This window comes from Asaia bogorensis (assembly GCF_900465345.1).
GTDB lineage: Bacteria > Pseudomonadota > Alphaproteobacteria > Acetobacterales > Acetobacteraceae > Asaia > Asaia bogorensis_A.
Genome location: NZ_UEGO01000031.1, coordinates 1 through 380015, shown reverse-complemented (window position 1 = coordinate 380015; position 380015 = coordinate 1). Strand labels below are relative to the sequence as shown.

The 380015-nt window shown below is 60.2% G+C and carries 317 protein-coding genes, 5 tRNA genes, 6 pseudogenes and 1 riboswitch; of the genes and pseudogenes, 196 read left to right on the top strand and 132 right to left on the bottom strand.

The features are described 5' to 3' along the window. Both ED655_RS11940 and ED655_RS11935 read left to right on the top strand, forming a co-directional pair. The coding region (locus ED655_RS11940; RefSeq protein WP_162993503.1) for a hypothetical protein at positions 1 to 332 on the top strand (332 nt) is incomplete at its 5' end. A gap of 283 nt (positions 333 to 615) precedes the next feature. Next, entirely contained in the window at positions 616 to 1011 is a 396-nt protein-coding gene (locus ED655_RS11935) for a hypothetical protein (RefSeq protein ID WP_122050311.1), read from the top strand. Positions 1012 to 1264: 253 nt separating this feature from the next. On the opposite strand, the gene carB is transcribed toward ED655_RS11935, so the two are convergent. Both carB and carA read right to left on the bottom strand, forming a co-directional pair. Continuing rightward, the gene (gene carB, locus ED655_RS11930; protein ID WP_122050310.1) at positions 1265 to 4519 is read right to left on the bottom strand and encodes a carbamoyl-phosphate synthase large subunit; all 3255 of its coding nucleotides are present in this window, start codon (positions 4517 to 4519) and stop codon (positions 1265 to 1267) included. Positions 4520 to 4522: 3 nt separating this feature from the next. After that, positions 4523 to 5875 carry a glutamine-hydrolyzing carbamoyl-phosphate synthase small subunit gene (carA, locus tag ED655_RS11925; protein WP_122050309.1) on the bottom strand — a complete coding sequence of 451 codons (1353 nt, stop codon included), beginning with the start codon at positions 5873 to 5875 and terminating at the stop codon, positions 4523 to 4525. Between the two features lie 165 nt (positions 5876 to 6040). On the opposite strand from carA, the gene ED655_RS11920 reads away from it, so the two are divergent. The 9 genes from ED655_RS11920 to ED655_RS11880 all read left to right on the top strand — a co-directional run bounded on the left by ED655_RS11920 (position 6041) and on the right by ED655_RS11880 (position 14416). Continuing rightward, positions 6041 to 6493 carry a GatB/YqeY domain-containing protein gene (locus ED655_RS11920; protein ID WP_122050308.1) on the top strand — a complete coding sequence of 151 codons (453 nt, stop codon included), beginning with the start codon at positions 6041 to 6043 and terminating at the stop codon, positions 6491 to 6493. A gap of 14 nt (positions 6494 to 6507) precedes the next feature. After that, on the top strand, positions 6508 to 8322 hold the full coding sequence (dnaG, locus tag ED655_RS11915; protein ID WP_122050307.1) for a DNA primase: 1815 nt from the start codon (positions 6508 to 6510) through the stop codon (positions 8320 to 8322). 246 nt (positions 8323 to 8568) lie between these two features. Further along, complete coding sequence (gene rpoD / locus ED655_RS11910; protein WP_122050306.1) at positions 8569 to 10518, top strand: RNA polymerase sigma factor RpoD; 1950 nt, start codon at positions 8569 to 8571, stop codon at positions 10516 to 10518. A gap of 16 nt (positions 10519 to 10534) precedes the next feature. Continuing rightward, positions 10535 to 11119: a GNAT family N-acetyltransferase gene (locus ED655_RS11905; RefSeq protein WP_122050305.1), complete on the top strand. Its 585-nt coding sequence runs from the start codon at positions 10535 to 10537 to the stop codon at positions 11117 to 11119. A gap of 226 nt (positions 11120 to 11345) precedes the next feature. Further along, positions 11346 to 11810, top strand: a complete 465-nt coding sequence (gene rpsF, locus ED655_RS11900) for a 30S ribosomal protein S6 (protein WP_023977643.1) — start codon at positions 11346 to 11348, stop codon at positions 11808 to 11810. 5 nt (positions 11811 to 11815) lie between these two features. After that, positions 11816 to 12097: a 30S ribosomal protein S18 gene (gene rpsR / locus ED655_RS11895; protein WP_023977644.1), complete on the top strand. Its 282-nt coding sequence runs from the start codon at positions 11816 to 11818 to the stop codon at positions 12095 to 12097. A 10-nt stretch (positions 12098 to 12107) separates the two neighbouring features. Then, positions 12108 to 12686 carry a 50S ribosomal protein L9 gene (gene rplI / locus ED655_RS11890; RefSeq protein ID WP_023977645.1) on the top strand — a complete coding sequence of 193 codons (579 nt, stop codon included), beginning with the start codon at positions 12108 to 12110 and terminating at the stop codon, positions 12684 to 12686. Positions 12687 to 12824: 138 nt separating this feature from the next. After that, a complete protein-coding gene (locus ED655_RS11885) occupies positions 12825 to 14024 on the top strand; it encodes an SAM-dependent methyltransferase (protein ID WP_122050304.1) in 1200 nt (399 codons plus the stop codon). A 119-nt stretch (positions 14025 to 14143) separates the two neighbouring features. Further along, positions 14144 to 14416 (top strand): hypothetical protein, encoded by a 273-nt coding sequence (locus ED655_RS11880; protein ID WP_162993502.1) that lies wholly within the window; start codon positions 14144 to 14146, stop codon positions 14414 to 14416. A gap of 894 nt (positions 14417 to 15310) precedes the next feature. Here the strand turns inward: ED655_RS11880 and ED655_RS11875 are convergent. The 7 genes from ED655_RS11875 to ED655_RS11845 all read right to left on the bottom strand — a co-directional run bounded on the left by ED655_RS11875 (position 15311) and on the right by ED655_RS11845 (position 23046). After that, positions 15311 to 15517 carry a cold-shock protein gene (locus ED655_RS11875; protein WP_023977648.1) on the bottom strand — a complete coding sequence of 69 codons (207 nt, stop codon included), beginning with the start codon at positions 15515 to 15517 and terminating at the stop codon, positions 15311 to 15313. Positions 15518 to 15683: 166 nt separating this feature from the next. Further along, entirely contained in the window at positions 15684 to 16502 is an 819-nt protein-coding gene (gene rsmA / locus ED655_RS11870; protein ID WP_122050302.1) for a 16S rRNA (adenine(1518)-N(6)/adenine(1519)-N(6))-dimethyltransferase RsmA, read from the bottom strand. Then, positions 16499 to 17956, bottom strand: coding sequence for a peptidylprolyl isomerase (locus ED655_RS11865; protein ID WP_408735674.1), 1458 nt, complete (start codon positions 17954 to 17956; stop codon positions 16499 to 16501). The genes rsmA and ED655_RS11865 overlap by 4 nt, the downstream gene beginning before the upstream one ends. 67 nt (positions 17957 to 18023) lie before the next feature. Beyond that, positions 18024 to 20336, bottom strand: coding sequence for an LPS-assembly protein LptD (locus ED655_RS11860; RefSeq protein ID WP_122050301.1), 2313 nt, complete (start codon positions 20334 to 20336; stop codon positions 18024 to 18026). Next, positions 20336 to 21487: an LPS export ABC transporter permease LptG gene (gene lptG, locus ED655_RS11855; protein WP_122050300.1), complete on the bottom strand. Its 1152-nt coding sequence runs from the start codon at positions 21485 to 21487 to the stop codon at positions 20336 to 20338. Before lptG ends, ED655_RS11860 begins: the two co-directional genes overlap by 1 nt. After that, on the bottom strand, positions 21477 to 22628 hold the full coding sequence (gene lptF, locus ED655_RS11850) for an LPS export ABC transporter permease LptF (RefSeq protein WP_122050299.1): 1152 nt from the start codon (positions 22626 to 22628) through the stop codon (positions 21477 to 21479). The genes lptG and lptF overlap by 11 nt, the downstream gene beginning before the upstream one ends. 64 nt (positions 22629 to 22692) lie before the next feature. After that, positions 22693 to 23046 (bottom strand): hypothetical protein, encoded by a 354-nt coding sequence (locus tag ED655_RS11845; RefSeq protein ID WP_240993635.1) that lies wholly within the window; start codon positions 23044 to 23046, stop codon positions 22693 to 22695. A 362-nt stretch (positions 23047 to 23408) separates the two neighbouring features. Here ED655_RS11845 and ED655_RS11840 point away from each other — a divergent pair, with 362 nt between their 5' ends. Both ED655_RS11840 and ED655_RS11835 read left to right on the top strand, forming a co-directional pair. Further along, complete coding sequence (locus ED655_RS11840; RefSeq protein WP_122050298.1) at positions 23409 to 24656, top strand: DUF3142 domain-containing protein; 1248 nt, start codon at positions 23409 to 23411, stop codon at positions 24654 to 24656. Beyond that, positions 24622 to 26790, top strand: a complete 2169-nt coding sequence (locus ED655_RS11835; protein WP_162993501.1) for a tetratricopeptide repeat protein — start codon at positions 24622 to 24624, stop codon at positions 26788 to 26790. Before ED655_RS11840 ends, ED655_RS11835 begins: the two co-directional genes overlap by 35 nt. Before the next feature lie 49 nt (positions 26791 to 26839). On the opposite strand, the gene ccmI is transcribed toward ED655_RS11835, so the two are convergent. The 7 genes from ccmI to ED655_RS11800 are packed head-to-tail and all read right to left on the bottom strand — an operon-like array spanning position 26840 to position 32265. Next, a complete protein-coding gene (gene ccmI / locus ED655_RS11830) occupies positions 26840 to 27637 on the bottom strand; it encodes a c-type cytochrome biogenesis protein CcmI (protein ID WP_122050296.1) in 798 nt (265 codons plus the stop codon). Beyond that, positions 27634 to 28089, bottom strand: a complete 456-nt coding sequence (locus tag ED655_RS11825) for a cytochrome c-type biogenesis protein (RefSeq protein ID WP_408735673.1) — start codon at positions 28087 to 28089, stop codon at positions 27634 to 27636. Before ED655_RS11825 ends, ccmI begins: the two co-directional genes overlap by 4 nt. 53 nt (positions 28090 to 28142) lie before the next feature. Further along, positions 28143 to 28733, bottom strand: a complete 591-nt coding sequence (locus tag ED655_RS11820) for a redoxin domain-containing protein (protein WP_122050294.1) — start codon at positions 28731 to 28733, stop codon at positions 28143 to 28145. Next, complete coding sequence (locus ED655_RS11815) at positions 28730 to 30748, bottom strand: heme lyase CcmF/NrfE family subunit (protein WP_205836035.1); 2019 nt, start codon at positions 30746 to 30748, stop codon at positions 28730 to 28732. Before ED655_RS11815 ends, ED655_RS11820 begins: the two co-directional genes overlap by 4 nt. Positions 30749 to 30758: 10 nt before the next feature. After that, the gene (gene ccmE / locus ED655_RS11810) at positions 30759 to 31274 is read right to left on the bottom strand and encodes a cytochrome c maturation protein CcmE (protein ID WP_122050341.1); all 516 of its coding nucleotides are present in this window, start codon (positions 31272 to 31274) and stop codon (positions 30759 to 30761) included. 35 nt (positions 31275 to 31309) lie between these two features. Then, entirely contained in the window at positions 31310 to 31507 is a 198-nt protein-coding gene (ccmD, locus tag ED655_RS11805; RefSeq protein WP_122050293.1) for a heme exporter protein CcmD, read from the bottom strand. Further along, positions 31504 to 32265, bottom strand: coding sequence for a heme ABC transporter permease (locus tag ED655_RS11800; RefSeq protein WP_122050340.1), 762 nt, complete (start codon positions 32263 to 32265; stop codon positions 31504 to 31506). The genes ccmD and ED655_RS11800 overlap by 4 nt, the downstream gene beginning before the upstream one ends. 215 nt (positions 32266 to 32480) lie before the next feature. On the opposite strand from ED655_RS11800, the gene ED655_RS11795 reads away from it, so the two are divergent. After that, the gene (locus tag ED655_RS11795; protein WP_122050339.1) at positions 32481 to 32903 is read left to right on the top strand and encodes an EVE domain-containing protein; all 423 of its coding nucleotides are present in this window, start codon (positions 32481 to 32483) and stop codon (positions 32901 to 32903) included. Between the two features lie 16 nt (positions 32904 to 32919). Here the strand turns inward: ED655_RS11795 and pdxR are convergent, their stop codons facing one another. Next, positions 32920 to 34356, bottom strand: a complete 1437-nt coding sequence (pdxR, locus tag ED655_RS11790; RefSeq protein ID WP_122050292.1) for a MocR-like pyridoxine biosynthesis transcription factor PdxR — start codon at positions 34354 to 34356, stop codon at positions 32920 to 32922. A 107-nt stretch (positions 34357 to 34463) separates the two neighbouring features. Here pdxR and ED655_RS11785 point away from each other — a divergent pair, with 107 nt between their 5' ends. Next, positions 34464 to 35102 carry a pyridoxamine 5'-phosphate oxidase family protein gene (locus ED655_RS11785; RefSeq protein ID WP_122050291.1) on the top strand — a complete coding sequence of 213 codons (639 nt, stop codon included), beginning with the start codon at positions 34464 to 34466 and terminating at the stop codon, positions 35100 to 35102. Positions 35103 to 35146: 44 nt separating this feature from the next. Here ED655_RS11785 and ED655_RS11780 read toward each other — a convergent pair whose 3' ends face one another. Next, complete coding sequence (locus ED655_RS11780; RefSeq protein ID WP_122050290.1) at positions 35147 to 36241, bottom strand: LacI family DNA-binding transcriptional regulator; 1095 nt, start codon at positions 36239 to 36241, stop codon at positions 35147 to 35149. Between the two features lie 175 nt (positions 36242 to 36416). Between ED655_RS11780 and ED655_RS11775 the strand changes: the two genes are divergently transcribed. Beyond that, the gene (locus ED655_RS11775) at positions 36417 to 37613 is read left to right on the top strand and encodes a phytanoyl-CoA dioxygenase family protein (protein ID WP_122050289.1); all 1197 of its coding nucleotides are present in this window, start codon (positions 36417 to 36419) and stop codon (positions 37611 to 37613) included. A 129-nt stretch (positions 37614 to 37742) separates the two neighbouring features. Here ED655_RS11775 and ED655_RS11770 read toward each other — a convergent pair whose 3' ends face one another. The 4 genes from ED655_RS11770 to ED655_RS11755 all read right to left on the bottom strand — a co-directional run bounded on the left by ED655_RS11770 (position 37743) and on the right by ED655_RS11755 (position 41301). Continuing rightward, positions 37743 to 38546, bottom strand: a complete 804-nt coding sequence (locus ED655_RS11770) for a siderophore-interacting protein (RefSeq protein ID WP_122050288.1) — start codon at positions 38544 to 38546, stop codon at positions 37743 to 37745. Continuing rightward, positions 38543 to 39178 carry a PadR family transcriptional regulator gene (locus tag ED655_RS11765; protein WP_122050287.1) on the bottom strand — a complete coding sequence of 212 codons (636 nt, stop codon included), beginning with the start codon at positions 39176 to 39178 and terminating at the stop codon, positions 38543 to 38545. Before ED655_RS11765 ends, ED655_RS11770 begins: the two co-directional genes overlap by 4 nt. 252 nt (positions 39179 to 39430) lie before the next feature. Beyond that, the gene (locus ED655_RS11760) at positions 39431 to 40813 is read right to left on the bottom strand and encodes an NAD-dependent succinate-semialdehyde dehydrogenase (protein WP_122050286.1); all 1383 of its coding nucleotides are present in this window, start codon (positions 40811 to 40813) and stop codon (positions 39431 to 39433) included. Positions 40814 to 40818: 5 nt separating this feature from the next. Further along, positions 40819 to 41301 carry a hypothetical protein gene (locus tag ED655_RS11755; RefSeq protein ID WP_122050285.1) on the bottom strand — a complete coding sequence of 161 codons (483 nt, stop codon included), beginning with the start codon at positions 41299 to 41301 and terminating at the stop codon, positions 40819 to 40821. Positions 41302 to 41525: 224 nt separating this feature from the next. Between ED655_RS11755 and ED655_RS11750 the strand changes: the two genes are divergently transcribed. Beyond that, the gene (locus ED655_RS11750) at positions 41526 to 42362 is read left to right on the top strand and encodes an EcsC family protein (protein ID WP_023977674.1); all 837 of its coding nucleotides are present in this window, start codon (positions 41526 to 41528) and stop codon (positions 42360 to 42362) included. 87 nt (positions 42363 to 42449) lie between these two features. Here the strand turns inward: ED655_RS11750 and ED655_RS11745 are convergent, their stop codons facing one another. Beyond that, the gene (locus ED655_RS11745) at positions 42450 to 42614 is read right to left on the bottom strand and encodes a hypothetical protein (protein ID WP_162993500.1); all 165 of its coding nucleotides are present in this window, start codon (positions 42612 to 42614) and stop codon (positions 42450 to 42452) included. A 161-nt stretch (positions 42615 to 42775) separates the two neighbouring features. Between ED655_RS11745 and aat the strand changes: the two genes are divergently transcribed. The 11 genes from aat to ED655_RS15610 all read left to right on the top strand — a co-directional run bounded on the left by aat (position 42776) and on the right by ED655_RS15610 (position 55482). Beyond that, complete coding sequence (gene aat / locus ED655_RS11740) at positions 42776 to 43438, top strand: leucyl/phenylalanyl-tRNA--protein transferase (RefSeq protein WP_122050283.1); 663 nt, start codon at positions 42776 to 42778, stop codon at positions 43436 to 43438. 20 nt (positions 43439 to 43458) lie between these two features. Next, entirely contained in the window at positions 43459 to 44106 is a 648-nt protein-coding gene (locus ED655_RS11735; RefSeq protein WP_023977677.1) for a hypothetical protein, read from the top strand. Further along, on the top strand, positions 44103 to 44747 hold the full coding sequence (locus ED655_RS11730; protein WP_122050282.1) for a hypothetical protein: 645 nt from the start codon (positions 44103 to 44105) through the stop codon (positions 44745 to 44747). Before ED655_RS11735 ends, ED655_RS11730 begins: the two co-directional genes overlap by 4 nt. Positions 44748 to 45114: 367 nt before the next feature. Beyond that, positions 45115 to 45492, top strand: coding sequence for a hypothetical protein (locus tag ED655_RS11720; protein WP_122050280.1), 378 nt, complete (start codon positions 45115 to 45117; stop codon positions 45490 to 45492). Between the two features lie 22 nt (positions 45493 to 45514). Then, the gene (bcp, locus tag ED655_RS11715) at positions 45515 to 45976 is read left to right on the top strand and encodes a thioredoxin-dependent thiol peroxidase (protein WP_122050279.1); all 462 of its coding nucleotides are present in this window, start codon (positions 45515 to 45517) and stop codon (positions 45974 to 45976) included. 15 nt (positions 45977 to 45991) lie between these two features. Next, positions 45992 to 49249 carry an AsmA-like C-terminal region-containing protein gene (locus tag ED655_RS11710; RefSeq protein WP_122050278.1) on the top strand — a complete coding sequence of 1086 codons (3258 nt, stop codon included), beginning with the start codon at positions 45992 to 45994 and terminating at the stop codon, positions 49247 to 49249. Positions 49250 to 49467: 218 nt separating this feature from the next. After that, the gene (locus tag ED655_RS11705; RefSeq protein ID WP_122050277.1) at positions 49468 to 50880 is read left to right on the top strand and encodes a replication-associated recombination protein A; all 1413 of its coding nucleotides are present in this window, start codon (positions 49468 to 49470) and stop codon (positions 50878 to 50880) included. Then, the gene (locus ED655_RS11700; RefSeq protein WP_122050276.1) at positions 50877 to 51872 is read left to right on the top strand and encodes an RluA family pseudouridine synthase; all 996 of its coding nucleotides are present in this window, start codon (positions 50877 to 50879) and stop codon (positions 51870 to 51872) included. The genes ED655_RS11705 and ED655_RS11700 overlap by 4 nt, the downstream gene beginning before the upstream one ends. 16 nt (positions 51873 to 51888) lie before the next feature. Further along, on the top strand, positions 51889 to 54447 hold the full coding sequence (locus tag ED655_RS11695) for an AsmA family protein (RefSeq protein WP_122050275.1): 2559 nt from the start codon (positions 51889 to 51891) through the stop codon (positions 54445 to 54447). Further along, on the top strand, positions 54444 to 55175 hold the full coding sequence (locus tag ED655_RS11690) for an ATP12 family protein (RefSeq protein ID WP_162993499.1): 732 nt from the start codon (positions 54444 to 54446) through the stop codon (positions 55173 to 55175). The genes ED655_RS11695 and ED655_RS11690 overlap by 4 nt, the downstream gene beginning before the upstream one ends. Positions 55176 to 55308: 133 nt before the next feature. Continuing rightward, on the top strand, positions 55309 to 55482 hold the full coding sequence (locus tag ED655_RS15610; protein ID WP_023977686.1) for a hypothetical protein: 174 nt from the start codon (positions 55309 to 55311) through the stop codon (positions 55480 to 55482). Between the two features lie 146 nt (positions 55483 to 55628). Here the strand turns inward: ED655_RS15610 and ED655_RS11685 are convergent, their stop codons facing one another. Both ED655_RS11685 and ED655_RS11680 read right to left on the bottom strand, forming a co-directional pair. After that, positions 55629 to 56792: a bifunctional 2-C-methyl-D-erythritol 4-phosphate cytidylyltransferase/2-C-methyl-D-erythritol 2,4-cyclodiphosphate synthase gene (locus ED655_RS11685; RefSeq protein ID WP_122050338.1), complete on the bottom strand. Its 1164-nt coding sequence runs from the start codon at positions 56790 to 56792 to the stop codon at positions 55629 to 55631. A gap of 106 nt (positions 56793 to 56898) precedes the next feature. Continuing rightward, the gene (locus ED655_RS11680; RefSeq protein ID WP_122050273.1) at positions 56899 to 58302 is read right to left on the bottom strand and encodes a sugar porter family MFS transporter; all 1404 of its coding nucleotides are present in this window, start codon (positions 58300 to 58302) and stop codon (positions 56899 to 56901) included. Positions 58303 to 58786: 484 nt separating this feature from the next. Here ED655_RS11680 and ED655_RS11675 point away from each other — a divergent pair, with 484 nt between their 5' ends. After that, positions 58787 to 59377 (top strand): hypothetical protein, encoded by a 591-nt coding sequence (locus ED655_RS11675; protein WP_162993498.1) that lies wholly within the window; start codon positions 58787 to 58789, stop codon positions 59375 to 59377. A gap of 212 nt (positions 59378 to 59589) precedes the next feature. Further along, positions 59590 to 62505 (top strand): GGDEF domain-containing protein, encoded by a 2916-nt coding sequence (locus ED655_RS11670; protein ID WP_122050271.1) that lies wholly within the window; start codon positions 59590 to 59592, stop codon positions 62503 to 62505. On the opposite strand, the gene apaG is transcribed toward ED655_RS11670, so the two are convergent. Both apaG and metZ read right to left on the bottom strand, forming a co-directional pair. Continuing rightward, positions 62465 to 62938 (bottom strand): Co2+/Mg2+ efflux protein ApaG, encoded by a 474-nt coding sequence (gene apaG, locus ED655_RS11665; protein ID WP_035443949.1) that lies wholly within the window; start codon positions 62936 to 62938, stop codon positions 62465 to 62467. The two genes, ED655_RS11670 and apaG, sit on opposite strands and share 41 nt — an antisense overlap. A gap of 36 nt (positions 62939 to 62974) precedes the next feature. Further along, positions 62975 to 64162 (bottom strand): O-succinylhomoserine sulfhydrylase, encoded by a 1188-nt coding sequence (gene metZ, locus ED655_RS11660; RefSeq protein WP_122040067.1) that lies wholly within the window; start codon positions 64160 to 64162, stop codon positions 62975 to 62977. Between the two features lie 67 nt (positions 64163 to 64229). Continuing rightward, positions 64230 to 64309: riboswitch (SAM riboswitch) on the bottom strand. 104 nt (positions 64310 to 64413) lie between these two features. Here metZ and ED655_RS11655 point away from each other — a divergent pair. Further along, positions 64414 to 64487 (top strand) — tRNA-Gly (locus ED655_RS11655). A 26-nt stretch (positions 64488 to 64513) separates the two neighbouring features. Here ED655_RS11655 and ED655_RS11650 read toward each other — a convergent pair. From ED655_RS11650 to ED655_RS11630, 5 genes are all read right to left on the bottom strand, one after another. Beyond that, positions 64514 to 65077 (bottom strand): hypothetical protein, encoded by a 564-nt coding sequence (locus ED655_RS11650; protein ID WP_205836034.1) that lies wholly within the window; start codon positions 65075 to 65077, stop codon positions 64514 to 64516. 59 nt (positions 65078 to 65136) lie between these two features. Continuing rightward, positions 65137 to 65895, bottom strand: coding sequence for a 2OG-Fe dioxygenase family protein (locus ED655_RS11645; RefSeq protein ID WP_408735671.1), 759 nt, complete (start codon positions 65893 to 65895; stop codon positions 65137 to 65139). 26 nt (positions 65896 to 65921) lie between these two features. Further along, a complete protein-coding gene (locus ED655_RS11640; RefSeq protein ID WP_035443912.1) occupies positions 65922 to 67157 on the bottom strand; it encodes an NAD(P)/FAD-dependent oxidoreductase in 1236 nt (411 codons plus the stop codon). Between the two features lie 357 nt (positions 67158 to 67514). Continuing rightward, positions 67515 to 68750: a bifunctional glutamate N-acetyltransferase/amino-acid acetyltransferase ArgJ gene (gene argJ, locus ED655_RS11635; protein WP_122050269.1), complete on the bottom strand. Its 1236-nt coding sequence runs from the start codon at positions 68748 to 68750 to the stop codon at positions 67515 to 67517. Between the two features lie 139 nt (positions 68751 to 68889). Beyond that, positions 68890 to 69810, bottom strand: a complete 921-nt coding sequence (locus tag ED655_RS11630) for a peptidylprolyl isomerase (protein ID WP_023978587.1) — start codon at positions 69808 to 69810, stop codon at positions 68890 to 68892. A 363-nt stretch (positions 69811 to 70173) separates the two neighbouring features. Between ED655_RS11630 and secA the strand changes: the two genes are divergently transcribed. The 16 genes from secA (at position 70174) to thiD (ending at position 87628) form a co-directional block, all read left to right on the top strand. Next, the gene (gene secA, locus ED655_RS11625; RefSeq protein WP_122050268.1) at positions 70174 to 72921 is read left to right on the top strand and encodes a preprotein translocase subunit SecA; all 2748 of its coding nucleotides are present in this window, start codon (positions 70174 to 70176) and stop codon (positions 72919 to 72921) included. A gap of 36 nt (positions 72922 to 72957) precedes the next feature. Further along, complete coding sequence (locus ED655_RS11620; protein ID WP_122050267.1) at positions 72958 to 73707, top strand: YebC/PmpR family DNA-binding transcriptional regulator; 750 nt, start codon at positions 72958 to 72960, stop codon at positions 73705 to 73707. Further along, the gene (gene ruvC / locus ED655_RS11615) at positions 73704 to 74210 is read left to right on the top strand and encodes a crossover junction endodeoxyribonuclease RuvC (protein ID WP_122039817.1); all 507 of its coding nucleotides are present in this window, start codon (positions 73704 to 73706) and stop codon (positions 74208 to 74210) included. Before ED655_RS11620 ends, ruvC begins: the two co-directional genes overlap by 4 nt. 76 nt (positions 74211 to 74286) lie before the next feature. After that, positions 74287 to 74892, top strand: a complete 606-nt coding sequence (gene ruvA / locus ED655_RS11610; RefSeq protein WP_122050266.1) for a Holliday junction branch migration protein RuvA — start codon at positions 74287 to 74289, stop codon at positions 74890 to 74892. 55 nt (positions 74893 to 74947) lie between these two features. After that, a complete protein-coding gene (gene ruvB / locus ED655_RS11605; protein WP_122050265.1) occupies positions 74948 to 76006 on the top strand; it encodes a Holliday junction branch migration DNA helicase RuvB in 1059 nt (352 codons plus the stop codon). After that, a complete protein-coding gene (locus tag ED655_RS11600; protein ID WP_122050264.1) occupies positions 75993 to 76406 on the top strand; it encodes a YbgC/FadM family acyl-CoA thioesterase in 414 nt (137 codons plus the stop codon). Before ruvB ends, ED655_RS11600 begins: the two co-directional genes overlap by 14 nt. A gap of 147 nt (positions 76407 to 76553) precedes the next feature. After that, a complete protein-coding gene (gene tolQ, locus ED655_RS11595; RefSeq protein ID WP_369794225.1) occupies positions 76554 to 77222 on the top strand; it encodes a protein TolQ in 669 nt (222 codons plus the stop codon). A 5-nt stretch (positions 77223 to 77227) separates the two neighbouring features. Beyond that, positions 77228 to 77662 carry a protein TolR gene (gene tolR / locus ED655_RS11590; RefSeq protein ID WP_023978580.1) on the top strand — a complete coding sequence of 145 codons (435 nt, stop codon included), beginning with the start codon at positions 77228 to 77230 and terminating at the stop codon, positions 77660 to 77662. Between the two features lie 17 nt (positions 77663 to 77679). After that, positions 77680 to 78675: an energy transducer TonB gene (locus tag ED655_RS11585; protein ID WP_122050263.1), complete on the top strand. Its 996-nt coding sequence runs from the start codon at positions 77680 to 77682 to the stop codon at positions 78673 to 78675. A gap of 46 nt (positions 78676 to 78721) precedes the next feature. Beyond that, positions 78722 to 80101, top strand: a complete 1380-nt coding sequence (gene tolB, locus ED655_RS11580; protein WP_122050262.1) for a Tol-Pal system beta propeller repeat protein TolB — start codon at positions 78722 to 78724, stop codon at positions 80099 to 80101. Positions 80102 to 80377: 276 nt separating this feature from the next. Then, a complete protein-coding gene (gene pal, locus ED655_RS11575) occupies positions 80378 to 80854 on the top strand; it encodes a peptidoglycan-associated lipoprotein Pal (protein WP_023978578.1) in 477 nt (158 codons plus the stop codon). Positions 80855 to 81113: 259 nt separating this feature from the next. Further along, positions 81114 to 81974 carry a tetratricopeptide repeat protein gene (locus ED655_RS11570; protein ID WP_122050337.1) on the top strand — a complete coding sequence of 287 codons (861 nt, stop codon included), beginning with the start codon at positions 81114 to 81116 and terminating at the stop codon, positions 81972 to 81974. 8 nt (positions 81975 to 81982) lie between these two features. Beyond that, a complete protein-coding gene (gene tilS, locus ED655_RS11565; RefSeq protein WP_122050261.1) occupies positions 81983 to 83272 on the top strand; it encodes a tRNA lysidine(34) synthetase TilS in 1290 nt (429 codons plus the stop codon). A gap of 165 nt (positions 83273 to 83437) precedes the next feature. Then, positions 83438 to 85360, top strand: coding sequence for an ATP-dependent zinc metalloprotease FtsH (gene ftsH / locus ED655_RS11560; RefSeq protein ID WP_122050336.1), 1923 nt, complete (start codon positions 83438 to 83440; stop codon positions 85358 to 85360). A gap of 109 nt (positions 85361 to 85469) precedes the next feature. Beyond that, on the top strand, positions 85470 to 86837 hold the full coding sequence (gene glmM / locus ED655_RS11555; RefSeq protein WP_122050260.1) for a phosphoglucosamine mutase: 1368 nt from the start codon (positions 85470 to 85472) through the stop codon (positions 86835 to 86837). Next, a complete protein-coding gene (gene thiD, locus ED655_RS11550; protein WP_122050259.1) occupies positions 86837 to 87628 on the top strand; it encodes a bifunctional hydroxymethylpyrimidine kinase/phosphomethylpyrimidine kinase in 792 nt (263 codons plus the stop codon). Before glmM ends, thiD begins: the two co-directional genes overlap by 1 nt. Here thiD and ED655_RS11545 read toward each other — a convergent pair. Further along, positions 87620 to 88363: a response regulator transcription factor gene (locus ED655_RS11545; RefSeq protein ID WP_122050258.1), complete on the bottom strand. Its 744-nt coding sequence runs from the start codon at positions 88361 to 88363 to the stop codon at positions 87620 to 87622. The genes thiD and ED655_RS11545 overlap by 9 nt on opposite strands. Positions 88364 to 88869: 506 nt before the next feature. On the opposite strand from ED655_RS11545, the gene ED655_RS11540 reads away from it, so the two are divergent. Further along, positions 88870 to 89235 (top strand): hypothetical protein, encoded by a 366-nt coding sequence (locus ED655_RS11540; RefSeq protein ID WP_122050257.1) that lies wholly within the window; start codon positions 88870 to 88872, stop codon positions 89233 to 89235. Positions 89236 to 89328: 93 nt separating this feature from the next. Here the strand turns inward: ED655_RS11540 and ED655_RS11535 are convergent, their stop codons facing one another. The 6 genes from ED655_RS11535 to ED655_RS11510 form a co-directional block, all read right to left on the bottom strand. After that, entirely contained in the window at positions 89329 to 89736 is a 408-nt protein-coding gene (locus ED655_RS11535; protein WP_122050256.1) for a hypothetical protein, read from the bottom strand. A gap of 79 nt (positions 89737 to 89815) precedes the next feature. Beyond that, positions 89816 to 90355 carry a hypothetical protein gene (locus ED655_RS11530; RefSeq protein WP_240993634.1) on the bottom strand — a complete coding sequence of 180 codons (540 nt, stop codon included), beginning with the start codon at positions 90353 to 90355 and terminating at the stop codon, positions 89816 to 89818. Then, the gene (locus tag ED655_RS11525) at positions 90352 to 91593 is read right to left on the bottom strand and encodes an aminopeptidase (RefSeq protein WP_122050255.1); all 1242 of its coding nucleotides are present in this window, start codon (positions 91591 to 91593) and stop codon (positions 90352 to 90354) included. Before ED655_RS11525 ends, ED655_RS11530 begins: the two co-directional genes overlap by 4 nt. 87 nt (positions 91594 to 91680) lie before the next feature. After that, a complete protein-coding gene (locus ED655_RS11520) occupies positions 91681 to 91965 on the bottom strand; it encodes a hypothetical protein (RefSeq protein WP_122050254.1) in 285 nt (94 codons plus the stop codon). A gap of 124 nt (positions 91966 to 92089) precedes the next feature. Next, complete coding sequence (locus tag ED655_RS11515) at positions 92090 to 93157, bottom strand: pyridoxal phosphate-dependent aminotransferase (protein WP_122050253.1); 1068 nt, start codon at positions 93155 to 93157, stop codon at positions 92090 to 92092. Beyond that, complete coding sequence (locus ED655_RS11510; protein WP_122039834.1) at positions 93154 to 93669, bottom strand: ankyrin repeat domain-containing protein; 516 nt, start codon at positions 93667 to 93669, stop codon at positions 93154 to 93156. Before ED655_RS11510 ends, ED655_RS11515 begins: the two co-directional genes overlap by 4 nt. 1443 nt (positions 93670 to 95112) lie before the next feature. Between ED655_RS11510 and tkt the strand changes: the two genes are divergently transcribed. The 10 genes from tkt (at position 95113) to ED655_RS11460 (ending at position 108801) form a co-directional block, all read left to right on the top strand. Further along, positions 95113 to 97233 (top strand): transketolase, encoded by a 2121-nt coding sequence (gene tkt / locus ED655_RS11505; RefSeq protein ID WP_023978566.1) that lies wholly within the window; start codon positions 95113 to 95115, stop codon positions 97231 to 97233. Positions 97234 to 97390: 157 nt separating this feature from the next. Then, complete coding sequence (locus tag ED655_RS11500) at positions 97391 to 100258, top strand: bifunctional transaldolase/phosoglucose isomerase (protein ID WP_122050252.1); 2868 nt, start codon at positions 97391 to 97393, stop codon at positions 100256 to 100258. Between the two features lie 91 nt (positions 100259 to 100349). After that, positions 100350 to 101345, top strand: coding sequence for a phosphogluconate dehydrogenase (NAD(+)-dependent, decarboxylating) (gnd, locus tag ED655_RS11495; protein ID WP_023978565.1), 996 nt, complete (start codon positions 100350 to 100352; stop codon positions 101343 to 101345). Positions 101346 to 101478: 133 nt separating this feature from the next. Beyond that, the gene (gene zwf, locus ED655_RS11490) at positions 101479 to 103026 is read left to right on the top strand and encodes a glucose-6-phosphate dehydrogenase (protein ID WP_122050251.1); all 1548 of its coding nucleotides are present in this window, start codon (positions 101479 to 101481) and stop codon (positions 103024 to 103026) included. 28 nt (positions 103027 to 103054) lie between these two features. Continuing rightward, complete coding sequence (locus ED655_RS11485) at positions 103055 to 103918, top strand: Cof-type HAD-IIB family hydrolase (protein WP_122050250.1); 864 nt, start codon at positions 103055 to 103057, stop codon at positions 103916 to 103918. Positions 103919 to 104011: 93 nt separating this feature from the next. After that, positions 104012 to 104761: a 6-phosphogluconolactonase gene (pgl, locus tag ED655_RS11480; protein WP_062164971.1), complete on the top strand. Its 750-nt coding sequence runs from the start codon at positions 104012 to 104014 to the stop codon at positions 104759 to 104761. Further along, positions 104754 to 105473, top strand: a complete 720-nt coding sequence (rpiA, locus tag ED655_RS11475) for a ribose-5-phosphate isomerase RpiA (RefSeq protein ID WP_062164970.1) — start codon at positions 104754 to 104756, stop codon at positions 105471 to 105473. The genes pgl and rpiA overlap by 8 nt, the downstream gene beginning before the upstream one ends. Beyond that, on the top strand, positions 105470 to 106006 hold the full coding sequence (locus ED655_RS11470; RefSeq protein ID WP_122050249.1) for a gluconokinase: 537 nt from the start codon (positions 105470 to 105472) through the stop codon (positions 106004 to 106006). The genes rpiA and ED655_RS11470 overlap by 4 nt, the downstream gene beginning before the upstream one ends. A gap of 276 nt (positions 106007 to 106282) precedes the next feature. Further along, entirely contained in the window at positions 106283 to 107179 is an 897-nt protein-coding gene (locus ED655_RS11465) for a DUF4349 domain-containing protein (RefSeq protein WP_162993497.1), read from the top strand. Positions 107180 to 107406: 227 nt separating this feature from the next. Next, positions 107407 to 108801, top strand: a complete 1395-nt coding sequence (locus ED655_RS11460; RefSeq protein ID WP_122050334.1) for an MFS transporter — start codon at positions 107407 to 107409, stop codon at positions 108799 to 108801. Between the two features lie 116 nt (positions 108802 to 108917). Here ED655_RS11460 and gloA2 read toward each other — a convergent pair whose 3' ends face one another. From gloA2 to cysS, 3 genes are read right to left on the bottom strand one after another with little or no spacing between them, the layout of a single operon-like run. Next, positions 108918 to 109334, bottom strand: a complete 417-nt coding sequence (gene gloA2 / locus ED655_RS11455) for an SMU1112c/YaeR family gloxylase I-like metalloprotein (protein ID WP_240993632.1) — start codon at positions 109332 to 109334, stop codon at positions 108918 to 108920. Continuing rightward, positions 109309 to 110088 (bottom strand): RNA methyltransferase, encoded by a 780-nt coding sequence (locus tag ED655_RS11450; protein WP_205836032.1) that lies wholly within the window; start codon positions 110086 to 110088, stop codon positions 109309 to 109311. The genes gloA2 and ED655_RS11450 overlap by 26 nt, the downstream gene beginning before the upstream one ends. Further along, the gene (gene cysS, locus ED655_RS11445; protein WP_122050246.1) at positions 110085 to 111440 is read right to left on the bottom strand and encodes a cysteine--tRNA ligase; all 1356 of its coding nucleotides are present in this window, start codon (positions 111438 to 111440) and stop codon (positions 110085 to 110087) included. Before cysS ends, ED655_RS11450 begins: the two co-directional genes overlap by 4 nt. Before the next feature lie 96 nt (positions 111441 to 111536). Here cysS and ED655_RS11440 point away from each other — a divergent pair, with 96 nt between their 5' ends. Continuing rightward, complete coding sequence (locus tag ED655_RS11440) at positions 111537 to 112964, top strand: MATE family efflux transporter (RefSeq protein WP_162993496.1); 1428 nt, start codon at positions 111537 to 111539, stop codon at positions 112962 to 112964. 44 nt (positions 112965 to 113008) lie between these two features. On the opposite strand, the gene ED655_RS11435 is transcribed toward ED655_RS11440, so the two are convergent. Beyond that, complete coding sequence (locus ED655_RS11435; RefSeq protein ID WP_023978554.1) at positions 113009 to 113479, bottom strand: LysM peptidoglycan-binding domain-containing protein; 471 nt, start codon at positions 113477 to 113479, stop codon at positions 113009 to 113011. Between the two features lie 386 nt (positions 113480 to 113865). Between ED655_RS11435 and rpsD the strand changes: the two genes are divergently transcribed. Next, a complete protein-coding gene (rpsD, locus tag ED655_RS11430) occupies positions 113866 to 114483 on the top strand; it encodes a 30S ribosomal protein S4 (RefSeq protein ID WP_023978552.1) in 618 nt (205 codons plus the stop codon). Between the two features lie 107 nt (positions 114484 to 114590). Then, a complete protein-coding gene (locus tag ED655_RS11425) occupies positions 114591 to 116153 on the top strand; it encodes a peptide chain release factor 3 (protein ID WP_122039844.1) in 1563 nt (520 codons plus the stop codon). 110 nt (positions 116154 to 116263) lie between these two features. Here the strand turns inward: ED655_RS11425 and ED655_RS15605 are convergent, their stop codons facing one another. The 3 genes from ED655_RS15605 to aroB form a co-directional block, all read right to left on the bottom strand. Beyond that, positions 116264 to 116407, bottom strand: a complete 144-nt coding sequence (locus ED655_RS15605) for a hypothetical protein (RefSeq protein ID WP_162993495.1) — start codon at positions 116405 to 116407, stop codon at positions 116264 to 116266. A 186-nt stretch (positions 116408 to 116593) separates the two neighbouring features. After that, the gene (locus ED655_RS11420; RefSeq protein ID WP_023978549.1) at positions 116594 to 117739 is read right to left on the bottom strand and encodes an OmpA family protein; all 1146 of its coding nucleotides are present in this window, start codon (positions 117737 to 117739) and stop codon (positions 116594 to 116596) included. A 311-nt stretch (positions 117740 to 118050) separates the two neighbouring features. Beyond that, on the bottom strand, positions 118051 to 119733 hold the full coding sequence (gene aroB, locus ED655_RS11415) for a 3-dehydroquinate synthase (protein WP_122050333.1): 1683 nt from the start codon (positions 119731 to 119733) through the stop codon (positions 118051 to 118053). Between the two features lie 147 nt (positions 119734 to 119880). Between aroB and ED655_RS11410 the strand changes: the two genes are divergently transcribed. From ED655_RS11410 to ED655_RS11400, 3 genes are read left to right on the top strand one after another with little or no spacing between them, the layout of a single operon-like run. Then, on the top strand, positions 119881 to 120132 hold the full coding sequence (locus ED655_RS11410; protein ID WP_162993494.1) for a hypothetical protein: 252 nt from the start codon (positions 119881 to 119883) through the stop codon (positions 120130 to 120132). 11 nt (positions 120133 to 120143) lie between these two features. Then, on the top strand, positions 120144 to 121070 hold the full coding sequence (locus ED655_RS11405; RefSeq protein ID WP_122050243.1) for a tyrosine recombinase: 927 nt from the start codon (positions 120144 to 120146) through the stop codon (positions 121068 to 121070). 48 nt (positions 121071 to 121118) lie between these two features. Then, positions 121119 to 122075 (top strand): acetyl-CoA carboxylase carboxyltransferase subunit alpha, encoded by a 957-nt coding sequence (locus tag ED655_RS11400; protein WP_122050242.1) that lies wholly within the window; start codon positions 121119 to 121121, stop codon positions 122073 to 122075. A gap of 91 nt (positions 122076 to 122166) precedes the next feature. On the opposite strand, the gene ED655_RS11395 is transcribed toward ED655_RS11400, so the two are convergent. Next, positions 122167 to 122919 carry a competence/damage-inducible protein A gene (locus ED655_RS11395; RefSeq protein ID WP_062165854.1) on the bottom strand — a complete coding sequence of 251 codons (753 nt, stop codon included), beginning with the start codon at positions 122917 to 122919 and terminating at the stop codon, positions 122167 to 122169. Positions 122920 to 123050: 131 nt separating this feature from the next. Between ED655_RS11395 and ED655_RS11390 the strand changes: the two genes are divergently transcribed. Next, on the top strand, positions 123051 to 123959 hold the full coding sequence (locus tag ED655_RS11390; RefSeq protein WP_122050241.1) for an SMP-30/gluconolactonase/LRE family protein: 909 nt from the start codon (positions 123051 to 123053) through the stop codon (positions 123957 to 123959). A gap of 14 nt (positions 123960 to 123973) precedes the next feature. Here ED655_RS11390 and ED655_RS11385 read toward each other — a convergent pair whose 3' ends face one another. Both ED655_RS11385 and ED655_RS11380 read right to left on the bottom strand, forming a co-directional pair. Next, a complete protein-coding gene (locus ED655_RS11385) occupies positions 123974 to 124936 on the bottom strand; it encodes a bifunctional GNAT family N-acetyltransferase/(deoxy)nucleoside triphosphate pyrophosphohydrolase (RefSeq protein WP_122050240.1) in 963 nt (320 codons plus the stop codon). Next, complete coding sequence (locus tag ED655_RS11380) at positions 124933 to 126099, bottom strand: aromatic ring-hydroxylating oxygenase subunit alpha (RefSeq protein WP_122050239.1); 1167 nt, start codon at positions 126097 to 126099, stop codon at positions 124933 to 124935. The genes ED655_RS11385 and ED655_RS11380 overlap by 4 nt, the downstream gene beginning before the upstream one ends. A 360-nt stretch (positions 126100 to 126459) precedes the next feature. Here ED655_RS11380 and ED655_RS11375 point away from each other — a divergent pair, with 360 nt between their 5' ends. Continuing rightward, complete coding sequence (locus ED655_RS11375) at positions 126460 to 128979, top strand: TonB-dependent receptor plug domain-containing protein (RefSeq protein WP_122050238.1); 2520 nt, start codon at positions 126460 to 126462, stop codon at positions 128977 to 128979. Positions 128980 to 129082: 103 nt separating this feature from the next. Here the strand turns inward: ED655_RS11375 and ED655_RS11370 are convergent, their stop codons facing one another. Beyond that, on the bottom strand, positions 129083 to 129925 hold the full coding sequence (locus ED655_RS11370) for an ATP-binding protein (protein WP_122050237.1): 843 nt from the start codon (positions 129923 to 129925) through the stop codon (positions 129083 to 129085). A 122-nt stretch (positions 129926 to 130047) separates the two neighbouring features. On the opposite strand from ED655_RS11370, the gene yajC reads away from it, so the two are divergent. Further along, on the top strand, positions 130048 to 130362 hold the full coding sequence (yajC, locus tag ED655_RS11365; protein ID WP_023978541.1) for a preprotein translocase subunit YajC: 315 nt from the start codon (positions 130048 to 130050) through the stop codon (positions 130360 to 130362). 129 nt (positions 130363 to 130491) lie between these two features. Here yajC and ED655_RS11360 read toward each other — a convergent pair whose 3' ends face one another. From ED655_RS11360 to ED655_RS11350, 3 genes are all read right to left on the bottom strand, one after another. Continuing rightward, positions 130492 to 131100: a superoxide dismutase gene (locus ED655_RS11360; RefSeq protein ID WP_023978540.1), complete on the bottom strand. Its 609-nt coding sequence runs from the start codon at positions 131098 to 131100 to the stop codon at positions 130492 to 130494. A gap of 122 nt (positions 131101 to 131222) precedes the next feature. After that, positions 131223 to 132110, bottom strand: coding sequence for an NAD(P)-dependent oxidoreductase (locus tag ED655_RS11355; protein WP_122050236.1), 888 nt, complete (start codon positions 132108 to 132110; stop codon positions 131223 to 131225). Between the two features lie 343 nt (positions 132111 to 132453). Continuing rightward, positions 132454 to 133059 (bottom strand): LabA-like NYN domain-containing protein, encoded by a 606-nt coding sequence (locus ED655_RS11350; protein WP_122050235.1) that lies wholly within the window; start codon positions 133057 to 133059, stop codon positions 132454 to 132456. Positions 133060 to 133364: 305 nt separating this feature from the next. Between ED655_RS11350 and rpoZ the strand changes: the two genes are divergently transcribed. From rpoZ to gloA, 19 genes are all read left to right on the top strand, one after another. Next, positions 133365 to 133763: a DNA-directed RNA polymerase subunit omega gene (rpoZ, locus tag ED655_RS11345; protein ID WP_023978537.1), complete on the top strand. Its 399-nt coding sequence runs from the start codon at positions 133365 to 133367 to the stop codon at positions 133761 to 133763. A 76-nt stretch (positions 133764 to 133839) separates the two neighbouring features. After that, complete coding sequence (locus ED655_RS11340; RefSeq protein WP_122050234.1) at positions 133840 to 136140, top strand: RelA/SpoT family protein; 2301 nt, start codon at positions 133840 to 133842, stop codon at positions 136138 to 136140. Positions 136141 to 136166: 26 nt separating this feature from the next. Continuing rightward, positions 136167 to 136577 (top strand): holo-ACP synthase, encoded by a 411-nt coding sequence (acpS, locus tag ED655_RS11335; RefSeq protein ID WP_122050233.1) that lies wholly within the window; start codon positions 136167 to 136169, stop codon positions 136575 to 136577. 43 nt (positions 136578 to 136620) lie between these two features. Beyond that, on the top strand, positions 136621 to 137415 hold the full coding sequence (gene lepB / locus ED655_RS11330) for a signal peptidase I (RefSeq protein WP_122050232.1): 795 nt from the start codon (positions 136621 to 136623) through the stop codon (positions 137413 to 137415). Between the two features lie 15 nt (positions 137416 to 137430). Continuing rightward, entirely contained in the window at positions 137431 to 138174 is a 744-nt protein-coding gene (gene rnc / locus ED655_RS11325; RefSeq protein ID WP_122050231.1) for a ribonuclease III, read from the top strand. Further along, positions 138171 to 139061 carry a GTPase Era gene (gene era / locus ED655_RS11320; RefSeq protein WP_035443892.1) on the top strand — a complete coding sequence of 297 codons (891 nt, stop codon included), beginning with the start codon at positions 138171 to 138173 and terminating at the stop codon, positions 139059 to 139061. The genes rnc and era overlap by 4 nt, the downstream gene beginning before the upstream one ends. Positions 139062 to 139147: 86 nt before the next feature. Beyond that, positions 139148 to 139876, top strand: a complete 729-nt coding sequence (gene pyrH, locus ED655_RS11315; protein ID WP_122050230.1) for a UMP kinase — start codon at positions 139148 to 139150, stop codon at positions 139874 to 139876. Positions 139877 to 140011: 135 nt separating this feature from the next. After that, positions 140012 to 140578, top strand: coding sequence for a ribosome recycling factor (frr, locus tag ED655_RS11310; RefSeq protein ID WP_062164947.1), 567 nt, complete (start codon positions 140012 to 140014; stop codon positions 140576 to 140578). A 63-nt stretch (positions 140579 to 140641) separates the two neighbouring features. Further along, positions 140642 to 141355 (top strand): polyprenyl diphosphate synthase, encoded by a 714-nt coding sequence (gene uppS, locus ED655_RS11305; protein ID WP_122050332.1) that lies wholly within the window; start codon positions 140642 to 140644, stop codon positions 141353 to 141355. Further along, positions 141352 to 142218 carry a phosphatidate cytidylyltransferase gene (locus ED655_RS11300; RefSeq protein WP_122050229.1) on the top strand — a complete coding sequence of 289 codons (867 nt, stop codon included), beginning with the start codon at positions 141352 to 141354 and terminating at the stop codon, positions 142216 to 142218. The genes uppS and ED655_RS11300 overlap by 4 nt, the downstream gene beginning before the upstream one ends. A 19-nt stretch (positions 142219 to 142237) precedes the next feature. Continuing rightward, entirely contained in the window at positions 142238 to 143440 is a 1203-nt protein-coding gene (gene dxr, locus ED655_RS11295; protein ID WP_122050228.1) for a 1-deoxy-D-xylulose-5-phosphate reductoisomerase, read from the top strand. Continuing rightward, a complete protein-coding gene (gene rseP / locus ED655_RS11290; protein ID WP_122050227.1) occupies positions 143433 to 144518 on the top strand; it encodes an RIP metalloprotease RseP in 1086 nt (361 codons plus the stop codon). Before dxr ends, rseP begins: the two co-directional genes overlap by 8 nt. A gap of 194 nt (positions 144519 to 144712) precedes the next feature. Further along, on the top strand, positions 144713 to 147145 hold the full coding sequence (gene bamA, locus ED655_RS11285; protein WP_035443891.1) for an outer membrane protein assembly factor BamA: 2433 nt from the start codon (positions 144713 to 144715) through the stop codon (positions 147143 to 147145). A gap of 71 nt (positions 147146 to 147216) precedes the next feature. Continuing rightward, positions 147217 to 148128 carry an OmpH/Skp family outer membrane protein gene (locus ED655_RS11280; RefSeq protein ID WP_122050226.1) on the top strand — a complete coding sequence of 304 codons (912 nt, stop codon included), beginning with the start codon at positions 147217 to 147219 and terminating at the stop codon, positions 148126 to 148128. Between the two features lie 6 nt (positions 148129 to 148134). After that, the gene (gene lpxD, locus ED655_RS11275) at positions 148135 to 149196 is read left to right on the top strand and encodes a UDP-3-O-(3-hydroxymyristoyl)glucosamine N-acyltransferase (protein WP_122050225.1); all 1062 of its coding nucleotides are present in this window, start codon (positions 148135 to 148137) and stop codon (positions 149194 to 149196) included. A 247-nt stretch (positions 149197 to 149443) separates the two neighbouring features. After that, positions 149444 to 149863 carry a 3-hydroxyacyl-ACP dehydratase FabZ gene (gene fabZ / locus ED655_RS11270; RefSeq protein WP_031240655.1) on the top strand — a complete coding sequence of 140 codons (420 nt, stop codon included), beginning with the start codon at positions 149444 to 149446 and terminating at the stop codon, positions 149861 to 149863. 21 nt (positions 149864 to 149884) lie between these two features. After that, on the top strand, positions 149885 to 150736 hold the full coding sequence (gene lpxA, locus ED655_RS11265) for an acyl-ACP--UDP-N-acetylglucosamine O-acyltransferase (RefSeq protein WP_031240653.1): 852 nt from the start codon (positions 149885 to 149887) through the stop codon (positions 150734 to 150736). After that, positions 150733 to 151575: an LpxI family protein gene (locus ED655_RS11260; protein ID WP_023978521.1), complete on the top strand. Its 843-nt coding sequence runs from the start codon at positions 150733 to 150735 to the stop codon at positions 151573 to 151575. The genes lpxA and ED655_RS11260 overlap by 4 nt, the downstream gene beginning before the upstream one ends. A 54-nt stretch (positions 151576 to 151629) precedes the next feature. Continuing rightward, on the top strand, positions 151630 to 152025 hold the full coding sequence (gene gloA / locus ED655_RS11255) for a lactoylglutathione lyase (protein ID WP_023978520.1): 396 nt from the start codon (positions 151630 to 151632) through the stop codon (positions 152023 to 152025). A 74-nt stretch (positions 152026 to 152099) separates the two neighbouring features. On the opposite strand, the gene ED655_RS11250 is transcribed toward gloA, so the two are convergent. Continuing rightward, positions 152100 to 152312, bottom strand: a complete 213-nt coding sequence (locus ED655_RS11250) for a hypothetical protein (RefSeq protein WP_122050224.1) — start codon at positions 152310 to 152312, stop codon at positions 152100 to 152102. 148 nt (positions 152313 to 152460) lie between these two features. Here ED655_RS11250 and rpmH point away from each other — a divergent pair, with 148 nt between their 5' ends. From rpmH to argB, 6 genes are all read left to right on the top strand, one after another. Then, positions 152461 to 152595: a 50S ribosomal protein L34 gene (gene rpmH, locus ED655_RS11245; protein WP_023978518.1), complete on the top strand. Its 135-nt coding sequence runs from the start codon at positions 152461 to 152463 to the stop codon at positions 152593 to 152595. Positions 152596 to 152602: 7 nt separating this feature from the next. Further along, entirely contained in the window at positions 152603 to 152944 is a 342-nt protein-coding gene (gene rnpA / locus ED655_RS11240; protein WP_122050223.1) for a ribonuclease P protein component, read from the top strand. Continuing rightward, a complete protein-coding gene (gene yidD, locus ED655_RS11235) occupies positions 152941 to 153174 on the top strand; it encodes a membrane protein insertion efficiency factor YidD (protein ID WP_346773215.1) in 234 nt (77 codons plus the stop codon). Before rnpA ends, yidD begins: the two co-directional genes overlap by 4 nt. 164 nt (positions 153175 to 153338) lie before the next feature. Continuing rightward, entirely contained in the window at positions 153339 to 155108 is a 1770-nt protein-coding gene (gene yidC, locus ED655_RS11230; RefSeq protein ID WP_122050222.1) for a membrane protein insertase YidC, read from the top strand. Further along, a complete protein-coding gene (gene yihA / locus ED655_RS11225) occupies positions 155105 to 155782 on the top strand; it encodes a ribosome biogenesis GTP-binding protein YihA/YsxC (protein WP_031240647.1) in 678 nt (225 codons plus the stop codon). The genes yidC and yihA overlap by 4 nt, the downstream gene beginning before the upstream one ends. After that, positions 155779 to 156702: an acetylglutamate kinase gene (argB, locus tag ED655_RS11220; RefSeq protein WP_122050221.1), complete on the top strand. Its 924-nt coding sequence runs from the start codon at positions 155779 to 155781 to the stop codon at positions 156700 to 156702. The genes yihA and argB overlap by 4 nt, the downstream gene beginning before the upstream one ends. Here argB and ED655_RS11215 read toward each other — a convergent pair whose 3' ends face one another. Continuing rightward, the gene (locus ED655_RS11215; protein ID WP_122050220.1) at positions 156703 to 157728 is read right to left on the bottom strand and encodes a GGDEF domain-containing protein; all 1026 of its coding nucleotides are present in this window, start codon (positions 157726 to 157728) and stop codon (positions 156703 to 156705) included. A gap of 212 nt (positions 157729 to 157940) precedes the next feature. On the opposite strand from ED655_RS11215, the gene dapD reads away from it, so the two are divergent. Genes dapD through ED655_RS11200 form a run of 3 tightly spaced genes read left to right on the top strand, consistent with a single transcriptional unit; the run spans position 157941 to position 160536 of the window. After that, positions 157941 to 158771, top strand: a complete 831-nt coding sequence (dapD, locus tag ED655_RS11210) for a 2,3,4,5-tetrahydropyridine-2,6-dicarboxylate N-succinyltransferase (RefSeq protein ID WP_122050219.1) — start codon at positions 157941 to 157943, stop codon at positions 158769 to 158771. Positions 158772 to 158773: 2 nt separating this feature from the next. Beyond that, positions 158774 to 159904, top strand: a complete 1131-nt coding sequence (gene dapE / locus ED655_RS11205) for a succinyl-diaminopimelate desuccinylase (RefSeq protein ID WP_240993631.1) — start codon at positions 158774 to 158776, stop codon at positions 159902 to 159904. After that, complete coding sequence (locus ED655_RS11200; RefSeq protein ID WP_122050217.1) at positions 159901 to 160536, top strand: hypothetical protein; 636 nt, start codon at positions 159901 to 159903, stop codon at positions 160534 to 160536. The genes dapE and ED655_RS11200 overlap by 4 nt, the downstream gene beginning before the upstream one ends. A 34-nt stretch (positions 160537 to 160570) precedes the next feature. Here the strand turns inward: ED655_RS11200 and truA are convergent, their stop codons facing one another. The 3 genes from truA to def are packed head-to-tail and all read right to left on the bottom strand — an operon-like array spanning position 160571 to position 162828. Continuing rightward, complete coding sequence (gene truA, locus ED655_RS11195) at positions 160571 to 161362, bottom strand: tRNA pseudouridine(38-40) synthase TruA (protein WP_122050216.1); 792 nt, start codon at positions 161360 to 161362, stop codon at positions 160571 to 160573. Then, complete coding sequence (fmt, locus tag ED655_RS11190; RefSeq protein ID WP_122050215.1) at positions 161352 to 162278, bottom strand: methionyl-tRNA formyltransferase; 927 nt, start codon at positions 162276 to 162278, stop codon at positions 161352 to 161354. Before fmt ends, truA begins: the two co-directional genes overlap by 11 nt. Before the next feature lie 4 nt (positions 162279 to 162282). Further along, the gene (gene def / locus ED655_RS11185) at positions 162283 to 162828 is read right to left on the bottom strand and encodes a peptide deformylase (protein WP_023978509.1); all 546 of its coding nucleotides are present in this window, start codon (positions 162826 to 162828) and stop codon (positions 162283 to 162285) included. A 189-nt stretch (positions 162829 to 163017) separates the two neighbouring features. On the opposite strand from def, the gene ED655_RS11180 reads away from it, so the two are divergent. The 3 genes from ED655_RS11180 (at position 163018) to ED655_RS11170 (ending at position 164219) form a co-directional block, all read left to right on the top strand. Then, positions 163018 to 163515 (top strand): Hsp20 family protein, encoded by a 498-nt coding sequence (locus tag ED655_RS11180; protein ID WP_023978508.1) that lies wholly within the window; start codon positions 163018 to 163020, stop codon positions 163513 to 163515. An 84-nt stretch (positions 163516 to 163599) separates the two neighbouring features. Further along, on the top strand, positions 163600 to 163854 hold the full coding sequence (locus tag ED655_RS11175) for a DUF1150 family protein (protein WP_035443886.1): 255 nt from the start codon (positions 163600 to 163602) through the stop codon (positions 163852 to 163854). Positions 163855 to 163856: 2 nt separating this feature from the next. Next, positions 163857 to 164219, top strand: coding sequence for a RidA family protein (locus ED655_RS11170; protein WP_122050214.1), 363 nt, complete (start codon positions 163857 to 163859; stop codon positions 164217 to 164219). A 68-nt stretch (positions 164220 to 164287) separates the two neighbouring features. Here the strand turns inward: ED655_RS11170 and rpoN are convergent, their stop codons facing one another. The 7 genes from rpoN to ED655_RS11135 form a co-directional block, all read right to left on the bottom strand. Then, entirely contained in the window at positions 164288 to 165715 is a 1428-nt protein-coding gene (gene rpoN / locus ED655_RS11165; protein WP_122050213.1) for an RNA polymerase factor sigma-54, read from the bottom strand. Between the two features lie 6 nt (positions 165716 to 165721). Further along, on the bottom strand, positions 165722 to 166498 hold the full coding sequence (gene lptB, locus ED655_RS11160; protein WP_023978504.1) for an LPS export ABC transporter ATP-binding protein: 777 nt from the start codon (positions 166496 to 166498) through the stop codon (positions 165722 to 165724). Further along, on the bottom strand, positions 166498 to 167487 hold the full coding sequence (locus tag ED655_RS11155) for an LptA/OstA family protein (protein WP_122050330.1): 990 nt from the start codon (positions 167485 to 167487) through the stop codon (positions 166498 to 166500). Before ED655_RS11155 ends, lptB begins: the two co-directional genes overlap by 1 nt. Continuing rightward, positions 167487 to 168269, bottom strand: coding sequence for an LPS export ABC transporter periplasmic protein LptC (gene lptC / locus ED655_RS11150; protein ID WP_122050212.1), 783 nt, complete (start codon positions 168267 to 168269; stop codon positions 167487 to 167489). The genes ED655_RS11155 and lptC overlap by 1 nt, the downstream gene beginning before the upstream one ends. Next, positions 168266 to 169300: a KpsF/GutQ family sugar-phosphate isomerase gene (locus ED655_RS11145; RefSeq protein WP_122050211.1), complete on the bottom strand. Its 1035-nt coding sequence runs from the start codon at positions 169298 to 169300 to the stop codon at positions 168266 to 168268. Before ED655_RS11145 ends, lptC begins: the two co-directional genes overlap by 4 nt. A 126-nt stretch (positions 169301 to 169426) precedes the next feature. Beyond that, entirely contained in the window at positions 169427 to 170074 is a 648-nt protein-coding gene (locus ED655_RS11140; RefSeq protein WP_122050210.1) for a ribonuclease D, read from the bottom strand. Between the two features lie 69 nt (positions 170075 to 170143). Next, a tRNA-Leu gene (locus ED655_RS11135) sits at positions 170144 to 170230 on the bottom strand. 112 nt (positions 170231 to 170342) lie between these two features. Here ED655_RS11135 and ED655_RS11130 point away from each other — a divergent pair. The 7 genes from ED655_RS11130 (at position 170343) to pbpC (ending at position 187075) form a co-directional block, all read left to right on the top strand. Continuing rightward, positions 170343 to 171278 (top strand): complex I NDUFA9 subunit family protein, encoded by a 936-nt coding sequence (locus ED655_RS11130; RefSeq protein ID WP_122050209.1) that lies wholly within the window; start codon positions 170343 to 170345, stop codon positions 171276 to 171278. Positions 171279 to 171456: 178 nt separating this feature from the next. Then, complete coding sequence (locus ED655_RS11125; protein WP_122050208.1) at positions 171457 to 172917, top strand: NAD(P)-dependent oxidoreductase; 1461 nt, start codon at positions 171457 to 171459, stop codon at positions 172915 to 172917. 5 nt (positions 172918 to 172922) lie between these two features. Further along, positions 172923 to 177443: a glutamate synthase large subunit gene (gene gltB / locus ED655_RS11120; RefSeq protein WP_062164908.1), complete on the top strand. Its 4521-nt coding sequence runs from the start codon at positions 172923 to 172925 to the stop codon at positions 177441 to 177443. A 171-nt stretch (positions 177444 to 177614) separates the two neighbouring features. Then, entirely contained in the window at positions 177615 to 178901 is a 1287-nt protein-coding gene (locus tag ED655_RS11115; protein ID WP_122050207.1) for a sugar MFS transporter, read from the top strand. Beyond that, positions 178898 to 179827 carry a Gfo/Idh/MocA family protein gene (locus ED655_RS11110; RefSeq protein ID WP_122050206.1) on the top strand — a complete coding sequence of 310 codons (930 nt, stop codon included), beginning with the start codon at positions 178898 to 178900 and terminating at the stop codon, positions 179825 to 179827. Before ED655_RS11115 ends, ED655_RS11110 begins: the two co-directional genes overlap by 4 nt. A 160-nt stretch (positions 179828 to 179987) precedes the next feature. After that, positions 179988 to 185039 (top strand): alpha-2-macroglobulin family protein, encoded by a 5052-nt coding sequence (locus ED655_RS11105; protein WP_122050205.1) that lies wholly within the window; start codon positions 179988 to 179990, stop codon positions 185037 to 185039. Then, the gene (pbpC, locus tag ED655_RS11100; RefSeq protein ID WP_122050204.1) at positions 185036 to 187075 is read left to right on the top strand and encodes a penicillin-binding protein 1C; all 2040 of its coding nucleotides are present in this window, start codon (positions 185036 to 185038) and stop codon (positions 187073 to 187075) included. The genes ED655_RS11105 and pbpC overlap by 4 nt, the downstream gene beginning before the upstream one ends. Positions 187076 to 187145: 70 nt before the next feature. On the opposite strand, the gene ED655_RS11095 is transcribed toward pbpC, so the two are convergent. The 4 genes from ED655_RS11095 to ED655_RS11080 form a co-directional block, all read right to left on the bottom strand. Beyond that, positions 187146 to 188591 carry an efflux transporter outer membrane subunit gene (locus ED655_RS11095; RefSeq protein WP_122050203.1) on the bottom strand — a complete coding sequence of 482 codons (1446 nt, stop codon included), beginning with the start codon at positions 188589 to 188591 and terminating at the stop codon, positions 187146 to 187148. Beyond that, positions 188588 to 189781 (bottom strand): HlyD family secretion protein, encoded by a 1194-nt coding sequence (locus tag ED655_RS11090; protein ID WP_122050202.1) that lies wholly within the window; start codon positions 189779 to 189781, stop codon positions 188588 to 188590. The genes ED655_RS11095 and ED655_RS11090 overlap by 4 nt, the downstream gene beginning before the upstream one ends. Continuing rightward, positions 189778 to 191232 (bottom strand): hypothetical protein, encoded by a 1455-nt coding sequence (locus tag ED655_RS11085; RefSeq protein ID WP_122050201.1) that lies wholly within the window; start codon positions 191230 to 191232, stop codon positions 189778 to 189780. The genes ED655_RS11090 and ED655_RS11085 overlap by 4 nt, the downstream gene beginning before the upstream one ends. A gap of 343 nt (positions 191233 to 191575) precedes the next feature. Next, a complete protein-coding gene (locus ED655_RS11080) occupies positions 191576 to 191899 on the bottom strand; it encodes a DUF6525 family protein (RefSeq protein ID WP_122050200.1) in 324 nt (107 codons plus the stop codon). Positions 191900 to 192143: 244 nt separating this feature from the next. Between ED655_RS11080 and ED655_RS11075 the strand changes: the two genes are divergently transcribed. From ED655_RS11075 to ED655_RS11060, 4 genes are all read left to right on the top strand, one after another. After that, positions 192144 to 193592: an AMP nucleosidase gene (locus ED655_RS11075; protein ID WP_240993630.1), complete on the top strand. Its 1449-nt coding sequence runs from the start codon at positions 192144 to 192146 to the stop codon at positions 193590 to 193592. Between the two features lie 120 nt (positions 193593 to 193712). Beyond that, entirely contained in the window at positions 193713 to 195524 is a 1812-nt protein-coding gene (locus tag ED655_RS11070; RefSeq protein WP_122050199.1) for a M3 family oligoendopeptidase, read from the top strand. A gap of 3 nt (positions 195525 to 195527) precedes the next feature. Next, positions 195528 to 196895: an ABC1 kinase family protein gene (locus tag ED655_RS11065; RefSeq protein WP_122050198.1), complete on the top strand. Its 1368-nt coding sequence runs from the start codon at positions 195528 to 195530 to the stop codon at positions 196893 to 196895. A 689-nt stretch (positions 196896 to 197584) separates the two neighbouring features. Further along, positions 197585 to 198451, top strand: coding sequence for an FkbM family methyltransferase (locus ED655_RS11060; RefSeq protein ID WP_205836031.1), 867 nt, complete (start codon positions 197585 to 197587; stop codon positions 198449 to 198451). A 15-nt stretch (positions 198452 to 198466) separates the two neighbouring features. Here ED655_RS11060 and ED655_RS11055 read toward each other — a convergent pair whose 3' ends face one another. Then, on the bottom strand, positions 198467 to 199906 hold the full coding sequence (locus tag ED655_RS11055) for a cytochrome P450 (RefSeq protein ID WP_122050197.1): 1440 nt from the start codon (positions 199904 to 199906) through the stop codon (positions 198467 to 198469). A gap of 75 nt (positions 199907 to 199981) precedes the next feature. Between ED655_RS11055 and ED655_RS11050 the strand changes: the two genes are divergently transcribed. Both ED655_RS11050 and ED655_RS11045 read left to right on the top strand, forming a co-directional pair. Next, complete coding sequence (locus tag ED655_RS11050; RefSeq protein WP_122050196.1) at positions 199982 to 200653, top strand: TetR/AcrR family transcriptional regulator; 672 nt, start codon at positions 199982 to 199984, stop codon at positions 200651 to 200653. Between the two features lie 148 nt (positions 200654 to 200801). Further along, positions 200802 to 201317, top strand: coding sequence for a 2'-5' RNA ligase family protein (locus ED655_RS11045; RefSeq protein WP_122050195.1), 516 nt, complete (start codon positions 200802 to 200804; stop codon positions 201315 to 201317). A 232-nt stretch (positions 201318 to 201549) separates the two neighbouring features. Here the strand turns inward: ED655_RS11045 and ED655_RS11040 are convergent, their stop codons facing one another. Further along, positions 201550 to 203172, bottom strand: coding sequence for an ABC-F family ATP-binding cassette domain-containing protein (locus tag ED655_RS11040; RefSeq protein WP_122050194.1), 1623 nt, complete (start codon positions 203170 to 203172; stop codon positions 201550 to 201552). Positions 203173 to 203327: 155 nt separating this feature from the next. Between ED655_RS11040 and ED655_RS11035 the strand changes: the two genes are divergently transcribed. Further along, the gene (locus ED655_RS11035; protein ID WP_122050193.1) at positions 203328 to 204437 is read left to right on the top strand and encodes a zinc ribbon domain-containing protein; all 1110 of its coding nucleotides are present in this window, start codon (positions 203328 to 203330) and stop codon (positions 204435 to 204437) included. Positions 204438 to 204513: 76 nt separating this feature from the next. Then, positions 204514 to 204933, top strand: a complete 420-nt coding sequence (locus tag ED655_RS11030; RefSeq protein ID WP_162993493.1) for a GNAT family N-acetyltransferase — start codon at positions 204514 to 204516, stop codon at positions 204931 to 204933. A 52-nt stretch (positions 204934 to 204985) separates the two neighbouring features. On the opposite strand, the gene ED655_RS11025 is transcribed toward ED655_RS11030, so the two are convergent. Genes ED655_RS11025 through ED655_RS11015 form a run of 3 tightly spaced genes read right to left on the bottom strand, consistent with a single transcriptional unit; the run spans position 204986 to position 208058 of the window. Next, positions 204986 to 205501 (bottom strand): YagU family protein, encoded by a 516-nt coding sequence (locus ED655_RS11025; protein ID WP_122050191.1) that lies wholly within the window; start codon positions 205499 to 205501, stop codon positions 204986 to 204988. Next, positions 205498 to 206727 carry an L-dopachrome tautomerase-related protein gene (locus tag ED655_RS11020; protein ID WP_122050190.1) on the bottom strand — a complete coding sequence of 410 codons (1230 nt, stop codon included), beginning with the start codon at positions 206725 to 206727 and terminating at the stop codon, positions 205498 to 205500. Before ED655_RS11020 ends, ED655_RS11025 begins: the two co-directional genes overlap by 4 nt. Further along, complete coding sequence (locus ED655_RS11015; protein WP_122050189.1) at positions 206724 to 208058, bottom strand: SMP-30/gluconolactonase/LRE family protein; 1335 nt, start codon at positions 208056 to 208058, stop codon at positions 206724 to 206726. The genes ED655_RS11020 and ED655_RS11015 overlap by 4 nt, the downstream gene beginning before the upstream one ends. 516 nt (positions 208059 to 208574) lie before the next feature. Here ED655_RS11015 and ED655_RS11010 point away from each other — a divergent pair. Continuing rightward, a complete protein-coding gene (locus ED655_RS11010) occupies positions 208575 to 209090 on the top strand; it encodes a DUF2938 family protein (protein WP_162993492.1) in 516 nt (171 codons plus the stop codon). 98 nt (positions 209091 to 209188) lie between these two features. Here ED655_RS11010 and glpK read toward each other — a convergent pair whose 3' ends face one another. From glpK to ED655_RS10990, 4 genes are all read right to left on the bottom strand, one after another. Beyond that, a complete protein-coding gene (gene glpK, locus ED655_RS11005; RefSeq protein ID WP_122050187.1) occupies positions 209189 to 210724 on the bottom strand; it encodes a glycerol kinase GlpK in 1536 nt (511 codons plus the stop codon). A gap of 117 nt (positions 210725 to 210841) precedes the next feature. Next, the gene (locus ED655_RS11000; protein ID WP_122050186.1) at positions 210842 to 211747 is read right to left on the bottom strand and encodes an MIP/aquaporin family protein; all 906 of its coding nucleotides are present in this window, start codon (positions 211745 to 211747) and stop codon (positions 210842 to 210844) included. 47 nt (positions 211748 to 211794) lie between these two features. Continuing rightward, positions 211795 to 213450 (bottom strand): glycerol-3-phosphate dehydrogenase, encoded by a 1656-nt coding sequence (glpD, locus tag ED655_RS10995; RefSeq protein ID WP_122050185.1) that lies wholly within the window; start codon positions 213448 to 213450, stop codon positions 211795 to 211797. A gap of 117 nt (positions 213451 to 213567) precedes the next feature. Beyond that, the gene (locus ED655_RS10990; protein WP_122050327.1) at positions 213568 to 214335 is read right to left on the bottom strand and encodes a DeoR/GlpR family DNA-binding transcription regulator; all 768 of its coding nucleotides are present in this window, start codon (positions 214333 to 214335) and stop codon (positions 213568 to 213570) included. A 121-nt stretch (positions 214336 to 214456) separates the two neighbouring features. Here ED655_RS10990 and uvrB point away from each other — a divergent pair, with 121 nt between their 5' ends. The 4 genes from uvrB to gshB all read left to right on the top strand — a co-directional run bounded on the left by uvrB (position 214457) and on the right by gshB (position 219222). Beyond that, the gene (gene uvrB / locus ED655_RS10985; protein ID WP_023978472.1) at positions 214457 to 216676 is read left to right on the top strand and encodes an excinuclease ABC subunit UvrB; all 2220 of its coding nucleotides are present in this window, start codon (positions 214457 to 214459) and stop codon (positions 216674 to 216676) included. Continuing rightward, positions 216673 to 217566 carry an aldose 1-epimerase gene (locus ED655_RS10980; protein WP_122050184.1) on the top strand — a complete coding sequence of 298 codons (894 nt, stop codon included), beginning with the start codon at positions 216673 to 216675 and terminating at the stop codon, positions 217564 to 217566. Before uvrB ends, ED655_RS10980 begins: the two co-directional genes overlap by 4 nt. Positions 217567 to 217572: 6 nt before the next feature. Continuing rightward, positions 217573 to 218070: a transcription elongation factor GreB gene (greB, locus tag ED655_RS10975; RefSeq protein WP_277302618.1), complete on the top strand. Its 498-nt coding sequence runs from the start codon at positions 217573 to 217575 to the stop codon at positions 218068 to 218070. Positions 218071 to 218241: 171 nt separating this feature from the next. Continuing rightward, complete coding sequence (gene gshB, locus ED655_RS10970) at positions 218242 to 219222, top strand: glutathione synthase (RefSeq protein WP_240993629.1); 981 nt, start codon at positions 218242 to 218244, stop codon at positions 219220 to 219222. Positions 219223 to 219264: 42 nt separating this feature from the next. Here gshB and ED655_RS10965 read toward each other — a convergent pair whose 3' ends face one another. Beyond that, positions 219265 to 219591: a hypothetical protein gene (locus tag ED655_RS10965; RefSeq protein ID WP_122050182.1), complete on the bottom strand. Its 327-nt coding sequence runs from the start codon at positions 219589 to 219591 to the stop codon at positions 219265 to 219267. 275 nt (positions 219592 to 219866) lie between these two features. On the opposite strand from ED655_RS10965, the gene ED655_RS10960 reads away from it, so the two are divergent. From ED655_RS10960 to ED655_RS10950, 3 genes are all read left to right on the top strand, one after another. Then, positions 219867 to 220589 (top strand): class I SAM-dependent methyltransferase, encoded by a 723-nt coding sequence (locus tag ED655_RS10960; protein WP_122050181.1) that lies wholly within the window; start codon positions 219867 to 219869, stop codon positions 220587 to 220589. 102 nt (positions 220590 to 220691) lie between these two features. Continuing rightward, positions 220692 to 221885 (top strand): hypothetical protein, encoded by a 1194-nt coding sequence (locus ED655_RS10955; protein WP_162993491.1) that lies wholly within the window; start codon positions 220692 to 220694, stop codon positions 221883 to 221885. Next, positions 221882 to 222823, top strand: coding sequence for a heme o synthase (locus ED655_RS10950; protein ID WP_122050179.1), 942 nt, complete (start codon positions 221882 to 221884; stop codon positions 222821 to 222823). The genes ED655_RS10955 and ED655_RS10950 overlap by 4 nt, the downstream gene beginning before the upstream one ends. Positions 222824 to 223708: 885 nt before the next feature. Here ED655_RS10950 and ED655_RS10945 read toward each other — a convergent pair. The 5 genes from ED655_RS10945 to ED655_RS10925 form a co-directional block, all read right to left on the bottom strand. Further along, the gene (locus tag ED655_RS10945; RefSeq protein WP_122050178.1) at positions 223709 to 224614 is read right to left on the bottom strand and encodes a Tim44 domain-containing protein; all 906 of its coding nucleotides are present in this window, start codon (positions 224612 to 224614) and stop codon (positions 223709 to 223711) included. Between the two features lie 9 nt (positions 224615 to 224623). Continuing rightward, positions 224624 to 225967, bottom strand: a complete 1344-nt coding sequence (locus ED655_RS10940) for a TldD/PmbA family protein (protein WP_122050177.1) — start codon at positions 225965 to 225967, stop codon at positions 224624 to 224626. Further along, the gene (locus ED655_RS10935) at positions 225964 to 227229 is read right to left on the bottom strand and encodes a M16 family metallopeptidase (RefSeq protein ID WP_122050176.1); all 1266 of its coding nucleotides are present in this window, start codon (positions 227227 to 227229) and stop codon (positions 225964 to 225966) included. Before ED655_RS10935 ends, ED655_RS10940 begins: the two co-directional genes overlap by 4 nt. A gap of 128 nt (positions 227230 to 227357) precedes the next feature. Beyond that, a complete protein-coding gene (gene thrC, locus ED655_RS10930; RefSeq protein ID WP_122050175.1) occupies positions 227358 to 228764 on the bottom strand; it encodes a threonine synthase in 1407 nt (468 codons plus the stop codon). 84 nt (positions 228765 to 228848) lie between these two features. Further along, on the bottom strand, positions 228849 to 229988 hold the full coding sequence (locus ED655_RS10925; RefSeq protein WP_162993490.1) for an L-dopachrome tautomerase-related protein: 1140 nt from the start codon (positions 229986 to 229988) through the stop codon (positions 228849 to 228851). Between the two features lie 148 nt (positions 229989 to 230136). Between ED655_RS10925 and ED655_RS10920 the strand changes: the two genes are divergently transcribed. Both ED655_RS10920 and ED655_RS10915 read left to right on the top strand, forming a co-directional pair. Next, entirely contained in the window at positions 230137 to 230487 is a 351-nt protein-coding gene (locus ED655_RS10920; protein ID WP_023978462.1) for a DUF3147 family protein, read from the top strand. A 65-nt stretch (positions 230488 to 230552) separates the two neighbouring features. Further along, positions 230553 to 232376, top strand: coding sequence for a tetratricopeptide repeat protein (locus tag ED655_RS10915; protein WP_162993489.1), 1824 nt, complete (start codon positions 230553 to 230555; stop codon positions 232374 to 232376). 42 nt (positions 232377 to 232418) lie between these two features. On the opposite strand, the gene ED655_RS10910 is transcribed toward ED655_RS10915, so the two are convergent. The 3 genes from ED655_RS10910 to murJ form a co-directional block, all read right to left on the bottom strand. Then, positions 232419 to 235226 (bottom strand): [protein-PII] uridylyltransferase, encoded by a 2808-nt coding sequence (locus tag ED655_RS10910; protein ID WP_122050172.1) that lies wholly within the window; start codon positions 235224 to 235226, stop codon positions 232419 to 232421. A 48-nt stretch (positions 235227 to 235274) separates the two neighbouring features. After that, positions 235275 to 237920 carry a DNA mismatch repair protein MutS gene (mutS, locus tag ED655_RS10905; protein ID WP_240993628.1) on the bottom strand — a complete coding sequence of 882 codons (2646 nt, stop codon included), beginning with the start codon at positions 237918 to 237920 and terminating at the stop codon, positions 235275 to 235277. A gap of 242 nt (positions 237921 to 238162) precedes the next feature. Continuing rightward, positions 238163 to 239716 (bottom strand): murein biosynthesis integral membrane protein MurJ, encoded by a 1554-nt coding sequence (gene murJ, locus ED655_RS10900; protein WP_122050171.1) that lies wholly within the window; start codon positions 239714 to 239716, stop codon positions 238163 to 238165. Between the two features lie 480 nt (positions 239717 to 240196). Here murJ and ED655_RS10895 point away from each other — a divergent pair, with 480 nt between their 5' ends. Further along, complete coding sequence (locus ED655_RS10895) at positions 240197 to 240832, top strand: LysE family translocator (protein WP_122050170.1); 636 nt, start codon at positions 240197 to 240199, stop codon at positions 240830 to 240832. 86 nt (positions 240833 to 240918) lie between these two features. Here the strand turns inward: ED655_RS10895 and ED655_RS10890 are convergent, their stop codons facing one another. Then, positions 240919 to 241407 (bottom strand): glutathione peroxidase, encoded by a 489-nt coding sequence (locus ED655_RS10890; RefSeq protein ID WP_062164857.1) that lies wholly within the window; start codon positions 241405 to 241407, stop codon positions 240919 to 240921. Positions 241408 to 241633: 226 nt separating this feature from the next. Here ED655_RS10890 and ED655_RS10885 point away from each other — a divergent pair, with 226 nt between their 5' ends. The 3 genes from ED655_RS10885 (at position 241634) to ED655_RS10875 (ending at position 244329) form a co-directional block, all read left to right on the top strand. Further along, positions 241634 to 242875, top strand: a complete 1242-nt coding sequence (locus tag ED655_RS10885; RefSeq protein WP_122050169.1) for a NupC/NupG family nucleoside CNT transporter — start codon at positions 241634 to 241636, stop codon at positions 242873 to 242875. Positions 242876 to 243029: 154 nt separating this feature from the next. After that, the gene (locus ED655_RS10880) at positions 243030 to 243947 is read left to right on the top strand and encodes an MIP/aquaporin family protein (RefSeq protein ID WP_122050168.1); all 918 of its coding nucleotides are present in this window, start codon (positions 243030 to 243032) and stop codon (positions 243945 to 243947) included. Positions 243948 to 244032: 85 nt separating this feature from the next. After that, complete coding sequence (locus ED655_RS10875) at positions 244033 to 244329, top strand: superinfection immunity protein (RefSeq protein ID WP_122050167.1); 297 nt, start codon at positions 244033 to 244035, stop codon at positions 244327 to 244329. A 64-nt stretch (positions 244330 to 244393) separates the two neighbouring features. On the opposite strand, the gene ED655_RS10870 is transcribed toward ED655_RS10875, so the two are convergent. The 5 genes from ED655_RS10870 to hemC are packed head-to-tail and all read right to left on the bottom strand — an operon-like array spanning position 244394 to position 248792. Then, positions 244394 to 245104, bottom strand: a complete 711-nt coding sequence (locus ED655_RS10870) for a TylF/MycF/NovP-related O-methyltransferase (protein WP_122050166.1) — start codon at positions 245102 to 245104, stop codon at positions 244394 to 244396. 23 nt (positions 245105 to 245127) lie between these two features. After that, a complete protein-coding gene (locus ED655_RS10865; protein ID WP_122050165.1) occupies positions 245128 to 246093 on the bottom strand; it encodes an NAD(P)H-dependent glycerol-3-phosphate dehydrogenase in 966 nt (321 codons plus the stop codon). Then, on the bottom strand, positions 246090 to 246947 hold the full coding sequence (locus ED655_RS10860; RefSeq protein WP_122050164.1) for a 23S rRNA (adenine(2030)-N(6))-methyltransferase RlmJ: 858 nt from the start codon (positions 246945 to 246947) through the stop codon (positions 246090 to 246092). The genes ED655_RS10865 and ED655_RS10860 overlap by 4 nt, the downstream gene beginning before the upstream one ends. Continuing rightward, the gene (locus tag ED655_RS10855; protein WP_162993488.1) at positions 246944 to 247690 is read right to left on the bottom strand and encodes a uroporphyrinogen-III synthase; all 747 of its coding nucleotides are present in this window, start codon (positions 247688 to 247690) and stop codon (positions 246944 to 246946) included. Before ED655_RS10855 ends, ED655_RS10860 begins: the two co-directional genes overlap by 4 nt. Beyond that, positions 247683 to 248792, bottom strand: coding sequence for a hydroxymethylbilane synthase (gene hemC / locus ED655_RS10850; RefSeq protein WP_122050323.1), 1110 nt, complete (start codon positions 248790 to 248792; stop codon positions 247683 to 247685). Before hemC ends, ED655_RS10855 begins: the two co-directional genes overlap by 8 nt. Positions 248793 to 248880: 88 nt before the next feature. Here hemC and tsaD point away from each other — a divergent pair, with 88 nt between their 5' ends. From tsaD to ED655_RS10835, 3 genes are all read left to right on the top strand, one after another. Continuing rightward, entirely contained in the window at positions 248881 to 249969 is a 1089-nt protein-coding gene (tsaD, locus tag ED655_RS10845; protein ID WP_122050163.1) for a tRNA (adenosine(37)-N6)-threonylcarbamoyltransferase complex transferase subunit TsaD, read from the top strand. Between the two features lie 124 nt (positions 249970 to 250093). Continuing rightward, on the top strand, positions 250094 to 250288 hold the full coding sequence (locus tag ED655_RS10840) for a hypothetical protein (protein WP_122050162.1): 195 nt from the start codon (positions 250094 to 250096) through the stop codon (positions 250286 to 250288). 256 nt (positions 250289 to 250544) lie between these two features. Continuing rightward, positions 250545 to 250634: transfer RNA gene (locus ED655_RS10835), tRNA-Ser, on the top strand. Between the two features lie 253 nt (positions 250635 to 250887). Here ED655_RS10835 and secB read toward each other — a convergent pair. After that, on the bottom strand, positions 250888 to 251406 hold the full coding sequence (secB, locus tag ED655_RS10830; RefSeq protein WP_023978446.1) for a protein-export chaperone SecB: 519 nt from the start codon (positions 251404 to 251406) through the stop codon (positions 250888 to 250890). A gap of 234 nt (positions 251407 to 251640) precedes the next feature. On the opposite strand from secB, the gene ED655_RS10825 reads away from it, so the two are divergent. The 5 genes from ED655_RS10825 (at position 251641) to ED655_RS10805 (ending at position 256874) form a co-directional block, all read left to right on the top strand. Then, the gene (locus tag ED655_RS10825) at positions 251641 to 252324 is read left to right on the top strand and encodes a Tim44/TimA family putative adaptor protein (protein ID WP_062164848.1); all 684 of its coding nucleotides are present in this window, start codon (positions 251641 to 251643) and stop codon (positions 252322 to 252324) included. A gap of 143 nt (positions 252325 to 252467) precedes the next feature. After that, complete coding sequence (mltA, locus tag ED655_RS10820; RefSeq protein ID WP_122050160.1) at positions 252468 to 253625, top strand: murein transglycosylase A; 1158 nt, start codon at positions 252468 to 252470, stop codon at positions 253623 to 253625. After that, positions 253625 to 254461 (top strand): DNA-methyltransferase, encoded by an 837-nt coding sequence (locus ED655_RS10815; RefSeq protein WP_122050159.1) that lies wholly within the window; start codon positions 253625 to 253627, stop codon positions 254459 to 254461. Before mltA ends, ED655_RS10815 begins: the two co-directional genes overlap by 1 nt. A gap of 272 nt (positions 254462 to 254733) precedes the next feature. Beyond that, positions 254734 to 256191, top strand: coding sequence for a cytochrome-c peroxidase (locus tag ED655_RS10810; RefSeq protein ID WP_122050322.1), 1458 nt, complete (start codon positions 254734 to 254736; stop codon positions 256189 to 256191). A gap of 56 nt (positions 256192 to 256247) precedes the next feature. After that, entirely contained in the window at positions 256248 to 256874 is a 627-nt protein-coding gene (locus tag ED655_RS10805; protein ID WP_240993626.1) for a Smr/MutS family protein, read from the top strand. A gap of 65 nt (positions 256875 to 256939) precedes the next feature. Here the strand turns inward: ED655_RS10805 and ED655_RS10800 are convergent, their stop codons facing one another. Both ED655_RS10800 and hemF read right to left on the bottom strand, forming a co-directional pair. Next, positions 256940 to 258055: a hypothetical protein gene (locus tag ED655_RS10800; protein WP_122050158.1), complete on the bottom strand. Its 1116-nt coding sequence runs from the start codon at positions 258053 to 258055 to the stop codon at positions 256940 to 256942. Positions 258056 to 258173: 118 nt separating this feature from the next. After that, entirely contained in the window at positions 258174 to 259115 is a 942-nt protein-coding gene (hemF, locus tag ED655_RS10795) for an oxygen-dependent coproporphyrinogen oxidase (protein ID WP_122050157.1), read from the bottom strand. Positions 259116 to 259293: 178 nt separating this feature from the next. Between hemF and ED655_RS10790 the strand changes: the two genes are divergently transcribed. Next, the gene (locus tag ED655_RS10790; RefSeq protein WP_122050156.1) at positions 259294 to 260181 is read left to right on the top strand and encodes an S-methyl-5'-thioadenosine phosphorylase; all 888 of its coding nucleotides are present in this window, start codon (positions 259294 to 259296) and stop codon (positions 260179 to 260181) included. A 132-nt stretch (positions 260182 to 260313) separates the two neighbouring features. Here ED655_RS10790 and ED655_RS10785 read toward each other — a convergent pair whose 3' ends face one another. Together ED655_RS10785 and ED655_RS10780 are read right to left on the bottom strand one after the other, a co-directional pair. Beyond that, positions 260314 to 260634, bottom strand: coding sequence for a DUF2934 domain-containing protein (locus tag ED655_RS10785; protein WP_122050155.1), 321 nt, complete (start codon positions 260632 to 260634; stop codon positions 260314 to 260316). A 29-nt stretch (positions 260635 to 260663) separates the two neighbouring features. Then, positions 260664 to 261338 (bottom strand): dienelactone hydrolase family protein, encoded by a 675-nt coding sequence (locus ED655_RS10780; protein ID WP_122050154.1) that lies wholly within the window; start codon positions 261336 to 261338, stop codon positions 260664 to 260666. Positions 261339 to 261388: 50 nt separating this feature from the next. Here ED655_RS10780 and ED655_RS10775 point away from each other — a divergent pair, with 50 nt between their 5' ends. The 3 genes from ED655_RS10775 to groL all read left to right on the top strand — a co-directional run bounded on the left by ED655_RS10775 (position 261389) and on the right by groL (position 263804). Next, entirely contained in the window at positions 261389 to 261592 is a 204-nt protein-coding gene (locus ED655_RS10775) for a DUF4169 family protein (protein WP_122050153.1), read from the top strand. Positions 261593 to 261819: 227 nt separating this feature from the next. Then, complete coding sequence (gene groES, locus ED655_RS10770; protein ID WP_023978434.1) at positions 261820 to 262110, top strand: co-chaperone GroES; 291 nt, start codon at positions 261820 to 261822, stop codon at positions 262108 to 262110. A 50-nt stretch (positions 262111 to 262160) separates the two neighbouring features. Beyond that, a complete protein-coding gene (groL, locus tag ED655_RS10765; RefSeq protein WP_023978433.1) occupies positions 262161 to 263804 on the top strand; it encodes a chaperonin GroEL in 1644 nt (547 codons plus the stop codon). 346 nt (positions 263805 to 264150) lie between these two features. Here the strand turns inward: groL and ED655_RS10760 are convergent, their stop codons facing one another. From ED655_RS10760 to ED655_RS10750, 3 genes are all read right to left on the bottom strand, one after another. Next, complete coding sequence (locus ED655_RS10760) at positions 264151 to 265053, bottom strand: prohibitin family protein (RefSeq protein WP_122050152.1); 903 nt, start codon at positions 265051 to 265053, stop codon at positions 264151 to 264153. Between the two features lie 375 nt (positions 265054 to 265428). Beyond that, the gene (locus ED655_RS10755) at positions 265429 to 266493 is read right to left on the bottom strand and encodes a bifunctional transcriptional activator/DNA repair enzyme AdaA (RefSeq protein WP_122050151.1); all 1065 of its coding nucleotides are present in this window, start codon (positions 266491 to 266493) and stop codon (positions 265429 to 265431) included. Between the two features lie 51 nt (positions 266494 to 266544). Further along, positions 266545 to 267459 (bottom strand): LysR family transcriptional regulator, encoded by a 915-nt coding sequence (locus tag ED655_RS10750; RefSeq protein ID WP_122050150.1) that lies wholly within the window; start codon positions 267457 to 267459, stop codon positions 266545 to 266547. Between the two features lie 105 nt (positions 267460 to 267564). On the opposite strand from ED655_RS10750, the gene ED655_RS10745 reads away from it, so the two are divergent. After that, positions 267565 to 268326 (top strand): SDR family NAD(P)-dependent oxidoreductase, encoded by a 762-nt coding sequence (locus ED655_RS10745; RefSeq protein ID WP_122050149.1) that lies wholly within the window; start codon positions 267565 to 267567, stop codon positions 268324 to 268326. 314 nt (positions 268327 to 268640) lie between these two features. Beyond that, positions 268641 to 271613, top strand: coding sequence for a TonB-dependent receptor domain-containing protein (locus ED655_RS10740; protein WP_122050148.1), 2973 nt, complete (start codon positions 268641 to 268643; stop codon positions 271611 to 271613). Between the two features lie 39 nt (positions 271614 to 271652). Here the strand turns inward: ED655_RS10740 and ED655_RS10735 are convergent, their stop codons facing one another. From ED655_RS10735 to ED655_RS10725, 3 genes are read right to left on the bottom strand one after another with little or no spacing between them, the layout of a single operon-like run. Next, positions 271653 to 273341 carry an ATP-dependent nuclease gene (locus tag ED655_RS10735; RefSeq protein WP_122050147.1) on the bottom strand — a complete coding sequence of 563 codons (1689 nt, stop codon included), beginning with the start codon at positions 273339 to 273341 and terminating at the stop codon, positions 271653 to 271655. Positions 273342 to 273399: 58 nt separating this feature from the next. Next, on the bottom strand, positions 273400 to 274548 hold the full coding sequence (locus ED655_RS10730; RefSeq protein WP_122050146.1) for a glycosyltransferase family 32 protein: 1149 nt from the start codon (positions 274546 to 274548) through the stop codon (positions 273400 to 273402). After that, complete coding sequence (locus ED655_RS10725) at positions 274541 to 277435, bottom strand: ATP-dependent DNA helicase (RefSeq protein WP_122050320.1); 2895 nt, start codon at positions 277433 to 277435, stop codon at positions 274541 to 274543. The genes ED655_RS10730 and ED655_RS10725 overlap by 8 nt, the downstream gene beginning before the upstream one ends. A gap of 167 nt (positions 277436 to 277602) precedes the next feature. Between ED655_RS10725 and ED655_RS10720 the strand changes: the two genes are divergently transcribed. From ED655_RS10720 to ED655_RS10710, 3 genes are read left to right on the top strand one after another with little or no spacing between them, the layout of a single operon-like run. Beyond that, a complete protein-coding gene (locus ED655_RS10720; protein WP_122050145.1) occupies positions 277603 to 279228 on the top strand; it encodes a lysine--tRNA ligase in 1626 nt (541 codons plus the stop codon). A gap of 38 nt (positions 279229 to 279266) precedes the next feature. Further along, complete coding sequence (locus tag ED655_RS10715; RefSeq protein ID WP_122050144.1) at positions 279267 to 281360, top strand: lysylphosphatidylglycerol synthase domain-containing protein; 2094 nt, start codon at positions 279267 to 279269, stop codon at positions 281358 to 281360. After that, positions 281360 to 282091, top strand: coding sequence for a MarC family protein (locus ED655_RS10710; RefSeq protein WP_122050143.1), 732 nt, complete (start codon positions 281360 to 281362; stop codon positions 282089 to 282091). The genes ED655_RS10715 and ED655_RS10710 overlap by 1 nt, the downstream gene beginning before the upstream one ends. 32 nt (positions 282092 to 282123) lie before the next feature. Here the strand turns inward: ED655_RS10710 and ED655_RS10705 are convergent, their stop codons facing one another. Next, complete coding sequence (locus ED655_RS10705; RefSeq protein ID WP_122050142.1) at positions 282124 to 282717, bottom strand: uracil-DNA glycosylase family protein; 594 nt, start codon at positions 282715 to 282717, stop codon at positions 282124 to 282126. A 1-nt stretch (position 282718) separates the two neighbouring features. Continuing rightward, the gene (gene thpR, locus ED655_RS10700; RefSeq protein WP_122050141.1) at positions 282719 to 283288 is read right to left on the bottom strand and encodes an RNA 2',3'-cyclic phosphodiesterase; all 570 of its coding nucleotides are present in this window, start codon (positions 283286 to 283288) and stop codon (positions 282719 to 282721) included. A gap of 329 nt (positions 283289 to 283617) precedes the next feature. On the opposite strand from thpR, the gene ED655_RS10695 reads away from it, so the two are divergent. From ED655_RS10695 to cyoD, 5 genes are all read left to right on the top strand, one after another. After that, complete coding sequence (locus ED655_RS10695) at positions 283618 to 284400, top strand: Bax inhibitor-1/YccA family protein (RefSeq protein WP_122050140.1); 783 nt, start codon at positions 283618 to 283620, stop codon at positions 284398 to 284400. A 592-nt stretch (positions 284401 to 284992) separates the two neighbouring features. Further along, a complete protein-coding gene (gene cyoA, locus ED655_RS10685) occupies positions 284993 to 285922 on the top strand; it encodes a ubiquinol oxidase subunit II (protein WP_122050139.1) in 930 nt (309 codons plus the stop codon). Positions 285923 to 285928: 6 nt separating this feature from the next. Further along, positions 285929 to 287917 (top strand): cytochrome o ubiquinol oxidase subunit I, encoded by a 1989-nt coding sequence (gene cyoB, locus ED655_RS10680; protein WP_122050138.1) that lies wholly within the window; start codon positions 285929 to 285931, stop codon positions 287915 to 287917. A 2-nt stretch (positions 287918 to 287919) separates the two neighbouring features. Beyond that, positions 287920 to 288537, top strand: coding sequence for a cytochrome o ubiquinol oxidase subunit III (cyoC, locus tag ED655_RS10675; RefSeq protein ID WP_122050137.1), 618 nt, complete (start codon positions 287920 to 287922; stop codon positions 288535 to 288537). Further along, positions 288537 to 288872, top strand: coding sequence for a cytochrome o ubiquinol oxidase subunit IV (cyoD, locus tag ED655_RS10670; RefSeq protein WP_122039945.1), 336 nt, complete (start codon positions 288537 to 288539; stop codon positions 288870 to 288872). The genes cyoC and cyoD overlap by 1 nt, the downstream gene beginning before the upstream one ends. A gap of 267 nt (positions 288873 to 289139) precedes the next feature. Here cyoD and fdxA read toward each other — a convergent pair whose 3' ends face one another. The 3 genes from fdxA to ED655_RS10655 form a co-directional block, all read right to left on the bottom strand. Further along, positions 289140 to 289472, bottom strand: coding sequence for a ferredoxin FdxA (gene fdxA / locus ED655_RS10665; protein ID WP_023978416.1), 333 nt, complete (start codon positions 289470 to 289472; stop codon positions 289140 to 289142). A 167-nt stretch (positions 289473 to 289639) separates the two neighbouring features. Continuing rightward, the gene (locus tag ED655_RS10660; protein WP_122050136.1) at positions 289640 to 289924 is read right to left on the bottom strand and encodes an RNA-binding S4 domain-containing protein; all 285 of its coding nucleotides are present in this window, start codon (positions 289922 to 289924) and stop codon (positions 289640 to 289642) included. Positions 289925 to 289928: 4 nt separating this feature from the next. Then, positions 289929 to 292463 carry a helicase-related protein gene (locus ED655_RS10655; RefSeq protein ID WP_240993625.1) on the bottom strand — a complete coding sequence of 845 codons (2535 nt, stop codon included), beginning with the start codon at positions 292461 to 292463 and terminating at the stop codon, positions 289929 to 289931. Between the two features lie 108 nt (positions 292464 to 292571). Here ED655_RS10655 and ED655_RS10650 point away from each other — a divergent pair, with 108 nt between their 5' ends. The 3 genes from ED655_RS10650 (at position 292572) to ED655_RS10640 (ending at position 295394) form a co-directional block, all read left to right on the top strand. Continuing rightward, complete coding sequence (locus ED655_RS10650; RefSeq protein WP_122050319.1) at positions 292572 to 293993, top strand: leucyl aminopeptidase family protein; 1422 nt, start codon at positions 292572 to 292574, stop codon at positions 293991 to 293993. 259 nt (positions 293994 to 294252) lie between these two features. After that, positions 294253 to 294657, top strand: a complete 405-nt coding sequence (locus tag ED655_RS10645) for a MarR family transcriptional regulator (protein WP_023978412.1) — start codon at positions 294253 to 294255, stop codon at positions 294655 to 294657. A gap of 170 nt (positions 294658 to 294827) precedes the next feature. Then, positions 294828 to 295394: a GNAT family N-acetyltransferase gene (locus ED655_RS10640; RefSeq protein WP_122050134.1), complete on the top strand. Its 567-nt coding sequence runs from the start codon at positions 294828 to 294830 to the stop codon at positions 295392 to 295394. Here ED655_RS10640 and ED655_RS10635 read toward each other — a convergent pair. Next, the gene (locus ED655_RS10635; RefSeq protein WP_122050133.1) at positions 295351 to 296424 is read right to left on the bottom strand and encodes a glycosyltransferase family 4 protein; all 1074 of its coding nucleotides are present in this window, start codon (positions 296422 to 296424) and stop codon (positions 295351 to 295353) included. The genes ED655_RS10640 and ED655_RS10635 overlap by 44 nt on opposite strands. 127 nt (positions 296425 to 296551) lie before the next feature. Here ED655_RS10635 and ED655_RS10630 point away from each other — a divergent pair, with 127 nt between their 5' ends. From ED655_RS10630 to ED655_RS10620, 3 genes are all read left to right on the top strand, one after another. Next, positions 296552 to 298522: a polysaccharide biosynthesis protein gene (locus tag ED655_RS10630; RefSeq protein ID WP_122050132.1), complete on the top strand. Its 1971-nt coding sequence runs from the start codon at positions 296552 to 296554 to the stop codon at positions 298520 to 298522. A 134-nt stretch (positions 298523 to 298656) separates the two neighbouring features. Then, complete coding sequence (locus ED655_RS10625) at positions 298657 to 299856, top strand: DegT/DnrJ/EryC1/StrS family aminotransferase (RefSeq protein WP_122050131.1); 1200 nt, start codon at positions 298657 to 298659, stop codon at positions 299854 to 299856. Beyond that, positions 299853 to 300314 (top strand): hypothetical protein, encoded by a 462-nt coding sequence (locus ED655_RS10620; RefSeq protein WP_122050130.1) that lies wholly within the window; start codon positions 299853 to 299855, stop codon positions 300312 to 300314. The genes ED655_RS10625 and ED655_RS10620 overlap by 4 nt, the downstream gene beginning before the upstream one ends. Before the next feature lie 162 nt (positions 300315 to 300476). On the opposite strand, the gene ED655_RS10615 is transcribed toward ED655_RS10620, so the two are convergent. From ED655_RS10615 to ED655_RS10605, 3 genes are all read right to left on the bottom strand, one after another. Continuing rightward, positions 300477 to 301274: a MerR family transcriptional regulator gene (locus ED655_RS10615; protein WP_122050129.1), complete on the bottom strand. Its 798-nt coding sequence runs from the start codon at positions 301272 to 301274 to the stop codon at positions 300477 to 300479. 181 nt (positions 301275 to 301455) lie between these two features. Then, entirely contained in the window at positions 301456 to 302586 is a 1131-nt protein-coding gene (locus ED655_RS10610) for an AI-2E family transporter (RefSeq protein ID WP_122050128.1), read from the bottom strand. Positions 302587 to 302631: 45 nt separating this feature from the next. Next, entirely contained in the window at positions 302632 to 304524 is a 1893-nt protein-coding gene (locus tag ED655_RS10605; protein ID WP_122050318.1) for an ABC-F family ATP-binding cassette domain-containing protein, read from the bottom strand. A 117-nt stretch (positions 304525 to 304641) separates the two neighbouring features. On the opposite strand from ED655_RS10605, the gene ndk reads away from it, so the two are divergent. Next, complete coding sequence (gene ndk, locus ED655_RS10600) at positions 304642 to 305064, top strand: nucleoside-diphosphate kinase (protein ID WP_023978403.1); 423 nt, start codon at positions 304642 to 304644, stop codon at positions 305062 to 305064. A 570-nt stretch (positions 305065 to 305634) separates the two neighbouring features. Further along, entirely contained in the window at positions 305635 to 305904 is a 270-nt protein-coding gene (locus tag ED655_RS15600) for a hypothetical protein (RefSeq protein WP_162993487.1), read from the top strand. 15 nt (positions 305905 to 305919) lie between these two features. Here the strand turns inward: ED655_RS15600 and ED655_RS10590 are convergent, their stop codons facing one another. Then, positions 305920 to 306852 carry a DMT family transporter gene (locus ED655_RS10590; RefSeq protein WP_240993624.1) on the bottom strand — a complete coding sequence of 311 codons (933 nt, stop codon included), beginning with the start codon at positions 306850 to 306852 and terminating at the stop codon, positions 305920 to 305922. Between the two features lie 272 nt (positions 306853 to 307124). On the opposite strand from ED655_RS10590, the gene ED655_RS10585 reads away from it, so the two are divergent. Further along, a complete protein-coding gene (locus ED655_RS10585) occupies positions 307125 to 307547 on the top strand; it encodes a P-loop NTPase family protein (protein ID WP_205836029.1) in 423 nt (140 codons plus the stop codon). Between the two features lie 75 nt (positions 307548 to 307622). Here the strand turns inward: ED655_RS10585 and ED655_RS10580 are convergent, their stop codons facing one another. Further along, positions 307623 to 309101, bottom strand: coding sequence for a sugar porter family MFS transporter (locus ED655_RS10580; RefSeq protein WP_122050125.1), 1479 nt, complete (start codon positions 309099 to 309101; stop codon positions 307623 to 307625). A gap of 297 nt (positions 309102 to 309398) precedes the next feature. Between ED655_RS10580 and ED655_RS10575 the strand changes: the two genes are divergently transcribed. The 3 genes from ED655_RS10575 (at position 309399) to ED655_RS10565 (ending at position 312808) form a co-directional block, all read left to right on the top strand. Next, entirely contained in the window at positions 309399 to 310226 is an 828-nt protein-coding gene (locus ED655_RS10575) for a sugar phosphate isomerase/epimerase family protein (protein WP_122050124.1), read from the top strand. 109 nt (positions 310227 to 310335) lie between these two features. Next, on the top strand, positions 310336 to 311322 hold the full coding sequence (locus ED655_RS10570; RefSeq protein ID WP_122050123.1) for a glycosyltransferase: 987 nt from the start codon (positions 310336 to 310338) through the stop codon (positions 311320 to 311322). A gap of 73 nt (positions 311323 to 311395) precedes the next feature. Continuing rightward, positions 311396 to 312808 (top strand): DUF2142 domain-containing protein, encoded by a 1413-nt coding sequence (locus ED655_RS10565; protein WP_162993486.1) that lies wholly within the window; start codon positions 311396 to 311398, stop codon positions 312806 to 312808. Between the two features lie 81 nt (positions 312809 to 312889). On the opposite strand, the gene purN is transcribed toward ED655_RS10565, so the two are convergent. Further along, positions 312890 to 313474 carry a phosphoribosylglycinamide formyltransferase gene (purN, locus tag ED655_RS10560; RefSeq protein WP_122050316.1) on the bottom strand — a complete coding sequence of 195 codons (585 nt, stop codon included), beginning with the start codon at positions 313472 to 313474 and terminating at the stop codon, positions 312890 to 312892. A gap of 8 nt (positions 313475 to 313482) precedes the next feature. Further along, a complete protein-coding gene (gene purM, locus ED655_RS10555; protein ID WP_062164814.1) occupies positions 313483 to 314541 on the bottom strand; it encodes a phosphoribosylformylglycinamidine cyclo-ligase in 1059 nt (352 codons plus the stop codon). A 95-nt stretch (positions 314542 to 314636) separates the two neighbouring features. On the opposite strand from purM, the gene ED655_RS10550 reads away from it, so the two are divergent. The 4 genes from ED655_RS10550 to ED655_RS10535 all read left to right on the top strand — a co-directional run bounded on the left by ED655_RS10550 (position 314637) and on the right by ED655_RS10535 (position 320092). Next, a complete protein-coding gene (locus tag ED655_RS10550; protein ID WP_122050121.1) occupies positions 314637 to 315368 on the top strand; it encodes a DnaA/Hda family protein in 732 nt (243 codons plus the stop codon). Positions 315369 to 315601: 233 nt separating this feature from the next. Then, positions 315602 to 317776, top strand: coding sequence for an RNA degradosome polyphosphate kinase (locus tag ED655_RS10545; protein WP_231944704.1), 2175 nt, complete (start codon positions 315602 to 315604; stop codon positions 317774 to 317776). Next, the gene (locus ED655_RS10540; protein ID WP_122050120.1) at positions 317733 to 319283 is read left to right on the top strand and encodes a Ppx/GppA phosphatase family protein; all 1551 of its coding nucleotides are present in this window, start codon (positions 317733 to 317735) and stop codon (positions 319281 to 319283) included. Before ED655_RS10545 ends, ED655_RS10540 begins: the two co-directional genes overlap by 44 nt. Positions 319284 to 319351: 68 nt before the next feature. Further along, entirely contained in the window at positions 319352 to 320092 is a 741-nt protein-coding gene (locus ED655_RS10535) for a CDP-diacylglycerol diphosphatase (RefSeq protein ID WP_122050315.1), read from the top strand. A 157-nt stretch (positions 320093 to 320249) separates the two neighbouring features. Here the strand turns inward: ED655_RS10535 and aptA are convergent, their stop codons facing one another. After that, entirely contained in the window at positions 320250 to 321569 is a 1320-nt protein-coding gene (gene aptA, locus ED655_RS10530; protein WP_122050119.1) for an omega-aminotransferase AptA, read from the bottom strand. Between the two features lie 109 nt (positions 321570 to 321678). On the opposite strand from aptA, the gene ED655_RS10525 reads away from it, so the two are divergent. Then, the gene (locus ED655_RS10525) at positions 321679 to 322836 is read left to right on the top strand and encodes an MFS transporter (protein WP_122050118.1); all 1158 of its coding nucleotides are present in this window, start codon (positions 321679 to 321681) and stop codon (positions 322834 to 322836) included. A 33-nt stretch (positions 322837 to 322869) separates the two neighbouring features. Here the strand turns inward: ED655_RS10525 and ED655_RS10520 are convergent, their stop codons facing one another. After that, a complete protein-coding gene (locus ED655_RS10520) occupies positions 322870 to 323487 on the bottom strand; it encodes a TetR/AcrR family transcriptional regulator (protein WP_122050117.1) in 618 nt (205 codons plus the stop codon). Positions 323488 to 323801: 314 nt separating this feature from the next. Between ED655_RS10520 and ED655_RS10515 the strand changes: the two genes are divergently transcribed. Genes ED655_RS10515 through uraH form a run of 8 tightly spaced genes read left to right on the top strand, consistent with a single transcriptional unit; the run spans position 323802 to position 330795 of the window. Beyond that, a complete protein-coding gene (locus ED655_RS10515) occupies positions 323802 to 324530 on the top strand; it encodes an HAD family acid phosphatase (RefSeq protein WP_240993621.1) in 729 nt (242 codons plus the stop codon). A gap of 1 nt (position 324531) precedes the next feature. Further along, a complete protein-coding gene (locus ED655_RS10510; protein ID WP_122050116.1) occupies positions 324532 to 325974 on the top strand; it encodes an NAD(P)-binding domain-containing protein in 1443 nt (480 codons plus the stop codon). After that, positions 325971 to 326144, top strand: coding sequence for a DUF4089 domain-containing protein (locus ED655_RS10505; RefSeq protein WP_122050115.1), 174 nt, complete (start codon positions 325971 to 325973; stop codon positions 326142 to 326144). Before ED655_RS10510 ends, ED655_RS10505 begins: the two co-directional genes overlap by 4 nt. Beyond that, positions 326141 to 327481: an AtzE family amidohydrolase gene (locus ED655_RS10500; protein ID WP_122050114.1), complete on the top strand. Its 1341-nt coding sequence runs from the start codon at positions 326141 to 326143 to the stop codon at positions 327479 to 327481. The genes ED655_RS10505 and ED655_RS10500 overlap by 4 nt, the downstream gene beginning before the upstream one ends. Further along, positions 327481 to 329058 carry a gamma-glutamyltransferase family protein gene (locus tag ED655_RS10495; protein ID WP_122050113.1) on the top strand — a complete coding sequence of 526 codons (1578 nt, stop codon included), beginning with the start codon at positions 327481 to 327483 and terminating at the stop codon, positions 329056 to 329058. Before ED655_RS10500 ends, ED655_RS10495 begins: the two co-directional genes overlap by 1 nt. Positions 329059 to 329078: 20 nt before the next feature. Beyond that, positions 329079 to 329975 carry an allantoinase PuuE gene (gene puuE, locus ED655_RS10490; RefSeq protein WP_122050112.1) on the top strand — a complete coding sequence of 299 codons (897 nt, stop codon included), beginning with the start codon at positions 329079 to 329081 and terminating at the stop codon, positions 329973 to 329975. Then, positions 329972 to 330466 (top strand): 2-oxo-4-hydroxy-4-carboxy-5-ureidoimidazoline decarboxylase, encoded by a 495-nt coding sequence (gene uraD / locus ED655_RS15595; protein ID WP_240993620.1) that lies wholly within the window; start codon positions 329972 to 329974, stop codon positions 330464 to 330466. Before puuE ends, uraD begins: the two co-directional genes overlap by 4 nt. Beyond that, on the top strand, positions 330463 to 330795 hold the full coding sequence (gene uraH, locus ED655_RS15590) for a hydroxyisourate hydrolase (RefSeq protein ID WP_162993484.1): 333 nt from the start codon (positions 330463 to 330465) through the stop codon (positions 330793 to 330795). The genes uraD and uraH overlap by 4 nt, the downstream gene beginning before the upstream one ends. A 118-nt stretch (positions 330796 to 330913) precedes the next feature. Here uraH and ED655_RS10480 read toward each other — a convergent pair whose 3' ends face one another. The 3 genes from ED655_RS10480 to lysA form a co-directional block, all read right to left on the bottom strand. Beyond that, a complete protein-coding gene (locus tag ED655_RS10480; RefSeq protein WP_122050111.1) occupies positions 330914 to 333877 on the bottom strand; it encodes a TonB-dependent receptor plug domain-containing protein in 2964 nt (987 codons plus the stop codon). 388 nt (positions 333878 to 334265) lie between these two features. Continuing rightward, positions 334266 to 336971 (bottom strand): DUF4175 domain-containing protein, encoded by a 2706-nt coding sequence (locus ED655_RS10475; protein WP_122050110.1) that lies wholly within the window; start codon positions 336969 to 336971, stop codon positions 334266 to 334268. Then, on the bottom strand, positions 336968 to 338269 hold the full coding sequence (lysA, locus tag ED655_RS10470) for a diaminopimelate decarboxylase (protein WP_240993619.1): 1302 nt from the start codon (positions 338267 to 338269) through the stop codon (positions 336968 to 336970). The genes ED655_RS10475 and lysA overlap by 4 nt, the downstream gene beginning before the upstream one ends. Here lysA and ED655_RS10465 point away from each other — a divergent pair. The 4 genes from ED655_RS10465 (at position 338268) to ED655_RS10450 (ending at position 340956) form a co-directional block, all read left to right on the top strand. Next, complete coding sequence (locus tag ED655_RS10465; RefSeq protein WP_408735670.1) at positions 338268 to 338786, top strand: cytidine deaminase; 519 nt, start codon at positions 338268 to 338270, stop codon at positions 338784 to 338786. The two genes, lysA and ED655_RS10465, sit on opposite strands and share 2 nt — an antisense overlap. After that, on the top strand, positions 338786 to 339556 hold the full coding sequence (locus ED655_RS10460) for a trypsin-like serine peptidase (protein ID WP_122050107.1): 771 nt from the start codon (positions 338786 to 338788) through the stop codon (positions 339554 to 339556). Before ED655_RS10465 ends, ED655_RS10460 begins: the two co-directional genes overlap by 1 nt. 78 nt (positions 339557 to 339634) lie before the next feature. Further along, positions 339635 to 340039, top strand: coding sequence for a response regulator (locus tag ED655_RS10455; protein WP_122050106.1), 405 nt, complete (start codon positions 339635 to 339637; stop codon positions 340037 to 340039). Between the two features lie 110 nt (positions 340040 to 340149). Continuing rightward, positions 340150 to 340956, top strand: coding sequence for an SDR family NAD(P)-dependent oxidoreductase (locus ED655_RS10450; RefSeq protein WP_122050105.1), 807 nt, complete (start codon positions 340150 to 340152; stop codon positions 340954 to 340956). 16 nt (positions 340957 to 340972) lie between these two features. Here the strand turns inward: ED655_RS10450 and ED655_RS10445 are convergent. The 3 genes from ED655_RS10445 to ED655_RS10435 form a co-directional block, all read right to left on the bottom strand. Beyond that, positions 340973 to 341049: transfer RNA gene (locus ED655_RS10445), tRNA-Arg, on the bottom strand. Between the two features lie 32 nt (positions 341050 to 341081). Further along, positions 341082 to 341158: transfer RNA gene (locus ED655_RS10440), tRNA-Arg, on the bottom strand. A gap of 64 nt (positions 341159 to 341222) precedes the next feature. Continuing rightward, a complete protein-coding gene (locus ED655_RS10435) occupies positions 341223 to 341624 on the bottom strand; it encodes a hypothetical protein (protein WP_122050313.1) in 402 nt (133 codons plus the stop codon). A gap of 133 nt (positions 341625 to 341757) precedes the next feature. Here ED655_RS10435 and guaA point away from each other — a divergent pair, with 133 nt between their 5' ends. From guaA to ED655_RS10405, 5 genes are all read left to right on the top strand, one after another. Next, a complete protein-coding gene (gene guaA / locus ED655_RS10430; protein WP_122050104.1) occupies positions 341758 to 343353 on the top strand; it encodes a glutamine-hydrolyzing GMP synthase in 1596 nt (531 codons plus the stop codon). Positions 343354 to 343669: 316 nt separating this feature from the next. After that, positions 343670 to 344002 carry an Arm DNA-binding domain-containing protein gene (locus ED655_RS10425; protein ID WP_240993618.1) on the top strand — a complete coding sequence of 111 codons (333 nt, stop codon included), beginning with the start codon at positions 343670 to 343672 and terminating at the stop codon, positions 344000 to 344002. 178 nt (positions 344003 to 344180) lie between these two features. Then, entirely contained in the window at positions 344181 to 345749 is a 1569-nt protein-coding gene (locus tag ED655_RS10415) for a recombinase family protein (protein WP_277302617.1), read from the top strand. After that, on the top strand, positions 345749 to 346654 hold the full coding sequence (locus ED655_RS10410) for a plasmid partitioning protein RepB C-terminal domain-containing protein (RefSeq protein WP_122050101.1): 906 nt from the start codon (positions 345749 to 345751) through the stop codon (positions 346652 to 346654). The genes ED655_RS10415 and ED655_RS10410 overlap by 1 nt, the downstream gene beginning before the upstream one ends. Further along, entirely contained in the window at positions 346647 to 347582 is a 936-nt protein-coding gene (locus ED655_RS10405) for a plasmid partitioning protein RepB C-terminal domain-containing protein (protein ID WP_122050100.1), read from the top strand. The genes ED655_RS10410 and ED655_RS10405 overlap by 8 nt, the downstream gene beginning before the upstream one ends. 202 nt (positions 347583 to 347784) lie before the next feature. On the opposite strand, the gene ED655_RS10400 is transcribed toward ED655_RS10405, so the two are convergent. The 5 genes from ED655_RS10400 to ED655_RS16190 all read right to left on the bottom strand — a co-directional run bounded on the left by ED655_RS10400 (position 347785) and on the right by ED655_RS16190 (position 361032). Beyond that, positions 347785 to 350793: a helicase gene (locus tag ED655_RS10400; RefSeq protein ID WP_122050099.1), complete on the bottom strand. Its 3009-nt coding sequence runs from the start codon at positions 350791 to 350793 to the stop codon at positions 347785 to 347787. Continuing rightward, complete coding sequence (locus ED655_RS10395) at positions 350790 to 352595, bottom strand: phospholipase D family protein (RefSeq protein ID WP_122050098.1); 1806 nt, start codon at positions 352593 to 352595, stop codon at positions 350790 to 350792. Before ED655_RS10395 ends, ED655_RS10400 begins: the two co-directional genes overlap by 4 nt. Beyond that, the gene (locus ED655_RS10390) at positions 352592 to 353785 is read right to left on the bottom strand and encodes a DUF6361 family protein (RefSeq protein ID WP_240993617.1); all 1194 of its coding nucleotides are present in this window, start codon (positions 353783 to 353785) and stop codon (positions 352592 to 352594) included. The genes ED655_RS10395 and ED655_RS10390 overlap by 4 nt, the downstream gene beginning before the upstream one ends. 363 nt (positions 353786 to 354148) lie before the next feature. Next, positions 354149 to 357490, bottom strand: a complete 3342-nt coding sequence (locus ED655_RS10385; protein WP_122050097.1) for a DEAD/DEAH box helicase — start codon at positions 357488 to 357490, stop codon at positions 354149 to 354151. Positions 357491 to 357504: 14 nt separating this feature from the next. Beyond that, positions 357505 to 361032, bottom strand: a complete 3528-nt coding sequence (locus ED655_RS16190) for an ArdC-like ssDNA-binding domain-containing protein (protein ID WP_122050096.1) — start codon at positions 361030 to 361032, stop codon at positions 357505 to 357507. 242 nt (positions 361033 to 361274) lie between these two features. Between ED655_RS16190 and ED655_RS10375 the strand changes: the two genes are divergently transcribed. The 10 genes and pseudogenes from ED655_RS10375 to ED655_RS10340 all read left to right on the top strand — a co-directional run bounded on the left by ED655_RS10375 (position 361275) and on the right by ED655_RS10340 (position 371792). Continuing rightward, positions 361275 to 361868, top strand: coding sequence for a DUF6088 family protein (locus ED655_RS10375; protein ID WP_122050095.1), 594 nt, complete (start codon positions 361275 to 361277; stop codon positions 361866 to 361868). Further along, a complete protein-coding gene (locus ED655_RS10370) occupies positions 361861 to 362877 on the top strand; it encodes a nucleotidyl transferase AbiEii/AbiGii toxin family protein (protein WP_122050094.1) in 1017 nt (338 codons plus the stop codon). Before ED655_RS10375 ends, ED655_RS10370 begins: the two co-directional genes overlap by 8 nt. 83 nt (positions 362878 to 362960) lie before the next feature. Further along, positions 362961 to 365735: an ATP-dependent DNA helicase gene (locus tag ED655_RS10365; protein WP_122050093.1), complete on the top strand. Its 2775-nt coding sequence runs from the start codon at positions 362961 to 362963 to the stop codon at positions 365733 to 365735. Next, positions 365732 to 367648, top strand: a complete 1917-nt coding sequence (locus tag ED655_RS10360) for a DUF7017 domain-containing protein (RefSeq protein ID WP_122050092.1) — start codon at positions 365732 to 365734, stop codon at positions 367646 to 367648. The genes ED655_RS10365 and ED655_RS10360 overlap by 4 nt, the downstream gene beginning before the upstream one ends. 423 nt (positions 367649 to 368071) lie before the next feature. Further along, the gene (locus ED655_RS16110) at positions 368072 to 368320 is read left to right on the top strand and encodes a transposase (protein WP_205836028.1); all 249 of its coding nucleotides are present in this window, start codon (positions 368072 to 368074) and stop codon (positions 368318 to 368320) included. 19 nt (positions 368321 to 368339) lie between these two features. Further along, positions 368340 to 368825: an IS5 family transposase gene (locus ED655_RS15745; protein ID WP_205836036.1), complete on the top strand. Its 486-nt coding sequence runs from the start codon at positions 368340 to 368342 to the stop codon at positions 368823 to 368825. Positions 368826 to 369208: 383 nt separating this feature from the next. Beyond that, a pseudogene (locus ED655_RS10350) lies at positions 369209 to 369514 on the top strand (transposase); the annotation flags it as partial. Between the two features lie 6 nt (positions 369515 to 369520). Continuing rightward, positions 369521 to 369667: pseudogene (locus ED655_RS16105) on the top strand (hypothetical protein); the annotation flags it as partial. Positions 369668 to 369758: 91 nt separating this feature from the next. Further along, positions 369759 to 370016, top strand: a complete 258-nt coding sequence (locus ED655_RS16100) for a hypothetical protein (RefSeq protein WP_122050091.1) — start codon at positions 369759 to 369761, stop codon at positions 370014 to 370016. Between the two features lie 321 nt (positions 370017 to 370337). Further along, positions 370338 to 371792 (top strand): mannose-1-phosphate guanylyltransferase/mannose-6-phosphate isomerase, encoded by a 1455-nt coding sequence (locus tag ED655_RS10340; protein WP_122050090.1) that lies wholly within the window; start codon positions 370338 to 370340, stop codon positions 371790 to 371792. A 227-nt stretch (positions 371793 to 372019) separates the two neighbouring features. On the opposite strand, the pseudogene ED655_RS15910 reads toward ED655_RS10340, so the two are convergent. Continuing rightward, a pseudogene (locus ED655_RS15910) lies at positions 372020 to 372157 on the bottom strand (IS5/IS1182 family transposase); the annotation flags it as partial. Positions 372158 to 372265: 108 nt separating this feature from the next. On the opposite strand from ED655_RS15910, the pseudogene ED655_RS15905 reads away from it, so the two are divergent. Then, a pseudogene (locus ED655_RS15905) lies at positions 372266 to 372742 on the top strand (transposase); the annotation flags it as partial. Between the two features lie 36 nt (positions 372743 to 372778). Here the strand turns inward: ED655_RS15905 and ED655_RS16095 are convergent. Then, positions 372779 to 372985: pseudogene (locus tag ED655_RS16095) on the bottom strand (transposase); the annotation flags it as partial. Positions 372986 to 373378: 393 nt separating this feature from the next. On the opposite strand from ED655_RS16095, the gene ED655_RS10320 reads away from it, so the two are divergent. Both ED655_RS10320 and ED655_RS10315 read left to right on the top strand, forming a co-directional pair. Continuing rightward, a complete protein-coding gene (locus ED655_RS10320; RefSeq protein WP_162993481.1) occupies positions 373379 to 378832 on the top strand; it encodes a methyltransferase domain-containing protein in 5454 nt (1817 codons plus the stop codon). 282 nt (positions 378833 to 379114) lie between these two features. Continuing rightward, positions 379115 to 380015: pseudogene (locus ED655_RS10315) on the top strand (IS3 family transposase); the annotation flags it as partial.

Below are 380015 nucleotides of genomic sequence, written 5' to 3'. Positions count from 1 at the left end.
CAACGCAGGAATACGGCGTTTACGCGGGTACGACCGCAAACGGCTCCTGCACTATTCCTACAGCGAGCGTTGCCCGTATCGGTCAGGACAACGACCTGAGCAGCAACACCCAAGGCGCTATCGGGCCGAATACGGCGTTTGGCTATTATCAGCCCGTCACCGGACAGCCTGTTCCGTCCTATACGCTCGCATCACTCCCAACCAGTGGCACCGAGGGCCAGCGCGCTTACTGCATGGATTGCACGCTCAATTCAGTGGCTGGCGTCGAGGTTCATTGGAGCGCATCGGCTGCCAAATGGCTGAGTGCCGGGAATATCGCCGCCAGCAAATGACATTCGCGCTGATGCAGATACATCGCCGCCTCCGGGCAGTTTTTTTATATTTGGAGACCTGAACGGTGGACTGGACAACTCTGTTCCAATCAATCCTGCCATATCTGCCTGCTCAGATCGCGGGCAATTTCACGGCCATTGCGGATGGAACGGACACGTCAAACACTGTCCTCCCCGCTAAACCGGCAAGCTAAAGGCAATCAGCTATGACCTGCCGCTCACCAGCGTGGATCGTGCGTTTTGGCGACAACAGTGCCGAGCTCACCAGGAGCGTCGTCCGCTCATGATCAACATCGCGTCCCTGTGGGAAACATGGAGCGGCCCAGGAGGTGCCATTATCGGAGGGTTCCTCACCTGGGGTGGAACGGTGATCCGTGCGCGTTTGCAGGCACAACGTAACCGCTTGGACGCAGGACAGCAGGCCCTTACTCTCGTCGAACAAAGCCAAAAACAGCAGGCGATGCTTTCAGCAGCTCTTGAACGATCTTTGGCTAATGAGCTCTCTGCTCGTGCGCGGGAGGTGGCGACCGGCGATCTTCTGCAGGAGATCCACATAGACCTGGTCGGCGCGAGGCTTAGATGTCACGATGTCGAAATGCGCTTCGGACTACCACCAACCGACTTCCCCCTCATCCCAGCTTTTCCATGGCGAGTAACACCAGAGAGCCCCGTTGCCTAGTCGAAAGAGGGCGATGGAGCCGCGCAGGACGCGGTGTCTAAAGCACCCTTAGACAGCGTTTGAAGGGGTGTTTGATCGGGCTTGGAATGTGGGCGATTGTCTCGAACGGAGTGGTCAAAAAGGGTTCCAACTCCAATGTCCCGCTGTTCCAAGATCGATGTCCCGCTACACCGGAGCGTGAGGCAGAGCCTCGTCAAACCCCCCACCCGGCTTGAAACAGCCGGGCAGGGGAAAAGGACAAAGCCCCGTGGTCTCAGAAAGCGCGTTTGAAGTAGGATTGGAGGGGCGCCACATCCAGCCCGCCATCCTTGATGGCCGAAATGGCATAGATCGCCGCACGTGCCCCGGCAAGGGTGGTGAAATGCGGCACACCGCCAAGCAGCGAGGAGCGACGGATATCGAAGCTGTCGCGCACGGCCTGGGCGCCCTGCGCCGTGTTGATGACCAGCTGCACGTCACCCGAGCGGATGGCGTCCACGCAGTTCGGGCGGCCTTCCAGCACCTTGTTCACGCGCTTGACGGGAATGCCTGCCTCTTCAAGGCGGGCAGCCGTGCCGCGTGTGGCGAGAATGCTGAAACCCATTTCGATCAGCTTGCGTCCAAGTGCCTGAACCTGCGTCTTGTGACCGTCGCGCACCGAAAGAAGCACCGCACCCGACTGGGGCAGAACCACCCCGGCACCAAGCTGCGACTTCGCAAAAGCGCGCTCGAAGCTGCTGTCGAGACCGATAACCTCACCCGTGGAGCGCATTTCCGGACCGAGAATGGTGTCGGTATCGGCAAAGCGATGGAACGGGAAGACAGCTTCCTTGACAGCCACGTGCGGAGAGATGGCGTCGCCATCGAGCTTGAAGCTCGAGAGTTTGGCCCCTGCCATCACGCAGGCCCCGATCTTGGCCACCGGCACGCCGGTCGCCTTGGCAACGAAGGGCACCGTACGCGAGGCGCGCGGGTTCACCTCGAGCACGAAGACTTCCTGATCCTTGATGGCGTATTGCACGTTCATCAGGCCCACAATGCCAAGCTCACGGGCCATGGCTTCGGTCTGGGCTTTCAGCTCGGTCACGATAGCCGGTGAGAGTGTATAAGGCGGCAGCGAGCAGGCAGAGTCACCGGAATGGATGCCGGCTTCCTCGATATGCTCCATCACGCCTGCAACATAGACATCCTGACCGTCGCAGATGCAGTCCACATCGGCTTCGATGGCGTCGTTCAGATAGCGATCGAGCAGGATCGGGCCATTGGCGACTTCGGCACCCGCCAGCAGGAGGGTGGAGCGCAGGTAACGCTGCAGCCCTGCCGGGTCGTAAACGATCTCCATCGCGCGGCCACCCAGCACATAGGACGGACGAACCACGACAGGGTAACCAACCTTTTCAGCGACGCCCTCGGCCTCACCCGGGGTGCGGGCAATGCCGTTCTCGGGCTGGCGCAGGCCGAGCTTGCGCAGCAGGGCCTGGAAGCGCTCGCGGTCTTCCGCACGGTCAATGGCGTCAGCCGGGGTGCCGAGCAGCGGGATGCCGGCGGCTTCCAGCGCACGGGACAGCTTCAGCGGGGTCTGGCCGCCATATTGCACGATGCAGCCCAGAATCTCGCCACCAGCCTGCTCGGTGCGGATGAGAGAGATCACATCCTCATCGGTCAGCGGCTCGAAATAGAGACGATCGGAAGTGTCGTAATCGGTCGAGACGGTCTCGGGGTTGCAGTTGACCATGATGGTCTCGAACCCGGCCTCACGCAGCGCATAGGCGGCATGAACGCAGCAATAATCGAATTCGATACCCTGACCGATACGGTTGGGACCGCCACCGAGGATCACGATCTTCTTGCGGTCCGTCGGACGGCTTTCGCATTCCGGCACACCGAACCCGCCTTCATAGGTCGAGTAGAGGTAAGGCGTGTCAGAAGCAAACTCGCCCGCGCAGGTATCGATGCGCTTATAGGCGGGCGTCACAGCGAGCTTGAGGCGGAATGTCGTCACTTCCTCGACGCTCTGTCCCGTCAAGCGGGCAAGCTGGCGGTCGGAGAAGCCCTGCGCCTTGATGCGGCGCAGATTGCGAGCATCCTGCGGCAGGCCATTGGCGGCAATCTCGTTTTCTGACACCACGATGTCGTGGAGCTGGCGCAGGAACCACGGCTCGAAACGGCAGGCGGCGTTGATGTCCTCAAGCGAAAGTCCGGCGCGCATGGCCTGTGCGGCCATGAGAATACGTTCGGGGCGCGGCTCGGAAAGCGCAGCGCGATAGGCATCGAGCGAGCCATCGCCCGGCGCTTCGACAGGATCGAGGCCCGTCAGCCCGGTTTCCATCGAGCGCAGACCCTTCTGCAGGGCCTCGGCGAAGGAACGGCCAACCGACATGGCTTCACCCACCGACTTCATCGAGGTCGAGAGCAGGGCGGGGGCACCGGGGAATTTCTCGAAGGTGAAGCGCGGGATCTTCACGACAACGTAGTCGATGGTCGGCTCGAAGCTGGCAGGCGTCGTGCCGGTAATGTCGTTGGCGAGTTCGTCCAGCGTGTAGCCCACAGCCAGCTTGGCTGCGATCTTGGCAATGGGGAAACCCGTTGCCTTGGAGGCCAGCGCGGAAGAGCGTGACACGCGCGGATTCATCTCGATGACGACAATACGCCCATCATCGGGGTTGATGCCGAACTGCACGTTCGACCCGCCGGTTTCGACACCGATCTTGCGCAGACAGGCGATCGAGATATCGCGGAGCTTCTGATACTCCTTGTCGGTCAGCGTCAGGGCCGGGGCAACGGTGATGGAGTCACCCGTATGCACGCCCATCGGGTCGATATTCTCGATGGAGCAGACGATGATGCAGTTATCCGCCTTGTCGCGGACGACTTCCATCTCGAATTCCTTCCAGCCCAGCACGGATTCCTCGATCAGAACCTCGGTGGTGGGGGAGGCATCGAGACCGCCGGCCACGATCTGGTCGAATTCCTCACGGTTATAGGCAATGCCGCCACCGGCGCCGCCCATGGTGAAGGAAGGGCGGATAATGGCGGGCAGGCCCACTGATTCCAGCGCCGCGCGGGCTTCTTCGAGCGTGTGGGCGATGGTGCTGCGCGGGGATTCCACGCCGATTTCGTCCATGGCCTCGCGGAATTTCTGACGGTCCTCGGCGCGGTCGATGACTTCAGCATTGGCGCCGATCAGCTCGACATTATGCTTCTTGAGGAAGCCCGACTTGTCGAGCGCCATGGCGGCGTTGAGCGCCGTCTGGCCACCCATTGTCGGCAGAACCGCGTCAGGCTTTTCCTTGAGGATGATGCGCTCGACGAATTCCGGGGTGATCGGCTCGACATAGGTGGCATCGGCCAGACCCGGATCGGTCATGATGGTGGCCGGGTTGGAGTTGATGAGGATGACGCGATAGCCTTCCTCCTTCAGCGCCTTGCAGGCCTGCGTGCCGGAGTAATCGAATTCACAGGCCTGACCGATCACGATAGGGCCAGCGCCGATGATGAGGATCGACGAGATATCTGTACGTTTCGGCATGGATCAGGCTGCCTTCTTGTCCATGAGCGCGACGAAACGCTCGAAGAGATAGAATGAATCCGACGGGCCGGGGCTGGCCTCGGGGTGATACTGAACCGAGAAGGCATCGAGCTTCGTGCTGCGGATACCCTCATTCGAGCCATCGAACAGGCTGGTATGGGTGATGATCACGTCCTCGGGCAGGGATTTGTCATCCACTGCAAAGCCGTGATTCTGGCTCGTAATCTCCACGCGGCCCGAGGCGAGGTCCTTGACCGGCTGGTTCGCGCCGCGATGGCCGCGCTCCAGCTTGAAGGTCTTTGCTCCAAGTGCCTGCGCCAGAAGCTGGTGACCGAGGCAGATGCCAAAGACCGGGATATTGGCATCCAGCACGCCCTTGATGGCGGGCACCGCATAAACGCCGGTTGCCGCCGGGTCGCCGGGGCCGTTGGAGAGAAACACGCCCTCAGGATTGTGGCGCAGGATTTCCTCGGCCGTTGCGGTGGCAGGCACCACCGTCACATCACAGCCTGCGGTCACGAGGCAGCGCAGGATGTTGCGCTTGGCGCCATAATCGACAGCGACCACACGGCGGCGCGTGCTGCGCTCGGCAGCGGGCTTCTGCCACACGCCCAGATCCCAGCTATAGCTCTGGGCGCAGGTCACATCCTTTGCCAGATCCATGCCTTCAAGGCCGGGCCATGAAACGGCCTGGGCGCGCAGGGCGGCGAGGTCGAACTGGCCATTCTTCGGGAAGGCGAGCACGGCAGTCTGCGGGCCGCCATCGCGCAGGCGGCGGGTGATCAGGCGTGTGTCGATGCCGGCAATGCCAGGCAGGTTCTGGCCGATCATCCACTGCGCGAGCTTCTGGGTCGAGCGCCAGTTGGCGGGCAGGGTAACGTCTTCCTTCACCACCACGCCACGTGCGGCCACGCGCTGGGCCTCGTCATCCTCGGCGTTCGTGCCGACATTGCCGATATGGGGGAAGGTGAAGGTCACGATCTGCCCGGCGAAGGACGGGTCGGTGAGCGTCTCCTGATAGCCGGTCATGCCGGTATTGAAGCAGAGCTCGCCAATGGCTGCGCCATCCGTATGGGCGCCAAAGCCGACGCCCCACAGAACGGTGCCATCAGCGAGAACGAGGGCGGCATTCGCGCCGTCAGGGCAGGTCTCTGTCATTGTCGGGGTTTCCTCCTGAGGCGTCTGCGGATCGAGGTCCGAAAGGGAAATGCCGGGCAGGCGCAGCAATGCGGCCCAGTGCTTGCCGGGAATGGCACGCGACTGGCGCCATTTGCGAATGGCCTCGGTGCCAACGCCGGTCAGGCTCGCCAGCGCCTCGGCGCCACCGGCCTTCTCGATGATCTCGTCGATATCCATACCCGTCTCCCTTGCGTCCTTTTCCACTCGGACGCTCGCGTGGTTGGTGCTAGATAAGCCCTTGAGACGAGATTGGGAAGTTTTTTCCCACTCACATGCGTTGCCTGATATGTGGGAAAAATATTCCCGAAATCATGTGGCGTGATCCGAAAAAGGAATGAGACAATGTCCCTGAGAGAACAGATCTCCGCCGATCTCAAGACCGCCATGAAGGCCAAGGAAATGGATCGCGTGGCCCAGATTCGTGGCATCACGGCCCGTATCAAGGATCTGGATGTTGCAGCGCGTGCCAATGGCAAGGAAGTCGATGACGAGGACATCCTCCCGATGCTGCGCAGCATGATCAAGTCGCGCACCGAGTCCGCCACGATGTATCGCGAAGGCGGTCGTCCCGAACTGGCGGAAAAGGAAGAAGCCGAAATCGAGACGATCAAGACCTATCTCCCGCCCGAGATGGACGAGGTAACCCTCAATGCCGAGATCGACGCGGCGATTGCCGAGGCTGGTGCGACCAGCATGAAGGAGATGGGCAAGGTCATGGGCGTGCTCAAGGCCAAGTTTGGCAGCGCCCTCGATATGGGTCGCGTCAATCCTGTCGTCAAAGCCCGTCTGTCCTGAAGGCAGGCTGAACGATGGCGTTCGATCCCGGTTTTCTGGACGAGCTGCGTGCCCGCACCCCGATTGCAGCGGTGATCGGGCGCCGCACCAAGCTCAGCCGTTCAGGCCGCAACTGGAAGGCATGTTGCCCCTTCCATGGGGAAAAGACGCCATCCTTCTATGTCTATGACGATCACTTCCATTGCTTTGGCTGCGGCGTGCATGGCGATGTGATCTCCTTCGTCATGCAAAGCGAGGGACGCAGCTTTCCGGAGGCTGTCGAGCAGCTGGCGAATGAAGCCGGGCTCGACATGCCCCGGCAGGACCCCCGGCAGGAGGCCCGATCGCGCGAGGCGCGATCTCTTGGCGATGTGCTCGAGGCTGTACAGAACGTCTATCGCCAGGCGCTCTATGCGCCTGAAGGGCGTCAGGCACTGTCCTATCTCAGGCGACGCGGCCTGACCGAGGCAACGATTGAGCGCTTTGGCCTTGGCTGGGCGGGCGAGGAACGGGGGGCGCTGCTTCAGGCATTGCGCGGGCAGGATATTACGGCCGAGCAGCTTTTGCAGGCCGGGCTGATGCGTGTAGATGAACATGGCGCACCGCGAGGCGAGCTGTTCTTTTCGCGTGTCATGTTCCCTATCCGCGACCGGCGGGGCAGGCTGATCTCATTCGGTGGACGCACTCTTGGCGATGCTCAGCCTAAATATGTGAATGGCCCCGAGACGGCGTTGTTCTCGAAGCGGCGCGCACTCTACAATCTCGATCAGGCCCGTAATGCCTTGCGCGATCCGGCACAGAAGCTGGTTGTGGCTGAGGGCTATATGGATGTGATCGCCCTCGCACAGGCCGGGTTCGAGGCGGCGGTTGCGCCGCTCGGCACGGCGATGGGTGTTGAACAACTCGAGCTTCTGTGGCGCGAGGCCTCGCATCCCATCCTGTGCCTTGATGGCGATGCTGCCGGGGCGCGGGCGGCGCTTCGTGTGGCTGAGTTGGCCCTGCCTCTTCTGACACCGGAGCGCAGTCTGCAATTCTGCCGCCTCGACCCCAAGGATGACCCGGACAGTCTGATCAGACGCGACGGCCCTCAAGCCATGCGTCAGGTGCTTGATGGAGCAACCTCTCTCGCGGACGAGCTGTTCCAGCTCATGCAGGCCGGTGTGAAGCAGGATGTGCCCGAGCAGCGTGCAGCGCTGAAAAAGCGGCTGGAGGCCTCTGCCGCACTGGTGGCGGACAAGGACCTTGCCGCTGAGTACCGGCGCGCCCTGATGGAGCGGTTCTTTGCATCGTCACGTCGGGGCAAGGGGCGGGGTGGGCCTTCACGGCCGGATTCCGGCAAGAGCCGGGTGCGCAATATTGCTGTAGGGGACGGGGCTGGAGAGCGTCTGCGGGTGCTGACGGTTCTGGTGCTGCGCCACCCGTCCATTCTGCCGCAGATCGAAGACCCCTATGGCCGCCTCGATCTGCTCCATCCGCTCGATGAGATCCGCGACACGATTCTCGACTGGTTTGCCGAAATCGGTTCGCCGGACCTCCTGACAGAACAGAATGCCCTTGCGGCGCTCGATCATGAGGGGCTGGGCGATGAGGCCCGGCAACTGATTGCGCGGGGCGTTGTGCCCTCTGCGCAAGCCGAAACGGGCGGACTTTTCAATCAGGCCCCGCTTCAGCAATGGTGGCATTTTTTCGGCTTCGTAAATTTCCCGATGTTTAAGAGAGAGGTGGAGCGCGACACCCTTGCGGCTCTCGCAGATCCAGCGGCGCGAGATGGACTGCCCCAGTCACTACTCGTGAGGCTGCAGGTGCTCGAGCGCCTGCGCCGCGGCGAAGAGGGCGATGACGCAGATTGACGATGCAGGTTTCGTAACGCGAAAAGAGCGCCCCCGGCCCTTGACTTCGTGGCCCGTATCGCCCACCTGCACGATGCCGAAATTGCTGGCGCTCGCGCTGGTGGATCGCAAATGAAAGACAGGTCGGCCTCAGGCTGACGGGTGGGGCGGCGTTCTGTGATTGCAGAGCGCTGGCCAAGCGCGTTTCTTTCATGGCTGGTTTTAAGTGCGGCGTTCGATAGGGCGTGCGGGAGCAGGGAGTAGGGTATGGCGACGAAAGCGGCCACGGGAACGGAGCGGAACGCGCAGGACCAGGACGGCGATACCAATGTCCTCGACACGCAGTCCGGTGCCGTCAAGCGGCTCATCGCCAAGGGACGCGAGCGCGGTCACATCACGTTTGACGAGCTGAACGCTGTCCTGCCGCAGGATCAGATGTCCTCCGAGCAGATCGAGGACATCATGGCGATCTTCTCCGAGATGGGGATCCAGGTCGTCGAGAATGAGGAAAACGAGGACTCTGACGAAGCCGAGGAGAAATCCGAGGAAAAGGAAGAGGCCGAGGAGTCCGAAGAATCTCCTACTGGTAATGTGAGCGAAAGCGCCGGTCGTACAGATGATCCGGTGCGCATGTATCTACGCGAGATGGGCTCGGTCGAGCTGCTGTCACGCGAGGGCGAAATCGCCATTGCCAAGCGGATCGAGGCGGGCCGCGATGAGATGATTGGCGGGCTGTGCGAAAGCCCGTTGACCTTCCGCGCCATTATCTCCTGGCACGACAAGCTCAAGGAAGGCGAGATGTTGCTGCGCGACATCGTCGATCTTGAAGCCATGCAGGGAGGCCCCTCTGAAGAGGAAGCCGCCGAGAGCGAAAACGCCGAAGAGAACGAGGACAATCTCGACGAGGAGCCGGCAAACGAGGAAGGTGGCGACCCGGAAAGCTCCGGCCTGTCGCTTTCAGCTCTCGAAGAGAAGCTCAAGCCCGAGATCCTCGCACATTTTGAGGCTATCGAACCGCTTTACGACACGCTGCGCGCGCTTCAGGTGCGTCGCATCGAAACGCTGACCAGCGGATCCGAGACCAGCGGCTCTTCCGAGCAGGAATACGAAACGCTTCGTATGGAACTCGTGAAGATGGTCGAGCAGGTCCATCTGCACAACAACCGTATCGAGGAGCTGGTGACCCAGCTCAAGGTTCAGTTCCAGCGCCTGAACAATCTCGAAGGTCGCATGCTGCGTATGGCCGAGGGTTGCCGCGTCTCGCGCGATGACTTCCTGCAGAAATATCGCGGTTACGAACTCGACCCCAACTGGCTGGCCTCCGTCTCGGCGCTGCCTGGCAAGTCGTGGAAGAACTTTACCACGCGCTACGCCGAGCAGATTATCGATCTGCGTAACCAGGTGGCCGATCTGGCGCACAGCACCGGTCTGCCGGTCGGTGAGTTCCGTCGCGTCTATGCCGTGGTGTCGCGTGGCGAGCGCGATACGACGCGCGCCAAGAAGGAGATGATCGAGGCCAATCTGCGTCTCGTGATTTCCATTGCCAAGAAATACACCAATCGCGGCCTGCAATTCCTGGATCTGATCCAGGAAGGCAATATCGGCCTCATGAAAGCGGTGGACAAGTTCGAGTACCGTCGTGGGTACAAGTTCTCGACCTATGCGACATGGTGGATCCGTCAGGCTATTACGCGCTCGATTGCCGATCAGGCCCGCACCATTCGTATTCCGGTGCATATGATCGAGACGATCAACAAGCTCGTGCGCACCTCGCGCCAGATGTTGCACGAGATCGGACGTGAGCCCGCACCTGAAGAACTGGCCGAAAAGCTGGGTATGCCGCTTGAGAAAGTGCGCAAGGTGCTGAAGATCGCCAAGGAGCCGATCTCTCTCGAAACCCCGATCGGTGACGAGGAAGACAGCCATCTTGGTGACTTCATCGAGGACAAGACGGCGGTCATTCCGCTGGATGCCGCGATCCAGACCAATCTGCGCGAAGCAACCACGCGCGTTCTGGCCTCGCTCACCCCGCGTGAAGAGCGTGTGCTGCGTATGCGCTTTGGTATCGGCATGAACACCGATCACACGCTTGAAGAGGTGGGACAGCAGTTCAACGTGACCCGCGAGCGTATCCGCCAGATCGAGGCGAAGGCGCTGCGCAAGCTCAAGCATCCGAGCCGCAGCCGCAAGCTGCGCTCCTTCCTCGACGATAACTGATCGGCGGGAACGGCTCATGGAGCCCTGGCTTGAGACGGTTCCGGAGCGTCCCACGACCGAAGTCACGGTCGAGGTGACGTTCCTCGAACGTCTCAGGCCGCCACCTTCGGCCCATATCGGCTGGCCTGAAGGCTATCACATCGAGCGCTGGCATCCGGATGTGGATGATTATCTGGCGCTCTACCGTCTGATCGGCGCTCCGCATTGCTGGTGGATGCGGTACATGATGCCTGCTGACACCCTTCATCGCATCATCGCTTCACGCCATACGGAAATCTGGCGTCTGATGGGGCCGCAGGGCGTGGCCGGTTTTTTCGAGCTTGATATGCACAAGCCGGAAACCCCTTATCTGTCCTATCTCGGGCTCGTGCCAGGCGCGCAAGGCAAGGGGCTTGGTCGCAAATTGCTGGCGGCTGCCATATCTCATGGCTGGCGCAAGGTTACGCGGGTCATGCGGGTCAATACCTGCACGGCCGATCACCCCAATGCGCTCCCCACCTACAAGGCTGCGGGCTTCGTGCCGATCATGGTCGAGGAAGAGCATTGGGCGGTGCCCGACGATCTTGGCCTCACCCTGCCGGCCCATCTGCTCCGCCCCTGAGCGCACCCATCGCTTGGACAAATAGGCGGGAAAGCAGGCTGTCGCTCGCACGGAAGCGTTCCGAGGCAGGAAAACTCTTGCCCCCGTAGGGACGTATGTGCTTTATGCCGCCTTTCCCTGCCGGACGAAGGCATCGTCCCGGCTATACCCGAGCCTTGTGGAAGAGGCGCTGATCCGACCGGTCCCGGTCGGGTGGTTGGGTTGAAGCAATCCGAAGGGAGCTCATATGCCGTTGTACGAAAGCGTGCTCATCGCACGTAATGATATCTCGCAGGCGCAGGTCGAAACCCTCGTCGAGCAGATCGAAACCCTCCTCACCCAGGATGGCGGTTCCATCGAGAAGCGCGAATTCTGGGGTCTGCGTTCGCTCGCATACCGCATCAAGAAGAACCGCAAGGGCCACTATGTCCTTCTTGGCCTGAATGCCCGTCCGGACCAGATCCGCGAGCTGGAGCGTCAGCTGAGCCTGAACGAAGACGTTCTGCGCGTTCTCACGCTGCGCGTTGAGGAAATCACCCAGGACCCGTCTCCGATCCTGTCCCGCAAGGGCGATGATCGTGGCGATCGTGGCAATTTCCGTGGTGGCAACTCCAAGCCTGCTGGTCGTTTCGACAGCGGCCGTGGCGGCCGTCGTGGCGACGATCGTGAAGAATACCGCGCCCGTGAGGGTGCCGAGATGGATGCGGAGTAATCGCGATGTCTGACGAGAACACCAACGAAATCAACCCGGCCGCCCGTCGCATTGCCGTCGGCGCCCGTCGTCCGTTCTATCGCCGCCGCAAGTCCTGCCCGTTCTCCGGCCCCAACGCGCCGAAGATCGACTACAAGGACGTGCGTCTGCTGAGCCGCTTCCTCTCCGAGCGCGGCAAGATCGTTCCGAGCCGCATCACGGCGGTTTCGGCCAAGAAGCAGCGTGAGCTGGCGCAGGCGATCAAGCGCGCCCGCTTCCTTGCCCTGCTCCCCTACGTGATGAACTGAGGAGACAGGCATGTCACAGACTGAAGTCATCCTGCTGCAGCGCGTTGAGCATCTGGGCCAGATGGGCGATATCGTCCGCGTGAAGCCCGGCTATGCCCGTAACTTCCTGCTGCCCCAGGGCAAGGCGCTCCGCGCCAACGCCCAGAACCGTCAGCGCTTCGAGACCGAGCGTGCGCAGCTTGAGGCCCAGAACCTTAAGCGTCGTGAAGAGGCCGAGCGTCTTGCCGAGCGTATGCATGGCCTGAGCGTTGTCATCATCCGCCAGGCTGGTGACAGCGGCAGCCTCTACGGCTCCGTCACGACGCGCGACATCGCGATTGCCGTGACGGCTGCTGGCCTGAGCGTCAGCCGCAACCAGGTGGTCCTCGCCGAGCCGATCAAGCTGCTGGGTCTGGTCGAGGCACGCGTTGCCCTCCACCCGGAAGTGTCGATCCCGGTTACGGTCAACGTGGCCCGTTCGGAAGAAGAAGCCGAGCGTCAGGCACGTGGCGAAGCCATCGTCGCTGAAGAGGACGAATACGTTCTCGAAACCGAAGTCGAGGGTGAAGACGCCGCGGCTGAAGGTGAAGTCGAAGGCGCTGCTGTCTGAAAAGACGTATCGCTTAGCGATTGATTGCAAAACCCGGCTGCCTCAGGCAGTCGGGTTTTGTGTTATTGGGGCCAGTTGACGATCCCAGGTTTTCCTCGTTCAATTACTTGAATTGATGAGAGAAGAGCGGGATTGACCATGATATTTCTTCTGGACCGTGTTCTGAAGCGCTTTATCAGTGCCGGAGCACTCGACGTCATCCTGCCCAGTGGTGAAAAACGCCGCTACATGGGGACGCGTCCCGGTCCGAGCGCAGCCATTCATGTCAAGACAGACAAGGCGCTGAGAGCGCTGCTTCTGAATTCCGGGCTCGCCTTTGGTGAGGGCTGGATGGATGGCGACATCGTCTCGGTGGACTGCTCACTTGAGGACGTGCTGAGCGTTCTCATGCTCAACATCCACAGCAGTCATCACCTGCTCAATCGCGTTGAGGAAAAGGCCCGTTTCGTCACGCGGTTTCTCCGGCAATGGAACGGGCAGAGGCGCTCACGTCGCAATGTCGCTCATCACTATGATCTGAACGGAAAACTCTACGACCTCTTCCTCGATGAAGACCGTCAATATTCATGCGCCTATTTCTCTTCTGACGATATGACACTGGAAGAGGCGCAGCTCGCCAAGAAGCATCATATTGCCGCCAAGCTGCAACTCGACCGGCCCGGCCTTGATGTGCTCGACATCGGTTGCGGCTGGGGAGGCATGGCCCTGACGCTGGCGCGTGACTACGGTGCCAAGGTGACAGGCATCACGCTCTCGCAGGAACAGCTTCAGGTTGCCCGCGAGCGTGCCCGTGCGGCGGGGCTTGAAGGGCTGGTAACCTTCAAGCTCATGGATTACCGCAAGCTCGACAGGCAGTATGACCGTATCGTTTCAGTCGGCATGTTTGAACATGTCGGCATAGGTCATTACGACACCTATTTCCGCACCCTGCGCAAGGCGCTTCGGCCTGACGGTGTGGCGCTCGTCCACTCGATCGGACGTATGGACGAGCCGGGTTCCACAAATCCCTGGATCGACAAATATATCTTCCCCGGTGGGTATTCCCCGGCTTTGAGCGAAGTGTTTCCTGCAATCGAGCGGGCCGGCCTCTGGGTGACGGATTGCGAGATCCTGCGCTTGCACTACGCGAAAACGATCCGGCTTTGGCGTGAGCGCTTTGCGGCCAATCGCGAGAAGATCAAGGCGCTCTATGACGAGCGCTTCTGCCGTATGTTCGAGTTCTACCTCGTTGGGGCCGAACTGTCTTTCAGACTGCAGGGCCACATGAACTTCCAGCTTCAGCTGACTGCCGATATCGACGCTGTTCCATTGACCCGCGACTATATGGCCGGGGGCTAGAGCTGGGTTGTTCCGCCTGGCTGGCTCTAGAAGCATCCTTGTCGGTGTCTGGCACGGTCTTGACGCCTGATGCTCCGGCGCGGGGTATATTTGGCAGCGACGTTGTCAGCGCCAGGCGCATGAATAGCAATATCGTCGCGCGTGACCAACCGATGCAATATGTCACCCGCCTGCGCCGAGAAGGCCGGGGAGGCAAGACGAATGACGGGCATTTCCAGAGCCGTGAGGCGCTGACCTTGACGGGCGCTCGTGGTGGCCAGACCGCCGCCGAGGGCGTTATGGGGGACAAGCGCGCCACCCCGTTCTTGCAACAGACCCCGACCAGCGATGTCGTCCACCGCCAGGCACTCGCGGATTTCTCACCGCAGACCATGGAAAGCATGGCGAAATAGTATCCTGCAGGGCAAGCGGGACTAATTTCGGTGGCATATGGAATGCACTTATCAAACACGGCTTCCGGGCCATCGACGACGGGCTCATCCTGCGGGGCGGGGTGAGGATGCCTATTGGACGCAATGATCAGGGTGATACCGCCGAGCGCCCCGCAATCCTCAAAGGGCCAGCCTCACTGTTCTACGGCATGCGGGAGCCGGTTGGTAAGGTGACTGTCGAGACCATTGAATCCGGTCTTTGGCGCTTTTGGGGGGGGCGTTGGTTACCCGCCTGATTGGTGGTTGCCGCCGAGAGAAGTACTGGCGTCATTCTGGTGCCAACTAGAGGTTCGTGGTGGTATCGACACTTAACTGGCATCATGAGCGCTGGGGTGGCGCGCACCCTTGCCTAAATGTCGACTGAGAAGATGTGCCCGATCGCGGCGTGGTTTTTCTTTGGGAATAGTGTCTTACTGTGGCGCCGTGTCTCGATGCGCGTAGGCGGTAAGGTGCATCTGACAGAAGATCGCGACTGCACCGGGCAAGATTTTTGAAAGCCGGTTTACGGAAAGGTTGACGAATTGGCTTCTGGAACTGTGAGGGCAGGCTTTGCGCGGCAGATCAGCCTTCAGTTCAATACGGTCAATCGGCTCAACCAGCGCTATATCATCGCTTCGACGGAGTCGGCTGATCGCAATAGCTTGGGCAAAGAGGAAGCTTGCGTCGCGATACTGATTGCATTTTGAGGGGAGAGCGGGGGCTTGAATGCCGCCCAAGGGGGAGGAAATGGTCCTCCCCGTGCAGAGACGGGACAGATCCGGCGAGACATGAACGGTCACCAAAGGAGGCTCTTGTGAGCCCAACTGGATATGTTCGCTTTCTTCTACCGGAATCCGTTACCCGTAACGGGTGGATTCAGCTGAGCTTGAGAGCTACTGCCGAGGTCTTGCCGTTGCGTCCAACTTCGGTCTCATAAGAGAGCGCCTGGCCGTCATTGAGGGAGGAGAGGTTGGCCTTCTCAACGGCAGAAATGTGCACGAACACATCGTCGCCACCGGCATCCGGCTTGATGAAGCCATAGCCCTTTGTTGAGTTGAACCACTTGACGGTGCCTGTTGCCATAGCAAGGCTCCTTGATAGTATAGCGGCCACGCAGAAGAATTATGCGTGCAAACATGCTCTCGTGGTTCTGTCTCGGGCGCCACATGCACCCGCAGTCCCGGCCAAAAGCACCCGCGTCTACCCTGTATGGGCTTTCGCTCAGTCCAGTGCAAGCACTGAGCGAGGCTCAGTCGTCTTTGCAGACCAGTTTTGCAAGCGTGGCAAACTCATCGATCGACAGTGTTTCGGCTCGCCTCGTTGCGATGATTCCTGCCTTTTCAAGCAGGGCCTCGCCGCCAATGGGACGCAGCGAGGCGCGAAGCATCTTTCTTCTCTGCCCGAAGGCGAGGTGCGTCACATGCTCCATCGCCTTGAACATCGACGCTGAAGGCTGGGTGGGTTTCGGGACGATATCGACCACAGCCGACTCTACCTTCGGTGGGGGCGAGAAGGCACCCGCAGGGACTTTCATCACGACATTGCAGCTTGCGCACCACTGCGCCAGTACGCCCAATCGGCCATAGGCACCGGTGTCGGGTGCGGCACAGATACGCTCGGCCACCTCAAGCTGGAACATGAGTGTCATGCGTTCCCAAGACGCTGCCTGACGTAACCATGCGACCAGGAGAGGCGTGCCGACATTATAGGGCAGGTTGGCCACGATCTTGCGTGGCGCGGGGCATAGCGTGGCACAGTCCAGAGACGTGGCATCCGCCTTGATCAGATGCAGCCTGCCTTGCGCGTGGGCGACAAGTTCATCCAGCAGAGGCCAGGCGCGCTGATCAATCTCAACCGCATGCACCGCATCGGCTTTCGTATCCAGCAGGGCGCGTGTCAGGCCACCGGGACCGGGGCCGATCTCGACCACCTGCCGTCCAGCCATGTCGCCAGCCAGTGCGGCGATCCGGGCAACAATTCCCGGATCGAGAAGAAAATGCTGACCGAAGGATTTTTTCGCATCCAGACCATGAATCCGGATTGCGTCACGCAGGGATGGAAGGGTCATCCCTGGTCCGATGTGCTCTTGCCACGGGGCTTGCTACCCTGCGCCGAGCCATGCGGAGCTGGCTTGGTGGGGGCCTCATCATCGGCGGCAGCTTCATCGCTTGCCTTGGCCGAAGCGGTTTTGTCGTCCTTGCGCATCTCGATGACGGAACGGCGCTCCAGATCACGCTCGAGCTGACGCGAGGCCTGTTCGACGCGCTCATTCATCAGGCTGTCTGCAATTTCACTCGGGCTCTGCTGGGCAATATTCTTCTGCCCCTTGGAACACACCGTCAGCAGCGCGATCCCATCGGAGGAGACAAGCGGGCGGCTCGACTGCCCGACGGGCAGATCGGCCAGTACCTGACGCATCTGCGGGTTCAGGCGCTCAAGGACGAGTTGACCGCCTGGATCGGAAGGATGCTTCTCACCCAGAGAGCGATTGAGCGCCTCCATTGACTCACAGCCATGCACGGATTGTGCGGCGGCCGTGGCTTTCTGAAGGGCCAGCTTCTGCTGATCCGTCGGCGCCTGCGGGTTGAGCGGTGAGGAGAAGGGGAAGAAGGCCTGACGCACCGAAATCATCGTGACGTTCTGATGGCCGATGGTGCGCTTGCCGTTGACCGTGACGATCACGTAGCCGCCCGCCACCTTCACCGGGTTCGAAATGGCCCCGATGGGCATCTGGCGCACGATCTCGACAACCGGCGGGTCGAGACTATCTTCCTGCACCCAGCCCATTGTTCCGCCGTCAAGCGCGGTCTGGGCCTGCGAAAACTGCGCGGCGACGATAGGGAAAGGCGCCCCGTTGCGCAGTTGCGTAATGATTGTCTTGGTAAATTCCAGCTCGGTTTCCGAATGGCGCGGATCGGCGACCGGAATGAAGATCTCGCTCACATTGTACTGCGCGCGGCCTTCCTCGGCACGGAGGGCTTCCTCACGCTGCGCGATTTCACGCGCCGTGATGCGTCCACGACCCGAAATTTCCTCACGAAGCACCTGCATCCAGCCGATCTGCACGCGGATCTGGTCGATCAGGGTGGTCAGCGACACACCGTCCTGCGCCAGTCGGTCACGCAGGGCATTCTTGGGCATACCATTGCGGGATTCGATGTTGTTGATGGCCTGGGCGATCTGCTGCGGTTCGACATTGATGTGACGCTTGAGGATTTCCTGCGTCTTGATGCGCTCATCGACCAGCTGACGAATGATCTGCGGGCGCAGGCGCTGCATCAGGTCGGCGCTGATATTCAGTCCTGTAGAGAGTGCAAAAAGCTTGCCGCGGTTATCGACGTCACGCTCGGTCAGAACCTGACCGTTGATCGTTCCCAGAATGGCATCTTCCGGCGGATTGGCCGCCGGTGCGACGCTGCCATGGCCCGGGCGGGCATGGGTGGCGTGATGCGGGGTTGCTGCCTCTGCTGTCAGAGCAGGCAGGACGAGGCAGGTGGCAAAGCCCATAAGTATCGCACGCAGGGGCCGGGCAGCGCCGGATTGCGGGGCAGCCCGGAGGAAGGGGGCGGTAAGGGTCATTGCGCGTCCGTCAGCCATTGATTCCGAAGGTACCGATTGTCTTGAAGGTGAGATTGAACAGCACCGTCGTATTACGCTGCTGGCCACCGATCGAGGTATATTGCTTGATCGCAAGGATGTCCAAGCCGAAGCAGTCATTGGAGTAGCCGATATCGCCACCCAGGCTGACAAACTCCTTGCGTGACAGCGAACGGCGACCATAGATCGAAGCGTGGTATTGTTTATAGGCCGTTGAGACGCCAGCCGTTACTTCATTTGTCTTTGTATAATAGACCTGCGTCGGACCATTCAGTCGATAGTTCGTCGCGTAGAAGTAATAGGGCGTGACAGGCTCATAGATATACCCGGCATTCACATGGAATATGGGCACGCCGACACTGACCAGTCCCTCGCCATAATCGAAGCTCTTGCGATAGGGGTCGTAGCGGCCACGGGCCGTCAGATCGAGATAGCGGTTGGGACTGACGCGCACACGCGCCACAGGTGACGAGAGGTGATGAGACAGGCCCGAATAGGGGATGCGGTTCTGGGTAACGTGCTGCTGGATGCTCTCACCCACCAGAAAATCAACCACATGACCACGCCACGTCCAGTTGCCGTGCACCCCGATATTGCCGCGCAGGCCGCCATCCAGACGATCCGTGCCGGTATAGCGGTTCAGTGCGAACAAGGTGCTGTCCGTGAACTCGTATTGCAGCGAATCTTCGTTCGGGATCATGCGCGTGGCACTATTGCCCATATTGGGTGCGGCAATCGCCTGCACGATGGGCTCGAGCACCTGAGAGCCATGACCATGCGCGAAACTGCGCATGAAAGGCCAGTTCATCTTCAGGGCCACAGTGGGCAGGACCCAGCCCGTCGTATGCGTGCCGGTATCGGTATAATAGGTTGGCTGCTCTGTCAGGTGGCTCGCCTGATAAACCGTGGCATCGAGACGCGCTGTCAGCAGCCAGATCTGGCCCAGCACATTATGGAATGGCCGGTTCCAGTTCATCTGGATCTGCCCGCGCTGATCGCGTGTTCCCTCGGGGCGATAGACGTTGAAGTCGTTCGTGCTGAGCGAGAACGTGCCACCCAGCGGATCCGTCTCACCCTGAAACGCATAGGTAAAGCGCGGCAGGACGAAAGGCAGATTCGAGTTGCGGATAACGCCCTGGTTCAGGCCCTGATAGAATTGCCCGTCGAGACGCGTGTATGAGCCCACGCCAAAACCGTCGATATAGGCGGTCGATTGCAGCGTTTCGTTGCCGTAGCCTGTGATGCGATAGTCACGCATATAGTTGGCTGAAGAGGCAAGATTGACGTTTGCGCCAGCGCGCCAGTGATCATTGATATCGAAAACGGCATTGCCACGCACATAGCCCTGGATGCCGTTGTCGTTTGTTCCATCAACCGTATTGCCGAACGTGTTGACGTAGCTGCCTTCCTTGTGGGTGCTATAGGCCACGCCACCCGTAAAGTTGATCTTGCCGAAATTGAGCTGGTTTCGATACTGCCCGCTGATCTGCGGTCCTGTGCGGGTCGAGACAAGCCCCTGGACGGTCAGATCCTGCTGGTCATCAATCGCCCAGAAATAGGGAATGGTGAAGTAGGTGCCCAGATAACGGTCATGCGGGTTGATCCCCGGGATCAGGAAGCCGCTCTGACGCTTCACGCTGGGGTCCGTCATCGAAAACAGAGGCAGGTACATGATCGGCAGTCCGAACATGTCCAGATAGGCGTGGCTAAACTCGATGCGTTTGTGTTCGGCATCCTGGGTCGCATTATAGGCGCGCAGCTGCCAGAAGGGCGGGCGTGACGGATCCTTGGCGCAGATCTGGCAGGCCGTATAGACAGCCTTGGCCATATCGTTGATCTTGCCATTCGTTCGCCTCATGCCGTTGGCTGCAAGCTTGGCGTTATCCTGCATGCGCAGGAAGATGCCACGCGCAATGCCATCATGCATGCCGTTGCTCAGCTCGACATAGTCCGCGAAGCTGGTGCTGCCATCCGGCTCGACCATTGCAACGTGACCTGTGGCCGTCAGAATGCCGGTGTTGCGGTCGAACACGATCTTGTCGGCACGAAGCGCGTGCTCGCCCTGCCAGACCTGCACGTTCCCGGTCCATGTCGCCACACCGCTGCGGGTGTAGCTTTCATTATCGGCAAGATAGGTGACAGGATCGGACTGTGAAGACGGCTTGCCGACGGCAACTTTCGGCCCCGCCTGGCGCTGCATGGTTGCATCCGCCTCAGGAATGGCACCGAATGTCGCCGTGCCCGCCAGCATGGAGGCGGCAAGCCATGACCTGCGCCTGTGATGCGCAACGCGCCGTTTCGACATCAACCATCCTCCAGATGCAGAAGCAAGGCTACCGCCAAGCAGAGACCCGCGCCAGTCGGTGCCCATGCCGCCATGACAGGCGGCAACGCACCGGATTCACCAAATTGCGCCGCCACCTTCGAGATGGTGAAGAGCGCGAAGCCCGCCGCGATTCCCGAGCCCAGCATCCTGGCCACACCGCCGCGCCGGGTAGGGCGCATCGAGAAGCCGGCAGAGACGAGTGCCATTGTACCGCACAGGATCGGAAGAGCTAACAGAGTCTGGAAGTGCAGTCGATGCCGGATGGAGGAAAAACCGGACCGCTCGAGAAGATGGATGAAACCCGGCAGCGTCCAGACGGACAATGTATCGGGTGACGCAAAGCTCTGCTCTACGCGACGCAGCGAGAGATTGGTTGGCAGAAGATAATCGCCGATATGGATCGGCAAGTGGTTCGGCCTGACTGTCGCGGCATTTTCCAGCTTCCACGCACCTTCCACCAGTTCGCCACGGGGGGCCTCGATACGGATGACAAGCTGATCGCGCGCGTCGAGGCGGAAAATGCTGATGTCGTTGATCTGCAATTTGCGGTCCCGCAGAAAGACGTGACGCGCGTGCAGGATAGCAACACCCTGTCCGCCCTGCTCATCATCGAGCTGGCGCAGCCATAGCGCACCGCCATTGAGCGAAAGCGGCCCCCCGCCTGTCTTCAGATAGGCTTCGTCCAGCAGCTCCGCCTTGCGGAACATGGATGAGGAAAGCGGTGAGAGCGCCATCGTCCCGAAAGCGCCCATCAGAATGGCGCAGGCCAGCGGCGCCGCCAGAAACTGCCAGGCCGAGATGCCCGCTGCACGGGCAACAATCAGCTCGGATGAGCGCGTCAGGCGCCAGAAGCACACGATACCGCCCAGCAGGATACCAAACGGCATGATCATGATCATGAAATATGGCATATGCAGCCCGGCAATTTCGGTCACGAGGCTGGTTGGAACGTCGGGCTTGGTGGCGACACGTCGAAGCAGATCGATGAAGTCGAACAGGGAGACGAGGCCTGTCAGCGCGGCGATCATCGCAAGGGAAAACAGCGTGAAGATCCGCGAGATATAAACAGAGAGTGTGACTGAAACGCCCGCGGATGTGCCTCGGAACAGGGCCAGGGTATTACGCGCCATGAGATGTCTTCCCGCCAGACTTTCGACCCCTGGGCAGAAAAAGCCAGAAGGCGCTTCCAATTGCAGGCAGGATCGCCACGGCCCATAGCAGGGGAACGAGGCCCAGATTTCGTCCAGCCAGATTTTGCAACATGAGAGACATGGCCATCAGCCCCACCACAGAGAGAATGGCGGCTAGCGGGCGTTTGATGTTGCCGTGGCGCGAGAAGGCACCGCTCAGTACGGCAACAAGTGCGATCATGCTGAATGACAAGGTGGTGAGCGGTGAGGTCAGGCGCCTCCACCCTTCCACGGCGAACTTGCCCCAGTCTCGCTGCGAGACATAGCGCGGGTCAGGGTGAAAGAGCTCGGGAAGAGACATTTCGGAGGCGTCGCGCACTTCGGTGTCGGCCTGTTTGCTGCTGGAAAGATCGATTGAATTTCGCGTGAATGTCAGGACATTAAGCCGCCCGGTATGGTGATCGATCTCCTGTCGGGAGCCGTTGAAGAGCACCACGCGCGGCTGGTTATCGACCACCACCATTGTTCCACGTTCAGCGATGATGGTTGCGCGTGCTTCCGGCTGGCGGTCATCTTCCACAAACACCCCGTGCATTTCCCCATCACGGTCGCGGCTGCGCACATAGACGGTCATATCCTTCGAGAGTTGGGCAAACACACCGTCCTGAAGCAGGAAGGCCGCCATACGATTGCGTATCTCGAATTCATAGCGCCTGAACGCGTGATAGGAGACCGGGACAAGCCACAGATTGAGAATATACCCGATAACGGTCGTGATCAGGGCACAGGCCATGGCTGGCCGCGCCAACTGGAACGGCGAAAGCCCCGCTGCCTGCATCACGGTCAGTTCACGATCACCCGACATACGCTGATAGCCGAACAGGACGACCAGGAAGGTTGTGATTGGCAGGATGACCGCGAGGAAAGAGGGGATCATCAAGGAAGTGAGCTGAATGAACACGCGCAGCGACAGGCCACGATCCACGACAAGTGATACGAAGCGCAACGACTGCATAAGCCAGATGAGCGCAATGGCACCACTGGTAATGCCGACCAACCCAAGGAAAAGCTGACGCAGGATATAGCGTTCGCGCAGCAGCAGGAGAGAGCGTTGTTTGGAGCGTGAAGCCGAAGCAGACATGAGTATTGCCCTTAGCGTTTCGCCGGACGTGCCGAAAGCTGCATCTTGTTACGAATGTTCAGGATCAGCGCGGATTACGCAACCAGCGATCGCCGGTGTGGCGGCTATGCGCCACAAAGAAACCGGACAGCAGACCCGCCACGGCAAAGGCGAATGTCCAGCCGGAAGGACGTATCAGCAGGAGGGACAGGGCGGGAGCCGCGACAAGTCCGATCAGCGTGCTGACAATTGCCTCACGACGGGTGGGGCCGAAATGACGCTGGGCATGGCAGGTAGGGCATTCTTCATCCGTGCGCTGCATCTTGCCGCGGCAGACCGGGCAAAGAACGACCGTTTCCTGCGCCGGTGGTCGAGGCACAGGAAGATAATTGCCGGTGATGACCGATCTTTGTCGGGGCAGGGGGGAGAGACGCGCCATGAAGTGCACATGCCGCGAAGCATGGGGGCAGCGCAATATGAAAATCAGGCAAGATGGCGCGCTGAGACCAAGGCAGGACTGTTTCCAGTCACCGCGGCCTGATCAGGCCGCGGGCTTGCGCGGCGCTATCGTATTGCACTCTCTGGCAGGCATCTGATCGCCCTTGATTGTGCGAGGGTGCGGGGAAGGCCCTGAACGTGCCTGCCGCCGCGGGTCTCGGTGAGGAATATGAAATGTCAGGCACGGCCTCCCTTAGTCGCATCTCTTGGCAAGGTGTATGATCCCCGTCTAGATCATCCTGACAAGCTCCCTCCGTGGAGACCAGAGCCTCGATGGCTGCGCCTGAATGCAGGAGGTGAACTGTGCACAGTTGGCGCGCCGCACTCGCCGGGGCCTTCGTTCTTCTCGCTGCTCTGATTGGCCTCGCAGGGGGTTCAGCGATGCGGCCTGTCGGACTCGCGTCCGTGCAGCTGCCATCGGATGCCTATATCTGGCAGCGCCAATGGCGGGACGAACTGGTACGCTCCATCGCGCAGGCTGCGCCCTCTATCCAGACCTGGCACATTCTCGCTGCCGAGTTCGACCAGACCGGCCAGTGGCATGATACGGCGTTGCTTAGCCCAAAACAGGTTCTGGCATCGCATCGTGTGATCGCCGTGTTCCGACTCAGCGGCCGGATAGAGGCGCTCGATCCTGAGCAAACAGGCCACCATATCGAGCAGGTGCTCGCCCGATGGCAGACGCTCGGCCTTACGCCAGAGGGGATTGAGATCGATCATGACTGCCCCACCGCCCGGCTTGGCGATTATGCGACATGGCTCGATGCACTCCATCGCAGATTGTCGGGGCGCTACCGTCTGACGATTACAGCCTTGCCAAGCTGGATCGGCGCCCCGGCGCTCGGTTCGGTCCTGTCCCATGTTGAGGGCGTCGTCCTTCAGCTTCACGCCGTCAGCAATCCGGCGGGTGGATTGTTCAGGGCCCATGAGGCCCAGCGCGATGCTTCCCGCTTTGGCAGGATTTCACCTGTTCCGTGGCAGATTGCGCTGCCAAGCTACGGTACGAAAATCATCTGGGGTGAGGCGGGGCAGCCGGTCGCGGTCGAAAGCGAGACGGCACGCGGCATTGCCAGAGGGGCGGGGCAGGAATTGACCGTTGCTCCGGAGGAGGTTGCGCGGTTCATGGAGCGTATCGAACACGCGCCACCAGCGGGTCTGATAGGATGGATCTGGTTCCGCCTGCCGGTTGCGGGTGACCGACGCGCCTGGAGCCTTCCTGCGTGGCTGACGCTGGTCAGGCACGAGCCATTGCGCCGGGCACTCTCGCTTGGCCTGAACCCGCAAGATGCAGCTTTGTATCATATCGTGTTACGAAATGACGGCGCGATTGACGCCACGCTGCCGCTCATTATCCATGCTGACAAGGACTGCGCCGGTATGGGGGCGCAAGGGCCTTATCGTCTCGATTACGACCAGACTGGCCCGGTTCTTGTCAGAACTGGTCAGGCGCTTCTGCCGGTCGGACGGGAAATTGTTGCAGGCTGGCTGACCTGCCAGAAAAAGAAAGATCAGATCAATGTCTCAGCGCAGGATGTCTCCCGACGCTTCTGAAGGCCGTGCCCCAAGCCGCAAGCGACTGACAGCACGGCAGGGCGCGTTGTTTGGCGTGCTGGTTCTGGTGCCTGCAAGCCTTGTCGGCGTCATGGCCTGCGGTCCGTTCTTTCCCGAGCCGTTGCTGAATGACCGTGCACACACGCTTGAGAAGCTGCCTGCTTTTTCGTTCTCCTATGCAATTAGACATCTTTATCCCGGACAGGAGGTAACGCCAGAGCCGTCGCCAGGATCAGGGGCTGTGTCGCCTCCGGATGAGGATAACCCAGCCGACGCCCGGGCACGTGATCTCTACCAAAGCGGCGCGCAGGCCTATCGCGACCCCAATAGCGCCGATCACGGGATCGACGCATTCAAGGCGGTTCTTGCGCTTCCAGACACAAGCAACGCGCATGAGAAAGTCGCGGCAGCCTTCATGTTGGGCAAGGCGTATAGTGCTTCGGCTTTTGCGTCAGCCAACGATCCGGAGCATGACTTGACCGAAGCCGCCCGGGCCTTTGCCCTGACGCGGTCGCTGGTCGAGGCAGGCGTAAATGATCCTGACGCCCTGGCTCAGGCCTCATGGGGTGAAGAGGCGAAGCTCTATCTGCGCGGTGCCAATGGTCTGTGCGGCTGGCACGAAATGGAGACTCACGCCCCGTGCACGAGCAGCCTGAGGAAGGATCTGATTGGCAAGGCGCTCCTTCTTTATGTGCATCAGGTCGAGTCCGGATCCTACGCCGGTGAGGACTCCCTGCGTTACGTCCTGGCCTGGGTCTCGCAATATCCCGATCTGGTAAGAGTGCTCGCCGCTGATCCGCTGTCGCGCAAGCTGCTCAGTGCCTATGCCCTGTCTTTCGACTATGACGGTGACCTCGCCCATTCAGCCTTGAAAAATCTTGCGACTGCCGTGCATGAGCAGGGCGTTAAACCGGATGACGGAACCGATCTGTTGGCGGCCGCGGCCTATCGTCAGGGTCAGTTCGATCTCGCGCGGGATTTCGCTACACAGAATCCGTCCCCTCTGGCTGCCTGGGTGCGCGCCAAGCTGGCTGTCCGTGCCAATGACACAAAAGCCGCAACGCTTGCTTATGCCGAAGCGACCAAAGGGTTCCCGACACTGTTGCCTGCGCAAGACCCTGCCATTGCAGTGCGTATGCAGGGCGAGCAGGGTGTGCTGGCGCTATCGCGTGGCGAATATGTGCAGGCGCTTCTCTGGCTCTATAAAGCTGCGCAGCAGGCCGGACCGGGCAGCGATGTCGGGATCGATGTCGCCTATGTCGCTGAGCGCGTTCTGAGTGTCGATGAACTCAGGCAGTTTGTGGATGCCAACGTGCCCCCAACGCCGACCGAGGCATCCGGCACCAGACCATCCGGGGCGCAGAATGGCCAGGCAGAACCAGCGGGAGAGCCGCCCGTCGAGACGATGCCGGATGTACTGCGTTCGCTCCTCGTGAGACGCCTAATTCGCGAAAACCGCTTTGCAGAAGCCCTGAATTATACGGATCACAACCCGAATGCGGGGTTCGCGCTCGAGAGCGCGCAAGGCCAGCCGCTCAATCTGACCTATGATCAACTGATCAAGACCTATGCGCAGGCGCTTTCGGACGCAAAATCGCGCTGGACACGGGCAGGGCGCGCCGAGGCCTGGTTTCTGGCGGCACGGATTGTGAAGCTCTATGGTATGGAGCTGACCGGCACGGAGCTGGGGCCAGATTATCATATCTGGGGCGGGACCTATGGTTGGGGGGCCGATATCAATCCCCATCCGGTCAAAGGCCAAGCTGGCCAGAAGCCGCCTGCCTCAAGAACCTTCGTCACGGCGCAGGAAATCGCCCGGTTCGACAGCAGTGCAGTCAAGCCCGATGCGCGCTATCATTATCGCTGGCTTGCCGTCAGCTATGCGTCCCATGCGGCTGACCTCCTTCCTCCGCGCTCGCAGGCTTTCGCGGCGGTGCTCTGCCAGGCAGCTGGGTGGCAGACCGACCAGACCCAAGCGCTTTACCGGCGTTATGTGCGCGAAGGAGCAGTTGTCGATTTTGCCCCGAAATTCGGCAATAGCTGCACAGTCAGGCCCGCTTTTGAGCAGACCCGTTTTTACGGGCTGCGCAAGACGTGGCAGCGCGTTCGGGCGGCGATCGCGCGTCGGCTCTGAGGCGCGCTGAATTCGGGCAGGAAGTGTGGCGGCAGGTCTTGGGCTGATTTCAGGGGGTGTTCTCGTGCTCGCCCGTTGCGATGCGGGCCTCGACCGCCAGACGCCACGGGGCATCTGCCGGGGCTTCATCCACAGCGCGCCGATACAAAGCGAGACTATCGGGTGAGATGTGACCGTCACGGCGTGTCTGAAGCTCTGCCACCTGCACGGCCAGATCGGGGATGAAGCGTACAGCCAGAACACGACGATACAGGCCGATAGCCTCACCAGGGCGATTAATGGCCTCATCCACCTGACCCAGCAGCAGGGCCGATCGGATGAAATCCGGGTCCTGAGGGGAGAGTGTTGCCACCTGCCGGGCCAACTTGCCGAAAAGCGCCTGCAGTTCCGGCGAGACACTGCGCGCGCGGTTCTGATGCGGCTGGGGTGGAAGTGACGGATGACCGTTCACCAGGTAAAGCGCGAGCCCAGCGATGGGCAGCACGGGTAGCCAGAGCACGGATTTCCCGCGCCGCATACCTTGTGAAACCTGCGCCCGATGGCCCTCGCGATTATCAGGATCCACACGCCCTGCTGGCAGGGCGCGGGCTGTGAGTCCGTCATCAGGCAGCGCGTCGGCGGCAAGAATGCGACGCTGTATCTCCAGCCGTGCCTTACCCGCCTCAGCGGGGTCGATCAGCCCGGAGGCTATATCCCGGTCGAGTTCGCTTAACTGCTTGCGATACAGCGAAAGCGCTGACAGGCGTGGCCCGACGGGTGGGATCTGGCGCTTCGACTGGAGGAATATCAGCCAAAGCAGCGGCGAGAGGGCCAGAAGCGTGACAAGCAGGAAACCGGTCCAGCTCATGACTTGCTCTCCTCACGCAGCAGACTGGCCAGACGCGTGGCTTCGGCTTCAGTCAGGGGCGGTTCTTCCTGCTTGCGGCGCATCATCACAAGCGCCGCGCCAATACCGACGGCAATTGCCAGAGCCGGCATGATCCAGAGCAATAATGTGGCCATCGAGAATTGCGGCTTCAACCGGATGAACTCGCCATAGCGATGGGTCATCCACGCCATGATCTGGGCGTCGCTCTCGCCTTTCGCCACATGCTCGCGCACGACATGGCGCAAGTCGCGCGCCAGCCCTGCGCTGCTGTCCTCAATGGATTCGTTCTGGCACACCAGACAGCGCAATTGGGCACCTATGGCAGCCGCCCGCTTTTCCTGTGCGGGGTCGTGCAGCATCTCGGACGGATCGTCCAGCGCCAGAGCCCGGCCGGATATCAGGGGTGTGAAAGCCAGCAGCGCTGTCAGCAGAACAACACCAAGCCATGCCGGAGCGAGAGAACGAAAGGCCAATCCCGACGGGCTCATGGCGACCTGCCATCACCTGTAGATGGGGCAGACGCGTGCTTGGCGAGAGGCAGGATCGTGTGATGAAACAGGGCTTCATCAAGCGCGGCCGCGCCGTGCCAGGCAATATGCCCACCCGGCATGACAAGAAAACTTTCGGGCACACCGGTCACGCCCCAGTCGATGGCGGTCATGCCGCTTTCATCCAGGCCGGTGCGTGCATAAGGCGAGCCATCGCGCTCGATGAAACGACGGGCATCCTGCGGCTTGTCCTTGTAGGCAATGCCCCAAAGAGCAAGGTCGCGGCTGATCACCCGCAGGGCGGCCATTTCTGCGACGCAGGGGATACACCAGGAGGCGAAGAAATTCACGAGCACAGGCACAGGGCTGGCTTTGAGATCGGCGGTTGAGAAGCCGTTAGTTTGCCCGCTCAGACCGGGTAGCGAAAAATCCGGAATCGTCTCGCTCGCCTGATCGTTGCGGATGGCGTGAGGGTCGAAGGAACCGTCCTGCATCGCCGCCAGCATCTTCCAGCATCCCAGCCCCGCAAGAGTCGCCCCGGCTACGGGAAGCGCCATGAACATCTGGCGTCTTGTCAGGCGTGTCATGGGCGTATCTCCTTAGCGACCGGAAAGGTAGAGGCTGTGCGGCCTCTGCCGGGCGCACCGAGGCGATGGCGTCGATCCGACAGCGAAAGCGCCCCCCCGAGAGCCATGATCACACCGCCAAGCCATATCCAGGGGGCAAGCGGATTATTGTGAAGGCGCAGCACATAGCGGGTCTGCGCGCCTGTACCATGAGCCTCACCTAGTGCAGCATAGAGGTCACGCAGCAGGTTGGTTCTTATGGCGACATCGGTCGTCACCTGATGCTGGCTTGTGAAATCACGACGCGACGGATGCAGATGGGCAATGACACGCCCGCCACGCAAGACAGTCAGGTCGGCCACGAGCGCGCGGTAATTCGGACCGTCCTCCTGTCTGGCGCCATCGAGCCGCCAGACCAGCGCACCCTGCTGGATCGTCTCCCCCACGCCGAGTTCCACAACAGAATGGCTCGCCTGTGACATGCCAGTAAGGCCCAGCACTGTCACACCCACGCCGATATGAGCCAGAGCCCCGCCCCATACGGCGCGGGGAAGTCCCGCCATGCGCTGGCGCATGGTCCGGGGTATTGCGGTCCACCGGGTCGTGGTGATGCCAAGACGGATGGCCAGATCGGAAAGACTGGCCGCAATGACCCACAGCCCCGCCGCCCCACAGAGCGCGGGGAGGAGGCCGTCGAGCAGAATGAGCGTGGTTGCAAGCCCAACCGCAGCAAAACAGGCCGCCGGATAGAGGCGCCGCAGCGCCGGCGAGAGGCGTGCACGCTTCCAGGGCAGCAGAGGGCCGATACCCATCGCGAGCAGGAGGGGCAGTGCCAGGGGAATGGTGGTGGCATCGAAAAACGGCTTGCCGACCGAGAGGGTACGTCCTGTCAGGATCTGCATGAAGGGGGGGTACATGGTGCCGGTCACCACCACCGCGCACAGGGCGCAAAGCAGGATGTTATTGAGCACAAGCCCGCCTTCGCGTGAAAACGGGGCAAAGATGCCCCCCGAGGTGAGTGAGGGCGCGCGCCAGGCAAAAAGCACAAGCGACCCGCCTATGACGAGCGCGAGCAGACCCAGAATGAAAATGCCGCGGGCTGGGTCATTCGCGAAGGCATGAACCGAATTGAGAATACCCGAACGTACAAGAAACGTGCCTGAAAGCGAGAACGAGAAGCTCGCTATGGCCAGCAGAACGGTCCAGATACGCAAGGCATCGCGTTTTTCCACCACGATGGCCGAATGAACGAGGGCCGTTCCGGTCAGCCAGGGAATAAGCGAGGCGTTTTCTACCGGGTCCCAGAACCAGTAGCCGCCCCAGCCCAGCACATAATAGGACCACCACGAGCCCATCGCGATGCCGCATGTGAGAAAGGCCCAGGCTGCCACGGCCCAGGGGCGGACCCAGCGGCCCCAGGCCGCATCCACACGGCCCTCAATCAGCGCAGCGACAGCAAAGGCGAAGGGCACGGCAAACCCGACATAGCCAGTGTAGAGAATGGGCGGGTGGAAAGCGAGGCCGGGGTCCTGCAGAAGCGGGTTCATGCCCTGCCCGTCATCGGGCGCTGGCCAGATGCGCTCGAAAGGGTCGGAGGTGAGCAGACAGAAAAGCTGGAACCCGGTCGATACGCCACCCAGAATGGCCAGCACGCGGGCCTTGAGCACAAGCGGCAGGTTGCGGCCAAACAGGGCCACGGCGCCTCCGCACAGGGCAAGGATAAGCGCCCAGAGCAGAACCGACCCCTCGTGATTACCCCAGACGCCCGTGATCTTGTAGAGCAACGGCTTGCTCAGGGCAGAATTCGCGGCCACGTTCTGAACCGAGAAATCATCACTTACCGCGCAGGCAATCAGGCTTGCGAAGGAAAAGCCCAGTGCCAGCAGCTGGGCTACAGCCAGCGCCGGGGCTAGATCGAGCAGTGCAACCCTGGCGCGTGCGGCCCCCCAGAGCGGCAGGATGAACTGGGCCAGTGCGATCACGCAGGCTAGAGCCAGTGCATAATGGCCCTGTTCGGCCCCCAGGACAGAAATCATGCGACAGACATCATGGTGTTGTATGACCCTTGGCATCGTCACGAATCATGCTCGTCCAGCTTTCGGAACTGGGCGGTTTGCCAAAGCGCGGGTCCCATTTGCCGCTGCGTTGCAAGGCTTCGGCCACCTCTTTAGGCATATAGGTCTCGTCATGCTTGGCCAGAACTTCAGAGGCTGCAAAGGGCGCGCCGACATGATAGCTGCCAAGGGCGACCACACTTTGCCCTTCCCGGAACAGATCCGGCAGGATGCCCTCAAAGCGTACTTCGACGGCGGCCTGCCCATCCGTGACCCTGAAGAAATTGACCGGTGTCTTGCCATCCGTTTCGCGTCGGAGCGACCCCGCCACGACCATGCCGCCAAGACGGATCACCCGGTCAGGCGCGGGTAGTTTTTGCACAAGCTGTGAGGGCGCCATGAAGAAGACAATGCTGGAGGAAAACGCATTCAGTACCAGTGCCGTCGCAACAGCGAAGCAGGCGAGGCAACTCATTACGAGCCATAACCGGCGGGATTTTCGGGTCATGCGACGTCTGGGACGTGCCTGAAACAGTGCGTCGCTCATGGGGGCACCCCCTGGCTGGGGATCGACCCGGTACCGGGGCTTCCGATGCTGAGTTGTCTGGCTCCCTGCCGCTGTTCGAGCAGCGCAAGGCGGGCTCTGGCGCGGCGTAGCCGCATCACAAGTGGCAGGGTAAAGGCACCGATCATCGCAAGCGTCACGGCATAGGAGGCAACGATATAGGGCAGATGGGTCACGCAGCCGGTCCCTCCTGCATGAGCGATCGGGTCATGATCTGTCGGGCCCGGGCTTCGAGAATGGCGGCCTTGAGGCGGCCTGTCACAAGGGCGGCGAAGCCGAAGGCAAAGCCGGCCATGCAGCATGAAAGCGGCAGCAGCATGGAGGGCGGCATGGCAGGGGCATGGGTAAGCGTGATGCTGTCGGGCTGGTGCAGGGTATTCCACCAGCTGACACTGAACTTGATGATGGGCAGATCAATGACACCGGCGATGGCCAGAACAGCCGCGGCACGATAACCGCGCTGCGGGTCGTCGAAGGCCTGAATCAGCGCAATATGACCGAGATACAGGAAAAACAGCACGAGCACTGAGGTCAGCCGCGCATCCCACACCCACCACGTCCCCCACATGGGCTTGCCCCAGAGCGAACCGGTGATCAGACAAAGCGCCGTGATGGCAGCGCCTAATGGCCCGATCTCGACGGCGGCAAGGTCGGCCAGAGGATGCTTCCAGACGAGGGACAGAACCCCGCATATGGCAAGAGCGGCATAGCCACCCGAGGCCAGTATCGCCATGGGAACATGGATATACATGATCCGCACGGCATCCCCCTGCTGCCAGTCTGCTGGCGACCAGACCAGCGCCCAGACCAGACCGACACCAAGCGTCAGGCATGACAGAAGGGCCAGGAGCGGCAACAGCCATTGCGCCAGCTTCAGGAAGCGCCCCGGATTGGCGTAACGATGCAGGAACGTTCCCCGTACGGGCCGTTCCACGCTTTTGCCTCCCTTGGTATCTTGCGCATTTCCTGTCACTTCGTGCTTCTCTCCCCCTCGATCGCGGTCATGATATAGCCCGCTTCAGCCACCATCCAATGCGGGTTTTGACGGAAAGCCGTCCTGATACGGGATTCGTGGCGGGGGAGGGAGGCCATAAGGTGCAGTTTCTTCCGATAACCCAGACAGGTCAGGCCGATAAGAGAGGGACGATAATGCAGTACTGGTTGATCAAATCCGAACCCGAGGCCTTCTCATGGCAGCAGCAGGTGCGCAACGACATTGAGCCCTGGACCGGTGTGCGCAATTACCAGGCGCGCAACAATCTCGCCGCCATGCGTTGTGGCGATCTGGCATTTTTCTATCACTCGGTTTCGGACAAGGAGATCGTGGGTGTGGTCCGGGTTGTCCGTGAATCCTATCCCGATCCGAGCGCCGAAGGCGGTAAATGGGTTTGCGTGGATGTTCAGGCCTGTGGGGCCTTTGAAAATCCGGTTTCTCTTGCGACCATCAAGGCTGATCCGGCTCTGGCTGACATGGCGCTTCTGCGTCAGTCACGTCTCTCGGTAGCGCCTGTCACCGAAGATGAATGGCATCATCTCTGCCATATGGGAGGGTGGAACAAGCCAGAGGGCTGAGCCTGCGGCAGCGGGCTCAAACGCCCGGCGCACCTTCAAGGACGCCGCGCAAAAGGGCGGCAAGTCTGGCCGGGTCGTCTTCTCGCAGCGAGGCAAAGCCCATGATGAGCCCCTCCAGCTTTGTCTGCTGGCAAAGGGCTGACAGACGCCCCATGCGATACCCCGCTGCACTGAGCGCTGTCAGGCAGGCTGTCTCGAAACCCGCATGTTCAAGGATCGCGCCGATTTGCACCCCGCCATGCGGCGGCGTGACATGCAGCCCTTCCACGGTTGAAAGCGCATGATAAAGGGCCATGCCCCGCTGCTGGTAAAGACGCGCGATACGGCGCAGATGCGCCCGGTATTGCCCTGTTTCCATAAGGGCCGCGAGGGCAAGCTGGGCGTGCAGATTGGCGGCCAGACCCATCGTGCGGTGTGCCGCCCGCAAGGGTGCAACCAGGGGCTCGGGCACAGCCATCCAGCCCAGCCTTAATCCGGGCAGCAAGGCTTTCGAGGCGGAGCCAAGATAGAGCCATTCACACCCCGTGCCATGCGCGGCAAGCGCGGCAATTTCGCGACCATGCCACAGGAATTCGCTGTCATAATCGTCCTCGAGTATCAGCGCATTCTGGGCTCTGGCGCGGTCAAGAAGGGCGAGACGTCTGTCCAGCCCCATGCGACCGCCCAGAGGGAACTGGTTCGATGGCGTGATATAGACGAGACGCGCTTCGCGCGGCAGCTGGCTGACCTGCATCCCGTGATCATCAACCGGAATGGGGACGATGCGTGCGCCTGATGCCATGAAGCTCGCGCGGGCACCCAGATAGCCGGGATCCTCCACGGCAATCACATCACCGGGGTCGGTCATGACCTGCGCGATGAGCGTGAGCGATGCCTGAGTGCCTGGCGTGATGATGATCTGCCCGGGGCTGACACGCAGCCCGCGATCGCTCGCGAGACGGGTGCTGATCGCCTCACGCAGGGCGTGAGCCCCGTGATACCCGCCATAGGCGGCTTCATCGCCGTGATTATGGCGCGCAACACGACGCAGGGTCTGGGCCCACAGATCGGCGGGAAACTGTGCCTCATCCGGGACACCAGGGGATAAGCGGCCTGTATCGCGTTGGTAGCTTGCTGCCCGTGGGTCCTGGGCAAGAATCCTGCCTCTGTCCGACAGGGCGGTCGTGCCCCCCGTAACCGTCCGGGGTGAGGGCAGGTTCGTGCAATGCACAACCGGGCGTCGTCCGGCCCGCATATCGAGAATACCTTCCGCCCGAAGCAGGTCGTAGGCCGTGGCGACCGAACTGCGCGACAGGCCGAGCATGGCGGCGGCCTGTCGCGTGGAAGGCAAGGCTTCACCATGTCCCAGTTTGCCCGATTTTATGGCGCGACCCAGAGCAGCGAAAAGCTGGACCGGCAAGGGGTCAGATGCGTGTGGGTCGATGCTGAACAGGGCGGGCAGGTAAACTGGCATGATAAAAAATTCTAAAACAGGCTCTCGGATCAGTCCAGTTCCTGCGCTAACGCCTTTACGAACGGCGCCGGATCAGGGGCCACACGCCGAGCAAGGAGAAGAGAGCCATGATTCCCGATTACGCCAAGGCAAGGCAGGCACGGCGCGCGCATTATGATGAAGCGACCATCCATGCCATTCTCGATACGGGGTTGGTCGGGCATGTGGGGTTTGTGGCCGATGAGCGTCCGATGGTCATACCGATGGCCTATGCCCGTATTGGCAGCACGCTCTATCTGCATGGCGCTTCCAAGACACGGATCATGGCGCTGGATGGCCAGAAGCTCTGCCTGACCGTGACCCAACTGACGGGGATCGTCGTGGCCCGCTCAGCGTTTCATCACTCGGTCAATTACCGCAGTGCGGTTGTGCATGGCACCGCGAGGAAGGTTCTGGCGGAGGAGCATCAGCTGGCGCTCGATGCCATAACCGATCATCTCCTGCCGGGCCGTTCGGGTGAGGTGCGGGCCATGACGGCGCAGGAACGCAAGGCCACGGGCGTCATTGCTCTCGACATCGAGGCAGCCAGCGCAAAGATCAGAACAGGCGGCCCGGTTGAGGACGATGCCGATCTGCCCTCCACGCAGTGGGGCGGCGTAGTGCCGGTTGTGACCGCTCTCGGGACAGGCGTGCAGGATGGCCATACCCCTGAAGGCACGCTGCCTCCCGCGTCGCTGCGCAAGGCACAGGCAAAATTTCTGGCCTAAAAGCGCAGCGTTGTCCGTTACCGGAGTTGCGACCGCGCAAGTTGTCACTCACCCGGTCGTGCATGCCGATGGGTAAATGCATTCGAGAGACTATCAGTTAGTTGCTGTCCTATCGGAGGCAGATTGAAGCGTGTGATCAGTTGGGCGGGGCTCGGGCATATATTCTGAACCGGTGGGCGCAAGTGATTGGCGCTTGTGAAAATCCGGCAAGCCAGAAGCATGTCAGCCGTCAGATCGTGATGCAGTACCGCTGTGATGGTTCCATCGGAGAGAAGCGCCCTGTTATCGCGGTCGAGATCATGCGCGATGAAAAGGTGCGGCTCGATTGCACAGTCCCGCAAGGCTCTGGCAATGGCGTGATTGCCGCCACCGATCGAGTATATACCGGCGATATCGGGACGGTCCCGCAGGGTGTTGGCAACGAGAGCGTAGGTTTGCCAGTCCAGGCCGCGCCCCTCACCAAGCGAGACGATGGCAAGATGCGGCGCATATTGCTGCAGCCATTCGCGAAACCCGCGGGCGCGCTCTTCCTCGCCAACGAAGCGGTTGCTTGAAACCACGACGAGAATGGATCGCCCCGCATGGGTCTCGGCGGGCATCCAGCCCGAAGCCAGCCATGCGGCCATGCCTCCCGCAGCATGATTATCCATGCCGACATAGGCCTGTCTGGCGGAGTGCGGCAGGTCCGTCACCAGAGTGACGACCGGGATACGTGCCTTTGCGCAGGCCAGTATCTCTGCACGTATGGAGGGGTGATCGGGTGCCTTCAGCAGGATGCCGTTGGAACCGCGCTTCCTGATACGCGCCATGATGGCGGCAATTTCCTCACCGGTCGCTGTCTCGCCCAGATGAGCGCGTACGCGCATCAATACCGGGAGGTGCGCCGGAAGCTGGGCTTCGAGCGCCAGCCTTACAGCTGAGGAGAAGCGATCGGGCGCTTCCATGACCAGATCGATTGTCAGCCGGCTGCCATGCAGGGAAAGTTCGAGGGTCTGGCGGGAGAGTTCGTCCATGGCCTGAAGCACGCGGCGTCGCATGCTGTCACGCACGCCCTTGCGATCATGCAACACCCGATCAACGGTGGCGAGACTGACCCCGGCCTGACGGGATATGTCCTTGAGTGAATGGGCGATGGCCATGCTGCGTCTCCTCCGGATTCCATGAAGAAGCGTTGAAACTGTCCTGAGGTGTTTCTGAGGTGTTTACCGTATGGGGCGTGCGATTACACGATTGTAATCTTCTGGCGTTGCCTGCGATAGCCCGACGGAAAGCCGCCCGGTTTCAGGCAGGGATCGACAAGATGGAGATCGACAAGTGAAAGCGGACAATCTCTCTGTATTGCGGGCAAGCCGCAACTGGTACTCCCCGGATCATGCCACGCTGGAAGAGCTGCAAACGCTGACCGAGCGGCAGATCACGCTGCGCGATTATCCTCTGGCTGCCTCTATCGGTGCCGGGCAGGTTCCCCTTTACGATTGCGGTGATATCCGGCGCCTTACCCTGACCCAGGAGGGACGTGAGCTGGTGATGGCCGAATGGGCGCAGGCGCTGCGCGACGGCCCGGGCATTGTGGTGCTCAAGAAGGCCTTTGACGATATGGCCGCACTTGACCACGTGACGCATCAGTTCGACGCGCTGATCACTCTGCAAAAACGCGATGGGGTGCAGTCGGGCGATCACTTCGCCAAGGCCGGAGCCAATGATCGCGTCTGGAACGCACTGGAAAAACTCTGCCTTTTCGATCCGGAAGGGTTCGCCCGTTACTACAGCAATGAAATGGTCGCGCTCGTAAGTGAGGCCTGGCTTGGCCCGGCTTACCAGATCACGTCACAGGTTAATGTGGTTAATCCCGGCGGTGAGGCACAGACGGTCCATCGCGACTATCATCTCGGATTTCAGTCCACCGAGCAGGTCATCCGCTATCCGGTGCATGTGCACGCTGTCTCACCTTTCCTGACTCTGCAGGGGGCGGTCGCCCATTGTGACATGCCGCTCGAGAGCGGACCGACGCTCTACAAGCCATTCACCCAGCAATATGGGCCCGGTTATCTGGCAACCCAGAGTGCCGAGGTCAGGGAGTGGTTCCGGAACACCCATGTCCAGCTCCCTCTGGAAAAGGGCGATGCCGTGTTCTTCAACCCGGCGCTCTTTCATGCTGCCGGGAGGAATCATTCCCGGTCCATACGCAGGATGGCCAATCTCCTCCAGGTTTCCTCCCCCTTCGGCCGTGCAATGGAAAACATGGATCGCGCGCGCATGGCCAAGGCTCTTTACCCTGTGCTCCAACGTCTCCAGACCGAGCGGGCGCTTGGGCGCGGTGCCGTAATGCACGCTGTTGCAGCCTGTGCCGAGGGTTATGCCTTCCCGACCAATCTCGATCGTGACCCACCGATCAATGGTCTGGCGCCGCAAAGTCAGCAAGCCCTCATGACCCAGGCCTTGCAGGAAAACTGGGAGCCGTCGCGTTTCGAAGCGGCACTCGATGAACGTGTGCGATGCACCCAAACCTGAGCGGGGGCAAGTTAGCTCTGCACCATCTGATGACTGAACGAGGCGAACATCCATGATACCTCAGGCCCTGAACACCGGTTTACGGGTAAGGGATGAGTTCACTGCTCAGGGCCTGGGTTTTCCGGATGGTCAGTCATCCACCCGTGCACCGCCCGCCTCGGTGTTACGACGCCAGTATCCGGCTGCCCTGATCCGGCTGCGTGGGATGGCTTCCTCATTCACCAGATGGTCGCGCAGGGCACGCACCGTATCAATTTCGGCCGCAATCCAGACATTGAGCGTCTCTGGGGCAGGCAGAACGACCAGGCGCAGGAGATCGGCGAGGCTTTGGCCAGCGGGCCTGTCACAGCGGAAGAGATCGACCCAGGCACGGCTCGTCAGCGGGTAGGTCTTGTCGCTTTCCTGCGTATCGAGCACCACAACGGCGCTGTGTTCGGGCGACAACTCTTCCAGCGTACGGGCGATGGCGGGCAGGCCCGTGTCATCGGCGATCAGCAGATGCGAGGTGAGGCGCTCATGCGGGATATTCGAGGCCTTAGGGCCGCCCATCCCAAGACGCTGCCCCGGTCTGGCCTGGGCCGCCCATTGGGTGGCCGGACCTGAGTCGTGCAGCACGAAATCGATGGTGAGTTCGCCGTTTTCCTCGTCAAAGCGCCGCGGTGTATAGTCGCGGGCGATGATACGCGGATCACGCGGTGCCGTACGGTCGGCATTCATGTCAGGCAGGACAGGATCGGTCTCGCCGGGCTGGGGAAAGAACAGCTTCACATGGTCATCAGTCCCGGCGGTGACGAAATCATGCAGGTCAGGGCCCGTAAAGACGACGCGCTGCATGGTGTCGGATAGCGGGATGATTCGTGCCACCTCGATCTGCCTCAGGCGAAGCGGATGGCGGATCTTGGTGGGGGGCAGAGGGGGCAGATTGCTGGTCATGATGATTCCCTGCCCATGATTTCAGCGGCAGCGCGCATCAGGATGGCAGCGATCCGTCTGGCTTCGACAGGGCTGCAGCCACGATGCTTGTAGAGCGCTGCCTTGAGGTGATGACGCGCCTTGTGCAGCCCGTCTGCGGCCTCGGGATCGACATCATGCAGCCCGGCAAATGCTTCGCGAACCTCGCTCATGCGGCTGCCAATGCGTGTCAGGATTTCAAGAATACGATCGGCTTCTGCACGGTTTTCCGTCAGGTAAGCCTGCCCCTGATCTGTCAGGGTGTAGAGTTTGCGGGTTCCTTCCTGAGTGACCTCGGCCTGGCCGATCTCTTCCAGATAGGTCATGGCAGGGTACACCATGCCGGGGCTCGGCTTGTAGAAACCGTTTGTCCGCTCCTCGAGGCGGCGGATGATTTCGTAACCGTGCGCCGGACTCTCGGCCAGCAGGGCGAGAATGACCAGTTGCAGTTCTTCGGCACTCAGCTTGCGACCGCCCGGAATGTCACCGCCCCGGCGGCGGCCGAAACGGCCCCCGAAACCCCCGCCCATGCCACCGCCGAAGCGATGATCAGACCCGTGACCGAAACCGTCATGGCGATTGAGGGCATGACGCAAATGATGGCGAAAAAACATCTATATCCTCCGTTATATCTTTAGACTGTTCTATCTTAAGATATAACGCAAGAACTTTCGTAAGACTGATTTGCCCTGTGCTTGGAGGGAGAAAGAACGAGGCGTGTCGTTATGCGTGCGCTCGGATTGCCGGATGCAAGGGTGAGAGAGCAAGGGTACTTCCCGGTTCCGGTCCTGATCCCGGTCAATGAAGCCGGGGAGGCGCCGTAGGAGCGCTGATGGCGTCAGGACCGGAAAGAGAATCTGACTGGTTCAGCAGGCCCAGACCGTCTTGATGTTCATGAACTCATGCAGACCGAGTTCGGTCAGTTCGCGCCCATAGCCACTCGCCTTCACGCCACCGATCGGCAAAGCGGGATCCGAGGCCGTGATGCGGTTGATGAATACGCCACCCGATTCGATGCGCTGTGACAGAGCGAGACCAAGGCGCTCATCCTGTGTCCACAGGCTCGCGCCAAGGCCGTAGGCACTGTCATTGGCCAGCGTAATGGCATGATCGACATCCCGCGCCGTAATCAGGCAGGCGACTGGCCCGAAGAGCTCTTCCCTGAACGCGGTCATGCCGGGAGTGACGTCCAGCAGCACGGTCGGCTCGTACCATGCACCGGGACGGTTCACAGCCTCGCCGCCGACCACAAGCCGCGCACCTTCCGCGATGCTCTGCTGCACCTGCTTGTGCAGGCCATCGCGCAGGTCGGTGCGTGCCATCGGGCCGATAAAGGCGCCATCGCTCATGGGGTCTTCGAGACGAAGCGCTCTTACCATTTCGAGAAAACGTTCCGTGAAGGCCTCGGCGATCGGTGCTTCGAGGATGATCCGCTTCGCGGCAATGCAGACCTGCCCGCAATTTGCGAAGCGCGCTGTCACGGCGGCATCGACGGCCTTGTCCAGATCGGCATCAGCCAGCACGATGAACGGGTCAGACCCACCCAGTTCCAGAACGGTTTTTTTGCCATTTTCACCGGCCATCCCAGCGAGGAGACGCCCGACCCTGACACTGCCCGTGACTGTCACGCCCGAAATCCGCTCATCGGCGCTGACCCGTGCGGTCTGCTCACGAGCGAGATTGGCGGAGATGAACACATCGCCAAGATCGCAATCCTGCGCGATCTCATTCAGCAATGCGCCGCAGCCCAGCGTGTTTTCGGCAGGCTTCACGATAAAACCATTGCCTCCGGCCAGAATGGGCACGGCGGCGCGAATGATCTGCCAGTACGGGAAGTTCCACGGCATGACCGCCAGCACAATGCCGGTTGGCGCATAGCTCAGATGGGCCTTGCCCATCGGTACGGGCATGGGTTTGTCCCTCAGCAGGGCAGGTGCGTGTTCGCCATACCAGTCTATGACTGAGGCACATTTTTCGACTTCGGCAAGCGCTGAAGTAATGGTTTTGCCCATTTCACTGACGGCAAGGCACGCCAGTTCCTCCTTGCGCGCACGGAGTCCTGCCGCAAGACGGTGGAGCAGATCAAGCCGTGCACCCAGGGTTTTGGCGCGCCATGACAGAAACCCCTCCTGGGCGCGGACCAGCATGTCATCGACCGCCTGCTCCGACAGAAACGGGTAGCGCCCCAGCGTTTCTCCGGTGGCCGGATTGACCGTGAATACGCAATCGTCTGACGCAGGATGGGTCATGATCTTTACCTCTGGTTGTTGTGCCACATTGCCGTGCCTGCCGCATCGGACTGCGCCACGACATCGGTCTGGCCGTTGCCGGGTGAGCCGGCGTAGTTGTGATAGACCCCGTTGGTATAAGGCGGCCGCACAGGCGCATTGAATTTCACCGGCCAGCCCAGAAACGAGAAATGGGACGGGGCGTCATTGGGGATCTGGGTGCTCTGATGAGCTTCCGAATTCGGCAGACCCAGCGCCGGATGGGCGCGGACCTTGTACGAATAGTCCCGCAGCGAGTTGTCGAAATCCTCGGTCACGACATAGCCGTGCGGCGGCGGCGGGGCGCCGCCATCGGGCAGGGCCACTTTTTCAACCGGGGTGAGGGGGTGTTCCATCGCCTTGAGCTGCGAGGCCGGATCGGCCAGCGCCATGCCGGTACCGAATGGCGCCATGAAAAGTAATGCGGTGAAAATGCGGGTAAGTGGGGTGGTGAAACGTGATCCGGGCATGTCCGTGCTCCTGCCTGCCTCTGTAGGGTGCTAACAGGGGCGCGTCTGTTTCGTTTTTCTATGAACCTGTAAGATGTAAAAAAACAGGCTTTGTCACAATTATTGGTGACTGCCGCATCCGTCGGGCGTTGCCCGTCATGAAACGAATTCGGCGCAGGCTGTGCAGGCGACCCGCGAAAGCAGGAGCCCGAGGCCCGAACGCCAGTGCAGGGAGAACGTGACCCATGGCTACAGCAAACGGATCGACGATCCCCGGAATCGGTGAGATCGCCCCGATGAATCTCGATAGCGAGTCGCTCGCCCAGCTTCAGGCGGCTCTGGCCAAGGTCGAACATGGGCGCGGCGTGCTCGTGCGCCTTGCGGATCTGATGGGTGGCGCTGTGGGTCAGGCGACCCGTATCGGCATGCAGGGGCTGGGCATGGCCCCGGCGATCCAGACAAAGCTTCAGGGTCTGGCTGAAGCCTCGATTGCCCGTGCCTTCGATATTGCGGTGCTCGGCATGACGCAGGAATCGGTGACCAAGGCTCCGAAATGGCGTGACCCGGCGGCTCAGGCGGCAGTTGCGGTTTCAGGGGCGCTGGGCGGTTTCGGTGGCGTGGTCGGATTGATGCCCGATATCGGATTCACCACACTCACCATCATGCGCGAGATTGCTCGCATCGCCCGTGAGGAAGGTGAGGATCTGAGCGATGACGAAACCCGCCGCGCCTGCCTCGAAGTATTTGCCCTGAAGGGATTTCTTGCGGGCCAGAACGCTGATGAGAGCGAACTGGGCTTTTTCTCTGCCCGTGCCCTGATGCGAGGCAAGCCGATTGTCCTCCTAATTGCGGAGGTCGCGTCACATTACGGCATTGGGCTTTCGCGCAAGTTTGCCCTGCAGATGGTCCCGGTTGCCGGTGCGCTCTGCGGCGCGTCGCTCAACGCGGCTTTCCTCTCACATTACAGAGCGCTTGCCCGGGCGCATTTCACTATCCGACGCCTTGAGCGTCAGCATGGCCCGATTGTGCGCGATACCGCCCAGCATATGCGCCAGACAGGCGCTGACGCCGCATCGGCCTAACGGTTGTAAGGTGAGAGAACGCCACGTCGTGCCATGGCGCATGCCTCGCCCACGGGTCGGACTGACGAGAACGGGACTTGCGTGAGCTTAGCGCTCACGCGGGGAAGTAAAGGCCTCGAGCAGCCCGACCGGAACGATCTGCAATGAGAAGATGGCAGTCATGACGAAGCAGAGGCCGCGATAATGTGGCGCCACGAGCGCAAGCACGGCGCTGAGCGCTATGCCGATGAGATAGACAAAAGTCAGTGGCATGGTGAACCTCCCGGCAGAATGCAATGACAGATCGCCTATCATGGTGCTGCATTGTCTGGCCATGACAAATCCCGGTTTGCAGAAGAGTTGCCGGGAGCTGGTGACATGAGGCCTGCCAACTATGCGTTATGCTGCAATGAGACTGCGAAACGGGACAGAGGATGACGGATCCGATCACACCGGAGCTTCTGATCGAGGCGTATCGCAACGGCATTTTTCCTATGTCGGACGGGCGCGACGCCAGCGAGATCAGCTGGCATCGTCCGCATGAGCGTGGCGTTCTGCCGCTGGATTCCCGGTTCCACCTTTCGCGCCGTCTGGCGCGCACGGCGTTGCAGGGCGGATTTGAGGTGACGACCGATCGCTGCTTCAATGATGTCATTCGCCTTTGCGCTGAAACCCCCGGCCGTGACGAGACATGGATCAGCGGTCGTATCCAGGCCAGATATACTGTGCTGTACCAGCTCGGTTATGCCCATTCCATCGAGACATGGCGCGACGATGTGTTGGTTGGCGGGCTCTACGGGGTTCAGATCGGCGGGGCTTTTTTTGGTGAGAGCATGTTCTCGCTCTGCACGGATGCGTCCAAGATCGCGCTGGTGCATCTCGTCGCTGCACTGCGCCTTGCGGGCTTCGCCCTGCTCGATGCCCAGTTTCCCACACGGCATCTGGAAACATTCGGCTGCCTGACCGTTCCAGACCACACCTATCGCTTGCTACTGGACCATGCCCTCGGGATTGAGGCATCGTGGAACAAGGATGTTTCACTGGGCAGACTTCGAGATGAAGTCATCCGTCTGCGCGATGGTATAGAGGCTCGCTGAGGCATGAAGGAGGGAACACCATGTCGGTATTCGATGTAAGAAATGCGGCGTTACTGTCGCTGGCCCTGTCAATGACGGCCGGTGCCGCCACGGCGATGGCGCAGGAAAGCACGGGCGCCCACCCCCGGCTTTCGCCAGCGCGTGACGTGACGGTGGTCTATTCCGTCCAGCCCGAGAAAATGCCCCAGCCGGTACAGGCTATCGTGCAGTTCAAGGCTGAGGGCGACAAGCTTCGCATCGATTCGCCCGACCATGCAGGCTCGACCATTCTCGATCGTCCCGCCCAGCGCGTGACGCTGATCATGCATAAGCAGCGCGTCTATACGAGTTTTGCCCCCAAGCATGGCCTGCGCAACCCGTTCATGCTCGACATGTCCATGCAATATGCGCCGGATGGTACCGCAACGGTGGCCGGGCTTGTCTGCAACAAGTGGACCATCACGACGACCCACGGCAAAGCGGCAGCCTGCGTGACCGAGGACGGCGTTATCCTGAGCGAGGAAGGCGTGGATGCAGACGGGCTGCATGGCAAGCTTGAAGCCCAGAAGGTGACTTACGGCCCGGTTGCCGATACCCAGTTCCAGCCGCCTGCTGATTATCAGCAGATCACGGCGCAGATGCCCATTCCGCATGGCGCTGGCCCGCAGAGCTCCGCGGCGCCCAGATGAGCCAACAATCGCTTAGGGTCAGCCTGCATAATCGTACACGCGCCGCGCTGCGCAGGGCGGCGCTGGCCACCCTCTCTGTCGGTGCGCTCGGTCTGACCGGCCATTCCGGCATGGCGTACGCTGAAGACGTACAGGCAACGCCTTATGTCACACCTCGCGTCGATGTGGACGTCACCTACGAAGCCAAGGGACCCGATGGTCAGGCCTATCGCCAGCGCATGCGCTGGAACGCTGCCCATTGGCAGCAGCGTCTCGATATGGAGACGACCGGGCTCATCATGCTGACGGATTACAAGGCGCATCGTCTTTCAGTGATCGATACGCGTACGAAAACCTACACGGTCTCCGGTGCACCGGATGCGCAGTTCGCCCCGCCTGGCACCCCGGCTGCCGGTCACTGGCAACGCGGGACGCAGGATCGTGTCGCGGGGCAGGGATGCACACACTGGACCACCACGGACACAGACGGTCAGGTCGGCGATTTCTGCTACGATGACAACGGCGTCCTGTTATCCGCGAGTCATAACGGTCTGGAGGTGATCAAGGCGCTTTCCTACGCGATGACTGCCCAAGGGCCAGAAATCTTCAGGGAGCCGGAAGGCTTCCATGAGACCAAACCCATACAGGTTGATCATCAGTAGGGGGAGCGAGCTGTACCTCTTGTTGCGGGACGACCTGCCTGCGTGCCTCAGGATGCCGCTGGGTTTCAGAAATCCGGCATCCTGGGGCACCTCACCGGATCAAGAGGTATGGCGATACAAGGGTGGGTCGACCATTCGCCTTTCCACACTTCAGATACCGCGCAAAAAAGGGGCAGCCTCATCGGCAAGCCCCTTTTTTGTTACGGCCATGCCCGCCACGGGATCCATCAATGCGTCTGCGCGATTATGTTACATTCTAGCCCGGTTTTGGTCCTGTTTGGTCCCAAAATCGACACCATATGGATGGTATAAACTGGATATCGGATCGGCCACTCGTTTCAGGCCGATCTGACGAGGAGGTTTCTTCATGCGTCATATCCTGAAAATTGGCCTTGCGGCTCTGCCCCTGATCGGCCTCATGGGAGGCGCTCCACTGGCACAGGCTCATCCCGGCCCAGGCTGGGGTGGTCCCGGCTGGCACGGCGGCGGTGGCTGGCATGGTGGCGGCTGGCGCGGTGATCGCGGCTGGCATCGCGGCGGTAATGCCTTCGTTGGCGGCCTCGTTGGCGGTCTTGTCGGTGGTGCCGTAATCGGCGCGATTGCACGGCCCTATGTGGCACCGCCGCCACCCCCGGTGGTTTATGCGCCGCCCCCACCGCCGGTTGTGTATCAGCCGCCTCCGCGAGTGGTTTACCCGCCGCCGGTTGCAGTTTATCCGTCTTACCCCGCCTATCCGGCATACTGAGTTCAAAGGCTAAGCATCCATCATGGTCTCCATTGGTGACAGGGCTCCCGCTTTCTCCTTGCCTGACGCAAATGGTCAGGTTGTCGAAAGCGAGGCCCTGATTGGGCAGCCTTATCTGCTTTATTTCTACCCGAAGGCCGATACACCCGGTTGCACGACACAGGCCTGTGATCTGCGCGATCAGAAGCAGACGCTCAGTTCGCTTGGTCTTCGTGTGATCGGGGTCAGCCCCGATCCGGTTGAGAAGCTTGATCGCTTCGCCCGGAAATACGGGCTGGATTTCACGCTGGTCAGCGATGCGGACCACAAGCTTGCCGATGAGTACGGTACGTGGGTTGAGAAAACCATGTATGGCAAGACCTATTTCGGCATGGAACGCAGCTCGTTCCTGGTCGATGCCGAGGGTGTCATCCGGGCCCTCTGGCGCAAGGTCAAGCCAGCAGAGCATGTGGCGCTGGTGACTGAAGCCGCCGCTGAACTATAGCGTTTTCCGGATATCGTGCCGCACGATCCCTTCCATCGTGCGTCCTGGCGGGCGTTCCGTCTCGGGACGCTCATTGTTGTAACGCCGGTCGCCATCATTGCGGTGGCTGGGCTGGCGTGTTTGTGGCGCTTGTCGCTTGGCCCGCTGGATGTCACAGCCGTTGCCTCACGCTTTGCGCCGGTCGCAATCCAGGCCAGCAATGAGACGGGTCGTCCTGCTGGCAGGTTGAGCTGGGGGCGTCTGTTCCTGAGCTGGCAGCCCGGCCTGCGTCATGTTCATCCTGAACTTGTGCTCAAGGCGCAGGATCTGCGTATTCTGCGCAAGGACGGCAGCGCAACGCTGGCGCTGTCTCAGGTCGATCTGGCCCTGCGCATGGGGGCTTTGCTACGCGGGCACATTGAGCCCACACGTCTTGCTGCACAATCGGGACGAATTATCCTCGATCGTCATGAAGACGGATCGATCGATCTGGATTGGCCTGACGCGCGACATCGCAAAAACGCCGCTAATCCACTTTCACTCGACCATCTGGCGGCACTCGACCTGAACGCTGTTGCGGTGCAGCTTCGCCACGCGCTGTCACCCAATGGTATGGGAGCCTATGCCGATCGCGCCGATGCCACGCTGCTTCTGAACAAGATCGCGCTGCATCACGATCCACGGACATCTGATTATGCATGGACCGGGTTGGCCGAGGGCAAGATGGGCCCGGGTCATGAACCGCCGATCGGCTTCAGCGCTGCGAGTGCACCCGTGGCGGGGGGGCTTTCGTGGCGCGTGACGGTCACCCCTTTCGCTCCTGATATCCTGCGCGGTTTTGTTCCCTATGCCGGTGATTGGCATGTGCCGGTCGGATTGCAGGCCTCTCTTCTGATCAAGAGCAGCACAGGAACGCCACACCTTGCTGGCGATGCGCCGCTCCAAGGTATTCCGGTCACGCAAGGGCAGGTCGCCCTCTCTCTCGGCAAGGGTACGATTGATCAGTCAGGAGGTGACCCTCTGAACGTGGAGTCGGGTCATGTCTCCGCCCATATTGCCCTGCCTGAGGGGCGCCTGATCGTCGACAGGAGCGAGGCCGCTATCGCGCTTGTCGATGATACAGGCAGAACCGACACATTCCAGGCGCATGGCCATATCGAAGCGGACTCGCTTCGCTCTGCCCGGCAGATTTCGGGAGGTGTTTCCCTGACGGCGACGCCACTCGATGTGCCCCATCTGGGGTCCATCTGGCCACGCTTCCTGATGAAGGGCGCGCGCCGCTGGGTTACCAATAATCTGAGCGCCGGCACGACAGATTCGCTGCATCTCGATGCCGTTCTCGGCAGTGACGCGGGCTGGGATCAGCTACGCCCCCGCAAGACCGACGCGTCTCTGACCATCGAGCATGCGACCGTGAACTGGCTTCGGCCCGTGCCGCCCGCCCGTGATGTCGCCGCGCGTTTCAGCTTTGCTGCGCCGGATGTCCTTCGTATCGACTTTCTGCATGGCACCCAGCCCGCATCCGATGCGGCCCATGCCGGTCTCATCCATCTCGATGGTGGGTCGATGTTGATCAGCGATCTTTTCGCCCATGATCAGACCGGCACGATATCGCTCGATCTCTCCTGCGATCTGGGCGACTGCGCTACCCTTCTTGCCCATCCAAGGCTGCATCTGCTCTCGCGGCATCCACTGCCGTTTACGCATCCAGCAGGTGCGGTGAAAGTGCGCGAAACCATCACGCTGCCGCTTTCGTCGCATATCGAGAATGACCAGATCCATGTCAACGCACGGGCGCGGTTTGACCACGTCATCCTCGGCAATGTTGTTCTGGGGCGGGAGCTGACCGAGGCGTCGGGCAATCTGGAAGCGACTGAAAAGAAGCTCGCGCTTCAGGGGCACGGTCTGCTCGATGGTGTGCCAACCGATGCTACGCTGAACGAGAATTTCCTGAGCCGGTCAGGCGGGCTGCGCGAGAGCGTTCATGCCGTATCGGTTTTCGATGAACAGGCTCTGAACAAGGCCCATATCGCCAATAACGGCCTGTTTCAGGGCACGGCGCAGCTCGTCTCTGACTATCACGCGGCATTCGATGGTCATGCCAATCTGGATCTTGCACTTGATCTCACCCAGGCAGCCCTGACGATTCCCGTCTGGAGCAAAGCGGCCGGTATCGCGACAACAGCTTCCGCCCATATCGGCCTGCGCGATGGCAAGATGGTTGCACTCGATCGCATCAGTGCCGAGGGGCCAGACCTGCATGTCGAGGGCGACAGCCGACTGGTTGAAGGGCAGGTGCAGGTCATCAATCTGAACGGTTTCATGATTGGCCGCTCCAATGGGGACGCGGTGATCGAGCTGCCGACACAGGCCAATGCGGCGATCGGGGTGCATATCCACGCGCAGGACCTTGATATCGCGACTTTGCTGCACCGCGACGATGCAAAGCCCGGGCAGGAGCAGGGTGACAGCATGGTGACCGGCAACACATCGACCGGTCCTGCTGATCGCGCATCCAGCAGTAGTACGGCGTCACCGGGTCAGGACTGGACCGTTGATATCGCAACCGAACGCCTGTTCTACAACGCCCAGAAGTTTCTGGGGGGTGTGACCGCCCATCTGGAGCATCGACATGATCGGCTTGACCGTGCCCGGTTTACAGCGGTCAAGCCTGTTGGTGTGGCGTTTGATCTGGCCCCGCATGAGGCCGGGCGTCAGCTCATGCTCCGCATCGACAATCTCGGTCGGTTTCTGAACGAAACCGGTATGACGGATCGCCTTGAGGGCGGGCGTGCGCAGATTTCGGGTCAGGTAGGAGACGGCGATACGGGGCGCGTTCCGCCTTTCAAGGGGATGATTTCCGTCTCACCCTTCGCCTTCAGGCAGCCACCAGCGGCACTGACAGCGGCTACCCATCTTTCTGTCTTCAACTGGTCTCAGGCCAGCCATGACCGGTTTGAGGTGCAGCATCTTCATCTGCCGATCAGGGTGCGGGATGACGTCATGACCATTCATGAGGGGCATCTTGGCAACCCGGCGCTTGGGGCCACGCTGGAAGGCAAGATCGATCTCGACAAGGGCGGGCTCGATCTGCGTGGGACAGTCGTGCCTATTTTTGGCCTCAACGCGGCACCGGGGCGGCTGCCGAATGTGGGCAAGCTGTTCTCGCCGGAAAAAGGGGGCGGCTTTCTTGCCGCGACCTTTACGGTCAAGGGAACAGCGGGAAATCCGGATCTGTCGATCAATCCATTTGCCATGCTTTTACCCGGCGTCATGCGTCAGCTCGCAAAATAGGGCACCCTGTACCGGTCTGACGAAGGGTATATTTGCCCCAATGATTGGCCTTGCGTAGAAAATAGCCCGTAATCGCTCCGGCGAATCATGGATCTCAAGCGTCTGCTCGGTGCGACGTTCGTCCGCATGTGCACGTTCCTGCATAGGCTGGCGGTGGCGCCATAAGATACGTGGTAGGTCGAGAAGAGCAGGATTGCAGGAAGGAAGAGGCCAGCGCGATGCAGGATGATGGAAATGCAGATCTGTTCGGCACGCCTTCCCCTCGCAAGGAAGCTGCACGCCACGGGCGCCCTGCGGCACATTCCGCACCGATGATGCCCCCTGCATCGCAAACGGGCGCCTCGCCCATGCCGACGTCGCGACAGACGCAGCCGCTGGCGGACAGGCTGCGCCCCTCCACTCTGGCCGAGGTCGTTGGTCAGGATCATCTTCTCGGCCCAAAAGGGCTGATAAGCCAAATGCTCAGCCGTAACACGCTGCCAAGCCTCATCCTGTGGGGCGGACCCGGATGCGGCAAGACCACGATTGCGCGGCTGCTTGCTCGTGAGGCCAAGCTCAGATTCGAGCAGATATCAGCCGTTTTCTCGGGTGTGGCTGATCTCAAGAAGGCTTTCGAAACCGCCTCGCGCTTCCAGCAGGAGACAGGGCGAGGGACGTTACTCTTCGTTGACGAGATCCATCGCTTCAACCGCGCCCAGCAGGATGGCTTTTTGCCTTATGTCGAGCGTGGGACCGTCATCCTGATCGGTGCGACAACGGAAAATCCTTCTTTCGCTCTCAATGGCGCGCTTCTGTCGCGCTGTCAGGTGATGGTGCTCAACCGGCTGGACGATAACGGGCTCGAGAAGCTGCTCCAGCGTGCCGAAGCCCTGTCCGACACAGCGCTGCCACTCACCGCAGAGGCACGCGCTGCCTTGCGTGCCATGGCAGATGGCGATGGGCGCTATCTGCTTAATCTGGTCGAACAGATACAGGCCCTGCCGGCCGGGGAGCTGCTTGATACGGCGGGGCTGGCCGGTGTGGTGGCCCGTCGGGCGGTGCTTTACGACAAGGATCGCGAGGAACATTACAACCTGATCTCGGCGCTGCACAAATCGCTGCGCGGATCAGACCCCGATGCGGGACTCTACTGGTTTGCCCGGATGCTCGAAGGCGGGGAAGACCCTCGTTATATCGCCCGCCGCCTGACGCGCTTTGCCGCAGAGGATGTGGGTATGGCGGACCCCACAGCGCTTCCGCTGGCCGTGGCCGCGTGGGAAACATATGAGCGTCTGGGCAGCCCCGAGGGCGAACTGGCCCTGGCGCAACTGGTCGTGCATCTGGCTACAGCACCAAAATCGAACGCCGTCTATCGTGCCTATAACCAGGCCCGCAAACTGGCCCGCGAAACGGGCAGCCTTGGACCGCCACACCATATACGCAACGCCCCTACGAAGCTGATGCAGTCGATCGGCTACGGCAAGGGCTATGAATATGACCATGATACGGAGGAAGGATTTTCGGGTCAGAACTATTTCCCCGATGAGATGGCGCGCGTGTCACTCTATCAGCCCACCGATCGTGGTCGGGAAAGCGAAATCAGAAAAAATCTGGACAGGCAGGCCGCAATACGGGCAAGCCGTCGCCCATGAGTGTTACGACCCGTATTGTCAGTGAAGATGAGGCCGATATGCGCCTCGATCGCTGGTTCCGCCGCCATTATCCCGACCTCACCCAGGGGGCGCTGCAAAAGCTGTGCCGCACAGGGCAGGTGCGTCTCGATGGCAAGCGCGTGACTGGTGCAAGCCGTCTTGCCCCCGGCCAGAGCCTGCGCATCCCGCCTCTGCCTGCGCCGATGGCGGCGCAGGCCGACCGTCCGGCCCCGCTGGACCCGCAGTTGGCCCGCGAGATCGAGCGCATGGTGGTCTATCGTGACGATCAGGTGATCGTGCTCGACAAGCCATCCGGCCTGCCCACGCAGGGCGGACCCGGTATCACCAAGCATATCGACATGATGCTCGATGGCCTGCGTGGCGATCTGCCTGACCGGCCGCGCCTCGTGCATCGCATCGACCGCGACACGTCCGGTCTGTTGCTGGTCGCCCGTACACCAGGCGTTGCCGCCAAGCTGGCCGCAGCCTTTCGCGGGCGCGATGTGGACAAGACCTACTGGGCGATTGTCGTCGGACGCCCCATGCCCGGCTCAGGTGTGATCGATCAGCCGCTTGCAAAGCTTGGGGCCGGTAACGGCGCCCTCATGATTGCCGCCACGCGTGATGACGAAGATGCCGTGGTGGCCAAGACCGATTATGAGGTGGTCGATGCGGCGGGCAAACGCCTCTCATGGCTTGCGCTCAAGCCACTCACAGGCCGCACCCATCAGCTGCGCGTACATTGCGAAACCCTCGGTACGCCTATTCTTGGCGACCCGAAATATGGTGGCAAGGCCGCGCATATGGAGGGTTTTATCGACAGGTTGCATCTTCATGCGCGTGCACTGGAGTTTCCGCATCCTGCCGGTGGTCGCCTGCGCGTAGCGGCCCCATTGCCGCCCCATATGCGTGACACATTCAAGGATCTCGGCTTTACCGCCGGTGAGACGCCGCGCCCCGAACGGATCGGGGGCAAGACCGGCAGGAAATGACCAAGGAACTCGTCAAATGAAACGTCTGACTGCGGCGCTCATCGTCATTCTGGTGCTGGCGGCAGGCCTGGCCGTGACGGCCCATATCCTGATCGATCGTTCATCGCTGAAGGAGGATGTGATTGCCGCGGTCAAGCGACAGACCGGCCGTGATCTCGCAATGGCGCGTTTCTCGGTGGGCGTACTGCCCTGGCCGTCCTTCAGTGCCTATCAGGTCACGCTGTCTGACGAAGGGGGCGATGGCGTGACGCCGATGCTGCGCGCACGCGACATCCGCGCGTCGATCGCGCTCATTCCGTTGCTCTGGCGCGAGATCCGTCTTGAAAACCTGACGGTGATGCGCGGTGCGGCAATCCTGCATCGCGACGAGTCCGGTCAGGCGAACTGGGTGTTTCATCCTCCCTCGGGTAAAACCGGCGCTTCATCGGGACACGTGTCTCGCCCGCAAGCCCGATGGAAGTTGCAGATTGGCTCTGCGAAGCTCGATAACATCAGGATTTCCCTGGATGACCGGCAGGGGCATCATGGTGGGACGTTAAGCGTGGAACGGGCCGAGTTTGACGGTCTTTCTTCTCCTTCTCCCTATCTCGATGTCCACGGGCGCCGCGGGGACGTACCGTTCCGGGTCAACGGCCATATCGGGCCGCTTTCGCTGTTCCAGGGGAGCAATCCCCCCTGGGCCGTGAGTCTTGGCGCGACATTGGGCAATGACGGCAAGCAGCAGGACTGGCTCAATTTCGATGGCCAGATTACCGATATGCGCCACTTCCATGGTTTCTCGGGCGTATTGCGTGGTGAACTGGCCTCGCTCAAGGATGTCGAATCCTTATTCCCCCATGCCAATCTGCCCGATGTGAAAGGGCTTGGGGGCGAGATCGGGGTGTTTGATGCTGACCCGCAAACGGAAGAGGCCGGTCTTGGTCTTTCCCGTCTGGGTATCAACCATGTGCATCTGCATGCCGATTCCAGCCCGACATGGCGCGGGCTGACATTCAGCGCGGCGCATGTCGATGCCGACACGCTTTCATCGGCTCTGGCGGTGAGTGCTGTCGTCAATGGTGACGTGATCAGCGATCTGGCATCAGGCATAGCTCTGCAGGGGCGTTTTGGAACCTTGGCCCAGGCTGGCGCGGCCTGGCAATCGGGGCTTGCGACGCCGCTTCCGGTAGCGGTGGATCTTCGGGATGCCGCCAAGATCGGGACAGGTACGGGGCTCACAGCCCACCTGTCGGGCCAGATCGGTGCAGACGAGTCCGCGCTGTCTCTGGAGGGGCAGGCACGCACGCTCGATGTCATGCAGGCAATGCTGCACGACGTGGCGCTTAAAGGTGAAGTGCAGCGCGATGCGTCCGGATCCATTCAGATCAAGGGACTGACCCTGACAAGCCATGAGGCGACGGGTGTGATCGATGCTTCGGTCAAAGCCCCCCTCCCATCCGCCATAGAGGGAACAGTCCGGTTCTCGGCTCTCGATCTTGACGCTCTCAAGGATCTCTGGCTGGGACGGCGTCATGACAAGACCGGAGAGGCAGCGCAAACTGCTGCGCCATCCGGCTCGGGCGCCGCTGAGGCCTCGTCTCCCGCATCGACGGCAGCCCCATCTGTCCAAATGCCGATAGCAGGTCAAGTCGGGGCATCAGGACACAGCGCCGTGATACCTCATCCGGCAGGTATGTCGGCTGTACCCACCGACGTTGCGGACAAAGCCGGTAGCACAACTGGCTTGCAGCGCTTCATTGACCGGGGGCAGGCATCGATCGATGTTTCTGTCGCGAAACTGCGTTTCAATGGTGATGATTACAGCGATGTCTCCGGGCATATTGCGTTGAATAACGCAAAGCTGGCCATCGACTCTATCAAGGGGTCGGGCAATGGCATGACGCTTGCCGGGCGTGCCGTTTACGACCGGAGTGGGTCGCCAGCCTCTGTCAGTGTCGTTTTCTCTCCGGTACTCTTCCCGGCCACGCTGGCGCAGACCCTGCTGTCTATTCCGGACCTGTTTCACGGGCCGCTGATGCTGGTGGGTGAGCTCGATGCACGGGGTGAGACACGCGCAGCGATGCGCGACACCCTGCAGGGGCATCTGGGCCTTTCCATGGTGGGTGGCACGATCGATACCAGCAGGCTTGGGGCCTATTTGGGCGATGCAGCGCGCTCGCTGCTTTCGCATCGTGAACTGCCGGTGCGCTGCCTTGGGCTTCACGCCCGGTTCGAGGGAGGGCAGGCCCAACTCGATACGATCGGTATGGAGGCTGGTGCGCTTACCCTGTCTGGCCACGGTGTTTACGGTCTCGCTGACGAAATGCTCGACCTGCATCTGGTGCCGCGTATCGGCTTTGGCGGCACCGGGGCCTCAACTCCGGTACTGGTCAAGGGAACGCTCGAGGCACCCAAGGCAAGCCAGGAGGCAACCGTAGGGGGGCGGTTCCAGCTGACAATCGGCGGCAGCCAGCCCGATACCTGTCCCGATATCCTCTCCGCAGCGCGTGAGAATACGTCAGGTGAGGCAGCGCCCGAGCGCAAGAAGCATTCGCAGGCCTCTGAATTGCTGCATGGTTTGGGGATATTGCATTGAGCCAGACGATCAAACGTTTCTGGAAAGCCGTTGAAGTCGCAGCGTATGGGCCCGATGGGCATTACGCCGTCATGCTTGATGGGCGCCCTTTCAGACTGCCCGGCGGAAATATGCTGACCACATCCTCTGCAAGGCTGGCTGATGCTATTGCTGCCGAGTGGCGGGCCATCCCCGAAGGAGAGGCCTTTCGGACCGCAGATCTGCCCATGACGCAGATGGCTGGTACGGAAATCGAGCGTGTCCGGCCTGACCGCGAGCAGATCATTGGTGGCCTTAGCGCTTATGGTGAAAACGATCTGCTTTGTTACCGGGCTGTCGGGTCTCTTGGCCGGGAGCAGGATTCTCTGTTTGATCCGGTTCTGGCCCTGTTTGGCAGCAGGCATGGTGTTTTGCCTCAGGTCACGCGCAGTCTTCTGCCGCTCTCCATCGCTCCTGAGCTTCAAAAAGCCTACGGGGCCGCCCTTGAGCGTATGGATGATGCAGCCCTGACCTGTGCCGCAATCTGCGCACCTGCAACGGGAAGCCTGATTCTGGCGATCGGCCTGGTCGAGGGATGGGTGGACGCTGCCTCGGCACGGCTGATGGCCAGTGTCGAGGAGCGGCATCAGATGGCGCAATGGGGCGAGGATGCCGCGCTGATGCAGGAGATTGATCGCAACGCGGCAGATGTGGAAATTGCGTTACGGTATCTGGAGCTTTCTTACGGAGCTGAGACGAATCAGGCATGATTTTGCCATGATCGGCCTTTAACCCTTGCCTTCAGTGGTCATCACACTCGGTGACCATTGGTTACTCGACCAGCTCTTCGCGATTTATTAGAGGGTTGTCAGGTAATCGGAAGAATTTGTGCAAGGATCAGGTATGTCTTCTCGTATTCAGGCCGTGCTGGATGAGAACGCCGCTGCTGCAAATCTCATTCGTCGTATTCCGTTCAAGGTGCGTTCTGCCCATTTCGTGGCACGTTGCGTCCAGAATGTCTGGCTGCTCCTTGCAGCAACCCCGGTCATTGTTGTGATCTGCGCCATCAAAGGCTGAGTTTCGCTCATCCGGCCTCCGCCGGGAGGCAAGATCGCACGGCATGAACCGTCCAAGGGCGCAGCTCTTGCCACCCTTGCTGCACAGCAACGAAAAAGCCCGGCGCAATGGCCGGGCTTTCTGCTTTTACACGCTCTGTATCTCGCTCAGGGAACGAGCACTGTGGCGACAGCCGTGGCGGCAATACCCTCTTCGCGGCCCGTGAAGCCAAGGCGCTCGGAGGTGGTTGCCTTGACCGATATGCGGTCCACATCGACCTGAAGCAACGAGGCAAGGCGTTCGCGCATAGCCTGAGCGTGAGGGCCGATCTTGGGACGCTCGCAGATGAGCGTTACATCGGCATTGATCAGCATGCCGCCGCGCTGGCGAATACGCTCGCCCGCATGAATTAGGAAACGTGCGGAATCCATATCCTTCCACTCATTATCCGTAGGCGGAAAATGGCGGCCGATATCTCCCTCGGCGAGCGCACCATAGATGGCGTCGCACAGGGTGTGGATACCGACATCAGCGTCGGAATGGCCCGCCAGCCCGCGATCATGGGGGATGGTGATACCACAGAGGATCAGGGGACGGCCGGCCTCGAAGGCATGAACGTCATAGCCCAGCCCAGTGCGCGGGAGTGGGGTCGAGCCGAGCAGTCTTTCGAGACGCACGAGATCCTCCGGTAGGGTCAGTTTGATATTATCTTCAGCGCCCTGAACGAGGGCGACCGGATGACCCGCGGCTTCGAGCAGGGCGGCGTCATCGGTGACAGGCCCCTGATGTGTGCGGTGCAGGTCGAGCAGAAGCGGGAAATGGAAGCCTTGCGGGGTCTGGGCACGCCACAGGGAGTCGCGGCAAACGGTTGTGTCGACCAGGCCGTCGCGACCGCGCTTGAGCGTATCCGCCACAGCAACCGCTGGTATCGCACCCGGATGCTTTTCAAGCGCCTTGAGCACGTTCCGTACCACCTCGGCTGGCACGTAGGGGCGTGCGCCATCATGGACCAGAACAAGATCGGGTGGCTCAGGCAGGCGTGCTAGGGCCTCAAGCCCGGCGCGCACGCTGTCCTGACGCTCACGCCCACCTGCGACAGGCGGTAATGTCTCGATCCCATCGAGGGCCTGCAGCAGTAGCGGGTCATTACCGACCGGCTGGATGAGGGTCACATGGTCGCGCAGCGCTTCGGCCGCGTGGCGAATGACGGTTTTGCCACCAAGCAGGAGGTACTGCTTTGGCATGGCGGACAGGCCGGTGGCCGGCGCGGCGCTGGCATCAGCGAAGCGGCGACCGGAACCGGCGGCGAGGAGGATGGCAGCAATACGCATGATGTTCAGGGAATGGGGATTTGTCCCTGCCGCGTCAAGCCAAGAAAAAAAGGGCCCCGCAGTGACTGCGGAGCCCATGACCTGTGCGTCACACGTCACGTGTGTTTCAGCGACCGATGTCGCGCAGGCGGATACCCTTGTTGAGCTTGTGCTCGAGAGACTCCAGCGACACGCCACGTGTCTCAGGCACGAAGGCGAGGGTGACGAGAATGAACACTGCATTGAGCGCAGCATACAGCCAGAAGGTGTGCGAGGCGCCCAGTGTGCCAAGCAGCGTCAGGAACGTGGCGCCTACGACCATGTTCGCAATCCAGTTGGTGAAGGTCGAGCAGGCAATGCCGAAATCACGACCCTGGAGCGGCTGCACCTCGGCGCAAAGCACCCAGATGAGCGGGCCGGCAGAGAAAGCAAAGCCCGTGATGAAGAGCAGCAGAACCCCGACCGAGAGATAATGCATCATCGTGCTCGAATCCTGGCCGAAGGAAAGCAGGATCGCGAGCGCACCCATGCCAATGGCCATGATGACGAAGCCGGCGACGAGCATCGGGCGACGACCCCAGCGATCGACGAAACCGATGGCGATGAAAGTAGCCAGCATGTTGACCAGACCGACAATGGCGGTGCCCCACATCTGCCCGTCCTGACCGAAGCCGGCAACTTCGAAGATACGCGGGGCGTAGTACATGACGATGTTGATGCCGGTGAGCTGCTGGACGATTTGCAGACCAATGCCGAGCATGACGGAGCGACGGAAGTTCGGGTTTTCTAGGAACATCGAAAAGCCGCGCTGCTTCTGTTGCAGGCCTTCCTCGATGTCACGGATTTCGCTCTCGGCTTCGGCACGCGAGGCGCGCAGCGAGGCCAGCGTTTCGAGCGCCTCAGCGTGACGGCCACGCAGCATCAGCCAACGCGGGCTATCGGGTAGGAAAAGTGAGCCCACAAGGAACACAGCACCCGGAACGGCGACGATACCGAGCATCCAGCGCCATGACCCAGAATAAGCAAACATGGCATCAGAGATGAAGGCGAGCAAAATCCCGATGGTGATCATGAGCTGATACACCGAAATCAGGCTACCGCGATGCTGTTCATCAGCCACTTCCGAAATGTAAAGCGGCGCGACGAAGCTCGCGATACCGATGGCAAGCCCGAGAATGGCGCGCGCGATGATCAGCAGAGCGACAGAATGGGCCACGACACAGCATATGGCGCCGATCACGAACAGGGCAGCACTGAAGACAAGCGCCTTCTTGCGGCCGAGGCTATAGGAAAGACGGCCGGCAATGAGTGCCCCAAGGGCCGCGCCGAACATCATGGAAGAAACGATCCATTCCTGAGCGGTGTCACTGGCCTGGAATTCCTTGGCAATGAAGCCAAGGGCGCCGGAGATGACGCCGATATCGAGACCGAACATCAATCCTGCGACTGCCGCGAGAATTGCAGCAAGCATCATTTTTCCAACCAGCGGAAGCTTCGTTTCTACTGGGTTGGACGAGGTAACGTTACTCATATGAGAAGACCTTAGTCGAGAAAGCCTTGGGGCCGGGCCTGCAGAGGAATCGCTGTTGTCACACGAGAAATCCCAAAGTCGGTGTGATCTTTAAGGGTTTGTCACGTTAATTCAAACCAAAATCGTTGTGATCCACATATTGGGTTGTGGTGCGTTCCCGCAGGGGGATGGTTGCGGTGCGGAGTTGCACGGCGGCGGCAATCCGGGAGCAAATAGCCCTCAAATCTCAACAAGAGCGGAGGAAGTAAGTCGGTTTAATATGAAATTAACCGAAAGCAGGTAAGGCCGGTCTGTTGGATGATAATCTCATAAATGGAAATATAGACGAAATATAAATCACTCATAAATACTAAACAATACAAAATATGTCTTCCTGATATAACTCTTCCTCCAAATCATTCCATAACTGTGCAAGACGAGAGTCATAAAAGAGACCATTGTATAAATAGGCAATCAAGCTTTCGTATGTAAATGGATTGGTCTCATGTCTATTGTCATAGCAGCATCAAAAACTCTCTCGGTACTTGCTTTTGCAGGATCCATTCTCGGCTTGGGGGTTGCGGCTTCGGCGTCCCTTCCTGATAACTCCCATCATGTTCTGTCCACTTCCTCGAGCGTGGCTTATGCTGGCCCGCGTCCGCCTGCTGGCCAGAAGTGGGATCCGTGCATTGAGCCCGGTGCCTGCATTGCCAGCAACCGTCAGGACGTTGCCTATGCTGGCCCGCGTCCGCCTGCTGGTCAGAAGTGGGATCCGTGCATTGAGCCCGGTGCCTGCATTGCCAGCAACCGTCAGGACATTGCCTATGCTGGCCCGCGTCCGCCTGCTGGCCAGAAGTGGGATCCGTGCATTGAGCCCGGTGCCTGCATTGCCAGCAACCGTCAGGACGTTGCCTATGCTGGCCCGCGTCCGCCTGCTGGTCAGAAGTGGGATCCGTGCATCGAGCCCGGTGCCTGCATTGTCAGCAACCGTCAGGACGTTGCCTATGCTGGCCCGCGTCCGCCTGCTGGCCAGAAGTGGGATCCGTGCATCGAGCCCGGTGCCTGCATTGTCAGCAACCGTCAGCATACGGCCTGACCGATATCAGGGGGGCATGATCTACAGCAGATGATAGATACCCATTGCACTGGGCATGCGCTCTATTCGTAACGCCAGCTATCGCGAGTTTTTAACGACGGAGTCTGGTAGTTGTATTAGAGTATCGAAAGAGAGCGCATTTACGCGTTGAGGAACGACATCTGATCTCCGTCCTGCGCAGCCGTCAGAACAAGGAAGGTGCGACACATCCGATGTCGGCCTTCCTTTGTCATGCCCGGTGCTTTGCACTGATTACGGTGATGTTCTCGGGATGGGGCGCCTTGCAGGCCAGAGCAGGTGATGCTGATCTGACCATGCAGAGTTTCACGCAGCGCGATGGCGTGGATAATTCGTACATCTATGGGCTATCCCAGGACAGGCAGGGTTACCTCTATCTCCTCACGCAGCGCTCTCTGTACTTCTTTTCCGGTCGTCGCTTTTACCGGATCAATGTTCACCATGGACCTAATCAGTCCAGTGACGCAGATGGTGTGCGGTTCCTCTCCGATGGCCGCGTTGTGGTTCTGCAGCGGGGTTCCCTGGCAATTTCCCAGCAGGCCACGAGCGAGCGGATATCACCACTTCAGCTCGAATTTACCAGATTGAAGCTGAGTGGCGTAGGGCATGTTCGCAACATCCTCACAGATGAGGGGCGTCTTGTCATCGTCAGCGACCACGGCGTGTATCTGTGTGATCCGCCAGAGGATGAGTTGCTTGCATGTCCTGCGCGGCCGGTCGATGCGAGTTCGCGGGCTCTCGTCTATCAGATCGGAGAACGGGTTTTTCTTCGCGAGCCCGCGAGCACAGTCCTGAGGGATCTCACCGGGTTGCGCACGTTGCGCCTTCCCTGGGATGCAGAGATATTCAAGTCGCCGAACAACGAGCCTGATCTCAGATTATATGCGCTGGAGACCAACGCCCTGCTCCTGCTGAACGATAACGGCTATGTCAGGAAGCTGCCGGTTGATTGGAAACTCGATTTCTCAAGTATTACTGAGCATCCAACATTCGTGGTCGAGTCATCCGATGCGACCATGTTTTTCGACGGCACCCGCCTGCATTCCTTCAATGGAAAGTACTGGAGTGTGCCCAATCACGATCTTGCCCGGGAGCAGGATATCCATTTTGCCTATGTCGATCGTGACCGGCAGCTTTGGRCCGTTCAGGATTCGGTTGAACTGATCAAACTGATCGGGTGGGGCACATGGGAGAACCTGGAGCCTCAGAGCATACGCTCTACCTGGTCCGTCCTGCCGCACGAAGACGGACAGTTGCTCCTGACCGATCAAGGCCTTTATGACCTTCGACAAAATGAAATTGGTGCGCGGCTCAGGGACGGTAATTTCTTCTTTGGCCTCCCGGACGGTAAGGCGGGATACTGGCTGCCTGTCGATGACCGTGATCTGCTTCATTGCCTATTCCGCGCCGAACATCTGATTTGCGATCAGAAGTTACCTATCAGGCGGATACTCGGCCTCGCTGCCTCGCCACGAGGTGAGATGCTGTGGATCGCCTCCGATGAGGGGATGCTCGAAATGCCGCGGCCAGGCGCTGGTGTGCCAGGCATTGCGCTGGATGCGAAAGGCAAGCCGCTCAGCAAATCTGCCAGCGCTATTGCGTTACGTGATGATGGTACGCCGTGGGCTATCATCGGAAACGCACTCTATCGACGAACTGACTCCGGACGCTGGTTTCCTGTGATTACTCATTGGGCCAATGGACGTGATTTTTCGCCATTGACCATGGTGTTTTCTTCCCATGATGATCTCTGGATAGGTGGTCTGCGCGCTCGCGCCGGACTGCTTCATATACATCTTGACGGTGACCGGATTGGCGGCAGCAGCAAGATTGGCGCGGAATGCACTGGGTCACAGATCATTTTCAGCCTGCTATGGGACCGGCATCACCGATTGTGGGTGGGGACCGAAAACGGTCTTGCGGCTTATGACGGGCATCAGTGGATACGCCTGACGCGCGATGACGGCCTGATTTCGGCGAATATCAATCAGCAGGGTCTGACCGAGGATCCGGACGGATCGATCTGGGTAACAACCACACGCGGCGTCTCGCATCTGTTGCACCCGGAGCATTTTTTTGAGCCGACGGATCTGAGGCCTGTTTTTGTTGAGGCCAGACTTGGGGAGCACATATTACCCGAGCATGCCGTGCCCTACACGCGGGATCCGTTGATGGTTACGTTGGGGACGCTCAATACGGCACTCGCTTCGACAACCTATTTCCGCTATCGACTGGAGGGCGTTGATCAGGACTGGATCACGTCAACAACCGGCGAGATACGCTATAACTTTGTGCCACCGGGCCATTCCCGACTCATTGTCCAGGCGATCAACGACAACAGGAATATCGTCTCGCGACCGATCACCCTGCTCATCAGAATGCAACGCCCCTGGTGGATGGCATGGCCATTGATCGTGTCATACATCGCGGCAATCGTGGTTTTGCCATATATTCTCAACCGTGTTCGCTTCCGCTACCTCCTGAAGCGCCAGAGGCGGCTGGAAACGCTGGTTGATGAGCGTACGGTGGAAATGCGTGCAGCCCAGGCGGCTCTGGAGCAGCAGGCGAGGCAAGATGGACTGACACGCCTCATGAACCGTCGTACGGCAGAGGCGAGCGTTCTGCGCCTGCTGGAACGCCTCGGACAGCCCGACTTCGAGGGTGAGCATCGTTCCCTGACGCTCGCGCTTTTTGATGTCGATTACTTCAAGTCGATCAATGATACCTTTGGCCATACGATCGGTGATGAAATACTGGCGGAGATCGGGGCTCGTCTCTTGCGTGACAAGATGACCGAAGAGATTATCGGTCGTTATGGTGGCGAGGAGTTCATGATTGTCGTCCAGGGCGATCTGCCTACGTCACTTGGACGTGTCAAAGCCCTGCTTGCTGCGCTGAGCAATGAGCCTTTCGAGACCAAGGTAGGTGCGCTGGTCATCGGATGCAGTGCCGGGGTGGCGCGAAGTGTTCCTGAAATCGAAACCCCTCGCGAGATCTGGATGGAAGCGCTGGAGCGCGCTGATCAGGCGCTCTATCGTGCCAAGGTCGAGGGCCGTGGGCGCCTCGTAGTCAGTGAACAAGACCAAGACGATGAGGGCTATCCAGGCTGAAAGCCGGGATGGTGACCTCGAAGCGCTCACCGGTGGCCGGCACGATCATGTGGTACATCCCGCGCATGAAGCCACACGCTGTGGGCAGGGCCACACCCGATGTATATTCAAAAACTTCCTGCGCGATAAGAATGGGCTGCTCGCCAATCACGCCATCACCATGAATATGGTCGGTCTTGCCGCGCCCATCGGTGATTTCCCAGAACCTGGTCAGGAGCTGGATCGTCTCGTTGCCACCATTCTCGATCCGGATATGGTAGGCCCAGGCAAAATGATGGTCTTCCGGCTGTGATTGGTCCTCGAGCCAGAAAGTGCGCACAGAGACGGTCACCCCCTGGGTTGTGGCCTCGTAGCGAGGCGCAGCTTCCATGGCTTCGGCAAGGCTCGCTTCAGGGTCGGCCACGAGGCGGGGAGGGGCAGGCTTTTGCGACATGCCCGCCTTGTAGGCCGATGAAGCGCCGGAAAGCAATCAGGCTTTGAGCGCAGCAAGCCCTCGCTGAAGATCCGCAATCAGGTCGCTGGCGTCTTCAAGTCCCACGGAAAGACGGATGGCGCCATCTGTAATCCCGAGTTTGGCGCGCTCGGCCGCATCGACCTTGGAGTGCGTTGTCGTGGCGGGATGGGTGGCGAGAGACCGTGCATCGCCCAGATTGTTGGAGATCGCAATCAGCCTGAAGGCATTGAGGAAGCGGAACGCAGCCTCACGGCCGCCCTCGACCTCGAAAGCCACCAGCGAGCCGCCATTGAGCATCTGCTTTTCAACCAGGGCGCGCTGGGGGTGAGAGGCAAGGCCCGGATAGGCAACACGGGCAATACCCGGCTGGTTCTCGAGGAATTTTGCCACTTCGCTGGCATTGTGAGCCATGGCGTTGACGCGCAGCGGGAGTGTTTCGAGCCCCTTGAGCAGCACCCACGCATTGAACGGGGAGAGGGCGTTGCCTGTATTGCGGGTAAAGGGCTGGAGAACTTCCTCAATCCACTGCTTGCGGCCCAGAACAGCGCCACCAAGAACGCGGCCCTGCCCATCGATATGCTTTGTGCAGGAATACAGAACCACGTCAGCCCCGAGGGCCAGAGGCTTCTGCCCGACCGGTGAGGCAAACACGTTATCGACCATCAGCAACGCGCCTGCCTTGTGGGCGAGATCGGCAATGCGTTCGATGTCCAGCACGTCGAGCATCGGGTTCGAGGGGCTTTCGATCAGCACGGCACCGGTTGGCTGCGAAAGTGCTGCCTCCCACCCGGCCCAGTCATCACCATCGACGAGAACAGTCTCGATGCCATAGCGCGGCAGCAGATTGGTCACGATCCAGTAGCACGAGCCGAACAGGGCGCGGGACGCAACCACACGGTCGCCTTGCTTGAGATGGGATAGCAGGGCGGATGAGACCGCCCCCATGCCACTGGCTGTCACAATGCACGCCTCGGCCCCTTCCAGCAGGGCAAGGCGTGACTGGAGAGCATCGGTCGTGGGATTACCAAAGCGGGAATACTGGTAATGGGTGACGTCGCCGGTGAATGTGGCGGCTGCCTGTTCGGCGCTGTCATAGACAAAGCCTGAGGTGAGGAAAATGGCTTCGCTGGTTTCGCCATGTTCGGTACGGCTGACATCCTCGTGCAACAGACGTGTCGAGGGGCCGAAATTGTTTTGAGTCATGGGATGGAAACGCTCCAAAATGCACCGTGAACCTTAAGGTGCGATTCTGGCCGTGGAAAACCTGGAGCCAAACTGGTTCCGGGCCTCTTTAGCGCTGTTGTTTAGCCTCGCCGCAATCCGGCCGTTCAAATCGCGAGGGTTCTGCCGCTTGCGGCATCACGGCTACGACTATGCGCAAAGGCTGTGTCCGTCGTCAACCGGTAGTGGGATGATTGCATCACGCAAGCGACTGGGATAGAAGGGGCACGGTTGCGGGTGTAGTTCAATGGTAGAACGGCAGCTTCCCAAGCTGCATACGAGGGTTCGATTCCCTTCACCCGCTCCAATTCCCCTAAAAACTGGGTCCGAAGACTAGCCGCGAAGAAGTTTTTTCTTCGGGGTCTCCTCACCCTTGTCCTTGCTGTCTTTGTCCGTCTTCTGCGGTGCCGGCGCCGTGACGGGCGCACCATCCTGGTAGGCTGTTCCATTCCAGGTCCAGCGATCATTCTTGTCGATGAGCAGATCATGCATGCCGTTGTGACGGCTCGACAGGACAGATATGGCCCCGGTTACCGAGTCGAGCACAAGCCTCCAGCCGCCCTTGTGACGCAGATAGACCGAGGTGGAGCAGCCTGCCGATCCGCAGAGGCGGGCGGATTGCAGTTGCACAAAAAGCGCCATATCGCCCCGGTCTGTCGAGAGCGGTGCCGAGGCAACCAGAACGACAGGCTGATCATCATGTTTGGCGGCATCGGCCAGATCGCCCGCGCTCAGTTGACGGGCCTCCTGATCGAGATTGGTACCAGGCTGCGCCGTGAGAATGACTGGATGCGGCCCATTGCCTGATGGGGGCGACTTCTGATGCGTCCGGGCCAAGGCTGGTGCTGCCATAAGGCCCGTGATGGCAATACCCGTCAGTACCACACGAAAACGCATCGGATTGTCTTTCATTTTGCCCGCACGAATCGCAGGGACCGTTCTTTCACGCCGGTTTATTACGCATGTCTGAGCGTAACGACCAGTACATCGCGATAGGCCGGGCGGGCGGGGTCGATCGGCTCGACGGGGGTGACCCCGTGGTACACACGATGGTCATCAACCAGAGCCGTGTCGAGGGGGGATTCGAGCGTGAACGAACCGACTTCCTGACGGTGATCGTCGTGGATCGTTGTGACGCCGGAGGCGACATTTTCGCGATTGACCATCAGAACGAAAACCCAGTCTACACCATCACGATGCATCCCCTCCGGCGTGGGGCGGCCCTGGCTGCCGGCCTGGGCCTCGATGCGGAACTGATGCACTTCCGCGTGCCAGCTATCGGGTTGGGTTGAGGCCGGCGTCATACGCAATGCCAGAAGATGGGCGGCATTGAGAATGGAAAGCATGACCGGATGCGAAGCAATGGCATCCTCTATCGGGCCAAACCAGCGTTCGATCCCGCCATTGAGCAGGTTGTAATCGCGGCTCTGATAGTGGGGCTGATGACGCTTGCGGTCGATACGCCCACCCGCCAGGGCATAGGTGGCATAACGCCGTTTGCGATAGCGTCCGCCATCCGCCATGTACCGGTCGAGCCCCAGCCGGTTCCAGCTTTCGGCAAAGCGCTCCCAGTCCTCGAAGCCGAAAGACTTGAGGAAGGAGCGCATGTCGGGCCCACGCTCGAAGGCAAAGCCACGCGCCTGCAGCGTGGCGACCATATCATCAAGGCGTTGTGCCTCGGCGGGGGGGAGGGACTGTGACCGTTGCAGGGGCATGAATCGAGACTACCGTTGATCGGATGTTACTGGTCCAGACGAGGGCGGGTTGGGTTCAGATGAGCCTTGAGGAAGGCAGCCGTCCCGCGGGCCAGACCCATGACGCCAATCTGATGCTGACGGAAGATCAGATCATGAAGCCATCTCGGGGCGAGGCCACGCAGGAAGCCGCCACCGAAACTCGTCGAGGCACCAACCATGCCCCACCCGTTATAGTCTCCCAGAGACACGACCGCACCACGGTCGCGGTAAACAAATGTCGAGGGCTCGCGTCCCTGAGCGATGACCGGTATAGCGCGGCCAAGATAGATGCCCTGCTGGCGCGCAACCTGTGCTGTGGCGGGAAGCGGCGCGTCGTTGATACGCGCGCAGTCGCCCAGCGCAAAAATCGACGTATCGCTCGTGGACTGCATGTGATGGTTCACGACAAGCTGGCCGCCACGGGCAATTTCAAGCCCCTCGAACAGTTCGGTCGCAGCACTGGCGCGCACACCGGCAGCCCACACACGCAGCGAGGCCGGGATGACGCGCCCGTCTTTAAGGTGAAACCCTTCCTCATCCACTGACGTCACCATGGCCTCGGTCAGAACGGACACGCCCAGAGCTTCGAGCTGCTTGCGCGCATCGTTCGAAACGCGCTCGGGGAAGGCGGGGAGAATACGCTTGCCCGTCTCGATCAGAGAGAGGCGCAGCACGTTGCGTCTTGCATCCTTGCCATAACCGGGAGCGAGATCGATGGCGCTGCACAATTCGGCGGCGAGCTGCGTACCGGTTGCGCCACCGCCGACAATACCGACTTCAAGCTTGCGGTTGCTGGCCGCTGCATCACGGAAAGCTGCCCGGAATTTCTCATGGAACGAGCTTGCATCCGGCAGTGAATCGATGAAGGTGCAATTGGCCATAACGCCCGTAATGCCGAAATCATTCGAGCGCGAGCCAAGCGAGACCACCAGCATGTCGTAGGGTACGATCTCGTCATTCGCGAGGCGTATCTCGTGCTTCTCACGATCAACGCTGCTCAGCGAACTCTGGATGAAGCGGAAGCCGAAACGGCGGCTGGCCTCCACAAAGGTCGTACAATCCCGCGTTTCCTCACCCGTGCCCGCTGCAAATTCGTGCAGCATGGGTTTCCAGTAATGGACGGCGCCCTTGTCGATCAGCGTGGTTTCGATATTGCGATGGCGGCCGCGACCGAGGGTCATCGCTGTTTCCATCCCGGCAACACCGCCGCCGATGATGACCACGCGAAATCCATTAGCCATGAAGTTTCCTCCGCAGTGTCGTCCGGGCAGGAATTACGACACTGATATGATTGCTCTTGTTGTGAGCGCGTCTCGCTCTCAACCCATAATGTGGGAGCAATCAACGCGGTCGTCCAGACGCGAGATGCGTCGCAGCGATCAAAAAAGGACGACTACGGTACTAAATCAGAAGATGATGAGGCGCAATGCCGCACGCAGGCACTGAGAACGGACGCAGACGCTGTTGAACAGAAGTCTGTCCGCTGGATTCGGGAGAGGGAGCGCCTAAGCGCTCGGGCTTCAGCGGTCGCGAAGAAGAGGACCGCTAGAGCGAAGGCCGCCATGCTGGACCCGGTTGGCGGGCCCAGCGGTCGTGGTTCAGCTCCGGTAGGAGCCGTTGATGTCGATATAACCGTGGGTCAGATCACAGCTCCAGATCTGTGCGTGGCCATTGGCCAGCCCGAGATCGATCTGGATATCGATGTCCTGACCCTTCATGTGGGCCACCACGGGGGTTTCATCATAGCCTTCGACAACCGTTCCCTGTCGGGCAATCCAGACATTGCCGATGGCGACCGAGAGTGTGTCGCGATTGGCTGGCTCACCGCTCTTGCCAACGGCCATGACGACGCGGCCCCAGTTGGCGTCCTCACCGGCAATAGCCGTCTTGACCAGCGGGGAGTTGCCAACGGCGAGGGCGATCTTCTTGGCCGATTCGTCCGAGACGGCGCCGCTGACACGCACCGTGAACATCTTCGTTGCCCCTTCACCGTCACGAACGACCATCAGGGCCAGTTCGAGCAGCAGGGAATCGAGGGCTTCACGGAAAGCCGCCAGTGCAGGATCGGTCAGGGAGGTGATCTCGTCATGACCGGCCTGCGCCGTGGCGAAAACGAGCACCATGTCTGACGTTGATGTGTCGGAATCGACCGTAATGGCATTGAAGCTGTGTTCTGTGCCCTCGCGCAGGAGCGATTGCAGCACATCATGGGAAATTGCGGCATCGGTCACCACAAAGCCCAGCATGGTGGCCATGTCGGGTGCGATCATGCCGCTGCCTTTGGCAATGCCCTGCAGGGTGACGGTCTTGCCCCCGATTTCGACCTGCCTTGTGGCAGCCTTGGGAAAGGTGTCGGTGGTCATGATGGCGCGGGCGGCGTCTTCCCAGCCCTCGGGCGAGAGCGCCTCATAGAGCTGAGGCATCGCGTCACTGATGCGCTCGGCGTCGAGTGGCTCGCCAATGACGCCGGTCGAGGCAAGAAACACTTCTGTTGCTGGACAATGTACGACACGCGCAGCGGCGGCCGCCGAGATTTGCGTGGCGATCACGCCCGCGCGGCCGGTAAAGACATTGGCATTGCCCGAATTCACCACCAGCGCACGCGCCTTGCCCTGCGCCAGAGCCGCACGGCTCCAGTCGATGGGAGCGCCAGGGCATTTGCTGCGCGTGAACACGCCCGCCGCCGTTGTGCCAGGCACGAACTCCATCATCATGAGGTCAGTGCGATCCTTGTAGCGGATCTGCGCGGCAACAGCGCCCAGCCTGACACCAGCCACCGGCAGAAGGCGCGGCAGGGGTTGGGCGAGGGGGGAGCGGGGGAGGGCTTTTGCCATAATCTGTCTCCGAGCTTTAAACGTCGGAAAGAGGATGCACGGCTTGGGGCTCAGGTCCAGCCCCCCGCCCCGCAATGGGGCGAAAAGACCGGAATTCTGAGTAAAAAGTGAGCGTTAGATGCTCACCTGTATGTGGCGATTACTTCTTCGCCGGGGCTGCAACCGGGGCATCGCTGATGGGCTTGCCCTGGGCGTCGTAGCGCACGATCTTGACCTTCTTCTGTGCGTCATCGACGATCTTGCGCACGTTGTCACGGATCAACTGCTGACGGATTTCGTCATGCACCTGGTCCAGCGGCGGCACAGGAGCTTCGCGCGAGGCCAGAACCTGAATGACGTGCCAGCCATACTGGGTCTTGACCGGGGTCTGGCTGATCGTGCCGGGCTTCATGGCGAAAGCGGCCTTCGAGAATTCCGGCAGCATGTCGTCTTTCTTGAACCAGCCAAGATCACCGCCGCTTGCGCCCGATCCCTTGTCGGTCGAGAGCTTCTTGGCGAGATCCTCGAACTTCGCGCCCTTGTCGAGCTGCTTGATCACGTCCTTCGCGGTTGCTTCATCGGCCACAAGAATATGGCGGGCATGAATTTCCTGCTCACCCTTCTTGGAGGCGTAATTCGCCTGATAGGCCTGCTTGATGGCGTCTTCCGTCACCAGCGGCGCAACCTTTTCCTGCAGATAAGCATTCTGCAGCGCGTTATCGGCGGCATCCTGCATCTGGGCCTTCACGTCCGGCTTCTTGTCGAGGCCTTCCTTGAGTGCGTCGATCTGGATGGCCTTCTGGCTGACCAGCTGGTTCAGCAGGATGTTGACCAGCGTGTTCGGCGGCAGCTGGCGCGCCTGCGGGGGCAGGCTGGCAGCAGCGTGCTTGACGTCATCCAGATAGATCTTCTGTCCATTGACAGAGGCAATCAGAGGGTTGGCATCGGCAGGAGCAGCCGGGGCAGCGGCCGGAGCCGCATTCGCCGGGGCGGCAGGGGCAGGGGCTGCGAAAGCCGGAGCCGCCAGAGTCGTGCCGGAGATGAGAGCGGCGCAGAAAAGGGCCGGGCGGGTAAGCCGCATGGAGAAATAACCTCGAAAAACTCGTGGAACTTTGTCCAGCATGGCGCAGGCTTGGGCGCTCGGCAAGGCCGACAGGGGCGCGATATCGGGTTTTGATAGCGCTCTTCATGAAGAAAACGTGCGTTGCGGGGCTTTGAGCGACGCTGAACGCCATGCTGCTCGGTTGACCGGGGCAAGGGCGCGCCTTATCTCATTTCCCGCGTGGACAATCCCGATCCGGCTTCGGCGGATGTTTCGCGTGACCGCCTTGACCGATCGCCGCCTCTCAACCGGGCGAATTCATTCGGTGCAGGCGGGTCGGGATGATCCGCACTCCAGTTCGCGGTCCTGCTTCTAGCGGACCAGTTCGCCAGAAGGACAGTCATGTTCGCTCGTATTGCCCGCGCCATGTTCGGCACCGCCAATGATCGCTCACTGAAGGGCTATCAGAAGCGCCTGCCTGAAATCAACGCGCTTGAGCCTGCCATTCAGGCTCTCGACGATGATGCACTGCGCGCAAAGACCGAGGAATTCAAGGGCCGTATCGCCGGAGGTGAGAGCCTCGACAAGATCATGCCCGAGGCCTTCGCCGTGTGCCGCGAGGCATCGCGCCGTGTGCTCGGCATGCGTCATTTCGACGTTCAGCTCGTAGGCGGCATGGTGCTTCATTCCGGCCGTATCGCTGAAATGCGCACAGGTGAAGGCAAGACGTTGGTAGCGACGCTTGCTGTCTATCTCAGTGCGCTGGCCGGTAAGGGCGTGCACGTTGTGACGGTGAACGACTATCTGGCCAAGCGCGATGCCGAGGAGATGAGTAAGCTCTACAGCTTCCTTGGCCTGACCACGGGTGTGATCATTCCCAATTTGTCGGACGATGAGCGCCGCGCTGCCTATGGGTCGGACATCACCTACGGCACGAACAACGAATTCGGCTTCGATTATCTGCGCGACAACATGAAATACACGCTGGAAGAAATGGTCCAGCGTCCTTTCTATCATGCGATCGTCGACGAGGTGGATTCTATCCTGATCGATGAGGCGCGTACACCGCTCATCATCTCCGGCCCTGCCGATGACAGTTCCGAGCTGTATCGTGGGGTGGATGACGTGGTGGTTCAGCTCGTCAAGCATCCCGAGGCCTTCGAGCGGGACGAGAAGCTGCGTACGGTCATCCTGACCGAACAGGGCTCCGACATGGTCGAGGAAATGCTGCGTGAGGCCGGCGTCCTGCATGAGGGCGGCCTTTATGACGTGCACAACATCGCCGTCATGCACCACGTCCAGCAATCCCTGCGTGCCCACACGCTTTTCGCTCGCGATGTCGAATATATTGTCCGTAGCGGCAAGGTGGTCATCATCGACGAGTTCACGGGCCGCATGATGGATGGCCGTCGTTATTCCGACGGGTTGCATCAGGCACTTGAAGCCAAGGAACACGTTGAGATCCAGCCTGAGAACCAGACGCTGGCCTCGATCACCTTCCAGAACTATTTCCGCCTCTATCCCAAGCTTTCGGGCATGACCGGCACGGCCATGACCGAGGCTGACGAGTTTGCCGAGATCTACAAGCTCGATGTGGTCGAGATTCCCACCAATCTCCCCGTCGCGCGCAAGGATACGGATGACGAGGTCTACATCACGGCTCGCGAGAAGTTCGAGGCCGTGGCGAACCTGATTCAGGATGTTGCGAAATCAGGGCAGCCGGTGCTGGTGGGGACGACCTCCATCGAAAAGAGCGAGCATCTCTCCAACCTGCTCAGCTCCAAGAAAATCCCTCATTCTGTGCTGAACGCCCGCTTCCATGAAATGGAATCGCAGATCGTGGCACAGGCTGGTGCGCCGGGTGCCATCACCATTGCCACCAACATGGCGGGACGTGGCACGGACATCAAACTCGGCGGCAATCTGGATATGCTGATCCGCCAGAGCCTCGAGAAGATCGAGGATGAGGCAGCGCATGAAGCCGAGATCCTCCGTCTGCGTGAGGAAATCGCGGTCAATCATGGCAAGGTCAAGGAACTTGGCGGCCTGTATGTGATCGGTACCGAGCGCCATGAGAGCCGCCGTATCGACAACCAGCTGCGTGGCCGTTCAGGCCGTCAGGGTGATCCGGGGGCATCACGCTTCTTCCTGTCGCTCGAAGACGACCTGATGCGCATCTATGGCGGCGAGCGCATGGGCGCGTTCTGGACCAAGCTGGGCATGAAGGAAGGCGAGGCCATTGTTCATCCCTGGCTGAACAAGGCGCTCGAGCGTGCCCAGAAGAAGGTTGAAGCGCGCAATTTCGACATGCGCAGGAACGTCCTGAAATACGACGACGTCATGAACGATCAGCGCAAGGAGGTTTACGCCCAGCGCCGTGAATACATGGCGATGGACGATGTGTCGGGTATCCTGCAGGAACTGCGCGAGCAGAGCATCGAAGAGATGGTCCATGCCCGCGTGCCCGAGAAGGCCTTTGCCGAACAGTGGGAAAGCGAGGCGCTCGAGGCCGATCTGCTGTCGCTGCTCAACCTGACCCTGCCGATTCGCGAATGGGCGAAGGAAGACGGCATGGATGCCGATCTGATCATCCAGCGTGTGGAAGAGGCTGCCACGCAGGCGCAGGCCGCACGCTCGGCCAATATCGGCCCTGAGATCATGCGTCATATCGAAAAACAGGTGCTGCTCACCTCGTTTGACGGGGTGTGGAAAGAGCATCTTCACGCGCTTGATCAGCTGCGTCAGGGCATCGGCCTGCGCGCCTATGGTCAGCGCGACCCGCTCAACGAATACAAGCACGAAGCTTTCCAGCTCTTCACCGCCATGCTGGACGACATGCGTATCCGCGCCACCTCGACCATGTCGCGCATCGAGGTGGTCCAGCAGGCCGATCCGTTCCCTGGTTTCGATGGTCATGCCGGTTTCGAGGGGCAGCAGATCTTTGCCTCCTCCGATGAGGGGGCCTCATCTGCCGGGCTTGAGCCGCGGCAGGTAGGCATGCAGCCGGGCGGGGTGTTCCAGGCCCCGTCAGCCATGGGCATGAATGTGCCCGAGGCCGAGGGTGGCTATGCGCAGGAAACCCCGCGCAACGCGCCCTGCCCGTGCGGGTCGGGCAAGAAGTTCAAGCATTGTCATGGCCGTCTGGCCTGAAGAAGAACGAACAGTTATACGGTTTAGGAGGCTCTGATGGCCGGTCATTCGCAATTCAAGAACATCATGCATCGCAAAGGTGCGCAGGACGCCAAGCGTGCCAAGCAGTTTGCGAAGATCCTGCGTGAAATCACGGTTGCTGCGCGCTCGGGCCTGCCTGATCCGTCATCCAACCCGCGCCTGCGCGCCGCCATGATTGCGGCACGTGAAGCCAACATGCCCAAGGACAATGTCGAGCGCGCCATCAAGAAGGCCAGTGGTGCCGGTGGCGGTGAGGATTACGTGGAAGTCCGCTACGAGGGCTATGGCCCGGCGGGTGTTGCCGTGATCGTCGAGGGGCTGACGGATAACCGCAACCGTACCGCGAGCGAAGTGCGTGCTGCGTTTTCCAAGCATGGCGGGTCGATGGGCGAGAGCAACTCGGTGTCCTTCATGTTCCAGCGTCTGGGGGTCGTTACCTACCCGGTTGCCGCGGCTTCCGAGGAAGACATGCTGGATGCGGCCATTGAGGCGGGTGCCGATAATGCCGAGCTCACGGCTGATGGCCACGAGATCACCTGTGCTATGGAAAACCTCTTTGCCGTGCGTGATGCGCTCGAGGCGCGTTTTGGCGAGCCGAGCTCGGCCAAGCTCGACTGGCGCCCGGAAAACACCGTGACACTGGATGAGGAAAAGGCACGTTCCGTGCTCAAGCTCATCGACGTTCTGGAAGACAATGACGACATCCAGGCCGTCTATGCGAATTTCGACATTCCCGACGACGTTGCCCAGGCACTCGCTGCTTGATCCGTCTGCTCGGTATCGATCCCGGCCTGCGTTTCATGGGCTGGGGGCTGATTGATGTCGAAGGCAACCGGCTGCAGCATGTCGCCTCCGGCGTAATTGCCACGGATGGCGCCGAGTCTGTGCCGCTGCGCCTGTGCGAGCTTCATGGTGCCCTGCAGAAGCTGATACGCGATTACCAGCCTGCCGAGGCGGCGGTTGAGGAAACATATGTCAACCGCAACGGGGCCTCGACACTCAAGCTCGGTTATGCGCGTGGTGTCGCCTTGCTGACTCCGGCCTATGAAGGGCTGCCCGTGGCGGAGTACGGCGCCATGATGGTCAAGAAATCCGTTGTCGGCACCGGGGCCGCCACGAAGGAGCAGGTGACCATGATGGTCAAGCGCCTGCTGCCGGGTGCGGTCATTCACAAGGCCGATGCATCCGATGCGCTGGCGGTGGCGATCTGCCACGCCCATCACCGGGAGACGGCGCGGCAGGTCATGTCTGGCAGGCGGATGGCCTGATCGGGTTTGCGGCCTGACTGGTAACAAGACAACAGGGCTCGGGCCAGGGTGCCATGACGTGTGAAGTGAGGTGGGCATGATCGGGCTACTGACAGGTATCGTGGCAAGCACGGATACGGATCGCTGTATTCTCGACGTCAATGGCGTGGGCTATCTCGTTTCGGCGTCGAGCCGGACTCTGGCGAATCTGCCTGCGGCCCCTGAAAAGACACGATTGCTCATCGAGACCTTGGTGCGCGAGGACGCGATCCAGCTTTTCGGCTTCCTGACTTCGGATGAGCAGGAATGGTTCCGTCTGCTGACCACGGTTCAGGGTGTCGGGGCGAAGGTGGCGCTGGCCATCCTCTCTGTGGCGACACCGGGTGATCTGGTCCTGTCCATCAGCGCTGGCGACAAGGCGGCGCTGACCCGTGCGGCGGGCGTTGGTGCCCGTCTGGCCGAGCGCATCGTGACGGAACTCAAGAGCAAGGTGGGCAAGATGCCCGCAGGCGGCGCGACTGCTGTCGGGCGCAGCGTCACGGGCAATGCAGGCTCTGTGGAAAGTGATGCGTTGCAGGCACTGGCCGGTCTTGGTTTTCGCCGCGCCGAGGCCTGGCCCGTGCTCAGCCGCATTCTGGTCGAGCATGAGGGGGCAACGCTGGACAAGGTCATTCGTCTGGCGCTCAAGGATCTGGCGCGATGACGCAAGGCATGGGCCGGTCAAATGAGACCAGTGGCAGGGGAATGGGGGCAAGAGCATGAGTGACACGGATAGAGGCCCGCTGACCCCTGAGCGTCGCATGGAAGATACCGATCACGGTTTGCGTCCCCAGACGCTCGATGACTTCACCGGCCAGCGCGCCAGCCGCGAAAACCTGTCCGTCTTCATCCAGGCGGCCCGCAGCCGGGGCGAGGCGCTGGACCATGTCCTGCTGCACGGGCCACCGGGCCTCGGCAAGACCACGCTGGCACAGATCGTTGCGCGCGAGCTTGGCGTAGGGTTCCGTGCCACATCGGGGCCGGTGATCCAGCGCGCGGGTGATCTCGCAGCCATTCTGACCAATCTGCAGCCCAATGACGTGCTGTTCATCGACGAGATCCATCGTCTGCAACCCGCCATCGAGGAAGTGCTCTATCCAGCGATGGAGGATTTCCAGCTCGATCTGATCATCGGCGAGGGGCCGGCCGCTCGCTCGGTGCGTATTGATCTGGCGCCTTTTACCCTTGTCGCGGCCACGACGAGGGCCGGACTGCTTGCAACGCCGTTGCGCGACCGTTTCGGCATTCCTCTGCGGCTCGTGTTCTACACGCCCGAGGAACTTAGGCTGATCGTGTCCCGTGGGGCTGCCAAGCTGGGCATGAACCTGACTGAGGAGGGCGCGGAAGAGATTGCGCGGCGCTCACGCGGTACACCGCGTATTGCGGGCAGGCTCCTGCGACGTGTGCGTGACTTTGCCGTTGTGGGTGCACCGCATGACCGGGCCATAACCCGTGTCATGGCTGATGCGGCCCTTACACGGCTGGAAGTCGATTCGGTGGGGCTGGATGCCATGGACCGCCGCTATCTCATGCGCATTGCCGAGCATCATCATGGTGGTCCGGTTGGTGTCGAGACCCTGGCCGCCGCGCTGGCTGAGGCGCGTGACACCCTCGAAGATGTGATCGAGCCTTATCTGATTCAGGAGGGGCTTGTCCTGCGTACATCGCGTGGTCGCATGTTGGGCGAGCGTGGCTGGACCCATCTTGGCCTCACGGCGCCGGCCTCGGCCAATGCCGCACAATTTGATCTGCTGAGGGAGAACGATGAAAGCCCATAAGGTCGGTTACCGTATCTATTACGAAGACACGGATGCTGGGGGCATTGTCTATCATGCCCGCTATCTCGCCCTCGCAGAACGTGCGCGCACCGAGGCGCTGCGCATGGCAGGAACGCCTGTCTCGGTCTTGCAGGAAGAGACCGGACTCGTCTTTGTGGTGACAAAACTCGCTATTGAGTATCATCGGCCACTGCGTCTGGATGACTGGGCGGAGATCACGACGACGATTGATTCGGTTGGGCCTGCACGTTGCCAGTTGCGTCAGATCGTGTCGTGTGGCGACATGCACGCCGCCACGCTGACAGTCGAGCTGGCATGCATCATGCTGGACTCCGGGCGGCCTGCCCGAATTCCGCCGCGATGGCGTGCATCCCTGGAGGCATTGTCGAGCCCGACCTGAGGACAGGCGGCATGTGATAATGCGTGACGATTCGGGATAGGCGCGTATGAGGCATGCACTGTATAGGCGTGACGCAGAACGAAGCCTCAGGAGGTTTTTTTGGATCGAGCGGTAAATGCGGCTGACCTTGGGGCCGCCGCTTCTGGGTTGTCACCGTTGGACTTGTTCCTGCATGCATCCATCGTGGTGCAGCTGGTCATGGTGGGGCTGATCTTGTGCAGCGCCTTCGTCTGGGCCGTGATCATCGAGAAGATCATCCTGATTCGCCGCGTCAATCGCGAGGCGACAGAATTCGAGGATCGTTTCTGGTCCGGTGGCAGCCTGGAGGATCTTTACGATTCCGACGGCGCAAAGCCGCTCCACCCGATGGCTGCCGTCTTCGGTGCGGCCATGGGCGAATGGCGCCGCTCCGCCCGCATCACCGGGATCGATCTGGCGCGCGGTGGTGTGCGTGATCGCGTGGATCGCGCGATCAATATTACGGTTGCCCGTGAAATGGATCGGCTGAGCCGACGCGTGGTGGCTCTCGCCACTATTGGTCCCGTTGCCCCGTTTGTCGGTCTGTTCGGCACGGTGTGGGGCATCATGCACGCCTTCGGTTCGATCGCGGCCATGCACAACACGAACCTCGCTGTTGTGGCCCCCGGTATTTCCGAAGCCCTTTTTGCAACGGCAATCGGCCTCGTTACAGCAATTCCGGCCTATGTGGCCTACAACGTGACCAGCTCTGCCCTTGATCATTTCGCCGAGCGCATGGATGCGTTCGGTACCGAATTTGCCGCGATCCTGTCGCGACAGTCGGAAGAGCGGAGCTAAGACCCATGGGCATGTCTGCAGGGGGCGGCCCCGCACGCGGCCGCAGGCGACGCCCGGCGTCGGAAATCAACGTCACACCGCTGGTGGACGTCATGCTTGTGCTGCTCATCATCTTCATGGTGACAGCCCCCATGATGACGAGCGGTGTGAACGTGGATCTCCCCAAGACCGATGCCAGCCCGCTCAATGCTGATACCAAACCCATAACGGTCTCGATCAAGGCCGATGGTGGGACCTATCTGGGAGATGACCCGGTTTCGGCCGACCAGCTCGTCGCCCAGCTTCAGCAGGCCGCACAGAACGACAAGGAGCATCGCATCTTCGTCCGCGCTGATGCTCATATCAATTACGGACAGGTGATGGACATCATGGGGAAGATTACCTCAGGTGGCTTCACGCACGTGGCGCTGCTCGCCCAGCAGCCCGCCGCGGGCCAGTAACCAGAGGAGAAGCAGCCTTGCTGCGTCCCCGTCGGTCCGATGTCCGGCGCTTCCGCTACGCGCTGGGAGCGTCGGTTGCAGCGCATGCGCTGTTCATCGGCTTCCTTCTCGTGCGCTTGCCCATGAGCAAGCCGCCCGAGCCCCCCGAMCCCCCGCCGATCGAAATGGCGTTCGAGGATTCCGGTCCTCCTGCCACGCCGCACAAGGCGGACACGCCAGCACCCAAACCGGCACCGGCGCCTGCGCCCACACCGACGGATGCACCGCCGGCACCGACGCCGCCTACGCCTCAGCCTGTGGAAGAGCCGCCGCCGCCTGCACCGCCGCCGCCGCCCATTCCGCCCCCGGCAGAAAGCAAGACTCCACCGCTGCCCGACGTGAAGACGCCGGAGAAGATGGTCGACGACTCGGCTGAGCCAATCAAGGCCTCACCGCCCAAACCGTCTCCGCCATCCGCGTCGAAACAGGTCGCGCCGCCTTCACCGCAGACGCAGCCAGTGGACAAGCTGCCTGAAACGCCGACGTTCTCGCACATCACGCAACCCAATGCGGCGAAGAAGACGCAGGCGGACTCGCATTCCCTGCTCGCCACGCTCGATGCCATGCGCGCGGACCAGAAGCAGACGCATCCGCCCAAGGTGCGCGCCAACCCGCAGCAGGGTGGTGCGCCCAACGGGGGAGGGGCGCCGAATGGCGACATCACCAATGCGCTGAGTTCTGCCCAGCAGAAGGCGATTGGTGGCTCCGTGCGTCGTTGTTATTCGGAAGATACCGAAGCGCGTAATTATGCCTCATTTAGCGCGCATCTGATCGTCACCGTTGACGACAAAGGCGTGGCAAGGATGGCGCGTTTCGCTCCAGACACTTTGGCAAAGGCAAATGCCGACCCAGCCTACCGGGCATTGGCGGAGCGTGCGCAAGCTGCTGTGTTGAGTGCGACCTGCTCGAAACTCCCTATCCCTCCAAACCTTTTGGGCAAGACACACGAACTCAAATTCGTGTTCAGACCCTGAGGTTTCCCAGTTCATGACCTTCCCAGAGCGTAAGAGACTCGAATTCATGTCACGCGATACGTCCCGTTTCGATAGGCCCCTGCTGTCCGACGACCAGGCGCAGAGCCTCTCCTCCCTGTTCTCACGACGCTCGGTTCTCGGCGCGTCCATAGCTGCTGGCGGTTTGCTGGCCACGCCGATTGGCGCCTTCGCGCAGAATGCCGCAGGGGGCGCACCGGGTGAGGCGGAAATCACGGTCGATCAGGCTCGTACAGCGCCTATTCCCATTGCTATCCCGTCTTTTGGTCCCGGGCTGGGTGAGCAGATCACCAGTGTGGTTTCGGCCGATCTCGACAGCTCCGGCCTGTTCACGATCCTGCCCGGCTCCCCTGGCACGCCGGATTTTGCGGCGCTCAAGGCGCAGGGTGCACGTGCCGCGGTCACAGGAAGTGCCGCGGGTTCGAGCAGCACGCGCGTCGAGATGCGTCTGTGGAACGTTCTGACGGGTGAGCAGATTCAGGGAACGGCCTATACGGCCTCAGCTGGCAACTGGCGCCGCATTGCCCATACGATCGCTGACGTGATCTATGAGCGCATGCTGGGTGAGAAGGGCTATTTCGATACGCGCATTGCGTATATCGCCCGTACTGGCCCGCGCCATCACCAGATCACGCGTCTTGCGGTGATGGATCAGGACGGCGCCAACAGCCATATGCTGACCTCAGGTCAGTGGCTGACGCTCACACCGCGTTTCAATCCGGTGCGCGACCAGATTGCGTTCATGTCCTATGCGAATAACCGTCCGCGCGTTTACACGTTCGATCTCGGTTCGGGCAGCCAGCGTATGCTGGGTGAATTCGAGGGCATTTCCTTTGCCCCGCGTTTCTCCCCCAATGGCAGCCAGGTCGTGCTCTCGGCAACGCGAGGTGGCGGGTCGGACATCTTTGTTGTCGATCTTGGCTCGGGCTCCAAACGTCAGATCACCAATTCCGGTGCGATTGATACGAGCCCGTGCTTCAGCCCTGACGGCAGCCAGATCGTGTTCAATTCCGACCGTGGTGGATCGCCGCAGCTCTACATCATGAGCGCTTCGGGCGGCGGCGCGCGTCGTATTTCATACGGTCATGGCACGTACGGGTCGCCGGTCTGGTCGCCCCGTGGTGATGTGATTGCCTTCACCCGTATTGCCAATGGTCGTTTCTCGCTTGGTGTGATGGGGCCGGACGGAACGGGAGAGCGCATCCTGACCGAGGGCTTTACAGTCGAAAGCCCGACCTTCTGTCCGAATGGTCGCGTGATCGCCTTCTGCCGTCAATCGGCAGCCGGGGCAGGGGGCGCCGGGTTCTCCAGTGGAATCGGCACGATCGACATTACCGGATTCCATGAGCGTCCCGTGCGCACCAGCACGGGCGCTTCTGATCCGGCCTGGTCGCCGCTTCAGGGCTGAATAAGGCCGTGAGGCTGTGTCTCTGATGCCCTTTTTTGTGGCGTCGGAGACACTAATTCTGAATTTCTAATGAAATCAACGCGACTTGGTGCGCGATGGTAGTCATGCCGCTTGACCGCGCTTCGTGGGAATGAGTATGGCCGATCTTGGTCGTCGGGATCGGTAAGGCCCAATGGTTATGGTAACCAGAAAGCAAAACGGGAACTCCGACCTTCGTAATTAGTTGTCGTCACGCTTCCTGGTCCCGGATGGGGACTATATTCAGGGTTGGCAAAAATGAATTTCAAGCTTCTCGGTGCGCTTGGCCTTGCAGTCGTTCTGGCTGCATGCTCGGACGAATCAAACAAGGGTGCATCGACCGGTGCAGGCGCAACGGCTCAGGAAACCGGCGCTGCGCCCGGTAGCGAAGCCGATCTGGTCGCCAATGTCGGCGATCGCGTCTTCTTCGACCTGAACCGCAACACGCTCTCCAGCGATGCGCAGGCAACTCTGGACAAGCAGGCAGCATGGCTCGCCCGCTACCCGCAGGTCAGCGTCGAAATCGCTGGTAACTGCGATGACCGTGGCACGGAAGAGTACAACATTGCGCTCGGCCAGCGTCGCGCGAATGCAGCCCGTGACTATCTGGTTGCCAAGGGCGTTGCTCCTTCGCGCATCACGACGATCTCCTACGGCAAGGACCGTCCGACCGCCGATGGTGACGACGAGCAGGCATGGGCTCAGAACCGTAACGCGATCACCTCGGTCAAGTAATCGGTTCGAGACTGCCGGGTTGTTCCTGGTTCTGACCTGATTTTTCATGTCGGCACTTCGATAACCTGCCAACTCTGACGATTGATTCTCCTCTGTGTCTTGCAGGGGATGAATGCGGATCTGGCGAAACCGGCTGGTGCTTTGGCATCAGCCGGTTTTGTTTTATGGAACGTCTGAATTACAAGTTCTTTTGAGCTATACGGTGAGGGATCATGCGCGGCATGATGCCAGCCATCACGATCTGACCGAAGGATGCGCCATGCGCGGTGCCCGAGTTTCCCGCTTCCTCATTCTCTCAACCGTCGCCGCTGCAACAGGGCTGGGGCTCTCACCTGCACAGGCTCAGGTCACGAGCCGCGAGGGTATCGCGCTGCAAAACCAGATCCAGCAACTCTCGCAGCAGCTTCAGCAGGTGCAGTCCAGCGCGGCATCTGTGCCGGTGAGTGGCAATGCCGCGCCCGCCGTCAGTTCGGGCAATGGCGATCTCGTCTCCCAGCTTCTGCAGCGTGTTTCGACGCTTGAGAACGAAAATCGCGAGATGCGTGGCGAGCTTGATCAGCTGACCAATCAGGTCCAGACGCAGAATGCGACGCTGACCAAGCAGATTGGCGATATGCAGTTCGCCGCGCAGAATGGAGCCGGTGGCGCTGCGGCAGGCGCTGCATCCAGTGCCGGTGCCATGACTGCGCCAGCCACTTCCAGTGCGCCACCCGCAGCGCCCGCGGATAAACCGGCGACCGCGCTGGATCTGCTCAAATTCGGTCAGGCTGCCCTGAAGAGCCGTGACTATGCCACGGCACAGAGCAACGCTGAGCAGGCGCTGAAACTGGCCAAAACGGCCAATGGGAAGCTCGAATCCCAATTCCTGCTCGCCCAGTCTCTCGCGGGGCAGAAGCAGTATCGCGATTCCGCTGTCGCCTATTACGACGCTTATAATCGCTCCCCCAAGTCCACGCGCGCGCAGGAAGCCCTGCTTGGCGTCTCCGCCTCCATGCTGGCAATGGGCGACAAGAACTCGGCCTGTCAGGCCCTGCAGAAGCTCGATTCCGAGTTTCCTTCGCCCACACCACGCGTGAAGGCTGCCGTCACGAGCTTCAAGGGCCGTGCCAACTGCCACTGAACGGGCTGATGCCTGAAGCTGAAACTGCGGACCGGCCCTCCCATCCGGGCGCAGGGCCCATCGCGGCAGGGGAGTTTGCGGCCCTCATGCAGGGCTTCGGGGCTTTTCCATCCGATGAGCCCCGCTTTCCACTCGGTGTCGCAGTTTCGGGTGGTGCAGATAGCCTCTGTCTTGCCTGGTTGCTGCGACGCTGGCGCCGTTCCATCAGGGCGTTTGTCGTCGATCATGGCTTGCGGCAAGACTCTGCAGCCGAGGCTGCGCTGACAGCGTCCAGACTTGCGGCGCTCGCTATCCCCGTGAGCGTTCTGCGCATTAAGGCGCTTGATGGCACGCGACGATTGCAGGAGACCGCAAGGGCGGCCCGTTATCAGATCCTCGCCGAGGCCTGCGCCGCTCATGGTATCCTCGACCTTGCATTGGGGCATCACGCCGGCGATCAGGCAGAGACCTTCCTTATGCGCAAGGCGCATGGAAGCACACCCTATGGCCTTGCTTCCATGGCGTTCAGTCGTGAGACGCCGCATCTGCGCTATCTTCGCCCTCTGCTGTCGATTGCGCCGGAAAGGCTTCGTGCAACGTTGCAGGCGCAGGATATAGAATGGGTGGAAGACCCCAGTAACCAGAAGCGATGCTTCGAGCGTGTTCGTATCCGGCAGGATATGGATGCCGCAACGCGGTGTGATACGCTGGTCGAGGCAGGCACATACGGAACTCTACGCAACAGGCGATCGGAAGCCGCGGCGCGTTGGCTCGCCTCGATCCGTCTTGATCCTGCCGGGTATGCCGTCATGACGGCTTTGCCCGATGACCCGGCCCTCCTGGGGCAGATCTGGCAGATGATATCTGGCGCGGCTTATCCTCCTTCTCCATCAGATCTGGCCGGATTGATCGCGTCGCCGCGTGCGATGACGCTTTCAGGAGCCATCCTGTTCAAGGCTGGGCGGTATGGCGAGGGGTGGATACTGGCACGCGAGGTGGCGGCGATCCGTGCGCAGTCAGCCTTGTGTCAGGGGCTCTGGTGGGACCGGCGATTCAAGGTGCGGGGTGCGCCGATGCAGCCTGGGCTGAGTGTCGGCGCCTTGGGACCGGAATCACGCCGCTATCGTCACCATTCATTGCCCTCTCGAGTGCTGGCCGCCCTTCCGGCCTTATGGCGAGGGGGCAGTGTCGTGGGTGTTCCGACGCTGGGTGAGGGCATTTCGCAGGACTGGCCTGATTTCGAAGTCGCGTTTGAGCCTGCCGTGAGCCTGAGTGACCGGTCAAGTTGGCCAGAATACCGGGAAACCGTGAAAACTTGATCGTCAGGGGGTGGGAACGTCCCCCTAAATGCTTATGTTATGAAAAAGATTAGCGCTGTTGTCGGTTCAGGGCAGCAGACGGGGCCACCGACGCCGACGTCTCTCCCTGGGGGCACGCCGGTCGCATGGCCTGGCACCTGTTATTTGGAAACAATAGAGACCGTGATGAACAATTTTGGCCGCAATCTGGCACTCTGGGTGATCATCATCGTTCTGGCGTTGTTGCTCTTCCTGGCGTTTCAGCCCACGGGAAGCCAGCACGCGGCGCAGCAACTCGCCTATTCCGATTTCGTGACCGATATCGATGAAGGCAAGGTGCGCTCTGTCGTTGTGCAGAACCAGAACATCACAGGCACCTTGAAGGACGGTACGTCTTTCGAGACCTATGCGCCGGTTGACCCTGGCCTCGTGCCACGGATGACAGGCAAGGGCGTGGAGGTTGTTGCCAAGCCGCTTGACGCAGATGGCAGCCCCATCCTGCGTGCCGTCACGAGCTGGCTGCCGATGATCTTCCTCCTGGGTATCGGTATCCTGTTCTTCCGGCAGATGCAGTCTGGCAGTGGCCGGGCCATGGGCTTTGGAAAGTCGCGTGCTCGCCTTCTGACCGAGAAACAGGGACGCGTCACATTTGACGATGTAGCTGGCATTGACGAGGCGAAAGCCGAGCTTGAGGAAATTGTCGAGTTTCTGAAGGACCCGCAGAAATTCACTCGCCTGGGCGGCAAGATTCCCAAAGGCGCGCTGCTCGTTGGCCCTCCGGGCACGGGTAAGACCCTGCTTGCGCGTGCTATCGCCGGTGAAGCCAACGTACCGTTCTTCACGATCTCCGGCTCGGATTTCGTCGAGATGTTTGTGGGTGTCGGTGCTTCGCGTGTGCGCGACATGTTCGAGCAGGGGAAGAAATCGGCGCCGTGCATCATCTTCATTGACGAAATCGATGCCGTTGGCCGTCACCGTGGCGCAGGTCTGGGCGGCGGCAATGACGAGCGCGAACAGACCCTTAACCAGATGCTGGTCGAGATGGACGGCTTCGAGAGCAATGAGGGCGTGATCCTCATCGCGGCCACGAACCGTCCGGACGTGCTCGACCCTGCCTTGCTCCGCCCCGGTCGTTTCGATCGCCAAGTTGTGGTGCCGAACCCGGATGTTGCAGGGCGTGAGAAGATCCTGCGCGTCCATATGCGCAAGGTACCGCTGGCTTCGGATGTTGATCCCAAGGTGATTGCCCGTGGTACGCCGGGATTCTCCGGTGCCGACCTTGCCAATCTGGTCAACGAGGCCGCTCTGCTCGCTGCCCGTCTGGGCAAGCGCACCGTGGCGATGCTCGAATTCGACAATGCCAAGGACAAGGTTCTGATGGGCGCTGAACGTCGCTCACTGGCCATGACCGAGGACGAAAAGAAGAAGACAGCGTACCATGAAGGCGGTCATGCTATCTGCGCCCTGCTGACCCCAGGTTCCGATCCTATTCACAAGGCGACAATCATTCCGCGCGGTCGCGCGCTCGGTATGGTTCAGATTCTCCCGGAGGGTGATCGTCTGAACATGAGCCGGACCCAGCTCAAGGCGCAGCTCGTACTGGCCATGGGTGGCCGTGCTGCTGAAGAGATCATCTTCGGCGCCGAGAATGTCGAAACCGGTGCCTCAGGCGACATCAAGATGGCGACGAACTATGCCCGCCGCATGGTCACTGAATGGGGCATGAGCGAGAAGCTCGGCATGGTTGCTTATGGGGATAATGGTCAGGAGGTATTCCTGGGCCACTCCGTGACGCAGAACAAGAACGTGTCCGAACAAACCGCAATGGAAATCGATCGCGAGATCCGGGTTCTGATTGATACCGCCTATCAGCAGGCTCATGCACTTTTGCTGGAGCATATCGACGCGCTTCACCGGGTTGCGAAGTCGCTTCTCGAATATGAGACACTCTCCGGTGATGAAGTCGCCCGCGTGCTGCGTGGTGAGGAAATCACCCGTATTGAGGTCGATGACGCAGCCCCTGAAAACCGCCGTTCCTCGGTGCCGACGGTTAAGGCCAGGCCCGCCGGGACCACGGAAACGCTTGATCCGTCTCCCCAGGCCGGGTGAGGGTTCCAGCAGGTTGGGAAAGGGGGCGCAAGCCCCCTTTTTTCGTATCACACGCTGTGCTTGAAGAACCTCACGTCTCGCGCAGATGCAAGTGACAGGAAGGGCAATCATGAGCAAGCAATCCAATCCAGGCCGCAAGCTGTTCGGCACTGATGGTATCCGCGGCAAGGCTAACAGCTTTCCGATGACGGTAGACGTCGCCCTACGGCTCGGTCAGGCAGCGGGTCTCTACTTCCGGCGCGGTGCCCATCGTCACAGTGTTGTACTCGGCAAGGATACGCGCCTCTCAGGTTACATGATCGAGAGCGCGCTCGTTTCCGGCTTCTTGTCAGCAGGCATGGATGTCATTCTGGTTGGACCTTTGCCGACACCGGCGATTGCGATGCTCACACGCTCCCTGCGCGCCGATCTGGGAGTGATGATTTCCGCCTCCCATAATCCGTTTGGCGATAACGGTATCAAACTGTTTGGCCCGGATGGATTCAAGCTGTCTGACGACGTCGAGGCCGAGATCGAATCTCTCATGGATCAGGATCTCACGGATCAGATGGCGTCTCCTGAGGAGGTAGGACGTGCGTCGCGCCTCAATGACGCAGCGGGACGCTATATCGAGTCGGCGAAGGCGGCCTTTCCAAAGGGATCGCGACTTGATGGCCTGCGTATCGTACTCGATTGTGCGAATGGAGCGGCCTATCGCGTCGCCCCCGCAGCGCTGTGGGAACTGGGTGCCGAGGTCATCAAGATCGGGTGCGAACCCAATGGTGTGAACATTAACGCGGCTTGTGGCTCGACCCACCCCGAAACCTTGCAGAGTGCGGTGCTCGAAAACGAAGCCCATCTCGGCATTGCACTCGATGGCGATGCAGATCGTCTTATCATCGTGGATGAAAAAGGGCAGATCGTGGATGGCGATCAGATCCTTGGCCTGATTGTGCTTTTCCTCAAGAAGAACGATCGTCTGGGCAGCGATGATGCTGTAGCAACAATCATGTCCAATCTGGGTCTTGAGAAGAAACTCGCTCAAAACGGGATCACCCTGCATCGCACCGCGGTTGGTGACCGTTATGTCGTGGAAAAAATGCGTGAGTTGAACATCAGGCTTGGCGGCGAACAGTCAGGCCATATGATCCTGTCTGACTTCGCAACCACCGGTGACGGACTGATTGCTGCGTTGCAGGTCCTCGCCGTGTTGGTGGAAGACGGACGACCGGCCAGCGAAGTTCTCCGCGTATTCGAGCCCTATCCCCAGTTGCTTCGCAATGTCCGTTATCAGGGAGGGGATCCCCTTTCAACCGAGTTGCTTGCCCACGCAAAACGCTCGGCGGAGGAGCGTCTTGGCAGTACGGGCCGTCTTGTGCTGCGCAAGAGTGGTACCGAGCCACTTATCCGTGTCATGGCTGAAGCAGAGGATCCAGGTCTCGTGGAGGAGATCGTCACCTCGATCTGTGATGCCGTGCATAAAGCGGTAGCTGTCTGATGAAAGGCCGGGTGCTGATCGTTGCTGGCAGCGATTCCGGCGGCGGTGCCGGTATACAGGCCGATATCAAGACCGTCACTGCCCTCGGGGGGTTTGCCATGACCGCCGTGACAGCAATAACGGCGCAGAATACTTGCGGAGTAAGCCGGATCGACTACGTGTCGCCTGAGATGGTGGCAGAGCAGATGACGATGGTTCTCGATGACCTCGGCGCGGATATCATCAAACTCGGTATGCTGGGAGAGGCGGCAATCATGTTGGCCGTGGCAGAGGTGCTGGCGAGATATCCGGCGATACCCTGTGTCATAGACCCGGTGATGGTTGCGACGAGCGGCGCCAGACTCATGACGGCCGAGGGTGAAACTGCGCTGTCACGACTGTATGGCCGCTGTCTCATGCTGACGCCAAATCTGCCTGAACTCGAGGTGCTGAGTGGCAGGAAACTCTCGACGGAGCGTGAGATGGCTGAAGCAGCGAGGGACCTCAGTGAAAAGTATGGTATTCGCTGGGTACTTGCAAAAGGAGGCCACCTGAGTGGGCGGAACGTGACCGACATTTTGATCGGTAGCGGCACCTCGCGCTCTTACACCGATACGCGCCTGGAAACACTGCATACGCATGGAACCGGATGCACGTTATCCAGTGCCATTGCTACGTATCTCGCGCAGGGCTACGACGTTGAGCAGGCCGTCGAGCATGCGCGTTTTTATGTCAGGCAGGCTATCCTGCAAGCCCCCGTATTCGGCAAAGGGACCGCCCGTCCCATGAATCATCTCCCGAAGTCAGGGTAAGGATTGCAAGACTTCCGGGTGATGCAGGACTTGTTCTGCCGCGGGCATCGCCGGCATGGGCTTGATCTCGTCGCGGAGAACATAGCCGCGGCCCCACACGGTACCGATCATCTGACCTGCACCGAATTGCTGTAGTTTCCTGCGCAGCTTGCAGATGAACACATCTATGATTTTCATTTCCGGTTCGTCGATACCACCGTAGAGATGATTGAGGAAGGCATCCTTTGTCAGGACATTGCCGCGCCTTAGGACTAACAGTTCAAGTATGGCGTATTCCTTGCCGGTAAGTTGCACCGGATTACCATTTACAGAGGCGCTCTTGGCATTCAGATCGAGCGAGAGGGGGCCGACCGTCATGATCGTTGTGCTGAAGCCTCTGGAACGCCGCAGTACTGCCTGCAATCGCGCCATCAATTCTTCCGTGTCGAATGGCTTCGTGATGTAGTCATCTGCTCCGGCATGGAGTGCCTTTATTTTGGCTTGGGCACGTGTCATGGCGCTGAGCACAATAATCGGGGTCTGAATTTGTGTCTTGCGTACCCGTCGGATTACCTCATAGCCCTCAAGGTCTTCGAGTGTCAGTTCCGTCAGGGCCAGATCATAGTCGTAATGGCGCAGCATATCGATTGCTTCATGCCCGCTATGTGCATGATCAACAGTAATACCGCCCTGCTTGAGTGTTTTGATGAGCGCTTGAGCCGTGGCTTGGTCGCTTTCCGCAAGAAGGAGGCGCATCTCGTCAGTCTCCAGGGTTGATGATGGCTAATTACTACCTAAGGTTGCTGTCGGCAAGAAAAATACTTTCTCGCGTCTGAAACATTTCTTCCTAATGGTAACGAGTCTTTAACGGATTAATCTTACAGTTTCTTTGAAAGACTAATTTCTGTTTTTCCTGATTTTTCGGACAAATATGGGGTTCTTTCAACCCCAAGAACATTTTTAAAACACTAACATATGCCTATTTAACGACGGTTAACGAGCTATGACTTGAGATTGTCTTTCCTCGCGTTCGGCAATCGAAAGAATGCGCGTACAGGTTGTATTCCTTAGTCAGCACGCTTCTCTCTTTTGAGAATCTGCAGATTTCTGACCGCATGATTCGCTCGTATTTGTCGCACGCGAGCGACGCTGCGAATGTTTCGGTCAGAGAATTGAAGCGATCGTAAGCGCCTACAGGCCCGCAATGAAAAGTGAGTACTGTGCAGATACGAAAAAGCAGCCGGCTCCAGAGGTGGCACGAGATGATGGATCGTGCTCAGGCGTTGACAGCGGTTCTCCGCCGAGAGACCGGGGTCAGGCGGGATCGTCGCAATGCAGAAGCTGTCATTGTGAATGCCGAGCGTAACGTGTTGGCATCCGATGATGAGGACAGTGCGGTAGAGGGATTCGTGAACTGGCTTCCTGAAGCCCGGGCGGCAATCGATCGGGCCAGGCTGGCCGAACGTGAGGTCGCGATAGATGTCGCCGTAGCGTATCAGGCTTATATACAGGCGAAGATGGCAGTCACGCGATCATTCTCCACCGAGGAAGTGCCTGCTACCTGCGAGCCTGAAGAGACGAATCAAGGCGGGGAGACACCTCTGGATAAGACCCACAGAGAGCTGTGAAGGCTGCCAGAGAGGGTCACACACGCGTTGGATCGGTCAGGTTTCTGTCAGTTTTCGGTGCCATGGCGTTGGTGAGGCGTCATGGCGTCCGGCTTATGAAAGGCCAGTGTCTGCCCAGGGGCTCGTGCCGATCACCACACAGGCAACGGGGTGTGTCGAATCGCGAAGAAACGACAGATAAGTAGGACCGTCCTCATCAAACAGATCAGTCTGTGCGCTGAGCGTGGCGCTGATCACACCGGCTTCGCGTTTTGCCAGGGTTTCGGCCGCATGGCCGAGAAGGCGTTGCACAGCCTTTTCGAGAGCCTGGAAGAGGTCGATATCTTTTTCGGCAGCTGTGCCAAAACGGGCGGCCATCGTCTTCCAGTCTTCGCATGTAATAAAGGCTGGCACGCCGTTTGGCGGGGTTGTTCGTTCGGCACGCAGGAGGCGTCCTGCCTGTGCATGGCCGAGAATATCGGCCTCCGGCAATGTCGCCGGATCGAGTGCAAATTCCTTCATGACATTGTCGCTCTGGTGCAGTGGATCAGCAGGGTAACGTGTTGAGTGCGATGCCTTGCTGCGTACTCAACACGTCTGTTCAGTTGGCCTGACCTGGCGCCTGGCTGTCGGCCTGACCGGGGGGGGCACCCATGGCCTGCATGAGCGCGGTGACCTGATCGGGATGGGCGTGGAACAGAGCAATATTTGCGGGGTTGGGTGCTGGCAGTCCAGCGGGCAGGGGCTGGCCATTGGTTGCCGCTACGGTCATGCCAAAGGCCGTCATACCCATCACAAAACTCTCGGGGGTGAAACCGTGAGTGCTCAGGATGGCAGGCAGACCCGGGATGGATTGCATATGGGCGATCGTCGCGCGCAACGACATCTGGGTGGAATTGGGCGGTCGGATATTGGCCGCCTGGAGCGCCTGCACGGTCTGGGCTGCACGCGGCATGAAGTCGGCAGGCAGGGGATAACCCAGCCCTGCCTCGATATCCTGCCTCATTTCGGGCGGGATGCTCTGCTGGCTCTGCGCAACAGAGGGCGCGTTCTGCGCCAAGGCGTTTGTTGCAAGCAGAGAAGGTGAGGCGCTAAGCACGAAGCCTAGCGCGGCGAGTTTTGTCAGGTGCATTTTCATCATACCCACGCCCCCTTGCGCATCAGCGGTGTCGCCGTGCCATCCTCAGCCAGACCATCGAGGTCGATCTTGTCCGAGCCGATCATCCAGTCGATATGGATCATGCTTGTATTGGCACCGCGGGCAGCGAGCATTTCAGCCGAGGCCCCTTCAGTGTCGAACAGGCATTTGGTGTAGGCCTGACCAAGCGCAATATGGCTCGAGGCATTTTCATCGAACAGCGTGTTACGAAACAGGATGCCGGTGTCCGAGATGGGCGAGGCATGAGGCACCAGAGCCACTTCGCCAAGACGGGCGGCACCTTCATCTGTTTCCAGAATCCGGCGCAGCGCATCTTCTCCCTTGCCAGCATGGGCCTCGATGATACGCCCCTCAGCAAAGCTCACGCGGATTTCGTCGATCAGCGTGCCTTGGTGGAAGAGCGGCTTGGTGCTTGAAACGTGTCCGCTCACCCGATGGCTGTGAGGCGTTGTAAAGACTTCTTCGGTCGGGATATTCGGGTTGCACTCAATCCCGTTTGTCGTGCGCTCGGCACCGCCCGCCCAGGCATGACCATCCGCAAGACCCACAGTCAGATCCGTGCCGGGGCCGGTGAAGTGCAGGGCATGAAAGCGGCGCTCATTCAGCATCGCCGCCTTGGCATGCAGGGTTGCATTATGCTGCTTCCAGGCAATGACAGGATCAGCCGCATCCAGTCGGGACGAGGCAAATATGGCGTTCCAGAGTCGGTCCTGCGCTTCTTGCGTCGGCAGATCGGGAAAGACCTGCGCCGCCCAACTCGCTGTTGCATAGGCAACAATCGTCCAGTTGGTGTCAAAGCGCGTGATGATCTCCATGGCCTCACGGCTGGCACGCGATGCAGCGCGGCTTGCGCGCGACACACGGGCCGGATCCTGCCCGTTGAGCAGGGTCGGGTTACTGCCGGTAATGGCCAGGCGCGCAGCACCTTCCCGGTAAGCCCGTGCTATGCCATCCGCCATCCACTGGGCGCTCTTGTCGAGGCTCTCATCGGAGGCAAAGCGATAGCGTGCCAGCGTTGCCTCATCATCGGCATATTGCGTGGTGACGAGGCTCGCGCCGGCGCGATAGGCGTGCTCGGTGATGCGGCGCACCAGCGAGACGGCCTCCAGCGGCGCGGAAATCACCAGCTCCTGGCCGGGCTGAAGATTCAGCCCGATACGAACGGCAACTTCGCCGAGTCTGTCGAGACGCTCGGTGAATGGGAGGGTGGCTTCAGACATCACGTTTCTCCTGCGGGGCGAGCCTTTGTTCGACTCCGGGGGCAACGCCCTGCTCACTTGAGGTGAGGGGCTCCTGATCGAACGAGATTACTCGCCAAATGTCTCGGCATGATGGGCGCGACGCGGCGCACGACGCTGGCGTTCGTTGCGCTGCGTCTTGTCCTGCGTCGCGGGTTTGTCATTGCGTGGCGCGGTACGGATCTCGACCTCGAGCTCGCGGATACGACGTTGCACACTTTCCTTCAGCGAAGGCGATGTATGCGGCTTCATTGTGGCGAGCGTTTCCTTGAGGTCACGCAGTTGCTTCTGCTTCTCGGCCAGATTGCGCCGGATGGGTTGATTGTCTGAGAGCTGTCCTGTGTACGAACGCATCGTGAAATCTCTTTATCTGCCCGGTCAGCCCGGGACTCGTTTTTCGGCATGGAACCAGACCGACGACTCATCGCGCCGGGCCAGCCCCGTCATGTGAAGGTCAGAAGGGTGACTGCGCTGACACTCAGCGCGCGGTCAGACCCATTGAAGCAAGCGCCTCGATCAGGCGGCTCATCTCATCATCCGTGCCGATCGTGATGCGAAGCCAGTCGCGTATGCGGGGGGCACTCAGCTGCCGGACGATGATGTGGCGCTCCCGAAGCCCGGCCAGCAGATCGCCAGCCTTGTGCGCGGGATGGTGCACCAGAACGAAATTGGCACAGGAGGGCAGAATGTCAAAGCCCAACCCGCTCATGGCCTGCACAAACCTGTCGCGGCTCGCCATAACCCTCCCGGTGGTCGAGGCCAGCCAGGCCGTATCGGCAATGGCGGCAGAGGCCCCGGCCTGGGCAAGGCGGCTGAGCGGATAGGAATTGAAGCTGTCCTTGACCCGGATCAGTCCCTCAATCAGGTCGGGGTGGCCTATGGCATAGCCAACCCGCAGCCCCGCGAGAGCACGCGACTTCGAAAGAGTTTGCACAACCAGCAGATTGTCATGCTCCCGGGTGAGGGACACAGCAGACTCGGCGCCAAAATCGACATAGGCTTCGTCGATGATGATCGTGCGGTCAGGCTGCAGCGTCGCAAGGCGTGAGATCGCCTCGAGTGACAGGGCGTGCCCGGTATTGGCGTTAGGATTGGCAATCGCGATTCCGCCGCACGGGATGGCATAATCCTCGATGTCGATCTCGAAGCGCTTGTTAAGCGGTATTTCCTGATAGGGCTGACCGAACAGGCCGCAATAGACGGGATAGAACCCATAACTCACATCGGCAAAAAGCATGGGCGCTTCCGGTGCGACCAGCGCCCGGAAGGCATGGGCCAGCACTTCGTCAGACCCGTTACCGACAAAAACGCGTTCCGGCACCGTGTCATAGACCGACGCGATGGTCTGGCGCAGATCACGGGCTGTTGGGTCCGGATAAAGCCGCAGGCTATCGTTGCAGCCTTCCTGCATAACGCTCAGCGCAGCCGGGCTCGGTCCATAGGGAAGCTCATTGGTGTTGAGCTTCAGGATATCAGTAAAATGCGGCTGCTCGCCCGGGATATAGGGGTGCAGATCCGCAACCAGCGGGTTCCAGAACCGGCTCATGAGAAATCCGCTTCGCTTGAGGTGAAAAGATGGCTCTGGCCATGCGATTCCGCGATATCGAGCACAGACAGGCCTTCTGCATCACGATGGGCGGGATTGGCGCCCTTCGAGAGCAGAAACCGCACCATATCCTGACGACCGAACATGACGGCAAACATGAGCGGCGTGCGGCCCAGATGGCTGGGTATATCGAGACTGGCGCCTGCGCTGACGAGCAGTTCGGCCACGGCAAGATGCCCCTTGAAGGCGACCCCCGACAGGGCTGTCGCACCTTTTGCATCCTGCATGTCAGGGTTGGCGCCGCGTTCGAGAAGCAGCGCCGTCGCGGGCAGGACGCCATTATAGGCCGCTACGATCAAAGCCGTGTAGCCGCGGCTGTCCTGTGCATCGACGGCCATGCCTGCATCGAGAAATTGCGTCAGCATGTCGGTGTCGTCCACGCGGGCGGCATCGATGAAAAGCGCGGTGATCTGTTCTGGCGAAAAACTGCCTGCCGGCATCATCTCGGTCATCGTGGGGTGGAGACTCTCATTCCTGAACTGGCGCGGTCACAGGGATCGCGGAGGGAAATCATAGCCGAGCCCCGGTCGATCCGAAAGAAGCCCTGTAGATTTAGATGGCTCGTGTCCTATGGTGACTCGTCCTTAGACATTGCGCCCGTTGCGCGCCTTGCGAGGAAGTCGGACAACGCAGCGAGCCTGTTTGGGTCGGCCGATGGGCAGGGGGCTAAGGGCTGCTATCCATCAGATGAACCGTTGCCAATGGTGGGCTCGCTTATGTCTTGCCGTCGCTCCATAGCTGATGGTTGTTGTCTGCTCTAGAGCCATCTGGAGGTCGTACGGAGCGTCTCAAAGGTCATCGGGTGTCGATGCGAGGCAGCCCGAGATAAAGCGCCTCGAGCCGTTGACCATCATCGTTCCAGGAGCAGAAGCAGGCGGTATCTATACCGGGCGACCGGGCGCTTCAGAGGGTAGACGAACACCTTGGTGCATGACCCTGCTGACGCAGGGTGCGCCCAAGGGGGCGCCATCACGGGAGCGAGGATCGCAACGCCTTATTATTCCTTTGCCCTGATGATGCCCCCGACCCGTAAACGCGTGAATGGACTGGCACTTTCCCGGCGCTATGCATGTTGATCGTCACAAGAAGGTGGTCTGGCTGGAATTCGCGTTTGCGGGAAATGGATGATGGGGAGTTCTCCAACCAAGTGCGCGTCGGGGCGAAACGTTGAAGGGGCTGGCGGCGCGAGAGGCAAGCCGAGGCAGTCAGTCAAAGCGCCTACTATCCGGTTACCTCAGGGCAGAACGAACTGTGTGCGAAGCATGGGGTTTCACGGTAGCCCGGCCGGCAGTGCCCTCTGCGAGGCAAGCGAGACAGATGGGCGTCAGGTTCGTGAGCCGCTCCGTCTTGATTTCACCGCTTATTGTATCACTCAATATGAAGATCGTGTGACAATCCCGGCGGACTACCGACATGCCCCGGACGGGCCGTCGGGCGGGGAAAAGCGATAAGAGGCGGGTTCACAGCAACTCCATCTACTCGAGTGCGACCCCAGTTGAGACCGTTGCGCGACAAATCCTGCAAATTTTCGTGTAGTCGAGCAGTCGTGATGGTTTTGGCTCTAGCACAATGTGGGCAATGGGCGTTTTATGCGCAACGCAATGTATTGCCTGGCCGGTAGGCTTCAGTCTGGTTTCAATGCTGTCGGGAATTTGAGGCAATATGTGCAGTCCAGCGGAACATCGCGCTGACCAGGGCGTATGGTCAGGGTGTTTGGAAACCGCCTCCCCACGGTGCGCCGTGCAAGGTGAGGGTGGTCGCTGACTCTGCATGGTCGCCGATACGAAAAGGATCCCCGATGGGGTTGTCTCGGACAGCAAACCGGTCTTGAACATTGGTGTCTGTCCGGCTGATGGTTTTCCATCGCAGAGAGTTAATTCGGAGGTCGATTTTTGATGCGTTCTTGTAGCAACCCGTCCGCGTTCGGCGCGGAAACCGGTGGAGCGGCCGGCGCCAGTGTCTCTGACATCGCGCAGCTGAGCATCAACACCATCCGCACCCTGTCGATGGATGGTGTGGAAAAGGCCGACTCAGGCCATCCGGGAACGGCCATGGCGCTGGCTCCTGTCATGTACACCCTCTGGCAGAATGACCTGAAATACGATCCTGCTGATCCGCTGTGGCCTGGCCGCGACCGTTTCGTGCTGTCCGTCGGTCATGCGTCGATGCTGCTGTATTCGACGATCTACCTGACCGGCATCCGCGATGTGGTGAAGGACAAGGTTCTCGACAGCCCGTCGCTGACCCTCGAAGATCTCAAGCAGTTCCGTCAGCTGAATTCCAAGACCCCTGGTCATCCGGAATTCCGCCACACCTCCGGCGTCGAGACCACCACCGGCCCGCTGGGTCAGGGCTGTGGCAACTCCGTCGGTATGGCAATGGCTGAGAAGTATCTCGCTGCCCATTACAACCGCCCCGGCTTCGATCTGTTCGACTACCACACCTATGTGTTCTGTGGCGACGGCGACATGATGGAAGGCGTTTCGTCCGAAGCAGCTTCGATGGCGGGTCACCTGGGTCTGGGCAACCTGATCTGGCTGTATGACTCCAACCAGATTTCGATCGAAGGTTCGACCGATCTCGCCTTCACGGAAAACGTGGCTGAGCGTTTCCGCGCCTATAAGTGGCACGTGGTGACGGTCAATGATGTCAATGACATCGCTGCTGTCAGCAAGGCTCTTGAGGAAGCCCGTTCGGTCAAGGATCGTCCGAGCCTCATCGTGATGCACACGGTGATCGGTTTCGGTGCGCCCAAGAAGGCCGGTACGGCCTCTGCCCATGGCGAGCCGCTTGGCGAAGAAGAAATCGCTGGTGCCAAGAAGGCCTATCACTGGCCCTGGACCGATGCTTTCCATGTGCCGGAAGGCGTTCTGGAGCATTTCCAGGAAGGTCTTGGCAAGCGCGGTGCCAAGGCACGTGCGGAATGGCATGCGCTGTTCGATCGCTACACCAGCGAATATCCGAAGGAAGCCGCCGAGCTGCGCGCGATCTTCGAGCGTCGTCTGCCGGAAGGCTGGGACAAGGATATTCCGGTTTGGGAAGCCGACGCGAAGGGTGTTGCCTCGCGCGCCAGCTCGGGCAAGCTGATCAACGCCGTCGCCAAGAACATCCCCTGGATGATCGGTGGTTCGGCTGACCTTTCGCCCTCGACCAAGACGAACCTGACCTTCGAGGGCGCTGGTTCGTTCCAGCCGCCGCAGTGGGGTGGTACTTATGGCGGCCGCAATGTCCATTTCGGCATTCGCGAACACGCCATGGGGTCGATCTGCAACGGTATGGCGCTGGCTGGCCTGCGCACCTACGGTTCGGGCTTCCTGATCTTCTCGGATTACATGAAGGCCCCGATCCGTCTGTCGGCTCTTATGGAGCTGCCGGTCATCTACATCTTCACCCATGACTCCATCGGTGTTGGTGAAGACGGTCCGACACATCAGCCGATCGAGCAGCTGGCCCAGCTGCGCGCCACACCCGGTATCATGACCATTCGTCCCGGCGACGCCAACGAAGTGTCTGAAGCATGGCGCACCCTGATCCCGCAGACGCACAAGCCTGCCGTGCTCGTTCTGAGCCGCCAGAACCTGCCGACGCTGGATCGCAGCAAATATGCTTCCGCCGCTGGCGTGGCAAAGGGCGCTTATGTCCTGGCAAGCTGTGAAGGCAAGCCGGATGTCATCCTGATGGCATCGGGCTCGGAAGTCTCGCTGGTGGTTGATGCCTATGAGAAGCTGACGGCAGAAGGCATCAAGGCCCGCGTCGTTTCCTTCCCGTCCTTCGACCTCTTCGAGGAGCAGGACCAGGCCTACAAGGACAGTGTGCTGCCGCCGGACGTCAAGGGACGTGTGGCCGTTGAACAGGCTGCCGCTTTCGGGTGGGATCGTTACACCGGTATCGGCGGTTCGATCATCGCGATGAACAGCTTCGGCGCCTCAGCACCGCTCAAGAGCCTTCTCACCAAGTTCGGCTTCACGCCGGAGAAGGTTTACGACGCGGCCCGCGAGCAGGCTGCCCGCAAGTAAGACGACTACCGGGGCCTGACCGCTTCCTCGGCGGTCGGGCCTTTCGGGGCCCTAGCGTGCTTTGGCCCCCTCAATTTGAGGTCAGGGTCGGAAGGCCGACCTGAGCTGAGACGGGTGTCCACAGGGAACCCGTCAGGTGGACAGACAGGAGTACGTCATGGACGTCGAACAGAAGCAGGGTGCCGCCACGAGCGGGAACCCGCTGCGTGACCTTTCCAAATTTGGCCAGTCACCCTGGCTGGACTTCATCCAGAGATCATACACTGCCGATGGCAGCCTGCAGAAGCTGGTGGACGAAGACGGCCTGCGTGGCGTCACTTCCAATCCCGCCATCTTCGAAAAGGCCATGGGGTATGGCACGGATTACGACGCCCAGATCAAGGATCTGCTGGCGAAGGAAATCCTCTCCCCCGGTGAGCTCTACGAGAAACTCGCTATCACCGACATCAAGGCAACTGCCAAGGTCATGCACCCGGTATTCGTGCAGACCAAGGGCCTCGATGGTTATGTGAGCCTTGAGGTTTCGCCTTATCTCGCTTTCGACACCAAGGCCACGGCTGACGAAGCCCGCCGTCTGTGGGATGCCGTGAGCGAAGAAAACCTGATGATCAAGATTCCGGGCACGCCTGAGGGTGTTCCGGCATTCCAGGAAGTCACTTCGGAAGGCATCAGCGTCAACGTCACGCTTCTTTTCTCGCTCGAAGCCTACAAGAACGTTCTCGAAGCCTATATCAAGGGCCTTGAGATCCGTCATGCAGCGGGCAAGGATATCAGCAAGATCGCCAGCGTAGCGTCGTTCTTCGTGTCGCGCATCGACGGCAAGATCGATGGTGCTATCGATCGCCGCGTGAAGGAAGGCGACAAGGATGCCGAGGCGCTGAAGGCTCTGCGTGGCAAGGTTGCCATCGCGAACGCCAAGGTTGCCTATCAGCATTATCTCGAAGTGACCGCTTCCGAGCGCTGGAAGAAGCTGGCCGCCGCGGGTGCGCAGCCGCAGCGTCTGCTCTGGGCTTCGACCGGCACCAAGGACAAGACCTTCTCGGACGTTCTTTATGTCGAAGAGCTGATCGGTGAGGACACGGTCAACACCATCCCGCCCGCAACCTTCGATGCCTTCCGTGATCATGGCAAGCTGCGCGCCAGCCTGACCGAAAACGTGGAAGATGCCTTCAAGGTGCTCGAGCAGCAGGCCAAGCTCGGCCTCGACCTCGATGGCGTCACCAAGACCCTTGTAACAGAAGGCTGCGCTTCGTTCTGCGACGCTTTCGACCAGCTGCTTGGGGCGGTAGCAAACAAGCAGGCCACGTTTCTCGGGTCCAAACTGATCGAGCAGAAGGCCGAACTTCCGGCCGATCTGAAAGCCGCCTCCGACGCGGTTCTCGAAGACTGGCGCAAGACCGGCAAGGGCCGCAAGCTCTGGGCCAAGGACGCCTCTGTCTGGACTGGCGGTGACGAAGCCAGCTGGCTGAAATGGCTCGATATCGTCGATGAGCGTCTGGCTCACGTCGCCGAGCTCGAAGCCTTCGCCAGCGAAGTCAAGGCCAAGGGCTTCAGCGATGTGCTGCTGCTCGGTATGGGCGGTTCGAGCCTCGGTCCGGAAGTGATTTCGGAAACCTTCGGCCAGATCGCAGGCTTCCCCAAGCTGCACGTGCTCGACAGCACGGACCCGCAGCAGGTGAAGACGTACGAGAATGCTGTCGACCTGAAGAACACGCTTTTCATCGTCTCGTCCAAGTCGGGCGGCACGCTCGAGCCGAACATCCTGAAGGCCTACTTCTTCGCCGCTGCCGAAAAGGCGCTCGGCTCGGCCCCCGGCAAGCATTTCGTTGCCGTGACCGATCCCGGCTCGCATATGGAGCAGGTGGCAAAGGGCGATGGCTTCTGGAAGATCTTCTACGGTGAGAAGCAGATTGGTGGCCGGTTCTCCGTGCTGTCCAATTTCGGTCTCGTCCCCGCAGCAGCCGCTGGTCTGAACGTTCGCGCGTTCCTCGAATCGGCTCTACGTTCCGTAAAGGGCGCTTCGGCCAGCACCCCGCCGGCGCAGAACACGGCGCTTCAGCTTGGTGCCATCCTTGGCGCGGCCGCGACGAAGTTTGGTCGTGACAAGGTGACGATCATCGCTTCGCCTGCGATTTATGACCTTGGCGCTTGGCTTGAGCAGCTTCTGGCTGAATCGACCGGCAAGAAGGGCACTGGCCTGATCCCGATTGATGACGAGACCCTCGGTGCGCCGAGCGTCTACGGCAAGGATCGCGTCTTCGCCTATCTGCGCCTGACCGATGCGCCTTGCCTGAACCAGGAAAAGGCCATTGCCGCTCTTGTTGCCGCCGGTGAGCCGGTTGTGACGATCGACCTGGCTGACAAGCTCGATATCGCCCAGGCGTTCTTCCATTGGGAATATGCTACGGCTGTTGCAGGCTCGGTGCTGGCAATCGATCCGTTCGATCAGCCGGATGTCGAGTTCAGCAAGATCGAGACCAAGAAGCTCACGACCGCCTTCAACGAGACGGGCAAGCTTCCGGCCGAGACGCCGTTTGCAACCTCGGGTGCGTTCGAGTTCTTCGCTGACGACACCAATGCCAAGGCATTGGGCGGTGGCGATGCGCTGGCAATCCTGAAGGCGCATTTCGGTCGCGTGAAGGCTGGCGACTACGTGGGTGTTCTCGCCTATGTGGAGCGTGATCTGAAGACGCGCGAGTGGATCCAGAACGTTCGCCTTAACCTGCGTGACCAGCTCAAGGTCGCAACGGCAGCCGAATTCGGCCCGCGCTTCCTGCATTCGACCGGCCAGGCCTATAAGGGCGGCCCTGATAGCGGCGTGTTCCTCCAGATCACGGCCGATGATCATGCTGATCTCGCCGTGCCGGGTGAACGCTTCACGTTCAGTGTGGTGAAGGCAGCTCAGGCACGCGGCGATTTCGACGTGCTGTCCGAGCGTGGCCGTCGCGCCCTGCGTGTGCATATCAAGGGATCGCTTGAAGCTGGCCTCGCCGAACTGGCGACGGTCATCAAGAAAGCCGTCTGAGACTGACGCAATCCGCCCCGCTCCAACGGGGCGGATTGTTTTTTGACGTGGTAGTTAGAGGGCACAGGAAAACTGTGCAGGAGTTTTAGAGATGCAAATCGGTATTGTTGGCCTTGGCCGTATGGGCGGCAACATTGCGGTGCGCCTGACCCGTCATGGTCATGACGTCGTGCTGTTCGACCGCACGCCTGAAGTTGTGACCAAGACGTTCGACCGTGCCGAGAAGGGCCGTGCGATCGCCGCGAACTCGGTGGCCGATCTGGTCAGCAAGCTTTCGGCAGAGCGCAAGATCGTCTGGGTCATGCTGCCGGCCGGTGAGATCACCGAAGCCTGCGTGCAGGAACTGCGCGGCCTGCTCGGCAAGGACGACATCGTGATCGATGGTGGCAACAGCTACTATAAGGACGATGTCCGTCGCGCTCATGAGCTGATGGAAAAGGGCATCCACTACATCGACGTCGGCACGTCGGGCGGTGTCTGGGGCCTCGATCGCGGCTATTGCATGATGTACGGCGGCACCAAGGATTCGGCCGATCATATCGATCCGATCCTGAAGGCTTTGGCACCGGGCAAGGGCGACGTCGTGCGCACCATCGGTCGCGACCGTGAAGGCCTCGATCCGCGCGCTGAGGAAGGCTATCTGCATTGCGGCCCGGCCGGCTCGGGTCACTTCGTCAAGATGGTCCATAACGGCATCGAATACGGCATGATGCAGGCTTTCGCTGAAGGCTTCGACGTCATGAAGTCGAAGAATTCGCCGGTCCTGCAGGAAGACCAGCGCTTCGACCTGAACATGGCCGATATCGCTGAAGTCTGGCGTCGCGGCAGCGTCGTGTCGTCCTGGCTGCTCGACCTGACCGCCGACGCACTCGCCAAGAACGAATCCCTCTCCGAGTTCTCGGGCGAAGTGGCCGATTCCGGTGAAGGTCGCTGGACGATCGAAGCGGCCATCGAGGAATCGGTGCCGGTTCCGGTCATGACGGCCTCGCTCTTTACGCGCTTCCGCTCGCGTTCGGGCAACAACTACGCAGAGAAGATCCTCTCTGCCATGCGCTTTGGTTTCGGCGGCCACGTCGAGAAGAAGTGACATGACGGGCCGGGACCTTCTCTGGTCCCGGCCCTTTTTTTTTCTCTAAGCTGTCTGCCTGAATGCCAGCGGGAGTTCGAATGCTCCCGCTCGCACTCCGGCTTTCCGATTATCGACTAAAAAGGTTTGGCATATGGTCGACGTTTCCGCTTCAGCACATGCGGCATTGTCCAATAACGAGACAACGCGTGGGGTTCGCCAGGCGCCTCCAGGGTCCATGGTCATTTTCGGCGGTGGTGGCGATCTGACCAAACGTCTTCTCGTCCCTGCTATCTATAATCTGGACTCCGCCGGTCTTCTCAGTGAGGATTTCTCGATCATCGTGGTCGACTGGGCCGAGATGACGACAGAAGGGCTGCTCGAGCAGCTCAAGGGCGCACTGGATGACTTCGTCAGCAAGCGTGGGACCAACGCCACGACGCTGCGTCAGGATGTGTGGAACCGCCTTTCGCAGAGCATCACCTATCTACGTGGCTCCTTTGAGGAGCTCTCGACCTTCGAGGCCCTCAAGGAACGTCTCGGTGAGCGTTCTGCCGTGTTCTACCTCGCAGTTGCTGCAAGGTTCTTCGGTCCGATCGTCGATCTTCTGGGTGAGTCGGGGCTGGCCGAGCAGACCGACACAATCTCCCGCCGCGTGATCATCGAAAAGCCGTTCGGTGCGGATCTGGAATCAGCCAAGGCGCTGAATGCCCGTCTGCTGCGCTCGCTCGACGAAAACCAGATCTATCGTATTGATCATTATCTCGGCAAGGAAACGGTCCAGAACATCCTGGCCCTGCGCTTTTCCAACGGCTTTTTCGAGCCGCTCTGGAACCGTCAGAATATCGACCATGTGCAGATCACGGCGGCGGAAACCGTTGGTGTCGAACGCCGCGGTCGCTTCTACGAAAGCACGGGTGCCATTCGTGACATGGTACCAAACCATCTGATGCAGCTTCTCTCCATGGTCGCCATGGAAGCCCCGACCTCCTTCGATGCCGAGGCCGTGCGCGATGAGAAGGCCAAGGTGCTGAGTGCCATCCAGCCCATCGACCTCTCTCAGGTCGTGCGCGGTCAGTATGTCAGCGGCTCTTTCGGCGTGGGTGATGAGGCTGAGGCGCTTCGCGGTTATCGCGAGGAGCCCGATGTCGCGATGGGTAGCCAGACAGAAACCTATGTTGCGATGAAGCTGCGTATCGATAACTGGCGCTGGGCTGGCGTGCCATTCTATCTGCGCACTGGCAAGCGTCTACGTCGTCGCAAGACCGAAATTGCCATTCACTTCAAGCAGGCACCCTTTGCGCTGTTCCGCGATACGCCGGTGGACAAGCTCACCCCCAATATCATGGTGCTGCATATCCAGCCGACTGAAGGCGTGACCATGCAGTTTTCGGCCAAGGTGCCGGGTCCTTCGGTCCGCCTCGGTGGCGTACGCATGAAGTTCGACTATTCCGACTGGTTCAGCGAGGGGCCGAGTACCGGCTATGAAACGCTCATTTATGACTGCATGATTGGCGACCAGACGCTTTATCAGCGCGCCGATACCATCGAAGAAGGCTGGCGCATTGTGGAGCCTGCCTTCACGCAGAACATCGCTGACAAGTCCCCGCTCTGCTTCTATCCGGGCGGACTGGACGGACCGCGTGAAGCCGATGAGCTGCTCGCGCGTTCTGGCCGTCGCTGGCTTGATCTGAACAACTAAGATCGTTGGAAAAACGACAGGAGACCATATGACAATCGAACTGGATGCCATTCACGATGCTCTCCCGCCCGAGGCATCCAGAATTCGGCTTGTTGTCTCCGATATCGACGGCACGCTGATCGGCCCTGACAAATCCCTGGCACCGTCGACACTCTCGGCCGCGCAGGATCTGGCTAAGGCCGGGATTGCCCTGTGTCTGGTCAGCTCCCGTTCGGCAGAAGGTATTTTGCGCTACCATCGGGAATTGTCGCTCCAGACGCCTTTCGGGGCGCTCAATGGTGGTCTGATTGTCAGCCCGGACGACGAGATTCTTTCTCACCTCGTCCTGCCCGAAAGCTGCGTGGTCTCGGCCTGTGATACCTTGTCGGTTCACAAAATCGATACTTGGCTGTTTCGTGACCATGACTGGCTGATCCGCGATCCGGGCGCCTATTATGTAGCCCATGAACGCAAATCAGTCGGTATCGAGCCCGTTGTCGTTCCCGACTTCCGGCCCTACATGGCCGGTGTCGGCAAGATCATGGCGGCCAGTAGCAATTTTGCGCTTCTGCAGCGTATGGAAATCGAGATCGGGGCCATGCTCAAGGGGCAGGCCAGTGTGCACCGGTCGTCGGATTATTACCTCGATATCACGCACAAGGATGCCAATAAGGGCTTCGCAGCCCGTGCTCTGGCAGACCGGCTCGGCATACCCATGAGTGAGGTTGCCTGCATTGGGGACATGTCCAATGATGTCCCGATGCTCAGCATTGCCGGGCTCGGCATCGCAATGGGAAATGCCAGCGAGGAAGTCAGCGCCCATGCCCATGTAACGACAGGGCGAAACGACGCAGATGGCTGGGCGCAGGCCATGCGTGAGTACGTTCTCCCTCGCGCACCGGGCGCGGCCTGAGGCGCGGGCCTGAAGGTGGGATGTCGTGCGGCATTGCGGCGCGACGGCCCTGCGAAAGGCCCCCTGAAAGCCCTAGAAGAAGGAATGAGACAGATGAGTGGACATGATGTGACCTCGGCCCGGCTCGTGGTTCTGGAAGATGGTGAGGCCGTTGCCCGCAAGATGGCGCAATGGCTTCTTGACCAGGCGCTCGCAAAGAAAGACGGCCCGTTCGTTGTCGCGCTCTCGGGTGGCTCGACCCCCAAGCGCCTGTTCAAGATCATGGCTGAGCCGGCTTATGCAGCCCAGTTTCCGTGGCGTCGTACCCAGATCTTCTTTGGTGATGACAGGCATGTGCCCTTCACCCATGAAGACAGCAATTTCCGCATGACAAGCGAAATCCTGATCGATCAGGTCGACCTGCCGCCCGAGAACGTTCATCCCATCCCGGCCGATGGCACACCGGAGCATGATGCGGCTCTTTATCAGGCCGCTTTGGTGGATGTTTATGGCAGCCATCACCTCATCCCAGGGCGTCCGCTTTTCGATGTGGTCATGCTGGGCATGGGCCCCGACGGTCACACGGCATCGCTTTTTCCGCGTCAGCCTATCCTGCAGGAGCGCGAGAAATGGGTGGCGGCCTGCACACCGGACAACGCACCGCATGACCGCGTGTCACTGACCTACACAGCCATCCATTCCAGCCGCGCTGTCGTGTTCCTGATCGAAGGAGCAGGCAAGGCCGAGATGCTCGCCCGAGTGCGGGCCGGCGATGCCTCGTTGCCGTCTTCGCATATCACGTCAGAAGGTGAGGTCGTGTTTCTTACGGACAAGGCAGCTGCCGGAGATCTGGCAAATGGCTGATCTCAGCGCACAGGATGCCGCAGCACGTGTCGCCGAGCTGAAACGAGAGGCTGCGACCCACGCCATTGCCTATATCGAAGATGGCATGGCCGTCGGTCTTGGCACAGGCAGCACCGCAAAGTTCATGATTGACGCGCTCGGAGAGCGCGTCCGTCGTGAAGGTTTGAAGATACGCGCAATTCCGACCTCCGAGGCCAGCGCGGCCCAGGCCCAGAGCCTGAACATCCCCATCACCAATTTTGCCGATGATCCGTATCTCGATGTCGCCATTGATGGCGCCGACGAGGTTCAGACCGGCTCGCTGTTCCTCATCAAGGGGCGCGGCGGTGCGTTGCTGCGTGAGAAGATCGTGGCGGTCTCGGCGCGCAAGTTCATCGTGATCGTTGATGAGAGCAAGATCGTGACGGATCTTGGCACCCATATGCCTGTGCCCGTCGAAATCATCCCCTGGGGCTGGGAGCGTGTCGAGAACCTGCTGCGTCAGACGGGTGCCAAGAGTTGCATACCGCGTCGTAATGAGGACGGGTCGCTCTACATGACCGACAACCACAACATCATCATCGATTGCGATTACGAGCGCATAGAAAATCCGCGTGGCCTGGCGGACCGCATCATCTCGATCACGGGTGTGGTTGATCATGGGCTGTTTCTGGACATCACCACCGAAGTGCTGGTGGCGGGCGTGTCCGGTTTGCAGAGGCTCAAGGCATGAGCGCCGCGCATAACCCTGCCGCCGATCGTGCGGCGCCCGGGCTTTTTGTCGTCATGGGGGTATCGGGCTGCGGCAAGACAACCGTAGCACAGGGGCTTGCCGATCATTTTGGGTGGCCGTTTCAGGAGGGGGATGACCTTCACCCGCCGGCCAATGTCGCCAAGATGCATAGCGGCATCCCACTTGATGACTCAGACCGTGCGCCGTGGCTCAAGATCTGCCACGAATGGCTCCGTGATCATGCGGCAACCGGGGGCGTTCTGACCTGCTCGGCCCTCAAGCGCAAGTACCGCGACACCCTGCGTAGCGGGTTGAATGTCACCTTCGTCTATCTCGAGACCAGCGAGCGCACGATTGCCGAGCGCCTGAAGCATCGGATAGGCCATTTCATGCCGCCATCGCTGCTGCCCAGCCAGCTTGCCACGCTTGAGCCGCCAGGCCCGGATGAGAATGTGGTGACTGTGGATAGTGCGGGTACGCCAGAGATCGTCATGGCAAAGCTGATCGCTTCATTGAAATCCAAGGCCGGCTAGGCTTTTCTTCAACATCCGGATCGATTCACGCGCGGTTTGTGGATCGATCCAAAGAGCCTGCCATCAGATTCTATTCAAGCTCGTAAACAGCTTATGCACAGGCTGATCCGCAGAGTTGTTCCTCGAATCTGGGGATAACTTCTGCCCGCTTTCACGCGTCATGGAGTGGTGGACCGGCTTGATGCGGAATTCCGCCCTATTTCCCTCCCAGCCTGACATTAGGCCACGTTGCTGGTGGCGATTTGCCCAAATCCGGGCAGAGAGATGGCAGGTGATATGAGTTCTTCCGAGCGAGCCCTACGGTTACTTTCCTTATCCGGCGTCTTTCTGACCCTCGCCCTCCTGCCTGGTTGCAAACACCGTCACATCATGCAGCGCGAAGAGGAGTCTCCTCCATCGCCCATGGCGGTCATGGCCCCCGCACCGGCAATGAACCTGCGTTTTCTCAAGCATGGTGTCAGTCAACGGGCCGGGCAGGCGTTCATGGCCTACGAGCACCGACTGGACCTTACTGTCCCCGATCATCTTGTCGGTGCCCATCTGGATGCAGCGCGCGCGGCCTGCACGGTGGCGGTATCATGCGAACTCGTTTCGTCGAATGAGAATACGGAGGAACTGGGGCAGGGCGTATCGCAACATTCGGCCCGTATTGCCGTACGATTGCCCCATGATCGTGTTGAGGTCTTTATCAAAGCCGCTTCATCGCCCCTGCCGGGCGAGGAGAGCCGTCATATCGTCACGCGTGCAGCGACGACGAGCGAGACCGACCTGCAAAATGACGTCATGGATGTGGATCGGCGTCTGGCGCAGATGACGGCCTACCGCGACAGGCTCGAAGCCCTCGAGGCCCAGAGTGCCGGCCGTACCGACGACCTGATCAAGGTCGCCAAGGAACTCTCTGAAGTACAATCCTCGCTTGAAGATGCACAGAAGGAAAAGAACGGCCTCTCCCGCCGCATTGATACCGAGAGGGTCGATGTCAGCTTCGAGGGCGCGAGGGCAACGTCCACACCTGTCCGACAGAGATGGAACGAGAGCACACAGATTTTCATGGAGACACTGGGCGACGTCTGGTTTTTCCTGATTCAGGCCGTGGTCTGGGCTCCTCTGGTCCTTGTCGGCCTCCTGCTGGTTCGTCGTGCGATACGCAAAGGCTGGTTCAGACGCGACTAGGGATCAGCGTTCGCTGGCTCAGCTTAAAGTGAGCCGGCGAACCCTTGCAGCTGCGATGCGTCAGAACCGATATCAAAGATTAAAAATTCTGTAATCGGTGAAGGGTTCGCTCTGTGCATTCATTTTCCGACCGGTCGCATCGGGCAGACAGCGTGAAAGACCATGGCAGGCCCATCGAGACGGATATCCCGGCCCGACTGGACAGGCTGCCCTGGTCGCGTTTCCACATGCTCATCGTTGTGGCCCTCGGCATTACCTGGATCCTGGATGGGCTGGAGGTGACAATCATCGGCTCGCTGGCCCCATCGCTCGAACGCGGCGATACGCTCGGTCTAAGCGCCGATGGGATTGGTTTCGCCTCATCGTCCTATGTCGCGGGTGCTGTGCTGGGGGCGTTGCTGTTTGGCTGGATGACGGACCAGCTCGGGCGAAAGCAGATCTTCTTTCTCACTCTGGCCCTTTACGTCGTGGGCGTTGGCGCGTCGGCTTTTTCCTGGAATCTGGGCAGCTTTGCCGTTGCCCGTTTCCTGACGGGCATGGGTATTGGGGGGGAGTATTCCGCCATCAATTCTGCCATCGACGAGCTCGTGCCAGCCCGGCTGCGGGGGCGGGTGGATGTCATGGTCAACGGCACCTTCTGGGCTGGCGCGGCTTTTGGCGCGCTCGGCTCGGTCTGGTTGCTGAATACCGCGCTTATCCCTGTATGGCTGGCCTGGCGCGTGGCCTTTGCCCTCGGCGCCCTGCTTGGTGTGGCTGTGCTGCTGTTACGCACCTTCGTGCCGGAAAGCCCCCGCTGGCTCATCACTCACAGACGTGTCGAGGAGGCCAATGCCATCGTCAGCCACGTTGAATCGCATTGTGCCGAACCGCAGGGAGGATGGGCGAGCAAGCTGCCCACAGTGCTTATCTATCCGGCCGGCGTTTTCAGCCCGATGGAGATGATCCGCATCATGGTGCAGCGCTATCGCGGGCGGTCGCTCTATGTGCTGGTCCTGATGATATCGCAGGCCTTTCTCTATAACGCCGTTTTCTTCACCTACGGCATGGTTCTCACCCAGTATCACGGCGTCTCCGCGCGTGAAATTGGCTGGTACATTCTTCCTCTGGCAATCGGCAATCTGATCGGGCCCCTCGTTCTGGCGCGCTGGTTCGATACCTGGGGACGGCGCCGCATGATTGGCCTGAGTTACGCCATATCGGGCGCCCTGATGGTCATCGTTGCCTGGGCCATGGGGGCTGATCTGCTGACAGCCACGACCCAGACGCTATCATGGTGCGCGATCTTCTTCTTTGCGTCAGCGGCAGCATCATCAGCCTATCTCACCGCAAGCGAACTGTTTCCGCTCGAAATGCGGGCATTTGCCATTGCCGTCTTCTACGCCGTGAGCACCCTGTTCGGGGGTGTCGCGGCACCTGTCATCTTCGGCCATTTGATTGGCACGGGTCGGCTATCGCTGCTGGTCGTCGGGTATCTCGTGGCTGCCGCTCTGATGCTGGTGGCCAGTGTCGTCGCCTGGATCTGGGGTGTCGATGCCGAAAACCGCTCGCTTGAGGAGGTGGCCCCGCCGCTCTCTGCCCTCTATGCGGCTCGCGAGCAGGAGGCGATGCGCTCTGGCGCATGAACAACTCGCTCCTGCTCCAGACGGCGTATCACGAGCGGTGCCCCCAGATCAGGGAGGAGACAGTGTCGTGCGACAGCTGCTCCCCTGGGTCTGTTCTCGGACGAACGGTTCTGCGGTCAGCTCTGATAGAGCTCCAGCGGCAGGCCATCAGGATCGGTAAAGAAGGTATAGAGCTTGCCTGTATACGGGTCAGTACGGATCGGCTCGCAGGCTACGCCATGCCCCGTCAGATGATCGACGGCGTCCTGCATGTTGCTCACGGAAAAGGCGAGATGACGCAGCCCTGCAGCCTCCGGCTGGGTCGGTCGCGAAGGTGGGGTTGGAAACGAGAAAAGCTCGATCTGGGTATCGCCAATGGCGATGTCGCATTTCCATGACTGCCGCTGCGCACGCCAGACCTCACGGATGATTTCCAGTCCCAGCACCTCAGTGTAGAAGCTGCGCGATTTCTGATAATCAGAGGCGATGATCGCGATATGATGGACGCCGTTGAACATTGTCTGACGCCTATTGCTGTCGGGCTTTGCGGCCATTGGAAAGTTCTGTCACGACGCCATGCATGGTGCGGAGTTCCTGTTCGGTCACTTCCCCACGCTGGAACAGATGGCGCAGATTGCGCACCATACCAGGGCGCTTTTGCTCATTGCGCAGGAAGCCGCACTCGTCGAGATCGCGCGTGAGATGGCCGAGGAAGTTTTCCAGCTCACCCTTGGTCGCTACATGGGTCTCGTTTGTCATCAGCGTGCGCGGCGGCGTGGTCTCGCAAGCCATCCACCACTCATAGGCCATGATCAGCACCGCCTGAGCGAGATTGAGTGACATGAAATCGGGGTTGAGCGGATAGCGTATCAGGATGTCGGCGCGCGCCATGTCCTCATTGTCGAGCCCTGCGCGTTCGGGACCGAAAAGCAGCCCTGCCTTGAGCCCCCGATCGGCTATTGCGCGCAGTTCCGACGCGGCACCACGCGCCGTCATGACGGTCTTGACGATATGACGCGGGCGTGGGCAGGTCGCCATGACGTGGTGGAGATCGGCAACGGCCTCATCCACAGTGTTAAAAACCTGAGCCTCATCCAGAATCCGGTCGGCACCGGAGGAGGCATACCAGGCGCGCTCCTGCGGCCAGCCATCACGCGGCGCAACGATACGCAGGTGGAAGAGACCGCCATTGGCCATGGCACGGGCCGTCGTTCCGATATTCTCCGCAAGTTGCGGGCGCACCAAAATCACGACCGGGCTGAAGGCCCCGATCGGTCCGATATCGGCGCCACCATCACGACCCGTCATGCGCGCCTCCATTTCGTTCCCTGTGCGGTATCTTCAAGAATAATCCCCTGCGCGGCCAGATCGGCCCTGATGGAGTCTGCCAGGGCGAAATCACGTGCTTTCTTGGCCTCGGCGCGCTGGACGATCAGGGCATCAATGGCTCCGTCATCCGATCCGGCACGGAACCAGTCATCGGCCGACTGGCCAAGCAGGCCGATCATGGCGCCAGAAGCCCTGAGCGAAGCGGCTGCCTGTGCATCGCCAGCGAGGGCAGCATCGGCCAGCGGGTGCAGGCAGGAGAGGGCGAGAGGTGTGTTCATGTCATCGCAAAGGGCGGTCATGAAATCAGCATCGACTGCGCCGGGTGTGACAGACGGGTGTTTCTCAAGGGCGCGATAGAAGCGATCGAGCGTCCGCTTTGCGTCTTCGAGTTTTTCCCAGGTGAAATCGAGCACCGAACGGTAATGGGCACCGAGCATGAGCAGGCGCAGCGCCTCGGCCGGGGCACGGGTCAGCACCTCGCGAATGGTGAAGAAATTGCCCAGAGACTTGGACATTTTCTCCCCATTGGAGAGCAGCATGGCATTATGCAGCCAGTATCGCGCAAAGCTGCTGCCCGGATTGCAGCAGAGAGACTGGGCCCGTTCGTTCTCATGATGCGGGAAAAGCAGATCGTCGCCCCCGCCATGAATGTCGAAACTCTCACCCAGATAACGATGGGACATGGCCGAACATTCGATATGCCAGCCGGGGCGGCCGCGGCCATACGGACTGTCCCATCCAGGCTGTTCCGGCGAGGAGGGCTTCCACAGGACGAAATCGCCGGGGTGACGCTTGTAGGGCGCGATCTCTACCCGTGCACCGGCCAGCAGATCGTCCGGGCTACGTCCGGACAGGGCACCATAACTCGCGCAGCGATCGACTGCGAAGAGTACATGGCCTTCTGCCTCGTAGGCGTGGCCGCTTGCGATCAGCTGGGCAATCATGGCCAGCATGTCGTCAATATGATGCGTGGCGCGGGGCTCGATGTCGGGTGGCTGGATGCCCAGCGCTGCGACATCTTCATGAAAGGCGATGGTCGTGCGGGCCGTCAGGCTCGCGATATCCTCACCATTATCCCGCGCCCTAGTGGTGATCTTGTCATCCACATCCGTAATGTTGCGGACAAAGGTCACACGCGGAAACAGCGCGCGCAGCAGTCGAACCAGAATGTCGGCGCTGAGCATGGCACGCAGATTGCCGATATGCACGGCGTCATAAACCGTGGGTCCACAGTAATAAACGCGCACATTTTCAGGGTCCAGGGGCGTGAAAACCTGTTTCCGCCGCGTCTGGCTGTCATGAAGGGACAGGGTATAGGGTGGGGTGGCCATGGAGTTGAGTAGATGCGTCAGCCCCGCGCCCCATGCAACTCTAATTTACGGCTTTTGGTGCTGGTTTTCTTTCGGCACTGCTATAATCAGGGCTGCATGACAGAAATTCGCTCTTCCGCAACGGCCCCGCGCTGGGGTGAACACCTGCGTGCGCTTATCAGAATTGCCGCGCCGTTGAGTTTTTCGCAGTTGAGCGAAATGGCCATGAATGTCACCGATACGGTGCTGCTTGGCAGTCTGGGTGCTACGGCGCTGGCGGTGGGTGGCATGACCACCAATCTCTTCTTCTGCACGTTCATCACGTTTCAGGCGGCGCTGGGTGGGGCCAGCATCCTCATCGCGCGGGCACGCGGCCGTGCCTTCGCGTCGCAGGAGCGTCTGGAGGATCTCTCGGGCATCGTGACATCAGGCGTCTTGCTCGCTCTGCTGCTCTGTCTGCCAGTGCTGGCCATTCTGCTGCCCGCGGGGTCGCTCCTTAGTTTCTTCAACGAGCCCGCCCTGATCGTTTCACAGGGCAGCCGCTTCATGCATCTGCTGCTATGGGCACTCCTGCCCAATCTGGTCATTATCGGGCTGCTGCGCATTATCCTGCCTGCTTTTGGCAGTGAGCGTCTGCTGCTCTGGACCATGCCGGGTATGGCGGTCATGAACGGCTTTCTCAATGCCGGACTGATCCATGGGCGCTTTGGTCTGCCACGTATGGGGCTGTGGGGTTCGGCCTGCGCGACCATCGTGACGGGCTGGTCGGTTGCCATCCTGCTGGTAATCCTCGCCCGGCGTCAGTCCTTACTCAGGCCGCATCTTCGGCTGACGCGGCCCGATCCACGCGCCATGATGGAAATGCTGCGTCTGGGGCTGCCCATGATGGGCGCGACGGGCGCAGAATTGCTGGCGTTCCAGATGACAGGGCTTCACGCTGGTGCGCTGGGGGCTGTCTCGTCGGCGGCACACCAGATAGCGCTCAGCGTGACCAGTACCGCATTCATGATTAGTCTGGCGCTCTCGCAGGCGGTGAATATCCGGGTCGCGTACTGGCTGGGTGCTGGCGCGCCTGCTGCGGCCCTGCGCGCCACGCTTGGGGCGGTCATGCTGGTCGTATTGTGGACATGCTTTACCGCTACGATCCTGCTCGTCTTCCCAGAATACATCGCCGGTTTCTATGTCGATCCACATGGTCAGGATGCGGCGCAGGTCATTCCACTGGCTGTGACGCTTCTTAAAATTGCGGGGATCTTCCAGATTCTCGATGGCGTGCAATGCGTCTGTTCTGGCGCCCTGCGCGGTTGCCATGACACGTTCATGCCAATGGTTCTGATGGTGGTGACCTATATCCCCGTATCCATCCTCGGAGGCGACTGGCTGGCGTTCGAGGCAGGTTACGGGGCTGCGGGGCTCTGGATCGGCCTCGCCACCGGGCTCGGTATCCTGTCGGTCCTGCTGTCGATAAGGCTGGTGGTCACGCTACGGCGCAAACTGCGAGAGGGGCACGGGACGCTACCCCCTGCCTGTGCGGAGCCCACCTGAGCAGGCCCCGCTTATTGCACAGTGATCGGCGGGATGCAGAGAAATCAGGCCTCCGGGATACGGATCGTCTGGCCGGGATAGACGCCATCATGATGAGCCAGCTCGGCTTCATTGGCCTTGTGCAGATCCTCTGCCGTGACATCCGCATCCGTTTTCTCGGCAATGGCATGCAGCGTCTCTCCGGGTGAGACCTGATGAAATACCGGAGCAGGGGTACCTTCAGGTACTGTGATATCGGCATGCACCGTGTCGATGCCGGCAATATTGCCGGCGGCGAGGATCATGGCATCACGTTCAGCCGCGCTTTCGGCCTTGCCCTTCAGGGCGATGGTGCTGTCGCGCACCGTGATATGCGAGACGGAAAGCTGCGACATGCCATATTGCTTGAAGGCGCGCTTGATGAGGCTCTCATGTGGGGCCTTTGGTGCGGGGGCACCGGCCGGGTTGATGGCCGCAACCTTCGCTTGTTCGTCAAGCTTGCGCCCGGCAGCACGATTGAACTTGAAAATGGCCATGACGGTCCTCCCTCGGATAACTTCTGATTATTATGCCATGAGACATGACGTGTATCCATGCAGACGCAGCTGCGTGTGTGTTGTTCCGTCGATCCGAAATTTGTGAGCCATGCGAGCTCTCCTGACTCGTGCAGGTGGGTGAAAGGCCAGACCTGCCAGCGCAAGTGCGGGTAAATTCGATTGACACCGCAAAGGGGGTCCTGTAGGAGCCGCCGCTATTGCCGGGAACGTGGACATGCCGGCCGTCGTCAGATCGGGTTCTGCATCCCGTGACAGCGGTTCGAGGGATGCGCCCGTCTTTCCTAATTCGGGGGAAGGCCTACCGGCGCAACATGCGGTTGTCGCGCAGCGTCAGGACAACCCGAAGTCGAAGCGAGTTCTTGCACATGAGCAAGCGCCAAGAGAGCAAGTATAAAATCAATCGCCGTCTGGGCGTAAACCTGTGGGGCCGCGCCAAGTCGCCGGTCAACAAGCGGGAATACGGTCCCGGTCAGCATGGCCAGCGCCGCAAGCAGAAGCCCTCCGACTTCTCGATCCAGCTGATGGCCAAGCAGAAGCTCAAGGGCTACTACGGCAACATCAGCGAGAAGCAGTTCCGCAAGTACTATGACGAAGCCGTCCGTCGTAAGGGCGATACGTCAGAGAACCTGATCGACCTGCTGGAGCGTCGCCTGGATGCGGTGATCTACCGCCTCAAATTTGCGATCACCCCGTTCGCTGCCCGTCAGTTCGTCAGCCACGGCCACGTGACGGTCAATGGCCGCAAGGTGAACATTCCTTCCTACCTCGTCCGTGACGGCGACGTCATTGAAGTGCGTGAGAAGTCCAAGCAGCTTGCTGTCGTTCTCGATGCCGCCCAGTCCGCTGAGCGTGACGTGCCGGAATACATCGAGGTCGATCATCGCCAGATGAAGGGCAAGTTTGTTCGCAGCCCGCGTCTGTCCGATGTGCCGTACCCCGTGCAGATGGAACCGAACCTCGTGGTCGAGTTCTACTCGCGCTAAAAGACCCGTTTCTTCCGGGTGTTTCTGGCCAATGCCGGATCGGGTTCACCCCCGGTCCGGCATTTGTCGTTTCTGGTATTTGCCGTTTTACCGAAGGTTAGTTTTCGATGTCCGAAGCCGCGTCCGCCTCCGTTTCTGCCACGGGCCTTGCCAGCGAGATCCGGCGCCGCCGGACCTTTGCCATCATTTCGCATCCTGACGCCGGTAAGACGACCCTGACAGAGCGTATCCTGCGCGCGGGTGGTGCCATCCAGCTTGCGGGCAATGTACGCGCCAAGGGCGAGCGCCGCCGTACCAAGTCCGACTGGATGGGTATCGAGCGTGACCGCGGCATTTCGGTTGTGACCTCGGTCATGACCTTCGAATATGGCGGCTGCGTGTTCAATCTGCTCGATACGCCGGGCCATGAAGACTTCTCGGAGGACACCTACCGTACGCTGACGGCTGTCGATTGCGCCGTCATGGTGATCGACGCAGCCAAGGGTATTGAGGACCGTACGCGCAAGCTGTTCGAGATCTGCCGTTTGCGCGATATCCCCATCGTGACCTTCATCAACAAGATGGACCGCGAGGCGCAGGACTGCTTCGGGCTGCTGGATGAAATCGCCTCGACACTGGCGCTGGATACCTCGCCTGCGACATGGCCGATTGGGCGTGCCGGTCATTTTGCCGGGACCTATGACATGCGCACGCGTGAGATACGCGGTGAGGCCGCGACACTTCCGCAATCCGACGCGCGTATGGTTGCGCTTTCCGAAGAGCTCGAACTCGCCGAGGCTGCGCTGCCCTTGTTCGACCGTGAGTCTTTCGATGCCGGGCATTTGACGCCTGTGTTCTTCGGAAGCGCCATGAAGGAAATTGGCGTGACCGATCTGCTCGATGCCCTGGTGGCTTATGGACCCGAGCCGCGTGCCCAGCCCAGTGAGACGCGCGAGGTCAAGGCCGATGAAGAGCAGGTGACGGCGCTGATCTTCAAGATCCAGGCCAATATGGACCCCAACCATCGCGACCGTATGGCTTTCGCCCGTATCTGCTCGGGACGGCTTACGCGCGGCATGCGCCTGAAGCATGTCCGCACAGGCAAGCAGTTTGCGCTGCATACGCCACAGTTCTTCTTTGCGCGTGACCGTCAGCTTGCAGAGGAGGCCTTTGCGGGTGACGTTGTCGGGCTGCCCAATCACGGTACATTGCGCATTGGGGATACGCTCAGTGAGAGTGAAGAGCTTCGCTTTACGGGCGTGCCGCATTTCGCGCCCGAAATCCTGCGACGTGTGCGCCTGGATGACGCGATGAAAGCCAAGAAGCTGCGTCAGGCGCTTGTGGAACTGGCAGAGGAAGGCGTCGTGCAGCTGTTTCGCCCGCAGGATGGGCTGCCACCCATCGTAGGCGTCGTCGGCACACTTCAGCTCGATGTGTTGCAGTCGCGTTTGCAGGGCGAATATGGCGTCGCCATCGGGTTTGAATCGACGCCCTATACGATTGCCCGCTGGGTGACGGGCGAACGTACCAAGATCGAAGCCTATTCCATGGCGAACCGCTCAGCCATGGCAGATGATCTTGACGGCGATCCCGTTTTTCTTGCGAGCTCGAACTTCATGATGCGTCGCATGGTCGAGATGAATCCTGATCTGGCGTTTCACGATATCAAGCAGATTGGTCTGAGCAACTGATCAGCTGAGTGCCTTGCGGGATGCTATTTGAGTAAGACCCGGTATGACATTGTCTGGAATAAAAAAGCCCCGGGAGACCGGGGCTTTTTTTCGCTATGAGAACGCGTCGTTCACAGGGTCAGCAAAGCGATCGCCCCGAGAGCGAAAAGCCCGCCCACAAGGGCGCCGAGCATAAGGAAGACATTCTCGCCTTCATGGTGAAGCGGCGTGATGCCGGTGCGGTCTGAGCGATTGATATGATAAGTCTGAGCCATGGCCAACCTCCCCGGAGGTGCGAAGCATGAACTGCTTATCCTCCGAATACATTACTTATATGTAATACTGTGGTCGGTCAGACAAGGGGAGATCGCAAAGAAAAAGGCCCCCGACACGAATGCCGGAGGCCTTTAATCTGGAACCGATCAAGAGGCCTCCGGGGAGACCTCTTTCTCAGGCCGAAATCAGCGCAGGATGATTTCGACGCGACGGTTCTGCGGCTCACGGGTGTTCGGACCCGTCGGGACCAGCGGGTGCTGTTCGCCGTAGCCGTGGATGTCGATCGCAGCGGCAGGAACGCCGTCACGGATCAGCTCAGCCTTGACCGACTGTGCGCGACGGACCGAGAGGCCCATGTTGTACTTCTGGCCGCGTGCACCGGGGTGAGCAGCAGAGTTGTCGGTGTAGCCGTTGACTTCGATGCGCGTCGTCTGGACGTGCGTGGAAGCCTGAGCTGCCTGGGCAACGATCTCACGAGCGCGGCCCGTCAGGTTCGACTTGTCCCAATCGAAGAACACCAGGTACGTGCGGGCAGGCTGCACGACCGGGGGAGCAACGACGGCAACCGGCGGCGGCGGCGGGGGAGCCGTGTCGAAGGCATAACGCAGGCCCAGGATGAACTGGTGCTGGAAGCGGTCACCGAAGTTCACGTTGCCCTTGTGCAGGCCCGTGCCGTTACGGTTCCACGAGGTGGAGCGGTATGCACCATCCGTGAAGGTCTGGCCGATCATACGGTATTCGGTCGTGAGCGCGAGGCCCGGGACGCCCGGAATGTCGTAAGCTGCACCGACGATGCCCTGATAGGCAAAGCCACCCTGCGTGCCGCCAACGCGATTAACAGCGCCATTGGTGTAGGCGGTGGTGATCGGGTTGTAGTGCTGCCACAGGTAACCTGCACCGACACCGACGAACGGCGTGACGGGCACGTTGATGCCGAACTGGGCCAGATCGATGTCATACAGAACGTTGACAAAGCCGCCATAGGACTGGTCGGAACCGCTGGTCGAACCGGTCACCGGTGTCGTGTTGCGGTGGTTGATCTGGGAGTAGTTGTAGACGCCTTCGATTTCAGCGCGCAGGCCGTTACCGAAGCCCCAACCGAACGAACCGAAGCCCGTGAAGCCGTCCTTGTGACGGAACTTCGAGCTCGTGCCGCCATTGCCGGTCGTGCCGTCGGCCTGGGTCGTCGGAGAGAAGTGAGCGTGCTGGGTCTGAACCAGATTGTAGCCACCGCCGATATTGACATACGGGCCGGTGATGGTGCTCGCCATGGCGATCGTCGGGGCGGCTGCCATCGACGTCATGGCCAGAAGTGCCGTGCGGAGACGCATTAGTTTCGTCCTCATAAATTCATCCATTCAAGCCTGCTGTTTTCCCTCCGGAGAGGCGAAGCAACAACAAGCTCAGCGCGATGCATAAGTGCGTATAGAGCCGTCAGTTCCGGTTCAGGAAGTGAGTTCCATAGGTATTTGACGATTAGACGAAATAGCCGTGTCCAAACTGCAACACTCCATTCCGCCCGATTAACAATTTCTTATGCAGCGAGCCGTTCTAACGGGTTTGTTCATGAATCGCGGCATCAAGGGATCGTGAGGAGAATGGCTGTTCTGTAAGGAGAAAACGCCATTCTTCCGGTTTGTCGTTACGCGAAGCAACCTTCCTGGACCAAAACGTCACGCACCGTGTCCATTTCAACATCACGCGTCGTGAACGCCTGGCCGATCCCGCGAATCAGCACGAAGGAGAGGCGTCCATTAAGCACCTTCTTGTCGCGAGCCATCGAGGCAATCAGTTCGCTGGCGCTCAGTTTCTCATCGAACCAGTCGAGACCGGCAGGCATGCCAAGGCCACGCAGATGGCTGTCGATGCGTTCCAGGTCGGCACGTGGGCACAGGCCGAGGGCGACAGAGAGGGCAGCGGCCAGATGGAGCCCGATCGATACAGCCTCACCATGCAGCAGTCGCCCGTCATAGCGGAAATGAGCCTCGAGAGCGTGGCCGAAGGAGTGACCAAGGTTGAGCAGGGCCCTTCCATCCTGTGCAGCCGTTTCCTTTTCGTCGTCCATCACGATTTTCGCCTTGAACGCGCAAGCACGTTGCACGGCCTCGCCAAGGGCAGCCGGGTCGCCGTCGAGAAGGTCGGCGCCGTGGGCTTCGCACCAGGCAAACAGGGCGGGGTCGGCAATAATGCCTGCCTTGACGATCTCGGCATAACCCGCGACGCGCTCACGGCGTGACAGCGTCGCCAGTGCCGAACTGTCTGCCAGAACGATGCGCGGCTGGTAGAAGGCCCCGACCAGATTTTTGCCAGCGCGGGCATTGAGGCCCGTCTTGCCCCCTACCGAGCTGTCGACCTGAGAGAGCAGTGTTGTCGGGATCTGGACGAAAGGAACGCCACGCAGGACGCTGGACGCCACGAAGCCGGAAAGATCGCCCACGACGCCACCGCCAAGGCCAATGACCGTTGTATGGCGTTCCATCCCGTGGTCCAGAATGTCGTTGATCAGCGCGGCATAACGGGTGAGCGATTTCGACTCCTCACCCACCGGAACGACGAAAGGGGTGGCGTCGATACCGGTCTCGCCCAGTGCACCAAGCAGGCGCGGGAGGTGGAGCTTCGCCACGGTTTCATCGGTAATCACCACCGCACGCTTCTGGGGCAGGATGGGCGCCAGATAGGCCCCGGCACGGCTGATCAGGTCGGACCCGATCAGAACCTCATAATGATGCGACTCAAGCGTTACGGGTACCCGAAGCGGGTGGGCATAGGAATCGAGCGCCTCGATAATGCGCTGAGCACCATGATCGATGCTGTCATCTCCACAATCCACGACGATATCTGCCTCTGCATAAATGGGGTGGCGCTGCGCCTGAAGCGCCGCAAGCGTTGATTCGACATTACCCTTGTCGAGCAGGGGGCGACCTGTGCGGCCCGAAACGCGACGCACCAGCACGGGCAGGGGGCAGCGCAGCCAGACCGACCGGGCGTGGGCCTTCACCAGACGGCGCGTCTGCGCGTCGATAAAGGCGCCGCCCCCTGTCGCGAGCACCTTGGCAGGTCCTTGCAGCAGGCGCTGGATCACCCGTCTCTCACCATCACGAAATGCCGGCTCACCATGCCGGGCGAAGATCTCCGAAATGGTGCAGCCCGCGGCACGCTCAATCTCAAGATCGGCATCCACGAATTCCAGACCGAGTCGAGCCGCCAGACGGCGGCCGATTGTCGTTTTCCCAGCGCCCATCAGGCCGACGAGAACAATGATCGGGTCAGCAGGGTTCGGGGCAGGGAAGTCCGATCCGGTTGCGGGATCAGGCAGGTCGGGCATCGGTTCGGTTCGATCGGAAAAAAAGGTGGGGCGTGACATTCGGGCAAGGCTAACATACAGGAAAGCGGCTCGCCACCGAGCAGCCCCGGCAGGGCGCGGCCTGTGGCTGAAAATCTTGCCCACACGCCCGTCTCCCAGGAGTTTTTCATGTCCATGCTGAGCTTTCCCCGGATCGCCCTTGCACTCGTTGTCCTGATCGTTCTGGGTCTTGGCGGAGCGTTTCTGAAGCTGGGTATGAACCCGCCACTGCCCGTACAGACGATGGTGCACAAGGATCTGCCGGGAACGCAGTTCGCCGCGACAACGGCTGATTCCGCACCGGCCATGCCGGGTGCCGCCCCCGCCAAACCCATGCCCGCCATGCCAGAGCCCGTCGCAGCGCCCACGCTCCAGCACTGAGCCAATCCCCCATGTCCGGGGTTGAAGGGCTCCCTCCGGCGGCAGAGGCTTTCCTGGAGATGCTGGCGGCGGAGCGCAATGCGGCCCCGCGCACCCGTCAGGCCTACGCCTCGGACCTTGCGGATTTCATTGCCTTCCTGAAGCGCCAGAATGAGGGTGAGCCTGCGGCTCTGCTCGAGGCAGGGCAGACAAGCATCGCTGCCTATGGTGCCTGGCAGGGGCGTTCGGGGCTCTCATCAAGTACCGCAGCACGACGGCTTTCATGCCTGCGCCAGTTCTTCCGTTTCGTGCAGCGCGAAGGGTGGTCGGATCATGACCCCACGGAAAGCATCCAGATGCCGCGTCTGGAGAAGCCCTTACCCAAACTTCTGTCGGAGGCACAGGTAGAGCGTCTTCTCGATGATGGATGTCATGGCCATGACGATCCGCGGCGCGATCTGGTCAGTCGTACGGCGCTCGAACTGCTTTATACGACAGGTTTGCGTATTTCGGAGTTGCTCTCTCTGCCCGGGCGTCTGTTCAGGCGTGAGTCGGAAATGGTGCTGATAAGGGGGAAAGGAGGGCGCGAGCGGCTCATACCGATTTCCCACGCAGCCCGCGAAGCCGCTCTGGCGCTGCTTCATCACGACCGGGATATCGATAGCCCCTATCTCTTCCCCGGTCGCAACCCGGCGCGTGCCCTGACCCGTCAGGGATTCGACAAGATCCTGCTCCATGTAGCGCTCAGAGCCGGGATTGATCCTGATCTGGTGTCACCTCACGTGCTGAGACACTCCTTCGCAACCCATCTGCTGGAGCGCGGGGCGGATCTGCGCGCCTTGCAGATGCTCCTTGGTCACGCTGACATCGCGACGACCCAGATCTACACCCATGTGATGCAGGAGCGGCTGCGGCAGGTGCTTAACCAGCATCACCCGCTTTCCGATGATGCGCCATGATGAAGCGACGGATTGTTGTGGAACATGAACCCGTGCTATCGGCGGGGCATGCGTCAGTATCTCGATTTCGAAAAGCCGGTTGCCGAGCTTGAAAACAAGATTGCCGAACTTCGCCAGATGGCCAAGGACGGCGAAGGCATCAACATTGCCGACGAAATCGGCAAATTGTCCGACAAGGCGGAAAAGCAGCTTCGTGCGGCCTATACCAAGCTGACGCCGTGGCAGAAGGTCATGGTCGCGCGCCATGCGCAGCGTCCTCGCGCTCTTGATTACTTCAAGGGGCTGCTTGAGGACTATACGCCGCTTGCTGGCGATCGCCTTGGCCACGATGACCAGGCCATTGTTGGTGGTCTTGCCCGTTTTCGCGGTCAGGCTGTCATGGTGATCGGCACAGAGCGCGGTTTCGACATGGAGTCGCGCCTGCGCCATAATTTCGGCATGCCCAAGCCGGAAGGCTATCGCAAGGCCCAGCGCCTTGTTGAGATGGCTGGTCGCTTTGGCCTGCCGATCCTGACATTCATCGATACGTCAGGTGCATGGCCCGGCATCGATGCTGAAGAGCGTGGTCAGGCGCAGGCTATTGCCCGTTCGACCGATTGCTGTCTCCGTGCACCGGTTCCGCTGATTGCCATCATCATCGGTGAAGGCGGATCGGGTGGGGCTGTTGCCCTTGGCGCCGGTGACCGCGTTCTGATGCTTGAACATTCGATTTATTCGGTCATTGCCCCGGAGGGTGCCGCGTCCATCCTCTGGCGCGACCCCAAGCAGGCGGCTACGGCGGCCGAGGCGCTCAAGCTGACAGCTCAGGATCTCCTCAAGCTGCATCTGATCGATCGTATCATCCCCGAGCCCATCGGCGGGGCGCAGCGCTTCCCGGAAGAAGCGATTGCCGCTGTCGGTGATGCCATTGGCGATGTGCTGGCCGAACTCATTCCCTTCGAGGGAGAGAATCTGGTGGCGAAGCGACGCGAGAAATTCCTCGCGATGGGGCGTGATACGCTCTGAGGTGCCAGTTTCTGGACGGGGTCTGACGACCCCGACCCGGAAGGATGTAGAACCGCCCGGCCAACAGGTCTGGCGGTTTTTTTTGTGCTTCTCAGGGAGCGGGTTCACCCTCGATCGGCGTCACTCCAAGCGAATCGATCAGTTGACGGATGCGCTCACCAGCTTGCGCCACCTGATCTGAATCGTAGCCCTTGGCGACGAGAGACACACCCTTCCGCCCGTCAGCACGTTCAAACGGATAGGAGCCAAGGTCGAGTGTCGGGAAATCGTTCTGGATTGCCTCCAGCCCCTCCGCCAATGTCCCCTCACGCAAATCCGCATGCCATGCCACCGAGCATAGAGGCGCCCCGCCTTCAAGGGTTGGGAGAAGGGCGTTGAACATGGATTGCATGATGGAGGGTACGCCCGCCATGACATGCACATTGGCAATCGAAAAACCCGGAGCAATCGAGACGGTGTTCTCGATCGGGACAGCGCCGCGCGGCAGCCAGGCCATCCGTTGCCGCGCCTTGTTGAATTTCTCCTTGCCCAGATAAGATTCCAGCTTCCGGTAGCTTTCCTCGTGAATTTCGAGGGGGACTCCAACGGCCTCCGCGACGCAGGCGGCGGTTATGTCGTCATGGGTCGGGCCGATGCCGCCCGTGGTAAAGACATGGTCGAACATGGCGCGACAAGTCGCAACCGTGTCGACGATGCGCCTGGCCTTGTCCGGAATGACGCGGACTTCTTCCAGCGCAATTCCCGAGCGGGCGAGGCCGTTCGCAATGAAGCGGATATTGGCATCCTGCGTGCGGCCAGACAGGATTTCGTTGCCGATGATGAGAAGACAGGCGGTGGGTGGCATGGGGTTTCCCTCTGATCGCCGGGGAATGATAACGTCGTCAACCATACAGGGTGTCCTGACGTTAAATCCCGACACGTCGATCAACTTCGAGTTGATGAACCTGAGTATGACCTTTTCGCAGGAGACAGGAAATGAGCGATCTGAACAGCGAACCCTGCGCGTCATGCGCTTATGACATCCGCGCCGATCTGGGTGAGGGGCCGGTCTGGATTTCCAGTGAAAACGCCGTCTATTTCGTCGATATCAACGGTCGCAAGGTCCATCGGTTCACACCGGGGCTGGGCGAGGCCCATCACTGGGTCGCCCCCGGCAAGGTCGCATTCCTGCTTCCAGTGGAAGATGGCACCTTTCTGGCGGGGCTGCCTGATGGGCTCTACCGGTTCGACCCTCAGGCCAGCAGCTTCGAGAAGGAACTGGATGTAGAGGCCGACAAGCCCGGCAACCGCCTGAATGATGGCTGCGTAGACCTGCACGGGCGCGGCTGGTTTGGCACAATGGATGATTCGGAAGAAGCGCCGAGCGGTTCTCTCTATTCGGTCCATCACACGGCAGAAGGGTTCGTGCTGCGTCACCATGATACGGGATATACGGTCGCCAATGGCCCCGCAGTCTCGCCCGATGGCAAGCTCCTCTATGCCTGCGATACCCCCAATGGTGTGATCTACCGTTTCGACCTTTCAGCCGATGGGGCCTTGTCGAACAAGCGCATCTTCGTGAACCTGCCTGAGGACAAGGGCTATCCCGACGGCGTTGTGTCAGACAGTGAAGGCAATATCTGGTGCTCGACCTGGAATGGCGCTCATGTGCGTTGCTTCACCCCCGATGGGGTCGAACGAGCCTCCTTTGCTGTGCCTGCCATGAATGTCACCAAGGTCGCCTTTGGTGGTGATGATCGCAAGACGGCCTATGTCACGAGTGCGCGTCAGGGCCTTTCCGATGCGGTGCTTGCCCAGTATCCGCAATCGGGGAGTCTTTTTACATTTCGTGCCGACAAGGCAGGATTACCGCAGCATCGCATCGCCTTGGTCAAGGCGGACTGAACGCCGCCTGCGGGTCAGCCGGCCAGCAGTTCCCTGAGGAGGGGAATCAGGGGGCGGTCGGGTGCTGGCATGGGGAAGCGATCCAGTTCCTCCACCGAAACCCAGGCGAGTTCCTGCCCTTCACGCGGGACGGGCTGGCGTCGCCAGCGTGTGCAGAGATAGAGCGGCATCAGCAAATGCCGCCCCCCTATGTTTTCGGAAACGAAAGTGAAGGGGGCGATACAGCCTGACGAAATATCGACCCCCAGCTCCTCATCCAGCTCGCGAATCAACGCCTGTTCGGGCGATTCATGGGGCTCGACCTTGCCGCCCGGGAATTCCCACAATCCGGCCATCGGTTTGCCGGGCGGCCGACGGGCCAGAAGAACGCGCTGCTCCCGATCGATCAGCACGGCGGCGACAACCAGCAGAACGCGTGGCCCATTACCCTGTGTCACGGGCGTTGCCTCCTCCACTGTGCGATCCAGCCTGTAGGTAAGCACCGGATAGGGTTCCGACCCGCGTGAAATGAAGGGAATACGTGTCGTGCCTGAGCGCACGAAGGCCAGGCGGTCAAGCAGAGCGATCGAAGGCAGGTTGTCTTCCGCCACATCTGCCATGATCTTCGTGACCGGAAGTGTCTCGAACGCCCATTCGACCACGCGTCGCACGCAGGCGCTTGCAATGCCTTTCTGCCAGAAAGGACGCCCCACCCAGTAGCCAATCCTTGCCGTCTGGGTCGACCGATCCATCGACAAGCCAATGCAGCCGACGAGCCTGTCATTATCGCAAATGGCGAAATGCCAGGCTTTGCCGGCTTCCTGACGCTCGATAGTGCTCGCAATCCATTGATCGGCCAGCTCCCGCGGGTAGGGAAAAGGGAGATGGCTGAGCATGCGCACCACACTCCAGTCATTGACCAGATTGTGCACAGCGGCACCATCGGTCGGCTGAAGCGGGCGCAGACGGTAGGGCGAGACCTCGAGTGTGAGACTCATTCGGCGGCCTGAGCCCGATCCGGTTCGATCAGTGCCTCGGCATCCTGAGTCCCTGTTTCCGGCTGAATGCCCGAACGACGCAACAGGTCGCGCAGGGCGTTGATGACCGGGAAGACTTCCTGATTGCGATCACCGCCAAGCTCACGCCACGCCTTTTGCTCAAGCTCCACAATCTCGCGGTCCTCGGCGAAGATCCGGTTGGTAAACCCGACAAGGAGCGGCCAGGCGAGTTCGAGCGCTCCCTTGAGCTTGGGACGTCGAATCGAAAGCAGGCCGAATACGCGGCATGTGAGATGCTCGGCGTCCTGCGGCACATAGACGATCCAGAGATCCATCACGGGTGGTTCGTCGCCGGTACGGATGTGCAGTGTCTGATAGGGATAGACAGTGCGGATGGTCATGACGTCGCGATGCGCGAATTTGGCGCTGGCATCGCGACGCTCTCCGAAGATCAGCGCCTCGCCCCAGGGCTGTTTTCCACCCACGCGGGCAAAGCTGTAGCGCGCCTCGACCATGCGTGGCTCATCGGCACCGCCGAGATAGCGGGGCTTCATCTTGCCCATCTGCTTCGAGTGCATGAACTGATGGTTCATATCCATCAGGTTCTCATGCATGAAACTGTAATGGCAGTTCACATGCTCGCCGAAACGGCGGGTCTTGTAGGCTGGGTCGGCAACGGAGCCGAGCTGCGGGAAGGGGGTCGTTTCCGCCTTGGCCGGATCACCGGGGAAGATGAAGATCAGCCCCTCGACCTCACGGCAAGGATAGGTGCGCACGCCATTGGGGAGCTTGCCCTTGCCCAGATAGGGCACATCGATGCAGCGACCCGAGCGGCCATAGGCCCAGCCATGATAGCAGCACTGGACCGCCTCGCCCTCCACACGTCCCTTGCTGAGCGGTACCTGCCTGTGTGCGCAGCGATCCTCCAGAGCGAACACGGTGCCTTCCTGCGGACGCACAAGGGCGATCGGCTGGCCTGCGAAGCGTGTCGCGATCGTCTTGCCTTTGCGCAGTTCGTGCGACCACGCCACCGGGTACCAGTAATCGGGATCACATTTGACCCGGCGCAGATCGACCGCGTCTTTCCCGAGCCTCAGTGCATCCGAGCGGCGCTGTGCGGATCCGGCGTTTTCGGTTGTGTCGTTAATGAGGCTTTCCGTCATCGGTATCCCTGTCTTGACCGCCTCATGGCCAGGCCTGGCAAGAAGCTGGCGGCCTTGAGCGTGGCTCTGAAATTCTTGCAACCATGTGCAGGTGCGAACTCTAGCAGGCTTGCGGCAGGAGGGAACAGCACCTTCGCGTCACGAATAGTCATGCGGGAACTTAAGTTCTGAAAGTACCAAGCATACGAAACAAAGTTGCTGAAACGACTCTGTTTTTGCTGGCAATCTGCAACAAACTGTGTTTTTTTTGTCTCATTCGATCCGCTTGCGAAAGAAAATTCCATTTCGATGTTGTAACGAGTTTTCGATGCTGCCTAGACTGCTCCTGGTTCACGATCCCATGGAGAGACAGCTCGAACGATGTTTACAAAGCGAAGAATACTGGCGGCGGCGACCCTTCTCTCCTTCCCATTCGGGTTCAGCTATGCTCAGGCGGCAACGCAGCCTGCCGAGCAGACCGCGCCAAAAGTAAAAAAGACCAATGTCGTTCACCACAGAACGTCAATCGGCTCGGATCAGCCCCTTCATTCTGTTCCCAAGATCCGCACCCGCAAGGCACGCGATGCAAGCGGCGATAGCGGTGAATCTGTCATCGTGACGGGTACCCACGCCTTTAACCGCAAGGCTCGCGACAGCGCCGTGCCTGTCACCGTGGTTTCCGCCGCCACCCTGCGCCGCTCGGGCCAGCTCAACCTGGCGGACGCCATCACGCGCGTTGATCCCTCCATCACGGTTACGGCCAACGGTGCCGATGCCGGTGCGCTGACCTCGGCGATCCGTATGCGTGGCCTGAACCCGAACGAGGTTCTGGTGCTGGTCGATGGCAAGCGCCGTAACACGACGGCCAATATCTATGCCGATGCAGGCCCGCAGCAGGGCTCGACCCCGGTTGATCTGAACATGATCCCGGCGGGCGCGATCGATCATATCGAAATCCTGCGTGATGGCGCAGCCGCCCTTTACGGCTCTGATGCCATCGCTGGTGTCGTGAACATCATCACCAAAAAGACCAGTCATGGCATCAATACCGTCGCGCAGACGGGTGCCAATGCCTATAATGGTACCGGATGGCAGTATCTGATTGGTGCCGATGGTGGTCTCAAATGGGGCAATGACGGTTTCGTCCATTTGAGCGGTCAGGTCTATCACACTGATCACTGGGTCTCGAAGCTCAAGAGCACCGATGACCATCGCTGGACGACAAGCTCGACCTGGCCCGCCAACTCCAACAATATCCTCTCCAACCCGGAAGAAACACGCGAGAATCTCTCCATCGAATGGGGCAAGGGTATCACGGAGGGTATCGAGACCTATGGTCTGATCACCTATGCCCATCGCCATTCCGAGGCTTACGAGAATTACCGTGTGCCCACCGTGGCACCGAGCGCCTATCCCTATGGCTTCTCACCGCTGGAGACGATCGAGGAGAATGACTTTCAGGCCAATCTGGGCCTCAAGGGTGATAATCTGTTCGGCTTCAGCTGGGATCTGAGCACGCTGTACGGGCAGGATGACGACGATATCGGGAACAAGAACACCTTCAACCCGAATTACTACAAGGCCTATGGGTTCTCGCCCACCACGGTGCGCGCCCAGAGCTATTCTCTTGCCCAGTGGACCAGCAACTTCGATGCCCGTCGCAACTTCCGTATCGCGGATGTCGTGCCGATGACGCTGGCCTTCGGAGCCGAGCATCGCCTGGAAATGTATACGATCAAGGCGGGCGAGCCGGCTTCGTATGAGCTTGGCGGCACACAGGGCTTTGCCGGTCTGACGCCGCAGAACGCCGGCAAGTGGCAGCGCAATATCTGGGCGGGTTATCTGGATGGCGACTTCCATCCGCTGCCGCACTGGGACCTCGATTTTGCCGGCCGCTTCGAGCACTACACCGATGTCGGGAATACCGAGAACGGCAAGGTCACGACGCGCTACGACATCACCAGCAAGCTCGCAATCCGCGGCACGATCAGCAACGGCTTTCGTGCGCCGACCATGCCCGAGCAGTATTATTCGGCGCTTAACGTTTCGCCGACTGGGGCTTCGGGTCTGCTCCAGACTGTTGGAGCGGCAGGCAAGTCAATCGGTGCGCAGCGTCTCAAGCCGGAGCGGTCGACCAGTGCGGAGGGTGGCATTATCGCCGAGCCGCTCAAGGACTGGCACATGTCCGTCGACGTCTACCAGATCAATATCCGTGACCGCATTATCGGCTCGGCCACGGTCAATGGCCAGACAGCGCTCGACGCAATCTCGCTGACAGGCGTGAACATTCCGAGCGGGATTGCGGATCTGAGCAATGTGACGGCCAATTACTTTGCCAACGTGGCCAGCACGCGCACGCAGGGTCTCGATCTGCAAACCGATTATCTGTTGCGTCTGCACCGCTACGGCACGCTTAACCTGAGCGCGATGCTCAACCTCAACCGCACGCGCATCAGCCATATCAACACCAACGCTTTCGGGGAACCCGCAGCCAATGCGCAGACGGTGGGTTATCTCACCACGGGCTCACCGCGCAGCAAGCTGATCCTGAACGCCTACTGGGCGTATCATCAGTGGGACGTGAACCTGCGTCAGACCCGCTATGGCGAGACCAAATCGCTGCTGACCTATGAGGATCTGGCGCCAACGGCGATCAAGTACTCCAACACGGAATGGGCAGAGTTCAAGAACACCCCGGCTTGGCTGACGGATCTCGAAGTTGGTTATCGCTTCACCGAGCATTGGCACTTCGCTATCGGCGCGAACAATATCTTCAATCAGCGCCCGCGCCACGTGAACCCGATCAACAACTATCTGGGGCCGAAGGTCTACGACACCGACTCCTCCGGTATCCCGATCTATGGCGCCTATTACTACGGCCGTCTGAACGCGACGTTCTGATCGTTCTGCCATCCATGCAGGGACCAGCCAGTGGGCCCCTGCAAACGCTTCCCTCCGGGTAAGCCTACCGAGCCGGGCCGGTGCATGACCGGCCCAGCTTTTTTCATCCCAGCGTTGCGCTGAGATGGTCGATGAACTGGGCGGCAACGCGGCCGGAGCGGCCCCCACGTTCCATGGCCCATTCCAAGGCGCGCCGATGCAGCGCCTCGGTCGAGATGGCGAGTCTGCGGTGGGCGGCATAGCCGTCAACAATCGCGAGATAGGTTTCCTGGTTGCAGCCATGCACCCCAATCCACAGTCCGAAGCGGTCTGACAGGGAGACTTTTTCCTCGACGGCTTCCTGCGGGTTGATGGCGCTGCCGCTCTCGTTTTCCATCATGTCGCGCGGCATGAGATGGCGACGATTGGACGTGGCATAGAACAGCACGTTCTCGGGGCGGCCCATGATGCCGCCATCCAGGACCGACTTCAGCGATTTGTAATCGGCATCCTGTGTCTCGAAGGAGAGGTCATCGCAAAACAGGATGCAGCGCCGGGGCTGGGCGCGCAGGATATCGAGCAGTCGGGGGAGGGTGGAGAGATCGTCGCGCTGGATCTCGATCAGAACAAGGGCATGAGGCCGCTCGCGATTGGCCTCGGCAAAGCACGCCTTGACCAGCGAGGATTTCCCCATACCCCGCGCACCCCAGAGCATGACATTATTGCCCGTGCGACCCTGTGCGAAATGGCGCGTATTTTCCAGAACCAGCCGGGTCTGGCGATCAATCCCGCGCAGCAGAGAGAGATCGACCCGGTGGACCTGCGCCACAGGCCGTAGGCTTGCGGACGTCCCCTGCCACATGAAGGCGTCGCCTGTTTCGAGCGTGGTTGCGCTGGCCGGTGCGGGTGACAGGCGGTCCAGAGCCGATGCAATACGCTCGAGTTTTTCGAGCAGAACGGGGTCCATAGGTTTCTCCCTTGTTCCAAAGCCGTGCTTGACGTGCAGGCGCGGTCAATTATGGTCCGGCTGCAATCCGGTCCGTCCCATGACGTGTCCGGTCCCTGACTATCGACATATGGAAGAAACGCATGCTCGCCAACAGCGGGATTATCTCATTCCTCCCGATGATCCTCGTGTTCGTCGTGTTCTACTTCGTGCTCATCCGTCCCCAGCAGGCACGCCAGAAGGAACTCAAGGCACAGCTCAACGCGCTGCGTCGTGGTGACCGTATTGTGACCAGTGGCGGCATCATCGGCGTGGTTCAGCTTGCCCGTGAGGGGACCAAGGAAATCGAAATCGAGATCGCGCCCGGCGTGAAGATCCAGCTGATGCGCGAAAATGTCTCGCAGGTTCTGACCAGCACGGCCAAGCCGGCGAATGACGGTGGCAAGCCCGCCAAGTAAGGCGCAGCGCTCCGTACAGATCGAAAAAGGCCGGCCCCGCAAGGGAGCCGGCCTTTTTCACGGGATAACGTCTTGTGCTGCCCCGCAGATGATCCCCAGGAACAGTCCTCAGGGCAGCCCGGAACGATATCAGGCAGAGAGCAGCTCTGCTTCGGCAAACTCGTAATTGGCAAGCTTGTCGAGATAGTTGGTGATGTAGTCAGGGCGACGGTTGCGGAAGTCCAGATAATAGGCGTGTTCCCACACATCCAGACCCAGCAGGGCGCGACCCTGGCCCTCGGCCAGCGGGTTCGAGCCATTGGCTGTCTTGGTCACGGCGAGTTTGCCATCATTGCCAAGAACCAGCCATGCCCAGCCTGAGCCGAACTGCGAAATGGCAGCCTGCTTGAAAGCAGCCTTGAACGCATCGAGACCACCGAGATCGGACTCGATCTTCGCAGCCAGCTTGGAGGGAACCTGACCGCCATTCGGCGCAAGGTTCTTCCAGAACAGGATATGATTCCAGTGCTGGCCCGCGTTGTTGAATACGGGAGCCTGTGCGGCATCACCCTTCACGGCGAGGATGATTTCCTCAAGGCTCTTGCCCTGAAGCTCTGGCTTGGCTTCGACAAAGCCGTTGAGCGCCGTGACATAAGCCTGATGATGCTTGCCATGATGCAGCTCAAGCGTTTCCTGGCACATGCCAGAGGCGGCGAGCGCACCGGACGAGTAGGGAAGGGACGGCAGTTCGAAAGCCATGGTCGCGTCTCCTGGACTGTCATGGTGAGGGCCAGACGGGCTGTCTGGCCACAGAAGGCAGCTATGGTGCGCAACCGGTTTCGTCAACCCGTTGCGGCACCGGTTCGTGTCGCGCTGAGATCTCAGCTGTCGTGCTTGACGACGCTCTTTTCGATGGCGCCGAGCAGAGCAGAGTAGTCGTCATTGGCATGGCGCTTGCCCGAGAGGGCCAGAGCCTGGTCTGCCACGCCAATGGCAGGGCAGAAGCTGTGCGTCGATCTGGCCGCACTGATGAGCAGTCCCATATCCTTGGACATGAGGCGGGTGGGGAATTGCGGCGAGAAATCGCCCTGCTGTGCAGCACCAAGCTTGCGCTTGTGATGCGGCGAGATGACCGCCACCTGAGAGAGTGCTTCATACAGCATGTCACGGTTCAGGCCGCTATCAAGGCCATAACCCACAGCCTCGGCAATCACGTTGAGCGTTGCGCCCATAATGCCGTTGATGACGAGCTTGAGGCGCGTGCCTGCTCCGACGTCTCCGGCATGAATGGTGAGCTTGCCGATGGCGTCCAGCACGGGCGCGGCGGCGGCAAGATCCTGTTCAGATGCCCCCACCAGCATGACGAGCTCGCCCTTTTCGGCTTCGGGGGTGCTGCCCGACATGGGGGCGTCCACGAAGCGCAGATCCTTCGCAGCGGCGAGTTCCTGCAGCTTGTCAGTCGCCTCGGGGGAGATGGTGCTGCAATTGATCACGATGGCGCCGGGGCGAGTGCCGCTCAGAAAACCGTCCTCTCCATCTGCGGAGGCAAAGACGGCCTCGTCGTTGGGCACGCACAGGATCAGGATATCGGAAATTTCGGCCAGTTTCCGTGCAGAGTTGACGACAGGCGTTTCGTTGTCCTGCTGTCGGCCGGACGGCGTGTAGGCACGGACTTCATACCCGGTAGCACGCAGGTTACGACCCATCAGCGAGCCCATGGCGCCGTAGCCGACAAAGCCGATTGAACCCGAATTGCGCTGACTTGTCATGTTGTTCCTCCTGAGCGTGATTCTGCGGATAAAAGCGCTCTGAGCGCGAGGGTTGCTTGCACGGCGTTGCACTTCAGCGTGTATCTCGCGACTCATGGCGAGCCGGGACGAGCGGGCATTGCCACACCGCAGGGGATGTCTGTCATGGGCATGACATCTCCCTGTCATGGTGCATGCGGGTGCAGCGCGCTTCTTGCGAGGCGAGAGAGTTCAGTCACACAAGACGGGTCAGATCAGGACGGGGCAAGGCTGAACGACGATGCCAGCTACGCGGTTCGTGTTTAGCGCGATCGGGAACCCGCCCATCGCGCCAGACCATCCGGCGGAGCGTGGGGGCTGGTGGTCAATCATCCATATCATTATTGGTCATGATATCGGCAGGATGCCTGACCGGGGTCTGCCTGGGGCGGGGCGGGACGTCGGTCTGACGTCGCGTGAATTCTGCTGCAATGTCTCCAAGTTCGACGAACTGGTCCACCTGCCGTCTGAGATCATCGCCGATCAGCGGGGGAGAGGATCGCAGGGAGGATACAGCAGTCACGCGCACTCCCCGACGCTGGATCGCTTCAACGGCACGCCGGAGGTCGGCATCACCGCTGAAGATGACGGCATGGTCGATCTTGTCGGCGAGTTCAAGCAGGTCGACCGCGAGCTCGACATCCATATTGCCCTTGAGGCGGCGGCGGCCGGTCTGGTCGGTGAACTCGCGCGCCGTCTTTGTGACGAGCATGTAGCCGTTATAGGCCAACCAGTCTGTGAGAGGCTTCAGGGGGGAGTACTCTTCAGTCTCTGGAATTGCTGCGTAGTAATGGGCCCGGATGAGTCTGGTTCCAGATTTCAGGTACCGAAGAAGGCGGCGATAATCTACTTCGAATCCAAGGGTTTTCGCAGTGTAATATAGGCTCGATCCATCTATAAAAACGGCAGTCTTCTCGGTTTTTTCGAGCATCTTTGATCCATGAGGGACATCTGCCGAGACAGGCTCTCGCGGCAGTGAGTTGAATTCACCGTGCAAGACTAGCAAAGGTCAGGTGAACAATACAGATGCCGAAGCATTTCGTCGTTGTCAGGCTATGTCAGGTTCAGTGTCTTCGATGATGGCATGAGGCTGGATCGTGAGAGATGCTAACCTGGGCTCACGCCGTGCTGTTGAGCACGACGCTGTAGGGATGCCCATATGATTGCTCCGTGCCTCGTGGTGTGCTATTTTGCACAATTCACGTCGATCTGCGGAAATTGGTTGGGAAGAGTTTTATGGCACGCGTTACCGTTGAAGACTGCATCGAAAAGGTCCCGAACCGCTTCGAGCTCGTTCTCCTTGCTGCACAGCGCGCTCGTGGCCTGTCACGTGGCGAGGAAATGACCCTCGATCGTGACAATGACAAGAACCCTGTCGTGGCTCTGCGTGAAATCGCGGAAGACAAGGTTAATCTTGGCACGCTCAAGGACGGTATTGTGCGTTCCCTGGCGCGTGCACCCGAGCCTGAGCCTGTAGATGAAGAGGTGATGGACCTTATCCCGACCGATCAGAACATCTTCGGCCTGCAGGATGTCTCCTCCGAGGAAGAGCACGCGCATATGGCTGAAACCATGTCCACAGCCGAGCTCGAGGCGTCGTTCGAGGCGGAATTCGGAGGGCGCGGCCGCCGCTGAGTCCTCTTGCGGTGCCGGGCCGTTCTGTGGTCCGGTAGCGTATTCAACGATCTAGGTTGCGGGAGAGAGTACCGGCATGTCTGACACCCTTCTCCCCGGCGCCGAGCAGAATACGCCAGCGCCCGAAATCCTTGCAGCTGAACCAGCCGGTGTGACGCCTGTCGTGCCGTCGATCAGCGGCCTTCTTCGCCGTATTGCTGCTTATGATCCGCAAGCGGACCTCAAGCGTGTGGAAGAAGCCTACGAAGTTGCCGAAAAGGCGCATCGCGAGCAGAAGCGCGACAATGGTGAACCCTATATTATTCATCCCATCGCCGTAGCGAACATCCTCGCGGGTTTTCGTATGGACGTGCCCTCGATCATGGTCGGGCTGCTGCACGATACGGTCGAAGATACCGGGATCACACCGGCCTTCCTGAAGGATCGCTTCGGTGAGACGGTGGCCAGTCTGGTCGATGGTGTGACCAAGCTGACACGCCTGGAGTTGCAGTCCGACCGGACAAAGCAGGCTGAAAATTTCCGTAAGCTCGTTCTGGCGATGTCGCGCGATATTCGCGTGCTGATCGTGAAGCTGGCCGATCGCCTGCATAACATGCGCACCCTGCATTATGTGCAGAGGCAAGACCGCCGCCTGCGCATTGCCCGTGAAACGATGGATATCTACGCGCCGCTGGCGGAGCGCATCGGTATGGATCGCGTCAAGACCGAGTTACAGAACCTCTCATTCGAGCAGCTTGAGCCTGAAGCAGATGCGACAATCCGGGCACGTCTGAACTTCCTGCGAGGTCACGGCGCGGATATCATCGAGCAGATCAAGCATGAACTGAAGGCGCTCTGTGCAGAGGTCGGTCTGCCCCAGATCGATGTGACGGGGCGGGAGAAATCGCCCTATTCGATCTGGGCCAAGATGCAAAAGCGCAATGTCGCGTTCGAGCAGCTTTCCGACATCATGGCATTTCGCGTGATCGTTCCCAGCCGTGACGCCTGTTATGCTGCACTGGGTGCCATCCATGGCGCCTATCCGATGATTGCGGGGCGCTTCAAGGATTACATTTCCACGCCCAAGGCCAATGGCTATCAAAGCCTTCATACGGGCGTGACCCTGCGACAGCCGCGAAACCAGAAGATCGAAGTGCAGATCCGCACGGCGGACATGCACAACTTTGCTGAAAACGGTGTGGCGGCGCACTGGGCCTATAAGGAACGTGACGAGGCGCAGGCGTCCAATAGCGAGGTTGCGGCTCTGGGCCTCAACAAGCTGCGCTGGGTGCAGGACCTTCTTGAGATCCTCGAGGATTCAGAAGCACCTGACGAGTTTCTCGAGAATACGAAGCTTGAACTGTATCAGGATCAAGTTTTCTGTTTCACCCCCAAAGGGCAGCTGATCTCCCTGCCGCGTCGCGCGACGCCCGTTGACTTCGCCTATGCGGTGCACAGCCAGGTTGGTGACGCCTGCGTAGGCGCCAAGATCAATGGTCGCCTGATGCCCCTGCGCCATGAATTGCAGAATGGCGATCAGGTCGAGATCATGACGGCGCGTGGCGGGACGCCCTCGGCGTCCTGGGAGCGGTTCGTTGTTACGGGCAAGGCGCGCGCGCGCATACGCCGACATGTTGCGTTGCAACAGCGTCAGGTCAATCTCGATACCGGGCGTACGGCGCTGGCCAAGGCTTTCCGTCAGGAAGGTGTCGATGGCAGCGAGAAAGTGCTGGAATCGCTGCTGCGCGACCTGCGTCAGGCCAGCATAGAGGATCTGTATGTCGCAGTTGGCAATGGACAGCTCGGGCCGCGTGATGTGGTCAATGCGGCCTATCCGGAACTGCGCCAGACCCACCGCGCGCCTCGTATGGTGCCGGGCCTGTCCGGCCGCCTTGGTGGCGGTGTCGGTACGGCGCCCCGCTACGGTGCCAAGAGCGGTTCGATCATCACCGGTATCGGCTCCGGGATTGCGACCCATTTCGCCGGGTGCTGTCATCCGTTGCCGGGCGACCCGATCGTGGGCATCATCGCACAGGGCAAGGGCGTGACCATCCACCAGCGTGCCTGCCAGAATTTGAGCGCCTTCTCGTCCACGCCTGAGCGGTTCCTTGAAATCGACTGGGACTACGAGGCTCTGGCGCAAGGTGAGCGGGGCGCACCCCATATCGGACGTGTCAGTGTGATTGCCGCCAATGAATCAAGTGTTCTGACCACGCTGACGAATACGGCGTCCAAACATAATGGCAGTGTCGTCAATCTGCGCATCCTGAACCGTCAACTCGATTTCATGGAAATCCTGGTCGATCTCGAAGTACGCGATGTGCGGCACCTGTCTGCCATGATTGCGGCACTGCGCTCGGCGCAGGGTGTCATGCAGGTCGAGCGCGCCAGAAACTGAGTGACGGCTAGAAACTGAGTGACGAGATGATCAGGGGTATCGGTACGGATCTGTGCGACATGCGCCGCATTGCGCGGGTTCTCGAGCGCTCAGGGGAAAGATTTCTCGAACGTAGCTTCACCCCGGCGGAACGCGCTTATGCCGATACACGCAAGGGCGATAGCCGTATCGGTATCCTTGCCAAGCGATGGGCGGCCAAGGAGGCGTGCGTCAAGGCGCTGGGTACGGGTTTTCGTGACGGTATCGCCCTGACCGATATCGAGGTTGGCAATGACGGACTCGGCAAACCCTTTCTTACCCTCAAGGGAGAGGCTGCTTCCTGCCTTGCTGCAATGGCCTTGCCGGGGGAGCGGGCGGAAATCCTGCTCAGCCTGACCGATGAGGCTCCTTATGCAATGGCCTATGTGATCGTGCAGTCAGTTTCCTGTACTTCGTGATAGCCTGTCGCCAATGCCCCACCACCTGCGCTAAGACCCGGATATGACCGACCAGAATCAGGAGGCGCGTGCCTCCAGGAAAAAAGAAGATACCCCCCTTGAGATCGTGCGCTTCGTCGCGATCTGGATTGTCATATTGCTGGCGATACGGACGGTGGTTCTCGAACCGTTCAATATCCCTAGCGCCTCCATGATTCCGACCTTGCAGGTGGGCGACTACATCATCGTCACAAAATTCGATTATGGCTGGTCGCGTTTCTCCATGCCGTTTTCGCCGCATCTTTTTGACGGGCGCATCTGGGGCGCGTCGCCGCATCGTGGCGATGTCGCGGTATTCCGCTATACGCAAAACACGTCGGTCGATTATATCAAGCGCATCATCGGTCTGCCGGGTGATCACATCCAGATGCGTGCAGGCGAGCTTTATCTGAACGGCACGCTGGTGCCACGTCAGTCGCTGGGTGCTTATTCCGTGATGGATGAGAACCGTTATCCGCAGACGGGCATACGCTATCTCGAAACCCTGCCGGGAAGTGCGGGCGCCGCACCCGTCACGCATCAGATCCTGAAGCAGACGGATGAGGGCGAGCAGAACGACACGCGCGAATATGTCGTGCCCGAGGGGTACTTCTTCGCGATGGGCGATAACCGTGACAATAGCGGAGATAGCCGTTTTCAGCGCGATAATGGTGTGGATCTTGGCTATGTGCCGATGGTCAATCTGGTGGGCAAGGCACGCTTCGTGTTCTTCTCCTACGAGGCCGTTCATCCTCTCTGGCAGTTCTGGCAATGGCCTTTCGAGATCCGCTGGAGCCATCTTTTTGCGACCATGCACTGAGGCAGGCTCATGACGATGCATGACGCCATAGCGGAGACCCTGCAGGCGGCCCTTGGCCATCAGTTTGCCGATCAGGGGTTGCTGCGACAGGCGCTCACTCACCGTTCCGCCGTCTCTGCCCGTCAGGGAAGGCGCGCGCCACGTCAGGCTGCAAGGGTTGCCAGCGCAGCTTCGAACGAGCGGCTGGAATTCATTGGTGATCGCGTGCTCGGCCTGCTGATGGCTGAATGGTTGCTTGAGCAGTTCCCCGACGAGCCCGAAGGGGCGCTGGGGCCGCGCCACGCCTCACTGGTCTCGCGCAACGCTCTGGCCCCGATTGCGGAAAGCATTGGTGTGGCGGAGGCGCTGCATATCGCCGAGCATGAGGAGCAGGCCGGTATACGCAGCCTCGCCAATGTTCAGGCCGATGCGATGGAGGCCCTGTTGGGTGCGCTCTATCTTGATGGTGGATTGGAGCCAGCGCGACGTTTCGTGCGGGAGAAGTGGAAGGATCTGTTGACCTCGCAGATCACGCCGCCCAAGGACCCCAAGACGACCCTGCAGGAATTCGTTCTCGCCCGGGGATACCCCCTGCCGGATTACGAAACGCTTTCCATGGAAGGTCCCTCACATGCGCCGCGCTTTACCATCGCGGTTTCTGCTATGGGGGAGAAAGGAGAGGGCGTTGCGGGTAGCAAACGCCAGGCCGAGAGTGAGGCAGCCACTGCCTTGCTTCGGCGATTGAACCGTGGCCGTAAAGGCACGAAGGATAGAAAATGACAACACGTTGTGGTTTCGTCGCCCTGGTCGGGGCGCCGAATGCCGGTAAATCCACCCTGATCAACCGTATGACCGGGACCAAGCTCTCGATCGTCAGCCCCAAGGCCCAGACGACGCGCTTTCGCGTGCTCGGGATCCTGATGCGTCAGACTTCGCAGATTCTGCTGGTTGATACGCCGGGCATCTTCAAGCCTAAGCGCAAGCTCGACCGGGCTATGGTGGCAGCAGCGTGGACCGGGTCACAGGACGCCGATATCTCGCTTCTGTTGATCGATGCCAAGGCTGGCATACGCGAAGAGGCCCAGGCGGTCATCGATACCCTGGCGAAGCAGAAGCGCCGTGTATGGCTTGTGCTCAACAAGACCGACCTCGTGACCACGCAGCAGCTTCTGCCCCTGACCAAAGCCATCACCGATCAATTGTCGGTCGAGCATGTATTCATGCTCAGCGCCCGTTCGGGTGATGGGGTGGACGATCTGCTGGATTATCTCGCAGCCGAACTGCCGGAAGGGCCTTACCTCTATCCGGAGGACGATCTGACCGATCTGCCTGATCGTCTGCTGGCCGCCGAACTGGTACGCGAGCAGATTTTCATGCAGACCCATGAGGAAATCCCCTACCAGGCCACCGTCGAGACGGAGAGCTTCAAGGAGCGCCCTGATGGGTCGGTGCGCATCGATGCCACGATTTATGTCTCCCGTCCCGGGCACAAGGCCATTCTGATTGGTGAGGGGGGACGCAAGATTCGCAGTATCGGCGAGCGGGCGCGTTTGGATCTGGGGCGGTTGCTCGAACGGCCCTGCCATCTTTTCCTGAACGTGCGTGAGCGCGCGGGTTGGGACGAGGAAAAGGCCAGACTGCGTGCCATCGGGCTTGATGACGCCTGAGAAGTTCTTGTGAGGACAGGCCGCGCCCTATAAGAGAGGCGCGGGCTGTATTCGGCCCTGTTAAGGCTGCTGTGAAAGAGGATGCGATGACCGAAACTTCTGCAGGCTACAAGCGCGTTCTTCTCAAGGTTTCGGGCGAGGCCCTGATGGGAAAGGGCTCTTTCGGTATCGAGCCGCAGATGGTCGAGGCGATTGCCAATGATGTGGCCTCTGTCTCGCGCAGCGGCATTCAGGTCTGTCTGGTGATTGGCGGCGGAAATATCTTCCGTGGTGTTGCCGCAGCAGCCAAAGGCATGGATCGCGCACAGGGCGATTATGCCGGCATGCTGGCAACCGTCATCAATGCGTTGATGATGCAGAACGCCCTGGAGCGCGCCGGTGTTGCCACCCGCGTCATGTCCGCCATTCAGATGTCATCCATCGCCGAACCCTATATCCGTCGTCGTGCTGTTCGCCACATGGAGAAGGGACGGGTGGTGATTTTCGCCGCCGGGACGGGCAATCCGTTCTTCACCACGGATACGGCCGCCGCGCTGCGTGCCAATGAGATGGAATGTGACGTTCTGCTCAAGGGAACGCAGGTCGACGGTGTTTATTCGGCCGATCCGCGTCGCGAGCCGGATGCGGAGCGTTACGACGAATTGTCCTATATGGATGTGCTGTCGCGTGACCTGAATGTCATGGACGCAACCGCCATCTCGCTGGCCCGTGAAAACCGGCTCCCGATCATCGTATTCAATATCCATGCCCCTGGCGCGTTTGCGAGTGTCATGCGCGGTGAGGGACGCTTTACCCGTATTATCGAAACGGCCTGATCCAGGCCATTCACCGGGCGGGCTGTATCGACGCCCGTGGAACACAGCGCCCCTGAGATGACACGCCAATGCCCCGTCACCACGCCAGGGCGCTTGCCCCGTCCGGGTGCCTGAACCGTATTGAAGGAGAGACCAATGCCTGCCGAACTGAACGATCTGCTTGACGATCTGACGCGCCGCATGGATGGCGCCCTGGAAAGCCTGCGCCGTGATCTTTCGGGCCTGCGCTCGGGTCGTGCCAGCCCGAACCTGCTCGAACCGGTCCGTGTGGAAGCTTATGGCAGCGAAGTGCCCCTTTCGCAGGTGGGCTCGATTGCCGTTCCCGAAGCGCGCATGTTGACGGTTTCGGTCTGGGATCGTGGCCTGGTTGGTGCCGTCGAGCGTGCTATCCGCGATGCTGGTCTGGGGCTCAACCCGGCAGCAGACGGCCAGACAGTGCGCGTGCCAATTCCCCAGCTTACGGAAGAACGCCGTACCGAACTGGCCCGCGCCGCAGGGCGCTATGCTGAAAATGGCAAGATTGCCGTGCGTAATGTGCGTCGTGACGGGATGGATCAGATCAAGACCCACGAGAAGAAGAGCGAGATCAGCCAGGATGACATGAAGGTCTGGTCTGACGGTGTTCAGAAACTCACTGACCAGTACATCAAGAAGGTTGATGACATGCTGGCGGACAAGGAGCGCGAGATCAAGCAGGTCTGATTGAAGGCAGTGTCCTCCTCACGCGCTCATACTGCTCCGGCCACCGGGCTGGACCTTGCGACAATGCCTCGCCATGTGGCCGTCATCATGGACGGCAACGGGCGCTGGGCGCGTGCGCGGGGCAAGCCGGTCATGGCCGGGCATCGCGCAGGTGCCGAGGCCGTCAGGCGCTGTGTCAGGGCGGCCATCACTGCGGGCGTGCGTTATCTGACGCTCTATGCCTTTTCGTCGGAAAACTGGAACCGCACCAGCGAGGAGGTTTCGGACCTGACATCGCTTCTGCGTTTTTATCTTCGGCACAAGGTTGCCGAACTGCACGAGCAGAATGTCAGGCTCGATTTCATCGGTGATCTGACCCGTTTCGACGCCGGGTTGCGGGCCGAAATTGATCGTGCACGTACGCTCACGGCGAGAAACACCCGTCTGACCATGATCCTCGCCCTGTCGTATGGCGCACGTCACGATATGCTGAGCGCGGCGAAGAAAATGGCCCTTGCCGCCTCGCGTGGCGAAATTGACCTGGATGGTCTGGGCGAGGCAGCTTTCGGCGATTTTCTTCAGACTTCTCCTTTTCCCGATCCAGACCTGATTGTGCGAACCAGTGGCGAGAGGCGGCTGTCCAATTTTCTGCTCTGGGAGTCGGCTTATGCTGAACTGGCTTTTCTGGATGTGATGTGGCCGGATTTCAACGAGGATCATTTTGCAGATCTCATGAGTGATTTTTCTCGACGCGAGCGCCGCTTCGGCAAACGCCTCGCACCGGATGGCGCTCTGTGAGTCAGCAAAGTGCCGCCCAGCGCTGGTCTGATCTGCGCCTGCGCCTCATCTCAGCAGCTATTATCGTTCCCGTGGCGGTGTTCTGTATCCTGATGGGCGGACTGGCTTATCGGGCCATGATTCTGCTTGTCAGTCTCGGGCTTGTCTATGAGGCCATGGCAATGGCAGGGCTGCGATGGGGACGTGGCGCCTTGCACTGGCGTGGCTGGCTGCTTCTCGCCTGGCCGTTGGTAGCGCTGCTTGCGGCGATGAGGGGCGAGTGGCGTGTCGCCTTTGCCCTGGTGTTCGCGGCAGGTGTTTTCGGCGCTGCCCAATGGGCCTGCGTAGCCGTGGCAGCATTGGGGGGGCTCTCCCTCTTCTGGCTGAGAGAGCCTTCGCAAGGCGCTGTACTCGTCCTTTTTGTTGTGGTGGTCGTGATTGCCAGTGATAGCGGCGCCTATCTTGCAGGACGTATTTTCGGCGGGCCGAAGCTTGCGCCGCGCATTTCTCCCGGCAAGACCCGCTCTGGCGCGGTTGGTGGCCTGGTGGCGGCCGGTATGGCCGGTGCGGCAACGGCGTTTCTCTCAGGTCTTGGCTCGCCCCTGGGTGGGCTCCTGTGGGCCATGGTGCTCGGCTGTGCCTCGCAGTCCGGCGACCTTGCCGAGAGCGCTGCCAAACGTCGGGTCGGGATCAAGGACTCGGGTAAGCTTATACCCGGTCATGGCGGGCTGCTTGACCGGTTTGACGGACTTCTTGCTGCCGCGCCTCTTGCAGCGCTGCTCTCCCTGTGCGTGCCCACACATATTTTCTGGGACGCCACGCCCCATGATGTGATCGTGGCCCTGACGCATTTTTTCGTTTCATCTTCTGCTTCATCGCATTGATCTGGAGTATCCTGGGATCATGACCGCTTCACCACGCAGCATCACCGTTCTTGGCAGCACCGGCAGTATCGGCTGCTCGACGATCGATCTCCTGCTGGCAGAACCGGCACGTTTCCAGATCCGGGCCCTTGTTGGTGGGCGCAATGTTGCCTTGCTGGCAGAGCAGGCAATCGCCCTGCATGCGGAAATTGCCGTCATCAACGACGAATCCCTGCTGGAGGAACTGCGCGACCGGTTGAAAGGGAGCGGCGTCCAAGCGGCGGGTGGACGCAAGGCGGTCATCGAAGCCGCTGCCATGGAGGCCGACTGGACGATGGCCGCCATTACCGGGGCCGCAGGGCTTGAGCCAACCCTCGCAGCGACACGGAATGGCCGCGCTATCGCGCTCGCCAACAAGGAGGCGCTCGTCAGCGCCGGTGACGTCATGCTGCGTGAGGTTGCGGCAGCAGGGGCGACCCTTCTTCCTGTTGATTCCGAACATAACGCCATCTTCCAGAGCCTGACAGGCAGCCCGATCGAGAGCGTCGAGAAGATCGTGCTGACCGCGTCCGGCGGGCCGTTCCGTTGTGCCTCGATTGAAACCATGCGTGCCGCCACACCGGAACATGCGCTCAAGCATCCGACGTGGAGCATGGGGGCCAAGATCACGATCGACTCTGCCTCGATGGCCAATAAGGGACTCGAAGTGATCGAGGCCGCCCGCATCTTCGGCCTGAGCAACGAACAGATCGACGTGCTGGTTCATCCCCAATCAGCTGTTCATGGCATGGTGCAGTTCCGCGACGGCAGCCTTATTGCGCAGCTCGGTGCGCCCGATATGCGCGTGCCCATCGCCAACACCCTAGCCTGGCCCGAACGTATGCAGACCAACGCGCCGCGTCTCGATCTGGCGGCGCTTGCCCGTCTGGATTTCGAAGCGCCAGACGAGGTGCGTTTCCCCGCACTGCGTCTGGCCCGTGAGGCCCTTTGTGCCGGGGCGGCCTCCCCCACCATTTTCTCTGCGGCCAACGAAATCGCCGTCGAGGCCTTCCTCGGCCGTCGTATCGGGTTCCTCGGGATCGGGGACACGATAGCCTATGCCATGGAAAAGCTTGGGGCTCCCAAGCTCGATACCCTTGATGAGGTGCTGCACTGGGATGCAGAAGCCCGTCGCGTAGCCGAGGCCTTCGTATCGCGCGAGCGCAGCAATTCCCTGAACGGTGCGGAGACGCTCCATGCATGAATTCGCGGTGACGATTCTTGCTTTCGCCCTCATCCTGGGGGTGCTCGTTTTCGTTCACGAGATGGGGCATTACCTTGCCGCGCGCTGGCGCGGTGTGAAGGTCGATACGTTCTCGATCGGCTTCGGGCCTGCGCTTTATCGCTGGCATGACCGCACGGGCACGGAATGGCGTATCTCGGCCGTTCCACTTGGTGGTTTCGTCAAGCCACATGGGTTTGAAGACCCCGAGGATGCAACGCCTGAGCAAAAGGCGGCGTGGGTCCCAGGTCAGACGTTCCACGACAAACCAGTCGGCTCGCGCATGTTGGTGATCGTCATGGGCCCGGTATTCAACTTTGTTTTCGCGATCCTGCTTTTTACGGTGCTGTATATCTCGGTCGGCAAACCCGAGTTGAAGAACGAAGTCTCGCAGGTTGTGCCGCATAGCGCCGCGGAAAAGGCCGGATTGCAGAAGGGTGACGTGATTACCCGGCTGGGATCGCTGGATGTGTTCAATTTTGCCGACATCCAGGCGCATGCCGTGAAGATGCCGGGCGAGAGCACGACGCTCGGGATTCATCGCGGTGACCAGGACCTCAGCCTCCCCATCACCCTGGACCGCGTTCCGGGCAAGCTGGGTGCCCCGGACACGGGCAGCATCGGCATCATGGCACAGTTGGTGCCTGGCAAGCCGATGGGTTTTGCAAGCGCTGTTACGGCAGGGCTGCATGAAACCTGGCTGGTCTCGGTGCAGACATTACAGGGCGTCTGGCAGATCATTACGGGTCATCGCAGTGCGCGAGAGCTTGGTGGGACGATCCGGATTGCCCAGCTCTCAGGGCAGGTGGCCCATTACGGCTTTGCCAGCATCCTGTCTTTCATGGCGCTTTTGTCCATCAATCTGGGCCTGATCAATCTCTTTCCCATCCCACTGCTCGACGGTGGGCGGCTCGTCTTTTACGCGGCTGAGGCTGTGCGGGGGAAACCTGTCTCACGCAAGGTACAGGAAATCAGCTATCAGGCCGGGTTCGCCATCATTGCTGCGCTGTTCCTGTTTTCTACCTTCAACGACCTATCGAATCTTGGTCTGTTTCGCTAGGAAAACGCTGGAAGTGCCTGTCACTGACACAGAGTGTTACGACACTTCATGTGGCAGGACGCTTGCTCAGGGGGGCTAAACCGGATACGTCCGGATGAAGTGGGCCAGCTGCGGAGTAGTCGCTTCGTTGCGGAAATTTAAATTGTCTGAAATAAACCTTCACGTCGGGTTGATGAAGTTAAGGAACGTCCGTCTTGTCAGGTAAACGCCTCGTTCTCCTTGCTTCGGTCTGCATACTCCCTGTTTGGGCAGGGAAGGCCGAGGCTCAGAAAACCCGCCGTCCTTCGCATCACCAGGCAGCCGCATCGCGGCAGGCCAATGGGCAGATGATCGAGGCGATCGACGTGAAGGGTAACACCCGCATCGAAACCAGCACCGTGCTGTCCTATATGGTGGTGCAGCCCGGTGACCGTTTCAACCAGGACGATCTCGATCGTTCGCTCAAGACGCTGTATGCGACCGGCCTGTTCAAGGACGTGACGCTGCGTCGCACGGGCGGCACGCTGACCGTGGACCTGATTGAGAACCCTATTGTCAATCGCATCGCCTTCGAGGGCAATCATGCGGTTAAGGACGAGGATCTGCGCAAGGAAATCGCCATGCGACCGCGCGCCGTGTTCTCCTCGCAGGCGGCTGCGGCTGATCGTCAGAAGCTGCTCGATCTCTATGCCTCGAAGGCCCGTTTCGGCGCGACCGTTACGCCGCAGATCATCAAGCTGTCGCATAACCGTGTCGATGTGATCTTCAAGATCAACGAAGCGCGCCAGACCCTGATCAACAAGGTCGTGTTCGTCGGCAACAAGGCGTTCAGTGAAGCCCGTCTGGCCTCTGTGATCTCGTCCAAGGAGACAGAGTGGTATCGCTTCTTCTCCTCATCGGACGAGTATAACCCTGAGCGTGTGAAGTACGATGCCGAATTGCTGCGTCGCTTCTATCTGCATAATGGTTATGTGGATTTCCACATGATCAATGCGACGGGTGAACTCTCACCTGACCGCAAGAACTTCATCATCACCTTCACGGTGGATGAGGGGCCGCGTTACCGCATTGGCAAGATGGATGTGCGTTCCAGCCTTCGTCACGTCGAAGGAAAGGATCTCAAGCAGTACATCGATCTGTTCCCGCATCAGTGGTACGATGGCACTGCCATCCAGAACAACGTGACGGGTATGCAGGAGCGTCTGCAGGCGACAGGCCATCCGTTTGCGATGGTTCGTTCCGAAATTGCCCGCAATCCTGAAAAGCGCATTGTCGATCTGCTGTTCGATGTGAACGAAGGACCGCATGTCTATGTCGAGCGCATCGACATCAACGGCAACACGGTGACCAAGGACAAGGTCATCCGTCGTGCGCTGCCTATGGCAGAGGGCGACCCGTACACCCCGTTCGATCGCAAGTACTCAAAGGCTGCGCTTCAGGATCTCGGCTATTTCAGCACGGTTTCCGTCGATCAGACCCAGGGTTCGGCACCGGACAAGGTGAACGTTGCGGCGAACGTGGTTGAGAAGCCGACCGGCGAATTTTCGCTTGGTGGTGGTTACTCGACCGACGTTGGTATTCTCGGTAACGGCTCGGTCAAGCAGCATAACCTGCTTGGCACGGGCATGGATGCCGGCATCTCCGGAACGGTTGCGTATTATCAGAAACAGGTCGATCTCTCGCTGACCGATCCCTACTTCCTGAACCGCAATATCGTTGCTGGTATCGATATCTTCGGTATCGAGAACAACTATCAGACCTATCAGTCCTATAAAGAGGGCCGTTACGGTATGACGCTGCGCATGGGGTATTCGTATAACAACTACCTCTCGCAATCCTGGAGCTACTCGCTGATCGATCGTCGCGTCGGCAACATCTTCAGCCAGAGCGATATTGCGACCTACGGCTATCAGTATGTGCCGTCCTATTATGTGCAGGATTCGGCAGGCTGGTCGCTGCTCTCGCAGCTGAGCACCACGCTCACCTATGACCGTCGCGATAACCGCATGCGTCCGCGCAAAGGCTATGTGCTGAACCTGAGCGGAGATTTCGCCGGCGTGGGCGGCGACGTGAAGTATCTGCGCGCCAAGTTCGATGGCCAGTATTATGTGCCGCTCGATTCCGTGACCGGTAACCATGACTGGGGCCTGCAGTTCAAGGGCGGCGTCGGCTATATGGGCGACTGGTCCAAGAGCAGCAATGTCAGCATCATCGACAACTTCTATCTTGGTGGTGAAAACCTGCGCGGCTTCCTGCAGGGTGGTGCCGGTCCGCGTACGGGTCATACAAGTATCGATAACCCGCTACCGGGTCAGGAAGATCTGATCGGTGGTCGCTTCATCTACACGGCGTCTGCCCAGCTTAACTTCCCGCTGCCCATGGGTGAGGATGTCGGGATTTCCGGACGTTACTTCGTCGATGCCGGTAGCCTTGCAGGGCTGCGCGTAAAGAATCTCTACACCAACCCGACGCAGGCCAAATACACGCCTGTCACGGGTAACACGCTCACACCGCGTGTTACCACGGGTCTTGGTATTTCCTGGAAAAGCCCGTTTGGCCTCGTAAATATCGACGCCGCCGTGCCGATCCGCAAGTCGCGCAACGACCGTCTCTACCCGATCCGTTTCGGCTTCGGGCAGCAATTCTGATCTCCGCTTACCGCTCTGTGCTATCGCCCGCCAAGAAGGCGATAGCCACCCGGTCTTGAACAGAGGTTTCCATGTCCATTTTCTCGGCAGCCCGTTTCGTGGCTGCTTCGGCACTGCTCGCTTCCGTCAGCCTGCCGAGCCTGGCCCAGGCACAATCTGCCCAGAACGCCTCCGGCAATGGTGGCTGGTTTGTTCCCAAGACAGCCCAGCAGCCGGCTCCTGCCGCGCCGCATCCGGTTCGTCGCGTTCCTGTCGCGCAGCCTATGGCGCAGGATGCTGATGAACCGATGCAGCAGCCTGAAACGCCGCCCGTTCTGCCGCAGCCTCCTATTCCTGACTCACCCGATCTGCCCAAGGCGGCACCGCCGCCGGCCGCCCTGCTCGGTGTGATCAGCATTCCGACCGTCATGCGTCTCTCCAGCGCGGCTGCCGAGGCGCAGCGTGTTCTGGGCGAGCGCCGCGACAAGCTCGCCGCTGCGGCCCAGAAGGAGCAGGCTGGCTGGCGTGCCGAGCAGCAGAAGCTGCAGGAAAGCGCCCGTACGCTGACTTCAGAGCAGATCCAGCTGCGTGAGCGTCATTTGCAGGAGCGTCGCGCCAAGGCGCAGCGTGATTTTGCCAATCGCGCCCGGATCATTCAGGAAGCAGCCAATGTTTCCCTGAACCAGATCGAGCGTGAGCTGGTTCGTATCGTGCGTCAGGTTGCTGCATCCCACAGCATGAACCTCGTTCTGCATAGCGAACAGGTCGCCCTGCATGTCGATGGTCAGGACATCACGGAAGAGACAGCCAAGGTCCTGAACAAGGTTCTGCCGCATGTCTTCATTCCTGCTGAGGACGTCGATCCTGAAGTGCTGGCAAAGTCGGGCAAGATGCCAACCACTGCGGATGAAGATACGAACTCGCAAGTTGGCCCCGGTCCCGCCGCAGCACCGGCGGCTCCTGCGCCGCAAGCCGCTCCTGCCTCCATCCTCAGAAAGCACTGATCTGTCATGACGCTTTCCCTGCCAGACGCTCTCCCCGGCGATCCCCGCTTCTTCGGGCGTGAGGGACCGTTTTCGGTCCAGTCGCTTGCCGAGTGGGCCGATGCCGAGATCGTGGGGCAGGGTGAGTCAGGTCAGCGCATGTTGCGTGGTGTGGCGCCTCTTCAGGCGGCCACTGCGCAGGAAGTGAGCTTTCTGGATAACAGGCGTTATCTTCCGCTCCTGGCGGAAACCAAGGCTGGTGCCGTCATTCTTGCACCGGCCTTCAAGGACAAGCTTCCAGAGGGCGTTGTCGGGCTGGTCAGCAAGTCACCTTATCTTGCCTGGGCTCGTATCGCCGCCCGTTTCCACCCGGTGCCCCCGTCGCGTCCCGGCGTACATGCGACGGCGTTTGTCGATGAAAGCGCTGTCCTGGGCGAGGGTGTCGAGATTGGCCCGTTCGTGACGATTGGCGCCAATGTGCAGATCGGGGCAGGGAGCGTCATCGGTCCTCACGCCGATGTGGCGCAGGGTGTCGTGATTGGCGCATCCTGCCGCATCGGCGCGCATGTCTCGCTGTCTCATGCTATTCTCGATGATCGTGTCACCCTCTATCCGGGTGCGCGTATTGGACAGGATGGCTTCGGCTTTGCTGTCGGACCGGCAGGGTTCGAGACCGTCCCACAGCTCGGGCGCGTCATTCTGGGTCATGATGTCGAGATTGGCGCAAATTCGACCATTGACCGTGGTTCTATGCGCGACACGGTAATCGGGGCAGGAACGCGTATCGATAATCTTGTCCAGATCGGCCACAATGCGCAGCTTGGCCGCTGCTGTATTGTAGTGTCTCAAGCTGGCATTTCCGGTTCGACAGAACTGGGTGATTTCGTCACGATTGCCGCTCAGGCTGGTCTGATCGGGCATATCAAGATTGGTGAAAAGGCCCGTATCGGCGCACAATGTGGTGTGATGTCGGATGTTGAGGCAGGTGCGGATGTCATTGGCAGTCCCGCCATGCCTTTTCGCGAGTTCTTCCGCAATGTCGCTTTTCTGCGCAGACTGGCCAAGAAGGACGGCAAGCCCGACGCCTGAGCACGACCGGTCGGGCAGTGGTCATGACTACAGAGTTTTGCTAGAAGCAGGCGGACACGTTAAACCTGTTGTCATGTAACTGACAATTGGGCGTGGTTGGCAGGGCCGACCCGCTCAGGAACGAGAAGTGAGCAGAACATTGGACGCCTCTGCGGAAGAGAAAAACAAGGAAGTAACGGCGCAGGCCGGCACGGCTGACAACGGCGCAGCCGAGGTCGCAACGGTGGATATCGAGGCTATCGATATCATGCGTATCATGGCCGCTATCCCGCATCGCTATCCCTTCCTGATGATCGACAAGATGGTCGATATCAAGCTTGGTGAGTCGGCGACCGGCATCAAGAACGTTACGATCAACGAGCCTTTCTTCACTGGGCATTTCCCGGCGCAGCCCGTCATGCCGGGCGTGCTCATTGTCGAGGCCATGGCCCAGACAGCGGCAACGCTGGTCGTGCTCACACTGGGTGAGGCTTTCGAAGGCAAGCTCGTCTATTTTATGACAATCGAGGGTGCCAAGTTCCGCCGGCCGGTCGGCCCCGGTGACCAGCTGCACATCACTGTCGTGAAAGAGCGCGCCCGCGCCAATGTCTGGCGCTTCAAGGGCGTTGCACGCGTCGATGGTGTATCGGTTGCCGAGGCGACCTTCAGCGCCATGATCATGGGTTAAAACAGCTTCGTGGATCGTTCCGTGTCAAATTGGCCCAGCACTGTCAGCATTCATCCCAGCGCCCTGGTCGCACCCGAGGCGATACTGGGTGAGAATGTCACCATCGGGCCCTGGTGTTCCGTTGGCCCCGATGTCTCGATCGGCGAGGGGGCCCGCCTCCATGCCAATGTCATCATCGACGGGTTGACCGAGATCGGTGCGCAGGTCGAAGTCTTCCCATTCGCCACGATCGGTCTCGCGCCGCAGGACCTCAAATACAAGGGCGAGCCGACACGCTGCGTGATTGGTGCCCATACCGTCATTCGTGAAAACGTGACGATCCATCGCGGGACCGCACAAGGCACAGCGCTTACCCAGGTCGGCTCGCGCTGCCTGATCATGGCGAATGCCCATGTCGCGCATGACTGCATGATCGGTGATGGCGTGATTATCGTGAACAATGTGGTCATGGGCGGTCATGTCGAGATCGGTGATGGTGCCCGTGTCATGGGGGCTGCTGCGCTGCACCAGTTCGTGCGTATCGGTCGCGGTGCGCTGGTTGGTGGCGTGTGCGGTGTCGAAGCTGACGTCATTCCCTATGGCAGTGTGCTCGGTAACCGGGCGCGTCTCGTAGGATTGCACTGGATCTGGCTGCGCCGCCAGGGCGTCAGCGCCGAAGAAATCCAGCAGATGCGTCGCGCTTTCCGCATTCTTTATCCGCGCACTGGCCGCAATGAGCAGGTGCTCGAAGCCCGCCTTGCGGCTGTAAAGCGTGACTTTCCTGACAGCCCTCGCGTGCAGGAGATCATCGCTTTCATGGAAGTCCAGAGCCGGCGTGGTCTTGTCCGCGCAGCCAGCCCTGCGCAGATCTCCGCCGAGACGGAGGGCGTGTGACTACCACATCGGTCGGTATTCTGGCAGGGGGCGGTCCGCTCCCTTTCCAGGTGGCCGATTCAGTGCGCGCCCAAGGGGGCGAGGTTTTTATCATCGGGTTTCAGGATTTCGTTGATCCCGACCTGATCCGTGCCTGGCCACATCGTATCATCCGTCTCGCTGCGGCGGGCGAAATTCTCTCCACACTTCGTGCTGCCGGTTGCCGCGATATCGTGCTTATCGGCCCGGTAAAGCGACCGGCCCTGCGTGATCTGCGTCCCGACGCCGAAGGCGCGCGTCTGCTCGCCCGGGTCGGGCGCGCGCTCTTCTCCGGTGATGACGGATTGCTCGGCGCGCTCGTGCGGATTTTCGGTGAAGAGGGCTTTCGCGTCCGAGGCGCCCATGAATTCCTGACCCGCTCGCTGGGTCGCCCCGGCGCCATGGGGCAATACGCACCGGATGATCTTGCACTGAGCGATATCAGACGCGGTGTTGCTGTCGTGCGTGGGCTGGGTGCGCTGGATATCGGGCAGGGGTGCATCGTGCAGGATAGCCTCGTTCTGGCTGTTGAAGCTATCGAAGGGACGGATGCCATGATTGCGCGGGCAGGGGGGCTGCGCCAGCCTGGCCCCGGTGGCGTGCTGGTGAAGATGCTGAAACCCGGCCAGGAAAAACGGGCCGACATGCCAACGATCGGCCCTCGAACCATCCAGAACGCCGCCTCTGCCGGGTTGCGTGGCATCGCGTTCGAGACGGGAGGCACCCTTCTGACAGATCCGGTCGCTTGTGAGGCAACCGCCGACCGCTCAGGTCTGTTTCTCTATGGTCTGAGCCCGGCCGAACTGCTGGGCGCTGACTGATCATCCTGTCCGGTGTGCAGCGCATTCCGGACCCAACTGCCCGGGAGAGCCACAATGGCAAGCTATCTGCACACGATGATACGCGTTCAGGATCTCGATAAGAGCGTTGCTTTCTACAAAATTCTGGGGATGCGTGAGATCCGTCGTCGCGAAGTGCCCGATGGTCGCTACACGCTGGTTTATATGGGGTTCAACGACAACGCCCATGGTGAGGCGGAAGTCGAGCTTACCTATAACTGGGATCAGGAAGGTCCTTACGAGCTCGGGACGGGCTTCGGGCATTTTGCGATCGGCGTGCCTGATGCGGCCCGTACAGTCGAGACGGTCCGAAGCAATGGCGGCAAGGTCACGCGCGAAGCTGGGCCAGTCAAGTTCGGCACAACAATCATCGCCTTCGTTGAAGATCCCGATGGCTACAAGATCGAGATCATCCAGAAGGACACGTTCTGAGGGAAAGATCGGGCGGGTGCATGACTTACCCACCTTGCGCCTCGCTCGGACATGGGGCGGGGCGTCTGGTGACCCTAGTTCGCCACGCGCGAGCGCTTGAGGCGTTCGGTCGCCTTTTCCAGCGCTTTGACGATGCTGGCGGCGTGCCGTTTGACCGTCTCGTCACCATGCGACGTCAGCAGGTCGGCAGCGAGAAGGGCAGTCGCCAGATCGTTGCGCAGATCATGACGAAGCCTTTTCAGTCTCGCTTCGGCATCGGTTGGTGGCGTTTCATCGCGCAGTGTCATGGTCAGACTCCTTGATTTGATTGACAGCGCAGTTTCAGGCCCGTAAAAGCCCGCGCACAGAGGAAGATGGCGTCAGCCTTGTGTCGTCTTCTTGTCGGGGGTGAAGCCAGGGGCCTCACCATCATTCATTGCCTTGAGGAATGACGCCATGAAGCGTACATATCAACCGTCCAAGCTCGTTCGCAAGCGTCGCCACGGCTTCCGTGCACGTATGGAAACCGTCGGTGGCCGTCGCGTCATCAACAACCGTCGCGCCAAGGGCCGCAAGAAGCTCTCGGCCTGATTCCGACTTGGCGGGTCTGCCTCAAAAACTTCGGAAAAGACCCGAATTTCTTCGGGTTGCGAGCCGCGGGCGCAAGGTCGCTACATCGGGGCTCGTGCTTCAGGTTCTGAAGACTGAAGACGAGGCGCCGGCCCGCGTCGGCTACACGGTTACCAAAAAAGTCGGGAACGCCGTTGTGCGTAACCGCACCCGCCGCCGCCTTCGGGCGGCGTTGGCGCATGTAGCGCAGGGCCATGCGTTGAGCGCTGTGGATCTGGTGCTCATCGGTCGCGATTCGACACGTGGCCGGCCCTTCGACAAGCTGATTGCCGATCTCGAATATGCCCTGAAAAAGGGGCAGGCCCTGTGATCGGCCTGGGCAGAAAGCTTCTGCTTTCGTGCCTGCTCGGCGTTCTGCATGTCTATCGCCGCTATATCAGTCCCCAACTCGGTACGAATTGTCGGTTTCACCCCTCCTGCAGTGCCTATGCCCAGGAGGCGTTGCGCCGACACGGTCTGGTGCGCGGGATATGGTTGACCGTGAAGCGGCTGCTGCGCTGTCATCCCTATTGTCGCGGCGGGTATGACCCAGTGCCCTGAACGGGGCGGCTTTGGATGGTTGCAAGGGGCTGTAAAACGCCTAATTCGCCTTCGCCCTATTGTTTTGTGACCCGATTTCGGTCACTTCAACGGCAGCGACCGTGGCATCCTGCCGCCGGGCGCTCAGAATTGTTTACTTTCATGGAAAGACCGGCACTCGGCTGATGGATATCAAGCGCATCCTGGTGGCAACCAGTCTCTCGCTCGCGATCGTGGTCGGCTTCGATTATTTCGTGCCTCAGCACGCAAAGAAAGATGCTGAAACCCAGACGGCCGGGCAGGTTCAGGGCAAACAGCCCCAAGCTGATGGCAAGGTTTCGGCCCTGCCTGTCGCCGCGCCGGGCGGCGCACCTGCCAATGGGCCTGCTGTTCCCAACGGACCGGCTGGACGCATTGCCATTGAGGGGCCGGATGCAACCGGATCCTTCAGCCTGCGCGGGGCCCGTTTCGACAATCTGGTGCTCACGCATTATTTTGAGACGCTGGACAAGAACTCGCCGCTCGTTCGCCTCCTGGAAACGGATGAAGGGCCGCAGCCGAGCTTTGTCGAACTGGGCTGGCAGGCGCCATCAGGCTCCACGATACGCCTACCGGATGCCAATACCGACTGGTCGAGCGATGACAAGACGCTCTCGCCCGACCACCCGGTTTCCGTGCAGTGGGATAACGGTCAGGGTCTGATTTTCCGAATTCAGATCAAGCTTGATCGTCGCTATCTTTTCGCGATCACCCAGAGTGTCGAGAACAAGGCAGGTGGGCCGGTTTCTCTCACGCCCTATCAGCGCGTCGAGCGTGATTACAAGCCGCTCGAGACTGGCGGTATGATCGTGCAGGAAGGCCCGCTTTCGGTCATGAATGACCGTCTGGACGAGGAATCCTACAAGACCATGCGCAAGGGCGCTGGCAAGCCCGACAACACCGCCTGGTCGGCTGATGGCGTGGGTGGCTGGGCCGGTATCACCGACAAGTACTGGCTGACGGCCATTATCCCCGACCAGAAAGCTGCGGTGACCGTACGGTATCGCTACGTGCCCAACGCCAAGGAAGGCTCATATATTGTCGATACGCTCTCGAGCCAGCCGATCCAGATCGCGCCGGGTTCGAATGTTGCGACGACAAGCATGATTTTTGCCGGTGCGAAAGAAGTCAATCTTCTCGATCAGTACACCGACGATCTGCATATTCCTTATTTCTACAAGGCCGTGGATTTCGGCTGGTTTGCGTTCCTGACGCGCCCGATGTTCCATGTGCTGCACTGGCTCTACAGTCATGTCGGTAATTTCGGCATCGCCCTGCTGATCCTGACCCTGATCATCAAGCTGATCCTCTATCCCCTGGCGACGAAATCCTTTGCCTCAATGGCGCGTATGCGCACGCTGGCCCCCCGTATCCAGGCCATTCGTGAGCACAACAAGGGCGATCAGCTGGCGCAGAACCAGCAGATCATGGCGCTCTACAAGGAAGAGGGTGTCAATCCGGCGGGTGGCTGTCTGCCGCTGCTCGTTCAGGCCCCGGTCGCGTTCTGCCTTTACAAGGTGCTGAACATCACCATCGAGATGCGCCACGCGCCCTTCTATGGCTGGATCCGCGATCTGTCAGCGCCCGACCCGACCACCATTTTCAATCTGTTTGGCCTTCTGCCGTTCAATCCGAGCTTTATGCCCGAGATGCTCCATATCGGCATCTGGCCCATCCTGTTCGGCTTCACCATCTGGCTGATGCAGCGTCAGAGCATGGTGAGCATGGACCCGGCTCAGCAGAAGATCATGCAGTTCATGCCGGTCATCTATACGATCTTCCTTGGTCGTATCTCGGCAGGCATCATCATTTACTACACATGGAACAACGTCCTCAGCTATGGTCAGCAGAAGCTGATCCAGAGCCAGATCGATCGTGCCCAGAAGAAAGGCGGAAAGGCCGTCAGCAAGTCGTGAGCCAGAAAGAAGATCCGACAGTCTTCAGTGACGAGCAGATCGAGGAAGGTCGTCTGCTTTTCGCATCGGAATGCGAATTCTTTTTCGGTGCGCAAAAGCTCGACCAGCTTCCCCCGCTTGCCGGTCCGGAAGTGGCCTTTGCCGGTCGCTCCAATGTAGGCAAGTCAAGCCTCATCAACGCCCTGACCGGACGTAACAGGCTGGCCCGCGCCTCTTCCGAGCCGGGGCGCACCAAGCAACTCAACTTCTTCAATCTTGGCGATCGTCTCGCTCTGGTGGACATGCCGGGCTATGGCTTTGCCAAGGCGGCCAAATCGGTCAAGGAAGAATGGCAGACCATGATGTTTGCCTATCTGCGCGGACGCCCGACGCTCACGCGCGTCTTTCTGCTGCTCGACTCCCGTATCGAGCTGAAGCAGGCAGATCGCGACGTGATGGAAATGCTCGACCGCGCCGCAGTGCTGTTTCAGGTCGTACTGACCAAGGCAGACTCGATGGGGTCGAACAAGCTCAAGGCCAAGATGGCCGAGGTGCAGGCCGTGCTGGCCAGACATGCCGCGGCCTATCCACATATCGCGACCACAAGCAGCGAGACCGGACTGGGCATCGAGACATTGCGTGCCGAGATCGCCCGGCTTATCGCTGGTGCGTCACCTGAGGGGATGCAGGGATGAGTAAGGATATCCCGGAGCTGACGCTTCCGGACATGAGTGATGAGGGGCAGCAGCAGGCGGCTCTTTTGGCCAGCGCATTGCCGTTTCTGCGGCGCTATGCGGGCGATACCATTGTCGTGAAATATGGCGGAAACGCCATGGGCAAGGATCATCTGTCCAGCGCTTTCGGGCGCGATATTGCCCTGCTGAAGCTCGTGGGCATCAACCCCATCGTTGTGCATGGCGGCGGCCCGCAGATCAGCGCCATGCTCAAGCGCCTGAACATTGAGTCCCGTTTTGTCGATGGCCTGCGCGTGACCGATCAGGCGGCGATCGACGTGATCGAAATGGTGCTTTCGGGCAGCGTCAACAAGCAGGTGGCCGATCTCATCAATCGCGCCGGGGCTTTGGCTGTTGGCATTTCGGGCAAGGATGGTGGCCTGTTGCAGGCGCGAAAGCTCCTGCATTACAGCCGCGACGCCCGCTCGGGCAATGATGAGGCGCAGGATCTCGGTTTTGTCGGTGAGCCCGTCAAGATCGACCCCCGCGTTCTTTTCTCCCTGCTGGGTTCGGGGCTTATTCCCGTCATCGCCCCGGTGGGCGTAGGCGAGAAGGGCGAGACCTATAATATCAATGCCGACACGGCGGCTGGTGCCATTGCTGGCAGCGTCAATGCGTCGCGCCTGCTGATGTTGACCGATGTGGCAGGTGTGCTTGACGAAAATGGCAAGCTCATTCCTGAACTCACGGCTGATGAGGCGCGTCGCCGCATCGCCGACGGGTCAATATCGGGTGGCATGATTCCCAAGGTCGAGACCTGTCTTGCGGCGGTCAAGGCAGGGGCCAGTGCAGCTGTGATCCTTGATGGTCGTGTGCCTCATGCCTGCCTGCTCGAGCTTTTCACGCATAAGGGATCAGGCACACTCATCCGCGCGGCCTGATCACGCGCTTTCATGCGCGAAATACCAGTCCAGGTCTTCTTCCTGGGCGATCGAGAGAGCCATGCGGGCTTTCTCGAAAAACATGTCGAGCGTGTCATGTGATCCGGGCTCACGCGTTACGAGCCCGATCTTGACCGACACGAGCGGATTGGCGCCGGCTGAGCACATGTATTTTCGGCGACAGATCTGCTCGGCTCGCTCGACCGAGACAAAACGGTCTCCACCATCAAGCCATAGAACGAAGCTTTCGCGATCTATCTGCCCGATCAGATCGGTTGGGCGTATGGCGCGTTGCAGGAACTTGATCGCATCGCGCACATGAGCGATCTGCGCGACCGCCTCCTCGGCCTCTACTGTTTCGCTGGGTGTATGAAGCAACCCATGGAAACTGACGAGCATGAGTGTGGCCGGGATCTGTTCACGATCGAGCCTCGCAAAACGTAGTTCGACTTTTTCCCGGAACAATGCCCAGACCGGCAGGTGTGTGAGGGGATCAAAGGGTAACGCTCGGAGCAGGAGGCGATAACGGTGATCGACTTCGATCATGGCAGCCGCTGTTTGCGCCAGTGCGTTCAGGATGCGACGGCAGGACTCCGTTGCCCGCCGCGGCATGCGGCAGCTGTAATAGACAACAAGGCCGATTTCTCCCTGGTGCCGTATCTCGGCGATCGCGCGGATACATAGATTGGTGGTGGTCCTGATGCCACCCACACGACTGCGATAATCCCCGTCACGCACTGGCCAGGAGTGGAGGATATGGATCTGCTGCTCGGTGGGCGCAGGGATGACGAGAGGGCCGGAACTCATGATCAGGCCGCGCTCGGGGCGTGTGACAAGGCAGAAGTGATCGAAAGCCTGCTTGAGCCCTTCAGGTACTGATATGGTGGACCGAAGGATTTCAAGGAGCGTGGCTTCGAGAGCGGCCTCCTTTGCAGGGACGCGCCCTCTCGGCGGAGCGCTGTCGAGAGCTTGTGACAAGCGAATACGAGCCGAGCGCATGATGTCGGAAAAAATGGCGTCCATCATGTTTGTTCCTGGAGCTCGGGAGGTGGCCTGTCAGGCCAGCGGCCAGCAGCCGATCTATACAGCGTGGCCTCACCGGTGACGCCATGTTTTTACTATAGGCATGGGTGTTTAATTACCCCTTAATGCGTCCCTCATGGAAGATTCGTTGACTTCCGGAAGCGTCCTGAGCATGGTCCGCTCAATTAGGTAACCCTGCTAAAGGATGGCTGATAATGCCTGTTTCAGATCTGCGCACCGTGATCGACTCCTTGTGGGAGCGTCGTGAGACGCTCAACGCCCATACGGAAGGCGAGGCGCGTGAGGCGATTGAACTGGCCCTGACATCCCTCGATGAGGGCAAGCTGCGCGTGGCGGAACCCAGGGACGGCGGCTGGGTTGTCCATGAGTGGCTCAAGAAAGCGGTACTGCTCTCCTTCCGCATCACGGATAGCCGCGTGGCCGAACGCGCCTGCGGGGGCGTTCCCGGTTTTGACAAGGTCCCCCTGAAGTTCGACGGCTGGGATCAGTTCCGCTTCGCCGAGGCAGGGTTCCGCGCTGTGCCGGGCGCCATCGTGCGTCGCTCTGCCTATATCGCTCCCGGCGTGGTGCTGATGCCAAGCTTCGTCAATGTTGGCGCGCGTGTGGATAGCGGCACGATGGTCGACACATGGGCGACGGTGGGCTCCTGCGCCCAGATCGGCAAGAATGTGCATATCAGCGGCGGTGCCGGTATTGGCGGTGTGCTTGAGCCGCTCCAGGCGGCACCTGTGATCATCGAGGATGATTGTTTCATCGGCGCGCGTTCCGAAGTGGCCGAAGGGGTGGTTGTCGAGCGCGGCTCCGTGCTCTCCATGGGCGTGTTCATTGGCGCTTCCACCAAGATTGTCGATCGTGCCACCGGCGAGATCTTTATGGGTCGTGTGCCCGCCTATTCCGTAGTCGTGCCGGGCACGCTGCCAGGTCGTACCCCCGATGCGCCGCATCTGGCCTGCGCCGTCATCGTCAAGCGGGTGGATGAGCGCACGCGCTCCAAGACCTCGATCAACGAATTGCTGCGCGACTGATCGTGTCGGTCGATGCCGTGACCCTGGCGGGCCAGCTGATTGCCTGCCGTTCCGTAACCCCGGCGGATGACGGGGCTATGGATGTCCTTTCCCGCACGCTTGAGGGGATGGGCTTTACCTGCGAGCGGGTCGATTGCGGCCCGGAGGGCGAGCGCACGCCCAATCTCTTTGCACGGCTTGGCGCGTCGGGGCCGCATCTCTGCTTTGCAGGGCACACTGACGTTGTTCCGCCTGGCCCAGGCTGGGTGCATGACCCGTTCGGTGCCCAGCACGCTGAAGGCATGCTCTACGGGCGTGGTATTGCCGACATGAAGGGCGGCATCGCCGCCTTTGTCGCAGCTGTCGCCTCGTTGCTCGCCGAGCGCCCTCTAAAGGGGTCTGTCAGCTTTCTGATTACAGGGGACGAGGAAGGGCCGGCACTGCACGGCACAAAAGAAGTCCTCCCCTGGATGGTGGCGCATGGGCATCGTCCGGATTTCTGTCTTCTGGGCGAGCCCACCAACCCCGCCCGGATGGGTGAGGTCATCAAGATCGGACGTCGTGGCAGCCTGAATGCCTGGATCACGGTCGAGGGTGTGCAGGGTCATGTGGCCTATCCGCATCTCGCTGATAATCCGGTGCATCGCCTGCTGCTGATACTGAGTGAACTGACCGGCCGTGTGCTCGATGAGGGCAACGAGCATTTCGCACCATCATCGCTGCAGGTCGTCAGCGTCGATGTCGGCAATCAGGCGACCAATGTCATTCCCGCCAAGGCCACAGCGCTGCTGAACATCCGGTTCAATACAGCGCACCAGGGGGATGATCTCGTGGCCTGGATCAGGGAGGTGGTTGCGTGTCATGCCCCTGCCGGTCATGTTGAAGCCAGCATCAGTGGCGAGGCATTCCTGACAAAGCCCGGAGCGCCTGTCGTGGCTCTGTCCAGGGTCATCGCACGCCATACAGGGCGTGTGCCTGCCCTCGACACGGGAGGGGGCACGTCGGATGCACGATTTATCGCGTCCTACTGTCCTGTGGCTGAATTTGGTCTTGTCGGTGCGACCATGCATAAGGCTGATGAATGCGTGTCGATTGCCGATCTGGAAATGCTCGTCATGATCTATCGTGATTTTCTCAAGGCCTTCGGATTGTGACACCCGGTTCAACTCCTCCGGCGGAAACCCCTGGTGGTGCCGCAACAAGGATCATTCGTGGCGTGGTGCGTCTGGGCCGGGGCAAGGCCGAAGGAATCGATTCCTTCAGCAACACGCCCGAAGCCTTATTATCCGCCATTGCACCAAGTGCCGCCCTTTTTCTGGTTCTGGCTCTGTCGCAGTTCGTGCAGGGATATGATGCCACTGAGGTTACCAAGGTTCTGATCCTGATCACGGCGCTGCTGCTGCGTCTCGTGGTTTCGCAAGCTTTGGCTTCGGTCTGGGGGAAGGCGGAGAGCTGGTTACGCTACGCTACGGCGTTGCTGTGGTCAGCATGGCTGCCGATGGTGTTGTCTCTGGTGGTGTTGAGCATCGCGCAGATCATCATGCCCGGTATCGTGACATCGCGTCCTGCGCTGGCTGTCATCATGATTGGTATCGAGGCTTATGAGTTCTGGCTCTCATGGTTCGTGGCCAAATCCGGCCTGGGGCTCAAGGGCGGCAAGGCGGCACTGCTTGTGGTGGTAGTGAACCTTGCTGTGGCGTCGCTCTATCTCATCGCCATTGCGCTGCCGCCGCATTACAACGCGCTCAAGGAATTGATGGGCCCGCTGCCCAAACCGCATCCCTGATCTCCCGAGCCCCCGCGCCCGCGCAGGGCAGGGCTCAGGCGAACGGGTCCAGCTCGTAGCCCACACCGATCAGGCATAGGCCGTCCGGCGGGGCTGTGGGGCCAGCGACGCGCCGGTCGCAGGCCTCTAGAACGTCACGAATACGGCTGACCGGCCACTGGCCGCTACCGACAAGCTGCAACGAACCCGCCAGATTGCGCACCTGATGATGCAAAAAGGACCGGGCTTCCACATCCAGCCGCACAAAATTCCCCTCGCGGGTGACGTCCAGCCGGTCCAGCGTGCGGATCGGGCTGCTCGCCTGACAGGACGCCGCTCTGAACGACGAGAAATCATGACGTCCCAGCAGGCTCTGGGCTGCCTCATGCATCGCCCCGGCATCGAGGGGGCGCCGTACATGCCATACGTGATTGAGGTCGATCACCGGGCGGGTTGGGCGGTTGAGAATGGTGTAGCAATAGCGACGCGAGATGGCAGAGAACCGTGCATGCCAGCCCGGGCGCGCTTGTGCCGCTTCGAGGATCGCCACGCGATGCGGCTTGAGGTGAAAGCTGACGCCATCACGTATCTGCCTCGCGTCGAGACGAGGGTCATCCGGCAGATCGAGCTGCACCACCATGGAAGAAGCATGCACCCCCGCATCGGTACGCCCCGCCGTGGCCGTCATGACGGGGGCATCCCCTACGAGGCGTGATGCAGCCTCTTCCAGCAGGGCCTGCACCGACACGCCATTGTTCTGGCGCTGCCAGCCAACGAGCCCCGTGCCGTCATATTCGATCCTGAGCGCCCAACGGCGATATCCGCTGGCAGGTTCATCACTGCCCAAGGCGCGTGCCTTTCGGCATGGGGGTGCCACGCAGATAATCGGTCGCGTTCATCATCGCCTTGCCGGGGCGCTGGAGCCGCAAAATCTGCAGGGCATCGTCACCGCATTGTACCGTCAGCGCATCATCCAGAACTGTGCCAGCCGGTACATTCGCCCCACCTGAAGCTGCAAGCGGGACAAGCTCTGCCTCACCGATCTTGAGCACAGTCCCGTCCTGTGTGGTGAAGGCACCCGGCCAGGGCGTCAGACCGCGTATCTGGCGGTCGATGATCGTCGCAGGCTGGTTCCAGTCGATGCGGCCTGTCTCGCGGGTGAGTTTCTCGGCGTAGGTCACGCCCTGTTCAGGCTGCGGAACCGGAGCAAAGGGACGGCGCAGCGTCTCGAGCAGCAGTTCCGCACCCAGAAAGCTGAGGCGATCATGCAGCGTTGAGGCGGTTTCGGAGGGGGACAGATCCACAGCGGCCTCTGCGAGCACATCCCCGGTGTCCAGCCCCGCATCCATCTGCATGATCGACACGCCCGAGCGGCGATCACCAGACAGGATGGCTGACTGGATGGGCGAGGCGCCCCGCCAGCGCGGCAGCAGGCTTGCGTGGATATTGAGGCAGCCCAGTTTCGGGGCATTGAGCATACGCTGGGGCAGGATCAGCCCATAGGCGACCACAATGGCGCAATCAGCCTGAAGTGACTCGAAAAAAGCGAGTTCATCCTCATTCTGCCGGATCCTGACAGGGGAGCGCACGGCGATGCCCTCGGCCTCGGCTGCGCTCTGAACGGGTGAGGGGCGCAGCGCTTTGCCGCGCCCGGCCGGGCGCGGGGGCTGGGTATAGACCTGCACGACCTCATGCCCGGCTGCGATCAGCGCCTTGAGAACCGGCACCGAGAAATCAGGCGTGCCCATAAACACCAGACGCATGGTTTCAGCGGCCTTTCTGTTCCTTGGCGAGGCGGCGCATGATCATGTTGCGCTTGAGCTTGGAAAGGTGGTCGACGAACAGGATACCGTCGAGATGGTCGATTTCGTGCTGAAGGCAGGTGGCCAGCAGGTCATCGGCCTCCATCTCGATCACTTCACCCTCGAGATTGCGATAGCGCATCCGCACGCTCAGGGGGCGGATGACTTCTGCATACTGGTTGGGCAGGGAGAGGCAGCCTTCCTCGCGGGCGGCGAGCTGCTCGGATTCCTCGATGATTTCGGGGTTGATGAGCACCATCGGGTTGCGCTCGCCCTCATCGGCCACATCGACGAGCGCAAAACGCAGGCCCAGACCGATCTGCGGGGCAGCAAGGCCGATACCCGGCGCCTTGTACATGGCAGAGAACATGCCCGGCAGGTGGGACTTGACGAGAGCCATGTCGTCAGCCGTGACCTCACGGGCGACCGCCCGCAGCACGGGCTGCGGCGCAACGAGGATGGGCGTGGGCGTAATGGACTCGATGTCCGGGAGGAAGGAGAGCGCTGTCATGATGGAGCGGATGTAATCGGTCAGGTGCCGGAAAACCAGTTCTAAACGGGGCATAAACCTCAAAGAACGGCAATTCCTGCAGGGGCTCTTGCTTGCACCACGCACCAAACATGACCATATCGGGAAAGTGATCCGGCGCCGCAACCAAGGGCTGGATCCTGTTACCGTCTCGCTCATGGAGGAGGCTGCATGTCAGGCCGTCTGTTTACGTCACCCATGTTTCTCGGTTTCGACCATCTGGAGCAGATGCTCGAACGGGCCTCGAAAACAGCCTCTGATGGCTATCCCCCCTATAATATTGAGCAGTTGAACCAGACCACCCTGCGTATCACGCTGGCCGTAGCCGGGTTCGTGATGGACGATCTGCACATCACGCAGGAAGATAACCAGCTGGTCATTCGTGGCCGTCAGACCGATGACAGTCAGGGGCGTGTGTTCCTGCATCGTGGTATTGCGGCGCGTCAGTTCCAGAAGGCGTTTGTTCTGGCCGAGAACATCGAGATTGGTGAGGCCTGGCTTGATAACGGCCTGCTCTACATTGACCTGTTCCGCCCCCAGCCCGAAGTGCGGGTCAAGCGTATCGAGATCAGCGCCGGGCGTCGCGAGACGGGTGTGACTCGTGCCACCCATATCGAAATGCCCAAACCCCGTCGCACCCGCGCCATACGCGATCTTGACGACGATTGAGGGCGATCAGTGCCTTATTCGGGCAACTGGCGAGATGACCAGCCCGGCACTGTCATGGTATTGGGCTGAAAAGAGAGAAAAGCGATGAGAAAAAACACGCGCGATGACGCCGGAAATGACGCACCCGCCCCGGTTGCCGATCTGCGCCGCATGTCGCATGACGATCTGAAGGCGTTCGGGATGAGCCATGTCGCCTATGTCAAACCCGTGGTTTACGAGGGCGAGGCTGCCTTTGCGATCCACGCGGCGGATGGCACCCCGATGGCGCTGGCGGAAGACCGTTCGAGCGCCTTCGAAGCCATTGTCGACCATGAAATGATTCCGGCCTGGGTACACTGACCATGACTACCACGCCTGACACCATTCAGCGCTATGCTGAGGAACACCGTCTGAGTGGCGCGGTGCGTCATGGCAATACACTCTATCTGGCAGGACAGGTTGCGGATGATGCGTCGCTCGATACCGAGGGCCAGACTGCCGATATCCTGCGTCAGATCGATGTGCTTCTGACCGAGGCGGGCACGGACAAGACAAAGCTCCTCTCGGTGCAGGTCTATCTGACGGATATTACCGAAATCGATGCGATGAATCGCGCCTGGGATGCCTGGCTGGATCACGATCACAAACCGGCACGGGCGACAGTCGAGACGCGTCTTGTCGATCCGCAATGGGCTGTCGAGATCACAGCTATCGCCGCCATCTAAGCGGCCATCCCCGTTCGTTCACCCTATGCTTGCGCCAGGCGACGCAGCATGGGGGTGCGAGCAACGCGTTACGACGCCATTCGGGCTCTCATGCGAAAATCCCGGCGCCTCTGCGCCGATCCTGCAATGCCAAGCGCCTCACGATATTTGGCCACTGTGCGTCGCTGGATGGCGATACCGCTTTGCTGAAGCATTAGGGTAATTGCCTCATCGGACAGGATCGCCTCAGCGGTCTCGGCTGAAACGACTTGCCTGATCCGGTTCTTGATCGCCTCGGCACTCGTCTGGTCCGATTCATCGCCCAGTCCGGTGGAAAAGAACCGCCGCAAAGGAACAACACCATGCGGCGTGCCGATCATGCGTGTCGCTGTGACGCGACTGACGGTGCTTTCATGAAGCCCCGTCACCTCGGCAATGCGGGCCAGAGTCAGAGGGCGCAGGGCGTCGATACCGTCATGCAGGAACAGGATCTGATGACGCGCGATTGCGGTGCAGATCAGCAGAAGCGAGCGGGCACGCTGCTCGACAGCGCGTAACAGATTTTGCGCCTCCTGCTTTTTTTCCTGAGCCCAGCCACGGGCTTCGCGATCAGCGGTCTGTAACCGGTTGTACAGGCGTTCATCAATCGTCAGCCCCGGCCATGTGGCCTCGTTGAGCGCAACAATCGGCTCTCCCTCAACGAGATGAATGAACAGATCCGGCGCGGGCTCGGGAGGCGGGGGCTCAAGGCCCGCACCGGGTCTGGGATCGCAGCTCCGTAATTCCTGCAACAGCTCGGCATAGTCCTGGCTGTCGAGGCCACAGGCTTTTTGCAGGCGCTCATGCTCGCCTCGGGCGAGCCAGTCGAGATGACCCATTAGCGTCGCAACCGCGGGATCATGACGGTTCCGCGCTTTGAACTGTGCGGCGAGGCATTCAGCCAGTGACGTGGCAAAACACCCGGCTGGCTCGAAAAGCAGCATGATACCGCGCACCTGCTCAATGCTTTCCACCGCTGCGCCGGTCATTGCAGCGAGATCGGGTATCGGGGTATCAAGGCGTCCCGATTCATCCATCGCGTCGAGCAGGGTCAGAGCAATATGACGCTCGGCGGGCTGCGCGAAGGCCTCGTTGATCTGCCAGAGAAACTGGTCAAGGCGTGTCGGAGCAGGGGCCGATGGCTCACGGTTGGTCAGTTCGTCACTGTCGTACACGCCATGACGAAGAATGGGGTCATCATCCCAGGAGGCGGCATCGCGCCAGTCACTGGCATCAGGCTCGAGATCGCCCGGCAGATCGCCATCCCGCCAGTCCGGGTGGGTCATTGTGTCGGGTTCCGTGCTGCCGGCTTCTCCCGCAGGGGGGCTGACAAGCAGGAGCGGATTGGCTTCGGCCAAAAGAGAGAGTTCGGCCAGCAATTCATGGTTCGAAAGCTGCAACAGGCCGATCGCCTGCTGCAACTCCGCGGTCATGACAAGACCGGCGGTCTGACGCGCCTGAAGCGAGAGGCGCGCCATCAGGACTCAGAGGGAGAAATTTTCTCCCAGATAGACGCGTCGTACGTCCTCATTGGCCACGATCTCCTCGGGGATGCCTTCCATCAGCACCTGACCCGAGTGCATGATATAGGCCCGGTCGATGACCTCAAGGGTTTCGCGAACGTTATGATCTGTAATCAGCACGCCGATGCCGCGGTCCTTGAGGTGGGACACCAGATCGCGGATTTCACCCACGGCAATAGGGTCGATACCGGCCAGAGGTTCATCAAGCAGAATGTAGTTCGGCTGGCTGGCGAGGGCGCGGGCAATTTCAAGACGGCGTCGTTCGCCGCCTGAGAGGGCCAGAGAGGGCGAGTGACGCAGATGCGATATACCGAACTCGGCCAGCAGCCCATCCAGCATGGTCTGACGTCGGTCATAATCGGGCTCGACCACTTCCAGCGCCGCGAGAATGTTCTGCTCGACATTGAGGCCGCGGAAAATGCTGGCTTCCTGGGGGAGATAGCCAATACCGAGCCGTGCACGACGATACATGGGCAGCTGGGTAATATCGGCGCCATCGAGGGTGATGGTCCCTGTGTCAGGCTGAACCAGACCCACAATCATATAAAAGCTCGTCGTCTTGCCTGCACCGTTTGGCCCCAGAAGGCCGACGGCCTCGCCACGCTGCACCTGGATCGAGACGTTTCGGACCACCTGGCGCTTCTTGTAGCTCTTGCCGATGCCGTGCGCGATCAGTCCTGTCTGCACGGTGGGATCATCGTGGATCTGCTGCAGGATGACGGTCTCGTTGTCGCTCATCAATGCGCGTCTCCGGGCTTGCTGCTGCCAGCTTCATTGGGGATGACCAGACCTTCGATACGCTGGCCGGGTGCGGGGTTCATAATGGCAACGCCCGTTTTCATGTTCACGATGGCCGAGGCGCCGTTATTCTGGTTCTGGCCACTCGTCACATGCACATGGCCGATAAGCCGCGCCATCTGCGTGTCGAATACATAGACGCCCCTGTCACCTGTCGCGGTTTCATTAGGGGTGCGCAGCATGACATGGCCCCAGGCATAGGCGCGATCGAGCTTCGAGCTACGAGCGGTGCCATCGCCACCCGGTGCTGGCGTAGGGGCAGGATTCGCGCCGGCGGGGGGCGTGGGATCCGGCTTGCTGAACGCGACCAGCACATCTGCCTTGATGCGCTTGCCGTCATTGGTGGTCACGGTGGCATCGCCACGACCGACCGACATACGGGTCTGGCTGTGATATTCCATCACATCGCGCGCGGTCATCACATCCTGCGGCGTGGTCAGCTTGAGCGCCTTGCCCGTCATGACGAGAACGCCCTGATCGATGTCGTAAAGCGCCTTGTCGCCCCAGGCCTGATCGGTGCTGGTATAGATATGAACGTGCCCGATGGCCTCCATGCGATAGAGCTCCATCGATCCGCCCATGGCGCCGTCATCGCCGGGCTTTTTCTCGCCGTCCTGCTGTGCTGAATCGTCCTGCGGCTTGGGGGCGTTGGGATCGGGTGCCTTCTTGCGCAGAAAACCGATCAGCTGATCCGCATCAATCGTCACGTCGCCGCGAACAGCGCGCGCCTGATCGACGAAAGTGACCGTCTGGGCATCGTGATCATAGGTCTGGGGACCAGCGGAGCTGATATTGACCTGCTCGCCATGCGACATGTCGAGCGCCTGGGCCTGAGCCTGCGGGCAAAGGAGGGCCTCAAGCGAGACGCCGGCAAGAGGAAGACCCACAAGGAGCGAACCCAGGGTCAGGGCGGGAATGAGGCGGCGCATCATGGGGCCTTCTGCGTGGAGGAGGTGCGGGCAGGGGAGGTGAGCGAGGGCATGGCATCCTGACGGTCATCATTGCGTATGACACGCTGCGGCCCCACGAATTGCAGAAGATTGGCGTGCTGGTCGATAAAATAGCCCTGGGCGTCGAGTATGCCAAATGGCCCCTCGGCATGGACCCAGTCATTCGACGCGATCACGCTGCGATGAAGGTCGATATCGGCGGTCAGACCATTCAGCAGCGTTCCGTCGTCCCTGTAAAGCACGACATGGTCGGTCAGATTGAGCGTCTGCTCATGCTGCATGTAAACGCCCTTGTCCGCCTTGATTTCGGCCCAGCCGCCGCCCGCCATATGCGTATCGGCTACCGGATCGACCAGATCGACACGATCGGGGCCGTTCTGATGGGCGACGCGTGCCGTGATCATATAAGGGCGGTTATGGGCATCAAGGCCGCGATAGATGGCCCCTTCGAGATTACCGCTTTCGACCCGCATCTGCGCCATTTCCTGCATGACGGCACGGTTGGCACTGAGCCAGCGCGCGATTTCCGGCCAGACAGCGATCGAGCCGAGAAGAACAGCGGCCGTGAGCGGAAGCGCCCATTTTGCCGTGTCGAGCAGGCGGCGGCGCGAGGCAAGGTCCGACGATGTCGGGATATTGCGCTGGCGGGACTGTCCCTGTTCACGCATGGCCTCGCGCAGGGCGGCAAGCTTTGCCGCATCACGCGCAAAATCCTCACGTTGAGGCGGCTTGCGAGCCTCATTGTCGGTTGTTTGCGTCATGCAATGCCTGTGCGGAGCAAATCGTGAAGGTGGATGATCCCCACTGGCCGCTTTGTCTCGTCCAGTACAAAGAGACTGTTGATGGGCTTGCGCCCGGAGGTCATCAGATGAATGACCTCCTGCGCGAGAACATCGCCGTGGGTCGTGATCGGCGCGCAATTCATGATTTCGCCTGCTGTGGTCCTGTCCAGATTGCGCATGAGGGCGGGGCGCAGATCACCGTCGCTGATGAGGCCTATGAGAACGCCGTCAGCATCAACGATGCCAATACACCCGAATGCCTTTCGTGTCATTTCGATGATGACGCCGGAAAGTGGCATGTCAGCCGTACCAAGTGGCATGGAGGCACCCTCATGCATCAGTCTGCGTATGGGCCTCAGCAACGCACCCAGAGAACCGCCAGGATGGAAGGCGCTGAAATCATTGGCCGTAAATCCGCGGCGTTCGAGCAGGGCAACGGCGAGGGCATCCCCCAGGGCGAGCTGCATGACCGTGCTTGTCGTTGGTGCCAACCCCATCGGGCAGGCCTCCTTGCTGCGTGGAAGGCACAGCACGATGCTGCTGGACCGGGCAAGCGTTGAGCCGGGTGACGATGTCATGCCGATGATGGTGATGGCATGGCGGGCGGCATGTTCGAGAAGGGCGGCCAGTTCGGCTGTTTCACCGGATTGCGACAGAAGCAGCATGACATCGCGCGCCTCGATCATCCCGAGGTCGCCATGGGCTGCCTCAGCAGGATGAACGAAGATGGCCGAAGTGCCGGTTGAAGCGAGGGTTGCCTGGATTTTTCTGCCTATATGGCCCGATTTGCCGATGCCGGAAACCACGACGCGCCCTTTCGTGGTGGCGATACAGGCAACGGCCTCGCTGAAATGGTTCCCCATCGCCTCTGGCAAGGCGAGCGCGGATTGCAGCGCGGCCAGTCCGGCGGCCTCGGCGGCAAGGGTGGCCTGGGCACTCTCGATTGCCGCGTTGCGGGCGTGCTCGGAATCGGTAATCAAAGCGGAGCTGGAACGTGAAAGCTCGGTCATGCGTCCTCTTCCCGCTTTGCTGGCCTCAGGTCAATTACCCTGCCATGCCAAGCAAGGCGTTTCTATGACACGCCATGCGGATTTCGCATTGGCAGGAGCAGAGCAGAAGGGGAAGTGTCTGAGGCCTCAGGCGCGATGAGAGAAGATATCGGGCTCTTCATAGCCCAGTATATCGAGCTGCCCACGGGCTGGCAGGAAGTCGTAGCAGGCCTGGGCAAGCTCGCGACGGCCTTCACGGACGAGCAGGGCCTCAAGCTTGGCCCATAGCGCATGCAGATGAAGCACGTCCGAAGCCGCGTAAGCCAGTTGCTCGGGGGTGAGAACCTCGGAGCCCCAGTCGGATGTCTGCTGCTGCTTGGCCAGATCGACGCCCAGCAACTCGCGGCACAGATGCGCCAGACCATGACGATCGGTAAAGGTGCGCACCAGACGCGCCGCGATCTTGGTGCAGATGACGGGCGCCACCTTGATGCCGAGCGCGTGCTGAAGCAGTGCCACGTCGAAGCGGGCGAAATGCATGAGCTTTGTCACGCTTTCATCAGCCATGAGCGCCTTGAGATTCGGGCAGTCCTCATAGCGACCGCCCAGCGATTTCGGACGGATCTGCACCAGATGGGCCTCGCCATCACCGGCGGAAAGCTGCACGAGGCACAGACGGTCGCGATGCGGGTTGAGGCCCATGGCTTCGGTATCGACGGCGACGACCGGACCCAGATCGAAATCGTCGGGGAGATCACCATCGTAAAGATGGATCGAAGCGCTTGGTGCGGCCATGTCTGGAAAACCCTGGGGCTAGAAAAAACGGAAGCCGACGATTTCTCGTCGGCTTTTCCGTTTTTCGTATGGTGCCCAGAAGAAGACTCGAACTTCCACGTCCTTGCGGACACAGGTACCTGAAACCTGCGCGTCTACCAATTCCGCCATCTGGGCTCAGAGGCTGTCCGGGGCGCCGTTTTTTTTTCGGCATCCCGTTCGGTGAGGTGGCGTTTACCGGTGGATGTGGGGGGCGTCAACACCCCCCGTTGAAAAAAGAGGATTTTTTATGGAAAACTCGGTCATCACCTTATTCGGCGGCAATGGCTTCATCGGGCGCTCACTCGTGCGCCAGCTCGTCGCGAAGGGGCATCATGTCCGCGTGGCCTCACGTGCACCGCACAAGGCAGGCTCTCTTGTCGCCGAATCACCGCCGGGAACGGTCTTGCCTGTTTATGCCTCGGTGACGGATCGTGCGTCGGTGCGTGCAGCCCTGCAGGGTGCCGGGGCGGCCATCAATCTGGTCTCGATTCTCACAGAGAAGGGCGGGGCGAGTTTCCAGCGCATGAACGCCGAGGCACCGGAACGCGTGGCTGAAGAGGCGCGTGCTGCTGGCGCGAAGCGATTCGTTCAGGTTTCGGCCATCGGTGCTGCGCCTGATTCGCCTTCACGTTACGGGCGTAGCAAGGCAGAGGGCGAGCGCAGGGTCAAAGCCGCCTTCCCCGAGGCGACAATCCTGCGCCCAAGTGTTGTGTTCGGTCCGCAGGACAGCTTTCTGCGTATGTTTGGCCTCATGGCAAAAGTCCTGCCTGTCCTGCCTGTCTACTTTCCCGAGACCCGCCTTCAGCCCGTCTATGTCGAGGATGTCGCGAAGGCTGCCGCGCTCGCCCTGACGGAAAGTGGTCTGGGTGGAAGGCTGTTCGAGCTCGGCGGCCCCGATCGTCTCACGATGGCCGAGATCATGGCCTTCGTAGCGGAGTCCGTGGGGCGCACACCCCGGCTCCTGACGGTGCCGGAGCGTGTCGCGCAGGTACAGGCCAGTGTGATGGAGGTTCTGCCGGGTAAGCTGCTGACGCGGGATCAGCTCGCGATGCTTTCGCAGGACAATATCGTGTCATCCGGGGCTGAGACCCTCGAAACCCTCGGAGTCGTTCCCCGGAGTGTGTATGATGTGGCACCGGAATATCTGAGCCAAATCAGCGTGTTGAGAATGGTTCGCAAATAAAAGGTCCGTTCCGGACCTAATAATGCGATATTTCTGTGTGTTCGCGCCATAAATCGTCAATATGACCGGCGATAGGTAAGCATTGGTTACTTATACGGTTCGTGAGCTTGTCTTACCTGTCCGTCATGTTTTTCGAGCGGGGCGACATGCGTCCGCTCGCCCTTGGGGAGAACGTGTCGTGGCCGAACGTATGCTGCAATTTGTGTCATTGCCGCAGGAGATGCCTGAGAAGCGTGACGCTGCCGAACGCCGTGAGGATTTCGGCGAAATCTACCGCGCTTTCGCAGTCGATCATGCCGAGCGTCAGGCCAGCCGTTGCTCGCAATGCGGCGTACCTTTCTGTTCGGTCCATTGCCCCTTGGGCAACAACATTCCCGACTGGCTGAAGCTGACGGCCGAGAACCGTCTGGAAGAAGCCTATCGTCTTTCTTCGGCGACAAACACCTTTCCTGAGATCTGCGGGCGCATCTGCCCGCAGGATCGTCTGTGCGAGGGCAATTGCGTCATCCAGAAGGATTTCGAGGCGGTCACGATCGGTGCCGTCGAGAAGTTCATCACTGAAACGGCTTTCGAACAGGGCTGGGTCAAACCGCGCCTGCCGTCTCGCGAGCGTTCACAGAGCATCGGCGTGGTCGGCGCCGGTCCGGCCGGGCTCGCTGCGGCAGAATGGCTGCGCGCCCTTGGCTATCAGGTTCATGTCTATGACCGTCATGATCGCGTCGGCGGGCTGATGGTCTATGGCATCCCGAGCTTCAAGCTGGAAAAGCACGTGCTGGCCCGTCGCCATGAGTTGCTCGAGGCACAGGGCATTGTCTTCCATCTCTCCACCCCCATTGGGGAAGGTGAGGGCGGCCTTTCCTTCGAGGCGCTTCGTGAGAAACACGATGCGGTCTTTCTGGGGACGGGCGTCTATCGCTCACGTGAGGTAGCCGTGCCGGGCAGCGGACTGGGCGGTGTGGTTCAGGCGCTCGATTTCCTTACGGCGTCCAACCGCCGTGGTTATCATGAGACGCCAGGCGATGATGCTGTGCTGCACGCCAGGGGCAAGCATGTGGTGGTGATCGGTGGTGGTGATACGGCCATGGATTGCGTGCGCACCTCCATCCGTCAGGGTGCTGAAAAAGTGACCTGCCTTTATCGCCGTGACCGCGCCAATATGCCCGGCTCGGTGCAGGAAGTGAAAAACGCCGAGGAAGAAGGCGTGAACTTCGCCTGGCTTGCGGCTCCCGAGGCATTCCTCGGCGATGGTACCGTCAGCGGCGTGCGCGCCCACAAGATGCGGCTGAGCCTGCCCGATGCTTCAGGCCGCCAGTCGGTCGAAGCCGTGCCGGAAAGCAGTTTCGTGATCGAGGCCGATCTGGTGATCAAGGCGCTTGGGTTCGACCCAGAGGATCTGCCGGGTGACTGGAATGCGCCGGAGCTGGCCGTGACCAAATGGGGCACGCTCAAGGTCACACCGGGACGTTTCGAGACCAGCGTGCCGGGCGTTTTCGCAGGCGGCGATATCGTGCGCGGAGCCTCGCTTGTGGTCTGGGCCATTCGCGACGGACGCGAGGCAGCAGCCGAAATGCACCAATTCCTCTCTGGCACAGAGAGCATGACATCAGACCATGCCGCACAGGCAGTGGCGGCGGAGTAAGGGCCATGACCGAGAAGAGCTTCATCCAGTCCTATCAGGACAATGTCCGCGCCCTCGAAGGCCTTTATGACCCGACCATGGAGCGTGATGCCTGCGGCGTCGGGCTCGTGGCGGCACTGGACGGCAAGCGCCGTCGTGACGTGGTTCTGGCCGGTATCGCGGCGCTCAAGGCGCTCTGGCATCGCGGTGCGGTCGACGCCGATGGCAAGACCGGCGACGGTGCGGGCATCCATGTCGAGATCCCGCAGGATTTCTTCGCCGAGGCGATTCACAGCGCCGGTGATGACCATATCGAGGGTCGTATTGCCGTTGGCATGATCTTCCTGCCCAAGACCGATCTGGCCGCGCAGGAAGCAGGACGAGCGATCATCGAAAGCGAGATCCTCGATTTCGGTTATGGCATCTATGGCTGGCGTCAGGTGCCGATCGACACGGCCTGTATCGGTGAGAAGGCCAATGCGACGCGTCCCGAGATCGAGCAGATCATGGTGCGTAACCGCCTGAACCGTTCGGAAGCTGATTTCGAGCGCGATCTTTACGTCATCCGTCGTCGTATCGAGAAGGCCGCGGCAGCTGCGCAGGTCGATCTCTATGTATGTTCGCTGTCATGTCGTTCGCTCATCTACAAGGGCATGTTCCTTGCCGAGAACCTGACGGATTTCTATCCCGATCTGCTGGACGAGCGTTTCGTCTCGCGCTTTGCGATCTACCACCAGCGGTACTCGACCAATACCTTCCCGACCTGGAAGCTGGCCCAGCCTTTCCGCCGTCTGGCGCATAATGGTGAAATCAACACGCTTTCCGGTAACGTGAACTGGATGCGCAGCCACGAGACGCGCCTCGCGAATGCCGAACTTGACCCCTATATGAGCGATCTCAAGCCGGTCGTTCAGGCGGCGGGCTCAGATACCGCCATGTTCGACAACGTGTTCGAGCTGCTCACCCATGCCGGGCGCGATGCCCCCATGGCCAAGACGCTGATGGTGCCTGCCAGTGCCGGTGGCAATGCCGCTATGACTGACAAGCATCGGGCGCTGTTCTCCTACTGCAATGCCGTGATGGAACCATGGGACGGCCCTGCCGCTATCTGTGCGACCGATGGGCGCTGGGTTGTTGCCGGTCTTGACCGCGCGGGTCTGCGCCCGCTGCGCTACACCATCACGCAGGACGATCTGCTGATCGTGGGTTCCGAAGCCGGTATGGTGCGCGTGCAGGACGCCAATACGCGCATGAAGGGGCGCCTCGGGCCGGGCGAGACGCTGGGTCTCGACCTGCAGGAAGCCAAGCTCTACGCGCCGCAGGAACTGCTTGATCTTCTGGCCGAGCGTCAGGACTTCACCGCCTGGACGAAGCATATTCGCAATATCAGCTCCGTTGTGCGGGGCGATGTCGCCGAGCCGGTCCTGTTCAGCGCCGATCAGCTGCGCCGACGCCAGCTGGCCATGAGCCTGACGCATGAGGAAATGGAGACCATTCTCCATCCCATGGTCGAGACATCGGCAGAAGCCATTGGCTCGATGGGTGACGACACACCGCTTCAGGTTCTGTCGAGCACCTATCGCGGCTTGGCCCATTACTTCCGTCAGGGCTTCAGTCAGGTCACGAACCCGCCTATCGATTCCCTGCGCGAAATGAACGTGATGAGCCTCGTCACGCGCCTTGGCAATCTGGGCAACATTCTCGACCAGTCGCCCGAGCAGTGCGACCTGTTGCAATTGCCAAGCCCTGTGCTCACCACGGGTGAGTTCGAGGCGCTGCGCAATTTCTGTGGCAAGGATGGTGCGACGGTCGATTGCACCTTCCGCGCCGCCGATGGCGAGGCCGGGCTGCGCGACGCCATCGCGCGCATCCGTCACGAGGCCGAGGATTATGTGCGCGGTGGCTGCACCCATCTCTTCCTCTCCGATGAGGGGCAGAACGAGGAGCGCGTCGCGATCCCGATGATCCTCGCGACCGCTGCCGTACATATCCACCTCGTGCGTCAGTCGCTGCGCACCTTCACCTCGCTCAATGTCCGTTCCTCCGATGTAATGGACGTGCATGGCATGGCGGTGACGGTGGGTGTTGGGGCAACCACGGTGAACCCCTATCTGGCTCAGGAATGTATCGCCGACCGCTTGCAGCGCGGCCTGTTTGGCGATCTTACCCTGCGCGAGGCAGTGGAGCGTTATCGCAAGGCGCTCGACAAGGGTCTACTCAAGATCATGTCGAAATCCGGCATTTCCATCGTTTCGGCCTATCGCGGTGGTTATAATTTCGAGGCCATTGGCCTGTCGCGCGCGCTCGTGGCCGAGTTCTTCCCCGGCATGCCGTCGCGCATCTCGGGCATCGGTCTGCCCGGTCTGGCCCGCAATGCGCTCAAGGCGCATGAAACGGCCTATGCGGGCGGTGTGGACGCCCTGCCGATTGGCGGTCTGTACAAGCTGCGTCGCAAGGGCGAGGTTCACGCCTTCAGCGGCCAGCTCATTCACATGCTCCAGACGGCCGTCTCGACCGACAGCTTCTCACTGTTCAAGCGTTACGCCGATGCCGTGCGTCGCCAGCCGCCGACCGCTCTGCGCGATCTGCTCGATTTCCGCCGCGTGCGCGAGCCGATCCCGGTGGAAGATGTCGAGAGCATCACCTCCATCCGCCGTCGTCTCGTGGCACCGGGCATCTCGCTCGGCGCACTGAGCCCGGAAGCGCATGAGACGCTCGCAATCGCCATGAACCGTATCGGCGCGAAGTCGGATTCAGGCGAGGGTGGTGAGGACGCGTCGCGCTTCACGCCGCGTGAGAATGGCGACAATGCCAGCTCGAAAATCAAGCAGGTGGCCTCGGGGCGCTTTGGTGTCACGGCGGAATATCTGAATAATTGCAGCGAGATCGAGATCAAGGTCGCTCAGGGTGCCAAGCCGGGCGAGGGCGGGCAGCTGCCCGGTTTCAAGGTGACGGAACTCATCGGCAAGCTGCGCCATGCCACACCTGGCGTGACGCTCATTTCGCCGCCGCCGCATCATGACATCTATTCCATCGAGGATCTGGCTCAGCTCATCTACGACCTGAAGCAGATCAACCCGGAGGCGACTGTCACGGTCAAGCTTGTGGCCCGTACCGGCATTGGCACGATTGCTGCTGGCGTGGCCAAGGCGAAGGCGGATGCGATCATGATCTCGGGCCATTGCGGTGGCACGGGGGCGAGCCCACAATCCTCCATCAAATATGCGGGCCTGCCCTGGGAAATGGGGCTGACCGAAGCCAATCAGGTGCTGACACTCAACCGTCTGCGCCATCGCGTGACCCTGCGTACCGATGGCGGTCTCAAGACCGGGCGTGATGTGGTGATGGCCGCCATGCTGGGTGCCGAGGAATTCGGCATCGGGACAGCGGCGCTCGTTGCCATGGGCTGCATCATGGTGCGCCAGTGCCATTCCAATACCTGCCCGGTGGGCGTGTGCGTTCAGGATGAGGCGCTGCGCGCCAAGTTCGAGGGCACACCCGAGAAGGTGATCAATCTGTTCTCCTTCATTGCCGAGGACGTACGCAACATCCTGGCCGAGCTTGGCTTCAAGAGCGTCGAGGAAATCATCGGCCGCACCGATCTGCTGCGTCAGGTCTCGCGCGGTGCGGATTATCTGGACGATCTGGATCTGAACTCACTGCTGGTTCAGGCCGATCCGGGGCCGGATGCACGTTATTGTACCCGTGAGGGCCGCAACGAGGTGCCGGAGACGCTCGACGCTCAGGTCATCGCCGATGCCACACCACTGTTCGATCATCGCGAGAAGCTGCATCTGCACTACACGGTGCAGAACACGCATCGCGCCATCGGCACGCGTGTTTCGTCGCTGATCACCCGCAAATTCGGCATGAAGACCCTGCCTGAGGGGCATCTGACCCTGCGCCTGCGTGGCTCGGCAGGTCAGTCGCTGGGTGCTTTCGCAGTGCAGGGTCTCAAGCTCGATGTCGTGGGTGATGCGAACGACTACGTTGGCAAGGGCCTGTCGGGTGGCACCATTGTCGTTCGTCCGTCCCCCACTGCACCGTGGCGGTCGGAAGACAACGCAATCATTGGCAATACCGTGCTTTACGGTGCCACTGCCGGGTCGCTTTTCGCAGCCGGGCAGGCAGGCGAGCGCTTCGCTGTGCGTAACTCGGGTGCGACAGCTGTGGTCGAGGGCTGTGGTTCTAATGGCTGTGAGTACATGACTGGCGGGACAGTCGTGATCCTCGGCCATATCGGCGATAATTTCGGTGCCGGCTTTACGGGCGGCATGGCCTTCGTTCTCGACAAGGAAGAGATGTTCGAGCGCCGCGTGAACCCGGATACGCTTCTCTGGGCGCGTATCGAGCCCGGCAGCGTATGGGAAGAGAACCTCCGTTCGCTCGTGCAGCGTCATGCCGATGAGACCGGCAGCGCCTATGCAGCCGAGCTTCTGCATCGTTGGGATCGAGTACTGTCGCAGTTCTGGCAAGTCGTTCCGCGCGATTATGCCCGCATCATCGGCTACGAACTGCCGGGCAAGCAGGAGGCGCTTTCCGCCTGAGCGGACAGGGCATTACGGGATCGCTTGAGGCGACGCCCATAATGCCCATTCATAGCCAAACAGGCATATATTGCCTCTGAATATCTATTTTATTACCGAAAAGTCATTCGGTAGGGTCTAGCCCTCTCCCTCGGTCAGTAGATCGCAGGGTCTCTTCTTTGAGGGTTATTCATGCCGTCTCAAGTCTCGACTTCAAAGGGCGCGGCGTCATCGGTTGCCGCTCTGGCCCTGTTATCAAGCGTCTTTTTCATGTGGGGCTTTGCGACTGTCCTCAACGACATTCTCGTTCCCCACCTGAAGGCTGCTTTCTCGCTCGACTACACCGCCTCCCTTCTGGTGCAGTTCTGCTTCTATCTCGGCTATCTGGTCATATCCCTGCCTGCCTCGCGTCTTGTTTCGGTCCTTGGCTACAAGAACGCGGTCATTCTCGGGCTTGTCGGCATGGCAGCGTCCTGCCTGCTCTTCATCCCGGCCAGCGCGTTTTTCTCCTACGGGTTTTTTCTAGTCGCGCTGTTCCTGCTGGCTGCGGCCATCACGCTACTTCAGGTTGCAGCCAATCCGTATGTGGTGGTGATTGGTGATGAGGCCTCGGCTTCGAGCCGCCTGACAATGGTTCAGGCGTTCAATTCGCTCGGCACGACGCTTGCGCCGCTGTTTGGCGGCATCCTGATCTTCGGGCGCAGCCATGAGAACTCGACAGGCGGCCAGCTTGCCGAGACGGCGGGGCAACACATCCAGGATGCCCAGATGGTGCAATTGCCTTACGGGCTGATCGCCCTCGTGTTGCTGGCCATGGCGCTGGTTGTCTGGCGTTTCCCACTACCGTCCATCGATGCGGGCAGCCGCAAGGTGGCAACCTCCGGGACGCAGCACAGTGTGTGGCGTCATCGCAATCTGTTCTGGGGCGTGCCCGCCATATTCCTCTACATGATCTGCGAGATTGGCATTGGCAGCACACTGGTGAATTTCATCTCACAAAAACAGATTGGCGATATGAGCCATGCCCAGGCAGCGCATTACGTGGCCTTTTTCTGGGGTGGGGCCATGGTGGGGCGTTTTGTCGGTGCGGCCCTCATGCGGCGTGTTAGCCCGCATCTGATGCTAGGTCTCGCCAGCCTTGCCGGGGCCATGCTCGTTCTGGTGGTGGTCTCGTCGAGTGGTGGGCTTGCCATGTGGGCCTTGCTCCTGACCGGGCTGTGCCATTCCATCATGTTCCCCACGATCTTTTCGCTTGGTGTTGCGGAACTCGGCCCACAAACAGAGCAGGGGGCAGGGTGGCTTATCATGGCGATCGCCGGTGGGGCAGCGGCGATATTCCAGGGCGTGCTGGCAGACCATATCGGTCTATCCCTGTCTTATCTCCTGCCCTTCGCCTGTTACCTCTATCTTCTTTTCTATGCCAGCTGGGGTTCCGTGCCGCGCCGCCATGCGTCGGTAACCCGGGAGACGATATCATGATCAGGATTGCGGTTATCGGCGTCGGGCAGATTGCGCGTCAGCAGCATCTCCCCGCCCTTGCTGCGAGTGCGGCCTATCATCTGGCGGCGGCGGTATCACCCGTGCCGGTCACGATGGAGGTGCCGGTATTTGCATCCATAGAGGCCTTGATCGAAAGTCATCTCGACATCGATGCCGTCGCTATCTGCACGCCGCCTTCCATGCGTTATGATCTCGCCATGCAGGCGCTTGAGGCGGGGTGGCATGTGCTGCTCGAAAAGCCTCCGACCCTGACGCGCAGCCAGGCGCAGGCGCTGCTGGCCGAAGCGCGTCAGCGTGGACTCACTCTGTTTGCAGCATGGCATTCGGTTCATGCGGCGGCGGTGCCGAATGTTGCAGCTTTGCTGAAAGAGAATGACCCGGTCAGGGTGGAGATCAGCTGGAAGGAAAATGCCGATAAATGGCATCCCGGCGCGGACTGGCTCTGGCGTCCGGGCGCGCTGGGGGTTTTCGACGCAGGGATCAATGCCCTGTCCATTCTCTGTGCCGTCAGCCCCGAGGCGCTCGTTTTCGAGCAGGCCTCGCTCGATTTCTTTGCGCAGCAGCAGGCACCGGCGCGGGCCCGTCTCGCCCTTGTCGGTGCGCGGACCCGTTGCCCCGTATCGGCCAGTTTCGACTGGCGGCATGAGCGGGAAAACGAGATCTGGGAAATTATCTGGACGATGCCGGATGGGGTGCAGCTTCTTATGTCGGAAGGGGGCGCGAGGCTTTCTCTGGGAGGGAAGATGATGCCTCTCGCCGAGAGCCGCGAATATGACGGGGTGTATGACAGCTTTGCGGCGCTGATTACGGCGCAGGACTGCGCTCTCGATCTGAGACCGCTGGATATTGTGACAGAGTCATTAGCCTATGGGACACGCCATCACCGGCCAGATGATTTTCAATAAATATGTAATACAATTTGTCAGATAGGCCGATCGTCTGTGTTCGCTAGCCTGTGGCGCCTGACGATCGCCAGATTTCAAATAATGCAGGCACTGGTTACTTGCCTTTCTTTCCTGTCGGGTTCATCAAAAACGCCGAAGGTCAGACAAAGAGGCGTGGTCCATGACGCGGAAATTTCCCGGTATCCCTGCAAGGGTCGCAGTGCTTTGCGCGCCGCTTCTCGGTTCGGTGCTCATCAGCGTTCTGGCCACGGGGGCCGCGTTTGCCGCGCCCATGCAGTTTCAGCGCAGTCTGCTCAATACCGGGGGTAAAAGCCCGGAGTTCTGTCTGCGCTTTGCTGCGCCGCTCGATAGCCGGGCAGGCCCACATTATGCCGATCATGTGCAGATCACGCCCAGCCTGAGGCCTGAAATCTCGCTGCGCAACCGCGATCTGTGCCTTGGTGGTCTGGCCTGGGCCACCCGATATAACGTTACGCTCACCAGCGGCATGCATGATGCGCGCGGCAATGTGCTGGCTGATCCGGTGGTGGTCAGCATGGCGACAGGTGACCGGACACCAAGCCTCAGTCTTGCAGGTGAGGGCTTTATCCTGCCCCGTCACAGCGTGGCCGGCCTTGATGTGCGAACCGTCAATATCGAGCGTGTGCGTGTGAGCGTATGGCGTTTGTCGCCTACAGCGACGCAGAGCATGACCAGCGATGAGAGTTATCCTCGCGTCGATACGGGCGTCACCTCGCTCGAAGGCTATGAGTTCAACAATCTGCGCGAAAAACGTTTGAGCCAGATCTGGACCGGGACGATGGATACGCCGGGCACGCGCAATGCCACGACCGTCACTGCCTTTCCAATTGCGCGTGTGATTGCGGGCAAGAAGCCCGGGCTTTACCTCGTCACGGCTGAAACCGCGCGCACACCCAAGAGCGATAGCCGTATCGCTGCGCCTCACACCCCGCCGCGTACCAGTGACAGCTATGATGAGACTGAGAGCCTCCCTATCGCCGCTCATTGGGTGAATGTGAGTGACATGGCGCTCACCACCATGCGTGGTGCGGACGGCCTGCATGTCTTCGCCAGAGCGCTATCGACGGCTCTGCCCATGAAGGGTGTCTCGATACGGCTCGTGTCCCAAGGGGGGGATGACCTTGGTCAGGCGGTCAGCGATGCAACGGGCGGGGTTGCATTTCCGGTTGGGCTGATAAAGGGCAAGGGGGCGGATCAGCCGGTCTCGCTCATCGCCATGAGCCCGTCCGGAGATTACGCGACGTCCTCCCTCACACAGGCGTGGTTCGATTTTTCCGACCGCGGGGCTGAAGGGCATAAGGCACCGGGGCCGCAACAGGCGGTGATCGCGACTGATCGCGGAATCTACCGTCCCGGCGAGACCATCAATACGACCCTGATCCTGCGCGATGCGCAGGGTCGTGCGCTGCCGGATCTGCCGCTCGACCTCGTCCTGCGTCGACCCGATGGCGTGAAGGCGCAGACCCTTCACCTGAAACCACAAGCCTCTGGTGGCCTTGTCACCAGCCTCGCCCTCTCGGCCGCAGCCGCAGCAGGAAACTGGACGCTTGAGGCCTATGTCGATCCCACGTCACCGCCCGTGGGACGCGCCTCGGTTCTGGTGCAGGATTTCGTCCCCCAGACCATCGCGGTCGATGCCACCCCGGCCAGCCCTTTCATTACCGAGGGGCAGAAGCTCGGCATCGCGGTTGAAGGGCGCTATCTCTACGGCGCCCCGGCTGCGCATCTGAGGGGGGAGGGCGTCCTGCGTGTCATGCGTGATGAGACCCCCGTCGCAGAGGCGAAAGGCTTCGTGTTCGGGTTGCAGACCCAGAATTTCAGCCCTGACCAGCAGAGCCTTGCAGTACCCGACACGGATGCTTCAGGCCACGCCGCGCTGAGCGTCCTGCCCGAAATCCCGAATGGGCTCACACTGCCGCTCAAGGCAGAAATCCGCCTCAGCCTGTTCGATCCTGCCGGGCGCAGTGTCAGCAAGATCCTGACGCTGCCTATCCGTCGCGACAGGCCGCTGATCGGCGTGCGTGTCACCCCACCTGCAAGCGGGGGGGAACTGGAGACCCGCTCAGTCCCCGTTGATGTGATCGCGCTCAATCCCGACAACAAGCCATTGGCCAATCACGTCCTCAAATGGACAATCGTGCGTGAAAACGAGACCTATGACTGGATCAGGAACAGCCAAGGTTGGCACTTCATTCGTCATGTCATTGATGAGCCGCTCCAGAATGGCACGCTGACAACAGATACCTCGGGGCGGGCGCATTTCGCGACCGAACTGGATGGCGGACGCTATCGCGTCATCCTGAGTGACCCGCAAAGCAACGCAGCAAGTTCATCCCGCTTCGTGACAGGCTGGTGGTCGGATTCCACCGAAAAACCCAATGCGCCTGATCGCCTGAGCCTGACCGTGCGCGACAAGATCCTGCCGGTGGGTGGTGAAACCATTGTGCATGTGCAGGCGCCCTTTGCAGGCGAAGCACAGATTGTGATCGCGACAGACAAGGTCGAGAGCACGAAAACGGTCACCCTGCCCAAAGGCGGACTGGATATCCCGGTGAAAGCGGAAGCGGGCTGGCCCGGTGGCGCCTATGTGCTCGTTACAGCCTATCGACCGCTCGATACGCCTGCGCGTCCGCATGAGCCGTCACGGGCGGTGGGGCTTGGCTATATCGGTCTGGACCAGTCGGCGCATCACCTCAAAATTGCACTCGATGCACCGGCTGTGCTGAGGCCGCAGGGTCACGCAGTGCTTCCCCTGACCATCACGGGGGGTAAGAAGGTTCATCTGGTGGTCTCGGCGGTGGACCAGGGTATTCTCGCCTTGACGCAGTGGAAGCTGCCAGATGCGTTCGATCTGGTTTATGGGCGCCGCGCCTTCGCGCTCGATATACGCGACAGCTACGCGCATCTCATGACTCCGGTCGGACAGGGCGGCGAGATTCGCGAAGGTGGTGATGAGGGCGGCGATGGCGGGGGCGGGCTTTCTGTCACGTCCACCCGTATCGTCTCGCTGTTCTCGGGCGTAATTACCACGGATGATTCGGGTCATGCGGTCATACCGCTGGATATTCCCGATTTCGAGGGCACGTTGCATCTGATGGTCACGGCCTGGTCGGACGACGCCCTGGGCACTGCGGAATCCGACGTGCTCGTTCGTGACCCGGTCTTTGCCGATCTTACCCTGCCGCGTTTCCTGGCGCCGGGTGACGTGACCGACAGTCTGGTCTCGATCGTCAATACCGAAGGCGAGGCTGGACGTTATACGGCAACCCTGAGCGCCACAGGGCCGATCCGCATTACGGGGGCCGGGCATTTCGAAGCCAATCTCGCCAAGGGCGGACGCCAGTCGTTTCGTGCCGGTTTGCAGGCCGGTGACTCGGGCATCGCCCATATGACGATCAGGGTGCAGGACAAGGCCGGTCGGCCGGTGCTGACACGAGGCTGGGATCTTCAGGTCAGGCCGGGCCATCTGCCCTTCACCCGCTCGGTGGTCAAGCCGCAGGCACCCGGTGAAAGCTACGAGGCTTCGGCCGATCTGCTGGCACCGTTCGAGCCCGGCAGCTCGCACGTGACGCTGGGCTATTCCGGGGTGCACGGGATTGACACGATCGGCCTGCTTCAGACGCTCGAGGCCGGATATGGGACTGACAGCGTATCGCTTGCAGCCTCGGCACGCGGGCTTCTGGCCTTCAAGGGGCATGATGAACTGGCACGGCTGACCGTACCCGAAGGGGCGGATAAACGGATCAACAGTGCCATTGCCATGCTCGTTGATCGCGAGGATGCCGGTGGGCGTTTTGGCTCATGGCGACTGAATGACGGCCGCTTGTTCCCCTGGGAGCAGCTTTATGTGGTCGATTTTCTCGTCCATGCCAAAGAGGCTGGATACGGGGTGCCTGCGCCTGCGCTCGATCGTGCGCTGGACTGGCTGGAGACCTCCCAGGCCCAGAGCCCCGGGGATGCGAGCCGGGATGAACGCAATAGCGAAGGCGCGGTCACGCCTGAGACACGCGCTTATGCGCTCTATGTCCTCGCCCGGGCGGGAAGGCTGGATATCGGGGCCCTGCGTGCGCTGGGTGACCGTACGACGGCACGGACAAGCAATGGCGTATCGCGCATCTATTGGGGTGATACGGCAGCCAACGCGGCTTTCGCCGATGCGCTGGCGCTTGGACATCTCGCCGGTGGGCTCTCGCTGGGGAATGAGCGTGGCATGAGCAACACGCTGTTCGGGATGGCGGTCGATGCCCTTGGCCCGGTCCGCTCGGGTCGTCCGGCGGCTTCCGATCCGTTCTACTGGATCTATCTGCGTGATCTCGGCGGTCTCGTGCCGCTGGCGGCAGAGAGTGGCAACAAGGGGCTTGCGCAGAAACTGACCGATCGCTTCGGCCAGCTCGACGTCTCGCTCTCGTCACTGCCTGCCGAGACCACAACAGCAATGCTCGAGGCGGCCCGCGCCATGGAACGCCCCGACCCGGCGCGCGGGATTGCCGTCAACGGCAAGGAGATGCCCCGCCCCATCGCCATGCCTGTTGCCCTCGCGCCCGAACCATCGGCACTGCAGGGTTATCGCCTGACCAATACCGGCACGACCCCACTCTGGCTGACCGAAACCGTGACGGGCACCCCGCGAGAGGCGCCGGACCCAGTCAACGCGGGAATGACGCTTCGTGTGTCCATGCTGACCATGAGCGGCGACCCGTACGATCCTGGCCAGGGGCACCAGAATGACCGGTTCATCGTGCTGGTGCAGGGTGAGGCGCAGGACCGGAACGCGCATCACTGTCTTCTGACCGATCTGCTTCCGGCAGGCTGGGAAATCGAGAGCCTTGTGCAGGCACACGGGCATGGCATGGGTCGTGACCGGGACGGTGATGAGGGAACCGACGATGACGACGGGCGCGAGGCTTCTCAATCGGGTGGCTCCATGTTTGCCTCGTTGGGTGAACTCACCGTGCCGCATCATGTCGCGATCAGGGATGATCGTCTGACGGTCGCTTTCGATATCGCTGGCGGATCCTATCGCCCGAGCGATGCCAATCTGCTGGCTTCGAATGCCTTTCGTCTGGCCTATATCGTGCGCGCCGTGGCGCCGGGGCAGTTTCTGCGCCCTGAAACAATGGTGAAGGACCGTTTCAGCCCGTCAGTAATGGCGCGCAGTGCTTCGAGCCGGATTGTCATTGCCCCACGATGAACGAAGGGCGCGAGATACCGGCGGTTAGTCCGGCGCCTCGTCCGACGCGCCGTCTGTCCCGGTCAGGCCGGATGGTCTGCGCCCTTCTGGGTTGTGTCACCCTGACGGTGGCGCTGCTCTGGGGGGCAGACAGACTTTTTCCGCCCGATATGTCGCGTGCCCGCGCCTTCGCCCTGCTGATGCAGGACAGGCGTGGCGAGGTAATGGACGGACGAGTGAGCCGCGATGGCGCATGGCGTTTCGCCACACCGGCCGCATCGGTCGATCCGCATTATCGCGCCATGCTGCTCGCGATCGAGGACAGGCGTTTCTGGCTGCACCCGGGAATTGATCCCCTGTCGCTGTTGCGGGCGGGTTATCAGCTCACCACCCGCGGCCATATCGTCTCGGGCGGCTCGACCCTGGCCATGCAGACGGCCCGGCTGCTCAGCCCGCATCGCCACAGCTGGCGCGGCAAGATTCAGGATATGGCGCGGGCGCTTCAGCTTGAATGGCGCTACGGGCATCGGGGTGTTCTGGATCTCTATCTGACACTCGCGCCGGAAAGCCGGAACATCGAGGGCATACGCGCGGCGTCGCTCCTCTGGTTCGGGCATGAGCCCCTGCATCTGAGCGATGAGGAGGCGGCCCTTCTGATCGTGATGGCCCGTCATCCGGAAGCCCTGCGCCCCGACCGTCATCCGCAGGCGGCGCACAGGGCCGTTGCAGCCCTGCTTGTGGACCATCCATCCCTGCGCACCGCAGGGGAGGCAACGCCCTTCGCCGTGATACCCGCCGGAATTGCTCATGAGGCGCAGGGTGCGTTGACCTGGCAGTGGCGGCAGGGGACGCGCAACGTCTATCAGGCGTCGCTCGACCGGCGTATCCAGAGCAATCTCGCGCGTATCCTGCGCCAGACACCCCCGCCGGAAGGGGGCACATGGGCTGTTCTGGTGGCGCAGCGCGACGGGGGTATCGCGGCATGGCAAGGCAATGCCGGCAATGCCTGCTCGGGCTGCGCTGCGGATATGATCACCTCATGGCGCTCACCGGGGTCGACACTCAAGCCCGCAATCTATGCGCTCGCCTTTCAGCTGGGCTATCTGGCGCCCGATACGCTCATACAGGATCGCGCCACGCGCTTTGGCGGCTACGCGCCACGCAATTACGACCGCGTCTTTCATGGTACGACCACCATACGCAATGCCCTGCAACGGTCGTATAATCTGCCAGCCGTGAGGGCGCTCGACATGATCGGCGCGTCCTATTTTGCCGGAACGCTCGATGCCGCCGGCATAAGGCTGAAACTTCCTCCGGCGACACCGCCGAGTCTGGCCCTCGCACTGGGGGGTGTTGGCATCACGCCGCTCGATCTGGCGCGGCTCTACGCCATCTTTGCCAATCACGGCATGTCACGTCCGGTCGGACTGGACTGGCCCGTCGCGCCTTCTGAGGGGATGAGAATGATCGGCGGTCATGCTGCCCATCAGATTATGTCCATCCTGCGCGGCACGCCGTTGCCTAAAGGACGCATCGACACGCAGGACCAGCGCGTGGCCTTCAAGACAGGCACCTCATACGGGCAGCGCGATGCTTGGGCTGTCGGGGTGAGGGGGGATTGGATTGTCGTGGTCTGGGGCGGACGGCCCGACGGTACCGCCGTACCCGGAATTACCGGGCTCGGGACCAGCGCACCGTTGCTCATGAATGTTTTCGACATCCTGCCTCCTGACGGGGGTGAAGACCCGGACGCCATGGCCCCCGCTGCCTCGCTGTCGCCCGCTCTGGTGAGGGCGCGTGACAATGCAGGGCCGCGTATCGTGCAGCCGGGCAACGGAGGCGTGGTGGAGTGCTTCGCCGAGGATGGTCAGGTCACCCCGTTGGGGTTGGTGGCCAGCGGGGGAACGGAACCCTATCGCTGGCTCATCAATGGCGTACCACTCGACACACCGGTCGGGATCACGCCGTCATGGAAGCCGGACAGCCCCGGCTTCGTTCATATTGCCCTTGTAGATGCCACCGGTGCGGGCAGTGCGGTGGATATCAGGGTCCGTTGAACGCCAAGCAGAAGCACTGGCGCCCTTTTTTAAGACTGCGCGCTTTTCGATTGTCATGGACTATCCGCGTTCAAGACCTGTCGCCATGAGCGGGCAGGGGGCGCACATCCTTGGGCGGAGTCCAGCCGCCGCCTGCTGCCTGATAAAGCGTGGCGATTTCGGCCAGTCTCGATGCCCTGATCTGAACAGTCTGAAGCTCGGCTGACAAGGCTGCGGTTTCGGCATTGGCGACATCGAAATAATTGACATAGCCGGTCGCGAGTTCCTTGCGGGCATCCTCAAGGGTGTGGCGTCGTGCCTCAAGGCTGCGTTGCAGACTCTCTTCCTGTGCCGCCAGTCGGGTTACGCCAGTAAGGGCATCCTGCACCTCGCGAAATGCCTGAACCGCCACCTTGCGGTAGCTCCATGCGGCCTGGTTGCGCTGCGATACTGCCATGCTTTCGCGGGCGCGCAGAGCGCCGCCCTCGAAAATAGGCGCCAGCATGCTACCGCCCAGAGACCAGATCGTGCCCGAGATGGGGGTTGTGCCCCCCGCCGTCCCGATGCCGGGATTGATGCTGATATCGGGCAAAAAGGCGGCACGGGCGGAGCGCAGGGAGTGATCGGCTGCGATGATCTGGTCTGCTGCCGCAATAAGATCAGGCCGGTTGGCGAGCAGACGCGCCGGAACGGGGGTTACCGCTGAAGGGAGCGTGAGTGCGGCGAGCGGTTTGCCTTGCGTCAGACGCGCCATCTCGTCACTGGGCATTTCGCCCAAAAGCACGGCAAGGGCGTTCTCCTGCTGTGAAATCTGCAGGCGGGTCGACTCGATCTGGGATTGGGCGTCGCTGACCAGAGCGCTCGCCTGATCGAAGGTGCTGGTTTTCTCATAGCCGGTGGCAAGCTGGTGGCGCACGCGGACCAGTTCATTCTGCCGAACGATCAATGTGCGTTGCAGCACTTCCAGCGCCGTGCGCGAGGCCTGAAGTGACACATAGGCACGTACCGTATCGCCGATCAGTGCCAGACGGACGGCTTCCCTGTTCGCAGCGCTGGCAAGGGTCTGGATCCGGGCCGCACGGGTCTGCTCGCGCAGCTTGCCGAACAGATCGAAATCGAATGTCAGGCCACCGCCAAGAATATACTGGCTGAAATTCGATCCGAAGAGGCGGCTATTGCCGATACCAAGAGCCTGACCATCGATATGGGGAAGCTGGGCACTGAGGGCGAGGCGCATTTGTGCACGCGCCTGCATGACATTTTCAGCCGCTAGAGCGAGATCTGGGTTGTTGTCCAGCGCATGGGCGACAAGAGCCACCAGAACAGGGTCGCCGAACTGTCCCCACCATTGCGGGTCGAGCTTCGTGTGCACCGCTGCCTGGTCACCCTTCCGCCATTGTGCCGGTGCCACCACGGCAGAGCCTTTCGGCAGGTTGAAATCCCCCTCCTGACACCCCGTCGCACTGAGCGATAAAAGGCACAGCCCGGTCAGGATTTTGGCGGGATAGTATCGCCGCGAGCCATAACCAGTTTTCATGGCGTCTGGGTTCCCGCTGTGCCGTTGTCAGCCGTGGGCCGGGCGCTATCCGAAGACGACTGAGGCGGCGTGGCGACGTAGGATTCGACCGACATGCCCGGAGCAAGGCGATCGGCGTTGGGCTGGTTCGGGTCAACGGCAATATAGATGCCGATACGCTGGGGAATTTTCACGAAATTGCCCGTCGCATTATCCGGTTTGACGACTGCAAATTCTGAGCCCGTCGCCGGGGCGATACGGAAAACCCGTCCTGTGAATTTCTGCCCGTTCAGGCCGTCCACGGTGAAAGAGGCTGCCTGACCGATGCGGATATTGCCAGTCTGGGCTTCCTTGTACTCGGCAACCACCCAGCGCTCATGGGGGACCAGAGAGAAGAGCGCGGTGCCTGCCCCCACATAGGCGCCAATATGCGTGCCGCCCGTGCGGCCAATTACCCCATCACTGGCTGCGCGTATATGGGTGCGACCGAGGTCGATGCGCGCCGAGTCAAGGGTTGCGGCAGCCTGACGAACCTGCGCGCTGAGAACTGCTTCCTGCACATCCGCCGCCTTCACATCGGCCTGTGCGGCACGGATATCGGCCTGGGCCTGACGCAGTGCCGCCTGGTCGGAACGCAGGGCATCGAGGCCGGAATCATATTCCACACGCGACACGCTCTGATCGCCCACGAGGGCCGCTTGTCGCCGATGATCCGCCGTGCTGCGGGTCAGGTGGGCCTGTGCCGTCATCAGGGCCGCCTGACGCTGGTCGAGCCGGGCACGGGCCGAGGCCTGGTTCTGTCTGTTATTGTCCAGCGCGGCCTGCCTGCTTGCAAGATCGGCTTCGGACTGTGCCACGCGGGCGCGATAGGTGCTTTCGTCAATCTGCACCAGAAGCTGTCCCTTATGCACCGGGGCGAAGTCGGTCACGAAAACCCCCTCGATATAACCCGGCACTTCAGGCGCCACGATGGTGACATGGCCCTGCACATAGGCATCATCCGTGCTCACACCATTGGTCCTGAAAGGGGCAAGGTCGAAGGTTGCCAGCACACAGGTGATGGCAATGCAGGCCAGCAGTGCCACCAGGCTCAGTACCTTGATATTCCGACGCGGCGGATGCCAGATCGTCGCCGGTTTGTCGGTCGCAGGGGCCGGCTTGCCGGGAGGAGGGGCGTGCTGATCAGGGGGAGAGGCATTCGTGTCGGTCATGAAGTGCGCTTGCTTGCCAGATGCATGAGATGCCGCCCGATGAGGAAGAGACCGATCAGAATGGCGGCGCCAAGCGCCAGGGTGGCAACGAAACCGAACAGGTTCAGATACCCCATGATGGCGGATTGATCGGAAAGGGTGCTGGAAACGCCACTAAGGCCACGACCCGTCGTGGCGAGGGAGAGGCTGGCTGTGTCAGCAAGACGTGAGCTGAATCCGGTCAGGGCGTAGCGTTCGTAATAATACTGGATGCTGCCGAGCAGGGCCGCCCCGGTGACGCTGCCGATGCTTTGCGTGATGGCAAAGACATAGATGGTCGAGATGAAATGGCTCGTATCCGATTTGAGCACCAGAATGACACCATAGAGCAGCGCCGGGCCGACGAAGAGCGTGGTTCCAAATCCAAGTAGCATCTGGGAGAGGTACATGTTCATGGGGCGTGTCAGGCCATTGCTGCCTGAATCGAGCCAGGCAGCAAACGCAATTGCGAGCAGGGCCACGATGCATTGATAAGGTATGGCCCGGGCCGAAAGGGTGAGCCCCATGACAGTCAGGCCTGCCACCATGCCGAGGATCACCAGCAGATAAAGTGTATGATACTGGTCATTGAGCAGCCCAGCATGCCCCAGCAATCCGATTGCGCCAGTATTCTGTTCGGATAACAGAAGCCGTTCCATGATCGCGACAAGCGCAAAACGCAGGATCGTGCCGGTGCTTAGCCAGTCAATCTGCAGGAGGGGGCGTGTACGGCAGAGCTCTACCCCAAGTGCCGTCGCGCTGAACCCGATCGTGCCGACAAGCAGCCACCCGATCCAGGGCGTATCGGTCCACCACATGGTCCGACCGAAGGTCAGGAATGATGCCAGACAGACGGACATGCCGCACATGAGCAGCGCCGATACGCCATCCATTTTCTCGAAGACACGACCCATATTGGTCTTTGGCAAGGGAAGAAGCAGCACAAGAGCAAGTTGCAGGGCCGCGCATGCCGTAGCGAGGCAGGCAAATCCATGGTTGCCCGCCCGGGTCAATGTTTCGACAGGTATCAATGCCGCCAGTGGATTGGCAATCTGCAACGAGGCGATGGCAATGGCAATGGCCATGACGCGATGCGATTTCGGCAGCGCCTGTATGAGGTAGTAGACGCCGCCCGCCACACTGGTCGAAACCATCAACCCGTTGCTGGCACGGTTGATGATCAGTGTCGCGAAACATGGGGCGGCGATCAGCAGCAGTCCGGTCGCCACATTCACCCCGAGCAGGGTGATGAGAAAGAACATGACGCCGAATTGCTGGCGTCCCTTGATGACGACCAGATTGGCGAAGGCCGCTGCCCCCACAAAGGCCGCAATCAGCCATTCCGCTTCGGCTGTGGTCAGCCCCGCCTCACCGGCGGCACTCCCGAGATTGCCCGAGATAAGCGCATTCTGGGTTGAGGCGATGATGGGCATGAAAACACCCATGCAGGCATAGAGAACCCGCCGCCACATAGGATGATGAGCGATATAGGGAGCACCCAGAAGAGGGGGGCGCTCCAGTCCGGCGGTCGATTGGGTATTGCTCAGAAGATCAAGCCCTCTCGATCCTGCGGCCTCACGCAGTAAGATTGCAGGGGACGCACGCCTTCGTACAGAAAACCCTCATCAATTTTCAATCGGATAGAGGAATAAAATGCTGAATAACGCATGACAGTGCGAGTATATGGCAGACTGTCCATGATCGAGTGCGTGACAATGGTGTGATGGGCGTTAATTAAACGCAACCGGCATAGTCATTGGAAAATAAACGACCAGTTCAGAGTGCCTCTCGTTTCCCGACGAACGCGTTCTGGCGCGAGGCTTCATAGCGTAACGGTGTGGCACCCGCCGCCTGATGGGCTAGGGCGCCGTGGCGCTCGATGAAGGCTTGCTGCTCAAGTCTCTCACAGTAATCGAGATAGCGGATCATGGCCCGTTCAGCCCTTTCGGTTGCACCATGCACTTTCTTGTAGTGTCGCCATAGCGCCAGAGCATTGACCGACCAGGCATCATAGACATGTTCGGTCAACCGAAGGCGAATGGCGCGGGGCAGGGCATCGAACGCCTCCCATGAATCGCCTTCCAGCCTGCGCCAGATCATTTTGCGGCAGGTGCCGTCATTATCTGAAGACGCCTTGCGTCTGGACGATCTTCTTCCAGCAGCCCCGGGGGTGAGTCGGCTTTGCACGTTCGCAGAACGGATAGCGGCAGGCGAGGCGGAATCGTGATGGCTCATGCTGTTATGTTATAACGTACCGATATCTGCGTCTATCGTCGTTCTGCAGTTCGGGCTAGCCTGATCGCAACCCCCTCAAGAGCGGGCTGAAAAACGGGAAGGATGCAGGATGAGCGTATCGGATCAGGATGGCATGTTCGACCAGGTCGGTTCAGGCTTCATGCCGTTTCATGATGCCGAGGCAGCGCTTGACCGGATCGAAGCGCTTTACGACGAGGGGGCATCCCGGCTGCGCAAGGCCTTCGAGGCGCGTGAGCCTGCGGAGTCCTATTATCCCTATCTCGCTTTTTCTCTCGCGCGCGGATCGATCCCCCATGATGTGAAGCCGCGTTTTGGCGTCCTGCTTGAGCCCGGCTTCTATGGCACCACCCTGACGCGCCCTGCGCTCTTTCGCAGCTATTGGCGTGCCCAGATCGAGAACTTACTCGAATGTTACCGACAGCCTGTGCATGTCGGGCTTTCGCGTCGCCCCATGCCGCTGCCCTATGTCATGGAAGAGGCTGTGACTGGCCTCACTGAGAGTGATTTAAAGATCCTGCAGGATAATTACGCCTTACCGGATCTGCATGCGACAGATGATCGCATTGCCAATTGCGAAATCATACCGGACCCCGACGCGCCAAGGGCTCTGGCGCTTTTCACCGCAGAGCGGACGGATTATTCGCTTGCGCGCCTGCATCACTATACCGGCACGGCGCCCCGTCATTTCCAGCGCTTCATTCTACTGACGAATTATCAGCGCTATGTCGATGGCTTTCGCGATTATGCCCGTGCACAGGTCGATGCGGGCGGCGAATACAGCGCTTTCGTCGAGCCGGGCGATGCGATCTACAGCAAGACCGGTATGTCGGGGCAGCCTTCAGCCTCCTTGCCGCAAATGCCCGCCTATCATCTCTGCCGCCCGGATGGTGATGGCATTACGCTCATCAATATCGGTGTTGGCCCTTCCAACGCCAAGACAATCACCGATCATCTGGCCGTTCTGCGCCCTCATTGCTGGCTGATGGTAGGCCATTGCGCCGGGCTGCGCCGCACCCAGCTGCTGGGCGATTACGTGCTGGCGCATGGCTATGTGCGCGACGACCATGTGCTCGACGACGACCTGCCGACATGGGTGCCCGTCCCCCCGATTGCAGAGGTGCAGGTGGCGCTTCAGGAGGCGATGGCGCGTGTGACAGGGCTGGACGAGCGCGAGATCAAGACCAGGCTTCGCACAGGTACGGTCATGACGACCGATAACCGCAACTGGGAGCTCCGTTTGCGGGCGCTCTTCACCCAGATCAATATGAGCCGATCCATCGCTGTGGATATGGAATCCGCCACCATTGCGGCCAACGGCTTCCGGTTTCGCGTTCCCTATGGGACGCTGCTTTGTGTGTCCGACAAGCCATTGCATGGCGAGCTGAAGCTGCGCGGAATGGCGAATGCGTTCTATCGCGAGCGGGTCAGCCAGCACCTCATGGTGGGGATCGAGACCATGCGCCTGCTGCGTGAGCGGGGGGTGGATAGTCTCCATTCGCGCAAGCTGCGCGGCTTTGACGAACCGGCTTTCCGCTAGGGCGTCATTTACCGGACGCGACGTTCACTCTTGCACGGCAGGGGCAATACCCCTCTTTCTGTCCCCTCTGGTCGTCACCAGATGGGATGAGACAGACAAAGATAACAAGGACCCGACGACATGGCCCAAGCCGACAGCCCTACCTTGCCCCGCTGGGATCTCTCGGATCTGTATGCCGGCCTCGATGACCCTTCCATTGAGCACGATCTCGCCTGGTGCGATGAACAGGCAAAGGCTTTCGCCGAACGCTTGAAAGGCAGGCTGGCTGAAGCGAGTGCCAGCGATCTGGCCTCTGCCATCGTAGCGTATGAGCAGATCGACCAGCGCATGGGCCGCTTGGGTGCCTTCGCGCAACTTGGCTTTGCGGCGCGAACGACCGACCCGGCCACAGGGCGCTTCTCACAGGGCATGACAGAGCGTCTGACGGCGATCTCATCGCATCTGCTGTTCTTCACGCTTGAGCTCAACCGGTTGGATGATACCCATCTGGAAAAGCTGCTGGAGGATGCCGAGCTCGCCCGCTGGGCTCCCTTCCTGCGTGACCTGCGTGTATGGCGGCCCTATCAGCTTTCTGATGAGGTGGAACAGGTACTGGTCGAGAAGTCGGTGACGGGCAGGGCTTCGTGGAACCGGCTTTTTGACGAGACCATGGCCTCCCTGACGGTCACGCTTGATGGTGAGGAGCGCCCATTGGGTGACGCGCTCAACCAGTTATCGAGCCCCGATCGGGAGAAGCGTCGTATCGCAGCCGGTGAGGTGAGCCGCGCTCTGGGGGCCAATCAGCGCCTCCTGGTGCTGATCACCAACACACTTGCCAAGGACAAGTCCATCGAGGATGGCCTCAGGGGCTTCCCGCGTCCCTCATCGAGCCGCAACCGGGCAAATATGGTTGAGGATGAGGTGGTCGATGCGCTCGTTTCGGCGGTCGACGCTGATTACGCCCGACTGGCACATCGCTATTACAGTCTCAAGGCAGGATGGCTTGGCCTCGACAAGCTGCAGCACTGGGACCGCAACGCCCCGCTCCCCGGTGACGAAGACAGGCTGATCCCGTGGGAAGATGCCAAGACCATCGTGCGCGATGCCTATGAGCGTTTTGACCCGCGCCTTGGTGCGCTCGTGGGGCGCTTCATGGAGAATGACTGGATCGACGTGCCGCCAGTGCCGGGCAAGTCATCCGGTGCCTTTGCCCATCCGGTCACACCGGACACCCATCCTTACGTGCTGCTCAATTATCATGGTCGCACGCGCGACGTTATGACACTGGCGCATGAGTTGGGACATGGCGCGCATCAGCTTCTCGCAGCGAAGCAGGGTTATCTGCAATCTTCGACCCCGCTCACCCTTGCCGAAACAGCCTCGGTGTTCGGCGAGATGCTGACATTCCGTGCCCTGCTGGACGAGGAACTCGACCCCGCGCGCAGGCGCCGCATGCTGGCCGGCAAGGTCGAGGACATGCTCAATACGGTCGTGCGCCAGATTGCCTTCTACCAGTTCGAGGTAAAGGTGCATGATGAGCGTCGTAACGGCGAGCTGTCTCCCGAGCGTCTGGGCGAAATCTGGCGCGAGGTGCAGACGCGCAGTCTTGGACCGATTTTCGAGTTCACTCCCGATTATGACGCCTACTGGTCTTACGTTCCGCATTTCGTGCACTCACCGTTTTATGTTTACGCCTATGCGTTCGGGGATTGCCTGGTGAATGCGCTCTATGGCGTTTATCAGAGCGAACAGGACAAGCAGGGTGGAACAGCCGCGTTTCAGGATCGTTATGTGGCGATGCTGGAAGCCGGGGGCACAAAGCGCCATGCCGAATTGCTGGCGCCTTTCGGTCTGGATGCGACCGATCCCGGTTTCTGGCGCAAGGGTCTGGATGTGATCTCCGGCTTCATTGACGAGCTTGAGGCTCAGGAAAAACAGGACAAGAGCGCTTAACCGATGAGCACACCCAAGGATCTGGATCAGACTGGCCTGTTTGGCGAAATCAAGCGCATGGCGCGTGCCTCGGGCACGGTTGGGGGTATCGCGACGCGCGTGATTGGCAACAAGCTTGGCTTCAAATCCAATCAGGCCATTCATGCCAATGACCTGCGTGCGGCTCTTGGGGGGCTCAAGGGGCCGCTCATGAAGGGCGCGCAGATACTCTCTACCATCCCCGGTGCCCTGCCTGAGGAATATGCTAATCAGTTGGCAGAACTGCAGGCCAATGCCCCGCCGATGGCCTGGAGCTTTGTGCGCCGCCGTATGGTGACTGAACTCGGTGTGAACTGGGAGCGGCAGTTTCGCTCCTTCTCCCATCAGGCCATGGCGGCGGCCAGTCTGGGGCAGGTGCATCGTGCGGTAACGGCAGAGGGGCAGGATGTCGCCTGCAAGCTGCAATATCCCGATATGAACGCTGCCGTGGAATCTGACCTGCGTCAGTTCAGGGTGGTGGTCGGGCTCGTGCAGCAATTCCTGCCAGCCATCAAACAGGATGAAGTCGTGCGCGAGCTGGAAGAGCGCCTGCGTGAGGAGCTCGATTACGAGCGCGAAGCCTCGCATATGCGGCTCTATCGCGACATGCTGCAGCATATTCCTGAGGTCACGGTACCACTGCCTGTCGAGGCGCTTTCCACCCGTCGCCTGCTGACGATGGAGTGGGTCTCGGGCAGGGGTATCCAGAAGATCCTGGATACGAACCCGACCCAGGAAGAGCGTAATGCCATTGCGACTGCGCTGTTCAAGGCATGGTACACACCGGTCTATCGCTACGGGATTATCCATGGTGACCCGCATATGGGCAATTTCACCATTCGCCCCGATTGGGGGCTCAACCTGCTCGATTTCGGTGCGATACGGATTTTCCCGCCTCACTTCATCAAGGGCATCATCGACCTCTTCAATGCGCTGCGTGACAACGATGAGGACATGGCCTTTGCAGCTTATGAGGCCTGGGGCTTCAAGGGGCTATCGCGCGAGACAGCCTCGGTGCTGAACGAGTGGGCGCGTTTCATCTATGGCCCGCTGATGGATGACCGCGAACGTTTCATTCAGGAAAATGACGACCCGAATTTCGGGCGTGATATTGCCGAACGTGTTTATGAAGGGCTCAAGCGCACGGGCGGCGTGCGTCCGTCACGTGAATTCGTGCTGGTCGATCGCTCTGCCATCGGTCTGGGGAGCGTTTTCCTTCGTCTGCGCGCCAAGCTGAACTGGCACAAGCTTTTCCAGGAACTGATTGCGGATTTTGATGAAGTGGCCCTTGCCGAACGTCAGCAGGTAGCCCTTGCAGCCGCACGTGTTCCGCCCCCATTGGCAGGCTTGTAAGATAGCTCCCTATCCTGACCTTTCATCGTAGTGTCTCTGCGTTGGAGGGGCAGGAAAAAGGCTCAGATAGGCAATTGTCCCGATATAGAGTCTGACGGCTGCCTACCCCGAGGAAAAGGCCAGTCGTCATGCATTTGACGGCTCGCTTCTGGCTGCACCGCAAAATGTGTTTTCAGGTGCTCGGCCTGACCCTCGCAGTAACAATATGAGCGAGCCGGCGGATAATACGGATCTTGCAAGTGCAAAATTCGGATACGGATAATTGGCTCGTATGATCCGGGGTACGTCTATCCTCCATAGCGGACACTCATTCTGATTTATGAGCAGTCTGAGACCACGCCTCGCGCGGCTTTCCGCCAGTCTATTCGTCGGTCCGATAATGACATCAAGTAGAAATAAGAATTTTTACTGATGCGTGATGAGTAAATAGAAAACTGATTATAGAAATATCTACAACCCATAAAATGCTCAGTATTATTTACATACTTTGATAATGATAGATTTCTTAACCAACCTTCGATCGCCCTGTACCATTCACAATTTCGTAACTCGTCCATCACTGCAAAGTTTGTCATGTTTTTCAAATAAAAAATTTAACGAGGGTGCGGTATGAGTATCCCCGATTAACGATGTGACGGCTGCATTTGCGTTGCTCACAGCGTATAAAATAGGATGAAAGAAGCGCAAATATGGTTAAGCCTCTGACGCCATATGAATTGACCGAAGGCCGATATGGGCCAATGCTTGCAAACAAGTGCGACTACTATATCGGCCAGGCGCTATTACGTTATGGAGAGTACGGAGAGGCCGAACTGCAACTCATGCGTCTCTTCATGAGAGAGGGAGGGACGGTAGTCGAAATCGGTGGCAATAATGGGAGTCAAACCGTAGGACTGGCGAAGTCTGCACGAGAAACTGGTGCCGATGTTGTTGTATTCGAACCACAGCCCTTTCTGTTTCAGAATCTATGTGCCAATCTCGCGCTGAATGCTCTGGATAATGTCGTTGCATGGCCCTTCGCATGCGGTGCGGAGAGAGGAACCGTGGGGTTTGATCGCCCTGATTACAAGCGATTAGGTAATTTTGGCGGCGTCTCGATGACCCGTGACAGCAAGGCGGGTCAAGTCAAGGTTCCCTGTATCAGGGCTGACAGCATGCTCGAAGACAAGCATGTGACGATCATGAAGATTGATGTGGAAGGTTTCGAACTCGAGGCGCTCAAGGGGGCTTCCGAAACTATTTCTCGCTGCCGCCCCGTGCTCTATGTCGAGAATGACAGACCAGCCCAATCTCCTGCCCTGGTCGAACATCTCTGGACGGAAGGCTATCGTCTCTGGTGGCACCTTGTCCCGCTTTTCAACCCAGGGAATTTTCGCCAAGATTCTGCCAACATCTACGGTAGGACAGTGTCATGCAACATGCTGTGTCTGCCATGCGAGTTTGAGGTTCAGGTGCAGGGGATGACAGAACTGGTGGATGCATCATTCCACCCTTTCGCATCCAAGACAGCTGATGACGAGCATTCTGAAGTCCCCGCAGCGACTGCCGGCCACTGAGCATCGGCAATCCCGCTACCCGCGTGTCTTCACCGCCATGAGCAGTGGGGACGCCGGTCGCATGGTGATTTCCATCCTGCCGGGTGGGGTTTCGCGCAATATCGGGGTGAGGGTGACATGACGGAGCATGAGCGCCATCACGACAAGGGCCTCGGTTTCGGCAAAGCCTGACCCGATGCAGATTCGTGGCCCCGCGCCGAAGGGCAGATAGGCAAAGCGGTCGATCTGTTTTTCCTTGCCATCCTCCTGCGTCATGAACCGCGATGGGTCGAAAATCTCGGGTGCCGACCATAAGCTCCTGTGCCGGTGCAGGGCGCAGATAGGCACAATCAGCCGAGTGCCGCGATGAAGCTGCACCCCCTCCAGTTCGAAGGGCTCGCTCACTTCACGGACGATCATCGGTGCCGGTGGCGTCAGACGCATGGATTCACGCAGTACGGCACGTGTGAGGGTGAGCTGCTGGACCTGCTCCATAGCAAGCGCATCGCCCCCAGTGCTCTTCACATCATCAGTTCCCAGCACGGCATCGATTTCCGCCTGCACGCTGCGTGCGATCTCGGGGTGACGACCGAGACGGTCGAATGTCCAGGCAAGCGCCAGCGCTGTGGTCTCATGACCGGCTGTAAGGAACGTCAGCAGATTATCGATGATCTCCTCATCGCTCATCATCCGGCCCGTCTCGGGGTCACGCGCCGCAAGGAGCCGCGCAAGCAGATCATCGGGCAGGGGTGACGCTCCATCGCTTTGCGGGGCGCTTTCCCGCGTCGAATATCCGGACGGCGTATCGCGTGTCATCGCCGCGCGGCGGCGTGAGATCTGGGCCATCGCCTCACGACGCAAGGCACAGGCGGCGGCAAGGCCGCGTGCCTTGCCCGGATGGGGCATCCATTCGGGGGTGCCAAGCAGGTCGCCCAGGAGGCTCCATCGCGTCTGATGAAGAAATACCGCCAGACCGTCGGCCATGGCGTCGGCATCGACGGCTTCGGGGTCAGACAGCATCGTCTCAATAATGATGCGTCCCGTAAGCCGCATCATGATCTGCTCGATGGCCACCACGCCGCCCTGTCTGGCCAGATCAAGCACACAGCCAAGAGTGGCCCGCGTCATGGCAGGCAGGAAGGCAGCTGTGGCGTTGGCTCTGAAAACCGGGGCAAGAGCCTGACGCTGCCAGCGCCAATGGCTGCCCTCGGCCGTCAGCAGGCCCTGCCCAAGCCCGGGCCCGATGGCACGGCGTAGCCCTTCGCCCTTGTCGAGTGCATGGCTGCGGGTCACGAGCGCTTCTCGTATGAGGTCTGGCGCGCAGACATAAACGATATGCTGTCGCATCAGGCGACGCTCGACGATACGCTCGTGATAGACCGCCTCGGGCAGGGCCTCCACCGGGTTTTTCATCGTGGCGTGCAGCGCCTTGATCTGGCTCGGCAGGGATCGGACGGGGTTGAGCAGGGATGACATTGCGGATGGACTCCGTTATCTAAGGCTAACACCTTAAACCATATAAGGTGATCACCTTAGAAAGCGAGCGTAGATATGGCGCGAGGTCCCTCCACACGATCACGAATCCTTGAGGAGGCGCGCGTCGTTGCCAATGAAGTCGGGTTCGATCGCCTCACCACGCGTGAGCTTGCAGAGCGCTGCGGCATCAATGAGGGAAACCTCTATTATTACTTCAAGACAAAGGCCCAGATCGTGCAGGCTCTGTTTGCCCTGTTTGAGACTGATGCGCGGGAGATCTTCTCATCCAGGCCATTCATCCATCGACAATTCAATCGCGCCGAACTCATTGCTGCCATCGAACAGGCCATCAGCCTTTTGCGCGAATGGTGCGCGCTCAGCTGGCATTATCGGGCGCTGATGCGCGACGGTAACGCGGTATTCCGCCTTGCACCCGAGATTCAGGACGCCGCTATGAGCCTGAATCGCGATCTCTCGGCACGGGTCACTGGTCTTGTCCTGGAACTCAGGCGGCTTCGGGCATTATCGATTGAGGATGACGCCATACCGCCGCTCGTCGCCAATATCTTCATCGTATCGAGCTACTGGCTTGGCTACGTCATCCACCAGACAGGCATTAGCGATCCAGATGACAGCCATCTCTCATGGGGTTTCAGCCAGATCATGGCGCTCGTCTTTCCCTATCGCACCTGGCTTGCGCGCCTGATCATGACAAGGCACCCGGATATGATCGCTTTCAACGGGTGAAACAGCGATGGAGGCCAGGATTAGACTGCCTCGAGGAGGGCTGGCGGGCGGTCTGCCAGCATGTGGCCTGTCTTGGGGGGCAACCCCGCCACGCTCTTTCGCGTCTTGACGGTTAGATACCGTCACGCATGTGAGGAGAGCAGGCCGCATGGATCAGGGGAATGACGCACCGCTTATCCTGACGCTGGAATTCGACCCGGCTACGCAGGATTGGGCGCAGAACATGCGCAGCACGCATTTTCCAGCAGCCCGCAATATCGTCCCTGCTCATGTGACCCTGTTTCACGCCCTGCCATCATCGTGTCGCGGCCTCATCGGCGCGAATCTGGCGACGTTGGGTGAGGCACCAGAGATCACGATCGGTGCACCCTACCTTCTGGGGCGCGGTGTGGCCTATGCAATGAAATCGCCGGATCTTGCCCGGCTGCGTGAGGATCTCGTCTCTGAGGTCGGGAGAGAGCGCCTGACCCGCCAGGATGCCGCATCATGGCGGCCCCATCTGACAGTTCAGAACAAGGTGTCCCCGGAACAGGCCCGTGCGCTTCTTGCAGACCTACAGACGGCCCCCCATCCGGTTAGGTGCCACGCGGTGGCTCTTCGTCTCTGGCGCTATGAAGGCGGCCCCTGGACGTTGCTCGAGCGGTTCGCGTTCATCACCGCCTGAGCGGGGGACAGAAAAGACGCTTCGATCCTATCGCGGCGCGCCTGCCGCCCTGCGAGGGGGCAATTCCGAAGGGCGACAGACCGTTATCGCTTCGGGGTGGCTGGGGTACCGGGTCTGGTGCGGCACCCTGCATAAAAACCGGATGATCCCTCACGAGGCGTTTGGCTATCGGGAAGACGGGATCACGCCATCTGCCGGGTGCTTGATGTCGCGCCCGGCAGACGGACACGGATCAGACGTGAAGGCCGGGGGCTTCCTGACCCGTGGCAGCGACATATTCATGATAGCCACCATCATAGCGGTGCAGCCCTTCCGGCGTGACTTCAAGCACGCGATTGGAGAGTGCTCCCAGAAAATGCCGGTCATGCGAGACGAACAGCATGGTGCCCTCGTAATTGGACAACGCCCGGATCAGCATTTCCTTGGTGTCGATATCCAGATGGTTGGTGGGCTCGTCCAGCACGAGAAAGTTCGGCGGATCGAACAGCATCAGGGCCATGACGAGACGGGCTTTTTCACCGCCTGAAAGGACGCTGACATATTTTTCGACATCATCCCCTGAAAAGCCGAATCCGCCTGCCAGAGCACGCAGCGAGCCCTGGGCAGCAAGCGGGAAAGCGTGCTCCAGTGTCTCGAAAATGGTGCGGCTGCCATCGAGCAGATCCATGGCATGCTGGGCAAAATAGCCCATTTTCACACTGGCCCCAATGCTCACACTGCCTGAATCAGGCTCGCTGGCTCCTGCAATCAGTTTGAGGAGCGTGGATTTGCCAGCACCGTTAACGCCGAGAATACAACAGCGCTCCTGACGGCGTATCAACAGGTCGAGATCCTGATAGATCACGCGTGAGCCATAGGCCTTGCCAACCTGCTTGAGCGTGGCAACAGCATCGCCAGAGCGCGGTGCAGGGGCAAAGTCGAAAGACAGTGTCTGGCGGCGGCGCGGCGGTTCCACGCGATCGATCTTGTCGAGCTTCTTGACCCGGCTCTGCACCTGTGCGGCATGGGAGGCGCGTGCCTTGAAGCGTTCGATGAAGGCGATTTCCTTCGCCAGCATCGCCTGCTGACGGTCGAACTGCGCCTGCTGCTGCTTTTCATTCAGCGCACGCTGCTGCTCGTAAAATTCGTAATCACCCGTGTAGGAGGTCAGCGTCCCGCCGTCGATTTCGAGGATCTTGTTGACGACACGGTTCATGAAGGCGCGGTCATGCGACGTCATGAGAAGCGCACCCTCGTAGTTTTTCAGGAATTGTTCGAGCCAGATCAGGCTTTCCAGATCAAGATGGTTGCTTGGCTCATCAAGCAGCATCACGTCAGGCTGCATGAGCAGAATGCGGGCCAGCGCCACGCGCATTTTCCACCCACCCGACAGAAGCCCCACATCGCCGGACATCATTTCCTGCGAGAAACCGAGGCCGTGCAGCACCTCGCGGGCGCGACTGTCCAGCCCGTAACCGCCAAGTTCCTCGAAGCGCGCCTGCACATCGCCAAAGCGTTCGAGAATGGCGTCCATCTCGTCCATTCTGTCGGGATCGCACATGGCGGCCTCGAGCTCTGCCAGCTCCGAAGCAATCTTTGCGACTTCGCCTGCGCCGTCCATCACCTCGGCCACGACCGAGCGGCCATCCATTTCGCCTACGTCCTGGCTGAAGAACCCGATGGTGATGCCGCGGTCCTGGAACACCTGACCTTCATCGGGAGATTCCTGCTTTGTGATCAGCCTGAACAGCGTGGTCTTGCCGGCGCCATTGGGCCCGACCAGACCGATTTTCTCGCCCTTCTGGAGGGCAGCGCTCGTCTCGATGAAAATGACGCGCTGGCCGTTCTGCTTGCTGATCGAATCAAGACGGATCATGGAACCTCTGGGTCACGGGGGAAGGTGGCGTTGATACGGGCTCGACCCGTAATGTGCAATTACGATCACGCTGCGGATATTTGACGCAGGCGTCAGATCGCGCTTCCCTTGCTGTAACGTGCCCCTGCAACCTGGCACCATCATGGGAAACAAGAATGAAAAAAGGCAATCGCCTCCCTGAGCGGCTTTATGGGCTGGCCATGTGGGCCGTTTCAGCTGCGTTTGCGGTGTTTATGATCGGGCTTGGCGGTCTGGTTATCGATGATCTGCCGCGCCGCGCAGGGGATGTCGCCTATAAACCCATCTATCCTGACACACTGACGCAGCATGCGCGTTCGATCAGCACCGAGGAGGTTGCGCTGCGCGCGCAGCGCGAAAGCGGTGAGATCGCGCTGGAGGCGGCACATAGTGCAACCAGCAGCGCGAAGGAGGCCTTCCAGGCCTGGCTTGAGACTCGCAAGGCGACGACCGACCCGCGGCAGGACACTGAACTGACCCGTCGTACCGAGGCGCTCGAGCAATTGCAGCAGCGCGAGCATCAGGCAACGCAGAAGATCGAGGCGATCGATCAGCGTGTGCATGAACTCAGCCAGCAGAAAACCTCGATCGAGCAGGAACGCGATACGATCGCGCAGGCTTACCGGCCTGTCTATGCCCGCGCTGTCTTCATGGCGCAGATGCGCGTATTTCTCATGCGTCTTGCATTTACCTTGCCGCTTCTGGTGCTCGCCATCTGGCTGGTCATGCGCAAGCGGCAAAGCGCTTACTGGCCACTCTATCGCGGCTTCGTTCTGGCCTCGCTTTATGCGTTCTTCGTCGAGCTCGTCCCCTATCTGCCGAGCTATGGCGGGTATGTGCGCTACGGCGTGGGCGCAGTCCTGACGGTTGTTATCTGCGTCGTGCTGATCAGGAACATGCAGGCTTATCTGGCGAGGCGCCGTATTGCTGAAGCAGAGTCGGAGAAGGAGCGCCGTCAACGCGTTGATCGCGAACAGGCCTATGCCCGTATCGAGAAGAAGATCTGCCCCGATTGCGATCGGCCTATCCTGCAGGTTGAGGGCATGGACACGAATTTCTGCGTCCATTGCGGTTTGACGCTCTATCAGCACTGCCTGCGCTGCGACACGCGCAACATGGCATTCAACCGCTTCTGCCTGAGTTGTGGCGCGGAGGATCTGGGACAGTTGCCTGAAAAAGCCTGTTCAGATGTCGGCCCGGCTGAGAGGGCTCCAATTCTTGGCGCAGGGCCTCAGACGGCAATCTGAGTTATGCTTGAGGCGTGGACGCGCATCGTACCGGCCGGGAATGATGCGTGAAAATGCCTCATCAGGGAGTAGGGAAATGCAGGACGCTCTGCGCATTGCGCGAATTTCAACCGAAGATTGTCTGCCTTTGCGCCGCGAGGTGCTTTGGCCAGCCCTGACCGAAGATGAGTGTCGCGTGCCACAGGATCCCGAAGCCACGCATCTGGGGGCGTTTGTCGGCGAGACGCTGGTGGGCTGTCTCTCACTTTGCCCCATCGGGCCGGGTCTGTACCAGCTGCGCAAATTCGCCGTGACGGGGCGCTGTCAGGGAAAGGGGATCGGGACGCAACTGATGCGCGAGGCGATCGACACCTGTCGGATGCTTGGCGTCACGCGTCTTGAACTCGATGCCCGCAGCACGGCACGCGGCTTTTACGAGAAATTCGCCATGCAGCCGATGGGGGATCTGTTTTTCAAGGGCCCGATCGAGCATCAACGCATGGCGCTGACGCTCTGACCGTCGCTGCGGGGCCGAGATGATGGCCCCGCTTTGCAGCATATTCCGTGTTTCAGGCTTTCAGGGTTTCCCTTGCCTCTGAGGCTGGGATCATGAACTCACGTCTGATCAGCTCAATGACCCATGCCCACAACATATGGCCAATTGTCTCGGACAGGATTTCCGCTCGCGGGAGATCCCACAGGGCGGGTGCCCAGTGCCCCAAAGGCAGTACCATGCCATGGAACACCACCGTGACGACCAGCCCGAATGCAACGCCCTGCCAGAGCGCAATGCGCGGCTCATAGCGCCAGATGACGCAATAGAGCAGCGCGAAAACGATAGAGAAGAGGTGATGCACGAGCAGCACACCGCCCTGCACCAGATGGTCCGAGTAGTGATAGACCAGACCACGAACGTCGATGCCGAAATCGCGCAGCATTTCGGCTGGTGGGCTGGGGCGGTCCGGCGTGCGGGGCGGCAGGGGAACTTCGGTCCCCCATTTGACGAAGCTGGACAGGTTGCCACCAATAAATCCTGCCCATAGAGCCTTGTTGAGGGAGGCCTTTGCGGTCTTGTTCCCAGTCAATTTGAATGTCCATCGATCTGTTGAGGTAGAGCTTCCCCACCCGCCTCGCAGGCAGGAAGCTTCATACGATAGATGGTTGTGGCACCAGAAACAGGACGGGAATTGCTGAAGACCAGTTCATCAAGACGTGAGTCGGAAATATAGAGCCAGTCTTTCGCAATTGCGAAGCCATCGGCCCAGTCCAGAACCGCCGGGTTGCGATAGCTGAAGTCGATTTTGGGTGTCGTCGCGCCTTTTGGGAAACTCAGGGCATAAAGACCGTGGTTCTCGATATCCCCCACCCATAGTCGCTGGCAGGAATCCATCTCGATACCGCCGCTCATGACCGATTGGCCAAGATACTCCACCCGTTTGTCCAGTTCCGCATCGGTGAGCTTGGCGTTGCGCAGATCCAAGGTCGCGATGCGCCAGTAATGATGGTCGGTGAGCGGGCGATAATAGAGCCATTGGCGGTCGGGTGAGAGCGCGATGCCATCATCCTGTGTGACGGGAAGCGTATTGTCTTTCTTGCGCGCAAGCTCCCCATAGATGTGAAGATGCTGTTTGGGATCGGCAATCCCCGAACGCGTATTGGCCAGAACCAGACGATAGGCCCCGGTATCGAGATCCATCACTACCAGCCCGCCACGTCCCCATTCATTGGTGATATAGGCAGTGCGCGTGCGCGTATCCACGCGCACATCATTGAGTGAGTCGGCCGGAGTAATGTCGGGGCCGAAATGATAGATCTGATAGAGTTGCCCGGTTTCGGCGTCGAATTCCGCCAGTTTGGGCGGCAGGGTTTTCTGGTCCACTGAAGGGAGCGATGAATCCAGCACCCAGAGATGATTGCGGTCATCCACCCACAGGGCCGGTACAGAAACCCATACTTCCTTGTCCACCGGATGCGGGTCAAAGCGGTTCCAGCCCGCATCGGGAAACGGCCGGAGGGCGCCCGTCGCAGGGTCGACCCGCACGACACTCGCACTGTAGCGCTTCATGGTTGCCGGGGCAGAGGCATAGACGATGCCGGAATGCGAGACCCCGACCCCGATCATGTTGAAATCCTTCGGGAAGCGCTTGACGACCTCCAGCGCCGTCGTGCCGTCTTTCGGAGCGATGCGCTGTGTGACAGCATCCGGCTTGGTTGTATCGGGCGCTGGTGCAGCCAGTGCGCGAGGCGCGGCAGAGAGGGCAAGCAGAGTGACTGCGCTCCCCCCGATGAGGCATCGATAAGGCGTTTTCATGAAAGGCCGGCTCCCTGTGTGGCGACATCGAGTGTGAAAATCGTGTTTTCAGCGCACATGAACAAACGGTCGCGCTGGGTTCCGCCAAAGCACAGATTGGAAACACTGCGCGGCAGGCGCAGGCGGCCGATCATCTTGCCTGCCGGGTTATAGACAAACACACCGCACAACCCGAGCGGGCCATTGGCCGCGACCCAGAGATTGCCCAGCCGGTCTGCCTTGATACCGTCCGGCATGAGCTTGTGACCACCAAGGGTCATATCGGCAAAGACGCGCTGGTTCGTAAGGGCCGGGACGCCATTCGTGCCGGGTTGAGTGCCCCCCGGTTTCTGCACGTCAAATGCGTAGATGTTGCGATACCCGCCACCTTTGGGGCTGAGGGCGCCTTTCTCGCTGGAGACGATATAAAGCGTCTTCTGATCGGGAGAGAAGCATAGCCCGTTCGGCCCCGCGAGAGCGTCGCCATCGAGAAGCGCAGTCAGATGACGCGTCTCGGGGTCGAGATGAAAGACATGGGTTGCCTGTGCATGCTCACCCCCTATCTGCTCGGTCGCTTCCAGATCCAGATTCCAAGTAAGATTGCCTTTTGTCGGCGTGGTCCCGTCAGGAGCATCCGGGTGCCCTTCCCATAATCTGTCGCCATAAGGCGGGTCGGTGAACCAGATCCCGCCCTCATGATCGACCACGATATCATTGGGTGAGTTGAGGCGTTTGCCGTTAAAGCTCTCCGCGAGCATCGTGCAGCGCCCGTCATGCTCCCAGCGGATCACCCGGCGCAACCCGTGCTCGCAGGTGATAAGCCGTCCCTCACGATCGAACGTATTGCCGTTGGAGTGGTAGCTTTCCTTGCGGAATACCGTCATGTAGCGTTCTTCTGGCAGGTAGCGGTACTGTGTGCTTCCCATGACATCGCTGGTGATAAGAAACCTGCCCTCGTTCGACCATGCAGGCCCTTCCAGCCAGAGCACCTTGCCTTTCCACGCCTGAACAAGCGGCGCGTTATCGAGAATCACCGCCGAGAAGGACGGGTCGTAGGATATGATGTCGGGGTCGGGGGTAAAGGCGACGGGAGATTCGGGCCCCCAGAGGCGCGGCGGTGTGCTGACGACACTCGGCGGAGAAAGCGCCGTATCAGCCGCAACGTCATGGGCCGAGGCTTTCCGCCGCATCAGGGGGGCCACGAGCGCTGCGCCCAGCGCGGCGCTTCCGATCCGGATGAGCCCACGCCGTGTTGGGGAAGGAGCCGAACCTGCCGGGCCTGGATCGTCGGCGCCGGAAAGCGCCTTTTCACGGGCGACGACTTTCGGGGCGGGGAGTGTGGCAGGTAGCATGAGGTGTTCCTTTCGCAGGCTCGATTTCACGGTCGCCGCGCAAAGCGACGGCAACGGGACGGGATTAGTCATTGAAGGCCGGGGGCAGGGTCAGGTTCCGGTTGGATCGACAAGGGTACCAGGTGAAAATGTGATGTCTATGTTATAAATCACGCTAAATTAGTGATCAGGCTCTGGCCAGTCGCAATGAAGAATTGCCCGATTACTTTTCGTGATCGATACGAGACCAGTGCTGTGCCTGAATTCCTGGCCTTTTTTCTTGTCAAGTCAGACATCATCATGGGGCCGCTCTGTTCTGGCTGATACAGCACTTCCGCTCGGTACCATTTGTCGCAGTCATTCAGCCGCAGCTATGAAGGGCTTGTGATTTGCTCCTGATCACTATTGCGCGTGTCCGATGATGCGTACGTGTTACGAACTGGCTGACAGATGGCGGATCTGTCATGGAGGGCGGGCTTACGGTCCGGTGTCAGCACCTCATGCTCAGCCGGGCTCGCTCATTGCAGGATGACCGGAATGGACAGTTTTCTCGCGCACCCTCTGGGGGCCATCATTGTATTCACGATTATCGTCGGCGTTGCCTCGACCCTGATCCTCGATCTCTACGCGCTCGTGCTCGACAAGGCTCTGGGTCTCCCCCAGACCAATTGGGGCGCGGTCGGCCACTGGCTACAGGGTATGAAGCAGGGGCGCTTTGTGTTCGAACCGACGGCAAGCGGGGTCTACACGCCCGGTGAACACGGGCTTGGCTGGCTGTTCCATTACGTGGTGGGCTGTGCCTATGCCGCTATGCTGCCGGTTTTCTGGGGTGTGGCGTTCATCGCGGCACCCACATGGCTGCCGATCATTCTTATCGGCGTGGTCCTGACCACCATTGCGGGCCTGACACTTATGGTACCGGGTATGGGAGGCGGTTTTCTCGGTCTCAAGACGCCCAACCCGGTGAAGCTTTACGGTCTCGTGCTGCTGGCCCATGCAGTCTTTGCCATCGGGCAATATGCGGCAGCGATAGGGTTTGCGTCCTGCTTTTGAGGGACATGTTTCCCCGACCACGAGTGGGGGCTGAGTGAAGCCGGGATGCAGGGGCTTTGCCCCGCATCCCGGTTCGGATCATACGCCTGCTGGCCGGTTCAGGCTGCCTGATCGCGACGCGCGGATGTGACGCTCGTCGTCTCACGGGGAGGGGTCAGGGTGCGACGCACCGCATCTTCCCAGCCGCGCAGCAATGTCAGGCGCAGGGCGCCGTCGATATCAGGCGTGAAAAGCCGCTCCTGCTCCCAGATGGTGCCGATTTCCTCCAGAGACTGCCAGACACCTGTGGCGAGGCCTGCCAGGAAAGCGGCGCCAAGAGCCGTTGTCTCCAGATCCACCGGGCGCTGCACGTCGGTATCGAGGATGTTCGCCAGAAACTGCGAGAACCAGTCATTGGCTGACATACCGCCATCAATACGTAATGTCTGGGCCTGCATGGCGCCGTCCTCACGCATGGCGTGTGCCAGATCGAAAGTCTGATAGGCGACCGATTCAAGCGCTGCACGGGCGATATGCGCCTCGGTCGAGCCAAGCGTGAGGCCACAGATCAGACCGCGTGCTTCCGGATCCCAATGGGGGGCACCCAGCCCGACAAAACCGGGCACCATGTATACCCCGTGGCTATCTGGCACACGCGTTGCCATGTCATCGGTCTGTGAGGCATGGGTGATGAGGTGCAACCCGTCACGCAGCCATTTGATGGCAGCCCCGGCCACAAAGATTGAGCCTTCCAGCGCATAGGTGGTCTTGCCACCGATACGATAGCCAATTGTGGTCAGAAGCCGATGATGCGAGGTGACGGGCTTGTCACCCGTGTTGAGCAACATGAAGCAGCCTGTTCCATAGGTTGCCTTGGCCATGCCGGGTTTGAAGCAGGCCTGACCCACAAGCGCTGCGTGCTGATCGCCCGCCATGCCGCCGATGGAAATGGACTGGCCGAACAGGGCCGGATCGGTCATGCCCAGCTCACCGCTATTGTCGCAAAGAGCGGGCAGCAGGGCCTGAGGGACGTTGAACAGGGCCAGAAGCTCCTGGTCCCACTCCTGTGTGTGGATGTTGAACAGGGCCGTGCGGCTGGCATTGGTGACATCGGTGGCATGCACCTTGCCACCGGTCAGGCGCCACAGGAGGAAGCAGTCAATTGTGCCCATAGCGAGTTCGCCGGCCTCGGCCCGCGCCCGCAAGCCGGGGATATTGTCGAGCAGCCAGGTGATCTTGCTGGCAGAGAAATAGGGATCGAGGAGCAGGCCGGTCTTGGCGCGCACCATGTCCTCCGCACCATCGCGTTTGAGCTCGGCGCAGAAGGCGGCTGTGCGCCGGTCCTGCCAGACGATGGCGCGATGCACCGGCTTGCCTGTACTGCGCTCCCAGAGCACGACGGTCTCGCGCTGGCTGGTAATGCCCAGACCGGCAATCCTGTCGATACCCCCGGATTGCTCGATGGCCTCGCGTGCCGTGTCGAGCGCATCGCGCCAGATATCCTCGACATCATGTTCGACCCAGCCGGGGTTGGGATAATGCTGGGTGAATTCACGCCGTGACAGAGCAAGAGAGCGCGCCTTGCTGTCAAAGACGATGCTGCGTGTGGAGGTCGTGCCCTGATCGATGGCGAGGATATGGGTCTTGCGGGTCATGGTGATGGTCCTTGAACTACGCGTGGCATGTCGGTGCCGGTGCAGGCTGTCTTATGAAATCGGGGAGGGGTGGCCGATCGGATTGTTCCGGTCGGCCGGTGCCTCGTAAGGCTGGATCTAATGGAGCGTCGTGGCCTCGTTGACCCGCGAGGCAAACACGGGTGCCGGGGCAATGACGGGGGTGGCGGTGACAGGATCGGGCAATGTCTGGGCTGCGCCTGTCGTCGCGCCGGGGTTGTAGTTCGGCATGAACGGGCGGAGCGTGAACTGATAGATACCAGCACCCACCACGCCGCCAACCAGCGGGCCTGCAATGGGAACCCACCAGTAATGCTGGGGTGCCGGGAATGCCGAAGCCCCCCAGCCGGCAAAGAAGGCAAAGGTACGTGGGCCGAAATCACGTGCGGGGTTGATGGCCCAGGCATCGAGGAAGCCGGAGGAGGCACCGATGGCTGCAACGAGAAGACCGATGATGAGGGCACCCGAATTCGCCTGGGGGGCCTGGGTGTTATACTGGCAAGTGACGGCGAAAATGCCAAATACCAGCACGGCGGTTAGGACGATCTGCACCACAAAGGAATGCATGGCCGTCACGGCAAGGCCGGGATGGGTAAAGAACACCCCTGCGGCCCCGCCATCACCCGCACGGGTGAAGTGATGGGTCATGTTGTAGTGGTCGATGACAGGATGGAAATTGAGATAGACGACTGCAGCCCCGGCAATGCCGCCCAGCACCTGCGCAGTGCAGTAAGGCAGGACCTTTTTCCATGAAAAGCCACGATACAGGGCAAGAGCAAGGGTCACGGCGGGGTTGGCATGGGTGCCGCTTACAGCCCCGGTGGCATAGATGGCGATAGTGACGCCAAGCCCCCACACGATGGCCACGCCCCAATAGGCGTTCTGATACGGATTGGGATCGTAAAGCACGATCATCGCCGCGACGCTGTCGCCGAAGATGATGATGATCAGCACGGCGATGAATTCGGAAATCAGTTCGCCGAGATAGCGTTTTCTTTCTGACATGAGAAAATTTCCGTCAGCCAGAGTGGGAGGGAGAGTCGGGAGGGAGATCAGGCCATTTCGTGGGCGGGGCCGGTCTCGAAAGGCGGGGAATTCCGGCGCGATCGCCGGGCGATGTAATCCTCGAGAGCGCGTGTCTCGCGAGGGGAGAAACGAAGGCCGAGCTTCGAGCGACGCCAGAGAATATCCTCAGCGTTGCGCGCCCATTCATGGTCGATCAGATAATTGGCCTCGGCCTCATACAGATCGGCTCCAAGGCAGGCACCCAGCGAGGGAAGGGCACTGGCATCGGGTGTATGCCCGGCGGGAAGGGCATTTGCTTGTGTGCCCGTGCCGGGCTGGGTGGTATGCGCTTCTGCGCCTGCTACCATCAGCGTTTCGACCAGGGTGCCGTAATTGCGCACGAGCCGCGTTGCGGTGTCCTGAGTCATCCCCGGCACATGCTTCATGAGCAGACGGACGCGGTTATTAAAATCTGCCCGCTTGAAATTACCGCCGGGCAGGGCGCTATCGGCCGTCCATGACGTAACCGGCAATCCGGGCAGATGGGGCGCAAGCTTTTCAAGCGCGTGTTCGGCGAGCTTGCGATAGGTGGTGATCTTGCCGCCGAAAACGGACAGTACGGGAGCTGCGCTGTGATCGACATCGAGCACATAGTCGCGCGTCACGGCGGAGGCGCTGCCTGAATGGTCGTCATAGAGCGGGCGTACGCCAGCATAACTCCATACAACGTCATCTGGTGTGATGGCGCGTTTGAAATAGCGATTCACGCTCTCGCAGAGATAGGTGATTTCCTCCTGTGAAATGGCCACGGCACCGGCGTCCTGTTCCCAGGGAATGTCGGTCGTGCCGATAAGGGTGAAATCCTTCTCATACGGGATGGCAAAGACGATGCGCCGGTCGGGATTTTGCAGGATATAGGCCTGCTCGGTCTCGAACATGCGGGGCACGACAATGTGGCTGCCCTTGATGAGCCGCACATCATTCCTGCTTGGTACCGACAATCTGTCCTTGAGCAGTTCTGCCACCCAGGGGCCTGCGGCATTGACAAGGGCACGGACGCTGACCTGCCTTGTCTGACCGGTCGCCTCGTCACGAAGGGTGGCAATCCAACGATCCGGGTGACGCTCGGCCCCGACCAGCTTTGTACGGGTGCAGATTGTTGCGCCGCGTCGGGCGGCATCCATGGCATTGAGCACGACGAGCCGGCTGTCCTGCACCCAGCCATCGGAATATTCGAACCCCTTGCGGAATTCGTTGCGTAACACACGCCCTGCCGGGTCCTGCTGCAGCCTGAGCACGCGGGTTTTGGGCAGGGTCATGACGCGGCAGAGATTGTCGTAAAGGAAGAGCCCCGTGCGCAGCAACCATGCCGGACGCAGCATGGCTGAATGAGGCAGGATGAAACGCATGGGCCAGATGATGTGCGGCGCAATGCGAAGCAGGTTTTCACGTTCGTTGAGCGCCTCGCGCACCAGCCGAAACTCGTAATATTCGAGATAGCGCAGCCCGCCGTGAATCAGCTTCGTGCTGGCTGAGGATGTATGGCTTGCCAGATCATCCTTCTCGACCAGCAGCACGTTCAGGCCGCGTCCTGCGGCATCGCGCGCAATTCCTGCGCCATTGATGCCACCGCCCACGATCAGCAGGTCGTGCTCAATCGTGTCGGAACCCTCGTTCGGGTGGTTGGGGGTGGAACCGCTCATGGGGTGAGACCTTTCGAGGGGAACAAACTCGAAAGTCTAGCTAGATCAAAAACGAAAGAAAGCGAACATAAAACGTTAAATATAACGCGTTCGTGTTATTTGTGTGCAAAATGTGGGTCAGGCTATGTGAAGTCTAACATTCGCCGCTTCGAGCGCGGCAACGAATGGGGAGGAAGGCATACGATCCGTCACGAAGTCATCAATGCTGGAGAGATCGCCCACCCGCCCCACCGGGCTGCGTGTGAACTTGGTGTGGTCGGCCAGCAGAATCACACGTCTCGCATGGCGCATGATGGCGCGGGCGCACTGTATCTCATCGAGATCGAAATCAAGCAGCGTGCCGTCTTCCTCAATGCCGCTGATACCGATAACACCGAAATCGGCCCGGAAGCCCGACAGGGATTCCGTCGCGCCTGCGCCGACGATGCCGCCATCCTGGGGGCGCACCAGTCCACCTGCCAGCACGGTGCGGAAATCGCGCCGGGGAGACAGGGCAACTGCAACATGCAGATTATTGGTGATGACGTGCAGGTCTTTGTGGCTGGTCAGGGCCCGGGCAAACGCCTCTGTCGTGGTGCCGATATTGATGAAGAGCGAACTGCCATCGGGGATGAGCCGTGACGCGCATTGCCCGATCGCCTCCTTGGCGCGCGAGTGAAGGCTCTGGCGCTCGCCGTAGGCGATGTTTTCGGTGGAAGAGGCGGGGCTTGCCCCGCCATGATAGCGCGCCACATGCCCGGCCTCCGACAGGGCATTGAGATCGCGCCGGATGGTCTGAACCGTGACACCAAGACGCTGTGCCAGATCCTCATTGGACATGAAGCCATGGGCTTGGACCAGCGTCACGATCTGCCTGTGACGGGGCGAATTGAGGATATCCTGCATCATGAACCCCTGTCTGCCATGACGCGTTCTGTCATGCGATACCGATGCCGACAATCTCGCTTTTGAACCCGCGATCTGGCGCGCTCTTGTGACAGCCCTTTTGAAAGCCCATTTTCCTGCCATGGCGACAGCAACACGATCCACTATGGAAGCGATCCCCGAGCACCGGCTTATGGGATTCAGGCCTGAACGACAGCCCGCAAAGGAAAAGCTGCGGCGTCTGGTCGTCAAATCCGAATACGAGCCCGCGGGCGACCAGCCCACCGCCATTGCGGAACTGACACAGGGCGTGAATGACGGGGAGGTGGATCAGGTTCTTCTGGGTGTCACGGGCTCGGGCAAGACCTTCACCATGGCCAAGGTCATCGAGGCGACACAGAAGCCAACCCTGATTCTGGCGCCGAACAAGACACTGGCGGCGCAGCTCTACGGCGAAATGAAGCAGTTCTTTCCCGATAACGCGGTCGAATATTTCGTATCCTATTACGATTATTACCAGCCGGAAGCCTATGTACCGCGTTCTGACACCTATATCGAAAAAGACAGTCAGATCAACGAGCAGATCGACCGTATGCGCCATGCTGCCACGCAGGCCTTGCTGGAGCGCAACGACGTCATCATCGTGGCCTCGGTATCGTGCATCTACGGTATCGGCTCGGTCGAGACCTATTCGCGCATGGTGGTCAAGCTTGAGGCGGGCGGCAGCATTGATCGTGACCGACTGATCAAGGCGCTGGTCGAATTGCAATATCGCCGCAACGACGCGGCGTTCGAGCGCGGCACATTCCGCGTGCGCGGCGAGCAGATCGATATCTTTCCGGTGCAGAACGAGGATCGCGCCTGGCGTGTCTCGCTTTTCGGCGATGAAATCGAGGCCATCACGGAGTTCGACCCGCTGACAGGTAACAAGACCGCCGATCTGACAGAGATAAGCGTCTATGCCAATTCGCATTATGTGACGCCACGTCCGACGCTCAATCAAGCCATGATCGGTATCAAGGCGGAGCTGCGCCAGCGCCTCGATGAGCTCAATGCGGCGGGCAAGCTGCTGGAGGCTGAGCGCCTGCAACAACGCACGATTTTCGATCTCGAGATGATCGAGACCACAGGGGCCTGCAAGGGCATTGAAAACTATTCCCGTTACCTCTCTGGTCGTGGCCCCGGCGATCCGCCACCGACCCTGTTCGAGTATCTGCCAGAGGATGCGCTGCTGATTGTCGATGAAAGCCACGTGACCGTGCCCCAGATCGGGGGCATGGCGCGGGGTGACCATGCGCGCAAATCCGTGCTTTCCGAATATGGTTTCCGTCTGCCTTCCTGTCTCGACAACCGGCCCCTCAAATTCGAGGAGTGGCAGGCTCTGCGCCCGCAAAGCGTGTTCGTTTCCGCAACACCCGGCCCCTGGGAGATGGAACGGACCGCCGGCGTGTTTGCCGAGCAGATCATTCGTCCGACCGGGCTGATCGACCCTGTCACGATCGTGCGCCCAGTCGAAGGGCAGGTGGATGATCTGCTGGCTGAAGCCCGCGACACCATCACGGCGGGAGGGCGTGTTCTGGTGACCACGCTCACCAAGCGCATGGCCGAGGATTTGACAGAGTATCTCGGCGAGGCCGGGATCAAGGTGCGCTATCTCCATTCTGATGTGGATACGCTCGAGCGTATCGAGATCATTCGTGATCTGCGTCTCGGGGCCTTCGACGTGCTGGTTGGCATCAACCTGCTGCGTGAGGGGCTCGATATTCCTGAATGTGCGCTCGTTGCGATCCTTGATGCAGACAAGGAGGGCTTTCTGCGTAGCCGCACATCGCTGATCCAGACGATTGGCCGTGCGGCGCGTAACGTGGATGGCCGCGTGCTGCTTTATGCCGACAAGATGACGGGCTCGCTCGAATTCGCGATTGAGGAAACGGCGCGTCGTCGTGCCCGTCAGGTAGCATGGAACGAGGAGCACGGGATCACACCGCAAACCGTGCGTTCGCGTATCGGCGATGCGCTGTCGTCCGTGTTCGAGCAGGATTACGTGACGGTTGGTCCTGATGAGGCCGGGGACACGCAGGAATTCGTGGGCAAGTCGCTTGCTGCTTCTATCCAGGATCTGGAAAAGCGCATGCGCGCTGCGGCGGCGGACCTCGATTTTGAACAGGCCGCGCGCTTGCGAGACGAAATCAAGCGGCTCGAGGCGATCGATCTCGGGCTTGAGCCTCCCCCCTTGCCGAGTTCGACCGCAGGGCGTAGCGGGTTCAGAAGCAAGGACAAGACGCCGCGACCGCTCGGCCCGGGTGGCGGTGGTTATGACCCCAACAAGAAGCGGGGCGGTGGCAGGAGAAAAGCAGGATGATCGAGCTGAAACTGGGCGAGGCCCATCTCGGATTACTCCCCGCTCTTGGTGGCAGTCTTGCCTTCTGGCGGCTACGCGGGCGCGATCTGCTGGTGCCGACCGCGGATCCGAACCTTGTCGCCCAGAAAAACACGCCAGTTGCGGGCTATCCCTTGCTGCCCTTCTCCAATCGCATCGCGAATGGTGCATTCAGTTTCGAGGGCATCCCGTACCAGCTGGCGCATAACTTTGTCAGTGAGCCCCATGCCATCCACGGCAATGGCTGGGAACGCAGCTGGGAAGTCGCCCAGCACGATGCTGAGCGGGCCATTCTCTATCTCGACCATGATCCCGCCAGGGGGGACGATGCGGCGCAATGGCCCTTTGCCTACCGCGCCGTTCTCTCTTTCGTGCTGCATCGAGAAGGGCTGGATGTCGAAATCCTTCTCGCCAATCGCGATACGCGTGCACAGCCTGTGGGCATGGGATTTCATCCGTTCTTCGCCAGAAGTGACGACATGACGCTGCAATTCGGGGCGCGGGGTATGTGGCAGAATGGGCCGGACATGCTTCCCACCAATTTGCAGCCCTATGGGGGCACGGAGTTTTTCGACAAGGCGAAGCTCGTCGGGGCGACACGCCTCGATAACTGCTTTGCCGGGTGGGATGGCAAGGCAACGCTCGGTTACCCCTCGGCTGGCTATGATCTGACGATTGAGGCTGATGCAGCGTTCTCGCATCTGGTGGTCTTCACCGCGCCGGAAAAACCTTTCGTGGCGGTCGAGGCCGTGACGAACATGAACAACGCGATCAACCATCCCGAGATACTGGAAAACGGGCTGCATGTTCTCGCGCCCGGTGAGAGGATATCGGGTGTCATACGCTATCGCATTACCGAGCAGCGCGGCTGAATTTTCGTGTCCGACGCTTCCCGTATTGCCCTCAGCCAGTATCTCACCCCTCAGGGGGCCGCGCGTATGCGTGAGGAATTACGGGAGCTCATGCAGGTTGAGCGGCCACGCATTGTGGAGATTGTCTCCTGGGCAGCGGGCAATGGTGATCGCTCCGAAAACGGCGATTATCTGTACGGCAAGCGTCGGCTGCGTGAGATTGACCGCCGCGCCCGGTTTCTGAGCAAGCGACTCGAGCATGCCCTGATTGTCGATCCTGCCAGCCAGACAACGCGCGACCGCGTATTTTTCGGGGCGAGCGTTGCCTATGCCGATGAGGACGATGTCAGGCATGATGTGACCATTGTTGGCTGCGATGAGGCAGATCTGACCCGGCGGGAAATCTCGCTCGTGTCGCCTGTCGCGCGTGCCCTGATGCGCGGTCGTGTAGGTGATGAAGTGAGCCTGCTGACCCCTAACGGGACGGTCACGCTGGAGATTCTGGAAATTGCCTATCCGCATTGAGGCGGAGCCGTAAGGTCCCGCGAGGCTTTCTGTTTGCGCATGCTTGGCAGGGCGCACGCTCATGATATGGGTGTGGCGAGATGCAAACGGCCCCGCAGGGCAAAAGCCAGGGTTCGCACCTGGTTTGTGACGATGACATTCTGGTTTGCAGATACCGAAAGGACGAAGACGATGGCCCTACGCATAGCCGTACAGATGGACCCGCTTGAGCACGTCAATATCAATGGGGACTCCACCTTCGCCCTGATGCTCGAAGCCCAGAGACGTGGGCATGAACTCTTTGTGTATCCTGTGGACTCGCTGTGTCTCGGCGAAGGCGGGGCCGAGAAGACGCTGCATCATGGTCGGGTTTCTGCGCGGGCGCGTCCGGTCACGGTGCAGCGCGTGCAGGGGGGGCATGCGACCTTCGGCGCAGAGCAGCGTCTGGATCTGGGTGAGACAGATGTGGTGCTGATGCGTCAGGATCCGCCCTTCGATATGGGTTATATCACTGCCACCCATATGCTCGAGCATGTCCACGGTGTTGGTCCCGGCAAGACACTGGTCGTGAATGACCCGCAAGCCGTGCGAAACGCTCCCGAGAAGCTGCTGGTCACGCATTATCCCGATCTCATGCCCCCGACTCTGGTCACATGGGACACTGAGGCGCTGGCCGAATTCCGGGCCCGTTATGGCGATGTGATTCTCAAACCGCTCTATGGTAATGGCGGGGCGGGCATTTTCCGTATCCGTGAAGGTGATGAGAATTTTGCGTCACTGCTGGAGCTGCATTTCAGCCGCTCGCGTGAACCGCTCATGATCCAGCGTTATGAGCCGATGGTGCGCAAGGGCGACAAACGCATCATTCTGGTCGATGGCGAACCGATCGGTGCGATCAACCGCGTTCCTGCTACAGGCGAGGCCCGCTCGAACATGCATGTGGGTGGTCGGGCGGAAGCCGTTGCCCTGACAGCGCGCGATCAGGAAATCTGTGCGCGTATCGGATCATATCTGCGTGAGAATGGGCTCATCTTCGTCGGGATCGACGTGATCGGCGATTGGCTGACCGAGATCAACGTGACCTCCCCGACGGGCCTGCAGGAACTCGACCGTTTCAACGACCTGAACAGTGCTGGCCTGGTCTGGGATGCCATCGAAAAGCGCCTCGGCTGAGGCGCCTTTCCTTTCCCGTAGCTGGTCTTTTTTCCGTACAGGTCAGTCGCGCGTTGCCTGTACGCTGCCGGCTGGGGATACCGTCCGATCGGATTTGATGTCCTGTCCGTTGTCCTGATCAGACGCTGGCGTGGCGGGCGCAGGAGTTTCTTTCCCCTTTGCTGCCGCCTCTTCCTCATCGTCCTTGGGTGGATCGTAGCAGAAGGGAAGGGGGACATCCGGAATCTTCCCGTCCGGAGGGAGAGGCGGAGGCGTCTTGTCGAATCTGGTATGGTACCATCGCTCGATATTCTCCCTGAATTTGAGAAGATAGATTGATGACCAGAATCCGAATGCCAGTAGAATCAGGCAGAGGTTAAGACGTGACATGGCTTGAACTCTTCTTTTCGGGCGCTCGCAGATAGCCAGGGCTCAGGATGTTTCCCGTTGTTATTGCCTATCTTCTAGGCGCGCGGCGTGACGAAATGCAAACCGCCCCTCGCCAGTTCTGGCGATATACGCTAAGGGTGAAGACTCTGTTCGATGCCTGCCACACTGGCTGCGGTCGGGCGACAATTTTGTATCGCCCAGGTCTCGCGCGCGGGTCCCGGGACAGGTATCAGGACAAAACCAATGATTTTGTGCGACCAGACGAACGAAGCCTGATGACACGACCGGACCCCTTGATCGACCCAACCGTCTCCTTTGACGACACGCATCCTCGCCCGCGCTCTGCGCTGGATGCGGACGCAGTACGCGCCGCTTATCGCCGCTGGGCGAGGGTGTATGATTCCGTCTTTGGTGGCATATCGGCATTTGGCCGTCGCCGTGCCGTGGCGGCTGTCAATGCGTTGCCTGGTCAGCGTGTTCTTGAGGTCGGTGTCGGGACGGGGCTCGCCCTGCCGCATTACAGCCGCGACAAGCATATCACCGGAATTGATCTTTCCGAGGCCATGCTCGAACGCGCCCGTCAGCGTGTCATCAACCAGCAGCTCGGCAACGTCGATGACTTGCTTGAAATGGATGCAGAGGCAACGACCTTCGAGGCGGGAAGCTTCGACATTGCTGTGGCCATGTTCGTAGCATCGGTCGTGCCAAGCCCTCGTCGTCTTCTGGGCGAACTCAAGCGGGTGGTAAAGCCTGGCGGACATATCCTGTTCGTCAATCATTTCCTCGCGACGGGCGGTGTCAGGCTGGCGGTTGAGCGCGGTATGGCCCGTGCATCACGCTCGCTCGGCTGGCATCCGGATTTTGCCATGGAATCCCTGTTGCCTCCGGAAGATCTGGGCCGTGCAACCATCACACCGGTTCCGCCTGCCGGGTTGTTTACACTCGTGACATTGCCGCTCGAGAAGGATAGTAAGGAAGAGACGGCCCTGGTTGCCTGACACGTTTGTGCCCGACAAAACATACCAGACTGGCCTTGATCTCAGGGTCCCATAGCGATGCTGATGGCATGAGGACCCCCAGGACGGAATAAGGAACGGGTCTTGCTACAGTTGCCGATTTCGAGACGCCGCGAGGGTCTGGCGTTGCGTGCCGATGGGGCCGCTTTCCTGGCCCTTGCCCTTTTTTGCGGTCTCGCAGGTGGTTTCCTCGGATTTGTCTCCCAAGGTACAGGCCCCGCCCATGCGCTGGGGCATGGATTGCTGCTTGATCTTTTTGTCCTGATCCCGGCCTTTCTCGGCGGTATGGGGCGATTGATCCTGCCGGGTGAACTGACATCCCTTCCGTCCCTGATGGTCCGTTTTGACCGCATGGCTCTAGTCGCCTTGTTCCTCGGGGCGTTCTGCGCGCTTGGCGGTGCATCACGACCTGGCCTGTTTGCCGTCTCGATGGGGCTTTGGTCGATTGGTGTCGTATTGCTGGCGCTGTCGACCATCGTCAAATGTCTCGAATGTCGCGTCGTACGCTTTCGTGATCTGTCGCCCTTTACCTGGTCACAACTTCTGGCGTCACTTGGCCTGGTCGTCCTCGTCCCTGTCGTGCTGGCCGGCCTGAGCCATGACCTTGTGGCGGGCGGGGATACACAGATTGTCGCTGGCGTATGGCTGGGTCGTATCCAGATTCCCGTGCTGGCTCTTGTCATGCAACTGGCCCTCGGGGCGATTGCAAACCTCGTTTCTTTCCATTCAACCCGTGCCAAGATCGTTCTGCCACTGCTTATGGCGGTACCGACGCTGGGTGTATCGGTGGTCTGGGCGCATGGAGTTATAGTGCCGGGGCTTTCCGGGGCATGGCTTCTGGGGGCAGGGGTTGCCCTCCCTTGTTTCGGAATCATGGGGCTGATCTGCGCTTCTTTGTGGCGTCGCAGCTTCACCATGACCTACGCGCTCTCCTGGAGCTTTCCGGCGCTGCTTCTGCTCTCGGCAGGTTGGGCGCTCTATCTTTTCCCCGCGCGTCCGGAGGCCTTTCATTCCGCCATGCTGTTTGGCGCGGTTTTCGCGTTGTTTGGCTGCTATTATCGCTGGCAGGCCCAGCTGGGCGATTTGGCCGCACCACTCTGGCTCGGTCGTCTGCATCTTGTTTCGATGGGTATAGCGGTGCTGGCCATGATCCCGTTTCTGCCCATGCTGCGTCATATCGGCGAGGCCGGCATGATGGTCTCACTTTGCTGCGTCGCCTGTCTGGGCGTCAGACTGATCATGCCATTGCGTGAGCCTGCGAAAGTCGATCTTTCATGAGTGCCTCACAATCATTGCCGCATGTCGAGCCGGCGTTTGATCGCCTTCAAGGGGCGACGCTCAAGGACTGGCTTGCACTGCTGAAGCCGCGTGTCATCTCGCTGGTCGTGTTTACGGGTGTGGCGGGCATGGCCGTGGCACCGACTTGGCCTTCGGTTCCGCTCGGTCTGATCGATATGCTTTGCATATGCGTCGGGGCAGGGGCGGCCGGTGCCATCAATATGTGGTACGACCGCGATATTGACGCGATCATGAAGCGAACGTCCGTGAGGCCCATTCCTGACTCCCGTATGGATGCCGATGGCGCCCTTATCTATGGCGTCGTCCTGTCGCTGGCTTCGGTGGCTCTGCTCTGGCTTGCGAGCAATGCCCTTGCTGCGGGTATTCTCGCGTTTTCGATTTTCTTCTATGCCGTCATCTACACCATGTGGCTAAAGCGGAGCACACCGCAGAATATTGTGATTGGCGGAGCAGCCGGCGCCTTTCCGCCCATGATCGGCTGGGCCGCCGCAACAGGCTCCATGAGCGTATTGCCGGTGGTGATGTTTGCCATCGTGTTCCTGTGGACGCCACCCCATTTCTGGTCGCTCTCGCTCTATGCATGCAAGGATTACACCAAGGCGGGTATCCCGATGCTGCCCGTGGTGAAGGGGGCTCGTCATACGCGCTGGAATGTCTTCGTTTACACGCTGATCCTGCTGGCTGTGTCTCTGGTGCCGTCCTTTCTGCATCTTTGCGGATTGATCTACACGGTGAGCGCCGCGGTTCTCGGGCTGGGCTTTGTGGGATTTGCCTTGCGTGTTCTGCTCGACAAACAAGACGAGACCGGGGTGAGCCTGACGGCTGACAAGCCTGCCCGCTATGCCTTCCGGTACTCGCTGGCGTATCTGTTTTTCCTGTTTTCAGCCCTGCTGATTGATCGGGTGTTGTTTCCATGATGAAAAACGAACTCGCCGAGCGCCGTCAGGGGCGGATCATGGGCCTGCTGGGTGGTCTGTCACTGGTCATGATCTCTCTTTTCGCCCTGACCTATCTGCGGCTCTGAGAACCACGGGAGCTTTCCCGACTGCGGCCCGATCCCGCGTCAGAGAGGCATGAGAGATCCGCTACCCGGGCTTTAAGCCTGTAGCGCTGCTTTGAGGTAACGATGATGATAGGGCCGCAGAAACGCCGCTGATTTCTGTGGGTCTCCCGCTTGCCGGGTATGTTTACAGGGCCGGGGCCGGCGTCGTTTTGATTGGCCGGCGTTACCCCTCCGATCTGGACAATGCGCGGCTTTTCAGAAGCGTCTGAGACAGCGCGGGCAGCGCTGCGATGCAGAAGCTGACGCAAATCATTACGCACAGGCAGACGGGCAAGGTGAGGGCCGGTGTAGCTGTGAATCTGTGATGGTGAGGGCAGCCTTACGTCCCGTTAACGATCAGCTGATACGACCAACGACGATCTGGCATCTGAAAAGAACGGCTCCCCTATGGGAAGATGTGCACAATGGCCACCGGGTCGAGGTGCCCCACACGGATAAGTGGGGATCATATAGCCGGTACGGATCATTAATGATGCCCCGACAATCCGCCCAATGGGGGTCCCCCGCCTCCAAGGGCTGGTTCAGGCCCGTCAATGTCGGGACGGAAGCACTCGACCGTTCAGAGCGCGTGCCATCCGAGGAAGACACCTTCGGTGACTTCCCCATACATAAAAGCCGGAGCCCGCAGGGGCTCCGGCTTTGGTTCTCAAAGCGGTGGGAGGCGGCTAGAAGCCCCCCATCCTCCCGGGTCAGCAATCACCCGACTTGGCCCGGCAAAAACTCAGTCCTAACCGTTGTGTCAGCCAACCTGCTGAATGGCGGAAAGCACCCAGTTGCCGCGTCCATCGGCGCGCACGAAGGTCCAGAGCTCTGTCACCACCTGACGCTCTGTTTTGCTGCCATCAATGACGTTGCCGAGCTGATCGGTTGTGACGTCATACAGCGAATACTGCATGGCAACGGTGGCATAGGTCAGGTTGCCCTCACGCCATGCTTCCGAAAGATCACCGCGCATGAACTGCACGTCCGATACGATATTGCGTGCACCACGGCTCGCGTAATCGGCCAGCTGCTCATTGAAATATGACACCATCTCTGGTGTGGCCATGCTGGAGAGCGCCCGCATGTTCTGGGCACTCCAGGCAGCCTGGATATCGAGCAGGAGGCGCTGGAAGTTCTGGTAATCGTTGTTGTTGAGCGTCACGGCCGGCGCCCCGGCACCGCCGGAAAAGCCGGGGCTCTGAGGGGTGCTGACACCTCCCTGGCGACGATTGCCGAGCCAGCGCAGCACCATCACGATAATGAAACCGAACAGCGCAATCTGGAACAGCAGGCCGAGGAAGGAGAGTCCCCCGCCGATACCACCAAGAAAACCGTGCCCTGACAGCATGCCGAACAGGCCGGCACCCAGCAGGCCACCCACAAAGCCGGTCATGAAGGGGCGGCGCTGTGCAAAGCCGTAAGGCTGGCCCATTGGGCGCTGCATCGGGTTGCTATAGCCCGGGGATGGGGATGAAGGGGCATAGCTTCGCTCCATGGGCCGGGCCTGATAAGGCGCGGTCTGGGTCATGGGCGGGGGAGAATAGGTGCGGCTTCCCCGGCTTCCCATGGAGCGACCGCCACCGGGGCGCGCATCGGCCGGGGCGGCCAGAAGCGGGGCAAGGGCAAGAAGCAGAAGAGAGGCGCGGAACAGGCGGCGTGACATGAGAACTCCTTACTGGCTTCCGGCAACGCTCATGGCGTCGATCCTTAGTGTCGGGGCATCGACACCGTGGCGGAAGACGAGATCGTCGGCGGCACGCAGGTCCGCGAACATCTCGATGAGATTACCTGCAATGGTCAACTCGGCGACAGGTTCCGCAAGCTGACCGTGACGAATCATGAAACCCGACGCGCCACGGCTGTAATCGCCGGTCAGGCCGTTGATGGAAGAACCCATCATCTCGGTCACATAGATGCCCTCGACAATGTCCTCCATCAGCGCACGTCGTGATCCCGTGCCGCCCGTCAGATAGAAATTGCCAACCGCCGGAGAGGGGGGACCACCTACGCCACGCGAGGCGCGGCCGTTATTGACCAGACCAAGCTGGCGCGACGAGCGACCATCCAGAATCCAGTCTGTAAGCATACCGTTTTCAACGAAGGCGAGGGGGCTGGGCAACAGGCCCTCGGCATCGAAAGGCTTTGAGCGCAGGCCGCGCGGACGCGTCGGGTCATCGATGACGCTGAGAGCTTCAGGCAGGATACGCTTGCCTTTGTGGCCGGACAGAAACGACGTGCCGCGTGCGATGGCAGAGCCATTGATGGCACCCGCCAGGTGGCCGAGCAGGCTGGACGAGACACGTGGATCGAACACCACCGGGAAGGATCCGGTGCGCGGCTTGACCGGGTTCATGCGTGCGAGAGCCCGTTCGGCCGCCTCGCGTCCGAGCAGCGCCGGGCTATCCAGATCGGTCAGATGGCGCGTGCTATGTCCGGCATAGTCACGCTGCATGCTCGGCCCGTCACCTGCGAGCACGCTGATGCCGTTGCTATGGCTGGTCTGGGCATAAGCGCCGCTGAACCCGCTGCTTTCAGCAAGGGTGATCTCGACGCGGCTATAGCCCGCCGAGGCGCCATTGCTGTTGGTGATCCCCTTGATACCAAGGGCGGTCTCCTCGGCCTCGCGCGCCCGGGCCAGCAATGCATCCAGGCTCGGGGCGTCGGTCGGATCGACCATATCGAGCGCCGCGATATCGTACACGCCCTGCCGGTCGGGATCGACTGCGCCGGCCCAGGCATCCTCAGGCACGACATGCGCCATGGCAACGGCCTGCTGGGCAAGCGCCTCGAAACGGCTCGGGTCGAGTGCTGTGGCCGAAATACTGGCCGCTCGTTTGCCCACGAACACCCGCAAGCCAAGCGCGAGAGTTTCGGAGTGCTCCAGCCCTTCCGGTACGCCCTGACGGCACATGGCCGAAACCGAACGCGAGGCCACCATGAGCGCATGGGCCCGATCGGCTCCGGCGCGCTTTGCGGCTTCGATCAGGTCTGAAAGACGCTCCTGGTCCTTGCTCATGCAACAAGCCTCTGGCTGATGGCCTCAAATGACGGAATGGCCCCCACCGGGCCAATGGTTGCGAGCGTGGGGCGGGCACGAAACAGTGTCTCGGCGGCGCGGATCATGGCCCCTTCGTCCACAGAATCGATTTTTGCCACGGTCTCGCTCGTGTCGATAATCCGCCCGAAGAGCTGCATCTGGCGGGCAATCTGCTCACAGCGGCTGCCCGTGCTCTCCAGCGACATCAGAAGCGAGGATTTGACCTGTGCACGGGCACGGGCAATTTCCTCCGGGCTGATGCCATCGGCGATACGGCGCAACTCGTCCAGCAGGACCGGCACAAGCTCCGCTGCCTCCTGCTCGCCCGTCCCGGCATAGATGCCAAACAACCCGCTATCGAGGAAGGGCAGGGCGAAGGAATAGACCGAGTAGACAAGGCCGCGCTTTTCGCGGATTTCCTGGAACAGACGCGAGGACATACCCCCGCCGAGGACGGTCGAGAGCAGCATGGTCGCATGATAGGCCGGGTCATTATAGCTGACCGAGGGAAAGCCCAGCACGATATGCGCCTGGTCGAGCTCGCGCTTCTCGCGATGCTCGCCACCGAGATAGGTGCATCCCTCACGTGAGGGCGGCTGATGGTCGGGCAGATCGCGAAAATGCTCCTGCACCATCTCCAGCACGGCATCATGCTGCAAATTGCCAGCCGCGGCGATGACCATGTTACGCGTGGTATAATGCGTTTGCATGTAGCGCATCATGGTCTCGCGCTTCATCGAGGCAATAAGTCCCTCGGTGCCCAGGGTCGGACGCCCCATAGGCTGATCGCGGAAAGCCGTTTCCTGAAAATGGTCGAAAATGATGTCGTCAGGCGTATCGTTGGCCTGACCGATTTCCTGCAGGATCACGCCACGCTCGCGCTCGACTTCCTGATCGAGAAACGTGCTGTGAGTAAGGATATCACCAATGATGTCGATACCGAGCGGGAGGTCTTCCTTCAGAAGCTTGACGTAATAGGCCGTCTGCTCGCGGGCCGTATAGGCGTTGATATGCCCCCCCACATTCTCGATCTCTTCGGCAATACGTGCGGCGCTACGGCGCTGCGTGCCCTTGAAGGCCATATGCTCCAGAAAATGCGAAACACCGTTTTCCTCTGCGCTTTCGTTGCGCGTGCCGGTGGCAACATAGGCCCCGAAGGAAACGGTTTCGACGCGCTCCATTCTTTCGGTTACGACAGTGAGGCCATTGGGAAGGGTGGTGACGGTAATCGGATCGGTCATCGAGTGGTGATGGTCCTGAAATCGAAGGAAAACGGGGTCTGTGAAATGAGATGGCGTCGCGGGGGACAAAATCCTAGCCCCCCGCGTTGGATGATCGTGCCATGGCGTGTCTGACGCCAGCCCGGATGTCAGGCCGCGTGAACGTGACCGGCCAGATGACGCCTTACGGCATCCTCAACGAGGTTGAGCTCATTGGGCTGCGTTTCGTAACGCTCTTCACGGGCAAACAGATCGGCCAGGTGCGGCGGTAGCGCCGGGTCGATACCCGTGGCCTTGCGCACAGCATCGGGGAATTTGGCTGGATGGGCCGTGGCGGCCACGATCATCGGAATTCCCGGCTCCTGCTCCTGACGGCCAGCAGCCAGTCCGATCGCGCTGTGCGGGTCGGCCAGATAGAGCGAGTTGTCCCACAGCGCCTTCATCTCGCCCAGCGTTGCCTCATCATCGAGCATGAGAGCGCCAAAGCGTTCACGCGCACGGTTCCATACGGCAGGATCGACGCTCATGCGGCCTGTCTGGCGGAAATTCTGCATGGTTTCCCGGCAGGCAACCGGATCGCGATCGAGCAGCTCGAACAGCAGGCGCTCGAAATTGGATGAAATCTGGATATCCATGGAGGGCGACAGGCTTGGCTCAACGGCGCGCATGCTCATGTCGTTGCTGGTCAGGAAGCGGGTAAGGATGTCGTTGCGGTTCGAGCCGATGCACAGACGGCGGATTGGCAGCCCCATCTGGCTGGCCGCCCAGGCTGCGAGCACATTGCCGAAATTGCCCGTTGGGACGGCAAAGGAGACCTCGCGATCAGGCGCACCCATCATGAGGGCAGCGCGCACGTAATACGGGATCTGTGCGGCAATACGTGCCCAGTTGATCGAGTTGACCGCGGAAAGGCCGATCTCATCGCGAAAGCCGGTATCGGCAAACATGGCCTTCACCAGATCCTGACAATCATCGAATGTCCCCTCGACGGCGATGTTCAGGATGTTGTCATCGTGAACAGTCGTCATCTGGCGGCGCTGCACATCCGATGTGCGGCCCATCGGATGCAGGATCGCAACCGAGAGATGCGGGCTGCCACGGAAAGCCTCGATGGCCGCAGAGCCGGTATCGCCCGACGTGGCGCCCACGATCGTCACGCGCTGGTTGCGCTCGGTCAGGACATGCTCGAAAAGCTGGCCAAGCAGCTGCATGGCCATGTCCTTGAAGGCGAGGGTGGGGCCGTGAAACAGCTCCATCGAGAACAGCCCGTTCTCGACCTCTACCAGCGGCGCGATGGCGGCATGCGAAAAACCGGCATAGGCCTTCGCGCAGAGCTTCTGCAATGTCGGCAAATCTATGCTGCCCTCGGCAAAGACCGAGAGGATCTTCGCGGCCAGATCAGGATAGGAGAGGCTGCGCATGGCGCGCCACTCATCTGCCGTGAAGCGGGGCCAGGTTTCCGGCATGTACAGCCCACCATCCTCTGCCAGACCGGCGAGCAGGATGTCTGAAAAGGAGCGCGGGCGCGCATCGCCGCGGGTGGAACGGTACTGCATGATGGCCTTCATGATTGCTTGGCTGTAAAACCGGGGGCGAGAAAAAGACTAAAAAGAACAGAAGAAAAAGAAATGGCCCGTATTTCAGGGCAGGGCAATGCGCAACAGCCTGGATCCGACCGGAATGTAAAGCTCCCCCGCGCCCGTAGTGCTGTGCCCGGAATCGCCCTGCGCCCATTGCGGCATACCGGCCCCGACCAGTTCAGGCGATGACAGAAGGATATGCGGATGCCGTGCGGTGTCGAAACTCAGAACGCGTCCTTCGCTGATATCGGTCAGATAAAGCGTGGCCTTGTTATCAATCGTGATCCCGCTGACGGTGGGCGTGCCACGCCATTGCGTCACCCCTTCCATGAGTTCAGACGGGGTCACGGAAGGATCGTTCAGCAGATCGGCGGAGAGGCGGTAGATCGGCCCGGTAGGGGCCAGCTCATACAGCCACTGACCGTTGGTTTCGAGCGCCAGATAGGCGAGGTCGCGTGTAAGCGGATGCCCGTCCTTGCCCGGTACCGAGTGGCCATCGATGGTCAGGGGCACATGCCCGCGTGCCGTGGGGTAGCCTGCGAAAAACCGCGTGGCCGCATGACGTCTGAAGTCAAGCACGGTCAGGGCAATGCCACCCTCATCAGCCAGATAGGCCATGTCGCCATGAACGGCGAATGCCGTGAAGCGTGATTGGGGCGTGTACCCTTCGGCGGGGATCTCCTGCGTCTGGAGGGCCCGCCCTGATGTCGGGTCAAAACGGATCAGGCGCGGCGGGGTCTTGTCTGCGCCCCCGTCGAGCAACCACAGCGTACCGTCAGTGCCGTAAGCGAGGGCAACGGGCGAGAGAGACGTGTTGACGTGAGGCTCTGTGCCGCCATCCGGCCAGACAAGCGTCAGGGGCGAGGCAACGGGCTTCGAAGTCTGATCTGCGCTCAGACTCATCAGGCAGTTATTTCCGGACCCGGCGCCTTGTTCCGTAGCGTCGCATAGCAGGACGATCTGGTTGTTCTTGAGGGGGAGGGCCTGTTTCCAGCGGCGTGCCTCGGGCAGATCGATTGTCGCAACCACGCGCGCGCCTTCGGTATCGGCAACCCAGGGGCGCTCATGAGACGCTCTCGCCGGTGCCGCATGGGCAAGCAAGGCTAGGCCAACAACGGCCGAAATCGCTCGGAAACGGAATCTGAGCGCGTGGCGTGGTGGCAGGAAGCGGCTGGGCAGAGAGCGTGAGAAGGCAACCATGTCTCCTTTTAGGGCCAATCGGCCCCCTTGCAAAACCATCTGTTTCAAGAGCAGCATTTTGCCGCCATCGGATTGGCGCTTATGCCAAAGGGCCAGAAGATATGTTGCGGATTGGGGGGCACCCTATCACGCCTGGGAGGAACGGTTCGTGCTTGCCCTGTTTGTCAGATCAGCCCTGTCGGGTGTGTTGATTGCTTGCGCTTCGATTGTGGCGCGCCGCTTTCCCGGTTTCGGCGCGCTGATCGCCTCATTGCCGCTGGTATCCGTGCTGGGCATGATCTGGCTGTGGCGTGACCGGCCCGATGCGGCCAACATGGCCGATCATGCTGAGGCGACGTTCTGGTACGTCCTGCCCTCCTTGCCGATGTTCCTCCTTATCCCAGCGCTGCTTCGGCACGGGGTGGGGTTCTGGCCCGCCCTCGGTGCTGGCTGCCTGCTGACGATCGTACTCTACCTTGCAGTGACATGGATCGGGCCACGCTTCGGGCTTGTCCTGTAATTGCGCGTTGACCCGCGCGCTTCGCGCGGTTGTAACAGGCGCTCAGACGTTTCATGATCAGCATCATGTCAGATACGCGCTCAAGGGTTCACGCCTCACGGATTGATACGGCTCTTGCCCTTCTCGCAGGCGGGGAAACTGTGCAGGCGGAGGCCATCTTTCGGGAAATACTCGCGGTCGATGTCGAGTGTGCGGGGGCGTGGCATGGGCTGGCCTGCGTGGCGCGTGCCCTGGGGCAGCCCCGCGTGGCGATTGCTTCAGCCGCGCAGGCCATTCAGCTGGAAAAGAATGACCGCGAGAAATCGCGCTTTCACATCACGCTTGCTGCGGCGCTGGATGAGGCCGGACATCTGCGAGAAGCGGTCTCGGCTTGTCGCGTGGCTCTCCTGCTGGAGCCGCGCGATTTCAGGGGCAAGGCGTTTCTCGCCGAGCTGCTGTATCGCAGTGGGCAGGGTGACGAGGCTGAACGCGAGTTCCGCGAGGCGCTCGCCCTTTCTGCCGACCCGGCCCCCTTGCTCGCTCGCCGCGGTGCCTTCCTGATGGCGCAGCGCGACTTCGTGACGGCATGCGAAACGTTCAAGGCGCTGATCGCCCGGTTGTCTGTCGGTGCTGACTGCGACAGCAGGACAGCCCATGCCAGAGACGCTGACAAGACTTTGCGGCAGGCACAGGCGGCAGCCTATGCCAACCTTGGCGCAGCGTGTTTCGAGGCAGGTGCCATGAGCGAGGCTCTGACCGCCCTGCAAACAGCTTTATCGCTCGATGTGCCAAGCGCGCAGACACTCAATAACCTGGGCCTCGTCTATCATGCGCTCGGTGCTTTCGCTCAGTCAGACAGCCTGTTTACTCAAGCGCTCTCCCTTGCCCCTGACGATGCAGGCATCAAGGGAAACCAGGCGACACTTCTTGCAGAAATCGGTCGTGAGCAGGAAGCAGAGCAGATATTCCAGGCTGTGCCCGATCCGACAGCGACGGACGCAACGCTGAATGATGCGGGAGACGCGCTGGCCTTTCATCGTGCACGGTTCAATCTGGGCGTACTTCAGCTGGCCCGTGGCGATTACGCGCAGGGCTGGGCAAATTTCGAGCACAGGCTCGCTCTCACACCGCTACCGTCAGATCTGCCGCGCTGGTCGGGTGAGGAAACAGCTCAACGCGTTTGCATCCAGGGCGAGCAGGGATTGGGGGACGCGTTGCAGTTCCTGCGCTTCGTGCCCCGGGCAGCTGAGCGGGCGCCGCTCCTTCTGTCCTTACCGGGACCGCTTCAGGGGCTTCTTCGCGCCATGCCATCCGTTGCGCCACTCCTTCGTTCGGGTCGTGTCGTTCTTGAAGGCGAGGCAACGCTCTTTTGCCCGATGCTGAGCCTCCCTTACGTACTGGGTGTGGAGCACATCGACGCAAAGCCGATCCTTGATCTCGGGGTTGCGCCCGAGCCAGGCCGCGTGGGTATTTTTCATGCGGGGAGTCCGACCTATCGCTTCAATGCGCGGCGTTCCCTACCTGTTTCGATGCTCGCGCCGCTGGTCGCTGTGCCCGGTTATGAGTTTGTCAGCTTTCAGGCTGAAAGAGAGCGTGCGGCGGACCCGTCATTTGGCATGGCGCAGGGCGTTGGTCCTACGTTGCTCGACACAGCAAGGGAAATGGCCCGATGCGAGCTGATCATCGGCGTGGATAGCCTGCTGGCTCATGTGGCGGGATCGGCGGGCATGGAGCTCTGGCTTCTCGACCGCGTCGGGGGAGACTGGCGCTGGCAGGGGCCTGAATGGTACGCGAGGACACGGGTGTTCCGCCCTGTCGATCACGCACCGCCTGCGGAGGCGTGGCCTGTGGTGGTGACACGCGTCGCTCAGGCCCTGCGTGACAGGGGATGCGAGAAACAGGCGCTCTGAACATCGGCGCGCCTAACCGGTATCCCCGAGGCGCGCTATCGCTCAGGCAGCGACGGGCTTGAGCGGTCGGGTGGTATCATCCTGATTCATGGTTGCCAGCAAGGCAGTACGGATTTCCGCCATACGGGTTTCGGAGGTGACCTTTGTCCCCACCAGATCGCGCACATAGAAAACGTCGACCGCCCGCATGCCATAGGTCGTGATATGTGCTGAGGAAATCTGCAGTGACTGCTCACTGATGGTGCGGGTGATATCGTATAGCAGTCCGGGGCGGTCGCGCCCGTTGATTTCGATGATCGTGTGACGCTCCGACGCGCGGTTGTCGATCACGACGCGGGCCGGGACATGGATGGCTCTCATGCGGCGTGTCGCGCGTTGATCGGCAAGGCGGTCGAGTTCAGCACCGATGGCGAGGCGGCTCGAAAGAGCCTGCTCGATCAGACTGTTCAGGCGCGCCAGTTGCAGCGGCGTGTCAAAGGCGCGTCCATTGCTGTCCTGAACCCAGAACGTATCGAGCGCCATACCGTCGCTGAGCGTATGGATGCGCGCATCGACGATCGAAGCCCCGGCAACGGCGAGCCCTCCGGCGATCTGCGAGAAGAGCCCGGAATGGTCGGCGCTGAAAATGGTGATTTCGGTGACGTCGCGCTGAGGGATAGGGGTCGCTTCGATTGTCAGCGGTGCCGAATGGATTTCGGAATCCAGAACCAGTCGTGCGTGGCGGATATGGGTATCAGCGTCAAAGCCCAGCCAGTAACCGGCATAGCCCAGGGTCAGGAAGTGCTCGGCCTGATCGGCGGCGACACCCTGCTGAAGCAGGCCGTCACGCACCAGTTCCTTCGCATGACTCACACGCTCGTCGCGCTCTGTGGCTGCCAGGCCTCCTTCGAGAACCTCGGCAACGCGGCTGTAGAGCTCGCGCAGCAGGGTCGCCTTCCAGGCATTCCAGACATTCGGGCTTACGGCACGCATATCGGCAATGGTGAGCAACAGCAGCAGGCGGAGGCGTTCTGGAGACTGGATGATGTCCGCGAGGTCGAGAATGGTGCGCGGGTCGTCAATATCGCGACGGAAAGCAGTCTGGCTCAGAAGCAGGTGATGCAGGATGAGCCATGAGACCGTCTCGGTCTCTTCGGCATCCAGTCCGAGCTGCGGACAGACATGCTGTGCCACCTCCGCACCCAGGACCGAGTGATCGCCACCGCGCCCCTTGGCAACGTCGTGCAAAAGCGTGGCGACATACATGGCGCGACGCGACTGCATGTCGCGAGCCAGATCGTAAACGAGCGGAATTTCATCCGCCATGGCCCCGGCCTCGATCCAGCCAAGCATACGCACGGCCTCGATATTATGCTCATCGACCGTATAGATATGATAGGTATCGAACTGCATCTGCCCGACGATACGCGACCAGTCAGGCAGCAACGCGCCAAGAAATCCAGTATCGTTGAGAATGGTGAGCCAGTCTGCGCCGCTGGGGCGGGCATGTTCCCGGTTCATCTCTGTCGGGCGCATGAGAAGCGACAGAAACACCCGCATGGTCATCGGGTCGTCACGCAGCGAGGCGATCCGGCGCTCATTACGTATGAGTTGCTGGATGGCGGTCGGATGCAGTTCCAGATTGTCCTGGAATGCCGCATCGAGCATCCGGACCATCAGGCGCGGATCGTTCTCGAAGCACTGCGCATCCGCGGGCGCAATCTGGTCATTGATCAGTCGGAAATGGCTGGCATCTGCAGGCGTCAGGGTCGTTCCCTGATAGGGGGCCTCGCGAACAGGGCCTTGCAGGCGTTCCATGATGCTGGGTTCGAGGATACGGGTCAGGCGCATGACCTCACGCGTGGTGAGGAAGTAGTGGCGCATGAAGCGCTCGACGCCCTGTTGCCGTCCATGACCGGCATAGCCCATACGGCCGCCAATGACAGGCTGGACGTCAAAGGCCAGACGCTCGTCAGCCCTTCCGGCGATGTAATGAAGATGCAGCCTGATGGTCCAGAGGAAATTCCAGGCGCGACGGGCGCGGTTGGCTTCCTGCTCGGTCAGGAGCCCCAGTGTCGTGAAAACGGGTTCGTGCGGGCGGTGAGGATGGGCGGGGTTGATGTCGCTGCTGTCCTGAAAGACCCGCGTCATCCAGTTCAGGGTCTGGAGGTCACGCAGGCCGCCGCGTCCCTCCTTGATGTTCGGCTCAACCATATAGGGGTTGTCGCCAAAACGTTTGTGACGTTTCTCGCGCTCGTCGATCTTGTCATGGATGAAAGACAGGGCGTTTGCTTCGCTTCGGCTGAAACGCGCACCGAGTTCGACGGACAGGCGCTCTGCCCCGGTGATCCGTCGCGCATCCAGAAGGGTGGTGCGTATGGTCAGATCTTCAGCAGCCGCTTGCAGGCAGCCTTCAATGGACCGCGTGGCATGACCCACACGAACGCCCAGATCCCACAGGAAATACAGCATGTATTCGATCTGCGCTGTCGTTTCAGGCGCGGGGATCTCGTCGGTAAGGAAAAGCAGATCGATGTCACTATAGGGGGCAAGAAGGCCACTGCCATAGCCACCCGTAGCGCAGAGGCTGAGGCCGTCTGCCGGGGCCTTGGCCGCCGCGCGGGAGAGGTCGAAAAGGCTCGCGATGGCTCCATCCATCAGCTGCGCCAGAGTTGACGCGGCAGCAATGCCCTTGAGCTGGCGCCCCTCGAAAAGCCTGCGGATCTCGCCGTGATGACGACCGATATGACGGCGGAAGAGGCTGACGGCATCCTCGCGTGAAACAGAGCCATCCGGCTGACGCACACGGTCGAGGGCCGTGGTCAGGGCTGACTGCATGTCGGTTTCAAGGAGGGAGAAGGGTTCGCGCATTAAGATCCGTCGGTCAGGGGCGTTAAGGAATACCTGAATTTGCTATCTTCAGGTCAAATCGTTCTTTGTTTCAAGCGCAAGTTTACGAAGCGCGTAGAGGGCCTCCAAAGCGTCGCGCGGCGAGAGGGTATCGGGGTCGATCGTCTCCAACGCTTCACGCAGGTGATCTTTCGCCACAGGGGGAGGCGGGGCGGCCTCAAATAGTGGGAGTTGCGGCCCACTGCGCCCCTGATCGCGCTCAAGGGCTGCCAGCAGGCGCGTGGCACGCTGCACGACCGGTAGCGGAACGCCTGCCAGCTGGGCCACGTGCACCCCCCAGCTCTTGCGTGCCGAGCCTTTGCGCACCTCATGCTGGAAAATCACCTCGCCCTGCCATTCGCGCACCGCCATGGTGAACGGTGTGAGCCGGGGCATCGAATCGGACAGGCTGCACAGCTCATGAAAATGCGTGGCGAAGATAGTGCGTGAGCCAAGCTGCGAGTGAAGCGCCTCAAGCGTGGCCCAGGCGATGGCAAGCCCGTCCAGCGTGGAGGTGCCGCGGCCGATCTCGTCCACCACGACAAGGGAGCGCGGCCCGGCCTGACGCAGGATGGCGGCTGTCTCAGTCATTTCAACCATGAAGGTCGAGCGTCCGCGCGCGAGATCATCAGCAGCGCCCACACGCGAGAACAGGCGATCGACGATGCCGATACGGGCTTTCTCAGCAGGAACGGGCAGACCGGCCTGGGCGAGGATAACGGCGAGGGCCGTTTGGCGCAGGAAGGTCGATTTGCCGGCCATGTTGGGCCCGGTCAACAGCATCACGCGTTGGTCGGGCGGTAGGTGGCAGTCATTGGGGATGAAGCGCGTGGCACGGTCCAGGGCCGCCTCAACTACAGGGTGACGGCAGGCCTTGAGCGCAAAGCTCTGATCCTGCGTCATCTCGGGACTGCACCAGGTGCCACCCTGCGCCAGTCGCGCAGAGCCAGTCAGCACATCGGCCAGCGCAAAAAGCTCCGCCAGTTCCGGCAGGGCAGGATGCGAGACAGTCTCGGCAACCAGCGCGGCGAACAGACGACGCTCCAGCGCACCGGCGCGGTCGGCGGCCTCCAGAATAGCCCGGTCGAGGTCGAGCAGTTCCTCTGTGGTGAACCGCACCAGATTGGCCGTGCCCTGCCTGAAGGAAAGCTCGGGGCAATCCTTAAGCCTCGCCCCATGCAGCGCCGAGGTCTCGATGATGTAACCCAGTTGCGCGTGATGTTTTATCTTGAGCGTGGCAACGCCGAATCTCTCGGCATAGCTCTGCTGAAGCGCTGCAAGGGTACGTTTGCTGTCGTCACGCAGGCCACGATAACGATCGAGATCGGCATCATAGCCGGTGGCGATAACCCCGCCATCCTCGATACGGGCGGGCAGGGAGTCTGACAGGGCTTTTTCAAGCGTCTCCAGCAGGGCATCGGCGCGGCCGTACAGCCCGGCGAAAAGCGCCCGGATGAGCGAAGGCGTTGCATCGTCGCAAACCGGTTCGAGCAACGCCACGAGCGCGTCAGCCGCTTGCAGCAAATCACGTGTGGCAGCCAGATCACGCGGCAGGCCGCGCCCCGCCGAAAGGCGGCCCAAGGCGCGGGCAAGATCAGGACTGCGCCGCAGGATGGGCGTTATCGCCTCCATCAGCCCTGGCTGGGCACCAATCCAGCGCCAGCCTTCCTGGCGGCTCTGGATGAGCGTCAGATCGGTAGAGGGGGCTGCAATCCACTGGGCGAGCAGGCGTTGCCCGGCTGCGCTGACACAGCGATCCACCGCCGAAAAAAGCGTATGGGTGGTTGTGCCGTCTCTGGCCTGCACGAGATCGAGGCTGGCGCGTGTTGCAGGATCGAGACCCAGCGTCTCGGAATCATCCCGTCTTAGGGGGCGGGCGATACGGGGCATCGCACCGGCCTGGCTGCGACGCACATAATCAAGCACCAGGGCGCCTGCACGGATCTCCTCGTCGGTGAAGTCGCCCAGAATGCTGATTTGAGGGACTTCAAAAATCTGCGCCATGCGCGTCCGTGCTGAGTCGATGCCGGGCGGAACCATGTTGGGGGCGACGCGCAGCGCGAAGGGTTCCGGGACAAGTGCCGGGTCAGCAAGGATTTCCGACGGGTCGAGGCGGGCGAGCAACTCCTCGATCTGGGTGCGCGGCAGCGCCGTGGTTTCAAACGATCCGGTCGAGATATCGATCCAGGCCGCGCCGCACGCATCGCTGGCGCGCGGTTTGCGAGCGGGGGCGGAAAGGGCGAAGAGAAGGTTGGGGCGATCGGCCTCAAGCAATTCGTCTTCGGTCAGCGTCCCTGCCGTGACAAGACGCACGATAGCCCGCGACAGGGGGCCTTTCTGGGGAGGATCACCCGCCTTGCGCGCAGCTTCGGTCTGCTCCGCCACAGCCACACGAAAGCCGCGACGAATCAGGCGGGCGAGATAGGCCGGGGCGGCCGCAACCGGAACGCCGCACATGGGGATCGGCTCTTCGTTATGCTTGCCCCGTGTGGTCAGGCTGATATCGAGTGCCATCGATGCCGTTTCGGCATCGGCGAAAAAAAGCTCGTAGAAATCGCCCATACGGAAAAACAGCAGCGCATCGGGTTCCTGCGCCTTGAGGGAAAACCACTGCGCCATGGCAGGCGTCGCCCCCTCGGCAGAGGGGATTGCACCCGTAATCGCGGGGGTCGTCATGCTGGATGTCGGGTCTGTATGTCGCGCCACATGACATAAACCCTAACGTTACTGCGCGGTCCTGTGAACTCTCTGTCGAGGCACAAGGCGCGATCGCCTTGGAGCCATGATTATTTTGCAACGCTTGTCTGTGCGGTCAGGAAGCCAGCGACATATAGCCGTGCAAATCACTCAGGTGCGGAGAGATGTAATGCGCGGGGCGCCGTCACGCCCCGACCTGATTTCGAACGCCTAGTATGATCTCAACGGGCGCGGCCGCGGCGCAGGACACGGCGAAGCAGGCGGTCAGGCTGTGCAACGCCGAAGGCCCAGAGGGCGGCGAGGTAAACCACACCAGCCAGCCCCATGAGGATGCCGAGCATCATCGCCCGCATGAGGCCATGCCACATGACCAGACCCGGCGCGATGAGGCGTGCCAGCGTGACCGTGACAAGCGCCATGAGAAAAGAGGCGGCGATGACACGCAGCAGGCGGCCAACCAGAGCCGCATCCGGACGGAATACGGATCGCCTGTGCAGGATGACGGCAAGGAAGCCGAGATTGACCAGAGCCGCAATCGTACTCGCCAGCGGTGGTCCGACATGGGTGAGCGGGCGATAGAGCGCAAGATTAAGCGCAAGATTGAGCGCAAGGGTGAGAAATCCGATACGCACTGGCGTGCGGGTATCACCATGAGCGAAGAAGCCTGGCGAGAGCACCTTGATTAGAATAAAGGCGGGCAGGCCAAGCGCGTAGGCCCGTAGCGATTGCGCTGATGAAAGCGCGTCTTCGGTCGTGAATTTTCCATAGCCGAAAAGCGTCGCCATGATTTCCGGCGCAAGGGCCAGCAGGCCAAAACAGGCTGGAAAAGTCAGGATAGACGCATAATCAATGGCCTGATTGAGCGTTTTCTGTCCGCCTGCCGTGTCATGCTCGGCTGCATGACGGGTCAGGACAGGCAGAAGTGTCGTTCCTGCGGCGGCCCCCAGTACACCTAATGGCAGCTGGTTGACGCGATCGGCGAAGTAAAGCCACGAGATCGACCCCGCCGGGAGCAGGGTGGAAATGAGCGTATCGACGGTCAGGTTGAGCTGAGTGGCGCCAGAGCCAACCAGCCCCGGCCAGAGCCGACGCAGCATGTCGCGCATCTCGCCGGTCAGGCGGGGGGGCGGCAGGGTCAATCGCACACCGGCGCGTCTAACCGACCAGAGCAGAAGGCCAAGCTGGACGAATCCTGAAACCGTGATTCCGATGGCGGTCCAGGTGGCGGTGTCATGAAACACCAGCGCGCCAAGCAGGATGGTGGCGATGCCCACGATATTGAAGGAAACATAGGCCCCGGCTGCCATGGAGAAACGATGCAGCCCGTTGAGCACGCCCGCCACCAGAGCAGCTGTGCAGATCAGGATCAGATAGGGGAAGGTGATGCGTGTGAGAGTAACCGCCATTTCGAAGCGGCCCCCGGCATGATTGAAACCCGGTGCGATGATTTCGATGATCCAGGGCATGAACACTTCACCCAGGATCGTGAGGCCGAGCAGCCATGCGCTGAGGCAGCTCAAGGCCTGCGAGGCAAAGCGCGAGGCATCTTCCTGCCCATGCGCTGTCAGACGCTCGGTAAAGAGCGGTACGAAGGCTGCGTTGAAAGCCCCCTCGCCAAAAAGCCGCCTGAACATGTTCGGCAGCCTGAAGGCAATCTGATAGGCGTCCTGCACCGGGCCAGCACCCAGAAACGCTGCAAGAAGCTGGTCACGCACCAGACCAAGGATACGGGACAGCATGGTCCAACCACCGACGGTGATCAGGTTTCGGAGCATTCCGGGCTTCCAGTCAGAGAACAAGCTAAAATTGAACGCGCCTCTTTAGACGCAACGGCGCTGGAGCGCCATCGGGTCGGGGAGGATTGGCTACGGGGTCATCAGCATGACGGCGCCCAGCCATCGGGGCAGAGAGTGGCTTTCCTGTGGCGGTGGATGAGCGCGGCGAAAAATGGGTGTCGTTACGTCATCACCACACGCAGGCACGGCCAGACTAGCCTGCAAAGCCAGACATATCCTGAGCTTGTTCCCCTATGCCGACAGGCCGCTCTCTTTCACACGTTATCTGACGGTTCGATTGTGCAGAAAAGGCATGGCTGACCCTGCGAGCTTTTTCTTGTGGGCAGCTATCTCCCGGGGCTAGAGAACGCCCCTCGGGCAGCGCGTTGGCAGGATTTCTTTCTGCGAGCCTCAAAAAGTGGCCCGGCATCAAGAGAAGATGGATCCGGACAGCCGGATGTCGAACAAGGCGAGCGAGAGATGAGCCCTATAGTGCTTTCACTGACCAGTTTTGTCCTCGCGGCTGGGGTATTCACCCTCGTCCCCGGGCTCGATACGGCATTCGTTCTGCGCAGCACGACCATTTCAGGAACTCGCACAGGATTCTGTGCCGCGCTTGGCATTACGCTCGGGCTTTTCGTGTGGGGGGCAAGCGCCGCTTTCGGGCTGACGGCATTACTTGCAGCCTCAAAACTCGGTTTTACTATCGTGAAATGGGCGGGCGCCATCTATCTGTTCAGTGTCGGGATACGCCTGCTGCTCCAGCCCCGTGGCAAGGCCACACAGGGTGACGCGTTGCGTGGTGTCACCCTGTCTGGCTGGCAGAGCTTTCGTCAGGGGCTGACGACCAATCTGCTCAACCCGAAAGTTGGCATCTTCTTCATTACCTTCCTGCCGCAATTCATCCCGCATGGGGTCAATTTCGTCGCATTTTCGCTGCTGCTTGCAGGAATTCAGGTGCTGCTGACGCTGAGCTGGTTCACATTGCTCATTCTCATGACCGTCAGGCTGGGGGCGTTTTTGTCCCGCCCCGCCACTGTAAGAATTCTCGACCGCGCCACGGGCGGTATCTTCATGGCCTTTGGCCTGCGTCTTGCCCTCGAACGCCAGGGCTGAGACTTTTCCTCATCGCGTCTGGGGATAAATTTCTGACGTGATTGCGTGGCAGAGGCCCCGACCCGCGAACGGGCCGGGCAGGGGCATTACCGATCCATCACCGCACGCATGACGCTGGCCTTGAAGCGATCTGAGTCGGGGGCGGTGAGCGGCGTGTACCAGTTGAGCAGCTCACCCTCACGCGAAACGATGTATTTGTAGAAATTCCAGCGCGGGCGCGACAGGATCCCGCCCTGACTGGCCAGCCAACGAAAAAGCGGCGTGGCCTCTTTGCCCTTGACGGTTGATTTGGTCGCCATAGGGAAGCTGACGCCGTAATTGCGCGAGCAGGTGGTCTGGATTTCGGAAGCTGTTCCCGGTTCCTGCTGGCCAAAATCGTTGCTTGGCACGCCCAGCACCACAAGGCCGGATTTGCCGTAATGGCTCCAGAGATATTGCAGCCCTTCATATTGCGGGGTGAAGCCACATTTTGAGGCCGTATTGGCAATCACGACCGCCTTGCCTTTGAAATCGGCCATCGAGATCGGCTCGCCGCACAGGGCGGGTATCTGCAAATCATAAAAACTGGTCGTCATGTCAGTCCGTCATGCCTCGTTATGAGCCTGACCACCACTGTGGCTTTCCGCTGGACAGCGTGCAAGCATCCCGACACAGTAAAACCTTTCGCGAGTAGAACGGTTCCCGCAGGTCATGTCTCGACGCTGGCCTTCTATCGTGTTGTAACTCCTCGCATCTCTCCCCCGCTTGGGCGCAGTTTCATGCCCTGAGGGGGCAGGGAATGAATGATCTGAAGGGCCGTTGATGTTCCTGCGCGGTTTGGTTGGTATGGCAGTGCTCATCGCGCTGGGCGTGCTGCTTTCGAGTAACCGGAGAGCCATAAATTTCCGTCAGGTGGGTATTGCTCTGGCGCTGCAATGCGGCATCGGTGCCCTGGCGCTTTTCGTACCTTGGGGGCGCAGGCTTTTCGGGGCTCTGGCCGATGGCGTCGGGGCAGTGCTGGCCTATGGGCAGGTTGGAACGCATTTTCTGTTCGGCGGTCTTGCTGGGCCCAAAATGGATACTCTGTTCGGGCAGGACAGTTTCGTGTTCGCCTTTCAGGTGTTGCCGGCCATTGTTTATGTCTCGGCGCTGATTGCCCTTTTCTATCACTGGGGCGTCATGCAGGCGCTGGCCCGTGTCATCGGGCAGGGCCTTTGCCGTGTACTCGGCACAACGGCCATCGAATCCTTTTCTGCCGTCATGACCGTGTTTCTGGGGCAGAGTGAAATGCCGGTGGTGCTGCGGCCTTATGTCAACAAGCTCCGTCGCGCCGAACTGTTCACGATCATGAGTTCGGGCACCGCCTCGGTCTCCGGTTCCGTGCTGGCTGGTTATGCGGGGCTTGGTGTGCCCATGCATTACCTGCTGGCGGCGTCTTTCATGGCGATACCGGGCGGACTGCTATTCGCCAAAATTCTCTGGCCCACCCCGGAAGATGCCGCGCTGGCAAAGGAACCCATGCCACGCGCCGTGCTCGAGACATCCGGTGTTTTCGATGCGCTGGCCGAGGGCGCGATGAGCGGTGCCCGCGTGGCCTTTGCCGTGGGTGCCGTTCTTGTTGCGTTTGTCGGCATCACCGCACTGGTCGATGGCGTTCTTCATGGTTTGGGCGGGTGGCTCCATCTGCCCGGCATGAGCCTCTCCACGCTTCTGGGCGGGTTGATGGCACCGCTCGCCTGGCTGATCGGTATCCCCTGGGCTGATTCCCTGACCGTTGGCGGGCTTCTTGGGCAGAAAATCGCCTTCAACGAGTTCGTCGCCTATGTCGGGCTATCGCCGCTTATCCACGCGCATGCACTTTCTGCTCATAGCCTCGCGATCGTCTCGGTCGCGCTATGCGGTTTTTCCAATTTCTCGAGCGTGGGGATCCTTATCGGTGGCTTTGGCAGCGTGGCTTCCGAAAGACGCGCTGAAATCGCGACGATCGCCTCACGCTGTGTAATTGCCGGGACGCTCTCCAACCTCATGAGTGCTACGATCACGGGGCTTTTTATTGCCGCCTGAGCCAGCCTCCCCCAAAAGCCTCGCACAGACCCGGTTATCGCGGGGGCGTCATGGGCGTCCTTGCCGGTCAGCAGCGGGATTTTCCGATCCCGTAAATCTGACACGCCGCGGATGGCAGGGCGCAGGAAGGCAGAGGAAAAGGGACAGCTCAGGCATGGTGGATGACACACCCGGCAAGCAGGACCTTCACTCCCTTTACCCCGATCCCCATGACCGCCCTCTCATGGGGAAGCCCGAACCGGGCAAGAACCTCCATACGCGGCTCTATATCTGCGAGTTCTGGGCGACCTGCCTGCTCATGATTGGTGGAATCTGCTCCAACGTTGCCATAGGCTCACCGCATAGCCCGGTCGCCAGAGCGCTGGCTGACTGGCCCAATCTGCTCAGTGCCCTCGAAGGGCTCGTTTTTGGTCTGAGCTCCACGCTGGCGGCCCTTTCGCCTTTTGGGCGTGTCAGCGGTGCTCATCTGAGCCCGTCGATCAGCCTGGCATTCTGTCTGGGCCAGCGTCTGGCCCTGACCGATATGGTGTTTTACATGCTCGCTCAGATTTCGGGTGCGGTCATGGGAACGGGGCTGGTTGCGGCGAGTGGCCTGATCTGGCCAGTCTGGGGGCTCTGGTGCCAGTCGTCACGCTTTGCAGCGACCGTGCCGTCTCCCTTTGTGCCGCCATGGTGGGCCTTTGTAGGCGAGATCAATACAACGGCGATACTTGTTGCTGTCGTCCTGCTCTGCGGTGCGCGGCCCGCCTTGAGGCGGTTTGCTGCGTGGGCGGCAGGTCCGGTGTTTTTCGTGCTCAATCCCTTCGAGGCCTGGCTTTCGGGCGATAGTACGAATCTCGCCCGGAGCGTCGGACCGGCGCTGATATCGGGATCATGGGAGCATTTCTGGGTTTATCTGCTCGGTCCCTTCGCTGGAGCCAGTATCATGATCGTCCTGATACGGGCTGAAGCATTTGGCAGGGTTCATCTGCACGAAGCGCGTCTGGCCTATTTCGGTCATGGAGGGCGCGCGCCGTTTTTCCTGTCGAGATGGTTCAGGCATAAGGGCCGCACTTCCGGCGAGGCGAGATAGTTACTTCGAAGCAATGAATGGTTGCATTGCGTCACCGCTCCACGCGTCTTAACGTTATCTTACCGAAACAGACGGAGGCGTTATCATGTTAGATAAGAGCGCGTTGTTGCACCGCCTGCATGATCATGATCCACTCACTCTAGTTCTTGTGGGGCTTGTCTGCTTCGTCTGGGTGTTTCTGCCGACGCTTGTTGCAGGGCTGCGCCGTCATCCGTCTTTCCGGATGATCGCGCTGATCAATCTGGTGTTTTTCTGGGAGTTCTGGATCTGGATGCCGCTCATGGCATGGGCCTTTATGGATCGGCCCGGCGATGCGATGGTGGCCCGTTTCGAGCGCCTGCGCGGTACGTTAAAGAATATTCTGCCCGGACGAGGCAGATAGCCATCGACCCATACGGGCCATGAGATGGCGCCGGCTGCGCCACCTCTGCTGTGATATCGACGGATCAGTCCTGACGGGGGTGACGGATGATCATGGCCTGCGTGGTGGGCAGTTCAATGACATGCTCCGGCTTGTCTGCCAGAAATTCGGCAAAAGCCTGCGCCACGCCGTCGATGATGGAATAGTCATGCGTGAGAATGATGCCGCCGGGGATCATGCGCGGGTAGAAATAGGTCAGCCCTGCCAGTGTCGCTTCGTAGAGGTCAACATCGAGATGGACAAAGCTGTAGCGTTCATCGCCAAGCGAGGCAGCGGAGTCCGGAAAGAAGCCGGGGTGAAAGGCGACGTTCTCATACCCTGCGAGCTTGCGTCTGACGGAGTCGAGCGTGCCGCAGAACTCACCCTTGGCAAAGACCTTGCCCTCTTTAGCGCAGGGTGCAGGCAGACCCTCGAAGGTGTCGAACAGGTGAAGCCTGCGGTGATTTTTGACCATGCAGAGCAGCTCGGCCGAGGCACCACGATAGACACCGAATTCGGCCATATCGCCTTCATAGACGGCCTGCGCCTGAGCTAGCTCATGAAGCACGAAGGCCTCGTCACTGCTGAGGAGTGAATCCGTGCCTGCACGCGCCTTGTCGAGACGACGCAGTGTCACCGGATGCTTGTGCCCACCGAGCAGCTTCATCTGCATCATGCTGTGCACACCGAATGTCAGAAACCGGACGAACCGGTTCCGGCTGACGAGGCGACGCATGGCTTCATTGCGCATCCACATGATGCTGTCCCTTATTGTTGGTTCTATTCGACGGTGATGGGCCGCTCGAGAAGGTGGCGACGTGCCTGAGCGAGGTCGATTTCCCCTGCCAGAAAGGCCGAGACGGTTTCGGTAATGGGCATGGCAATGCCGAGCGCCTTTGCCCTTGCAGCCAGGGCGGGCGCCGTGGCAACGCCTTCAGCAACCGTGCTGCGTGTGCCAAGGATTTCGGCCAAGCTTGTGCCGCGCCCCAACTCGAGACCAAGGCTGTAATTGCGTGAACCTGCCCCCGTACAGGTGAGAATCAGGTCACCCAGACCGCTGAGGCCCGCTATCGTCGCAGGACGCCCTCCCATCGCCGCGGCGAGGCGACCGATCTCGACAATGGCGCGTGTGATCAGCGCCGCACGTGCATTCTCACCAAGCCCTGCGCCAATGGCGATCCCGGCGCCGATGGCGACGACATTCTTTGCAGCGCCGGCAATCTGCACCCCAATCGGATCATCGCTGGCATAGAGACGGAAATGCGGCGAGGAGAGCAGGCCGACATAGTGATGGGCTTCATCAAGCGACGCCGCTGCGATGGTGGCTGCTGCCGGTGCACCCATCGCAACTTCGATCGCGAAATTCGGGCCTGACAGAACGGCGTGAGGCCGATCGGGCTGGGTCTCGCGCAGAATGTCGAGCGGGAGATCTCCCGTGCCCAGTTCGAGCCCCTTGCAGCAGGCAATGAGCGGTGAGGTACCCTTGAGGCGCGGCGCAATTGACCTGAGCGTCTGCATGGGCACCACCAGCAGTGTCAGATCGGCGTGATCGGGGAGGTCGGATGTCACGCCAACCGCATCGGGCAGGACGGCAGCAGGCAGGCGGGGCAGTGTTCGCGTGCCGGGTGCCACAGAGGAGCGCGACCAGAGTGTCACGCGCGCGCCGGCACGGGCGCTGGCGCAGGCCAGGGCGATGCCCCAGGCCCCGGCACCGATAACGGCGATATGAGGGGAGGCGGCTGTCATTCTTCCACGATCCGGGTCACTTCCGCGTAGCCTTCACCGTCCGGTGAAAGGACGGGCGCAATGGAGTTGAGAAACACTCTGGCCTGATCCTCGAAACGATAGGGTGGGGCGATGATAGTCAGTCCACAGCCATTGAGCCGGGCAGGATCGGTGGGCTGTCGCAGATAGAGGCTGCAATCGACGATATCACGCATACCCATATCGCGCAGCGTATCATGAAAACGGCGCACCGGGGCGCGATGCTTGATGGGATACCAGGCGGCGACAATGCCCATGGGGAAAGCACGCCTTGCATTGCGCATGGCGGTAGCAAGAGTATCGAACTCGTCCGTTTTCTCAAAAGGCGGGTCCATCAGGACGAGGCCGCGCTTGAGGTCACGCGGCGGCAGAAAGGCCTTGAGCGCGCCATAACCATCGCGCTCATGCACCGCAACCTGCGGTTGATCGCGGAAGTTGCGCTTGAGTATGCGGGCGTCGTCAGGGTGGAGTTCGCAACAGATGAGCCGGTCCTGAGGGCGCAGCACCGAGGCGACCAATGCGGGTGAGCCGGGATAGCGGTTTGCCGGACCATCGGGCGCATTGAAGCTGCGCACGATCGAGAGGTAATCAGTCAGTTCCTCGGGCACGGTTTCCGGCAGGGCCGGGGCGTCATGGAAAGCGCCGATGCCCTCGCGCCATTCTCCGGTTTTCTGCGCTTCGGTTGCGTCAAGATCATAGAGCCCGCAGCCCGAATGGGTGTCGAGCACGCAAAAACCCGCTGGCTTGCGCAGCAGATGGCGAAGGATAACGAGCAGGAGCCCGTGTTTCATCATGTCAGCGAAGTTGCCTGCGTGATAGGCGTGGCGGTAGTTCAACGGGCGTCTTTCCTGAATTGCGTGTCGTGTGCTGAAGCGCTTGATGGGCCGAGCAGACCCAGCAGCGCCTCTTGCTCCGGTCGTGCGGCAATAGCGATATCGGCGAATGACGATGGCCTCAGCGCGTCGCCAATCTGCTCCGACAGGGCAAGCGCCCGCACCGTTGCGAGAAGCGCGCTGTCTGGCCCTAACGCCGAGAGAAAGGCACGGGCCGTTGCAGCTGAGTAAAAAAGGACAGCGGCGATACGCTGCTGGGTGAGCAACGTCCGGGTGGCGTCATCCAGCGTGCCGGTGGGAGCGGTATGGTAGACTACCCGTCTCGTGACGCGCCAGCCCTGGTTACGCAGGTCACGCGCCAGCATGCCCCCAAGGCCGCGTCCTGTCGCGAGAAGAAGAGAGGGGTCTGACCGGGGGCGACCGAGATGCTGCAACAGGGAGCGGGCATCGCCATCGGCATGATCGACATGACTGAAGCCGCAGGCACGCGCGCGCTCGGCAGTGCGTGCGCCGACGGCCGTCAGCGGCGTTTGCAGTGGAAGCACATCACGCAGGGAGTCGAGGCTTTGCCCGCTGGTAACGATGACACGGCCGACAGGGGATAGTGGACGCAAGGGCACAGGCATGATGCGCAGCATGGGGGCCAGATGAGGCTCCCAGCCCCGCGCCTCCAACGCACGGCGCGTATCGCTCAATCCCGGTTCCGGGCGTGTGACAAGAACCGTCCGGCGCGGCGTCTCAGCCATGATCCTCAAAGATATCGACAGGGGAATCGGCACGGAGCGACAGGCCGAGTTCGCGCCCCAGACGCAGGGCCTCGGTCGGCTCGCCGCAGATCTCGCGTTGCAGGAAGAAGGACCCATCCTCGCGGGCCACCAGACCTGTCAGGACAAGCTCGCGATCTCCGAAATGACCGCGCCCGCCCGGCTGGGCCTTGGGGCGCAGCCTTGCATAGCCACCTATCGGCGTGCGGCACGAACCATCGAGCACATCGAGCAGCGCGCGTTCTGCTGTCGCAACAGCGCGTGCCTCCGGGTCTTCTATGGCCGCCAGCAGGTCGAGCAGTTCACGGTCTTCCGCACGGACTGTCACGCCAACGATACCCTGACCGGCCGCCGGAATCATGAAATCGGTGTCGAGAATGATATCGGCCCGGTCTTCCATGCCCAGACGGCGTAGCCCGGCCAGAGCAAGGAGGGTCGCGTCGCAAGCGCCGCCCGCAAGCTTGTCGAGGCGTGTCTGCACATTGCCGCGTATCAGCCCAAACCGCAGATCGGGACGCCGATGCAGCAGCTGGGCCTGACGACGCACAGAGGCGCAGCCGATCCTGGCGCCAAAGGGCAGGGCATCGAGCGGGGAGTGGCCCGCTGCGACCAGCGCCTTTGCCTTGTCGCGCAGCGCCGGGCTCAGGATCAGCACATCGCGTGCGTCTTCACGCTTGAGCGTGCAGGCCAGTGTCAGCCCGGCAGGCAGAACCGTTTCGAGATCCTTGAGGCTATGAACGGCGAAGTCGATCTGCCGCGCCAGCAGGGATTCGTGGATTTCCTTGGCAAACAGCCCTTTGCCGCCAATTTCCGACAGCAGGCGGGACTGGACCTGATCGCCTGTCGTATTGATCGGATGTTCCTGAAACGCGCCCATGTCACGCAGCAGCGGACAAAAACGGGTGAGTCGCGTCAGGAAAGCTCTTGTCTGCACAAGCGCCAGCGGCGAGCCGCGCGTGCCCACACGGAGCGGCAGGGAGTGCCTTGAGGTCGGCGGATGGGGCGAGGCCTGTCGGCGCATGGCTTCAGCAGCAACCTGCTGCAATTGCAGGCTCTGGGTCATGAGCGCTTCGGGCATCGTCATCTGTTTCATGGCTGATCTTGCTACTCCACCGCGTGATCCATGAAAAGAGACGGCTCGCTTATGACGTTCCATCGCGTTATCAGGGGGCATGGCATGTTTTTCACTCCAGGCCCCGGTTCTGGCCATCGAATCAAGCTGTGACGAGACAGCCTGCGCAATTCTCTCTCCCGAAGGGCAGGTGCTAGCCGAAACCGTGCATACGCAGGCGGGCCATGCGGCGTTGGGTGGGGTTGTGCCCGAGATTGCAGCACGTGCGCACCTGTCCCTGTTGCCTGATATCGTCCGGCAAACACTTGAGAAATCGGGCCTTGCGTTGCACGAGATGGGGGCTTTTGCGGCCTGCACCGGGCCGGGTCTGATCGGTGGGCTTGTTGTAGGCAGCAACTATGCGAAAGGGCTGGCACTGGCGATGGACCGGCCTTTCATCGCAGTGAATCATATCGAGGCACATGCCCTGACAGCGCGACTGCCGGGGCTGGTCGCGACCGATATTAAATTTCCGTATCTTTTGCTTCTGGTGTCGGGTGGGCACTGCCAATGCGTCGCCCTGCATGGTGTGGGGCACTACGTAAAGCTTGGCGGGACGATTGATGACGCGGCAGGTGAAGCCTTTGACAAGGTGGCCAAGCTTCTGGGGCTGGGCTGGCCGGGTGGTCCGGCCCTCGAAAAGCTTGCGGCTGAGGGCAATGCAGGAAGCATCAGTCTGCCGCGTCCATTGATGGGCAGGCCAGGATGCGATTTCTCCTTCTCAGGACTGAAGACGGCAGTTGCCCGACAGATCGAGCCCTATGGCATGGCGGCCCTGCCACGGCAGGTTGCAGCGGATATCGCAGCCAGTTTTCAGCAATGCGTTTGCGATGTGATGGCAGACAGGGCGCGCCACGCCCTTCAGGCGTTGCCAGAGGCCAGGTCCCTTGTCGTGGCCGGCGGGGTTGCTGCCAATACGACGATCCGGGCCGCGCTGGAGCAGGTTGCGCAGGAGGCGCATATTCCGTTCGTGGCACCACCGCTGCGTCTGTGCACGGATAATGCCGTCATGGTGGGCTGGGCGGCTATCGAGACGATCCGCGCCCACGAACAGGCAGGTGTGATGCTTGAGGACGGCATTATAGCCGCACCACGCCCCCGCTGGCCACTGGGCGACATTCTGCCTGCCGGGAAACGATCCGGGACATAAGCCCTACTTCGATAGTATTGAGGCACTACGCCAACGCTGGGACGTGTGATGACCGAGAACTGATTGGCCTGTATGTGCCATCCGTGTTTGGCTGGTTTCAGTTACAGCAGGGAAGGTGCATGCGATGAGCAAAGAAGACGATGCCTGGTTCAACATTGATGAACAGGCGAATGCGCTTGAGCGTCAGGCCGGTATCGCCGAGCCAGCCCAGACGGTTCGAAGCTTTCTATGGTCGATCGTTTTACCCACCATTGGCATGGGGATTTTTCTGATCGGTGCGCTCTGGGCCATCATTTCCTGGTTTCACCTGCTCGGTTGAGGCTATGCCGGGTGTAATGGTTGTGACGCAGGGGCCTGCGAGAGCGCAGATCGAGCAGAGCTCAGCGTTTAGAGAACCATTCGATCCGGTCTGACCCTTCCGGTTTCGCTGCGGGAGGGACGGAGGTGCCCGCGCAAGGCCTTCATGGGCGCGTCGGGTGACAGCTCTTTTTCGTGGCATTCCCCCTCTTGCATCCCGTTATGAAACCGGGCAAAGAAGCGGCTCTTGCCGCAGGGGTCATACCCTGATGAGCGCAGGAGAGGTGGCCGAGTGGTTGAAGGCAGCGGTCTTGAAAACCGCCGTGCGTGTAAGCGTACCGTGGGTTCGAATCCCACCCTCTCCGCCATTTTTCCTAAAAATTCCCGGTGATGATCGCGGTCTGTCCAGCAGCAGATCGTCGCGCACTATAGCGCGTCTATGGGGTGTTACCGCGCCATCGACAAAGAAAGAGGTGGCAATCTCTGACAGGCTTGACGTCAAGCAGCTTAAGCGCCGACGGCGATACCCATGATGTCAGGTATGTTTTTCGGCGCGTCAGCCGTTGCAGGCGCGTGAGGCGCGTGCGTACCGGGAGGGGTGGGCCCTCCCGGTGCTCATGATCAGGCGTTGCCTGCGGTCTCAGGGAACTGCTGGGCGCGCTTGGCCTGCCACAGTGCCACGAAATCGATTGGCTGCAGAACGATCGGCGGGAAGCCGCCATCGCGCGTCACGTCGCTGATGATGCTGCGGACATAGGGGAAAATCAGACGCGGCACTTCAACCAGCAGGATCGGTTCGATCAGCTCGGCGGGGGCGTCGGTCAGCGTGACGATGGCAGCATAGGTCAGCTCGGCGATGAACACCGTGCGGCCCGCTGCACCGCCTTCGGTTTCCGGCGATTCGGTCGCTTCGGCGCGGATGGCGAGTGCAACCTCGAAAACCGGCTGGGCTTCTTCGAGGCGATTGGCCTGCACGTCGATATTGACCGAGATCTGGGGTGCAGAGCGCAGCGTTGCGAAAATCGCTGCACCGGCCGGGACCTCGAAGGAAAGGTCCTTCGTGTATTGCAGATTGACCGACAGGGGCAGGGCGGGCGGGTTGCCCTGGTCGTTGGCCGGGTTCTGGACGGTATCGGACATAAAGCCTCGCATTGCTCGCATGGGCGGTTGTGAACATGCAGCCCATGAGAGCTGCATTGCGTACCTCTAGGCGGTAGCATGATCGATGACTCACGCCAACAGCCTAAGGTTCCGGCGCAAATGTGACCATATTTCGGGTTGGGAGGCATTGGCAGGGAGTTGTGCCACCGCACGACCCGCTCTACCTAGTCAGGATGCCCTTCGAGAAAAAAATAGCGGGAAGCTGAAGTCCTGATGTCCGTCCTTTCGCATATCCCCTACGACATCGTCATTTTTGCCTTGCTGACAGCCCTTCTGGTCTGGCGGCTGCGTGCTGTGCTCGGTCGTCGCGTCGATGTTGGCGGATCATCCGTGACAGCCGCGCCTGTGCCTGCCCGCCCGCAGCCTGCGGCGGCCGCACCGGCGCCCGTGGAAGAACCCAGCGCAAAGTTCGATATTCCCCAGCCCGCAACGCGGGTCGGACAGGTTCTGGCCGAGATTGCGGCAGCACAGCCCGGGTTCAAACCGGAAATCTTCCTGCAAAATGCGCAGAAGGCTTTCCGCGATGTCGTGACGGCCTTCGCGACGGGTGATCGCGAAAAACTGCGTCTTTATCTGACGCCTGAAGCTTTTGCCGGGTTTGATGCAGCCATCACGGCCCGAGAGGAGGCGCAGCAGCAGCAGCGCACCGAGATTGTCGGGATCAACTCGCTTGCCATTGTCGATGCCGTACTGACGCGCTTTGAAGGCGGCGATAAGGCGCGTATCGACGTGCAGATCGTTTCACGCCAGATCAGTATTCTCAACGATGTCGGTGGGCAGCCGCTGATCGGGACGGAATCTGTTACCGAGTTTTCCGATCTGTGGGAATTCGAGAGTGAAACAGGCCCAAACCAGCCAGTCGCATCCTGGCATCTGGCGGCCGCGCGCGCAGCCTGATATCTGCTGAGCCTCTCCGTTGTCGGAACGCGTATCATGCTTCCGGCTGGCCCATGAATGTGCACTCTGCAGACCCGCATCGCCCGGTTGATGGTCTCATCGGGCTGGGGGTCCCGCAGGGCGTATAACGAAATCGGTTTGCCATGAAGACAATTACCCGCCTCTCATTCGGGCTCAGCCTTGCCCTCCTGGCCTCCTGCGCCACGCCGGAGCGGGAGGAGACCCGCCTCGATCTGACCCCGGTCACCTATGCCATGCTCGATGGCTGGTCAGCAGAAACGCCTGAGTCGCTCCTGCCGGAGTTGCGCACCGAGTGCCAGCGCATCACCAGGCTGCCACCGGAAACTCACCTTGGCGGTGCGCAGGGCACGATCCCCAATGGCAGCCTTGCCGGGGACTGGAGCGGCGCCTGCACTGCGCTTCAATCGGTCGGGAGTGAGCCAGGCGAAGCGCGGCGCTATTTCGAGACATGGTTCGCACCCTATCTGGTCGCAAGCGATGGTCTGATCACCGGTTATTACGAGCCGCAGATCTATGCTTCAGCCCAGAAGGGCGGTGAATTCCAGACACCGCTCTACGGGCAGCCTGCCGACCTCGTTCGTACCAAGGACACGGCGGGTGACTGGGTGACAGGACGATGGGAGAACGACAAGTTCGTTCCCTATTACAGCCGCGCCGAAATCGACCGCGGTGCGCTTGAGGGGCGTAGTCTGGAAATTGCCTGGCTGCGCTCGCCCGAGGACCTGTTTTTTCTGCAGATCCAGGGGGCAGGTCGTCTGGTCATGACCGATGGCTCCGTGCGTCGCGTCGGCTTTGCAGCCAAGAATGGCGAGCCTTACGTGCCAATCGGGCGTGTGCTGGTGAGCCAGGGTGAGATGGCGGCGCAGGATGTGTCGCTGGCGACGCTGCGGGCCTGGCTTGCTGCGCATCCCGATCGCGCCCAGAGTATCATGGAGCAAAACCCCAACTACGTGTTCTTCCGGCGTATCGATACGGTGCCGCTCGATCGTGGTGCCCCCGGCTCGATGGGGATACCCCTTACACCCGGTCGTTCCGTTGCGGTTGATCGCAATGTGCTACCGCTGGGCGTGCCGCTCTGGATCGACACGCATCTGCCGCAGGCAAACGGGGCAGAGGGGCACTGGACGCATCTTGTTTTCGCGCAGGATGTCGGCAGCGACATCAAGGGTGTCGGGCGAGCGGATTTGTTTACCGGCTGGGGCACCGAGGCCGAGGCGCTGGCTGGAAAACTGCGCAGTCATGGCCGGATGGTCGTGCTGCTGCCGCATCCTCCCGCCTGATGAAGCATGACAAGGTCAGGGCGCGTCGGGAGGCGATTGGCCCCCACGCCCTGATACGTGGCGATGCGCTCAATGTCATGCGCCGTATGCCAGAGGCATCGGTCGATATTGTCGTGACCTCGCCACCCTATAATATCGGTCTTGCCTACCGCACCTATAATGATCGTCTGGACGAGCAGGATTATATCGGCTGGATGCAGATCATCTGCGCCCAGATTGCCCGCGTGCTTAAACCGGGCGGCTCGTTCTTTCTGAATATTGCCGGCTCATCGGCGCAGCCCTGGCTCCCATTCGAGCTGATCACGCAGCTACGCGATATTTTCGTGCTGCAGAACCATATCGTCTGGATCAAGTCTGTCTCGATTGAGGAAAAGACCTATGGTCATTTCAAGCCGGTCAATTCCACACGCTTTATCAACCATAATCACGAGCATGTCTTTCACCTGACGCATCAGGGGGATGTGCCGCTTCAGCGACTTGCTGCCGGTGTTCCTTTCACTGACAAGTCGAACATCAACCGCCGGCGTCATGCGGTCGATCGTCGCTGTCGGGGGAACACCTGGTTCATCCCGTATGAGACCGTGCGTCATCGCAAGGAGAAATTCCTCCACCCTGCAACCTTCCCTGTGGCGCTGCCGACGGCGTGCATGACCCTGCATGGCTATGACGAGCGCACGGTTCTGCTGGATCCTTTCATGGGGACAGGAACAAGTCTGGTGGCCGCGCATGAGCTCGGGGCCAGCGGGATCGGGATTGATATCGACACCCGCTATGTTTCTGTTGCACGGCGTCGACTGCGCGAGGCTCTTGGTGAGACGGATGACGAAGCTACCTGATGGGAGATCCTGCAACCATCCCCCATCCCCTGATGTGCGGCAGGACGACCGTGATTGACTGCTGTAGTCTCTGAAGCCGAAGCTGCTGTATCAGGCATGTAGCGCGTGCGCAAAAATGACATATCGTTAAAATAGATTAATATTATCGGTGATACCTATCAAGGTCATCGGTAACAATACTTTGACAGGCGCAACCTGTTTGGACATGGTGCCCCAATCTGCAAGAATTGGGAGATTGTCGGTTGTCGGATGCCGCCGGGAAGAAAAAACTCATAAGAAGAACCATTGCCGGACTGGCGGTCGCGGGGATTGCGGCCTACGGCGCCACAATCGCTTATCTGACCCATTTCGATCATCAGGGTGCGCCGCGTCTGCCAACGAGCAGCGCGACATGGCACGACCCCAAGGCATTGGCCGCGTTTCAGGCATTTCAGGAAACACGCTGCGATTACTGCCATACGCGCAACGCAGACCTCCCGTTCTATTTCAGGCTGCCTTTTGCCAATCGGATCATGGAGCGCGATCTGGTAGCGGGGCAGAGGCATTTCCGTTTCGAGCCTATCCTTGCGGCGTTCCAGGCAGGCAAGCCGCCCTCGGTCGAACAATTGTCTCGTATCGAGGAGGTGATCAGCCAGAACCGCATGCCGCCGGCGGCCTATCTGCTCATGCACCCCCATGCGTATATGACTGAAAAGGCCCGTGGCGATGTGCTGGCGTGGGTGGCGGATCAGCGTCGTCGCTATTACGCAACCCCCGGGGTCGCGCCGCAATTTGCGGGAGAGGTCATTCAGCCTATTCCCGAGAGCTTGCCGGTGGACTGGACGAAGGCTGAACTGGGTCGGCAGCTTTTCTTTGATCGTCGTCTTTCGGGTGATGGCAAGCTGAATTGCGCTAGCTGCCACGGGCTCGATAAGGGAGGCGTGGATAATCTCGTCACGGCAACGGGAATCAACGGCCAGAAAGGCCCGATCAACGTACCCAGCGTGTATAATGCCGTGTTCAACGTGGCCCAGTTCTGGAATGGACGTGCAGTGGATCTTGCGGCTCAGGCCGCGGGACCTGTAACCAACCCGGTGGAAATGGGGTCGCATGATTGGCCCGCCGTGGCCGCCATCATCGCCGCTGTGCCGGAATATCACACAGCGTTCGAGGCGCTCTATGGCCCCAACGCGATCAATCAAGGCACGGTCACCAATGCCATTGCCGAGTATGAAAAAACCCTGATCACCCCTGACAGCCCGTTCGACCTTTATCTCAAGGGGGATAACAATGCGATTACGGCGCAGGAAAAGCGCGGCTATGAGCGCTTCAAGGCGATTGGTTGCTCGGGCTGCCACAGCGGCGTGGCCGTGGGCGGCGATGCCTATGAGGTTATGGGGCTGGAGGGGCCGTATTTCACGGATCGCAAGGCAGAGCTGACCGATGTGGACTCAGGGCGTGAGGGTTTCACCCATGCGCTCGATGACCATCAGAAATTCAAGGTGCCCAACCTGCGTAACGTTGCGCTGACGGCCCCTTATTTTCATGATGGCAGTGCCGCAACTCTGGCGGATGCCGTGCGTCAGATGGCCCGTTACCAGACGCCCTACGCAGCGTTGTCGAAGCAGGATGTTGACGATATCGTTGCTTTCCTCAAAACCCTGACTGGCAAGTATCAGGGCGTGCCACTGCAACAGGTCGTTGCGGAGCCACCCTTGAAGGCGCCGGAAACACAGCAGGATGCGCCATAAGGGCGCAATGCCCTGAGATCTGAACGCGTGTCCGTGCGCGTCACGAAGGAACAGCCGTGTCGCGACGTGATCTGAGTTCTGAAGATGAGACGTTGTGGCAGGCTTTCACGCGCACGATCATGCCCCTTCGTGCTGCCGGGCGTGCCGGCCGGCGCTCTGGTGCCGCGTCGGGAGGTAAAAACATGCGTCCCATCGCGTCGGGGCGCAGTGCTCAGCGTGATGCCGCCGGAGCTGTAGATCCTGCGACCAGCAAGGCTTCGCCAGCGCCGCGCTATGTGGTGCGTGAGGTTATGCGTGTGGCAATTCCTGCTGCAAAGCCCGCCATTATTCACGATCGCCTCGAAATCAATGGCCGGCAGCCGGGTCTGGATACGACGTCATGGAACGCTCTGGCGACCGGCAAGATGAAGCCGCAGAAGCGCCTCGACCTGCATGGGCATTTTGCTCAGGACGCCTTTTACAAGCTTCATCATTTTCTGCATGCGGCGAGCAAGCAGGGTATACGCTGTGTGGAGGTGATTACCGGGCTTGGCAGCGGGCAGGAAGGTGGTGTGATCCGACAGGAGTTGCCCCACTGGCTGGAGCGGGGCGATCTGCGGCCCCTCATCCTCGCGGTCGTCCATACCCATAAACGCAATAAGGGCGCTGTGCGTATTTTGCTCAGGGCGCGTCATCGTCTTTGAGGCGACGTAGTCCGGGCCGGTTATGCGCGGCTGTATCTTTTCCCGCGAAATAATCTGACGCGTCGTCAGGTAGGACGCGTTTCCTGACCCTGACGCCAACGCGGCTGGTTGTTATTGATCCAACGCCGCAGTGCCAGAAGCGAGGTGAGTTCCGGCATGCACTGGTTCAGCAGGGGCGCGGCGTCAGCCCCGGCCACCACCGTAAGATGCTGCGTGTCATTCCAGCTTCGTAAGGCGCTGTCCGAGATCGCTTCCTGCGACGCGTGCCGCCAGCGGGCAATGGACAGAGGCGGTGTGAGCATGGGTAACGCCAGGACGAGTGCCGAAGCGGCTGCGCTGGAGACAGCGCGCCACGCTTCGAACAGGGCACCTGCCGGGGCGTGACCCCGGGCCATGAGATATGTCGCTTCGAAGCCCGGTACGTTGGCTATCGACGGGCCAGAACAGAAAATCGGCTTGATCCCCTCCGGCGCTGTCGCAATATCGGCGCCCAGATCATCCCCGGGGCCGGGCGTAAGCTGTACGGCATCGACCTGTCCGGATTTAAGGGCCTCCATCGCTTCAGCCTTGCTGGCATAGCCAGCGACAGGCAGGGGATGAAGCCCGAGAAGAGAGAGCCCCAGAAGGCTGGACAGTTCCACACCGGTGGGATGGGATACGGCGAGCCTAACAGGCCGGTCATGAAACAGCCCGCTCAGGCGTGAGCGTATGGTGCGATGCAGTTCGGCGCGTGCCAGTGTTACAACCGGGCGGCGTGCCATGATCAGGGCAGCCCAGCGTGAGAAATCGAAATGTACACGGGCATCGCCCGAAAGGGAGGCGATCAGGGCGGCTCCCGGTGCGAGGATTGCGGTGCCACCATCGGCTTCGGGACTGACATTATCGAACAGATTGGCGGCCGTCACGCCATCGCGGCCCATGTCATAATGAACCGCAATGGGCGGTGGGGTGTTGAGGCCGGCAGCCAGAGCATTGGCTACCAGTGGAGCAACCTGTCCTGGCAAAGAGTCGGGACCGCCACCAACGATAAGCCGTGGTGAATCGATGAGCGAGGGTGTCGATATCCCACGCTCACCATCCTCCCAAGCCCGTGCCGGGAGGATTGCAGCAAGATTGGATGCGACAATGGCCGAGAGGAATGTGCGGCGGGTTGGACTTCCACCTGTCGCGAGAGACGTCATCCTGTAGCGCACTTCTTCCCTTTCACCGCCCGACTGGCCAGCTTTCGCCGGTAAGCCAGATGATTGCGGCTAAATCGTGTCGCCCCGCTCCGGGAGCGCACCCCCGGAGCAAGCCCTGTCAGGGCCATTTGACCTCGGGTGGCATGCTCATGAGGATCGCTTCCGTGTTGCCCCCAGTCTTGAGGCCAAACACGGTGCCGCGATCATGTATCAGATTGAACTCGACATAGCGACCACGTCGTATCAGCTGGGCCTCGCGATCTGCCTCGGTCCATGGGTGCATCATGCGCGCACGAACGGCACGTGGATACGCCTCGTAAAAAGCCAGACCGACATCCTTCGTGAAAGCGAAATCCTTCTCGGCGTCACCGCTGTCGAAGTGATCGTAGAAGATGCCGCCAAGCCCGCGCGGTTCACCGCGATGATGCAGGAAGAAATACTCGTCGCACCAGGCCTTGAACTTCTCGTAATAGGTCGGGTCGTGGGGCTGACAGGCCTTGCGAAACGTCTCGTGAAACGCAGCAGCATCTTCCTGCGCCTCAGCGCTGTCAGGGAACATGGGCGTAATATCGCCGCCGCCGCCAAACCAGCCATTGCTGGTGATGATCATGCGGGTGTTGAAATGCGCTGCACTCACATGCGGATTGCATGGATGGGCCACGAGCGAGATGCCTGTCGCAAAAAAACGGGGATCGACATCAGCACCCGGCATGTTCTTGCGGAACTCGGGTGAGAACTCGCCCCAGACTGTCGAGACATTGACGCCGACTTTCTCGAAGACGCGCCCGCGCATGACGGACATGACACCACTGCCCTGCAGGGCACTGTCGGGGTCCTCGCTACGGTTCCACGCGGTGCGAACGAAACGACCGGCCTCGGTTTTATCACGCAGGACGGGCGAGTTGCTGGCGACTGCCTCGTCCTCGATAGCCTCGTAGGAGGCGCAGATTTTATCGCGCAGGGTCTCGAACCAGTGCCGCGCCTTTTCCTTGAAAGAGTCATGAGGCACGTCGTCCCGGATGAGGGTGCCAAATGTCTTGGGGTCCAAGGTCTCGCTCATGGCAAGCTCCACATTCTGTTCCAGCCGGTCTTGTGCCGGCCTGAGAGCCTAGAGCCATATCAGAATCGTCAGAACAGGGCCATGCGGGGCAGAATGAAAACACTGACAGGTTGCGAAGCCAGCCATTCTGGTGTTCCTGAACGCGAGATTTACCGACATAGAGCAAAGGCAGTTCGGCATGACTGAAAACGTGACCATCGAACCCGTGATCGGCCTTATTGGCGGGTCCGGGCTGTATGACATTGACGGTCTGGAAGAAAAGGAATGGCGTCGGGTCGAAACCCCCTGGGGTGAGCCCTCCGACGAATTGCTGTTCGGCCGACTGGATGGCGTGCGCTGCGTGTTCCTGCCGCGCCATGGCCGTGGTCATCCCATTCCGCCGTCAGAACTCAATTTCCGCGCTAATATCGATGCGCTCAAGCGCGTCGGTGTGACCGATATTGTCTCCCTTTCCGCTGTTGGCTCGCTCCGTGAGGATCTGCCTCCGGGACAGTTCGTTCTGGTTGACCAGTTCATCGACCGCTCATTTGCGCGTGAAAAGACCTTTTTCGGTCGTGGCTGCGTGGCCCATGTCGGCATGGCCGATCCGGTTTCGGCCCGTATGGGCGACGTGATTGCCGGGCAGGCCGATAAGATTGGCGTGCCGATGGTGCGTGGCGGAACCTATCTCGTGATGGAAGGGCCGCAATTCTCAACCCGCGCAGAAAGCGAGCTCTACCGTCAGTGGGGTTGCTCGGTCATTGGTATGACCAACATGCCAGAGGCCAAACTCGCCCGTGAAGCCGAGATGTGCTATGCTAGCATTGCCATGGTGACTGATTACGATTGCTGGCACGACGACCATGACTCCGTGACGGTCGACGCGGTTGTGGCAGTCATGACCCAGAACGCCGCCAAGGCGAAGGCGCTGGTCAAGGCCATCATCCCTGAACTCGGCAAGAAGCGCGGCCTGTGCCCTTCAGGTGCGGAGCGGGCGCTGGATCATGCGATCATCACAGCTCCGGTATCACGTGACCCTGCCATGCTGGCAAAGCTCGACGCCGTTGCGGGCCGCGTTCTGCGCTGAAAACGGGCTTGTCTTGATAGGCTGGAATGAAAAAGGCTGACCCGAGAGGGTCAGCCTTTTTCTGTTGAAGCAAAGTACTTTTTGCGTTCCACCTTGGGAAGCATACGCCCGCTCCCATGAGTGCAAGAGTGATCAGGCCTGATCCTGTTTCTCCGGGAAATGCTCACGGTCGCCCTGATCGGTCTGACGCTCAGGGAATTCACCGAGGTTCTGCTGGATTTCAGCATTTTCGACCTGAACATCCGCAAACTGCGGATCAGGCAGATCCTTCACGGGGATTTCACCTGCATGGGGGTGTTCCTCCATGCCGATAATCTCAGAGGCGTTCTCCTGATAGGCTTCAGGCCCACATCCGGGCTTGCCATCGGCTTCCCAGAGTTCCTTTGCCTTGGCGGCAATGCGGGCATCGCGCTCGGGGCTGTCGACGAGCGGATTGGTACTGTCTGCGGGCATGTGCGGTGTCCTGTGTAGGGGGTGGGATATCAGAGATGGGACTCGAAGAAAGCCATGCTGCGTTCATGGGCGAGATCCCGGGCCGGCTTGTTGAAGCTCGGACGATCATTGCAGCCAAAGCCGTGACCAGCGTCGTCATAAACGAAGATCTCGACCTCGGGCCTGTTTTCGCGAATGGTGTTGATGTCGGTATGAGGAATATGGTCGTCCTCACCGCCAAAATGCAGTTGCACCGGGCAGTGGGGCTTTTCGTGGCTGAGTGCTGCGATACCGCCGCCATACCAGGCGCAGGCAGCCGCGAAATTGCGCGTACGGGTCGCCGCCTCCCATGCTACGAGACCGCCCCAGCAGAAGCCCAGTATGCCGACCTTCGAGTGACCGTGATGATTCAGGGCATGGCAAGCTGCGGTGATATCGGCCTGCAATACATCGGGACTGATTTTCTCGCGCAAGGCGAGGCCCTCGGTCATGCCATCGGAATCATAGGGGAGAACCACATCGCGCTCTGCACGATCAAACAGGGCGGGGGCGATCACATGATAGCCATGACGTTCTGCGAGTTCATCGCACACGGCACGGATGTGATCGGTAAGGCCGAAGATTTCCTGAACTACCACGAGAGCGCGACGTGCCTTGGCGTCGCCTGCCTCATAGGCAGAAAAATGATGCGTATCCGAGGCGGTCAGGGATATCAGGCGTCCCATGGAGCGGCCCTCCTTCTTGCTTGTTCATCTTAATCAGGAGCAACGATAACATGGCAGAGATCGTCAACCTGCGTCGGGTACGCAAACGTCTGGCGCGTGAGAAGGATGCTCGCCAGGCCGATGAAAACCGGCATCTTTTCGGGCAGAGCAAGGGCGAGCGCGCCAGAACAACGCAGGAAAAAAACCGTCTGAAGCGCGAGGTCGATGGCGCCCGGCTCGAAGGTGCGCCGCATTTGCCTGATGAGGGCAAATGATCGAACGTCCCCCGGCCGGGAAATGAGCAAGCGCCGGCTTACTGATTTTTTGATGAAATTCGGATGGCAGATATGGCGGGGGTCTTGACGCTGGGCGGGGGCTCTCTTACCTGTTTGGCACTCTCGCTACGGGAGTGCTAACGCGCTGCGGCTTAGCGGGCGCGCAAACCGGCGGCGTTGCTTTTGAGCAAGGGCGCCGCCTTAGAGATAGAGTGGAGCGATCCATTATGACAAATTTTCGGCCTTTGCATGACCGTGTCGTCGTTCGCCGCCTTGAGGGCGAGCAGAAGACGGCCGGTGGCATCATCATTCCGGACACCGCCAAGGAAAAGCCCATGGAAGGCGAAATCGTCTCCGTTGGTCCGGGTGCCCGCAATGAGCAGGGTCAGCTGGTAGCACTTGACGTCAAGGCTGGCGATCGCGTGCTGTTCGGCAAGTGGTCCGGCACCGAGGTGAAGATCAACGGCGAAGAGCTGCTGATCATGAAGGAAAGCGACATCATGGGTGTGATCGGCTGATTTCCAGCCTCCCCATTTTCGCACACTGAACCTCTACTGGAGAAAAGATTATGGCTGCCAAAGACGTAAGATTCGGCGCTGATGCCCGCCAGCGTATGCTGCGTGGCGTAGATATCCTGGCTGACGCTGTGAAGGTCACGCTGGGCCCGAAGGGTCGCAACGTTGTTCTGGACAAGAGCTTCGGCGCACCGCGCATCACCAAGGACGGCGTTTCCGTCGCCAAGGAAATCGAACTGGCTGACAAGTTCGAGAACATGGGCGCCCAGATGGTGCGCGAAGTGGCCTCGAAGACCAACGACATCGCTGGTGACGGTACGACCACCGCGACCGTTCTGGCGCAGGCCATCATCCGTGAGGGTGCCAAGGCTGTTGCCGCTGGCATGAACCCGATGGATCTGAAGCGCGGCATCGACAAGGCTGTTGCGGCCGTTGTTGAAGAGCTGAAGGCGAACACCCGCAAGATCACGACCCCGGCCGAAACGGCTCAGGTCGGCACGATCTCGGCCAATGGCGAGCATGAAATCGGCGAGATGATCTCGCAGGCCATGCAGAAGGTTGGCTCGGAAGGCGTGATCACGGTTGAGGAAGCAAAGGGCCTCCACACCGAACTCGACGTCGTCGAGGGCATGCAGTTCGACCGCGGCTATATCTCGCCGTACTTCGTGACGAACGCCGAAAAGATGATGGCGGATCTGGATAACCCCTACATCCTGATCCATGAAAAGAAGCTGTCTTCGCTTCAGCCCATGCTGCCGCTGCTTGAGAGCGTTGTGCAGTCCGGCCGTCCGCTCATGATCATCGCAGAAGACGTCGATGGCGAGGCTCTGGCCACGCTGGTCGTCAACAAGCTGCGCGGTGGCCTCAAGATTGCTGCTGTCAAGGCGCCTGGCTTCGGTGACCGTCGCAAGGCCATGCTGGAAGACATCGCCATCCTGACGGGCGGCCAGGTCATCAGCGAAGACATCGGCATCAAGCTCGAAACCGTCACGCTCGACATGCTCGGTCGCGCCAAGAAGGTGCATATCGAGAAGGAAAACACCACGATCGTTGAAGGCGCCGGTAACACGGACGACATCAAGGGCCGTTGTGCACAGATCCGCGCGCAGATCGAGGAAACCACCTCGGACTACGACCGTGAGAAGCTGCAGGAACGTCTGGCCAAGCTGGCTGGTGGCGTTGCCGTCATCCGCGTCGGTGGTAGCACCGAAGTCGAAGTGAAGGAGCGCAAGGATCGCGTTGATGACGCGCTGCACGCAACCCGCGCTGCCGTTGAAGAAGGCATCGTTCCGGGTGGTGGTACGGCTCTTGCCCGCGCTTCCGTTGCCCTGAAGGACCTGTCCTTCCAGAACGACGACCAGCGCGTTGGTGCGGACATCATCCGCAAGGCCCTGCAGGCTCCGCTGCGTCAGATCGCGTTCAATGCTGGTGAAGATGGCGCTGTCATCGCTGGCAAGGTGCTCGAGATCAACGAGTACACGCACGGCTTCGACGCTCAGAACGCCGAGTACAAGGATCTGGTGGCCGCTGGCATCATCGATCCGACCAAGGTTGTCCGTACGGCTCTGCAGGATGCAGCTTCGGTTGCTGGCCTGCTGATCACCACGGAAGCCATGGTTGCCGAAAAGCCCGAGAAGAAGGCCGCTCCGGCCGGTGGCCCGGGTGGCATGGGTGGCATGGGCGATATGGATTTCTGATCCAGCGCCTTTCCATCGAGGTTACGAAAGAGCCGCCCTGTCGCAAGACAGGGCGGCTTTTTTATGGGCGGCGTACTGGTGAGATCACTGCCCGTAGGCTTCGTCACCTTAGGGGGACAGGTGAACGGGTCGGGATCGCAGCTTTGGACATGACCCGTCCGATTTATAGCGTTGGTCCCCTCGATGGCCGCATAAGCAGAAAATGCGCCAGATCAGGCAGGGAGTGATCTCCGGTCGATGGCCTATCCGATCTGTATTCCAGCTGGGAGGGCAGGCTGGATGTGCGCCGGAGTGATGAGGGGCCTTTTCCGAAAGAAAGACCCGCCATCAACGAGGGGCTGTCGCCTTATTTCTGAACGGCATCCATGGTGCCGATGAAGGGCAGGGGAGCGCCTGCGCTCAGATAGGTCGGCATGGTGCCTGACCAGCGATCAAGCGCCTTCTGCTGCAACAGCGCCGGCGTCAGGGATTGAGAGACCAGGCTATTGGCTTTTGCCTGCGCCTGCGAGGTCACCAGTAGTGCCTGCGCCTGCCCCTGAGCGGTGGCAATGGCTGCGTCGGCCTGTGCCTTGGCCTGTACGACTTGCGCCTGCGCCGAAATCTGCGTCTGTTGCAACGTGTACTGGGCCTGAAGCGCCTGTTGCTGGGCGACCTGCTTGGCCTCGATCGCCTGTGCATAGGCTGTCGAGAACGCGAAATTCGCTGTGTTCACTGAATGAATGGTCAGGTGGTAAGGCTGAAGCGACCGGATGATCAGATCCTTGATCTGCCCGTCGACCAGATCCCGCTTCGTGATGAGTTCCTCGGCGTTATAATTGGCCGTAATGGCCTTCACGTCATTCGAGACCGTGGGTTCGATGATACGGCGCGCGAGCATGTCCAGCGTGCGGAAATCACGATAAAAACCCGGGGCATCAGCCTGTGCGATGTGGAACGTGACCGAGACAGACGTGCGTACGTCCTGAAGGTCGTGCGTGGCAGCCTGCTCATGCGAGGTGATAGTTTGCGGCTGGGTCGAGACTGAAATGATCTTCTGATAGACAGGTATGGCGATATGCAGCCCCGGTTCGAGTGCATTGGGCTGGACCGAACCGAAATTGGTGAGAATCCCGCAATAGCCTGAGGCAATCTGGTAGAACGGATTGAGCACAGCAATGATCGCGACAGCACCCAGCGCGACTACGCCAAGCTTGATTATCCCTGAGGGCACCTGAACGGGCAGTCTGGATGGCGGCTGCGGAAATGACATGTTGCTCGGGTTCCCTGTCCAGTATTTGTCCCGTCATTGCAGGAGCAATGTTACTCTTGCAGTCGCGCCAAGTAGCATCAAGTAACACTATCGTAACGAAAGGGCAGGGCAGCAAGACACCTCCTCTGCCTGTCACGGGTCGATGTATCACCTCTGCCAGTCAGCTACGTGGATGTGACCCCGGTGTGCTTTGTGTGCAGGTCTTTTCTTGAAAGCCGCGCCAGCCTCATTTTGTCAGCCCTGCTGCTGAGTGGGTCAGTCGAGCGCGGAGATAACACGCCCGTCATAGGCTTCCTGTGTTCGCCGCACTACCATGATGCCGGTATTCTGGCTGGGGCAGCAGGCGTCACCGGCAGGGCAATGAGATGTCGGAACTTATGCTGTGATCCGGGCGCCGAATGAACGCTCGATTTCGATCAGGCGTTGCTTGCGCCATAATCCGCCGCCATAGCCTGTCAGGGTGCCATCTGCGCCGATCACCCGATGGCAGGGGATCATGAGCGCGATGCAATTGGCGCCATTTGCGCGTGCCACGGCCCGGACTGCACCTGGGTGACCGATGGTGCGGGCTAGGGCGCTATAGCTGCGTGTTTCGCCAGGTGGGATGTCCTGAAGGGCGCGATGAACGCGGCGTGTGAACTCCGATCCCTGGGGGGCGAGGGGTGTCTCGAAGCGGGCTGATACACCGGCGAAATAGGCGTCGAGTTCCACGTGGGCCTGCTCTGTCACCTGGGTCCTGCCGAGACCGAGCGGTGATTTGAGCGCGGATTGCAGGGCTTTGAGCTCACGAGGGAGTGCCTTGCGATCAATGAATTCGAGAAGGTGCAGGTGACGCGTCGAGCATACCGCCAGCATGTCGCCCAGCGGCGTTGCAATCCAGCTGGCCTGCAACAGACCGCCCTGTTGCAGCGTGCCGGGCGCACAACCGATCAGTCTGGAAAAGGCGTCGCGAAAGGCACTGGCGGATTCAAATCCTGAATCGAGCTGGGCGGCGATGACTGACTCTCCCTGTAAGAGGGTCAGGAAGCCGTCGCGCAGGCGACGCTGCCGGGCCATATCCAGAAAGGTCATGTCAAAATGCCGCTTGAAGCTGCGCCTGACAGTTGAAGGGTCTAGCCCGAGAGCCACGAGATCCTGCTCGTTCCAGCGTCGGCCCGGATTGGCATCGAGCCTGTCGAGCAGCCCGGCAATGAGGGGGTCATGAGCGGCGCCGCCCTGGAGCGGATGACATCGCTTGCAGGGGCGGAACCCGGCCTCGATGCAGCTGCGCACGCTGTCGCGAAAGGTGCAGTTGGGGGCGAGGGGTTTGCGTGCCGGGCATGTCAGACGGCAGAATATTCCCGTCGTTCCAACACATACGAAAACCCGTCCGTCATATCGGGCATCGCGCGCAAGAAGCGCCTGATAGAGCGTGTCATGGGAGGGAAGATCAAACAGCATGAGATGACCCTAACCCCTCCGCTCAGAACGTGAGACCGGAAAACGGGCGTTTCATTTTTCTGCCTGTTTGCGATCGTTTCTGTCGAACGCAGAAAAGATGTCGATCAGCCAGTCCATGAAAACGCGTACGCGCGGTGGGAGCTGCCTGCTGCTGGGGTAGAGAAGCGTCAGGGGCGTCGGGGCCGGAGGAAATGCAGAAAGTACCTCGACCAGCGCGCCGCGCGCCAGTTCAGCCTCGAAGCGATAACGCGGCGCCTGGGCCAGACCAAGCCCGAGGCACGCTGCTGTCGCCGAGGATTCCGCACCGGAAACGAGAAGCCGAGCCGGCAGGATACGTTCGACAAGCTGGTCGCCAAGGCTGAATTCCAGCGGTAGGACCTGCTTCGTGCGGGACGAGGCAAAGCCGATCATGCAATGCCCGTCCAGATCGTCCGGGTCACGGGGCGTGCCATGACGGGCGAGATAATCCGGGCTGGCCACCGTGATTTCCGGAAGCAGGCACAGCGGGCGGGCAATCATGTCGCTATCGGGCAAGGGGCCGCCGCGTACCACGCAATCCACCCCTTCACGCAAGAGATCGACGAGTCTTTCGCCCTCGCCCAGATGCACGGTATGCCCCGGATGACGGGACAGGAAATCGGGCAGGGCGGGCAGGATAATGGTGCGTGCAAGATGCCCGACCGTATCGAGACGGATCACGCCGGTCAGCGCTGAGCCGATGGACCGGTCGGCCTCCTCCAGTGACGCAACGATCGAGCGACAATGGGCGTAGTAGAGCTTGCCTTCCTCGGTGGGCTGGACGTGACGGGTGGAGCGATGCAACAGCCTTGCACCAAGACGCAGTTCCAGCGCCTGAATGGCCGCTGTCGCAGCTGGACGCGAGATCCCACAGGATGATGCAGCCGCGCTGAAGCTGCCGCGCTCGATGATACGCAGGAAGAGCTCGATACTCGCCAGTCTGTCCATTTGATCATTCCGTTTTGCGGAATAATGATGACAGGTCTTCGTATCTTATCGCAAGCCGTCACACATGGTCAGTTGCTCTCATTACCAGTGAGAGGAAACATCAGTATGACACAGCATCAGCCTATCGCCCTGATTACCGGCGGCAGCCGCGGGCTCGGTCGGGCGACAGTGGAGGCGCTCGCAAAGCGCGGCGTCGGCGCAATCCTGACCTATCAGGGCAATCGCGAGGCGGCAGAGACGGTCATGGCCGCAGCCCAGCAATACGGAGTCAAAGCCGCCATTCTGCAGCTGGATGTGGCCGATTGCAGCAGCTTCGCGCAATTTCGCGACAGCGTTGCCGATATCCTCAAGGGATGGGGGCTGACCCATTTCGATTATCTCATCAACAATGCGGGCAGTGCCCATAATGGCGGTCTCGCCGACACGACCGAAGACGAATTCGATCGTATGTATCGCGAGCATCTCAAGGGGCCATTCTTTCTCACCCAGGCGCTCCTCCCCCTTCTGAGTGATGGCGGCCGCATACTCAACATCAGCAGCGGTTTGACCCGTTTCACCTTCCCCGGGCGGATCGTCTACGCCTCGATGAAGGGCGCTGTGGAGATCATGACGCGGTATATGGCCAAGGAGCTTGGTGTACGGGGAATTGCCGCCAATGTGGTGGCCCCCGGCGCGATACAGACCGATTTTTCAGGGGGCATGGTGCGCGACAACCCGGAGATCGGTCGTCATATCGCCCAGGCAACCGCGCTGGGACGTGTCGGTGTGCCTGAGGATATCGGCCCGATGATTGCTTCGCTGCTCTCCGAGGAAAACCGCTGGGTGAATGCGCAGCGCATCGAGGTATCAGGCGGCCAGTCTCTATGAGGAGGCATGGCGCGGCCTTCTTCGGGTTCATGCTCCGGAGGAGGCGCGTCAGTCGCTCGCAGCACGCTTGCCGTCTTCTGCCCGCACCATAGCCATGCCGCGCGACGTTGCCGAATGATTCCGAATATTTCACAAGTGTAATACGAATAACTAAAAGTAAGATATGAGTTCAATTTACAACAACGGTAAGTAACTCTGTGATAAAAATACAATGATTGGTGTCTGCACGATTTGATCTGCAATAAGCCTCTGGACGTAATTTCGTTTGTGAAATCTTTTCGCTTCCAGAACGCCTTTTGGAGGTCGAAATCACTATGAAGATCATCAGAAACAAGCGGCGATTGCTTCTTGTCTCCACAGTTGGTGCAGGTCTGGTTCTCGGGCAGGCGCAACTGGCCCATGCTGCCCAGTCCGCAGCGGTACCCTCACACAAGGCCCACAAGCGCACGGCCAGAAAGACAACCCCCGTTGCAGCCCGCAACCAGGCCACCACCGCTCCTGCCGCCTCCGCCGCACCGCTCGTTCGTCCTGCGGCGCAGGGCGCGGATGTCCGGTCGATCTCGGCCAGCAACGACACTTTCGCGCCAGTCTCCGGTCGCGGGGCACGGGGTGGCAGCGAGAATATTGTCGTAACAGGCTCGGCGCTCAGCACGTCGAACAACGCCAATGCCAACCCGGTTCAGATCGTAACGGCCAAGCAGATCATGCAGACCGGCGCGAGCACGGTTGGTGACTATCTGCAGCGCCTGCCTTCTGTCGGTTCGTCCGGAACATACAACTCACAGACCAATGGCACCGGCGGCTCCTCCTGCGTCGATCTGCGTAATCTCGGGCAAAACCGTACGCTGGTGCTCATTGACGGCAAGCGCACGACGCTCAACGGCAATAACAGCTGCGTCGATCTCAACACGATCAACGTCTTCCAGGTCGCGAGCATCGAAATCCTGAAAGACGGTGGTTCGGAGTTGTATGGCGCTGACGCCGTGGCTGGTGTCATCAACATCAAGATGCGCCACGACCTCAACGACGCGAATATCACCGTCAAAGGCGGCATTTCCGATCTTGGTGATGGTCAGACAGGCCAGATCTCGGGTTACAAGGGCTGGAATTTCGACCACGGCAAGGGCAACGTTACCCTGTTCGGTTCCTACATGACGTCGAGCGGCATCATGCAGCGCAATCGTGCCTGGTCGCGCAATGTGCAGACCAACGATCCGGTCGATGCCTCCGATCTGTTGTTCGGCTCGTCCATTCCGACCACGGGCAAGTATTTCACGGATTCTGGCACCTATATCCCGAATGCCAGCGGCTCTGGATATCATTCGGCCACGTCAGCCGACCGCTATAATTACGGTTCGCAGCAGTCGCTGACCAACTCGCTGCAGAACTCCACGCTGTCTTTCGACGCGCATTATGACGTGAACAGCCATTTCACGCCCTATGCCAATTTCCAGTACAGCCACCGTACCTCCAGCACCACCCTGGCGCCGGAGCCGATGACGGGCAGCATCTACCCGTCCAACCTGCCGTCCAGCCTCGTGATCCCGGCTGATGCGCCATACAACACGTTTGGCGAGGACGTGCTGATGTACAAGCGTTACGGCGAATGGGGTAACCGTCGTACCGAGACAGCGACCGACACCTACACCGCCATTGCAGGCGCCAAGGGTGAGATCACCCATGGCTGGATGTACGATCTGTCCTACACCTATGGCTGGAACCAGGTAACCTCGCAGATGTCGGGCGTGGGCAATTATGCCAAGCTCCTGCAGGAATATGGTTTGCAGCAGATTGATCCGAGCGATTCAAGCTCGGCACTGGTCTATAACCCGTCGGTCTGCCAGGCCTCTGCCGGCTGTGTGCTGTCCGATCCGTTCAAGCCGCTTTCCTCAGCGGCTGCGGCTTATTCCAACTACACCAGTCATGATCATTACTATTACCAGCTGCGCGACCTGAACCTGCGCATGCACAACAACCATGTCACGACCATGCCCTGGAAGGGCGGCGGCGATCTGGGCTTTGCGCTGGGCATGGAACATCGTGGCGAGCAGCTTGCCTATCATCCGGATGCTGTTGTGGCGTCGGGTGATACGCTCACCAACTCGGCCTCCTATACCGGCGGCGGCTTCAACGTCACGGAAGGTTATCTCGAAGGCAAGGCGACACTTCTGCGCGACGTCTTTCTCGCCAAGGATCTGACCATTGACGCTCAGGGGCGCTATTCGTCCTACAGCACCTTTGGTGGCACCAAGAACTGGAAGGCCTCGATCAACTGGGCGCCGATCCGCGATATCCGTTTCCGCGCAACGATTGGCAGCTCCTATCGTCAGCCGAATGTTTATGAGCTCTATTCAGGTGGCAGCCTCGGCTACGCCTCGGCAACCGACCCCTGCGCCCAGGCCAGCTCCTATGGCTCGCTCTCGGCCAATGTCGTCGCCAATTGCGCCAAGCAGGGCATCAACACCTCGACCTTCGTTGCAGCCAATTCGGGTCAGGTGCCGACGCTTTATGGTGGTAATGCATCGCTGAAGCCGGAAACCGGACGTACCTACACGATCGGTACGGTGATCACACCGCGCTGGGTGCCGGGTCTTTCCGCTTCGGTGGAATACTGGCACTACACGATCAAGAACATGATCTCCTATCTGAGCTCACAGTATATTCTTGACCAGTGCTACACGGGCGCCAGTTCCAGCTATTGCAACAACATCACACGTGTTTCCGGCACAAGCCAGCTGAACTCGGTGACGGATTACTATGCCAATATCGGCGGCCTGCGTACGAGCGGCATTGATTTCGACCTTGATTATCGTATTCGTGTCACGCGCAACGATGTGGTAACGCTGGGCAATAACTTCCAGCAACTCATCAGCTATCTGCAGCAGAACGAGCCGGGTGGTCAGTGGTATAATTATGCCGGTCGTCTGATGTATCAGTCGGGCACGGGCCAGCCGCGCGTGCGCGACTACGCCACGCTCAACTGGCAGCATGGCAACTGGGGTGTCACCTATATGATGAAATATACGGGTGGCATGGTCTGGAACAACGGATCGCAGGATCTCAGTACTGCGCTCGGTTATGGCCGCTACAAGACGCCCGGCATCTTCTCTCATGATCTGACGGTCAATTACCGCCTCAATCGCTGGAACTTCACGGCTGGTGTGAACAACCTGTTCGACAAGCAGCCGCCCTTCGTGGCCGATGCCTCGACGAACAGCGCGGCGGGGCTTTATGGCGATCTCTATATGGGTCGCTATGTCTTCCTGCAGGCCGGGGTCAATTTCTGACCATTGTTCGGGGAGGAGGTTTCTCCTCCCCGTTTCCCGTTAGGAGGAGATTTTTCTATCAATCACGCTGAACACTGTTTTGAATGGCTGTAATTCTTTTTCTTCGTAGGTGTTTACTTTAAACTCATCTAGCATTTTTCGTTTGAGGCTTGATTTTGCGCTATTGCGTGATTTTGTATCCCCCTGTAGCTGAGTAACAAGATCGACGTTTTCGCTATAAACTTTGCGTTTGAGAGTGTTAGGGAGCAACCCCTCTATTGCGCCGGTGCCCGGGCCAGCGACGCCAATGCTCAGGTAATCTTCATTTTGCACTAGTCCTATGCGGTCTAGCGCTGGGATCACGTCATCCCTCGCGTCCAGGTCAAAGGTTATAAATACCCGACCGAATTTGTTGAGCATAAACTGTAATATGGGGGTGTTTTTCAGAGCGTCTTTTCCACCATAAGGCAAAATTTCGACATCTGCCGGAATCTTGCAGATTTTCGGATAGTTGGCGCGGAAAAACTCGAAATATTCTTTATCTATCTCACCTTCGACTAAAATAACTTTTGGCTTCACCGACGAGAATAATGGTAGCCAATTGGAAAATTCGTGTGGAATAATTCCAAGAATTTCAGCAAAGGGCATCATCCAGCCATCCCCCTCTGTATCTCGAACAAATGTCTCACGTGGGACGCCCCGCGCAAGTTTGCGTTCCAAAAGAATATTCGCTGATGGGCAGGTTTGATTGAGCATGTAAGGGCTATGTGTGGTAGCTATGATTTGTATATCCAGTTCTTGGGATAAACTATTCAATACTTGGCCAAACTCAGACTGCGCAGACGGGTGCAAAAAGCTTTCCGGTTCCTCGACGAGAAAAATGGGAGACGAGCGATCTTCGTCTCTGGTCGAGGATCGTATACGAGCAGCCTCAAGCACAGACATCAGTACTCTAGTTCTGTTTTGAGTGCCCGCCCCCCAGTCATTAAGAGGAATTTCAACATCGCGATCGGTCAATTTAACTTCTAATGGAAAGCGTGAGTTACGTTCACGATCTATTGTAGTTAATTCTACCTTGAAGCGATCTTTGAGCTTGCCAAGCAAGCCCTCCAAATCCTCTTTATGTTGCCGAGCGGCACGTCTCACCTTTGCTTGTAAGCCCTTCTGAGCTTCCGCAATCTTCTGCTGATCGTCGGGTGAGAAGTGGGCTTCAATAATTTCTGTGAACGAGCCCCCGCCTGCATAGAATATATTACGCTCAGGATTTGTGGAATTGTGTACCACCATATTAGACGCAGATCTGATCTTCTTCAAGACTTCGCTAGCTTTTTGTCCTTCGATCTCTTTCTCGTTTACGATGCATGATATCTGACTACCTCCCCCTTTATTGTATTTTTGAGACATAGATATTCTAATTTTTTTTATATCTTCGTCTATCGAGGAGAAGGTCTTCACAACAAAAAAGACTTCGGAGTCTTGATGGTGGTCAATCTCGATCGTTAGGGAGATACTCATATCTTCAGCTTCGGCTGCGACCCATTGAGTGCAATCGCGGGTAAACGATATCTCAGAATTAAATGGCGAGAAGCTAGAATTCGCGTCATCAGTCAGAAAATGCTGAATTATCCTCAGTATCGCGGTTTTGCCCGCATTATTCTTTCCTGATATAGCGACGTAATTGTGTGGGATATCTAGAGAAAATTTACTAAAAGTCCTAAAATTATTTGCGCCTATGTTTATGATTATCATAATAATCTCCTATTTTGCTTATCGTCAAATTTCGGTGCCTCACCTTAAATCAGTCTATCTATCGCAACAAATAGGACTCGTTTCCGGTCACGATGGGCGTCCGGGCTTCGCGGTAGTTGCTGCCGCTGCGTGCACGATGATCCTCAATGACCGAATAGACCAGCCCCTCGCTTTCAGCATCGAATACTCTGTGTGGGTAAGCGGTTCTGATTGGATAGATTGCCTTGGTATAAGCGTGAGGGCCGGTGATGTTGAACGTCGTAACCATGCCTACCCCATGTGCTTCGGGGCGGTAGGTCAGGATCTTGGTCATGACGAGCTGGATCACGCGCCTCAGATACGGGTGGCCGGGTCGGGCGATGAGAAACCATTGCTGGTATTCCCCGCCCTGCACATAGGCGATCGAGGCGCCAATCCCCCACCCCTTGTGCAGACCGGAGCCTGACATGTTCCATTGCGAGATCAGATATGCGTCGTCCGAGCGTATTATCTCATCCAGCGGTCGCGAGGTGGTCGATTTGAGGTCGATATAAACCCCACCCAGCTTGTAAATCAGCAGATAACGGAAGAAATCGGCCTTGGCGGCGCCGTATTCCCCGCCAATCATCAGATAGATTTTCAGCACGTCCCAGCCATAATGCTCGGATATGAAATCGAAACGTGCAGCCTCGTCCCACAGCCTGAGTGACCACCCCGGGTTCATCCGGGCTGTGCGCTCGATATTGGCTGTGATGGCGGGGTCCAGCGTTGCCAGATCATTGCAGATGTAATGCAGCAATCGCGGCACGGGCTCGGGTGATATCTGCGCAGGCGCGATGACCGGGAAGCGGCGCAGGCTGAGGCAAACAAGCTCGCTCCAGCTGGCGCGTTCCATGATCAGGTCGCGCGAGCCGTCAGGGGCGTGCGACCTGATGGCGCCAGAGGCATCGCGCAACTGATACACAGCGGGCGCTGTCTGAAGCAGGTTCCACCCGACAGGCGCATTGAGCAACAGGCGGCGTTGGGGATCGATGCCAAGCATGGTTTGCCCAGCGTCCTCCAGAACCGTGCCTCGAATGGGACTGTCTGTATCCGGCGTGGGGCTATCCATTGCCCCGGTTGCTCCCATTCCGGGCGTTCCTGTCCCGGTGGCTTTCATCTCGGGAGCCCCTGTCCCGTTGGGAACGAGGACATCCCCGAACATGGTTACGAGGGCTGTGTCAGACATCGTGTGGATCACTCTCCGTTACGGCGTGGGGCTCATGAGGGAGAAATTCCCCTATTTGCCGCACCGCCTGTGCAAGGCTCACTCGTTCGACAGCGACGCCTTCAGGAAAGGCGGAGAGAAGGCGTGAGGGCATGCGTCGATCGAGAATGACGAATACCCCGCGGTCATCGCCCTTGCGTATCAGCCGCCCAAAAGCCTGACGCAGTTTCATGCGTGTGAGACGGTCGTCGTAATCACGCGGGTCGTCGGGGGAGAGCGCCTTGCGCCGCTCGCGATGCAGGATATCGGGGCGCGGCCACGGTGTACGCTCGAAAACGACCAGACGCAGCGCCTGACCCGGCACATCCACGCCGTCGCGCATCGCATCTGTGCCGAGCAGGCAGGAATGAAGCTCGGTGCGAAAGATATCGACCAGGGTGGCGTTATCCATCGTATCGACATGCTGCGCGTAAAGCGGCAGGCCTGCTTCCTCCAGAGGTGCCGCAATCCGCTGATGCACGGCGCGCAGACGGGAGATGGCGGTAAACAGCCCCAGTGCGCCTCCCTCCGCTGCCATGAAAAGCAGCCTGTAGGCGCTTGCCAGCGCATCGAGATCGTTCGGTGGAACATCCGTGACGATCAGCGCGCGTGTCTGGCTGGCGTAATCGAATGGGCTGAGCAGCGAGGCCCGCATGGGCGGCTTGATGAAATGCGGCGTGCCCAGCCGCGTCTCAGCCGCCTGCCAGCCCTGTTCGACCAGACGGGGGTCAGGGCCGCTCTCACCCTGCGGGGGCGTTTGGTCACGCAAGGTGGCCGAGGTGATCAGGATACCATGCGCCGGCCCCTGCATGACCGAGGCAAAGGGAATGGTCGGGTCGCGCCAGTGACGGTGCAGGCCGATATCGCGTTCGCCCGGGCGGCCGGGGACATATTCGAGCCTGATGAGATCGATGAACGCGCTTCCCGATTCAGGCGTGTCGCCCAGCACGGTGTCGAGCATGGCAATCCAGCCCTCTACACGCGAAATGGCCCGCCGGCGGATGGAGCGTATCATGGCCTCGATACGCAGCCTCTGTGCCGCTTCCAGCGCGTCATCCGGCTCGCTCAGCAGGGCCTTGAGTCGCTCGACGAGGGTTTCGAGCGGCGTGAGCAGGCGTCGTAGCGCCGTATCGAAAGGGTCTGCCGCCCCCCTGAGTGTATCACCTGCGGGGTGGAGCTCACATTCGGACGTGTCCTGTCCCGCTGCGCCAATACGGCGGGCTTCGAGCTGGGCTCTGAGCGCACGGAAAAACTGCTCGGCGCTGTTGGTGATCAGCTCCGGCACTTCCGGCTCCGTCGCGTCATCCTCGCCATTGAGGCGACCGAGCCAGCCCGGTGCGGGCAGGGCATGGGCCGCGGAGAGGATGGCATCCAGCGGCGATTCCAGCGCCGGGGAGGTGGCAACGAGGTCCTCCAGGCGCCGGCGTAATCCGCGCGCGCGCGAGCGGCTGCCTTCGGCGCCAAGCAGCCAGCGTCGCAGCTCCGCCGCTTCCAGCCCCGAAAGGGCGAGCGAGAACGCGCTATCTGCCGCTTCAGGCAGGTGATGCCCCTCATCGAAGAAATAGCGCGTTGGAAGCTGGTCCTCATCAGGCACGTCGTCGCGTGCAAGGCTGGCCCAGCTTGCCTGCGACAGCACAAGAGCATGATTGGCGATCACGAGATTGGCGCCGCGTGCCCGACGAATGGAATGTTCGACAAAGCAGGTCTGATAATGCGGGCAGGCGCCGTGGATACACTCGCCCCGTCTGTCAGCCATCCCATAGATCGTGCTGGTGCCGAAGATATCGCCAAACCAGCCCGGTAGGTCGCCCCCCATCAGATCGCCATCTTCAGTCGCTTCGGCCCAGCGGGCCAGCATGGACAGGCCGACAAGGGCGGCGGGTGAGGGGTTTGGCCTCGACGCCAGCGTGTTGACCGCGTCTTCCATGTTCAGAAGGCAGAGATAGTTTTCCCGTCCCTTGCGCAGAACGACTGTATTCCGGCGTTCGGCATCATCGGGATAGAGGCGATGCAACTCCTGCTCAATCTGACGTTGCAGATGCCGCGTATAGGTGGAAATCCAGACCGGTCCATCATTCTGTTCGGCCCAGACACTGGCCGGGGCGATATAGCCAAGTGTCTTGCCTGTCCCGGTTCCGGCCTCCGCAAGCACGATTTCCGGTATCCCGAATCCCTCACGTGGGGCGAGAGCGTGGGTGACGGCCGAGGCATAATCGGCCTGTCCCGGGCGCGTCTCGGCCTTGTCACCCAGAATAGCCGAGAGGCGGGCACGCGCCTCGACCGGGCTGACGGGACGGCTTCCCGGCGGCGGTCTTTGCGCCATCTCCTCCCAGCGCGGCAGCCGCCGCCAGACGCGCAACGCCTCGTAAGGATGGCGCAGTGTTGAAGGCGTTGCGGCCAGTTCCGTCTCGACAAACGCCGCCCAGGCCCAGCCTGCACGGGACAGAAGCGGAAGCAGGGCCCGCATGGTGTCCGCCTCGCCCGTCTCTGCCAGACGGGTGAGGCTCTGGCGCAGCATTTCGAGAAGCTGATGCAGAAAATCGGCCTCGCACGGGTCAGGGGCCATCATCCCCAATGCCAACGCCATACCCCGAGGGGTCGGCACGACAGGGCGTGTGGGAAAGAGAAACAGGAACAGTTCGAGCAGATCGAACCACGGCACGACCTGACCCGGTGGCGTAAGACTCAGCCTCCTGATTGTGGCCGGACCGTGAATCAGCAGCGGTGGGGGGAGCGTCACCAGCAGCTGTGCCGCCTCATTCGCGTCGAGGGAAAGAAGCTCGCCATCCGGTGTCAGAACCGACGCCCGCGCTCTGGTCGTTACAAGGGCAGGGGCATCATAAGGTGAGGCGCGGGAGGGTGTGGGCATCGCATCGACCATAGACGCACTCGCGCTCGCCCGCCAGCAGAGCGTTTCCTTCGCCATATGCGGCCGGAAGCAAGGTGGAATGGGCGCGTTGGGCAGCCTGCGAAGAAGAGGGGCTAACGCCAACTTGCTTGACCCGGGGCGGAACTATTTCTAGTTTTCGACCAATCATGTCCAGCATTGCAAAAAACAACGCCTCTCTCACTCCAGACGCCCTCGACCTGCCAAAAGCATGGCCGTTCGAGGAGGCGCGAAAAATCGTGGCCCATGTCGAGGCACGAGGCGGCGATGCTCCGGCCCTGCTCGAGACTGGTTATGGCCCGTCCGGCCTGCCCCATATCGGCACTTTCGGTGAGGTGGCGCGCACGACCTGGGTGCGTCTGGCCTATGAACGCCTGACGGGACGCAAGACACGTCTGCTGGCTTTCAGCGATGACATGGATGCGCTGCGCAAGGTTCCGGGCAATGTCCCCAATCAGGAGATGCTGGCGCAGCATCTCGGCCTGCCGCTGAGCCGTATCCCTGATCCGTTCGGCAGATTCGAGAGTTTTTCGGCGCATAACAACGCGATGCTGTGCGAATTCCTCGACCGTTTCGGCTTCGAGTACGAGTTTGCCTCCGCAACCGATTATTACACATCAGGCCGTTTCGATGCGGCGCTGCGCCGTATGCTTGAGGTGCATGACGAGGTCGTGGCGACCATTGCGCCCACGCTGGGTGCCGAACGTCGCGCGACCTATTCGCCTGTGCTGCCCATTCATCCGCGCACCGGTCAGGTCATGCAGGTACCCGTGACCAGGGTCGACCCGATTGCCGCCACCGTGCAGTGGCAGGACCCCGAGACGGGCGAGAGTTTCGAGACCTCCGTGCTGGGTGGTCACGCCAAGATGCAGTGGAAGGCCGACTGGGCCATGCGCTGGTACGCACTGGGCGTGGATTACGAAATGTCAGGCAAGGACTTGATCGATAGCGTCAAGCTGTCCAGCAAGATCTGTCGTATCCTTGGCAAGGCCCCGCCCGCGGGCCTGACCTACGAGCTGTTTCTGGACCAGAATGCCCAGAAGATCAGCAAGTCCAAGGGGAATGGTCTGTCGATCGAGGAGTGGCTGCATTACGCGCCGCCCGAGAGTCTGGCGCAGTACATGTTCAATCAGCCGACACGCGCCAAGCGCCTGTTCTTCGATGTCATTCCCCGTGCCATGGACGAGTATCTGGCCAATCTGGACAAGGCTGTCGAGACGGAAGACGAGACCACGCTGCGCGCCAACCCGGCCTGGTTCATCCATGGCGGCACGCTCGACAAGGGGCTTTCAAGCCCGGTCTCGTTCACGGCCCTGCTGAATCTGGCCTCGGTCGCCAATGCCGAGACCAGCGATACCCTCTGGAAATTCCTGCGCCGTTACGACCCGAACCTCTCGCCTGAGACGCACCCCTATGTCGATCGTCTGGTCGGCCATGCTCTGGTGTATTTCAAGGAGTTCGTCCGCCCGGCCAAGACGTTCCGTGCGCCAACGGATCTGGAGCGCGTTGCCTTGCAGGATCTGGCGGACGCCTTGAAACTGGCAGACCCCGGACTATCTCCTGTTCAGGTTCAGGATATCGTCTTTGAAATTGGCAAGAAACATCAGATCCAGCCGCTAAGGGCGTGGTTCGGGTGTCTCTACGAGGTTTTGCTCGGGCAGACCGAGGGACCCCGCTTTGGCATCTTCGCCTCGCTTTTCGGCCTGCCGGAAACGGTGGCGCTGATCGAAAATGCCCTTGCCCGCGATGTTGCCGTGGCTGATGCCGATAACTGACAGGTGAAGAGACGATCAGCAGCCTTGATTGAGGGTTCATGACCGTTCAGGAACAGACAACATCCTGCTGTGAGGAAGGCGAGGCCAAACCTGCGAGCCCTTGGCGACGCGTGGCCTGTCGTCTTCCAGCGCTGTTGGGGCTCATTCTTCTGGTGGCGGCGATCTACGTTATCCAGAAAGAGCTCAAATCGCTCTCTCTCGCCCAGATAAGGGGGGCTCTCCAGGCTATACCGGCACAGGCTTTGCTGGCTGGGGTAGGCTGCACCTTCCTGTCCTACTTCATCCTGTCTTTCTACGACCGGCTGGCCTGTTATCATATCGGGTCAAAGCAGTCGTTCCTGCGCACAGCCTTTGCAGCATTCTGCTCATATGTGCTCTCGCACAACCTGGGCTGCTCGGCCATCTCCGGCGCTGCTGTGCGTTTTCGGCTCTATCGCAACTGGGGGGTGTCGCCTGGCGGCATCGCCCAGATCATTGCCTTCTGTTCCACCACCTATCTGCTTGGTGCAATGGCGCTCATAGGCGGCGTGTTCCTGTTCGAGCCGGGCCATATCCCGCTTGTGGCCCATCTGCCTCACCTGGTCCTGCAACTGGGTGGTGCAGCGGCCTGGCTCTGCGTGCTCGCCTATCTCGGCGTTTCACTGCGATATCGCCAGATGCGCATCTGGCGATACACGCTTGACGTGCCGGGTTTTCGCGTGGCTGTGGCGCAGGTTATTGTCAGCGCCGCCGACATGGCCATGACAGCGATGATTGCCTATGTCCTGTTGCCTCCCGAAGCGGCAATCGGCTTTCCGGCATTTCTCGCCATCTACATTGCCTCCTACACGGCCGGTCTGGTCGCGAGTGTGCCGGGTGGACTGGGCGTGTTCGACGGCGCAATGCTTCTGGCGCTCGGGCCCTATCTGCCCACCCCGCAGATCCTTGGCGTTATTCTCACTTTCCGCCTGTTTTATTACATTATTCCGCTCTTTCTGGCGGGGGGCATGTTTGCCGTTCATGAGCTCTTTCTGCGTGGTGATGCTGCCTGGGCACGGCGCCGCGGCGGCATGCAGGGCGCAGCTCTTGCGAGGCGTCCAAGCCTTGTCGTTCGTGAGTCTGAAGCTGATTTTTCGGTTACGGTGGCGACCGGTGTCGTGGCTGGAACCGGCATTCTGCTCGTTTTCTATGCCGTAGCCGTTCCCGCCCCATTGCTTGGCACGCCTTTCACCCATCTCATGCTGCAAATTGCTGAGTTTCTTCTGTGTCTCACCGGGGTGATGCTTGTTGGCGTGGCAGCCGGGCTGGCGCAGCGTGTTACGGCGGCATGGCGTGCGGCGCTCGCCTTGCTTGGCCTTGCGATCCCACTCGTCATCCTGAGGCAGGGCCCTTTGGCCATCCCACTTTGTCTGATGATGGTGATCTTTCTCATAGCGCCATTCCGGTCCTGCTATTATCGCAAGGCGAGGCTGTTCGCCGAGCCACTCAGCCCGACGCTCATGGCACCGGTCACGCTCTGGATCATCAGTCTTGTTAGTGTGGGTCTGTTTGCCCTGCGTCATCACCTCGGACATGCCTGGTGGCGTTCGCTCATCTATGACGCGCATACCTCCGTCGTGCGTTGGGCATTGGGCATCTCGGCACTGCTCGGGATTGTGGCGGTGATCCAGATGCTGCGTCGTAGTCATGTGCTGGTCCGACCTTGGGACAAGGAGAGTGAGACGCTGTATCGCAGTCTTGCTCACGCTCTTGAGGAGCTTGGGCCACGTCGCCCAAGTGGCCTGATCCTGAATGACAACGGCCGCGCCGGTATCCCGTTTCTGCGCACGGGCCAATTCATTATTGGCGTTGGAGATCCTGCCGGCGCGGAGACCGAGTGCATTGCTGCTATCTGGCGCCTGCGCGATCTAGCGCTGGAGGAAGGCCGTCATCCTGTCTTCATCAAGGTGGGGCAGGCCCTGCTGGGCGTGTATCATGACATTGGCATGACGGTCTGTCCCAATGGCCCGGGAGAAACCGGGGCGCTGTGCTGCCTCGCGCAGGATCTGCAGGCGGTCAAGGCGGTGCTGGGCAGTGAGCACAGGCGGCTCAAACGCCTTCTGCACACAAGACGTTTCCTGTCGGTCAAGGCCCGTGCCGATCGGGCCGGGTGATGCACCTGCCCCATGTGTTGACGCAACAGGTCAGGATCAGCGACGTAACGGCCATCTGGCTGATGGCTTATTCGGCGTTGTTCTCGATCGTCAACCCTCTGGGCGCCTCGCTTATCTTTGCGCAAACGACCCTGGGTCGCCCACGAGCACAGGTGGTTCGTCTGGCCCGGACCGTCGGGTTCTATTCCTTCATCATTCTGATGGTTTCGGTGTGGCTGGGTGGGTGGATCCTCAGCTTCTTTCGCATCACCATTGATGCCCTGCGCGTGTCTGGTGGCCTCGTGGTCGCCTCTCGTGCATGGGCGCTTCTGCTGGCACCAGAGGAGAGTGAGGCCCGCAAGGAGCGTCAGGTTTTCGACCACGACACGGCCAACGCGGATAACGACCTCGGGGACAGGGCGTTCTTTCCGCTCGCCATGCCCTTTACCGTAGGGCCTGGCAGTATTGCCGTGGCCATTGCCCTGAGTTCGGGTCGTACTCTTGGGGCCTCGGCCGCCAGCTACATCATCGGCTTGTCCCTTGCCGTACTTGCCGTCTCCCTGACCGTGGTCATTTTCTACACCTATGCCGAGCGGATCGTCAGTTCACTTGGTCGCACCGGGGCGCGCATCGTGAGCCGTCTTGCGGCCCTCATCCTGCTTTGTATCGGTATCCAGATCCTGTTCGCGGGGCTGGAGGGGTTCGTTGTCTCGACACTCAGGCATATGCGCCAACTCAATTTGCTGAACTGAACTGAAGCGAGCTGGGCAAACGGGCAAGGCTTTCAGGTCAAGGCGTTGCGTATCTCATGGCGCAGGGCAGGGATGACCTCTTCACGGAACCAGGGCGCCCGTTTTTCCCATACACCCGTTCGCCACGACGGATGCGGCAGCGGAAAATAACGGGGCAGATAATCCCGAAAGTGACGCACACGATCTGTTACGGATCCACGCCCCAGCGTGTAATGCTGGCTGTAGGAGCCAACCAGCAGGATCAGCCGCAACTCCTCTAGATGCCCAAGAACCTGATCGCGCCATGCTGGTGCGCATTCCGGACGAGGGGGCTTGTCGCCGCCATTCGGAAGGCGGCCGGGATAGCAGAGCCCCATGGGCAGGATGGCCACTTTGGCCGTGTCGTAGAAGTCCTCCTCAGAGAGAGCCATCCATTCTCGTAAACGTCGCCCCGAGGGATCATAGAACGATTTGCCGCTCTCATGGGCAATAGTGCCCGGCGCCTGGCTCGCGATGAGAACACGCGATGTTGGCGACACATGGATGAGAGGTTTGGGGCCGAGGGGCAACGAGGCTTCACAGATCCGGCACGCTCTGACGCGCTTTACCAGATCTGCAAGGCTCTCCTGAGGTTTCGGGGCTGGCAAATCAGGAAGACCATGCCTCGAGGGGCGGCAAGGCGCTGGATGTCAGTGCATACTCGGCGCAGGCCTCGTAATGAGGCGTATCACCCCCCCTGTGGGAGCGGAACAACACAAAGTGCTCCGTCATGACGGGGTTGCCGCGCATCAGATTATTCCCCTGAATCCAGCGGATGACCTCGGCACCTGGATCGCCGTCGAAAATGCCAAGGGTGATATGAGGCATGAACCGCTTCTTCTCGAGAGCAAGACCGCACCGCCTCAGAGCGGTGTCAATCTTGCCCTGCAAGGTCATCAGGCTACTGGATGGGGCCACACCTGCCCAAAGGCGCGACCGGGTGCCCTGTGTCGCGATGCCCACCCCACTCGGCTCGAGCTGGACAGGCCCGGTGGCAATGGCAGCCAGAGCGTGGTCAAGCTCCTCCATCACCGGTCGCGAGCGGATATCACCAATGAAGCGCAGGGTGAGGTGATAGGTTTCAGGCGGGTGCCATGTCACTCCCGCGATAGGACGGCGCAGTGATGAGAGGAGACGCTTGTGCTCGCTGGCTAGATCGAGAGCGGTGAACAGACGCATGAACACTTCCTGTCAGGCGGGATGAGCCAAGAGTGGCCCTTGGGCGGAAGGATAGCCCCGCAGGGACCGGATCAGAGAGGGCAGGCGCAAAGCCGACATGCAGGATGCGGCGTGGGGCACAAAATGAGGATACGAGTCAATTCAATGGCGTATGAGATCCGTTCTGTCGTAACGTCACAGCCTATAACGCACCGCATCGCAGCGGTTTCGGCAAGTGCGGTGAATGTATCTTAGAATGTCGTTCCTCGCGGCCGACTTGACCACTATGCTAAAAGCGCCACATTGAAGAAACACAAGGCCAGTTCGGCCAAATCTCAGGAAAGGGTGTCATGGCTTTCGTTCCAAATTCTCGATCTGGTAATACCTCGGGTAACACCGGAGCCGCCAGGGTCGATACGGTCGATGCCGGTTTGCGCGCCTACATGCTCAGCGTTTATAACTGGATGACAGCGGGGCTGGTTCTGACCGGTTTCGTGGCCTATGCCGTGGCCGAAACCTCGTTGCGCGACCTCTTCTTCCAGCAGGTTCTGACGCCGGGTGGCATCCTGACCCGTCCGACGGGGCTGGGAATGCTCACGATCTTCGCCCCTCTGGCATTTGTCATGGTCATGTCATTCGGCGTGAACCGCCTGTCGCGTCAGGCGGCACAGGGGCTGTTCTGGGCATTCTGCGCCGTCATGGGCGCCAGCCTGTCGAACATTCTGCTCGTTTACACCCATACCTCCGTGGCGAGCACGTTCTTTGTCACGGCAGCAACATTTGCTGCGATGTCACTATGGGGCTACACGACCCGACGTGATCTGAGTTCGCTTGGCTCGTTCCTGTTCATGGGGCTTATCGGTCTGGTCATCGCCAGCCTGGTCAACATGTTCCTGCACAGCCCCGCCATGTCGTTCATGGTGAGCCTCATAGGAGTGGTGCTGTTTACGGTCCTGACAGCGTTCGACACGCAGCGTATCCGCGCAACCTATCAATACTACCTGTCCTATGTGGGGCCGGAGGAAATGGGCAAGCGCAGTGTTTATGATGCGCTTTCGCTTTATCTGAACTTTATCAACCTCTTCACCTTTTTGCTCCAGTTCATGGGCGTGCGTAATAATAACAACAGCTGACTACTGATCTAGATCAATCGTTTATTTGAGGGGGCGTGTCACAGGCACGCCCCTTTTTGTTTATTCAGACTATTTCGGTCTGGATAACTTGTCATTTCTGTCTGAACTGAATCTAAAAAATCCGCAATGAATTACGGCAGAAAAGCGATAATGTGCGCTAAGGTCCTGATTCTAAAGATGAAGACTTGTGTTCAAATTGTGAACAGCCCCATGAAAAGTCATGATCAGTGCTTGCTTTGCAGATCAATCGGGCGGAAACAACAGAACAGAGCTGGGCGCTGATGCCCAGCGTGCAGGCAGGCGGTTGATCAACCGGTCGATCGCCTTGCCGAAGCAAGGCGAGGCAAGGATGAGACGTGTTGTGGTCGGAGCGTTTACAGCCACCGGCAGACGTAACGTTACGTCTTCATACGATCCCGGTCGTATGATGATGTCACGTTGCGGCGCGATACGTATCGTTCACTGGAATAGGAGAGATGGATGACATCCCCTGAAGGTGTTGTCGCCATGTTCGACCAAGCCGTGGTCGGGTTCAGCGGCAGCGTAGCGCAGCCAAAAAGCTTGACGGTCGGTTCAACGAGCGGGGCAGACAATGAACAATAGACTCTTGCCGAAGTTGCGGCGGCTTCTGCCGCTGGCGCCGGCGTTTTTCCTTTCCGGGTGTACGCTGGATCTTCTCGATCCGCGTGGGCCCGTAGGGCTTCAGAACCGTAACGTCATCCTGATCGAACTGGGCGTGATGCTTTGCATCGTTATCCCGGTCATCATCATGACACTCTACTTCGCCTGGAAGTATCGCGAGAGCAACACATCGGCCGAATACCTGCCGAACTGGGACCACTCGACCAAGATCGAATTCTTCGTCTGGGGTGTGCCTGCTGTTGTGATCGTCATTCTGGGTGCGATCGCGATCTGGACGAGCTACACGCTCGACCCCTATCGCCCGCTGCACTCGGCTGAAGCCGCCGGGCGCAAGCCTCTGAATGTCGAAGTTGTCGCACTCGACTGGAAATGGCTGTTCATCTACCCTGACCAGGGGATTGCAACGGTCAATCAGCTTGCTGTGCCGGTCAACACGCCGATCAACTTCCGCATCACGTCTGACTCGGTCATGACGTCGTTCTTCATCCCGCGTCTGGGCTCGCAGGTCTATGCCATGGCTGGCATGCAGACGCAGCTCCATCTTCTGGCCAGCGCGCCGGGCGATTACCTGGGTGAAGCAGCGCACTACACGGGCCGCGGCTTCTCTGACATGAAGTTCCGCACGCTCGCCATGACGGATGACGATTTCAATCAGTGGGTGGAGAAGGTGAAGGGCGCGTCTGACTCGCTCGACTCAGCTGACTATCCGCAGGTCGCCGCTCCGCAGGAAGCAGCACCGGTGAAGTATTTCGCGCATGTTCAGCCAAACCTCTTCGACAGCATCGTGGCCAAGTACAATAACGGTACGGTCATCGACAAGTCGACAGGTCAGGTCATGCACATGCAGTCCGCCATGTCCGACATGCAGATGAAGGAATAGGGACACATGCTAGGTAAGTTAACACTTTCGGCGATACCGCTGGATGTGCCTATTCTCGTCGGCACGTTCTCAGGTGTTGTTATCGTCGCGCTCGCCGTACTGGGTGCCATCACCTATTTCGGCAAATGGGGCTATCTGTGGCGTGAATGGCTGACCTCGGTCGACCACAAGCGTCTGGGCATCATGTACATCGTACTGGCCCTCGTCATGCTGTTCCGCGGCTTTGCCGACGCCATCATGATGCGCAGCCAGCTTGCGCTGGCCTATAATGGTAACCCGGGCTATCTGCCCCCGCACCATTACGACCAGATCTTCTCGGCCCATGGCACCATCATGATCTTCTTCATGGCCATGGCGTTCATGACGGGTCTGCTCAATGTCATCGTGCCGCTGCAGATCGGCGCACGCGACGTGGCGTTCCCGTTCCTGAACTCGCTGAGCTTCTGGATGACCACGATCAGCGCTGTTCTGATCAACGTCTCGCTCTTCATTGGTGAATTCGCTCAGTGTGGCTGGCTGGTCTATCCGCCGCTGTCCGAGCAGCAGTTCAGCCCTGGCGTCGGTGTGGATTACTACATCTGGGCCGTGCAGCTTGCCGGTGTCGGCACGTTGCTGACTGGCGTGAACTTCTTCGTCACCATCGTGAAGATGCGCGCACCGGGCATGGGCTGGATGAAGCTCCCCGTGTTCACCTGGACGGCTCTCGTCACGGTCGTTCTGATCATGGCAGTCTTCCCGGTTCTGACAGTCACCCTGGCCGAGCTCGCGCTTGACCGTTACCTGGGTATGCACTTCTTCACCAATGATGGCGGCGGCAGCGTTCAGCTGTATCTCTCGCTCATCTGGACGTGGGGCCACCCGGAAGTTTACATTCTGGTTCTGCCGGCCTTCGGTGTGTTCTCGGAAATCACCCAGACATTCTCGCGCAAGCCCCTGTTTGGCTACCGCGTGATGGTTTACGCCACGCTCGCGATCGGCGTTCTCTCCTTCATCGTCTGGGCTCACCACTTCTTCACCATGGGCGCAGGCCCGAACGTCAACGCCTTCTTCGGTGTTGCCACGATGATCATCGCCGTCCCGACGGGCGTGAAGATCTTCAACTGGCTGTTCACCATGTACAAGGGCCGTATCCAGTTCAACGGCATCATGTACTGGGTCGTTGGCTTCATGGTCACCTTCTCCATCGGTGGCATGACGGGCGTCATGATGGCGATGCCGGCAGCCGACTTCGTGCTGCATAACTCGCTGTTCCTGATCGCTCACTTCCACAACGTCATCATCGGCGGTGTGTATTTCGGTTACGTCGCAGGTCTGAACTTCTGGTGGCCGAAGGTTCTCGGCTTCAAGATGAACGAGTCCTGGGGCAAGCGCGCCTTCTGGTGCTGGTTCGTCGGTTTCTACCTTGCATTCGTGCCGCTCTATATTGCCGGCTTCGAAGGCATGACCCGTCGTATGAACCATTACGACAATGCTGACTGGCATGTTCAGATGCTCATCGCTGCTGCCGGCGCCGCCGTCATTGCAGTGGGCGTTGTTTGCCAGCTGATGCAGATCTATGTCTCGATCCGCGATCGTAATCTGGCCGAGAACCGTGACTTCACGGGTGATCCGTGGAACGCACGTACGCTCGAATGGTCGATGTCCTCGCCCCCGCCCGCCTATAACTTCGCCGTCCTCCCTGATGTTCACGGTATCGATACGTTCCATACCGAGAAGCAGATGGGCCGTCGCAGCTATGAGGGTAAGGTGCTTGCACCGATCCATATGCCGAAGAACACGGCTGCCGGCTTCTTTGTCGGTGCCTTCAGCTTCGTGCTCGGTTTCGCAGCGATCTGGTGGATCTGGTGGCTTGCAGCGCTCGCCCTGGTTGGCGTGTTCGCGACAGTCATCCTGCGCAGCTTCAACAATGATGTGGACTACTATGTCCCGGTCAGCGAAATCGAACGCGACCAGGCAAACTATGTCCGCTCGCTGACAGCACAGGCGGCAGAATAACAATGGCAAATATCTCAGCAACGCCACACGGCACCGCACACGGCATTGATGATCACGAACACCATCACACGAACAACGTGTTTGGTTTCTGGATCTATCTGATGACGGACTGCCTCCTGTTCGGGACGCTGTTCGCCACCTTCGCTGTCATGCGCACCCAGTTCGCTGGTGGCCCAACGGGCAAGGAGCTGTTTGATCTGAACGGGGTGGGGCTGGAAACAGCCCTCCTCCTGCTCAGCTCGATCACCTTCGGTTTCGGTATGCTTTCGGCTTATGCCCGCAAGCAGGGTGCCGTGCTTGCATGGCTCGCCATCACCTTCGTGCTCGGCCTCGGCTTCCTTGTTCTCGAAGTCCGTGAATTCGCTCACCTCATCCATGAAGGTGCCGGTCCGGATCGCTCTGCGTTCCTTTCCGCATTCTTCACGCTGGTGGCGACGCATGGTCTTCACGTCACCTGTGGTCTGGTCTGGATCGCCGTCATCATGGTCCAGAGCTTCAGCTCGCAGGTTTTCAGCACACGCTATATGGACAAGCTCCAGTGCCTGAGCCTCTTCTGGCACTTCCTGGATATCGTCTGGATCTGCGTGTTCACCTTCGTTTATCTGTTGAGTGTGATCTGATGAGCCAAGCATCGACCCATCAACACGAAGGCGAGTCTCACGGCAGCTTCGCCTCGTACATCATCGGCTTCGTGATTGCAGCCATCCTGACGGTAGCGGCTTTCGCTATTGTCGAGATGCACCTCATGACCCCCGGCGTGACCTTTGGTGTCATTGCCGCGCTGGCGGTGGTTCAGATCTTTGTGCATCTGATCTACTTCCTGCACATGAACAGCAGCTCGAGCCAGTCCTGGAACAACACGGCATTTGCCTTCGCAGTTATCTGCGTGCTGATCATTGTCGGTGGAACGATCTTCATCATCCACGACGTCAGCATGAACATGATGTCGCGCTGACGCGATCTGTCTTCTGGCGTATTCCGCTAAGGGATGCGCCGGAAGTCGATCATGCCGGTGAAACGGAAAAGGCCCGGGGGATTTCTTCCCCGGGCCTTTTCTTTTGGCAACGTTGCCCAGCGGCCCTGCCTGCCGTGACAGATCTGCGGTCTTGTCTGCCAGTGGCCGAGGAAACTGCAACGGACTGCCGCTCTGGTGACACGGATAGCAGATACAAAAAAAAGCCCGATCGATGATCGGGCCTTTCTCAGAAACGCATGACGTCTCTCAGTCCTTGTGCGGCTCCGGCGAGAGCATGGCATCCTTGCCGGGTTTATCTTTCCACTCATCGGCGTCCGGCATGGCATCGATCTTGCGTGTGATGTTGGGCCACACGGCAGCGTATTTGCTGTTGACTTCAAGCCAGGGCGTCGCACGGTCGTCGCTGTCAGGCACAATGGCCTCTGCAGGGCATTCTGGTTCGCAAACGCCGCAATCGATGCACTCATCGGGGTTGATCACGAGGAAGTTCTCGCCTGCATAGAAGCAGTCAACCGGACAGACTTCAACGCAATCCGTGTATTTGCAGCGTATGCAGTTTTCGGTGACCACATAGGCCATTGGTGTCTCCGATCTTAAGCTGGGGCCATAGGCCCGAGAGGATCCCGGGAGGCAATAGAGAGACGCCGTCTGGGATTTTCCAATAAGGGATGCCGCAGATAGGCGGAAGTTTCGGTCTCTGGCAAGCATATGTTTACGACAAGCCGCGGCAAATTTGCCTTGTGGGCTCAGTCCTCGCCAATAACCTCATAAAGCAGGGCGGCATCGTTGGCAGAGCCTCGGCGTTCGGCAAGGGCGAGAACACGCCAGATACGGACCTCTGGGCGCGGATGACCGGGCAGTCCCAACACATCGCCCACACGTATCTTGCTGTGAGGCTTGGTCGTTACCTGACGATTGATCCTAATGCGTCCTTTTTCCACCAGGGTGGCGCAATCCTGACGTTGGCGGCACACACGGGCATGCCACAACCACAGATCGAGCCGCTGATAATCACGCTCTGCATCAGTCATGAGATCATCTCCCGCCCAGACCCAGCCGGGCCAGCTCAGCGAAGGGGCTGTCAGAGGGGGGAGCGGGCCTTGCGGGCGCTCGTTTGCCTGAATGACGGCGGTGTTTTGCCTGTGGCGTCAATGCCGAAAGCATGAGGGGCACGGGCGGCCCGAATTGACCGGCCAATAGCGGCGCTGCCACACGCAGGCGTATGCCCAGACCGGATAAGATCTCCGGTAGCTGTGTCTTGTTCAGCCCATAGCGCTGCGCCAGATCGTTCGGCGCGGGGCAGGGGCCGTGTCGTGTCAGGCGATGCACTTCGCCCAGCAGCTTCTCCACACGATCCAGCCGCATCCAGCTTCCGCCAGCCCAGGCCCAGCCCGCAGAGGCAACTGGCGCGGTGACCGGGAGGGCAATCGTTATCTGACGGGCGTCAGGATTCTGACTGGCGTGGCGATGCCATAGACCCAGCAACAACGAGCGCAGGGTCATGGCGGCAGGCTTTAGGAGGGCAGGCATGAAGACGCCCTGCGGGACGAACAGTATCCCCAAACGTCGCAGATGGCCAAGCACCTGCGTTCCGTGGCTGGCGGGTTCGCCAGGCATAAGGGGGGCAACACCACCATATTCCATCAGGCGATGGGTAAGGCCGCGCAGGGCAGGCGTGGGGCGGGGCTGCGCAGCCAGCGCGTATAGAGGGGCTAGCGTCGTGCGGATATGGGCAGCTGCGAACGCCGTCAGCCTTTCCTGGACGAGGTCGCGCTGCTTCGTGTCGGCAAATTCCCCACCCAGGATTTGCACGAAAGGCGCGAGGAGAGCCGTGCCACGGGCAAGGCGCGCGATAACCACGCCGTCCCAGGCAATATGGCCATTGGTCGCATCCAGCGAGAGGGTGTCGTCGGACGCGGAGACAAGAGCCTGCACGCGTCGCGGAATTTCGTGCAGCAGCGCACGCCGCCCTGCACGCAGCATGAGCTTGCGTTCGGGAAGGGCCTCTTCACGATCGGGCTTCAGGGTGAAACCCTCAATGGTGCCGACGGCGTGGCCCTCGACAATCACCTGCCCCTCACGGGTCACGGCAGAAAGCAGGTCCCGTGCGCCGTCACTGTCGAGACGACGCAGGAGGGATGTGGCGCGCCGATCGACAAACCGGGCTGTCAGGCGCTCATGCAGCGCATCTGACAGCAGATCCTCGACTTCTCGGGTACGTTCCTGCCAATGGGTTGCCCGGTCGCTCCAGTCACTACGAGCCGCCACATAGGCACAGATCCTAATTCCGGTCAGGCGATGCATCAGCGTGTCGATATCGCCATCGAGGCGCGAAAACCCGGCAATATGGGCGTCGAACCACGCGCCGGGGATGCCCCCATCCTGCAGGAGATGCATGAAGAGACGATGGCACAACCTCACATGGGAATCGTCACCCAGTTTCCGGAAATCGGGAATCTGGCACACTTCCCATAGCAGGGCTGTGGCCTTCCTGCCTCGCGCTGCCTCGCGGATCTCGCGCTCACCTGAAAGACTCTCGAGCGTCAGCACATCGGAAGCAGGGCGGCCCGCCACCAGACCACGTTTGGGTGGTGACGCGTTGAGGCTCGCATAAAGGGCGTCGGGGGAGGTGAAATCGAGAGCCGCGTTGCGCCAGCTCACACGCTCGACCGGGTCAAAGCGGTGCGCCTCAATCGCATCGACAAGAGACTCTGACATCGGACGCGCCTCGGCGGTCGTGCCGAATGTGCCATCCTTCATGCCGCGCCCGGCGCGACCGGCAATCTGGGCACATTCCTGGGCTGTCAGTGGCCGAAGCGAGGCGCCGTCGAACTTTGTGAGCGATGCCAGCGCAACATGGTTCACGTCCATGTTCAGCCCCATGCCTATGGCGTCGGTCGCAACGAGATAGTCGACATCCTTGTTCTGATAGAGCTCGACCTGCGCATTGCGGGTGCGCGGCGAGAGCTGCCCCATGATGATCGCGCAGCCGCCCCGTCGGCGCCGTATGATCTCCGCAATGGCGTAGACCTCGGCAGCCGAGAACGCGACGATGGCCGAGCGGGCAGGGAGCCGGGAGAGTTTGGTATGACCCGTATGGACCAGACTTGAGAGGCGAGGGCGCGTGTCGATCTCGATGCCGGGCACAAGGCGTTGCAGAAGGGGGCGCATGGTCTCGGCACCGAGAAACAGGGTCTCCACATTGCCACGTGCATTCAGAAGCCGGTCAGTAAAGACATGTCCACGGTCGGGGTCGCTACTGAGTTGGATCTCGTCCACGGCCACGAACTCGACCTTGCGCGTGAGTGGCATGGCCTCGGTCGTACAGGAAAACCATTTTGCCTCGGGGGGAACGATCTTTTCCTCACCCGTAATAAGCGCCACATGGCGCGCACCCTTGAGGCGCACCATGCGCTCGTAGTTTTCACGCGCCAGCAGGCGCAAGGGGAAGCCGATGATGCCAGATTCGTGCGCCAGCATGCGCTCGAGGGCATAATGGGTCTTGCCGGTATTGGTTGGTCCCAGCACGGCACGAATTCGGCGGGGCATGAGATGGAGCTGGGACTTCATGATACGATGCTTGTGCATGAGCGGACGAATTGCAAGACGCCACCGCCACTGGCACAGCTTGTGCGGACCCGATCCTCCATCGGAAGATCAGCAGAAAGGCAGAAAACCATGCGCAACCCTGAAGAGCTTTGCCTGACGACGACGGCCGACGCGGCGAGACCCCTCCATATTGTACCTGTCGGGCAGGATATCGAGGCATTGCTTCATGGACACGGCGCCGCCCTGCGCGAAATGGCCGGGGAGCCTCTGGCAGGACGTCTTTATCTCGTCCCCGGCGCAGCGGGCGTCAGTCACGCGGTCTATCTGGATGATCCGCGATCATGCGATGCAGCGCGGTTCGGTGCGCTGGCCACGGGCTTGCCTCCCGGTGACTGGGTTCCTTCTGTTGCACCCGATTATGCCGGGTCGCGCCCGGAGATCATGCAGGATGTGGGGCTGGGCTTTTGCATGGGCGCCTATCACTACGCGATAGGCCCGGCGAGCGAGAATACGGTGCGCCTGGTTCTGCCTCCAGAGTGCGATACAGGTTGCGCCGTTGCGCTTGCACAGGCGACATGGCTCGGCCGCGATCTGGTGAATATGCCTGCCAATCTACTGGGGCCAGTGGAACTCGCGCAAAGGGCTGAGGCTGTGGCCCGACTTCACAACGCTTCGAGTGAGGTGATAAGCGCCGAGGCTCTCGAACGGGCCTATCCCTGCCTTGCAGCGGTAGGCGCGGGGTCAGATCGCCCAGCGCAGGTGTTCAGGATGACATGGCAGGGTAGTACTGCCGGAGCCGATGCGCCGCTACTCTCTCTGGTTGGCAAGGGTGTCTGCTTCGACACTGGCGGATATGACATCAAGCCCGCAAGCGGCATGCTGCGCATGAAAAAGGATATGGGTGGCGCTGCCCTGATGCTGTCTCTGGCGCATGTGATCATGGCGCAGGACCTTCCTTTGCGTCTGGAATTGCGTCTTGGCTGCGTCGAAAACAGCATTTCCGGCCATGCCATGAGGCCGGGCGATATTCTGACGACGCGTGCAGGCCTGACGGTTGAGGTGGGTAATACCGATGCTGAGGGGCGTCTGGTGCTTAGTGACTTGCTGACCGAGGCGTGCGAGTCCCAGCCCGACTGGCTGCTGGACGCGGCGACTCTGACAGGTGCGGCCCGTGTCGCGCTGGGCCCTGACTTGCCCGCACTGTTCTGTAACGATCCGGAATGGTCGCAGATTTTGCTCGAATCAGGTCAGGAGACCGGCGATGCCATGTGGCAATTGCCACTCTGGCATGGCTACGACGCATGGCTCCGCCGCAAAAATGCCCATCTTGGCAATGTGACGGACAAACCGATGGCGGGGGCGATTACGGCTGCCCTGTTCCTTCAGCATTTCGTCAAACCCACTGTAAAATGGGCACATATAGACACTTATGCCTGGAATGAAGGCGCAAGAACCGGGCGTCCAGAGGGGGGAGAGACACTCGCCCTGCGTGCTCTGACAGTCGCAACATTACGAATGATTAATGAAAGAGTAGGGTCGGGCTCAGCTTAGTCACTGAGTTTCAACAAAAAGATACTAAACCGATTACAAAAACGAACCTATATGGATGCGTATCGTTCGACGCATGTTGTAGGAATGCAACGCTAATCGGGATGTAACCCGCTTCGTTCCTAAAGCAAGCGCCTTCAGGACACGCACCCAAGGCGTGGCATCCCTGAAATATCCGCGAGGTGTTTCAGGGTGGCTTACTTGGGCGACGGGTAAGACCATTAGCCGCGCCAGATGCGCGATGCATTGAGGAGTTTTTTCGATGGCCCAGGCACAGAATGACCAGATGCTCAACCTTCTTCGTGACACGATCGTTTCGCTCGTGCGCAAGGACGGCCCTGATCTCTCCGCGCGTCAGCTTGGTGTTTTTCTGACTTGCTATCTGCAGGATGGCGCCCACACGGTTCGCGGTCTGGCACAGGAGCTCAATGTCTCCAAGCCCGCCATTACGCGCGCTCTCGATCGTCTGGGCGAGCTTGACCTGGCGCGTCGCAAGGTTGATCCGCTCGATCGCCGCTCGGTTCTCGTGCAGCGCACGCTCAAGGGCTCGGCTTTCCTTCGTGAAATGCGCTCGCTCATGAGCGAAGCTTCGGGTACGGTCAAGCCGGCTGCCAAGACCGGTCGTGGCACGGTCGAGCGTATGACCGTGCGCCGCATTGCTGGCTGAACAGCTCAGGTTGTTCAGCAGGCGCATGCCTGATGATGGTTTCGAAAGCCGCCTCCTGAAAGGGGGGCGGTTTTTTTTGTTTGGGTGCCAGCGATCTGAGGGTCTCGGATAGTTTTGGCCGGTGTCTCCCATGACAGTGGAATCCGGCATATCCATGAAGGGGCGAAGCCATGACGCGCGAGTTCGACACGACTAATCTGTGTTTTCGGCTTCCTGCCCGGCAGGATTTCGAGGCCCTCGCGGACATGCGCGCCGACCCGGTCGTGACACGCTATACAGGCGGTCAGCCTGCGTCGCGCAACGAGTCCTGGGACCGGCTGATACGGTATCGTGGGTACTGGGGAATACTCGGCTACGGCTATTGGTGCGTGAAGGAACGCCTTACCGGGCGTTTTGTCGGTACGATCGGGTTTGGCGAGGCGAGGCGGGGAATTGAGCCGTCACTCGATGGCTATCCCGAGGCTGGTTGGGTGCTCGCCTCATGGTGTCACGGCAAAGGGTATGGGGGTGAGGGTGTGGCCGCCGCTCTTAACTGGCTCGACACCCAGACCGAGCACAGGGTCGCTCGCTGCATCATCGATCCGGATAATCTGGCCTCCATGAAGCTGGCCAGGCGATATGGCTTCAGGCCGCTGGCTCGAACCTGTTATCTGGGCTCTGATATTGATGTCCTTGAACGTCAGCGTGGCGGCGTCACCATTTGCCCAGATCCCGCGCCCGTGCCCGATGCAGAGTAAAGCCTGTCCAGAGCAGTTGCGGGGCCAGGACGAGGCTTGACTGAGCAGCAACGGGTAAGTGGGTCACGGCGGCAACTGCGCCCCATAGGGCGAAGGCCCAGTGCAAGAGGCTTACAAGCGTTGGGGAAACGCCGCTGCGCGCTGCGAGCTGGTAAAGATGGCTTCGATGGGCCTGTGCCAGCGGGTCACCTGCGATCGCACGGCGGATCAGCGTAAAGGCAACGTCATAGAGTACCCCACCCAGCATGAAGGGTACTATCAGGGGGTAGGGTGTTGCGCAGGCGGCTTCGATACCGAGCCATGCCAAAGTCAGTCCCGCACCCTGACTGCCGACATCTCCCATGAAGATACGCGCCTTGGGAAAATTGAAGGGCAGGAATACCAGGAGCGCGACAGCCAGAAGAAGCGCTGCATGGGTAAAGCCGGGTTTTCCAGCGTAGCTGAACAGGATCGAGAGTGCCAAAGCCGTCATTGCCATCACACCGGAGGCAAGGCCATTCAGGCCATCAATGAAGTTCAGGGCATTGGTCGTGAAAACGAGCCAAAAAAAGCCGATACCGATAGCAACAACTACGATGACCCAGCCCGGCACGAGATAATCGGGAATGTAAGGAAGAGCGTGTCTGCCCGAGATCACGTTGCCAGTCACGCCAGAGCCGAAACCCGGGAGTGAGGTGAGCGCCACGCCCGCCAGTGTCATCAGGGCGGCTACGCCCTGAACCCCCAGCTTGAGCGAGGCGCGATAGGAGTGGATATCGTCAAGCCATGAGAAGAAGGCGAGCAAGGCCACGGCGAGAAGAGGCAGAAGAAGCGCCGGGCCCGGTAGATCGCCCTGCGTCCAGAGTTGCGACAGGGGAAAGATAAGCAGGAACCCCGTGATGATGCCGATGCCACCACCTTTCGGAGTGGGGCGCGTATGCGAACTTCGATGGCCCGGCACATCCATGACCCCGACGCGAATCATGTGAAGAACAAGGGCAGCACTGATACAGGCCGTGGCAGCACAACAGAGGATCAGGGGTATCATCATCGGATCCAGAAATTTCTCAGCGGGCAGGGGCTGACGCGATGACTGCCCATCGCGACAAAAGTATTTTTGCGGCTATAAGTGCCGTGTGAACGCGAAGCAACAATCTCATAGCCCGGTCCCTCCATCCATGACGCGGCGTCATCGATCGCGAGGGCGCATTGCCGTCAATGTTCTGGCTGACGGTCTGATATCAGGACTCGCTGCCCCTGTAGCCCGTTTTCTGGCCGCCCCTCATGACGGATTGCTGCACCCGCTCTGGTTCATCATGGGCGGTGCCATCACATTGCTGGTCAGTGGATTGCCGTTTCGAATTCCCCAGCAATACTGGCGGTTTTCGGGCGTGGCCGACCTGCGTGGTATTGCTGCCGCTTCGATTGGCGGTGCTGCGCTTTTCTCAGCCATGTTGTGGGTGTCGGGCTTTCCCCTGCCATCGCCGACCTTTCCCCTGATCTACGCGCTTGTTCTTCTCGTTGGCCTTGGAGGCGGTCGTGTTGCCACGCGCCTTTACGGGACGGTGCGACAGCAGGCGCAGGGGCAGAAGCGTCGTGTTCTGCTTGCGGGCTCGGATCTGAGCGCTGACCTGTTTCTGCGCGCCTTGGAGCGTGTCTCAGACGCGCATTATCTCGTGCTGGGTCTGGTTACCCGCTCGCCGGGGCAACAGGGGCGGCGGCTGCATGGCGTACCGATTCTTGGTGTAACCGAGGATCTTTCCTCCGTGCTGGCGGAGATGGATAAGAACGACACCCTTCCTGACAGCGTGATCGTGACAGATCCCGAATGGCGCGGGTCGCAGCTCTCCGTCGTGCTCGATGCCGGGCAGAGCTACGGCATTGCGGTACAACGTGCCCCTTCGCTCACACGGCTGACCCCGGCCGAGGAAATCCAGATGCGTCCGATTGCGCTGGAGGACCTTCTGAACCGGCCTGAGGTCCCGCTGGATCGTGAAGGCATGGCACGTCTCATTCAGGGGCAGGTGGTCATGGTCACCGGTGCGGGTGGGACGATCGGTTCAGAGCTGGCCCGGCAGGTTGCCCAGTTCGGGCCTGCCACGCTGCTGCTGCTCGATCACGGTGAGTATGCGCTCTGGCAGATCGATCTGGAACTGTCAGAGCTGTTTCCCCATGTGCAGCGTCAGGTCATCGTGGCCAATATCCGGGAAGCCCAGCGTATTGACGAGGTGTTCGCACGCTATCGTCCGGCGCTCGTGTTTCATGCTGCGGCGCTCAAGCATGTACCGATTGTTGAAGCCAACCCCTGCGAAGGTGTGCTGACCAACGTGATCGGGACGCGGATCGTCGCCGATGCCGCTATCCGCCACGGAGCGCGGGCGATGGTCCTCATTTCCAGCGACAAGGCGGTCAATCCGTCGAGCATCATGGGGGCAACCAAACGCTGTGCAGAAATCTACTGTCAGGCGTTGATGGGCGAGGCTGAGGCAAAGGGCTCGCATTTCCGCTGCGTGACCGTGCGTTTTGGCAATGTCCTTGGCTCTACGGGGTCGGTCGTGCCGCTGTTCCGGCGCCAGCTGGAGCATGGTGGCCCGCTCACCGTCACGCATCCCGACATGACGCGCTATTTCATGACCGTGCCGGAGGCGGTAGGTCTCGTGCTTCAGGCCAGTGTGCGTGGCACAGCGTCCCGGCGTGAAGCCGATGAGACGGACCAGCGTCTGCAACGCGGCGGTATCTTCGTCCTTGATATGGGCGAGCCCGTTCGTATTCTCGATCTGGCACGCCAGATGGTGCGTCTGGCGGGGCTGAGGCCTGATGAGGACATCGCCATACGGTTTACCGGATTGCGCCCTGGCGAGAAGCTGTATGAAGAGCTGTTTCATGGGCGTGAGGCGCCGGTGCCGACCGATGCGCCGGGTCTGAAAATGGCAACGCCGCGGATGATTGATCTCGAAGCGGCCCGCACATTGCTGCGCCAACTCGAGGCGGCCAGCCATGCCGATGATATCGGGCAATCGCTGGTGATCATGCAGGAGCTCGTGCCCGAATTTGCGCATAACCCTCTGGGTGAGGTGCGGTATTCCACCCCGCCCATCCAGAAAGCCGAAAGCGCGAAGACTTCGGAAAACACGAACCCTGTGTCATAGTTACGGCATGATCGTGCGGGCGTGCTTCCCATGCGCCCGGCCAAAGGACACCGTCATTCGGGCTCTGCCGCGATTAACGGACCTCTGGTGATACGGGACCGGCCTCATGCGGCCGTCAATGGAAAAAAGGTGCCATGAGCGACAAAGCCCCCATCTCCTTTCTCGACCTGCCCAGACAACAGGCGCGCCTCGGCGCGCCGCTGAAGCAGCGGATCGACACAGTTCTCGCGCACTGCAAATTCGTGATGGGGCCGGAGGTCGAGGAGCTCGAAAAAAGGCTCTGCGCCTATAGCGGTGCGGCGCATGCGGTAAGCGTCTCGTCCGGTACCGATGCACTGCTTATGGTGCTCATGGCCGAGGAGATTGGTCCGGGCGACGCCGTGTTCCTGCCGGCCTTCACCTATACCGCCACTGCAGAAGTGGTGCTGCTGCTTGGCGCCACCCCGGTTTTCGTGGATGTGGATCCGGCAAGTTTCCAGATCGACTGCGTTAATCTGCGCGCCCGCATAGCGTCGATACGCGCGCAGGAGGAGCTTGAGCCTCGCATAATCATTGGCGTTGACCTGTTCGGTCAGCCTGCGCCCTGGGCAAACCTGCGCGGTATTGCCGCGCAGGAGGATCTGTTGCTTGTTGCTGACTGCGCCCAGGCCTTTGGCGCCTCTTTGAACGGTCACAAGCTGGGCCGCGAGGCAATGGCGACAACCCTGTCCTTCTTCCCGTCCAAGCCGCTGGGGGCCTATGGCGATGGGGGTGCCATCCTCACTGACGATGCCGAGCGTGCGGCGCTGTACCGTTCGCTGCGCACCCACGGCGAGGGGCGCACGCGCTACGAGGTTCTGCGTATCGGCCTCAATGGGCGTCTGGATACGCTTCAGGCGGCTATTCTTCTGGCAAAGCTCGACCGGTTTGAAGAGGAACTGGCCCGCCGCGACGCCATTGCACAGGCGTATGATGCGGCGCTTTCCGCTATTGTGCAGACTCCGGCACGGGTAAAGGACAGTGCAAGCGCATGGGCCATTTACTCCATCCTGCTGCCGGACGCCGCCACGCGGGATGCCTTGCAGGCGCATCTTGGCCGCCACGGGGTGCCAAGCGTCGTGTACTATCCGCGCCCGCTGCATGAGCAACCAGCTTATGCTGAGCATCACGACGAGACGGTATCGCTGCCAGTTTCGGAGACGCTGGGCTCTCGTATTCTGGCCCTGCCGCTTCATCCTGAACTGACTGACGAAGAGGTCAGCCGTGTAATCGGCGCTGTCTCGTCCTATTTCGCATCGTCAGAAACAGGTAGTGAGTCCGGTTCAGCCGATGCTGGGCAGGAGCACGGCGCGTGAGAAAAGAAACCCTCCTCGTTTTCGGATTTCTGGCGGTTGTTCTCTCGACGGTCGCGCTCATCTGGTATTTCGCATGGCCAGCTCTGCGGCCAGTACGGTTTGAGACCGTCTCTGATGTGACACTGACGATCGAGCAGACGAACCAGACGCGCAAGCTCGACGAGGCGGAAACCGCTCAGTTGAACGATTGGCTCCACAGCCATACGCATGGTTGGGCTCCGCTCACCTCGCCAGCTCCCTCGACCGGTGATGTGGTGATCAAGGCTCATCTGCCAGATGGTGAGCCGTTCGAGCTCGCGCTCTGGACGGGTATCAGCGGCGCTGACTGGAATGACACAGCCATTACGCGCGTGAACCCCAAGGCGCGCTTCAAGGTGCAGAGCTTCGACGATCAGGACTGGGCGCCGCTGCGTCGCCTGATCGAGGGGCAAGGCTTCGAGAAAACCGACGTTCCCTGAGGAGAAGCCTCGTGGCCTGTTCACCTGCAAGGGTGTTTAGGCCCATGCTTGGCACTCTGGCTTAACACCCGTGACGGTGCGCAGGCATAGTATGAGGCGTCGCGATTGCGACACCCATGGCCCGGCATGGAAGCATCCATACCGGACCAGCAGTGCGCGCGTTCAGGGCTGGCCCTGCGAGACCTGCTTTTCCCCTGTGCGAGACAGCCGGCCAGTCTCCGTGATGAAGCGATAGACCTCGGCACTGAACGGTGCCCTGGCTGTGTCTGTCTGCCAGTTTTCCATATCGGCATACATCTTTGCTGCCTTGTTCCAGTGGTCCTTGCCCAACGCATCAACCATCGGCTGTTGCAATGTCATCCATTCATTGAGTAGCGACAGGGCTTGCGGCGATCCCGGTGCAACGCCCTGTTTGATGGCGTCTTCAACACGGGTGATCAGCGCCGCCCAGTTCTGCTCATAGGCGGTGCGTGTCTCTCCTGGAAAGAGTCTGGTCCCGAGCGCCTGCCAGCGATCCCATTCTTCCTCAGTGAAATACTGTTTTGTGACGGTTCTGAGATCCTGTTGTGTCATGATGGTCTGTGCCTCCTTGATAAGGGAACAGAGCCGGTCAGCATCAGGTGGTTCGCGTGTTTCGAGCAGATCGGACATATGCCGCAGACGGCGCAGCATGGTCTCGATCTCTCTTTGCTTCGCGCCAAGATGCAGGATCTGTGTTTCGATCAGGCTCCGGGCGTCCAGAGAGGGGGCAATCATGACCGCGGAGATTTCCGATAGCCGGTACCCTGCCTGCCGAAGCAGGAGAATCTTGGTGATCAGGTTCACTTCCGGCGCGCCGTAGACACGACGACCTGCCTCGGTTCGGCGTGGGGTGATCAACCCTTTTTCCTCAAGATGGCGCAAGCTGCGTACCGACAGCCCGCTTTGGACAGCCATTTCGCCAATTGATCGATCACGCATCACGATGCCCCTCTCTATCGTCCGGCATCACCATGCGATGCTGACACAGTGTGAGGAGCAAGAGGTAAATACACTAAGGTCGACGAGTGATATTTAAGTGTAGAGCCGCGCGCAGCCTGTGGCATCACTCCGGCTCGCAGGCTGGACTGACGGGGTGATAATACGCCCCGTCAGTCAAGGGTCAGGCGTGCTGTTGTTTCCCGCTCTCGCTCGAAAGCGGCGCATCACCCATGGTTTCGCCCGTACGCATATCATCGGCGAGCGGTGCCGTGCCCTTGTCACCAATGGCAAGCAGGGCTGCGGTAAGGGGGGAGGCCAGAATAAGGCCCGGTACGCCCAGAATGGTGCCGAACACGGTCTGGGAAAGAATTGCTAGCGCTGGCGGCATATGAACGGCGTGACGCTGGATCAGGGGGGCGAGCACGTTGCCCTCCAGGAACTGGATGACGCAATAAAGCCCCGCCACCATGAGGCCGGTGCGCGTGCCCTGGGAAAGGGCGATCAACACAGCCGGTATCGCGCCGAGAATCGCGCCGATATAGGGGATGAAATTGCAGAGTCCGGCAACAACGCCAAGGGCCATCGCAAGGGGAACGCCAAGAAAGCCCAGCCCGATACCCGAGGCCAGACCGACGGCAAGCATGTCAAAGGCCTGTCCGATTGTCCAAGACCACAGCGCCGTGCCCGCCGTCAGAAGAAGCTTGCGGGCCTCCGGGCGATGGCCCTCGGGCACAAGACGTAGCAGACCATCCACATAGATGGCGGGGGACAGGGCGAAATAGAGTCCGGCAATCAGGATCACGGCAATCGTGCCGAGCAGTCCGAACGCGCTGCTCAGAATACCCGTTACCGAATTGGCCAGACCGGCACCGAGGGACGGGCCGCTGCCAGCCTCGTTCCCACCAAGCGATTTGGGCAAGTGATCAAGGGCAAACTGGCCCCATGTGCTGGAGCCCATTTGCTCGCGTATCTGACCATACTGCGTGATCAAGGCCTGCTTCAGCTTGACGAATTGGTCACCAATCTGCGGGCCACTGAAGAAGAAGAGAGCCGCGATGGCGAGCAGGATTGTCAGTGCCACCAGACCCACGGCAAGCTGGTAAGGCATACGGGCCTTGTCACGCAGGATACGCGCCAGCCCGTGCAGGATCACAGCAAACAATGTGGCGGCAAAAACCACCATCAGCACGTCGCCAATCAGCCAGATGGCGAGCACGGCAACTGTAACGATGAGAGTAAAACGCAGGATCCGGAAGATCCGTGTCAGTTCGCGCCCCGCGCCGTGGGCGTCGTCATGATGGGTTTCAGACATCGTCTCTCTTGTTTTTAAAAATCTGTCTCGTTGTAACGGAAAGCCCTAGCTTCGGTTCGCCTCGTCGATTTCGGCTTCTGCGGCCAGCCAGCGTTCCTCTGCCGCCTGCTCCTCAAGACGCAACGCGGCCAGCCTTGTGTTCAGCTTCGTGATTTCGGCTGTATCGCTTTTTGCATAGAGTGCCGGATCGGCCAGACGCGTCTCGATTTTCTGGCGTTCCTTGCCAAGCTGTTCCAGCAAATGCTCGGCCGCCTTGGCTTCCTTGCGCAGGGGCGCCAGAGCCTTTCGCTGTTCCGCACGGTCTCGGCGCTGATCCTTCCTGCCGGCGCTGTCCGGTTCGCTCTCCACCCGGCTGTCGCTGGCGGCCTTGCGTGCCCGTTCGATCAGCCAGCTGCGATAGCCGTCCATATCGTCATCGAACGGCGTGATCGTTCCCTCATCGACAAGCCAGAGACGATCAGCCACGGATTCCACCAGATGGGAGTCATGGCTGATCAACACGACAGCGCCCTCGAAATCGCATAGGGCGCGAATCAGTGCGTCGCGTGCATCGAGATCCAGATGGTTGGTCGGTTCGTCCAGCAGCAGAAGGTGAGGGGCGTTGCGCGTGGCGAGGGCAAGCAGGAGGCGCGCTTTTTCGCCGCCTGAGAGGTCGCCCACCCGGGATTCGGCCTTGCCGGCATCAAGGCCGAACCGGTCGAGCTGTGCGCGCACGGCGACGGGCGTCGCATCGGGCATGGCGCGGCTCATATGGTCGATGGGTGTATCGCCCAGCACGAGCTCGTCACCCTGATGCTGGGCGAAATAGCCAATGCGAAGCCTTGGAGAGTGGTTGACGCGGCCTGAGATGGGGTCGAGACGCCCTGCCAGCAATTTGGCGAAGGTCGATTTACCTTTGCCGTTCTGGCCCAGAAGCGCGATGCGATCGTCAAGATCGAGGCGGCAGGACAGGTTCGACAAGACAGCGCGCCCGTCATAGCCAACGCTGACATTTTCCAGCGACAGCATGGGCGGGGGAAGAGGCGCGGGCTCCGGGAAGGAAAAGCGGGTGGGACTGTCCTCCACAACAGAGTCGATCTGGGGCAGACGCGCCAGTGCCTTGAGGCGGGCCTGAGCCTGTCGGGCCTTGGTGGCTTTGGCCCGGAAGCGATCGACGAAAGACTGCATATGCGCACGCTGCACAGCAAGGCGTTCGGCTGCCCTGTTCTGCTGCAGGGCCTGCTCGGTGCGTATGCGGATGAATTCGTTATACCCGCCAGGAGTAAGGCTCAGCTTGCCCTTGTCCAGATGCGCGATGGAATCGACCACACTATCGAGCAGGGAGCGATCATGGCTCACGACGATGGCCGCACCCGAGAAGGTCTTGAGCCAGTTTTCGAGCCAGATGGTCGCCTCGATATCGAGATGGTTCGTGGGCTCGTCCAGCAACAGCAGGTCGGGGTTCAGGAACAGGGCTGTGGCCAGCGCCACGCGCATGCGCCAGCCACCGGAGAAGGACGAGACCGGGCGTTGCTGGGCTGCATGATCAAAACCCAGCCCTGAGAGAATGCTTGCTGCGCGGGCCGGGGCCGTATGAGCATCGATGACGAGCAGACGCTCATGAATATCGGCGAGGCGAGAGGGATCATGGGCCGCTTCGGCCTCGTGCAGCAGGCGCGCGCGTTCAAGATCGCCAGCCAGAACCGTGTCGATAAGGGAGGCATCCCCCTCGGGCGTCTCCTGCTTGACGCGCCCCATGCTGGCCCGGTTGGAGAGCTGTATCGTGCCCCCATCGGGGTGCAGATCACCAGCAATGGCGGCAAGCAGCGTTGATTTGCCGGCGCCATTCCGGCCGACCAGCCCCACCTTGCGCCCTGGGTCGATACTGAGTGAGGCATTGTCAAGCAGGACACGACCGGCAATGCGCAGGGTCAGGTCGGTGATGGTCAGCAGGCTCACAGTTTCTTCCCTGGCAATATGGAGGCGTTTTGATGCCAAGCGGACTATCAGGAAGTCTTGTTTTGCTCTAGGGGAAGGGCGTTCACCGCTTTTCTTTTTTAATGCAGGAGATGCCTCATGGCCCTGGAACGCACCCTTTCGATCATCAAGCCCGACGCAACCCGCCGCAACCTGACCGGCAAGATCAATGCCGTGTTCGAAGGCGCTGGCCTGCGCATCGTCGCCCAGAAGCGCATCAAGCTGACCGAAGACCAGGCCAAGGCCTTCTACGCTGTGCACGCCGAGCGTCCGTTCTATGGCAGCCTCGTTGCTTCCATGCTCTCCGAGCCGGTTGTCGTGCAGGTGCTGCAGGGTGACAACGCTGTGGCACATCATCGCGAAGTCATGGGCGCAACCAACCCGGCACAGGCTGCCGAAGGCACTGTGCGCAAGCTCTATGCCGAGAGCATCGAAGCCAACTCGGTGCATGGTTCGGACAGCCTCGAAAATGCAAAGAACGAGATCTCGTTCTTCTTTGCCGAGACGGAAATCCTGCCGTAAGGCAGTTTGCATCAAGGCAGGTAGAAAAGGCGGCTTTTCAGCCGCCTTTTTTTTGGTCTTTTTTCCCGGGCAGAGGCATGCGCGACATTGGCTCTGCCATCCTCTTGCGGAAATGCGCTCGTGCCATTCGGCCGTGATCGACGCAAAGCCAATGGCGGCTATTAACGCTTTGTACAACGATAACCCGAATAATCTGTCAGACTACGCTCGATTTGATAAATCAAGCAGGTGGCAAAGTGGTATGAGACTTGAGGTTACGTAATCACATTGAAATTACGCAAAGCAGAGAATTCGATGGTAACGATAAGCATTAATAAAAATGATGAATCGACCGATAATATCTCGATATATTCCGACAATATCATTCCATTTCCGTCGCGAGTTGCTCCTGTTGGGGTAGAACCGCTCGAGATCGTCGATCCTGATATTTCCATCTACGCACCAGATGGCCGAAAGCTGGATAAGCTTGGGCTCTCGGCGGATGAGTGCTGCTACATCCTTCCTCCGGGCGTTCAGGTGATTTGCCTCAAGCGAAATGAAAGAGAGACTGTTGCCTCCGGGGAGAGTGCTGTGCTGCCAGAGTCGGTTCCGGTGCGTGTCATCCTGTCCGAGAGCGACGCAGTGACGGAAATCGGTATGGTCAATGCGGAGGATCCTGCTTCGGCGCATGAAGCGAAACAGATCACGCACTGGATCGAGCCGGGTCATAAGCTTTTTCTTGCCCGGCAATCGCCCGATCATGTGGCCATGCTCTCCCTGCGGCTCACATTGTCAGAGCCTTCATACAAGCGTGATCCGGGTGGAGATATGCATGAGCAGGATGATCAGCGCGGCTCTTGACCCAGCGCGTTCAGGTCATCGCAGAGCGGTTGCCCAGTGTGTAACGCGGCGCAACAGGCGTCCGTCAATCGCGGCCAGGCCTGCACCGATCACGCATAGCCCGGCCAAAGCGGTCCAGCCGGGTCGCTCGCCCAGAAAGAGCATTCCGAGAATCAGTGCCATTACGGGAAGCAGGAACGTGACGAGCGAGAGATTGGTGGCGCCAGACGTGGCAAGGAGCCTGAAATAAAGAACGAAGGCGCCAGCCGTACTGAGCAGGGCAATGCCGGCAAAGGCCCCCCATACGGCTCCCGAGAGCGGAGGAAGCGTCCATGGGTGATCGACCAGCATGGAGAGCGGCAGGATCATGATTGTGCTGGCGGTGAGTTGCCCGGTGGCAATCTGCAAAGGCGGCAGACCACGGAATTGTCGTCCATATACGCCTCCGAACCCGTAGCTTAGCGCAGCACCAAGGCAGGCCAGTTCTCCGGTGAAAGAGCCTTGAATTCTACCTCCCGTTAGGGCAGGCGCGATCAGAATGCCAACTCCGCAGAAGCCCAGGACGATGCCGGCAACCTTCCCCCAACGCATCTTCTCGTCATGGGTCAGAAAATGCGCAACGATGATGGTGAAAACCGGCGTTGTGGCATTCAGGATCGCTGCCAGACCGCTGGAGATGCGGGTTTCACCAAATGCGATCGCGGTGAAGGGGATCACGTTATTCAGCACTCCCAGAAGGAAGAGCCTCAGCCAGAGTGAGCCATCCAGCGGCAAGGTAGAGCGGCGGATGATCAGGAAAAGATTGAGCACCAGAGCCGCCAACCCGACCCTGCCCAGAACAACACTGAAGGGCGGTACAGCAGAAACGAGGATCTTGAAAAAGAAGAACGAGCCGCCCCAGAGAAGAGCGAGGATCAGCAGAAGCGACCACTCTTTTGGCCCCATATGGTTCTGGTGTTGCCTCTGCACGGATCGTCCCCCTTTCCTAGTCTACGGAGTTGTCTTTTGGCACGGGTGCGGGTCAACCGCATCCTCTATGAGAGGAACGTCTTTCGGACGATCGCCGATGGGGAGCAGAGTCCCTGGTCTTCTCCAGCGTCGCGGGAGGGCCTATTCAGGCCGGGGGTATGAAGCCGATGGATCCAATAAGCAGACTGGGAGCGCGTATTTGTATACTTGGCCCTTCCAATAGCGGGAAATCCACGCTTGCGCTGCGTTTGGGCACGGCGTTTGATCTCCCCGTGGTCCATCTGGACCTCCTGCGATATCAGTATGGCAATTTCAGCACATTGAGGCCGCTTGACGCTTTCCACACTGATCACTCGCGGGCAATTTCGGATGACCGCTGGGTGATCGAGGGAAATTACTCTTCCTGCCTGGAAGACCGTCTGGCACGAGCGACCGGGTTGATCCTGCTGGACGCGTCAACCTGCCTCAGCCTGTATCGTTACCTGCGTCGCTGTGCACGTCCCGGCCAACGTATAGGAGGGTTTGCGCGCGACACCTGCGAACCCGTCAGTTTCGCGATGCTGAGTCATATCGTCGGGACGACGAGGATGAACAGGCGTCGCTATCGAACGATCTACGCCCGGTCGCGCCTGCCAAAATGCTTCCTCCCGACACCTCGTGCTGTGGATGAATTCTGTCGGCACGCAGGATTGTGAGGAGGCATCATGGCGGCCCCCGATTTGACAGCGCCTGTGCCTGCCAAATCTTGTGGTCGATTTATCACTCTCACTTCATGCGCGATCGACTGGGCGTGTGGTGGCGAGCGGCTTGTTCCCCAGGCGGCTCGCATTGCTGGTCGGTCCTGCCATCATGGTCTCTTCGATCTTCTCAAGAGAGACCCCTCTCGTCTCAGGGATGTAGCGCAGAACGAAGACCATCGACCCGAGACAGAGCCCGGCAAAAAGCCACATGGAAAAGGCACCGTGGAAAGCCTCGTTCAGAGTGTGGTTCCCCGCAAGCATGGGGAAGCCTTGCGCCACCACGAAATTCATCACCCAGTTCGATGCGACGGCCAGGCTCATGCCAATCGAGCGGATACGGTTCGGGAAGATTTCCGAGACGAGAATCCATGCGACTGGCCCCCAGGAAAGGCCAAACATGAGCATGTAAAAGAGAAGGCCGAGCAGGGCGAGAAGTCCGGAATCCTGTCTGTAGAGCGCGACGGACGAGACCAGAAGGCCGATGGTCATGCCGAGCGACCCCCACAGGATCAGCGGACGTCTCCCCTTGCGATCGACAATCCAGGCACCAATCATACCCCCAATGAGGTTGGCCACCCCAATCCAGATGGTCTGGAACAGGGCATTCTGTAGGCTGCCGCTTGTCGTGCTCAGGAGCATCGGTGCGTAATAGACAACGATATTGATGCCCGTGAATTGCTGCAGGCCTGCGACCATGGCACCCGCAAAGACGATCCATCTTGCGCGGCGGTCGCGAAGCACCGTCATGAGCGCAGGTCCCTGGCGGGTATGCTGCGTCACGGATTCCCGTATCTCAGCGATGAGCGAGCGTGCATGGGCCTCGTTTGAGATCCGGCTCAGCGTCTTGAGGGCATGGGACTCGCGCCCACGGATCATGTGCCAGCGTGGAGATTCCGGAATGAGGAAAATCGTCGCGCAAAAGACGAGGCACGGAACAATCTCCGAGCCAAGCATCCAGCGCCAGCCCATTTCCTCAAGCCAGGCAGTGCTCGCACGGGCAGCGATCAGGTAATTGACGACATAAACGATCAGCGCGCCCAGAACGATGGCAAACTGCTCCATCGACAGGGCCCGACCGCGCATGTCCTTTGGCGATACCTCAGACATGTACATGGGCGACACCGCAGAGGCGATGCCAACAGCCAGCCCACCTAAAATCCGGTAGATGACGAACTGGGTGAAATCAGGCGCAAGGGCTGCACCAAGCGACTGCACAGAAAACAGGATGGCGCAGATAAACAGCGCCATCCGGCGCCCGAGCGTGTGAGCAAGCCACCCCGAGCTAAAGGCCCCTATGATACAGCCCAGTATAACGCTGGAGACAGCCCAGCCGGTTGCTGCATCGCTCAGATGGAAATGGGCCCGTATCGGCCCGATGGCCCCCGATATGACGGAGGTATCGTAACCGAAGAGAATACCGCCCAGCGCGGCTACCGCGCAGATCCGGAGCACATAGGAGACATCGTGGCGCTCGGAGGTAACGCCGACGAATGACTGGATCCGTCTCATGCCCGTGCTCCATTTGCCGAGAAAGCGGCTTCGATTGAGGATGCACGGTGGGTCTCGCATGAACGATGCGAGGCAGGGGAGGGAATAGGAGGAATGATCATAGGGCGACCCCAAGATGACATTAAGTTAACGTCTGGAGCCTAGCCATGCGCCTGCGGAAGCGAATGCGAATTCCGATGGTTTTACATCAAGGCCGGACTGTGACCCTCTCATCGCCCGGGACAGGATCAACGCAGTATCACCGGGGCACGGTTCTGCGTGTTGCAGGTGATAGGTCTGTCAGGAGGAGTGTTCGTCATGCGCACTGCGTTGCACGGTATCACGAGTTTTCACTCGAATTTATTGACCGATATCCGCCTTGCCCACGAAGCAGGGTTTGACGATATGGAAATATTCTATCCCAAACTCGCCCGCTATCTCTCATGTGGCGGCTCGATCGCCACTGTGCGAGAGATGGTGCGCGATGCCGGGATGGGCATAAGCCATGTGAGCGCGCTCGATCACATCGAGCGTCACGATGCGCCTGGGCGTGCAGCCCTGATGGAGGAAGCGGTAAAGATCACGCGTGAGGCGCATGATCTGGGGGCAGGAACGGTCATGGTTCTTCCGCGCAATGGTGCCGATCATCTGTCAGAGCCCGAGCTCATGGATGTCATGGTGCAGAATATCGCCTCAATTGCCGCGATCGGGGGCGATTGGGGGGTGCGATACATGATCGAGTTGCCGGCCTTCACCCGTTTCCGGACCTTGGGCCAGGCGAAGGAGGTCATCGCCCGCGTGGGAGCGCCCAATGTAGGGGTGGTGGTCGATTTCTGGCACTTCCACGGTTCTGGAGCGGTCCCTGCCGATCTCGATACCTTCGACTCCGCAAGAATCTTCGGAGTGCATTTCTGCGATGGGCGGCTTCCGCGTCCCGGCGAGGCGTGGGACGAGACAGTGTTGCGCGACTGCATGCCGGGGGAGGGGGAAATCGACCTTCCAGGATGGTGCGATGCGGTCAGACGCAGCGGCTATGACGGGCCATGGTCGGTGGAACTGATCAGCCCGGCACTCTGGGAGTGTGACCCGGCTTTTCTGTTGCCGCGCCTTCAGGGCCTGCTGCGCGAGCATATGACAAGTGATTGAGCCTTGCAGACCCTCATCGCAGGCAGGCGTTGCCCTGCCTGCTTGATCTGGCCTCTGTGCGACTGAGATGCTAGGAGCGGCTTATCAGGATCGTTTCGCAGAGAGAGTAATGCAGGCAGACCCCCACCAGGCAGGTATCGTCACAGCATCCGTGCTGCCCCTTGGCGCCTACCGGGTTGCCGTCCTTATTCCCTGTTACAACGAGGAGGTCACCATCGGAGGTGTTGTGCGCGATATGCGTGCTGCCCTGCCGGATGCGTGCATCTATGTCTATGACAACAACTCGAGCGACCGCACCGTTGCGCTGGCAAAGGAGGCTGGTGCAATCGTCCGTCGTGAGCGCTTGCAGGGCAAGGGCCATGTCATCCGACGCATGTTTGCCGATATCGAGGCCGATTTCTATGTGCTGATTGACGGTGACGGTACCTATGAGGCGGCTGCGGCCCCGCAGATGGTGCGTATGGCCCTCGAAAACGGACATGATACCGTCATGGGTGTGCGCGTTCATGAGGCTGTCGCCGCCTATCGTCCCGGCCATGTGCTGGGCAACAAGGTATTGACCGGTCTGGTCGTGAGCCTGTTTGGTCGGGGACAGTCTGACATGCTGTCCGGCTATCGTGTCTTCAGCCGCCGTTTCGTCAAATCCTTCCCGGCGTTATCGTCGGGGTTTGAAACCGAGACGGAATTCACAGTGCACACCCTGCAGCTGAACATGTCGATGGGTGAAGTCTCGACACGCTATATCGAGCGGCCAGAGGGGTCGTTTTCGAAACTGAATACCTATCGCGACGGCTTTCGTATTCTCGGCACAATCGTCAATCTGCTCAAACAGGAACGCCCGTTTCTGTTTTTCGGCGCTATTGGCCTGTTTCTCGCTGTGGTCGGTGGCTTGATCGGGCTTCGCTCGGTCCTCGATTTTGTCGAGACCCACACCGTGCCGCATCTCCCATCTGCCGTGCTGGCCACCGGGTTCGAACTTCTGGCCGCCTTGTCGCTGGTCTGTGGGCTCATTCTGAACAGTGTTGCGCTGGGACGACAGGAGAACAAGCGTCTCGCTTATCTGGCCCTTCAGGCCCCTCCCTGCGTAGATCTCTGACGGATCGCGCCATCACTGTCACCAGCCCGGTCACCTCCGGGCATCCATTGCGCTTTCCCCGGAGGATGAAATCTTGCTTTCTACCTTGAGATCAGCCCTGGCGCTTTCGCCAGTGCGTGTCTTCCTGTTTTTCGCCTCCATGATGGGGCTCGCCTGCGTCCTGCTCATCCCGCCCGGTCAGATGCCTGATGAGCGCAACCATTTTGCGCGGATCGTTCAGATCGCCCAGGGCGGTTTTGTCGGCATCAAACTCGATGCAGCGCAGGCCGGGGGCTATCTGCCCGCCAATTTCCCTTCTGAGGCGGAATTGCTCAACAGTTTGCGTTTCCACGCCGAAAAGAAGGTGGATATGGGCGAGCTGTCTGCTCTGGCGGAACGACAATGGGACAATCATCGTAGCTGGGCTTCTTTCGGCAACACAGTGATCTATGCACCTGTCACCTATCTGCCTGGTGCAGTCGCCACCTTTATTGGCCGCCATACGCGGGCGACGATCATCCAGACCAGCATCATGGTGCATGTCGTCAATGCCGTGATCAGCATTGCGCTCTGCACGCTGGGCATCGCGCTTGCGCGACGCGGGGTGCTTTATCTGATGCTGCTCGCCAGCTTGCCCATGGTGATGGCACTGAACGCATCAGCGTCTCAGGATGGTCTGATCTTTGCGCTCGCTTTGCTCACGGCCTCGCTGCTCACTCGGATCAGCGCACTCAATCCGGGATCAACGCGATTCTGGATTGGTATCACCTGTCTGTTCGCCGTTTTGACAGTCAGCAAGCCGCCCTTGTTGTTGTGCAGCCTTATCCCGCTAGGGCTGTTTCCGGCGCGGGAATGGCTGGATGCGGGACGTCGTAAATATCTGGCGGTGGCCCCTTTCGTGGCCAGCATTGTGGCGTTTCTGATCTGGCAGCATTTCGGCATGACCCCGACCAAAGTGCAGTTCCTTGATGGGTCAGGCACGTCGGATAGTGGTCAGGTGCATTGGGTCCTCACCCATCCTCTCTCGCTGCCGATGCTCGCCTATACGACGCTCAAGGTGAATCTCGGTCACAACATTCACGAGTTCATCGGGGTGCTTGGTTGGCTGGATACGCTGTTTCCGGCCTGGTTCTATCGCCTTGTCTATGTGACGATTCTCGCTACGCTCTGCTTTTGTGCCTATCCGGCGATCAGAAACCGGGGTTTGGCACAAAACGGCAGAACGGTTCTTGTGACGGTGCTTGCGATGCTGCTCGCAGTCGGCGCTGTCTATTTCTCGCTCTATGTGATCTGGACCCCGGTAGGTGCGCCCATCATTGATGGCGTTCAGGGTCGCTACTTCCTGCCGATTGCGCCCTTTCTGGCTCTATTGTTTCCCCTCATGCCAAGGGCAGGCCAGCTTTCCCCGTCGGAAAGCACACAGCGTTGGGCCATGCTGGGTATGACCGCTTTCCTGTGCTTCGACCTTGTAACGCTCACGAGCGTTCTGGCATCACGTTTCTGGTAAGGGAGCGCCCTGCTCTCCGAACCTGTAATACGCAATAAAAAAGCCCGGCGTGACCGGGCTTTTTGGTCGCAGGAGGGCGCCTTATCGGGCTTTCAGAAACGCTGCGAGCGCTTCGGGGTAGAGGCGATGTTCCTGCTCCAGAACGCGCGCCGCGAGGGTGGAGGGTGTATCGCCTGGCAGAACCGGCACCTCGGCCTGGCCCAGCACCGGGCCTTCATCCACACCATCAGTGACCAGATGGACCGTGCAGCCATGACGGGTATCGCCCGCCGCCAGGGCGCGCTCATGCGTATCCAGACCGGGATAGGCAGGCAGCAGGCTTGGATGGATGTTGAGCATGCGGCCGGCCCATCGTCCGACGAGATAAGGGGTCAGGACGCGCATATAGCCCGCAAGGCAGATCACCTCGATTCCTGCCTTTTCGAGACAGGCCTCAATGGCCTTCTCGTGTCCTTCGCGGTCTTTAGGGAAAAGACGGTGATCGATCGCTACAGCGTCCAGCCCTGCGTGTCGTGCGGTCTCGAGCCCCGGCGCATCCGGGTTATTGCTCAGCACAAGGGCAATGCGCGCCGGATAATCCGGTCGCGCACAGGCCTCGATCAGGGCATTCATATTGCTGCCGCGCCCCGAGATGAAAACCGCAATGGGAGTTTTATGGACAGCCATTGTTTCGCTCATAGGGCGAAATCAACCTGGCCATCCAGTGCATAACGTGGGCCATTGGCGGTTACGTCACCGATGCGATAGCCTTTTTCGCCGCGGGCTTCGAGCATGGCCAGAACCTTCTCGGGCTCGGGCGTGATCAGAACCATACCAATGCCGCAATTGAAGACCTTGAGCATCTCGTCATGCGCAACATTGCCCGTGGTGGCCAGCCAGCGGAAGACCGGGGGCACAGGCCAGGTATCGGCTTCGATCTGTACGCCCAGACCCTCTGGCAGGACGCGCGGCAGGTTCCCGGGCAGGCCACCACCGGTGATGTGCGCACAGCCATGCAGCAACCCGGCATGATGCAGGGCCATGACCGTTCGCACATAAAGCGCGGTGGGGCGCAGCAGCGCTTCGGCGAGCGTGCTGCCCGGCTCGAAGGGGGCTTCGCTGTTCCATTGCAGACCGCTCATCGCCTTGATGCTGCGTACCAGCGAATAGCCGTTGGAATGAACGCCGGTGGAGGGAAGGGCGATCAATGTGTCGCCTTCGGTGATGCCGGCGGGAAGCAGGGCGGAACGTTCGGCAGCGCCAACGCTGAAGCCGGCGAGATCGTAATGCCCGGAGTCATACATGCCGGGCATTTCGGCAGTTTCACCGCCGACCAGTGCGCAATCCGTATCGCGGCAGGCCTGCGCAATGCCCTTCACGACACGGGCAGCATCTTCAACAGCCAGTTTGCCGGTTGCCAGATAGTCAAGGAAGAAAAGCGGCTGAGCGCCCTGCACCACAAGATCATTCACACACATGGCCACCAGATCGACGCCGACCGTATCATGCTGACCGCTCTCGATGGCGACCATGAGCTTTGTGCCCACACCATCGGTGCAACTGACGAGGATCGGGTCGGTAAAGCCGGCTGCCTTGAGGTCGAACAGCGCGCCGAAGCCGCCCAGACCACCCATTGTGCCCGGCCGGTCGGTCGATTTTGCTGCGGGCTTGATCGCCTCGACCAGCGCATCACCGGCCTCGATATCGACGCCGGAATCGCGATAGCTTGCTGAAGGAGAAATCGGATCGGTCATGCTGTCGCCTCGCTCGAAAAACCTGGCCGGTTGCGTTAGTATCTGTCCTTCTAATGGAGCCGACCCGGCTCGGAAAGGACCGGAACGGCTATTGAATGGACAAAGAAGCGGGAATTGACGGATTGGCGCCGGGCAACGCCGCCGCGCAACTCGCGCTGGCGCTGCGGCCGCCTGCAAGCGTCGCGGCCCGTCACTTCATTCCGTCGGCCTCCAACGCCCAGGCGCGTCACTGGCTGAACCAGACCGGCTGGCCCGATCGCAGGCTGCTGCTCTGCGGTGACGACAGTTGTGGAAAGTCGCATCTTCTGCACATCTGGGCGGCGAGGCGTCAGGCGCACGTTGTCGATGCGGCGACGCTGGATATGGCGCAGGTGGTCGAGATTGCGGGGGCAGCCCACACCACGCTGGCGCTCGATCATCTGGAGCGCGTGACATCCGAGCGTGCCCTGCTGCATCTGCTCAATCTGGCGCGTGAACAACGCACGACCCTGCTTATCGCTTCGCGTTATGCGCCTGTCCGTCTGCCCATCGTTCTGCCTGATCTGGCAAGCCGCTTGCGGGCCATTACGGTGGTGCCGCTTCTGTCGCCTGAGGATTCCCTGCGTTTTGCCCTGCTTCTGCGCCTGATTGCAGAGCGTCAGATGATTGTCTCCAAGCCGATTCTCGATTGGCTCATGCACCATCTGCCGCGCACCTGCGATGCGATTGTGAGCGCGGTCGACCGGCTCGATCAGGCTGGGCTTGCTCATAACAGGCCACTCACGCGGGTCCTTGCACGACAGGCCCTGTCGGGACTGCTGGATGAGCCAGCCCCCGGCGAACGCTGAACCTGACCGCTCAGGCCATCACCGGGCCGGAACCTTTTATGATGATTGGGTTAAGGGGTTTGACGCGCGCTGCTCACGGGCCGATGTTGTTACTTCTCATTGGACAGAAACAGGAAACGTAGCGCGTGACGTCGTCTTCGGAAAAGGACTCAAAGCCCGCCCCCTCCAAGGCACCACGCGCCACACGGGCGAAAGCCCCAAGGGCGACGCGTGCCACGCGTGCCGTAGCCCGTATTCCCGACCCCGGAATCGTGACCTCACCGACGCGGTTCATCAACCGTGAATTATCCTGGCTCGATTTCAACCAGCGCGTGATTGAGGAGGCGGAAAACAGCCGCCACCCGTTGCTGGAGCGTCTGCGCTTTCTGTCGATCAGTGCCAGTAATCTGGATGAATTCTACTCGGTGCGTGTGGCGGGGCTTGTTGGTCAGGTGCGCGAGGGGCTGGTCGCCCCCTCGGCTGATGGTTTGACGCCAGCGCGCCAGCTGACGAGCGTGCGCCGCAGCGCGGCGAAGCTCTTTGCGGCACAGCAGCGCATCTGGCGCCTGTTGCGCGGTGAACTGGCGCAGGCGGGGCTTCGCCTGTGCACGCGTGAGGAACTGACAGACGCCGAGCGCGAGAGCATCGCCGCCAAGTTCGAGAACGAGATCTATCCTGTTCTGACGCCGCTTGCCATCGACCCCTCGCACCCCATGCCGTTCATTCCGAATCTTGGAATGGCGTTGGCACTACGCCTCAATGACCCGACGATCCCGGGGTTTTCGATGGATGCGCTCATTCTGCTGCCCCAGCAGATCGACCGTTTCATACGTCTACCCGCGCCGCACAAGGAGGAGCCGGATATCCGCCCCGATGTGCGCTTCGTGGCGCTCGAGGACGTTATCCGGCTGCACATCACACGTCTTTTTCCCGGGATGGAAATTGCCGAGGGCGGGGTGCTGCGTATCATCCGCGATTCGGATGTCGAGTTTGAGGACGAAGCCGAGGATCTGGTGCTGTCCTACGAGACAGCGCTCAAGCAGCGTCGCCGCGGTGTGGGTATCCATCTTGCCCTCGACGCCTCCATACCGGAAAGCATGGGGCGTGAGTTCGCTGAAGAACTCGACGTGGCACGTGACGATGTTGTGGTTCAGCCCGATATCATCGGAGTGGTCGATCTCAAGCAGATGATCGTATCTGATCGCCCTGACCTGCTGTTCAAACCCTATACGCCGCGCTTCCCTGAGCGAATCCGCGATTATGACGGCGATTGCTTCGCAGCAATCCGCGCCAAGGATATCGTGGTGCATCATCCCTTCGAGAGCTTCGATGTGGTGGTGCAGTTTCTCAAACAGGCAGCGCTTGATCCCAACGTGGTGGCAATCAAGCAGACGCTTTATCGCACGTCGCGGGACAGCCCCATTGTGCGGGCGCTGATTGAGGCCGCAGAACTGGGCAAGTCGGTCACGGCGATGGTTGAGCTGCGGGCGCGCTTTGACGAGGAAGCGAATATACGCCTCGCACGGTCGCTCGAATCGGCGGGCGTCCAGGTGGTGTTCGGCTTCACCCATCTCAAGACGCACGCCAAGCTCAGCCTCGTTGTCAGGCGAGAAGCTGGTGGCCTGCGGTCCTACGCCCATTTTGGTACGGGCAATTATCATCCGATCACGGCACGTATCTATACGGATCTCTCCTTCTTCACCTGCGATCCCCAGCTCGCGAGCGATTCGGCCAAGCTGTTCAACTACATGACGGGTTATGCGACCCCGGTGGATATGGAGGCGCTCGCTTTTGCCCCCATCACGCTGCGTGACACGCTCATGGACCTGATCGAGGGGGAGATCGCTCATGCCAAGGCCGGACGCCCTGCCAAGATCTGGCTGAAGATGAATTCCCTGGTCGACCCGGCCCTGATCGACGCGCTCTACCGGGCATCACGCGCCGGGGTGAGGGTGGTCGGAATCATTCGGGGTATCTGCTGCCTGCGCCCCGGTGTGCCGGGCCTTTCGGAAAATATCGAGATCCGTTCGATCGTCGGTCGGTTTCTGGAACATGCGCGTATCTTCGCGTTTGGCAATGGTCATCGGATGCCGTCGCACAAGGCCAAGGTCTTCATTTCCTCGGCTGACTGGATGGGACGAAACATGGATCGTCGTGTCGAGGCGATGGTGCCGATCTTCAATTCGACCGTTCATGCCCAGATCCTGGGTCAGATCATGACCATGGATTTACGTGACACACTTCAAAGCTGGGTGCTTTCCTCGCGTGGGGATTGGCATCGCGTATCTCCGGGGGCTAATCCCTTCTCGGCGCATGAATATTTCATGCATAACCCTTCGCTCTCCGGGCGTGGCTCGGCAGCGAGGGAGAAACCGCAGGATAAGGATGCGGGCCGTCGTGAACGGCCCGAGCGTATCCGCGAAGATTGAGGAAGAGGGTAGAGTGACGGGTACTGACGCGCCAAAGGGCCATCATCGCGCCGCCATCGTCGATCTGGGATCGAATTCGGTCCGGCTGGTCGTGTTCGAGGGCGTCACCCGTAATCCGATCCCGATCTTCAATGAAAAAGCCACGCTGCGTCTGGGGCGCGGGCTTGAGCAGACGGGCCGCCTGAATGAGGAGGGGCTGAGACTCGCACGCGATGTCATGACCCGCTTCAATGCCATTGCGCGCGCAATGGATGCCCACCCCTTTGAGGTGCTGGCGACGGCTGCGGTTCGCGATGCCAGCAACGGGCGCGAATTTGTCGAGACGCTGCATGAGTGCATGCCCGACGTGCCGATCCGTATCCTCTCGGGTGAGGAGGAAGCGGATTACGCAGCGACCGGCGTGCTCTGTGGTTTGCCGGATGCAGATGGCGTTGTCGCTGACATTGGCGGTGGGTCGCTTGAACTGATCCGTGTGGCAGGGGGCCGGCATCATGAGGCCTGCACCAAGCCATTGGGGGTGATACGCCTGTCTGACCGTTCTGGCGGTGACCTCAAACGGGCGCGTGAGGTGGTGGAAGCCGATCTTGACGATGTGGCGTGGCTGCCTGCCCTGAAGGGCAAGCCGCTCTATCTGGTTGGCGGCGCCTTCCGCGCCCTGGCCCGGTTGCAGATTGCCCGCACGCATTACCCGCTCAATATCGTTCATCTCTATACGCTGGGTGCCGATGAGGCGCGCGAGATGGTGACATGGCTGATCGATACCCCGCGCAAGATGCTGGAAAAAGTACCCGGCTTTCCGCGCAAGCGTCTGGATGATGTCCCGTTTTCCGCAACCGTCCTGCGACGCCTGATGCGTATCGTGCAGCCATCACAGATCATTTTCAGTGTCGATGGCCTGCGTGAGGGCTGGTATATGCGCAAGGTCGGGCAGGAGGTTGCTGCACTCGACCCCTGTCGTGCGCTGGCTGATGAAACCGCTCATCGTCTGAGCCGCAGCATGGAGCTCCCCGATGATCTCGTGCGCTGGACAGAGCCGTTGTTCCAGCATGAAACGCCGTCCGAAACGGCATTGCGCGACATGGCCTGCCGTATGTCTGATATCGGCTCATTCGATCATCCCGAATATCGTGCAGCCCAGACCTATCTGCGTATCATGCGTATGCATGGCGTTGGCTTCGACCACCAATCACGCGCCTTCGTCGCCCTGACACTGGCGGTCCGTTACGAGGCCGACCCGGCCGATCCCCTTATGGAGGTCTCGCATCGTCTGCTCTCACCTGATGATTGCGACCGCGCCGTGCAACTCGGCTTTGCGCTTCGCCTTGCCTATACGATCTGCGGTGGCACGTCGGCGCTTCTCAAGAATACCTCGCTCTCGATCGAGGACGGCATACTCTGGCTGAGCCATAACGAGCAGAGCAGCTTTGCTGCGGGCGGCGGGGTGAAGCGTCGCCTTGAGCGACTGGGTCAGAGCATGACTCTTTCGGCGGCGACGCGTGCATGCTGAGGGGCGGTCGGAATCTGTCCCTCTTTCCCCGATCAGATCGAGCTCTGCCGCGCGTCATCAGGCGCGGAATGTGGCGGGTGGGTGTCGCCGTTACGGCGCTGAGCGTCGGTCTTGCACCTGCATCCCGCGCCGCCACGGTGATCCACAAGGATCATGATCCGGATATCCTCTGGAAGCTCGTCAGCGCGAGATGCTCCAAAGGGACGAAGCCCTGTGTGATCTATGACCATTCACGGGGCATTGCCCTGCTTCATTCGCTTGAGGGGCGTGGGCAATATCTTCTGATTCCTACGGACAAGGTGGCGGGGATGGAGAGCACGGTCCTGCTCCGTCCCGAAACGCCCAATTACTTCGCCGAAGCCTGGTCTTTTCGCGACCGCGTAGGCGCAGCTTATGGGCACCCTGTTCCGGACCGGTTACTTGCCCTTTCGATCAATTCGTCACGCGGGCGCTCGCAGAACCAGTTACACATCCATCTGGATTGCGTGGACCCTGAGGTGAGGGCGACACTGGACCGGTACGGCGACCGTATCGGGCCAAGCTGGTCATTTCTGCCTGTCCCGCTGGGTGCACATCGTTACCGCGCCCTCTATCTCTCGACGCTGAACGGCTCGCCATTCAGGATACTTGCGGGTTCCTTGGCCCATCCCGAACAGGAAATGGGGGACCACACCCTCGTTCTCGTGCCGCTTGGCTCAGGTTATGCGTTGCTTGATGACGTGGCGCATGATGATGACCATGCCTCCGGTGAAGAGCTGCAGGACCATGCCTGCCATGTTCTCGACAGTGAGCCCCGATCTGTCCCCTGAGGGGCGCTGGGTGAGTGGCTGAACGTTTTTGGGCCGAGGCGACGCTTTGTCGCACTATGGGACTGAAACAGGCTCGATCCTACCGGATTGCCAGGAGATCGAAAAATCCGCGCGATGGGGGTGAAACCCCGGCATATATCGCCGGGGCCCAGGCTGATCAATTGATCGTCTTGAGGATCCGGCCGATCGTCTCGAAGATGCGATCGATCTCGTTCTTCTCGATGATCAGCGGCGGTGAAATGGCGAGGATGTCACCTGTGTAGCGCAGCAGCAGCCCTTCATGGAAAGCGCGCTCGAACACCTCGAAAGCACGTGTCGTCTTGGCGACGCGGGGGGCAAGTTCGATACCGGCCACAAGCCCCTCGTTGCGGATATCGACCACATGGGGCGCACCCTTCAACGAATGGGCAGCCTCCTCGAAATACGGCGAGAGCGCGGCTGCGCGTTCGAACAGATGCTCCTCGGCATAGGTGTCGAGTGTGGCAATGGCAGCTGCACAGGCGATGGGGTGGGCCGAGTAGGTGTAGCCATGCGGCAGGTCGATGGCCTCGCGCGGTCCCTGCATGAACGCGTCGAAAATCTCGTCGGATACGATATTGGCACCCATCGGGATCGTACCATTGGTGATACCCTTGGCCACCGTCATGATGTCGGGCACGACGCCGTATTTCTCGGCGGCGAAAGACGCGCCCAGACGACCGAAACCGGTGATGACCTCATCGAAAATCAGCACGATGCCATGCTTGGTGCAGATCTCGCGCAGGCGTTTGAGATAGCCCTTCGGCGCTGGCAGCACGCCTGTCGAGCCAGCCATGGGTTCGACAATAACAGCCGCGATGTTCGAGGCGTCATGAAGGGCGACGATGCGCTCCAGATCGTCAGCCAGTTCCGCGCCATGTTCCGGCAGGCCGCGCGAGAAAGCATTGCGACGCAGATCGAGCGTATGGGGCAGATGGTCCACCCCGGTCAGCAGCGAACCATAAAGCTTGCGATTGCCCGAAATGCCGCCGACCGAAATGCCGCCAAACCCGACGCCATGATAGGCGCGTTCACGCCCGATCAGGCGGGTGCGTGTGCCTTCGCCACGCAGGCGATGATAGGCGATGGCGATCTTGAGCGCCGTGTCGCCTGCTTCAGAGCCGGAGTTGCAGAAGAAAACGTGATTGAGCGGATTAGGGGCCAGGCGCGCGACACGGTCTGCGGCCTCGAAAGCCAGGGGGTGGCCCATCTGGAAAGCGGGGGCAAAATCAAGTGTCGCGACCGTCTTCTGCACGGCTTCCACGATACGCGGTGCCCCATGGCCTGCATTGACGCACCAGAGTCCCGCGCAACCATCCAGGACTTCGCGGCCTTTATCATCCCGGTAATACATACCTTTTGCCGAAACGAGCATGCGCGGGGCATCGCGAAACTGGCGATTGGCCGTGAAGGGCAGCCAAAGGGCGTCGTGATTGCTGTCGGCAAATGGTGTGGTCATTGTCTCGATCCGGCTCCTTGTGGAAACATCAGGAGAAAATCGTGGCACGGGGCGCAGGATCTGGAAAGTAAGAAGAACTTGCGCAAGCTTTAATTCGGCAGGGGGTAAGATGGGTTCGGCTCGAGGGGCGCTGCTCGCGCTGGCAGTGGGGGCTTTTGCCATAGGCACGACCGAGTTCACCCCGATGGGGTTGTTGCCGGTCATTGCCCAGGATCTTCACATCAGCGTGCCCAAGGCCGGGTCGCTCGTGAGTGCCTATGCCTTTGGTGTCATGTTGGGGGCGCCCATCATGACGCTGCTGCTGGGGGCCGTATCGCGCAAGGCCGCCCTGGTCGGGTTGATGGGGCTTTTCATTATCGGCAACCTTGGTGCCGGGCTCAGCCACAGCTATGTCGTTCTGATGATCTGGCGAGTGATCACCAGCCTGTCACACGGGGCGTTTTTCGGCCTCGGGGCTGTCGAGGCATCGAGTGTCGTGGCCCCAGAGCGTCGTGCCTCCGCGGTGGCGTCGATGTTCATGGGGCTGACCATCGCAAATATCTTCGGGGTGCCTGCGGCAACCTGGCTGGGCGACACCATGGGGTGGCGTAGCGCCTTTCTGGTGACGGCGCTGCTCGGCGCCCTGGCCGTGCTGGCCCTCAGCATGGCCCTGCCACCACGGGGCAGCAATCCACGCCCGGATATCCTTGGCGAATTGCGCGTTCTGGCAGGCGGTGAGGTGTTGCTGGCCCTTGCCGTCACGACACTCGGTGCAGGGATCATGTTCGTTCTCTACACTTATATCGCCCCCTTCCTGCACAGCATCACCCATGCCAGTGAGGGACTCGTCACCCTCGCGCTCATGACGATCGGCGTCGGTTTCAGCATTGGCGCAGCGCTTGGTGGTCGTCTGGCCGATCGCTCCACGCGATTTGCCCTGTTGCTGATGCTGCCTGTGCTGGGTGGCATCATGCTGATCTACCCGTTCATTGCGGTTAGCCCGATTGGCGCCATACTTGGTATTCTGGTGTGGAGTGCGGCCTCTTTCGCCATCATGCCTGCTCTGCAGATGCGCACGATGCAGGCGGCACAACGCGCCCCGGCTCTGGCGTCATCAGTCAATATCGGCGCCTTCAACCTTGGCAACGCGCTTGGTGCCTGGCTGGGCGGCGCGGTCCTGTCTCAGGGGTTCGGCTATGGTGCTGTTTCCATGAGCGGTGCCGCACTTGCCGCACTCGCTATCCTGATTGTTCTGCTCGTTCGTGTACCCTCGGTGGCCCGAGGATAAACCACCAGCACGGCCTCCTCCGGAGGAGAGGCCTCAGGCTGCTATGTCCTCTCTGGCGAGAACGAGGGCCAGGATTGTTTCTGCCGCAGCATCAAAATCGCTTTCTTCGAGCGTTTCCTTGCCGAGCAGTGCGGTTACCTGAGGCTGCATATCCGCATACCATTGCGTCATGGCCCAGAGACAGAACAGGAAATGCGTGGGATCGACCTGCGGAATCTCGCCCCGCTCCATCCAAACCCTGAATGTTTCACCGAACGGCGCTATCGCCTCACGCAGGGTTGTCGAGAGATAGTCGTGCAAATAGCGCGCCCCCCCGATGATCTCATGCGCGAAAAGGCGTGAGGCATGGGGATTGGCACGCGAAAAGGCCAGCTTGGAGCCGATATAGGCGCGCAGGGCCGTAGAAGCTGTATTCTCGGGGCGAAGCCAGGTTTCACATTCCTGGAGCCATTCCTGTACAGTTCGCCGAAGCACTTCCTGGTACAGAACCTCCTTGGTGGAGAAATAATAATGAATATTGGCTTTGGGAATACCGGCTTCCCTGGCCACAGCAGCAATGCTCGCACCGCTGAAGCCATGTTCGGAGAAGATCTTTTCCGCGGCCTCCAGAATGGTCACGACCGCAATTTCCCGAGGCGCGCCCAAAATCATCTCCCGACTGCTTCGTTGTATACGACCGTGTCTAGGCGGATATTAGGGTATTTGCAAGTAGTTGCATCGTCATATGGAAAACCTGAATCATAATTCACAAAATAGGACTCATGCCGGTTTGTGCACAAGAGGGATAGACGAAGAGGAGATGATCTGTTTCACTTGGGGAACGAGATATCAATACAGGACGGGGCGGGTATGAAAAACGATTGTTTGAGGCAAGGACATGCCCCGGCGTTACGGTCTTGTGAGGGGTCTCTACAGCTGTGAAGATGATGCGATTGTATCTTGGCTTCACAGGAGCGCCGCCTTCCATGAATTATCGGTCTATCGTCCTTTCCGTTTCACGCCGGCGCTCGAACCGTTTCGGGCACGCATTGGCGCTTGCCGCCATGCTCGGGGTTACGGCAGCGGGCGCTGCCCATGCGGCCCCGGCTAATGTAGGCGATGCAGAGATTGCGGCCACCGCCTACCACGACAGCGGGGCCTATGATCGTGAGTTCGCCAACGTGATCGAGGAGGCATCGGAGTGGGTTCGTCTGCGTGCGGCACATGTGGGCAAGCCTGCGATTGTCCTGGATATCGACGAGACATCGCTTTCCAACTGGCCTGAGATACAGGCCAATCATTTCGCTTATTTCCATGATGGTCAGTGCGATCTCCTGCCCAAGGGGCCGTGCGGCGTGATGGCCTGGGAAATGAGCGCCAAGGCGCAGGCCTTTCCCTCCACCCTCGCTCTTTATCGTATGGCCCAACAGCGTGGCGTGTCCGTGTTTTTCGTGACCGGGCGCAGTGAGAACGAGCGTACCGACACGGCGCGTAATCTCGGCGCCGCCGGTTATGCCGGATGGTCGGGTCTCGTGCTCAGGCCGGAGGGCAGTCATACGCCATCAGCCTCCGACTACAAGGCGGCGGCCCGAAGCGAGATTGAACAAAAGGGTTATCACATTATCGCCAATATCGGTGATCAGCCCTCCGATCTCGCGGGCGGCCATGCCGACCGTGGTTTTCTCCTTCCCAATCCATTTTACCGGGTGCCCTGAAATGCAGAACAAAGCGCTCCGTGACCTCGCTGACCGGGTTCATGAGGATCTTCAGAAAATTGCCTATGCGTCGGGTCCCTGGGTCTCGTCCACGCTGACCCATCATGGCGAGCCGGTACTTGATGTTGCGGTGATCGGTGGCGGGCAGGGAGGTCTCTCGACCTCTTTCGCGCTTCGTCGCATAGGCGTGCATAACGTTCGGGTATTCGAGCGCGCAAAAAAAGGGCAGGCGGGACCCTGGATTACTTTTGCCCGTATGATCACGCTGCGTACGCCCAAACATGTGACTGGCCCTGATCTCGGCATCCCCTCACTGACACCGCGAAGCTGGTTTGAGGCGCGTTATGGCAAGGATGCATGGGAGTCGCTGGGCAAGATCGACCGGCGCGACTGGCAGGCTTATCTCGACTGGTATGAGGAAACGCTTGCCCTGCCTGTAGAGCATGACCGTGAACTGGTCGATGTCGTCTGGCAGGATGGCTTGCTGCATCTTCAGTTCCGCTCGCAGGAAGGAGAGATCTCTCACGTCTGGGCACGCCGCCTCGTGCTGGCGACCGGCATTGAGGGCAGCGGGTCATGGCATGTGCCGGAATTCATACGCGAGGCGGTTCCCAGCCATCTCTACGCCCATACGCATCAGCCGATCGACTTCGAGGCGTTGCGTGGCAAGCGTGTCGGTGTGCTCGGCGGTGGGGCCTCCGCCTTCGATAATGCAGCGACCGCGCTGGAAGCCGGTGCCAGTTCGGTTTCCGTCTGCATACGCCGCAAGACCCTGCCGCGCATCAACCCTTATCGCTGGATGGAAAATGCCGGGTTCCTGGCCCATTTCCCGGCGCTGCCCGATCTGACGCGCTGGCGCTTCATGCGTCGTATCTTCGACCTCAACCAGCCGCCGCCGCAGGATACGTTCTGGCGTTGCAGCCGTCATGACGGGTTCAGTTTCCATGGCGATACGCCTTGGCTGGGCGCGCGCTGCGAGGGTGAGACCATTACCGTCGACACGCCTCATGGGACGATGGAATTTGACTTCCTGATTATCGGCACCGGATTCGTGATCGATTTCAGCAAGCGTCCGGAAACTGCCTCCTTTGCCGGAAACGTCGCGCTGTGGCGCGATCGTTTCGAGGCCCCCGAGGGTGAGGAAAGCGCCGTTCTGGACTCCTATCCCTATCTTGGACCGCAGAGCCAGTTCCTGCCGCGCGACCCTGCGCATCCTGATGCTGCCATGCTGGGGGCGATCTATAACTTCACCTTTGCGGCGACGCCGAGCATGGGGCTTTCGGGCGCGTCGATCAGCGGCATGCGCTATGGCGTGGACCGTCTGGCCCGCTCGATTGCCTGTGATCTGTTCGTTCAGGACGGTGAAAAGCATCTCGAAAGTCTGCTCGCCTATGACGCGGAGGAACTCGTCAGTCTCGGTCGGGAGGGTGAGGAGCAGGCATGATTGATGAGGCCACGCTCAATGCGCGTGCGGCTGCGCTCGATCTGACGATTCCGGTTGATTGCCAGCCCGGCGTGCTGGAAAACCTCGTCATGCTCGCGCGCTACCAGAAGCTTGTCCTTTCGCTCGATCTGCCCGAGCGCACGGAGCCCGCTTTCGAGTATCATCCATGAACGCTACCGAGATTGCGCGCGCTGTCAGGTCGAGCGAACGCAGCGCCTTCGGCCTGATCGAGAGCTGCCTGGACCGTGTCACCAGGCGCGATGGCACCATCAATGCCGTCACGCGCCTTTTGTCCGAGCGGGCGCTCGATCAGGCACGCCGGATCGATGCTCTTGTGGCCGAGGGGATCGACCCCGGACCGCTGGCAGGGGTGCCTTTTGGCATCAAGGATCTTTTTGATGTGCAAGGTCTGGTCACTACGGCTGGGTCGGAGGTTCTGGCTGGCGAAGCGCCGGCCGATTGTGACGCGCTGCTGGTCAGCAGGCTGATCGAGGCTGGTGCCATACCGCTCGCCACGACCAATATGGATGAATTTGCCTACGGTTTTGCGACAGACAATGCCCATTATGGCATGACGAAAAACCCGCATGACAGCGCGCGTCTCGCCGGGGGGTCTTCCGGTGGGTCGGCGGCAGGCGTCGCTGCGGGATATTTCCCGCTCTCCCTCGGCTCCGACACGAATGGCTCGATCCGTGTGCCGGCATCGCTTTGTGGCGTGTGGGGCCTGCGTGCCACGCAGGGCATGCTGCCGGTATCGGGGTCTTATCCTTTTGTCGCCAGTCTCGATACGGTTGGGCCTTTCACCGCCAGCGCTGCCGATATGCGTGTGGTGGTGGAGGTGCTGAGCGGGTCATCACTGGCGCAGGTAGAGGTTGCAGGGCTGAAAATGGCGCGGCTCGGCGGCTGGTTTGCCCAGGATATGTCGCCGGAGATGGAAGCGGCCCTTGCGGCTTTCTGCACGGCCCTGTCGATACGCAGCGAGATCGTTCTGCCAGAGGTCGCAACGGCGCGTGCCGCGGCATTTGTCATCAGCGCATCCGAAGGGGCAGGCCTGCATCTCGATCGCCTGCGTCATAGCCCGGAACGGTATGACCCGGCGGTGCGTGATCGCCTGCTCGCAGGAGCTCTTGTACCGGCGCCGCATGTTTTCAGGGCGCACAAGATCCGCCACTGGTTTCGTGAGCGTATGCATGAGGCCTTTCTGGAGGCGGATATTCTGGTTGCACCCGCCGTGGTCGGCCCCGCCCCGCAGATTGACATGCCCGTCATCGAAATTGGTGGTCAACCGGTTTCCGCTCGTGCCAATCTCGGCCTCTATACCCAGCCCCTGACTCTGGCCGGTTTCCCTGTCCTGACAGTGCCTCTAGCCATCGACACGAATGTCGGCAGCGGGATGCCGCTTGGCGTCCAGCTCGTGGCGCAGCCGGGGCGGGAAGATCGTCTTGTTGCGCTCGGTGAGGCGCTGGAACGCGCTGGCGTCGCTCGCGCCCGTATTCTGGAGGATTGATGCTTTTCAGCGCACGCTCCCGCAAGGGAATGGTTACCGCCCCGCATCATCTTGCGGCGCAGGCGGGGAGGGACATTCTCAAGGCGGGAGGCAACGCGGTCGAGGCAGCCGTGGCCGTGGCCGCAACCCTGTCTGTGGTTTACCCGCATATGACCGGCCTTGGGGGAGATGGCTTCTGGCTTATTCGCCGCCCTGATGGCGAGACGGTGGCCATTGATGCCTGTGGCAGGCTCGCCCAGAACGCGACACCCGAACTCTATGCGGAATGTGACACTGTGCCCTGGCGTGGCGGGCTAGCAGCCAACACGGTTGCCGGTACGGTTGCGGGCTGGTCGCGAGCGCTTGCCTATGCGGGAGGGGCGTTACCTATCTCGACATTGCTGGCCGACGCCATCGATCACGCCGAGAGTGGCATGGTGGTCACGGAGAGCATGGCCGGGCTCATGGCGGCCCATCTGGACGTGTTGAGCTACATGCCCAATTTCAGCGGCCTGTTCCTGCCACAAGGCGATATGCCAATTGCGGGCGCCGTGCACAGCAATCCGGCGCTGGCGCGCACATTGCGACGTCTCGCCAATGCCGGTCTTGGCGATTTTTATCATGGCAAGCTGGCCGATCAGATCGCTGCCGATCTTGCGGCCTGCGGTTCGCCGGTCAGCCGCGACGACCTCAATCACCATGAAGCGCTCCTGACGAAGCCGCTTGAGACCACACTGCATCACGGTCGTTTCTTCAACATGGTCGCACCAACGCAGGGCGCGGCTTCCCTGTTGATTCTGGCTCTGGCCGAACGACTGGGCGTGACCGGGGCTGATACGGTTGACGACATTCATCGCTGGGTTGAGGCGACGAAGGCCGCCTTCATCTGGCGTGATCGTGTGATTGCCGATCCTGCCATCATGGAAACCTCCCCACAGGCGCTTTTGTCCGATCAGGCTGCTTTGGATGATATGGCGGCCTCCATCGATCTGACCCGAGCGACACCCTGGCCTCATCAGACCCAGCAGGGCGACACCACGTGGTTTGGCGTGATGGACTCGCAGGGCTGGGCCGTCAGCATGATCCAGAGCCTTTATTTCGAATTCGGCTCGGGCATCGTGCTGCCGGAGAGCGGCTTGGTATGGCAGAATCGCGGGGCCAGCTTCGACCTCGTGCCCGGGCGTCTGCGTAGCCTCGTGCCGGGGCGCAAGCCTTTTCACACGCTCAACCCCGCCATGGCCGCGCTCAATGATGGGAGCTTGCTGGCCTATGGCACGATGGGCGGCGAGGGGCAGCCGCAGACCCAGGCGGCCATCGTGGCGCGCAACGTCATTGCCGGATTGAGCCTTCAGGAATCGATCACGGCGCCGCGCTGGCTTCTGGGCCGCACCTGGGGCGAAACCACCACAACGCTCAAGATGGAAACGCGCTTTGGCCCGGAAATCCTAGACGGGCTGAGCGCGCTTGGTCACGACGTCGAGAGTCTGACGCCATTTGCCACGGCAATGGGTCATGCCGGGGCCATTCGGCGCTATGAGGATGGCACAATGGAAGGGGCCACCGACCCGCGCAGCGATGGCGGCGTGGCAGCGCTTTGAATGGGAGAGAACGAACAGGCATGACACAGGCATATCCACGCGACCTGCTGGGCTATGGTGCCAATCCCCCCGAGGCTGCATGGCCGGGCGGCGCCCGCATCGCCGTCCAGTTCGTTCTGAATTACGAGGAAGGCGCCGAAAACAACGTTCTGCATGGCGATGCCGGTTCCGAGGCCTTTCTGTCCGAAATGGTCGGTACCCGTTCGATCACCGGTGCGCGCTGCATGCAGATGGAAAGCCTGTATGAATATGGCTCTCGCGCCGGCTTCTGGCGTCTCCACCGGCTTTTCACCGAGGCGGGCCTGCCCCTTACGGTTTTCGGTGTGGCAATGGCCCTTGCCCGCAATCCCGATGCTGTCGCGGCCATGAAGCAGGCGGGCTGGGAGATTGCGTCTCACGGCTATCGATGGGTCGATTATCAGGACATCCCTGAAGCAATCGAGCGTGAGCATATCCGTGAAGCCATCAGGCTGCATGAAGAGGTCACGGGAGAGGCCCCGCTGGGCTGGTATCAGGGGCGTACCAGCCCGAACACGGCGCGGATTGTCGCCGAGGAGGGCTGCTTCGTTTACGATGCCGACTCCTATGCCGATGATCTGCCCTATTACGACCGTCGCTATGGCCGGGCGCAGCTGATCGTGCCTTACACGCTCGACGTGAACGACATGAAGCTCGTTGCGCTCAATGGCTTTACCGAAGGCGAGCAGTTCTTCCGTTATCTGCGTGACACGTTCGACATGCTGTATCAGGAGGGCGGGCGCATGATGTCTGTCGGCCTGCATTGTCGCCTTGCAGGCCGGCCCGCCCGTGCGCTGGCGCTCAAACGTTTCATCGCCCATGTGCAGGCCCATCAGGATGCATGGGTTGCGACACGGCTCGATATCGCCCGTCACTGGCAGGAGCATCACCCCGCATGATCACCGCGAACACTCGGGAAGAATTCGTATCGGCCTATGGCGATATTTACGAGCACACGCCCTGGATCGTGGCTGCGGCGTGGCCGCAGGCGCCCTTTTCAGGCCCGGAGGCCATGATCGCCGCAACATCGCAGATCATACGCGATGCCGGGCACGACAGGCAGAAAGCGCTGGTCAAGGCCCATCCGGAGCTCGCACGCAAATTCGGCGTGGACCCCGATCTGGGCAGGCTCTCGGCCGCTGAGCAGGAAGGGGCGGGTCTCGACAGGTTGAGCGAGGCTGAATTCATCGCCTTTCGTGCCCTGAACGAGGCCTATCAGGCGCGTTTCGACATGCCTTTCGTCATCTGTGTCCGACAGGCCACCAAGGAGCGTATGCGTCAGGAGATCGAACGTCGGCTGGCGCAGTCACCGCAGGAGGAACTCGCTGAGGCGCTCGGTCAGATCGACCAGATTGCATTGCTCAGACTCAAGGACAGGACAGCATCATGACCAGCCTTTCCACCCATGTTCTCGATACGGCAGGGGGCGTGCCCGCACAGGGTATGACGATCACTCTGCTTCATGATGATCGCGTGCTCTTTTCCGGTGTGACGAACGAGGACGGCCGCTGTCCCGGCCTCAAGGATATTGCGGTTGGGGCAGGTGCCTATGTGCTTCGCTTCGACGTGGCGACCTATTTCAGGGGGCGTGGGCATGATCTGCCTGAGCCGCCTTTTCTGGATGTGGTGCAGATCGATTTTGGCATGACGGGGACCGGCCATTACCATGTGCCGCTACTGGTCTCGCCCTTCGGTTATTCGACCTATCGCGGAAGTTGACACGCGTCATGTTGGTTGGCGCGGTATGCGCATGAAAAAAGGGAGAAAGGCGCCGGCCCTTCTCCCTTTTTTGTCGTTTTCCTCCATGACGCGGAGCAGGGCTCAGCGTCTGGGGTGATCAGAAGTTCAGACCAGCCTGCAGGAAGATGTAACGGCCGAGATAGAAGCCGTTATAGGTGGTATCAGCCGAGTTCGAGGCTGCGTTGAGAACGAAAGGCGGGTTCTTGCCGGCGATGTTCTGCACGCCACCTTCGAAGTTCCAGCGCTTCCAAGCATAACCGATCGAGATATCCTGCTGGACCATCGCAGGTGTCTTGATACGGGCATTGGCAGCAGGGTTTTCCTCACTGAGGAAAGCTGATCCGTCATTCCAGTTCATGCCGCCGATATACTGGAACATGTAGGAAATTCGGAACGCATCATGCTGCCATGTAAGAGTGGCGTAGTCGCGCACACGTGGCTGACCGACACCACTCTGATAGAACAGGGCGCCTGTCTGGTTCAGATACGCGCCACCAGGCTGCTGCTGCTGCTTGTACTTGACCAGCTGCTGGAAGTTGTTGTCGACAATGAAGGAGTCGTGATGTGTCACTCTCCAGCGATAATTCAGGTCGAAGTCGATACCGCTGGTGAGCAGATTACCCAGGTTCTGATCGAGCGCCGAAACGGTGTTGATCTGCCCATTTGAAAGGCGATTGATCGAGTTGCAGTACGATTGTACGCCGCCTTCGTAGCACTGATTGAGGATGTACTGTGTTGGCAGCGAGCCAATAAGCCCACCGATCGTGTAGTGCCAGTACGTTACCGAGGCTGCGAGACCAGGAATCCAGCGCGGCGTGAGCACGGTACCAAATGTATAGGTACGACCCGTCTCAGGACGCAGGGCCACGTTGCCGCCCTGCAAGGTTGGAACCTGGCCCGAATTGGCTGAATTGAAGTTCTGGGGGTTGGCTACGCCGCCCTTGATGCAGTTGGCAATAAGGCCAGGGCTGGTGGCGCCGGCGCAGGGGTCGGAAGCCGAGACATAGCTCAGACCCACACCGCCATAGAGCTCATACACATTTGGCTGACGGAAAGAGGTGCCGATCGTGCCACGGAAACGGATATCGCGCGTGGGCGCCCAATCGATGCCTGCCTTCCAGTTCTTGGCTCCACCGAAGGTGTTGTACGACGAGTAACGGCCCTGGCCGTCGATCGACAGATCCTTAGCGAAGGCAACGTCCTTGAGGAGCTGCGCATGACCCTGGATATAGCCTTCCGTCACGTTGAAGCCACCTGAGGTGGGCTCTACCGTATTGGTCAGGGAGTAGCCGCTTACAACGAGCGGGTCAGGGTTATTGGTCAGCTGTTCGCCACGATGCTCCATACCCAGCGCTACACCAAAGTCGCCACCGCCCTTCCAGGGCATATGAACGAGATGGTTATTGTGGATGCGCAGGTTCAGGTCACGGAGCTGATACATGGTGTGCTGATACGTCGTATAATTGGCGTATTGCACGGCGCCCGGCGAGAGGCGCGTGAAGGCGTTGGACTGTACGCAGCCTGGCGAACCTGCGCAGGAATTCGGATTATAGACCAGAGCGCCGTTCGGGTCGTTCGGGTCAGCATAGGGCTCCAGTCCCCATTCCTGGAGAAGCTTGGAGTAGTCTCCGACGCCCTGCAGTTCGTTCGTCACCTGGCTGGCACCGTAGGTGTAAGACAGGTCGTACTTCCAGTCATGGACGATATCGCCACGCATGCCGACCATGCCGGTGACAGTATCACTTGCATTATTATTGGTGCGCGGTCCGAACTCGTTCAGACGACGGTACAGCTGAAGATCCTCTCCCGCCGTATTGCCGGGATAACCCGACGGCAGAATGATGCCGTTCGGTAGGGGCGAGGGGGGAACGCTGCCGATTGCCGGCTCAGGGGCGAGCTGGGTTTTCGATGTGCGGTGCGCGTAAAGGACGTTGGAATAAACGTCGAAGTGGCGATTGAACTCGTAATGCAGATCTCCTGAAAGGGTGGAATCCTGCAGTGCATTCACAAGCCACTGGTTCTGAGCGTAGTTGTAGCGCTTGCTTTTGCTATAGGGGCTCAGCGAACCGTTATCGAGATTGCCAACATAAGTGTTCTCGCTGCCGAAATACGTACCGCCGGGTGTGATGATTGAACCAACCTGCAGGTTCGGGTTGGTAGGATAAGCGCCTACGGCCCCAAGGGGGACACTGGACCAGGAGCGATCGCGCTGTGTCACGCCACCCTGAGTCATATAGCTCCCGCCAAGGGTCAGGTTGCCCTTGTCATGATCGAAGTTCCAGCCCTTCATGGCGGAAATCATGCCTGTGCGGTTGTCACCATGGCCAGTGATGCCGCCGCGAATAGTGACGGACCCTGTGTTCAGATCATGGCGTAACTTGATGTTGAGGACGCCCGATACAGCGTCGGCACCGTAGAGTTCCGAGCCACCATCCTTCAGGATTTCGATCGACTGCACCATCTGTACCGGGATGGTGTTGAGGTCGATACAGTTGCTATTGCCGTTCGGCGTCGTGCGCTTGCCGTCGACAAGAACGAGGACGCGGTTCTGGCCCAGGTTGCGCAAATCGACGCAGGACGCCCCGTTGCCGCCATTGGTATTGCTATTGCTCGTTCCGCTGGCGCCGATTGAAGGCAGACGCGACAGGAAGTCGTTAAGGTTCGTCGCACCTGTTTGCTGGATCTGCTTGGACGTGACGATCTGTACCGGATTGGCACTGGTATTATTGGCCGTGGTCAGTGCCGAACCGACAACGATCAGTTCTTCAGACTTGCCGCCCTGTGCGAAGGAAACGGTGTTTGCGGGGGCAACGTTGCGCAGGGCGTTCTGCGAGCGGGTCGGGACCATCGTGGCTGCAGGTGCTGTCTGAGCGCCGAGCTGCGGTCCGTTGACCGGACGAGTGGTGGTCTTGCGAGTCGTGCTGTGTCTGGCGGGCTTGCGATGATGGGTGGTCGCTGCAGCCGTCTGCGAATGGGCTGCGACACTTGTTACGACAGGGGAGAGAATAATGGCCGCGCCCAGCAGCAATCGCCCTCGTCTCTGAAAATTAACGATTTTCATTAAAGTTTGCCCTCGGAATAACTTGGTTTCACGAGGCTGCGTTTTCTATCTTTTTATTGCAAGGTCGTTATCGTTCTGTGACGTTACGTTGCTGAAAACCACTTGGGTCATGTTGCAAAATTGCATCGTTTTGTTGCCACAACGGCGACCTGACCCCGGTTCATCGCTCGAGGGGTGAGGTAGCCGATAAGGTTTGGTCGGATGCTTTGCATAGGCGGGCAGGTATACGAGCTGGCAAGACAGGCGATCGGCATCAGCATCGCGCGACTCGGCGAGAATATCCCTTAACCTTCAGATTTCATTAAGGACCTGCCGGGATAGCGCTGGCTGGCGCAACCATTTGCAGCGCCGGGCGATGCGCGCATTCGGGAAACGCTGCTCGTGTGGCTCAGTAGGATTTCAGCAGCTTGTCCAGATAGTCGAGCTCGCTCTGGGGGCGTGTCCGATCTGCATCACGTCGGCGAAGCTCGCGCTCGATTTCCCTGGCTTTCTCGCGGCTGTCTGCTTCCGGCACTGTGCCGTCCGTGTCAGCGCCGGAATGGCCCTTGCCGGTTTTGCGGCCGAGGGGATCGCGGTCGCTCTTGTCACCGGACTGGCCGTCTCCGTTATCGTCATCGTCGCTATCAGCCTGGCTCTGGCCTCTCTTGTCCTTGCCACCCTGCGCGTGGCCCGAGCTTCCCATTGTAGGCAGCAAGGCAAGCGGTCCACCGCCATGGTTCTTGCCTTTTTGTGCCTCGCTCATTTGCTGGCCGGCTTCGGCAAGATCCTTGAGCACCTTGCGTATGGCGATTTCAGCAGGTCCGTCCTGTGCTGAGGCCAGGGCTGCACGCGCCGCCTTCATGTCCTGATCGGCCTTGGTCAGGCCCGGCATCGTCTTGCCGGTCAAGCCCTTGATGTCGTCATTGAGCAGACGGGCCACCATTTGCAGGGCACGCTGGACAGCGTGATCGTTGCGCCTCTCTTCGTGCTGCAGCGCAATTTCTTCTGGTGAAAGAGATGGCGGCTGGGCCGGGGGCGTTGCCTCATCCATGTCCGGCGGCGGAGCCATCCCGAGACGCTTGAGTAACTCAGCGGTGGACATGGCACTGACATCCTGCCCCGGGGCATTCTGGTTCAGCATGGCCTCGTGCGCGGCGCGCTGGCCAGGGTTCAGGCGGGACTGGGCATGGTCGAGCAAGGTGGTTTCACGTTTGACGAGATCATGCAGGGTCGCTTTCTGGGCTCGCGCCTGTGCCTGCGCCTGAAGCTGCTGGGCGATCTGCGCCAGGTCCTCTGGGGTGGCCGTGCGCATACGCTCGGCCATTCGCGAGAGGTCGTCCAGCCTTTTGATCGCCTGGTCGGCATTGCCATTGGCCGCATCCGATTGAAGGCGGCGCATGAGCCGCGATACCGGGTCCGACCCATCAGCGGGTGACTCGCCGATATCAGGAATGACCGTGCCAAGCTGCATGCTGCGTTGCATCAGGGCCTGCATGCGTCGGCTCAGGGCCTCGCGCAGGGTTTTCATGCGTGAGGCGAGTTCCTGCTGCTCGGCCTCGCTATGTCCGGCAGGGCCCAGCGCACGCATATGAGCGATCTGGTCCTGTACGGCCTTCTGCGCCGCGCGAATCTCCAGATTGGCCTGGGCCGTGTCGCGGTCCGTGTTGCGGAGGTCCTCAAGATATAGCGCGACAGCCCAGGTGAGCCCGATCGTGTTCTCTCTGGCTCTGTCGGAATCCTGATCCTCAAGCTGGGCGGCGGCATAGAGAAGCGCGAGGATGCTGCCTTTCTCCTGCAGCGGCAATGCGCTCGCAATTGCTCTCAGCTCATCGGCGGTCTGTGCGACAGTTTCGCGGTCGAGCCCGAAACGATGCCTCAGGCTCACCAGGGCGCGGGCTGCAGGATCGTGAAAAACCCTCACAGGGAGCGTCACCGTCTCGGATTTGCTGTAGGCTGTCCTCCCGCTGCGGCTCGTGGCCTTGAGCCGCAGCGCGACAGCCTCTCCCGCCCATAGCGAAGCGGTGAGGTCGCTCTGGAACGTGCCGTCTGCCTTGTTGGGCACCCCTCTGAGAGGAATGGGTACATTGAGCGCAGGCTTGTCCGGATCGGCCCTGAGTGTGATTTCTGCCTGTAGCCCCGCTACGCCATGTGCCTGAGCAACCCGCCAGGGCATGGCGAGATCAGCGCCGTCTTTTGCAGGCGCCGGTGGTGATGTCCACGCAACCTCGGGGGCGAGGTCGGGGTCGATCTCGAATTGCCATTCGCCAAGCGTCCGGCCACGCGAGCGAACAGAAATCCTGCCGCTATGAGCGAGTTTGGCGGTGAAGCTCCAGCTCCCGGAATCGAGTTGCTTCGCGGCGACATCGCTTGTTTCGATACCCAGAAGATGGGGCCCCGAGCGTGCGCCAGTCACATGAATGGTGAGTTTTGCATCCTGCGGAAGGCGCGGCGGCGTGGTGGTGTTCGTCAGGAAAACAGGCGCACCGGGGGCATAATCCGGCATGTCGACCCAGGCCTCGATCTGCGGCAACGGGACATCGATATCATCCACGCCCGGCAGGAAGGCGGCCTCGAGCCGCGAGGGTGCCGCCGGACCCGATAGGGCGAGTGTCGCGATCACGCAGATTCCGAATCCCGCCCAACCGAATTTTCGGCCAGTGGTCCAGATCAGTTGTGGCCAGCCCGTGCGCAACCGCCCAACGCTGCCGCGCAGACGAGCCATATGCACGCGCCACAGGGCGGTTTCCTCGCCATCAGCCGGATAGTCATCAAGTGCGGCGAGAGGCTGATGCGATAACCCGGAAGCCCGCTCGATGCGCCTGTCTATGAGGGCGGGTGAGGGCGGGGGCAAACGCGTCAGATTGCGCGCAGCGAGGGCGATGGCCCCTCCTGCAATGCCCGCCAGCAGAAAGGCGTGCAGCGTGTCTGGCAAAGACTGCGGAAGGCGCAGCAACCCCGATATGGCGTAGGCACCTACGAGCGCCAGAGGCCGCTGGACGGCAGACCAGGCAGATTCGAGCCAGAGCACACGTCTTGCTCGATGACGCGCTTTGTGGACGCGTATTTCGAGCGTAAGGCTGGAGCCGGAGGACGGTGCGGGCGGCGCCATGCTCATTCGCTATCCAGCCACTCCGGTATGCTGTCATCACCCCAGAGCGCCTCGACCCGTTGCCGCTTGCGCACGACCTGCCATTGGCCATTTTCAATCATGACCTGTGCGGCGAGGGGGCGACTATTATAGGTCGAGCTCATGACGGCGCCATAGGCACCCGTATCGAGAATAGCGATCTGATCGCCCGTGCGTACAGCAGGCAGAAGCCTGTCCTTGGCAAGAACGTCACTCGACTCGCAAACGGGCCCTACGACGGTCTGGGGGGCCGTTTCAGCATAGGCAAGATCGGGCGCAAGCGGGATGATGCCGTGCCAGGCCCCGTAAAGGCTTGGGCGCGCCAGATCGTTCATCGCCGCATCCACGATCACGAAGTCCGAAATACCCTCGCGCTGGGCTTTGAGATCGATCACCGAGGCCAGAAGAACGCCGGCCGGTGCTGCGATCCAGCGACCGGGCTCAATGGCGAGCTTCAGATCCAGATGGCCCAGTGTCTCGGCAATTGCCCCGGCGAGCGCGGCCGGGGGGGGAGCGAGTTCGTCACGATAGCGCACACCCAGACCACCGCCACAATCCACCACCGAAACGCTCAGACCTTCGTTGCGCAGACCGACCACCATCTCGGCGATACGGGCATAGGCGGCCTTGAACGGGGCAGGCGACAGTATCTGGCTACCAATATGCGTCGCCAGTCCGCGAATATCGATACCCGGCAGGGTGCTGGCTTCGCGGTAGAGGGCCGGGACATCGGCCCAGTCGATTCCGAACTTGTCGCCCAGTCGCCCCGTGCTGATCTTGTCGTGGGTTTCCGCATCGATATGCGGATTGACGCGCAGGGCCACCCGGGCGGTGAGGCTGGAAGCACGCGCAAGATGCGAAAGGCGCCTTAGCTCCTCCACGCTCTCCACATTGATCTGGCCGATATCTTCCTGCAGGGCGAGCATGAGCTCGGCATCTGTCTTGCCGACACCGGAGAACACGATCTGCGATGGGCTAATTCCGGCGGCAAGAGCGCGGCGCAACTCGCCACCGCTCACGACATCGGCACCACAACCCTCCTGATGCAGAACGGTCAGGGTCGCGAGATGGTCATTGGCCTTGAGCGCATAATGCAGCGATATGTCGAGGCCACGCTCGGTGAAGGCTTTCCTGAGATTGCGGGTACGCCGTCTGAGCGTCCCAGCACCCGTGACCCAGCATGGTGTGCCAACCGCGCTTGCTATCGTCTGGAGGGGAACCCCCTCAAACAGCAGACCATCCTGCCCATCCATATGCAACGAGGGGCGAGAGGCGAGAAGGTTCATGATATCAGGGTCGTGGCGTGTCATGAATGACAGACTACAAGGGCAATCTGCGGCTTCCAAGCTGCGATTATGCAAGGGAGAAGGATATTTGATGAGCAGGGACCTGATCGAGGCGGCCCTGGCCGCGCGCAAGCGAGCCTATGCACCCTATTCGCGCTTCCATGTCGGCGCTGCGTTGCGCTGCGAGGGGGTGATCCATGCCGGGTGTAATGTGGAAAACGCGGCCTATCCCCAGGGAAGTTGCGCGGAGGCGGGGGCGATTGCCGCAATGGTCATGGCCGGTGGGCGCCGGATCGACGAGATCGTGATTGTCGGGTCAGGTGAAGCGCCCTGCACCCCGTGCGGGGGCTGTCGCCAGAGATTGCGCGAATTTGGCGCGCCGGATCTGGCCATCAAGATCGTCAACACGGAAGGTAAGATCCTGCTTGAGACAACGCTCGAAGCCCTGCTTCCGTGGTCTTTCGGGCCCGATCATCTTGCGCAGAGCACGGATGAGGTGTCAGGCGGAACAGCGTGATGAAGGCCGCAACAGGGTGGGTGGCGCGTTACGGGGTTTGCAGCAAGCTGTTCTCGTGCGTCGCCCTTGCGGCGCTGGCTTGCATCTTGCCGGGGGCGGCCCTGGCGGCAGGACCGCAGAAATCCCCCCTGGTAGGTGTCGGTTCGGGCACGCGACATGTTGTTGATGTTAACCGGACGCCCTGGCGTATTCTCGGACGTGTGCAGACCGAACTTGGCGTGAAATGTACCGGATTTCTCGTTGCACCCTCTGTCATCATGACAGCGGCTCATTGCCTGTGGCGTGATGAGGCGGCCAATTTCGTACAGCCTTCCAGTGTGCATTTCATGCTTGGTTATGACACAGGGGCGTGGCGCGCTACGGCGCGAGGGGTGAAGTTCATCATTCCCCCGAGCTACGATCCGTTTCACCCGCTGCGCACCAGCCAGGCCGATCATGCGACCGTCATACTGGATCAGCCTCTCATGAAATCGCAGGATTTGCTGCCGATCATGGAGGCAACGCCGGGTCAGACTGCGATGCTGGGCGGGTATCAGCAGGACCGCATGGAACTTGCTATGGGTGACATGGACTGCCACGTGATTCGTGTGCGAGGCCAATTGATCGACCACGATTGTGCGGCGACCCATGGTGCAAGTGGCGCGCCGCTGCTGGTTCGGGAGGGGGCCGTCTGGGCCATTGCCGGTATTGATGTGACGGCGCACGAAGGACAGGGGGGTACGGCAGCCGGTTTCGCTAACGAATTGATTGTTAACAAAACCGTTAGGTAGAACGCGAGTGTCATTCTGAAAACTATAGTCCTCAATTCTCGTTGATATGGCTCAAGGCTCTCAGGAGACATAGAAATCATGTTCGCGAGTTCATCCCTGAAACCCGTCAATGCTTCGCAGGGCGGCGCTGCTCCGACCGTTCTGGTTGTAGAGGATCAGGTGTTGCTGCGTCTCTATGTCTCGGAAATGATCGAGCAGGCTGGTTACAACGTGATCTCTGCCGAAGACGCTGATGAAGCGCTTGCAGTGCTGCGCAAGAACCCCCATATTCGCGCCGTTTTCTCCGATTTCGAAATGCCGAGCGCGATGACTGGACTCGATCTTGGTCATCACCTGTCAAGGACGCGTCCGGATGTGGCGTTTGTCCTGACTTCAGGCCGCAAGGCGCCGGATAGCTTTTCATTACCACCGCGCAGCCTCTTTGTTTCCAAGCCTTTTCTTGAGAGCGACGTTTGTGCGGCGCTGGCAAAGTTGGTGCATTAAGGCCCGGCGTCACCATCACCACCACATTACTTGGGGGCGAATAGAAAAACCGCTCGTTTTCATGCCGACAAGGCAATCCCGAACAATAAAAACAATAACGGGACCTCGTAATGGACAATCTTGAAAAGACAGATCCGGGCGCTTCGGATACTGTCGAGCAGTGCTTCGATCAGTCTGACGCCTTACCGGGCGCCGTGCTCGTGACAGGTGGCTCGCGTGGAATTGGCCGGGCGATTGTCCAGCGCTTCGCAATGGCCGGACGGCGCGTAGCCTTCACATACGCCCATGATCATCTGGCGGCGCAAGGCCTGGTGCAATCCCTCGTCCGGGCTGGGTGCTCGGTCCTGGCGCTGCAACTCGACATACGCTGTGCGGATGCGATTGCTGATGCTTTTGCCGAGACCATCAAAACGCTGGGGCGTGTAGGTGTGGTCGTCAATAATGCAGGTATAACGGGACGAACAACTGTGCTCACCGACGCGACACCGCCAGAGATTGAAGAGGTAATTGACACCAATATCCTCGGCACGATGCTCGTAAGTGCCGAGGCCGTGCGCCATATGTCCATCAAGGCTGGCGGCATGGGCGGGGTTATCATCAATATCTCATCCATCGCAGCGCGCCTTGGAGGCGTACCGGGGCATGTGCCGCTGGCGACGACAAAAGGCGCAATCGAGAGCCTTACGATCGGGCTATCAAATGAGGTCGCAGCTGATGGGCTTCGGGTGGTTGCTGTCGCGCCCGGCATGACACGCACCGCTCACATCACGGATGACATGCGCCGGCGGGCGAGTGCCGTTGTACCGATGGGAATGGTTGCCGAGCCGGGTGATATCGCCGATGCGGTGTTTTTCCTGGCATCGGATCATGCGCGTTATATCACTGGGACCGTGTTGACGGTTTCCGGCGGGCGTTGATTTTTTATTTGGAGTATGGCGCACCCGAAAGGACTCGAACCTCTAACCCCCAGATTCGTAGTCTGGTGCTCTATCCAATTGAGCTACGGGTGCGTAGTGATCATTTGACTGGTCACGTTGTATACTGGCGCACCCGAAAGGACTCGAACCTCTAACCCCCAGATTCGTAGTCTGGTGCTCTATCCAATTGAGCTACGGGTGCGTCGTGGGGCGGGTTCTACTGTGAGTTTCCCAACCCCGCAAGAGGGAAAAAGAATTTTTTTCAATCAATGATTTGGGCGGGTCATGACGATATGGGCGCGACATGTCGGTGCACCATAGATGCCCCCGATGGCATTGCCGACAGGATACCCATTGAACACGATGCTGTAGGGTTTGCCCTGCGCATCCTTGAGATCGAGCTGCGCATGATAGTGGTGCGGGTCGGCCCCACGTACACCCTTCAGAACGAGTGCGTTATCGCCGGGCGTGAAGCTGATGGCTTTGGTGCCAATCTGCAAGGTCGAGTCCGTATTGGTCGGGCAGCTTCCTTCATCGGTGACAAGTGCTCCCGTCCAGAGACCGACCGGGTCCTTGCTCGGGGATTGAGGGGAGGAGCAGGCCGAAAGCGCCCCGATCACACCAAGGAGTGCCGCGCAGGGCAGGGGGCGAAAGCGGGGATACGACATATCGGTCTCGTCTGAATGAAGGAATGGTGACATTTAGGCGGGCATAACGCGTCGTTTGGGATGACGATGCACGACGAACATCCTATACGATGCCCACAGAACTTGCCCATGCACGACGTGTTGAAAGAGCGCCATGACCGACACCGCCCCGCAAAACGCCGATAACCTCGACCTGCAGCTTCATGAAGATCGCATCCTGATCCTCGATTTCGGCAGTCAGGTCACGCAGCTCATTGCCCGACGCGTGCGTGAGAGTGGCGTCTATTGCGAAATCTGGCCTTTCACCGCGACAGAAGAGAAGATCCGCGGTTTCTACCCGCGTGGCATCATCCTCTCTGGCAGCCCGGCCAGTGTTCATGACGACAACGCACCGCAGATCCCCGATGTCGTGTTTGACCTCAACGTTCCCGTGCTGGGTATCTGCTATGGCCAGCAGGCCATGTGCGCGCGCCTCGGCGGCAAGGTTGAAACCCATGAGCACCGTGAATTCGGTCGGGCTCACATCGAGATTGCCGAAGATTGTGCCCTGTTCCGTGGTGCCTGGTCGCGCGGCCATCGTGAGCAGGTCTGGATGAGCCACGGTGATCGCGTCACGGCGCTTCCGCCCGGTTTCCGCGCTGTTGCGTGGTCGGAAGGGGCACCGTTTGCCATCATCGCCGATGAGGGGCGTCGCCTCTATGGTGTGCAGTTCCATCCGGAAGTGGTGCACACCCCGCATGGTGCCGCGCTGATCAAGAACTTCACGCATGAGGTTGCCGGTTGCAAGGGCACCTGGACCATGGCCGGCTTCCGTGACCTCGAAATTGCCCGTATCCGAGAGCAGGTAGGCTCTGGTCGAGTGATCTGTGGTCTGTCAGGGGGCGTTGACTCCTCCGTGGCGGCGAAGCTGATCCATGACGCCATTGGCGACCAGCTCACCTGCATTTTCGTCGATCCGGGCATTTTGCGCGCGGGCGAAGCGGATGAAGTGGTCAAGACTTTCCGTGGCCGTTTCAACATCAGCCTTGTTCATCGCGATGCGTCTGATCTCTTTCTGAACGCCCTGGCTGGGGTTACGGACCCGGAGGTGAAGCGCAAGACCATCGGGCGTCTGTTTATCGAGGTGTTCGAGGAAGAGGCCACGAAGCTGGGCGGCGCACAGTTCCTTGCGCAAGGCACGCTTTATCCGGATGTGATTGAGTCTGTCAGCTTCACCGGCGGTCCTTCGGTCACCATCAAGTCGCATCATAATGTCGGCGGTCTGCCTGACCGCATGAACATGAAGCTGGTCGAGCCCCTGCGCGAGCTGTTCAAGGACGAGGTGCGCGCCCTGGGTCGCGAACTCGGTATTCCAGAAGCCATTGTCGGGCGTCATCCCTTCCCTGGGCCGGGCCTTGCAATCCGTATTCCGGGCGCAATCGACCGCGAAAAGCTCGATCTGCTGCGCAAGGTGGATTCGATCTATCTGGAAGAAATCCGCAATGCCGGGCTTTATGACGCCATCTGGCAGGCGTTTGCCGTGCTGCTTCCGGTCCGCACCGTGGGTGTGATGGGTGACGGCCGCACCTACGATCAGGCCTGTGCCCTGCGCGCCGTAACCAGCACGGACGGCATGACCGCTGAGGTCTACCCCTTTGATTTCGGCTTCCTGAACCGTGTCGCAGGCCGCATCGTCAACGAAGTGCGTGGCATCAACCGCGTCACCTACGACATCACGTCTAAGCCGCCGGGCACGATTGAGTGGGAATGATTTTTGCCCCTCCGGGCGTATCCGAAATCACGCTATAATACGACATAAGCTAATGAAAATACTGAAAAAATCTCTCTGAGACTTTCAGCATCTATCGCCGAGCTAGCCTCCCGTTTGACGGTATGGCTGGCGGTATGGCGCGTCTTGTCTCAACCGGAAAACGCATATACCGTCAGGGGTAAGAGAGCTTCTGACGGTATATTTTTTGCATAAACACTTGGAAATGCTGAATAAAGGCCTGTCAGGTGGCCCAATTTTGGCCTGACGGTATAGTTGGGTGCTCTCCTGCATTTTTTGACCGATCTGGAGGATGCAGATGCTGACCGACACCGCCATCAAGGCACTGAAACCAAAAGATAAATTATACAAGATTGTGGATCGTGACGGTATGTACGTCGTGGTCCAACCTTCGGGTTCAATCGTGTTCCGCTTGGACTACCGGCTCAACGGCCGTCGGGAGACCTTGACGTTGGGTCGTTATGGCCCGGCGGGTCTGTCTCTGGCCCGGGCGCGTGAGAAGCTGATTGATGCCAAGCGCGCGATTTCTGAGGCTCGCTCGCTTGCGTCCGTCTGGCGCATGAGCTGCTTAATCGCGCGGCGACTGTCGCCATGCTCTTTGCGTAGCAGCTCAGCGATGGTCCGCGCATAGACTTCGCGTCCGCCAAGAACGCCTGTCCATAGGGGTAATTTCCTGCCCGTTTTCGGCAACATCTTCCGTTTTCTCCGCAGCTAAACTGTTCCAGTGCGGAGTGACGGCAGAGCCCCGTCATGCGCTGCGGCGGTAGGTCGCCCGGACCGCCGCAGGCAAGTTCGTGAGGCGTAATGTGATGAGCCGGAGAGATTACGATAATGAGCGGTCAGAGCAGCCCGAACGTCCTCTTCGGGCTGCCGAATACGTCCGCATGTCGACGGATCATCAGAAGTATTCGACGGAAAACCAATCCGACGCGATCAAGCACTATGCCGAGGCGCGCGGAATCGAGATCGTCTGTACCTACGCCGACGAAGGAAAGAGCGGGCTCAGCGTCGATGGCCGTGATGCGTTCAAGCGGCTGATCGCGGACGTCGTGGAAGGCCGCGCCGACTTTGAGATGATCCTCGTCTACGACGTGAGCCGCTGGGGGCGCTTCCAGGACACCGACGAAAGCGCCTACTACGAATATATCTGCAAGCGCGCCGGCGTTCGTGTCCAATACTGCGCCGAACAGTTCGAGAATGACGGAAGCCCGATCGCGGCCATCATCAAGGGCGTGAAGAGCGCCATGGCCGGGGAATATAGCCGTGAGCTTTCCGTCAAGGTTTTCGCCGGCCAGGGGCGCCTGATCGAGAAAGGGTATCGTCAGGGAGGCCCGGCGGGTTTTGGACTACGGCGAACGCTCATCGATGAGCACGGCGCTATCAAGGGATGTCTTGAACGGGGCGAGCAAAAGAGTCTCCAGACTGACCGCGTGATCCTGACACTCGGCCCGGCCGAGGAGGTCGATCTGGTTCGCGAAATCTACCGGGCGTTCGTCCATCAAGGGTATAGCGAGAGCGAGATCGCGGCCGATCTCAACAGACGGGGTATTTCCACCGACCTTGGACGACCCTGGACCAGGGGAACCGTCCACCAGATTCTCATCAACGAGAAATATGTCGGCGACAACGTATGGAACCGCCGCTCTTTCAAGCTGAAGAAGAAGCGCGTCCGGAACGATCCCGGTATGTGGATCAGAGCACAGGATGCGTTTGGGGCCGTCATTGAACGCGAACTGTTCGAGGCGGCCAGGACCATCATCGGTGTGCGCTCCTTCCGGCTGAGCGATGAAGAGATGCTGCAATCTCTGAGGGCGCTTTATCAGCAAAAAGGTTTGCTCTCCGGCATCGTCATCGACGAATCCGATGGGATGCCGTCCAGCAGCGCCTACAGCTCCCGCTTTGGCAGCCTGCTTCGCGCCTACGGTCTCGTGGGCTTCACGCCGGATCGCGATTATCGCTACGTTGAAATCAACCGCGAACTGCGAAAGCTCCATCCCGGCATTCTTCGTGAGGTGCTCGATGGATTGCGGGCAACGGGCAGCGATGCCTGGCAGGATCTCGAGGCCGACCGGATAGTCGTCAACAGTGAGTTCAGCGTCTCGTTGGTGATCGCGCGGTGCATCGAGACGCCGACCGGGCTCCTTCGGTGGAACCTGCACTTCGATACCTCGCTCGCGCCCGACATCACGATTGTCGCGCGGATGGATAGAGCCAATCGCGTGCCGTTCGACTTCTATCTGTTCCCCCGCATTGACATGCTCTCCGAAAAGCTGCGGCTAGGAGAGGAGAATGCGCTCGCGCTCGATGCCTACCGCTTCGACGACCTTGAGCTTCTCTATGACATCGCCGCGCCTGTTCCTCTTGGGGAGGCCGCCTGATGCCTGCTGTTCGACCGAACAAGATCGAAATGATCCCTATCTCCCGGATCACGGTTCTGAACCCTCGCGCACGCAACAGGCGCCAGCATCGGGAGATCGTGAACAACATCGAAGCCATCGGCTTGAAGAGGCCGATCACGGTGAGCCGCCGCGATGGCGCAGGCGGGCCGAGATATGATCTCGTCTGTGGTGAGGGCCGGTTGGAAGCCTTTCAGATGCTTGGTCAGACCGAGATTCCGGCCGTGGTGATCGAGGCCAGCGAAAGCGAGTGCCTCGTCATGAGCCTGGTCGAGAATATCGCCCGGCGCACGCCGCGGCCCATCGACCTCATGAAGGAGATCGGCGCGCTACGATCTCGTGGCTTCAACGATGCTGCCATCGCGGAGAAGATCGGTGTCGGGGCATCCTGGGTGAACATGATCGCGTCGCTACTCGAGCGTGGCGAGGAACGGCTGGTGTCCGCCGTCGAAACCGGGCTCATTCCGATCACCTTGGCAATGGAGATTTCCAAAGCCGAAACGGAAGAGGCGCAGAACCTGCTCCTCGACGCCTATGAGACCGGCAAGCTTCGGGGCAAGAAACTCGCCGCGGTTCGACGTCTGCTGGAAATGCGGATGCGCAGCCAGCGCAAGGGTGGATTGCCTGTCGGGCGGTTGGGCCGAAAGGGCACCGGCGTCCGTCGCATGACGGCCGCCGATCTCATGCAGGTCTATCAGCGGGAGGCGGAAAAGCAGCGTCTGCTGGTCAAAAAGTCGGACTTCACCCAGACCCGGCTGCTGTTCGTCGTCGAGGCGCTGAAGGATCTGCTCGGCAATGACGGTTTCATCAATCTGTTGAGGGCGGAGGGGCTGGCGACCATGCCACGCGCGCTCAAGGTCCGTGTGTCGGGAGACGGTCATGACTGAAGAACCGAAGGATCGGGATGACGGCCGTATCCATTTTGGCTTCGACCGCGATTTTCTGACGATCCCCGTCGCGGCAATCGTGCCCCTGAAGACGTTGCCGCCCGGCGCCAGGGAGAGCCGATCCTATTCGCAGGTGCTGAGTTCGATCAAAGCGATCGGCCTGATCGAAGCGCCCGTCGTCATGGCAGACGAAAAGAATGCCGGAACCTGGTTTCTCCTCGATGGTCATCTGCGGCTTGAGGCGCTCAAGGAACTCGGGATCTCCGAGGTCGAGTGCCTGCTTGCAGCTGACGACGACACCTACACCTACAACAAGCGCGTCAATCGCATCCCGCCGATCCAGGAGCATCGGATGATCGTGCGGGCAATGGACCGAGGCGTGTCATCGACCGACATTGCCACCGCATTGAACCTTCAGGTTGAGTCCGTGCTGCGGCGTTTCCGGCTCCTGGAAGGGATCAGCCCCGAGGCGGCCGAGATGCTGAAGGATACGCCGTGTTCGATGAAGGTGTTCGACATCCTGCGCCAGATGACGTCAGTCAGGCAGATCGAAGCCGCAGACCTGATGATCGGCCAGAACAATTTCACCGTGATGTTTGCGCGTGCGCTGCGTGCGGCGACGTCCGAGAACCAACTCGCCGCCACCCGCAAAGGAAAAGGGGGAGGCAAGCCAACGCCCTCGGGCCAGCAGATCGCCCGCATGGAACGCGAGTTGGCGGCGCTCCAGACCCAGGTGAAGTCGGTCGAGGAAACCTACGGCATCGACAATCTGCATCTGACCGTCGCCCGCGGCTATGTCGCCAAGCTGCTGGCGAACAACCGGGTGGTTCGCTGGCTGGCGACCCATCAACAGGACTATCTCAGCGAGTTTCAGAAGATCGCCGAGATCGACACGCTCGGCCCGATCGCGGAAACGCCGGGCGCCTGAGTCAGATATGGGGACCCGGACCCGATAAGCGCGGGGACCATGGGAGAAGCCGCACCGTGGGGCGGATCAAGCATGGTGGTGGGAATGGCGGCGAACCCGCATGAAGCCCACTAGGCTGGTCCACATATAGCCAGCCGCATGAGGGGGCGCTTCCCCCGCATGAGCAGGACGTGCGTGCCGGACGCGCCGGCCGGCACGCACGTTATTCATCGCGGTGCTTCTGTCGTGAGAATGCCGACAGATCGAGGGTCAATGCTTGCAGCGACCGGGTCGTTTCCACGTCGTGATGGGTCAGGAGATCGACAAGATCCTCCTGGTCCGGCTGCCCCAAAGCAAGGCGATAGAGCAGCCTCTGCGTCCTCAACTTTGCGAATCGATCAATATCGCGACTTTGGGGAAGCGCGAACAAATGTCGCTTCAGTTCCGCACCTTCCATCGCCCACCAGGGGCTGAGGCCGGTTTTGTCGTCCGCGAACGCCTTGTCGGCGTCGCGTGCGATGATGTCCCACGGCGACGATGCTTGGCCGCGTGCCTGCGCCAACGCTTGTTCGCCTAGTTTTCGGGCGAGCGGTTGTCGGACAGTCAGTCCGCCGAAGCGCTGGACGCGACCTTCTCGTTGCTCCAGGTCAACCGGGCTGGAACAAAGATCCCAGTGGCCCAGCCGGTCGCACCAGCTATGGAAATCGAGACCTTCCTGTCCGACAGAGGTCGTTGCCAGGACATGGGGCCAGAACGGCGTATTGAACGCGCTGCGGATTTCCTCAGAGCGCGCCGGTGGCGGTTCATTGACATCATGATCCTGCCGATGCGTCTCTGTCTCAGTGCCCCCAAACGGCACCGCAGCGTGACAGCGGATACGGATCTTGTCCTTTTTCTTCGCGCCCTTGAACCCGAAAGTGCCGACGTTCGCTGCGAGCGCCGCCGACAGATCCTCGATCAATCCATCAGGATTGACCTTGGATTTGCGCAGCCAGAAATGTTCGTCAAGGACGGCTTCCAGGCAGCCATCAACGCACGCATTCTGATATTTCTGCGTGGCGTCCTCACCGGGCAAGATCGACCAGAAAACGGGGCGATCCAGATAGGTGCGCAGCCTCGTCCAGCAGAAGCGCACAAGCCGCGCGAAATGCTGCTTCTGATAATCGAAAAGCTCAGGAAGGTGGCGATAGAGTGCTCGGCCCGTCACGACGCCAGGGGCGCCGAGAGCCATATCCACCAGAGCGTCCAGCTCCCACCGGCTTAGCCAGGTGATCGCCTCGGCCTCTTGGCGCTGCTTGAGCAAGGTTTGAAGTGTTGCATCTTTCGGGGCGACCCGACCCCAGTTCTTCTGGACCGCCGCGAACTCCCGAGCCAGCGGCGCCTTTTGCGCGCGTTCAATGGCCGCGAGGATCGCCCACGCCGGTTTGCGTCGTCGGTTGCTTCGCGCATTCGGAGCCTCCGGCGCGATGGACGGGGGCAGCGCCTGAATGATCTGCTGCCGCGCCCTGACCCTGGTCTGCTTGATCGCAGCCTTGCCCTTCACATCTAGGGGATCGACAGCGCGGATCAGGAAAGGGCTCGGGTGAAACAGGGCGAGCGTGGGGCCTTGGTTCGGCTTCGGGTTCAGGTGGCGTTTCTTCCACGCGGCAGCGTAGGGAAGATTGCTTTTCGCCACGCATTTGCGCTCGACCTCAAGGCTGACAAGGGCTGCCAGGCTTTGCGGTGTGGCCCTGAATCGGCTGAAGATCAGCATCTTGGGCGATTGCGTCACCTTTGCCCATGGGCCGGAAGGCGCCCACCAAGTCAGCGACGGCAACACCCACGGAAGGGCAAGGGCCTCGGTTGGCACAAGGCCGTTGAGGGCACGGAGCTTGGCGCTTCCCCAACCCTCTTTGGGCGGCTTGAAGCAATTGGTGACTCCGAGCCGGGGGACGCTGCGCGTGGCCGGAAAATCTATGTCGCGAGAAATCTGGTATCGGTCCCCCAACGCTTGCGCAGGGAGTGGCACTGACAGCCAGTAGGCGATCGCGCTGCCTGCGAGCTTGCGCGACACATGGTCGGTGAAATGTCGATAGACGTCGAGATCGTGGGGCTCGATCCTTAAGGACGGCGGCGCAGGCTCTCCGGCATGGTCGGAAACCGGACGCTCGGTCCGCGACATGAGTGGTGTGAGAAGCGCCTCGAGGTGGTGCTTGAGCGCTTGCGCCTCTTCGATTGCCGTCGTGGGGCTATCGGGCGGCAGGTGGCCGATCAAATGCAACAGATCGCCAAAACGACGAAATTGGGATTCGGCCTCGGCGCGTACAGCCGACCCGCCCAGAAATTCGATAATCTCGAAAAATTCGACATGGGGGGCAGCCCCAGAGCCGCTTTCCCAGCGCTCGGCATAGAAACGGTAGGGCGTGGCGGACAGGAGGAGGATCGGCGGCGGCGCCCCGCCATCTGTTCCCGCCAGCAGTTGACGCGCCAGGGGGTTATCGGCGCCTGCATCGAGCAGTTCGCGATAGCATTGGAACTCGTCGAAAATTACGAGATCGGGCGGGGCGGAATCCAGAGCGGCTTGAGCGAGCGCCTTGCGCATCCGGCCCAAGCTCTGACCGTGTTTGCTCGTATCGATCGCGTGCAGAATGTTTTCGCGGGCCGGCTTGCCAAATTCCGCGCGCAACGCTCGGCCATAGGCCACCTTGAAGAGGGCGGAGACATTGTCGAACTTGCCCTGAGCCTCCTCGCACGCCCATCGCCAGCCGGACGTTGCGCCATATTCGATATAGCCTTCAGGAAAGGCGGCGGTCAGGCCGGGGTATAGTTCGTCCAACAGGAGCTTGATGAACGCGCGCTCGACTGCCTTTCCGCCGTAGAGGCGCTGCGAGCTGGAGAATGATGTGGTCGGTGTAAAGGCATAAAGCCGCAGCTTTCCCTTGCGCTTTTCCTCGAATGGAATGAGACCGACGCGGTCGATGATGGAGAGTGCGTCCTTGGCTTCGTCCTTCTCGAGGAAGCGCAGCAGTTCGACCTTGTTCTGGTCCGCGACTTTGAGCCCGCTCGTAATATAATAGACGGTAAACTTGCGCGCTTTGCTCGCCAGCGCCGCAAGCGTGTCTCGGGCGACAACGGTTTTCCCGAGGCCGACTTCGTCCGCGACAAGGAACCGGCGCAGTGGGTTGCCTCCCGACAGGGCGACAGTTGCAGCCTTGACCGTCGCGGCCTGGAAGGGTTTCGATCTTGCGCTCATGAGGCAAGCCGGGAGCGCGCGATGGCCCAGATCTGAGCGAGTTCGTTCAAGTCAGCTCTCTCCGCTTCGCTCAGCTTCTCGCCGTGGGCGAGAAGCGCATCCACATAGGGCGCAAAATGGCGATCGACCCGGCCGAAGGCTTTTCGGTCGCGTGCCCAAGCGGTGAGAATATCCTCCAATGTGAGGCGGTCATAACCCAGGCTTTGGGGGCGGTTGCCCCGCGATCCGACATCTTCATCCCATGCACCGCCACCGACTGGAAGCGTGTCGCCGCCGAGCATCGCACGCATCCAGTCATGAAACGCGCGAAGTCCCATGTGGCTGGCCAGCGCGGCTAGATCCCGCTGCTCTTCGAGAGGCGGATCGACGATGACGCGCTGCATCCATCGTAAAGCGCCGTCTGGGCCGCTTATCCGGACCTGAATGAAGGCAGACTGGAGTGACAAGGGGATCGATCCAAGGTCGAGGCTGAAGGCATCGGTCGGCCAAGGCAGCAGGTCGCCATTTGCAGATCCGGCGTGCAGCACATGGTCGGGGTACGCGAGCGAAGGAACCGCCCGCGCGTCGAGAGAGAAGCATTCTCCGTCGCGGCGCAGAACCGGGTCCCAGGAGGCCATGAGCACCTTGCGCGACTCTTCCAGAGCATCGGCTGCACTTGTGCTGCGCAGGTCCGTGGCGGCGACTTCCTCTATGGTGACAGGCGTCGCTTTACCGACCAGGAACGCCAGGCCGGAAGCGAACGCTTCGCCCGCCTCAAGTTCGACCATGATTTCCGAGTTGCGCCCCGACCACGCCCTTTCGGTCGCATTGGCGCTTCCGACCCTCAAGATGGTCTTCTCGCCCGAGTGGAAGCAGAAGATCTTCGCATGGAGCGCGAGGGGCGCCGGCTCCACATCATCTTCGGCCACAGGTTCGGTGCCAGGCAGAGCGAGCGTGGACTCGTCAGCAAGCACGTCCGGCGCCGCATAGGCCAGGATTTTCGAGAAACCCGTCAGCGAGGTTCTGGACCGGCTGGCTATTTCGGCAAGGGCCGGCATCGACGAAATCAGCGTCCTGGAACCAGCCGCCCCCCAGTTGCCCGCCTTTTTCAGAAAGTCGGGCGACAGGAACGGGCTGATGATCGTTATGCCATCGACCGCGCCGGATGGCGGCTCCGCTGGCAAGGGAACACCTTCATCCAGCCCATTGAGGAGGCCGCGTAGGCGAAAACCGTCTGGCGCATCCCACCAGATCGCCTCCAGTTGCTCCGAGATGTCATCGGCATCCTCGCGCGATGCGCAGCGTGCGAGAGTGCTCCCGAGAGCACCGACGCCAGGGAGCCGAACCCGCCCCTTCGCGCGCTTTTCGCTGCCGTCCAGCAAAACGCCGGCGTCGAGATCCTGTGATCGCGTGAGGTTCCGGCTGCCAATCCAGAGCTTCCAGCGGGTTTCCCCTTTGGGGCAGTTATAGGCAACCAAAGCAATCTTCGGATGCCAGCTACGCTCGTATTCATCGTAGGGTCGCTCAACGATGAACTGATCGAGGATGCCCGCGATCCGGGGGAGAGCGACCGGGCGCGCGATCCGCCCCCGCTGGATGATGATCTTGACGTGATCGCGCAGCCTGTCGATCGCTTCGGCAAAATCGACGGCCGTTCCACTGCCCTTGTCATTGTTACGACCGATCAGGGCGAGCAACGCCGCGGCGACCGCAGACAGGTCGAGCGAGTAGGTCGCGAACAACGCGAGCTTGACCGTCTCCAATCGCCCGGGCCGCAGTTCGTCGAGGTAGGGTTGGCCGTGCCAAGCTTGCCGATCGCTCATGCGACAGCTTCCAGATCACGCAGGAGCCGTTTCACGTTCCCCCAGCGATAATGGAGCGGCTCGGCGCGACCATGGCGCTCGCCTTGCCATTCCATGCGCCGATCGACGCCGAACTGGTTGCTGGCGAGACGCGCGCGATCATCCTTCCTGCTGACCTCCGCCCGCGCATACACGTCGAGCAGCGGCATCGGATCCTTGCTATTTGCCCGAACCCAGGCCGAAGTTTCTTGCAACACGCCCTCAACCGCAGGCGGGAGGTGCCCGATTTCGGCGAGAAACAGGTCCATATCCAGCCGGGCGGCAATCCCTCCCCATTGCTCGACTGCGTCTTTCAGCGCGGCGCGGTGCAAATTTGGCTGTGGTCGCTTGTCGCGTGTTTCCTTGAGTGTCTCGACCTGAGCCGCATAAATTGCCCTGCCAATCGCGGACAGCGCCGCCGCCTGGCCGGCCCGCTTCAGCATGGCGGCCTCCTTACCGGCAAGTGCGAGAATTTCGCTGTCCCAGCAGTGATCCGCCTCGCCGAGCGGCTTTCCGACCAGCTTCGACAACAGCGATGGCTCGCCCGGATCCGTCGGCGAGCGAACGGCGCGCAGCTTGGTTGCGAGATAGATCTGCTCCGGCGGCAAAAGGTCGAGTGTAAGCTTTCCTCCGCCATCCCAGTCGCCGGGAGCATCGATCAACCCCGAGATTGGCCAGGCCACTGTCTCGAAGGGCTTGCCATCATCGTCATGGAGGGCGCGTTTGCCGGAAGCTGCCAAGAGCTTCGCCATATCCGGGCGGCTCCACGGCCGGCCATTAGGGCGGGTGCCGATCAGTCCCCATTTAGCGAGAGCCGTCCAATAAACATAGGCTGGTGGTTGGCTGATCACGCGGGGGAAGACTTCACCTCCGATCACGCCATCTTTCTCACCGCCCACTCCATCGACATATTTGAGACGGCCGGTCAGCTCATGTTCGAGATCGGAGAAGGCTTGGCCAAAGTCCTTGGGAACAGGGCGCCTCGTCCGAAGACTTTGGTAAAGCCAAGGGATGAGAAGCGCGTAGCGCAGCCGTGTGTGCAGAACCGACGTGCCGGGGAAGAAGTGATCGGCATAGCGTTGGTGGACGATGAGGAATCCGACCTCATCGCGCACCCCCGCTGCGCCGCCGAACATCATCTGTTCAGCCTGGCCCAGCGCCTTGCGCGACAAAAAAGTGAACCCAAAAGATGACACGAAGCCTGCCCCCACGGCGTAGTAAAACTTACATCTCAAGAATATTGCCGATGCCCTACGGCATTATTGACTACCAATGATTTTCAACCTGGCCCAGCGCCTTGCGCGACAAAAAAGTGAACCCAAAAGAGATGACACGAAGCCTGCCCCCACGGCGTAGTAAAACTTACATCTCAAGAATATTGCCGATGCCCTACGGCATTATTGACTACCAATGATTTTCAACCTGGCCCAGCGCCTTGCGCGACAAAAAAGTGAACCCAAAAGAGATGACACGAAGCCTGCCCCCACGGCGTAGTAGAACTTACATCTCAAGAAGATTGCCGATGCCCTACGGCATTATTGACTACCAATGATTTTCAACCTCATTGCGCGGGTTTCGAGCAAATAGGTCTCGACTCCCGCAAGCAGGTGCAAGCCTTCTTCACCGATTGCTTGCCGGGATAGTCCAGGTTGCACGATGCGGACGTCGAACTCGAAGCGGTGATCTTGCCACCCAACCTTGAGTTTTTTGATCGCGGCGGCCGAGCCTTGTTCAATTCGAGAGCTGAGACCACGGTCCCGGCGCATCTTTTCGCGCCTCAGCATGTGTTGAAGCATGCGGCCTGGCCGGTCGCGCCACCGAGCAGACTTCTGAGCCTGGCCGCAAACCTCGTAAAGGTCGCTGAGCCGCGCGCCTGGTGTATCCGCGCCCGAATACTTGCAGTGATACAGGGTCACGGAAACGACGCTGTCGGTTATTCGCAGCGCCACGACATCAGCGATCTCGCCTTTGCCATCATCGTCGAAGATCACATCATAGGGATCGGGGTCCGCCAACAGCGTGTCGATGACGAGACGTTGGACTGAGTCTGGGCGCTTGCTCGCGCCTTGCGACTCGACGCGGATATTGGCCTTCGACCAATCCCAGGCTTCGATCTTGTCGGACGGGTATGGTTCGATCGTTTCGCCTTCGGGCAGGGTGTAGAGGTGGCTGTAGATGAGCAGCGAGCCATCGCCGAAGTCGATCTGTGGCGAATCCTCGCCGAAGGATTCCGAAAGCGTCTGCACCTTGCTGCCGATCTTGATCGTCGCCTTGGGGCCGGCGCGCTGGGGGTAGCGGGCATGCCCGTCGCTGAAGACGACCTCGAACTCGGCCGCGTGCTCATCGCTCCGCACAGCGAAGCGCAGCGGTCCCGAACGAGCGTTATCGAGCAACTCGATATCGCATTCCGCGAAGGTTACGGGCTCATCGCCGAACGAGATCTCGATCCGCTCCTCGAACTGCGTGATCAAAGATTCAGGCCAATGGATCGCCACGGGCGGAACAGCCGGGCGCTGGCTGATCTGGTGGGGGCGCATCGCGCTCTTGAATACGCCGTCGGTCGTGATGCTGGGATCGTTCACCGTGCGGCCGACATCCTGACACCAGGCCACCCAGTCGGTCAGGTCATGGACCTTGGCGCTGGACCAGAACTTGCCCTCCGCCGAGCAGCCTCGTGAGGCCGGCATGCCGTCGAGAAAGCCGGTGGCGAAGATGTTGTTCTTGATCCGCGACTGGGATTTTGCGCTGTCGAGGCCGTCGGCGACGTCCACGCCCATATACATTGAATAGCGGACGCCGCGCCCCTGATGGTGGGTGAGGCCGAGGTTGCGCAGAATGAGGCGCTTGAAACCGTGGAGGCTGCGGAACACCTCCTCGCCTTCCACGCGGCGCGTCGTATCGCCGCAAACCGCCTTTGCCAGGCGGTCGAACGGTCCCTTGGCGGAACTGCTGATATAGAGCAGGCCACTGGCCTGATCCCAGTGGAGCATATGCAGATCCCAGGTGACGTTCACTGCCTGCTGCGCCGAGGTCCAGCGCGCCTGTTCCTCCGCCCGAGTCACGAAGATCGCTACCCGTTGATGCGGGTTCAGTTTCATGCCGAGATAGACGCCGGGATTGTAGAGTTCCTCCGCGCGGAACGGATCCCAGGCGTCACAGGACGTTCGGTAGAGGACCGCGTTCATTTTCGGCTCAAGGGTCTGAAGCGGAATGTCGCTTAGATCGCCCGAAAAGCCTTTGAACATCTCGGCGCGGCGAACCTGCCGTTCGATCTTTGCCGAACTGAGCGCCTCCACCAGCGCGTTCCAGTCGGCGTCCTCGGCGTAGAGCTTGGCCAGCGCGCGATCGACATCGTCGATGCCGGTATTGGCGATCACCGTCGCATCACCCAAGGTCGGATCCTGGCGGGTGGAGCGACCGACGAACTGGATCGTCACCGCCACGCTCTTGTGATGATCGTGCAATGCAGCGATCTTCAGTTCGGGCAGGTCGAAGCCCTCGCCGAGCATATCGACGCATACGATGATCCGGCTCTCAAAGCGGCGTAACGCTGCCAGATTTTCGCGCCGCTCCTTCAGCGATTGCTGGCTGTGGACGATGACAGGCCGGTAGTCCGGATAGGCCGCCCCATAGAGACTATGCAGGTGTTTGGCGCGTTCGATGGTGCTGCAACGGGCCATCGCCAGATGGTTGAGGCCGGCGTCCAGATCCGAGGCGAGAACTTCGCCGAGCTTGTCGATGATTGCCTGGTCGGCGTCGGCTTGATCCAACCCGAATACGGCCTCGAAGCGGATCGGCTTAAAATAGCCTTCCTGCTGCGCCTTCTTCAGCGGGTAGGTGTAGATGGACTCCCCATCGACGCGGCCACCATCCTCACGAAACGGGGTGGCGGTGAACTGGATCACCGGAATGGGCGGCTCGTGCTCGGCGAAGAGCCCGCGAAAAGATTTCCACGTCCGTGCCCCGATGTGATGCGCCTCGTCGATAAAGAGTGCGGAGGCACGGGCCGCCATCTGTTCCTGCACCGGTGCCTCGGCGCGGCCCGCGATCTGCATCGTGGTGACGACGACATTGGCGCTGTCGAAGATTTCATCGACTTCGGCTTCGCTCGCCGGAATGTGCGAGAGCCGCATGACCAACGGAAAGGCTGCGGTCTCATCGAGACATCTCTGCTGTTTCAGGACGCCGAAGGTCTCGAACTTGCCTGCGATCTGCTCGCGTAGAGCATCGGTGGGGACCACCACCAGCAGGCGCTCGAACCGCCGGTTGGCGTTGAGCGCCAGCATAGTCTCGGTCTTGCCCGTACCCGTCGGCATGACGATGGTGGCCGGGTCCGTCGATCGCGTCGCATGGGCAAGCGCGGCATGAAGCGCGCCGATCTGGGGCCGCCGCAAGCCAGGCTGCGCCGGCACACCATCGGCCGCAGCCCGTCCTTCGCGCAAATGAATGGCGTCGATCCAGGAGGCAGAAACCGCCTGGAGCCGCTCGACGCGCGCGGAACGATCCAGCGTGTCGATGCCGATCGGCAAAGCACTCATCCACCGGCCTGCACCCAGTTCGAGTGCTTCGACGATTTTGTCCGGCTCCGTTGCCCCGGGCACAAGCAGAATGAGATCGGCCTCCAGCGGCGTGACCGTCTTTGCGCTGATGACCTTCAGAATTTCGCCGGATTCCAGGGTTGTCTCGTAACCATTGACGCGGCGGATGGCGAAGGGGCGAAGCCGGCAACGCACCCGGCGCGCAGGAACGGCCAACTGACGAACCGGGCTTCCCAGCACCTTGCCGTCAATGACAAGCCGAGCCGGCAGGAGCAGTTCGACCTCGGGATTGAAAAGGTCGTCCTGGTTGGGGCCGTTGGAGCGCGTGCGGGAGGCCATCGGGTCGCCTTCCGTCAGGCCGACACGGTCTGCGGCGAGGGCGAGACGGCAATCACCGTTCCCCTCGTCATCAGCACGATCAGTCCGCGCTCGGCGCCCGTCATGTTCAGATAGGCGCGCACCTGCGCATGATAGTGATCGAGCGTCTGAGCGTCGGGGTTCACGTCGCTCTTCCAGTCGACCACCACGACTGGGCGACCATCTTTTCCAACTGTGAGTGCGTCGGCGATCCCGCCCGTCGCGGTTTCCACGCCGTCATTCGCCTGGGCGGCATAGACGGGAAATTCGGCCAGGAGACCGGGTCGCAAGGCCGCGATGTCAGGCAGGGCCAGAGTGCGAGCGACACAGGCCGCCAGTTCGTCGGCCGACAGCCCTGTGGCTGGATCGGAGACAGGCGACCGGCCAAGCGAGCGGATGAGATCGGCCGCCCGCTCAATCAGCGCCGCCTCGGCTTCCGGGGTTTCCCCGGTCAGCACCTCTTCGATGAGCTTGTGGAGGATCAGCCCGCGCTCCCGGCCTCCTTGCACCGGGGCGACGACTTCCGGTTCGGGGGGCTGGTCGTCAGCCGAGCCGGTCCAGAGGGACGCCTCCTCTTCCCGGAGCACGGTCCCGGCGGCGTTTTCATCGCGGCTGGGTGCAAGCCAGGTCAGCCGCGTCTGCGCAGCAGCGATGATTTCAGCTTCGGCGGCGAAGATCGCGCGTGTCTGGGCGTTGTCCACTCCCGTGCGCGCGGCCGTGAGGCTGGCGGGCAGATGCGAGACATCGAGGCCGGGAAGATCGGCGAGCGATAGATCGACGAGACCGATCCATGCCGATTTCGACGGCGTGGTGTTGAGACGGGGGAGGACGAGAAGCTCGCGGGCGCGGGTGGCCGCGACATACCAAAGCCGGATGCGTTCGCGGTCCAGCTCTTCCTTTTCCGCCTGGCGCGCCTCGTCATAGCCTTCGGGCGGGACGCCCAGGACCGGGCAATAGAAGGTCTCGGTCTGGCGATCGAGGACGGCGCTTTCGGGCGCCATCACGCCGGTCATGGTGTTGATCGGAATGACGATTGGCCATTCCAGCCCCTTGGCCGCGTGCATGGTGAAGAGCGCAACCGCTTCCTCCTGTGCATCGGGTCGTCCCTCGACGGCGCGGGCCTCGTCGGACCACGCTGTCGCCATGGCCTCGGCAAAAGCGCGCAGACCGCGCACGGCGTAGCCGGTCGACAGACTAAGATAGAGATCGACGTTGGCGAGCGCGCGCTCGGCCTGGCCGCGATGCCGTTCGAGGAGAAGCGGACGGACGCGCATCACGTCCACCGCCTGCGAAAGCAATTCGTGCGGGGTCTTGCTGTTTCCGCGCCGGGAGAGCGATTGCAGCCGTTCGATGACCTCGCGCGCGAGCGGGTGTGCGATGGCGGCCGGGTCGATGCCGAGATCTAGGCGTGGAATCCGGTCAGGCTGGTCTTCCGAGCGGGGAAGCCCCCAGATGATGTCGAGCAGCTCTTCCTCGGACAGGCCGACCAGAGGCCCGCGCAGCAACGCGCCGAGCGCGAGCGTGTCGCGGCGATCGGCCAGGACGCGGGTCAGCGCGATCAGGTCCTGGACTTCCTGGCGGCGGAACAAACCCTTGCCGGCCTGGGTCGCCACCGGAATGCCGCGCCGCTCCAGAGCTTCCTCATGGCGCCACAGCTCCGCGCTGGTCGGCGCCAGTAAGGCGATGTCACCTGGCTGGCAGGGGCGCTCGGCGCCGCTGCGGCGGTCGATGATGGGCTGGCTTTCGATCAGCCGGGCGCAAAGCTCGGCGATGGCGTCGGCTTCGGCGTCGCGTTGCTGTTCGGCACTGCCCTTACCGCTTTCGTCGGCCACCGCGATGTCGAGGGCGGCTACGCAAACGCCGCCCCGGTCATCGTGGAACGGGTCGAGCGCGGTGAAACCCGGCTGTCCATCGGCCGAAAGGACTGCCTCGAAGCGCTCGTTGACGAAGGTGAGGATCGAGGCGCAGGAGCGGAAATTGGTCGAGATCGATAGAAGGCTGTCGGCGTCCTGGGCGCGGAAGGCGTCGCGCGCCTGGACATAGGCTCCGACATCGGCGCCTCGAAAGCGATAGATCGCCTGCTTGGGGTCGCCCACCAGGAAGAGCGCACCGGGCCGGATTTGGAACCGCGTCCAATCGTCATCGCCATCGACCGGCTCGCCGCACAGACGCCAGAAAATCTCGGTTTGCAGGGGATCTGTGTCTTGGAACTCATCAACGAGGACATGGGCGAAACGCTCTCCCAGCGCCCGGCGCACGGCATCGTGATCGCGCAGCAAGGCGCGCGCGGCGAAAATCAGATCGTCGAAATCGAGCTGGGCGCTGGCGCGCTTGTGGTGGCGATAGCGTTGCAGGATGGGATGCGCCTCGTCGATCAGCGCTGAGAGGGCATGGCCGGCGGCGGCCTGCACAAGCGCGGTCCAGGCATCGCAGCAGGCGGTGTAGTGGATCTCGGCCGCGTCGTTCAGTCGATCGCCGTCGGCCTTGGAAAGACCGGCCTGTTTGGCGGAGGCGGCCCATTTTCCCTTCTTGCGATAGGACGCGAAGGTTCCGGATTTGGTGCAAAGGTCCGGGTGGGGCCGCGAGGTCAGGAGCTGGACTAGGCCCGCGGGCGTCGCCGGGTTGGGAGCGGTCGCCAGGGCTTCGGCCATTCCGGCCAGCCGCTCGACGATCGCCACCGTTTCCGGCTCTGCCGCCGCCGTGCCATCCATGAAGCTGGCAAAATCCGCCGCAGCCTGCCGGAACGCTGTCAGGTGGCCGTCAAGCGGAGAGACGGCCGGGGCCGCCAGCGTGGGACGGCGGCGCAGGTTCTCCGCGATCTTATGGATCAGCGCCACCGTCTCGCCGGGGCTATGCAGCACCATCTCGGTCAGGATGCCGCCTTGTCCGCCAGACAGGCGCTCGCGCAACCAGCCATCGACAATCTCAAGGAAAGTGAGATCGGCCTGGTTGCGATCCATTACGCCGGCGCCGGGGTCGATGTCCGCCTCCGCCGGATAGGGCTTGATGAGGCGCTGGCAAAACCCGTGGATGGTCGAGCAGGTGATTTCGTCGATCGCAGTACTGGCGGCGGTGTTGTCCGGCAGGCCGTCGCATTGCGCGGCGTTGAAGACGGTGAAGCGCTTGAGGAACGGAATCGCGGCGGCGTCCTCGCCGGTCTCGCGGGCTCGGCGCTTCTCGTCCTCCGGCGTGAAGCGGTCGGCATAGACGACGGTCGTGCCATGCTCACCCTTGCGGACATTGCCGCCCAGCGACAGTGCCTGGCGGAAGGTGAGCCAACTCTGGCCGGGGAAGCCGTGCTGGATCACCGCCCCCCAGAGGATGAGCACGTTGATGCCGGAATAGTGCCGTCCGGTCGCAGCGTTGCGGGGCATGGCGAGCGGCGCCTTGGCCGCGGCCGATCCCCATGGCTGGACCCAGGGCGCACGGCCCGCCTCAAGCTCGGCGATGATCTTGTCGGTGATGTCGTCATAGAGGCTCGCCCGGCCTGAACTGGCGCGGGCACTGTGGTTTTTGCTGAACATCGCGGTTCTCCGCGACGGGCGCCGGAAACCTCTTCTCCAGCCCTCAACCCGTCACGGGAAACCCGTCCGCACTCTCACTCTATGGGGGCGTTGCGGGGATCTCCCCGCAGAAGGGGTCGGGCGAGACCCTTTGGCTCGACCGCAGGGGAAGGCTTTCCCCCTTGTCCGTGCTTTTTCGCACCGAAGGCGCTTTCCTTGAAAACTGTCAGAAAACTGCGTATGTTCCTGACAGGAGAAAGACAATGACACGGCTGACCGAACAGATTCTGTCGCATATGGCGGGTTTGCCCGAGGGCGCTTCTGTGTCCGCTAAGGGGCTGCTCCATCTCGGCAATCGCGCCGCAGTGGACCAGGCCTTGTCGCGTCTGGCCGAGCGCGAGCAACTCATCCGGGCTGGGCGTGGTGTCTATCTCCGCCCCGTCGCCAGTCGGTTCGGGACGCGCGCGCCGTCGGTCGAACAGGCTGTGGAGGCCCTTGCCAGCCAGCGTGGCGAGACCATTGTCTCGAACGGTGCGGCGGCCGCAAACGTCCTTGGCCTGACGACACAGGTGCCGGTTCGCTCGGTCTATCTGACTTCTGGGCGCAGCCGGAAGATGAATCTCGGCAAGCAGGTCGTGGAATTGCGCCATGCCCCGCGCTGGCAATTGGCTCTGGCCAACCGGCCGGCGGGAGAGGCCGTCCGGGCCTTGGCCTGGCTCGGCCCGGAGAAAGCCGAAACTGCGCTCAGGACATTGAAGCGAAAGCTGCCGCCCAGCGCATTTGGCGAATTGGTGGCGGCCGCGCCGCAGCTTCCGACATGGTTGGCGCAGAGTGTCGGGAAGGCGGCCTATGGCTGAAACCTTCCTGCTCCTCTCGGCTCAGGATCGCCGCGACGCCCTTGGCGTCGCGGCTGATCGTTCGGGGCGGCCCGCGCATCTGCTCGAAAAGGACGTCTGGGTGGTGTGGGCGTTGAGCACGCTCTACGCGGCGCCGCTTGGTGAGCATCTGGTGTTCAAGGGCGGCACATCGCTGTCGAAAGCCTATCAGGTCATCCATCGGTTTTCCGAAGATGTGGATCTGACCTACGACATCCGGGCCATCGCGCCTGACCTAGTCGGGGACAATGGCGAGGGCCTGCCGAAAACACGAAGCGAGGAAAAGCGCTGGTCCAGCGAGGTTCGTCGCCGGCTGCCGGAATGGGTTGGCTCTGTAGTGCAGCCGGTGATCGCCGACGCCCTAGCAACGGAAGGTTTGGCTGCGGCGATCCGCGTCGAAGGTGATCGGCTCTTTATCGACTACGAACCGACCGCCGTCGGATCGGGCTATGTCGCCCCCAGCGTCATGCTGGAGTTCGGCGCGCGGTCGACGGGCGAGCCGGCCAGTTTGCGCGATGTTGTCTGCGATGCCTCCGACCTGATCGATGGCCTGATATTCCCGACAGCGCGTCCGCGCGTCATGCACGCCGAGCGGACGTTCTGGGAGAAGGCGACCGCGATCCATGTCTTCTGCCAGCAGGACCGACTGCGTGGGGACCGCTTCGCCCGGCACTGGTATGATGTCGCCCGGCTCGACGAAGCCGGTCTTGCGGACGCTGCCTTCGCTGACCGCGAACTGGCGAACACGGTCGCTCGCCATAAGTCGATGTTCTTCGCAGAGAAGGCCGCCGACCGCACGCCGATCGATTATGCAGCGGCTGTCAGCGGCGGCTTGCAGCTCGTGCCGGTAGGTGACGCTGCGAGGGCGCTGGAGGATGACTATGCCCGCATGGTCGAGGATGGGCTGCTCTTCGATGACGCAGAATCGTTCGAGGCGCTCATGGCACGATGCGCCGAGATAGCTGCGCGAGCCAACAACGCGGCCAGTTAAGAAAATACGATGAGGGGGCGTGTAGTGACAGTAATGGGTATGTCTGACATTCCGGCGAGCGTCGTAGTTCGGGGTGCAGCGAAATGATCGGAGAGCACTCCGATAGCTTCAATTTCCTTCAGCGGTTCTGGCCAGATCTCCATGATCTCGGAAGAAAGGCGGAACAGGCTGGACCGCACGAGCCGGATCTCGTGGCCATCCGGTTACGTGGGCTTACCGAGGCAATGGTCGTCAAACTGTTTGGCCAACTGGGACTTCAGTACGACCCAACGCATGCGCATTTCGACAGGTTGGTCCAGCTGGAGAATGCAGACCTGCTCGACGCCCGTCTCCTTTCCAAATTTCACGCTATCCGGAAGGTCGGCAACAATGCTGCACACAACGGGAAGGTTACGCCGGCACAAGCTGAAGCTCTTCTGGAAGATGCTTGGTCTCTTTCGTGCTGGTTCTGCCGCTTCATGCGTCCCGACGTCGAATGGCTGACTCCAGCGAGGCAGAACGCCAATCCCCTCTCGGTTCCGTCCATGGTGGAAGCGCAGGACGTGTCTGCCGAGCGGCAGCCGACGGTCCCGGGTAAGTCGTCGAACATACTCAAGTTTCCCGAGGAGCGCGTCCGGCGCATACGGGAGCAGGTCTCCCGCGCAATGGCGGAAGTCGATCCGAGAGTGCGCCAACTTCGGACCGGCATCACACTTCATGAGGCTTTCACGGAAAGTCTGTCGAACGATCAGGCCGCCTGCCTCGACGCGCTTTCCACATTTCTCGCCAGTCCGAAGCAGCGTGTATTTCTGCTCAAGGGCTATGCGGGCACCGGCAAGACCTTCCTCGCCAAGGGCATCACCGAATATCTTTCGACACAAGGACGCGCTTTCCGCCTCGCAGCACCGACCGGGCGTGCGGCGAAGATTATTTCGGAGAAGACCGGACGCGATGCGCGGACGGTGCATAGCCAAATCTACAACTTCAGCGACCTGAAGGAATATACGAAGGGGGATCAGGAGCTCGGGTCGGAGACGTTCAAGTTTTATGCGGAGATTGCCTCCAATCAGGATCAGGCCAACACGGTGTATATCGTGGACGAGGCGTCGCTTCTCTCGGATGTCTATTCGGAGAGCGAGTTCTTCCGGTCTGGCACCGCATATCTGTTGCGCGACCTGATCAGCTATGTCGGATTCGAGCATGGCGAGACCGACCGGAAGATTATCCTCGTAGGCGATCCCGCTCAGCTTCCCCCGGTGGGGATGTCCGTCTCCCCAGCGCTTGATACGGAGTACCTCCACAAACACCTCGGGTTGGATGCGGCCGAATACGAGTTGAAGGAAGTGCTGCGGCAGAAGGCGAATAGCGGGATTATCCGTAACGTCATGCCGCTTCGCGATAGCCTTTCAAAGGGCACATTTGGCAGCCTCAGCTTCGACTTCGGCGAAGATGTCCTGCGTCTCCGCGCCGACGAGGTTCTCCCATTATATATGGCGGCACGCTCTACCGGCGAAGCGAACATTCCGATCGTCATTACGCGGTCTAACAGCGAAGCGGCCAGTTACAACCGGGCGATCAGGGATGCACTTTTCCCCCTACGTGACTTCGTGGCGGCCGGTGATCGGCTGATCGTCACCGCCAACGCCGTTGTGAACGGCAGCTTCCTGGCTAACGGTGAGTTTGTCGATGTCGTCGATGCGGAAACCATGGTGGAGCGGCGGTCCGTCAATCTCCGATACCGTAACGAGGAGACCGGGACAGTCGACGTCATCGAGGTGTCGTTAGTGTTCCGCGACATCCAGATAACCGTTACGTCGCCAGATGGCGCCGAGACCGTTCTGACCGCGAAAATCCTCGACGATCATCTTCACGATAGCGGGGCCGGGCTCGACGCTGCGCAGCAGCGCGCGCTCTATGTGGACTTCCTCAAGCGTCACCCTGATCTGAAGCGCGGCCACGACCGAGAACGCCTCAGCCAGATCATACGCCAGGACCCGTACTTTAACGCGCTCCGCGTAAAGTTCGGCTACGCGGTGACTTGCCACAAGACGCAGGGTGGCGAATGGGGGCATGTGTTCGTGAGTTGCCCGTCTGGCCAGAATCCGAGATCGGCCGAGTATTTCCGTTGGCTCTATACGGCCATGACCCGCTCAAGCGGGAAGCTGTATATGATCGACCCGCCCGAAGTCAGGTTGAAGGTCGCCGGGCCTGACTGGTGGTCGCCTTCGGAGGTGTCGACGACATCGACGGATGGGCAGCTCTCGGCAGCTGCGCAGGCGGGAGGCACCGCCTCAATCATATCGCCTCAGGAGGCATTCCGCCTCGGTGTTCTGGCGCGCGTGCGGGACCTTCTCGGGGAGACGGGCATCGAGATCGACGATGTCGCGCATCACCAGTACCAGGAAGCCTTCTACCTGCGTCGTGACCTCGACACCGCCCACGCCAACATCAGTTACAATGGCAAGTTCAAGGTTACGGCGGTGGCTGTTCCTCCCGCAGGCGCTTTCAGCGAGCAGCTAGGCGAGCTTCTTCGGCCGTTGGTCGGTCAGTCCATTGGCTCGGCACTGCCAGTCGCCGGCACGGGTGGCTCGTCGGGCCTGCAATCGCCAAGCCGCCCTTTCCTTGCACAGTTCCACGACCGCCTTTTGCCTCTTCTCAGGGAACGCCAAATCCACATTGTGGGATTGAAGGAACAGGCGTGGAGCCAGCGCTACACCTTCTCGCGTGGCGGTGATGCTGCCGTCGTCGATGTCTTCTACGACGGACGAGATCGGTTCACGAAATGCATGCCGATCAACGTCGGGGGAAGGCAGGGCGTCCCAGCGGGTAAGTTGTTGCCCGAGGTGCTTGAGATACTCACCGCGCAGGTCATCCCGTGAAGCCGGGGCAGCAGGTCACGGCCTTGCGCAAGGGCGGCCAACTCGATGAAGCGTTCAAACTCGCCACGGAACTGGTTGCGGCGCCGGAGGCGAACGAATGGGAGGTCGGCGCTTACGGCTGGTGTCTGATCGATCTCGTGAAGCGGCATGCCGCCGACCGGGATCAGGCATCGCTGCATGGCTATCTGCGCCTGCTGACGAAGTTTGAGGTCCCTAGTGGAAATGAGCTTCTCGCCGAACACCGAGAGCGGGCGCTGGCATTGGTCGACGATGATCGTCGTGCCGTCATGGCAGCCCGAAAGCTCGGCAAGGATGGCCAGCACGACATGGCCGTTGGCGCGTTTACGGCAATCATGGCGAAAGGCGGTCTGACCAAGGACGACAAGACTGCTTTCGGCTGGGAGCTCTATCGGGCCACCCAGGCGATCTTCCGAGCGGCTGGGGGGCAGGATTTGGCGCCGAGCGCCATCGATACCGTCAAGCGGCACCTCAACACCTATCTCAAGCTCGGCATCTCGGAGTCCGGTCTATTACATAGCTGCATGATGCAGCAGGCGGTCCGGTTGTCCCATGGCGACCATCTCCGCCTCGCCGCATTCGCACGCTTGTGGGGTCTGGATTCGTTCCGGCGCGAGGACTTCGAGGAGTCCCGACTCGACGACGGCAAGACCTTCCCCCCGCTTGCGGAAACGGTGCTGCAACGCGCATCCAAGGAAGCTGCGAAGGGCGGATCTCCAGCGGAGATGAACTATATCCTGCCCTACCTTGAGCGCGGGCTGGAGCTGTTCCCTGAGAACGTCTGGCTGAAGTTGAACATGGTAAAGTTGCTGCGCGGCCTCGAACGGCTAGATGAGGCTCGACTGCTCGCGACTGAGTTCGCCCGCAGCAAGGCAGGCGAATATTGGACCTGGGAGTTGATCGGCGACCTCGAGGTGGAGCCGGCTATGCGCCTTTCGTGCTATGCGAAGGCGCTGACTTGCTCGGAGGACGATACGTTCGTCGGCAAGCTGCGTCTCAAGTTCGCGGCCCTGGTCGCCGCCGATCATTCCGGTGAGGCGAGAGCCGAAGTGGAACGGGTGATCGAACATAGACGTCGCGAGGGCACCCGCATTCCCATCGACGCCCAGCGGATGGCGGAAAGCGCCTGGTTCCTTGCCGCGGCACCATCTACCCCGGGCCGGTCGTTCTACGATCGCTTCAAGTCGCGCGCCGAGGAGTTGCTCTTCGCCCATCTCCCTTGGACCGATGCATCAGTCGGCGACGAATTCGTGATCGAGGGGCAGGAAGGGCAGAAGGATCGGACACGCCGGCGGATATTCGTGAAGGCCAGCCCGCTGCCATTAGAAATCAGCGTCTCTGCGGGGCACCCGGAAGTGCGGGGCTGTCGGCCGGGCGCTCCGATCAGGGTGCAGATGGAGGTGTCGACCGCCGAACCGTGGAAGGCGATGGTGCATCGGATTCAGCCACGGAACGGCGCCAGCGATGACGTTGTGCCGGAACTATGCGGCGTGATCGATCACATCAACCGGGCCAAGTCGCTCCTCCATTTTGTGGTGGCTAAGGGAATCGACGGCACGTTTCCGTTGGCCGACTTTACCGGTTCAGCAACGATAGGACAGGCTGTCGCGGTTCGGGCGACCCGCTATCACAGCCGGAAAGGTGCGCGGACTCGGACGCTGTCGGTTTCCTCTACCACCCGATCGCCTGGAACGGATGTGCTGAAGCCTTTCAACGACGATGTCGAAGTCCGTAATGGCCTCGGCTTCACTTCCGCTGGCATCTTTATTCCGCCGGATATCGTTGCAGAATCCAGGGTCGTCGATGGCGATCGGGTGGAAGGCCTAGCCGTTATCAATTTCGACAAGAAGCGAAGCACATGGGGCTGGAAAGCTATCAGCGCGAAAAACGACTGAGTTGGTGACAATGCGCGAGCCATTCGCGCTCCGGCCCGGCGTGACAATTGGCCGCTTTGATGATAGAGCTACATCGTGAAATCGGCGGAATGCATGGATCAAGTCGGATTGTTTCCTGCGTTCCTCGCTTGACGATAGATCCCGAAAGTACGGTTTTTCGGGGCATCCCGGAAAAATCCAATAATTTCAAAAGCCAGCCGTTTTGCCTGGATAGCTGACGGTATATCGCCGTGAAGAATGTTTTTAATGACGATATTTCAATGTGTTATGCTGCCAATCAATAATCGATTGGGAATGATCCCGCGCCGCTGCGCTGAGTTTTTTTTGGGGCACCTGCCTAGGTCACGTTGACAAGAGGCCTATCGCCAGGGGGCAAGACCTGTTTCAACTCGTGCCTACAGGTAACGGCCAGCGGGAGCGGGGATGGCACGAGGCGATCTAACGGATCATGAATGGTCGTTGATTGGCCCGCTTCTGCCACCTGAGCGCAGACGTTGGGTGCGCCCAGATGGAGACAACCGCCTTTCTCTCACTGACATGCTGCATGTTCTGCGCGCAGGCTGTCCCTGGCGCGACATGCATGAGCGCTACGGCAAATGGAACTCGGTTTATGTCCGTTTCGGCGTTGGGTTGGACAGGGTGTCTGGGATGCCATGCCGCAAACCCGGGTAGATCTGGGACTAACCGATAACTGGCAGCATATGCTCGACTGCACTGTGGTTCGTGGCCATTCCCAAGCTTAAGACGGGAAAGGGGAACTCATTCGGAGGGTTATGGTCGATCACGCGGTGCCTATACGAGCAAAATCCACGCCCGATGCAACAATCAGGGACGTCCTCTCGGTTTTATCCTGACCGAAGGCCTGGTCTCAGATTACAAAGCCACAGACACCCTGCTGATGTTGCCTGTTCCAAACCCGCGGGCTATGCTTGCTGAGCGGGGCTATGACAGCGACTGTTTTCGTCAGGCGCTTCTGATCCATGCGATCCTGCCGGTTGTTCCGTCACGCGAAGGCCGTAAGGCTCCTCAGCAAACAGACTGGCGACGCTATCGAGACCGAGATCGTATCGAGCGGATGTTCAACAGGCTCAAGCAGATGCGTCGTATCGCAACCCGCTATGATAAGACCGCCTTCTCTTTCGTGAGTTTCCTCAACCTCGGCGCCGCAAGACATTGAATCGGATCTTCCGTCAACGTGACCTAGAACTGACGGTTGACATTAGCCTGCACCCGGAGCCCCTCTGAAGGGTAAGTATCGATAATTCAGTTGGCCCGGGCTGAGATGTTTTTTTGCAGACTGGAATAGTCTTCGCAGCGTTAACCCGGAAGCGCAGAGCTCGCCTCGATATAAAAAATCTCAGATGTTATTAAGCGCATACGTGAAGCCTCGGCTATTATCGTGGTCATAGATGCAGGCGCTTCCGTCAGCGCAGGCATACCCACGGCACAAATTCTCTTGAAAAGATCAGTAGTAGTTTTCGCGTCGTCCTAGAGCCTGTTTGGAAAGTCGCTAAAATGTGAGTCAAGCTCTTGATGTGGACGCCAGAGTAGAGAGCCAGAATGGGCGGGATTGCCCGAGAGACGAAGCGCTGTCCGTCTAACATGACGGACGAGGAATGGGGGCGGATTGCGCCGTGCGGTACGCTGCCTGGTTCGCTCGGGCTTCGGCTGGCGGACGCTGCCGATCCATTTCGGTCATTGGCGTACGGTCTATGGTTGGTTCAGGGAGTTGGCGCGACGGCTCCTGTTCCAGATCATTCACGACGTGGAGGTGGTACACGATCGGGAGCGGACAGGTCACGAGGCGAGCCTGACAGCCTGAGCGTCAAGGCGCCTCGTGCGAAGACGAGACGTCATGACGCCGGTGTCGATAACCGGGCTGGTACCATACAGGGGCAAGACAAGGTTACGGCCACCATCAGTTCCCGCGATAACCGTGGTGGCGGGACTGTGCTCTCACTGGGGTCGGATCTTATCCTGCGGAACGGAGGGGCCCCCCTTTCCACCGTACTAAACTAGGGGGGGTACGAACGGTGCGGCCGGTGTAGTTTCTCTGGCTACACAGTAGTATGTATCTGGTGCCAGCAGTTCCCGTCTTGGGAATAGCGGTATGACGCTCTCGGTCTCAGGCGATCTCGATAATCAGGATATCGTCTCCAGCGGCACTGATCTTGTCCTGAGAGCCGACAGGCTGATCAACGGTGCGGGAGGCCTGATTGCTGCGAAAAATGGCGATCTGACGCTCGCGATGACGGTACAGATCGTAGACGCGCTTTCCTATCACAGGATCATACAGAGCTCATCTGCCGGAAAAATTTCTTTCGATTATTCTCTCTTTGCAACGTCAGATTACGGCCGATCCCTATGATATTTTTCTGGCGCAGCACTGTGGCCGAGTAGTGCACATTGACGAGACAGACGGACTACGCATCATCTTCGGAAATGACGAGATTATACAACTCCGTCCCTCGGGCGATGCATCAGAACTACGCGTTCATGTGTAAGCCAGTTCTCCTGAGCGCGCTTCAATGCTGCTTGCGGCCAGTGTAAAACATGCTACGAAATAGGACTGTTCGATAATTCGGTTTTATCCAAACTCCCATTCTGAAAAAAAAGCTGAATGGTGCGTCAAAATCTTTATTAGTCGCGTTCGAGTATCGCTTCAGAGTCCAAGAGAGTGGTTCGTGTTATGAGTGTACCGAAATCAGATAAGACGATTATTTCGACCTCCATGGTTTTCCCCGTTATTCTTTCTGGTGGTTCGGGAAGCAGACTCTGGCCGGTATCCCGAAAGAGCTTTCCAAAGCAGTTCTGGCCACTCCTCTCGGACAAAACCCTGCTGCAAGAGACTGCGCTGCGCGGTGCATCGTTTGGGCTCTCTGCGCCTATCGTTATTTGCAACAGCGAACACCGCTTTATTGTCTCGGAACAACTTCGAGAGGCCAGCGTCGAGACAGCACGAGTCGTCCTAGAGCCTGTTGCACGTAATTCGGGTCCAGCTATCGCCGCTGCTGCCTTTCTTGTTGCAGAAACCGATCCTAACGCGGTCCTTTGGATTATGGCCGCAGATGCGGCAATACGTAAGGACGACCTTCTGCAGGAGGACCTCAGTGCCGCGATCAGCGCTGCATCTAGTGGTTACATCGTAACGTTCGGCATTCACCCTAGCAGGCCTGAAACCGGGTACGGTTACATTGAACGCGGTCAAAAACTTGACACAATAGAGGACGTCTATGCCGTCTCGGAGTTCATAGAAAAGCCAGATAGTCACCGAGCTGAAGATCTTGTTAGAGATGGTCGCTTTCTGTGGAACTCGGGTATGTTTGTGGCGCGCGCAAGCGTTATCCTGAATGAGATCCAGAAATTTGAGCCCGAAGTTTTTTCTGCTGTTCAGGCAGCGGTCGAAAATCGCGTAACTGACGCGGACTTCGAGCGATTGGACACAGTTGCGTTCGCTCGATCTCCGGATATCTCGATTGACTATGCCGTCGCTGAACGTACAAATCTTGCCGCGGTCGTACCGTCGCGTTTTGATTGGTCCGATGTCGGAAGTTGGGATACTCTTTGGGAACTTACGCCGAAAGACGATGACGGGAATGCCGCTCTCGGCGACGTATTCCTCGATAATACAAAAAACTGCTATGTCCGTTCGGATGGCATTCTGGCGACTGTGTCCGGCGTTGAGGATCTTATCGTAGTCGTCACGGGAGATGCTGTGATGGTTTCTCATCGTGATAGCGCACAGGATGTCAAAAAAGTTGTTGCAAAGATCACTGCGGCAGGTCGACCTGAAGCAATCAACCACAATCGGATGTATCGTCCATGGGGTTTCTATGAGAGTTTAATTCAGGGCGATCGCTTTCAAGTCAAACGTATCCATGTTGACCCTGGTCACAAGTTGTCTCTCCAAAAGCATTTCCATCGTGCTGAACATTGGGTCGTTGTTGCTGGAACCGCTATCGTTACGCGTGACCAAAACGAAATTATGGTTCGTGAAAACGAGAGCGTGTATCTACCGCTCGGCTGCGTGCACCGCCTAGAGAATCCAGGAAAAATTCCACTCACGTTGATCGAAGTCCAATCTGGTCCATACCTTGGGGAAGATGATATTGTCCGCATCGAGGACGTCTATAGTCGAGATTAATCAAAATATAATTACTAACAATCATATAATACAAATGAAATTGGTCATTAAAATGGAGTAATTGAAGGGACGTTAATTTATTTTCCCCGGTAATGATTCTGGGCTTTGGATGATTTGATTGTCGGTTCTTGGGGGTGTTTTTGATCTGTGTTTTGAGCGGGTCGGGGACTTCTACCCTGCTGGGAAGGGTGGTTCCATAGTACTGCCGGTTTGCTCTGGTGAGCTCCAGCGTCCAGGATCTGGCCCGACATTGGCAAATACCCGCCGTTGCGCAGTGTAGTATCATAACGATCAAACAGTCTTTCAATAGCCCCTGCCTGTGCCAGACGTCCGCGAAACAGCCAGATTCTCTTAGCGTCCGGCACACAGCCTAACATAAGTGGATCCGGTTTTCTGGATAGGAAAGTAAGCTGTAGACCGGCCTGAGAGAGGACGGACTTATGGCCAAGGTTATGTGAAAGAGGCTCACAGGCGAGTTCAAGTCTCGGGTCGCGCTGGAGGCGATCCGGGGTAAGCAGACGCTGGCGGAACTGGCATTAAAGCTCGGTGTGTATCAGACGATGATCGCCCAATGGAAGCGTCAGGCCATTGAAGGTATGGCGACGATGGGGCTGCGGGCGATCTGCCAGCGGCCACGCACGACCATCCCGCATCCGGTACATCGGAAATATCCCGATCTGCTGTGAGATCTAATGATCGACCGCCTCAATCAGGCCTGGTACTCCGACATGACCGACATCTTGATGCGCAAGGGCTCTATCTACCTCGCGACGATCATCAATTGGTCGAATCGCAAAATGCTGTGGTGGCGCCTGTCGAACACGATGGATGCCGAATTCTACATCGAAGCACTGCAGGAGACCCTGATCCGCTCTAGCGTGCCGGAAATCTTCAACACGGATAAGGGCTCGCAATTCACGACGCCCCGGTTCACGGAAGTAATGGAGAAGCCCTAATTCTACCCGGGTTTGCAGCATGGCATCCCAGACACCCTGTCCAGCCCAACGCCGAAACCGGACATAAACCGAGTTCCATTTGCCGTAGCGCTCATGCACGTCGCGCCAGGGACAGCCTGTGCGCAGAACATGCAGCATGTCAGTGAGAGACAGGCGGTTGTCTGCAGCTGGGCGCACCCAACGTCCGCGTTCAGGTGGCAGAAGCGGACCAATCAACAACCATTCATGATCCGTCAGATCGCCTCGTGTTATCCCCGCTCCCGCTGGCCGTTACCTGCAGGCACGAGTTGAAACAGGTCTTGCTCCCAGCCGATAGGCCTCCTGTCAACGTGACCTACACCCTCGCCTATTCCGATAAGGCGCTTGGCCGCCTGAATTTGTGCAAACTGGGTTCAGGAGTGACGGTGAGCCAAGGCCAAATATGAATTGGGGCAAGGTGGTAAGGGACAAACCGAAGGTCGTTCGCATAGTCGAGCGGCTTTTCCGAGCCACAAGCGGCAGATGACGCTGCGGCAACACTGTTTTCAACTTGCCTTCTACAATCTGATAAGGGAAACCAGATGGGGAATGATAATCGACCACTCCAATGATCTGGCATGTTCACTGCCCTGAATGGAACATCACACAATTATGTCCAAAGATCTCGAACGCTTTGATCCCGCAACACACAATGGACGCATACTCTACGAGCACGTTCATCGCTATGCGTTATGTCGAGAATGGGTTGAGGGGCTACGGGTGCTCGATCTGGCTTGTGGGACCGGCTATGGCACAGCAATACTGGGAACAGTGGCTGCGAGTGCTACCGGGCTGGACATTAGTCAGGACAGTGTGGTCAAAGCCCGTCGCCGGTATGGAAATGAAAATATTCGATATGTAGTGGGAGACAGTTGCGCTCTGCCCTTCGACGACGACAGCTTTGATGTTGTTGTTGCGAATGAAATGATTGAGCATATAGAAGATACCGGAAGCCTAATTGACGAAGTCAAGCGTGTGCTTCGTCCCAACGGCCGTTTTCTGGTCTCCACACCGAACAAGCCGATCTACAACCGCTATAAGCCGCCCAACATATTCCATACATCAGAGATGGACATAAACGAATTTAGAACGCTGCTTCGCGGTCATTTTCCACATGTCCGCATGATTGCCACGCGCATGCTGCTGTCGTCTGTCAGCTTCGATCTCGAGCAGAATATTAATGTTGACAACCAATCGGAAGCACTTATCTATAACGGACAGACCGGCGATAATCATACGATCTTGGTCAAGAACGAGCCATTGGATCTCAACGATCCTGAATATGTGCTAGCTGCCTGCTCGTTCGAACAACTGGAAAATAATTTTCCTAAGAATTCTCTACTATTTATACCTGATAATGATCTTTGGCTCGAGCATGAAAAGGTCATGGCGTGGGCATCGCGCTTACATGATGAAGACGAGGCTCTGCGTGTCGACCTAACTGCGGCGCGTGCGCAGGCGCAAGAATATTTGGCGCAACTCTCAGAGGCACAAGCCGCGCACGCAGAGGTGGAAGCAAAGCTGCAACAGGCGCAGCAGCAGCAGCAGGTTTTCGACGTTACTGAAGAGCGCGCACGGCTGCTCGAACAGGCCAGGCAGGACGTTAATAAAGATTGGGCCGCGCTCGCCCGCTACGTCGAACTTTTGGTTGGCGCGGAGGTGGGAGCCGATACTCCTGAACTGTTGAAGGGCCTTTACGCGCTGAACGAGCGCCATCAGCGCATGCTACGCCAAATGGACGCAAAGATCGCTGAAATGGATGGCCAATATGCCGCTGTTTGCAATGATCTGGACGTGGAGCGTGCGCGTGGTCGCGCGAATGACGATCAGTTGAATTCCATACTGGTCGAGCGTGATAAGTTAAAATCGAGCCTGGATGCAGCTCAACTGCGAGAACAAACGGAAGCCGAAGCGAGGCTGCAACAAGCGCAGCAGCAAATTTCTGATGTCTTGGCAGAGCGCGAACGGCTACTCGAACAGGCTAGGCCCGATGTCAATAAAGATTGGGCCGCGCTCGCCCGCTACATCGAACTTTTGGTTGGCGCGGAGGTGGGAGCCGATACTCCTGAACTGTTAAAAGGCCTTTACGCGCTGAACGAGCGCCATCAGCGCATACTACGCGAAATGGAAGCAAAGATCGCTGAAATGGAGGGCCAATATGCCGCCGTTTGCAATGATCTGCACGTGGAGCGCGCGCACGGCCGCGCGAATGACGATCAGTTGAATTCCATACTGGTCGAGCGTGATAAGTTAAAATTGAGCCTGGATGCAGCTCAACTGCGAGAACAGACGGAAGCCGAAGCGAGGTTGCAACAAGCGCAGCAGCAAATTTCCGATGTTTTGGCAGAGCGCGAGCGGCTACTCGAAGAGGCAAGGCGCGATGTTAATAAAGATTGGGCCGCACTCGCCCGCTACATCGAGCTTTTGGTTGGCGCGGAGGTAGGAGCCGACACTCCTGAACTGTTGAAAGGGCTCTACGCGCTGAACGAGCGCTATCAGCGCATGCTATACGAAATGGAAGCAAAGATCGCTGAAATGGAGGGCCAATATGCCGCCGTTTGCAATGATCTGCATGCGGAGCGTGCACACGGCCGCGCGAATGACGATCAGTTAAATTCTATACTGGTCGAGCGCGATAAGTTGAAGTTGAGCTTGGAGGAGGCCCAGGCGCGAGAACGAGAGCTCGATCAAGCCACCCAAGAGACTCTGCACAATGCGGCTCAAAAAGCGATACAGCTAGAGCTAGCGCATGAACTTGCCGTCGGCGACTTTCAAGTCGCTCAGGAGCAGCTGAGAACTGTGACCCAGACTCACAGCGCAGCGCTGGCGACGATTAAGACCAAGCAGGAAATGCTCGATGCCGCCCAAGCGCGGATCGAACGTACCGACAACGCTTTGCAGACTTTGCGCGTACGCCACGAAGAAATCGTAGGCGAACATGAATCTACACAAGTCGCGCTTGATCAAGCTCGTGCCACCCTGACCGCGCAAAAGGCCCAACTCGCACCACGACTGGAGCAGTTACGTAATAAACTTTTGGAGAAATTTCCCAAGCGTCGGCTTTTGTCAGCTCGAGAAGCCCGCAATCGAGAAGAGTTCAGGACGTTACACCGCAGTGTGCGCAACGAACTGGCGCAGGCGATAAAAGAAATTAAAGGGAAGGCGATACCGGCGCCCAGGCCTCGTTTGCGTCAGCTTGCTGGCGTCCCGGTGCCGGGTAGCCTGCGCACCTGTCTGTTTAGCCGCGACTGGCTTGCGCGTAGTAATCCTGCATTAGGCAGCCTTTCGCTACGGTCATATCTGAGAAACCCTCAATACTGGGCGCTTGATCCACATCCGCTATTTGATGCGAATAGTTATCGTGAGCAGCGGTGCGAGCTAGATGGACGCGAAGTTTCGCCACTGCAGCACTACCTAGAACAGGGCTGGCGTGAAGGTCGTGATCCTCATCCTTGGTTTTGCAATAATTGGTATTTGTATCGTAATTCCGACGTCTTAGCAGACGGCGGCATGAGCCCACTCGAGCATTACCTTCTGCATGGCTGGAAAGAAGGGCGCAAACCTTCGCCGGTGTTTGATCCGGACGCCTATCTTGATCGCTATCCGGACGTACGCGCCGCTGATATCGAGCCGCTCACGCACTTCATTGTGCATGGCCTACTGGAAGGGCGTGAAGTGCCGATAAGAGGCGTCACGGCTAACTCGCGGTTGTGGTTGCCGGACAACTACCGCAACCGGTCGGTTCTCGACTTCATGCTTGCATGCGACGTGCCCGAAGACGAACCGCAGTTGGACGTTGACGAACTACTTGCCAACTTCGAAGACCTTGAGGCCACTGCGAAGGACAACAACGAGCCGGGTGAACCTGGTGCAGATATTGCCCATGTGACAGCAACATTGTCTCCTGCCTTAATCTCTTGGCCACCACGGCCGCTTAACGATTACTGGCCACCTCAAGGCCTTCGTGATTTCGTGCTCGAACGGTATGACGAGATGGTGCTTGACCGCATCTGGTACCTGTATTCGGTGATGGCTGCATTCGAGAACGAGGCTGAAACATTTCCTGCTTCAGAAACTTGCAACTTGCTTGTCGAACATGCTCGCTACTGTGCTGGCAACGTGAGACGCAGCACGTCAGGTGTTCCCGATGTCTCTATCGTAATCCCCGTCTACAACAATATCCTCGATACTCTACTGTGCGTTGTCAGTGTGTTGGATGCGGAGACCAGCCATAGTTTTGAAATCATCATCGCCGACGACTGTTCGACTGACGCTACTGCTACGCTAATTCAGTCTATTGGTGGCTGTGTGCGGCATGTGCGGCATGCCGAAAACCAAGGTTTCCTCGGCAATTGCAATGCTGCTGCGACTTATGCCGAAGGCCGCTATGTTCTACTGTTGAACAACGACACGTTGGTGATGCCGCTATGGATGGACGCGCTGCTTGAGCCTTTCTGCCGGTTTGAACGCGTCGGTTTGACGGGGGCCAAACTGATAAACTGGGACGGCTCGCTACAGGAAGCTGGTGGCATCTATTGGAAAGATGGCTCCGCTTGGAATTTCGGCCGTAACCAAGCACCGCGCGCGCCGCAGTTCAGCTACCTCAAGGATGTCGACTACGTGTCTGGCGCCGCTATCTGCATCCCACGTCATGTCTGGCAGGAATTGGGTGGTTTCGATACCTTGTTTACCCCAGCTTACTGCGAGGACTCCGATATAGCCTTCCGTCTGCGGGCGAGCGGCTACCGGACTCTTTTGGCTCCTGAGGCGGAGGTCATCCATCATGAAGGGCGCAGCCATGGGCGCGATGTAGAATCCGGCATCAAGGCCTACCAGGCAATCAATACGGAACGTTTGCTTGAACGCTGGCGTGACGTGCTAGAGCGCGATCATTATCCCAACGCTGTCAACGTCCTTCGTGCACGGGACAGGTCGTTCAATAAGAGACATATCCTCGTCGTCGATCATTACGTACCGCGGTGGGATCAGGATGCTGGGTCACGCTCGACTTTCAACTGCGTCGAAGCCTTTATCGCTCTGGGTTATGCAGTGACCTTGTGGCCTGATAATTTGTGGCGCGATCCAGACTATACTCCGGTTTATCAGGCCATGGGGGTAGAGGTAATTTATGGGCCCGAATTCCAGAACGGCTTTACAGACTTTATCCGTGAACGCGCAGACCTTTACGAGGCTGCCTTCATAAATCGCCCCCATATTGCCGAGCCTTACGTCGACGCATTGCGTGAACATACGCGCACGCAAGTAATGTTCTATGGCCATGATCTTCATTTTAAGCGTCTAACGCGAGCGATGGAAATTGGCGAAAATGTGACGTTAGGAGAGATCGAAGCCGCCCGTGAGCAGGAGCTGCAGATTTGCGGCAAGGCCGATGTCGTCTTCTATCCAGATCAGGAAGAGGTGGATTACGTCTCGTGCGTAGTGGGAGGAAAGCGTACGTTCCTCGCGTTGCCGGTGGTCGTCTTCCCGACCGATAACATCGGTTGCTCCTCGCGGCGGGCGGCGCAGCAGGCAAAGCCCGACAATGCTATGAAACTGCTTTTCGTGGGCGGTTTCAATCATGCTCCTAACTGTGACGGCATCACATGGTTCGTCAACGAGGTGTTGCCGATCGTAAAGCGCGAAGTGAGTGCACTGCAATTGATGATCGTGGGCTCTAAGCCATCTCAAGAGGTCATCGCGTTGCAGAATGCAGACATAACCGTAACCGGTTTTGTGACTGATGCCGAACTGGAGAGGCTTTACGAAGACGCCACGCTAGCCATCGCTCCTTTGCGCTATGGTGCCGGCGTCAAGGGCAAGGTCATCGAGGCACTGGCCAAGGGTGTTCCTTTGGTGACTACGCCGGTCGGTGCGCAGGGGCTTATCGACCCGGATAAGATTTTGTTCCAAGCAACCAGTTGCGCCGAGTTCGCGGCTTGCGTCGTCACTGCTTTGACGGATCGCGACCAAGCTACGAAGCGGGCCTCCGCCGGTACGGATTACATTCGGCGACACTATTCCGTGGAGGTGCTACAAACGATTTTTAGAACCCTAGTGGAAGACTAGGTTCTTTAAGAGCTTGGAGATATTGTGGATCTGCAGAGATCTTCATGATGAGCGTGGTGCAGTCTGTAATGTCCGATAATGCGTGGCGGGTCCTGGGGGCCGCTGGTCGAGGGGGTAAGGCCCAAGAGGTAAACGCCGCCACGCAACTTGCGAGAGACGGCGTCGGCCGTTCTTCCGGCGTCATCAGCATAGTGCAAAATGGCGATCTTTCCTGACGAGAGGTGGACCCGGTTTTTCAGCCAAGGGCGTAAGCTATAAACCGGCCTGAGATAGGACGGGCATATGGGCAAGGTTAGGCGGAAACGATATTCGGCGGAGTTCAAGTCGCGGGTCGCGCTGGAGGCGATCCGGGGCGAGCAGACGCTGGCGGAGTTGGCGTCGAAGCACGGTGTGCACCAGACTGATTGCCAAGTGGAAGCGCCTGGCTGTCGAGGGCATGGCGGGCATCTTCTCGGGCAAGGCGGCACCGGAGGCGACGGCTAGCCCGGCCGACGTGGAGAAACTTCACGCAAAGATTGGCCGGTTGCTGGTGGGACGGGTTTTTTGCGGGATGCCTCTGTGCGGCTGGGCGTGCTCAGAGGCGGCAAATGATCGACCTGAAGCGGCCTCGGCTTTCCGTGGTGCGGCAATGCGCGTTGCTGCAGCTTGACCGGTCGTCCGTGCATTACCGGCCGGTGCTGGAGAATAAGGGCAATCTTGAACTGATGCGGCTGATCGACGCGCAGTTCCTGGAGACGTCGTATTACGGATCCCGTCTGATGACCTGGCATCTTCGTCGTCTCGGCTACGATGTCGGGCGCAAGCGCGTCCGTCGGCTGATGGCGACGATGGGGCTGCGGGCGATCTACCAGAAGCCACGCACGACCATCCCGCATCCGACGCATCGGAAATATCTGTATCTGCTGAATGATCTGGTCATTGATCGCCCCAATCAGGTGCGATGCTCGGACATCACCTACATCCCGATGCGCAAGGGTTTTCTGTATCTCGTGGCGATCATGGACTGGTCGACGCGCAAGGTTCTGTCCTGGCGGCTGTCGAACACGATGGATGCGGAGTTCTGCATCGAGGCGCTGCAGGTAGTGTTGATCCGCTACGGCGCGCTGGAGATTATCAACACGGACCAGGGTTCACAATTCACGACGCCCCGGTTCACCGAGGTCCTTGAACGACGCCAGGTTCG

Coding starts and splice junctions, on each gene's coding strand:
- ED655_RS11935 (WP_122050311.1), top strand. CDS start 616: ATGATCAACATCGCGTCCCTGTGGGAAACATGGAGCGGCCCAGGAGGT.
- carB (WP_122050310.1), bottom strand. CDS start 4,519: ATGCCGAAACGTACAGATATCTCGTCGATCCTCATCATCGGCGCTGGC.
- carA (WP_122050309.1), bottom strand. CDS start 5,875: ATGGATATCGACGAGATCATCGAGAAGGCCGGTGGCGCCGAGGCGCTG.
- ED655_RS11920 (WP_122050308.1), top strand. CDS start 6,041: ATGTCCCTGAGAGAACAGATCTCCGCCGATCTCAAGACCGCCATGAAG.
- dnaG (WP_122050307.1), top strand. CDS start 6,508: ATGGCGTTCGATCCCGGTTTTCTGGACGAGCTGCGTGCCCGCACCCCG.
- rpoD (WP_122050306.1), top strand. CDS start 8,569: ATGGCGACGAAAGCGGCCACGGGAACGGAGCGGAACGCGCAGGACCAG.
- ED655_RS11905 (WP_122050305.1), top strand. CDS start 10,535: ATGGAGCCCTGGCTTGAGACGGTTCCGGAGCGTCCCACGACCGAAGTC.
- rpsF (WP_023977643.1), top strand. CDS start 11,346: ATGCCGTTGTACGAAAGCGTGCTCATCGCACGTAATGATATCTCGCAG.
- rpsR (WP_023977644.1), top strand. CDS start 11,816: ATGTCTGACGAGAACACCAACGAAATCAACCCGGCCGCCCGTCGCATT.
- rplI (WP_023977645.1), top strand. CDS start 12,108: ATGTCACAGACTGAAGTCATCCTGCTGCAGCGCGTTGAGCATCTGGGC.
- ED655_RS11885 (WP_122050304.1), top strand. CDS start 12,825: ATGATATTTCTTCTGGACCGTGTTCTGAAGCGCTTTATCAGTGCCGGA.
- ED655_RS11880 (WP_162993502.1), top strand. CDS start 14,144: ATGAATAGCAATATCGTCGCGCGTGACCAACCGATGCAATATGTCACC.
- ED655_RS11875 (WP_023977648.1), bottom strand. CDS start 15,517: ATGGCAACAGGCACCGTCAAGTGGTTCAACTCAACAAAGGGCTATGGC.
- rsmA (WP_122050302.1), bottom strand. CDS start 16,502: ATGACCCTTCCATCCCTGCGTGACGCAATCCGGATTCATGGTCTGGAT.
- ED655_RS11860 (WP_122050301.1), bottom strand. CDS start 20,336: ATGTCGAAACGGCGCGTTGCGCATCACAGGCGCAGGTCATGGCTTGCC.
- lptG (WP_122050300.1), bottom strand. CDS start 21,487: ATGGCGCGTAATACCCTGGCCCTGTTCCGAGGCACATCCGCGGGCGTT.
- lptF (WP_122050299.1), bottom strand. CDS start 22,628: ATGTCTGCTTCGGCTTCACGCTCCAAACAACGCTCTCTCCTGCTGCTG.
- ED655_RS11845 (WP_240993635.1), bottom strand. CDS start 23,046: ATGGCGCGTCTCTCCCCCCTGCCCCGACAAAGATCGGTCATCACCGGC.
- ED655_RS11835 (WP_162993501.1), top strand. CDS start 24,622: ATGTCTCAGCGCAGGATGTCTCCCGACGCTTCTGAAGGCCGTGCCCCA.
- ccmI (WP_122050296.1), bottom strand. CDS start 27,637: ATGAGCTGGACCGGTTTCCTGCTTGTCACGCTTCTGGCCCTCTCGCCG.
- ED655_RS11820 (WP_122050294.1), bottom strand. CDS start 28,733: ATGACACGCCTGACAAGACGCCAGATGTTCATGGCGCTTCCCGTAGCC.
- ED655_RS11815 (WP_205836035.1), bottom strand. CDS start 30,748: ATGATTTCTGTCCTGGGGGCCGAACAGGGCCATTATGCACTGGCTCTA.
- ccmE (WP_122050341.1), bottom strand. CDS start 31,274: ATGACCCGAAAATCCCGCCGGTTATGGCTCGTAATGAGTTGCCTCGCC.
- ED655_RS11795 (WP_122050339.1), top strand. CDS start 32,481: ATGCAGTACTGGTTGATCAAATCCGAACCCGAGGCCTTCTCATGGCAG.
- pdxR (WP_122050292.1), bottom strand. CDS start 34,356: ATGCCAGTTTACCTGCCCGCCCTGTTCAGCATCGACCCACACGCATCT.
- ED655_RS11785 (WP_122050291.1), top strand. CDS start 34,464: ATGATTCCCGATTACGCCAAGGCAAGGCAGGCACGGCGCGCGCATTAT.
- ED655_RS11780 (WP_122050290.1), bottom strand. CDS start 36,241: ATGGCCATCGCCCATTCACTCAAGGACATATCCCGTCAGGCCGGGGTC.
- ED655_RS11770 (WP_122050288.1), bottom strand. CDS start 38,546: ATGACCAGCAATCTGCCCCCTCTGCCCCCCACCAAGATCCGCCATCCG.
- ED655_RS11765 (WP_122050287.1), bottom strand. CDS start 39,178: ATGTTTTTTCGCCATCATTTGCGTCATGCCCTCAATCGCCATGACGGT.
- ED655_RS11760 (WP_122050286.1), bottom strand. CDS start 40,813: ATGACCCATCCTGCGTCAGACGATTGCGTATTCACGGTCAATCCGGCC.
- ED655_RS11755 (WP_122050285.1), bottom strand. CDS start 41,301: ATGCCCGGATCACGTTTCACCACCCCACTTACCCGCATTTTCACCGCA.
- ED655_RS11750 (WP_023977674.1), top strand. CDS start 41,526: ATGGCTACAGCAAACGGATCGACGATCCCCGGAATCGGTGAGATCGCC.
- ED655_RS11745 (WP_162993500.1), bottom strand. CDS start 42,614: ATGCCACTGACTTTTGTCTATCTCATCGGCATAGCGCTCAGCGCCGTG.
- aat (WP_122050283.1), top strand. CDS start 42,776: ATGACGGATCCGATCACACCGGAGCTTCTGATCGAGGCGTATCGCAAC.
- ED655_RS11735 (WP_023977677.1), top strand. CDS start 43,459: ATGTCGGTATTCGATGTAAGAAATGCGGCGTTACTGTCGCTGGCCCTG.
- ED655_RS11730 (WP_122050282.1), top strand. CDS start 44,103: ATGAGCCAACAATCGCTTAGGGTCAGCCTGCATAATCGTACACGCGCC.
- ED655_RS11720 (WP_122050280.1), top strand. CDS start 45,115: ATGCGTCATATCCTGAAAATTGGCCTTGCGGCTCTGCCCCTGATCGGC.
- bcp (WP_122050279.1), top strand. CDS start 45,515: ATGGTCTCCATTGGTGACAGGGCTCCCGCTTTCTCCTTGCCTGACGCA.
- ED655_RS11705 (WP_122050277.1), top strand. CDS start 49,468: ATGCAGGATGATGGAAATGCAGATCTGTTCGGCACGCCTTCCCCTCGC.
- ED655_RS11700 (WP_122050276.1), top strand. CDS start 50,877: ATGAGTGTTACGACCCGTATTGTCAGTGAAGATGAGGCCGATATGCGC.
- ED655_RS11695 (WP_122050275.1), top strand. CDS start 51,889: ATGAAACGTCTGACTGCGGCGCTCATCGTCATTCTGGTGCTGGCGGCA.
- ED655_RS15610 (WP_023977686.1), top strand. CDS start 55,309: ATGTCTTCTCGTATTCAGGCCGTGCTGGATGAGAACGCCGCTGCTGCA.
- ED655_RS11685 (WP_122050338.1), bottom strand. CDS start 56,792: ATGCGTATTGCTGCCATCCTCCTCGCCGCCGGTTCCGGTCGCCGCTTC.
- ED655_RS11680 (WP_122050273.1), bottom strand. CDS start 58,302: ATGAGTAACGTTACCTCGTCCAACCCAGTAGAAACGAAGCTTCCGCTG.
- ED655_RS11675 (WP_162993498.1), top strand. CDS start 58,787: ATGTCTATTGTCATAGCAGCATCAAAAACTCTCTCGGTACTTGCTTTT.
- apaG (WP_035443949.1), bottom strand. CDS start 62,938: ATGTCGCAAAAGCCTGCCCCTCCCCGCCTCGTGGCCGACCCTGAAGCG.
- metZ (WP_122040067.1), bottom strand. CDS start 64,162: ATGACTCAAAACAATTTCGGCCCCTCGACACGTCTGTTGCACGAGGAT.
- ED655_RS11650 (WP_205836034.1), bottom strand. CDS start 65,077: ATGCGTTTTCGTGTGGTACTGACGGGTATTGCCATCACGGGCCTTATG.
- ED655_RS11645 (WP_408735671.1), bottom strand. CDS start 65,895: ATGCCCCTGCAACGGTCACAGTCCCTCCCCCCCGCCGAGGCACAACGC.
- ED655_RS11640 (WP_035443912.1), bottom strand. CDS start 67,157: ATGGCTAATGGATTTCGCGTGGTCATCATCGGCGGCGGTGTTGCCGGG.
- argJ (WP_122050269.1), bottom strand. CDS start 68,750: ATGGCAAAAGCCCTCCCCCGCTCCCCCCTCGCCCAACCCCTGCCGCGC.
- ED655_RS11630 (WP_023978587.1), bottom strand. CDS start 69,810: ATGCGGCTTACCCGCCCGGCCCTTTTCTGCGCCGCTCTCATCTCCGGC.
- secA (WP_122050268.1), top strand. CDS start 70,174: ATGTTCGCTCGTATTGCCCGCGCCATGTTCGGCACCGCCAATGATCGC.
- ED655_RS11620 (WP_122050267.1), top strand. CDS start 72,958: ATGGCCGGTCATTCGCAATTCAAGAACATCATGCATCGCAAAGGTGCG.
- ruvA (WP_122050266.1), top strand. CDS start 74,287: ATGATCGGGCTACTGACAGGTATCGTGGCAAGCACGGATACGGATCGC.
- ruvB (WP_122050265.1), top strand. CDS start 74,948: ATGAGTGACACGGATAGAGGCCCGCTGACCCCTGAGCGTCGCATGGAA.
- ED655_RS11600 (WP_122050264.1), top strand. CDS start 75,993: ATGAAAGCCCATAAGGTCGGTTACCGTATCTATTACGAAGACACGGAT.
- tolR (WP_023978580.1), top strand. CDS start 77,228: ATGGGCATGTCTGCAGGGGGCGGCCCCGCACGCGGCCGCAGGCGACGC.
- tolB (WP_122050262.1), top strand. CDS start 78,722: ATGTCACGCGATACGTCCCGTTTCGATAGGCCCCTGCTGTCCGACGAC.
- pal (WP_023978578.1), top strand. CDS start 80,378: ATGAATTTCAAGCTTCTCGGTGCGCTTGGCCTTGCAGTCGTTCTGGCT.
- ED655_RS11570 (WP_122050337.1), top strand. CDS start 81,114: ATGCGCGGTGCCCGAGTTTCCCGCTTCCTCATTCTCTCAACCGTCGCC.
- tilS (WP_122050261.1), top strand. CDS start 81,983: ATGCCTGAAGCTGAAACTGCGGACCGGCCCTCCCATCCGGGCGCAGGG.
- ftsH (WP_122050336.1), top strand. CDS start 83,438: ATGAACAATTTTGGCCGCAATCTGGCACTCTGGGTGATCATCATCGTT.
- glmM (WP_122050260.1), top strand. CDS start 85,470: ATGAGCAAGCAATCCAATCCAGGCCGCAAGCTGTTCGGCACTGATGGT.
- thiD (WP_122050259.1), top strand. CDS start 86,837: ATGAAAGGCCGGGTGCTGATCGTTGCTGGCAGCGATTCCGGCGGCGGT.
- ED655_RS11545 (WP_122050258.1), bottom strand. CDS start 88,363: ATGCGCCTCCTTCTTGCGGAAAGCGACCAAGCCACGGCTCAAGCGCTC.
- ED655_RS11540 (WP_122050257.1), top strand. CDS start 88,870: ATGATGGATCGTGCTCAGGCGTTGACAGCGGTTCTCCGCCGAGAGACC.
- ED655_RS11535 (WP_122050256.1), bottom strand. CDS start 89,736: ATGAAGGAATTTGCACTCGATCCGGCGACATTGCCGGAGGCCGATATT.
- ED655_RS11530 (WP_240993634.1), bottom strand. CDS start 90,355: ATGATGAAAATGCACCTGACAAAACTCGCCGCGCTAGGCTTCGTGCTT.
- ED655_RS11525 (WP_122050255.1), bottom strand. CDS start 91,593: ATGTCTGAAGCCACCCTCCCATTCACCGAGCGTCTCGACAGACTCGGC.
- ED655_RS11520 (WP_122050254.1), bottom strand. CDS start 91,965: ATGCGTTCGTACACAGGACAGCTCTCAGACAATCAACCCATCCGGCGC.
- ED655_RS11515 (WP_122050253.1), bottom strand. CDS start 93,157: ATGAGCCGGTTCTGGAACCCGCTGGTTGCGGATCTGCACCCCTATATC.
- ED655_RS11510 (WP_122039834.1), bottom strand. CDS start 93,669: ATGACCGAGATGATGCCGGCAGGCAGTTTTTCGCCAGAACAGATCACC.
- tkt (WP_023978566.1), top strand. CDS start 95,113: ATGCGTTCTTGTAGCAACCCGTCCGCGTTCGGCGCGGAAACCGGTGGA.
- ED655_RS11500 (WP_122050252.1), top strand. CDS start 97,391: ATGGACGTCGAACAGAAGCAGGGTGCCGCCACGAGCGGGAACCCGCTG.
- gnd (WP_023978565.1), top strand. CDS start 100,350: ATGCAAATCGGTATTGTTGGCCTTGGCCGTATGGGCGGCAACATTGCG.
- zwf (WP_122050251.1), top strand. CDS start 101,479: ATGGTCGACGTTTCCGCTTCAGCACATGCGGCATTGTCCAATAACGAG.
- ED655_RS11485 (WP_122050250.1), top strand. CDS start 103,055: ATGACAATCGAACTGGATGCCATTCACGATGCTCTCCCGCCCGAGGCA.
- pgl (WP_062164971.1), top strand. CDS start 104,012: ATGAGTGGACATGATGTGACCTCGGCCCGGCTCGTGGTTCTGGAAGAT.
- rpiA (WP_062164970.1), top strand. CDS start 104,754: ATGGCTGATCTCAGCGCACAGGATGCCGCAGCACGTGTCGCCGAGCTG.
- ED655_RS11470 (WP_122050249.1), top strand. CDS start 105,470: ATGAGCGCCGCGCATAACCCTGCCGCCGATCGTGCGGCGCCCGGGCTT.
- ED655_RS11465 (WP_162993497.1), top strand. CDS start 106,283: ATGAGTTCTTCCGAGCGAGCCCTACGGTTACTTTCCTTATCCGGCGTC.
- ED655_RS11460 (WP_122050334.1), top strand. CDS start 107,407: ATGCTCATCGTTGTGGCCCTCGGCATTACCTGGATCCTGGATGGGCTG.
- gloA2 (WP_240993632.1), bottom strand. CDS start 109,334: ATGGCCGCAAAGCCCGACAGCAATAGGCGTCAGACAATGTTCAACGGC.
- ED655_RS11450 (WP_205836032.1), bottom strand. CDS start 110,088: ATGACGGGTCGTGATGGTGGCGCCGATATCGGACCGATCGGGGCCTTC.
- cysS (WP_122050246.1), bottom strand. CDS start 111,440: ATGGCCACCCCACCCTATACCCTGTCCCTTCATGACAGCCAGACGCGG.
- ED655_RS11440 (WP_162993496.1), top strand. CDS start 111,537: ATGACAGAAATTCGCTCTTCCGCAACGGCCCCGCGCTGGGGTGAACAC.
- ED655_RS11435 (WP_023978554.1), bottom strand. CDS start 113,479: ATGGCCATTTTCAAGTTCAATCGTGCTGCCGGGCGCAAGCTTGACGAA.
- rpsD (WP_023978552.1), top strand. CDS start 113,866: ATGAGCAAGCGCCAAGAGAGCAAGTATAAAATCAATCGCCGTCTGGGC.
- ED655_RS11425 (WP_122039844.1), top strand. CDS start 114,591: ATGTCCGAAGCCGCGTCCGCCTCCGTTTCTGCCACGGGCCTTGCCAGC.
- ED655_RS15605 (WP_162993495.1), bottom strand. CDS start 116,407: ATGGCTCAGACTTATCATATCAATCGCTCAGACCGCACCGGCATCACG.
- ED655_RS11420 (WP_023978549.1), bottom strand. CDS start 117,739: ATGCGTCTCCGCACGGCACTTCTGGCCATGACGTCGATGGCAGCCGCC.
- aroB (WP_122050333.1), bottom strand. CDS start 119,733: ATGCCCGACCTGCCTGATCCCGCAACCGGATCGGACTTCCCTGCCCCG.
- ED655_RS11410 (WP_162993494.1), top strand. CDS start 119,881: ATGTCCATGCTGAGCTTTCCCCGGATCGCCCTTGCACTCGTTGTCCTG.
- ED655_RS11405 (WP_122050243.1), top strand. CDS start 120,144: ATGTCCGGGGTTGAAGGGCTCCCTCCGGCGGCAGAGGCTTTCCTGGAG.
- ED655_RS11400 (WP_122050242.1), top strand. CDS start 121,119: ATGCGTCAGTATCTCGATTTCGAAAAGCCGGTTGCCGAGCTTGAAAAC.
- ED655_RS11395 (WP_062165854.1), bottom strand. CDS start 122,919: ATGCCACCCACCGCCTGTCTTCTCATCATCGGCAACGAAATCCTGTCT.
- ED655_RS11390 (WP_122050241.1), top strand. CDS start 123,051: ATGAGCGATCTGAACAGCGAACCCTGCGCGTCATGCGCTTATGACATC.
- ED655_RS11385 (WP_122050240.1), bottom strand. CDS start 124,936: ATGAGTCTCACACTCGAGGTCTCGCCCTACCGTCTGCGCCCGCTTCAG.
- ED655_RS11380 (WP_122050239.1), bottom strand. CDS start 126,099: ATGACGGAAAGCCTCATTAACGACACAACCGAAAACGCCGGATCCGCA.
- ED655_RS11375 (WP_122050238.1), top strand. CDS start 126,460: ATGTTTACAAAGCGAAGAATACTGGCGGCGGCGACCCTTCTCTCCTTC.
- ED655_RS11370 (WP_122050237.1), bottom strand. CDS start 129,925: ATGGACCCCGTTCTGCTCGAAAAACTCGAGCGTATTGCATCGGCTCTG.
- yajC (WP_023978541.1), top strand. CDS start 130,048: ATGCTCGCCAACAGCGGGATTATCTCATTCCTCCCGATGATCCTCGTG.
- ED655_RS11360 (WP_023978540.1), bottom strand. CDS start 131,100: ATGGCTTTCGAACTGCCGTCCCTTCCCTACTCGTCCGGTGCGCTCGCC.
- ED655_RS11355 (WP_122050236.1), bottom strand. CDS start 132,110: ATGACAAGTCAGCGCAATTCGGGTTCAATCGGCTTTGTCGGCTACGGC.
- ED655_RS11350 (WP_122050235.1), bottom strand. CDS start 133,059: ATGCTCGAAAAAACCGAGAAGACTGCCGTTTTTATAGATGGATCGAGC.
- rpoZ (WP_023978537.1), top strand. CDS start 133,365: ATGGCACGCGTTACCGTTGAAGACTGCATCGAAAAGGTCCCGAACCGC.
- ED655_RS11340 (WP_122050234.1), top strand. CDS start 133,840: ATGTCTGACACCCTTCTCCCCGGCGCCGAGCAGAATACGCCAGCGCCC.
- acpS (WP_122050233.1), top strand. CDS start 136,167: ATGATCAGGGGTATCGGTACGGATCTGTGCGACATGCGCCGCATTGCG.
- lepB (WP_122050232.1), top strand. CDS start 136,621: ATGACCGACCAGAATCAGGAGGCGCGTGCCTCCAGGAAAAAAGAAGAT.
- rnc (WP_122050231.1), top strand. CDS start 137,431: ATGCATGACGCCATAGCGGAGACCCTGCAGGCGGCCCTTGGCCATCAG.
- era (WP_035443892.1), top strand. CDS start 138,171: ATGACAACACGTTGTGGTTTCGTCGCCCTGGTCGGGGCGCCGAATGCC.
- pyrH (WP_122050230.1), top strand. CDS start 139,148: ATGACCGAAACTTCTGCAGGCTACAAGCGCGTTCTTCTCAAGGTTTCG.
- frr (WP_062164947.1), top strand. CDS start 140,012: ATGCCTGCCGAACTGAACGATCTGCTTGACGATCTGACGCGCCGCATG.
- uppS (WP_122050332.1), top strand. CDS start 140,642: ATGCCTCGCCATGTGGCCGTCATCATGGACGGCAACGGGCGCTGGGCG.
- dxr (WP_122050228.1), top strand. CDS start 142,238: ATGACCGCTTCACCACGCAGCATCACCGTTCTTGGCAGCACCGGCAGT.
- rseP (WP_122050227.1), top strand. CDS start 143,433: ATGCATGAATTCGCGGTGACGATTCTTGCTTTCGCCCTCATCCTGGGG.
- ED655_RS11280 (WP_122050226.1), top strand. CDS start 147,217: ATGTCCATTTTCTCGGCAGCCCGTTTCGTGGCTGCTTCGGCACTGCTC.
- lpxD (WP_122050225.1), top strand. CDS start 148,135: ATGACGCTTTCCCTGCCAGACGCTCTCCCCGGCGATCCCCGCTTCTTC.
- fabZ (WP_031240655.1), top strand. CDS start 149,444: ATGCGTATCATGGCCGCTATCCCGCATCGCTATCCCTTCCTGATGATC.
- gloA (WP_023978520.1), top strand. CDS start 151,630: ATGGCAAGCTATCTGCACACGATGATACGCGTTCAGGATCTCGATAAG.
- ED655_RS11250 (WP_122050224.1), bottom strand. CDS start 152,312: ATGACACTGCGCGATGAAACGCCACCAACCGATGCCGAAGCGAGACTG.
- rpmH (WP_023978518.1), top strand. CDS start 152,461: ATGAAGCGTACATATCAACCGTCCAAGCTCGTTCGCAAGCGTCGCCAC.
- yidC (WP_122050222.1), top strand. CDS start 153,339: ATGGATATCAAGCGCATCCTGGTGGCAACCAGTCTCTCGCTCGCGATC.
- argB (WP_122050221.1), top strand. CDS start 155,779: ATGAGTAAGGATATCCCGGAGCTGACGCTTCCGGACATGAGTGATGAG.
- ED655_RS11215 (WP_122050220.1), bottom strand. CDS start 157,728: ATGATGGACGCCATTTTTTCCGACATCATGCGCTCGGCTCGTATTCGC.
- dapD (WP_122050219.1), top strand. CDS start 157,941: ATGCCTGTTTCAGATCTGCGCACCGTGATCGACTCCTTGTGGGAGCGT.
- fmt (WP_122050215.1), bottom strand. CDS start 162,278: ATGCGTCTGGTGTTTATGGGCACGCCTGATTTCTCGGTGCCGGTTCTC.
- def (WP_023978509.1), bottom strand. CDS start 162,828: ATGACAGCGCTCTCCTTCCTCCCGGACATCGAGTCCATTACGCCCACG.
- ED655_RS11180 (WP_023978508.1), top strand. CDS start 163,018: ATGTCAGGCCGTCTGTTTACGTCACCCATGTTTCTCGGTTTCGACCAT.
- ED655_RS11175 (WP_035443886.1), top strand. CDS start 163,600: ATGAGAAAAAACACGCGCGATGACGCCGGAAATGACGCACCCGCCCCG.
- ED655_RS11170 (WP_122050214.1), top strand. CDS start 163,857: ATGACTACCACGCCTGACACCATTCAGCGCTATGCTGAGGAACACCGT.
- rpoN (WP_122050213.1), bottom strand. CDS start 165,715: ATGGCGCGCCTCTCGCTTCAGGCGCGTCAGACCGCCGGTCTTGTCATG.
- lptB (WP_023978504.1), bottom strand. CDS start 166,498: ATGAGCGACAACGAGACCGTCATCCTGCAGCAGATCCACGATGATCCC.
- ED655_RS11155 (WP_122050330.1), bottom strand. CDS start 167,487: ATGCGCCGCCTCATTCCCGCCCTGACCCTGGGTTCGCTCCTTGTGGGT.
- lptC (WP_122050212.1), bottom strand. CDS start 168,269: ATGACGCAAACAACCGACAATGAGGCTCGCAAGCCGCCTCAACGTGAG.
- ED655_RS11145 (WP_122050211.1), bottom strand. CDS start 169,300: ATGACCGAGCTTTCACGTTCCAGCTCCGCTTTGATTACCGATTCCGAG.
- ED655_RS11140 (WP_122050210.1), bottom strand. CDS start 170,074: ATGGCCGCACCAAGCGCTTCGATCCATCTTTACGATGGTGATCTCCCC.
- ED655_RS11130 (WP_122050209.1), top strand. CDS start 170,343: ATGGAAAACTCGGTCATCACCTTATTCGGCGGCAATGGCTTCATCGGG.
- gltB (WP_062164908.1), top strand. CDS start 172,923: ATGACCGAGAAGAGCTTCATCCAGTCCTATCAGGACAATGTCCGCGCC.
- ED655_RS11115 (WP_122050207.1), top strand. CDS start 177,615: ATGCCGTCTCAAGTCTCGACTTCAAAGGGCGCGGCGTCATCGGTTGCC.
- ED655_RS11110 (WP_122050206.1), top strand. CDS start 178,898: ATGATCAGGATTGCGGTTATCGGCGTCGGGCAGATTGCGCGTCAGCAG.
- ED655_RS11105 (WP_122050205.1), top strand. CDS start 179,988: ATGACGCGGAAATTTCCCGGTATCCCTGCAAGGGTCGCAGTGCTTTGC.
- pbpC (WP_122050204.1), top strand. CDS start 185,036: ATGAACGAAGGGCGCGAGATACCGGCGGTTAGTCCGGCGCCTCGTCCG.
- ED655_RS11095 (WP_122050203.1), bottom strand. CDS start 188,591: ATGAAAACTGGTTATGGCTCGCGGCGATACTATCCCGCCAAAATCCTG.
- ED655_RS11090 (WP_122050202.1), bottom strand. CDS start 189,781: ATGACCGACACGAATGCCTCTCCCCCTGATCAGCACGCCCCTCCTCCC.
- ED655_RS11085 (WP_122050201.1), bottom strand. CDS start 191,232: ATGCCCATCATCGCCTCAACCCAGAATGCGCTTATCTCGGGCAATCTC.
- ED655_RS11080 (WP_122050200.1), bottom strand. CDS start 191,899: ATGATCTGGCGCAGGCTGGAAGGCGATTCATGGGAGGCGTTCGATGCC.
- ED655_RS11075 (WP_240993630.1), top strand. CDS start 192,144: ATGAGCGTATCGGATCAGGATGGCATGTTCGACCAGGTCGGTTCAGGC.
- ED655_RS11070 (WP_122050199.1), top strand. CDS start 193,713: ATGGCCCAAGCCGACAGCCCTACCTTGCCCCGCTGGGATCTCTCGGAT.
- ED655_RS11065 (WP_122050198.1), top strand. CDS start 195,528: ATGAGCACACCCAAGGATCTGGATCAGACTGGCCTGTTTGGCGAAATC.
- ED655_RS11060 (WP_205836031.1), top strand. CDS start 197,585: ATGGTTAAGCCTCTGACGCCATATGAATTGACCGAAGGCCGATATGGG.
- ED655_RS11055 (WP_122050197.1), bottom strand. CDS start 199,906: ATGTCATCCCTGCTCAACCCCGTCCGATCCCTGCCGAGCCAGATCAAG.
- ED655_RS11050 (WP_122050196.1), top strand. CDS start 199,982: ATGGCGCGAGGTCCCTCCACACGATCACGAATCCTTGAGGAGGCGCGC.
- ED655_RS11045 (WP_122050195.1), top strand. CDS start 200,802: ATGGATCAGGGGAATGACGCACCGCTTATCCTGACGCTGGAATTCGAC.
- ED655_RS11040 (WP_122050194.1), bottom strand. CDS start 203,172: ATGATCCGTCTTGATTCGATCAGCAAGCAGAACGGCCAGCGCGTCATT.
- ED655_RS11035 (WP_122050193.1), top strand. CDS start 203,328: ATGAAAAAAGGCAATCGCCTCCCTGAGCGGCTTTATGGGCTGGCCATG.
- ED655_RS11030 (WP_162993493.1), top strand. CDS start 204,514: ATGCAGGACGCTCTGCGCATTGCGCGAATTTCAACCGAAGATTGTCTG.
- ED655_RS11020 (WP_122050190.1), bottom strand. CDS start 206,727: ATGAAAACGCCTTATCGATGCCTCATCGGGGGGAGCGCAGTCACTCTG.
- ED655_RS11015 (WP_122050189.1), bottom strand. CDS start 208,058: ATGCTACCTGCCACACTCCCCGCCCCGAAAGTCGTCGCCCGTGAAAAG.
- ED655_RS11010 (WP_162993492.1), top strand. CDS start 208,575: ATGGACAGTTTTCTCGCGCACCCTCTGGGGGCCATCATTGTATTCACG.
- glpK (WP_122050187.1), bottom strand. CDS start 210,724: ATGACCCGCAAGACCCATATCCTCGCCATCGATCAGGGCACGACCTCC.
- ED655_RS11000 (WP_122050186.1), bottom strand. CDS start 211,747: ATGTCAGAAAGAAAACGCTATCTCGGCGAACTGATTTCCGAATTCATC.
- glpD (WP_122050185.1), bottom strand. CDS start 213,450: ATGAGCGGTTCCACCCCCAACCACCCGAACGAGGGTTCCGACACGATT.
- ED655_RS10990 (WP_122050327.1), bottom strand. CDS start 214,335: ATGCAGGATATCCTCAATTCGCCCCGTCACAGGCAGATCGTGACGCTG.
- uvrB (WP_023978472.1), top strand. CDS start 214,457: ATGGCGACAGCAACACGATCCACTATGGAAGCGATCCCCGAGCACCGG.
- ED655_RS10980 (WP_122050184.1), top strand. CDS start 216,673: ATGATCGAGCTGAAACTGGGCGAGGCCCATCTCGGATTACTCCCCGCT.
- gshB (WP_240993629.1), top strand. CDS start 218,242: ATGGCCCTACGCATAGCCGTACAGATGGACCCGCTTGAGCACGTCAAT.
- ED655_RS10965 (WP_122050182.1), bottom strand. CDS start 219,591: ATGTCACGTCTTAACCTCTGCCTGATTCTACTGGCATTCGGATTCTGG.
- ED655_RS10960 (WP_122050181.1), top strand. CDS start 219,867: ATGACACGACCGGACCCCTTGATCGACCCAACCGTCTCCTTTGACGAC.
- ED655_RS10950 (WP_122050179.1), top strand. CDS start 221,882: ATGAGTGCCTCACAATCATTGCCGCATGTCGAGCCGGCGTTTGATCGC.
- ED655_RS10945 (WP_122050178.1), bottom strand. CDS start 224,614: ATGTCACGCCGCCTGTTCCGCGCCTCTCTTCTGCTTCTTGCCCTTGCC.
- ED655_RS10940 (WP_122050177.1), bottom strand. CDS start 225,967: ATGAGCAAGGACCAGGAGCGTCTTTCAGACCTGATCGAAGCCGCAAAG.
- ED655_RS10935 (WP_122050176.1), bottom strand. CDS start 227,229: ATGACCGATCCGATTACCGTCACCACCCTTCCCAATGGCCTCACTGTC.
- thrC (WP_122050175.1), bottom strand. CDS start 228,764: ATGCAGTACCGTTCCACCCGCGGCGATGCGCGCCCGCGCTCCTTTTCA.
- ED655_RS10925 (WP_162993490.1), bottom strand. CDS start 229,988: ATGGTTGCCTTCTCACGCTCTCTGCCCAGCCGCTTCCTGCCACCACGC.
- ED655_RS10915 (WP_162993489.1), top strand. CDS start 230,553: ATGTCAGATACGCGCTCAAGGGTTCACGCCTCACGGATTGATACGGCT.
- ED655_RS10910 (WP_122050172.1), bottom strand. CDS start 235,226: ATGCGCGAACCCTTCTCCCTCCTTGAAACCGACATGCAGTCAGCCCTG.
- mutS (WP_240993628.1), bottom strand. CDS start 237,920: ATGACGACCCCCGCGATTACGGGTGCAATCCCCTCTGCCGAGGGGGCG.
- murJ (WP_122050171.1), bottom strand. CDS start 239,716: ATGCTCCGAAACCTGATCACCGTCGGTGGTTGGACCATGCTGTCCCGT.
- ED655_RS10895 (WP_122050170.1), top strand. CDS start 240,197: ATGAGCCCTATAGTGCTTTCACTGACCAGTTTTGTCCTCGCGGCTGGG.
- ED655_RS10890 (WP_062164857.1), bottom strand. CDS start 241,407: ATGACGACCAGTTTTTATGATTTGCAGATACCCGCCCTGTGCGGCGAG.
- ED655_RS10885 (WP_122050169.1), top strand. CDS start 241,634: ATGTTCCTGCGCGGTTTGGTTGGTATGGCAGTGCTCATCGCGCTGGGC.
- ED655_RS10880 (WP_122050168.1), top strand. CDS start 243,030: ATGGTGGATGACACACCCGGCAAGCAGGACCTTCACTCCCTTTACCCC.
- ED655_RS10875 (WP_122050167.1), top strand. CDS start 244,033: ATGTTAGATAAGAGCGCGTTGTTGCACCGCCTGCATGATCATGATCCA.
- ED655_RS10870 (WP_122050166.1), bottom strand. CDS start 245,104: ATGTGGATGCGCAATGAAGCCATGCGTCGCCTCGTCAGCCGGAACCGG.
- ED655_RS10865 (WP_122050165.1), bottom strand. CDS start 246,093: ATGACAGCCGCCTCCCCTCATATCGCCGTTATCGGTGCCGGGGCCTGG.
- ED655_RS10855 (WP_162993488.1), bottom strand. CDS start 247,690: ATGGCTGAGACGCCGCGCCGGACGGTTCTTGTCACACGCCCGGAACCG.
- hemC (WP_122050323.1), bottom strand. CDS start 248,792: ATGACGATGCCCGAAGCGCTCATGACCCAGAGCCTGCAATTGCAGCAG.
- tsaD (WP_122050163.1), top strand. CDS start 248,881: ATGGCATGTTTTTCACTCCAGGCCCCGGTTCTGGCCATCGAATCAAGC.
- ED655_RS10840 (WP_122050162.1), top strand. CDS start 250,094: ATGAGCAAAGAAGACGATGCCTGGTTCAACATTGATGAACAGGCGAAT.
- secB (WP_023978446.1), bottom strand. CDS start 251,406: ATGTCCGATACCGTCCAGAACCCGGCCAACGACCAGGGCAACCCGCCC.
- ED655_RS10825 (WP_062164848.1), top strand. CDS start 251,641: ATGTCCGTCCTTTCGCATATCCCCTACGACATCGTCATTTTTGCCTTG.
- mltA (WP_122050160.1), top strand. CDS start 252,468: ATGAAGACAATTACCCGCCTCTCATTCGGGCTCAGCCTTGCCCTCCTG.
- ED655_RS10815 (WP_122050159.1), top strand. CDS start 253,625: ATGAAGCATGACAAGGTCAGGGCGCGTCGGGAGGCGATTGGCCCCCAC.
- ED655_RS10800 (WP_122050158.1), bottom strand. CDS start 258,055: ATGACGTCTCTCGCGACAGGTGGAAGTCCAACCCGCCGCACATTCCTC.
- hemF (WP_122050157.1), bottom strand. CDS start 259,115: ATGAGCGAGACCTTGGACCCCAAGACATTTGGCACCCTCATCCGGGAC.
- ED655_RS10790 (WP_122050156.1), top strand. CDS start 259,294: ATGACTGAAAACGTGACCATCGAACCCGTGATCGGCCTTATTGGCGGG.
- ED655_RS10785 (WP_122050155.1), bottom strand. CDS start 260,634: ATGCCCGCAGACAGTACCAATCCGCTCGTCGACAGCCCCGAGCGCGAT.
- ED655_RS10780 (WP_122050154.1), bottom strand. CDS start 261,338: ATGGGACGCCTGATATCCCTGACCGCCTCGGATACGCATCATTTTTCT.
- ED655_RS10775 (WP_122050153.1), top strand. CDS start 261,389: ATGGCAGAGATCGTCAACCTGCGTCGGGTACGCAAACGTCTGGCGCGT.
- groES (WP_023978434.1), top strand. CDS start 261,820: ATGACAAATTTTCGGCCTTTGCATGACCGTGTCGTCGTTCGCCGCCTT.
- groL (WP_023978433.1), top strand. CDS start 262,161: ATGGCTGCCAAAGACGTAAGATTCGGCGCTGATGCCCGCCAGCGTATG.
- ED655_RS10760 (WP_122050152.1), bottom strand. CDS start 265,053: ATGTCATTTCCGCAGCCGCCATCCAGACTGCCCGTTCAGGTGCCCTCA.
- ED655_RS10755 (WP_122050151.1), bottom strand. CDS start 266,493: ATGCTGTTTGATCTTCCCTCCCATGACACGCTCTATCAGGCGCTTCTT.
- ED655_RS10750 (WP_122050150.1), bottom strand. CDS start 267,459: ATGGACAGACTGGCGAGTATCGAGCTCTTCCTGCGTATCATCGAGCGC.
- ED655_RS10745 (WP_122050149.1), top strand. CDS start 267,565: ATGACACAGCATCAGCCTATCGCCCTGATTACCGGCGGCAGCCGCGGG.
- ED655_RS10740 (WP_122050148.1), top strand. CDS start 268,641: ATGAAGATCATCAGAAACAAGCGGCGATTGCTTCTTGTCTCCACAGTT.
- ED655_RS10735 (WP_122050147.1), bottom strand. CDS start 273,341: ATGATAATCATAAACATAGGCGCAAATAATTTTAGGACTTTTAGTAAA.
- ED655_RS10730 (WP_122050146.1), bottom strand. CDS start 274,548: ATGTCTGACACAGCCCTCGTAACCATGTTCGGGGATGTCCTCGTTCCC.
- ED655_RS10725 (WP_122050320.1), bottom strand. CDS start 277,435: ATGCCCACACCCTCCCGCGCCTCACCTTATGATGCCCCTGCCCTTGTA.
- ED655_RS10720 (WP_122050145.1), top strand. CDS start 277,603: ATGTCCAGCATTGCAAAAAACAACGCCTCTCTCACTCCAGACGCCCTC.
- ED655_RS10715 (WP_122050144.1), top strand. CDS start 279,267: ATGACCGTTCAGGAACAGACAACATCCTGCTGTGAGGAAGGCGAGGCC.
- ED655_RS10710 (WP_122050143.1), top strand. CDS start 281,360: ATGCACCTGCCCCATGTGTTGACGCAACAGGTCAGGATCAGCGACGTA.
- thpR (WP_122050141.1), bottom strand. CDS start 283,288: ATGCGTCTGTTCACCGCTCTCGATCTAGCCAGCGAGCACAAGCGTCTC.
- ED655_RS10695 (WP_122050140.1), top strand. CDS start 283,618: ATGGCTTTCGTTCCAAATTCTCGATCTGGTAATACCTCGGGTAACACC.
- cyoA (WP_122050139.1), top strand. CDS start 284,993: ATGAACAATAGACTCTTGCCGAAGTTGCGGCGGCTTCTGCCGCTGGCG.
- cyoB (WP_122050138.1), top strand. CDS start 285,929: ATGCTAGGTAAGTTAACACTTTCGGCGATACCGCTGGATGTGCCTATT.
- cyoC (WP_122050137.1), top strand. CDS start 287,920: ATGGCAAATATCTCAGCAACGCCACACGGCACCGCACACGGCATTGAT.
- cyoD (WP_122039945.1), top strand. CDS start 288,537: ATGAGCCAAGCATCGACCCATCAACACGAAGGCGAGTCTCACGGCAGC.
- fdxA (WP_023978416.1), bottom strand. CDS start 289,472: ATGGCCTATGTGGTCACCGAAAACTGCATACGCTGCAAATACACGGAT.
- ED655_RS10660 (WP_122050136.1), bottom strand. CDS start 289,924: ATGACTGATGCAGAGCGTGATTATCAGCGGCTCGATCTGTGGTTGTGG.
- ED655_RS10655 (WP_240993625.1), bottom strand. CDS start 292,463: ATGAAGTCCCAGCTCCATCTCATGCCCCGCCGAATTCGTGCCGTGCTG.
- ED655_RS10650 (WP_122050319.1), top strand. CDS start 292,572: ATGCGCAACCCTGAAGAGCTTTGCCTGACGACGACGGCCGACGCGGCG.
- ED655_RS10645 (WP_023978412.1), top strand. CDS start 294,253: ATGGCCCAGGCACAGAATGACCAGATGCTCAACCTTCTTCGTGACACG.
- ED655_RS10640 (WP_122050134.1), top strand. CDS start 294,828: ATGACGCGCGAGTTCGACACGACTAATCTGTGTTTTCGGCTTCCTGCC.
- ED655_RS10635 (WP_122050133.1), bottom strand. CDS start 296,424: ATGATGATACCCCTGATCCTCTGTTGTGCTGCCACGGCCTGTATCAGT.
- ED655_RS10630 (WP_122050132.1), top strand. CDS start 296,552: ATGACGCGGCGTCATCGATCGCGAGGGCGCATTGCCGTCAATGTTCTG.
- ED655_RS10625 (WP_122050131.1), top strand. CDS start 298,657: ATGAGCGACAAAGCCCCCATCTCCTTTCTCGACCTGCCCAGACAACAG.
- ED655_RS10615 (WP_122050129.1), bottom strand. CDS start 301,274: ATGCGTGATCGATCAATTGGCGAAATGGCTGTCCAAAGCGGGCTGTCG.
- ED655_RS10610 (WP_122050128.1), bottom strand. CDS start 302,586: ATGTCTGAAACCCATCATGACGACGCCCACGGCGCGGGGCGCGAACTG.
- ndk (WP_023978403.1), top strand. CDS start 304,642: ATGGCCCTGGAACGCACCCTTTCGATCATCAAGCCCGACGCAACCCGC.
- ED655_RS10580 (WP_122050125.1), bottom strand. CDS start 309,101: ATGAGACGGATCCAGTCATTCGTCGGCGTTACCTCCGAGCGCCACGAT.
- ED655_RS10575 (WP_122050124.1), top strand. CDS start 309,399: ATGCGCACTGCGTTGCACGGTATCACGAGTTTTCACTCGAATTTATTG.
- ED655_RS10570 (WP_122050123.1), top strand. CDS start 310,336: ATGCAGGCAGACCCCCACCAGGCAGGTATCGTCACAGCATCCGTGCTG.
- purN (WP_122050316.1), bottom strand. CDS start 313,474: ATGGCTGTCCATAAAACTCCCATTGCGGTTTTCATCTCGGGGCGCGGC.
- purM (WP_062164814.1), bottom strand. CDS start 314,541: ATGACCGATCCGATTTCTCCTTCAGCAAGCTATCGCGATTCCGGCGTC.
- ED655_RS10550 (WP_122050121.1), top strand. CDS start 314,637: ATGGACAAAGAAGCGGGAATTGACGGATTGGCGCCGGGCAACGCCGCC.
- ED655_RS10540 (WP_122050120.1), top strand. CDS start 317,733: ATGCGGGCCGTCGTGAACGGCCCGAGCGTATCCGCGAAGATTGAGGAA.
- ED655_RS10535 (WP_122050315.1), top strand. CDS start 319,352: ATGTGGCGGGTGGGTGTCGCCGTTACGGCGCTGAGCGTCGGTCTTGCA.
- aptA (WP_122050119.1), bottom strand. CDS start 321,569: ATGACCACACCATTTGCCGACAGCAATCACGACGCCCTTTGGCTGCCC.
- ED655_RS10525 (WP_122050118.1), top strand. CDS start 321,679: ATGGGTTCGGCTCGAGGGGCGCTGCTCGCGCTGGCAGTGGGGGCTTTT.
- ED655_RS10520 (WP_122050117.1), bottom strand. CDS start 323,487: ATGATTTTGGGCGCGCCTCGGGAAATTGCGGTCGTGACCATTCTGGAG.
- ED655_RS10515 (WP_240993621.1), top strand. CDS start 323,802: ATGAATTATCGGTCTATCGTCCTTTCCGTTTCACGCCGGCGCTCGAAC.
- ED655_RS10510 (WP_122050116.1), top strand. CDS start 324,532: ATGCAGAACAAAGCGCTCCGTGACCTCGCTGACCGGGTTCATGAGGAT.
- ED655_RS10505 (WP_122050115.1), top strand. CDS start 325,971: ATGATTGATGAGGCCACGCTCAATGCGCGTGCGGCTGCGCTCGATCTG.
- ED655_RS10500 (WP_122050114.1), top strand. CDS start 326,141: ATGAACGCTACCGAGATTGCGCGCGCTGTCAGGTCGAGCGAACGCAGC.
- ED655_RS10495 (WP_122050113.1), top strand. CDS start 327,481: ATGCTTTTCAGCGCACGCTCCCGCAAGGGAATGGTTACCGCCCCGCAT.
- puuE (WP_122050112.1), top strand. CDS start 329,079: ATGACACAGGCATATCCACGCGACCTGCTGGGCTATGGTGCCAATCCC.
- uraD (WP_240993620.1), top strand. CDS start 329,972: ATGATCACCGCGAACACTCGGGAAGAATTCGTATCGGCCTATGGCGAT.
- uraH (WP_162993484.1), top strand. CDS start 330,463: ATGACCAGCCTTTCCACCCATGTTCTCGATACGGCAGGGGGCGTGCCC.
- ED655_RS10480 (WP_122050111.1), bottom strand. CDS start 333,877: ATGAAAATCGTTAATTTTCAGAGACGAGGGCGATTGCTGCTGGGCGCG.
- ED655_RS10475 (WP_122050110.1), bottom strand. CDS start 336,971: ATGAGCATGGCGCCGCCCGCACCGTCCTCCGGCTCCAGCCTTACGCTC.
- ED655_RS10465 (WP_408735670.1), top strand. CDS start 338,268: ATGATATCAGGGTCGTGGCGTGTCATGAATGACAGACTACAAGGGCAA.
- lysA (WP_240993619.1), bottom strand. CDS start 338,269: ATGAACCTTCTCGCCTCTCGCCCCTCGTTGCATATGGATGGGCAGGAT.
- ED655_RS10460 (WP_122050107.1), top strand. CDS start 338,786: ATGAAGGCCGCAACAGGGTGGGTGGCGCGTTACGGGGTTTGCAGCAAG.
- ED655_RS10455 (WP_122050106.1), top strand. CDS start 339,635: ATGTTCGCGAGTTCATCCCTGAAACCCGTCAATGCTTCGCAGGGCGGC.
- ED655_RS10450 (WP_122050105.1), top strand. CDS start 340,150: ATGGACAATCTTGAAAAGACAGATCCGGGCGCTTCGGATACTGTCGAG.
- ED655_RS10435 (WP_122050313.1), bottom strand. CDS start 341,624: ATGTCGTATCCCCGCTTTCGCCCCCTGCCCTGCGCGGCACTCCTTGGT.
- guaA (WP_122050104.1), top strand. CDS start 341,758: ATGACCGACACCGCCCCGCAAAACGCCGATAACCTCGACCTGCAGCTT.
- ED655_RS10425 (WP_240993618.1), top strand. CDS start 343,670: ATGCTGACCGACACCGCCATCAAGGCACTGAAACCAAAAGATAAATTA.
- ED655_RS10415 (WP_277302617.1), top strand. CDS start 344,181: ATGAGCCGGAGAGATTACGATAATGAGCGGTCAGAGCAGCCCGAACGT.
- ED655_RS10410 (WP_122050101.1), top strand. CDS start 345,749: ATGCCTGCTGTTCGACCGAACAAGATCGAAATGATCCCTATCTCCCGG.
- ED655_RS10405 (WP_122050100.1), top strand. CDS start 346,647: ATGACTGAAGAACCGAAGGATCGGGATGACGGCCGTATCCATTTTGGC.
- ED655_RS10400 (WP_122050099.1), bottom strand. CDS start 350,793: ATGAGCGCAAGATCGAAACCCTTCCAGGCCGCGACGGTCAAGGCTGCA.
- ED655_RS10395 (WP_122050098.1), bottom strand. CDS start 352,595: ATGAGCGATCGGCAAGCTTGGCACGGCCAACCCTACCTCGACGAACTG.
- ED655_RS10385 (WP_122050097.1), bottom strand. CDS start 357,490: ATGGCCTCCCGCACGCGCTCCAACGGCCCCAACCAGGACGACCTTTTC.
- ED655_RS16190 (WP_122050096.1), bottom strand. CDS start 361,032: ATGTTCAGCAAAAACCACAGTGCCCGCGCCAGTTCAGGCCGGGCGAGC.
- ED655_RS10375 (WP_122050095.1), top strand. CDS start 361,275: ATGACACGGCTGACCGAACAGATTCTGTCGCATATGGCGGGTTTGCCC.
- ED655_RS10370 (WP_122050094.1), top strand. CDS start 361,861: ATGGCTGAAACCTTCCTGCTCCTCTCGGCTCAGGATCGCCGCGACGCC.
- ED655_RS10365 (WP_122050093.1), top strand. CDS start 362,961: ATGATCGGAGAGCACTCCGATAGCTTCAATTTCCTTCAGCGGTTCTGG.
- ED655_RS16110 (WP_205836028.1), top strand. CDS start 368,072: ATGGCACGAGGCGATCTAACGGATCATGAATGGTCGTTGATTGGCCCG.
- ED655_RS16100 (WP_122050091.1), top strand. CDS start 369,759: ATGACGCTCTCGGTCTCAGGCGATCTCGATAATCAGGATATCGTCTCC.
- ED655_RS10340 (WP_122050090.1), top strand. CDS start 370,338: ATGAGTGTACCGAAATCAGATAAGACGATTATTTCGACCTCCATGGTT.
- ED655_RS10320 (WP_162993481.1), top strand. CDS start 373,379: ATGTCCAAAGATCTCGAACGCTTTGATCCCGCAACACACAATGGACGC.